Below are 461373 nucleotides of genomic sequence, written 5' to 3'. Positions count from 1 at the left end.
TGCATGGTTTTCAACCAAGTTGCTCCGTCTTGCTCATAGATTTCATTACGATCACGCAATTCGTCAAGTACACGCAACACTTCTCCGTTATCATACAGCGAAGTTTCGCTGAACCAGATGTCGAAATTGACACGGAAGCGATTCAAGTCACGTTTGATCTTGTCCAATTCTTTTTCCAAACCGAAGTCGCGGAAATAAGCTGCACGGTCACCTGGATGCATGGACAGCAAAGAATCGCCTTTCTCAGCCACTAGCTCCTTGGCGAATCCTTTGATATCCTCACCATGATAACCATCTTCCGGCATCTCTGCGTCTTGGCCAAGTTCCTGCAAATAGCGAGCTTCAATGGAACGAGACAGATTAAATACCTGATTACCCGCGTCATTAATGTAGTATTCACGTGTTACATCATATCCGGCATAGTCGAGGATGTTGCAAAGCGCATCACCCACAGCCGCTCCACGCGCATGGCCCAGATGCAGACTGCCTGTCGGGTTGGCACTGACAAACTCCATCTCGACCTTGCGCCCTTCACCAACATTGATTCTTCCATAATTCTCACCCTGCTCATGTACAAGCCCCAGCACAGGGTAGAGATAACTCTTGTCCAACTTAAAGTTAATGAATCCCGGTCCGGCAATCTCAGCCTTCTCAATTCCAGCTTCAGCCAGGTTGAGATTGGTAATAATCTCTTCTGCGATCTGGCGTGGATTACGCTTGGCAATCTTGGTCAGTTGCATAGCGGCATTGGTTGCCAAATCGCCGTGTGTTTTCTCGCGTGGTACTTCAAGGGTGATGGTCGGCAGATCCTCCTGCGTAACAATGCCAGCAGCAACAATGGCATTGCCGATGGCTGTACTTACCCGTTCGTTAATCGTATCTAATGGATTACGTGTCATGAAATTGGTTCCTCCTGTATATGCAAACTAATCGCGAAATGTCCGGATTCTTCGTCAAAGCGGTAAAAGTCGTAGCTCCACGCTGCGCGTGCGCTCAATCCCTGAATGGAAAGTTCCAGCTCCTGTGTATGCGTGGACAAGGCAAACGACATATACGGCGAGCGGTAAAAACCAGGGAGCTTGCGGTTTAACTCAAATGTTTGCTCCGATTCCACCTCACCGTGACGTATAATCTTGATGGATTGTCCGCCCAGCTTCAATGTTGTTCGGGTAATACCGCCCTCGGGGCCAGCCTGTGGCTCTTCATAACGAACATAGAGCACAGATCCCTTCAATACGGCTTCACCCTGCATTTCCTGCAGTACATCTTCACCTTCATAACGGCTGTGCAGCCGGATCTGAACCGGTCGCATGTTCGACATGAATGTTAACCTCCATTATATTCGAGGCGACGCAAAATCAGGCACGGCCGGTGAGAACAGCCCTTCCTGTATTGTTGTGCCGCTATACGCGCTCATATTCCCGGATAGCTCGCTATCCTACACTCTACTGTATAACTATATCCAGTTCACCCGCTCAATTCAAATCCAAATTCAGAGTTTTTGCCCATCAATGCCAAAAAAAGCAGAGCCACACTCGTAAAGTGCAGCTCTGCCTTGCTTCATTAATAAAGAAATACGTTCTGGATCAGGTCCATCGCGGCTCATATGGAAATGGACAGGTCGACTCTACCAACTTGGCGCGCACCTGTACGAGACAGCCACAATAGCGGCAGGTCGTACCGTATTGTAATCCTGGACAATCAGAGCAGATGGATAAACGACGCTCATATTCAGCATCATCGACGACCGGACGTGAGCGTGAGGCCAGCTCCACGAGCCGGGCCATCTTGGCTTCACTAATTTTCACATCATATTGATCGTTACATCCCTTGCATGGCTCCCGTTTCCCAGCACTTCTACTCTGCACGGATGAATCCATCTGATCAAGCCTTTATAGCGACCACTCCAACCGAGGCCGGAGGCAGTACAAAACGCAGTTTGTTATTTTCGAGTGTAATACCCTTCCAGTCCGCAGGTTGAACCTGATTCGGCTGTTCAAATGTGTTGAACGCACTATAATCTGCGTGATGCAGAATTCGTCCCGATACAGCAGAAGCGTTCGTTGATTCAATCTGACAAACCACTTCAAGCTTATCCGTATGACTAAGGTTACACGCCGTCACATGAATAACGCCATCATTACTACGAGAAGCTGACAAACTAAGTTGAGGGATGGTCTCTTCCCCGAAAGTATATCCAGGACTCTCGTAATTCAGTTCCAACCGCTGCGCGTCCATGTGCACCTGATACATATCAAACACATGATATGTAGGCGTAAGCAGCATCTTCTCTCCTTCTGTCAAGACCAACGCCTGGAGAACATTAACGATCTGGGCCAGATTGGCCATATGCACTCTTTTATTATGTTGGTTGAAAATATTCAGATTGATCCCTGCAAGTACAGCATCACGCATCGTATTTTGTTGATACAGGAACCCAGGATTCGTACCTTGCTCAACGTTATACCACGTTCCCCACTCATCCACAATAATACCGACTCTGCCCTCAGGATCGTATTTGTCCATAATCTCGGAGTGCTTCACAAGTAACTCTTCCATATATAGCGTCTTTTTCAATGTGGTGAACCATTCAGCTTCTCCGAAACCTGTAGCCTGACCTTTATCCGCCCACTCACCTGTTGGTATGGTGTAATAATGCAGGCTGATTCCATCCATAAAACGACCGGCCTCCCGCATTAACACCTCCATCCAGTGATAGTTGTTGTCATTGGGACCGCAGGCGATTTTATAAATTTCATTCCCGGAATAATTGCGTACATATGTAGCATAACGACGGTACTCATCTGCGTAGTATTCCGGACGCATATTACCGCCACAACCCCAGTTCTCGTTCCCCACACCAAAGTATTTCAGCTTCCATGGCTCTTCACGGCCATTGCTCTTCCGCCAGTTCGCCATCGGTGATTCCCCATCAAACGTGATGTACTCCACCCATTCCTGCATCTCCTGCACCGTACCGCTGCCCAGATTGCCGCTAATATATGGCTGCGTATCAAGTAACTCACATAGTCTCAGGAATTCATGCGTGCCAAAATGATTGTTCTCTTCTATCCCGCCCCAGTGCGTATTGATCATCCGGGCGCGCTCACTTTTTGGACCTATGCCATCTTTCCAGTGATATTCGTCGGCAAAACAACCTCCAGGCCAACGAAGTACGGGAATATGGAGTTTTTGCAGTGCAGTAAGCACATCATTTCGGATACCTTCCGTATTGGGAATAGGAGAGTCCTCTCCAACCCAGATGCCTTCATAAATACAGCGTCCCAGATGCTCTGAGAAATGGCCATATATATTGCGATTTATTAATCCTTGTTCTGAATCTGCCTTTAGAATAACATCAACCATAATTTCAACCTCCTCAAAAGTGTTGTTACCGCTTACAATAACGTGTTTCCGAACAGGATTCAACCGTTTTTATTCAAGCAAAAACAAGCCCTTTCCGGTTTCATTTGTCCGGAAAAGACTTGTTTGTTTGGGCTGGCCTCATCAGGCCAAATTAGTTGAGATTTATACCATTTTAGATTGAAATCGCCTTAAAATTATTCCATGGCATAACGCCATTTACTCGTTTACAGCGGGCAATAACATTTTTTGCTTCCATGTTGTTCCACCATCTGTCGTCTCATAAATCGCAGGAGAATTGTCGCTTGTTACGACGAGCCAACCTGTTTTGGCAGAAGGAAACGAAATGCGGGAGCTATAACCTGGATCTTTCAGGTCGATATTTTTCCACGTGGAACCTGCATCATATGAACGTCCAATCCCCACTTTGCCCGCTGCAGGTGATCCTGCGGAGAGATAGGCCGTCTGATTACCGATCAATGCCATGTTCCCTGGGTGACCCCCTGGGTCTGCGGGGCCTTTTCCATTCCCTGTGCTGTTTGCACCTGGAGCCGGGCCACCACCTGCTGTGGATTGAGCAAAGACCTGTCTCCAATTCTTGCCCTCATTTCCACTCGCGTAGAGAGAATACGACTGCTGAGACATTCCTGCGTCGCCATACAGAAGGGCCCATACCTGGTTACCACTTGCGTATAAATCTCCACCGCTCCAAGTTGCTGAGGCTACCTTCAGCGATTGCGTCCAGTTCTTGCCGCCGTTACTTGTCTGCATGATACGGTATCCCGAACCAGGAGCCACTACAATGGCATAACCTTGCTTCTGTGTCGTGAACACAGCTCCGCGTGTATTGGCTGGTGTGGAGATCGGGCTCCATGTTGCACCGCCATCCTTCGTCAAATAAGCTCCATTATAGGTATATCCAAAGCCTTCGTTTTTATTGAGGAAATCAATTCGTTTAAACTGTATACCTTTAGTATCCATCCGTGTCCAGTGCGCACCGCCATCCGTTGAGCGGATGAGATATGTCGTTGGAGAGTCCTTTACCTGTGCCAAAGCAAATCCATTCACATTATTCGGGAAATCAAGTTGTGTGAACTGCCATTGGCCTGTATAGATGGACTGCCAAGTGCAGCCAGAATTCGATGTGCCAATAAGGAAGCCTTCACCACCAGCCCGTCCGGTTGTATTGTTCAGAAAATCGATATCCGTAAATTGCAGTCGTTGGTCTTCCACACCACTGCCTTTTTTCAACGTAGCCGTTAATCCGTGATCTCCACTTCCACACGTTGGGGAGGATGCAGCGTTAGCGCCGGATAGAGTATGTACCGGTCCCAGTCCCCAAGCCAGTGTTACTGATAGTGCGAGTGCGCCAATCCGTTTCCATGTCATTCTGCTCTTTGTTGTCATTGTGACACCTCCTTCTATGTTTTTACCCTATTTTGCAGGATTTAACGTAACAATTTGTTTATCGCGCGTAACATTATTGCAATTAAAAACCACTCATGCCCACATTTTATTATCTCATGGGCATGAGTGGTTGATCATTAATCTCTACTAAGAGCTGATTTAAATGGGATATGCCTTAAAAGCAATGATCACAAAAGTGATACTTAAAACAAGGCAAAGGGCAAAATGCAATTTATTGTATTTAAGTGTTCTGATGCTAAAGGCAATATATAGCATGGCGAGATTAGCCAGTATTAGCGTTAAATTGATGAACAAAGTCATTGTTATTATAAGATTGATGGTAAATATCATAAGTACCGCTATGAACCATTTGGGATACATACTCAATTGAGCCCGGATTGCATGCATAACAAAAACTCCTTTCCTCTATTTCCATATTATACATAAATATTAAGATAGAGTCATCCCAAATACGTGTTTTCGCTTAACGCGCGGGCGGAATCATATATACAACAAATGGTAGAGGTACGGGAACGTACGTGCTATAATCAATGTTATGGACTTTGAATAAAGGTGGATGTTTTCTTGATCACGGCGCAGCTTCCCGAAAGGGGGTGACGTCGATGGTCAAACTTGTGGCGTTGCTTGATGTAATCCGATGGATTGCTGCGATCCTCAGTTTAGTGCTGAGTATCCGAAAGCTTTACCGTTGGTTGCGCAAAAAGTTTCGTAGCAAGCGAAAACCCACCTCATAAGGTTGATCGCCTGACGGTGGGTTTCGCTTGAATAGCAATATTTAGTTCATGCGCGCCGTGGCAGTCCACAGCCTTTCGGGTCCTAAGAGTCTTTACCGTTGGCGCGGTGAAGGCTCTTTTTTTAGTATATGGTCGAACCAACCACCATATACTTCACGAATGTAATATATCAATCAATATATCAATTAATATACTACTGATTATTGTTGTTGTCAGTATAACACAATACAGAAAAGAGGTTCAATTAAGTTCAGGAGAAGATCATAAAAAAACGCCCTCTCCTACGCAGGCTTCAACCTGACGCAGACAGAGGACGCTATAATTTTGCTATTACTTCACGAATCCAAGCAGCATTTCACGGATCATCTTCGCAGCCACAATTTGTGTCTGTTCTGTGTGATCGTAAATAGGAGCCACTTCAACCAGGTCACAACCGACCACATTTACATCTGATCCTGCAATCATGTGAATGGCTTCAAGCAATTCCTTGGACGTAATACCGCCCGCTTCTGCTGTTCCTGTACCCGGAGCTGCAGATGGATCAAGCACATCGATATCGATTGTAACGTACACCGGACGGTTACCCATTTTCGGAAGAGCTTCCTTCATCGGAGCTGCCACTTCAAACGGATAGAAGTTGATGTTCTCCCGTCCGAATTGGAACTCTTCCCGGGAACCGGAACGAATTCCGAACTGATAAATATTTTTGCCACCCATCAGTTCAGCTGCTTTACGCACTGGCGTTGAGTGAGACAATGGCTCGCCTTCATAGTTTTCACGAAGGTCGGCATGTGCATCAATATGGATCAGGATAAGGTCCGGATATTTTTTGTACATTTGCTGAATAACAGGCCAAGTGACGAGGTGTTCCCCGCCGAGTCCAATCGGGAATTTGTCGTCCGCCAGTAGGCCACCGATGTATTCTCCGATGACTTCGAGACTGCGTCCTGCGTTACCGAAAGGCAAAAGCAGATCCCCAGCGTCAAAGTAAGTCATATCCACAATACTTTTATCTAGGTAAGGGCTGTACTCTTCAAGTCCAACCGACGCCTGACGGATATGGGAAGGACCAAAACGGGACCCTGGACGGAAGCTGACGGTGTAATCCATCGGCATACCATAAATGACCGCTTTGGAGTTCTCGTAATCCTCTGAACTGCAAATAAATACGTTTCCTGAATAAGCTTGATCCAATTTCATCTAATTATTCCTCCTTATTTCGTAAGGTCTTCCACGAATTTAGGAAGAACGAACGCCGCTTTGTGCAGACGTGGAGAGTAATATTTCGTATCCATCTCTGGAATCTGCGTCTCGTCCACCTCAAGCGGATTATGTTTTTTGCTACCCATTGTAAAAGTCCACAGACCACTTGGGTACGTAGGGATATTACAGCCGTACACATGTACGATCGGGAAGATTTCTTTAACGTCTTTGTTTACCTTTTGGATCAGATCCGCTTTGAACCACGGGTTGTCCGTTTGAGCAACGAAGATCCCGTCTTCTCTCAGCGCTTCATAGATACCTTGGTAGAAACCGCGCTCAAACAGCGGAGCAGCCGGACCTACAGGCTCTGTGGAGTCAACGATGATTACATCGTATTCATTTTTATGCTCTATAATATGCATGTAGCCATCGTTCACCAGCACTTCAACGTTAGGCTCGTCCAATTTACCGGCGATTTCAGGCAGATACTTTTTGGAATATTCAATCACTTTCCCGTCGATTTCGACGAGAACTGCTTTTTCTACATCAGCATGCTTAATGACTTCACGGATAACTCCGCCGTCACCGCCACCGACAACCAGCACCTTTTTCGGGTTCGGGTGTGTGTTCAGTGCAGGGTGAGCCGCCATTTCGTGATAAACGAACTCGTCTTTCACCGTTGTCATCACCATGCCGTCAAGCAGCAACATATTGCCGAATTCTTCGGTCTCTACCATAGCCAGATCTTGAAAATCCGTCTTTTCGCTTACATAGGTCTGTTTAATCTTCGCGGTGATTCCGAATGCGGGGGTCTGTTTCTCCGTAAACCACAATTCCATAATCTCTACCTTCTTTCCGTAAAGTTTATATAGATTAAATTGACCAGAGCGTACATAGCGTCTGACTAATCAAAGAATCAAATCACTGACAATGGGTACTGTTCGACCTTCCTTGCCTATTGTATGTTGTGCCGAACTGTTACTTTTCATTACCCTTTTGCATTATACGCGATTGACGTTTATACTGCAAAACGGTTTTTTCCTGCAAAAAAGCTATATTTTAAACCGTTAAACGGCCGGATTGAATATCCGTGTCATTGAATTCCCATACTGGAAAGAAAAGAAAGGAGCCCGTTCCATGACCCAATCAAGCCAAAAGACCCGCAAACGCGGGTTCCGAATATGGAAAGTCATCAAAAGCCTGACTCTGCTCGCTATTCTCGGCCTAATCGCCACAGCAGCAGCATTGGTCTATCTATACGCCACCAGCCTGCCACTGGCCGACTCCGATCGCAATTCCAGGCTGCTGGACAGCCAGGGCGAAGTCATTGCCACTTTCTCGGCAGGCGGCAAAGACTCGGTACCCGTGCAGTTGGGAGATATCTCACCTGATTTGGTTAGCGCTACACTTGCTGTAGAGGACCGCAAGTTCTATGATCATGTCGGCTTCGACATCCGAGGAATGGGACGGGCTGTACTCGTCAACCTGGAACATATGCAGATGTCCCAGGGCGCAAGTACACTAACGCAACAGCTCGCGCGCAACTTGTATTTGTCCCATGAAAAGACATGGACCCGCAAAGCCAAGGAAGCGATGTACACGGCACAATTGGAGATGAAATACAGCAAGGATGAAATCCTGCAGATGTACCTGAATGAAATTTATTACGGTCACGGCGCCTACGGGATCGAAGCAGCCTCACGGATGTATTTTGGCAAATCCGCCAAACAGTTGACGCTTGCCGAAAGTGCCATGCTTGCAGGGATTCCAAAGGGTCCGACCTACTATTCTCCATATAATCATATGAAGAACGCCAAGGACCGGCAGAAGGTTGTATTGAATGCCATGGCTGACATCGGCAAAATTACGCAAGCGGAAGCAGACAAGGCTTATGAAGAAATGCTCTCGTTCAAGCCGGAAAGTGAACGCAAAACCGTAGAAAGTGCACCCTATTTCCGCGATTATATCCGGAATCTAGCCATCAAGGAGCTGGGAATCAGCGAAGCGATGCTGGATCATGGGGGATTGAATATATACACCACGCTGGATCTGCGTGTACAAAAAGCGGCGGAAGATGCCGTAGCCAAGGGCATGGACGCCAAAAGTGAGCTCGAAACGGCTCTGGTATCGATCGATCCGCGTACCGGATATATCAAAGCGATGGTGGGCGGCAAAAATTACCGCACCAATCAGATTAACCATGTACTGGCGACTACACGCCAGCCGGGATCTGCTTTTAAACCGATTATGTATCTGGCTGCCCTGGAATCGAAACAGCTCACCAGTGCGTCCATGTTTAAAAGCGAGCCGACCCTGTTTCATTATGACAATGATCGCAAAACCTATAAACCCGGCAACTTCGGGGATAAGTATTTAGGTGAGATTGATCTGAGACAAGCGATCGCCGCTTCGGACAACATCTACGCGGTAAATACGATTATGCAGATTGGACCTGAACAAGTGGTGAAGATGGCCAAGAATCTAGGGATTACGAGCAACATGAGCCCGGTACCCTCCCTTGCACTCGGCACCTCGCCTGTTAGTCCACTGGAGATGGCTTCAGCATTTTCCGCTATTGCCGCAAGTGGACAGCGGACACCTCCTGTAGCCATTCTGCAAGTGACGGATGCCGCAGGACGAGTAATCTATGAAGCACCTCAGACCAAGGCCGAGAAGGTCGTTGAACCCGCTGCCGCTTATGTATTAACACGCTTGATGGAAAGTGTGTTCGAAAATGGAGGTACGGGTAATCGGGTATCTGCAACGATTAAACGGCCTGTCGCCGGCAAAACGGGGACGACCAATACGGATGCTTGGCTAGTCGGCTTCACCCCAGAGCTCTCAACGGCTGTCTGGGTCGGTTACGATCAAGGCAAAGCCATTTCCACATCCGACGGGCGTCGTGCGGCACCCATGTTCGCCCAGTTTACGGAACAGGCCCTCGCCAGTGTTCCACCGAAGATTTTTACTGTACCGGATAACGTCGTCAGTGTATATATCGATCCCGAATCCGGCAAACTGGCTGGCAATGGCTGCGCCGAGAAACGGCTGGAAGTTTTTATTGATGGCACGGAACCGACCGAGGTCTGCCGCAGCGCTTCAGACGATTCGGGTTCAGAGAAAGATAAAGACACTCGAGAAGTGCAAAACCAGCAGGGAATACAGGAAGAGAAGCATTCATGGTGGAAGGATTTCAAACGCTGGTGGGTGGAATAACCAAAGTGACGTAAATACGTAATGACGTAATTGCGTCATTACCCGTAAAATTCAATTTAGCATAAAAGCAAAAGCCCCGAACCGATCATCTCGGTCACGGGGCTTTTGCTTCTTCTTTTTGAACAGCTTGAAACATTCATTAATTAGGCAAGCGCTTCTTTCAATTCATCCGGAGAAGCGTTCCACCATTCTTCGTTATGCGTAGTCAGCAACGTCTTGAGTGCCGCGCGATCCTCAGGTCCAAGATCATCCAGCATGAACCGGCGCTTCATGGCATAATCCATGCGATTCACATGATCGGCAAGCAGTTTCCATCCACGACGCGCTTCTGTATCAATCCACATCTCACACGCAGTTGCTCCACCATAGAACTGCCCCTGTTCGTTACGGTCCACAGCTACCCATACTAGCCATACTTGGCGTCCATTGGGCACATCCTCACGATTAGTCGAGAACTTGATATTGCGCTCCACTTTGCTCTTCGCATGCATCGCGCCCACATCAATCTTTGCTTCACCGTTATCAATAATAACGGGGAAAGGTTATTCAGATCAATGGAGCCTGCACCGAAACCTTTGTGTTTGCTCTTTGCACTAACGATATTCAAGGCAATCTGTTTTTTGCCGTTCTGCTCGTTTTGGTCCATGTTTTATAGCCTCCAAGGGTTGATACAAATATTTTAACTAATAATCGCCCCAATGCAAACATATACATGCTGTAGATGCTTGTCAACGGGAGGTATTTAACGATGATTCCACGACGCGCCAAGAGCTGGCTCACCGCAATTATAGCCCTGTGTGTAGTTGCCGGGGGGATATGGCTTGGTCTGGGCTCCACACGCTCCATTCAATCTGACTTGCCTGCGCTCGCCCCGGAATCGGGCAAGCCTACGGCACCCGTCAAAACCCAAACATCTCCGGAAAGTATACAGACACCTACCGCTGAAGTGTTCAGCAACCGCGTAGTGGAATATCACATGGATGTGAAGCTGGTAGACGGGAATGTACTGCAAGGGACTCAGACGATCACCTGGACACATCCAGGTAAGAAAACCGTCAGCGAGCTTTATTTTCACATGTATCCCAATGCCTTCTCTTCTGCCGACACCACTTTTATGAAAGAATCCGGAGGGAAACTTCGAGGTGATGTCATGCCCACGAACGGTTACGGTTCCATGCATATTACAGAAATGAAAACAGAGGATGGGCTTTCTCTCTTACATCGGATGCAGTATGTGCAACCGGATGACGGAAACATGAAAGATACTAGCCTCATTAAGGTACGGCTGCCCAAACCCGTTAAAGGCGGTGAAAGCATCACGCTTCACACCCGATTTGAGGTCAAGCTACCGAAAATTTTTGCCCGCATGGGAACAGCAGATAATTTCGTTATGGCAGGTCAGTGGTTCCCTAAACTTAGCGTATATGAGCCAGTAGGCACACGAGGTCGGACGACCGAAGGCTGGAATCTGCATCAGTATCACGGTAATTCAGAGTTTTACGCCGATTTTGGTATCTATAGTGTGCGTATTCGGGTACCGGAAACATACAAAGTAGCTGCTACTGGATTCCCAACCCAGCAAGCGGTTGTGAAGAACGGCGAAAAAGTATATCAGTTCTATGCCGATGATGTGCATGATTTTGCCTGGTCAGCCTCTCCTGATTTTGTTTATGCAGAAGAACCCTTCTCTGCTCCCAATGTGCCAGGCGTAAGAATCAAGCTGTATCTCGACCCTGCTCATGAGGATCTGAAGGAACGTTATTTCTACGCCGCCAAAGCAGCGCTATCCAATTATAGCAAGTGGTTTGGCCCTTATCCGTATTCCACACTGTCCATCGTTGTCCCGCCCAAATCAGGGAATGGCGCAGGGGGAATGGAATACCCTACCTTGGTCACCGCCTTCGGTGCAGATGATTCTGCTCCTGGCTACGATCTGGAACGCACGGTTGTGCACGAGATTGGGCATCAGTATTTTTACGGCATGGTCGCGAGTAATGAATTTGAAGAGGCTTGGCTGGACGAAGGATTCACCTCCTATGCAGAAGACAAAGTAATGGAACAGGAATACGGACTTATCCCGAATCTGCCCGTACAAGCTGGTCTCATTACTTCTCCAGCTTCACTGACACAGGACTCCTGGAAGTTTGATTCCCAGAATCAATATGCAGCAAACGTATACACACGAGGCAAGCTTGTATTACTTGGAATAGAACAACAGGTTGGTGCTAAAACGATGGAGCGTATTCTCTCGACCTATGTGAATAAATACCGCTTCAAACACCCTACTTCGTCTGATTTTCAAAAGGTCGTGGAACAAGTGACGCGTACATCCTGGACCGATTATTTTAATCAGTATGTATACGGCGATGGCATGGCTGACTTTGCAGTGGAAAAGATCGCAATCAATCCTATCCTGAAAGACGGCCAAACGTTGTACGAGTCATCGGTTACATTGCAGAAAAAAGGGAGTGAATATAAGAAGGTTCCTGTTCGAATTATGTTCGAAGATGGGAAAACCATGACGAAAGAATGGGATGGTAGCGAGGAGCGCATTACCTACAAACTGACCTATACTTCCCCTGTTTCCTGGGCTATGACTGATCCGCTATACACGATTGTGCTGGAGAACCATCATATGAACAATTTTCTGAAAGCCGGACTGGATGAGCCAACTAAATCCCGCTGGAGCATGAGCGCAACCAAAATTATAGAAGCCATATTCGGAAGTCTGTCATGGTGAGGTGGATACAGTGAAAGCGAAAATACGTGAAGGCTGGTTTCTCGTCCGTCAGCATATGTTCATTGCGGCACTCTTATTTCTCTATCAATTAGTATGGGGATACTTTCTTTATCGGATGGTGCAGTCAGCTGTGGTTCCGCTGCTCCTGCGTTATCCTGACCCTGATACAGGGGAACTCAGTACGATTTTATTTAAAATGGAGAGCCAACTCGGTCTGACAACGAATCCGGAGGTTCACCGCTATTTATGGATTTTAGGGGCTATGCTGCTGATACGGATTCTGATTAGCCCACTCATTCAGGCAGGGCTGCTCTACTCGCTCCAGCATTATAACCATTCGGAAGAGCGCATTCCATTCATTCGCGGTATCAAAAATTTATGGAAACCGATGCTGTTGCTCCACACCATTCGGACTATATTACTGCTGCTACCCGCTTATTGGCTCGCGCCAAAGCTCTATTCCATCTTTATGGAAGGTTTTCATTCCCTCCATCTGCTCTTGCCTGGTATTCCCTATGTTGCTGGTTGGATTGTATACGGGTGGGTTATCCATCATGTCCTACTGTACATGCAGTTTGGTATCTCAGCTCCCGATGGGGAAGGCGGAGCACGTGGTACGTTTCAAGCTATATGGATTGCACTACGCCAAGTCATCACTCTAATCGGCATTGCTGTCCTGCTGGGCGGCCTTCATCTGCTGGTCTTTGGCGCCTTTACTTCAGCTTCATGGTTACTAACCGGCTTAACTGGCCTTATCCTACAACAAACGTATCCACTTGCCCGGTGCTTGCTGAGCCTGTGGAAAATATGTGCCCATTTCCGCCTATGGCAGTCCAACTCGGTCAAGGATTAAATCGAACGGTTAAAAACGGTTACCATCTCTATGTAAAGTTGTATTCTTCAAATGCCGTTAAACAAGCAAACCTCGACCTTTCCCCGTCAAAGGTCGAGGTTTTTTTGTTAATTTTGTTGTTAAACGTTGCCAAAGTGATATACCTCTGTTACAATAATCGCAGTGAGTTTTTAGTAACAACTTTGTAATCTTTACCTTCATATTTGTAACTACTTAAAATTTAATCGTCATTTCTTGATTTCGCAGGTGCATAACTAGCATAGCCAAATTCCTAGCACCTGGGAAGCGGGGGAACCAGTTATGGGTGAATTGATCTTGCAACAGAGGGATCATAGGGGACCTTCAACCGAATCCTTAAGCTAACCTCGCAGGCATTGGAAGGGGTATATCTCTTGTTTAAGAAGAAATTAACCGCAGCTGTACTCAGCCTCACATTCGCATTATCGCTTGGAGCAGGCAGCGCATTCGCAGATTCGAAAATGGACCAAGTTATTGATTCAGCAATGGGGACTACATACAAAAGCGGAGGAACAACGCTTAACGGCTTTGACTGCTCTGGATTCACAAGTTATGTATTCGACAAGCTGGGCATTGATCTGGCTCGCCAATCGAGTTCACAATTCGACATGGGTGATTCGGTATCCCGGATGGAAATGAGACCAGGTGATCTGGTATTCTTCAATACAACGGGCAAAGGGGTCTCGCACGTAGGGATCTTTGTAGGGAATGGGAAGTTTGCACACTCCTCTTCTTCCAAAGGAGTTACAATTAGCGAATTAAGCGAAAGCTATTGGGCCAACCGCTATGTTGGCGCTAAACGTATTATGAGCACGGACGCATATGAGACATTGGCCATTGAATAGGGACAAGCCGAGCAACGTCATGCTGTAACAATAACTTTACTGTAACGAAGCATAATAGAACCGTCTGGTACATTCTCCGCAGGAATGTTATCCGGCGGTTTTTTTGTGCTTCGTTTCCTTAACATATTCGGGATAGCTATCAAACCTAATTTTAACTTTTTTTAAAGCTATTTTTCATTGCTTTGCCCGTGCTCTTATAATGTTTTTACCCATCCCACTATAATATAAACGAAATTACCGGAACTTTTGTTTCACTTTTTTTCAAAAACGAGGACTTGCCAAATGAACGCCTCTTTTGTAGAGTGAAAACAAGTTTAGATATGGAATGACATATGTATATGTATATGGACAAATCAAAATCATTATAGCTTGTTCACAATGAGAGGAGCGTGCAGTTGTATGGATGAAGCCCCTGTGACGTTTCACGTTGTGCCCATGCAAGAAGAACACGCGGAACTAATCTGCGATTGGCAGTATGACCCGCCTTATAATATTTATAGCTGGCTGCCCTGGGAGCAGATGAAAGCACTTGAAGTGGAATTCGGCGATCCCAAGCTACGGAAAGAACAATATGCGGTGGTGCTGGGAGAGGATCAGCAGATTTGCGGTTTTGCTCAGTACTTCCCTCTTGAAGGTGTAACCCGCATCGGACTTGGCATGCACCCCGATCGATGTGGTCATGGTCAAGGAACGGCTTTTGTCTCGGCCATTGTGCAGGAAGCCATTCGCCGGAACCCTGCAAACGAAATTGATCTGGAAGTTCTGACCTGGAATGACCGGGCTATTCGTGTCTATCTCAAAGCCGGATTTGTTACGCAGGATACATACGAACGACAGACACCGGGTGGTTTGAAACCTTTTTACTGTATGGTCTATGAAGGTCCACGCGAATAACTAGGGCTTGAAATCACCCCAAAAAGTCCCCGGTTATGTGATTAGTTCAAAAAATTACCACAAAATGCTATGATGTCACTACAGGTTCCGTTATAATGATATGGATAGTTTCAAGTTAGATGATCTTTCATTCTGGAGGGGACATAAGGGATGCACAAATGGATCATGAGCGGGGTATTTTTTGCAGCGTGCGCTTTAGCTATTGTACTAATGTTTACGCTTCCAGGGAAAGAGGAAGTTGCAGAAGAAGCGAAACCGACGATGCCGCAAGTTACAATGGATGCAGGACAGGCTGAGGCACTGGTCAAAGCAAACTGTATTACCTGCCACGGTGATCAGCTTCAAGGGGGCATGGGCCCTAGTCTGCAGAAGATTGGCAGCCAGGACGATGTGGAGAAGATTTATACGACCATCGTCAAAGGTAAAAGCGGCGGTATGCCTTCGTTCAAAGACAAGCTGAAGGATGAAGAAATCGCGAATATTGCGATGTGGCTGGCGGAGAAGAAGTAATCCAAGATGTTCAAGGCGATCAGTTTGTGGCAGGGGGCATGTATAGAGAGTGTGATGGCTTCAATCATCCTCTGCTCTTTACTCATGCTCTAAACCACGCTGGCGCTAGACGCGCAACGTAGTCAACCCTTATTGGTAATACAGGGTTACTCGTTTTATCAATGGTCATACAGACAAGAGGCTCTTACTCTCCCGTACTGGGAAGTAAGAGCCTCTTGGTCATTTCAGGGATGCTCCGATGAAAACATCCACCATGCTATGGCTAAATAGATGCATTAGCGTATCCTTCCAGCCTGCCTCTGATTCACCTAAAGTATGCATATATTACTGGGTCTTTGCCTTCTGCTCGGCAAGGAAAGCCTGCACTTCACGTGCGGACGGCATCCCGGACTGGGCGCCGAGCTTCGTCACCGACAACGCGGCTGCGCCCATGGCGAAGCTTACCGCCGCGTCCAGCGTCTCTCCGCGCGCGAGGGCTACTGCCAGCGCGCCGTTGAAGCAATCGCCAGCGCCGGTCGTGTCGACGGCGCTTACGGCGTAGCCGGGCGCACGGCACGCGCCGGCACGCTCTGCCTGAACGCGGCCGCTAGGCGCTGCCGCGTACACAGCCCCCTCGGGGCCGAGCGTCGTGACGACAGCGGCCCCGAGGGATGCGGCGAGCTCTGCGACCGCCGCATCCACGTCTTCCGGCCGGAGATCATCCCGGCCGGTGAGCACGGCGAGCTCGCTGCGGTTCGGCGTGACGACGTCGACGCACCGCAGGAGCTCCTGGGGCAGACCCGGCACCGCAGGCGCCGGGTTGAGCACCACCAATGCGCTGCCTTCAGCCGCCAGTTGGGCGGCGCGGGTGACCGCAGGCAGCGGGATCTCCAGCTGCAGCAGCACCGCTGCGGCTGCAGTCAGGCTTTTTACCGTATCCGCCTCTTCCAGCATCGCAGGCATAACCTGCCCATTCGCTCCAGGAATAACAATAATCCGGTTATCTCCTTTGGAGAGCCAGATAGAGGCCGTACCTGTAACGGTATCATCCAGAATGCGAACTAGCGAGGCATCCGCCCCGCTTTCCGTTAGACTGTGCAACAGGCGTTCACCAAAACCATCCGAACCTACGGCACCAATCATCGTAGTCTGTCCACCCAGTCGTGCAGCAGCAACCGCCTGATTGGCGCCTTTGCCCCCGGCCAAATAGTGCAGTTCCTCCCCACTCACCGTCTCGCCTTCCTCAGGAATGATGTCTGTCTTCACCACCAGATCCATATTAAGGCTGCCTACGACAGCAATAAGAGGTTTGTTCTGATTATCGTCTGACATGTATGCTTCACTCATTTCCGGTAGTGCGATATAACCGATCCAGGTTATTCCGACCTCATTTTCTCAAAAGCCTCATTATATTGCTCTGCTTCTTTAATATCTACAGATGTGATGCCACCTTCATCCCATGATGTGAGACGCAGTGTGACTGTTGTATAGTCAATCGTAATGAAAGGGTGATGATTGAACGCTTCCGAAATCGCTGCGACCTCGTCCACAAATGCAATCCCTTTCATGTAGTTGGAAAATACGAACTTGCGGACAATCCATCGTCCCTCTTCCAGTTCCCAGCCTTCCAGCCTTCCCAGATGAGCTTCGACTTCCTCTTGCGAAAAAACCATACGTTATCTTCCTCCCCATATGATGGCTTATCACAGACAACTGTCCATGCTGCCACCGAAACCTTTGGTGCTACCCATAGCAACCCAAACGCATAGGTCCACCGCCCTGCGGTTCGCCCGTTTCATGACTATCATCTTACCACGGACAAGCCTCAAATTCCAATAGTACAAATGGCGCTAGATCCACTAACCATAAGGCTTTAGGGAGATTCTCCAACTCGGTTTTCCATGCAAAATATCTTATAGGAGCATACTAAATGAGCGGTACAAAAGTCAGTTCTTCTTCCCCAATTAAGATATGAATTCGGTGCTGATCCTTGTCATGAATGACCACTCCACTTCCTACCGGAATGACCGACTCCTCACCCAGTGCATAGAACAGATCTTCCGCCAATGCCTCATCCACTTCGAGTTGCTCTGTTACACCAAGGCGCGACCATTCTTCCTCATCCATTTCAAAGAAAACATAGCGGTCCGGTATTCGGCCTATAGCCTCTGTCAAATCTGTCAATATTCCTTCATAATCTCGTCCATGCTTTACGCCCATTGGCTTTTCACTCCTATTTAGCCCCTAAGGAGCAGATTTGATCTTATTATACCTGAAAATAACCCTTAAAAAAAAAGGCCATCTGGTCGATAAATACTATACATGACCGTTTTAACTGTTTCTGCAACCCTAAAGGATGCCTAACATTAAACGGATTGCGGTGTAACGTTCGTCCGGAAGCCCGAATAAAGCCGCTTGAAAGGATTCAATTTTATCTCATGGATGAGGTGTATGATGGAAATTTCAACGATTATCGGACTAGTTTTAGGGCTGGTTTCACTTGTAGTGGGTATGTTCCTGAAGGGTGCGCCCCTTATCAACCTGGTTAACAACCCAGCAGCCTACGTTATTATTTTTGTTGGTACGGCAGCAACTATTTTCATGGCATTTCCCATGTCTGAAGTTAAAAAAATCCCCAAGCTATTCGGGGTACTGTTCAAAAAGCAACAACTGATTGACCGTGTTTCTCTAATCGGCACATTTATGGACTGGGCTTCCACCACCCGTCGTGAAGGTTTGCTTGCACTTGAATCGAAAGTCGAAGATATTGATGATCAGTTCCTGCGCGGCGGTATGCGTATGATTATTGACGGCAATGATCAGGAATTTGTAAGTGATGTACTCATGGAAGATATTCATGCTACAGAAGAGCGCCATCGTGGCGGTGCCTTGATCTTCGCGCAAGCGGGGATGTATGCACCAACACTCGGGGTACTCGGGGCCGTTGTAGGCCTCATCGCAGCGCTTGCCGATCTCAGTGATATGGAAAAGCTCTCGCATGCAATTGCAGCGGCGTTTATCGCGACACTTCTCGGTATCTTTAGTGGTTACGTGTTGTGGCATCCGATGTCCAATAAACTGAAGCGGATGTCCAAAAAAGAGATGGAAATCAAGCTGATGATGGTTGAAGGCTTGTTATCCATACAATCTGGTGTATCCACCATTGCCATTAATCAAAAATTATCTGTATTCCTGACACCTTCCGAACGTAGACAGTTGGAAGAGAAGGAGGGCTCATCAGGTGAAAAAGGCTAAAAAACACGAACCGCATGAAGAACATATAGACGAGAGTTGGTTGCTTCCCTACTCCGACTTAATGACGTTGCTGCTCGCTCTGTTTATCACATTATTCTCTATGAGCTCTATAGATGCAACGAAGTTTGAACAGATGGCTTCCGCACTGAGCAGCGCATTGAATGGTGGTTCGGGTGTACTGGATCATACCTCCATGAACCCTACAGAATCTACTACAGATTTGGGCAAGAACAAACAGCAGCCTGAAGAAATCACCAAGAAGACAGCGGCTCAGATTACGGATGCGCAAATGGCCCAGAAAGAACAGGAAGATCTGGAGAAACTCAAGAAACAGCTTGATCAATATATTCAGAAAAATGGGCTTTCCGATCAGCTGAATACCAAGCTGAATCAGTCTGAGCTCAAAATCACGATCAGTGATAACGCCCTGTTCTCCTCAGGCCGGGCTGATGTTAAACCCGAGTCACGCTCGCTGGCCAAAGCCATCTCGAGCATGCTGCAGGAGTTCCCGGAATATGAAGTCGTTGTGTCTGGCCATACTGATAATGTTCCCATTTCGAACAGCCAATATAAGGATAACTGGGATTTGAGTGCCGATCGAGCACTGAATTTCCTCAAAATTCTGTTATTGAATGAGGCGCTGGACCCTTCGAAGTTCACACCTAGCGGTTATGGAGAGTATCACCCAGTCGCTAGCAACCAAACGGATGCTGGACGAGCTCAAAACCGCCGGGTAGAAGTTTCGATTATCCGGAAATATCAGAGTAACAACACGGCCGTGAAAGCAGTCGGACAAGGTAACTAAAGAATCGTTCGTTATAGCAAACTAATGCTTAAGCTTATGTCACTCTCCTTTAATACCAGGGGAGTGACTTTTTTCTATCCACTGATATGAAAAAGCGCTGCTTCCCTTGAGGGGAAGCAGCGCCTTGGACAATCATCATTTATTCCATATTATAATCTAGCAAACTGCTTAATTCCGACTTCTCTGCGGGTGTCAGTTCTCTCCAGGTCCCTGTGGCCTGTTCACCGAGATGAATGTTCATAATACGAATCCGCTTCAACTTCCGAACCTCATAGCCAAATGCACTGCACATCCGGCGAATTTGACGGTTTTTTCCCTCTGTCAGAATAATGCGGAACACCCGCTCTGATATACGAGTCACCGTACAAGGCAGCGTCATTTCGCCAAGGATCTTGACTCCTGTGCTCATGCCTCTCAAGAAACTCGGCGTTACCGCACGATCGACGGTGACAATATATTCTTTCTCATGGCGTCCTTCTGCCCTTAGAATTCGATTGACAATATCACCGTCATTGGTCATCAGAATCAAACCTTCCGAATCCTTATCCAGGCGACCAATTGGGAAGATACGCTCTTTGTGTCCTACAAAATCAACGATATTCCCTTGAATGTGCTGTTCGGTTGTACTCGTTATTCCAATAGGTTTATTAAGCGCAATATATACGTGTTTCCGTTTTTCCTTAATAGGTTGACCATTAATTCTTACATCATCGCCATCTTCTGCTTGACTGCCCAGCTCTGCCGTCACTCCATTAATCGTTACTTTCCCGCTTTCCACCAATCTGTCGGCTTCCCGACGGGAACAAAAACCTGTTTCACTGATAAATTTATTAATACGCAAAAGGTAATCTCACCTCATCTAGTTCTCTTCGTCTGTAGGTTCATTGTCCGTCTTATGCTCTTCCTCTATACTCTCCGTTTGCTGTGGGGAGGCAGGCAGATCGATAATGACGGTCGTTCCCTTGTTCATGACGCTTTTGATATCCATCATGCCCTTATGTGATTGAATAATGCGCTGGCTGACCATCAGGCCAAGCCCTGTTCCCGATTCCTTGCTTGTGAAGAATGGTTCCCCCAGCTTAGGCATCAGTTCTTCTGGAATTCCAGTGCCTTCATCCTTAATTTCAATCCGAACCCGACTATTCTCTTCGTCATGATTGAGTTTAATTCGAATATTACCTCCGTCTGGCATGGCCTCCATGCCGTTCTTCAGCAAGTTAATGAAGACCTGCTTCAACTGGTTCTCTTCACAGTGTACCATAGCTGAATCCGATGAAGCATTCAATACAAATTCCACACCATGCAGATGCGCCTGACTATCCAGCAATGATATAACATCTCCCAGAATGAAGCGAATATCCCGTTCTTGAAAATGAACCGCTTGTGGTTTGGCCAGTATCAGAAACTCACCCACAATAAGATTAATTCGATCCAACTCTGACAGCATCAAATCCAGGTGACGATGATTAAGCTTGTTCGTCTCTTGTTGGAGCTGAAGAAACCCACGCAAGGTCGTAAGCGGATTACGAATCTCATGCGCAACCCCGGCTGCCAGCTGACCAACCGTCGTCAGTTTCTCGGAACGTCTGAGCAGTTCCTCCATACGATTACGGCTGGTAATATCTCTTGATACGCTGATCAGTGCTGTAATCTCTCCTGCTTCATCCCGGACTGGTGCTGTACTCACGCTGACTTCAACACGGCTACCATCCTTCTTCATCCATGTCGTTTCATTAGACGTAATTGACATGCCCTCAATCAACTGGGCATGCTGCTCTTCCATCTCCTCTTCAGTACCAGGAGGGATAATTTTCAATTTACGTCCTTCAACTTCACGACTGCGCCAGCCATACAACTGCTCAAAGGCACGGTTTACCCGCAGTACATTTCCATCCAGATCCGTAATATGAATCGCATCTGCCGTTTGGTTAATAATCGATTCCAAATGCTCTTTTACCGCACGATTTTCTTCATACATCTGTTTCAGACGATTCGTATAATGGCCCAAATTACGAATCATCGCATTAATGCGATTCGCTAATTGGCCCAATTCGTCTTTCCTTCTCACTTTTAGACGGAAATCAAAATGGCCATCAGCCACATCATTCACTTTGCCCAGAATAGATTGAATAGGGCGCGTAATGTAACCCGCAAGCAAATAGCTACCAAAGATCACAATCTCCAGCAACACAAGCGAAATCGAGGCATGGCTAACCAGTTGTTCCGATACCATAGAGGATATTTGCTTATAGTCCATGACAATACTAATCACATAAGATGATTCATTGGGGGTAAATATCGGAATGAAACTTTTGAGCACCTTCTGTTCATGAGTTTCACTGACAAAAGATACATTCTGCCCAGTACGAATTGCCCGTACAACCGCCTTGTGATCCTCTTCTGCGGCACCATATTGATATGTACCGAAACGAATAGGCCTGTTATTCAACTTGTTGTGGTTCGTATCCCTTCCGTCATTGCTCATGTTCGAGCTACCGAAGGTCAATGGATTGATACCTGTAATCTCCAGAATCGATGAATTCACTTCACGAATCTTATTCAAAATCTCGTCTGGACCAGAGATCTTCACATAGTCGTCAACAGCGGCATTATTATAGAAGGGATTGATTATGTAATTCCTCTTCCCATCATGATAGTAACCCCAGATATCAACATCTGACGGATTGGATGTAGAGTATTCGAATCCATCCGACCAAAAATGGTCCAATTTCTGTCCCTGTGAAATCGTAACCTGATGGTTTTCGAACAGCTGTTTAAATGCCTGATACCAGTACGTCATGGATTTGGTAGACAATCCAATCTCCTTTGGATCGGAAGACCGGGTAACCACAATATCATCAGCCGTTTGCTCCATCAATGAAATGTGGGAGACACCAACTTTCTCGCTCATGCGAACCAGGTCTTCATTTGTGATATTATTAATATTCGGGTCCAGTTCTCCCGCTGCCATTACTGAGGCCAGCCATAGATTGTTCCCAATTTGTCGTTTTACATATTCTGAACTGGACTGACTCTGTTCGACAGCGATTGCAATCTGTTTGGCCGTAAGCACCATCTTGGTTTCGCTGTCCTGCCTTAAATTCTCTTCTGTAGTATAATAACTCAGTGCTATATTTAAAACTAAAATGACGAGCACTGAGCACGACATAATCATGGATAATTTCGTTTTAATAGACAACTTTTTCGTTCACCTCTCGGCTTGTACCCTCTGGCGATATATGGCAAAACCTATCTCCATCATAACTGTTGTATGTCTATTTGAAAAGGATAATTGACCCTTGTCCAAAAGTTACCGCTTGGCTGAAAAACGCGAAATCAATTGTATTTTGTCTTTTCCATGCCTACAATGGGAATAACCACTAAAACTTATACACAAATCCACAGGCATGTGGATAGTATGTTCATAACTATGTGAGCAACTCGTTGGTTATCCACAGACTTATACACAACATGTTAACAAACGAATGTTTGTTCGCCGCATAAAATGCTCTTTGGAAGGAGTTTTACATTTTAATGAAGGATGACGTTCTCCAACCTGATCTTACGCATCTCTCCGAGGAGGCTCATCACGAGCACTGGATGCGTGAAGCCATTGCTGAAGCGTACAAAGCAGAAGCACTCGGGGAAGTGCCGATCGGGGCTGTAATTGTTCAACATAATCGCATTATTGGTCGTGGATATAACCTGCGTGAGACGACACTTGATTCCACAGCACATGCGGAGATGGTAGCCATCCGGCAAGCCAGTGAAGCCATCGGTGCATGGCGACTGCTGGATTGCAGTCTGTACGTCACACTGGAACCATGCCCCATGTGTGCAGGTGCCATTGTGCAATCCAGAGTGCCTCGAGTCATATATGGTACCGCAGACCCCAAGGCCGGATGCGCAGGAACGCTGATGAATCTACTGCAGGAACCTCGTTTTAATCATCGAACCGAAGTGGTTGCTGACATTCTGCAACCAGAGTGCTCCACCATGCTGACTCAATTTTTCCGGCGTTTACGCAAAAAATAGAATCTTACACCCATCTGGAAAGGAAGTGCATTCCATGCCGCTTACACTATACGACACACCAAAAGGAATAAGTCTCCGTTTACTTACTCCACAAGATACAGAGGCGTATCTTGCTCTTATTCAAATTACACGTCATCCCTACCAAGCTGTAGAGCCTATCCGGGATGATGAATTCTATACGCTGCAGGCGCAAACCAGACGCATTCAGGATAGAATACAGGCGGCCGAAGAAGGAACAGGTTATCAATTCGGAATTTTTACAATCGACGATGGTATTCTGATCGGTCAGGTTAGCTTGAACAATGTCGTTCAGGGCGTTGCCAATTATGCAGACATGGGATACTTCATCCATCCAGATTACCAAGGCGGAGGACGAATGACCGCAGCCGTAAAACTCGCTGTATCCTACGCCTTCCGTGCCCTAAAGTTAAATCGTGTTCAGGCAGCCATTCTGTTGTCCAATACGGGTTCCAAACGTGTTCTCGAGAAGAACGGCTTTCAGGCTGAGGGCATTGCTCGTAAATATCTCAAGATTAACGGAGAGTATCAGGATCATCAGATCTACGCTGTGCTGGCCGAGGACTTGGGTGAATCTTTACAGTAATTGAACAGAGCATGGAATGACATACAAAGAACCGCTCGACCCTAAGGTCGAGCGGTTCTTTGCTTTAACTAATGAATCTGAGAACTTAGTATCCGTAAGATGCGTTCATTAGTTCTTCAAACTGATCCATTGTAATCACGTCTTCGCCAGTTGGAATATTGATTTTAAATGCTGGCTTCTCGTTAATTTTGGTGTAAGTGTTCGAACCAGTGAATGCAAGTTTAACTTCATCCTTAGTATCAGGTTGTTTAATCAACAGATCAGCAACCAACTTTTGATATACCGGGAAATCTTTTTTGTCCAAAGCAAAATCAATGTGGAACTGGTTAATGGTCAGTGTATCTTTCAACTGGTCCAGATCTTTAGCCATTTCAGCTTGATCTGCTTCAGTAATTTTCAGATCCTCTTTAGCTTTGTCGATATCTTCCTGACTCATTTGCAACATGTCACGATACTCTTCTTTAGAGATGATATCCAGTACTTTTGGCAATGCTTTGGTTACCAGGACAGTAACAGCTTCTTTCACATTGTCATTGTTGACCGAAAATTGAACAACTTGCTTGGCATCCAAACCTTCAGGAAGCTGTGCATCCTTCACGTCCAGGTTTTTAAAGAATTTATCCTGATCGTACTCGCTCAGGACCGCATCCATAACTTCATTGCTCAGCTTTTGTGTTTTCGCTGCATCCATAGCATCCGGATTCCATTCCGTTCCTTCTTGCTCAGCCAGTTCTTTCAGATCCAGCTCTAGGAATTTATTAACAACCGTTTCCGGAATCGGGAAGAACGGAATACTTGGTACCTTAACATATAACTTCTCAGCGGTCATAACCATCGGAATGGTAAATGTCATACCCATATCGCCTTTAAGCTCAATACCTACCGTCATTTCGGTCTGCATTGGCTCGCTTTGGTATACGCCAGTTACATTCAACTGAGCATCCTTCAGCATGCTCATAAACTGAGACATCGTTGGATCCTGTTGTGACTCGTCTGCAGCTTTATAGCTCAATTCATTAATAGTGAAGTTAGAACTCATCTCATACGAAGTCAGTTTGGAAGCATTGGCTGCCGCCGTCTTCAATGCCTCTTTTGGTTCTTGCTTGCTGCTACATGCTGTCAGTGCCATGGATACGGTTAACAGCAACGTAAGAAGAAGCGCCCCCATACGTTTAGTCATTTGTTTCTCTCCTCTCGTGATAACCCCCAAAAAAATAATTCAATATCAATGATATACCATTTATTCTGAAACGGAAACACGATTTGGGAAATTTGTGAGCTTTACTCTCTAAATTGGCTACAAAGACCTATGTAAGCTTTAGATATCAATGGTGTGCTCCTCTAAATCATGTATGAACACGCAAAAACCCCGGTTTGTTAACCGGAGTTATAGGTTATAGTTATGCATTAATATGTGCTAAAGAAAGGAATGAATCTTCCTTTAACTTAGCCTTGAGGATTGTGATGATCTACATGATTCTGGTTTTTCACTTTTTTGGAGCCGGACAACGGTTCCTGCATGGAAGAATGCTTTTCAGGTTTTCGGTGCTGCACATTAGCCTGAGCTTCAGGCACAGGTGTTGTTTTGGGTTTACTCATGTTGTTCCCCCCTCTTCATTGGATTAGGAATGGGATGGGTCCATATCTTCCGTTTTATCATGATTTATGGAATCCTGATGCCGACGGTCATTCGAGTCCTGTTGAATTTGCTGGGCATGGTGACTATTCACAGGTGTCTGATCCAGATCTGCGACTACATTTTGCAGGTTTTTATCTGTTCCAGCTTTGGCTTTGCTCACGTATTACCACTCCTTTGACGTCTACCTAATGTCTGGTTTTGGTTTGCAACGACTGGGCACATTCATGAATATGACGCGTGTAATCCTGAGCCAATTCCTGAATAGGCTCTGTACGCTCATCCGTCGTACTTCCATCGCGCTCCACATCAATTAGTTGTACACTGACTTCACGAGAATCCACATAGGCACACTTGAAATCAAAAGAGTACATCTGGTGTCCCGCTGTTGCGATGTGAATTCGAATAGCCTGTTGATCAGCCTCGTCAGCCATAACTTGAGCCCGATCTCCGACATTTAGGACCTCAGGCAATCTTTCCTGCCAAGCACCTACGAGCTCCATCTGATCTATGTTTAATTCGCGGTTCATCTTACCACCTCCACTCTTATATAAAGTGCGGCGATTTGAATGTTTTTATGCATCACACAGATATTCAAACAAACTGATTTCTTGTCGTAAAAATGCTCTGTAAATACAGCGGGTATGCGGCTGCGCTAAATGTATAAATAAATGCAAAAAAGGACTCGAGCTTATCGCTCGAACCCTTATCATAATTGTAGTATGGCGGAGAGGGTGGGATTCGAACCCACGTGGAGTTGCCCCCTAACGGTTTTCAAGACCGCCCCGTTATGACCGCTTCGGTACCTCTCCAGGACATTAACTTTTATAAACTTGCCACGAAATAGATCATACCATAATTGTATGACAGAAAGCAACCTTTTTATAAGATTTATTGTTCGATATATCGAAAAGGGAAATTCCACCTACTAACTACCGGTAAACATTGCTACCTGACGATTGATATGGTTGTTCAGAATAGGTTCAGCCCTGCTCAGTATAATCGAATTTAGACTTTTTCATTATGGGGTGGTTGCTTGTTTATAGGTGTGTATCGTAAAAATGACCCTTTGAACACATTGCCTGAGGAGCGAATCAGTAAGTTGATTTCGGAGGGAATGAAAAAGGAGTTCTTTCTTTCCTGCGCTCGAAGGACAAAGTTTCTTCATTCACTCTGTTCAACAATCAGTCTAAAATGACGTTAGCTTTGAACAAATTAAATATTCAACGCGCATCTTCTCTACTGCATGTGCCAACCGAACAGCTTGATCTCCAGATCAACATTGATGTCCTGTCCAACGATGAGTTGTCTGACCTAAAACAATCGCTACCGGCTGGCCTAAAAATGTTGGTACAGCCTTTACGTTTCAATGTACAATGGGTGGCTGGCGACCAAACGCTCAAGCTGGATCAAGAAGAATTAAAAAATGTGACTCGGGTGATCCACCTTGGTACTACAGATCTTGACCCACAAACAGCAACCGCACTCGGGTTCAATGAAGAAACGCGGACATATTCCTACGTGCCAGCCTATTACGTCCAAAATAAAGGGCAATGGGAGGTAAGAATACGAGATATGCAATACAGCACTTATGTTATTGCTTCAAATGAACAGATAGATACTTCAGACAATGATTCATCGATAAACAGCATCCAATACATGCAGAATAAACAATTGCTTGCTTTGAACCAATTCAAGACCGATGGACCCATCACACGCGGAGAGGTTGCCCAATTATTAGTTTCTGCCTTAGGGGCAAACGGAATCGCATCTAAGAATACCTCTTTCCGGGATGTGACTGAGGAACAGTCGTATGCGGCAACCGCTGCACACCTTGGACTTGTTAAAGGCTATGATGATGGAACATTCCGTGCCGATCGCCAGGTCACGCGGGAAGAGCTAGCAATCATGGTCTATCGGGCAATTCAGTATACAGGAGGAGTTTCTGTCGCTAATAGCTCAGCTGTGACATCCTATCTGGACCATGAATCTATCTCTCCTTGGGCCACAGCCCAAGTCCAGGCTCTGACATCGCTCAATTTGCTTCAAGATACATTCGGGACCACCTTCGAACCTAAAAAAGCAGTAACCACAGACGAAGCACTTATGATATTGGTGCGTACACTGCGCTCCATTGAGTATGTGAACTAAAATTACGCTTTCGCTTAGGTGATAATTATGGCTAATCTATAGTCGTTATAAACAATAAACTACAAAAAACCGTCTCCTTGTGAAAATGGATCGTTCTAAACTTCCATTTGTCAGGAGACGGTTTTTTATTTCATTCATTTAGTTGAACATCTTAGGAACGACGGGCAATCACGCTGACTCCGCCCATGTAAGGACGCAGTGCTTCAGGAATAACCACTGTTCCATCTTCTTGTTGGTAGTTCTCCAGAATAGCAGCTACTGTACGCCCCACTGCCAGTCCTGAACCATTTAACGTATGAACAAATTCCGGTTTCGCTTTTGGCTCTCTACGGAAACGGATATTAGCTCGACGTGCTTGGAAGTCTTCACAGTTGGAGCAAGACGAGATTTCACGATACGTATTGCTTTCCGGCAACCAGACCTCAATGTCATATGTTTTGGCAGACGTGAAGCCCATATCTGCTGTACACAACGTCAGAACACGGTAAGGCAGCCCCAATAATTGAAGCACACGTTCCGCATTTTGAGTCATTTTCTCCAATTCCTCATAGGAGGTCTCAGGAGAAGACAGTTTCAACAACTCAACTTTATTGAACTGATGCTGACGAATCAAGCCACGTGTATCCCGTCCAGCAGAACCTGCTTCGGATCGGAAACACGAGCTGTATGCTACAAAGTGTTTAGGCAACTGGTCAGCATTCAAAATCTCTTCACGATGATAGTTCGTTACCGGAACTTCAGCGGTAGGGATCAAATAATACTCGGTATCTTTCAGCTTAAACAGGTCTTCCTCGAATTTCGGCAGTTGGCCAGTTCCAAACAAGCTATCGCGGTTAACGATGTATGGAGGTAGAATCTCTTCATAGCCATGCTGATCGCTGTGAAGATCCATCATAAAGTTGATCAAAGCACGTTCCAGACGTGCACCCAGCCCTTTATAAAAGGTAAAACGGGAGCCTGTTACTTTGGCAGCCGCTTCAAAATCAAGGATGTCAAGGTCCTGTGCGATTTCCCAGTGTGCTTTTGGTGTAAATGAAAATGACTTCGGCTCTTCCCAACGACGAATCTCCACATTATCATCTTCGGACGCACCAACAGGCACACTCTCGTTAGGGATGTTCGGAATCGCCATAGTGAGATCGTTGATCTTCACTTCCAACTCACGCACTTCTTCATCCATTGCTTTGATTCGATCGGAGACTTCGCGCATTTCAAGGATCAACTCGTCCGCATTTTCGCCACTCTTTTTAAGCTTGGCGACTTCTCCGGATACCGTATTCCGGCGACTTTTCAGGTTTTCACTCTCTTGCAGCAACTCGCGACGCTTGGCATCCATGTCCGTGAACCCAGCGATTAGATCCAGCGATTTGCCACGTTTCGTCAACGCTTCTTCAACACGTGCATACTCATTCCGCAATATTTTCACATCAAGCACTAAATACCCCTCCTAAATAACACCACAAAGTAGAAACCTTCCTTATTAACTCCTGTCAAAACTTTGTAGCCTTATAACTTCATCATTCCTCAATGGTAAAAAAACAACCTATGACATCCGGCGCTACCCTACGCTGCGATTCCCGCTTTGGAAGCAGATACGGGCAACATCAGGTATCTGACCAGACAGCTCCTTGCCGCAAGCCTTGTGAGCCTCTGAAGGACTGATCCGGTTCACCGGCAGATCATAGGTTGTATATCAATCACTATTGGTTCTGTACAGGCTGTTTATACGACCTAGCCATGTCCACAAAGTAAGCATGCAGTCGATAATCATCTGTCAGCTCAGGGTGATAGGAGCAAGCCAGCAGATGCCCCTGGCGAGCAGTGACAATCTCATCCTTGTAAGTGGAAAGAACCTCTACCTCTTCTCCTACACTCTCAATCAGGGGTGCCCGTATAAACACTGCCCTTACCGTCTCCTCAATGCCTTTTACCGAAAGATCCGTTTCGAAGCTTTCCCTCTGCCGTCCAAATGCATTTCTGGAGACGATCATATCCATTAGCTCCAGATGAGCTTCCTCTTGTCCTTCAATATGTTTGGCCATAACAATCAAACCAGCACAGGTGCCGAATACCGGTTTACCCTCAGCAGCGAATGCCCGAATGGCCTCCATGAAACCATATTTGCGCATCAGTTTGCCAATCGTGGTACTCTCACCGCCAGGAAGAATCAACCCATCCAGCTCCTCAAGTTGCTGAACCTGTTTAATCGCCAATCCTTCTGCTCCGGCCCGTTCAATACTACGAATGTGCTCGGTGACTGCCCCTTGAAGTGCTAAAACGCCGATCTTCATTTAAAATCCACCTTTCTCTTACCAGCCGCGATCCTGCATGGGCTCGGAAGGTGCAAGTTTGGAATTGGTACCGATCATGGAAGCACCTTCGCCAATCCGGCGCAACGCTTCATCCAAGTCCTTGGCGCCACATAATGTCCGATCCGCGCTTTCGCACCTCTTTTTACGCGTGCTATTCCCGTTTCCATACCCCAATCTACCGTAATGGATGTGTCGTTCTTGTCCATAATCAGGATGTGAAATATGCATTATCAGTTAGAAGAACAATAGACTTTTAAACTGATTTATACGTAGAATTCTAACTTGATATTTTACCGGAAAAATTGTAAATATACAATCCATCCGGTCGGAATTACTTGTATTTTGTCAATGGTCTAACGACACTATATTGAAAATGTCATATTACCCCGTCTTCTTTCACTTATCTATTAGAACAGGTTTTTGATGCCATCAAACAGATCAACGAAGAAATCTTTCACTGCACGGAAGAAGAGACGGAACCAACCGCCTTTTTCGGCTTCTTCTGCGGTGATGAGGTTCACTGTCTTCTCTTGTGGCTCAATTCCTTCAGCTTTGTACGTATAAGTAACCGTCCCAACCTTGGTTCCGGCCTTAATTGGAGCAACCAGCTTATCAGCTTCAGTTACATTCGCTTTAAATGTCACGTCCAGGTTTTGAGTACCTTTAGGTACAACGAAACTTACTGCATTATCCGTCACAACAGGTACTGTTGTTTCCTTCCCTTTTTTCAAAGGTACAGCTTCCCAGCCTGTGACTTTAGTTTTGGCAGCAACCGCCTGTTTCACTTCAAAATTGTTGAATCCGAAGTCCAATACTTTCTTTGTTTCTCTGAAACGCGCTGGCTCCGAATCGGTACCCATAACCACACTGATCAGACGCATGCCATTACGCTCAGCCGTACCCGTAAAGTTATTCCCAGCGTTTGTGGTATGGCCCGTTTTCATCCCGTCCAGACCCTCATAGGCATAGCTTTTGAAGTTGGTTATATTTTTATTCGCTTCCAGCATCCAGTTATAGTTAACAATTGGATCTTTGTCATTAGGACGGAATTTATAAGATTGAATGGTTGTAAAATCTTTGTAGTCCGGGTGATCCATGATGATGTATCTGCACAAAATGGCCGCATCCCGTGCCGACATGACGATTTCTTTATCCTCAGTTGGGCGGAAGTCCGCAGGCATATCTGCACGATCCAGTCCTGTGGAGTTGATGAAGTAGCTATCTTTCATTCCCATACGCTTCGCTTCATCATTCATCATTTTCACAAAAGCTTGCTCGGAGCCAGCGATGTGTTCAGCCAAAGCCACTGTAGCATCATTGGCAGAACCAACAGCCATAGCAATGTACAGCTCCTTGACTGTATGTTGGTCACCTTCTGCGAGGAAAATCCGTGATCCAGTACTTTCCGCTGCGTTCTTTTTAACTGTAACGACATCATCCCAGTTTAATTTCCCCTGTTTGACCTGTTCAGCCACAATGTACTCGGTCATCATTTTGGTCATGCTTGCTGGCGGCATAGCTTTATCCGCATTCACATTGAGCAGAATCTGGCCCGTTGAAGCCTCCATCAGTATGGCTGATTTAACATCGAGTCCCAGTGAGTCTGCCGAAGGAATGTCCACGGCTTTTTCAGTCTTCGTTGTTGTAGCTGCCGCGGTCAATACCTGCCCTGAATCGTTTGCAGCAGCCATAACAGGCATTACCGCAGACATGCAGAGCATATTAATCAGCATAACCGAGGCTACGCTTTTTTTGAGCATTTGACGTTTTTTCTTATTCATTTGTTTGGTTTTCAATGATGAATACTCCCTTCGGTCCGAAGCTTTCTATTGTGTGCTTCAGTACAGCTTGAGCTGCAATATTTTCTTATTCCCTAACAAGTGGAGATGATGTGTGAGGTGTGTCGTATATGCGCTGTATCGAAAGAGCATTGTCATTGCTCCTAAAGTTCGAATCGATTGTCACTTAGTTAGCATTAAATGAAATGCTTATGTAAAAGGACGTCCGCGCTTCTTTTTTCGCTGGGCTACCTTCAACCTTTTTCAATCACTCAAAATTCATTGTCAGAAGCAGTTTCATAGACTCACGTCAAAAAACCGCCGCAATGCCCTAATCCATTAAAGGATCATTACCGCTTGTTCTATTCTATCACAGGGGTATCCGCAAAAAAAGACAGGCCCGGCGAAAATCGCCAAGCCTGTCCTGGAAATGATTAACACAATTCAGATTACAACGAGTAGTTAGGAGCTTCTTTCGTAATCTGTACATCATGCGGATGGCTTTCACGAAGCCCCGCACCTGTAATACGAATAAACTGAGTGTTGTTACGAAGCTGTTCCAAACTGCTTGTACCACAGTATCCCATACCTGAGCGTAGACCACCAATCAACTGATGAATCGTATCAGATAATGGACCTTTGTAAGCAACACGTCCCTCAATTCCTTCCGGAACCAGTTTCTTGTCATCATCTTGGAAGTAACGATCTTTACTTCCTTGTTTCATTGCAGCCATTGAACCCATGCCGCGGTAAACTTTGTAGCTACGTCCTTGGAAGATTTCCGTTTCTCCCGGGCTTTCTGCCGTACCTGCAAACAAGCTTCCCAGCATAACTGCATGAGCACCTGCAGCAAGAGCCTTAGTAATCTCACCAGAGTACTTGATACCACCGTCAGCAATGATTGGTACGCCATATTCACGTGCTACATTTGCACAATCGTATACTGCTGTAACTTGAGGAACACCAATACCAGCAATTACACGAGTTGTACAGATGGAACCTGGACCAATTCCCACTTTGACAACCGATGCCCCAGCTTCAATCAATTCACGGGTTGCATCGCCTGTAGCAACGTTACCTGCAACAATGGTCAGGTTCGGGAAACGTTCGCGCAGCTGACGAACCGCATCAATGATGTTTATGTGATGTCCATGTGCCGAGTCTACCGTAATCAGGTCCACACCGGCTTGAACCAATGCATCAGCACGTTCAAAGGTGTCTTTGGAAATCCCGATCGCTGCTCCAACCAGCAAACGTCCTTGTGCATCTTTAGCTGCGTTAGGGAATTGAATTGCTTTTTCGATATCTTTAATAGTAATGAGACCTTTCAGTGTGTTGGACTCATCTACTAATGGAAGTTTCTCGATTTTATGCTTCTGGAGAATGCCTTCTGCTTCTTGCAGTGTAGTACCTACAGGCGCAGTAACCAAATTCTCACGAGTCATGACTTCGCTGATTTTAATGGAGAAGTCGTGGATGAAACGCAAGTCACGGTTTGTCAGGATACCAACAAGCTTTTGATCTCCTTCAACAATCGGTACACCGGAAATGCGATATTTTGCCATAACCGATTCTGCATCAGAAACCAGATGTTCCGCTGTCAATGAGAACGGGTTGGTAATAACACCACTCTCCGAGCGCTTAACCCGATCCACTTCCTCCGCTTGCTGCTCAACAGACATATTTTTATGGATGATACCAATACCGCCTTCACGGGCAATGGCAATAGCCAATGTCGCTTCAGTAACAGTATCCATACCAGCACTAATCAAAGGAATATTCAGTTTAACGCTGTCACTCAAACGAACAGATACGTCCACTTCTTTAGGCAGTGTCTCGGATTTCCGGGGCACCAGCAGTACATCGTCGAAGGTGAAACCTTCCTTACCAAATTTATCTTCCCACACGCGGGCGTTCCTCCTTATGTTTGCTCAGCTTTACGGTCCAAAACCCGAAGATCTCAGGCTGTATTTTATGCCGAAAATACGTTTTCTGAAAAATTTATTATTGCCATCTTAGCAAAGCGTTATTTAGACTGTCAAGGGAAACTCCCTGGTTATATTAGGTGTATTGCCTGATGCATACAACTGTATTTGTCATACGGACAGGTTCATTTTATATATATGAAACGCCACTCGTTATGAGTGGCGTTTATCTATGTTAAGTCATTTAGTGTACTATTTCTAAACTAATAGTTAATGCTAATTTTTGCTTATAAACAAATAAAAACCACCACCGAATAACATCGGCAGTGGTTCTTTGCTTGGCGGCGTCCTACTCTCCCAGGACCCTGCGGTCCAAGTACCATCGGCGCTAGAGGGCTTAACGGTCGTGTTCGGGATGGGTACGTGTGGAACCCCTCCGCCATCGCCACCAAACGCGATTTGTCGAAGCATTGCTTCTTGAAATCATTGTAGAACTGAAAATCATACACACATTCTGTGATGTACCGATTTTCATTTCAGAGATTATTCTCTGAAAACTAGATCCGAAACGAAATGTGCGATTTATAACTTGCATATTGGATAAGCCCTCGACCGATTAGTACTGGTCAGCTCCATGCATTGCTGCACTTCCACCCCCAGCCTATCTACCTCGTCGTCTTCAAGGGGTCTTACATACTGGGAAATCTCATCTTGAGGGGGGCTTCACGCTTAGATGCTTTCAGCGCTTATCCCTTCCGTACATAGCTACCCAGCGGTGCTCCTGGCGGAACAACTGGTACACCAGCGGTACGTCCATCCCGGTCCTCTCGTACTAAGGACAGCTCCTCTCAAATTTCCTACGCCCACGACAGATAGGGACCGAACTGTCTCACGACGTTCTGAACCCAGCTCGCGTACCGCTTTAATGGGCGAACAGCCCAACCCTTGGGACCTACTTCAGCCCCAGGATGCGATGAGCCGACATCGAGGTGCCAAACCTCCCCGTCGATGTGGACTCTTGGGGGAGATAAGCCTGTTATCCCCAGGGTAGCTTTTATCCGTTGAGCGATGGCCCTTCCATGCGGTACCACCGGATCACTAAGCCCGACTTTCGTCCCTGCTCGACTTGTAGGTCTCGCAGTCAAGCTCCCTTATGCCTTTGCACTCTTCGAATGATTTCCAACCATTCTGAGGGAACCTTTGGGCGCCTCCGTTACTCTTTAGGAGGCGACCGCCCCAGTCAAACTGCCCACCTGACACTGTCCCCGCACCGGATTACGGTACCAGGTTAGAACCTAGATACGATCAGGGTGGTATCCCAACGGTGCCTCCACACAAGCTGGCGCTCATGCTTCAAAGGCTCCCACCTATCCTGTACAGATCGTACCCAAATTCAATATCAAGCTGCAGTAAAGCTCCATGGGGTCTTTCCGTCTTGTCGCGGGTAACCTGCATCTTCACAGGTATTAAAATTTCACCGGATCTCTCGTTGAGACAGCGCCCAAGTCGTTACGCCATTCGTGCGGGTCAGAATTTACCTGACAAGGAATTTCGCTACCTTAGGACCGTTATAGTTACGGCCGCCGTTTACTGGGGCTTCGGTTCACAGCTTCGGATTACTCCTAACCGCTCCCCTTAACCTTCCAGCACCGGGCAGGCGTCAGCCCGTATACTTCGCCTTACGGCTTCGCACAGACCTGTGTTTTTGCTAAACAGTCGCTTGGGCCTTTTCACTGCGGCCCCCTCGTGCTATTCACACTACCGGGGCACCCCTTCTCCCGAAGTTACGGGGTCATTTTGCCGAGTTCCTTAACGAGAGTTCTTCCGCGCGCCTTAGAATTCTCTTCTCGCCTACCTGTGTCGGTTTGCGGTACGGGCACCATCACCTGGCTAGAGGCTTTTCTTGGCAGTGTGAGATCATGACCTTCGCTACTATAATTTTCGCTCCCCATCACAGCCCAGCCTTAATGATGTGCGGATTTGCCTACACATCAGCCTCACTGCTTAGACGGACATCCATCAGTCCGCGTCACTACCCTGCTGCGTCCCCCCATTGCTCATAACGGCTTACGGTGGTACAGGAATTTCGACCTGTTGTCCTTCGACTACGCCTTTCGGCCTCGCCTTAGGTCCCGACTTACCCTGAGCGGACGAGCCTTCCTCAGGAACCCTTAGGCTTTCGGCGGATCAGATTCTCACTGATCTTTTCGTTACTCATACCGGCATTCTCACTTGTATAATGTCCAGCGCTCCTTACGGTACACCTTCAACCCTTATACAACGCTCCCCTACCCCTGATGCAAAGCATCAAGCCATAGCTTCGGTGGTGTGTTTAGCCCCGTTACATTTTCGGCGCAGAGTCACTCGACCAGTGAGCTATTACGCACTCTTTCAATGGTGGCTGCTTCTAAGCCAACATCCTGGTTGTCTGTGCAACTCCACATCCTTTCCCACTTAACACACACTTGGGGACCTTAGCTGATGGTCTGGGCTGTTTCCCTTTTGACAATGGATCTTAGCACTCACTGTCTGACTCCCGGAAGTAAGTCTATGGCATTCGGAGTTTGACTGAGCTTGGTAACCCTTGCGGGCCCCGCACCCAATCAGTGCTCTACCTCCACGACTCTGTTTTCCGAGGCTAGCCCTAAAGCTATTTCGGGGAGAACCAGCTATCTCCGAGTTCGATTGGAATTTCTCCGCTACCCCCACCTCATCCCCGCATTTTTCAACATGCGTGGGTTCGGGCCTCCAGTGCGTGTTACCGCACCTTCACCCTGGACAGGGGTAGATCACCCGGTTTCGGGTCTACGTCCACGTACTATGTCGCCCTATTCAGACTCGCTTTCGCTGCGGCTCCGGCTCTTCACCTTAACCTTGCACGGGAACGTAACTCGCCGGTTCATTCTACAAAAGGCACGCCATCACCCCTAAAACGGGCTCTGACTTTTTGTAAGCACACGGTTTCAGGTTCTATTTCACTCCCCTTCCGGGGTGCTTTTCACCTTTCCCTCACGGTACTGCTTCACTATCGGTCGCTAGGAAGTATTTAGCCTTGGCAGATGGTCCTGCCGGATTCATACGGGGTTTCACGTGCCCCGCACTACTCGGGATACATCTCGGAGGGAACAGACTTTCAAGTACAGGGCTTTTACCTTCTTTGGCGGGCCTTTCCAGACCTCTTCGCTTAACCGGTTCCTTTGTAACTCCATGTGAGATGTCCCACAACCCCAAAGAGCAAGCTCTCTGGTTTGGGCTTCTCCGCGTTCGCTCGCCGCTACTGACGGAATCACTATTGTTTTCTCTTCCTCAAGGTACTTAGATGTTTCAGTTCCCTTGGTATGCCTCTACATAACCTATGTATTCAGTTATGAGTAACTGGAAATTACCCCAGCTGGGTTTCCCCATTCGGACACCCCCGGATCAAAGCTTGCTTACAGCTCCCCGAGGCAGTTTCGTTGTTCGCCACGTCCTTCATCGGCTCCTAGCGCCTAGGCATCCTCCGTGTGCTCTTAGTAGCTTAACCATAGTTGCTCCGGTTTCGACTGCTCGCTTCCCTTGTTTTGCTTGCGCAAAGCCAAAAGTTGCTCTCATTCGATACCATCGCAATGCAGTTTTCACTATTTATTAAAACTTGTTTTAACACAAGTTCAGCTTAAAAAGGAATGTTCTAATTCGCAAAATTTCGTTTCGATATCTAGTTTTCAAAGAACAAGCTCCATGCAAAAGCAAGCTGTTTTGAGAGTTTGAGCTCTCAAAACTGAGCAACGAGTGAGTAAGTTTTGCAGCTAAGCTGCGTATTTGAATGTTTCCACGCGGGAAACGATTCTCCATAGAAAGGAGGTGATCCAGCCGCACCTTCCGATACGGCTACCTTGTTACGACTTCACCCCAATCATCTATCCCACCTTCGGCGGCTGGCTCCTTGCGGTTACCCCACCGACTTCGGGTGTTATAAACTCTCGTGGTGTGACGGGCGGTGTGTACAAGACCCGGGAACGTATTCACCGCGGCATGCTGATCCGCGATTACTAGCAATTCCGACTTCATGCAGGCGAGTTGCAGCCTGCAATCCGAACTGAGACCGGCTTTGTTGGGATTGGCTCCATCTCGCGATTTCGCAGCCCGTTGTACCGGCCATTGTAGTACGTGTGTAGCCCAGGTCATAAGGGGCATGATGATTTGACGTCATCCCCACCTTCCTCCGGTTTGTCACCGGCAGTCTATCTAGAGTGCCCACCCGAAGTGCTGGCAACTAAATATAAGGGTTGCGCTCGTTGCGGGACTTAACCCAACATCTCACGACACGAGCTGACGACAACCATGCACCACCTGTCTCCTCTGTCCCGAAGGAAAGATACATCTCTGTACCGATCAGAGGGATGTCAAGACCTGGTAAGGTTCTTCGCGTTGCTTCGAATTAAACCACATACTCCACTGCTTGTGCGGGTCCCCGTCAATTCCTTTGAGTTTCAGTCTTGCGACCGTACTCCCCAGGCGGAGTGCTTAATGTGTTAACTTCGGCACCAAGGGTATCGAAACCCCTAACACCTAGCACTCATCGTTTACGGCGTGGACTACCAGGGTATCTAATCCTGTTTGCTCCCCACGCTTTCGCGCCTCAGCGTCAGTTACAGCCCAGAGAGTCGCCTTCGCCACTGGTGTTCCTCCACATATCTACGCATTTCACCGCTACACGTGGAATTCCACTCTCCTCTTCTGCACTCAAGTCACCCAGTTTCCAGTGCGATCCGGGGTTGAGCCCCGGGATTAAACACCAGACTTAAATGACCGCCTGCGCGCGCTTTACGCCCAATAATTCCGGACAACGCTTGCCCCCTACGTATTACCGCGGCTGCTGGCACGTAGTTAGCCGGGGCTTTCTTCTCAGGTACCGTCACCTTGAGAGCAGTTACTCTCCCAAGCGTTCTTCCCTGGCAACAGAGCTTTACGATCCGAAAACCTTCATCACTCACGCGGCATTGCTCCGTCAGGCTTTCGCCCATTGCGGAAGATTCCCTACTGCTGCCTCCCGTAGGAGTCTGGGCCGTGTCTCAGTCCCAGTGTGGCCGATCACCCTCTCAGGTCGGCTACGCATCGTCGCCTTGGTGAGCCGTTACCCCACCAACTAGCTAATGCGCCGCAGGCCCATCCCCAAGTGACAGATTGCTCCGTCTTTCCAGTTCTCTTCAGGAGAAGAAAACAACTATTCGGTATTAGCTACCGTTTCCGGTAGTTGTCCCAAACTTGAGGGCAGGTTGCCTACGTGTTACTCACCCGTCCGCCGCTAACCATCAGAGAAGCAAGCTTCTCTTTAAGTTCGCTCGACTTGCATGTATTAGGCATGCCGCCAGCGTTCGTCCTGAGCCAGGATCAAACTCTCCAATAAAGTATTGAAAAGAGCGATAAGCTCATTTTGAAACTGACGAGATTAAAAATCTCATTTATTTTGCTTTGAAATCATACAGTCCGAAGACTCGTACCGATTTCTCAGCGTCGATCTTGCAAGCAAGATCGTTACTCACTCGTTGTTCAGTTTTCAAAGATCAAACTTGTTTCATTGCCGTATGTTGTTCACCTCAGCAACTTTTATATCTTATCACATCCGAACCAACTTTGCAAGCTCTTTTTTTAAGTTTCTTTCGAAGCTTATTTCATTTGCTTGCCGCACCGTGTTTCTCGTGTTTTCTTGGCCGGAATTAGAATATACCATGTAGAGATTCGGAACGCAAGCTTTATTTTCAATAAATTATATTTAGTCTCTCGTATAGCTATTCACTTAATGCCGGAGTTATTTAAGATCCCTTCAATCCTTATTAAACACTCTCTTCCCAGAACATGCGGATCACCTTTCCTCCACGGATAATCCGCATGTTCCTTCCGCCCTATCCAATTAGATGTTACTTCACTTTCTCTAAAGGCATCTTTCGCGGCCATAAGCTATAACTGAAGCTGATTATAAAATCGATCCCCAATATAATCCCCCATACTCTTATGAGATTAGAGAATGCCGTAGTACGCTCCGTATCCCCAATCCACCAGATCATCGCGAGCAAGAACAAGCTACCTATGCCCCAAGCCAATAGATGTCTAAGCCATCCCACTCTTTCACGACTAGCATGCTCGCTACCATACACCTTGCTGCTCCGAGGATTATCCCCTCCCTTATACCAGTAAAGGAAATAACGATCAGCCCAAGCGATCATCTGATGACCATAAGCAATACTCACACCTATATATATAGCTGCAATGCCGTGAACCATATTTGCCGTAGCACCCCGTTGAAGATCCATCACCGTCGCTACCATAAGAAGAACATCCACAATGGGCGTTGCCATTAACAGCGCGACCCCTGTCCGTTTCATCCCAAACAGATAACGCACACTTAGACCTGAAGCGACAAAAACCCAGAAGGCAATCTCACATCCAATAATAAAATAGGCAATCCTTTTATAATACGAATGTATTAAATATAATTTAACACGTTTGTATTATAATAATCAACAATGATATAATCTTTTTATGCCTAAAATAGTTGATCACGATAAACAACGTCTGCTCGTAGCCGAAGCGGCTTGGCGTGTCATCCGAAGAGATGGCATGGAACAGGCCTCCGTTCGAAATATTGCGGTAGAAGCTGGAATATCGGCCGGGTCTATGCGCCACTACTTTTCAACCCAATCAGAACTACTCCTATACGCAATGAATCTGGTATCCGAACGTGTATCGAATCGAATCACACAGATTTCCTTTGATGCATCTCCTTTGGAGAATATGAAGCTTCTGTTGTTAGAACTCTTGCCAAGTACGGATGAAAAAATGGCCGAAATGGAGGTGTGGTACGCTTTTACAGCCAAGTCCAAGACTGACCCTGTTCTCAAAGAGCATGCCGACAAAGTATATGATGAACTCAGACACGCGATGGCTAAAGTTATCACCTACCTCATGGAACTCAATCTCTGCCGAACAGACATCGACAAGGAACTGGAAATTGAAAGGCTGTACGCACTGGTCGACGGTTTGGGTATTCATGCGATTCTTCGTCCTGACCAGATGAACACCAAGATTATGGAGAACATCCTTACCACACATCTTGCAACGTTATGCCGGGATGCAGAATAACATTCGATCACATAATTAAATACAGCTCAATCCTTCGTACCAGCAAGAAACAAGTAATTGCTTCTATGAAACAAAAAAACCGTCAGGCATTAGTTGTAACTAACCTATTCCATGATAGGGTTAGTCCTAGATGCGTGACGGTTTTTCTTTTTATCCAATAATAATCCGGCCCTCCGGATGGCGATACAGCTTTTTCTCTTTGCGCGGACGAAGCGCGTATGCAATGGTTAGTGGTCCAATACGTCCGATAAACATCGTGAAGGCGATAATCACTTTTCCCCATACCGTTAATTCATGTGTTACTCCCACCGACAGACCTACTGTCCCAATCGCCGAGGCCGCTTCAAACATAAGTGAAAGGAACGGTGCATCCTCTGTGGTAAGTAGTAGCATTACTACAACCATGAATATGATCAAGGAAACCATAATAATCGTCAATGCTCTCATCAGCAAATCTTTCGGAACACGCTGACGGAAAAATACAATATCTTTATTGCCACGAATCATGGCATACACCGCTCCAATCATGATCAGGAACGTTGTCGTCTTGATCCCACCCCCGGTTGATCCCGGAGATGCCCCAATGAACATCAACAGAATGAAGAAGAACTGAGTGGCCTGCCTCATCTCGGTAATATCAATGGTGCTCGTACCCGACGAACGTGTAGAGACCGATTGGAAGAACGAGGCGTATATCTTTTCACTCCAACTTAGAGACGCCAGTGTGTGTCCATTGGTGAACTCAAATACAAACAGTACAATTGCTCCAATACCAATCAGTGCACCTGATACGGACAATACCAGTTTGGACTGCAACGATAAGCGACGGCGCTTGCGGAACTCAAACAAATCATTCAGCACCACAAAGCCGAGTCCACCCGATACAACCAGCACGGAAGCTGTCAGGTTAAACAACCAGTCCCCTGTATAATACTGAAAACTGTTGCCAAACAGATCGAAACCACCATTATTAAATAATGAAACCGAGTGAAACGCACCATAGTATACCGCCTGCCAAAAGGGCATCTCCGTTGCCCAGCGTAGTGCCAATATAACAGCAGCCACCCCTTCAATGGTAAACGAAAAAATGAGCACTTTGCGGATAATACGTACAATGCCTTCCATACTGTCAGCGTTGATAGCCTCTTTCAGCAGAAGCCTGTCCTTTAGCGAGATACGCTTACCCAATACTAATGCAAACAACGTTGCGATGGTCATGAAGCCAAGTCCACCTAGCTGCATAAGCACCATAATCACGGTTTGACCAAACAGGTTGAAAGTCGTCCCTACATCCACAACGACCAGCCCGGTTACACATGCAGCAGAGGTAGAAGTAAAAAGCGCATCAATAAACGCCAAATGCTCGCCGCTTTGATTGGAGATAGGTAACATGAGCAGAATCGTACCAATCATGATAATAAGCATAAAACCACCAACCAGAATCAATGGGGGTGATAGGAATTTAGCAATGTGAAGCCTAAACTTCATGGAGGGCACCTCTTTTAACATAATACAAGCAGGTAGGCGAACAAATTCTGTCACCACACTTTGGTAAGACATGTTGTTTCGACGAATCTGTCACTTCGATGCCTATGTAAACCTAAAGAGGAACTTGCCACCAGCATCATACTGAACGGCAGGTTCCTCTTCTATTATGAACGAGTTAAACGTTCCTTATTTAATCCTGTGTACGAGGACGCATATGCGGGAAGAGCAGTACGTCACGAATAGACGGCGAGTTGGTCAACAACATGATCAGACGGTCAATACCGATCCCCAGTCCACCTGTTGGTGGCATACCATATTCGAGCGCACGGATGAAATCATCATCCATTTCGTGTGCTTCGTCGTTCCCGTGTTCTTTCTCCAGCAATTGTGCCTCAAAGCGCTGACGTTGATCGATTGGATCATTCAGCTCCGTAAATGCATTTGCATGCTCACGTCCAACGATAAACAGCTCGAAGCGGTCCGTGAAACGTGGATCTGAATCGCTCTTCTTCGCCAGCGGAGAAATCTCAACCGGGTGCCCCATAATAAAGGTTGGTTGAATCAATGTCTCTTCTACAAAATGTTCGAAGAATGCATTCAGAATATGACCAAATGTCATATGCTTTTCAACCGGAACTTTATGTTCTTTCGCCAAACGATGAGCTTCCTCGTTCGTCATGTGCACGGAGAAGTCCACGCCTACAACTTCCTTAACCGCGTCTACCATCGTTACACGGCGCCATTGTGGTGTAAGATCCACTTGATAGTCTGCATATTGGATAACTTGCGTACCAAGCACTTCCTGTGCGATGTGAGCAACAAGATTCTCAGTCAAACGCATAATATCCTGATAATCGGCATATGCCTCATAAAGTTCAATCATTGTGAACTCAGGGTTATGACGTGTCGACATCCCTTCATTACGGTATACACGGCCGATCTCATATACTTTCTCCAGACCGCCTACAATCAGACGTTTCAGGTGAAGCTCAATCGCAATCCGCATGTACAATTCCATATCAAGCGCATTATGATGCGTGATGAATGGACGCGCAGCGGCACCACCAGCGATGGTGTGCAGCGTCGGAGTTTCGACTTCCAGATAGCCCAGAGAATCTAGGTAACGGCGCATCGACTGAATGATTTTGGAACGAGTAATGAAGGTCTGCTGCACTTCACGATTCATAATCAGGTCAACATAGCGCTGGCGGTAACGCAGCTCTACATCCGCGAGTCCATGATATTTATCCGGAAGTGGGTAAAGTGACTTGGACAATACTTCGAGATTTTGAACTTTAACCGAAGTTTCACCTGTCTTGGTTTTGAAGATTACCCCAGAGACACCTACAATATCCCCTAAATCGAGCAGGCTGAACGCGGCGTATTTGTCTTCCGGTACAGTATCCTGACGAACATAGATCTGGATTCTGCCGCTCAGGTCCTGAATATGTGCAAAGCTCGCTTTACCCATTCCCCGCTTCGCCATAATCCGTCCGGCAATACTGACTTCGATGTGCTTCTCTTCCAGCTCTTCCTTGGTCAGTTCTTCATACTTCTTCAGAATGGAGCCGGCTTCTTCCGTACGTACGTATTTTTGGCCAAAAGGGTCGATCCCCAATTTGCGGAGCTCGTCCAATTTGTCGCGGCGAATTTGTAAAAGCTCACTTAGTTCGGTTTCGGTTTCCTGATTCAAGACTTCATCCGTCATGATCTATATTCATCTCCTTATTTACATTGCAGGCATCTTCAGAGGTATTCTGCCTCAAATGTTGAAAAAAGCTTCCCTAAGGAAGCTTTTGTCTCCGTACCCGACTGCTTCATTGCTTATATTACTTTTTGATGTCTACAATTTTATATTGAATTACGCCAGCAGGCACACTTACATCAACAACCGTACCTTTTTTCTTGCCCAGAATGGCTTTGCCAACAGGGCTTTCGTTCGATATTTTGTTTTGCAGCGGATTGGACTCCGCAGAACCTACAATCGTATATTCCGTGATATCACCGAATTCCAGATCTTCTACAGTGACTGTTGCACCCACGCTTACAGCTTCGGTATCGATCTCGTCGCTGTTGATAATCCGTGCGTTCCGAAGCAATTTCTCCAACGTAATAACGCGGCCTTCAATGAAAGCCTGTTCGTTCTTCGCGTCTTCGTATTCGGAGTTTTCACTAATATCTCCATACCCGATGGCTACCTTAATCCGTTCAGCCACTTCGCGGCGCTTCACTGATTTCAGCATTTCCAGTTCTTCTTCAAGCTTCTTAAGACCCTCTGGTGTAAGGATAACTTCCTTATCGCTCATCTCAACCGATTCTCCTGTCATGGGAATAATTTGATTGCACGGCAACGGAACCAGTGCTGTTTACAGAGCTCCGCCCGCATACATCTTCAAAACTATATGAAGTTCTCCGGAGAAACAGAACGTTCCTCCTGATGCACTAGCCTTATGACGCACATGGCGAATTTATACTGTGAAATTATAGGGTAACGGTCTCGAAAAGTCAATGTTACGCCCCCTATAGCTGTAAACGTTTTACAGCAGCAGATCAGGAAGCATTTTCGGCTACTGCTGGTTCTGACTCCAGATTGCCTTCCATATGCAGCTGGCCTACAAAGTTCTCCAGTATGTGCACCATCTCATCACGTTTGGTTTCTTCCATAATAACGTCTTTGATACGGGCAGATCCTTTCAGACCTTTCAGATACCAAGCCAGGTGTTTACGCATCTCGCGAACAGCAACAGCCTCACCCTTCAGTGCTATCAGACGGTCCATATGCAAAATGGCAACCCGAATCTTCTCTTCCCCATTCGGGTCAGGAAGCAGTTCGCCGGAACTCAAGTATTGAATGGTCCGATACAACATCCATGGGTTACCCAGGGCGGCACGACCGATCATAACTCCGTCACAACCCGTTTCATCCAACATACGACGGGCATCTTCCGGTGAAGATACATCTCCGTTCCCGATAACCGGGATGGAGACAGCCTCTTTGACATTTTTGATGTGTGACCAGTCCGCTGTGCCTGTGTAGAGCTGCTCACGTGTACGGCCGTGAACACTTACCGCTTGTCCGCCAGCACGTTCAACCGCAAGTGCATTCTCAACTACGTAGATATGCTCGTTATCCCAGCCGATCCGCATCTTGACTGTTACGGGCTTATCTACCGCGTCCACAACAGCGGATACCATTTCATAAATTTTGTTCGGATCAAGCAACCAGCGTGCACCTGCATCACAGCTCGTCACTTTTGGCACAGGGCATCCCATGTTGATGTCGATGATGTCAGCATTGGTTTCTTTGTCCACAATTTTGGCTGCTTCTACGAGGGCTTGACGATCCCCCCCCCAAATTTGCAGGCTCAACGGCTTCTCACGCTCATCTACAAATAACATCTCACGTGTACGCTTGTTACCATGCACGATGGCTTTGCCACTAACCATCTCCGCACATACGAGGCCTGTTCCGAATTCTTTTGCGATCAGACGAAAAGCCGGATTACACACGCCAGCCATCGGCGCAAGTACAACCTGGTTTTTCATTTCAATGTCACCAATTCTAAGCATGGTAGTCGTTCCACTCCTTTTTAAATCCGACTCTTGCATGAATCCTGGTTGTGTTTTAGTTTGTATAAAATAAACGAATAATGACGATATTTTCTTGTTAGTAAAAAGCGACCTTAGTTCCCCTGTAACTCCTCAATGCTGATCGACAGCACCCCGGCAATTAGATTCAGCTCCCGTTCAACTACTTTGCGGTTGCCTCGTTCAATCATACCCAGAATGGCCAGCGATATGCCCGTCTCAGCAGCGAGTTCCTGTTGTGTTAAACCTTTCAGCTTCCGGAAAGCCCGGATTCGATTGGCCAATTGCACGTTTTCCAAAGCTGTATTCCATCCTTTCCATCCAGTACAGACAACGATGATTGTACAAAGGTATACAAACCTGAATGCTCATCTTCGGTTACGATATCAGCCAGTGGCACCAATACAAACGCCCGTTCACCCATCCGTGGATGCGGCAATTGCAGCCGTTCGGTATCACTCGTCTCTCCATCCATCCAAAGCAGATCCAAATCGACTGTACGAGGGCCCCAACGGATATCACGAACCCGCCCAAGCCGTGTTTCAATATCCAGCAGTTCCGTGAGCAGCTGCTCTGGCAAAAGTGTAGTCTGTACCGCAGTTGCCATATTCAGAAACGCTGGCTGGTCCACATAACCTACCGGCTCCGTTTCATATAGCGCAGAACAGCGCAAGACAGATATATGAGGATGTGCATCCAGCAACGTTAACGCCTCAAGCAGCGTCTGTTCCCGGTCACCCAAATTAGCCCCTAAAGCAATATAAGCCTCTGAAGATTCAGAGGTCGAATGTGCAATCATGATCGGTTCTCACTTTCTTGTGCGGCGAAGCTCTACAGTTACGCCCCCAAAATGAATATCGAAAGGCGGATGCGGCTTCGTCACCTTGACTGTCAATGCATTGATAATAGTATAAGTGTCTAGTAAAGAAGATGCAATATGTTCGCCCAAAGCTTCAATTAACTGGAATGATTTATTTTCAACGATCTGTTTGACCAGCTCATGGATCTCCGCATAATTGATGGTTTTGGTTAAATCATCGTTACGCCCAGCCTCACCCAGATCCATATCGATCTCCAAATCAATATAATAACGCGCCCCCAGCTTCCGCTCCTCGGCAAATACGCCGTGATATCCGTAATACTCCATTCGATGCATTACCATTCTATCCATAAGTTCCGCCTGCCCTCTATATATAATGAATTCATGGTTCGATGTTTGTTCCTATTGCAAAACGCTACGCTTCCACTGCACGGGTCACTGGACCCGCTAGTATCATTTCCTCCGCAAGCCTGGAGATACATACAACATAGCATCACACATATCCACTGTGCGCCGAATCGGCTTCACATCATGAACCCGGACCATCTGGCATCCTTGGGCTATGCCAAAAGCAACCGTAGCGGCTGTACCCTCCAGCGCATCATTCGCCTGTACCTGTAAGGTGTTCTGAATAAACCTTTTACGCGAGGTGGCAAGCAAAACGGGATAGCCCATCTCATTGAGCAACCGGAGCGATGACATGAGCACTAGGTTTTCGTTCAGATCTTTCACGAAGCCAATGCCCGGGTCCAGAATAATCTGATCGGGATGTACTCCGGCCTCTAGCGCAATCTGTATACTCTCCTCAAGATTACGGACTACATCAACCAAATAGTTGGTATAGTCTCGTTCTTGCCGGTTGTGCATTAGGATCAGAGGACATCCCAGTTCTGCCGCAGTGCGTGCCATCTCCGGGTCAGCCTTGGCACCCCATACATCATTGATGATGTGCGCTCCAGCCTGAATAGCCTGGCGAGCGACATCCGCTTTATAGGTGTCTACCGATATCGGAATATGTGGAGCCTGCTGCCGCAGTGCTTCAATGACCGGAATGATCCGGCTGAGCTCTTCATCAGCGCCAACGATATCTGAACCTGGACGTGTAGATTCCCCGCCAATATCAATGAGATCCGCGCCATCTTCCATCATCTGAATGGCGTGAGCCACCGCACGCTCCACATTGGTATAACGTCCCCCATCCGAGAAGGAATCCGGTGTGACATTCAGAATGCCCATAATAAGTGTACGTGTGCCAAGTTTTAGCTCTGCTGGACCCCACGCATAATTCCGTTCATAGATGACTGGTGTAAGTGTCATGAAGTATACCCCGCTTTCTGCCGGTACATACCCAGAAGTACTTCTGTAACCGGGCCTATATGTCCGCTGCTGATTACCGTTTCCGTTCCATCCTCATCCCGCAATGTAGTAACTGGAACGATTTCAGCAACAGAGCCTGTCAAAAAGATCTCATCTGCCTGTAACAGCTCCTCCCAAGGGAACATTCCTTCCTGGCAAGGTATTCCTTGGTGAACTGCAAGCTCCAGTACAACGGCTCTGGTGATTCCCGGCAAAATGCCAGTCGCAAGTGCTGGCGTGTAGAGTACGCCCTGTCTCACCCAGAACAGATTGCTGACAATCCCCTCAGCTATGTAGCCATCTCGAGTTAATTGCAGACCTTCCACACTTTGTACATGCTGCCCGTATCCGTTCAGTTCCCGTTTCGCCAAAATGCTGTTCATGTAATGCAGCGATTTGAACCGCACTTCTCCTTCAGGCGTGTTACGGGGCGTCGACAGACGTTGAAGCATTTTACCATTTTCATATAGAGATGGAGAGGGTCCAGGTAGTGCTTTTGCCAATACGATATGATTGGGTTTCACATAATCCCCCGAAGGTAGCCCCAGCGGGGCTTCGCCCGCAGATACCGTATATCGCACATAGGCATCCTGGAGTTCGTTAGCAAGCAGCACACTTTTGATCCATTCCGTTACCTCCGCTGCTGTTGCTGTGAAAGGAATGCCCAGTTCACGACACCCTGCAGCCATCCGCTGCAAATGACGTTCCAGCAGAAAAGGAACTCCCTGATACGTTCGAAACGTCTCGAACAATCCGAGTCCGTACAAAAAGCCGTGATCCGTCACCGGAACCACGGCTGCCGCCATATTGACCAATTCTCCGTTTATCGCGGCATATTTCATCTCTATACCTTTACCTGCTGAGACAGGAAGTTACGCAGCATTTGATGACCGTGATCCGTAATGATGGATTCGGGATGGAACTGAACACCTTCAATCGCATATTCCTTGTGACGCAAGCCCATAATCTCGCCTTCCGCCGTCTCGGCCGTAATCTCCAGACAATCTGGCAGACTGCTGCGCTCCACGATCAGAGAGTGATACCGCGTTGCCGTAAAGGGAGATGGTAATCCGGTAAATACGGATGTTCCGTTATGGTGCATCTCCGATGTTTTGCCATGCATCATGCGGTCCGCACGAATAACATTGCCTCCGAAAGCCTGTCCAATCGCCTGATGTCCCAGACATACGCCAAAGATCGGAATACTACCCTTGAATTGATCAATGACCGCCAGACTAATGCCGGCCTCATTCGGAGTACAAGGACCGGGTGAGATCAAAATATGATCAGGTGCCAATGCCTCGATGCCTGCCAGATCAATTTCATCGTTACGGCGAACTTCCACCGTCTCCCCCAGTTCACCCAGATATTGAACCAGGTTGTACGTGAAGGAATCATAATTGTCGATAACCAGTATCATATCGTTGTTCCTCCTGTTCTTCCGTCCACACAGGGGACGGCTGCTTGATTATTTTAATTTAACGGCTTCAGCTTCCTCGCTGTAATTCACAGCCCTCATCATGGCTCTTGCTTTGTTCCGGCACTCCTTATATTCCCGATATGGATCGGAGTCAATAACGATACCTGCTCCTGCCTGTACATATCCCACTCCATCTTTAATGGAAAGTGTACGAATGATGATGTTCAATTCCATATTGCCACTGTAGTCCAGCCACCCAATCGAACCTGTATACGGTCCACGACGCACAGGCTCCAGTTCTTCGATGATTTCCATGGTGCGAACTTTGGGTGCACCCGTAATCGTTCCACCTGGGAACGTCGCTGCGATTACATCAAATACGGATAGTCCCTCGGCCAGCGTTCCCTCAACTTGAGACACCAGATGCATAACATGCGAATACTTCTCGATCGTCATCAGTTCAGGCACATGCACTGATCCATAAGCTGCAATTCGTCCGATATCATTCCGCTCCAGATCGACCAGCATAATATGCTCTGCCCGCTCCTTCTCACTGTTCAGCAGCTCAGCGGCCATCAACTCATCCTCAGCTTCATCCCGGCCTCTTCTCCTTGTTCCTGCGATCGGACGAGCACTCACCTTGCCATGATCCACTTTGACTAGCAATTCAGGCGAACCGCTCACCAGTTGGAAATCCGGACTACGCAGCAATCCCATGTAGGGAGAGGGATTTACTAGACGAAGCCATTCATAGATGTGCTCTGCACTGGACTTGAGACGTTTTTCCTGCCGCAAGGACAGATTCACTTGAAACACATCCCCCTGCCGGATATATTCCTGCACTGTACGTACCGCCTGCTCAAAGTCCTCTTGAGGAAAGGAGGTGTGCCATCCTTCCGTTTCCCGCTCCGAATCCGCTGATTGCGCAGTGAGATGAATGTGGCTATGGCGATGCTCCAATGCCTGCTGCTGCTCTTCCGCCTGGGCAAAGCCCAGAATATGCAGCCATCGCTGCTGCATGGCTGCTGCTCGCTCTTCTGCTTCTGCGTACAGCTTGCGAAGCTGAGCTTCATCCTGATCCGGCTGTACAGTCAGATGAACCATGCAGAACAGCGCCTGCTGTTCATGATCATACGCCCATATTTCTTCAAAACGCATCCACCAATAATCAGGAAGTGCCGGGTTGTCTTCTGCCAAGGTTGGCAGCTTTTCCAGGGATCTGGCTACGTCATAGCTTAGATAGCCTGCACATCCACCACCAAAGTCTGGAGCCCCGCTCACCTTTGGTGCCCTGTATGGCGCAGCCCACCTTTTTAATACTTCAAGTGGTTTACCACCGTCCGTTTGGGTACCGCCTTGAATAAGATCATGAATAACAGCTTCGTTGCCCTTGCCGGAGATAACGGATACCGGGTTTAATCCCAGAAAGGTATACCTTCCGCCTTTACCATTCTCCAACACCATTGCATAGGGTGACGCCTGCTGCCAGGCTGCTTCCCACGTTAACGGTAAACCGCCATGATACGGTCCCTTATCCGACTTAATCATATACGGCATCATGGTCCAACCTTTTCCGGCCCACTCTGTCCAGTCGGCGTATGTTGTCATCAGGTGTGTCATTGCGGTTTGCCGCCCTCCATCTGTCACTAGTTCTATTGTCTGATAGTATACTAAAGCGCCGCTGCTTTTAAAAGCATTCAGCAAAAAATCCTCCACACCCGGCATGCGGGCAAGGAGGATTTGTTTCATCACTAGTTAAGCTTAAGCTTCGAAGTTGTAAAGTGGCGTACTGAGGTAACGTTCGCCGTTACTTGGCACGATCACGACAACGCGTTTGCCTGCACCCAACTGTTTAGCCACTTGCAGACCTGCGCGGATGGCTGCACCGGAAGAAATACCGGATAGAATACCTTCTTCCTTCGCTACCTGACGAGCCGTCTCGAACGCATCATCATTCTCGATGTGAATGATCTCATCATAGATTTCCTGATCAAGAATCTCAGGAATAAAGTTAGCACCGATCCCTTGAATTTTGTGAGGACCCGGTTTGCCACCTGCCAAGATTGGCGAAGCTGCCGGTTCAACGGCAACGATTTTAATCCCAGGGTATGATTCCTTCAATACTTCACCTGTACCTGTAATCGTTCCGCCTGTACCGATTCCTGCAACGAAAGCATCCAACGTACCGCCTACAGATTGAATGGCTTCAACAATCTCAGGGCCAGTCGTTTCACGGTGGATCTTCACGTTAGCTTTATTTTTAAATTGCTCAGCCATGAAATAAGATGGATTTTCCTTAAGCAATTCCTCAGCTTTTTTAACTGCACCATTCATACCTTCGGCTCCCGGTGTGAGCACAAGCTCAGCTCCATAGGCGCGAAGCAGGTTACGACGCTCCATGCTCATCGTTTCCGGCATAACAATAACAGACTTATAGCCTTTGGCTGCAGCCACCATAGCCAGTCCAATTCCTGTGTTACCACTTGTTGCTTCGATAATGGTATCACCCGGTTTCAGCTTGCCTTCTTTTTCCGCTTCTTCCACGATGCTAATCGCGATACGGTCTTTGACGCTTGAACCTGGATTCTGGTATTCCAGTTTCACGAATACTTCAGCACTGCCTTCAGGTACGATACGGTTCAGACGAACAAGCGGAGTACCTCCGATAAGTTCTGTTACGTTATTAACTACTTTAGCCATATGAATGCCCTCCTTAGTGGGATGAATACTACTTAAGTCCTGTTGCCATATACATGTGTGGCCGAGCAGCCTCTAGATGTTATAGAAGAACTTCGGAAATCTGCCTGAGTTCATTCCGTCTGCAATAAATCGGACAGAACCTGGGTTTTCGAAGATTTCTTTGTTCATATAAATGGTTTTATTCCGAGTAAATGAGTAGGTTTTTGATTATTTTTATCTTATCAACGTTACACCCTATTGTCAATATGAGTACTCAAAAAAATACTCCGCCCTGGGCCCTAAGGCCGTAGACAGAGTATTTTTATCAAGATGCAGTAGGACATTCGTTTGCAGGATAATCAGGATGCCGGAATTTCAGCGATGATGACAGCTTCATACTTGCTCCGCAGCCTTTCCTCCACCTGGGGCAGGGGATCAGCCTGGCTGAGAGCAAGCTGCATCCGAATTTCTTCGCGAACCTCTTCTGCAGGTTGCACCTGACGCTCTTGTTTGTCATTCATTTTAATGATGGCGTATCCTTCTTCCACCTTCACCGGCCCTGCAATATCGCCAACGTCCAGTTGAGCTGCAAGTTTGAGGATCGCTTCGGACTGAAACGGATCGTTCTGCTCAACCCATCCCAGACGACCACCCGCATCACGGGAGTAAGTGTCCGTCGATTCATTACGCGCAGTTTCTTCAAAGTCTGCTCCCTTGTCGAGCGCATCCAGGACTGATTCAGCCTGTTCCTCTTCCTTCAATACAATGATAGACAGATCATATTTTTCTGGGGAAACATAGTCTTCATGGTGTTCGTTCCAATAATGCTCAATATCTGCATCCTTGATCTGTATACCGCTCGTCGCGATTTTCTCAAGCAGAAGTCGGTATCCTGCCTCCAACTCAAGATCTTGCCTGGATAAACCCAGTTGGGACTGCATCTCGTCAAAATATGCCTTCTCCGAATCATATCCATCCATGGCCGCGGCAAGTTCCTTCGCAATTTCTTTGGGAGTCACCGTCAGATTACGATCGAGCGCTTCTGCATATACAGCTTTACGATTGAGCATCTGGAGCAGCAATTCACTGCCATAGCGCCGTTTCAATGCCTCGGTCCATTCCTTGTCGGTGATGACCTCCCCATTGATCGTTGCTACCGCATTTCCCTCTTCTTGATTGGTATCCTGAGGCGAATCTGCTCCTTCACGTCCATTTCGTAAGCCTTGCACAACCATAACCGAACCCATCACCAGCATTCCAAGCGTCAAGACAATTACAGCCGTCCATAACCCTTTTTCCTGTCTTGTCATTCCGCGTCCCGTCCCCGCATAAAATCAGTTCTTGGCTTGCTCTAGGATGGTTTCAAGTTGTTCCTTGTTGAAATCGTAAGCCTCATTGCAGAATTGGCAAACCACTTCAGCCTGGCCTTCTTCCTCAATCAATTGTTCCATTTCGGATTGACCCAGACTGATCAACGTTTTCTCTACCCGCTCACGTGAACACTCACAGTGGAAATGAATATCCATTTCGTCCATGACCTGTACATCAGGCAGTACGCGACGAAGCAGTGCTTCCAGTTCAAGCCCCTCAGCCAACAGAGACGTCACTGGCGGCATTGTACCAATGGCATTTTCAATCACCGTAATCTCATCATCCATCAAACCTGGAAGCAACTGTACAATGAATCCACCGGCTACAATAACCGAATTATCGGTATCCACTAGTACACCAACGCCTACAGCAGAAGGCGTCTGCTCCGATTTGGCAAAATAGTACGTAAAGTCTTCGCCAAGTTCCCCTGAAATAATCGGCACACTGCCGCGATAAGGCTCTTTCAGCCCCAAATCCTTCGTTACGTTCACGAATCCCTCTGTTCCGACTGCGCCAGCAACGTCCAGTTTGCCCATACTGTTGCTCGGCAGATGTACATGCGGATTGCTTACATAGCCACGAACTTCACCCTTCGCATTAGCATCGGCAACAATCTGTCCAATGGGGCCGTCGCCTTTGACTTGAATTGTCAGCTTCTCTTCTCCCTTAAGCATAGCCCCCATAATGGATGCTGCTGTAACCGTACGCCCCATAGCTGCTGTAGCCGTGGGAAACGTATCATGTCTTCTGCGCAATTCCTCAACCAGTTCCGTCGTTTGAACAGCAAAGGCCCTAACCCGTCCGTTCATTGCTGTACCGCGAATTAACCGGTCTTGTTTGTTGTTGTTTTCCAAGTCATTCAGCCTCCTTTGGCGTAATCGCCAGTTATAGAAAAAACGGCATAACATATAAGACTGTAACCTCAGCCCGCTGTTTGCCGTCTCTGTTCTTACCTTTCCCGGTTCCGCTCATAAACGATACGCAGCCCTTCAAGCGTAAGCAGCGGATCCACTTCATCGATGCTGCGTGTTTCTTCTGCAATCAGCTTGGCAAGGCCTCCGGTTGCAATGACTCTAGGCTTGGCTCCCATTTCCTCGCGAATACGCTCCACAATGCCGTCCACCTGTCCTGCATAACCAAATATAATGCCGGCCTGCATCGCATGAATGGTGTTGCGACCAATGACTTTCTTGGGCTTCTCCAATTCAATACGAGGTAGCTTGGACGCTCGTTCATAGAGTGCTTCGGTTGCAATATGGATGCCGGGTACGATAGCCCCGCCCAGATAATTTCCTTTCTCGTCAATACAGTCAAATGTAGTCGCTGTACCAAAATCGACCACAACGAGAGGGCCGCCATACTTCTCAACGGCTGCTACTGCATTAACAATGCGATCCGCGCCAACTTCACGAGGATTCTCATACCGCAGGTTCAGGCCGGTTCGAATACCAGGCCCAACGAGTAGCGGTTTTTTGCCTACGTATTTCTCACACATGGCTTCAATCACATTCACTAGTGGTGGAACCACGGATGAGATGATCACACCTTCAATGTCGCGTGTTGAAATCCCCGACATATGAAATAAATTATAAATCAATACGCCGTATTCATCCACTGTCGACTGCCGGGATGTACTCAGGCGAAAATGGTGGAGCAACTCCCGGCCTTGATACACGCCGAGTACGATATTGCTGTTGCCCACGTCTACCACAAGAATCAAAGAGGTTCACCCCTCTTTCTTTTCGTTTAAATCCAGGCTGATATCCAGGCTCTCAAAAGAGTAGGTTAACCTGCCAACTGAAATTACATCCACTCCGCTCTCTGCAATACCACGAATGGTATTTAGCGAGACGTTGCCCGATGCCTCAACTTTCACATGCGGAGCCTGCTCACGAATAAGAGCGACGGCCTCACGCATCCGATCTGAGTGCATGTTATCCAGCATAATGATATCTGACCCAGCCTGCAAGGCTTCTCTGACCTGTTCCATGTTTTCGGTCTCTACTTCAATGGTCATTGTATGCGGAATGACGGCTCGCGCACGCTGTACCGCTTCAGTGATCCCGCCTGCGCCCTTGATGTGGTTATCCTTAATCATGACGGCATCATAGAGACCGAACCGATGATTTGCTCCGCCACCAACCCGCACTGCATATTTTTCAAGCAAGCGGTGTCCCGGTGTTGTTTTACGAGTATCGACCAATCGTGTAGAAAGGCCTTCCAGCGCGTCAACATAAGTACGTGTACGGGTAGCGATACCAGACATGCGCTGAAGCAGGTTAAGAGCCAGACGCTCTCCTGTCAGCAAGCTATGTGTGCTTCCTTCTACCTCAGCCAGAATCGTACCATGTGTAACTGCATCACCGTCTTTTACCATTGGTGTGAACGCAAGACCAGGATCCACTACCTGAAACACGAGTTCTGCTACCGTAATTCCTGCAATGATTCCATTGTCTTTGGCATGTATAACGGCCTTGGACTGACTGCCAGCGGGAATCGTCACATTTGTTGTGACATCCCCTGCACCAACATCCTCACGAAGCCAGTTTTTGATTGATTCGATGAGTCCTTCATTATATCCGTTCAGTATCATGACATCAATTCCTCCACAATCGCTTGTTCTCGCTGCTGCAGACTATGCTTCTGCCATACGGCATCGTCACGCTGCGGGAAATCCTCACGGTAGTGGGCTCCCCGACTTTCCTCGCGGTGTAATGCTCCAGTGGTAACCAACCAGGCACAGGTCAAAAGGTTGGCATATTCCATCTCTTCTTTGTGAGTAAACTTCTGATCAAAAAATTGCAGTTCTTGTTGCAGTTTCTCTATTGCTGCTTGCAGGTTAGCGCCATTCCGGCGCAGCCCCACTTGACGCACCATCATTTTTTGCAGACGCAAGCGTCTTTCGGACACCGGCTTCTGCTCTTCCTTTATGATCCTGCGAATAGTTGTTAATGTGGGAATATTTGTCTGGAGTGAAGCAAGCGGAGGAAGGGATTGAATACGATCCACGATTCTCCGGCCAAATACGATTGCTTCAGACAGAGAGTTGCTCGCCAGGCGATTGGCTCCATGTACTCCAGTAGAAGATACCTCACCGCAGGCAAATAACCGGCCAATGCTGCTCTCCCCACTGAGATCCGTCTTCACTCCGCCCATCATGTAATGTGCAGCAGGAGCAACCGGAATCCAGTCTGTGGTCATATCCAGTCCGTATCGCATACAGGTCTCATAAATAGTAGGAAACCGATGCTTAATCATCTCCGCCGGTTCATGAGTGATATCCAAATATACAAAGGTGCTGTTTGTCGATTCCATCTCACTGACAATTGCCCGCGCGACGATATCACGTGGTGCCAGTTCAAGCTGTGCATGATACCGTTCCATGAAGCGCTCGCCTTTCACATTGCGCAAATAGGCTCCTTCGCCACGTACCGCCTCGGACACCAGGAAACGTGGTGCTCCCGGATAACAAAGGGAGGTCGGGTGAAATTGGATAAACTCCATGTCCCGGACAACTGCCCCGGCACGATAGGCCATCGCCACACCATCTGCTGTAGCCACTTCCGGATTAGTCGTATATCGATACAATTGTCCAGCTCCGCCAGAGCATAGTACGGTTGCCTCTGCCTTCACAAATACTTGTGAGCCGTCAGCCTTCTGAACCAGCGCACCTACACATTCTCCCTGCTCTGTAATCAGGTCAATGACAAAATGCTCATCCCACACTTCAATCCCCGGATGTTCATTCGCCTGTGCAGCCAGTGCACGCACAATCTCATATCCCGTTGCATCCCCATTGGCATGCAAAATACGGCGGTGGCTGTGCGCACCTTCCTGCGTCAACGCCAACTCGCCGTTCTCCAGATCAAACAAAGTACCCAGTCGAATCAGTTCTTTCACTCCGTCCGGGCCCTCGTTCACCAATGCTTCGACTGCTTCGGAGCGGCATAATCCCGCTCCTGCAACAAGTGTATCCTGCAAATGGTAGGCAGGTGAATCATCCTCAGCAATAACCGCAGCGATTCCTCCCTGCGCATACCGGGTGTTACTTTCCAGTAACGACTTCTTCGTGATCATCAACACACTGCGTTGTTCACTCGCCTTGATCGCAGTAAACAAACCAGCAATGCCCGAACCAATAACCAGCACATCCGTCTCCACCATCGGCAGCGCGGACAGATCAAAATCCACTAAATATTGCGGTATCATGTTATTTCACCTGTCTTGGAGCAAGAGTAGCGCATGCTACTTCACCAGTAACATGCGCTCTAGTGATTCTCTGGCTTTGTCGGCAACCGCTGGCGGTACGTAAATTTGCGGCTTCATCGTTTCCAGACATTTAACCAGCTTTTTCAAGTTGTTGACCTTCATGTTCGGGCATACGAGGAACTTGGTAGCAAAGTGGAATTGTTTATCTGGGCTATCGAGACGCAGTTGGTATCCTGTACCATCCTCGGTACCTACGATAAATTCTTTAGCGGACGAATTCTTACAATATTCCAGAATGGCGGTTGTGCTACCTACGAAGTCACCCATCTCTACAACCTCAGGACGACATTCCGGGTGAACAACGAACTCGGCATTTGGATGCTTCGCTCTCATCTCAACCACGTCTTTGACCGTCAGCATATCATGGGTATTGCAGTAACCTTCCCAGATAATCATTTTCTTGTCTGTATGTTGTTGCACATAATGTCCCAGATTTTTATCCGGTACCCAGATGATTTCATCGGAATCAACAGATTGAATGACTCTGACAGCATTGGCCGATGTACAACAGATGTCGGTCTCTGCCTTGATCTCAGCTGAAGAATTGATGTACGTTACAACTTTGGCATTCGGGTGCTGTGCTTTCAATTTACGTAAGCCTTCAACGTTCACCATGTCTGCCATTGGGCAGCCTGCACGCTCGTCGGGGATGATAACCGTTTTGTTAGGGGCAAGAATTTTAGCGCTTTCACCCATAAAATGAACCCCGCAGAAAACGATAACATCCGCATCGGTTTGTGCCGCCTTCTGGGCCAGCAAAAACGAATCTCCCCGGAAATCAGCGACCTCCTGTACCTCGTCACGTTGATAATAATGGGCAAGAATAATGGCATTACGTTCCTTCTTCAACTCCATCAGCCGCTCGCGCAGCTCCCGGTTCATCTCAGCCTTGCGCTCTAAAGCCAGAGCTTCCACCTGTGATCCTCTCCTTATCGGGACAGCCTTATACGCTGTTTCATATGGCAAATCCAAGTCGTTATTTTCGCTTGAGAAACGAATCACAAGCGGTTTAACACCTAATGTACACAACGTTCACGACTCTGTCAATAAATGAAAACGCCCCAGAACAAGGGCATAACCGCCCATTTCCTACGTGGTTCGCCCTATAGCTCCCCGTTATCATTATCTATACAATTTAAAGGAATATATAAAAAAAGAGAGCCCGAAGGCTCTCTTTGTTCATCTGCCACTATAAACAGATGGTTGTTATAAATTAAGACGTTGGCTTCGTTCCACCATCATCCGGGTCATTGCTGTTTCCTTTGTCCAGATTCGGAGCTTCGTTAGGAATATCTCCGGCTGGTGGCTCAGGCGTTTCATCTTTGCCTTGGATACGGACGCGTACATCACCGATGTTGTCGATGATCGCCTCTCCGCTTTCGCTAGGCGTGCCTTCTCCATCATTGCTGTTCTCACTTTTTGGAGTCAGGGAACCTGTCTCGATCAATTCCTTGATCTGATCCATTTCCAATGTCTCCACTTCGAGCAATGTTTGTGCGATCAGATGCATCTCTTTCGAATGTTTTACGAGCAAGTCCTTACATTTCTCGTAACAATCGTTAATGAAGCGTTGCATTTCCTGATCAATCTCATATGCGATGGAATCCGAGTAATTCTGTTCATGACCAATATCACGGCCCAGGAATACCTGTCCCTGTGAACTTCCGAATTGCATAGGACCCAATTTCTCACTCATACCGTACTCCATAACCATACTTCGAACAATACCTGTCGCTTGCTGGAAGTCACTGTATGCGCCAGTACCAATTTCACCAATGAACAATTCTTCTGCAACACGGCCCCCAAGGAGTCCCGTTATTTTGTCCAACAGCTCCTGCTTGGTTACAAGCATACGATCTTCTTTTGGCAACATGATTACATATCCACCCGCGCGTCCACGCGGAATAATGGTAACTTTATGTACCATATCGGCATGTTCCAGGAAGTAACCTACAATGGTGTGACCTGCTTCGTGGTAAGCAATGATACGTTTCTCACGATCACTGATGACACGGCTTTTCTTCTCCGTACCTACGATAACACGGTCAATCGCCTCGTCTACCTCACGCATGGAAATATCTCTGCGATTACGACGTGCCGCAAGCAATGCCGCTTCATTCAAGAGATTTTCCAAATCTGCACCGGAGAATCCGGTAGTACGCTTCGCAATAATGTCCAGCTTCACATCTTTGGTGAGTGGTTTGTTGCGTGAGTGTACTTTCAGAACCGCTTCACGACCTCTCACGTCAGGGCGATCAACCGTGATTTGACGGTCAAAACGTCCTGGGCGCAGCAAGGCAGGGTCCAGAATATCAGCACGGTTCGTTGCAGCAACGATGATAATACCTTCATTGGCTCCGAATCCGTCCATTTCAACAAGCAACTGGTTGAGTGTTTGTTCACGTTCGTCGTGACCACCACCAAGACCAGCACCACGCTGACGTCCTACAGCATCGATCTCATCGATAAAGATGATACATGGGGCGTTTTTCTTCGCATTTTCAAACAAGTCACGTACACGAGATGCACCGACACCGACAAACATTTCAACGAAGTCAGAACCGGAAATACTGAAGAATGGTACACCCGCTTCACCGGCAACAGCACGAGCGAGCAAGGTTTTACCTGTACCCGGAGGACCTACAAGCAATACGCCTTTAGGAATCCGCGCACCTACTGCTGCGAATTTACGAGGGTCCTTGAGGAAGTCCACGACTTCAACCAGTTCCTGTTTCTCTTCGTCAGCACCCGCAACATCTTCAAACGTAACCCGTTTCTTCTCTTCGTTATAGAGACGAGCACGGCTTTTACCAAAGTTCATTACTTTACCGCCGCCGCCTTGAGCCTGATTAAACAGGAAGAAGAACAGCAGGAACATAATGATCAAAGGAATAAAGGAAGTCAGCAACGTCAACCAGATGCTGTCACCTTTCATAGGTTCCTGATGATATTCAAAATTGTTCGTTTCGCTTGCAGCTACAAGCTCACTAATCGCCTCATCCGTAGGAGGAATATACGTTGAGAAATTTTCTGATTTGGCCCCGTCAGGTATCTTTCTGTATTGACCGGTCACGAGGTACGTCTGACCGTTGAATTGAACCGTCAATTCAGAGACGTTGTTGGCCTTGATTGCCGTGCGCAACTGATCATATCTAGGATTATCGGTGGCTTCGCCGCCATTGCTGACGAACTGGACTATCCCCACCACAACTAAAAAAAGAATCAAATAAAAACCAGAATTCCGGATGAACCGATTCATCCCCTACCTCCTCTCGAGACACTTTAATTATTTTAACATAGCCCGACATGGCTTCTCAACAGAAGCCACCAACAGATATGGGCTTGGAACTAGCTTAAGCATTAGTTGCTGTAAACTTCCGGTTTCAGAATCCCGATGTAAGGGAGGTTCCGGTACTTCTCGGCATAATCCAAACCATAGCCAACGATGAATGCGTCCGGAATGTCAAAGCCGGTGTAATGAGCTTCAAGTTCGACTTTGCGACCTGAAGGCTTGTCAAATAGCGTAACCACACGGACGGATTCAGCACCGCGGTTCTGCAAGAGTTCGATCAGATAACTGAGCGTGAGTCCACTATCAATAATGTCCTCTACAATCAGAACCTCGCGTCCCTCGACGGATTCATCCAGATCCTTAATGATTTTAACAACGCCTGATGATTTGGTGGAAGCGCCATAACTCGATACTGCCATGAAATCCATCTCAACAGGTACCGTAATGTTCTTAACCAAATCAGCCATAAATATAAACGCACCCTTGAGCACACAAATGACCAAAGGATTGCGATTTGCATATTCGGCACTTATTGTTGCGCCTAATTCCTTGATTTTACTCTGAATTTCTTCTTCACTGATCAATACTTCCTGAATGTCGTTCTGCAACTGTGCGAACCTCCTAAGTTATACATATGAAAGCCTTACCTGAACCATAACCACTACCCCTGAATCGCTGAATCGCCTACAGTCATGTACAGGATTGCGGAAGTATCCTCCCTGACAGGAGCTACACTAGACCGGCGAACACCCGGTAACCAAATGACATTGCCTGCTCCATCACATACCACGGGAACCCGTGAACGGACAGATGGGGGAATTTTCTCATCGATGAAAATATTTTTCACCTTTTTGCTTCCGTTTAATCCCATCACTTTCATGGTATCTCCAGGTAACCTTGAACGCACAACCAGCGGCATAAGCAGTTGATCCGCATCAAATGCGGCATGATCCGCCGATTCCGGTACATGATAGTCCTCGGGACTCATCGGAACGATCCGAACATGCCGGTCGATTTCCGCGAGAGAAAGCTCATAAGTTCCGCTCCATTGAGCAAGACGATATTCGTAAGATTGATCCTGTACGTCAGTCCGTATGCCGAAAGAGATCAGATCATACTCCCGGGTGCAGGCGAGTGTCTGTCCTATATCCAGGCTCCAGGTCGTCGCGTCAGGCTGAATTACCTTGCGGCGAATGGTCTCAATACGGGTAAAGTCGACAAAATCACTGTCCAAAGGCAGATAATTCAATATTAGTTTAATCAACCTTCGTTGTAAAGCGACATGTAACTTCAAAAAGGAAGGCACCTCAAAGGTTTGCCTTCCGCCGTTCGCCTGCACTAGACACCTGTATGCGTCATATGCACCTTGTTCCATGAAATCGTCTTCATCACCTACAATTTCGGCAAGTCGATTCAAAGACGGCGTCAACTGTCCATTATATTGCCCCAAAAAAGGAAGCACATCCAAGCGAATGGCATTACGCCGATATTTACGCAGGAAATTGCTTTCATCATTAAAATACAGAAAACCCTGGGTATTACAAGCTTCTACAAGGTCTGTCTTGTTTATACGAAGGCATGGACGAATAAGTTCCACATTTTTTTCTCGCCGTTTAAACTTCATTCCAGCGAGTCCGGAAAGACCACTTCCTCGCAGCAAATGGAGCATAACCGTCTCTGCCTGATCGTCGGCATGATGGGCCAGTGCAATGCTCGCCGCATCGTATTTGACAGCCACTTCATGCAAAAACTCATATCGCTTGTTGCGCGCAGCTTCCTGAGAGCCTTGACCGGTAAGCTTCATATAAGAAGGTACGTCGGCCTTCACCCATTCAAATGCAATGCCAAGTCGGTGCGCAAGTTCCTTCATCATCTCGGCTTCATGATCGGATTCAATCCGAAAACCATGGTGTACATGGGCGCAGATCAATTCCAGCGGGACATGCCTGGTACTGATCTCATGCATGATATGCAAAAAAGCTACCGAGTCCGGTCCGCCCGATACTGCGACGACAATCCGATCCCCGGGAACCCATAACTGATGCTCTTCCGCTGCATCCAGCACGTTATTCACCAGCTTGTTCCAGCGTAAAGCTTCCATACCTGTTCCTCATTCCTTACGTTATGTATATGCACTCTCACAGGTCAGAATCGCAGTGCATAGATGAGTACCCCAATAAGTAATATAACGGAGACGGCAAATGCATTTTTGAGCCAACGCGGAGTTGTACTCTTGGAACGGCGACGAAGAGGAGAAGGGCGTGCCATCATCTCTTTCCAGACCTTAGCCGCGTGTCCGGCATCCTGAAATTGACCTCGTAATGCCTGAATAGTCCAGTTTCGAAAAGGGCGGAGACGTTCGCTGCGCTCCACGAGAGCTGTGAGCTGATTTACACTTCGCAGTTGAGGTAATCCCTCTGCAGCTAGCGCTTTGAGTGCATCAGCTTCAAGTACATGAATCAATAATAGCGCAAAAGCAAACACATCATAGGTACCGTCTGCTGTTCGACTGCCTGCATTCCAGAATCCGCGATCATACCATTCAGTGAACTGCTTGACGCTCCGGCCGATAGAAGTCACTCCGCCATAGTCGATAAGTTCTACCTGCCCATAATCCGATACCAGTACATTTTGAGGTTTGAGATCGCCAAACACCCATCCAGCCTGATGCAATTGAGCCAGCTTTTGCAATAGTCTGAGTCCAACCAGAAGTGTCCAGTCCGTTCCCTGACGCCGAATGAAGTGGTGCAAAGACTCCCCCCGAACGTAACGCATCACATAAAAGGGAATATCACGACCACGAATAGCGTAGTCATCCACATCTTTCAGATAAGAAGGAATGCCACTCTGCCGAAGGGCCTCATGATTACGCTGTAATTGAAAAGATTTGAGCACATTAATTTCCGATTGCAGATCTACTGGGTCAAATCCCATTTTAAGCGCATAATGTTTGCCATTCTCACCCCGCTGGACAAGAAAAACGATGCCGTTGGCTCCTTTGCCCAGCAGCTTCCGAATCGTATAACGGCTGCGATTCCATTTCCCTGTGATGACTGTTCCTGGCGGGAAAGAGGCGTCAGACAACGTTGTCACCGAGCATCCCTTCTCTTTCAATGCGATAGTTCCCTTCTATTTCCTGCTGTCCCTCCAGTGTACCATAACGGTAAAAATCAATCACCCTTTGAATCGCAGGACCTGTCGGCGTCGCTCCCTTCATTTGCAAACGTCCAAATAGTGAACGAACACGGCTCGGGTCAACTGTCCAGTCGATATCCATGACAGCTTCTTCTCCGCTATGGCGCCCAGGAAAATGAAAGACGGAAAGATGGCTCTGACCCATACGTGCCTGCAAGCTAAGCATTAAATCGCGAATCCCTTCCTCCACCGCAGCAAGCTTCGGCTTCATACTGGCACTTACGTCAATGAGAAGCACGACCTGAAGTGGTGTTGTCTCGGCCATATCATCCATCACTTCAACGACCTGCGCACGTTTTGCCGGTTCAAGGTCTGTTACCGTTTTCGGCTCGTGCTCTCCCAGAATTTGTGTTAACTCTCTATTAACCGCCTGTTGAATGGTCTGAACCACCGTTTTTCTTGTCATCATCTGCATCGTATGGGCAAGCTGTCTTGTGCCTACGATCTGACTAATTCCACCTCCGGCTTTGGCAATATCCTCGATCTCCCGACTACCCAACTCACCAATGGTTCCATAATCAATAACGCCGACCACGTTGACCGTAATTCCTTCTTCTCGCGCTTCCGCCGCAGCCAGCACTGGACTTGGGCCTACATTGGAACAACCGTCGGTGATCAACAAGATTTGTTTCATCCGATATCCCTCCGTTTTGGGTTACTCTCCAACTCTATGACTAGCATTGCCAGAATGAAGAGACTTCAAACAGAGGAATATGCAATTAACTGACAGTGCGCGGACGCTCCATCCGGCTTATTCCGGGTACTCTCAATGTGGCCCACTCCGGGCGATAATGTTCTATTTTGCCTACAATTACAGTCATATCATCATAGATCTCATGTTGCTGATAACGTATAACACTTTCAAGCAGACAGTCTGCTACCTCCTGAGGATCATCACTATCAATTTCCTGAATGAGCCGCTTCATCCATAGTTCTTTATTGACGGCATACCCCGGTGCATCATAGATACCATCTGTCATCATAATTAAAACATCCCCTGGCTGAAGCTGTACGGTTACCAGATCCACCTCAATATCTTTGATAATGCCAATCGGCAGATTGCTTGCCGAAACTTGAATAACCTCCTGCCCTCGTTTAATAAAACTTGGAGTCGAGCCGATTTTCATAAACGTGGTCTCTGCCGTATATTCATCGATCAGAGCCATATCCACTGTTGCATACATTTCTTCAGGAGAACGCAGCATCAGAACGGAATTCACCGATTTGATCGCCAGCTTCTCATCCATGCCCGACTGTAACAACTGCTCCAGTATATTTAGCGCAGCACTGCTCTCCATGCGTGCCCGTTCGCCATTGCCCATGCCATCGCTAAGCGCAACTGCAAAGGTCCCGTTACCCAGTTCAACCGTGCTGAAACTGTCCCCGGACATCACATCTCCCCCTTTGGCGGCAGCAGCAACACCGGTTGTTATCTCGAACGTTTTGGCAGAACCAAAGGTGACTGTCGCCAGCCCTTGGCGAGGATCGAGCATGGTCTCATTCAAGACGGCAATATGCTCGTCCAGTACATCCGAGATCAGCGGAGCAATTATTTTCCGGCACTCGTCAAATCCGCGTGTATAGGCATGAACAATCTCTATTTCCACATTCCCCGCTTCCAGATTAATGATTTCAATAGAATGTATGGACAGACCCAACGACTCAAGCGCATCCCGAATCTGCTCCTCCTGTTGTACCATCTCCTCACTTTCCCGTTGAATTTCTTTCGCCAGGTCCTCCATCACCTGGGATACCCCTGATAATTGTTCTGCAACCAGCTGTCGACTATCTATAATCTGACGTTTCCATTGCATGTTATGTTGATGCAGACCATACTGGGCACGCATCACTTCAAGTACCTCCTCCGGTTTCGCACATACCCTGTTCCATTCCACCGGAATCTGCTTGCCTGACATCTCCGGGTTGGCTTCAATGGAACTCATCACGTCCGTCATGTATTTATAGGTTTGAATAAACTTCGCATCCCAACATTGATCCTTCTTAAAGCAACCCGAACATGTGCCTTCGGCTACGGCATTCATGAAGTGTTCCATCCCGCCTTCGTTCTGTACCGGCTCCCCCGCGCCGGACATCTGATCGAAGCTGCGTGACAACTGACGGAATACCTGAGAGAAGCGGGTAACCCGTTCTGCGGTGACATCCCGAATTCTCTTCGCATATTCATGTTGCGATTTCGTGTGATCCTGAGTGCCAGGAACATATTTGGAGATGGCCGTCAGCATACTTTTTGGCGTTAACATAAACAGAACAATGGCTGCGCATGTCTCCCATAAGGAGTTCATGACATCTCCCGGTCCACCCAGGTATATGGATAGAATAGAGGAACCGAGCAGCATGCCCAGAGCAACCGCCGCACGTTTTCCTTCCCGGAGCATACCCGCCAGCATGCCAGCAAAAGCAAGCAGACTCATCTGATATACCGCCGACATATCGGCCAAACTCAGAATGAGACCAGTAATGACCCCAACCGATGCTCCGAGGGGGGCTCCGCCCACCAGCGCGAAGATTAGAATGAGATAACGAGAGAGCATATGCTCTACAGACAGGGACTGGATCGTCCAGCCCACCGCCCCCGTCATCACGGAGGCCAGCAAGATGATCAGACAGAGGATCTCCTCGTTCTTTAGGTTGAATTTTTTTTTGCGATACGTGAAGATCGGTATGGCCTGTATGAAAACTAAGGTAAGCACAAAGCTGAGTACGGAATCCATCGTGAGCATTAGCATGGCGTACCAGCTGAAAGACGGCCCAATAACGACGGCGAATAACTTGACCATAAAAGTAGTCGTAAACACCATCGTTGGCGCATAAGATAATTCAGCGCGGTCATAAGACTCCAGTCCTCTGAACAACAGATAGAAGATAGCGAGCTCCGAAGCAACAATCAGAGGTACCGGAAACGGGGCGAAGAGACTTCCTGCCAGCAACGCAGCTCCTACCGGAATAATGTAATCCCTGCGCATGAAGGCGATAACCGCAAAGTAAGCAATCGCAAAGGGTGATAATTCATTCAGAATCATGGCCTTACCTAGCAAAAATCCCATAAAGGTAAGAAGCAGCACCCATTTACGTGCAGCAACGATCTGGACGGCCTTGCGGGAGCTAATCCACTGTTTGAGACGTACCGACAGCTCCTCCCGAGCTTCTGTACCTCCTTTACCAGCTTTCATTCCCGGAAATTGAATGACATTCCACTTTTCCATCATCCTCAAGGCACCCCATTCGATTAATTTAATTTTCGTGTTTCGTTCTCGATGGTTCTGATTATAGATAGAATAGAAGACGTAGTTTGTCACAATTGGTGGGTAGGGTCCAAAAACTTTACGACAAAAGAAACAGACGCGGCGCGGTGGTGCGAAACCCCCGGCCTTATTGTGGTTTCATACATTTGCCATAACCCTTGCCGACAAGGCACTTGTCTGATTTTGAACCGGACGCGCTTCGTCCTCGCCACGATTTGAGCAGGATACCTGTGGAATGCCACGGAAACCTGTCGGTAAAAAATGGTAGACGACAAATGTTCTTATGTACTTTTTTTCTTGTGCAGAAAAACTGGGGATATGGAGCTTCACTTTACAAAAACGGCTATGAATCCAGTTAATTGTCTATATCTGAACGGTTAAACTCCAAAATTAAAAACAAACGCAAAAAAACCGTCAGCCCCAAGGCTAACGGTTTTTCTTATATTTTAAATCAGGTTGAACCAGATTACACGCGTTTGGCTCCACGGCCACCACGTTTGCCTTCTGTGTTCTTCTTCAGCGAAGAGATTCGTTCTTCGCTATCTTTCAGGAAGCGTGACATTTTATCCTCAAATGAAGGTTTGCCTGCTGCGGGCTTGAAAGAACGGCCTCCGCGGTCACGGTTAAAACCACCACCACCGCCACCGCCTCCACGGCCTTGGCCACCACTTGGGCCTCCACCGCTGAATCGTTCGCGATCTCCTCCACTGCGTTCCGGTCTAGGAGCTCTTGGGGGTCTGGACTGTGTTTGTTGCTCAACCGGTTTGTCAACAGCTTGCTTAATGGAAAGCCCAATCTTGCCATCCTTGTCAACGTTGATGACCTTAACGGTAACGAGGTCATTAAGCTTCAGGTGGTCGTTGACATCTTTGACATAATTGTCGGCGATTTCCGAGATGTGAACGAGACCCGTGACACCTCCTGACAGATCCACAAATGCTCCAAAATGCGTGATGCCTGTCACCTTGCCCTCTAACTTGGTGCCCACTTCAATTGCCATAGAATAAAATGATCCTCCCTTAAAAATATACAACCCGATTTTTTTGAATGCCAAAATCAATGCTGTGCTAATTTAATTATACCTTATGCCGCAAACCAAGGTCAACTGAGCACTACCCCTTAAGGTAGCCTATTTTTTCCGGTATAACGGCTTCAGACATATAGATAACAATCCTTGCTCGATAATGAGCCAAATTACATCAGTTCCCTGACTCTTCAACCTGAATTGGTGTTTCCTCAGGCAGATAGTATCCTTTTTTCCGAGCCAGCTGTCCTATGTATTCGGGATCCTTCAACCGACTGACTTCGTACTTCAATTGATCCAGCTTCTTCAACGTCTCTTCCTTTGAAGATTGCTGGGCAGCCAGATGAGAACTCTTGTCCGAAATTTGCGCAGTCTGCACAAGGAACGTATATCCTGCCCAAATGATAAACACAACCATAAAGGTCATCCATAGCATGAGACGCCTTTTGGCACCTGCAGATTTTCCTTGGCCTGCTGGAGCTTTTGATTTGTTCATAGGTGTTTTACCCATTATCGGACCTCCTTAAAACCAGCGTTTCCACATCGCTGCGATACTTGAACCCGCACGGATCAGGAAGTGTGGCGTAACCCAATGTTTCAGGATTGGCCTAAACATCCAGCGGAACAACTTGCCGAAAGGTACCAAACATTGCAGCACCAGCTTACCCAGGAATAACAGTATGGCGAGTACGAAACCAAATAATACACGCACTAGCTTGTAAAGTCCTTTAGCGGGCATAACGATCAGGATGTTAAGGATATGTCCACACCAATGAATCAGCGTTCTTGCGAGTTTAATTAACATTACCACAAAACGCTGGGTTGTAACACTTAAAAGCCAAAAATAGAAGCAAACCCCTATAATCAGCCCCAAAAAGACATAAAACCGCAGCTGTCCGTGGTTTCCGGCGTACAGCATCCGGAAGACGAACAGCGCGGAAGCGACCCAATACAACAGATCTAGCGTGTGGACGCTCCATCTCGGGAACCGTAGCTGACCGGACAGTACCCGGTAACTGTCGTAGGCCATCCCCATCACGGCTCCCGACATCAGCATCCACATCAATGTGATCCATTGAGTATCCGGACTCATCGGAACATCTTGCCGAACAGGCCTTTACCGTTTTTGGACTGAGAACCGGGGTCCAGATATTGAAGAGAACTGACAGTGCCCTCGATGGATAACAAACCGTCCTCCAGGCTCAGGTTTTTGATATGTAAATTGTGCCCCCGGATGGTCAGATGCCCAAGTTCAGTTTGCAGCAAAAATTCCTCACTGTCGAAGCTCTCCACATTGGAGACACCCGTCAGATCCAGCAGTTTCCGATTCTGCATGCTCAGATGATGCTGTTTCGTCTTACTTTGCTCAACCATGGCATGTACCCCTCCTTCTTAACCCTAGCTTATGGACCAGAAGTGCAGAATAGAACCAAGGTTGTATGAAAGCAAATGTCCGGATAACGGTTGAGCACAAAAACGCCCTTCCCTATACGGGAAAGGCGTTTCTTTTCATTTTGCAATGAATGTGTATAAAAGTATATCAGGCATCCCTGTTACCAGTTCAGACCGTTATCCTTGGCGATCGGCTCTTCCTTAACCAAGGTGTAGAGGCTGCTCGCCTCATCCTTCTTGGTACTCTCGGCAAGACGTTCCACCTTCACGGTGACCAGCTTTTGACCGAACTGAACCGTAAGCTCATCGCCCACTTTGACAGCGGCGCTTGGCTTCGCTTCACGTCCGTTCACCAGCACACGTCCCTGTTCGGAAACGTCCTTGGCTACGGTGCGGCGTTTGATCAGCCGGGAGACCTTCAGGAATTTATCAAGACGCATTATTTTACGGCTTCTTTAAGTTTGTTGCCTGCTTTAAACGCAGGAACGGTGGACTCAGGAATCACGATTTCATTCCCTGTTTGCGGGTTACGTCCGGTACGACCGGAACGTTTGCGGGTCTCAAAAGTGCCAAAGCCGATCAGTTGTACTTTGTCTCCGCTGGCAAGTGCATCTGTAATTTCTCCCAAAAAGCCGTTCAATACGGACTCAACGTCTTTTTTAGTCAAACCGCTTTTGGTGGAAATGTTGTTAATCAGATCTGTTTTGTTCATTTTTAAAAGCCTCCCAAATTGAAAAAAAAGTATCTGCGAATCCGTGACAACAGATCTGCTGCTGCTGGCTCCGCGCAAGGTTACTACACATGTATTCTGGCTTGGCATCTGAAATCCTGCCTCGGTCTTCGACTTTTTTCACTTTTTGTCGGTCCTGCCCAAGAACAGTCTAAGTCCAGTACCCGAAACGCCTCTGCATTAATCACACGGTTTCTCGTGCAACCGCACCCGAGATGCTTCGACGACACGATACGCATGATGCAACTAATGATATCGGATCAGCGCCCAAAATGCCAGAACCCTTTACAATCCAGCCTTCTTCGCTGCCTGCCAGTATTGCTCCATTTCATCGAAATTGCTGTCTGATGGAGTTCTTCCCTGTTCACGCAGACGCTCCTCAATATACTGGAAACGCTGAATGAATTTCCGATTGGTGGCGGCAAGCGCCTCCTCTGGATCGGTATCAATAAATCTCGCTACATTGGCAGCTGCAAACAGTAAATCGCCCAGTTCCAGCTTCCGTTCTTCCGCAGACTGGTTATGCTGCACTGCTTCTTTTAGCTCTGCCAGCTCTTCCTCAATCTTGGCAAAGACACCTTCCACGTCATCCCAATCGAAGCCAACTTTAGCCGCTTTATTCTGTAATTTGTACCCTTTCATCAAGGCAGGCAAGTCGCGGGGAATACCGTCTAGCACAGAAGTCTGCTGTAGATCCTGTCCCTTGCGCTTTTTCTCCTCTGCCTTCATCTGTTCCCAGTTTTGCAACGCTTCATTCGCATTCTCTGCCTGTTGTTCACCGAATACGTGCGGATGACGGAAAATTAGCTTGTCGTTCAACCCTTCGATAACGTCGTACACGTTAAATGTGCCAACCTCTTCTTCCATCTGGGAGTGCAGCAAAATCTGCAACAGGAGGTCGCCCAGCTCTTCCTTCATGTGATCAGGGTCATCTTCATCAATCGTTTCAATGACTTCATAGGTTTCCTCAATCAGGTTTTTACGAATCAACTGGTGGGTCTGCTCCTGATCCCATGGACAGCCACCTGGACTGCGAAGGATATTCACGATTTCATGCAGTCGTGCGAAGGAGCGCCGACGAAGCGCGTCATCCGTATTCTTGGGCACATATATCAATGAGAGATTACCGTACCCTTCAATCCGATCCAGATCATGCAGCGGCACCTTGTGTATGATCTCCTGTCCCTGTACACCCAAGGCATGTCCGACAAATACCGGATAATCGTCAGGGTAAACGTCCATCAGGCACAGTTTTACGTCGGAAGCGGTAAACACATCATATACTTGTCCAATCAAGGTATGAAGCTGCGGTTGCACCAGTTCCGTATTCAGACTGCTGGCATCGAGAAGCTGAAAACCTTCAATCGGATCGAATCCAAGACGAATAAACGCTTCATCCAGAAAGCTTTCCCCACCCATAACGCGCAGCGAAATGCCCATTTCTGGGCAGCGCTCCTTCAACAGGCGTACACTCGCTTCAGCGACCATGGGATGCCCTGGCACGGCATAAACGATCTCGGTACCCGGCTCGCCCTTGCGTGCGGCCTCAATCAGTCGATCTGCAATTTCGTCGTACACTTCCGGAAAAGAATCCTTCGCCTCATAGATGGCATCGAAGGATGTCATCTCCAACCCTTCCTGCTTGAGATCATTCAACACGGGATGATCCAGTGTGCGTACATACAGCGTCGCTGCATGTTTCATTTTTTTGATGATTCCTACCGTTAGCTGATCTGCATCTCCAGATCCAAGACCGACTACTGTCAAAGCTGCACTCATCTTTATATGCCTCCATCCGAACTATCCCGTTCCGACTCCCCATCCTTGGTCAACCAATCTTGGATGGGTCATACATAGTACAGAACAGGGCTCTATAATTAAACGTATTATACCAGAATTAGACGTTATCCTATAATTGCATTTGCATATGACACGGTGTGACTCATTCAATCACTTTTGCTCCGCTTTAATGTGGGAGCCGGGTTGAATGGCTGACGTAGCGCTAACTGTAGCAGCGCAACGCGAGGGTTAGCGCAGCACACGCAGTCTGCGCAGCAGCTTCGCCAGCAACGGCCCCAGCTTGGGCACGGCCGCCAGCTCTGCGGCGCTCAGCAGCCTCGTCCGGGCCGCGGCCAGCAAGAACACGGCCGAGCCTGCGGCTATGCCTAGCAGGCTCACGCCCATCGCGGCCAGCCTACGATCGGCCGCGATACCGATGCCGCCGAGCACTGCTTCGGCGGCCCAGGCCGTGCCTGCCGCCGCCAGGCTCATGGCGGCGATCACCAGCGCCGGCTTCGCCAGAACGGCGCCCGGGGCCGGGCGCATGGCGACAAGTCGCGCCAGCAGCGCCACATTCAGGCCAGCCGCCAGCATGTAGGCGACTGCGCCTGCCAGGGCCGCGCCGCTGATGCCCAGCGCCGGCACAAGCAAGACGTTCAGCAGCGCCTTGACGCCTGCGGCGGCCAGCATGCTGAACGCGGGTGCGCGCACGGCGCCGAGGCCTTGCAGCAGCGCCGCCGCGATAATGCTGACGGTGCTGCCCGCAGCCGTCAGCGCCATGTACCGCAGAGCTTCGGTGCCTGCGGCATCGCCGTACAGCATGCGGTTAATCGGCTCTGCCAGCACCGCTAGACCTGCGGATGCCGCCAGGCCGATCAACCAGAACCAGCGCAGCGCAAGGCCTGCTTGCTGCCTCACGGCTTCTGGCCCGCCTTTCAGCCTGGCTTCGGCCATCGCCGGAATAAAGAGCACAGACAGCGACGTGGCAAGCATCGTCACCAACTGAACCAGCGGCAAGCCCCGGTTGTAAATCCCGAAGGACACCATAGATTGAAGCTCATCCAACCCTTCTCGTCTTAGCAGTCGGGGTACCGTAAAGGTATCCACCAAATTCATCAATGGCACAGCCAGTGATCCGAGACAAACCGGAATGGCATAGATCAGTAGCGTCCGCATCCACTCACCGTTGGATCGCCGCTCCTCAGACAGAAGGCTGCTCCCCCCGCTTCGGTGTTCTTTGGTTTTCTCCATTTGCTCAGCTGTCTCAGTACTTTTCATAACAGCGAGCCTTTCCCCATTTTTCCGTCGATGATGGTACACATATCCAAGCATCGTAACTAACCCGGCAAACCCTCCTGCCACTGAACCGATCATGGCTCCAGCTGCAATGGTCTCCAATGAAGCGTCCCGTCCCATGAGCCACAACAACAGAACAATCATCACCGTGACCCGAACAGTTTGCTCTACCACCTGGGATACCGCCGTAGGCACCATTTGCTGCAACCCCTGAAAATATCCGCGCAAGCCTGTCATCACCGGTACAAACAACAATGCCATTGAAGCTGTACGAATGGACGGTACGACACTTCCATTTCCAATCAGATCTCCAATAAGCGGTGCACCTATATACATCAACAAAGCCAGTGCCAGTCCAATTCCACCGAGCAGAATCGAGGACAAACGTATAACCCGTCTGCCCTCCTCCGGTCGGCCAAGAGCATTCTGCTCGGCTACGAATTTGGATACAGCCACAGGCAGCCCTGCAGCAGCAATGGTAATGGTGAGCATATAGAACGGGTACACCGTATTGTAGATGCCAAAAACACCGTCTCCCCCAGATTCTGTAGCGGAATCTTCTGAAAAGCACCAATGATTTTGGATATAATGGCGGCAAGCCCAAGCACAAATGCGCCCTGAAGCAATCTTGAGCCTGTAGACAACTGTTTCATATGTCCCTCCTGCGTATGTCCGTGCATTCATTCCTTCAAAGTATACCTAGCTATTATACCTGTCCCAAGGCGCACAGACTAACCCTTCAAGACACCATGCACTTCAGGACATCATCCACACTATCTACAGCTTCCCTAAAATGCAAAAACTCCTGGTTGCCCTCTGGGCACCAGGAGTTGATCTGCTATTTATTGCTCCATCTGTTTGCCAAGGAACCCGGCAGCTGTCTCAGACATTTTAATTTCCATCTGAGACATCTTCACCGATTCATCCTTGTTGAAAAGGATAACCGTTCCGATGGGGTCACCACCTGAAATGATCGGGGCAATAACAAAAGACGATAACGTCTCGTCATGATCTTTGCTAAGCTCATAAGAACCATTGTTGGTCTCCAAAATCGTCTTCCGGTTTTCCATACAACTCTCCAGCAAAGGACCTACCTGCTTGTCCAGATACTCTTTCTTGGAGCCACCTGCCACGGTAATAATCGTATCACGATCAGAGATCATCGTTACATGGCCTGTACTTTCATACAGCGATTCTGCATATTCTTTGGCAAAATCACCAAGTTCGCCAATCGGCGAGTATTTTTTAAGAATAACCTCTCCATCGCGGTCCACAAAAATCTCAAGTGGATCGCCTTCACGGATACGTAACGTACGGCGGATTTCTTTCGGAATGACCACTCGACCGAGGTCATCTATACGGCGGACAATACCAGTAGCTTTCATTTCACATGTTGCCCCACTTTCTCGAGAAGATTTTTCAACTACTGTTCCTTAATGGGTAGAGGAAAGTCCCAGAACGTTTAGTGTGATATCTTGACCATAGTATTCATCTGTTCCCATTTCCTTATACATACTTTGGAGAATATAGTTGTGTAAACTTCCACAGAAGGCGACCATGTACCCACTTTGCTCTATAGATACAAGGAAAAGCAAGAGGGAGGCCTTAAGTCCCCCCCCTTGCTTTTCTGTATGGTTGTCCATATTAGAAGCGTTCAGTGTATCATCCAGACAAACGTATTTGCTGAATGTATGCACTCGCTATCTTACTTACCGCTTGTATCTGTACCTTCACCTGTTGTTGTATCTTTGTCGGTTCCAGTTGTTCCTTGATCCGTTTTGGTATCCGTACCCGCATCGGTTTTTTCACCCTCAGTACCTTTTTCCGTTCCTGTACCGGTTGTGCCTTCAGTTGTGCCTTCTTCAGCTTTGTCTGTTTTCGGCAGTTTTACTTCTTTAACGATTTTGTCCAGTTCACTGGTCATGAATGTGTCGATCTCAGCAGCGGCCAATTGACTTTTGAGTGTTTCTTTTTGTTCAGCAGTCAATTTCGTGTAGTCCGCTTCTGTACGTTTTTCTACTTTCATGATGTGATAACCATATTCAGTCTCTACTGGATCACTGATTTTGTTCAATGGCAGTGTTTTGGCCGCTTCTCTGAACGCATCTACCCAGCTGGCTACAGGTGTATCTTCATACAAGCCGCCTTTTTCTGCAGAACCTGTATCTTCGGAGTATTTCTTCGCGATTTCAGCAAAGTCTGCTCCGCCGTCCAATTTCGCTTTCACTTCTTTCGCAAGTTTCAGAGCATCTTCCTTTTTACGCTCTTTTTGCGTTTTTGGATCAGTGAAATTGATCAGTACATGACGAACAGACGCCGTTGTGAACTGATCTTTATTTTTCTCAAATTCAGCTTTAATCGCATCTTCAGTAACGCCCGTTTCTTTGTCCTTAATTACCGTCATGATGCGAGTCATGTAATCCTTAATGTTCTGGTCTGTCAGATTCTGAGCTTTCAGCATCTCAGTCCATTGGTCAGCTTGAACAGAAGCTTTCATTTTGTCGAATTGCTCTGTCGCTGTTTTGGCACCCTCGGTTTTGGCTGCATCACTTGCTTTTCCACTCAAATATTCATAAGCAACTTCCTGTTTTACCAGGTACTCCTTGAAATCATCCATATCCATCATTTGTGCATATTCCGGATAGAGGAATTTCATGACCCGTTGCTCCATGTCGAATTCATTGGCTGTAATTGTACCGCCATCATACGTAGCGACTACAGCACTTGTATCCTTCGGTTCTGTTTTCGCTTCTTCCTTCTTGCCACAAGCAGCAAGCAGTGATAAGGACAGTACTGCTACCATACTCACAGACAGTACTTTCCCTACTTTTTTATACTTTGCTAACATCCTTTAGTTCCCCCTTTGATTTAAAAGCACTTTTCATGGACTCCAGAAATTTCTCTACCAGCTCCATCAGTTGCTTGTCCCCAAGCCCTTTGCCCTTGACATGAATAAGCATATGGGGTCCTTGTTCAAATTGTACACGTCTTTCGAACTGATTTCCAATGTGTGCGATTTTTGAGAGCTCAAATGCATGTTCTCGGCCTTCGTAGAATTTCACTGTAAGATCATCTCCGCGTTGGGAGATTGATTCAATACCGTAGATCTTGCCATAGACTTTCATTCTGGCCACCGCCAGCAGATTGATCACGGCTTCCGGCAGATCTCCGAATCGGTCAACCAATTCGTCTTCCAGTTCCATTGCATCGTCGAAGGAGGCAATAACCGCCACTTTTTTATAAATTTCAATCTTCTGAATACTGTCATAAATATAATCAGACGGCAAGTACGCATCGATACTGAGATCCAGTGTTGTGTTCCACTGATCGGATGGCACCGGCTCTTCGCCGAGCATCGTAACTTTGCGTTTGTTAATTTCCTCTGCCAGCATCTGAGAATATAGATCGAATCCGACAGACGCAATAAAGCCGTGCTGTTCAGCTCCGAGCAGATTACCCGCGCCGCGGATCGACAAATCACGCATCGCGATCTTGAATCCCGAACCCAGTTCGGTGAATTCCTTAATCGATTGCAGACGTTTCTCAGCAACTTCGGTCAGCACTTTGTCCCGTTGGTACGTGAAATAGGCATACGCGATCCGGTTGGAACGTCCCACCCGTCCACGAAGCTGGTACAGCTGGGAGAGCCCCATTTTGTCCGCGTCATGCACGATCAGAGTATTTACGTTAGGAATATCTACCCCAGTCTCGATGATGCTAGTGCTGACAAGTACGTCGTACTCACCATCCAGGAAGTCCAGAATGGTCTTCTCCAGCTCCGTTTCCGACATCTGGCCATGTCCCACACCAACCTTGGCCTCAGGCACCAATTCGGAAATTTCCGCAGCCATCTCCTGAATTCCCTGAACACGGTTATACAAGTAGTAGACCTGACCGCCACGAGCCAATTCACGTTCAATCGCTTCACGAACAAGTGCCTGACTGTGTTCAACGACATACGTCTGTACCGGAAAACGGTTTTCTGGCGGAGTCTCAATAACCGACAGATCCCGAACGCCCAGCATGGACATGTGAAGGGTACGCGGAATCGGCGTTGCTGTCAGTGTCAGCACGTCCACGTTTGTTTTCAGCTTTTTCAGTTTTTCCTTGTGCGTTACACCGAAGCGCTGCTCTTCATCTACAATTAACAGGCCAAGATCCTTGAAGACTAGATCCTGTGACAACAACCGATGGGTACCGATGACGATATCGACGGTGCCTGCCTTAATGCCTTTGGCCGTCTCGTTCTGTTCTTTACGTGAACGGAATCGGCTAAGTACATGAATGTTGAATGGATAACCGGAGAAACGCTCACGGAACGTTTCATAATGCTGCTGCGCCAAAATGGTTGTAGGGACTAATACAGCAACCTGTTTCCCCTCAATGGCAGCTTTAAATGCAGCACGGATCGCGACCTCGGTTTTGCCGTAACCGACATCCCCACACAATAAACGGTCCATCGGGCGATTTTGTTCCATATCCTTCTTGATTTCTTCGATGGCACGCACCTGATCACGTGTCTCATCATAAGGGAACATGTCCTCGAACTCCTGCTGTTCCGCAGAGTCTTTGTCGAAGCCAAAACCTTTTGACGTCTGACGTTCCGCATAAAGCTTGATTAGATCATCAGCAATATCCTGTACAGATGTGCGGACTTTATTTTTAACCCGTGTCCACTCATTGCCGCCCAGCTTATATATTTTCGGCTCTTTCTCTTCCGAACCGACATATTTCTGAATTAGATCAATCTGCTCAATCGGTACAGACAGTTTGTCTCCACCTGCATAGAGAATATGCATGTAGTCCTTGTGAATACCGCCGACCTCAAGTGTACCGATCCCGAGATACTTACCAATCCCGTGATTCTGATGAACGACATAATCGCCCACTTTCAGCTCACTATAGGATTTAATTCGTTCAGCATTGTCCACATTGCGAATCGGTTTGCGTACTTTGCGCTGCTTCTGTGAGAACATCTCGCCTTCGGTAACGACAGCCAGATGAATAGAAGGCATCTCAAAACCGGTTTGCAGGTTGCCAATAAGCATCTCCGGCTCAGGGATATCATAGTCCATGAGTACCCGGCGCATTCGATCGAGTCTTTCCTCACCGTTAGCCAGCATGAGCACCTGAACTCCGGCTTTCTGCCAGCGCTCCATCTCTGCTTTGAGCACGTTCATCTGTCCATGGAAGTCCTGCATTCCACGGCTGATAAAGTTGAGGATATTCTGCGGCTGGGTATGAGGAACCTGACGCAAAAAGATGGACATAAACAGCGTCTGGAATGGACGTTCATATATCAGATCATCCCCATCAGCCGACAGATGCAGGTCTGGAAGGGTCTTCCCGTTTTGCATCAAATGCAGATTCCACTCCGACTCATCTCGGTCAAGCTGTTTCGACGTCTCCGCGAGCCTTGCTGGCTCGTCGAGTACAAGCAACGTATCTTCTGGCATGTAGTCGTAGATCGTCTTGTTTTCCGGATAGAGCGGTGAAATATATTTATACATTTCGGAGAAATACACATGCTCCCGCAGAAGTTCGATCTCGCGATGAATTTCTTCTCGCAGACGCAGCTTCGCCTGCCGGTCCGTCATTTTCTCCAACTGTTGGTCAAGCAAAATAACGGCCGCATCCGCAGCCTTCTCCATACGTTCACGATCTGCAATTAACTCTTTGCACGGCAAAACCGTTACTTCGTCAATTCGTTCAATGGAACGCTGATCTGCAGGATCAAATGTACGAATGGAATCGATCTCATCGTCGAATAATTCCACACGATACGCAATGGACGATGTGACTGGATAGAAATCAATAATTCCTCCACGCACGCTCATCTCACCGCGTGATTCTACACGCTCTACACGTTCATATCCGAGCTTCACCATCTCCAGCAGGAATGCATCGAGCTCCAGCGTATTGCCTTGTTTAATTGTAATCTGAGCATTAGCCATCACTTCTGGAAGTGGAACATAGCGCCGTACCCCGGAAAACGGGATAACAACAACGCCCCTAAATCCCTGGGCGCAACGGACCAACACGTCAATACGCTGACCCAATGTTTCCGGACTGGAAACAGCAGCTTCAGCGGCAACAAGTTCGTTGGCAGGATAGAGCAACACCTGACCAGGTGAAAGCGCTTCCTGTAAATCTTCTGCGATTTTTTGAGCGGAAAACATATTGTGTGTCACAACGAGCAGGGGTCTGTTCATTTCCTGATGTAGAGCAGCCAGCATAATCTGACGCGCCGAACCGGATAAGCCCGAAACCAATTGCTCTTTCATGCCGGATGTAATCCCGGCCGTAATGGACCCGAAGTCCGGATCTTTGGAAAAAGCCTGTATAAGTGCTTGTAACAAAAGGGGCACCTCTCTTATAACTTACTTGAGTATCTCACGCATGCGCGCAGGTTCACCACATTAAAAATTGGATACAAATTCCTTTTTGTCCTGTTTCATCATAAAGGATTAATCGCTACTTTGCCACATCCGTTTGATGTGGCTGGGGGCTAATTTGGATATAGTCTGGTTTCATCCCAACTGAAAAGAAGCCTCAGCAGGCTGCCAAGGCTATAAAGGTGGAGCGGTATTCCGCAGCCGCCATCATCTGTCATAAGTTCTTGCTGCGGGCGAGTTAATTATTGAAGCGGACTCGCAAGCAGGCTCAGCTCAGGATTGAACTCCAGAGCTTCTTTGCAATAATCACATGTAATCCGAACGGTTATATCGCCACCGGAATTATACGCTATTATATCCCTCCGCTCGTCGGGGGTCAAGAAATGAAAGCCCAATTGCGCTTCCGTTATCCGGGCAGAATCGATTCGTCCAATAAAAGTACGGCAATGCCTACACACATAATTCACTGACATGTTTATGCCTCCTGAACATGGTTTATACGTCCAGTATGCCCATTAAGACCGAATCGAACCCGAATCTTGATCATTTTTCCAGTGTCACTTGCAGCGGTTCATCCGTTGAACTTGGCCATCGTCTGCTCAAACGTATGATCCAGACTATATTCCAATGCATCACAGGTCTGTTCGATCGTTTGATCGAGCGCTTCCTTTTCGTTCTTCATAAACTTCGACAGCACGTAGTCTACAATGGCATGTCCCGGTTCTGGTCGGGATATTCCCATCCGTACCCGGTTAAACTGCTGTGTACCGGTATGCTGGATAATGGATTTGATTCCATTGTGACCACCTGCACTGCCCTGGTAACGCAATCTGACTTTGCCTGTTTCTGTGTCCATGTCGTCGTAGACGACAATCAGGTCTTCCAGACTAACTTTATAAAAGTCCATATAAGCCCTTACCGACTCACCGGACAGGTTCATAAACGTCATTGGTTTAATCAGCACCGTTTTGACGCCACCAATTACACCTTCTCCAATCAGCGCCTTGCATTTGCTCTGCGTTATGGAAATATTATGGCGCTCTGCAAGTCGATCAAGTGCCATAAAGCCAATATTATGACGGGTTTTAGCGTAGTTCGGGCCTGGATTTCCGAGGCCGACAATCCACTTCATCTTGTTCCCTCCTTTGGATCAGCCTAAGGTGAAGCATAGACTTCGAATGTTATATTTCATATAATATCAACAAAGTGAGATTCGAATTGGTTATATAATTTGAACGATAATTACACCTAATCACTCCGATAGCAGTACCATCTTTCGATCGCTCTTATCCCCAGATTTTATTTAATCTCTTGATCCAAGGGAAAAATCCGGTGATAGCCTATGCTTCCGAAGTAGCATTCTTGCAGAAAGCTTTCAGGCGCACGCTCCGCTTCTTCAGATTGATTCTGCACTCTCCGTTTTGGTGTAAACGTCAGTTCAACTTATATTATTTTTACAGCTTTTATTCATCAACCCAGGAAGGTGAGCGGGTTTTGCGCGAAGACAACGGACAACTGACTCAACATAGCGATTTTATCTATCATCTGGAATATCATATACCTGTACAGGTATATGACCGCGACACCCATATTGAGATCGGACTAATCACACGTTTCGATAATCAATTTGTCGAAATTGCCGACACTCTTTTTCATCGGCGCCGGTTCCGTTTTATCTCCCGCCCCGGATACTAGAAATCCGGCAGGCAACTGCTTCACTTCCAATATAACGGAACGCCGACAGGGGTTACATTTTCCATTGATCCGGAAAACGTAACCCCTCTACTACTTTATGCAGACATCCTTATTCAATTTCAAACAGCTTGCTGATTGACAATTCCTCATGAACCCGGATAATGGCTTCTCCGAGCAAAGGTGCTACAGACAACACTTTAAGTTTGCTTGTCGGGTTAGCATGCGTAATCGGAATGGTATCCGTTACGATAACTTCCTTCAGTGGTGCATTCTCCAAGCGTTCCATCGCAGGTCCGGACAATACTGGGTGAGTACAGCAAGCGTATACTTCCTTCACGCCGCCTTCCATCAGAGCATTCGCTCCCAATACAATCGTTCCCGCCGTATCAATGATGTCATCGATCAGAATTGCTGTTTTACCTTCGATGTTACCGATAATGTTCATCACTTCGCTGACGTTCGGCTCTGGACGACGTTTGTCGATAATTGCGAGAGGTGCATTCAGGAAGTCCGCCAGTTTCCGAGCGCGTACTACGCCGCCGTGGTCAGGCGATACAACAACCGGATTTTCGATCTGTTTCGAGCGGAAATATTGAGCCAAAATCGGCACGCCGAGCAGATGATCAACCGGAATATCGAAGAATCCTTGAATCTGCATTGCATGCAAGTCCATCGCGATTACACGGGTTGCACCCGCTTTTTCGATCAGATTGGCAACCAGTTTGGCTGTAATCGGGTCACGCGAACGGGCCTTACGGTCCTGTCTAGCATAGCCATAGTACGGAATAACGACGTTAATCGTCTTGGCAGATGCCCGTTTAAGTGCATCAATCATAACGAGCATTTCCATCAGGTTGTCATTAACCGGCAAGCAAGTAGACTGCACGATATAAACGTGACAGCCCCGAACACTCTCAGAGAGTTTCACTTGGATCTCACCATCACTAAAGCTAGTTGTGTGAGATTCACCCATAGGAATTCCGATATAATCAGCAATTTGATGGGCAAGCTTGGGGTTAGAATTGCAAGTAAATATTTTTAATTTCGAATCAAAATAAGTCATAAAATAAAAACCCTCCGTGCTGGTTCATTGGAATCTATAAGCGTCTGCGACATGTCGGCACCCCCCGATGTTCGGGAGGCAATTCTTAATATCAATACCCCTTATTCGGGTTTGGCATTTTGTTTCTTGGCTTTGGCACGACTACGGATTTTCTCCGCATATCCAGGTTTGTTCTCCTGGCGTGGGCGGGCAATCGCGAGATCATTGTCGGGAACTGAATGGGTAACGGTAGAGCCCGCAACAACATATGCGCCTTTTCCTACCGTGACAGGTGCAATCAGATTGACATTGCTACCTACGAACGCATCGTCTTCAATCGTCGTTACAGCTTTATTATATCCATCATAATTCACCGTTATTGCCCCGCATCCAACATTTACGTTTTTCCCTACTTTAGCATCCCCAATATAACTGAGATGAGATACTTTGGAGCCTTCATCAATTGTAGCATTTTTCACTTCAACAAAGTCACCAATTTTTACTTTACGGCCCAGTTTGGTACCTGGACGCAAATAAGCAAATGGACCTACAGTTGCTTCTGATCCAACCTCGGCTTGTGACAGTACAGAATGCTTAATTGTAACCCCATCCTGAATGATACTGTCTTCCACATCTGCCTGAGGACCAATATGGCATGCTTCACCAATGGTAGTTGTACCTTTGAGTATGGTACCCGGATACAATACTGTATCTGATCCAATGGTAACATCCGCCCCGATATATGTCGATGCCGGATCGATGATTGTAACACCGTTCAACATATGTTTTACCGCCAAACGTTCACGCATGAACGCTTCTGCTTGTGAAAGAGCAAGTCGATCATTAACTCCGATGGATTCCGCGATGTCATCTGACATGTAGGCTTCCACCACTTCTCCATCATTACGGAAAATGCCAACCACGTCAGTGAGATAATACTCTCCCTGAGCATTCTGGTTCGTCACTTTCTCCAGCGCAGCGAACAACTTAGCATTATCGAAGCAGTACGTACCTGTGTTGATCTCGTTCACAGCATCTTCCTGCTCCGTGCAATCCTTCTGTTCCACAATGCGCTGTACAGAACCATCTTCTCCGCGAATAACGCGGCCGTACCCTTTGGGATTGTCCAGTTCAGCTGTGAGTACCGTTGCTGCTGCTCCGCGGCTCTCATGGAGTTTCATCAGTCCTTCCAGCGTCTCGCTGGTCACAAGTGGTGTATCTCCACAGACAACGATGGTTGACCCTGCTTCACTGCCGAGCAGAGATTTAACCTGCTTCACCGCATGTCCTGTTCCCAATTGTTCAGCCTGAAGCACGTACTCTGCTCTGGAACCCAAAAATGACTGCACCGCTTCGGCACCGTGACCGACCACAACGACACTGCGTTCAACGCCTGCGCGAAGAGCTGCATCCAGCACGTGACCCACCATCGGTTTACCGCATACGGGATGCAGTACCTTGTACAATTTCGATTTCATCCGTTTGCCTTGCCCTGCTGCAAGAACGATTGCCATTCTTTTCAAAATTTACGACCTCCTGTTCTGAAAAACCCATCGTCTGACCTTACCTGTATATATCCGATGAGTAACGTTCAGCCGGCCCTGCGCCGGTCTTGTTCATCGCCTGCTGTCTCTGTAATCACGCGTAACAACGCGGACACCAACAAATCGTGACCTATATGTATACGCCGTGTACTTGCGAGCTTAACCGATTCCCATGATTCCTAGATGCCGCCCTGTTACCAAGCGCACGCTGCGCTTTTTGTTCTTTCAACATTTTGCAACATTTAAGCTGCGAAAATGCTCTTCTGTGAATAAACTCAATACTGAATATATCTTATTCCGGTCAAAAAGAAAAGAGAGCCATAAGACATGGCTCTCTTTTCCTTCGAACCCCAATAATGTTCTCAGGCACCTTCTTCAATGACTTCTTCCTCAGTTGCTGCGCGATCATACTCAGTCAAAACAGCTGCTTGAATCTTCTCGCGAGTACCGGAAGAGATCGGGTGGGCGATATCACGGAATTCTCCGTCAGGAGTCCGCTTGCTCGGCATAGCAACAAACATTCCGTTATTGCCATCGATGACGCGAATGTCATGAACGACGAATTCGTTATCGATGGTAATGGATGCGATAGCCTTCATTCTCCCCTCAGAGTTAACACGGCGGAGTCTGACATCCGTAATTTGCATGTGTGTGTTCACCACCTTTTTCCATCAGAACTTGGTGTATAATTCCACACAGCACATACGAACTCCTTCTTTTTATAACCACAAAAATGTCCTAATTTCAGGAATTTTTTTATTTAATACACAATTCGACAATGTTAGTGCCAGGTCGATGGAAAAGAACCTTTCCCGACATGTAATTCGTCATGATTCTACAGGTCAAAATAGTTGCCAGGCTTGACGGAAATGTGTCTGCTCTTTGCATCAACCGCCGTCAGCTTCGCCAGAGATATATAATCCGTCAGCAATCGTTCCTCCGAATCAACCGATCCGGATTCTACTAATACGCCTACCCCGGCTACCGTGGCATTAAACTCGGCCAATAGGTCGATCATCCCTTGGACGGTTCCCCCAGCTTTCATAAAATCATCTACAATGAGCACTCTGGAGTGCTCACGCATTGCCCTGCGAGATAGGGACATGGTATGTAGGCTTTTATGGGACCCGGATACATAATTGATACTTACGGCCGATCCTTCCGTAGCCTGATGGTCCCTGCGCACGAGCACTACAGGCAGGTTGAGCTGGGCTCCGGTCGCATAAGCAAGTGGAATCCCTTTGGTTTCGACCGTCATCACCACATCAATATTCATATTGCCAAAGGCCGTTGCAAAAATCTTGCCGGCTTCATTCATCAATGCGGGCTGTCCAAGCAGGTCGGACATGTACAGATATTCACCAGGGAGTATCCGGTCCGGCTGCGCCAGCTGGGTAGAAAGTCGTTCTGCAAAAGCCAGTGCCAGTTCTCTGGACACCTTTGGAATCCACTTTACTCCCCCGGCTGCTCCAGCCAGTGTATGCAGTTCTCCCGAACCACCTTCTTCGAACACTTCCTTGATAATCGCCAAATCTTCACTGATCGACGACTTCGCAGCTCCATAGCGTTCGGCAAATGTGGTCAACGGAATAACCGTATGCGGTCTAGACAATAAGTACTGCGTCATTTCAACCAGCCTTGCGCTTCGTTTTAATTTCTTCACAGAGATCCATCCTCACGATCACGGAAAACATCCAAATCCGAATAATTATTTAAAAATATACCACCTTTATACGTGTTTGTACATTATAAAAGCGAATTTTAAGTTAGCATACGTACGGCATATACTTCTTTACAGAAGCCTCGTAGTCCATTGTATATCCGAGCAACCTTGGACTCCTTAGAGACCAGTCCAAACACAGTTGGACCGCTACCTGACATTAATACTCCGTCTGCTCCAAGCCGAATCATGGCATCCTTCAGATGCTGAACTTCCGGATACAGCTTCAACGTTACGTCCTCAAGCACATTCCCCATCTGCCCGCACACTTCGGCAAAGGATTGGTTGCGAATGGCCTGCTCCATTTTGGCAGCACTCGGATGACGAACAATCTTGTCGCTGCGGAAACGTCCATAGACATCGGCTGTAGACACATTAATCGGCGGCTTGGCCAAGATCACCCAACATTGCGGGGGATTCGGAATTGGTGTCAGCTTCTCCCCACGGCCTGTGGCGAGTGCTGTTCCGCCTGTAATGCAAAAAGGCACATCCGAGCCCAGTTCTGCTCCAAGTTCCTGCAGCTCTTGATCCGGAATGTTGAGACGCCAGAGGCGATTCAATCCACGCAGCGTTGCTGCTGCATCACTGCTGCCACCAGCAAGTCCGGCGGCCACCGGTATTTTTTTGTCCAGATGAATATGAACTCCGGTTTTCACGTCGTAACGCTCTTTGATAAGCCTGGCTGCCTGAAAAGCCAAGTTCTTCTCATCCAGGGGGATATATCCCGCCTGACTGGAGATAAAGATCGTGTCACGAGGCAGCTCAGACATTTCCAGTCGATCGGCAAGATCCACCATCGTCATGATCATCTCAACTTCGTGAAATCCATCTCTTCTTTTATGTAAAACGTCTAGCATCAAATTGATTTTAGCAGGCGCTTTTTCGTAAATTTTCAAGGCGTTCACCCGTCCTCACCTTTTCCCTAAGACAACTTAACATATTATATCAAAATGGGGCTGTCAAGTCATTTCTATTCCGCATCCATGGGGAAAAAGCGAGGTCATTCCTGCCGGATTGCCCCGCTCTCCAAACCGATTGAACCGGATTACGATTTGCGTGCCGCTTCTTCCGCAAGTTGAATGGCCCGTTTCACCATATTGCCCGCATCCTTCGCTTTGATCCCGCCCCAACCTTCCTGCTGGACGGTATCATAGAATCCTAGGTCTTTTGCCAGTTCATTCTTGAGTTCATCCGACATTACACTTCTTCTTCTCCGGCTCATGGGTCATCCTCCTCGAAATAGTTCATTCATGATAAGTCCATTTGTATCCGGGACTATTTGCCCCCAGGCCAAGAAAAATGCCTTGAACCTGTCCAAATAGTATGCCGCTTCTTCCCCAGACTCATTCCTGATCAACTATGCCTCTCCGATGAATCGAGCGGGATTATTGCAAAAATAAAAAAAGCGACCTGCCCAAGGGGGCAGAATCGCCGTAAATCGATACTTACGTCTCCATGTAGGAGCTATGCGTCTGGCTGCCTGGATCAAATACCATGACTTCCACCGATTCCGTAAGTATATCAGCATAACTGTAGGATACTCGCTTGAAAGTTTCTTGCTCCTCATCAAGCTTAACAATAAAAACAGAAGGGTACGTTTCTTCCAATACACCCGTACGCTCAATGGTCTTACGGCGGCCACCATTAGCCCGCAGCATAATTTTCTGACCGATATGTGCATCGAGATTGCGTTTGATATCCAATAGCGTATTTTTAGCCATTGTCGACGACCACCTCTTTTCTTGTCCATTATACCGGATTTTACAGTCATTGTCAAATCAAAACTAATTATTATATCAGTATCAAAAAGTTGTTGTCAATGAATTTTTTTGCAAACAAAAAAAGCCCCTAAATGGGACTTTCTTCTGCCATCATTAGACGGCTGATGGATTCACTTTTAACGTGGATAAATCGTTCAATCCGGGCAGACCTACCCGATAACTTCCCCGTGTCTCTACACCGCCCACACCCTGGCTACCACTAATCGTGTTATGCAAAATGTCATTCATGTTCACCGTTTCCCGCACCGACGTGAAGGCTGCCTTAGCTGCCACATAGACCGGGTCCAGGGCATGAATGAGAATTCGTCCTGGTGAACTGGCAAAGTTCGCTCCAGCCCGCAGCAAGGCCTCAAAGTGGGACTGACACGCGCCAGCTACAATCGTGAGCGCATCGAGATGACGTTCATATTGCCTAGCCACCTGAATAGCGGATACGAAGTTCTGCGAATTCTTGTAGCTTCCCAGACTATATAAGTCATAGGGCTGACGGGTCTTGAGTACCCCATCATGGCCAGTAATGACAACGATATCCGGACGCACTTTGGGCAGCAGACGATATAAAGTGTCCGCCATGGCAGACTCGTGTACATATTGACCCTCTGCGGGAACACGAAGCTGCTCATAAAGGTTCATGCTTTTTTTTAGATAATTAGGATCGCCATCCAAGTGCAGCACTTTGCCAGGCATCTCGAAATAAGCGGGTTCTTGTTGAACTGACCATTCCTGAACTAAACCTTCACGATTCCGCTCGGCCTGTTCCATTCGATTCTGCTGCAGGCGTGAGAGCGTCTGATGTGCTTTCACATGGGCCTGCCTCGTCTTCGCACTCTGCGGTTCATAAGGAACCTGTATCAAATCGTCCACAGGGGAATCGGCTAACAGCCGGAACTCGGTCCCTTTAATGATGGCACCGTCCGACTGGAGGCCTTCCAACCGGAAAGTCACATCTCCACCGTATGACTTTCGAACGACCAAGTCTCCGATATTCATCAACATAATCACCTCTACCCCATCGTATGGGCAGAAACCCGGATTGGTTCATCCGAATTTTACAGAGCTGATCGTACCCCAGCTTCCCACATTACGGTACTGAGTGTCGCATACTCCTGAAGGCTCAATGTTTCTCCCCGTCTTGAAGGCTGGATACCGGCCTGCTCCAACAACTGATCAGCCTGTTCTCTGTTCTCCTTCGTGAAGAAACGGGCTTTCAGATTATTGGAGATGGTTTTTCTACGCTGCGCAAAGGAAGCCTGTACCACTTCGAAGTAATGTGCCTCATCGGGAACTTCAACCGGTGGTTGTTCACGCACCTTTAACTTAATTACAGCCGATTCCACATTAGGCTGTGGAATAAAGACCGTGGGCGGAACAATACAGACCAATTCCGGCATACTGTAGTACTGAACCGCAATGCTCAAACTGCCATAGTCCTTTGATCCTGGTGCAGCAGCCATGCGTTCAGCCACTTCCTTCTGGATCATGACCACAATGCTGTCTACAGGCAGCTTCTCTTCGAGCAGCTTCATCATGATTGGCGTCGTTACATAATAAGGCAGATTGGCCACAACACTCACTTTATCTACCGTTCCAAAATCGGTGCGGAACAACTCAGCTAGATCCAGCCTCAGCACATCCCCGTGATGCACACGAACGTTTGGATAAGGCTGCATCACTTCACCCAGAATCGGGATCAATCGCTGATCAATCTCTACAGCAGTTACAGGACCGGCTACCCGAGCCAGACGTTCTGTGAGTGCGCCGATCCCTGGTCCGATCTCAAGTGCGCCCTTGGACTCGTCCAGATCAGCTGCATTTACAATTTTGTTCAATATATTTTGATCGATCAGAAAGTTCTGACCCAGGCTCTTCTTGAATGAAAATCCGTGTCTTTGAATAATTTCTTTGGTTCGTTTGGGTGTTGCAATTTCTACGGTTTCTTCCATGCCTTTCATACGCTCACAATCCTTCACGTTCAATTTGCGATAATGCTTCGGAGAACTCTTCCCGGGTAATCTGGAATACACTCAACCGCTTGTGGAACTGCTTGCCATTGCAATAACCTATGCCCAGCAGATTGCCCATCTCCATACGACGTGCAGCAGCCTGTGGGTGCACAATCAGTCCCGCCGCAATCAGATCCTCCCAATCGATCAAACTTGGTGCGCCTTCATATGACGTGTGTACACGTGCTAATGCATGACGAATCGCCTCCGGTGAAGCGTTCTCCACTCCGATATCGCCTTTGCGCGTAGCATCTGCCTCCGGAATGAAAGCATGCTTGCAACCAGGTACTTTATTGGCGATGATTTTACGAATACGTTCACCAGCATGATCCGGGTCTGTCAGTACGATGACACCACGTCTCTCTTGAGCAAGTGCAATCCGCTTTAGAATGCGTTGGTTGATGGCCGACCCACCGGTCTCGATCGTATCTGCCTGAACCGCACGTCGAATGGCTACGGTATCGTCACGGCCTTCTACCACGATCACTTCTTTTATCATGTTCCATTTCTTCCTTTCTAACGCAAAAAGAAGAGGAATATCCCTCTTCTCTGCCAAACGGCGGGGGAGACTGAATTCAGACCCCTCCGCCGCATATTCCGCATGAATCATTCATGCTTATATTTTATAGCATTCCCATTTCAAAGTAAAACGATTTTAGTTCGCTTCTGGCTTCACCGGACCAATCACATATACCGTCTTGCCTTTCTTCCGTCCGAAGTTCAGGGCATGCTTCACACTATCATAATACACATCAATTTTGTTGCCTTTAATGGCACCACCTGTGTCTTCCGCACGACGGAAGCCAAGGCCCTCGATATACACCCACCAGCCAATCGGAATGATTTTGGGATCAACCGCAATGGTGCGTCCCTCAGTTACCCGAGTACCTGATGCTGTTTTTGTGCCGATACCGGGCTCTTCAGAAGAGTATGCCGTCATGGATACATTTTTCAACACTTTTGAATATTTAAAAGAACTGCCTGAGACGGTAATTACTTTGCTGCCCGAGGCAGCGGTTTTCTTCGAGTTCGTGGTTGTTGCTGTTTTTGTCGTGGAAGTCTGCGCCGATACCGTCTGAATCACTGGCTCTTTCACAACAGGTTTGGCTTTGGTACCAATGGCGATCACTTTATCGACGCGATTCGTTGCGACCGATTTACCCACCATTTTTTTGGAGACCAATTCTCCATCCTGAAACACTTTTTCAATATGCTGTACAAGTGTGCCTTCTTTACCACTCACAACGACACGATTGTCGCCTTTGTACAAGCTAGGGTCAGCCGTTTTGATCACTTTATAAGCAATCGGATGTTCCACTTCCACCGTACGCTTTGTTACCCGCACTACACGGATTTTCATATCCGCTTCAATAGTGGTTCCAAGCGCCGGATATACTTTGTCTTCACTTGCAATTTGAATACCTGATTTTTTAATCGCATCTTTTACCGATGAATCGGTTGTATACAGAGTCTTGGTGTCCCCGTCTGCCGTAATATTAACTGGAACGGCCCGCTCAATAACGATGCGGTCTCCATCTGTGATCGCCCCATTCAAGGGCATGGATACCTGATCGTGAGGGCTGACTGTGATTGACTGCTCCTCCAGCATTTCCTGAAGCATTCCTGTACGAGTCTCTACCGCTTGAGCTTTGCCATCAATAACCAGTGAAATTTGTTTCCCGGCCTGACCGTAAACGACTAACAAGATCATGATTGTAAGCGCAATTGAGAAAATCGCGATCAATGCCATTTGACGCAAGTTCTCATGCTTCCACCGCAACGCGAAAGACTTACTGGATGATCGTGACTCATGGGTCTCTTCTGGTTGGAATGTGCCCACTTCTCCGTCCTCCTTCATAGCCTCGCCGTCTAAAGTAATGCATGATGTCTTTGACGCGACTATACCAAATTTTCTACAGAACACAGATCGGACCAACATAATCCGGTTCTGCACCATGAATCAATCTTCGCAACATGATGTCATCCTCCTGAATACTTACCGTATGATGACCGTATTTCTTTTATTCAAAAACAAAAAAGCCAAAGAAAGAGTTTAAGAGGAACTCTTTCGTGGCTTCCGAATGATTCTGAATATCGGAAATTCATGCACGAGGTTGCCTCTCTTTTTCCGCTTGCGAGGTTAGCTGTCGGGTTCGGGCGAAAGAGAGCCGCCCTATCTCCGGTCATCCGCTCATGGCGGACGCCCTTGAATTCACCCCGAGACCCAAAGAAGAAATCAAATACGGCTTCGCAGATTCATACGCTGCTTTTGGGTCAACGCATGTTGCGCATCGGCTGCAATCACCGATGTTTAAGCCCTATTGGTTCCCCCGCTCTCCGTTAACGGAGACTCAGCGAGACTGATTCATGAAAGTAATGTTGTTTCATCGGAAAGTGTCCCTTTGTTCATCCCCCGAACATCTGTCCAATTTTCCGCACAACAATTCACTGAAAAGATGATATCCTGTTTCTATGCATGTTGTAAAGCGTTGTTCAAGTACGTTTTTCTAAATATTTGGTTAAAATATTGTAATATTCTTGATTTATTTGGATCAAAAAGCAAATTAACTCCGCCTAACTCACTTTTTCACCCGTTTTTCTCGATCTTTTAACGAATCCCAAATCGTTCCATGGCATTTTTGGTCGTTATTGCTGCAATTTCCTCTATCGAAATGCCTTTAATTTCCGCAGCTGCTTCTGCAACCAGACGTACATGCGCTGTCTCATTTCGTTTTCCACGATAAGGGTGCGGTGTCAAATAAGGAGCGTCCGTTTCGATGAAAAATCGGTCCATAGGAACCTTCTCAAGTACCTCTTTGGGTTGCTTTGCATTTTTGAACGTGATTGGCCCTCCGAAGGAAAGATGAAAGCCTAAATCCAGACACATTTTCGCCGTTTCCCAGCTGCCAGAGAAGGAATGCATGACACCGCCTACTTCTCCAGCTTTCTCTTCACGCAGAATCTTTACAATATCTTCATGCGCATCCCGGTTGTGAATGACAATCGGCATATTCAACTCACGGGCAAGACCAATCTGTTGTCGTAATACGCGATGTTGAACCTCTTTCGGTGAAGTGTCCCAGTAATAGTCTAGACCAATTTCACCGATGGCTACCACTTTTTCATGCTTGCATAAAGATGCAATCCATTCCAGATCACCCTCTTGCATTGTGATTGCATCCACTGGGTGCCAGCCTACGGCAGCATATATAAAATCATAGGTTTCAGCCAGCTTCATCGTGGTTGGAATGGTCTCCCGGTTAAAGCCCACATTAATCATGCGACCAACGCCTGCATCCACAGCACGCTGAATCATTTCCTCGCGGTCCTCGTCGAATTGTGGTGCATCCAGGTGTGTATGTGTGTCGAACAACATCATGCTGTATTTCTCCCTTCATGTCGAATAAACGACTATCTCTTTTTAATCCATCCTGCAGTCTTAACCAGAACATAACTATTACTAAATTGGATCATGTTTTTTTTATATTTCTTTCATTGTTTGTTGAGCACAACATGTAGAACGAACAAGTTCCTTCATATCTATATGTGCTCATTTTTAGGCAATCGGGTTGTATTCTAATTACTTTGATTACAAAATTATGTCGATCTACATGTACTCTCCATTAAAGCAGATTACTGTATCATGAAAAATAGCTCTTTTCGAAAGCTTTTTTACATCATGATTCTTGAACAGCATTACGCATCATTTAATGGGAGAAATAGGGGCGTATATGGGACGGTAATTCATGAACAATCGCATCCACCTTATTTTGCGGATAATACAAATGATGCTTTCCACGATGAAGACCACTGATTGAACGGACAATGTCGGACACCTCTGACAACTCATGTAACTTGTCTTGCCGATCAAGCAGCAGAATCTGCTTGTCCGTGGATTCATCCGGACGAAACACATCATACGGATTATCCGTTGGAAAATCAATTTCTAGATCATACTCGGGATTGAGACCGGCTACAGTGAAGGCTTCCCGAATCTCTTCAATCATGTTTACGTCGATCTGTTCAATCTCTACATACTTATATAATTTGCGATCTATAAATCGTTCGCATAACTCACTCAGAACAGCATCGTCCTCTTTGCGCCACTGCATAAATGCCGTCTGAATCAAAGCTTCGTCCAGTTGTAAATATTCATCCACCGATAGATGTCCAGCGAATAACTGGGGTAGTGGATCAATCATGAAGCGGAATTGAAAACCTTGCTGTATGAGACTTTTTGCCCGCTTAAATATTTGCCGCAATATAATTTCCGAACTTCGGGTAACTGGATGAAAGTAAATTTGCCAGTACATCTGGTACCTGGACATCAAGTAATCCTCCACGGCGTGCATGCCCGACTCCTTGACCACAATTCGTCCGTGATATGGACGCAGCATACGCAAGATACGGTCAAGGTCAATTGTCCCATAGTTTACACCTGTAAAGTAGGCATCCCGAAGCAAGTAATCCATGCGGTCCGCATCTAGCGGACTGGTAACCAAATTAACAACAATAGGTTGCTCATACGTTTTTTGAATAACAGAAGCCACTTTCTCGGGAAAATCAGGAGCATACCGTCTTAAGATCGCCCCTACTTCGGTATCACCTGTAATGATCCGACAAGTCCAATCCTCATGATTCATATCGAAAGCTTCTTCTATAGAGTGAGAGAATGGCCCATGTCCAAGATCATGGAGCAATGCTGCACAAAGGGCTACCGTCTTTTCCTCCTTTGGCCAATCTGAATAGTGACTTCTTTCGAATTGGGAAATAATCTTACGCGTAATTTCGTAGACGCCCAAGGAATGTGAGAAGCGGCTGTGCTCTGCACCATGGAAAGTAAGAAACGAAGTTCCCAATTGACGGATTCGGCGTAAACGTTGAAACTCGGGCGTGTTGATCAACTGCCATATAATCGGATCTTGCACATGGATATAATTATGTACCGGATCTTTAAACACCTTTTCTTCCGTTAAACGCTGTTCCATGTCTATTCACTCCTTTAAAATATCGTTTGTATTTGTCGCTTTTCAGTATAATACCACCAAGGATTCGACAGGCTTTGACGAATCTTGTCGAATAAGGTAGTTTTGTCGTTTTCCAAATCGACAAAGATGACATTGATGTTTAAATACGAAAAATGGCTTCCAATCCCTTACCACTCGTAATCTTATCAAAAACAGCCTTTATTTTAAGCTAATTTTAAGGTTGACTGTTTTGGGAATCGTTGGTATGATGAGTATCATAAAACATAAAATAATGTCGAATAATGACAATGATCGTTAGCTGAGAGGAGCACTGATTATAATGATGAAATCAACAGGTATTGTAAGAAAAGTGGATGAACTGGGACGGGTAGTTATTCCAATCGAATTGCGCCGTACGCTCGGTATTGGTGAAAAAGATGCTCTTGAGATCTATGTTGACGGCGAGCGCATCATGTTGAAAAAATACGAACCAGCTTGTATCTTCTGTGGCAATGCAGAGAACGTTACTTATTTCAAAGGTAAAATTGTTTGTAACGAATGTATTTCCGAAATCCCTGCACCTGTGACAAAATAAGAAATATCAGGTATAATGGTCTTATTAAATTGTTATTTCTAACCTTTTTATATTCCTTGATCGCCTTCCCGGTGTGAACCCCACCGCTGGAAGGTATTTTTTTGCTTTATTATTGGTTTTCATTACCCAAAAAATCGAGCTACGAGTCTGTTCAACTCCAAAAAGAAGAGCGGTGACGTTCGTAATATATTTTTTCTCCGCTCTGCTCGTTTTCATATTCCATTAAGGTTGGATCTAAGGTCCCTTAAAGTTTATGTTCCCTATTCCAGCATATTTTTGTTGATTCGTTATTAAATTAAAGCGTTATATACATCTCGTTTCGTCAAACCTCGATCCGTTGCCGTTTTCTTCATCGCATCTTTACGACTAAGTCCTTCATTCTCATAATGGCTCACATGATCCTCCAAGGACAGCAGTTGCCACCAGGCTTCCCGCTCCGCCTTACGCTCTTCTTCCCTGATACCTTCTACAAGCAAACAATATTCCCCAAGTGGCGGATGTTCCTCAAGCCATTCTATGCACTCTTGGATACTGCCTCTTGCGAACTCCTCATGACGTTTCGTCAGTTCACGTGCCAGTACGATCGACCGATCACCCAGAATCTCTTCGAGATAGGCCAAAGTTTTACGAATACGGTGAGGGGACTCATAAAATAGCAACGTACCGTTGGACTCATTAAAAGCTTCCATCACTTTTCGCATGTCTTTTTTCTCCCGCGGCAAAAAGCCGCCGAATGTGAAACGCTCCGTCGGTAAACCAGATACGATCAGAGCTGATAACGCGGCATTGGCTCCAGGGATGGGAATGACCGTAATTCCAGCTTCAAGCGCAAGTTTTACAAGATCGGAACCAGGGTCCGAAATGGCCGGCAGACCGGCATCACTGACGAGTGCCAAATTTTTTCCTTCTATTATATAGCGTATGAGTTCAGGCCCACTAGCTCCCTTATTATGCTCATGGTAACTGAACAACATCGATGGTGTAATTTCAAAATGGGTAAGCAGCTTTCGGGTCTGACGTGTGTCCTCCGCTGCAATGATGTCACAGCTCTGCAATGTTTTAATTGCTCGAAATGTCATATCGTCCAGATTACCGATTGGTGTTCCTACCAAGTATAGTTTACCGGCACCACCCGACTGCTCCGCGTAGCTCTTCTGAATATGCAATGTCATCTATAACCCTCCTTCCGTTGTTCGTTGTGCATGCTGCGCACCGTAATATATGTCCATGATTTCTTCGCAGTATTTCCCTTCTTCATTGTAAACAATCAGTGGTGGAAGCATGCGTACCTCCGGTTTCCCATCCTTGAGCGCTTCAATCAACACCATATTGGCTTCCAAATGAGCACGGGGATGTACCATCCGAATCCGCTTTGGTTCAAGTTTGTACTCACGCATCAGAGTGATGATCTCTCCTAAACGCTGCGGACGATGAACCATGGATACTTTACCGCCATTGCGCACCAGTCGATTACAGGCCTGAATGACTTCCTCCAGCGTACACCCGATTTCATGGCGTGCCATTGCCTGATGAGTGTTCATCTTGAGGTCACTTCCATTCAAGGGCATATACGGAGGGTTAACCGTTATAGCATCGTATACAGCATGGCCCGTTTCTTTCACGAGTTCACGCAAATCACCTTCATGGATCGTAATGGATTCTTCCAATGCATTCAGTTGAACGCTGCGACGTGCCATATCTGCCAATCGCGGCTGAATTTCAATGCCTTCCAGACTCGCCTGCGTTCGTGTGGTCAACAGAATGGGAACAACCCCATTGCCTGTACACAAATCAAGCACACGACCCCGTTTCGGTACTGAAGCAAATCGGGCCAACAATACGGCATCCATCGAAAAACTAAACACTTCATCACTTTGAATAATCTTCAAATCATGAGAGAGCAAATCGTCGATTCGCTCCGAATCTTGCAATTTTACTGATATTTCTGTCATATGATACACTCATCCTCCGGTACTCTATATCTCAGACAAGGTTCTTAACCTTGAAAAAAAACCGTAGGGGATCCCTACGGCCACTTCATTTATTCAAAAAAGACAGGCAGAACAGACAATCGCCTTCCGTCCGCAAATGTCCATAATAGACATTGCAGATATGGAATCCTTCGTGATACAACCGAGCCAGATTATCATATCCTTCACCTACAACATCTTCACCAGTAGCTGGACCCGCAGGCCTTGCTACCGGAGCGAGCGCCGATGCGATGGGCAAATCTGCCGGGGCCTCACGCTTCAGCAGTTTGCGTAACTGCTCATTCTCGATGGTAAGCCGCTGATTATCTTCAAGCAGCTCTTTAACAATCATTTTTAACTCTCCTAAATCACTGTGCAACTGACCCAATTGGGTTTCCATTTCATGAATGTGCGTAAACAGATTTTTCTTTTCCAAGTTTCCACCCCGAAGCAACCTTTATGGTTTACTTGATAACGACGTCATCCAGCGGAAGTTCTTTGACTTTACTGATGTCGAACAGTTGAACATGGACTGTGCGATTACCGGCATTGATGCCGACAACTTTTCCTTCACCCAAAGAGGTGACGACCAACTTGCCTACAGCCGGCAATTCTTCTCTCACACTTTCATAGTTATCATGCTCAAATTTCAGACAACACATGAGTCTTCCGCACAACCCGGAAATTTTCGTCGGATTCAGTGACAGGCTCTGATCTTTAGCCATCTTGATTGATACCGGCTCAAAGTCTCCCAGCCAGGAAGAACAACATAATACTCGGCCGCAAGGTCCGATCCCTCCAAGCATCTTTGCTTCATCACGTACACCGATCTGTCTCAGTTCGATCCGTGTCCGGAAAATGCTTGCCAGATCCTTGACCAGCTCCCGGAAATCCACTCTTCCTTCAGCTGTAAAATAAAAAATAATTTTATTGCGATCAAACGTAAATTCCACATCGACCAGCTTCATTTTGAGGCCGTGGTCTTTGATTTTATTTAAACAAGTACCGAATGCTTCTTTTGCTGCACGCTTGTTCTCATCTACGACACGGGCATCTGTCTCGCCCGCCACCCGGATGACCTTTTTGAGCGGCAACACCACATCAGACTCGCCTACTTCTTTCTTGCCGACGACAACCTTACCGTACTCTACCCCCCGCGCTGTCTCCACGATAACGCAGTTTTCTTTTTCAATGGGAAGGTCCAGGGGATCGAAGTAATAAATTTTGCCCGCTTTTTTGAAACGGACACCCACTACACTGTACAAAAAATTAACCCCCTCGTAAGCCAATCCCACTTCGTCTGAAGCCCTGTCTTCTTAGGGAACCCGCCGAAGTTATAACCGTTTGCATATGATTGGAACAAAATCTGTCCTCTCCCAGTCTTATGCCAAACCGATCAAAAATTGCTCCAGACAAAGCTGGCCATTGACATTGAAACGCAATTTTTTTCTGCATGCTGCGGCCATATCCATGTAGGAAACCCACTGCTCGGTGCTGCGGGTATGGGCCAACTGAGACAGCATGTCCAACTGATCTATAAAAACGATATGTTCATGCCTACCATACTGGACATACAGCATATCCCTGAACCATAAATGGAACAGGCTAAGCATCGTATCCAGGTGTTCTGAGAGTCCGGTTTTAAAAAGCTTCTGCTGTGCAGAGATCAATGATGTACTTCCTCTACCCAGGGACTCCTTCCCTAATTGTAACATTACGTTTCTAATTTCTGCAAACCAATTCTGCTGGAGAATTTCTCTACATGCTTCCAGTCCTGACGCTAAATGGACGGCAGAGCGAGCCAGATTGGCAGGGTGCCCTTCCGCAATCAGCGATTGCAGCATCTCTTCCGGATTCAGAGCACCGAAAGGAACCAATTGAGAGCGTGAACGAATGGTGGGCAGCATCGCCTGTCCATTATCCGTAATCAAAATGCCTACCGCGGGCACCTGAGGTTCTTCCAGAAACTTCAGCAAACTGTTGGCCGCTTGAACAGTCATTTTCTCGGCCTGTTCAATAATATATACTTTGGGATGCCCCGCCTCTGAACGGTACGAAAAGATACGCTGCAGATCCCGAATTTGATCAATTTTAATGTTATTCCCATCCGGTGCAAGCATGGTTAGATCCGGATGATTTCCATGTTCCACCTTACGACATTCAAGACACTGTCCGCAGGCATCATCTTCAAGCTCTGTACAGAATATTGCTTTGGCAAATGTGATCGCCGTCTGCAATTGTCCACTGCCGGATGGTCCGCTAAACAAATAGGCATGACTTATGGCATGACGTCTCAAACTGCTCTGTAACATTTGCTTGGCTGCCTGCTGACCCATAATTTGTTGAAAGGACATACTTCCTCCTCAGAAGCTTAAATTAATAAGCATTCCCCGAATTTCTCCTACTTGCTGTAATAACGTAATCTTGCCTTCCTCTGTTTCCAAAAGCTCATCAGCCATAGATAATAAGGCAGAGTCAATCTCATCAATTAACTTGTAACGTTTCCCTCTTCCCCGACGATCCCATCCTCGCGTCTCTTTCATAGACACACCACGACGGACCGTTTCCTCCAGAAATCTTTTTACAAGCTGCTTGTATGCTTTCAATTCACGAATGGTCATGGAACGAGACAAACGGTCACCCTGCATCTGGATCTCACTTAATCGGCGGGTAAGTTCAGCCTGTGATGCCCGTTCACCCTGGTGATTCATCATATCAGAGAAATTTTTGGATTGAACCGGTTTGGAGCCGGAATCGGAAGAACTGAGTCCACTCTGCATCGGTCGGAATCCAGGATTGATTTTCATGGAAACGCCTGCTTTCTACCTTAAGTAGGCCAATCGCCCATCAGCACAGTGCGCGCTGCGCCTGTGCGTGGAGGAGACCTTATATATGTGCTAGATCATACTCTATATATAATAGTAGTTAAATATCACCACATGGATCTATTCGTTGTTAGTCAACCTCTGTCCGAAATAAGATCTTCCCTGATCGAAAAGTTTATCCGGACAGAGAACGCGATTCTTGATTACAAGAAGGACCCTCAATAGGATTTATGGGAATTGCATCATTAAAAGTGTTCGAATCGATCTACCGGAAGAACAAACACGGTAGCTCCACCTACTTGAACTTCGACAGGTAGCGGCAGGTAAGAGTCGGTTGTTCCGCTCATCGGAGTGACTGGAGTCACGAGCTGTTCACGAACCTTACAGCTGCTGCGAATGACGTTCATTACGGATTCGACCTGACCATCATCGACACCGATCATAAACGTCGTGTTGCCTGCCTTCAAAAATCCACCGGTACTGGCCAATTTCGTAGCCCGAAAATTTGCTTTGACCAATGCGCTGGATAATCGGTTGCTGTCTTTATCCTGTATAATCGCAACAATCAGTTTCATCCTGCATAACCTCCTTCAGATAATAAGCACCTTGTGAAATGCCCTGTCTATATATTAGACAATTACTCGTCAAAATCCTTCAAAATCCCTGTCTCAAGCGACAAAATCATTGCTGCCAATACCTCTTCTTGCTTTTGAGAGGCATCGATGACCTTGATCCTGTCAGGAAACTGTTCCTTCAGCAAAAAATAGCCTTCACGCACTTTGCGGTGGAACTCCAGACTTTCGAGATCCAGACGGTTAACTTCACGTCCATCGTGGGCATCAATGCGGGCGAGCCCTGCTTCAGGCTCGATATCCAGATAGAGCGTAACATCTGGCATCAGTTCACCTATTGCAAACCGATTGATGGCCCAAACATTCTCTACACCAAGACCACGAGCGTATCCTTGATAGGCCAGACTGCTGTCGACAAATCGGTCACAGATAACGGTCTTCCCTGCCTTCAATGCAGGCTCCACTTTCTCTGCCAGATGCTGGCTGCGTGCAGCTGCATAGAGCAGCGCTTCGGTTCTTGCATCCATTGCCGTATGAAGAGGATTGAGAATGATGGCACGTATTTTCTCCGCAATTTCAATCCCGCCTGGTTCCCGAGTAACTACATATGGTATACCCTGTTCTTCAAAGTAAGAACCTAGCTTACTGATCATCGTTGTTTTGCCGGACCCTTCTCCCCCTTCCAACGTAATGAATTTACCTCTGCCCTGCATATGCTTCCCTGCTTTCTATATCGATAATTGCTCCTAATTGTGCTGCGATAACTACAATCTCGATCCTCTCATACTCCAGACTATGAATGAGCCCGCCCAGAGGTGTATGTTCATGATCAATCCGTAGATTGTTTCGAGTTTGGTACAAGCTTCTTATTATAATACTATACATGATCCCGCGTTAACGGTCAGCTATTCTCCAATATTTCCGATAAGGCACATAGCCTGATCAGCCGTAAATCAACCATACCCATAGAGGGAGCATGACAGAGCCGGCAATAGCACTGACAATCATGGATACGGAACTCAGCGCTACCGCATTTTCTCCATACTCAAAGGATCTTGCCATACCCAATGCGTGGGAAGCCGAGCCGAGTCCGATCCCATACGCATTTTTGCTGTTTACTCTGGCCCATTTTAAAATCATGGGTCCCAATAATATCCCCGAAAATCCGGCTATCATCACAAATAACGAAGTGAAGGATGAATTTCCTCCCACCTGATCAGCCAGTTGAATGGCAACGGGTGTCGTAATGGATTTGGGCAATAATGCGATAACGATATCTTGCGGATAACCGAGCAGCAGCGATATGGCGGCCCCTGTGGACATACCAACGATGCTTCCACCCAAGGTCCCCCCTAATATCGGGATAATATTCCGTTTCAGTACATCAAGGTGTTTCGCCAAAGGGAATGCCAGGGAAACTACAGCCGGCCCCAATAACTCCTGTATCCATTTGCCACCAAGCATGTACGTATCGAGCTTAATACCGGAAATGATCAGAATCAGTACAATTACAGTCGTTGCCGTCAAGACGGGCATAAGGATCGGCCACTTCAACCTTCTATATAAATGAGTCGCAGGAATATATATAGCCACGGTCAAGGCAATCATTCCGATTCCGAGGATGAATGCGAGCATGAGATCGCCTCCTTCTTACCTTGATGCGTCGATCTCCACGCCATGAGCCATTCACTGATTTTCGCAGACAACAGACAAGTAATTAATGTACTAACGATTAACCCCAGAACAAGCAGCAGCGTATTGGCTCTAAAAAAATCAAAATGATTGATAATGCCCACCGTGGGAGGGATAAACAATAATTGCAAATTCGATTGAAGCCAGGATGATCCTTCTTCGCCCCAACTTATTCTGATCCATCCCAGTTGAATGACGATGAATAGAAGCAGCATCCCGACAATACTTCCTGTTAACGGCAGATGCAGTACAGCCTGAATCAGGTTTCCTATCCAATAAAACCCGTACATCAGTATGACTTGCAGGACTATTCCCGTATATTTTTTTAGCGGAATATCCAAAGTTTGTTCCCTTCTTTCTTATGTCCAGACAACAATGATGTCTTAACTTGTTTGAGCATTTTGCATAAATCCAAAGCGTGTCTTCTAAACTCAATTATTCCCTGATGATTTTCAACGATTGCAGCGAAGTATCCGATACGCCGTGGAACCTTGCTCCTTCATCTCTCAGTAGCTTAATACGTGATATCATGGCCGCACTTATTCGCTCACCAGCGTACACAAGAGGTATGCCGGGCGGATATGGAATGACCATCTCCGCAGAGCGAAGACCTACACATTTATCAATGGATACCTCTGTTGTATCCTCTTCCATAATCGGCTGCAACGTAAACGGGATAGGCTCCGAAAAAGGAGTTCCTTCTTGAAAATTGTTCCACGTGGAAATATAATTTGCAGAATCTTTTGTAAAACGCTGTGATTGCTCACCAAGAGATTGGCTCTGCTCCTGTTCAGGGCTGATTTGGCGTAAAGCCTGCAACAGGTGCTCGGCATCGCGCAGCGTCGAGCCCAGGCTAAAGAGCAGGACGACGTATCGTTCGTCGCTCATTTCGGGCACACAGCCGTATGCTTCCAGCTGCTGCTGCAGCCCATAACCGCTCAGCACCCCTGTGCCGTCATAAATGACGGCCTTGAACGGGTCCTGAGCGGTGTATCCCGCGGCTGAAGGCAACGCCGCCGCGGGCAGAGCTTCAGGCCGCCCCGGTGCACCGGCGGCCTCGGACTTACCGCCAGTTGCCGGCTTCGCCCCGGCTGGCGGCTCTTGCTGCAGCAGCTGCCCCGGCTGCAGCAACTGAAAGCGCGGCAGCTCCGCAAGGCCGCGCTTAAAGGCGTCCACGGCGGCAAGCCCCGCCGTGAAGGCATTCGCGCCCTGCGTATGCAGCAGGCGGCGCGCCAGATCAAGCGAAGCCATCACCGGGTACGATGGGCTTGAGCTTTGCACCATAGCCAGACGCTGACGCAGCAGGGACCGGTTTAACCGTGGTCCCTGAACGTGTAGCATGGCTCCCATGGTGAAAGCAGACAGCATCTTGTGGGTCGACTGCACCACACCGTCTGCTCCGCAGGACAGCGCAGAGGCTGGCAGCTCCGGATGCTGCCCATAATGCGCGCCATGCGCTTCATCCGCGAGCAGCGGCATGCCTGCCTCATGGCACACCTCAGCAATGGGCTTCAGATCAGCGCCCATGCCGTAATAATTGGGCAAAGTCACAAGTACTCCCTTTGCCTCAGGATATGCCTGGACAGCGGCCTGCACCGTCTCAAGCGACGGCATCACCGCAAGTCCACTCGCAGGATCAACCCATGGCTCCAGGAATACAGCCCTTGCGCCTGCCAGCATCAACCCGTGAATGACTGACTTGTGCACATTGCGCTGTACCAGTACAAGACTATTAGGTTCATTACATACGGTCAGCAGCAAAGACAAATTACCAGACGTACTGCCTCCGACAAGGAAGAAGCTCTCCTCTGCTCCAAAACAATCTGCTGCCAGCTGCTGTGCCTCCAATATAACCCCTTCTGGATGATGCAAATCGTCCGTCCCCGAGATTTCCGTTACATCCAGCCGCATCATCTCCAGAAACGCACTCACCGGTACAACATCTGCTGCAGATGCGTCAGTTTCATTGCCATGCCTTTTTTCCTTAGCTTGTCTGAAGCACTCTTCCCCATCAGTTACTGAACGTCCCAAACTTTGTTTTCCTTTTGCCTCACCCTCATTACGGTAAATTTCACTAGCTTTCCCATCTAACTGCTGCTGGTCCGCTTGCTCCAGTAACCCGCGATAGACTTGTCCGTTCTTATGCCCAGGTACATGAAAAGAACGCTGCCCTGAATCACGATACGCAAGCAACGCTTCATATAAAGGTGCGGTATTTGATTTATGCTCCATTGAATAATCATCCTGTACATTCATAAATTTTGATGCGTCCGTACCAACCTCTCTCTAACAACAGAGACCTTTCCACGCTTATTTCTCTCCTACGATCTGCTGTATTCAAAACGTGTAGGTAAAGCACTTCTTCTTTCATTATATCAGGAATTGTCCAGCCCACGTGCAAACCACCGTTTCCACCGATGCATCATCATCATATCCAGTCACCCCATGGGTGCTTATCATGTCCATTTTCCCCTTCTTATTCCCTGATAGAAACAGAAAAAGGCCCCTAGGGCCTCTATACACATTGATACAAATCAATGTGATGTTTCACTAATATGATTTAACGCTCTTTATGCGTTCTTTTGCACCCAAATCTGCTTCATTTGATGAATAAAATAATTGTACTTGGCATCCTGTGCATCCGTATGAACCATTTCTGCTTCGCAAGCGTCACATATAAATTCAGATACAATAAAAATGCCTTCTCTTTTGGTCTGTTCGCAGATAATGCATGTGTGTTCGGCGTGTCCTTCCATCAACCATCCCACCTTGTTTAACGTATTACTATCAGTATTGCACAGTTTCTATTATTTTAAACCTTTTCATAGTGCTTTCTTTCTATAAAATATATATATTCGCCTACCCCTCTATGGGTGTCTGTACCGAAAACAAACAAAAGAAAAATGCCATTCGTTCTGTACTTCAGCCAGACAGCCTACATTTGTTGCCCATTCTCCTTACCTTATAACGTAGCTAAAACCTCGCAGACCTGCAATTTCTTCTATTATATGAAAAGCATGAATGGACAGTCATTACAAGAAACATCCCCGCACTTCATTGTATTTCTCATGTGATTACCTACTCCTCCTACAGCTTTGAAAAACTTATATACTATAATCTTAAAAAAACTTGGATTTTCAGCCGATATATAATACATCACCATCAGAACCTGACAGCCAGGTCGTTCAAAGGTATACTTGTATATGATTAATCTACTTCCATATCTTGTACATCAATCTGGAGTCCATACAAGGTTCATATATGTAACTCTGCGTCATCCATTTCCTTATTTATGAAAACGAATACCTATTACAAATGAACGTGATCCCAGAAGGAGGATTTGTAATCGTATGATCGCCGAACCGGAGAATAAAGCAACCTTTTATCAATACCGGCTTCTGAAAAAAAAGGCCATTGCCCGCAGCGTAATCTTTAGCTATCTGTCTTTGCCTGTCATTATGCTTTTGTTTAATCTGTTAGCATTCTCCTGGACCGGCCTCTTCTACTTTATCCTGGCAGGACCGATCACACTATGGATTCATTATGTCATTGCCAGAACCATATTACTGCTGGTCCGTACCTCCTATGCACGTCGTTGGCGCTGGAACCTCAAAATGCCTTGGTTCGGCTATATTCCAGACCAACATTTCAGCTACCGCATGTTCGTCCGGGTCCACCTCAATATGAGCTGGATTGGGCTATGTATCATTACCGTCTGTTTAATATGGTCACCCTTGTCCTTCACCCTATCGTTGATTTTCTGGCATCTGTGGCTTCTTGTACCACGTCTATATGTTGTACTTGTTCTTTCACGCGAACGTAAGGACGGGCTTATCAAATTAAATGAACAAGATGTCTCCTACTACCTGCAATAATTGTTCTTCTATCCTTTACCTATAACCTTGCCTAACGCAATGTATAGTTGAAACCAGTAATACATAAAACGCTAAAGCTCATTCATACCTTCTATTCAAACTGACGCAACCACTCCTATGACACTCTTTCTTGATTACTGCGTCATGCTTCCAAACCTTAAAGGTTATCCACAGTGGATAACCTTTATTTATTTCACCTCTCTTTTTCCCTTATCCACAGCATGGGTATAGTTAAAACGGTTATCCCCAACGCAGTACATCCATTTCCGTTCTGCCACGTCCTAGCTTGTTGAATACCTTTTCTGATATTGAGTACGTAGTAGGCTCATAATCGACCTCCTTTCGATATCTTCCCCCTCTTCTATGTTTACTTGCTCTATAGACGACTGATACCAGCCTCTACAGGCACCTACTATCTTTGCTATCTATGCCTCATGTCTACTGTGTGAGTGCTGTAAGCCTGCCTCTCTACAGCTCCTGGTTAAGTCACCGCCAAAAGAAAACCTCCGAACGATCCATTGCTCATCTAATATGATTCATGACAGACAAAAATAAATACAAAAAGCCCCCGATCAGAGATCGGGAGCTTTACTATCATACGGACCATTACACCGTTAATTGTCGAACCATTACATCAAAACACAACTCATTCAGTCATCATCATCAAGTGATTTTACTGTCGTCTGGGCAGCTTCACTTTTCGGAACCATCACCGTGAAGAAACCATCATGTACAGCTAGATGTACAGTATGCCCTTCTTTAGCAAATACACGTAGGGAACTTGAGTCATTGGAAGTACTCTTGGCTTGCTTTTCTGTCCATCCCCAGCTCTTAATCTCGTCTAGATACACCTCAGGAATACTAGTGCTCTCACTAATACCAGATAGCGTATATCGAACATAATCCATATCCGAATTGTTTTCAGACTGGTCAGATTTATTCGCCACTTTAGGAACCGGGAAACCCTTCTCGTTTACCGCTCCTTCATAAGAAGTCCATGCAGATCCTGCTTCACCGCATCCTACAAGCACGCCTATCAGGCCAAGCAAGAGAAACGAATGAAGAACTAGTCTTCGCCAACTTATCACACACACCCTCCTTTTCACAGCTGCACATTCCAGCTCTGTGGTCAGGTACTTTTAGCATATTTAACATAGTCCTATTATACTGGTTTCGAATGCGTTTTCCGTAACAAAAATGTTACCTTCATTTCAAGACTTTTTTAAGTCATTCATTTACCCTCTTTTGAAAGTCAATCCACCTCTATTTATATCAGCTTCCAAAGCAAGAATTAAATCCATCTTCAACTAGCTATTCCTTCATTTTTGCTTATAAACAAATAAAAACCACCACCGAATAACATCGGCAGTGGTTCTTTGCTTGGCGGCGTCCTACTCTCCCAGGACCCTGCGGTCCAAGTACCATCGGCGCTAGAGGGCTTAACGGTCGTGTTCGGGATGGGTACGTGTGGAACCCCTCCGCCATCGCCACCAAACGCGATTTGTCGAAGCATTGCTTCTTGAAATCATTGTAGAACTGAAAATCATACACACATTCTGTGATGTACCGATTTTCATTTCAGAGATTATTCTCTGAAAACTAGATCCGAAACGAAATGTGCGATTTATAACTTGCATATTTGGATAAGCCCTCGACCGATTAGTACTGGTCAGCTCCATGCATTGCTGCACTTCCACCCCCAGCCTATCTACCTCGTCGTCTTCAAGGGGTCTTACATACTGGGAAATCTCATCTTGAGGGGGGCTTCACGCTTAGATGCTTTCAGCGCTTATCCCTTCCGTACATAGCTACCCAGCGGTGCTCCTGGCGGAACAACTGGTACACCAGCGGTACGTCCATCCCGGTCCTCTCGTACTAAGGACAGCTCCTCTCAAATTTCCTACGCCCACGACAGATAGGGACCGAACTGTCTCACGACGTTCTGAACCCAGCTCGCGTACCGCTTTAATGGGCGAACAGCCCAACCCTTGGGACCTACTTCAGCCCCAGGATGCGATGAGCCGACATCGAGGTGCCAAACCTCCCCGTCGATGTGGACTCTTGGGGGAGATAAGCCTGTTATCCCCAGGGTAGCTTTTATCCGTTGAGCGATGGCCCTTCCATGCGGTACCACCGGATCACTAAGCCCGACTTTCGTCCCTGCTCGACTTGTAGGTCTCGCAGTCAAGCTCCCTTATGCCTTTGCACTCTTCGAATGATTTCCAACCATTCTGAGGGAACCTTTGGGCGCCTCCGTTACTCTTTAGGAGGCGACCGCCCCAGTCAAACTGCCCACCTGACACTGTCCCCGCACCGGATTACGGTACCAGGTTAGAACCTAGATACGATCAGGGTGGTATCCCAACGGTGCCTCCACACAAGCTGGCGCTCATGCTTCAAAGGCTCCCACCTATCCTGTACAGATCGTACCCAAATTCAATATCAAGCTGCAGTAAAGCTCCATGGGGTCTTTCCGTCTTGTCGCGGGTAACCTGCATCTTCACAGGTATTAAAATTTCACCGGATCTCTCGTTGAGACAGCGCCCAAGTCGTTACGCCATTCGTGCGGGTCAGAATTTACCTGACAAGGAATTTCGCTACCTTAGGACCGTTATAGTTACGGCCGCCGTTTACTGGGGCTTCGGTTCACAGCTTCGGATTGCTCCTAACCGCTCCCCTTAACCTTCCAGCACCGGGCAGGCGTCAGCCCGTATACTTCGCCTTACGGCTTCGCACAGACCTGTGTTTTTGCTAAACAGTCGCTTGGGCCTTTTCACTGCGGCCCCCTCGTGCTATTCACACTACCGGGGCACCCCTTCTCCCGAAGTTACGGGGTCATTTTGCCGAGTTCCTTAACGAGAGTTCTTCCGCGCGCCTTAGAATTCTCTTCTCGCCTACCTGTGTCGGTTTGCGGTACGGGCACCATCACCTGGCTAGAGGCTTTTCTTGGCAGTGTGAGATCATGACCTTCGCTACTATAATTTTCGCTCCCCATCACAGCCCAGCCTTACGATGTGCGGATTTGCCTACACATCAGCCTCACTGCTTAGACGGACATCCATCAGTCCGCGTCACTACCCTGCTGCGTCCCCCCATTGCTCATAACGGCTTACGGTGGTACAGGAATTTCGACCTGTTGTCCTTCGACTACGCCTTTCGGCCTCGCCTTAGGTCCCGACTTACCCTGAGCGGACGAGCCTTCCTCAGGAACCCTTAGGCTTTCGGCGGATCAGATTCTCACTGATCTTTTCGTTACTCATACCGGCATTCTCACTTGTATAATGTCCAGCGCTCCTTACGGTACACCTTCAACCCTTATACAACGCTCCCCTACCCCTGATGCAAAGCATCAAGCCATAGCTTCGGTGGTGTGTTTAGCCCCGTTACATTTTCGGCGCAGAGTCACTCGACCAGTGAGCTATTACGCACTCTTTCAATGGTGGCTGCTTCTAAGCCAACATCCTGGTTGTCTGTGCAACTCCACATCCTTTCCCACTTAACACACACTTGGGGACCTTAGCTGATGGTCTGGGCTGTTTCCCTTTTGACAATGGATCTTAGCACTCACTGTCTGACTCCCGGAAGTAAGTCTATGGCATTCGGAGTTTGACTGAGCTTGGTAACCCTTGCGGGCCCCGCACCCAATCAGTGCTCTACCTCCACGACTCTGTTTTCCGAGGCTAGCCCTAAAGCTATTTCGGGGAGAACCAGCTATCTCCGAGTTCGATTGGAATTTCTCCGCTACCCCCACCTCATCCCCGCATTTTTCAACATGCGTGGGTTCGGGCCTCCAGTGCGTGTTACCGCACCTTCACCCTGGACAGGGGTAGATCACCCGGTTTCGGGTCTACGTCCACGTACTCAGTCGCCCTATTCAGACTCGCTTTCGCTGCGGCTCCGGCTCTTCACCTTAACCTTGCACGGGAACGTAACTCGCCGGTTCATTCTACAAAAGGCACGCCATCACCCCTAAAACGGGCTCTGACTTTTTGTAAGCACACGGTTTCAGGTTCTATTTCACTCCCCTTCCGGGGTGCTTTTCACCTTTCCCTCACGGTACTGCTTCACTATCGGTCGCTAGGAAGTATTTAGCCTTGGCAGATGGTCCTGCCGGATTCATACGGGGTTTCACGTGCCCCGCACTACTCGGGATACATCTCGGAGGGAACCAACTTTCAAGTACAGGGCTTTTACCTTCTTTGGCGGGCCTTTCCAGACCTCTTCGCTTAACCGGTTCCTTTGTAACTCCATGTGAGATGTCCCACAACCCCAAAGAGCAAGCTCTCTGGTTTGGGCTTCTCCGCGTTCGCTCGCCGCTACTGACGGAATCACTATTGTTTTCTCTTCCTCAAGGTACTTAGATGTTTCAGTTCCCTTGGTATGCCTCTACATAACCTATGTATTCAGTTATGAGTAACTGGAAATTACCCCAGCTGGGTTTCCCCATTCGGACACCCCCGGATCAAAGCTTGCTTACAGCTCCCCGAGGCAGTTTCGTTGTTCGCCACGTCCTTCATCGGCTCCTAGCGCCTAGGCATCCTCCGTGTGCTCTTAGTAGCTTAACCATATTTGCTCCGGTTTTGACTGCTCGCTTCCCTTGTTTTGCTCACGCAAAGCCAAAAGTCGCTACCATTCAATACCATCGCAATGCAGTCTTCACTATTTAATAAAAACTTGTTTTAACACAAGTTCAGCTTAAAAAGGAATGTTCTAAATCGCAAAATTTCGTTTCGATATCTAGTTTTCAAAGAACAAGCTCCATGCAAAAGCAAGCTGTTTGAGAGTTTGAGCTCTCAAAACTGAGCAACGAGTGAGTCGTTTTTGCAGCTAAGCTGCATATTTGAATGTTTCCACGCGGGAAACGATTCTCCATAGAAAGGAGGTGATCCAGCCGCACCTTCCGATACGGCTACCTTGTTACGACTTCACCCCAATCATCTATCCCACCTTCGGCGGCTGGCTCCTTGCGGTTACCCCACCGACTTCGGGTGTTATAAACTCTCGTGGTGTGACGGGCGGTGTGTACAAGACCCGGGAACGTATTCACCGCGGCATGCTGATCCGCGATTACTAGCAATTCCGACTTCATGCAGGCGAGTTGCAGCCTGCAATCCGAACTGAGACCGGCTTTGTTGGGATTGGCTCCATCTCGCGATTTCGCAGCCCGTTGTACCGGCCATTGTAGTACGTGTGTAGCCCAGGTCATAAGGGGCATGATGATTTGACGTCATCCCCACCTTCCTCCGGTTTGTCACCGGCAGTCTATCTAGAGTGCCCACCCGAAGTGCTGGCAACTAAATATAAGGGTTGCGCTCGTTGCGGGACTTAACCCAACATCTCACGACACGAGCTGACGACAACCATGCACCACCTGTCTCCTCTGTCCCGAAGGAAAGATACATCTCTGTACCGATCAGAGGGATGTCAAGACCTGGTAAGGTTCTTCGCGTTGCTTCGAATTAAACCACATACTCCACTGCTTGTGCGGGTCCCCGTCAATTCCTTTGAGTTTCAGTCTTGCGACCGTACTCCCCAGGCGGAGTGCTTAATGTGTTAACTTCGGCACCAAGGGTATCGAAACCCCTAACACCTAGCACTCATCGTTTACGGCGTGGACTACCAGGGTATCTAATCCTGTTTGCTCCCCACGCTTTCGCGCCTCAGCGTCAGTTACAGCCCAGAGAGTCGCCTTCGCCACTGGTGTTCCTCCACATATCTACGCATTTCACCGCTACACGTGGAATTCCACTCTCCTCTTCTGCACTCAAGTCACCCAGTTTCCAGTGCGATCCGGGGTTGAGCCCCGGGATTAAACACCAGACTTAAATGACCGCCTGCGCGCGCTTTACGCCCAATAATTCCGGACAACGCTTGCCCCCTACGTATTACCGCGGCTGCTGGCACGTAGTTAGCCGGGGCTTTCTTCTCAGGTACCGTCACCTTGAGAGCAGTTACTCTCCCAAGCGTTCTTCCCTGGCAACAGAGCTTTACGATCCGAAAACCTTCATCACTCACGCGGCATTGCTCCGTCAGGCTTTCGCCCATTGCGGAAGATTCCCTACTGCTGCCTCCCGTAGGAGTCTGGGCCGTGTCTCAGTCCCAGTGTGGCCGATCACCCTCTCAGGTCGGCTACGCATCGTCGCCTTGGTGAGCCGTTACCCCACCAACTAGCTAATGCGCCGCAGGCCCATCCCCAAGTGACAGATTGCTCCGTCTTTCCAGTTCTCTTCAGGAGAAGAAAACAACTATTCGGTATTAGCTACCGTTTCCGGTAGTTGTCCCAAACTTGAGGGCAGGTTGCCTACGTGTTACTCACCCGTCCGCCGCTAACCATCAGAGAAGCAAGCTTCTCTTTAAGTCCGCTCGACTTGCATGTATTAGGCATGCCGCCAGCGTTCGTCCTGAGCCAGGATCAAACTCTCCAATAAAGTATTGAAAAGAGCGATAAGCTCATTTTGAAACTGACGAGATTAAAAATCTCATTTATTTTGCTTTGAAATCATACAGTCCGAAGACGTGTACCGATTTCTCAGCGTCGATCTTGCAAGCAAGATCGTTACTCACTCGTTGTTCAGTTTTCAAAGATCAAACTTGTTTCATCGCCGTGTGTTGTTCACCTCAGCAACTTTTATATCTTATCACATCCGAACCAACTTTGCAAGCTCTTTTTTTTTAAGTTTCTTTCGAAGCTTATTTCATTCGCTTGCGGCACCGTGTTTCTCGTGTTTTCTTGGCCGGAATTAGAATATACCATGTACAGTTTCGGAACGCAAGCTTTATTTTCAATAAAGTTATCTTTTACTTTAAGTTTTATAAAAAAGAGCCTCTCCATATTGGAAAGGCCCTGTTCTTCTATATGAATTGAAGATTGAACTAGCCAATGACTTCCTGAATATGTAGCTGCCTTTGCTGCATCAGATTGATGATTGTTCCTTCTACCGATACCATCGGCCGTGTAGGATGATCCCGATCAGAGAATATGATCTCACCAATTTGATTATTGCTAAGCTTCACTCGGATACCGTTATGGATCTGTGTGGAACGCTGAACGAATACATTTACGATGGCAGGATCCAATTTGCCAAAAGCCTCGCTCTGAATTTGTTCAAGTACCAGGTACGGTGACTGTGCCTTACGATAGATCTTCTCCAGAGTCATGGCGTGGAAGATATCAGCGATAGCTACAATTTTGGCATAGATATGAATCTGCGTGCCGCTGAGCTGCAGCGGGTAACCCGACCCATCCACTTTTTCATGATGCTGCAATGCTGCAAGTCTAGCTCCCTCATTGATGGCCTTCGCCTGTTTCAGTACCTGATAGCCATATTTCGTATGCTGTCGGATCTCTGCCTGCTCTGACGCAGTTAACGTAGAGGGTTTATGGAGGATCTGTGGGTCCACTTTGTTATTACCAATATCATGGAACAATCCTGCAAAAGCTACCTGCATCCAGTCTTTGGATGGAAGATCCATCCACTGGGCCAACTGATAAGATGTTATGGCACTCAAGACGGCATGATGATACACATAATCATGTTCTTGCATCACTCGTGGACTGAAGGTAAGCACATTATACTGTTTAAGATGAACAAACAATGCTTCCAGCTGTGTACGCAACTCATATACAGGTAATTCAGCCGCCAGGGAGGATAGAAAAGCATTTTTGGTCAGTCCTACCATCTTTTCATACTCTTCATGCAGAGACGGTAAGACAGGTGCTGAGACTGTGCTGCTGCCTTTCCCTGCCCGCTCTCCGTTCTTTTCATTAGCTACATGGACTGAAGAGGCCGACGAAGCCTTAGAACCTGAAGTGCTTGTCCCTGTTCTTTCTTGCTCGATGTCCACTTGATGAATCATAAAGGCTCTGAGTACTTCCACATCTTTGGGCAGAATGACTTTGCCCTTCTGAAACAGAACATTGCCACGAAGCGTTTGCACTTCATTTCCCAGTTTAAGTCCTGGTTTGACTTCAGACAGGGTGATTAATCCCATGTTTATTCCCCTCACTCATCGTTCTTCTATAATGATATCAAGACCATAGTCCCGGTTTTTCACGTTAATTCCCATTATATTACTCAAAAATCAGGCTGTACATCCCAGATTTCGAGAAGAATGGTCCTGGAGCTGTGAAAATAACAAAGGGCCCCCATATGGGAGCCCTCCAATTTCATTGGAATCATGAAATGATTTTCTTTATAGAAAATTGATTCTATGCTTCAGAACCTGAATCATCGCCCTCAACTTCAGCATCGGAAACCGCGTCCTCATCAAGAGTTGACTCTAAACCTTCAGAATCAGCAGCTTCTGCACCTTCAATCAATTCTTCGTCATCTGGTTCTTCCTCATTCTTGTCAATTCGGCTGACTGTAGCTACGGCATCTTCATCGCGAATATGAATCAGCTTCACGCCTTGCGTGTATCGACCCATAGTGGATATGCCTTCCATACTCATCCGAATTAACGTACCGCTGGAAGTGATGATCATCAGATCTTCTTCTGTCTTAACCATTTTCAGGCTGACTACCGCACCGTTCTTATCTGTGACGTTAATGGTTTTAATCCCTTTACCGCCACGAGTCTGCATCCGATAATCGCTGACAGGCGTACGTTTACCGTAACCTTTGGCTGTAACAATCAGAACATCCAGTTCCTGGTCAACAACGTCCATACCGATTACGACATCCTGCTCATCCAGTGTAATCCCTTTAACCCCGGTTGCACTCCGTCCCATGGAACGAACATTTCCTTCCGAGAATCGGATGGACATCCCGTGAGCTGTACCCATAATGATCTCTTGAAGTCCGTCTGTCAGCTTAACATCAATAAGGGCATCATCATCACGCAGGGAGATCCCGATCAGACCGCCTTTACGAATATTGGTGTAATCCTCAAGTGGTGTCTTCTTCACAACCCCTTGACGGGTAGCAAAGAACAGATACTTGTCACTTTCGAATTCCTGAACTGGAATCACGGCATTAACCGATTCACCCTGCTCGATCTGAATCAGATTGATAATCGGCGTTCCCCGTGCTGTACGTCCAAGCTCTGGAATCTCATAAGCTTTGAGACGGTACACTTTACCTTTGTCGGTAAAGAACATGAGGTAATTGTGAGAGTTGGTCACAAACAGATGCTCAACAAAGTCGGTATCTTTGGTGTCCATTCCCACAACCCCACGTCCGCCACGCTTCTGACTGCGGTATGTGGATACCGGCAGACGTTTCACATAGCCTGTATGGGTAATAGTGATGATAACCTCTTCACGCGGAATCAGATCCTCGTCCAGAATGCTCTCTTCACCTACAGTGATTTCGGTACGACGATCATCGCTGAAGCGATCACGGATTTCTTGCAGCTCCGTGCTGATAATTTCGAGCACCAGGTGCTCGTTGGCCAAAATTTCACGATATTCCTTAATTTTGACCATCAGTTCGTTATACTCATTTTCGATGCGCTCACGTTCCAGACCTGTCAGGCGTTGCAGACGCATATCGAGGATAGCTTGAGCCTGATCATGACTGAGTGAGAAACGCTCGATCAGACCTTCTCTGGCTGCATCTGTATTGCTGGATGAACGGATCAACGCAATAATTTCGTCGATATGATCCAGCGCGATACGCAAGCCTTCCAGAATGTGCGCGCGTGCTTCCGCTTTTTTCAGTTCGAATTGTGTACGTCTACGTATAACCTCAATCTGATGCTGCAAGTAGTGATACAACACTTCACGCAGATTCAGAATCTTAGGTTCTTTATTTACAATCGCGAGCATGTTAATCCCAAAGGTGGACTGCATCGCTGTATGCTTGTACAGGTTGTTCAGCACTACACCCGGGTTCACGTCTCTGCGAAGCTCAATCACAATCCGCATACCGTTACGGTCAGACTCATCACGGAGATCCGTAATACCATCAATCTTTTTATCACGTACCAACTCAGCAATTTTCTCAACGAGTCTTGCCTTGTTCACCTGATAAGGAAGTTCCGTAACAATAATCCGTGCTTTGTTGTTGTTTTCTTCGATGTTGGTTTTGGCCCGCATCGTTACTGAACCACGTCCGGTTTGATACGCCTGGCGAATTCCGGAACGTCCCAAAATATAACCGGAAGTTGGGAAGTCTGGCCCTTGAATATAATCCATCAATTCCATGGAAGTGATATCCGGATTTTTGATCATGGCCTGTACGCCGTCGATTACCTCTCCCAGGTTATGAGGAGGAATGTTGGTCGCCATACCTACCGCAATCCCGCCGACACCATTGACAAGCAAGTTAGGGAAACGAGCTGGCAGAACGACAGGTTCACTTTCTTCACCGTCATAGTTCGGCTGGAAGTCAATCGTATCCTTGTTGATGTCTCTGAGCATTTCCATTGCAATCTTGGACAACCGGGCTTCCGTATAACGCATGGCTGCTGCCATATCGCCATCCACCGATCCAAAGTTACCATGTCCATCTACGTGCATGTAGCGCAGGGAGAAGTCCTGTGCCATCCGTACCATCGTTTCATATACGGCAGAGTCACCGTGTGGGTGATACTTACCGATAACTTCGCCGACGATTCTGGCTGATTTTTTATGTGGTTTATCGGGTGTCATGCCTAGCTCGGACATTGCGTACAGAATACGCCGGTGAACCGGCTTCAATCCGTCACGCACGTCAGGTAAGGCACGGCTCACAATAATGCTCATCGCATAATCCATAAACGATTCACGCATCTCGACGCCAATATCCCGATCTTTAACCTGCGAATTCATTTCTTCCGCCATGCTGGACCTCCTTCTTGTCCTTCAACAAACATTCCATTCAATCATTCGAAAATTAATTATATGTGAAGAGCCTAACAAGGCTAAAACCGCACAAGGACGCTACTCTTTATTATATTACTTTCACAAAAGGTAAACAATTAAACGTCCGCTGGGCAATAGCCTTTCTTCCGGGAACTTTAGAGAGTCTGGGGGTTCGCCCTGCCTTCCTCCCCATTTACACATACAATGCTAGAAAAAGCGGCAATTGTACTGTGTATATTCAGGCTTAGACCGTTCCCGTTCTACGATCAAACTACATCTGTGCAACAAAACCGCACAAAACGCCATATTTCTCTATTATACCACTGAAATCATCTCTTGTCCTTTGATTTCTCCGCGTCTGCCACTCTTATAAACCCCATTAAAACACGAAAGGACTGATGGCTCTTGGGCATCCAGCGTGTCTCCAGCAAATGGACCAAGACAGCTGTGTTACAACGCAGCCGTAATGTGAATGGATATATACCGGTAACACGACAATATAATCGCCAGACCCTGGAACGGATGACTGAATTATTCGAGTCAAACTATATCAAACCGGATCGGGGAACCTACGGCAATGGCGTCATGCGGGTAAAAACCATCCGTATGAATCCACACCCGATTACCGATGCAAACACATCAGAAATCTCTGCTGATCCACTATTCCCTTCCACAGCTGAAGTCGGTGCCGAGATCTCTGCTGAAGTCCCCCTGACAACGTATGAACTTCGATATGGGACGGAGGAGAAACACTTCCATTCCCTCGATGAGCTGGATCTGGCGCTCACTGAACGTATCCAGAAGCGCGACTACATCATTCAGCAAGGCATTCCGCTGATGAAACATGATGGGTTGCCTTTTGACCTGCGGGTACTGACGCAGAAAAATCTACAACGCAATTGGGAAACGACAGGTATCCTGGGAAGAGTTGCTGCACCTGGCAAGATCATCACCAACATTCATGGAGGCGGAAGATTGGCCACCTTTAATGAGTTGGTACGCCCTCATTTTGACCAGGAGCGGTTCCAGCAATTACGCAGTGATCTATATCGTTTAGGCATTCATACAGCGGTACAGCTACAGAAGTCATTTCCAAGACTCAAAGAGATTGGTATCGATATCGCACTGGACGAAGATGGACGGCCATGGATTATTGAAGTCAACACATTGCCGGGTATCTATGCTTTTGGCCTATTGCCTGATAAGGAAACGTACCGAAAGATCAAGCGTTATGCGAGAGCGTACGGCAGATTACCCTCCAAAAAAGGGAAAACATCTCGTACCTCTCCCAAAGCCCAGGCCTCCTCTACCAAAAGCCGCACACATCGGTAACAGGCACTCCAGAGTCCAACCTAAAATCTCTATGCTATAATCCCACAATGTAAAAGAGGCGCCCTCGCAGGCGCCTCTTCGAATATCGTTAGATGTCGAGGTTTTTCACGTATTTTGCATTTTCCTGAATAAAGTCACGACGAGGTTCAACATTATCCCCCATCAGGGTGTCGAACATGGCATCGGCCAGCATTGCATCGCCGATCGATACTTGAAGCATGGTCCGGCTCTCAGGGTCCATCGTCGTTTCCCATAATTGTCCGGCATTCATCTCACCGAGACCTTTATAACGCTGGACATTGAATTTCGCATTTTCACCGAGAGTTGCGATAATTTCATCGCGTTCCTTCTCGGAACCAGCATAACGAATCACTTTATTGCGCTCAATCTTGAACAATGGCGGTTGGGCAATGTATACATAACCAGCCTCAATGATTTTGCGCATATAGCGATAAAGGAATGTCAGAAGCAATGTCCGAATGTGAGCGCCATCGACGTCGGCATCCGTCATCAAAATGATTTTGTGATAACGTGCTTTGGCAATATCGAAATCATCACCAATACCTGTACCCATTGCGGTAATGATCGCTCTGATCTCCGCATTACCCAAAATCCGGTCAAGACGTGCTTTTTCCACGTTCAGAATCTTACCACGCAGTGGCAAAATCGCTTGGAAATGACGATCTCGTCCTTGCTTCGCTGATCCACCGGCGGAGTCACCTTCGACGATGTACAATTCGCTGATTGAAGCATCCTTGGATGAACAGTCGGCCAATTTACCTGGCAAAGAGCTGACTTCGAGTGCACCTTTACGACGCGTCAGTTCACGTGCTTTACGAGCTGCTTCACGTGCACGGGCAGCTTGCAGTCCTTTTTCCAAAATGCGACGGGATACGGAAGGATTCTCTTCCAGGAACTCCTGCAGCTTCTCAGCAAACAGGGATTCGACAATTCCGCGCACTTCACTGTTACCCAGCTTCGTCTTGGTCTGTCCCTCAAATTGCGGTTCAGGGATCTTGACCGAGATAATCGCTGTCAGACCTTCACGTACATCATCCCCGGACAGATTACCTGTGCTGTCTTTGATTACGCCCGCTTTGCGCGCATAATCATTGATAATCCGGGTAAGGGCACTCTTGAATCCGGATTCGTGCGTTCCGCCCTCATGTGTGTTGATGTTGTTGGCAAACGAGTAAATATTCTCGGTGTAGCTGTCATTGTATTGCAATGCAACTTCAACCTGAATGTTGTCTCTTGATCCTTCTACATAAATCGGGTTTTCATGCAGTGCTTCACGCTTCTGGTTCAGGAAGGAGACATACTCGATAATACCGCCCTCATACAGGAAAGAGTTGGTTACACCTGTACGTTCATCGGTTAAAGTCATACCAATTCCCTTGTTCAGGAACGCGAGCTCACGAATACGAGTCAGCAAAGTTTCATAGTCATAAACTCTTGTTTCCGTGAAAATCTCCGGATCCGGATGGAACGTAACCGTTGTTCCCGTTTCCTCCGTTGTACCGATCGTTTTCAGATCATACTGCGGAACACCCCGACGGTATTCCTGTTGATACACATGGCCGTCAACCTTAACTGTAACAACAACTTTCTCTGATAGAGCATTGACGACAGATACACCTACACCATGAAGACCACCGGATACTTTGTACCCGCCACCGCCAAATTTACCGCCTGCATGCAGAACAGTCATTACAACCTCAAGTGCAGGACGTTTCATTTTGGCATGTTCGCCGACAGGAATCCCCCGCCCGTTATCGACTACAGTGACGCTGTTATCTTCATGAATAGTAACTTCGATATGATCACAATAACCTGCGAGTGCTTCGTCAATACTATTGTCCACTACTTCCCAAACGAGATGATGCAGACCTTTGGCACTGGTGGAACCAATATACATCCCCGGTCGTTTACGTACGGCTTCCAGCCCTTCAAGTACCTGAATTTCATCTGCACCATATGACGGTTGATTCATAGACATGCCTTTCACCTACTTCTATAGATTCAATATCGTAAATATGCGTTAACTAAGAATGCATGCTGAAATGAACATATTCCCTTAATTCCAGTAAGCAATCTAAATAAAGACAAGCAGCAAAAGGTACAATAACTCGTACCGCCGATAGGCTAGAGATCAGGAAAAATGTGAGCTCGCTTCTTGAGCGTAGCTGAGGAAATAGGCGAGTAGTACACAATGTTTTTGGTCACGACAATGGACTTGGCTTCCTCTTCACCAATATGCTCCACTGTTTTTTCCTGCTCGGCATGCGTGACATACTGCTTGGAAATTTTTGAGGATTTTTCAATCGATATATCAAAAATAGCGACCAATTCGGAAGATCGGATAATCTTCTCACCGCCCAGATGAATGTACATAAGCCCTCACTCCTTAGCGTTCAACCTGTCCGGCATGAACGTGATAAATACTGGCATCTTTGAGCTTGTCAACGTTTAAGCTCTCGATTCCGGTAGCCGTAATAAAGGTTTGCACCTTGCTCTGGAACGTTTCGATCAGCTGCGTCTGACGAAAAGGATCCAGTTCAGACAGTACATCGTCCAGCAGCAGGACCGGATATTCTCCGATTTCTTCATGAATCAGTTCAATTTCCGCAAGTTTAAGGGACAACGCCGTTGTGCGCTGCTGCCCCTGCGAGCCATACGTTTGTACTTCCCGATCGTTAATGAAAAAGGACAGGTCATCCCGATGCGGCCCACTAAGCGTTGTGCCTCGGCGAATCTCCTGCTCTTTCATTTGTGATAATTTTATCATAAATTGGTCCATTAAGACAGCTTCATCTTCCTCAGCGGCTTCGCTGAAGGAAGGAAGATAGGCCAGACGCAGGACTTCTCCGCCTCCGGTGATGCCCTGATGAATTGTTTCAGCCCACTTTTGCAGTTTCTTTATGAATTGTTTCCTTTTTTTGACGATTTTAACACCATGCTCCACCAGTTGTTCATTCCACACCTCAAGCATGGTCTGGGCTGAAGCGCTCTGCCCCCATAATTGCTTGAGCAAATTGTTACGCTGGACGAGCACTTTTTGATATTGCTGCAGATGATACAGGTAGCCTGGAGCCACCTGTCCAATCTCCATGTCAAGAAACCGGCGGCGGACCCCCGGTGTGCCTTTGACAATCTCAAGATCTTCCGGTGCAAACATCACCACATTAAGCGCTCCGACAAAATCACTCAGCTTTCGCTGTTCCAGTCCGTTGATCTTTGCTTTTTTGCCTTGTTGCGACAAAGATAGCTCGAGCTTGACCGATCCGTACTTTTTGTCGACCTCTGCTGCAAGCCTGGCACGTTCTTCACCGAAACGAATCAGTTCCTTGTCGCGGGATGTACGGTGGCTCTTAGTGAGTGCAAGCACAAAAATGGCTTCTGCAAGATTGGTCTTGCCTTGGGCATTTTGCCCGATCAAAAGATTCACAGGACCAAAAGAATCTAGTCTCAGATGTTCATAATTACGGAATTGCTGCAGATCTATGCTGTTTACAAACACGCGGTATCCTCCCTTTTATCCCGTCCGTCAGGAGGCAGCAGGATCTAACTGGTCTTCTTATTGTGCGACAACTTCGAACGAACCTTCTCCATCCACCTCAACGATATCCCCAGGGTATAACTTGCGTCCCCGGCGTTCCTCAGGCTCTTTATTCACACGTACAAGCCCATCCTGAAGCAATGCTTTGGCCATACCTCCGGTTGGGATGCAGTCGGCCAGTTTCAAAAATTGATCAAGCTTAATATATTCCGTACGAATCGCTACTTGGTTCACTATGATCTTCCTCTCGTTAGTTGGTCGTCCGGTAAGGCAATATGACGTACAAGCTGTGACTGTCGTCCAGCGGTTTCAGGATGATAGGGCTCATGACACCAGTGAAAGCGATCATCAGCTGCTCACTCTCCACCACTTTCAGCACATCCAGCATATATTTGGAGTTGAACGAGATTTTCAGTGGTTCGCCGTTAAAGTCGGCAGGTTCGATCTCTTCTCTTACTTTTCCCAGCTCGGAAGAGCTTGAAGAAATTTCGATTGATCCGGATTCCATCGTTTGCATCCGCACAATGTTTGTTTTTTCTTCACGCGACAACAAATAAGCCCGGTCGATAGATTCACTTAATTTTTTTGTATCCAAAACGAGTTCTGTTTTGTACGAAGTCGGAATAATTCTAGAAGTATCCGGATAAGTTCCGTCCAAAATACGCGAATAGAACAGAACACGGTCGATTTTGAACAAAACCTGGTTGTCAGCGACAACGATATCCACAAGTGTATTTTGATCCGGCACGATTTTGCTGAGTTCGTTCAGCGTTTTACCCGAGATCACCACATTGTTGAATCTCACACCTTCTGCATTATCCAGCATTGCTGAACGAGTAGCAAGACGGTGACGGTCAGTTGCCACAAATTTCAGTTCATTGTCACCCAAACTCCAGAGTACACCTGTCAAAATCGGCGTAGTTTCATGTGTGGAAATGGAGAATACGGTTTGTTTAATCATATTTTTGAGCAAATCTCCTGGAATGGAGACGGTTTGGTTCTCTTCGATGCTTGGCAATACTGGGAATTCTTCTGGATCAAGACCAACCAGTTGAATTTCGGTAGCTCCTGCGGAGATAAAGGTGTTGAAGTTCTCTTTTACCTCCATGTGCACTTCTTGGGAAGGCAGCTTTTTGATGATCTCGACAAAAAACTTGGCTGGCAGTACAACACTACCAGGTTGTTCCACCTGAACAACACTTTTATCACCATCTTCAAGCGGGATGAAGGATTGAATTGAAATATCGGTGTCGCTTGCTGTCAACGTCACACCTTGATGATTAACGTCGAATTTGATACCGCTCAGAATTGGGATCGTCGTACGGCTTGAGATGGCTTTGGATACTTGCTGGATGGATTCGTTCAAGTAGCTTTTCATTATGCTGATTTTCATGGTTTCACTCCTAGCGGGTTTTTTGGGTGTAGAGGTGTTGAAATGTGTTTTTCAAAAGGCCGAAGGCTGAGCTTCGAAATTGCTTATTTGGAGATGATATCTTTTAGATCTTTATAGTAATAATAGTAATAGGGGCACTGAATATGTGGATAAGTGGGTATAAACCCATAAGCCCAAGCCTATCCACATGTGTATACGTTGTGCACAGGCTTGGGACTTATTCAGGTTGGATTCTTAATTTTTTCGGTTAAGTTGTTGATAACTTTATAGAGATCCTGATCGACTTTAATCGCCTGGGAGATCTTTTCGTGCGCATGGATGACGGTGGTATGATCTCGCCCTCCAAATGCTTCACCGATTTTGGGCAGAGAAAAGTCTGTAAGTTCACGAGAGAGATACATAGCAATCTGTCTTGGGAACGCAACGGCCTTGGTCCGTTTCCGTGCTTTGAAATCTTCAAGCTTAAGGCTGTAATACTCGCCGACCTTTTGTTGGATGTCGTGAATAGTGATCATTTTCGGACGACTGGAAGGAATAATATCCTTCAGTGCTTCAGCTGCTAGATGAGTGGTTACATCTTGATTAGTCAGCGAAGAATAGGCAACAACCCGAATCAGGGCCCCTTCCAGTTCACGAATATTGGTATCAATCTGGTTGGCGATGTACATCATCGCCTCATTCGGAATATCGAGGTTTTCCGCACGAGCTTTTTTACGCAAAATAGCAATCCGTGTCTCCAGATCAGGAGGCTGGATATCCGTAATTAACCCCCATTCAAAACGGGAACGAAGCCGTTCTTCTAGGGTCGGAATTTCCTTCGGCGGTCTGTCGCTGGAGATGATGATCTGTTTCCGTTCCTCATGCAGCGCATTAAACGTATGGAAAAATTCCTCTTGCGTCGATTCTTTTCCAGCCAAGAACTGAATATCATCAATGAGCAGAATATCGACACTACGGTATTTGTTACGGAAGCTCTCCCCGCGGTTGTCACGGATCGAGTTAATGAATTCGTTCGTGAATTTCTCAGATGACAAATAAACAACTTTGCTGCCCGGATCATGCTCCAGGACGTAATGTCCGATCGCATGCATCAAGTGAGTTTTGCCGAGACCTACCCCTCCATAAAGAAACAGAGGATTGTATGCTTTGGCGGGCGCTTCAGCGACCGCCAGCGATGCGGCGTGGGCAAAACGGTTGCCCGGCCCAATGACAAATGTATCAAATGTATATTTCGGATTGAGCATGCTGAGTACCGCTTCTTCCTGAACAACTGTAGGCGTTGGCGCTGGCAGTTGAGGGTCCGGTTCAGCAGGCTTGTTCTCCTCGATGACAAATTTCACATCGACCTGTTTGCCAAGCAGCTCATATACCGTCGATCCGACCAGTTTGGTGTAACGGCTCTCCAGCCATTCGACGGCAAACGTGGTTGGTGCGGATATGACGATCGAACGATCATTCAGCTTGGTAGCTTTGGTTGCTTTGAACCAAGTGTCAAAGCTGGGTTTGCTGAGCTTGTTTTGTATGATTGATAAAATTTGCTGCCATAAATCAGAAGTATGGCTGTCCACAGACTGTCACTCCTTTTACATGTTCCAAGTGTGGCTTAAGCCATGATGCAGTGTCGAAATACGAGATATATTGTTGAATTTATCCCCAAACCCCCGCAGGTCGAAAACAAAAAAAGAATGAACAACGGAAAATTGTTCACAACTTTATCCACAGGCTGTTGATAATATTATGGGTCAGATCACATATTCACATCCAAAAGTAATACAATCATAGCAAAAGAAGCCCGGCATTTCAATGTATCACGTGATTTTATCCACAAATTCAATAACTTGTGTATAATTTTTAATCACAACACAATATATTGTTTATAAATTGTTTAACTTTCGACAAGATGACCCAAAAACCCAAATTATTTTATACACAGGTTATTCGTCAAATGATGCTGAATTGTGTGTAAAAGTATTCTCTGTTTGTGAATAACCTCTCTGTGGATAACCGTAAAGTGAAAATGACCGTTTTGGGGATTTTCAGGAGAGTGACTCTTCATGCCCGTTTTCCTTTTTCGAAGAGAGGAATTGAGGAAACGACAAAATCAAAGGCAGAGGAGATCAAGAAGAGGGCCTGTTGAACGGAAGGAGCGTTTACTGATTTGTATGAAATGAACGTAGAATTTATTCCTAAAAGAGGTAGGATGGATATGCGCGCAAACCTTGGAGATGGATGTGACTTCATTGCAGCAGATTTGTTTTATGCCAAAAAGAGGTTGTTCTTTAAGACCGGAATGGTGGTCAAAGAGAACAACCTCTTTTTGGTTGGTGGTTATAAAGGGATGATTTACTCGTTATGAGCAGAAAATTTACGTTGGAATTCCGCGATATCTGCATATTCTTCTTCCAATTTTCGCGAAATGCGAATAAAGATGGGGAGCAGCTCCTGGTAGATCGATGCATGTTCTTTGATAGGGGTATGTTTGTGCGTTGTACCTACCATAGATGAAACAGCATGAAGCGACTGAATTCGCCCTGTAGCATAAAGACCGAGCACGACGGCCCCCAGACAGGAACTTTCGAAGCTCTCGGGCACAATGACTTCCTGGTTGAATATATCGGACATCATCTGACGCCAGAGCGGCGAACGAGCGAAACCACCCGTTGCCTGAATGGATGTAGGTTGTCCGATCTGTTCTTCCATGGCCAGCAGTACTGTATATAGATTGAAAATAACCCCTTCCAAAACGGAACGGATCATATGCTCTTTCTGGTGGTGAAGGGTCAAACCAAAGAAGGAACCTCGGGCGTCCGGATTCCATAAAGGCGCACGTTCCCCTGAAAGGTACGGATGGAATAGAAGCCCTTCCGAACCGGGGCTGACGCGTTCAGCAATCTTGGTGAGTACATCATAGGAATTGATGCCGAGCCGTTTGGCTGTTTCCACTTCGGAGGCAGCGAATTCGTCCCGTACCCAGCGGAAAAGCATGCCACCGTTATTCACAGGTCCACCGATCACCCAAAGATTCTCGGTGAGCGCATAACAGAACGTTCTACCTTTTGGATCGGTAACAGGACGGTCAACGACGGTGCGAATCGCGCCGCTGGTGCCGATCGTTGCTGCAACAACGCCAGGCTCAATGGCGTTCACACCGAGATTGGACAATACCCCGTCACTTGCACCGATGACGAAGGGAGTAGAGGGGGAGAGAGCCATTTTTTCAGCCCATGTACGATCCATTCCCTCTATAGTATGTGTGGTCGGTACGAGCTGCGATAGATGGTCAGGTGTAATGCCTGCAACCTCAAGTGCTTCGGCATCCCAATCCAGTTGTTCCAGATTGAGCAGACCGGTACAGGATGCGATGGAGTGATCCACGACATATTGACCGAACAGACGGAAGAACAAATATTCTTTGATAGAGATAAATTTGGCGGTACGTTGAAAAAGTTCAGGTTCATCATGGCGCAGCCACATTAATTTGGTCAGTGGCGACATGGGGTGGATCGGTGTACCTGTTCGCAAATAGATACGATGCCCGATTCCGTTCTCTTGCAGTTTGGCGGCCCAGGCGGCGCTCCGGTTGTCAGCCCAAGTGATGCAGCGAGTGAGGGGCATACCATCTTGTCCCATCGCAATAACACTGTGCATGGCAGAGCTGCAGGACACGAACATAATTTGTTCCGCAGCTACGCCACTTTGCTCCATCACGCCGCGTACGGAGCGAAGGGCAGCTTGAACAATTTGTTCTGGATCCTGCTCAGCGACGTCCGGAGCTGGGGTGTATAAGGGATATTCCTGAGTCGACGTGCTTACAACTTCACCCTGTTCCGTAAAGAGTACGGATTTGGTACTGGTTGTACCGATATCCATACCAATCATATAGTTGTTCACTTTACATAAACCTTCTTTCTTTTGAACCCATAAAATTAAAGCTCTAATGGTGTGGATTTATTTTCTTCTTCTATATAGGTAGTCAATTTATACGACTGTACTCAGCAGCAAAATAAAGATCAGTCCAACAACAGATAATAGTGTTTCCATAACGGTCCACGTCTTCAGCGTCTGAGAGACACTCATATTGAAGAATTCTTTAATCATCCAGAAGCCTGCGTCGTTCACATGAGAAAGTACAAGTGAACCTGCACCGGTAGCGAGTACGACCAGCTCTATATTGGCACCAGGCGTTAGTGCAAGGACCGGAGCTACAATACCAGCTGCTGTCGTCATTGCCACAGTTGCTGAACCGGTAGCAACCCGAATGAGTGCGGCTACAAGCCAGGCGAACAGGATCACATTAATATTGGCATGTGTGGCGACCTCAGCAATGGCATTACCTACGCCACTATTGATCAACACCTGTTTGAACGCACCGCCACCGCCAATGATGAGAATGATGGTCGCCGTAGGCGCCAGACATTCACTGGTGAAGCGGGAGATGTCATGTTTGTTGAACCCGCGTGAGAATCCGAGTGAAAAGAGGGCGAACACGACGGAGATCAGCAGGGCTATAATTTCATGGCCGATAAATTCACAGAATACGGTAAATCCGCTTGTGGCGTCAGGATCTACGATATTGGCGATGGAGCCAATGAGCATCAAAATGACCGGCAGCAAAATGGTAAACAAGGTTATGCCGAAACCGGGCAAGTTGTTACTTTTTTTCGTAGCGAATTGTTCAGCCAGCTCTGCAGGTGGTTCGGTATGTATTCTTTTACCGATAAATTTACCAAACAGAGGTCCAGCGATAATAGCAGTCGGAATACCTACAATAAGGGAGTACAAGATCGTCTTACCCAAATCGGCGCTGTACGCTTCGATGGCAATCATGGGAGCCGGGTGAGGTGGAACCAGACCATGTACAGTAGAGAGACCTGCCAAAATCGGAATACCGATCTGCAGCAGCGACATATTGGTTTTACGTGCAACGGTGAAAATGATCGGAATCAGTAGAATAACGCCGACTTCGAAGAAAACTGGAATACCGACAATAAATCCAACAATCATCATCGCCCAGTGCACACGTTTCACACCGAAACGATCTACCAGTGTGGTAGCAATACGCTCGGCTCCGCCAGATTCAGCCATCATCTTACCAAGCATGGTACCAAGGCCGATGACGATGGCAATCGTTCCGAGTGTGCCGCCAAGTCCTCCCGTAATGGAAGTAATTACGTCCGCGGGTTTCATGCCTGTAAGTAAACCAAGCATTAATGCAGATATTAAAAGGGTAATGAAAGGATTCCATTTATATTTGGAGATCAACACGATCAGGAATACAATCGCAATTAATGTCCAGACCAATAACGTTGCATTATGGGATAGCCCAAAAAGAGTGCTCATGAGGTATGCTCCTTTTTTTCTGATATATAACGCTTACAACTGATCCATGATCAGGAGGAGGGAAGACACTTTACAATTCATGTAGCGCGGGCGGCTTAATCCCTCTTAATATGCCCCAAAAAATTGAAACAAATCGCATTTTGTATACTTGTCGACAAGTTGGAGGGCAATCATTCACAACGGATATGATTGCGAACCCCTGCACAGATATTCCATGAAGTGATGAATGAATGAAATTCCATTACATGTCATTAGGAATCAAAGCTTTCGTGCAGCGTCTTGCCTGAATCCTGAAAATACGTGCGAACTCCAGATTGAATGCGTGTTTTATCACCCGATTCAAGTGCCTCAATCAGCAAGCGGTGTTTACCTATTACAGCGCTTACTTTCTGCTCGCCCTGAATAAAAACCCTGCGGGTGGTGAGCAGCATAACCGTCATGACAACATAACGAATGCTTTTCCATAGATGTAAAATACGCGAATGCTGGGCGGCTTCGATAATAGTCTCGTGAAAGGTAAGATCCTGATACGCAAATTCAACAGCATCTTGGTGACGCCCAGCCAAGTCCATTTTGTCTATCACATTGCTTAACTGGGTAATCAATTGTTCTGGTACATCCCCCGCAAGTCGCTGCTGCACAAAACTTTCAATCAGGAAACGTACGTCATATAATTCCTCGACATCTTTAATTTTCAATCCAATGACAACCACGCCCATACGCTCCAACCGAATGAGCCCTTCATTCGACAGTGTTCTTAACGCTTCACGTACAGGTGATCGACTGCTGTCAAAATCAGCGGCAATCCGATTTTCTGACAAAATTTCGCCAGGACGAAGGGTTCCGCTAATGATCCGTAGTCTTAATTCGCAGGCAATGGCTTCCCCGCGGGAAGCTCCCTGAAGCCAGGATGAAGGAAACAGCATAATGGCTAACGCTCCTATTATAAGTAATCAGTTCAATACTGATCATAGCACAACTATTTTGCTGATTGAGCGTTTTACACCAATCCTTATAACGAGAATAAATGGCTGTATGCTCTGTGCGTATGCTGAATTTAGGAACGTCATATTGCTTCAAATGGATTTTTCAAAGAGCTAGAGGAATAATTATCTTCCTTATAAATGAGTTTGGATCGGTACTGTGCTTCCCATAAGTATACTTGTATACAAGATGTGATTTTTTTATCCTACACCTTTCTCGAAAACTTGTAAACCATAGAATAAAGCGGATACATTAAATTTAAAGTATGTCATTTTAAAAGCCAAAAAATATTGGTTATCTAATGGATTGCTGCTCCACTGAAGTTCTTCAGAAACGTAGGAATATTAACCAAAAGCAGAGCCAATGAAACAGTCTGTCATCGATAAATATTCCTTATCCACATGTGAATAACTTGAAATGGTAATTAAAAAAAGAATTAAGGGGTTTGAGGGGTGTGGATAACCGTAAAAACTGATTTTTGATGAATGAATCGGAACTGGGGATAACTTTTTGAGCTTCTAAATGATGCTTTAAAAAAATAGTAAACAGGAGTACGAATCCATGGCCGGTTTAGGTAGGGTGGAATAGGCATTAAAAGGAGAAAGGAGGCAAGAGGCTCGCAGTTGACTTTTCCAGGTGTTCATGGTTAAATATATAAAGGTGTTTTCTGTGAAGATGAAAGTGATTCATCACATAAGTATTTCCTTGTGAGGAGGTGCAATACATTGAGACCTACATTCAAACCGAACGTTAGCAAACGTAAAAAAGTTCATGGTTTCCGGAAAAGAATGAGCACGAGCAACGGACGTAAAGTTCTGGCTGCACGTCGCCTTAAAGGCCGTAAAGTCCTGAGTGCTTAAATGCATGTGAAGACCACCGAGGTGGTCTTTTTTTTCTTAAATAGGTCATTTCAGACTGGATGCTGGTAAAGGTCAGGTCTGAATTGGCTGCGCAAAAGCATAAGTACACATTTATGTTCAATGAATGAGATGTCCGTTTTTTCGAAAACGTTCTTTATATAAGGATGAATGTTTGCTCAGTTGAAATGACTGATCAACAATCATCCCAAATGAAGTTGCCGCCAAGACGGTTTATCGTTATTCAAGAAAGCCTATACTAAATCAGTAATGAGGCCTTCGTCAATAATGTTGGTGGAAAACAGCAAGGAGAAGCGCCGTGTATAAAAGACTGCGTTTACGAAACCGGGCGGACTTTAGCCGCGTATACCGGTATGGGAAATCGTTTGCCAATCATCAGTTTGTGGTGTATGGCTGTCGTCGTAAAGATACAGAACAATTCCGAGTGGGTGTATCCTGCAGCAAGAAAATCGGAAACGCTGTCGTACGCAACCGGATGAGACGCATGATTAAGGAAATTGTACGTCATCATGAGAAAGAGATTGTCACGCAGATGGATCTGATCTTTATCGTCAGAAAAGGTGCATTGGACATGTCCTATAAGGATATGGAAAAAAGCCTGCTGCATGCAATGCGCAAGGGCTCTCTTTTGAAGTCGGGCAAGCGGTAAGCTTCGGTTTATTTGTCCTCCTAATTATGGTATGATTTACGGTGGAATGGAATGGTTAAGAGAGGGGTTATGAAGTGTCGCGATTGAAGACATCAAAGGGGAAGTGGATTCTCCTCATTGCAGTCATTGCAATGGTCACTGTACTCGCCGGATGTACTCCACAAGGAGCCGGGGTTACTACGGAAGATCTAAAAAACGGATCATTCTGGCAAAGCAATGTTATTTATTGGTTCTCACTGGCGCTCGACACATTTGCCAACTGGTTTAACGGTGAATATGGACTGGCCGTCCTTGTGATGGTGTTAATTGTACGGACGTTAATCTTGCCGCTGACAATGAAGCAGGTTCGCAGCTCCAAGGCGATGCAAGCTATTCAGCCGCAGTTGAAAGAAATTCAAGCCAAGTATAAAGATACACCTGAGAAAGTTCAGCAAGAAACAATGAAGTTGTTTCAGGAGAACAAAGTTAATCCGATGGCGGGTTGCCTACCACTTCTGATTCAGATGCCGATTTACATCGCACTTTATAACTCAATTTACGGAAACTCGAGTCTGAGAACACATGATTTCTTGTGGCTTCAACTCGGAGCGCCGGATCACCTGTTTATTTTGCCAGTGCTGGCTGCCATCACTACATTCGTTCAAACGTGGATGATGATGCGCATGAACCCTGCACAACAGGTTGGACCGATGCAATTCATGCTGTGGGTGTACCCGATATTGATCTTCGTTATGTCGTATCAGTTCCCGGCTGCATTGCCACTGTACTGGTTCTACAGTAACATCTACACGATCGTGCAAAACTATTTCCTTTACCGGAATAATGATAAAGTCGTGGCTGAGGTCAACGTGAAGCAGAACAGCTCTTCCAAAAATGGAAATGGAGCTAAACGCAAAAACGGTGGCAAGGCAACTGTCTCTGGAAAAGGTTCGAAAGGGGCCAAAAAATCGAAATGACCAAAGTCATTGCGTCAGGAAAAACCGTTGAAGATGCTGTAAACCAAGGATTGGCTGAGCTTGGCGTGAGCCGGGACAAGGTCGAGATACAAGTGTTAGAGCAGCCGTCAAAAGGATTCCTGGGTTTGATCGGGGTTAAGGCCGCTAAAGTGGAAGTGAAACTTCTGCCTGTGCCTGCACCTGTTTTACAACCGATCAAGCCGGCCGCACATATACCTCAGGTTGAAGCAACACTTGAGGGTGTGGCTGCTAAAAATCCCTATGAGGAAGCGGCTGCTTTCTTAAAAGAAGTGGCAGCAGGTATGGGACTGGATGTTGAAGTGCATATCAAAAAACAGCGTGATGGACATATCTTCAATATTGCCGGTGAAGACCTGGGCATGATTATTGGCAGACGTGGACAGACGCTGGATGCCCTTCAATATTTGACGAACATTGTAGCAAATCGTTATTCGGAAAGCTTCGTTCGCATCGTACTCGATGCAGAGAATTTCCGTCAACGTCGACGCAAGACGCTGGAGGATCTGGCTGAACGTCTGGCTGGACAGGCGATTCGCACTGGCAAGGAAGTTGTGCTGGAGCCAATGCCGCCACTCGAACGCAAAGTCATTCATGCGAAATTGCAAAATCACTCGCAGATTAAGACATACAGCAAGGGCGAGGAGCCCAATCGGCGCGTAGTCATTACGACGAAATAACACGAAATTGAAGACGCAATGGCTTCCTGCCCGGTGCAGAAGCCATTGCTTTTTTCGTACAGAAGTACTTTTCCAAAACGGAAGAGCGATTTCATTAAGAGCCATATCAAGATATGAATAATGCGAAAAGAAGCGTTTTGCAACTGAACAACTGAACTATATATTGAAATTAATATGGCGTCCCGAGGGGCGCAATTTTAAAATAGAGCAAGGAGAGATAACGATGATTAGTGATACGATTACAGCGATATCAACAGCGGTCGGAGAAGCGGGTATCGCTGTAATCCGGGTGAGCGGCCCGGATGCGGTGTCGGAGACGGAGAAGATTTTTCGCAGCAAAACCCCACTAACACAGGCAGCATCCCACACGGTTCATTACGGTCATATTATAGATCCGGGGACTGGTGAGAAGATCGAGGAAGTATTGGTTACGGTGATGCGTGCGCCACGTTCTTTCACAACAGAGGATGTCGTGGAGATTAGCGCTCATGGCGGAGTGGTTTCGGTTAAGCGCGTAATGGATCTGTTGTTGCAGCTCGATATTCGTCTCGCTGAACCCGGCGAGTTCACAAAGCGTGCTTTTCTCAATGGACGGATTGATCTATCCCAGGCGGAAGGGGTTATGGATCTCATTCGTTCCAAATCCGATCGGGCGTTCTCCGTTGCACTCAAGCAAGTAGAGGGCAAATTGTCGTCCAAGCTGCGCGAACTAAGATACACGCTGGTGGAGACACTTGCTCACATCGAAGTAAATATCGATTATCCTGAGCATGATGTAGAGTCACTAACCTCTGAATTTATTAAAGAAAAATCCAGTCAGGTGATGACTGAAATCGATAAATTGCTGGTAACAGCAGAGCAAGGAAAGATACTGCGTGAAGGAATCACAACAGCTATCGTAGGCCGGCCAAACGTAGGGAAATCTTCATTGCTCAATACGTTGGCCCAGGACAACCGGGCAATTGTAACGGACATTCCAGGTACAACGCGTGACGTCATTGAGGAGTTTGTTACGATTAACAATATACCGCTCAAGCTGCTCGATACGGCAGGTATTCGGGAAACGATGGATGTCGTGGAAAGAATCGGGGTGGAGCGTTCTCGCTCTGCTGTGAATGAGGCGGATCTGTTATTGATGGTTATCAATGCTGCGGAGCCACTACATCAGGACGAGATTGAATTATTGGAACAAATCCGCGGTAGACAATCAATTATTATTATGAATAAAATGGACTTAGCGCCGCAGGCGGACCGCGAAGTGCTGCTTCGTTATATCCCTGAGGAACGGCTTGTTCCGATGTCGGTGAAAGATGATCTGGGCGTGGACCGATTGGAAGATGCCATCTCGACGTTGTTCTTCAGTGGCAAGCTGGAGTCGGCCGACCTGACCTATGTCAGCAATGTGCGTCATATTGCTTTGCTCAAAAAAGCGAAGCAGTCGCTCATTGATGCCTATGAAGCAGCAGAGCAGCTGATTCCTATTGATATGATCCAGATTGATGTTCGTCTGGCATGGGAGCAACTGGGTGAGATCGTGGGCGATACAGCGCATGATGCGTTGATTGATCAAATTTTCTCTCAATTCTGCCTCGGAAAATAACACCTGACAAACATACCGGCTCTGAAAAGTAGTATGATAATAAAGTCCATCTGTGGGTGGTCAAAGAATCCGCGAATATGTCTGAAGTACCTATAGACTTGATGGCTTAATATAGATCGAAATGCATTCCGTAGAGTGCGGAGCGTGTTTCATCATGATTTTTACAGAAAATAGATCGTTTGCATGAATTTAGGCGTGCAGCGGCAAAAAGGAGGTAAACTGGAATGGCTTTTGATGGCGGCAGTTATGATGTAATCGTCGTTGGGGCAGGACATGCTGGTGTGGAATCGGCACTGGCTGCAGCCCGTATGGGTTCGAAAACACTGATGATTACCATCAATCTGGATATGGTGGCTTTCATGCCTTGTAACCCATCTATTGGGGGACCGGCAAAAGGACATGTGGTACGTGAGATTGATGCACTTGGTGGAGAGATGGGACGGAACATCGATAAGACCTTTATTCAGATGCGAATGCTCAACACAGGTAAAGGACCTGCTGTGCATGCGCTTCGTGCTCAGGCCGATAAGTTCTCTTATCAGCATACGATGAAAGAAACGATGGAGAATGAACGCAACCTGACGATGCGTCAAGGTATGGTTGATCGCCTGATCGTTGAAGACGGACAGTGTGTAGGTGTGGTTACTCAGACGGGTACAGAGTACCGGGCCAAAGCTGTTGTTTTGACAACAGGTACGTATCTGCGCGGTAAAGTAATTATGGGTGAGTTGATGTACGAGAGTGGCCCGAATAATCAACAGCCTTCCCTTAAGTTATCCGAACATCTGCGTGAGCTTGGTTTTGACCTGGTTCGTTTTAAAACAGGTACACCACCGCGTGTGCATAAGGATACGATTGATTTTAGCAAAACGGAAATTCAGCCAGGTGATGATAAACCGAAGTTCTTTTCTTATGAAACGGAATCTTCCGATAATGAGCAGCTGCCTTGCTGGTTGACGTATACGTCTGTGGAAACACACCAGATTATTAACGATAATCTCCACCGTGCACCTATGTTCTCAGGCGTTATTGAAGGTACCGGACCGCGTTATTGCCCTTCGATCGAGGATAAAATTGTGCGTTTCAGCGACAAGCCGAAGCATCAGATTTTCCTGGAGCCAGAAGGCAAAAACACATCGGAATACTATGTACAAGGTCTATCTACCAGTCTGCCAGAAGATGTTCAATTGGCGGTCCTTCGTTCAATTCCGGGCATGGAAAAAGTAGAAATGATGCGTAACGGCTACGCTATTGAATATGATGCGATGGTGCCTACACAGCTGTGGCCTTCACTTGAAACGAAACGTCTGCCAGGTCTGTTCACAGCAGGGCAGATTAATGGTACCTCCGGGTACGAAGAAGCGGCAGGACAAGGCGTAATGGCCGGTATCAACGCTGCACGTAAAGTACAGGATAAAGAGCCTGTCGTATTGGATCGCTCCCAAGGGTACATTGGTGTACTGATTGATGATCTCGTAACAAAAGGTACGAATGAACCTTATCGTCTGCTGACTTCCCGTGCAGAATACCGTTTGTTGCTTCGTCATGATAATGCCGATATGCGTTTGACGGAAATTGGCCACGATATTGGGTTGATTCCTGATGAGCGTTACGCTAAATTCCTGGACAAAAAGGCAAAAGTTGAACAGGAAGTGGCTCGTTTGAAGGCAGCTAAAGTTCGCCCTGTCGAAGTAAATTCGAAGCTGGAAGAGATCGGTTCCACACCGATTCAGGATGGCAGCACACTTCTTACATTGATGCGCCGCCCAGAGATCGGGTATGACTGGATTGAGCAGATCTCACCTTCTGAGGTGGAACTGACTGCTGACATGAAAGAGCAAGTAGAAATTCAAATTAAATATGCGGGTTATATTGAGAAACAATTGATCCACGTGGAACGTTTGCAAAAAATGGAGAAGAAAAAAATTCCGGACACGATTATATATGACGAAATTCATGGCCTTGCTATGGAAGCAAAGCAGAAGCTCGCTAAGATTCGTCCAATCTCGATAGGACAGGCGTCCCGTATTGCCGGGGTTACTCCTGCGGATATCTCCATTCTGCTGGTTTACCTGGAGCATTATAACCGTGTAACCGCAGCAAGGGGACAATAATGGACGATATTCAACAGCAGCTACAACGGCGCCTGAAGAAACATGGACTGGAGCTAGATGAACGCCAGTTGGAGCAATTCGAGTTGTATTTTCAGGAGCTGGTAGCTTGGAATGAAAAGATGAATTTAACCGGGATCACCGAACGTGAACAAGTATATACAAAGCATTTCTATGATTCGGTATCGCTGGCGTTTTATACAGATATGTCTAAGGTAAACAAACTCGCAGATATTGGTTCAGGGGCAGGGTTCCCAGGACTACCTCTTAAAATTTGTTTCCCGCATATTAAGCTGACGATCATTGACTCGCTAAATAAACGTATTGGCTTTCTGCAGCATCTTGTAGATACGCTCGGCTTGACCGATGTAGAATTGATTCATGGTCGTGCGGAGGAACTTGGACGCAAAGAAGGATATCGTGACAGCTATGACCTTGTTACTGCGCGTGCAGTTGCTAAGCTAGCAGTGCTTAACGAATTCTGTCTGCCATTTGTTCGCAAAAGTGGATTATTCGCTGCAATGAAGGGTGGAGACCCGCGCGAAGAAATGAAGGAAGCTGAATTCAGCTTTAATCAGCTGAAAGGACGGGTAAAAGCAGTTCATCCGTTCCAGCTACCGGTTGAAGAGTCGGCACGTCATATCATTCTGATTCAGAAGTTTGATAAGACACCTTTTAAATATCCACGTAAACCAGGGACACCATTAAAAACACCTTTGGTATAGTTCTTGGCGCTACATCGTATGTATTAAAAAGGTAAGATGATCATTCTTCGTTTATTTAATGGAGAACTTTGAATAAGAGTAAAGAGGATGTTTCACGTGAAACATCCTCTTTTTGTTTTTTTGATTTTTTATCTAGGTATAGATAACATCCGCATTACGATTACATTGAGCAGAGAAAAGTGAAATCGATAATATTTATTTTGAAATAGAAGTTTTCTTGATGAATAACTATTGATCTTGTTCAAGCTAAGGGAGATACGTAAGAAAGAGGTTTTCCTGCCACCGAGTTATTCTTTTGAAAAACCATTTTCACATGGTATCAAATGAGTACATAATGTAGCTACTATGAGCAGGTCCTGTCTACATAGATTCTCTATATCTTATTGTGTACAAGCAGTCATATAGCTAATGTTCATGAAGAAAAAGCAGGAAAATTAGGAGAGTTTAAAGAATAGGTAAACATAGGATTATGGAAGAAAAGATGATAGAATAGAAGTATCCGGTCCTGGATTACAGAGATCATAGATTATATGTATAGATAGATTTTTTGAGCATTAATGTATAGGTTACAGAAAGCGTCATGGAAGGCAAAACTTATTCGAAGAACGACAGCATTTGAACAGGTCGCATATTGAATAAGAAGCACCTGCACCTTGCGGGAGCTATTACGAAACTAGGTGGTAATATACGGAATGAAAGAACAATTTTCGAAGTTGTTTGGTTTGGCGGAGCGCAATAACGGAGATGAGATTAAACAAATTCCGGTCAATGAAATTGTGAGCAGCCCATATCAACCCCGTACTATTTTTGATGATGATAAAATTGATGAGTTGTTGCAGACGATCAAGACACATGGAGTTATACAACCGATTGTCGTCCGCGTACGAAATGGATCATATGAGATTATCGCCGGGGAACGTCGCTGGCGTGCAGTTCGAAAACTTGGTTTGGATCATATCCCGGCCATTGTACGTGAATTCAACGACTCTCAGGCAGCGTCCATCGCATTGATCGAGAACTTGCAGCGTGAGGGACTCACTTCCATTGAAGAGGCTGTTGCTTATCAGAAATTGATTGACCTGCACCAACTTACACAAGAAAGTCTTGCGCAGCGATTAGGCAAAAGCCAGTCGACGATCGCCAACAAAATCCGGTTGCTACAGCTTCCAGATGGCATTAAGACAGCGCTGATGGAACGTAAGATTTCGGAGCGTCACGCCAGAGCTTTGCTTTCATTGGATACGGAAGAGTTGCAAATGAAATTGCTCGGCGAAATTATTGATAAAGAGTTGAATGTAAAACAAACGGAAGCGCGGGTTGCCTTTTACAAGGAATCCTCGAAGATCAAAAAATCCAAACGTGTCTCATTCACCAAGGACGTTAGACTTGCACTTAATACGATTCGTCAATCCATTGATATGGTATCGGGCTCCGGTCTAGACATCAAAACCAAGGAAGCGGACCATGAGGACCATTACGAGATCGTTATCCATATCCCGAAACGCAAATAATTGAAGCTTAAGGCGGCAATGGGCCGCTTTTTCTGTCTATAAAGTTGAGAGTGGCATGAACAACGTAGAATAGCACCATGAAGAAACGGTAGTTGATGTTTGTGTGGATGATAGCCACCTGCTTTTTGTTAACTGTAGCTCACAACCTACAAGAAAAGACTCCTATTTTATTTGAGGTGAAGTAATTGTCTAAGATTATGGCCGTAGCAAATCAAAAGGGCGGTGTGGGGAAAACGACGACATCTGTTAACTTGGGTGCAGGACTGGCTTCGCTCGGGAAAAGGGTATTGCTTGTCGATATTGACCCCCAGGGGAATACAACCAGTGGAGTCGGAATCAACAAAGCAGATGTGGCCAATTGTATATATGATGTCATCATTAATGAAGTTCCCCCTCAGGAAGCGATTGTGGAAACTCAGATTGAAGGCCTTCATATCATACCTGCAACGATTCAGCTTGCCGGAGCCGAGATTGAACTGGTATCCACGATATCACGGGAAGTTCGCCTGAAAAAATCACTCGCCATGGTGAAAAAAAACTATGATTACATACTGATCGATTGTCCACCTTCTCTAGGCATGTTAACGATCAACTCGTTGACAGCTTCAGATTCGGTGATTATTCCGATTCAGTGTGAGTATTATGCGCTCGAAGGGTTGAGCCAATTGCTCAACACGGTACGTTTGGTGCAGAAACATCTGAATACATCCCTGCAGATTGAAGGGGTATTGCTGACGATGTTCGACGCTCGTACGAATCTGGGCATTCAAGTGATTGAAGAAGTGAAGAAGTATTTTCAACAAAAGGTGTATCAGACCATTATTCCGCGCAATGTGCGGCTTAGTGAGGCACCTTCTCATGGTCAGTCTATCATTACGTATGATCCTCGATCCCGAGGGGCTGAAGTTTATTTAGAGCTCGCAAAGGAAGTGATTTCTTATGAGTAAGCGGCTTGGAAAAGGTCTTGATGCCCTCATTCCTTCGCTTTCAATTAATGACGATGATAAAGTCGTAGAAATCCCGATTAGTCAACTGCGGGCAAACCCTTACCAACCTCGTAAAGTATTTGATGAGGATGCGATACATGAACTCGCTGAATCAATCCGTCAACATGGTGTTATACAACCTATTATTGTAAGACCTGTTTTGAGAGGTTATGAGATCATTGCTGGTGAACGTCGTTTCAGAGCTTCCCAATATTGCGGTAATGCCACTGTGCCTGCCGTAGTTCGTAATTTCAGTGATCAGCAGGTTATGGAGATTGCTTTAATCGAGAACTTGCAGCGGGAAAATCTGAATGCGATGGAAGTTGCAGTTGCTTATCAGGGGTTGATGGACCAGTTTGGATTAACCCAAGAAGAGCTCTCCGTAAAAGTGGGTAAGTCACGTTCTCACATCGCTAACTTCCTACGTTTGTTATCATTGCCGGAAGAAGTGAAGGATCATGTTTCACGTGGAACATTGTCAATGGGGCATGCACGTGCAATCGTCGGTGTTAAGGATGAAAGCCTTGTGAAGCAGCTGGCAAAACAAACTATTGATCAGCAGTGGAGTGTACGTGAACTGGAAGAGGCTGTTCAACAATTGGATCGTTCCAAAACGGGTGAAGCGAAAGCCAAATCCAAGTTGAAGAAAAAAGATCCATTTATTGATACATTGGAAGAGTCTTTACGTGAACGGTTCAAAACAACGGTGAAAATTAAGCATAACAAAGATAAAGGCAAAATTGAGCTCAACTACTACAGCAAACAAGATCTGGAGCGACTGTTGGAACTGTTGCAATAATAGTCATGACTCCATGATCGATGAACAACATGCGGGGCTTTTTCATGTGATGACATATCGCCTCTGTACCATGGAGAAACGATATGTCATTGTTTGTTTATAGGGAATTTTTCATCCAAACAGAACGATCAATTAGGGACAGGGGTGGTCATGAGGTGGAGGGAGTTATCTATCTGGATCATGCAGCGACATCTTGGCCTAAGCCACCTGCTGTCGGGGAAGCCATGATGCAGGCTCTGGATGTGGCAGGGGCCAACCCAGGCAGAGGAAGTCATCGGATGGCTGTACAGGCGAGCCGAGTTGTATTTGGTGCCAGAAAAGCGTTATCCACTCTTTTGGGTGTTCGTAATGCCAATGATATTGCACTGGGTTCTAATACCACAGAAGCTTTGAATCTAGCTATTCAAGGGTGGTTAAGAGAAGGCGATCACGCCATTGCTACGATGGCTGAACATAATTCAGTAAGACGGCCCTTGGAGTACATGCGCAGATCTCGTAATGTAGAGGTTGATTATGTGCCTGTTAATGCAGCCGGGGAGATCGATCTGGTCCAATTCGCACGCTTGTTTCGTTCCAATACAAGATTGGTTGTCTGCACGCATAGTTCGAACCTACTGGGGAGTATTCTGCCCATTGGTGAAATTGCACTGATGTGTCAAAAACACCAGGTGACTTTGCTTGTTGACGCTGCTCAAAGTGCTGGAATTATCCCTGTGGATGTGAAGCAGCTTGGCATCGATATGCTTGCCTTTCCCGGGCATAAAGGACTGTTGGGACCGCAGGGAACGGGTGGGCTGTACATCGCTCCTGAGCTGGATGTGCAACCATTGCTTCACGGAGGGACAGGAAGCCAATCAGAGGCGATTGAGCAGCCACTTGTTCGTCCTGATCGCTATGAGGCAGGTACGCCGAATACCGTGGGTATAGCAGGTCTAGCAGCCGGAGTGCAGCATGTGCTTGAACTGACGCCTGAATTCATATATAAACAGGAGTGGGATTTGACTCAGCATATGATGGATGGGTTATCATCAGTACAGGGGATTCGAATGCTTGGTCCTGAAATTGGACAGCCGCGCACCGGATTGTTATCCTTTACTGTTGAAGGATATGATTCGGCCCAACTCGCTTTTCAATTAGACCGAAATTATGGCATCGCTGTGCGTTCAGGTTTTCATTGCACACCACTTGCCCATGAGTCGGCTGGCACCACGGCAAGTGGGGCTGTCAGAGCGAGCGTGGGATATAGTACATCAAGAGAAGATGTAGATGCGTTGATCGAAGCAGTTATCGAATTAACAGCATCCAAATCTGTATGAAGCAACCCTAATGAAATGTGAATTTCAATCGCTTGAATAAGCAAAAAGCAAAAGAGGCAAGAAGCCAAAACGAGTGATTAACCGTAGGGGTTATCTGGTGAATAAATAAGGGTAAGCTTGAGGGTTATATTAGTGCGTTGGATGGCTTTACTTGGCTGAATGGATCGATGATGTGGAGTACGTTTGAAGCTACAAACGTTAACCTGAACAAACCAACAGAGGGGTAGTTGCACTACATGGCTGAATTAAATGAGCTGATTCTGGAACAGCTGATATGGATTATTGGCGGCATGGCATTACTTTTGGTGATTTTGCTTATCATAAGTATTGCTCAAGGCGCAAAGCTACGGAAGTTTAAACGGAAATATGAGGCCATGATGGCTGGCAGTGGAGTGGAAGATCTGGAGTCGCTGTTAATCAATCTGAAAATTCAGATGGACAGCATTGAGGATGAGCATACACTGCAAACGGATCAGTTAAAGACTGTCATGCAGAAGCTGACCCGCATCCAGGGTAAAGTGGGCGTGAAACGGTACAACGCTTATGGGGAGCTTGGCAGTGATCTGAGTTTCTCCATGGCGATGGTTAACGATAGCCAGGACGGTATGGTACTGACTGGTATCTATAATCGAGACGGTTCCTATGTATATGCTAAACCTCTTAAAGGGGGAGAGTCCACGTATACTCTTTCCCCTGAGGAAAAGGAAGCCATTACTCTGGCACAGCAAGCAGAGTAGAACGGGTATGCCATTCGCGAATGGCGGAGTAGAGACTGCTGGATATAATCTCGGACATGCGCATGACGAGACTGAGACGTGTGTTCTGCAAAACAAAGTATTCCATAAAGCCGCCGACGTTAACGATACCTGTAAGATGGATATCGCCGACCGGCGGTAATTCTTTATTTACACCCGCTCCTGGTTTGAGAGGTCCATTCACGACCTGGATACACCCAACACTCGAAGACTGTCCGAGACAGGCATCAATACCGATCACATAAGGGTTGTGATGTGTGGTGTGTATTTTGTGAAGGGTGTCCTGCAGGTTCATCGCATGTACGGGTTCATCCAATGTGCCATAGAGATGAAATAGAGGGCTGTCCCACTTGGCAAGCGACGAGCCGACGAGCGGGCCAAGACAGTCCCCAGTAGAGCGATCTGTACCGATACAGACGACAACTACATTTTGCAAAGAATGGGCTTTATAGAGATGAAACATTAAACGATGAATGATGGCTGAGTGAATGCCTGGATCTGTATGTGGGATTTTCAGGCTGGCCATGTCTTGAGATGAGAAGGAATGCGAAATGGGATTCATAGGATCTATCCTTTCCCTTGGAATAGTAGTAACAGTATATGGAAGGATAGAACGTTTTATACTTCGTGGGGACAAGCTTTTTCAAAGGGATGAATGTATCGTGAAAGGAGCCGGACATGGACGAGTGGATAGATGATTGGATGCTGATTGCTTTTGATTCCACCCAGCAGGCGCTGCGGGCAGAAATGCTGCTGGAGTTTGCCGAGATTGAGATCGACTTATTTCCTACCCCAAAAGAGATCACAGCGGGCTGTGCTCTATGTATTCAGTTTCCAAAAGAAGATCTGGAGAGAGTGAAACAAATCATTCGTAACGAATTTGTGGAGATCCGTGGCCTTTATTTCAAAACCGCTGACAGCTATGATAACATACCCATGTAGAGGAGGTTTGATCTATGTTGCCTTTTAAGTTTGCTACGACGACAAACAATGAGTCTCCAAAGGACGTTGTAAAAAGTGCTATAAGCTGGACAGACCAATTATGGGATAAAGTCGCCGACGCGGACATGTGGTTTAACATTCTGTTCAGCTCAATCCGCATCGTTATTATTTTCATTATTACGCGTATTGTGATCAAGATTGTATCACGTATTATAGATCGCACGATGGCACGCAAGCAGGAAGGCAAGATTCGCGTCAATCCGCGGAGATTTATAACGGTGGGAGAGTTGATGAAAAATGCGACCTCCATAACATGTAATTTCATTATGATTCTGTTACTGTTATCTGAGATCAACGTGAAAGTCGGACCATTGTTAGCGAGTGCGGGAGTACTTGGACTGGCTATCGGTTTTGGTGCCCAAGGACTGGTGAAGGATGTTATTACGGGTTTCTTCATTATATTGGAGGATCAATTCGCGGTGGGCGATGTTATTCAAACAGGTACCTATAAAGGAACGGTTGAGGTCATTGGTCTGAGAACAACCAAGCTGGTTAGCTGGCAGGGTGAGATGCACATCATTCCAAATGGTACGATTGCAAGTGTAACTAATTACTCGATGTCTAATTCCCTTGCAGTTGTGGACATTCCCATGAAGGGTGAACAGACCCTGGACGAGTCAGTGCACTTGGTGAAACGAGCTTTGACTGGGATTGAGGATCGAGATCTGAACATCGTTAAAGTACCTGACGTGCTTGGTATCCAGTCGATGTCTACCTCGGAATATGTGGTTCGCATTGTTGCTGAGTGCTTGCCGAACTCCAGGGCATCTGTAGAGCGTCAAATTCAGAGTGATGTGAAGAAAACACTGGAGTATCATGAGATGAGCAATCAGGCAGCATTAGAGCAAGCAGCAGCTCAGGAGAAGGATGAGGGGGATGGCATAGGTGGAGCGTAAAAGTTTCCAGCTTGGGGACATTGTGCAGATGAAGAAGCAGCATCCATGTGGCAGTAATGAGATGGAGATTATTCGGATGGGCATGGATATTCGCATCAAGTGTGTAGGATGTAAACACAGCGTATTAATTCCCAGAGCGAAATTCGAGAAAAACATGAAAAAAGTACTTCGTTCGACAGAGGATTCTTCTGAATCCTAATGAAAAAATGCGGTAATGTTTACTCTATTTGCACTCCATAATAACGTTTACATGAAGGCATAGCTTAAGTATTGCGTTCTGTAAATGATCATGCTATAATCATTATTGCTGCGGAAAGGTACCCAAGAGGCCCAAGGGGGCTGACTCGAAATCAGTTAGGCGTGTCACAGCGTGCGTGGGTTCGAATCCCACCCTTTCCGCCACTAATAGATATTGCTTTGTAATTGTAATTGAACAACTTACTCAACGTGTGTTGAGTTCTATACATGCAAGAAGACCTTCCAGCTGGAAGGTCTTCTTATTTTTTTTGTTGTCTAATAACTCTTCTTAATTGAAAAAACAAAGAGCCCCTAAGGGCCCTTCATTCGGCGATGCATTCGGTTTGTTAGGAAACAATCGGTCGTAACGATCAGAAACTTGGTGTACTGCAAGTAGCAATACTCGTGCTTCAGACAAAGGCCTTACACACAACCATCTTGCTTCTTAAATTACGTGATGAATCTCCAACAGTGAATGTTCGGCTTCGTTGTCCAACGGAACCACACCTCTCTCGTGCATCGCCTGATTGTATTATGTGCATTAGTACGTTTTATATACAGCAGTCTGAAAAAATCTTTACGCTTAGTGGACGCGGGCTTTGGTAAGCTTTTTCCACTTGCGATTCTGATTGCTTGTTTCAGGGAAAGCTTCACCCTTTTGGAGGGTTATCCGTTTCGGATTGTTAATCTCCGTATGAAAGCTCTTCTCACCAACCTCGGTGTACTCACCATCGTTTGGAGCTTTGTCTCCTGGTTCAAACTCGGTTCTTTCACCCATGATAAAACCTCCTCGGCGTAATGGATTCCAATGTTGCTTCTGTAGTGTGCTCCATTGGAGTTATGATCATGTGTTTTAAGAAGAGGGAACGTTTGCTTGCATTGAGACATCATATTTGTTATATTAATATAGTTCGAGTTTGTGCTCGTTCCTTGCTCTCAACATAGATTGAGGGCCAGAGTCCATAAGGAGGTGAAAATTATGCGCAAATATGAAGTGATGTACATTATTCGTCCTGATGTTGAGCAAGAAGTTGTTCAAGCTACAGTCGATAAATTCCAAGGCATCATCTCCAACGGCGGTGGTGAAGTTACAGCTCACGACGTTATGGGTAAACGCCGTCTTGCGTATGAGATCAAGAAATTCCGTGATGGTGTTTATGTTTTGGTACACTTCACTGCTGAACCAGCAGTAGTTACTGAACTTGAGCGTCTCATGAAGATTTCTGACGAAGTAATTCGTTATCTCATTACAAACGACGTTAAGTCTGCTTAAGACAACTCGTGATCAATGCACCAATACGCTCTGAAGGAGGGGATTACATTGTTGAACCGTGTCATTCTGATCGGCCGGTTAACCCGGGATCCTGAGTTGCGTTATACTCCAGCTGGAGTAGCAGTTACGCAATTTACTTTGGCAGTGGACAGACCGTTTACAAGCCAAGGTGGAGAAAAGGAAGCGGATTTCATTCCGGTCGTAACCTGGAGACAGCTTGCTGAGACTTGTGCAAACTATTTGCGCAAAGGACGCCTAGCTGCAGTCGAAGGACGCATTCAAGTACGGAATTACGAGAATAACGAAGGAAAACGTGTATACGTGACCGAAGTCATTGCCGATAACGTCCGTTTCTTGGAGTCAGCTAACCGTGATAATAACGGTGGCGGCGGTGGTGGTCAACCGATGCGTGAAGAGCCTTCTTACGGAGGCGGCGGGCGCGCGAACAATAACAATAATTCGCGTAGCAACAATCAGGATCCTTTTTCCGATGACGGAAAACCGATTGATATATCGGATGATGATTTGCCATTTTAACGTGAGCCGATACTCTAATGAGATATGGGTTACATGATAGGAAAGGACTGAAAAGCATGGGCTTCAAGCAAAGAGAAGGCGGAGACAACGATAAAAGACCGGCACGTCGTGGCGGCCGTAATAAACGTCGTAAAGTGTGCTTCTTCACAGCTAACAAAATTACTCACATCGATTATAAAGATACGGACTTGCTTCGTAAATTTATCAGCGAGCGCGGAAAAATTTTGCCACGCCGTGTAACAGGTACTAGCGCTAAATATCAACGCATGCTGACGATTGCCATCAAACGCTCCCGTCAAATCGCATTGCTACCATACACAACTGAGTAGTCTTACTCAGCATGGATACAAAGCAGTTGGCTTATAGCCGACTGCTTTTTTGCATCTAAAAATAATTAAGGTTGGTTCTCTCCTGGTAATTGGATTTCGCAAAGAGCTGCGGCGATAGAAGCAATTAAGGCGTAAATGATTTATAATAGAGTCTATTATATTGCTGATATCAGATAGCGTGAGTATAAACGAATAAAGATTTCACCATCAGGAGAGAGCATGAATACATCCAAACGTAAAGTAAAACAGAGACGCAAGAGTAGTCTGCGATTTTGGATCGTAGCTACGTTTTTGCTTTCCATTATATATGTATGGTTACAGCAAAAAGGAGATACCTATGATATTTGGCCACGGACCAATGTACAAGAAGCAGTGCCGATCACTGGACTTCACCCGGTAGTCGCGGAAAGTGAGAAGTTGTTGGTTCGAAAGGCAGCTAGACGAGGAATTGAAATCGTGATTACACATGATTTTCGCAGCATTGATGAACAAGATGCTCTTTATAATCAAGGACGCAACATTGCCGGAAATATCGTTACCAACGCCAAAGGGGGAGAGTCCTATCACAACTATGGTTTAGCCATTGATTTTGCGTTGCGGACTCCTGAAGGAGATGTGGTGTGGGATATGGAACGTGATGATAACGGCAATGGAAAGCCAGATTGGCTGGAAGTTGTGGAACTTGCCAAAGAACTAGGGTTTACGTGGGGAGGAGATTGGGATAACTTTCCGGATTATCCTCACTTGCAGATGGACTTTGGATTAAGCATCAACGATTTGAAGCGTGGGATAAGACCTCCGGTTACGCAGTAATTACAATATTATATATACATCTATATGTATAAATATTAGAAAAGCCTTGCATTTTGCAGGGCTTTTTTCTTGCTTTTGTAAAATAAATGATAAAAGATGACAATTTGTTCTTTACATAAGCGATTAAATGAAACTATACTATAATAACTAGAAATTTAACTTCAATCCTTTGGTAATATCTAAATCACACCTCTAAAAGCACAAAATTTGGCTAGAAACCAATTTCACTTCCAAACAAAATATTTCCTCTACAATTCCCTCATACCTAACATAATAGTTTGTTATATCTATATTTATAACATTTAACTACACATACTGTGTAATGCTAATGTCATGTATTTAGATAATCGGTATATTTAAGATTCAAACTCTACCATTGAAAGTATCTGACTGGCTCTGAAATTCCTTGATTTATTCCCTTTAAAATATAACTAATACCCAGAACTGTGCTATAAAAAACATTTATACCATAAATCTCAAAATAAGCATTGACGTCACCTAAATTTACACGTATGATTACATTAATTATTTTGCTTTATTATCCCGCTAGGAATTGTCAGTATTAATTGACCAACGGTCTAAATAGCAGTGTGAAAAATGGATTCTCCTAATGATTTGGTATTTTGTATACACTTTCGTTCGTTATCTTCAAGAACATGGAAATATACAGTGGATGCATTCTTCTACACATGAATACAGTCCGCAGAAATTATGGGGTTAGGGTGATTGATTTGAATACAGAGCTATTGGAAGTCAGAAATCTAACTACATCATTCAGAATTGAAGATGACTATTATGCAGCAGTTGATCACGTTAATCTTACGGTTAAAAAGAATGAAGTATTGGCTATTGTGGGAGAATCAGGATCAGGCAAAAGTGCCTTTGCTTTTTCAATTATGGGCCTGCATAACAAAGCCAAAATTGATGGTGAAATTCTGTACAAAGGGCAGGATATAGCGAATATATCTCCAAACAAGTTAAACAAACTCCGCGGTAAAGAGATGGGGATGATCTTTCAGGACCCACTTTCCGCATTAAATCCTCTGATGCTGATCGGTGAACAGATCGAAGAGATTCTGACACTGCATCAGCCCAAGCTATCTTCGAAAGAAAAGAAAGACAAAGTAATTGATTTACTCAATCAAGTAGGGATTCCGCGTCCCGAACAATTATACAAGCAGTATCCTCACGAACTATCGGGTGGTATGAGACAGAGAGTTGTTATCGCGATTGCGATTGCCAATAAACCTGAATTGCTGATTGCCGATGAACCAACGACAGCGCTTGACGTTACAATCCAACTACAAATTCTGGAGCTTATCCGCGAATTGAAGAGCGAGATTAACGCAGGAATCATCCTGATCACGCATGATCTGGGAGTCGTTGCCGAGATGGCTGATCGCGTGGCAGTTATGTATGCAGGTGAAATTGTTGAGATTGCCGATATCTATACTCTAATGACGGATGCCAAGCATCCATATACACGGTCTCTACTAAACTCTATTCCTACCATTTCTGAAGAAAAATCGAAGCTTCATGTCATTCAAGGCATTGTTCCTTCACTGAAAAACCTTCCTCGCCAAGGGTGCCGATTCAAGGCTCGAATTCCATGGATAAGTGATTCGGCTCATGAAGAAAACCCACAGATGCATGAAATTGCGCCAGGTCACTTTGTACGGTGTACCTGTTATCAGCACTTTCATTTCCCTGATCAAGCTGAGGAGGAATAACATAATGGCATTACTCGAAGTAGAAGGACTAAAAATTCACTTTCCGATTCGCGGAGGGTTGATCAAGCGTGAAATTGGTAACATCAAAGCGGTTGATGATGTGAGCTTCTCCATTGAGCAGGGTCAAACGTACGGCCTTGTAGGTGAGTCAGGCTCAGGCAAAACGACTACGGGTAGAGCCGTTATTGGCTTAAACCATGTGACGGCCGGGAAAATTCTTTTCGATGGAAGAGATCTGGCTACAGAGCGGCGGAAAGATAGACAACTGCAGCGTGATGTGCAGATGATCTTTCAGGATCCGTACTCTTCGTTAAATCCCAAGAAGCGTGTTATCGACATCATTGCTGAGCCACTCCGTAATTATGAACGGCTGACAGCTACGGAAGAGAAACGCCAGGTCCGAGACCTTCTGGAGAAGGTTGGATTGAGTCCCGAATCGATCTATAAGTATCCTCATGAGTTTTCCGGGGGGCAGCGGCAACGGATTGGCATCGCTCGTGCGATTGCATTGAAGCCGAAGCTAATCATCGCAGATGAGCCAGTATCTGCGCTCGATGTATCTGTACAAGCCCAGGTGCTCAACTTCATGCAGGAAATTCAAAAAGAGCTGAATCTGACCTACCTGTTCATCAGTCACGATCTCGGCATTATCCGTCATATGTGTGATCAGATCGGAATTATGTATAAAGGTCGATATGTGGAGCAAGGCACAACGGATGATATTTTTGAGAATCCACAACATATCTATACCAAGCGTTTAATTGCAGCCATTCCGGATATGGACCCAACCAAACGTGAAGAAATGGTAGCCTTCCGTCAGCAGGTCAAATCCGAGTATGAAAATTCATACCGAAATTTCTTTGATGAGGAAGGGCTGGCATACTCGCTCCAATCCATTTCCGATACTCACCGAGTAGCTCTACCTCAGAAAGGTTGAAGACCATATGTGGAAAACGATAGTACGCAGAATTATCATTATGATCCCTCAGATCTTTTTGCTTAGCCTGTTGGTCTTTCTGATGGCCAAGGCGATGCCTGGGGATGCACTTACCGGATTACTCGATCCGAGTATTGATCCAAAAGCGCTGGATGAACAGCGGGAACGACTGGGATTAAACAATCCATGGTATGTACAGTATTGGGATTGGATCAAAAATGCTGTACAAGGCGATTTCGGACAATCTTTCCGGTTCAAAATGCCAGTATCTGATTTGATTGGTCAGCGTGTAGCCAATACGTTCTGGCTTGCACTGGCGACACTCGTGTTTACTTATCTGATTGCCATTCCACTTGGCATTATCAGTGGTCGTTACAACGATACCTGGTCTGATCGGTTGATCACAGGTTACACCTATTTGGGCTTTGCAGCCCCGTTGTTTATCTTCGCACTGGTGATGTTATGGATCTTTGGATTCCATTTTGGCTGGTTCCCAACCGGGGGAAGCGTGGAACCTGGACTTACACCAGGTACATTCAGCTATATAACAAGCAAATTCTATCATTTGTTATTACCGTCACTATCCATGGCATTAATTGCAACGGTATCTACCGTCCAATACTTGCGTAGTGAAATTATCGATATCAAGCATAAGGAATTCGTTCTTACTGCGAGAGCCAAGGGCGCCTCGGAATCTCGGATCTACAACAGACATATTTTAAGAAACTCCCTGTTGCCGATCGCCGCATTTTTCGGTTATGAGATTACGGGACTTATCGGAGGTACCATCTTCATTGAGAGCATATTCAGTTATCCAGGTATGGGACAGTTGTTCCTGAATTCTATTTCTCTTCGGGATTTCAGTGTAGTAACTGCACTCGTCTTGTTATATGGCATAGCTACAATCCTAGGATCGTTGCTGTCTGACATTATTCTGGGTATTGTTGATCCGCGTATACGGATCAAGTAAGAACTTGAAGATTTCGGGGTGAAAATAAGATGAGCAAGGCCAATGATGTCGTTATAACTTCACAGAAAATTGATAAGAGCCCCTCCAGCTTGAGTATCTTGTGGCGGGAGCTTGTCAGAGATAAGGTGGCACTAATCTCGCTCATATTTTTGGGACTGGTCATACTGCTGGTCTATGGTACTTCTTTGATCCTGGATCAAGCTGAAATTGTTAAGGTAGATTTATTTGCTTTGTATGAGCCGCCTTCCGCGCAGTATTGGCTGGGAACTGATTACGGTGGTCGTGATGTTTTCGGACAACTGATCATCGGTACACGTAACTCTCTAACCATTGGTATTATCGTCACTTTAATGACTGGTTGTATAGGTATCCTGGTTGGTCTGTTATCCGGTTACTTCGGTGGAATGATCGATAACTTGTTTATGCGCGTTGTTGATTTCTTCATGATTCTTCCGATGCTGATGATTGTAATCGCGTTTGTTACTGCAGTACCCAAATATAATATTGTATCTTTCTCATTAATCATGACAGCTTTTCTCTGGATGGGGATTGCCAGGTTGATCCGCTCCAAAGCATTACAGGAACGGGAACTGGACTATGTAAAAGCTTCAAAAACATTAGGTTCGTCCCATCTGAAGATTATGCTCTCACAGGTACTTCCTAATCTTAGCTCCATCATCATCGTAACGATGACGTTGAATCTCGCTGCCAACATTGGCCTCGAATCGGGTCTGTCCTTCTTGGGATTTGGATTCCCGGAAAGTACACCCAGTCTTGGAACACTCGTAAGCTATGCTCGTAATCCGCAAACACTGGAATACAGATGGTGGATATGGCTACCTGCGTCAGTACTTATTCTGGTATTGATGTTGAGTATAAATAATGTCGGACAGGCCCTGAAGCGTGCGACTGATGCAAGACAAAGAAGAGGTTAAAAAAAGGGAGGAAAGGTTCATGAAAAAGGGATTATTTTCACGGGGACTATTTTTCACGATGATGTTGGTCTTCGTACTTGCGCTTGCGGCGTGCTCGGAGAAAGAGGCGGCAACACCAACGCCTTCTACGAACACAGGGGAAAAGAAAACAGAGGAGAAGCCTACTAAAGAAGAGGGCGTTTACTCTATCGAAGATTTCAACAACGTCAAAACGAATGAAGGCACTGCAATTGAGGGTGGGTCCATCACATATGGACTGGTATCCGATACTGCGTTTGAAGGAACATTGAATTTTAACTTCTACTCCGGTAATCCGGATGCAATGGTTCTGCAATGGTTTGACGAAGGTTTGCTGACTTGGGACAAAGACTATGTATATACCAACGATGGTGCAGCAACGTATGAAACATCGGAAGATGGCAAAACGTTCACACTGACCATTCGTGATAATGTAAACTGGCATGATGGCAAGCCTGTAACGGCTGAAGATTTGCAGTTTGCTTATGAAGTTATCGGTAACAAGGCTTATGATGGTCCACGTTATGATTCCAACTTTACAAGTGTAGTAGGTATGGATGATTATCACGCTGGAAAAGCAAAAACGATCTCTGGGATCAAGGTTCTTAGCGAAAAACAAATCAGCATTACGTACAAGGAATCTACACCTTCCTTGCTGACAGGTGGCGTGTGGACATATCCACTGGCTAAACATATCTTCGGTGATATGGATGTAGCGAAAATGTCTTCTTCCAAAGAAGTACGTGAAAAACCAATCGGTTTTGGTGCATTTAAAGTGGAAACAATCACTCCAGGTGAGTCTGTAACTTTCGTTAAAAACGATGACTACTGGCGTGGAGCTCCAAAACTGGACAAAGTGACTTTGAAAGTAATCAACCCAACAACGGTTGTTCAAGAATTGAAATCTGGCGGGGTAGACCTCGTGGATTCATTCCCGACAGATCAATATAAAGACAATGCCAATATGTCCAACGTTGAATTCCTGGGTGCAATCGATCGTGCTTACACCTATATCGGTTTCAAACTGGGCACATGGGATGCTGACAACGGCAAAGTTGTAACAAATGCTGAAGCAAAAATGGGAGATAAGAATCTGCGTAAAGCCATGTGGATGGCTGTAGATAACGATCAAGTGGGCAAACGTTTCTATAACGGTCTGCGTTGGAATGCAACAACATTGATTCCGCCGTCTCACCCAGAATTCCATGATTCTAACAATCCGGGTGTTGCATATGACCCAGAAGCAGCGAAAAAATTGTTGGATGAAGCAGGTTACAAACTGGATGGTGAATTCCGTACGAAACCGGACGGTTCCCCACTTGAAATTAACTTTGTATCGATGACAGGTGGCGACACAGCTGAACCACTGGCACGTTACTATGTTCAATCGTGGGCAGCAATCGGTCTGAAAGTAAACCTGGAAATGGTTGAGTTCAACAATTTCTATGACCGTGTAGGTAACACAGGTAAAGATGATCCAAATATTGATGTATATCAAGCTGCTTGGGGCGTAGGTATTGACGTAGATCCAGCAGGTCTGTATGGCCGTGATGCACTGTATAACTTCTCCAGATTCTCTAGCGAAGAAAATGACAAATTGCTCGCACAAGGTGTATCTGCTGAAGCGTTTGATGTAGACAAGCGTAAAGAGATCTACAACCAATGGCAGCAGTACATGGTTGATGAAGTTCCTGTATTCCCGACATTGTACCGTGCTGTTGTAGCACCGGTTAACAAACGTGTAATGAACTATGCGATTGGTGACGGAACAGGTTTATATCTGAATGACATTCAAGTTAATGCAGATAAAGCGGTTGTAGCAGAGTAATAAAAAAGCATTAGCAACAATAAGGATTGGGGTCCTTTTAAGAATTCGGTTGCTAGATCTAATTGAAAAGATTCTTCTAGGTATGAATAGAAAAAGTCTTGTAAAGCATGGATTCCGTACACTCTGGCATGGGGGTATGGGGTCCATGTTTTTTTTGGTAACAAAAAAATAAAAAAAATTTAACTTTTTTTATAAAAATTGCAGACAAAATGCCTCTTCACTTCGTCTATATCTGTAAGAGGTGATTTTCCGATGAAAAAATGGTGGATACGGGCAGGAATGCTGCTGGCTCTACTGGTTATTATATATTTGGGTGTAAAACCGGACATGCTGGTGGGCAAACCGGGGATTAAGGCTGAATCGGCTGTATTAATGGATATGAACTCTGAGCAGATTCTAATCAACTTTAACGGTTCCGAAGAAATTGCAACGGCAGGGATTAGCAAATTGATGACAGAACTACTTGTAATGGAGGCTGTGATCAACGGAGAGTTGCGTTGGGACGACCCTGTTAATATAAGCTTGTATGCAAGCTCAGTAGGTGGCAGCCACCTGGGTTTGAAACAAGGGGAGCAATTCACTGTGCAGGAGCTATTCCAGATTGTAGCCGTCTATTCCGCGAATGATGCCGCTATTGCTCTGGCTGAACATATCAGTGGGACAGAGCAGACTTTTGCACAAAAGATGAATCAGAAGGCAACAGAGATCGGATTGTCTGACAAGACGGTGTTTACGAATGCAACAGGTTTAAGTGAAAAACTACTTGGTCCGAGTCATCCGAAGGAAATACAAGGGCAGACCGTAATGACCGCCGTAGATGCATGCAAGCTTGCACGTTATCTGCTGAATAACTACCCCGAAATATTGAGAGTTTCCAGCCAAATGCAGGTGTCGATGCACCAAAAAGGAATGTACATGAGCAACACCAACTGGATGCTGTCCTCTATTGGCGGACCCTATGCTTACGATGGAAACGATGGATTGAAGACCGGATATGATGAGGATTCTGGCTATCACTTCGTTGGAACGGCTGAGCGAAATGGCAAGCGACTGATCTCCGTTGTACTGGGTTCGGATAGTCGTGAGGGACGTTTTATCGAGACACGAAAGCTATTCAATTATGGATTTTCCGGTTCAAAGTAAGGGGTAATGGAACTTGAGTGTTCTACGCTGTTAACCTATGGTGGATCATGGTAAAATAATTTACGTATAATTCCAAATTATTATGTAATTCACTTTAAAGGGGGAAAATAACTTGAACGTAGTGAGTAAAAAAGTATATGCTCTCACGCTTACCATGGCGATGTCAATCGCTCTGATTCAACCAGCGGTCCAGGCAGCAGAATCGGTGAAGCCTACGGCGACAGTCGCTGAATCCATTGCTTCGAAGGCAACACAGACACTACAGAAACTGGGATACATAGATGGCACAACAGATGGAATGAAAGAGTCACAAACGCCAATTACTCGTGCTCAGGCCGCAATCATCCTGCAGCGTGTACTTAAACTGGATGCTCCAGCGTCTCTTACAGGTTTTGCAGATGTATTAGCTAAGGATGAAGCTGCTCCTGCCATTTACGCACTGAAGCAAAGTGGTCTTATTCAAGGGCAAGCCAAAGGATATGCACCAGATGCACCTCTCACAAGAGCACAGATGGCATCGTTGTTTACTCGGGCATTTGAACTAAAGGATAATGGCATTCAGGTTGTATACAGTGATATGGCGCAAATTCCGAAGGTACATACGGAGGATGCGATTCGTCTGAAGCAGCATTTTATTATTGAAGGCAGTGCGTTTAACGCCAAAAATTCAGTGACCCATGGTGAGTTTGCTGATGCGCTGTACCTCGCTCTTGGACTTGATGTGCAGTCAGAAGATCTAACACCTCTGGAAGACTTCTTCAAACAGCCGGCTCAAGCAGGATTCCAGATGTCTCCGGATGGTAAACATCTGGCTTACATGGAGCCTTGGAACAACCGAATGAATATCGTGGTGAAACAGAATGGTCAGGACAAGTCGGTACGTATCACGAGTGAGACAGAACGCAATATAGCGGGATTTGTATGGGCGACAAAGGATAAGCTGTTGTATGTAAAGGATGAAGCAGGGGATGAGAACTATCATATTTATGTAACGGATATTGATGGTAAGAACAGCAAGGATCTGACGCCATACCCGAATACAAGAGCGATCCTGGTAGACTCCCTGGAGAATATTCCGGATGAAATTCTAGTAGGTATGAACAAACGTGATCCACGGATCTTTGACGTGTACCGGATTAACATCAAGACTGGTGAGGCTGTGCTTGCTGCAGAGAACCCGGGCAATATTACGGGCTGGCTTACGGACCATGAGGGTAAAATCCGTGTGGCCATATCGAATGATGGTAATGTCTCTTCGTTAATGTATCGTGAATCGGAAGATAAACCATTTGAGAATTTGATGACCACCAAGCTCGGAGAAACATTTGCTCCAGTGATGTTCACGTATGATAACAAAAACATCTATGCTGTATCCAATTTAGAGCGGGATAAAACAGCGATTGTCGAATATAGCCCAAGCAGCAAAAAAGTAACGAAAACCATCTATGAAAACAAGGATGTGGATGTATCCAGTTTCGTTCCTTCTAAAGAAAAAGGCACAATCCTTGCAGCTGTCTATGAGACGGACAAGGTTAACTATGAATACTTCGACAATGATTTCAAAAAGTTGATGCAGGATATCCAGGCGAAAGTTCCGGGTAAAGAAGTAAGCATTTCAAACATAAGTGAAGAAGGTCAGGTTCTGTTCGTTGCGTATAGCGACAAATCCATGGGTACGTATTACTTCTACGATTCCAAGACAGGTAAGCTGGATAAATTAGCTGACGCCGCACCTTGGATTGATGAGAGTAAAATGTCGGATGTAAAACCCATTACGTACAAGTCGCGTGATGGTTTAACCCTTCATGGTTATCTGACGCTCCCACAAGGAGCCGAGGCTTCCAAATTGCCACTGGTTGTTGTTCCGCATGGTGGACCATGGGCCCGAGACTCATGGGGCTTCAATCCCGAAATTCAATTTCTCGCAAGCCGTGGTTATGCCGTACTACAGGTGAATTTCCGTGGCTCTACTGGATACGGTAAGGAATTCCTGGATGCGGGCAACAAAGAGTGGGGTAAAGCGATGCAGGACGATCTCACAGACGGCGTAAATTGGCTGGTTGAAGAGGGAACGGTTGATACGAAGCGTGTAGCTATCTACGGTGGATCTTATGGTGGATATGCAGCTCTGGCAGGACTGGCATTCACACCAGAAGTCTATGCAGCAGGAATTAGCTATGTTGGACCATCCAATCTGTTCACGCTGCTGGATTCACTGCCACCTTACTGGGAGTCGGAGCGCAACATGTTCTATGAACGTATGGGTGATCCGGAGAAAGACAAGGAGCTGCTGACAGCTGTCTCACCACTGTTCCATATTGATCAGATGAAAGCCCCCTTGTTCGTGGTCCAGGGCGCAAATGATCCGCGTGTGAAACAGGCTGAGTCTGATCAGATCGTGGAGGCTCTGCGCAAACGTGGAGTAGATGTGCCATATATGTTAAAAGCCAATGAGGGACATGGCTTCGGCAATGTTGAAAATCAATTGGATTTGTATCGTGCAATTGAGAAATTCCTGAATCGCCACTTGATGCAGCAATAGTAGTTAAGTTCAACAATAAAACCGTCCCACGGGTTCCATCGAACCTGAGGGACGGTTTTATTTGGTGGAGCAGGGAATTGAATGAGGTATCCAAGCATATAAACAAATTGACATATGTAATCATTTTGTTTTAAAATGACCAGTGAGTCATTATTGTTCGGTTCGGTTTAATATATATGTATCATTACAGCCTTACGCTACTGGATTGCAATCTGATCGGGGAGGAAACGTGTAATGCAAAAACAAATGAAATGGCCGCTTATCCTATTTGCTATCGGGGTGTTTATGGCTGCGCTGGATAACGGGATTATTACGTCGTCCCTGACGACTTTAAATGCGTCATTTGGCGTGTCGCCGACGTGGGGAGCATGGACAATCACGCTTTATACGCTCGGACTTGCGGTGAGTGTGCCGATTGCGGGTAAGCTCTCCGACCGTTATGGACGCAAGAAGCTGTTTCTGATTGAAGTGGCTTTGTTCGGAATTGGGTCTTTACTCGTTGCACTAAGCACATCGTTTACGTTTTTCCTGATTGCTCGTGTCGTCCAGGCGTTGGGTGGTGGCGGGATCTTTATCATTGCGAGCTCTTATGTATTAAGCAAGTTCCCAGCGGAGCGTCAGGGCACAGCCTTGGGTCTTCTGGGAGGTATGAACGGGGTTGCGGCGATTCTAGGGCCGAATATCGGTGCTTTTATCCTCGACATTACGGGGAATTGGCATTGGTTGTTCTTAATCAATGTACCGATCGCCATTTTGCTGTTTATTGCAGGCATCCGTTATATTCATGAAGAACAGGAGCTGAGCCGTAAGGCGGTGGACTGGAGTGGTATCGCGGTCATGACGCTCGGTGTGCTCAGTCTGATGTACAGCTTTAGCAATCTGGATGGCGTAAATATGCTGCAAAGTCTTGGCTCACCGATGTTCTATGGCTTCTTCCTGGCAGGTGTGGTCATTCTGGTTCTCTTCTACTTTCTTGAAAAAAGGCTGGAAGGATCACAACGTGAACCTGTTGTATCTACACAGCTTCTGGGCATTGCGTCCTTTCGTTGGACGCTGCTGATTGCCTTTTTCTCAGGAGCCATTCTAGCATCCGTGATCTTCATTCCAGGTTTTGTTGAGCAATACCTCGGGGTATCCAACACAGCCTCCGGCTACTGGTTTACACCGCTTGCTCTGGCTTCAGGCATTGGTGCAGGTGGTGGCGGTTATCTGGTTGACCGCAAAGGGCCAATCTGGACGTTATCTGTAGCCGGATTGCTGTCGGCTATCGGCTTCCTGCTCTTCCCGCTGTGGGTAGAGCATATCTGGCAATTCGTGATTGCGAGTGTACTTGTGGGGATTGGCTTCGGTATGATGCTGGGAGCTCCAGTGAACGTGCTCGTTACTGAGCAAGCGGGTGAGAACAACAAGGGCATTGCGGTAGCGACCAGTTCCTTGTTCCGTCAGATGGCTATGGCGATCGCGCCAACCATTTTTGCCGGTTTCCTGGCTCGTGCCTTCTCCAACCTGGGCTCCAATATTCAGCAGGGTCTCACAGATCAGGGCATTCAGGTGCCGCCCGAAGCGCTTCAACAATATGCGTCTGGCGGCGGTGCAGCTTCAGGAAGCGATATTTCCAGCTTAACAGAAGGACTATCCCAAATTCCTGATCCGGGCATTCGAGATGTGTTGCTACAGGCTCTTCATCAGACAATCGGCGAGGGTTATAGTGGACTGTTCTGGTCTGCGGTTATTTTCAGTGTACTCACGCTGGTCGCTGCGTTTATTACAGGGCGACAGCGTCATAAAGAGAAGAGGAATCGGGTGGAGACAGCATCAACAAATGGAATGGATGGACATTCCACATGAAGAGAACAGTGCACCTTTTGCCAGTAAAAAAGGAGCACTGTTCTTTTCAATTTAACCGTATTGTAACTTTTCATCATCCAGCAATGATTACAATAGAACGAGCGTGAGCGGCGTTTTCTTTTGAGATAGAGAAAACTTCAGAGAACACCGTGTCACAAGCCATTGCGCACGTTTAATGGTAATTATATAAGTTGAACGGATCATTAACACTGTACCGTTGCGGGGTCAGGATAAGTTAAATTCAACTTATATAGTAGTAGTATCGAATTTCATTTTGACAGTGAAGAAGGAATCGATGGATGACAAGCAGAACTAAAGATAAGAAGAAGAAAAGAAGAAAAGGTCTATATATAACGCTCGTATCGCTCGTTGTTTTGTTAATCGGGGGCTATTTGTTTCGTCAGCAGCTTGCTGTAGCGGCCTTCGATCTGTTTCTCGCTGGTTCAGTTGAAGACCAATTGTCTCGTTCCTATGTCCCTCAGGAGGGCAACAATACGCCTGACCCAACAGTATATCGCAAAGAACCGTTCTCGGTATTGCTGCTAGGCTCAGACAAACGTGCCTATGAGAAAACACGTGGGCGCTCAGACACGGTTATCTATGCCGTTGTTCGTCCGAAAGAATCCCGCGTACTCCTGGTATCCATACCTCGTGACACCTATGTGCAGATTGTTGGACGTGATGCCAACAAGGATGGTGAGGATGATTATGACAAGCTCGCGCATGCCTACGCCTTCGGTGGGGAGAATATGTCTATCAATACGGTGGAGAAATTTCTCGATGCGGATGTAGGTTATTATGCAACGATTAACTTTGACGGGATCAAAAAAGTCGTTGATGCACTTGGTGGCGTGAAGCTGCCGATTGATGAGGACATAGTGAACAAGAACCCGGAACATGTGCAGTTCACAATAGAAGGCGGTAAGCCGATCTATGACGGGCAGGAAGCACTTTACTATGTAAGATACCGTGAGGATAGCGATTTTAATCGCACCAAGCGGCAGCAGATTTTCCTGAATGCCATGGCGAATGAGATGCTTAATCTGAACGCCATCAGCAAAATTCCAGAATTGATTCAGATTATGGGAGACAGTTTCCAGACGGATATGCAGCCTTCATTCATTATTGATCTGGCCAAACAGGTACTGACTCAGGAAAAACCGCAAATCTCAAGCTTCACTATTTTGGGCGAAGGAATGCGGAAAAACGGAATTTATTATGGCAAGGCAGATGAGAAAGACGTCCAATATGCCAAAGAGCTGATTAACAACTGGATGGATGAGTCGACCCCAGCCGGTGAAGTGATGATTCCTGACCGGCAGAAGATCGAATAACCAATTCCATACAGACGTTATGTTTTAGACAAGGATCAGCAGTGCGTTTATTGGCGGGCTGCTGTTTTTTTTACTTTGTAGAAGGAATCATGTCCTTTTGGAACATCTTGCGTTCTAATGCGTACTATGTAAGTTGAATGTAATAAGCTGACTGATGAAATTTCACAAGGAGGATACGTAAGGGTATGAACATCGCATTTTTTTTGCTGCCCAAACAAGAAGTTACGTGCGTAACGTCGGATTCTACTCTGCGGCAGACGTTGGAACGGATGGAATATCATCGGTTCACGGCGGTGCCCATTTTGAATAAGGAAGGCAAGTATATCGGCACGGTTACCGAAGGTGATCTGCTGTGGTATATGAAGAACGCCGAGGGAAAGATTACATTTGAAAACGCTTCAAAATTCCTGCTTAAGGACGTTCCACTTCGGCTGGATATCAAACCGGTATCCATTGAAGCCAACATGGAGGATTTGATTAATCTGGCGAAAGTGCAGAACTTTGTGCCGGTTGTCGATGATATGGAGCGCTTCATCGGGATCGTAAGACGGAGTCAGATTATTGAGTATTGCGAGGGTATTGTAGCCAAGGAATCCATGAAAGTGAAGTAAGTCGAAACAAAATTCGATATTGATGCAACTGCGTGGATAATCACAGCCGTCCGGTATCATGTTAAACTTAAGAAGAGCTGAACAAGAGCGAACTTAAATGAATTTTCGACAAGATAAAATACGAATTCGTTGTACGGGGTCCCCGCAAAGTACCTGAGATAAGTTTCGGAGGACTTCTCCGCTTTTTGGGGTAATTTTGCGGCCCCCCTTTTTATGCTATAATGGAGAATAAAGCTTTTTCGGGGGAGAGTGACTTTCGCCAATATGCCTAAAGAACTGGATGTAGCCAAACGCGCTAAAGTGATTGAATGGCTTAAAACCGAAGTGCTTGATCAGGTATCCCGATTATTCAAAGCGTTATGGGAAGGCAGTACAACCCGAATCGGGGACAGTCTCGCCAGTTTGATGATGAGTAGTTACATATTGGGCCGCAGGCTCGGTATTCCTTTCAAGGATCTGGATGCACTGCTTGTTGAGAAATTGAAAAAGCATAAACAGGAAGGTCACCAGTTGGAAGATTGGTACCAAGATATTTCCGCGCTAGAAGATCACATGCGTAAGAGGTGAATTTGTTGAAATTTAGCTTTAAATCAGCTGTCTGGAGCGTAGTTTATCTGCTCTTGCTACTTTCGCTGTTAACTCCTTTATCGGTTTTGGCCATATTTTTCATGATGATACCTGGAGTTATTTTGTTTGCTTCATTACCGGTAAAATCATTTATATGGCATCTCGTCCCAGTGGCGATCATTTTGGTCATATTTAGTCCGATTTATTTGTTATTACTGCTTTTGTTCACCCTGCCCGCCATTGTTATGGGCAATGCTTACAAGAAAAAGAAATCGGCCCTGTTCGCCCTAATGGCAGGAAGTGGAGCCATGCTGGCCGAGTATCTGTTGCTCCTGTTGATTGGAAGTGTAATCTTCCAATTTGATTTGTCGAGTTATATTGATGATGTGGTCAGATTGACGATTGAACCCCTGACGAATACATCCAGTCAGATGGTAAATGGGTTTGTATGGACACCTGAAATGACTCAGGATGTCGCAAGACAGACGCAGCTTATGATTCCATTCGCCTTGGTGGTCACGTCTCTGGTCATGGCTCTAATCACACATCTCATTGCACGTCCGATTCTAAACGTAATGGGCGTGGTTGTACCGAAATTTCCACCTGCGCGTGAATGGCGTATGCCGCGTGCCCTGATCTGGTATTACTTCCTGGCATTGTTGTTCGAAGTGATATCCAGGCAGAGTGACGGAACGTACTGGACCATGATCGCCATGAACTTGTCGCCTCTAATCAATTTGGGCTTCATGATTCAAGCCATCGGATTCTTCTTCTTTCTCTCACATGCAAAGAAATGGAATCCGGTTGTACCGTATTTGCTGGCGGCAGCAGTCTTCTTCATTGGACCGCTGCGGATTATCGGGATTATCGATCTGGCGTTCCCGCTTCGCGAGGCAATATCGAAACCAAAACGATAGGGTGATGAGTCATGCCTAAATTTCTGAAGAAACGCTGGCACGGCTACTATACCGTATGGGCGTTCATACTGCTGCTTCTGCTTGTTATGTTCGTGACCATCTACAACTGGACGCTTGGTTTGATTAGTCTGATACTGGCTTCGGCGCTGGGAATCGTCATGATTAAGGCGGAGCTCGCGTTCCGTCGTGAGCTTAACGACTACATTAATGGCCTTTCCATTCGGATCAAACGAATGGAGGGGGAAGCGGTCAGCATGCTCCCATTCGGTATTGTGCTGTACAGCGAAGATCGTACCGTAGAGTGGCATAATCGCTTCGTCGCGGACATGTTCCAAGAGAAGACGATGGTAGGTAATCCGCTGCAAAATTTGTTTCCCAAACTTCCTCAACCGAAGGAAAAAAAGGATGGGACCAAGGAGCCGTCTAAGGAGCTTCACGACGAATTCCAATTGGATGATCGATATTATGGAGTTATTCATAATCCGCAAGAGCGGTATGTATATGTTTACGAGATTACGGAGCTAGCCATTCTTCGTGATAAATATGAGAATGAACGCATGGCACTGGGCATTCTGGTTCTCGACAACCTGGACGAAGCAGCCCAGGGCATGGACGACCAGCAGCGGACTGCGCTGATTGCCCGTGTAACAAGCGAGATTACGTCTTGGGCGAAACGGTATGAGGTATACCTGCGCCGCCTCTCTTCTGATCGTTATCTCATGATGTTGAATTATAAGTCTTTGCAGGAACTGGAGCAGAGCCGATTTGTCATCCTGGATGAAGTCCGGGAGATGACGGCTGATCTTAAGGTGCCGATGACACTAAGTGTTGGACTGGCATTTGGCTCGGATACCATCAGTGAGATGGGAGAATTGGCTCAGTCCAGTTTGGATATGGCACTTGGCCGTGGTGGTGATCAGGCTGCCGTAAAATCTGGACAGCGGTTGTCCTTTTACGGTGGAAAGTCCAACGCGGTGGAGAAACGTACTCGGGTAAGAGCTCGGGTTATCGCACATGCATTGCGTGATCTGATGCAGGAGAGTGACCGAGTGATTATCATGGGTCACAAAATGCCTGATATGGATGCGATTGGCGCGTCTATTGGGGTATGGAAAGCGGCGAGTCTGTACAATGTGGAGGCACGAATTGTACTGGATGGACCCAACCCTTCCATTGAACGCATGATGGAACAGGTGAATAAGGATGAGAAGCTGTCCAAAGCCTTTGTGTCGCCGGAACAGGCAACCCAGATGATGACGGAGCATACGCTGCTTGTTGTTGTCGATACACATAAGGCATCCATGACAATGGAGCCGAAGCTGGTTCAATCCGCTACGCGTGTCGTGGTTGTGGATCACCACCGTCGGGGTGAAGAATTCATTAACGATGCAGTTCTGATCTATCTGGAACCATATGCTTCTTCGGCAGCAGAATTGGTGACTGAGCTTCTCCAATATATTCATGACAAGGTACAATTCACTCCACTGGAAGCGACGGCGTTATTAGCCGGGATTACGGTGGATACGAAGCATTTTGCACTCCATACGGGATCGAGAACGTTTGAAGCGGCAGGCTTCCTGCGTCGCAGTGGTGCAGACACCATTATGATCCAGCGGCTTATGAAAGAAGATCTGTCAGAATATATTGCTAAGGCAGAAATCATAAAGCATGCTAAAATGGTATACGGGAACATTGCGCTGGCGGTCACGGACCCTGGCAACAAGATTCCACAGATGATGATCGCCCAAGTGGCGGACACATTGCTTAATATGACCGACGTGGTCGCTTCATTTGTCATTAGTGAACGCCCGGATGGACTGATTGGCATCAGCGCGAGATCGCTGGGGCGCATGAATGTTCAGGTGGTCATGGAACGACTGGGCGGTGGCGGACATTTAACGAATGCTGCCGTGCAGCTTGAAGGAACGCTTGGAGAGGCGGAAAAACGGCTGACGAACGTACTGGCTGAAATCGAAAAGGAAGAGGGTTTGTTCGAATGAAAGTCATTTTTATAAAAGATATGAAGGGTCAAGGCAAAAAAGGACAAGTGAAGGAAGTGTCCGAGGGATACGCACAGAACTTTCTTCTGCCACGGGGAATCGCACGTCCAGCAACAGACGGAAATATGAAAACACTGGACAACCAGAAGGCAGCGGAAGACAGACGTAAGCAGGAAGAGAAAGCAGAAGCGGAAGCTCTGGCTAAAAAGCTTGAAGCTGAAGTGACTGAACTGAAAGCAAAATCCGGCGAAGGCGGCCGTCTGTTCGGTGCAATCACGAGCAAACAAATCGCAGAAGCTCTGGCAGCGAAAGGTCTGAAAGTCGACAAACGCAAAATTGAACTGGACGAGCCTATTCGCACACTCGGCGTAACGCAAGTCACCGTCAAGGTTCACCCTGAAGTGAAGGCTACCTTGAAGGTACAGGTAACGGAGGAGTAAGATGGGCGGCGAAATGTTATTCGACCGGATTCCCCCACAGAACCTGGAAGCCGAACAGGCCGTGCTGGGTGCAATCCTGTTGCAGGGCGAAGCCCTGATTACAGCGATGGAACGGGTGCAAACCGAGGATTTCTATGATAAACGCCATCAATTAATTTTTGAAGCGATGATCCAGCTTGGCGAGGGAAATCAACCGATTGACCTCGTGACACTGACTTCGCTACTGAAGGATAAAGGCGAGCTTGAGGACATCGGCGGCGTCAGTTATCTGGCGAAGCTGGCTCATGGTGTTCCGACTGCCGCGAACGTGGATTATTACGCTCAGATTATCGAAGAGAAATCCATGCTGCGTCGCCTGATTCGTACAGCTACGCAAATTGTGAGTGAAGGATACACGGGCGGTGAGGATGTCGCGGCTATGCTTGGAGAAGCAGAGCGGCGCATTCTGGAGATTTCCAACCGACGTTCCAGTAGCGGTTTTATAGCCATTCAGGATGTTCTGATGGAAGTATTCGACCGTGTGGAGACGTTGCATCAGAACAAGGGCACCACAACGGGCATTCCGTCCGGGTTCATCGATCTGGACAAGATGACCGCCGGATTCCAGCGGAGTGACTTGATTATTGTAGCGGCACGTCCATCTGTAGGTAAGACCGCCTTCGCCCTGAATATCGCTCAGAATGTAGCCATTCGGGCGCAGGAGACAGTTGCGATATTCAGTCTGGAGATGTCAGCCGCACAGCTCGTACAGCGTATGATCTGTGCAGAGGCCAATCTGGATGCGGGTGTCATGCGTATGGGTGACTTTAAAGGTGATGAAGATTGGCAAAAGCTGACGATGGGCATTGCAGCCTTGAACGAAGCTAATATCTACATTGACGATACACCAGGGATCACCGTAGCTGACATTCGTGCTAAATGCCGTCGTCTCAAGAAAGAGAAAGGCCTTGGCATGATTCTGATCGACTACCTTCAACTGATTAGTGGACGTGGTAAAGCCGGCGAGAACCGTCAACAAGAGGTATCCGAGATCTCACGTACCCTGAAACAGATTGGCCGGGAACTGGAAGTTCCGGTTATTGCCCTGTCTCAGCTGAGCCGGGGTGTAGAGCAACGTCAGGATAAACGTCCGATGATGAGTGACTTGCGGGAATCGGGTTCGATCGAGCAAGATGCCGACATCGTTGCGTTCCTGTACCGGGATGACTACTATAACCAGGAAACCGAGAAGAAAAACATTATCGAGATTATTATCGCCAAACAGCGTAATGGTCCGGTGGGTACGGTGGAACTGGTCTTCCTGAAAAACTTTAATAAATTCGTTAACTACGAGCGGGCACATAATGATGCCTTTGCCATGTAGGGGACAGGCACAGACTGCTTCGATAGGGAAGTGAAATCGTCTGTCCCCGGCATCAACCATTAGATCATATGAACTCATAAATACGTTGTGAATACGACATATAGCGTTGGATTTAAACGCGTAGCGAGTAACCGGGGTTAGCTGTCAAGCAAGATTTGACTGGCTTCGCCGGTTTTTTGCGTCGCAATATGGAGTCAATTCCGAACATTAGAGTTTGACTATATCTAATTGTTCGCCATTTGATTTGACTTTGAAAAAAGGGACTGGTACACTAGTACTGCTGCGTTAAAGCAGCGAAAACCTTCCCTTGGATGTAAACCGAGGGGGATTTTCACTGTCCGTTAGCACGCTTCTCCGCTGGTAATTTCACTTCAAATTCCTGCCGAGATAGAGGACGGACAGACCAATACAAAGGTGCGCAAGGCACCCACGGAGGTATGTACTATGTCAACGGTAGTTGTAGTGGGAACGCAATGGGGAGACGAAGGTAAAGGCAAGATTACGGATTATTTGGCGGAATCCGCAGACGTGGTTGCTCGTTACCAAGGTGGTAACAATGCAGGACACACGATTCTGATCGATAACAAAAAATATAAATTGACGATGATTCCATCGGGTATCTTCTACACAGACAAAGCATGTGTAATTGGTAACGGTATGGTTATCAACCCGAAGGCACTCATCGAAGAAATTAACTATATTCATGACAATGACTTTACGACCAAAAACCTGTCCATCAGCGAACGCGCACACATCATCCTGCCATATCACATGGTATTGGATGCATTGGAAGAAGAGAGCAAAGGCCCGAACAAAATCGGTACAACAGGCAAGGGAATTGGCCCATGTTACATGGACAAATCAGCTCGTATCGGTATTCGTATGGTTGATCTGCTTGATGCGGAGGAGTTCGAACTGAAACTGCGTCATTTGGTAAAAGAAAAAAACCGTGTAATCGAGCAGGTCTATGGCGGCGAGCCTGTAGATGTAGAAGAAATTCTGAAAGATTACCTGGGATACGCAGAAATTCTGCGTCCTTATGTGCGTGATACATCAGTTGTGCTCAACGAATACATCGATGAGGACAAAAAAGTATTGTTCGAAGGCGCACAAGGCGTTATGTTGGATCTTGATCAAGGAACTTATCCATTTGTTACTTCATCCAATCCGTCAGCAGGCGGCGTATGTATCGGTTCGGGCGTTGGCCCAGCCCGTATTCAGCAGGTTATCGGTGTGGCTAAAGCCTACACAACACGTGTAGGAGATGGTCCTTTCCCGACAGAACTGCATGATGCGATCGGTGATCAAATTCGTGAGACCGGACATGAGTACGGTACTGTAACTGGACGTCCGCGTCGCGTTGGCTGGTTCGATAGTGTCGTTGTTCGTCACGCACGTCGTGTGAGCGGGATTACAGGTCTTTCCCTGAACTCCCTGGATGTAATGACCGGTCTGGAAACGGTAAAAATCTGCACAGGATACAAATTCCGCGGCGAGGTTATCACTCACTATCCGGCAAGCTTGAAAATGCTGGCAGAATGTGAAGCGGTATACGAAGAGCTTCCGGGCTGGAGCGAAGATATCACAGCAGCGAAGAAACTGGAAGACCTGCCTGTGAACACACAGAACTATGTTAAACGTGTGTCTGAACTGACAGGCATTCCAATTGCCATCTTCTCTGTAGGCCGTAACCGTGAGCAAACGAATCAAGTTCTTCCTATCTACGAATAAGCAGCTAGGTTAACTCGGCAATACGAAGTAAACGTTCATCCAAATGATATGCCTATATAGGCATCATAGAGCCCCAGTTATCGCTTAAACAGCGATGGCTGGGGTTTTTCGCACGCCTTCCTGATATAATCCCCGGATTTCCGTCAATACTGGTTAACAGTAGACTCATAGATCCTGAAACATCGAATGTGATATGGGGTCGGAAAACGGAGGGAGAGAACGGGAATGAAGTTGCTTCAATGGTTCATTAAAATATTGCTTACCGTGATGCTGGTCAGTTCACTGACCCTGCTGACAACCGGATTAATCGTTCAGTCATATGTAAAATCGCTGCTGGCGAGTTTCAATATTCAGTGGGAAGGCCAGCCCATGGGGTTAACGGCCATGTTTCAGGGTGCATTAGGTGGTAAGTCCGGTGAAGAGAAGAAGCCAGGAACGGGCACGACAGATCAGCCGGCAGGAGCGGAGGAGGAACACGTTCCAGAAGATGCGATATCTGTCATGGGCAATGGAACAGAAAGTGGAGAAACAGGCGCGAATACAGGCAACAGCTCTGAACAGGGTACGGGAACAGACGATGGTCAAGGAGCAGGCTCAGGAACGGATTCTTCTGCTACGGGATCTAGCCCAGGGGGCAGCTCAGGCACGGGAACAGACGCAGATGCTGGCACAAATGCGGGTAGCGATTCTGGGACAACGCCTGGCAACAGTACAGCATCGGGCAACGGATCAGGTACGAATTCCAATGGCACGCCTTCTTCAGGGAATGATGAGATTGTAGTATCTCCGGATGACATCACAGGCAAGAAGGACAAGCTGCCGTTGGAGGAAAAAGAAAAGATTTTCAGTCTGCTGATGAACAAGCTGCCCCAGAAAGAGATGCAGCAAATCTCAGGCGCCATGGAAGGCGGCCTGACTGAGCAGGAGCTGCGGGATATTGAGCAGGTGATCTCCAAGTATCTGACGAGCGAAGAATACGATAATCTAATGGAAGTCCTTCAGGCGGAATAAACTAAGTTCATATAGGGAAATCCGTAAATCTGCGACCCTTTGCTGAATATTCATAAAGGAATCGAAAGATCGAATCCTGAGCGGTAAATCAGAGAAATTTAATTTATGAGGCCATTCGGGCAATGAAATAAAAGCAGAAATTGGTTAGCATACAATCCAGCCAATATGAGGCACTCTATAGCAAGAGTTTAACGAAATCCCTCACCAGAGATGATCTGGCGAGGGATTTCAGTTTGTATTTTTATGAAAAAGAAAACACATTTCAGTGGGTCTTAGAACCTAGTCTTAAAAAATGATCAAAAGTACATAGTATACCTGAAGTAGAGGCGTTATGGGGAAGAGTTCTGCTCTGCCATCTTATGGATAATACAGGAAAACCAAGCGTGGCGCGGCTTTGCGCTATGACGTGTACAGTTGAAATGAGTGTAAAACCTGTGTTAAAGTATACGGGTGTGATAAAAGGTTAAAATTTTGACACTTTTACGAGCGCAGCTAAAGTCCTGATTTGCGGACACCCGAATACAAATATCGACAAGCATGGGACAGACACAGTGGGTGATGTCTTGACAGAAATGCGAACTGAGAAGTGCTGAAAAGGAGAGAATCATGAAAGGTTTCAGAGGCATACGCCAACCGGGCAAGAACCGGGAACACGAACAATCCGGGGAACACCGGACGGCCGAAGACAAAAACAACATGAGCATGTCCAACTTCAGTAGTAATAAAAAGCGCGTTCTGGCCTCGCGCAAATGGATCATTACAGCAGCATGTGGTTTATTTATCGCTGCATCGATCGGATTCGCAGGCAAACAATACGTTGCTGCAAACACCGTCCCATATTATAAAGTGATGGTTAAAGGAAATGAGATTGGCACCATCACGGATGAGACGCAATTACAGAAATTATTTGCAGACAAAACTGAGGAATTCCAAAATAAATATCCAGAAGCGGAAATGGTGCTGAACACAGATGGCATCACGACCGAAACCATTAAAGCATACAAACCCGTAGTGAACAGCGATGAGACGCTGGACAAGCTCGGCGACATGCTTACCGCCTATGCCAAGGGTGTAGAGCTCAAGGTAGACGGTGAAGTAATCGGCATTGTGAAGGATCAGGCAACAGCAGACGCGATTCTGGAACAAGTGCAGAACAAGTACATATCGGCATCGGCTGTGCGCAGTTCGCTCAAGACGAAGTCGGTATCGGCAAACTCATCGAAGAAAGCCGAGGGGCCGAGTACTACGCTGAAGTCGGTGGGCATCAAGGAAGATGTAGCGACAGATGTGGTGAAGGCTGATCCAAACAAAATATGGGATGTATCCGAGGCGGTTGAAGCTTTAACCGTTGGTAAAGACGCGCCTGTAACTTATGTCGTGCGTGAAGGAGATACGATCTCTTCCATTGCTGCCAAATACGAAATTACGCAAAGTGAGATTCGCAAACATAATCCGGGCATCAAAGAAACGTCGCTGCAAATTGGGGACGAGCTTACACTGACGGTGCCAAAACCAGCCGTTACTGTTAAATCGGTAGAGCAGGTGGTTGAACAGATTGAGATTAAACCACAAGTGGAAGTACGCAAAAGTGCTGAGCTCAAAGCAGGCACAACCAAAGTGGTGCGTCCAGGTCAAAGCGGTCTAAAAAGCATGCAATATCGGATAACGAAGGAAAATGGTGAAGTCGTTCAGGAAGAATGGCTTGGCCAGGAAGTCATCAAATCAGCGGTTACTGAAGTAGTTCTGAGTGGAACCAAAGTGGTCGGTGAAGGTACAGGTGAATTTGCTTGGCCGGTATCGAACGCTACGATGAGCAGCAGCTTTGGACAACGCTGGGGTCGCCAGCACAAAGGTGTCGATCTTGTCGGTAACCGTGACGTGAAAGCGTCTGATGAGGGCGTGATTACTTTTGCAGGACAGAAGAGTGGTTATGGCAATGTTATTATTATTAACCATCGTAATGGATACGAAACACTTTATGGGCACTTGAACAGCATTGGTGTTAAGGTTGGACAAGTCGTTGAAAAAGGTGAGAGCATCGGCGTAATGGGCAACACGGGCCGTTCGACCGGAACGCATCTGCATTTCGAGATTATCAAGAACGGAACGGTGGAAAATCCGTTGACATACTTGAACTAGTTATATCGCAATCCAGGGCAAGGTTGGCAGTTGATGCTGGCCTTGTTTTTTGCTGCTGTAAAAATTTTTCAGTTTGGGCTGCACATTGGCCCTGATCGGGATGTGACGGTGCTTCAGGTATGTTAAACTATAGACTATAGGCAACAAGCCATATGATATGAACTATATTCAATGAAAACGTAGGAAACACAATTTATATAAGTTGATTAAGAGAGATAGACCGCTAAGGCGGATTAAGCAGGATATAGGGGTGAAGACAGCCGATGCAGGGGAAGATTTTGGTGGTGGACGATGAACAGCCCATTGCGGACATTCTGAAGTTTAATTTGGAAAAAGAGGGGTACGAGGTCATCTGCGCATTTGATGGCATTCGTGCGGTTGAATTGGCGTTATCCGAGAAGCCGGATCTGATGCTGCTGGACCTGATGCTGCCAGGTAAGGATGGTATGGATGTGTGCCGCGAGGTGCGTGCCCATCTGGAGATGCCGATCATTATGCTGACCGCAAAGGATGGGGAGATCGACAAGGTGCTCGGTTTGGAGCTAGGTGCGGATGATTACGTGACGAAGCCTTTCAGTACGCGCGAGCTGCTCGCCCGGGTGAAAGCACAGATGCGCAGACGGCAGAAGCCTGCCATTACGGCTGAAGCGCCGGAAGACGAAGAGAAACAGGTCATGCGTTTATTTGATCTGGCGTTTGATATGGACATGTATACAGCTTACAAAGGCGGCGAACCGCTGGATCTGACTCACCGTGAGTACGAACTTCTCTATTATATGGCGAAGCATTCCGGCAAGGTAATGACACGTGAACATCTGCTGCAAGCTGTATGGGGATATGAATATTTCGGGGATGTACGTACCGTTGATGTTACGATTCGTCGTCTGCGTGAGAAGATTGAGGAGAACCCGAGCAAACCAGAAACGATTCTGACTCGCCGCGGGCTGGGTTATCTCGTGCGCAGTCCCAAAAGCGTGGGGATATAATGGGGCGTTTCTCGCGATTTTCGTTCTTTCGAACGATTCAGGCGAAACTGATTATTATCTATGTACTGCTGATTCTGATTGCGATGCAATTGATCGGCGTTTATTTTGTGAGTGCGATGAAGAACTCGCTGACCAGCAACTTCACTGAGGATTTGCAGGCACGGGCTGAGATGCTGTCTGTGCTTGTGGGAGAGACGATGGCTGGTGGAGAAGCCGAGGCTGGCGAGGACAAAACGGAAAACCTGCGTGTGTTGGTAAACAACCTGTTCAACATTAACGGCGCCGAGATTCAGGTGCTGGATGCCAGTGGCAAAGTGCTGACCACCTCGCTAAGTTCCCATTCAGACTATGTTGGACGCAAAAACACCCAGACCGTTGTCAGCCGTGCGCTTCAAGGCATTCGGGACAATGAGGAATATATCGTGGACGAGGATAATGTTCGCAAAAAGGTCGTTGCCAAGCCGGTGCTGTCCGGCGGCAAGATTATCGGCGCGGTCTACATCGCCGCCTCGATGAATGAGTTATATGCCACAATGGAGGGCATTAACAAGATTTTTATCTCCGGCATTTTGATTGCCTTGGTATTAACCGCAGTGCTTGGTGTCATTCTGTCACATACGATAACGCAGCCGATCAAGGAGGTTACCCGAAGGGCGACGGCGGTCGCAGAAGGAAACTTTGATCAGCAGACCCCTGTATTCGGAACGGATGAGATTGGACAGCTTAGCCGGGCATTTAACTATATGACGAGCAGGCTCCGGGATGCACTCTCCCAGAACGAAGAGGAGAAGGAGAAGCTCACGTCCATTCTGACCAACATGAGTGATGGCGTGGTGGCCACGGACGAATATGGCAAAGTCATTCTGGTGAACCGCCGTGCCAGCAGCATTCTGGGCATGCGTCCGGCGGACATTGAAGGAAGGCATTTTGCGGTATTGCTGGGCATTGATCCGGAAGATGCGGAAGCGTTAGCGAGTGGATTTACGGGTTCGACGCTGCTTCAGATTGCGCCTGCGGGACAGGAAGATCCCGTTGTCATCCGCATGACGTTTACACCGGTTCATCGCCGGGAGCTAGGCATTACAGGTACGATCGCTGTGCTTCAGGACGTTACGGAGCAGGAAGAACTGGAAGCTTCACGGCGTGAATTCGTGGCGAATGTCTCTCATGAGCTGCGTACACCGTTGACCACCATCAAGAGCTACGCAGAAGCGCTGGATGATGGAGCTCTGGAAGATCCGCAGCTCGCTGGGAGATTCGTTGGAGTAATCCAGAATGAGACGGAGCGTATGATTCGCTTGGTTACGGATTTGCTGCATCTGTCCAGGCTCGATTCCAAGGAAGCGATGCTGCGCAAACAGCCAACCGACATCATGGAGATGTTGGAAGAAGTGTCGGATCGTTTTTCGTTTCAGATGCATCAGAAGGATATTCAATCTGTGCTTTCTGTAGAGAACGGGATTCCAGCGGTTCCATTGGATCGCGACCAAATTGATCAGGTGCTTGATAATGTTGTGTCCAATGCGCTGAAATACACGCTTGAAGGTGGCACGATTACAATCGCAGCCAGACGCAATGATGATCATACTCTCGCCATATCAGTGACCGATACGGGGATGGGGATTCCACAGCGGGATCTGGACCGCATTTTTGAACGGTTTTATCGGGTAGACAAGGCTCGTTCCCGCAGTATGGGCGGCACAGGGCTTGGATTGTCCATTGCCCGGGAAATTGTGAAGGCCCATGACGGCAATATCTCACTGGAGTCCGAGGTGGACGTGGGGACAACGGTAACGTTCACACTGCCCATGCGTGAGGAAGGAGGTGAGCACCTTGAAAGAGCGGATTAAATCGCTGGTGCTTGCTTCCCTCGTCGTTGCCAGTTTGGTACAAAGTTACTTCTTAATCTATCGTTTGCCCGGTGGGGGCGATTCGATTGTGACGTCAGAGACGAACTATGTGAAAACCGAGAATATGGGCCAGGAGCGCAATATTGAAGATTTAATTTTCCCGGATCAGATGGTTATTCATCTGGGAGAGGACAAACATACGGTGTTTTATCCGGGCAATACGTTCTATCAGTTGATTTATTCACGGTTGCAGGGGCGTACGTTTGATGATTTCCAGCGTCGGAGTGTGCAATCGGTCCATTGGGATCAGATTCGTAAGGAGAATCCTGGCTTTGAACTGTCGTTCAAGGAAGGCATCCCTGTAGCGTTGTTACAGCGTGTGATGCGGCTCGGGACAGACTCCCTCTTCCAAGGGGAAACGATTAACCGAATCTCGATTTATACGGCCAAAAATGAAACAAAGGCTCACGCACTGTTCTTCAGTTCCAAAGGCGATGTGGTCTACGAGGCGACGCAGGCGGATCTGACAGTACAGGACGTGCAGCAGCATGTCGACTTCGGCAGCAGCTGGACACCTTATACGCTGATGGACGGCGGATATTATATCCCGGCTGAAGCACTGGAAACGATTGAGGCTGACGTGCCTACAGGCCAGTTCACTGTCGAACAAATGCAGCGCAGCCTATTCTTTGATCCAAGCATGACCCGAAACATTCGGGAAAAAGATGGATCGGAGATCTATACAGACAGCAAGCGCAGTCTGCAAGTGAAGCAAGAACAGCGCTGGATTAGCTACACCGATCCAGCGGCGCCGCCTGCGGGACAGATTGATGCAGCGAAGGATGCGCTGTCCGCGGTTGATTTTGTGAATCAGCATGGCGGCTGGAAAGGTCGTTCGCGCATGATGCTGGATACAACCGATACAAAGACGAAACTTCAGTTCCAGCAATATTACAGCAGCTTCCCGATTATGGACTCGATGCAGTTCCGGTTCGGCACGATCAGCATGGAGATGCAGCAGGAGACGGTATCCAGCTATGAACGTTCGCTCGAATATCTGAACGAAGGCGCGGAGACGAAGAAATCGGTCACCCTGCCCGGTGGGGACAAGCTGAAGGCGCTCATCCAGAAGGTGGCGGGTACTAATCGTAAGGTCGTAGACGTGTATCCGGCTTACCGTCCATCCAGCATTGAGGATGGACTGAAGCTGATACCGGTGTGGGTAATTCGATTTGGAAACGGGGAGGAGACCACCGTTTCTTGATGGGTTATAGTCATTAAACATAAGGTGGGCTGCACTATCCACTCCGCGGTCAGAACAACCTTCCGATCGCTGTTATTCCCAGATTTCATTGATTCCCTTTAGTTAAAGGGAGAAATCCGAGAATAAAGGCGAGCACTACGTTTCTCCAGGTTTTTTCTGCCCCCCTCGTTATCGTGGAGTTTTATGTTCAAAGTCTATAAAAGACTAAAGTAGCGGTGGCAGGTTGGGCAACTTTAGAAAGTATTTCAAGAAGTCTAATGATGGAGGTGGATGTTTTGGATTGGGGACGGGCGAAAAATGTGTTGATCTATGCCTTCCTGCTGCTCAATCTGGTGCTGGGATACCAGATCTGGATGGATGCGCGGGAGACGGCCGGAGCCAATCTGGACTTCACCTCACTGGCAGATAATACACAGCAGGCGATGGAGGAGAAGGGCATTCAGGTGCTGGCTCCTATTCCGAATGAGACGCCGAAGCTGCCGAAGCTGTCGTATGAGTTCATTGAAGATAACAAGACAGGCATTGATGTTGAACTGGAAAACACCGTTGACAGCAAGCTAATCTTCTCGCAAAGCGAGCTGGAGGATGCACTACAGAACGAGATTCCCCAGATCGGTACGTATCGATGGGATCAGCTGATGGCGGAGGATGGGGCATTTGTGCTTCATCCGTTGGTGGATGGCAAATGGCCGCTCTTCAATGTTAGTCTGGAGTTATTCTACAGCGATCAGAAAATTACGGGTTATCGTCAGACTCCGGTGCGGATTACGACAGCGGAGGAAAGCGATCAGCAGGTGCTTCCGGCGTCGAAGGCGCTGGGTACGCTGATCGAGAACTTTTTGCCAAATGATGCGATTGTCAAAGATATTCAGTTGGGCTATTACGGCCAGTTGTTCAATTCAGATATGCAGGTGGCGATGCCGGCATGGCGGTTCGTGCTGGAAAGTGGCGAAGTGTTGTACGTGCAGGGCATCAGTGGGGATGTATTCAGTCCCAAGACAGACAAACCAGGGGAGTAATGCGTTATGGGGATTTATTTTACCGTGTTATCCAGCGGTTCGACAGGGAATGCCACGGTTATACAGCATGGGGGCACATCCCTCATGATTGATGCAGGTCTCAGTGCGAAGCGGCTGGAGGCATTGTTTCTGGAACGGGAGATTTCGGGAACGGAGCTGGACGGGATTCTGGTTACACATGAACATTCCGATCACATTAAAGGACTAGGCGCGATGTCTCGGAAATATAATTTACCAATCTATGCAAATACGAATACGTGGGCGGCACTGGAGAAGTCCGTTGGGGCGATTCCAGAGGAAAACCGGAGGGTATTTGAGACCGGTGAAAAGCATGATTTTGGCTCCCTTCGCGTGGAATCCTTCGGCATCTCCCATGATGCAGCGGAACCGGTAGGGTACACATTCGATGATGGCAGTGAGAAGCTGTCCGTTGCGACGGATCTCGGATATATGAGCGACAAGGTTCGCGATGCGATCTCGGATTCGGATGTACTTGTGCTGGAGGCGAATCATGATGTCGAATTGCTGCGCATGGGGCGGTATCCATGGAACACCAAGCGCCGCATTCTGAGCGACATTGGGCATTTGTCGAACGAAGCGGCGGGAGCTGCGCTTAGTGAACTGATGAACGGACGCATCAAGCGCACGTATCTGGCACATTTGAGCCGGGATCATAATATGATGGACTTGGCGAAAATGACCGTGCGTGATGCGATGGAGAGCCGTGGTTGCTTTTATCGGGATCATGAGTTCAAGCTCTGTGATACGTATTATGATCGGCCTACGCCATGGGATAGGGTGGGTGAGCCATAAAGCTGTCGAGTTCGGTAGCTTTGCGCTCTACTTCTTCGCGGGTCAGAATGCCTTTGTCGACGAGCAGTTCAATAATCGTGCTTAGGGCAAGGGTGTTGCGGTAATGCTCTTCCTTGAGATCGGCCAGCTTGGCCGCCATATGAACTTCATCCATGGCTGTGAGTGTACGCGTGCGATCCATAATGTGAATCCTCCTTCTATGAAGCTTCGAATTGTCTTTTACTATTATTGTAGTCAGGCTTGATGGAAAACATTCCTCTTTTTGCCGCTATAATTACACGTAAGGGACGTGTATGCTGAACCAGGGACTGCATTTTGCTTAAGAAGATGAAAAAGTTCACGGGAATAGGCAAAATTGCGCTTAGCCAACTGGATTTTGTGGTGATAGATACTAGGGACCTTTATTGTTAAGCGCGTTATAGCGGAAATTTCCGTTAATCTTCGTAAATATGCAACTTTTTAAGATTTGGCGTGTTTAGTATATAAGGAGCTTTTATAGTAGAGGCTGTTTTGCGCGCAAAAAGGCATGTCGTAGAATGCGAGAGCATTTCTGATAGAGTCACAAGCAGAATGGGATGTCCGTTCTGTTGTACATAGACGCTTCATTCCGAGTTAGCGGGAATGGCAGCGATATGCAAAACGAGTTTTTATGCAGGAACGCATGGAAGAATGAGTTGGTATTTACGGTACACGCGTAACGGAGGACACAGAACGAAGCTGGAGAAGCGAAGCGTTCGCCTTTATGAACAAATTTTCACCTTATTTAGAGGGTAATTAATAAAATTTGTGAGTAACAGCGATCGGAAGCTCGGCTGTGGCCGGAGTGGGGTAACGTAAGGACACAGTCGTTGGCCATGCGACAACGATCGGGCGGCAGTCAGGGTCTTGATGCGTGACAACGAAGGGGAGAGGATCACGATGGGATTGTTTGGAGACGATTTTTATTCAACCAAAGTATCAAGACGCGCCGAACCTGAACAGAAAGGTAAACTTCAGATCATTCGCCCTGGAGGCAGGGGCAGGGGACGGGACCGCTGGCAGAATCCACGCAAGTCACGCTCGGGTTTTAGCTCCACGGTCAAGGTAGCCGTGATCAGTTCGGTAATCAGCTCCATCGTGACCGTTACGCTGTTCAGCTTTATTATGCAGCCTGCATCATTACCTCTAGCGAACGCTGCAGGGAACGGCGGAGACGGTACACAGACAGCGCAGGCGGCTGATCCGTACGACCGGATTATCCAGGCAGCTGCGAAGGTTCGCCCTTCCGTGGTGAGCATCGTGAACCATAAAACGGGCAGCAGCCTGTCGATGGAAGATTCTGCGCTGGGATCAGGGGTCATTTTCAAAAAGGAAGATGGCAAAGCCTACATCATGACCAACCATCACGTCGTGGAAGGTGCGAGTGATCTGGAGATTGTTACGGTGGACGGGGAAACGCATAAAGCGAAGCTGGTGGGCAAAGACCGGGTTAGTGACATTGCGGTATTGTCTGTGCAAGATGATAAGGGCATCGGTCCAGCCGCAGAGCTTGGTGATTCCAGCAAACTTCAGCGCGGTCAAACGGTGCTGGCGATCGGGAATCCGCTCGGTCTGGGCGGTACGCTGACATCCGGTATTGTCAGTTACACAGATCGGATTCTGCCGGTATCCATTAATCAGGACGGTGTGTATGACTGGGAACAAAACGTGATCCAGACGGATGCGGCGATTAACGAAGGCAACAGTGGCGGGGCACTGGCCGATCTGAACGGCAAACTGGTCGGCATCAACACGATGAAGATCTCGGATACAGGCGTTGAAGGCCTCGGCTTTGCGATTCCGATGAACGAAGTGATGAAAACGGTGGATTCCCTGCTGCTGAATGGCAAAGTATCTCGTCCATATCTGGGCGTATATACCGTCGATCTGAGTAATCCGTACGCCCCACTGGATGACGAGCAGCGTAAAGACCTGAAGCTCCCATCCCACGTAGATAGCGGTGTGGTCGTGTTGGAAGCGTCCGGTCCGGCATCCGATGCGGGCATGAAGCTGAATGACGTCATTACGGAATTTGATGGGCAAAAAATTACCTCTACGCTTGATCTGCGGAAATATCTGTACGATAAGAAGAAGATCGGCGATACGATTGAAATCACCTTTTACCGGGATGGCAACGCCGAGAAGGTGTCGGTGAAGCTCACGGATAAACCGGAGTAAAGGGAATTGCTTTCATGTACATGGCACACAGAAATAGGGTAATAAAGGAGAGTCGATCAACTTGTTGATCCGCTCTTTTTTATTGCACTAATCTTGATTTACATATAAACCACATTCATGAGGTTACAGTGGGGATTTTGTCGTTTCCCAATGATAGGTTAGGACCAGAGCCAAAGTCTCTGTTATAAAGGGTTCCAGTTATGGTAAACTGTTGGGAATGTGTTGGTGATGGGCGGCTGTGCGAGTAACATCTGTTTGTCGATCTGTATTCTCAATCTGGAGTGGAAGGGGTTAATTCAATGAAACGGTTGACGAAAACCATGGTGGGGGGAACAAGTCTGGTATCTGCACTGTTTGTTTTGTCCGCATGTACTTCTGAGGTGTCCCCGTCAGGGACTGCTGATGTTAGTGGTTTACAGGAGCAGATTACAGGTCTGGAGAAGAAACTTGCGGACCAGAGCGAGAAGAATAGTCAACAGAACAAGAAGATCGCGGATCTGGAGAAAAAGCTGGAGGAGCTGAGCACCACCGTGATTGCGGTGAATGAGCCTGGAGGTAAAGCACCTGTTGGCTCGGGAAACAACGGATCGGCTGGAAAGGGAGATGGGGTGCTGATTACGTTTGCCCAGTATGAAAAGCTAGAGGTTGGCATGGCGGTAGAGGAAGTTATCGATATCCTTGGTGGCGAAGGCGAGGCATTGAGCGAAGCAGAAAATATGGTGGTCTACAATTATAAGGGCACCGGGGGTTCGGGAGCCAATGCGGTTATTGCGTTTCAAGGTGGCAAGCTGCTGACGAAAGCGCAGTCGGGGCTGGAGTAAGACCGATATCCATTGAGTATGGATTCGAATACAATAGGACGATGGCTTTCATATGTGCGGTAATCTGAATAGTAACGAATGAGTGGGATAGATTCGGAATTGGGAGAAGTGTTACTTTGGGATGCCAACGGGGTGTCGAGAAGTGACGCTTTTTTGTTTTTTTTGTGCTGAAATGAGAGGACTGGTGGAAGTTGGACACGATAAATGGGGGCTAGGGGTTTCTTTTCCGCTGCAGGTGTGATAGAACAGAGAAGTGGCTATCCTGTATGGATAAGCGGTTGTGAATCGGGAGCATAGCTGGATACAGAAAGGATGCTTGAACGGATGTACGTTGTATGCAAAGAACACGTGGACATCGCCATCGACATGTTTGTTGATGAGTATGAGGACGCTCCAGATATCGTTGATCTGAAGGAGACGGAATTTGCCGATTGGGACCCGCCTGCGAAGTGCGCCGAGTGCGAACAAAAGGCCGAGTATCTAGTCGTCTAGCGTACTGTGTAGGCATCCGCAGTTGGTGCGTCTGTCATGGATGCACTCGCTCGCCTGCCATCCGGTATGAACATCACAGGCAAGAAGCAAAGAGAGCGTGTCGGAGCGCTCTTTTTGTGTTTTTGGCGTGTTTTGCCTGAAATAGCGTTTCTCAGATTCTTTAGATTTTAAAGGAGCCGAAATGGGGCTAGATAAGGTGTGTGGAGTTCGTTAGCTTTTAATATTGATACAAACGATGTATTGAAGCATCTTACTTATAGATTATTTCGCAGGACGATTAGGAGGAATGAATCTTCATGTTGATTCAGATTATTGGTGTAGGCAAACTGAAGGAAAAATATTTGACGCTGGGCATTCAGGAATATGCCAAGCGGCTCGCCCCGTACATCAAGTTTCAGATGATCGAGGTCGCAGACGAAAAGGCGCCCGACACCCTGAGCGAAGCTGAGGTGCGGGCGGTGAAGGAGCGCGAGGGTGAACGCATCCTCGCGCATGTGAAGAGCGAGGCGCATGTGGTTGCGCTCGCATTGGACGGCCAGCTCTGGAGTTCCGAGGAGCTGGCAACAGAGATCGACAAGCTCGGCACCTATGGGACGAGCCATGTCGTGTTTGTCATCGGAGGAAGCCATGGGCTCTCCGATGAGGTGCTGCGCCGCGCGAAGCAGCGCTTGAGCTTCGGGCGCATGACCCTGCCGCATCAGCTCATGCGGCTGGTGCTGGTGGAGCAGATTTATCGCGCAGTGAAGATCAATCGGAATGAACCGTATCATAAATAGGGCGAAAAGTTGAGTTGAAGGTTGAAGCTTTAATGCTAAATATATCAGGAATAGTTCTCCATCATTTGATATAAATAATTTCGAAAGTCTTCAACATAGGTTTTGGGCTCTACAACTTTTAGATGAGTGCCGAAGCTTGCTAAAAGTTGAAATCCCATACGATTTTGTGGGACATAAATGGTTGCTAATAAAAATCCAGAACTATGGTCTTCAATACTTCTTCGACCATACCTTTCGATGATTTGATCTTTTATGCTAGGCGATATCCAGGCCTTAATCGTGACGAATTCAGGTAGATAATTTGCTTCGTGTACTTGCTTTGACCAATCGTCTCTAGGATGAAACGCGCGTTCATCCATAGTAATATGATCGATCCGAGATAACTTGAAAGTTCGATATCCCTGTCGATGTAAACAGAATCCTTTCAAGTACCAACTCGATTCGCTAAAATGCAGCTCATAGGGCTCGACCATTCTATTCGTTACAGCCCCGTCCTTATCTGTATAATCAAACGAAACCAGCCTCTTTTTTAAAATGGATTCTTGACATGTCTTTAAAGTTTCAAGAATCTCGGACCGACCTTCCCAATCATAAAACGACAGTTGAATGGAACGATTTAGAGACAATGGACTAACCATTGCCTCTATTTTTTTTATCGTTCTTTCAACTTCTTCAGCACGGAGGATTTGTTCCAATCCGCCGAGCGCAGTTAATATATTCTGTAAATCGGAGCTGCTTAAAAGGCGTTTATCAACCTTGTATTCGTCCATTATGCCGTAGCCCCCTTTGACCCCATTGACAGAGTAGATCGGGATGTTCGATAAGCTCAATGTTTCCATATCGCGAAGGATCGTTCTTTTGGAGACATTGAATAGTTGTGAGAATTCCGTTGTAGAAACAACCTCTTTTTTCAGCAATATCATGATAATCGAAATGAGTCTCTCCACTTTGTCCATAATTGCCCTCTTTTTTTACATGATTTCAGAAAGGTGACACCTAGATGTCACCTTTTATCCATTATACTACAAGTATCACAAGAAGGAGGTTTTAATTCAATGTTTAATCCAACCGATTTTCCCAAGCCCACCCTTATTTCAGCCAACGGTGTGGAACTCGAAGTGTTTGAAGCAGGCCGAGAAAACGCAGGAAAACCTATTGTACTCTGCCACGGCTGGCCAGAGCATGCCTTTTCTTGGCGCCATCAGATGGACGCACTTGCCGCAGCGGGCTACCATGTCATCGTCCCCAACCAGCGGGGTTACGGCAACTCATCCCGTCCGACCGAAGTAACAGACTATGACATTGAACACTTGTCGGGTGATCTCATCGCGCTTCTCGATCACTATGGATACGAGGACGCTACCTTTGTCGGTCATGACTGGGGTGCATTCGTCGTTTGGGGACTGACCTTGTTGCATCCAAACCGCGTCAATAAAGTGATAAATCTGAGCTTGCCTTACCAAGAGCGCGGAGAAAAACCCTGGATCGAGTTCATGGAAGAAATACTTGGCGGCGATTTCTATTTCGTCCACTTCAATCGACAGCCAGGCGTCGCGGACGCCGTATTCGAAGACAATACATACAGGTTCCTTCGCAACCTGTACCGGAAGAACGAGCCTCTCAGAGCACCTGAGCCAGGTATGGCGTTGATCAATCTCGCCAGAGCAGAAACACCGCTCGGTGAGCCCGTATTGAGCGAAAGCGAGCTGGCCGTTTACGTCTCCGCTTTTGAAACATCAGGGTTCACGGGCAGCATAAATTGGTACAGGAACCTTGACCGCAACTGGCGCTTATTGGCGAAAGTGAACCCAATCATCCAGCAGCCGACCCTCATGATCTACGGCGACCGGGATGTGGTTGCGAAGTCTGAAAACCTGACAAAGTTCGTGCCCAATGTGGAAGTGGTCAATCTGGATTGCGGTCATTGGATCCAGGAAGAAAAGCCGGAAGAAACAAACCAAGCGATTTTAAAATGGCTGGAACAATGGGAGATGTAGTTTTTTTCAACAACCAAGAAGAGTTTAACGATTGGTTAGAAGAATATCATGCTGAAGCTAGTGAAATTTGGGTGGGCTATTTTGGGATAAGTACAGGGCGTGCAAGCCTTACTTGGTCTACATCAGTAGATGCTGCTCTTTGTTTTGGGTGGATTGACGGTATACGAAAAACCATTGATAAACAAAGCTATAAGATTCGCTTTACTCCGCGCAAAGTAAATAGTGTATGGAGTGCTGTGAACGTAAAGAAGGTAAAAGCACTAATACAGCTTGGAAAGATGAGACCAGAAGGAATGCGCGTCTTTAACAACAGAACCGATGCACAAGGCTATTCCTCTGAACAAAGAAACGTGGAACTTGCCAAAGAATATGAAGAACAAATCAAGGCAAATCAAACAGCATGGCTATTCTTCACTAATTTATCACCATCCTATAAAAGAGATTCTATCTGGTGGGTAATGAGCGCCAAGAAAGAAGAAACACGATTAAGAAGGCTTGGAATATTGATCGCTTCATCTGAAGAAGGGCTAAAATTTCAACATTGCAAAAAATATATTACAGAATAGGAAATATAAATAACAAAAGAATCGTTAAAAGGATTTTTGTTACTGCATAAATCTGGGTCTAATGTTTCCCTGATCTTTAGGAGAGAGGAGCTACTGTATTTCTCAATCAATTAGGGTTTAATTCTCATCAAAAGTCAGAACGTTTTAAATGCGAGGCATAAATCAAATCGCTAAATGAAGAAGGGATGAAACAGCTCATCCAAAATCGCAACCCCCTTCATTTTTATGGTACAGCCGACCCTCATGATCTATGGTGACCGGGATACGGTCCAGAGGTCTGAAAACCTGACAAAGTTCGTGCCTAATGCGGAAGTGGTCAATCTGGATTGCGGTCATTGGATCCAGCAAGAAAAGCCGGAAGAAACAAACCAAGCGATTTTGAGATGGCTGGAAGAGCAGAATGATGCTGAATAGAGTCGCTTAGCAAGCAAAACTTAGAAAAACAATAAGGACACCCAAACAGGCAATGTCATTAAGTTAAGCTCAAAGGTAAGAACGGGAATAAAAATGGAATTCAAAACGGCATGGGAAAGCCCCGTGCCGTTTGTTTTTTACTTCACGCAAGGAAAAGGCGTATAACTAACAAAGCAGAAATACTGCAATAATTGAACAGGCGGAGAGAAAAGCATCGCTCTATGTTCTGTTCCAATCCAGTAAGATGCTCTTGGTACTGAAGAATGAGGGTAATAAGGACTTTCAAATTGATTAAGTGGCTTGCATACATGGTTTGCTGAAATGGGTTCTGTTTTGCCGCAACTAGCAGCCATTGCACCCGTTGGTTAATCCAGTCCTCTGAACGCCCCCGTTTTGAAGAAAGCAGTTCTTTCATCTTAGATTTGAGTGTGTTTTCATCCGTCTGTAGTACTGAATATGAGGTTGGGAATTCACTTAAAAACTGTAATGAAATACCGGAATACATAGCTCCAAAGACACCTTTGTAAGCAGGGAAAACCTGATCTAAAACAGCTTGGAATTGTAGTTTAGTTTGTACACACATCTTTTAAAGAGACTCATATTGTCTTGTAAGATAACGCAGCTTCAAATCCTTGAGCTTTCTTACGTGATGCATTTGAAGGGACACGCCCTCCATTTCACACCATTCACATTTGCTGGATAGAAGGCGGTCAACGAGTTTTGTCCGATTATAGATATAATTCCTTTTGTAATCTGCAAGGAGATCCACTTTCGGATCGGACTCCTCCGATTGCCCCTTTTTAAAACCTGAACTATAGAAGAAGGCAACTTTCGACCCCTTTTTTGTGTCGAATCTGACTCCAATATGACCGTTAATTCTAAACTTAGCGTTGATTTTCCTAACGCTAGTTTTATACTTATTGGCGAACGTCTTGTACATGCTGTATTCCATAATGTGCTTGAAGCTATCCAGCTTGTAATAGTTGTATATGCCTCTAAATTCGGCATTGTAAGTCAGTAGTATTTCTAGGTCATCATTTTGTAAGAGGTGTCCTCAATGAATGGATTTCTGAGAGATGGAACTTGAATTCATTCAAATTGATTCAGAGAAAATGTTGCTGTGGAATTACTTCAAAAGCATTAATGATGACACTAATGCTGAAATGTTACTGCATTCGTACTTCAAAGTGCTAAAGAGTGAGATAAAATCTGGTGACAATCTAAATAATAAGAAATAAAGAAGCCACTCCATTTTTCTGGAGTGGCTTTGTACTTAGCTATTATACGGTAAACGGTATAATAGCGATCGTGATAAAGCAAAGGGTCGAGTGTTAAATCAGCCGTATGGAGACTGTGCAAAGACTACATTGTAGCTTGAACGGCGGCTATTTTCTACCTAGTGTCTCCCAAATTTCATGGAGCCAGGAATCGAACTCAGCATCTTTGTCGCCCTCGTAAGTATCATAAATATCCAGACGTGTCTTTTGCAGTTTTTCCTTGAATTGCTCAAATGTGTGACCTTCAGGAAGGCTTTTTTTAATTCGTAGCAAAATTTTGTTAAGACCTTTAAACAGCTCACCTTTGTTTTTGGCAGGCATTTGAACATCTTCATCTAACTGCTTCAGCTTGAAATATGCAGCTTCACGCACCTGGAACACCTGATCATTTTTCAAAACATGCTGCAGTAACTTAATGGTAGGGGCTGTATCCCAGTTCCCCAATTCGTTCACCGCATTTAGTCTTTCTCTCCAGCTCGTCCGATTAGCCGCTCGTTTGAGCTCTTCAAAGTTTTCCGGTAGTTCGTTAACTGCTCCAATATCATGGTTGTTCGTCAAAATTCAATCTCCTTAATCATCGCCATCTCGGCAGAATGATGAATGTTATTTATGTGAACACTATTATAGCACGAACCTGACTAAACTACTCCTATGAAGCCAATTGACAGCCTATACATCACATTCACCAATTCATGTTTTTGTATGTAATCACTCATATAGATGTATCAACCTATCTATTCTCCTTGACCATCTTTTTTCTCTTAATGAAGTCTACCGTGTACACCCAACCAATCAGTCCACATAAAACAAAACCAAATGCATGCAGAGATCCGTAAACGGGAATGAAATCAAGTATGGTTAAGAAAAATATCTTTTTTAGTAGCGGATATAAAATGGAAAGCACAACAACCGTGTAAAAGGCTAGACAAGATAGGCCTAAAAAGAAGGTCGCCTTATTATCCAAAGCGTTTTTCCTCAAGTAAGCAAGGAGATAAGCGGTGTAAATCACAATATTACAGGCGAACAAAGTGACACCAATGTATTCAATTAGCTTAGAGAAAATCATACCAATAGCAATCAAGATGGGTCCGATGATATCGATGGCAACGACCCAGGGATACCAGCTTTTCTTCGTCATGATGCGTCCAAGTTCACCAATAAAAATTGGAACGATAGCAGATGAGAAATGAAAGTGAACTGAGCTTAATGCGTGCGTTGCAGGATTAGCTTGGAAGAGGTTCAATTGATATTGATATAAGGTAAACCAAATGCCCCCGATAAAAAAATAAACGAGCCCCGCTCCAATCGCTATTTCCGCTGCTTTTCCTTTAGCGATCACAATAGTGGTCAAGCCATAGATGCCAAGCAGCAGTGTGAACAGTAGCCACCCAAGGGACAGAATCCCTGGGATTGTCGTACTTTCTAACCCCCACATCTTACTACTCATTACCGAGGCTAGGGTAAGAAGCGCAGCGGGAAACTGGAGCCATTTCATAGCAGCATAAACCATTCGTTGATGTTTATTCTTTTCGTCATGGTTCATAAGTAAAATCACAAGAGGTACAATGACGAAAGCCGCAAAAAGTAGAAACTTTTCAACAAGTTCGAATTGAAAGTAATCAAGATAAAATATCAGAATGGTTATGATACCACCGGGGAACGCTGGTGCTAATAATGATTTCATTAGTTGCTTCAAGGAACGATTCATGGGGTTTCCTTTCTAACTATGTTTATCGTAATAACTGCCTGCATCCAGTTGTGCAGCGTTCTTTAGTATAGATCGGCAATTCTTCTTTTAGTAGTCTAACACATTAATTTGTCAATATATGAAAATAAGCTTATCTTACTGCGGTTGATGGAGTCATGGAAAATAGCCCTAAGAGACGCTGGAGTGATGTCCGCGTCTCTTTTTTCTGCGTTCTGATGTTTATTTATCGAATATATTAAAAAATAAAGGTAAATTTCCGATAATAAATATGCGGTTATATGCCATAAATCGACATTTATCAACATTTTCCTAGAAAAGGTGATTTAATATATGTTTTCACCGTTCCAAAAGAAGAAGAGTAGACTTGAGCAGCAGCAATCGAGAGAGGACCTTGACCTTGACATGAGGAGGGACTTGGACGAGCCACAAGAGGAAGTGTCGCTATATTCGACTCCTTCCGAGGTGAAGGAAGAGCCTTCAAGTTCTGTTTTAATCAATAAGGGTCTTATGGATAAAAGCTCGCTTGATCTGGTATTCGCCGTAGAGCAGATGATTAAGGACAAGCAGCATGTCGAAATGAGTCATAATGATTTGCAGGATCGACTAAACCATTCGAACGGACAAAACGATCGTTTAAACAGAGACCTAAAGAACTTGGGCAAGGTCATTGAGGAACGCGAGAAGAGCATTTTGGAGCTGGAGCGAAAGTTGGCCGATAAGAATCTGAAGGTCGATCAAATAATGGAAGACTTTCGGGAGCTTCAATCCACTATGTCTGGTCAAAATGAGGAGCTTAAAGGTGTAATTGAGCTTGAACGCCAGAATTATGCCGGCCTGCTTCAGAAGCACAATGAGATGATTACCGATAAGAATAAGAGAATCAGCGAGCTTGAGGAGAAGAATGTAAGATATGAATCCGAGCTCACTCAAATGAAACAGAAATTCGATGCTCTTCGCCAGGAGAAAACGCATTTGCTTAATGTTGTAAATGACTTTACTAACAGATTGACATCTCCGTTTGCATCGAACGCAGGAACAACCGAGGAATCTCCAATCGATTAAAGTCATTGCTGATCGGAAGAGAGGACGAATGGTATGGAGACATACATTACGCAGGTAATGGAGCTGTTATCGCTTGGGAAGACCTCGGATGGTGTAAATCAAATCACGGTCGCAGTGTCCCAAGAGGATAGGCAAGCTATATACGAAATTAATATTGACGAGTTTACATATCTTGGGCTTGAAATGTTGAAGCCACTAAATGGAGACAGGATCAGACTTTCTCCCTATTCCAAGTGGGATCCATACCGAAATACCTTTTATAGTTCCATAATTAGAACTACAGAAGTTTCCCGGGATGTGCAGTATTTTGCATGCAGCGAAGCATACATAAATGAAATTAAGCGGATCAGGAACCTTCCGCCCGTTCCAGTGGAAGACAGAGTAGCGGAACCCGCTCAGCAACGGACACAACTCCTGCGGCAATTCTCTGCACACATGCCCAAAATTTTGATTCTGTCCCTGGTAACTATCGGCTTTCTGATTGTTCTATCTATCACTTCGAAGGGGAATGACGATTCTGCAAATACGTTTAGCGGATCAGTCGGGGTGGCGATGGCTGGGGAAAAAGACGATGATTTTGAAGCGCCGATGGTGCTTACAGCTATAAGTGAACCATACAAGACGGAAACTTCAGTTACGGCTGCCAGAACAAATCCTATCGTCCTATCACACGTATCCGATCAGTCAGACAGTAATCACGAATCCTTTGAAGTCATCGATATTGATAAAGAGGAGTCTTTCTTTGGTTTGCCGAAGGAATATGTGGCTTTAACCTTTGATGACGGACCCTCCACGCTTACGAAGCAGTTTGTGGACATTCTGACAGAACAGAAGGTAGCGGCGACATTCCTGTTCGTGGGGCAGAAGGTGGGACCCAATCAAGATGCTGTTATCTATGCGAGTGAACATGGAATGGCGATTGGGAATCATTCCTGGGATCACAGTTTGCTTCCAAAGGACACCCCACAGGATCAGAGCGAGAGCTTGTCGAAGACAAACAGCGTTCTGGAATCATTGACGCATAAAACGGTTACTTTGTTCCGTCCACCATACGGTGCAGTTAACAACAAACTTGTCTCCGAGGTTAAGAAGTTGAATATGAAGACCCTTCTCTGGAATCGAGATCCAGAGGACTGGAATGCGAAGAAGCCAGAGGATATTATTCGATACTTTCATCAGGTCGAAGCTGCTGGCGGAGTATATGTGCTGCATGAGAACAAAAACACATTAGAAGCACTTCCGGCTATTCTTAAACACTTAAAAGAAAAAAATTTAAAATTCGTCATCTTCAAATAAAATAGACCTCAGAGCAGATTGAAACCCCAAGAACTAGCTTTGGTTAAAATCCAGATACAGGTATGTCCTTTCTCTATCAATCTTTAAATTTTTTACATCCATTTGATATATTCTACGACTTTTATGAATTGAACTATGGTAAAATATTTCAGGATCTATAATTGGAGAGGGGTTTTGTTAATTCATGTATTGGAAAAAAGTTCTGGGCCAAAGCACAATTCGTGTGGCAACTGCTGCACTACTACTCACCCAACTATTGGGCGCAGCAGGTTCTGTCTCTGCCGCAGGCAAAGATGTAGAAGTACACTTGATTGGTATCAATGACTTCCACGGTCAGTTAGATACCACATCGATCGTTAGTGATAAAAAGGCAGGAACGGCTCCAATTTTAGCAACCTACTTAAAAGAAGCTCAAGCAAAATATGAGCATTCCCTACTCTTCCATAATGGAGACTCTGTGGGTGCATCTGCTCCAGTCTCATCTCTTGATCGTGACGAGCCTACCATGGAATGGATGAATATGATGGGCTTTGATGTAGCTTCTCTAGGCAATCATGAATTCGACCAAGGTGTCGCTGCTTTGAAGGCACAAATCTTTGGTGGCCTTGATCCAAAAGAAGGAAAAGTAACTCATGCTGGTGCAAAATTTGATTACGTCAATGCAAACGTCATTGAAACTGCCACTGGCAAAACATTGATTAAGCCGTATGTTATTAAAGAAGTAGGCGGAGTCAAAATCGGATTCATCGGATTAGTGACGAAATCCACACCTGCCAAAGTATCCCCATCTGGGACAGCTGGCGTTCGTTTCTTAAGCGCAGAAGAAGAAGTTGAAGCCGTTAATAAATATGCAAAAGAATTGCAAGATAAAGGTGTAGAAACGATCATCGTATTGGCGCATGATCCAGCAACAACCAAAGAAGGCGTAACCACTGGAGAAGCAGCTGATTTAGCAAAAGCTTTGCCAGCTGATTCCCCTGTTGACGTTATCGTTGCAGGTGACAATCATGCCTTGGCTAACGGTGAAGTGAATGGAAAATTGATCGTTCAAGCGTATTCTTATGGTACGGCATTTGAAGATATTAAATTGATGATTGACCCTGCAACTGGCGATGTAACTGAGAAATCAGCTACAGTTACATCGACTTTCCAAGAGGGTGTAAAAGAAGACCCTGAATCTTTAGCTATTATTAAAAAATCATTAGACAAGCATCCTGAGCTTACTAAGCCAGTAGGTACAACGGATGGTTCTGTTACCCGTACAGATGCTTATAATAACGAAGCCGCTCTGGGCAACCTCATTGCAGATTCAATGCGTGAAGCAGACTTTGGGGATAAGGCAAGTGCTGCTGACTTTGCATTTATGAATCCAGGTGGTATTCGTGCGGATCTGCCAAAAGGCGATGTGACCTTTGCTGATCTTGCTAAAATCCAACCTTTTGGTAATACTCTAGTGAAACTGGAGTTGACTGGCGAACAAATTAAAACGTTGTTGCAGCAACAATGGGGTACCAACGCTGATGGTACACCAAACACCAAAACTCTACAGATCTCTGGTCTGAAATATACTGCAGATTTCAATAAACCAGTGGCGGAACGTGTTACTGGTCTCACTCTTGAAGATGGCACACCTATTGATCCTGCAAAAACATATACGGCTGTAGTTAACAACTTTATGGCTGCAGGTGGAGATAACTATAAAGTGCTGGTAGATGCTAAATCATCCTTGGCTGGTCCTATCGATCTGGATGTATTCTACCAGTACATTGTAGATACGTATAAAGGCGCTGACATTGTGGCTAAAACGGAAGGACGTATCACGAATCTAGCTGCATCTAAAGAAGAAACAGAAACACCTGCAACAACAGAATTTATTTCCCGTGCTGAATTTGTTAGTGCTCTAGTAGACCTGTTGAAACTGAACGAAGTAGCTGCAGCACCTGCATTCAAGGATGTTGCTGCTAACGCTTCATATGCAGATGCAATCGCTGAAGCGACTCATGCTGGATTCATTCAAGGCTACGGTGGTAACTTCAATCCTGATCGTGATATCACTCGTGAAGAAGCAGCTACCATTCTTGCTAAATTGGTGAAAGATCAAGCTTCTGACAAAAATGCGGCTACGATTATTGCAGGTTTTGAAGATGGCAAAACCGTTTCTACCTATGCGGTGAAACCTATGGCAAAACTGATTGACAAAGGTATTCTTAGTGCAGCAGAGAAAAATCTGCTTCAACCTAAACAAGGTCTTTCTACTAACGATGCAAAAGCTTTAATTCAAAAAGCTGTTGCAGCAAAAGCTTCATAATTTAAAAAGAATCTATCATTCTCGAACCACCTGTGTAACAACACAGGTGGTTCTTTTTTTGTTTTGAGGAACATCAATATAAGGCTCCCCAGGCCACTGGACAAACGCACTTTTTGTTCCTTGTCCACATTTATACCTTACCAAAACATTTGAAATGCATTTAATAAAACTATCAATAATAAGGAGGTTTTGATAATGGGAAATAGAAGACCTGGAGGACCAAGAGGTGGTTATGACCCTGTTCAGATCTATAACTCTACTTCGTTTAATGCGTCTGGAAAAGTTGAATATGCATCCATCTTTTGTAGTGACGACAATTATAGTGTTTTGCGTGACGAGACTTGGAGAGCTTCCAGCCGTGGAGTCTGCTTGGTAACTAGAATCACCGCAACGGTTAGAACGCCAAGTGGAAATATTGAAGCCGAGCCGTATACTTCTTCCGGTACCTCTTACAGCCAGTTTGCCATTATACAGGTAGGAGTAAATAAATTCCAAGTGACACGTGTTACAAGTGCCACGAGACGCCTCAAGTAATAACTGAAGCGATCATGATCATCATAAGCATCAAAATTTAACCTAAAGAGACGACTGGCCGTAGAAAAAGGCTGGTCGTCTCTTTTTTGCTTTAATGTTTCTTGTACCATAATATTTTGCGATGCATTGAGGAATCTTTCAAAAGCCGGAAAGGCCGTAGGTCGGGTTTATAATTACCTTCGATGATCCAAATTCGATGTTTCCTGTCGATACCTATATCGAACCCGACTTGTCTAAGCGTAGGGTAATGCTCTCCCAGTCGTTTGGCAGAAGATAGTGCAATGTGTTCCGCTTTGACAAGCAAGCTCGGATCTTCGATTCGAGCTAATTTGAGAGCCTCCAGCACTGGAATGGTGCGGCTAGTCACATTCGTGACTAGATATCCCTGCGCCGCAACTTTAGCGTAGTAGCCGGTAACGTTCCAATTGGCTGAAGAGCCTTTTTTGCGCTGAACAATGATTCGAATGTCGAACGGCTTGTGCCCAATTTGGGCAAGATACAGACGTTTTTGGACAATGTATCCATCACTTTTGTTTCTTTTGTGGAGCCATTGGAATACCTTATCGGTGTCTCTCATGATGACCACATTATTTTCATTTTGAATACGATAGGATTTCCCACCGTTACGTTTGATAAAAATGATATCCCTTCCATAACTTCCGTTGCGAGGTTTCAGTACGACGCTTTGATATTGAAGCAGCATTTTCGTTAAAGTGTCCTTTTTAAGTAACTGTGTTTCTGGTAACCGTCCGGCGAGAGAGGACGCATTGTGGAGAATGCGATACTGCAGCCATTTATCTCTTTTGATTAACATTGGAATCACAGCCTTTTTCCAGACTTCTACGGTAATTCTAATTCAAATTAGGGATCAGCATAAGCGGACATTCGTCTATATTTATGAGAAAAGCTAGAACGTTAAAAGGCTACTGACATCACGTTGTCAGTAGCCTTTTTGTATATTAAGAGCATGCGAATAGCGCAGTGCTTTGGAGATAGGGCGACCTTTCTCATCATATGATTATAGAGGTGGAATTTATTTATGAGCAATGTCAAATGGGAAGTGGATCCGGATCACAGCTCTGTTGAGTTTTCGGTGACGCATTTAATGATTAATAAAATCAAAGGTGTATTCGAGCAGTTCGAAGCGGTTTTAAGTTTTGACCCCAACGATGTAACAACCTTGGGTATTCAGGCTTCCATCGACGCAAATAGTATTACTACTCGCCAGCGGCAACGAGATGAACACCTGAGGAGCGATGAATTCTTTCATACTGCCCAGTATCCAGCGATTACGTTTCAAAGTACCAACTGCGTTCTTACTGGCGAACGGCAATATGAACTTGCAGGCAATTTAACGCTGCATGGCGTAACAAAACCTATTACTTTTCATACCGTTTTTGAAGGGTTTAATAAAGACCCTCGAGGCCGGGAACGTGTGGGATTTCATTCGACTGCCAGTATCGATCGTAATGAATTTGGTTTGAGCTTTAACTCGCCTCTGGAAACGGGTGGAATTGTCGTCGGAAATGAAGTAAGCATCGAGCTTTATATCGAAGCAATTCGAATAGAATAGCATTGTTACATGATATCTGAGATGCACTCGCTATAATTATGGCGAGTTTTTCGTTGTGTATACCACAGTCCTATTTCTAGTATTTTTTGCCTATACATTAATGCGAATGTGTATACAACTTTTTTACCAAAATATATACAAGTTGTTCGTTTACTGTATACTCTTTCGATGTTATACTCTCAGTATTCAAAAAGAATTTGTGAAAATATGTCGAATTGAGGCTTAACTAGGATGATTATAGATAAAAGTGAAGACGGCAAAACGATCATCCTTATTCCATCGCTTGAGCCAGATGAGAGACTTCTAGCCTATGTACGGCAATTGCGAGAATATGGCTTGACCCATATTGTCATTGTAGACGACGGATCTGGTGAGGCGTATCAATCGATTTTCGAAGAGCTGAGTGAGAACGGGTGTGTCTTGCTTCGGCATGCGGAAAATCTGGGAAAGGGTGCTGCGCTTAAAACCGGATTTAAGTATATCGGACAGCAGTTCGATGCATCTTCGTTCGTCGTCACTGCGGATTCAGATGGGCAGCACGCAGCAGAGGATGTATACAGACTTGCGAAAGAAGCCAGGCAGCACCCTGATGCATTGGTTCTCGGGGTAAGGAACTTCAGCGAGGGAGGCATACCGCCGAAATCTTTGCTGGGTAATCGGATGACGTCCTTTATTTTTGCTATGCTTTACGGTAAAAAGCTGTCAGATACCCAGACCGGGCTTCGAGCCTTTGGCCCCGGACTACTTGCTTTCATGCAAGATGTTCGCGGTATCCGGTTTGAATATGAGCTGCAGATGCTCATCTCGTGTATTCAGTCTGGTATCCCGATTCATACCATGCCGATTCAAGTCATCTATGAGAATGGAAATGCAGGGACACACTTTAAAGCTGTTCAGGACAGCGCTCGGGTGATGGGTGTGCTGTTCTCCAACTTCCTGCGGTTTATTTCCTCTTCCGTTGCGAGTTCTGTCGTTGATTTGGGAATTGCATGGTTTTTGATCGACTTTTTGCGGCCTATATTGGGTCAGCAGGATTATCTAAGAATTCTGCTCGCAACCGTGATTGCGAGAATTATTTCTATTGTCGTCAACTATGTACTGAATAGGCACTTTGTATTCCGTAAAGAGGATAGTCAGGGCAGTCTATGGCGCTATTTGACGTTGTGCGGATTCGTGATTGTGCTTTCCAGTACGGGGGTATATTTGTTCCATACGGTTTTCTTCGTGGATGAGAAAATCGCGAAATTTGTCTGTGATGCCTTGCTGTTCCTGCTCAGTTTTCAATTGCAGCGAAGATGGGTATTTGCAGCAAGGAGGAAGCAGCTGTAGTGCAAAACGAAAAAAGGCAACATATTTTCTTTGTCATCACCATGATCTTGATGTCGATTTATTTGCTATGGCGGATGTTCTTTACACTGCCATGGGGCGAAGGCGTTCTGAACGTCATCTTCGGCATGCTCTTAATTGTGGCTGAGACGGTAACCGTACTGACCACCTTTGAATTGTTTTTTCAAAAGATGCAAAAGGAACGTACGCAGCTCGACTTTCCCATCGTCCCTCCCGATTTTTATCCTCATGTGGATGTGTTCATTGCCACCCATAACGAGCCGGTTGATCTTTTGTATAAAACCGTCAATGCTTGTACGTTCATGGATTACCCTGACAAGCAGAAGGTTCACATCTATCTGTGTGATGATGGAGCACGACCTGAGGTGGAGGAGCTTGCGAAGCAGTTTGGCGTAGGATATCTGGGTTTTCCTGGCAACAAGCATGCCAAATCAGGTAACCTGAATAATGCCCTTAGCAAAACTACTTCTCCACTCATTGCAACCTTTGATGCAGATATGATCCCGCAACACACCTTTTTGATGAAAACAGTCCCGTATTTCCTGCTCTCCACGTTTATAGAAGAGAACGGGAGATGGCGGCTTCGCCGTGAGGATGAAATAGATAAAAAGTTCAAGCTGGGGTTGGTACAGACCCCTCAAAGCTTCTATAATCCGGATCTGTTTCAGTTTAACTTGTATGCAGAGCAAGGAATTCCGAATGAACAGGATTTCTTCTCCAGAGAAGTGAACATCCTGCGTAATGCCTCCAATGCGGTAGCCTATACCGGTAGCAATACGATCATTTCCCGGCAAGGTATGGAAGACATCGGCGGTTTCCCGTTGAACACGATCACCGAGGACTTTGAGACAAGCATCCGCTTACAGCAGGAAGGCTATATTACCTATGCGACTCAAGAGGTTCAAGCTGCCGGGCAGACGACAACAACTGTTCCGAGCATGATCAAGCAGCGAATTCGTTGGGCAAGGGGTATTATTCAGAGCCTGCAGAATACGCGTGCTCCTATATCTGAGAAGCTTCCTTTTTGGACGAGGGTAACCTATTTAAGCAGTTTCTTATACTGGTGGTCCTTCTTTAACCGGTTGATTTTCATTTTGGCACCCATTTTGTTTGCACTATTCGATTTTAAGATTGTAAACACAACCTTCTGGCAAATCTTAATATTCTGGCTTCCGTCCTATTTCTTCTACAGTGTATCGATGCGTTATCTGTCGAGCAATATTCGGAATCAGCGCTGGAGTCAGGTTATTGATACGATATTTATGCCTTATCTGATATGGCCGGTTCTCCTTGAAACGCTGGGCATCCGCGAGAAAAAATTCAAGGTTACGAATAAAAGCAGAGCGAACGGTCGGAAATGGATGTCTGCTCTGTTATATGCACTTCCGCATATCTTCCTGCTTTTGCTTTCGATTGCGGCTGTGATTCGGTACGTTAACGGTAAATATGGCATCGCGCTGTTCTTCAGCAGTATCATTATTTTCTGGCTCATTCATAATATGATTGCGCTGTGTTATGCCCTGTTCTTCATGATAGGGCGTCGTGCGTATCGGGAGACAGAGCGGATTCGGGCGCAGGAGGATGTTATGATCCACGACCAGGACACGAATCTGCGCTATCAGGCCAAGACAGTAGATGTATCTGAACAAGGTATTGCCTTTTATGTGCCGTATCCCATTTATCTACCTGAACAGAAGACGATCTCTCTGGTCGTAAAATCCGAGCGGTATGAGGCCAATCTTCAAGCGGTCATCGTTTATGTGAAACAGGATGGAGAAGGCTGGCGTTATTCCGCGACGGTTCAGCCGATTGATGAGACGGATAACCGTCAATACATGCAAATCATCTACGATCGTAAACACTCATTGCCAGAGAAGATGAATCTGTGGGATACGGCTTACGACGATATGCTTCGCAATGTAAAAAAACGTATTGTTCAACCTAGATCGGATCAACGAAAAATGCCGAGGCTTTCCCTTCAGCTTCCAGTTCATTTCACCAATCATGCTGGATGTACGCTGCGCAGCTTTAATTATCGTTTCTTTTCCGCTACGGGTCTTCATGGTGATATTACGGCAGGAGAGGTCGTTACTTTTTATACGAAGAGTAATATTGAAGTCATCTTGCTGCACACAGGGAAAACAACAGCCAATCGTCGCGAAGTACTTCTCTCGGTGGAGAATATTGATGATATCGTGGAGCGCGGTTTGATTGATCAATTGCTGAGTGATTTGACCCATCCACATGCCGATCGTTTCACCAGAGAGGGTTAGGAGAGATAGATATGCTGTATTTGCTTCAATTTGTGATGGGAGTTTTATTGATATTCTCCTTTATGGGTTACATGCAGTTTGTTCGAAAGGCACTATCTATACGTTGGGAGTTCATCCCTGTATTTGTGTTTTCCTCCATAGCATGTATTGTCTTTCTTAGCGGTTTGGCAGGGCAACTTTACATTGGCAGCCTTGTCCTTCTTCTCGTCGGATTACTATTGTATGGAGGAATGGTGTTTCTCGGAATGCGCCGAGGAGCATCCTTTCGCATTTCTTTTTCCTTATTCCAGTTTTCATTCCTGGCAGGGACGTTCATTTTCTTACTGGTACTCTTCCAAAACCAATTGACGCACTACGATAATTTTTCCCATTGGGCGATTGTCTTGAAGCAGATGCTCAGCACAGATGCTTTTCCGACACCGGTTTCGAACCTAATTGATTTTAAAAATTATCCGCTAGGGACCTCATCATTTATTTATTACGTCTGTCGATTTATGGGGCATGACCAGTCTGTGATGCTCTTGGCACAAGGTTTGCTGATCTTTTCCTGTTTTTACGCTATGTTTGGCATCGTTTCCGAGAGGAAACGTTTTCTGCTGTATGCGTTTCTCGGACTCGGGTTATCTACACTGTCTTTCTTCAACCTTACGATTCGGATTACCAACCTGCTCGTGGATTTCTTGCTTCCTATCTATGCGCTCGCCATCCTGGCGGTTATATACCAATATCGTCATAATATCAAACGAGCATGCATAATCATGCTCCCGCTTGCAGGTGTGCTGACAGTCATCAAAAGCACAGGCATTATTTTCGCAGCCATCGGCCTGATCTTCTTGGTGTATACATGGCTAAAACACAAACAAAAGTTCAGTTGGAAAACTGCGCTGGCTGTTATTGGCACCATCTGCGGTTCACTGATTCCATACTTCGGCTGGAGCTGGCGAATGGCAACGGTGTTTCAGGGCGTCGATAACAAATTCGATGTGGCCACTTCCGGGATCCAATCCGGCAAAACGGCGGAGCAGATGCATGAGATTCTGTGGCTGTTCTTAAAATCAAGTACGGATATTACGACACGGCCGGTCATCGGTATTGTCATTTTCGAGATTGTAGCGATTGCGGCTTCGGTATTTGCCTATGTAGTACTCAAGAAGAAGTGGAACTTGTGGAAAGCACTGATCGCACTGGATGTTGTATTGTTGCTGTATTATGCAGGCATTCTGGCGTTGTATCTCTTCTCCATGCCGATGGATGAGGCGATCGTGCTGGCAGGCTTCGAGCGTTATGCCTCGAGTATTGTGGTGCTGTTCGCCGGTGGGCTGGTGCTATGCGCTGCAATCGACCTGGAGCGTTCATTCCACTATCGGATTGGTGAAGTGCCTGATTATCAAGCCTTCAAGACGGTCGAGACGAAGGGGCATTATCAAAAAGGAATCATCGGCTGTATGGCGATTGCGGCGACGATCCTTTTATCGGAATACAACGGGATCGTCTCGATTGCCAAAACCTACGATACAACGCTCCCTTACAAAATCCATGCGGTTACCGGTGATCGCTGGTATAAAGGTGGTCAGGAGGACAACAACAGATATCTGTTCTACGCCTCGGATAGGGACCAGCAGGTCACGAATTATTACATGCAGTATGTCGGGAAGTATTTCTTGTATGCTCCACATGTGGACGGGATCGTGTTGTTCTATGAGGATAATATGGACAACCTCCTGAGTGGCTACGATTATCTGGTCGTCGTGGAGACGGATCGTAACGCAAAGTGGCTGCTGAAAAAGCACTATGGCATTGACATGCAAGAGGGGATCTACAAGATTACCCGTTCCGGAGAACAGATCATTCTTACGCTGACTTAGATCAACATTTATAGTGGGTTGTTCACGGGTCATGGATAGAATGAAAATGAGGCAGATACGGCGTTTAGCATGCATCTGCCTCTTTTATTTGAAGCACACGAAAATTATGTGATGAACCATTTCAATAGTAGCACATAGCTCGCAGGTGAGTTATTCAATGAAGTTTTTCGTTGCGTGATACATGCTTTCTGCATATTTGTCGACTTCATCTCGGGACATGCGAAAACGAGCGATAGAGGTACCATAGCCAATTTCCTTATGACCCTCCTGTAATCCTTCGAAAATTCCATCTGCAAAGGCATCCAATGGTTCTCCATGCGTATGCAGGCCTGCTCCACCCAGATCTGTACTTACTGCCGGAGGAGCAACTTCAATGACCTCTACAGACGTATCCGAAAGCTGGTGTCTCAGGCTGATTGTAAAGGAGTGAAGTGCCGCTTTGGTTGCTGAATATATCGGAGCAATCGCAAAGGGTGTAAAGGCTAATCCGGAAGTGACGTTAATCATCGTCGCCTCTTCTTTGGTTGCTAGATAAGGAGCGAACAGCATGGATAGATGAAAGGGAGCTTCAATATTCGTTGTAATTTCTTTACTGAAATAACTCCAATCACTCTTCGCATCCGCTGTCAGCATATTAAAGCGTTGTTGGATACCAGCATTGTTAACTAACACATTCACTTCCGGATAGTTTGTGGTTACCCAATCAAACAACGCTACACGCTCGGATTCAATATTCAGATCATTCACATACGTAATAAGGTCAGGGTGTGTTTCTTTTGCATGTTGAAGTACTGCTTCACGTCGTCCAGTAACAATGACAGTATTTCCAGCTCTTAAGAAACGTTCTGCAAATGCTAATCCGATCCCAGAGCCTCCACCGGTGATGAGTACTGTATTTCCTGAAAGTTTCATTATAGTATCTCTCCTCTTAGGTATCTTTTTGTTCGTTTCTTTCCTCTATTTGACGGGTGTAACGTGTAATTTTAAAATCAATGCCCTTCAGGGATTCCTGCATCAACGAAATTTCATCCAGCACTGCCTGCTTGTGATTTTGCATCATTTCAAGCCTTGCTTCAAGCGTACAGTTCCCTTGGATGATCCAGTCCATATATTGCTTAATCTGACTAATGGGCATATGCGTGTTTTTTAAACAAACAAGGGTTTCCAATAAAGCCATCTGAACTTCTGAAAATAATCTCCTGCCAGCATCATCACGCTCCATCATGGGTAGAAGTCCTTTTTTCTCATAAAAACGTAACGTTGAATCTGGAATATTCAATTGGGCTGAAGCTTCGCTAATGGAAAAATACTTCATGTTGGAGACCTCCAAATAGGTGTTAACTCTGTCAACAGGAATAGCATACGACTTAAACTATGGTTTAAGTCAATAAGGTAAATAAATTTTCTTTTGGATGGGAGATACCTCACGGGTAAAGGAAAGTTGGACTCAGCTATAGCTTATAACTATAACCTGCTATAGCTCTTTCATAGAACAGTAAATCCGATCGGACATGTTATATTTAATCTTATAATTAATTTACGGGGAGATTAAACGATGAGCATTCAAACAGAACCTAAACAGCGGACCGTCACTCCATTTCGATATGATATTGTGGGCAGTTTCTTGCGCCCAAGCGCGTTGAAAGAGGCGAGAGCGAAATACCAAAACGGTGAAATTACTTCTGGGCAACTAGAGGAAGTAGAAAACGCTGAAATTGTGAAGCTCGTGCAAAAACAAAAAGAAGTTGGCCTTCAAGCTGTAACGGACGGGGAATTCCGTCGCTCTTGGTGGCATCTGGACTTCTTCTGGGGACTTGACGGTGTTGACCGGACCATCATTGATCAAGGCTATGAGTTTAACGGTGCCAAATCCAGACCCGAAACAGCACGTCTGACGGGCAAAGTAAGTTTCAGCACTCATCCGTTCGTTTCACATTATGCATTCTTAAAAGGTGTTGCTGGCGATGACGTCGTTGCGCGTCAATCCATTCCTGCTGCTGCACAGTTCCTGTTTGAATTGGACCGGGCAGAAAATAAAGAAAGTACGCAAGCCATTTACCCGAACCGGGGAGAGCTTCTTTCGGATATTGCCAAAGCGTACAAAGAGGCGATCTTGGCCTTGTATGAAGCGGGCTGCCGAAGCGTTCAAATTGACGATTGCACGTGGGGCGCATTGTGCGATCAGCAGTTCATGGCATTCATGGAGCAGATTGGTGTAAATGTAGCCGATTATGCGAACGAACTTGCGAAGTTGAACGAGGAAGTTATATCCGGTTTGCCGGAGGACCTCGTGGTAACGACACATGTATGCCGTGGGAATTACGTATCAACATATGCTGGTGTCGGTGGAGGTTATGAGCCGATTGCGCAAACGCTCTTGAACATTGATAACTACTCCGGCTACTATCTGGAGTTTGATACCGAGCGGGCAGGCGATTTCAAGCCACTTCGTTTCCTGAAAGATAACCAACAGGTCGTGCTTGGTTTGTTCTCTTCCAAATTTGGTGAGCTTGAAAGCAAGGAAGATATTCTGAAGCGTATCGAAGAAGCGAAGCAATATGTGGATCTGGACCGGATTTGCCTGAGCCCGCAATGCGGATTCGCTTCCACGGAAGAAGGCAACCATCTGACAGAAGAGCAGCAATGGCAGAAGCTTGCTTTTATCAAAGAAATTGCTGAAGAGCTCTGGAAATAGTTCATAAGCTAAAAGCATATTTTTACCCAAGAGCAGCCGTACGGACATTGATCCGTACGGCTACTTGGCATTCTAGGCCTTGCATTAGTTTGACTAATGTTGGGTTTATGTTGTTGGGAATCATTTATTTCAAATTTTCATATTGTATAGCTAGTTAAATGAGATACAATGCTATTATAGATAAGGGCATCCAGTGGGATGCCTTTAAATATAGGAATGAAAAGAGCTACATACATACCGAGGTGTCGACATTAATTTAAAGTGGTGAGTGGATGAAAGAATTGTACAGTCAGGTGAACCGAAAAACATATTATATTTCCATGTTAACTCTCATTGCTCTTATGTTATCTGGATTAATCCTATCGACGACAGAATTAAGCGGAATTACAGTGGGGTATGTCATCCATTTTTTTTGTGTGGCCATTCTAGCGGTTTGTTTGTTGATCTACCCGAAGCATGAAACCTATGTTTTCAGAAAGATCATCATCCTGTTTGGCTTTGCTTATTTCTATACCCTGTTCTTCTTATATCCAGAGACCTGGACTACGTACATTCTCATTTGTCTGATTCCCTCACTTGCCATTCTGTTTTTTGATTTAAAACTGTTTTATTTCTCCATCATTCTGAATGGATTTTTAATTTTGATCACATTTGGCTATATCATCCTGATTGATCAAGGTAATATATATTCGTATTTACATCATGACATCCTAGGGAACCTCATTAATATTATAGCGAGTCAGATTTTATTATTTCTCATTTTCCATTTGTCCTTTAGTCGTATGAAAAAGCAACAGCTCTATCATGAACAATTACAACAATCGGAGCGTTTAAAGATGATAGCCCATTTGACGGCTGCTGTGGCGCATGAGATTAGAAATCCAGTCACCGTTGTTCGAGGTTTTTTGCAGTTATACAGAGAAGATCCTGCATTTGATGATCCAGTCAAAAACAAGTTCAAATTGATGATTGATGAGTTGAATACCGTTGAACAGATTACCTCTCAGTTTTTAACCCTTTCCAAGCCGAATAAAGATCAGAAGCCAGAAAAAGTGAATGTGAACGATGCTCTTCAGAGTGTAACAGGTCTGGTTCGTTCCTATGCGATGTTATCTGATAATCAGATGCATATCGAGGCAGAAGAGGATTGCTTCATTTTTATTAATCCCATTGAGTTTAAGCAGTTGATGATGAATTTAATTAAAAACGCATTGGAAGCATCGAATATGGGGAAACCCGTCACTGTGATTGCCAAGAGGAATCAACATTATATTGAGATCAAAATTATGGATGAAGGGAGCGGAATGTCAGAGGATGAGGTGAAGTCGCTCGGGACGCCGTTTTATTCATTAAAAAGTAATGGCACCGGACTAGGATTAATGATCTGTTTTAATATTGTAGAAAAATATGACGGGGAAATTAATTATGAAAGTATAAAAGGTGTTGGAACGACCGTTACGGTACGCTTCTTGGCTACGGATGGGGCTTTTGTGTCTTCTACATGAATAGAGGAGGAATGGGTATGTTGCAGAAGTTTGGTGTAAACGATCAAGTGCTGCATCAGAATATGTTTATGGCCGATGAAGTCCAGTACAATCTTATTCATCGTATATGCGAGTCAGAGCGTTCAACCTGTCTAAAAGCATCTAATGAAACAATGATCTTTGCCCAGACCGAAGGGCACAACGCTTGGTTGTGGATTTCCAAAGAACTTGCAGCTGAACCAAAGAACAAGCTCTTGCAAGAACTTTTAGAATTTCTCAAGGGAAATGAGCTTCCGGGGATATCAGGAGATCAGGCGACTGTTGGACACTTTTCTGAGGTATTCTCAGAGGCTAACGAGGTTCAATGTGTTCCTTATATGATGATGGAATCCTACGTTTGTTCAGAGGTAAGGAAGCCAGTTCATGTAGAAGGGACACTGCACCTAGCTACAAGACAGCATTTGGAGACAGTTGCGGAATTTTTAGCTGGTTTCTCAGAAGGGGCTTATGGAGTTAAAGTTGAACCATCTAGTCAACTCTCAGCAGCAGAGTCGGCTATAGAAACAGGTAATCTGTATCTATGGCTGGTAGATGGTTACCCTGTGTCCATGGCTAATATTGCACATCGCTCTCCAAGACATGCGAGAATTAATGCAGTATATACACCATCTGCCTTTCGTAAGAAAGGATATGCAAGTGCAGTTGTAGCAGAATTATGTTCTATCCTCATATCAGAGGGTTTAGATCCGATGCTATATGCTGATTTGAAGAACCCTGATGCGAATAAGGTTTATCAAAATATAGGTTTTGTTAAAAGTGGTCAAGTGGCTGACATTAAATTCAATTAGGAGAAAAGTGGTCTAGAGTATGGCATCACTGAGAATCAATTGTAGGTATGTATAACATTCTTATCTTGATTCTCAGTGGCATGCTTATCACTCATGTTGGAGAATCTTCTCCATTATCCACTGGATTTCGGGATTGCCAAGGTTCGCATAAATGCTTCTATATTGTCTGTCAGAAAATCGCTATTTACTAATCCAGCATGAGCGATCATGTTCTTGATATCTTGGGCAAACTCAGACAAGCTGGAAGTAGAGGCTTTTTCGAATCTGTTCTCCCCAGCGATATTCCCCGTAGATTTGGCTACGTCCTCTTTGTATTCCTTCAACCAGTCCTGATTAGTCGATACATTTTTGGCGAAGCTTTGAAGAATCCTGTTCCAGTCTTTTCCGTTCACAATTGCATCCTGGAGCTTATCCAGCGTTTTGGGTTCAAATTTCTTCATCATATAGGTTAGATCGATATAATCATCTGGAGCGCCAACAGGTCTCTGAGGAGGAGTCTCATAATGGATTTCTTTCGTCTCAGGATCTACCGTTCTGGTTGTGGAGATGGCGGCGATTTGACGAATCGTATCCATGAATTCCGTCGCTTTATCCCCTTTCATATAGTTATCCGCGATATACTTTGCTTGTGTGAGACCCAATTCCAGCAATGCTGATCTGTCCTCTTCCTCGGTTATGTTAGTAATGAGGTTAGCTTGAATGATGCCATAGACAGCCTCCTTCACCTCCGAGGGTTGATCTGTGAGTAGGCGATTTAAGGAATCATTGATTTGAACGGTTCCAAAATATGTAGCGGAATGATTTACAATATCGGATGCTGCCAACTGCCTGGAAGCCGGACTAATCTCCACTGTGTCGTTGTTATGCGACAGTTCGGGTATCGTGCCAGTGACTAAAGAGGGCTTATCCGCGCGTTGTTTCGATTGAATGTAGGTATTGAGGTCAAACTGAGTCGTACTTTGAACCTTCATAAATACACACTCCTATTCGATTAATGTATTCCAATAATTCACTTCTCTTCATACTATCGGAATAATATTCCATATTTTTAATATGATTGGACAAAAAAAGCAATAGGCATGTTGACGAATCGCCCATTGCTTTTTCTTGATCTGTTTAACCTCCGTAAATACTGTAGGCAAAGTGATACACAATATCTGTATCATTTGCACTCGGACGATTCGTTACCTTCGCCAGCACACCACAAATATCATAGTAGTGAGTGAAGCTTATAGCTCCAGGCAAGTATTGACTTATGCTCCCGGTTGAAGGAGGCAGGGATAACGTAGCAGTGAATTGGCCGCTGCTGTTTGTCATAACCTTTGCACTCCGATATCTGTTGTTACTGCCTTCCGTCCAATAATCATTCTCCCAAAGGACTTCTACTTCCGCATTGGCTACCGCATAGTTATCTGAAGTCGCGGCAACGCCAGTCACCGTAAAACTGGTTCCCGTAATCCGGTAGTAGCGTCCATAGGCATATGTGGGGTAGTCATTCGGACCGCCATTAGAATTATAACCTGTGATCACGACTTTATCCGCTCTTAACACTGGTTGAAGGTGTAATGAATAGTTGTTATCCGAATAGTTACTTGCTGTATACACTCGCAAATAATATGTGCCCGTGCCTAGAGACACATTGCCGTTGGTGGAGGGCATTAGTGCCATACGATTGTTGCTTAATGCACCATACAATTCCGCCTTATAGCCATTACCTACAGAGGCTTGATCCAGATCGATATGCATGGCATCGTAATTTCTGCTTTCGGGAACCGTGATCTTATACCAATCCTGATCGACTTCCGAATTAATGGAGCGGCTTGAAAGAGTAGAGCCACCAGTCGCAACCGTGAAAGGATAAGCATGAAGTGCATTTTCATCTGTCTCGTATGAATCATAGGTTGAGCTAGTTGAAACGGTTAGGGTGAATGCTTCATTGATGCTGCCTCCAACTGCGCCGTAGGCTTCAATTAAGTAGGCTTTGGAACTGGCGGTGCTATTTTTCGTGCCGACATTTTCAGACAAGGTTCTTGATCCGTTTCCGTAGTTATTCAGATACGTTCCATATATTGAATAATCAATTGGGGTTGGGTTCAAATCACCAGTGGACATGTCAAATTCGTAGAGATATAGATCGTAATCTAGCTGCGCCGATGCCGGATTATCCATTTGTACTTGCAGTATGCTTCCCGGTTGTACATAAATAGGGTATAAAAAGCTGGACGTACCTTCTTGTTGGATGTAGCCCGTGTATGTATTAGTCTCTGCTGTGGCTGTAGCGATAATCGATTGCGGAGCCGAAATGAGTCCCTTTTGTAATTCTGAAGACGCGGTAGCCGATTCCAAGTTTACAGGTACTTTTACCCGATGATTCTTCAGTTTGGACGAATCCAACTCAGAAACATCCTTGGTAAGTGTGGATATCATTTCCTCACTTGGCTGCATTACCTGTTCTGCGACATGGGCATCAGGGTGAACTCCCGATTCGGCCATGTCATCGTCTGCAAACGCTTGAAAGCCGAAGGAAAAACTGAGAAATAGATTCATGACGACAACCATAGAAAGCGTCTTTTTCAAGTTTAAAATCCCCTCTCGAAATATAATAAAATTTTGCTACAATTGTATAATATACCAGTTTTAATGGTTTGTTAAGTGGTTATTATATGATGTTTTGAAGTTTATTTGAACAAAATAGTTATATTGCTTGCCTGCTGTGCTACTGATGATAGAATGACAGGATCTTATGGACAAAGGTATAGAAAGGAAGTACCATCGTAAAAGATGTACTTTTCTGGAAATTTCATATATACATATGACACATAATTTAAGATGCTTAAAGGAGACTCGAAATGCCCATTCAATTCGTAAAAAATATGATTGTATTTTGTTTGGTTCTCATATTATTACCGGCAACAACCATGTCGGCTGCACCTGTTATTAAAGATGTGGCCCTGGCAAAAGTTATTCGGGAAACATTGAAGATATCATCTAAAAAAGAAGTGAAGACGAGCGATCTGAAGAAATTAAAATCGTTATATGCCGAGGATACCAAAAACAAGATTTCCAATTTGCAAGGACTTGAACAAGCCGTAAACCTGGTCGATCTGATTATGCCCGGTCATAAAATAAGAAATATTACATCGCTCAGCAAGTTGAAAAAACTAGAGTTCTTAGTTCTTGAAGGGAATCAGATCTCAGATCTATCCCCACTCTCCGGGTTAAGTAATCTAGAAAGTCTACTGGTTAGTGGTAATCAAATTAAAAATCTAACGCCATTGAAAAATTTACATAAGTTGACCAGTTTGCTTGCCAGCGGCAATCAGGTAGCAGACCTAAGTCCTCTTCAGAAAATAAATCTAGAGTGGATTATTATGGGTGGAAATAAAATTCAAGATTTAAGTCCGTTAAAGAACCATCCGACGTTGGAGTATCTTTATGTGGAGGATAACCTCATTCAAGATATTGCAGTGCTCGACACCATACCCCATTTAATAGAGGTATCGTTGGCCGGCAATCCGTTGAATGAACAGGCGGAGCAGGTTATAAAAAAACTGGAGAAGAAAGGTGTCATTGTAAGTTTGGAATATGACGATGAAGCTGAAACGAAGTAGATTCGGTTTCTACTCGGTGGGAGTAAGTTAATTACTTATATATAAAAAAGGGCCGTTGAATAATTCAACGGCCCTTTTTTCATGCTTAGTCCCAATACTATTCCAACTCAATCTCTTTTACTGTCTCGCCCTCAACCAGCACTGGCTGGTAATAGGTGTTGGTGGGCAGATCCTTTTTACCTTGCAGTTTCTTGATGACCCAATCCGCTGCGTCACGGCCCATTTGTTCTTGGGGATGAGTTAATGTCGTGAGTTTGATGTTGGCGTTCTTGGCGATATAAGAATTGTCCTGGCCGATAATGGATAACTCGTCAGGAATGGAAATCCCCAGCTTTCTACATGCATGTACGACTTCTAGCCCCACCTCATCGTTATAACAGACAAGGGATGTCAGCGCATCTCTGTTTTCCTCCAGGAACACCTCCAAATTGGTGGAGAGGTCTGGCTTCGATGCCGTATCGAACGAAAGCACTTGCTCGGGATGAAACCGTAACTTGGCTTCGCCCAGCGCTTTGATATATCCCTTCATCCGATACTTCCCTTGTAAATCATCCATTTTCGCGATAATGCCGATCTGGCTATGTCCTTTGGCGATCAGTTCCCGGGTAGCTAGATAGCTGGACTGCACGTCATCCAGACAGAAGAAAGGCACCTCGAGCTCTTCATAAAAGGCATTGATCATTGTAAACGGTACATCCTGCTCTTTAAAGGAAAGGTAATACGCAATGTTGGGGTTGTACAAGTTGCTCTTGGTCGGTTCGACGATCAGACCATCCACACCGTAGGACAGCATCATCTCAAGCGCTTTTTTCTCTTGTTCAACGTCGTTATTGGTGCTGGCTAACAGCAATGAATAATTGTCCTCATTCAATCGGCCTTCAATGCCGCGGATGATGGAGGGGAAGATGTAATCGGAGATGTACGTCGTGATGACGCCGATTGTTTTTTTCATCGTGTTCCCGCCGGTTCTGGATCTATACAGATTGCTTACATAGGTGCCGGAACCTTTCTCACTTCTCAAAAATCCCTCGTTCGATAGCTCCAAAATGGCCTTTCGTACCGTCTGGCGGCTCACGTTGTAGCTGTCCTGCAGTGCGGATTCGGTAGGGATTTGTTCGCCTACGCTATAGGTTCCCGATAGGATATTGCTTTTGATATCGTCAATGATGACCTGATACTTTGGCTTCACGCAGTCCACTTCTTTCATCGTTACTTATCTATAAAAAAATATCGTCATATCCATAGTTGTACGTACATATTTTATCATGAATCGATCTGAATGGAAATAAAGCAGCCAGTTTTACAAAATAAACCGTACATTTCCCGTTATAAGATAGAGATATGTACCCTACAACATAACCTTTTGAGCACAGAAATGAGATCGTTTAGACGTTATATCATAACTAATGTAAGTATAACTATTATATATTATTGACAAATGTACGTACAAAAAATATACTAAGGCTGTCAGAAAAGGAAAGCGCATTCTTTTCAATGAACCGAAATATGAATCTATTTCAATCATCTTTAAGCCAATTATTTTTTACTTTTACCTACTGTGTCAGAGAGGGGACTACGTGATCATGAGTCATGTGGATATGAAAGAAGCGATTACCAAGGGAGCCACTTCACTAGGCATCGAATTTGGATCGACGCGAATCAAGGCGGTGCTGATTGACGAACGTTTTGAGACCATCGCGTCAGGCAGTTATGAATGGGAGAACCTCCTGAAAGACGGATATTGGACATACAACCAGGAGGATATCATCACAGGTCTTCAGACCGCGTATGGTGAGATGAAGCAAGACGTAGAGCGGAAATACGGAATCAAGCTGCAAACGGTAGGTTCCATCGGATTCTCGGCTATGATGCATGGATATATCGCATTGGATAGCACGGGAGAGCTGCTGGTACCGTTTCGGACGTGGCGTAATGCGACCACAGGGAAGGCTGCAAGGGAGCTGACGGATCTTCTACAGTTCAATATCCCGGAACGCTGGAGCATCGCTCATTTGTATCAAGCGATCTTGAACGAAGAGACCCATGTGCCTCGCATTGATCACCTGACAACCTTGGCTGGTTACATACACTTGCTGCTGACAGGTAATAAAGCCATCGGTATCGGCGATGCCTCGGGCATTTTCCCAATCGACGAGTCCACGCATAACTATCACCCATCCATGATCAAGCAGTTTGATGAACTGATCGCAAGTAAAGGTTATCCATGGAAGGTCGAAGACCTTCTTCCCAAAGTGTATCTCGCTGGTGAGAATGCTGGTGAGTTAACCGAAGCGGGAGCCAAGCTACTCGATCCTTCAAATGATTTGCAGTCAGGCATTCCACTCTGTCCGCCAGAAGGCGATGCCGGAACGGGCATGGTAGCAACGAATAGCGTGAGGAAGCGTACGGGCAACATCTCCGTCGGCACATCCGTGTTCGCGATGATCGTCTTGGAGAAGGAATTGTCCAAAGTGTATCCCGAGATCGATATGGTTACGACCCCGGACGGCAGTCCGGTAGGCATGGTGCATGCCAACAACTGCTCCAGTGACATCAACGCCTGGCTTGGATTATTCCGTGAATTTTCCGAGGCGATGGGATACGAAGTGGACACCGGTAAATTGTTCAGCGTGATGTTCAATAAAGCGTTGGAAGCCGACCCGGATGGTGGCGGTTTGCTGAGCTACGGTTATTACTCGGGTGAAAACATTACGGGCATCGACAAAGGCCGTCCATTGTTCGTCCGCTCACCGGAAAGCAACTTCAATCTGGCGAACTTCATGCGCACGCATCTGTTCACCGCGTTTGGTGCACTCAAGCTCGGCATGGACATTTTGACGAAGAACGAGCATGTGGCGATTGACAGCATCTTGGCTCATGGTGGTCTGTTCAAGACTCCCATTGTCGGACAGCGGATCGTAGCCGCAGCGATGAACGTGCCGGTGTCAGTCATGTCTACAGCGGGTGAAGGCGGCGCATGGGGTATGGCGCTTCTGGCCTCGTACATGATCAACAAGGATCAACAGGAGGGTCTGGATGTGTTCCTTGAGCAGAAGGTCTTCAGCGATGTCGAGGGTGAGGAAGTTGCACCGGATGCATCGGATGTCAAAGGGTTTGAAGCATTTATCGAACGTTATCGGAAGGGCCTCGCAATTGAGCAGGCGGCGGTAGATCATCTGGTAGAGAACGGGAGGGACTAACACATGTTAGAACAACTGAAAGAAGAGGTCTATGAGGCGAATCTCGAGCTGCCGAAGCACGGACTTGTGAAGTTCACATGGGGTAATGTCAGCGCGATGGATCGGGAAAGTGGTCTGTTTGTCATCAAACCGAGCGGTGTCAGCTACGACAAGATGAAAGCGAGCGACATGGTAGTGGTGGATTTGGACGGCAATGTAGTAGAGGGGGACATGAGGCCTTCTTCGGATACTGCGACACATGCTGTGCTTTACAAACATTACCCGGAAATCGGCGGCATTGTGCATACTCATTCCACCTGGGCGACCATCTGGGCGCAAGCTGGTCTGGACGTACCCGTGATGGGGACGACACATGCAGACACTTTCTATGGTGCCGTACCTTGTGCCCGTTTCTTGAACCAGGATGAAGTTGATCGCGGCTACGAAGCGGAGACGGGCCGTCTCATTATTGAAACATTTGAACAGCGCGGGCTGGATGTGATGTCGATCCCGGCAGTTCTGCTTCATGGTCATGCACCGTTCACGTGGGGCAAAGACGCCAAGTCGGCGGTTGTAAACAGCGTCGTGCTGGAGGAAGTGTGCAAAATGAACCTGTATGCGCGGCAATTGAATAACTTTGCAAAAGAACTGCCGCAAGGCATTTTGGATAAACACTATTTGCGGAAACACGGAAAAGACGCGTACTACGGACAGAAGTAATTTGGTTATGTAGCGATCGGTTGATAATAATTCAAGCGAATAAGTTGTTTGTTACTACTACCAATGAAGTTGTATCAAACTTTTACACGATAACGGAGAGTGCAGTACCAATCTGTAGAAGCGAAGCGCTCGCCTTTATAACCGGATATCATCCTTATTAAAATTGATCAAAGAAATCCGGGGATAACCAGCGATCGGAAGATGGTACTGCAATCGGAGTGGTAAGTGTAACCCATTTGTTCAACTATAAAAATGAAAAGAGGATGATTACATGTCAGCAACAGCAGCTAAACAGTTTTGGTTCGTCGTAGGTTCGCAGCATCTGTACGGGGAAGAAGCACTGGGTGAGGTTAAAGCCAACGCACAGAAAATCACGGATGCCCTCAATGCAAGCGGCGTTCTGCCATACCCGCTCGTATTACAGGATTTGGCGGTAAGCGCAGATAAAATCACGAGCATCATGAAAGAAGTGAACTATCGCGACGAAGTGGCGGGTGTGATCACCTGGATGCATACGTTCTCGCCTGCGAAAATGTGGATTCGGGGTACGAAATTGCTGCAAAAACCGTTACTTCATCTCGCGACACAATTCAATGAAAGCATTCCATGGGCGACAATCGACATGGACTTCATGAACCTGAACCAAGCGGCTCACGGTGATCGCGAATATGGCTTCATCAATGCACGTCTGAGAAAACAAAACAAAATCGTTGTTGGTTACTGGGAACGCCCAGAAGTGCAACAGCAGGTTGCTGACTGGATGGACGTAGCGGTAGCTTATAATGAAAGCTTTAACATCAAAGTTGCTCGCTTCGGTGATAACATGCGCAATGTGGGCGTAACCGAAGGCGATAAAGTAGAAGCACAGATCCAATTCGGATGGACAGTCGATTATTTCGGTATCGGCGACCTCGTGCAATACGTGAATGCCGTAACGGAGCAAGAAATCGATGATCTAATCGCTCAGTATGCAGAGCTGTATGAATTCGATTATGGCACGAACAGCAAAGAAGCTTGGGAAGCTAGCGTACGTGTACAAGCAAGTTATGAAATTGCGATCAAACGTTTCCTGGACGAGGGTGGATACAGTGCCTTCACCACGAACTTCGAGGATCTGCATGGCATGAAGCAGCTTCCGGGTCTGGCTGTTCAACGCCTGATGGCCCAAGGATACGGCTTTGCTGGAGAGGGCGACTGGAAAACGGCTGCACTCGACCGTTTGCTCAAAGTTATGGCCCATAACGAAAACACGGGCTTCATGGAGGATTACACGTACGAGATGGCGGCTGGTCAAGAGGCTATCCTTCAATCCCATATGCTTGAAGTAGATCCGACACTCGCCAGCAACAAACCTAAAATCATTGTGTCCCCACTGGGTATTGGCGATCGTGAAGATCCTGCACGTCTCGTATTCGATGGCAAAGCAGGAGAAGGCGTCGTGGTTTCCATGGCAGACTTCGGAACACATTACAAATTATTGATCAACGAAGTATCCGCATTCGAACCGACAGTTCCAGCGCCTAATCTGCCGGTAGCCCGTGTATTATGGAATGTGAAGCCTAACTTCCAGGATGGGGTGAGAGCCTGGATCGAGAATGGAGGCGGTCACCATACCGTAGTATCTTTGAACCTGACTACGGATCAAATCGTGACCTATGCGAAATTGGTGAACCTGGAATACGTTGTGATTAAATAGTTTTGTTATTCATGAACTTATACAAATTCTTTCCTTATGGCCGGGGGGTTCCCCGGCCCTTTGTCTTGCCGTGAGGCGCATGGTGTATGGCCTGAAACAGGTCTCGTGCTCTCTCCAATACAAAGGATAACGTTAGTACCGTCGTCTACGCTCTATTTTGCTATAATAGCCCAAAGGAGGTTATCTATTAATGATACATACGCAAGAAAGTTTGCTCCACCAACTGCGTCAGCTCGGCATTGACGACCAAGGGACGCTGCTCGTTCACTCTTCCATGAAAAGCATGGGCGAAGTCGAAGGTGGTGCGGATACGGTACTGGATGCATTGACCGAGTATATGAAGGACGGACTGCTGGTATTGCCAACCCATACATGGTCCACGATCAATGCGGACAATCCGATGTTCCACGTGGAATCTTCGCCATGCTGCGTCGGTATTCTTCCAGAACTATTTCGCAAACGACCTGAAGTAGTACGTTCTTGGCACCCTACACATTCGGTAGCCGCTCTGGGACACGACGCCGAAGCATTTACGAAGGACGATCATCTTTTCGATACACCATGCGCACGAGGCTCAGCCTGGGGCAAGCTGCTTGATCGGAAGGCAACCATCTTGTTGGTCGGCGTTGATCTGAAACGGAACACGTTTATCCATGGTATCGAAGAATGGGTCGACATCCCGGGCAGATTAACGGATGAGCCTGAGATGTTACGCACGGTTTTATCCGATGGAACCGAAATTTCGGTGCCTTCCCGGAGACATTGCGGATTATCGTGGTCAGAGCATTTTTGGAAAGTGGATGACGTTCTAGAACGTAAAGGTGCGATGCGTAAGGGGCAGCTTGGCGATGCGGTTGTCAGAGTGTGTGATGCGGCTTTGTTGACGGAAGTGATCACGGGCATGCTCCAAGATAATCCGGATTTGTTCTCAGACAATTTGCCTTTGGCTACTGTATACGAATGAGGAGAGGGCCGTCCGGTGACGGAGGGCTCTACATATGTACCTACTTGCTTCTTACGACAGCTAACAAGGTCTTCTTTCCCCCCGGTTTACATCCAAACGTTCAATTTCATTCACAAAAACGCAAAAATTGCGCAAAATTCAATCAGAGGTTGGTTGGTTTGCCATTGTATGGGCTACTCACCCCATTAGCGGTGTGATAAGATGTGGTTAAATTAACCAATAGCAATAATATAGAAATATCTTTTATAGGTTTATCGAAGGTTCACATAGCGTTAAGGAATAACCCAGTTCAATACTATCTTCGTTGTCGCATGCAAAAAGGAGAAGATTCGTGAGCCCATTAGTATGGTATGATCTCTTTCTATTCGTCCTATTGTTTGGTGTATACGTATATGTTTTTGCAACGGTTAGAATTACGAACTTACATAAGGTTTACTTTTTGTTTCATGGGTTGATGATGCTCTGGCCATTCTGTCAATTTGCGAGTACGTTGACGAAGGACCCTGGCTTGCAGTTGTTCTATGTTACGTTATCTTTTGTCGCCGTTTCTTTACTCGGGAGCGGTTGGCTGCTGCTTACGATCTTCATTACGGGTGAAGCGGAGCGATTAGGCCAAAAAAAATCCTTCCTATTGTTCATCCCTGCGGTTATTGGAGCGGTTGGCGTGATCCTGAACCCGTGGGGCTGGTTTGTAACTCCGCTGGAAGGCGGTTATATCGAGCGGGAATATGGACACTGGTTCTGGGTTGTCATGGCTATACTCGTGAGTTACTTTGTAACGTCCCTCTTTATTTTGTTCCGGGCACTTTATTCTTCTCGAACGTCCTCCATGATTAAAAATCAGGTGAAAGTTACGCTCTGGGGCATATTCGTGCTGGCTGCTTTTGCAACAATCGACGCTCTGCTTAATGTGGTTCTAAGAGCGTATTTACCGTTCATTATTCCCGGACTGACTTCGCTGGGGATTTTCGTATCCGACCTTTTCTTCGTCTATGTTATTAAAAGGTACAATGTGTTCGATCTGGTTTCCATCGCCCATGAGGATGTAATCAATACCATTCCTTACGGCATCCTTGTACTGGATGAGAATGAGATGATTATTGAATTGAACAAAGCCTCCCGATCCTTCATGGATCTGCATGTGGGGGATTCTTTTGATATGGAGGCATTCCTGGGTTCTGTTCGTGTAGAGGGCAGCCGTCAGAAGTTTCTGGACGAGTATAAGCAAAAGGACAATACCTTGTCTCAAATTGAAGTACTCGTGGGGCGGGATGACATCCGTCATTATATCCTCCAAGCGTCTCCCATTGTTGATGCTGCTCGCGCGCCTATTGGACATATCCTTACGTTCCAGGATGTCTCTCAAGAGCGCTTCTATGTTAAAGAAATGAATCGGCAGAATGAGACGCTTCAGGAGCGTAATCATGCCCTGGATCGTATTCGCCTGGAGTTGTCCGAGGCCAATCGCAAGCTGGAAGAACTCGCCCTGACGGACAGTCTGACGAACTGCTACAACCGTCGCTATCTAACCCAACACCTGAATCACGAGGTTATCACCAATATTCAATATAAAACGCCGTTTTCACTCATACTGCTGGATATTGATTACTTCAAAGCGATCAATGATCGCTACGGACATGTCATCGGGGATGAAGTGCTGCATCGCACCGCTCAAGCTGTCAAAGAATCCATTCGGAGTACCGATATTCTAACCCGATATGGCGGGGAGGAATTTATGATTTACCTTCCGCATACGGAGCATGAAGTGGCTAATCAAATTGCAGAACGCGTGAGATTGTCGGTGGAGTCAAACCTCATTGTAGTGGATCACGAGATCGAACAGGTGTCCATTACGATCAGCATAGGCATTCTGTCGATTGAGGATTTTGAATTGGAGCATGTACCGGATAACCCGGAGGGGTATCTGATTCAGCTGTTCGCTGCGGTAGATAAGGCGTTGTATCAGGCGAAGCAGAATGGGCGTAATCGGATTGAGTTTGCAGCGTTTGAAATTGAACGGTTTACGCTTTGAGGAAAAGGGAGTGATAAGCGTGTTTTAGCTAATTCTAATAAGATTTATTTTATAAAGATGAAAGAAAGTAAATATATTGTAGAGTTTATCGTTAATTACTAGGTTTAGATAACCAGATAATTTTTAATATGCAGAGGGAATTATGAAGAATTTATAGAATAAAGAAGATAAATTAAAAGTTGAGAGGCATAATTATGACCCAAAATGTACAACCAGATTACTTTAAGTATGCAAAAGAAATAGGATATAGTGTGGCGATAGAAGACTTTTTTTATGAAGATGAGAATAGTAAGAAGATTGATGTAAAAAGATTGTTCATGCAGACTTCTCCTCCATCACCTATCGGCCTAAGATCAGACATAACTCAAATTGATCCTTTTTGGAATTCATTATGGGGCTATATACGTACAAGTTCGTGGGCATTTGATGGCGATAGGTCAGATTTGAATGATCTAATTTCCATTATTGTCGCAATAACGCTTAGAACCACAAATAATATTTCTTCATCATTATTAACTCAAGAACATCCTTTAACTCATTTATATGGAACTGATATGTCATGTGAAATTCATTCCAGATTAATTTCGTTTGAGCGACATAATCTAATGATTTTTCAGTTATCAGAAGAAACAGAATTAATTGTAAAAAAAATTCTTCATGCATCATTTTTGTCTGCTTACATAATGGACAATGTTTTCCTATACACAAATCCACATACTCCTAATTTTTCATCATATAGAGAAAAAGCGGAAAAGATAGCAATTTATCTTGATGGAGGCTACGACGACAACAAACATAACTTCATGGCTAGAAGTAAACCATTTTGGGGATGGTTTAGAAGTTTCGAATCTAAGATTAGTGTATTTGAATTTGATCTGAAAGTAGTTAATAAACTTAAGTCTTTATTTTACGATAGATACATTCCCACTAAACTTGATGGAGTTACTAAAAAAATTATTATAACTGACGGTATGGGAAATGCCATAAGTTTAATGAAGATGGAGAAAGGATTTGAGTTATTAGAGCATTTGGAGGGAGGGGCTCCACAACATGAAGTTATTCCAATTGAGGATAGATTTTTTATTTTTGGAAAGCAACATGTAATATGTATTGATGATGATTGTGGTGAACAGTCTTTTAAAAGTGAAGTTAACGAGATAAAACTAAGGAATGAAACAGAACGTTCTGTATTATTCCCCACAATGGAATTTATATGGAATGAAAAAATTAATGGTGAAAGATTCGAGAAGCTAGTAAGAGATATTTTTGCAGCGGATTCAAACGTTAGGTGGGTTAAAAGAGTAGGAAGTGGTACACAAGCTGATGGTGGAAGAGATTTAGAGGTGGAAATGGTATTCAAAAAGCAAATACTTATTGATTCAAATGAACCGCCATACGAAATGAAAAAGATTCTGGTTCAGTGTAAAGCGTATCAACAAAATGTGAATAAGAATAATGTTCAAGATATAAGAGACACAATCGATATGCATAGAGCAGATGGTTATTATTTAGTTGTATCAAGTCAAATAACAAGGCAACTACATGAATATTTAAAAAGTTTACGTGATAGAGGTTTACTAGTAGATTGGTGGAATAGGGAAGATATTGAAGATAAACTGAGAGTACATCCTGAAATATCTAAGAGATACCCTGATATAATTAAAGTAGTATAAGCCAATCAAACCAAATCTTTATTTTGTAAGAAAATAGATTTAAGAGATTTCATAAATTATCTTGTATTTTGAAGTTTCGAAGTGATAGGATCGGATTTCTCTGGGATATTACTTATAATTCTCACAGTGAAGCTTAAATTAGCAGGATGGTAAAATTAATACAAATGGAGATGATCAATATGATCCAGGGGAAATTAAATTCGAATATTTTATATAATAAGTACGATATTCAAAGGATTAAAGAATTACCGGTACGCTCTGGTCATCCGGCTAGAGACGACTTTGAGAGAGATTATAGCAGGGTTGTTCATTCTGCTGCTTTTCGCAGACTTCAGTCAAAAACACAAGTTATAGGCATAGGTGAAGGTGATTTTCATCGTACACGCTTAACACATTCTATGGAAGTTGCCCAAATAGCAAGGGGAATTGTTTTATCCCTTAATGCAAAATCAAAGGTACTGAACAGGGAGTATAAGCAAATCGATTCTTCTTTAATAGAAGCTGCAGCCCTTGCACATGATTTTGGGCACCCTCCTTTTGGTCATCAAGGAGAACGAGCGTTAAATGAGATGATGTTTAAAAAAGACAAGTCTGGTTTCGAAGGGAATGCCCAAACACTCAGAATATTAACGCGGCTTGAAAGAGGGGTAGGTTTAAATTTAACACGCGCAACTTTATTGGCAATTTTGAAATATCCAATCAAATTTGATGAAGCAGTTAATGAAAACAGATATACCGATTTCTCAAATTTTGATCCGCCTAAGTCAAATATCTATCCTGAAGATAGTAATATATTTGATTGGCTATTGTTACCCTTTAATAAGGAGGAAAGGGAGCTATATCTTAACTTAAAAGAAAAAGTTGATAGAGAACATAGACAAACATGCCATAAGACATTTGAATGCTCAGTTATCGAGTTGGCAGATGATATAGCATATGCAACACATGATCTCGAAGATGCAATGAGATTGGATTTTATTAAAATAGAAGAAGTTATTTCAATATTGAAGAAATATAGTCGAATTGATGGGGTAGAGGAGGTTATTCGGAAATTTGAGAAGGAGGCTGTGGGACATATATCTGAGAAGATTAAAGATGCCACTGCTGACCTTATATCTATTTTTATTATGAATGTTAAAGTTAGTGAACTTGACGAGATAAAACATGCAAGATTGAGATATTACGCCTTTCATGATGACGAAATTAAAAATCTTATCAAGGCATTTAAAAAGTTAGTCTATAACAATGTTATAAGATTGCCAAGGGTACAAACTATTGAGTGGAAAGGTGGACACATAATAAGAGAAATGTTTACTGCCTTTTTCGATGAAACTAAATTGCTACCAATTGAGGATCAAGAACTCATTCAGAGTGGACAAAATAAGGCACGAGTAGTATGTGATTATATAGCAGGTATGACTGATTCATATGCATTAAAAATGTTTTCTAGATTATTTGAGGCGAGAGAGAGCAGGCTATTTGATATTTAATTCGTATTTGTTAAGAATATAGTTGAGATATTAAAGTTTTAAATTTGAGTTTTAAAGACATATTTATATAAGAGGCCCTAGGGGCCTTTTTATATATTTAAATAGTAATTTAATCAAAAGCTCCTTTCAAAGTATCTAAAATTTTTCTTAGAGTTTTAATCTGTTCAGAGTCAAGTTCACTAAGTATACTGATGTACTCAACGGTTGCATCACGACGAACTGTATCTTGTTGTTGATCTTCATCATTATAGATAAGGAGTAAATCTGAGAAGGATATATCTAAACCTCCAACAATTTTCTCTAGCGTATCAATTGAAAAATTCCGCTCTCCGCGCTCAACCGATCCAATATACGCGTCATCTAATCCTGAAAGTTCCGCAAGTTGCTGTTGTGTCAAACCCTTCGCCTTACGAATTGCTCTAATCCGTTCCCCAACCGAATTTCTTAATTTTGTCATATAAACCACCTCTCCTAAAGGTTAGGAGAGTATTGATGTAATTAGCAGAGATATAAAGGCGGTAAAATATATTGAAAAAGCTGCGATTAAGTACTATATTTATTTTATTGTACTACTTCTTTGAAGTTTCTAAAAGTAAATTAATTAATTAAGCTGTGATATTTCGGAGTTAGCCTACTTCTTCTTATCCTGTCCTAAATTAAAGGAGGAACCATTTTGCGAACTTCTATCCTAAAATCACTCAAACCGGACATTATTGTTGAAATGTTGGACATGGCTTATGCTTTTGAAAATTGGAGCAAAGTGATGGAGAGGGCGGACATGTTGTACCAGTGTGTGCAGTGCATCCATGAAGAGCGACAGGAGCATCGAACCAAGGGGTTACCTTTACCCTACATTCATACCGAGCGTCCGTTGATCTATTATCACGGGTTCAGTCTCCAAATGCGGGGCATGGCTCACCAGAAGATGGGGCAGGTGGATCAAGCGCGGGCGTGTATCAACCGGTATGCAGAACTAGCATGGATAGAAGAGCTGGATGAGACGGGAATGCAGGTAATGCAGGAGTTTAGGCATCGAGCACAGGTGAATCGGTATGCGCTGGAGATTGAAGCAGGGCATGCAGAGATGCTGGAGGAGTATGTGAATATTCTGCTAGAGCATCCAGAGGAATGTATAGCAGGACTGAGAACGATTGTGGAGGCGGCGGTTCGGTATCATTGGCAGATTGATCAAGTTTTACATATGTTTGCGAGTCAGGTTCAGGATGTCGCCAGAGAAATGGATTCTTTAAACAACGGAAATATGTACCATTACTGTTATCGCCGGGCTTTATACGAACAATGCATGGGAAGGCAAAAGAAAGCGGTGGAGTTCATTTTGCAGGCACTCAGATTAGCAGATGAGCTTGAGATGAATCGGTATTTCAAAAAATGCGTGGCCCTATTGGAATCGTTGCGGGAATGTGCGACGGAGGAGCAGGTTGGGCGGTATCGGGCGTTTTTGGAGGAGATAGGGTAACGGGGTTATTTGCTGGTGATAAGTGCTTTGAAATGGGTAAATGCATATAGGACCATAGCACCGATGATGGGTACAGCTTATGTTTTTAAAAATGGTCAAATCAGGATGTTAGCCGGATGGTCTATGTTACAAACTTCTGCTAACATTGGTTAATCCTATTTTAAATGAGCGGAGAAACGTATGAGTACAATCAAAGTTACCCCTGAACAACTACACCACGTATCGAATCAGGTGGATCAAGCCAGACAACAGTTGGAGAGTATACGTGGTGATCTGACGAGACAGATCATGTTCATTCAGACAATGTGGATGGGTGCGACGCAGGAGCGGTTTTTCTATGAGTTTGAGCAATCACGCCCTATACTGGATAAAGCGCTGGAGAGTATGGTGAATACATCCAAGGAATTGAAGGACATCGCTACGCGCTTCCAGGATGCAGATGCTCAGTTGGTAAGTCTGGGTGGTGCAACTGGAGCGGTCGGTGCCGCAGCAATCATGACCAATTCAGCAGGTGATTCAAGCTCGGGTGATAAGGGATATCGGATGGCACGAATCAATATGTTTGGAAAGTGGGTGTGGATGCCTGTCAACGAGGATGGTGATGCGGATCAGGCTGCCCTTCAGGCGTATGAGAAGGATCATGGACATCTGGATGTTAATCGCATGGAAGGTGTGAAGGTTGAACCACCTGGGGATGATATATTTTCACTACAGATCAAGGCATTCCAGAACGGAATACATCCCTATACAGGAGAAAATGTCTCTGACTCTTATGCTCGAACCATGGTTACCGCTCTAAAGTTTGCCCAACTGTTTATGGCGATTCAGATGGTTCGCGGGAGCTTTCCGGGAGGCAAGGGTCCATTTCGCTTACCATCATCTAGTCCAGCCGTGGCGAAAATTAAGAAGAATCTTGAGAAGACCGAAGTAATGGCAGTGAAGACCCAGGGAGAAGGAACAGAGGGAATAAAAACTGGCCAGAGATTTACTGGATCTGGAATGAGGGAATATGACAAAGCAGCAGAGACAGAGTATGAGTCGATAAGACAAGTGAAAATGAAAGATATCGAAGAAGTTGCTTCCAATACTGGATTGAGAATTGATGAAATAAAAACGATGAAAAAACATCTGTTTTTTGGTAAACATCAAGTTCCTCAACCCGGGGGTAAGGAGTTTAGAATGGAACGATTCATTGCTGATGATGAAATAGCATATGCATGGAAAACTGCCCAAAAGGGAGAGTTATCTGTAGAGCAAAGGGCATGGTTCAAGCAATTGGCAGAACATGAACTTGCTGAGCGTAAACTTATGGCGACAGGACAAAAATATCGGACACTGGAATCCTGGAATCAGGAAAAGGGTACATACGATGGATTTCCACCTGGTGCCCATTAGAACGCACCGAAACAACCTAGTAATGCCTTTCCGGGATATGAAGAATATTTCTTCAATAAAATGTTTAAGTAAGTGGAGGGTTAAATGAAGAATAATTTCTTGAATAAAGCTATTGAACGCTTATCATCCATTTCATTTGAAGATATAGAAACTAAATCAAAAGAGTCGTATCATGTTCTAATCAAAGAGTACTTTAGGCGGGCCAATTTATTTTTGGATGCTATGGATACTTCTATAGATCGCTATCCTATAATTAGTTTTGCTAAGATTCTTGGAAAATCTGTAGATGAAAAAGTATATCAAGCCTGTCCTAATCTTGGTACTCTTAAAAATCCGTATATAAAAGCAATCTGTTATTGTTACTTAGAAATTTCTGATTTGGCAGATCAGGCAGTAAATGAAGCAATGGAATACATTGATTTGTATGAACCCATTATAAAATTCTTTGAAAGAGGTGGGAGCTTTACGATAAGGCAAGGGGAAATGCTTGTAGGCAGTTCAGCATATCCACTACTGTATTGGAGAGATTTGAATATTCCTATTCAAGATATCAGCGATGAAGCTCTTAATAATATGGATATTATCAGAGAGTAGCATCTTTTAGGACGAATTATTAAAGGCAAAGGTACCAACACGCCCAACTTTCAGAGACAATTCAGGCTACGCAAGCAGAATTGTCTCTTTTTATTGAACAAATTAATCTTTCAGCCCTATAACCGGGTTATCTATCTGACATAAACTAGCGTATACTGATGGAATAGCAAATATCTTCAAATTGCATATTTAAATTGACCCATATTATTGATACACTAGATCAAGGTTATATCATTCAGAGAAGGGGCGGGCCTGTTCAAGAATGGGGCTTGCTGCAATGCCAAATCGATAACGCTTACATCCTTTTGGCAAATATAGGATATAAGGACGGTAGACATGAGCCAGGGACAAACGAGTACAGATGTTATCTTGATTGGTGCCGGAATTATGAGTGCAACTTTGGGAACTTTGCTTAAACAATTGGCACCAGACTGGAATATTAAGGTTTTTGAGAAGCTCGCCAGTGCGGGGGAGGAAAGCTCCAACGAATGGAATAATGCCGGAACCGGGCATTCAGCATTGTGCGAACTTAACTATACCGTTGAACGACCAGACGGATCCGTAGATATTAGCAAAGCGATTAAGGTGAATGAGCATTTTCAAATCTCAAGGCAATTTTGGTCCTATCTCGTCAAAAGCAATCTGATTCGTAATCCACGGGACTTCATTATGCCGCTTCCTCATTTGAGTTATGTACATGGAGAGCAGAATGTCCTGTTTCTAAAAAGACGCTTTGAAGCGTTATCGAAACATCCGTTATTCGTTGGCATGGAATTCTCGGATAATAAGAAAAAACTGGCGGAATGGATTCCGCTGATGATGAAAAACCGCACGGGCAATGAACCGATTGCAGCCACCAAAATTGACTCCGGTACGGACGTTAACTTTGGTGCTTTAACGCGTATGCTAATGGAACACTTAAAGAGCCAAAACGTGGATATCCACTACCAACATAGCGTGAAGAATATGAAACGCACAAGCAATGGATCTTGGGAATTAACAGTGAAAGATCTGGGCAGTGGTGCAGTCAAGCGCCATACGGCGAAATTTGTGTTTATCGGGGCAGGGGGCGGCAGCTTACATTTGTTGCAAAAATCCGGCATTCCTGAAGGTAAACATATTGGCGGTTTCCCGGTTAGCGGCATCTTTATGGTGTGCAAAAATCCGAAAGTCGTGGAACAGCATCATGCCAAAGTATATGGAAAAGCTTCGGTGGGTGCTCCGCCAATGTCTGTTCCGCATTTGGATACCCGATTTATTGAGAATCAGAAGTCGCTGCTATTTGGACCGTTTGCCGGGTTCTCGCCAAAATTCTTAAAAACAGGCTCCAATGCCGATCTGATTACGTCCGTGAAGCTGCACAATTTGCTCACGATGCTCGCGGCAGGCGTCAAAGAAATTTCACTAACCAAATACCTGATCCAACAACTCATGTTATCCAAGGAACAACGCATGGCCGAATTGCGGGACTTTGTTCCAGATGCCAAGAGCGAGGATTGGGATATGGTACTGGCGGGCCAGCGTGTGCAGGTGATTAAGGACACGGCTCAAGGCGGCAAAGGAACCCTTCAATTCGGCACGGAGGTAGTTACTGCGGCGGATGGCTCGATTGCAGCATTGCTCGGAGCTTCACCGGGGGCTTCAACCGCTGTTCACGTGATGCTGGAGATTCTCCAGAAGTGCTTCCCGCAGCATATGGATGCCTGGGAACCAAAGATCAAGGAAATGGTTCCTTCCTATGGCGAATCACTGGTTGACAATCTTAGTCTTCTAAACCAAGTACATGCTTCAACCGCTCGGGTGCTTGGACTGACGGCTGAGAAATCAGTCGTTCGTATGTAACGAGCTGTATGTAACCTGTTTACCATGCAGGTGATAAAGAGCTAAGCCGGCTAAAAACCGTGCTTAGCTCTTTTTTTATTCCGAATTACAGATAAAACTTTCTCGATTCCTCGTTAAAGAACTCCATGACATCCGGATAATCTGTAATCTCAATAGCGTTCTTCCTCATAATCTTATGAGTAAAGATGGCATCCGTAAAGATTTTATTGATGACGATCCCGCACCATTCTGGCGTGTCTCTGAAATCATCCACCAACGCATGAATCTCATCAAAGTTAAAACACAGAATATATGAAACATAGTTCTGAAGCAGCGTAGTGAAGCAATGATCCCGATAGGGGCTGGTACGGGGGTCAGCGAGAAAGTCTCTCATGACATCAAACAGCAAAGTCTTATTTTTCACGTACATATGCAGCATTTGATCCACGTTATTAATTAATTCTACTACAGCCTCTAATCCTTCTTCCATGGGCATGATTAGCTTGGGAGATTTACCCTCGATGGTTCGTATCAGCTCCAGTGTAAGATGTTTGCAAGCCTGTATTTCATGTGGGGAGATGAGGATTTGCTCTCCATATTTATCTAGTTTTGCGATGTAGTAGTCGTGAAACGCCGAGAAGTAGTGCTCCAGCTTGATATCGGTTTTGGTATGTATAAGGTCCTTCCCGCTAAACGAACAGGCGTAAAGGGTTTCCTCGTTAACCGGATGCGTATAAAGATAAAAAAAGAAGAAAAAGTCTCTCAATTCACGCTTCTGTTGATCCTTTAAGCTGGACAGTCCATTCAGTTGGGCGAGCTGAAAGAAGCTATAGTTTTTCATAAAATCATTCATCGCGCTGTAGGAGTTATGCGTATGAATGGACAGGGTGGTATTTAAGGTAAAGAGCAGATAATACAAAACGAGTTCGTCGTATACATCCAATTGGTTAAAAACTTCAGCGAGAACGGGCTTCCCAATTGGTTTGCTGCCATAGTATGGATCTTCTGGACGGAGCTCGCTCATCCAGTTCGTAAAGGTTTCTTCAGAATGACCGGAAAGGAATAAGCCTGCGCTATCGTCTTCATATAAACCATATTCAAAAGGCTCCGAATGGACAGGCGTTAGCCCTCTTTTCCACTTTATATTGAGATAATCGTTATATAGGGTTTGAAGTTTTGCCTTCATTTTCTTATCCATCCTCTAATCGTATTTTAGATTCCTGAACGTCTGTTACAGATCTCTCTTCCAACTATTCGACGCATAGCTGAGCAATCCCCCTTAACGGTGGTGTTCAGCAACGAGCTAACAGGATCTTGTAAACACATAATTTATTTCGCGATTAAGGCAGTCGTAATACTTTCGCCCTGTTGGGAGATCGTGGAATCTGAGATGATGGGTTTATCAAAGGTTCGGGTCACAAGCTTCGGACTTTTGGCCTTCAGGCTATGGCGATCCTTCCTTCTAACTTCATTGGCGAACTTAGGGTCGCCGCTTTCCTGAAGATCTCAATTCAGAGAGGAGGCGTCCAGGCTATCATATTCCTTCCTTCTACAGCAGACCACCAATTGTAGGGATATGGCTTTCCTGGACTCTTTTATCATGAACAATACCATCTATTTGCGCAGAGCGAAGAAACTCATGATCGAGCAAGAACAAGGGGAGAAACAGCTGCCGAAAGTTTATTTGGCGACTGCCCTTAAAAATATAGAAACGCTTGGATACACCTTCTCGGATGAGTTGATGCAGGCCGTGCGAACATTATCCAAGGAACAATTTGAAGCATTGATGGCCCAGGTTGTGGCTGATCTGAGAATCATGGTCGGTGCACATGTGGACTACAAACCGATGTACCCTGGATTCCCGGCGCAGGTGATGGAGGAAGATGAGGTGGAACTCTACCTGAATGCTATCCTTCATTATCTGACCTTGGTATATCCGATTCGTGAACCGCTGGAAAGGGTACCTTTGCTGGATAAAATAAACCTGAAAGTCATTGGCCTCGGCAACAAGGCTGACTTCCAGACGCTCATCCGCCAACTGATCGAAGCCAACGGCTCCATCTCGGAGACGGACAAAGCAGATATCGATACGGTGCTGGAACATACGGAACCGGATGAAGTAGATGCGCTGTTGCCATCTGAGATTCCTTTTAAGGAAAATGTGGGGTTCGTAGTAGCTTCGTTATTAACGTATGAAAAGGCCAATATCGACCGAATCGGCCCGTATTTCAGAACGGCAACCGATGTGCTTCGTCTCGCTGTGGCTTGGTCGGGTGGGGATGTCAGCTTGGCTCTAGCTTCGCCTTTCCGTAAATTCAAGCGGCGTGAGAGACGCCTGTTGCTCGGTTTGCTGGAGCAATGCGGTTCAATTACGGAAGACATGCTTCGATATAAGGATCGCTGGATTCGTCTGGGCGAAATTCTGCATCCATCTGAATATAAGCTGCGGTACCCGCGATGCGAGGAAGCTTTTGATATTTTGCGTAATAACAAGCCGTTTACGACCTTTAACGGAAGTGTGGAGCTGGCCTTTCAATACCATAATGTGTGGAGTTTGATTGAGCTGTTGAAGCAGCGCCCTGGTGAATTTGCGAGAAGATTGGATCACATGTTGCGCTCTACAACGGATAAGGAATATGTATTGCTGGCGTTCGGAGAAATTCTGGAGCAAATATCGACCCCGGTTTTGTTGCAGGTAAAGCAGCATTTTGCCCGGCGTAATGAACCGCAGGATCTGCGTGTATTTTTCCCGAAAGGCAATGTAGCGAAGGCTTTCGCCATTCCGAATCAGCTTCCCGAGATGGATGATGACATATGTCACGAAGTTGTGCAAATGTGTGAACAGGCGCTGGTGCAGCGTTTCGCCGCCCTTCCTTCACTTGGGAAGACATATGTCGACCCACAGCTCCATGATTATCTGGTTCCCTTTTCGCAAAGATCGGCGAGCAAAGCCCTTCATACGATTGTTCGGGGAAGCCGGGTGCCGATGGCCGAGGGAGATACGATTCGTTTCTTCAACTGGTGGAAGGAAGGGAACGTGAATGGTCAAGCAACGGGGCGCGTGGATATCGATCTGTCTGCGGTGATGTACGATGAGAACTGGAACTATGTAGAGCACATCTCCTATACGAATCTGCGTTCATCCAACTACAAGGCTGTTCACAGCGGTGATATCGTGACAGCGCCTCATGGTGCGAGCGAGTTCATTGACCTGCATATTCCGTCAATTGTTGATTATGGTGGACGTTATGTGGTGGCGAGTCTGCTTTCCTTTACGAGTCATCCATATTGCGATTTGCCGGAATGCTTTGTGGGCTGGATGATGCGGAAGAAGCCGGGTTCTGGTGAGATCTTCGAGCCGTCTACGGTGGCAAACAAAATTGATATCACAGCAGATACGCAGATCGCGATTCCCGTCATTATGGATTTGGTGGAGCGTACGGTAATCTGGACGGATCTGGCGCTGACTAGGCACCCGGAATATTACAATAATGTGGAGGGTAATCAAAAAGGGATGGTCCTGATGGGCAAAGCCCTGACCACGCTACGCAAACCGGACCTATACGACTTGTTCACGCTCCATGCCAAGGCCAGGGGTGAACTGGTGGACACGATGGATCAGGCCGATACAATCTATTCGGTGGAGCAAGGAATTACCCCATTTGATATCGAGCAGATTATGGCGGAATATTTGACTTAAGCCCATCACATGTGAATATGGGCGGAAATAGGAAAGAGCAGCGGTGAGCTGCTCTTTTTTCGGTTCAGTCACTCATTCACATCACTCACTCATTCACATCACTCACTCATTCGCTTCGCTTAGTACTTCCGCCCCGCCTGCGGCCATGAACTCCTCCACGAAATTATCAAATTCGCTCAGCGGTCTCGCGCCTGTAATGAAGGAGATGTAGGCCTTGTTCTTCAGCTTGATCAGCTCTGCTCCGTTTTTGGCAAGGGAGGGGGTTGATACCTCAAGTGAGTTGTAAATGCCGTCCTGGTCCAGGCCGAGGGTCGAAGCCCATTGCTCTCGCCGTCCGGTCTGCTTCAGGGGCACGGTCATGCCCAGATTGGCGCCAATTCCGTTCTGATAACTGAACATCTTATCGTACGGAGGAAGAATGACCGTGTTCTGCGGAAACGTATCAGTCCAAGTCCAGTGCTTGCCTTTCACGCCGAAGGCCAGGGTAGCTGCCTCGTTCGGATCAGGGTTTGCGCTGACATCATCCAGAATTCGAAGGATCGTCGCAAGCTTGCCCGGTTCCTTAGCAGCGTCGGCGCCGATGGCTGTGAAGCTCATTAACATATCGTATCCCTTGGAGCCGCGCTGCCCGTATGGTCCGGTAATAGGTCTGCCGAACACCACCCGGGCCTCCGGGTTCTTGGCGGTCAGCTCCTTCACGTTAAAGTTTGATTGCACCGGAGTCTCTACGGCATGTCCATTCGAGCCATAACTCCAGTCCAGGTAATCACCATCCTGAATCCAGTGATAATAATTGCCCATCGAGGTCATTCCGATCCTGCCGTTAATAAAGGCGTGGGACAGGTGTTTATAGCTGCCCTTATTTTCCCCAGTAATAAACTCAGGATCGATCACGCCGTCCCGGTACCATTTGCGTAAATATTGCAGTGCTTCTTTCATTTCGGGCTGAAGGGCACCAATGACCTGCTCTCCATCCTTCATGCTGAAGTAGAGCTGATCCGCGAAAACAATTTGCCCAAAGGCGCCAAATACAACGTTCATGCCTTCGCTGGACAGGCCATAGGTATCCTTGATCCCATTGCCGTCAGGATCATCGTTGGTGAAGGCATAGATTACCTTCTCAAAATCAGCCAGCGTTTGCGGCACCGACAGGCCGAGCTTGTCCAGCCAGTCCTGCCGGAAAACGACCGGGGTGCGATAGATGTTGGTCGGATTAATGACGGGAATACCATAATAGGCTCCGTCAATCCTTCCGGCATTTTCGTAAGCAGGCGCATTTTCCCGGATGATCCGCATCAAGTTTGGGGCGTATGTGTTGAGCATATCAACAGGAATTTCGGCCAGTACGCCTTGCTGCTGGTACTTCAGCAGGTCCTGCGGCTGGCGGATACGGAACAGATCGGGAATGGCACCCTGGGCCAGCTTCATGTCGAGAAGGGATTCATATTTGTTATTTTCAAGATTCCACACATCGAGATCCACATCGAATTTGTCCTCCACGTACTTGAGCATTTCCGCATCCTCCGGCACCGGATAGTTTTGATGCATCGTCCATGAAATGTGGTAGCGCGGATTGGGGGAAGCCGAATCGGCTTCTTGCTTATCCGTTGTGGTCTTCTGCCCGAGTGGCAGATCGCAGCCGCTGAGGATACTGATCATGCCTACCGGAATCAGCATTGCGAGAAGCGCTGTAACGCACAGCCATCCCTTTTTTTTCATCCGCAACCCTTCCTCACCTTAAGATCCCGCTTCCGTGATTCCTGCCGAAGCAGTCTTGCGTAAATAATGGCCCGGCGTACAGCCGTACATTTCCTTGAACCGTTTAATGAAATAGGCAGTGGTTCCGTAGCCGACGGAGCTTGCGATCCGTTCAATAGTCATGTTGTTGTTCTCAATCAGTACTTTGGCCCGTTCCATCCGCCGGGAGGTGACATAGTCAGTATAGGTAACGCCAAGCTCCTCTTTAAAAAGCTTGCTCAAATATTTGGAACTGATGAACACCTGCGCTCCTACGGCCTCCAGTGACAGATCTTCGGACAGATGCTCCTCAATATATTGTTTGGCGAGCCCGATGGTAGAAACGGCCCGGTCGCTGTTCCGTTTCTCCGTTTCGGAGATAAATACCGTGATTGACTCCACCAGCCAGTCGCGATATGCCACGATATTGGCGATACTGATGTACTCATGATACAGATCGGGATGACCGAGCTGAATGGGATGCTTGTAACGGGCATTTTTCACGACATCCGAGTAGACGAATACCGCATTCGCCAGCATAAAATGGCAATAGTCTGCGGGATATAATCCTTCCCTCATCGTGGCAATGAACTGGTCAACGGCGGCAACGGCCTCATCCGGCTGCCTGGCATGAAGCTTGTCCCTGAACTTGGCAAGCATGGCCTGTGGAATTTCGTCCATATTGTGCTCCCGCTGGAGAATGCTGCGGTCCTTCAGGATATGGAGCTCGGGCAGGAAATACGCGTATTTCATCAACGCCTGGGCCTCGCTGAAGCTTCTATGCACATCGGCCAGCTCCTGCACCCAGGAGCCTGACGACAGCTGGATATCAAGCTGGAACTGCTGTCGTGCCTCTGACAATAGAAGCTGGGACAGCTTGTCCAGCAGCGGTTCAGACGCTATATCCGTACACAGAATAACCGCCAGCTTCTTGTCCGGCAGCTCCTCGGCAATCAGGCGACTATCTGGCAAGGGTAGGGACTCCAGCCCATGGATAAATCTCGATATGACGGATGGCAGATTCTCCGAGCTAAGTCCCATATGGGCTACCTCGGTATTCAGAAGCAAGCAGCTGTATGTGTGATATGGATGTGAGATGCCTAGTGCAGTCCGTTCTTCTGCCCACTGTTCTCGGCTATAGCTGCCCTGCAGCAGATTCAGTACAGCGTTATGCTTGATTGCCGGACTGTTCGCCAGCAGTGTTTCCTCAAGGCTGCTCACCTTATCGTTTAATTGCATGAAGGCACTGTCGATCAGCCGGTATTCATTCGTAATATGCGTTGTTGCCGGTCCGGATAGGTCCTTAATCCGGCTGACGAGGCGTTTGATCGGGCTGTAATTCGCTCTGAGCAAAACTGCTGACAGCGCCAGACCGATTACGATGGCGATCATGCAGATGCCGAGGATGAGCTTCTGTACCATGATCGACTGCTCATAATAGAAGCTGGCCGGCATTGCGCTATAGATAGTCCATCCTGTCGAAGGCAGGGTCTGGTAGGACACAACAACCGATGTATTGTCGATCTTGTCGTCAAAGCTGCCCTTCGCGTTTCCAGATTGTAGTGCATTCTTGATGCTCGCAACGTATTCGCCTGGCTGCCCCAGAGTGTCGGTATTGGCATTACTAATGGTGTTACCCATATGGTTAACGATAAATGTGCTTTTGTATTGTGAGGGCATCATATTCTCTATAATGCTGCTAATCGCGCTTTCTTTTACATCTATTGCAATATAGACATCACCGGTTTCGCCTGTGGACTGAAAAGGATAGCTGTGCGTGTACGTCAACAGGGCGTTGCTACTGTCAGCTGTGCCACCTGGCACGCTGGAGAAAATGTCCTGCGGTACCTGACGTGAAGCCGTCCACAGGCTATTTTGCTTGCTGGCCCGCATATCCTGAAGCCAATCTGAATAATAAGCCGAGCCTTCCCCTTGATCGGCGTTATAGCGCAGGCCGTATAGCGACGATAGCATGATGTTTTGTCCAGGATAATAAAGATGTATGGCCTGAATCATGTCCGCGTTGCCGGCAACCTTGGACTTAAGTAACTCCTGGAGGTCAATGACGCTGTCTAGCCCGCTTCGAGTAGATGGTTCCGCGAACAGTCGAATATCCGCAGACTTGTCGAGTGACAAGTCCAGGTAGATCTGCTGCACCCTTTGCAGGATCGTTCCTTCAATGGTTCGTGTTGTATTTTCAAGAATCAGCTGATTCTTGTTCTGCAATTCCTCATTGTAACTGCGCGAGAAATAGATATAGAAGAAAGAACATATAAGCAGCACAATGACGACCACGATGGAACCGTACGAAATCGCCAAACCCGCCCATGCGGAGCTCCATTTTTTCATGAGGCATTCCTCCCGGCGACGATTATACACTACCTGATTCCACCAAAGTTCACGATTTATATGAAGGGAATGTTAAATGTCGAAAACAGGCGATATTGCTCCGAAATTGATACAATGGCGAAATTGTTTTATTGCTGGTTAAACGTGCCGGGTGCTACATTGAGACCGATTCGAGACCAACTACCAAACGATGGGAGTCGAAAAGATTTGAAAACGAAAGCCAACAAAAACAAAAAGAAAATGTTGACCGCTGCTATGGGTGTCGTGCTCATATCCAATTCAATTGCATCAACTGCTGTGCTTGCGGCACCAAGTGATTCGCAAGTTCCATTACCGCAGGAGCCGGCTTGGGGTTATTTTGTAGATACGTATAAGAATAATAACTCATCGAACACTACACTTGAGACCAACCCGGCCCTTGGCACATTGTCCAAGTTCCTGGATCTCTGGACACCAGGTTCTTCCTGGAACAATGGCACTAAGGTTCAACCCGACATACTGGACTATAACATTCAATATGTGGCGGATATCGCAGCAAACCGCACTCAAGCGGAGGAGGACGCCGCGTACTATACCGATCGTACAAATCAAACTTACGGTGCAACCGAGGGTCTGGGTTCACTGGCTGATGTATATCGTGAAAAATCAGGAACATATACGACCATTACGAGCATCCCGGACGATGCCACAACGAAGAAGTATGACGACGGTAATACAACGAACAAAGCCGGAAATTCCGATTCCGATCTAGGTAAAATGGTTGATCTGGTCGGAGCCCTGCGCGGTAATGCGGCGTCAACCAACCCTTCCAAAAATTTCTTCAGTTATATGCGTCCGTTCCGCTGGTTGAATACTCATGAGGTTGTCGTGCCAACGCTGAGACCAGCAATTAAAGATGAGGCTGAGGCGGCCTCGGACGGCGGCTTCCCGAGCGGGCATACCAATGCGTCCTACCTTGCCGCAATTGCATTCGCTTATGCCGTGCCTGAACGTTTTCAGGAGTTGGTAACCCGTGCTTCGGAAATGGGCAACAACCGAGTTGTTGCCGGAATGCACTCCCCATTGGATGTCATGGGCGGTCGTGTACTTGCAACTGCCCTCGCAGCAGGTGCTCTGAATGATCCGGAGAATGCTGAACTGAAGCAGGCAGCTTACGATCAAGCGCATAATGTACTGCTGAAGGAGACCGGAACAGCAGAAGACCGATTTACCGACTACGAGAAAAACAAGGCCGAGTATACCCAACGTCTGACTTATGGCTTCCCGCAGATCGGTTCCACAACGGAGCCTATGTCAGTCCCTAAAGGAGCAGAGGTGCTGCTTGAGACCAGACAGCCTTATCTTAGTGCGGATCAGCGTCGTGCTGTACTGGCGACAACCGGAATTACATCCGGCTACCCTGTATTGGATGATCCCGAAGGCTGGGGACGCCTCAATCTGTTCGCTGCGGCAGACGGATATGGCGCATTCAACAGTGATGTAACGGTAGTGATGGATGCCAGCAAGGGTGGTTTTAACACGGTGGATGTTTGGCGGAACAACATCTCCGGTACCGGCAAGCTGACGAAGGAAGGCAGCGGTACATTGAAACTGCGGGGGGCTAATACGTACTCCGGAGGTACTCAGGTTAGCGCGGGCACATTGGAAGGTGATACAGCTACTGCGTTCGGTAGTGGCGATGTAGTCAACAACGGGGGGACGGTTACGGAGAGCGTAACTGGCAAATGGAACATTGAAGGCAACTTCGTGCAGGCTGCTGACGGTACGCTGGAGCTCAACGTGGCTTCCGCAAATGACGTGCTCGACGTTAAAGGTACGGTGCACTCCGCCGGAGCACTGCATGTGAATTTTGCCAGCAGCTATGTACCTGGTGCGGGTGAGATTACGCTTGTGAGCTATGGCGCCAATCAGCAAAGCGGAAAGTTCGCCTCTGTTCAGGTGGATGGCCTGCCAAGCAAATATAATGCCCAGGTGAAATATGAGAGCAACCGCATTGCACTGGCGATTACGGATACAACAAATCCGGGGACTACGCCAACAACGCCGACTACACCTGGTACAGGTGGTGGCTCCGTCACTACACCAACACCATCCACACCATCAACAGGTTCTGGAACAGATTCGGGTACGGTTACCACACCTCCTACAACAGAACCAACGGTACCGCCAGCAACACAGGTTAATCCGTTCAAATCAGGTGTTGTGAGCCAGGAAACGGTACTGAAGACAGTTAATGAAGCCATAGCGGCAACGAAAAATGAACAAAAGACATTCAGCGATATTTCTGGTCACTGGGCCAACCGAAGTATTGGTGCTGCCGTGAAATTACGCATGGTGGATGGTTACGAGAATGGTTCGTTCCGGCCTAATGCGTCCGTCACCCGAGCTGAATTTACCGCAATGATTGCCCGGGCATTTGGCCTTGGCAAGAATTCGGCTTCGGCTAGCTTCAAAGATACGAAGTCTAGCTGGGCAGCTGGATATATCAGCGCTCTGGCTGACAAGGGAGTCATTACAGGCTATTCGGACGGCAGCTTCAAACCTAATGCGACGATCTCCCGCGCTGAGATGGTGACGATTATTGCTCGTGTGCTTAATCTGAATGCACTTGCGACTAGCACTCCGACCAGCTTCAGTGATGTGGACAGCAGTAACTGGGCAGCGGCGGCAATTGCGCAGGCTTCATCGGCCAATCTGGTGCAAGGGCTATCCTCTTCCGTGTTCTCGCCGAGCGGCAAAGCTACGCGGGCTGAAGCTGTGACGATTATCATCCGCGCACTGGAGAGCGACAGCTCAATCAAGGCACTGATCGAAGGTTTGTAAACATAGTGGTTGAAAGAATGTGTATGCTCTGAGCGAGAGTGGAAGACTCGGTTGAAGAGAATAGCATTTCTTAATAAATTCGAAAGGGCGAAAATGGTTCGTGTAATGCGAACCGTTTTTGCCCTTTTACTTTTACTTATGGAGAATGTCCTGTGTTCCGATAACAAACACTCATACTAGGGTAAGGGAGGAATAGAGCTTCCTTAGCAGGATAATATGTTGAAATTGTGGAAGTAGGTATCAGACTGCATCCTAGATTTGACGTTGCAAACGAGATCGGTTTTCATAAGTCTATATTTGGCGGTGAGCTAATTGGATCGATTAAAACACAGTGGATTTTATAAACTGAAATTTTTCATAACACCGGATGAATTCAAAAGCTTGTTGGCACTTTTTGAGCAGAAACGAGCAAAGTTTATCCGTCCTAGTTATGATCAGACTCAATATGATACGAATCAGGTGCTTGAAGGATATGAGCAATTTTATCATTTTTTTACCGCGGCAGAGAAAAGGGAGGGGTATCACCCATATCTCGCCTATTCAGTATTGATTACGCTGGATCAGCACAATTCTGGATTTTTCGTCAAAAACGAAGGAATTAACTTCCCCTATGATGGACAATGGGCTGAGGATGAATTACCGTGCATTACCCTGTCGCTCCCCAAAGGTTTTCAGATCAATTTGGAGGATGAGAAGGGGAAATACTATATATACGAAGATATTCGAGAGCATTTGCCGTTAACCTATGCGTTTTATGAAGAGGTGGCGAGCGGAGTTAAAAAAATCACCAAACTGCTGCGTTTCTCCTCACCTGGAGTAGATGCCATGCAAGAGCAGAAGCCATCCGTTCGTGTCAGCCAACGTGCTGTAAACGAGTTGAAGAACTCCTGGATTTTCAATAAGTATTCTCTTGTTATGAATACCAAATAAGAATAGGCAGCTAGGCCCGCTTTAATTCCCGACTAACTGCAGCGCCACTGCCGTCAAGAAGAACACAAAAGCCAAAATTGCCGCCGAAGAACGAACCACATCTAATCGCTCCCATCTTCTCACTAACAGCTTCCAATTGCGTGGTGGTGCATCGGGATTCCAGGCGAGCGCACCTTTGTTAATAGGCACGGTACCGATAAGTGTAGTCAAAATAAATATAAGTAAAGCAAGCACGCCTGCCAAGCGGAAGCCAAATCCGGGTTCGGAACCACTCATTATGAGTACTGCAACGCCTGAAATGGCCGTGGGTAGAAAAATGGCAGGTACAAGTAAACGCAATTTTAGTATTAGTGCTTGTCGAACCCGAATCTGCGAAGGTTCATCCAGCTTAGCCAGGGACACATGCACTCCATACCGTACCACAAACTCTTCACCAGCCAGGATGCCGGCTAGAAAGATACTTACAAACTCAATAATGATCTGATACATAAGGAATATCCTCCTCGTGAATGTTGACGACTGTAGTTGAAGTATTGTTTAACGGTAATACACAATTGTGAATTCAACATGAACGAGGGGAGATAATGGATAACGAATACCATGGATTTAGGGAGGGGATCATCATGGCCGAAAAAACACCTATTATTGAGGTCGTTCCATACGATCCGCAATGGAAAGTCGCTTTTGAACAGATAAAAGGAATGATAATCAGTTATATTGGTGATTTAATTCTAAGAGTAGAGCATGTGGGCAGTACATCGGTTGAGGGTTTATCAGCTAAACCCGTTATCGATCTGGATGTTGTCATTGATAGCTATGATGTACTCCCAGAGATTATTAAGCGGTTGACACTACAAGGGTACGAATACCAAGGGAATCTCGGCATTGAGGGAAGAGAAGCCTTTCAAAGGACATTTCAAGATGAACATATGAAGTATCATTTATATGTTTGTCCTAAGGATGGAAAAGGATATCTGGAACATATCGCGTTAAGAGACCATTTAAGAGATAATGAGACGGCGCGCAATGAATACCAACAATTAAAAATCAGGTTAGCGACGCAGTATCGATCCGATATCGATCGTTATTGTGATAATAAAACCGCGTTCGTCACAAAAATATTAAAAGAGACACTCTATCGTCCCGAAAGTTGAACATTTCATCTGGAGCTAAGTTGGTGGAAATTGCCTTTTTTGGAGTGGGCAGCGCCTAAATGATATAATTTCTACAATGAATAAGACAGGGAGGCAAGATCAATGAATGATGAACTCTTGGAACGGCTAGAGGATTGGCATGAACAGGATGATTATGAAGAGATTATAGATGCGATTACAGAGGTTCCGGAAGAGGAGCGGAATTATATTCTGGTCAACCATCTGGGTAGAGCGTTGAATAATATGGAGCGTTACCAGGAGGCGGTGGAGCAATTCCTGTCGGTTGAAGAAGAGGGACAAAATGACCCGCTTTGGCATTACCGCATTGGTCTGGCGTATTATTATTTAGAGCAATATGAGAACGCGCGTGAAGCTTTCGAAGCAGCGGACCGATTAGAGCCGGGAGATGAGGATACACAGGAGTTCCTGGAATGGATTCGGAATAAAACAGCAGACGAGCTCACAGAAGAAGCGGTAGAGGTGCCTGTGAATACAGTTCACTCGGTGACTGAAATCAACATCGAAGCAGCACCTGGTATCCATGCCGAATCGACGAGCTTCTGGAATGACAGTCCAGCAAACGTCGATCAATATGTGTTGTCCCCACCTACTGAAGAGCAAATTGAAGCAGTGGAGGATCAATTGGTGTTCAAGTTGCCGACATTCTATGTGAACATGATGAAACTACATAATGGTGGTGTTCCCCACTATCGTTATTTTCCGGTTAGTCAGGCGGAGAATGATGGGAAGATTCAAGTTGAAATATCGAATATCCTGGGTATTGGACGGGAAAAGGCACATTCACTGTGTGGAGAAGCTGGAAGCCGGGTGATCATCGAACAAGGGGGGTACCCCGAAATCGGTATCATTCTGTGTGAGTGCCCTTCCGATTCAGAGGTCGTGATGCTGGATTATCGTGAATCCGGCAATGCCGGTGAGCCCGAGGTTGTCCATGTAAATAAAGCAGAAGGCTACAAGATCACTTGGCTTGCGCCCAATGTTGAGACCTTTATTCAAGGTCTGGTGAATGAGGGGAATCAACCTGCAAACCTTGAGGGTTCACTGTAAAGAAGGTTGTAGCTTCCTGTTATACAAAATATTGAAGAGCTGCATCCGTCACAAAGGATGCAGCTTTTTCAGTTGAAATCCTCTCATTCCATGCGGTAGAAGAAGAACGTAATGTTGATGGTGAGATCGCCGGTGTATTGTTTAGCTGCGTTCAGGTAGCTCAGCCATCTTCCACATTGCCCGTAAGGAGTATAAGATACAAAAAACATAGAGAGATTACGGCAGGCTGATAGCTATTTTCATTGCCACTTATGTAACATAATGGTATTATTTTAATGATATTACCAGTAAGTTAGTTGCAGATTATTCCTATACAGGAGGTGTTGTCATAAGAGGACGATAGGGAAGAAAGATGACCCGCAGGGATATGCCGCATGCAGCAAGAATACCGAGATGAGACATAGGCTCGTTTGTCATACATTATAATGTAAGCGCTTTACTTTTAGTTCAGCTATCTCATATACGATATTTAAATATCTGATTTTGGCCCATTACGAAAACGTTAAAAAACGATTCCAGGGAGGGATTAGCTCGTGAGCAGACGTTTAGTGAAGAAGGGATTCAGTTCGTTTCTATTACTGGTGATGATGGCAGCAGCGGTATTATATCCAACATCCACCGGACACGCAGCCACCATCAATGTTACGGATAACGGGTCGAGGATTGAAGTAAACACAGGAGCAGGTCTGGTATACACGGTGAATAAAACCAATGGCGATATCATATCTGCCAAAATGAACGGAACAGAGCTGAACGGCTCCAGCAAGGGGTCCCATATCAGCTCTGGTTTGGGTTCTGCCAATGTAACTTGGAACACATCTCCCTCAGGATCAACCCTATTGATCACCGTCTCAACCAGCACGCTTACCCACTACTATGCATCACGTGGCGGTGAGAACATTATCTATATGGCAACGTACGTCACAGCAGAACCGTCTGTGGGTGAATTGCGCTATATTTTCCGGGGTAACGGCAGCGTGTTAACAGGGGTTCCGGCCAGCTCGAATAATCGGAATAACACCGGCGCGATTGAGAGCGAGGATGTTTTTGGTTACGCCAACGGACAGAGTACCTCGAAGTATTACGGCAACGACCAGGCCAAGGATCTGACCATTCGAGGCGTTACGGGGAATGGTGTGGGCGTGTTTATGGCCTATGGCGACCGAGAGAAGAGCTCGGGAGGTCCGTTCTTCCGTGATATTCAGTTCCAGAGTGGTGGAGATACGGAGGTCTACAATTACATGAATTCAGGACATGCCCAGACAGAAAATTGGCGTATGGGCCTGCATGGGCCGTATGCCTTGATTTTCACCACCGGTGCAACGCCAAGCGTACCTAATTTTAGCTGGATGTCGAGTCTAAACCTGACAGGTTGGGTGTCCAGCCGAGGTAATGTCGTGCTTAACGGGCTCTCTGGCATGGATACGGGTTATGCATATACGGTTGGTTTTGCCAACAGCAACGCCCAATATTGGGTGAATGCCTCTTCGAGCGGGGCAGCTGCCAAATACAGCATGATTCCAGGTACATACACCATGACGGTGTATAAGGGGGAACTGGCCGTCTATACCGAAAGTGTGAACGTCACTGGAGGATCAACGACAACGCTGAATACGCGTACGATTAACAATGATCCAAGTAAAGCATCCAGCATCTGGCGCATTGGGAATTGGGATGGTACACCGTCAGAGTTCCTGAACGGCCAGACAATTCCGATCCGTCATCCTTCCGATAGCCGTAATCCAAGCTGGGGCCCTGTCAGTTATGCCACCGGCAGTGCAACCAACAAGTTCCCTGCGATTCAGTTCCGGGGACAAAACTCGCCCACAACCGTTACCTTTAGCCTGAACTCTTCCCAAGCGGCATCTTCGCATGTTCTTAACATCGGTATTACGGCAGCATACAACAATGGAAGACCCAGCGTAACGATTAACGGTCAGACGTTAACCAATCCGGCAGCCTCCTCCCAACCGAACTCTCGTAGCTTTACGATTGGGACCTACCGAGGCAACAATACAATCTTTTCCTGGAATATACCGGCATCCTATTTTGTTAATGGGTCCAACACGGTAACCATTACGCCAATCAGCGGCTCCAGCGACTTGGGCAATTGGTTAAGTGCCGGGTGGGTGTATGACTGTGTTGAATTGTTGAATTAAAAATGGATCAACTACATGATCAAATTAAGCCAACCGGATAAGGTTATTCTTATCCGGTTTTTCCATTCCCATTTTAAACACTTACCTTGCTTCGCTAAAGGCATCCAAAATAAGGATACAGGGCCGTATGCATTGCAGAACGACCATTCCTCTGCTATTATTTAGACATCTAATATTTAGTCATCTAAATAATAGAGCTGTTATTTATTTTCGGTTTCTTTATGAAAGGAGCTTGAGAACCATGTTGAGAATGAAAGACAAAGTAGCCCTTGTAACTGGAGGCGCTTCTGGAATAGGATTGTCCGCAGCCCAATTGATGGCGAGAGAAGGAGCAAAAGTCGTTATTGCTGATTTCAATGTCAATGGGGCAAAAGAAGCGGCAGCGAATATTCAGGCTCAAGGCGGAGAAGCAGTAGCCGTTTTTGTTGATGCCGGAGACGAATTTTCGATTAAAGAAGCTGTGGAGTTTACGGTGCAGCAATATGGTAAGCTCACGAGTCTATTCAATAACGTTGGCCTGACCAACCTGAAGAAGGATTTGGACGTGGTTAACGTGGATCTGGACGAGTGGGATCGGCTGATGAACGTGAATCTGAAAAGCGTGTTGCTTGGCTGTAGATTCGCCATCCCTCATATGATTGAAGCGGGTGAAGGTTCCATCATTAATACGGCCTCCATGGCTGGCTTTACAGGCGATGCGGTGCGGGTTGCTTACGGTGCCTCAAAAGCAGGAGTAGTGAATCTAACAAGGTATATTGCCACCCAATATGGCAAACATAACATTCGTTGCAATGCTGTCGCACCTGGATTGATCTTGACCCCGGCAGCACAGAATAACATGCCTCCGGATGTATTGGATATGTTCGCAAAATATAACGCACTGCCTTATCACGGGGAACCCGATGATATTGGATACACCGTCTTGTTCCTGGCCTCAGATGAGTCCAAATTCATTACCGGTCAGACCATCCAGGTTGAAGGCGGCCATTATATTGCCAACCCAACCGTTCCGGATTTTGAACAGTTTATGAAACTACACAATTCGACTAGCAATTAAAGCAGAGTCGTACAAATAAAATACGTTAGGAGCGTTTCATATGGGAAGATTAGATAATAAAGTAGCTATCATTACAGGTGGAGCATCAGGAATTGGTGAAGGCATGGTTGATCTCTTTGCAAAGGAAGGCGCCATCGTTATTGCTGCAGACATTAATGAAGAAGCGCTGGAGAAAGCAAGCCAAAAAGAGAATGTGTACGGAATGAAGTTGAATGTTTCCTCCGATGAAGATTGGGAGATATTAGCGAAAGTAGTTAACGAACGCTTTGGTAAAATTGATATTCTGGTCAACAATGCAGGTATTTCTTCAGAGAAGCCATTTGAGGAGATTGATGCACAGGATTGGCAGAAAATGCTCTCCATTAATGGCTTTGGCCCATTTGCTGGTATGAAGCATGTAGCTCCTTATATGGCAGCACAAAAGAAAGGTTCCATCGTCAATATTTCTTCATACACCGCATTGATTGGACAAGGCTTTAACCACTATTCGGCATCCAAAGGCGCGGTACGCGCATTATCCAAAGCGGCAGCAACAACCTTTGGTCGTCAAGGTGTTCGGGTAAATGCTCTCTTCCCGGGAATCATCGAAACACCAATGACTCAAGCCTTGAACACATCGAAGGAACTGCTTGACCGACTCGTACAGGCAACGCCTTTGCAACGTCTGGGGCAGGCTATCGATATTGCCAACGCTGCACTGTTCCTGGCTTCGGATGATTCTTCGTACATTACAGGATCTGAGCTGGTTATCGATGGTGGATACTCAGCCCAATAGCGTGTAAAATGATGACAGCCCTTAAGTTGAATAAGGGCTGTTGTTTTATTTTTGCGAGGAGGAACACATGGAAGAACAGAACATTTTTGAGCTCATACACAACATGGACAATTTCACCAATAAATTGATTATACAGTGGAACAAATCGTTTAATGAGGACCTCGGCGTCTCTCATGTGCTTGTACTCAGTCATCTCAATCAAAATGGAAAAAGCCGACCTTCGGATATTGCCAAGCTATTGGGCCTGACCCCACCTACGCTCAGCTATTTAGCCGATAAGCTGGTTGCCAAGAAATTAGCCGTCAGGATCGTAGATGAGGCTGACCGACGCATAATATATTTGAGCATTACCGACAAAGGGGCCGAAGTCCTTGAAAGAGCAATCTTGGAGGGGCAGAAGCTGCGTAAGAATTTATTCCAGAAACTGAACGAAGAAGATCGTGCCCAATTAGTAAACATTTTTGAGAAGATGAATCGGGAGATTGAAAAATAGCCTGGAAGGGAGACAGAGGGTGATATGGAGGAACCGCTCAAAGTATATAACACCGCAGTTGAAGCTTTTCTTGAAGTGATCGGGGGAAAGTGGAAGCCCGTTATTCTATTCCATCTTACCTTTGGCAAGAAACGTAATGGTGAGCTGATGAAGCTGATCCCTGCAATCACCCAGAAAGTGTTGACTCAGCAACTTGGTGAACTAACGGAGGCGGGGGTCATTGTCCGTATTTCCCATCACCAGGTCCCGCCTAAAGTGGAGTATGAATTAACAGAGTATGGGTGGAGTCTTAAAGAGATTCTTCATCTGATGTGTAGGTGGGGCGATATACACGTGGAGAATGTTTATGGTGATCGAGGAAAAATTCTGTTTAAGCCGCCAACTACTACGGACCGTTGAGGAACTTATATAAGCCGATTCTGGAATTCACGAATCGGCTTATTATGCATTTTATTTACTTTACGGAAGGATCTTGCGCTCACGTAGATTTCTGAAAATATCCATAAACATAGCCTCAGTGTCAATAAAATCATGAAATCCGAAGCGGCGAGCTTTGGAACCATCTGCGAAGAAGTCATAATCCCACGAGAAGACAAAGTCACCAAATACCCAGGAAGAGACATCATCATAAGGGGTGTTTACCAAACCATACTTTTCAATCATGGATTTCCAAAGATCTTCTTTATCTGCCATCACTGTTGCAAGTGAGAGGGGGAGTGGAGGTGCGGTTTCCAATTCGAAAAATGCAGCGATTCTGGGCCATAGCTCATTCCAGCGAAACAGATCGCCATTGGTGATATTAAATGCCTGATTGGCACAGCGAGGTTCGGTTGCTGCCCATACAGTTGCATGAGCCAGCAATGTGGCATCAGTCATTTCAAGAAGCGAATGATACGCTCCTGGTTTCCCAGGGAATCGAAGTGGCAAGCCAAGCTCCTTGGAGATAGACGCATAAACGCCAATAACCATGGCAAGGTTCATTGGATTACCCAGGGCAAATCCACATACAACTGACGGGCGCAGGGCTGACCAGGTCCAGCTACTTCCGGGTTGCCGATTCTCGAGAAACATTTGCTGATCGACATTGAATTCAGGGGGCATATGATGTGCATCTGTTTCTTTGGCAGGTGTTTTGAATGGACCCAGATGTGCACCGTACACTTTATAACCTTGCATTAGGCTAATATGTTGGAGATTTGGAGCGATCGGTTCTATGGTATTCACCACATTGACGAGCATGGCCAAGTTGGGCTGTACCAATTCGGCCCAGGTTGGGCGATCCTGATACGCGGCGTAGAAAATATGCGTAACGGTCGTTAAATGACTCAGTTTGTCTTGTGTGTCTGCTTCGTTCAGTAAATCAGCTGATATATAACGTAACTTGGGGGCATCTTCTCCTCCGCGGCGAGATACACCAATGATATCCCATTGCGGAAGTGTCATCAGATAATCGATGAGGTTTCTTCCAATGACACCTCCAGCACCGATGACAAGCGCGGTGTAACGGGTAACCAATTGTTCGGTTTTCAATGGACATGCTCCTCTCTTCTTCTGTTCATATTGTGGGTCAGAAAAAGAAGGATGAGAAGTACGCACCTCAAAGTCATATACGTACTTTGAAGTAATATATGAGCCTGGAGCAGGATATGAGCGTTATAATCTGCACTTCAATGGATGTCACTTGCCTATAACCACAAGAAGCTGTAAAAGGAACAATCGTCCTTTCACAGCTTAGATGTATGTGTCTGTAAATTCGTCCAATTGATCGGATGGTAAATAGGGTTACGCTGGGAAACCGCCTCCTGGTGGTGGCCATGCCCCGTAGAAGCGACGCAGCAGCACAATCTCGCCCAGATGGTACGAGTTATGAGATGCGATGTTGCGCAAAAGTCCAGCTTTGGTTTCTCCTGGGAAATACGGCAGTGAATCATCCAACTGCACCGTTTCGGCAATCGTTACTGCTCGATCTACCCCGTCCAGGAAGGCCTGAATATCTGCCTCCCACGCTGCTTCATCCTGAGGACCCGTATCTTCTGGCCAACTCTCCATCACATTCGCTGGAAGCTGCGGCTTTCTTCCTTCCAAATGCTCCAACATAAATTGTTGCCAGTAATGCATATGTTTCACCAATTGATAGATACTGTATGGCATATGTTCATGTTTGCGACTAGCTAGTTCTACGCTAATGTCCGGTAGAGCGCGTGCAATACGAATATGTCCGCGTTCTCCGACTAGTGATTTGACTAGGGCTTGTCCGAACAGTTGATTGGTTTCCGACATGTGAAATCATCCTCTCTTTGTTCATCTGGTTGAGCTTAATGGATGTGTAATTAATAGTATACAATTAAATTTTGCCAAATCAAAATGTGTAACTATTTTAAGCTACAGGATTTCTAAAGGATTCTTCATATGTTAGTATTTTTACTTAATCGGATGTATGGTGGGTGGAATATGATGCGCAATTGGGTTCGTAATGAAAATGTGCAAATGACTGCAGTTGCTTTTGCCACAGCTGCGGGAGCGCTTTTTAAAATAAATCCTTTTCGAGAAGATTACTTCCGGATTGGTCTGGGTGTAAGTATACTTTTATTTTTGCTGATGCTTATGCCGCATCTGTCTTATGTGAAGACGGGGATTTTGGCGGGGATTGCGAACTTCATTTTTCAATCGGCTGACTTACTGAATCATGTGAATTCGATCTCGATCATCGAAAGCATGCAGGATAATCTGGGCGCGGGAATGTATTATGTCGTGTTCACCTATGGCCTCAGCAAACTCAAGAACAGATTCCATGAGATACCGCCTCTTGTGCTAGGTGGATTGATTACGTGTATTGATTTTTCCTCTAATCTCGTGGAGCTATTCATTCGCGGTGTGTTGAGTGGGACCAATATCTTTTATATGAAAGAATGGCTTTATCTGCTGGTGCTCGGTGGTTTGCGAAGCTACTTTATCATCGGGCTGTATAACAGCTTTGCGGTGAGGCAGATGCGACTGCTGCATGCTGAGCAGGAGAAGCGGATGGAGCAGATGCTGAGCGTTAACTCAGGTCTGTACGGTGAAGTCTTTTATCTGAAAAAAGCCATGAATACGATTGAAGGCATTGCCGTGGACAGCTACGACCTTTATCGCGATCTCAGAGAGAAGGACTTGAACCAATACAGCCAGCGGACGCTCGGCATTGCTCAACAGATTCATGAGGTCAAAAAAGACTCCCAACGTATCCTTGCAGGTCTGTTGAAATTGTACGATAGTGAAAAATCAGTGAATATGAGCCTTTCCGAGGTACTGAACTTTGCGACCAAGGGAAATCGGAAATATAGTGAAATGTTGAACAAAAAGATTGAAATCCATATCGAGCAACAATATGATTGCGACTCCCCTTACTATATTCCTCTCTTAACTGTAATGAATAATCTGATCGCCAATGCCGTGGAAGCTATTAAGAACGACGGAACAATTCGGGTTCGAGTATTGGAAGAGGGAGCCGATGTGCAATTTATGGTTATCGATTCTGGGAAAGGTGTACCCGAGGCAAAGCGAGACGTGATCTTCGAACCGGGTTATACAACCAAATTCAATGAAGTGGGCATTGCAGCAACCGGAATTGGCCTGTCCCATGTACGTGATATCGTTCAGTCTCTGGAAGGCCGAATTAGCGTGAAATCAGCGCCGCAAGGCGAAAAGGGCTCCTCATTTGTTGTATCCATTCCAAAAGCCAATCTTATTAATGAGGACGGTGCAGACGACGCTTTCTATCCAGATCGTGGGTGATGAATACAGGGCGTTATTTTGTGCCAGTCTTTATATTTCAAAAGTAAATGTATTCTCCATCCTCAGGAATCACGACTGAATCTAATAACTGCTGCTGTTCTATATACTGTAATAGATCCTTTCTTGATGAAGTGCAATGTCGGATGGCATCCATATGTACAGCGACAACTTTGGTGGAAGGTGAAATCTTCAGGATTGTACCGATATCCTCGGGTATCATTGTAATGATGGAACCAAATAACAGTTGAGCGTTGGGTGCATTGACGATGCATATCCGGGGTTTGTGCTGCTCGAACACTTGCTTAATCTGATCTGTAAGGACACAATCACCCACAATATACAACGATCCGTCGTCAGGTGTCTTCAGGATAAACCCGGATACGGGGCCAAGTAGTTTGGAGATGTTCCCTTTTGCGTGCTGACCACGAATTCTTGTAAAATCTATACCCTCCCAGTGTCTGAACTGCTCGATAGGGAATACATTCTCGAACCCCCACGATATAATGCGTTGTTGATCCTCCGGCTGGCAAAGTACAGGTATCTTTTTGTTGAGTATCTTCTTTGCCGTTTTGTCAAAGTGGTCAACATGCAAATGTGTAACGAGGATCGCATCAATGTGTTCGAAAGTTTCTAGTGGCACAGATATGGGAACAGTTGGGTTTCTATGAATATGACGTGTGAAGGGGATAGGCGGAAGTTCTCCCGCATCACTTAACATTGGATCGAGCAGAATCGTTTTCCCTTGTATGGTGATCAGGGAGGTAGCATGGCGGATATGCTGAATGGTTAGCGTCATGGCGAATATTCTCCTTAGATATAACATGTATTTGCTAAAATAATACCGACCGGTCTGTTTTAAAATAGCATAAAACGTGCTTCTCATGCAACATCCTTGATTTTTTGTTTTCATGTATACCTTGTGTATGAATGCGTGCTTGTATTAAGCCATAGGCGTATGATATTTTAAGACCAATCGGTATGAATGGGAACGGAGGGAGCATTTTGCGCAAAGGCCAAATTACCAAAGAACATATTATTCGTGAGTCGGCAGCACTTTTTAACACGAAGGGATACACCGGTGCCTCCCTGTCTGAGATTATAGAACGTTGCGGCGTTCGCAAGGGCGGGATTTATAATCATTTTGAAAGTAAAGATGAGATAGCACTGGCTGCTTTTGATTACTCGGTATCACAGATGCTGCAATTCCACTCACAGGCTCTTGAAGGCGTCACAAGTTCCAAAGACAAACTACTCGCCATATGCGGCGTTTATATTGATATGATGGAAAACAATACGCTGGAAGGGGGATGCCCCCTACTAAATACTGCGGTTGAAAGTGATGATGCACACCCTTTGCTGAAAGAAAGGGCACAGCATGCCATGACCAATCTGCTGAATGAGCTGACACAGGTCCTTATTCAGGGTATGGAGCAAAAGGAATTTAGAGCAGATATTGCACTGGAGGAAGTGAGCAGCAACATCATCGCCATTATCGAGGGGGGCGTTATGTTAAGCAAGCTTTATGAAGATAGCAAGTATATTCGGCATGCCGTACTTCATATCACTCAATTTATGGATGACCGAATATTAATCCAATAATGTTATAAGGGGAAGGTGGGTTAAAATGAATATAACTATTGATCAACAGGGCAGCTCCAGGGTTGCCATCATCGAAAGCAATAACATCGTTATTAACAATGTTCAAGACGCTCTCGATCTGATGGCCTCCGTGAACTATACAGATGACGCACATAAAATCTTGATTGATAAATCCAACCTCACGGAAGATTTCTTCGAACTGAAGACCAAACTTGCAGGTGATATTTTGCAGAAATACGTGAATTACCAGGTGAAACTTGCTATAGTCGGAGATTTTGACGGATACAACAGCAAAAGCCTCAGAGACTTCATCTATGAGTGCAACCATGGCAAGCATGTTTTCTTTTTGAAAAACAAAGAGGAAGCACTTCAGGCTTTGCATAATATCGATTAATTTCATATTTAGAGTGGTAAGTCATGATCTATCCTTATGGAGGAGGTACCATTATGATTGCAGATTTGAAGCGAGTAACGAACGGCACCCTGGCTTGTTTTGAATGTCATTGGAAGCACGCTGTGGAGGATGTATGGTCCTTTTTGACGGAAAACGAAAAGCTTGCAAAATGGTTCTCCGAACTCGAAGTAACGGATCTTCGGGAAGGTGGAAGCATCAAGTTTAATATGCCGGATGGTACCTTTAAGGAACTCAACATTATCGAGCTTATCCCTGGCTCTGTTCTCGAATATACCTGGGCAGAAGACCGGGTTCGGTTTGAGCTATATCCAGAGCCGAATGGATGTCGTCTGTTGCTGCTCGAAACCATCCATCACATCACAAGCCATACACCTAAAGATTTAGCGGGGTGGCATGTCTGCCTGAACGTCATTGAGGCATTACTGGATGGTCGTACCTTGGAATCTCGTGAAGCAGAATGGAAAATCTGGTACGAGCAATACCAGAAGCATGTAGACGATTTTCTCAAAATCTAGTCATATGAGACTGCCCTTTGGGGCAATAATCATGCGGGAGGAAATACATCGTGAAGGCTAATGAGAAATTACAAACGTACGCATTGTCTGATGTCAGCAATCTTAAAGTACATGGCAGAACGACAAGACAACGGTCGCCCTTAACCTTATTTTGGACTGGAAGCGCGGTTGAACTTCATGTAAAAGGCTCTGAGTTGTGGGTAGAAATCGAGTCTGATTATGACCTGTATGAACCTTGGATCAGCATTCTGATTAACGGAGTCCCGGTGAGCAGACAGATGTTAATAGCAGGAAGGTATTGGGTCTGCATATTCCGAGGAATGAACGAGAATGTGGTGAAAAATGTACGCATCGTCAAAGATGTACAGGCCATGAATGGAGATCCGGGCTGTTCCTTGCAGATTCATGCGGTGAAATCAGATGGTGTCTTCGTGCCTGTAGAGGAAAAACCGTACAAGATTGAATTTATCGGCGACAGTATTACATCTGGAGAAGGTGCGATCGGGGCCAAAGCGGAAGAGGATTGGATTCCGATGTGGTTCAGTGCCATACATAATTATACGGCCATGACAGCAGAAGCGCTGAATGCAGAATACCGCGTCATCTCCCAGAGCGGCTGGGGTGTGCTGACGAGTTGGGATAACAATCCGAATGCCAATATCCCTGATTATTACGAGCAAGTCTGTGGATTGGTGACCGGAGATAAGAACGCAGCGCTTGGGGCAGGGGACAAGCATGATTTTAACGCCTGGCAGCCAGATGTAGTGGTGATTAACCTGGGAAGCAATGATGGAGGAGCTTTTCAAAGTCCGGCATGGAAGGACCCCGCTACCGGAAAGGTGTACAAGCAACGCCTGAACGAAGACGGGACTTACCATGAAGAGGATCTTGCTGCTTTTGAGAATGCCGTGACCCGCTTCCTAATTCAACTTCGAAAAAACAATCCTGAGGCGCATCTCTTATGGGCATACGGCATGCTTGGGTTCCCGATGATGCCAGCGATTTATCGTGCTGTTGACGCGTATACGAAACAGGCTGGAGATACAAAAGTTACGGTTATACAGCTTCCCAATACGACCGAGGAGACGGTAGGCGCCAGAAGCCATCCGGGTGAGTTATCTCATCGAAGAACTGCTGATGCGTTATCGGAATATCTAAAGGAAATTTTAAAATAAATTTTAATTTACATTTGAAATCGGAAGAGCCAGACCTCTCTTAGTTAGAGAGGCCTGGCTCTTCTTTTAGTACACCTTATACATCGAAAGGGATGTGTTAACTACGCTAAAGTTACTTCCCTTGTACCTGATAGCGGATGGAAATGATCTGCCCCAGCGTTTGTGTATGAATCATTTTGAAATGGGTTGGTACCGTCCCTGTTGGAAATAGGGGGATTCCTTGGCCAAGGATTTTTGGAATAATGGCAATCTCAACCTCATCGAGCAGTTGTTGTTCCAGAACGGATTGCACCAGCTGGCCTCCGCCAACAATCCAAATGTCACCGCTGGAGTCTTGCTTCAATCGGGTAATCAGGTTCTCCACAGCCTCGTCCTTAAATTGTACATGTGGTGCAGGGGCTTGTTTGGAACGGGAAAGTACATACGTCGGGCGATCCGCATAGGGGAAATCCTCTGACAGCTTGAGCACCTCTTCATACGTAAGACGTCCCATAACCACCGATCCAATCGTTGAATAGAACTCGCCATACCCGTTATCGGCGCCATCGCCTTCCACATCAAACAGCCAATCCACCGAACCATCCGGTCTTGCAATGTACCCATCCAGACTCATCGCAATATATAACACAACTTTATTGTTAGACATATCAATCGCTCCCTTCTAAAATGTATGATACACTCCAACTATGACAAATGTTGACGTAGTTAGGCGGGGTGAACATGAATAATCGAAAACTCGCATTGATGCGACTCATGGATTCGAGAAAGAAATTTACGGCTCGTGAATTGGCGGAGCGTTTTCAGGTGTCGATTCGTACGATCCAGCGAGATCTGAATGATCTGCAGGAGTTGGGCTTTCCTTTGTATACGGAGGTCGGAGTGAACGGGGGTTATCGAGTGCTTCCTAATCGGATTTTGCCACCTCTTCAACTCACACAGCATGAGGCGTTGGGGTTGTTTATGATGATTGAATATTTGGAGAACGTCCCGGATTTTCCGTATGGATCGATACGTGAGCATCTCGCCGAGGAATATTATTCAACTTTACCTCAGGATGTACAGGATCTGATTACACGGATGAGGCAGCACATTACGTTCCTTCAACATCATGCTGTACAGGTCGAGGCAGTAACAACAGAGATATTAGGCGCGGCAGTAGATCAAAGAGAGATTGAATTTATATATCATTCCCGGCAGGGACATAAAAAAGTACAGGCTTTCCCCATAGGCATCTATTACGATCACGGGTATTGGTATATGCCAGCCCGGAGGAAGGATCGGGTGCTGTTGTATCGGGTGGATCGCATGCAGGAGCTGGTTATGCTGGATTCCATCGACGAGTCGGTTCCTACTTTGCAAGAGTGGCTAAATTATAAGGAAAACAGAGAAAGCGTAGGAGTCGTGCTGCAATTCACGGAGTTTGGGGCGAGATTGGCAGGATCAGATGTACTGTTCAAGTCGGTTGAAGGTAATAAATGGCGAGGACTAGTTCCGTATGAGGAGTTTCCTTTTACAGCGAGGAAGCTGCTCTCCTATGGGCCTGAAGTGAAGGTGATTGAGCCTCTGGAGCTGCAACAACAAGTGAAAGAGATGCTCGAACGGAGTTTGAATCAGTATTGAATGTTGTAAAAGGATATCGTGTTCTCATATGGAACATATAAGAGTACCATGAAAGTAACTTAGAATGGGGGGCTACCATGATTCAATTCATAAGAAGTTTCACGATCCGCTCTATGCAGAGTCCATGCGATGAACAACGGCGGTTGTTTGTATAGAGCTTGAAATCTATTTCCGCCACACCACTATAATGCGTATAACAAGTGTTCATCGGTTGACTCTGCTGCCTTAAAGATCTTAACTTTTAAGGAGCGGAGCAAATATGAAATATATTAACGCAGACACGATCTTTCCGGAATCATTGCTAAAGGAGATCCAGCGCCATATCCCTGGTGGAATGGTGTACATCTCCAAACCCAAGGAAACCCATCAAAAGTGGGGCGAGAATTCGGGCAGCAGAATGATTTTGAAGCAAAGGAACGATGAGATCCGCCAGTTATTTGCTGCGGGCATGTCCATCGACCAACTCACAGAACAATTTTGTTTGTCCATCGATAGTATCAAGAAAATTGTATATTCCAAAAAGTGATTTAAGGGTTAGAGCTGCATTCGAGAAATCGAATGTGGCTTTTTGTGTTTTCTACGTTTTTAACCCACAGTATTCGCAAGGTTTGTCCTTCCGGAATATGATATAGCATGCCAAGGTCGCAAATCTTCATTATTCTTCTTAGTTTCATCGACTGCTTCTTCAGATATGAATTCTATACGGATCTCAGAAATCAACTTAGGGGGTCGGACAGCATGGAATGGTTATCCTTTTTGAAGCAATACATCCAGGGTCCCCGATGGATTGGAGCAATTGCCCCCAGCTCAAAATATCTAGCAGCAAAAATGGTGAAAGACATCGAATTTGACCGTGCATCATGCATTGTGGAGTATGGGCCGGGCACGGGGGTGTTTACGGAAATGCTGCTTGCGAACATGCAGCCAGGGACGGTTCTGATCCTGATTGAAAACAACGCCCGCTTCTGCCGGCTACTTCGCAAAAAGTACGGTCATCTTCCGAATGTACACATCATTCACGATTCTGCCGTGCATGTCGATCAGCACTTACGACAATATGGACTCGACAAGGTTGATTACATTGTATCCGGACTGCCTTTTGCGAGTCTGCCTGCGGAGGTATCACTGGACATTTTAGCTAAATCAAGGCAATATTTGAAGAAAGATGGCAAGTTCATTACTTTTCAGTACACGTTACTCAAACGGGGATTGCTCAAGCAATTTTTCGAAAACGTAAGCATGACAAGGGTGTACCGTAACCTGCCGCCCGCTTATGTATTCAGCTGTAGTCGATAACAAGAACGCACAGGATGGAGGATGATTTTGCGTAAATTAAATTATATCATCGGAACAGTTACTATGATGTCTATCATAATGATGGGGTGTAACGAGTCCAAAAAAACCGAAAATATTCAAGAGCCAGCTCCATCTTCAACGAGTCAGTTGAGTATATTGACGAACCAAAAGGCATCGGCCCAGGAAGAGCAGCAGGCTCTTGAAATGACCTTGGATTATAAAAAAGCGGAGTTTGCAGTCGATAACACGAAGGGTGAAGAACTATTAACCGTAGAAAAGGTGCTAGCCAAGAAAGAGATTTTGAAGCCCTTCCTGACTGAACGGAATCTTGAAAGAACTAGTATGGGTTTACCATTCCAGTTGGCAGACAAAGAAGATGCGTCACTGCATGCTGAAGATATAAAAGCGAAGATGAAAGAAAGTAAAAATGATTGGATGCTCGTGGAGTACACGCTAAATTTAGTATTTACGAATTATGATGGAGAAGAAACGAAGACCATTCCGTTAGAAGGGGAGATTACCTTTTTACAAGAACAAGGGGAATGGCGCATTCAGGACGACACATACAATATGAAGGCATTCTTGGAGATCATCAATAATTCATAGTAATTCATTTAGAGTCTGTGAGTCCGGTACGTTGTGTACTCCCCATTTGCATATTTCCTCGAGAATCGGCATCAGGCTTTGCCCCCTGAGTGTTAAGGAATACTTTACCTAGATACGCCCCTTCAAGTAGGTACACACCAATCATAAATTTTATACAGCAAAAGAGGCCACGTCTTCAGTATGAGTTCTGAAGAAGCGGCCTTTTTTCGAGATGTGGATGCTCATTCTCATCTCCGATCGCTAAACTAAAAATCGGTTCGCCCAAACGTGGCGTCACCCTTCACCGTTGTGCTGCTGGAAGCATTGATGGCATCCAGCTGCAATACGTAGTCGTAATGTCGGATGTAATATCCGGGCTGGCTGTACGACTGGAGGGATACTTTGGAGCTGTCAGCCCAGCCGGGGCTGCTCAGGAATGTGGCATCTCCTTTATAGGTGGCGGTATCCGTGTATGCCTCAAGTACGATTTTGTTGCTGGCGTTGCGCTTCAGGAAGTAGCCAGGAAAGTTGATAGACTCCAGTGAGATGTCTGTAGAGCTGGCCAAGCCGGGTACGACGCGGAACTGGGAATCCAGTACAGGTGAGACGTTGGTGTCGATCCGTGCAGTGAAGTTGGAATGACGGATGTACCGATCCGGATAATTGAAGGAGCTGAAACGGCTGTAATTCGTCGCATCAGGTGTTGCTGGGCCTAACATTTTGACCTCATGCAGGGTTGGGGTGTACCAGTTACCCGGATTGTTCCACAGGACAGCGTTGACCATATTGATACGTACATACCGGGCGGTAAAATGAACAGCGTCGGTCGTAAACCCATAGGTGGTGTTGCTGGTTCGATCCAGCGTGGAGTAGTTGACGCCATCGTTGCTGATCTCAATTTTGTACTTATAATAGCCTTCCGATCCTTTATACATAAACCAGGAGATATCGATCTCTGTGATGGTCTTCGGTGCACCGAAATCGACCTGCCACCAAGCTGGCCAAGTACTGGACGATGCTGCCCAAGAAGTCTGATAGTTGCCGTCATTGACATTGGATGCAGATGAGCCGGAGGCTGTGGAGATGGCGGTAGCTGTTTTGCCTTGGGCGTGATTAACAAGAGAAGGTGGCGTTACCGTGCCTGTTACAGCATCGATATTCCACTCTTTGTACCATTCCAGTGAGGCGGTTCCATTTGAATCGTTCAAGGTTAAAGGAAGCCAGATATGTTTATGTTCACCAAGATTGAGTGGATTCCAGCGGTCGCCCATATAAATATAAGATGTGGTGTTGCTGCCTGTAATGGTGGCAATATCATGGATCTGGGAGCCGAAGGCCGATGGATTGCCATAAGGTGTAAGAGCGGACCACGTGCCTGTCATGGACGATGCGGTTGCATACGCGCCCTGGTTTGGATACCAGCCAGCAGCCTGGGAGGTGAAGAGGTAGTATCGATTGCCCTTTTTCACAACGGCAGGAGCTTCACGGTAGGCATTATCGAATTGCCAACCCACAAAGGATTCCACACCGGTATAGCTGGCGTTCATTTTGAAAATAGCCATGGTATCATTGGCCCCGCCATTCTTGCGGGAAGCTGTGATCAGATAGCCTGTACCGTCTGTATCTACGAAAACAGTCATGTCGCGTGACTCGTAATCCAAAGGCCGAAAACTTCCCTCATACGTGAATTTACCGTTTGGTGTGCTGCTGGTTGCTACCGCGACCCGCCCCAAATTGTAGTCCGTGCCGTTCTCATAATGCGCCCATAGCACATACTGTTTCGTGGAGGCATTGTAGATGACTTTGGGACGTTCAATTTTGCTGGAGGCTAGCTCGGTGGCCGAATCCTTGGTCAGTATGGCATTGCTGAACGTCCAGTTCTTCAGATCGGTTGAAGTATAGACATTAACGCTGTCAAACTTACCGCTGACCGCATGCTCTCCGTACCAATAATACGTGCTGCCGACTTTCAGAATGTTTCCGCTATTGGCCTGAATGGGGTTGCCTGCGGTATCCAGCCAATCGGAACCGTTGGTGATGGTCACGCTTGCCGCGCTGGTCCGTTCTGGAAGAACACCAAACATGGTTAGCGTGAGCGCGAAGACCAGAAACCAGACTGCTTTCCTGTTGCCCATTACGTACACCTCCTAATATCGGTCCTTTGTGAAGCGTTTACATATTTAGTGTAATAAAAATGGAATCTTGTACAAGTGAACAATGTGTACCCTGATGAACAAATGGAACTTTATCCTGAATATAGCGGCGATAGCGAGTCATTTACCTCATTCAATATATAAAAAAGGGATCGTAGACTTATAAAATAAGCTACGATCCCTTTTGGAATAACACTCTATTTAAACGGGTTCAAAATCTATTTATGACCTTTGCGAACCTTGAGCTGCATCTTCTTAATCGTTGTATTCTGCATGAGCTCCAGTACGAGTGGGCCTTTGCCGTTCAGGATCTCTACATCCGTCACATTATCCAGAATCGTAATGATCCCGATGTCGTCTGCAGTGACGCCTTCAAGCTTGGCGATGGTGCCTACAAAGTCTACCGCACGGAGTTTCTTTTTCTTACCTCCGTTGAAGTTCAACTTCATGATCTGTTGGTTCAACTGTTCACGCTTGTCCTTTTTGCGTTCAGGCACGATCTTCAAACGCTTCTCGAACTCTTCCCGACGACGGTCAACAGCTTCCTCGGAAGGAGCTTTCACGACAGGAATGGCAAATCCGATATACGATTCGATCTCGGCCAGACGTCTGCCATCCTTCGGGGTAACCAAGGTAAAGGCTTTACCTGTTTTACCAGCGCGACCCGTACGACCTGTACGGTGCACATAGCCTTCTTTTTCCAAAGGAATATCGTAGTTGATGACATGGGTAATATTCGTGATATCAATCCCGCGTGCGGCAACATCCGTTGCAATCAGATAACGGAATTGTCCTCTTCTGAATGCATTCATTACTTCGATGCGCTCATCTTGTTCCATGCCTCCGTGGATACGATCGGCTGGATAATCGAGGTCAGCCATGACACGGAACAGTTTATCCACGTTCTCCTGCGTACGACAGAACACGATACAGCTATCTGGATTTTCAACAATAAACAGGTCCTGAAGCAGCGCCGTTTTGTTCACCTCTGGCACGTGAATGACTGCATGTTCAATCGTGGCTGTGGTAAGACCACTTGCCTTGATCTCAATCTCGACCGGATTGTTCATGTATTTGCGCGACAGCTTGGCTACATCTTCAGGGAACGTCGCAGAAAATAACATCGTCACTCGCTCACTAGGCAGTGCTTGAATAATGGATTGTACCGTCTCGATGAAGCCCATATTCAGCATCTCATCGGCTTCGTCAATGACAAGGTATGAGATCCGATCCAGTGGCAGGGTGCCACGTTCGATATGGTCCAATACCCGTCCAGGTGTACCTACAGCGACATGTGTTCTTTGTTTTAACTCGGCTTTCTGAACATGAAAAGGGGACTGACCGTATAATGCGGTTGCTTTAATACGCTTAAAGCGTCCGATATTGGTAATGTCTTCGTTCACTTGCAAAGCCAGCTCGCGGGTTGGCGTGAGAATCAAAGCCTGCGGTTTATTTTCGTTCCAATCTACCAGCTCACAGACTGGAATGCCGTAGGCGGCTGTTTTCCCGCTGCCTGTTTGGGATTTGACCACAAGATCTTTATTTTCAAGGGCTACTGGAATAACTTTGGTTTGAACCTCCGTTGGGGTTTCATAGCCCAGGCTATCCAGCGCTTTTACGATTTCTTCGCCAAGTCCATAATCTTTAAATTGTTGCTTACTCATCGTTAACCTCTTTTACGTTAGTTTTGAATACAAGAGCATATTGCATAATTCCTTAAAGCGACTTATACACGGGAGCGTTTGGAATCGAATTATGCAATATGCTTATATACAAGCATTGCACCGTACATTTATCGTATACCTCTTCATTATACTCTATATGCAGGTAGGTTAACGGAGTAATTCACAATGATGTTTAAATCGTATGATGCAAACCAACTCTTTCTGAACTCCAGTCCCATAATTCTACGGCACGTTCGGGGCTGTAGGATTCCTCGGAAGAAGGCTCCATCCAAAGGGACAGTTACGGTTTCTGAGTCAACAAAGTTCCTACACATCGCTGAAAAAATAACAAAAAACCACCATTTAAGCTGGAATCAAAAAATGGAATATGTTAACATATGGGTAACTTACGGAACGGAGGGATACGTGTGGCAAATTTTATCCGATGGAGATAGTATGGCGAAACGTTTGTTTGCGCTTGCTGTGTTTCTGCCTGTGTGCAGCTCATCGGGATCGGTTTGCCTATTTACACGTATGCCGCTAGTCATTAAAGAAACACTCGTTTAGAGTGGTTCTTTAGTGTACTACTATTTTTCTGCGAGCATTCAGGTACACCCAATATCCGAAATGAACTGCACAGGCATGGATGTCTGTGTTTTTTTATTTTATTGAGGTAAAGGGGAAATCCTGAAATGACAAAATCGAACGTGAATGAGCAGTTTGAATTTCAAAAGGAACTAAAATCTTTAGCTGCACAGAACGGGCTTCATATTGCTGAGGAATCCATGAAAATTAACGAGTCAGGTATGGACTTTCGGGTAGCGTTTGCCACCGATGGACAGGGACAACAGTGGATACTGCGCCAGCCACGGCGTGAGGATGTATGGGAGCGGGCTGAAAATGAGCGCAAGGTGCTGGAGGTTGTAAAAAGCCATCTTCCGGTAGAGGTACCGGAGTGGCGGATTTGTACGCCGGAACTGATCGCTTATCCTTTACTTGATGGAGAACCGATTGCGGTCGTCGATCCGGCAGGGGGAGGGTACGCATGGCGATTTCCACAGGAAAGCTTATCCGATGATTTCTTCGATTCGCTCGCTGCTACCCTTGCCGCATTGCACAACATTGATCCTGATGAGGCGATAAAGGGCGGAGTGCGCAGCAAGACGCCTACAGAAGCTCGTAAAGCTTTTGCAGCCAATATTGAGGGGATTAAACAAAGCTTTGAGGTGCCAGATCAACTGACCATGCGGTGGCAAGCGTGGCTGACAACGGACAGCTATTGGCCTGAGCACTCCACGTTCAATCACGGTGATTTGCATCCACCGCACATTATCGTCGACGATGCCCAGCGGGTTACCGGACTGATTGATTGGACTGAGGCGGAGATTGCCGACCCGGGTAAGGATTTTGTCATCTATTATGCACTCTTCGAAGAGGAAGGCTTGCGGGATTTGCTCAATCGCTATGAGAAGGCAGGTGGAAGGGTGTGGCCTCGGATGCTGGAGCATATTCGGGAGCAGTGGGCGGCATACCCGGCAATCGTTGCACAGTTTGCGTTAATCACTGGAGAAGAGTCGAATATGGAAATGGCGAGAGGTATGCTTGCAAGCTGGAACGTCAAGCGGGATTAATACAAGGCGAGTAAACGCTAAGGAGGAGAAGGGTGCGTGATACAACTTCGTGTAGTGTGTTGGTTGTTTGCAATCACGTTAACAGTCGGTCTATTGGGTTGCTCGGCCCCTTTTTCTAACTCGAATGATGAATCAGATTTTTTAGATGTTCTCTCCCCAGAACGGTTACAGGAACTGAGGGAGGACTACCCATTATCGCCACAGTCTCTCGTGACTCCATGGATGAAAAAAGTGACCTTTAGAGAAATCATGGACTTCTCAGATGCAGTTGTTGTGGCAGAGGTTGTGAACGTCCTACCGAATCTCAGTATGGTGTTGACCACTGAATCAGATACACCTGAAAGCAAAATGGCAGAAAAGCAGGAGAATACGGGAATGACTCCCTACGAAGCTGAGTTCGTCTCTTACAAAGTAAAGGTTCACGAAGTGATTGTAGGAGGAGATGTAGCCAAGGAGACGTTTCTGTTCTATAACGCAGCGTTTGCGGCGCTCGAGCCTAAACTTATGCCTGGTCAGAGAATAGTTACAGCGATCAATAAGGGAGTAGGGTCCGAGCAACATGGAGGTTATTTCTTCTCTCGTTATGGTATGTACTATATCGTCAATGGGGATTATGTCCTTTCTGCCTATGAGGGGTTCTCCAACGAGGCGCTTGAATTCACCAAACAAACGAATGGAATCAAGCTGGATCAGTTTGTGAAAAAGGTTCGAAGCTTGGCGCAGGGGTAGGTGAACACGTAACGTATGGCTCTAAAATCCAAAAAAAGAAAAGACCTCTTCCACATGCATTGTGGAGGAGGTCTTTCTTATGAATAGATTAATTACCTAAAGTCGTTAACTGGCAATCTATTTCAGCATAGTTACGTATTTTCCGTAGACATAAGCTACGCGTCCATCCAGTTTCACTTTGACCCAGCCATACTTATCTGTACTGATTACCTCAAGGACGGTGCCTTTCGGTACGGCAGTAACTACTTTGGCTTTGGATGAAGCGCTGGAGCGCATGTTCAGGTAGGTCGCAGTAACCTTGGCTTGTTTACCTTTAACGACTGTACCCGGTTTACTTGTACCTGGTGATGTCGATGGTTTTCCAGGTTTCGATGTGTCTGGTTTCGGTACTGTTGGTGTTGTCGGCTTCTCAGGTGTAGTAATCTCTTCCTCACCACTGCCAGTGGACGCCTTACGAGCTTTATTCAGCTCTTGATAGAACTCACCTTTGGTTTTCACGCCAGAGAATTTCGCGATACTTACGTTCGCTTTGGAGGCAAGTGCGGTCATTTCTTCTTGAGTCACCGTATCCAAAATGTTAATGGACGCAATATTGGTATACTTGCCATCTTCCGTTGTAGGAACAGACATGATGCCAGCATTAATTAGCTCTACGATATCTGCACGTGCAGGTACTGTCAGATCAACACCGGTGATTTTCCAGTTGTGCTGGATTTTCGGTTCGTAAACGCCCTTCATCACGTCTTTGAGATAAGCAATGGACAGATTACGGATCGTACCTTGAATCTCGCCAAATGCTGAAGCATCCTTGGAGGACCATAATTGCTTGAACTTACGTCCTTCCAGTGCCCCACCTTTGGCAATCAGGGCTTCCATCCGGTAGGCATTCATGCCGAGCTTGAGCGTATCGTCTTCTTTAACCACTTTGCCATTACTGTATTTTAGGTTCGTAATCCGACTGCCGTAAGGCTTGGTCAGGTCAATCTCATACGTCACTCCGCCGAAGAAATCGTCGGTGCTGTATTTGGAAGCACGTCGTTTCGGATCAAAACTGATCGTCACATCACCAGGACGTGTGGAGTTAAAATAACCCGCAGACCATTCCATGTAATCCTTCAGATCACGTCCGGTCACTTCATATACCGTTACTTCACCAAAGGTATATTGGTAGTTGAACGCGATATCCTTTTTCTTGATCGGTCCGACATCCAACTTGGCCTTATCGTTATCGATCTGATGTGCAACAACATCGGCATCGCTATAATGCATCATGACTTCAGTGAAGAAGTCTGAGAGTGGTGTCTCCTGAATCTGCACAGCAGGAATACCTTTGATCTCATCTGCTGGCACCAGGTTGGTTCCTTTTAGTTCAGCTACTTCAATGTTGGCATCAGCACGAGCGAACTCATGAAACGGATGCAGTGTATCTTCCAGTCCGGGATCAGACACTTCATAAGAGCCATCAGCTGCTTTTACAGCGAGTGCTTGTGCTTCCTTGCTTTTCAGTACAACCTTGTCGCCTTCTTTGGCAAACGTGAGGTCAATCCGTGAAATATGTGAACCATATTTGTTCGGCTCGGAGATCAATACGCCGTTAACCGTTTGCGATTCAATCAGGGTATGCATGTGTCCGGCAAAAATGGCAGCCAGCTCCGGGTTGGCATTGGCGATATCCGTGACCCCGGTTCCCGGGTTCCCGTTCTCGTTATCCAGTCCCATATGCATGAGTCCAACCATGACATCCACTTTGCCTTTCAGCTCAGCGATGGCCTTCTTGGTCTCTTCTACAGGATCTTTGACAATGAGGCCATTCAGGTGATCCGTACCTTTCTCGAACTCCGTAATCATAGGTGTGTTCATTCCGATGACACCAACCTTGATACCGTCTTTCTCAATAATCGTATAAGCAGGCATGTAGCGGTCGCCGTTTTCTTTGAAAATGTTACCTACCAAGGGTTGTCCCTTGAACTGTGAGGAAATCTTCTCTAATACGTCCAATCCAAAGTTAAATTCATGATTTCCCATAACCCATGCGTCATATTTCATTTCGTTCATTGCGACCATCATGGGAGATTGAGGTTGATCGTTGAACAGTTCAGCCGAGTTGTCCTGAATCATGTCGCCTGCATCCAGCAGAATCGTATTCGGATTCTCAGCACGTACTTTTTTTACAATCGTGTACAACTGCGTCATGCTGCCTGTCGGATTCGGACCGTCCAGGGCATAGTCCCACGGCATAAATCGGCCATGAATGTCTGATGTTCCCAGCAACGTAATCTTGGTTTCCTTGTCTGCTTCAGCAGCCTGAGCCGGAGTGGAGGCAAAAGGTGCGAAGAGGATGGAGGCACATAAGAGGAATGATAAGGGCCATCCGGCGTAACGTTTCGGCGAAAATTTGCGCATGTTGTAATCTCCCTTGTTATCTAGTGTTATGTACAGATATGTGTTATTGGAGTTAATACTAGATAAACATTTGGTAAATGTAAACCACAAAATGACAAATAAAAGAGACCACTCTGGATCATTCCATGGAAATTCCATAGGGAATGATCAGAGTGGTCTCTACGCGTATCTCTATATGTTTAAACTTCTTCCTCAACCATACCCAAAGCCCGGTTTTTCTCTTTGAACAGCTCATTGTGTGAAGATACATATGCCATTAGTGAAGCATCTGGTTGTATATATCGCTTAGCACTGTTTAGTGCGAGAATACCGCTGGTAAAAGTGCCTGCCAGTAATTCAACTTTACTATCATAGGCTACAAAATCGCCTGCAGCGAATACACCGGGAACGTTGGTCGTCATCTCGGCTCCCACCTCCAGGTTCCACTCACCGAGATCCAGACCCCAATTCCGGATGGAACCATAATTGCACTTCATGCCGTGATTGACGATGACCGCATCAACCTCCAACTGCTCTCGCTCTGACGTCTCAGTATGGAGGAGGGATACACGATCAATTTGTGTCCCGTCGCTGCTGTGGAGCGCTTCAATGGTATAGGGTGTCCGAACCTGGACGGAGGAGTTCTTCATCATCGTAACACTTCGCTCCAGACCGCCAAAATGATCCCGGCGATGAACGATCGTTACGCTGCTGGCAATGGACTGCAACTCATTTGCCCAGTCCACAGCGGAATCTCCTCCACCCGAAATTAGTACCCGCTGATCCCGGAATCGTTCCAACTCCTGAACCGTGTAGTGCAGGTTGGTCACCTCGAAGCGATCTGCTCCTTCAATCTCAAGCTTGACGTTCTGGCGCTCGCCATAGCCAATGGCCAGAATAACGGTCCTGGTCAGATGTTGCTGACCATGATCAGCGGTGAGCAGGATGGTTCCATCTTCCTGACGCTCCATGCCGACAATCCGCTGGCCGAGCACAATCGTCGGATCAAATGTGCGGGCTTGTCCAATCAACTGGGCAATGAGTTGTTCCCCACGAATTGGGGGCATGGCCCCGACATCCCATATCATTTTCTCAGGATAGGTCAGGACTCTTCCGCCCAGTTCATCCTGTGCTTCTATGACCTTGGTCTTCAGTTCTCTCATTCCGCTATAAAAAGCCGTGTATAACCCGGCGGGTCCTCCGCCGATGATGGTCACATCATATCGTTCAAGTGAATCTTTCATCGCTAACCTCCATGATTCGTTGGGCAGAAACCCTTTATTTTTTGAGCATCACAGGAAGTTGTTTGATCAGTTCTTCCCTCGCCAGCGGATCTGTTGATATACCTAGCCCACCATTCACGAAATATACTTTACCGGCTTTGATAGCGGGTAGTTGGCTCCATACGGGACCCTTGGTCATGTTCTCAACTTCCTTCAATTCTTCGTCACTGTAATACACAATGAAAATTCGGTCTCCGGCAATTTCGGGCAGCTGTTCGGTGGAAATATCGGCATAGCCATAGTCATCCGGGTTATCAATCATTTTCTGAATCGCTGTGGTTGGCTTGAATCCATCCTTGTTATAGACAAAACCGGTCAGGTAACTGGTCGTGTACACACTCAATCTTTTCTGGCCAATCATGTATTGAAATACGGATGCCGTCTCGTCCTTCTGAATGGTGCCATCCTGCTGCAATGCGGTCCACATCTTCACAATCTCAGCTTCATGACGTGCGAGAAATTCTTCAGGCAGTTGCTTGTTGCCGAGCCACTCGCCCAGTCGCTTGATCCGATCAGGCATAGGGTCCCATTCATTGGTCAGGATAACCGGAGCGATCTTGGAGAGCGTCTCATTCTGCTTTTGGTCGGGAGTTGATGTAATAATCAGATCGGGCTGAAGTTCCACAATCTTCTCCGGACTTGGCGGCCAGCCGATATCTGCAACATCTTTCAGTTCGTCTTTATACGTCGCGTATTGCAGACCTTGCTGTACCACACCTACAGGCTTGATACCAAAAATTAATAGATCCCCAACGGTGTTGTCTGTGTATACGATACGTTTGGGCGCTATGGGAATCTCCACCTGGTTACCATAGGCATCGGTCGCCATTTGGGTTCCTTTTTCCTCAGTTTGGCTGGTGGTCTGTGCTGTATTACTTGTTGAATCGGCTGTTTTACCGCAAGCTGTTGCAACCAATACAATCAAACATAAGGTGAGCAACGTGGTGAATCTCGACATTTTGTGTATCATGAATATCCCCCTGTATGGTTAAACATTTACTGATAATCATTATCAATAAACCAAGTGTAATGCGGTTCAAGGGTGCATTCAATGGAATAATAGGACGTTTTTTTTGCATTAATAGGCTGGTTGTGGGCAAGTTTCGGTCATTGATAACCAAGGAAGAGTTGGGTTATGATGATTCTAATTGATAATGGTTATCAGAAAAAAGGAGAGCTAGCTGTGGATCTGACTCATCTCAAAACCCGGTACGTTGTTCCCGACATTTATTACGAACTTCACGGGTTGGCTCTACAACATCTATCGCATAAAGATGGCATTCCACGACAAACGCTAAACACCGACCTCATGATTGTGGTCGAGGAGGGGGAAGGTCTGCTCATTTGCGATGGTAAGATAAATGAACTGCAATATGGGGTGCCCCTGGTCATCAATGCGGGACACACTGTAGAGATTCGGATGAATGAAGAGGCGTTGTTATCCGTGTGGTTAATCGCATTTACATTGCATGATCCTGAGCGCCAAATGTCCCCTTCCCTTATAGAGACGCGCGAAACGGATACGGCCGGATTTCGATCCATAGTGCAGCGAATCCGGGCCATTGAAAACCGCCGTATGGCGCAGGATCGCAAACAACGAGTCGGCATTCACACCCAGTTTCAGAGATTGATGAGCATGGTACTGAAAGATACCCCTGAGCACGAAGGAGAAGTCTCCAGTGAGCATACAAGAGCGAACATATCCGAGATCATTACGCAGCTAAAAGGCCGTTACAACGAGGAAATTACCGTGGATGAGTTGGCAGATCAGGCCAGGATTAGCAAGCGGAGGTTTACCCATTGGTTCAGGCAGCTGACAGGAACGAATCTGTCGGATTATATGACAACTCTGCGGATGGAACATGCCAAACAACTGCTATTACGCGGGGAGCGTATGAAGGAGGTGGCCGCTATGGTGGGATATCGGGATGAATACTATTTCAATCGTCGATTTAAACAGATGGAAGGAATCTCACCGGGCCAGTTCATTCTTAACCATCGGAAAAGTTCATCTAACATCTGTGTGATGAGTTGCCTCGGTCATCTGCTTGCCCTTGGGATCCGCCCAGCAGCGGTTGCCAAAAATCTAGCCAATGAGCATTACCTAAGCAAGTTGAGTACGAGTTTCCATAAGGTCAACAGCGTACCGCTGGACCCGCAGGAAATTTCCTATTTGCAGCCAGAGATGATTCTGGTTGGAAATCAGGAGGAGTACGATACGTTGTCGCCAATAGCGCCGACATATATTTTTTCACAGAACGACGACAAGCCATTCGTATTGTTACAGAAACTTGGTGAGGTCTTTGGTAAGGGGTTTGAAGCGGAGAAGGTAATGAAGCAATATGAGCGCAAGGCACAGCGCCTGAGATCGCGGTTGAAAGGTATGATTCAGAGTACGGATACGTTCTCTGTGATGGAAATACGCGATGACTCAATCTATGTGTTCGGGAATTACTGGTGCAGAGGAGCCTACAATCTGTATGATGGCCTTGGACTCCAGGCACCTGAACGTATACAGAAGGAATTAATAGACCGTCAGGCTTATCTCATGATCTCAGAGGAGCAAGTTGCATCCTATGTAGGAGACCACTTGTTCCTGACGGTACTGGATTCGGAGCGGTATCAACATATGTCCAGCAGCATCTGGTGGCAGGAAATGCCTGCAGTGAGGCAAAACCAGGTGTATATGACGGAGTATACGGAATTCGCAGTTACTGATCCCATATCTATGCCTTACCAACTGGATGCCCAGATGAAGTTAATACTTGAACGTAAAATGCTCCATTCCTGATCGGATCACTTAACTCTTATACCGTCTCAATTGAATTACCACTACGAGAGGTGAAAAATTTTATTTTGACAACGATGGATACCAAAGCAAGCAAACCAAAGATGATTCCGCTCCAGATGACCTGATGGATGCCGAGTTGGGCAATGAACCAGCCACCAATGGAGGTACCGAGGGTAATCCCCAGATTAGAGAAAGAGACAAAGAGGCTGTTTCCGAATTCCGGCGCTTCATGAGATTCCGTCGTAAGCCAAGTTTGGCTGACAATCAGACCGCCAGAGTGAATCGCACCCCAGACGAACACCATGATAATCATCGGAGTGAAGTAGGTACCTGCATAGAAAACGAGTAAATAAGCCGCCATGTATAGCACCGGGAAGAGGAGAACGGTCCTCGGAATATTCCGATGCAGAAGCTGTCCGAATACCAAATTGCCGGCAATCATAATAACACCAAAGGCCAAGAGCATCACACTAATCCATGAACCGCCCATTTGGGTGACTTGCCCCAGATATTCGGCGAAATAACTATATACGGAGAACATCGCTGCAAAAATAAAAATGACAGTAGCAATATTTAGCCACAGCGCAGGTTTACGCAAAATGCCGATCTGTTTGCCATAAGACATCTTCTCTTGCACAGGCATCGAGGGCAACCATATCCATATACCGATGAAAGCAATGATACTGACAACCGCTCCGAACCAAAACGCAGCCTCCAACGAGAATCGTTCCGCAAGATAGGAAGTTAGGGGCACGCCAAATGCAAAGCCGGCAGTGATTCCGGTAAAGACTTTGGCAACGGCCTGACTGCTTTTTTCCGGTGGGACCAGCTTGGCACCCGTGACGAGAGCAACGGAGAAGAAGACTGGATGGAAAATGGCCGGGATAATCCGAAAGATTAGCATCATGTCGAATCGGGTTGTGTAGGCATATACTACGTTGGAAATGGCGAACAATAGCACGGCAGTTAACAAAATGGTTTTACGATTGATACCAGATACGAGCAAAGTCAGGAAAGGGCCAGACACGGCAACGACGAGAGCGAAAATACTTACCAGCCATCCGGCCTGTGCAGCGGTGATGTTGATTTTCTGCGTGATCAGGGGCAGTACTCCGATAATGCCGACTTCTGTAGTAATGATGGCGAATACACCGAGCGCCAGAATGAGGATGAGTAACGGATTAACCTGTTGTGATTTCGATTTCATGTTAAAGTCTAGACCTCCAAATATATTTATATATACAGAAAAATAGATATATTAAACTAAAAAAATGCCTCCTCACCTATATAAAAATATATGGCCGATATAATAAGTTCTCAGAATTACATTATATCTATATTTATAGATTTGTAAATATAATAAAGTGTAAGTCATTTAGTTAAGTCATCATGTTAGTGCCCAACATCTATACTTTTTGAGGGACAAGCTATACTTTCTACATGGATAATTACAAATATATCCAGTAAAATTAAATTTGTAAGCGCTTACTAATGAATCGAATACTAAAATTCAAAGGAGGAAGATCATGTTCAAGTCCAAATGGTTTAAGACTGTAGGTTCACTGGCATTGGTTGGTGTGCTCGCTACCTCAGTCGCGGTTGGCAGTGTGAGTGCAGGTTTGGCCAAAGGTAGCAAGTTTTTGGGCAATATCATTGCAAGCAGTGTTCCCTCCAATTTCAGTCCCTATTGGAATCAGGTAACGCCGGAGAATTCAACAAAATGGGGAGCAGTCGAAGCCACGCGTAACAATATGAACTGGTCTCAGGCAGATATTGCCTACAATTATGCCAACAACAATGGATTTCCGTTCAAGTTTCACACGCTTGTCTGGGGAAGTCAGGAGCCAGGTTGGATTAGTGGACTTTCCGCTGCAGATCAGAAAGCTGAAGTAATCCAGTGGATCAAGGCAGCAGGTCAGAGATATTCCAAATCCGCGTTTGTCGATGTAGTTAACGAACCATTACATGCCAAACCTTCCTATCGTAACGCCATAGGCGGGGATGGAGCGACAGGGTGGGACTGGGTTATTTGGTCTTTTGAGCAAGCAAGACAAGCTTTCCCGAACGCCAAACTCCTGCTGAACGAATATGGGATTATTGGCGATCCGAATGCAGCTGATCAATACGTTCAGATCATCAATATCTTGAAGAGCAGAGGCCTGATTGATGGCATCGGCATCCAGTGTCATTACTTTAATATGGATAACGTTTCTGTCAGCACAATGAATACCGTATTGAACAAACTGGCCGCAACCGGATTGCCAATCTATGTATCCGAACTGGATATAACCGGCGATGATAACACACAGCTGCAGCGCTACCAGCAGAAATTCCCTGTCCTCTGGCAGCATTCGGCCGTTAAAGGTGTGACGTTGTGGGGCTTTAATCAAGGTCAGACTTGGGTGAGCGGTTCTCATTTGGTGAATACCAATGGTACAGAGCGTCCAGCGCTGCAATGGCTGAGAAATTATCTTGCGAACAATCCTTAAGCGAGGTAGGCAAAATCATTTACAGAGTCATTCCTTTCCATAACTTTGCACAAGAATATAGCGTCATATCCCCCACATCAAGTAGGGGGACATGACGCTATTTCGTGGTTTGAATGGGTATTAGGATTGGGAAATAATAATACTGTTGAAGGAATCCGCCTCCAGCTCGAACCGGAGTGTCTGCCCTTCATATGCCAGATGCAGGTCACGGCTGTCCTTGAACGGATTGTTGATGACAATGACGAGACTATTGTCCGGGTTGCGGAAAGCCACGGCTTTGCCACTCCAGGCTCCAGACAGTCCGACTCTTCGTGCACCAGGCACGACATCATGAGCAAAATGCTTCATCACATAATACTCGGGATTCCGAATGATTCCTTTGGCATCCGGGTCTACCGTAATCATGGAGTTTTGCTCCCACCCCCATGTGCTGCGGCCTTTTGGCTCCAGAACCATGTTCCAGTAAATATACGCATTCACTCCATTGCTGAAATAGTGCTGATACAGATTAAATACATACTTGGCGTAGTTCCACGAGTTGTTACCGTCACCGCATTCATTCTCGGTCTGCATGTAACGAAGCTCCGGGTAGCTCGCAGCTGTACGTTGGATGGCATTTTTGCCTGCCCACTGATAACCAACTCCCTTGATATAGGCGTACGCTTTGGGATCACTAAGCACCAGTCCGGCGTATTCGTCAAAATCATTCGTTTTCTTTTTGATCAATTCTTCCCATGGATCAGGTGCGTTGATCGTTCCCAGCCAGATTTCCGTATCCAGACCGTGCTGGTCAAAAGCAGGACCCAGATAGTCGGCGATAAACTCACGCAGCTGCTCACCTGTCCACATGCAGGAAGGGAATTTCTGATCCGCGATGACTTCGTTTTGTACATGGACCTGATGGATGGTGATGCCAGCGTCCTTGTACGCCTGTACGAATTTGACAAAATACAGCGCATAAGCTTCCAGGATATCCTTCTCCCAGCGCAGCGTTCCATAGTTATAGGCTTTCGGTGATTTCATCCAGGTGGGCGGGCTCCACGGCGAGGCGAAGAATTGCAGATTCGGATTATAGCTCAGGGCCTCTTTGATGTATGGAATCAGATATTTGAAATCACGTTCGATCGAAAAATGTTCCATGGTCACATCGCCGTCCACCTCATTGTGACTGTACCATTGCACTGCATAATCACTCGCGCCGATGGGCAGGCGACAGATGTTGAATTTATGTTCACCTTCCGGGTGGAAGAGGGGAATGAAATACGTCATGACGCTGCTCCTCATTCAAGTGGGACAGGGCAATATAACCAAGCTCATTAAAACAACCGCCAAATCCTTCTACAAGCTGATGCTGTTCACCTGTGAGCTTTAAGTTAGCGTTTTTATTTGTAGATGTATAAGAGATCTCTTTCCATGCATGATCTGGTGTAGTGGAATAACCATGTAATGTCAGGGACATTGGAATTTCCTCCTCGCTTGAATCTTAGGTATGATGTACAGTCAGTATATCAAGTCCCATTGCAAAAGAAGATACGCTGAACCGCGTAAAATTTGCCCTAATCCAAGGTGGTGAAATGCATGATCATTCCTGAACCATACCGTTCTTATCTATCTCCGGAGAGCCGATGGCTGCCTGCGACGGACTGGAACGTCAAGCTGTTTGGTGCTCACATGCAGAAGGTAAAGCGAGGCTGGCAAGTGCCGCTGGAATCGCATTTGGCCTTTGAATTGATACTGATTCTGGAAGGATCGCAGACGACGATACTGGAGAACATCCGTTATGAACTCCTAGCAGGAGATATATTGCTTATCCCGCCTGGATGCAAACATACCAATGAATGTAATCAGGAGCAGGGGCTGACCTACTTTATTGCCCATTTCAATGTAGATGAGGTTCTGTTTCGCCAGGAGATGAGTAGACATGTGCAGATGTTGTTCCCATGTGGCGGCGAGGATAATCAGCGATTAACGGAAGTCATGATGAAATGGGTGGAGCTGCTTCAGCACAAAGAAGAATATACAACATCAGATCTGTTCCGTATGCAGGCTGGTTTGCTGGAGATTTTGGCGATATTGGCAGAGCAAAGCTCCTCCCGTTCCCAAGAAGCCGTATCGCCTACTGTGGCGCACTATGCAACACTGATTGCCGAGGCAATCAAAAGCCGCTTCAATACCGGGAATATCCAGCGGGAAGGGCTGGGAGATAAGGAGATTCGGATTGAAGAGATTGCGGCCTCGCTTCAAATCAGCCCTGGATATGCTCTGGAGACGTTTCAGAAAGTATACGGCATCTCTCCGCGCAGATATTTGTCCGAACTGAAGCTCCACGAGGCCAAGCAGCTGATACACCAGCCTGATCTTAACCTCACTCGCGTTGCCACCATGCTCGGATATTCCAGTCTTGCGCACTTCAGTCGGCAGTTCAGGCGATGGACTGGCATGAGTCCCAGTGAATACAGGCAGACCCTGGGCAGCATCCGTTTTTTCGATTAAATAATCGCTTTCCGCGTGATCGTATCTAGTTTAATGCTCATCAAAAATCCCCGCTGATGTTCAGACGGGGACTTCGCTGTGCATGTAACAATCTACATGGAGGGCATATGAATTGAATTGTGCATTAAGATAAGTTGAGATAAGTGCGCGGTGCTGATCATGCTTTGCTTAATTAAGGTTGTACATTTTCGTCCTGCGCTTTGTTTTCGAAGATCAGAATCGTTTTGCTGCTTCCGATATACGCAACCGTCGTATTGAATTGCTCCGAAATAAAACGTACCGGGACAAACGCCTTTCCATCCTTCATCAACAGGGGTGCATCATTTATAGCAAGCGTATCGTCCACAACCACCTGCTTGTTGCCCACCGTCCAATGAATCGTTGTATCATTCTGCGCAATCTGAACCTCCTGTGTATCCGGATTCCAGTTCACGCTGGCATTCAACTGCTCGGAGACAAAACGGAGTGGTACATAGGTCCGTCCCTCATCGATAAAAGGTGCAGCCTCCAGTGCGTAAGCACGATCCCCGACATAGGCCGTGGTAGAGCCTTCAATAAGCCGCTGGAAATTACCCTGTGGAGTACGCTTCTGCTCCCGCACATTCATTTGGTTTAGAAGCTGCATCGTGTCACTACCGTTCGCAACATCCAGATAATTATTTTGCACCGTAAGTCCGGCAGGTTCCGGTTCAGAGACCGAGGTCTGCGTACCGGAGGATAAGGAAGTGGAAGCCGAGATATCCGTTATCGTATTTGTATTTGCAGAGCTGTTTCTTGTAAAAGTAAAACCGGCAATCGGTGACAGATTCCACACCCGGTTATTGGACAGTTTCAGTACTTCCAGCTTGGATAGCTGGCGTAACGGCTCCAGATCATAGATCTGATTGGACTCCGCATTCAGTTCTTTCAACCCTACCAGGTCTTCCAAGGGTGCCAGATGCTGAACCTGATTCCCGGAGAAGTCCAGCGTCTGCAGGCGTGTCATATGCTTCAAGGGCATCAGATCGGAGATCTCGTTGCCTGCCACATTCAGCTTCTGAAGTGTATTCGGCAGATCAGCCAGTACATCCAGTGTATGAATGTGGTTGTTGGACACATTGAGCTGTTTCAGTTTTCTTTTATCCGCCAGTGGTGTCAGGTCCGTTATCGCATTATTCGAGATTTCAAGCCATTGAAGATCATCTGCATCCGCCAGTGCGGAGAGACTAGTAATCTGGTTACCGCTGGCGTGAAACGTATGTAATCGGGTGAATCCACGTACAACTTCTATGGAAGAAATGGAATTGTTGCTGATATACAGCCGTCCCAGGTCTTTCAAATCAGCCAGTGCATCAATCGATGTAATGTAATTATTGCGGACGTCAACCTCGCGAAGCTGAGTCAGATGCGCAAGCGGTGTTAGGTCTTCAATCTCATTGCCATATAACCGGAGGTGGGTCAGATTCGTGGCGTATTCCAGACCGGACAGGCTTTGAATGCCTGCATTGCTTAGATCCACCACGTTCAGCTGCTCCAGATCGGAGGAGGTTAGAGGGGCATCTACCGGTTTGTTCAGGATCAGCTTCAGTCCGTTCTCCAGTGCAGGATCTTTGATGATTCCTTCGCCCAAGTCTGCCGTAGTATAGGCCATCGCTTGCCCAGCCGCCCCAAGACTCAGGATGAAGACTAGAAATAGTAGAGTCATTCTTCTCATTGCATGAATTCCCTCCGATTCCGATTTTAAAATACTCCGAACAGATTGATTTTTTTCGATGATATATAAGGTAAGTACAATATTTACACGATAACGGAGAGGGCAGAAATAACCTGAAGAAGCGAAGCGGTCACCTTTATCACGGGATTTCTCCCTTTAGAAAAAGGGAATCAAGGAAATCCGGGGATAACTGTGATCGGAAGGTTGTTCTGCCATCGGAGTGGTAAGTGTAAATGGACCAGTTTAACTTATGCAGGCACGAATAAAAACACATCTATAGTTATTAACCCATCATGGGGCAAAAGGAACAAGAAATTCATGACAGGTAGAACATCTACTTCTATTCTATATGATACAAACCCCATACTGCACTCTTCCAGCCATCTTTTTCAAAAAATATTGTACAACTCCTCTAGATGCTATTCAACTCCATGGCAGAAAGGGTATAGATGAAGTAAGAATGCCATTTGGAGGAGAAGATGCAGGTATGCGCCAAGCCATGATCATTAGTAATCCATCGTCGGGTAAAGAAGAGGCTCAGCAATATGTGTCCCAGGTACAAGAAATTCTTGAATCACAGCAGTATGAAGTGGTGGTCAATGAGACGGCTGGTGAGGGCGATGCGACCAACTACTGTCTGAGTGCCTGCAAAGATGGCTGTGATCTCGTCATTTCCATCGGAGGGGATGGGACGCTGCATGAGACGATTAACGGCATGATGGATCAGGAGCATCGTCCCAGACTGGGTGTGGTGCCGCTCGGTACGGTAAATGATTTTGCGCGTGCGCTGAATATCTCGCTTGATCCGGAGGAAGCCATTCGGCAGTTACGTTCGGAGCAGATCCATAGGGTGGATCTCGGTAAAATCAATGATCGTCTGTTTGCCAACGTGGTGGCAGCCGGTTCATTGGCAGAGGCGTTGTTTTCGGTATCTTCGGAAGAGAAGTCGAAGCTGGGTTCATTCGCATATTTGAAAGAAGGATTGAAAGATCTGATGAATACACCGGCCAAGCCACTAACTATTGAGTATGACGGGAAGTTTTGGGAAGGGGAGTCTCCACTTTTTCTCGCGGCACTGACCAATTCGGTTGGAGGTTTTGAGAAATTGTCCCCAGAAGCAGCGGTGGATGATGGGTTAATTCATTGTTTTGTGATCCGTAGCATGAATGTCTTTAATACGGTAACACTCGGAACGTCCCTGTTGTTTGGCAATCTGAAGAACCATAAGGATGTTGATTATTTTACAGCAAAAGAAGTTCACGTCCGTTCTATAGAAGCCATTCGCACAAATGTGGATGGGGAGGAAGGGCCTTCTTTGCCCATTCAAATCAGTGTATTGCCTCGGCATATTGAAGTGATAGTCCCGGAAGAAGTATAGGTGGGGGAACGATGCTGAAAAAAACCTCCATTATTCCATATAAGAATTCTAAAATTCCATTGAAACCGATTGCAGTTCTGTGTCACAATCATAGACGGAAGACAAGTATATACTAGTTGGCAAAGATCATAGAATGAATGTACGATACTATTCGAATATGGAGGGAAATCATCTTGAGAACAATTAAACTTGGCAGCAGCGCACTCGAAATACCGGTTGTAGCCGTTGGCTGCATGCGAATTAATTCATTAAGCAGCAAAGAAGCTGAACATTTTGTTCATTCCGCCATGGAAGCAGGCGCGAACTTCTTCGATCATGCTGATATTTATGGAAACGGGGCGTGTGAGGAGATCTTTGCAGAGGCTGTGCAGATGAATCCCCAGGTTCGTGAAAATATGATTCTTCAATCCAAATGCGGTATCCGCAAAGGCATGTTTGATTTCTCCAAAGAGCACATCTTGAATTCGGTGGATGGCATTCTGCAGCGCTTGAAAACCGATTACCTGGATGTTTTGTTGCTGCATCGTCCGGACACCTTGGTTGAACCGGAAGAAGTGGCTGAAGCCTTTGACCAGCTGGAACGCGAAGGCAAAGTGCGTCACTTCGGGGTATCCAACCAGAATCCGAACCAGATCGAACTGTTGAAAAAATACGTTAAACAGCCACTGGTAGCCAACCAGCTGCAGTTGAGTATTACCAATACCACGATGATTGACAGTGGAATCAACGTAAATATGGAGAACGATGCCGCGGTTAACCGTGATGGCAGTATTCTTGATTATTGCCGCCTGCATGATATCACGATTCAACCATGGTCCCCGTTCCAATACGGATTCTTCGAAGGCGTATTCCTGGGCAGCGATAAGTTCCCGGAACTGAATGCGAAGATCGATGAGATTGCTGCAAAATATGAAGTGAGCAACACGACCATCGCAATTGCCTGGTTGCTGCGTCACCCGGCACAAATGCAGCCCGTGACAGGTACAATGAACATCCAGCGTTTGCAGGATTGCATCAAAGCTGGCGATGTTCACCTTACACGCCAAGAGTGGTACGAAATCTATCGTGCAGCTGGCAATGTGCTGCCTTAAACCCAAATCAATACATAGCAGAATGATCTGCTGTATTGCATGTAAAACACGAGCGTATATAGCGCTCGTGTTTTTATTTTATCCTTTATTTGATGCTTATTCGTTCCCGGTATAAAATAAGGGTAGGGCCTCTATTTTAACAAAAGGATTATTTTGTAATTAATACAAATTAGTTGAATTTATCTTATTGACCCTTGCTTAATTATTACATATAATTACTTTTGCATACCGTTAATCCTGTTTATGGTTTTTTATTTTGGAGGGTGGTGTTAGTTTGGAGCCGACAACCACGATACGCGATCATTTAGAGAGTTATCTGAAGCGTGAGCAGATGTCCATTAGTCTTTTTTCGGAAACGTCAGGAATTAACTCGGGTACGCTGAGCAACATTTTGAACAAGAATCGTCCGATTGCGATGCAGCAGCTGGATCGAATCACTTCAGCTATGAGACTTGAAGAAGGTTACTTCTATGAATTGTATATAGATGAGTGTTTTGTCCATGCTGCCCCTGACTGGCGAAGACTGGGACCATTCCTTCATCGATGTGCAGAATTGGATAAATTGAATTGTATTGAAGATGTTATCCGGTTGATGATGGATAATCTATCTTATATTCCTTTGTTATTTGATCTGGCTGAAGAATTCTACCATGCTGGTAAATTCAAACCGGCCGTTCTACTATATGAAACGATAGCCGAAAGTGAGAAAATGCAACACTCCGAACGGCTTGCACTATGTCAGTATCGACTATTCAGATTGGGGCTGAGCAATGATCAGCAACGAAATCTAATCATTGCGGCCCAATTCGAATACTATGTGGATCGGCTGGATGAACGCTATCAGCTGGATGCGCTTAACGAACTGATCAATGCCTTTGCATCTCTTCACAGGTGGAGCAAGGTTCAGGAGCTCTCTGAAAAGTTGAAAGTAAAAGCGACCATTCATTATGAGTTGAATGGAAGACGGAAACAGGAAGAGACGAAACGACCGATTATCTTTTATATTATGTATGCCTATTTGGCATCTGGAAGTGCTAACTTCCATCTAAATAATTATGAAATTGCACTGAAATATGTTTCTTTATATACGGACTACAGTTGGGTAAAAAAGCCTGATTCGGATGAGCTGGTTGTCATTAATCAATTCCAGGAATGGGCTGAAGGAAATCGCTATATATATCAATTAATGGCTGGACAGTTTGAGATATTGCCTGACTATCTCGATTACATCTCAACGAAAGAAAATGAGATTTTCCCTGCACTGTGTGACATTGTAACAGCTGCAAATCGCTATGATATGAATATTGACTATGTACTAAAGGAATACGAATCCTACTTCACTTATCAAGAACAAAGTAATCGAATTGGGAAAGTTAGCAAACAGGTAACGGATGATCGCTATGTTCGTCTGTTGGCAGGATTGGGAACCTATTACCTTAAAAAAGATGAATTTGCCAAGGGAATAGATTTTGTTCTTGATAGTTTGAGGTTTTCACTTGAAATTAGTGACGGACGAGGTATGCTTAGAGGTGTCGGGCTATTTGAGCAATATAGGGATTATGCGTCTGACACAGCTATACAGCAGTACAAAATTTTGATTAGTGAGGTGCAGAAACTCAATGAAGAGAAAGCTGGCTTTGCTGATAGTTACATGTAGTATAGTGGTGAACATCGTTGCTCCTGTTATTGGACCTGTCCCCACTGAGGAAGTTCCGAACCCTTCAATTTACCGAACTAATGACCATGGTTTAGGGACATAAGCCTAAGCCAAGGGACGCTTCTGAATATTCATTCAGAGGCGTCTTTTTTTGCGTCTGGTGGAAGAATAAGTATGTCGTACCCCTTGCGGCCTATCGATTGGCATAATAAACTAAAATATGACAAAAAGGAGGGATACTATGGATTGCCTGGAGTTAATGTCACAGATCGAAGAAGCCAGACAACAGCTTCACCGCTTGCAGTCGGAATACGGAAGTTTGCTTCATCCTGAAGTCATCCAGCAATCTGTAGTTCTGGACGGTCTTATTAATCAATACAATCGAGCCAAAATGAAAAATTTGATTAATTAGTGGTTCGCCTATTTACATATTGGTTTCCGTATACTATAGTTAGTCACATGAGTAACTAACCGACTAACTAATTAACGATGAATGAAAGTTGGAATCGCATGAAATCGAATTTGGATGAATCTCAGCCCATTTTTCATCAGATATCCATGATGATTATGGATGACATTGTAGACGGCAGATTGAAGGTAGAGGAACAGGTTCCGTCTACCAATGAGCTCTCTCGCTTTTACAATATTAATCCAGCCACGGCACGCAAAGGGCTTCAAATGCTCGTGGACAAAGGTATCATTTACAAACAGCGGGGTGTTGGAATGTTTGTTGCGAAGGGAGCCAGGGAAGCGTTGCTTGTTGAGCGAAAACAGCATTTCTACGAGGAATATATTAAACCTTTACTTGAAGAGGCCAGACGGATTCACATGAATGAGGATATGATTATTGATTTGATTCGCGGCAAGAAGGATAAGGAGAGTGAGTTATGATTCATATCGAGCAGATGAACTACAGCTATCAGAAAACAAAAACGCCGGTTCTGAACAACGTTACTTTGCATGAAAATGAGCCGATCATCAGTGCAATGTGGGGAAGAAACGGTGCCGGCAAAACAACCCTGATGAGTCTACTCGCAGGCCATAACCGACCTGATGCTGGAACCATTCAAGTGATGGGCCAGGATCCATACAATAACTTGGCTGCGCAGGAGAACCTGTGTTATATCCAGGAGAACCATCCCCTGGGTAGAAATTGGACGATCAAGGACATGGTTCGATTCGGTCAATACTTCCATCCTCAGTGGAATCAGGCTCTTGCCGAGCAACTAATCGACATCTTCGAATTACCAGAGAAGAAGAAGATCGTCAAATTCTCAAAAGGCATGAAGACCGCCGCTCAGATGATATTGGGTCTTGCCAGTAACGCAAGGGTAACGATTCTTGATGAGCCCACCAATGGACTTGATGCTGAGAAACGTAAATATTTCTACAATGCTTTACTGGAGACTTATGAAGATAACCCGCGTCTAATTCTAATATCAAGCCATCATATTGAGGAAATTCAGCCTTTATGTGAGTCCCTTATCGTTCTGCAAGCAGGGGAAGTGTTGTTTAATCAGTCGATGGAAGAGATGCGCGAAAAAGGAGTTCTTCTAACAGGGAGAATAGAAGATATCAATCGAGTCACCGCAGACGTGAAGGTCATAGAATCTTCCCAGATGGGATCGACCTTGAAAGTGATGATTGATGAGCCATACTCGAAAACGTGGAAAGACATCGCTCATACGCAGGGGCTTTCCATTGAGAAGGCGACATTACAGGATTATTTGGTTAACAGGACGCGTAATCAGGAGGGGATTAAGCGATGAACTCGGTGAAAGGTACGAATCGGCTGATTCTGGATGATATGCGCTGGTATTTGATGATCTTCTCCTTCATCACCCTTATGCTTACTGTAGTCTATCTGGCCATTGGATTCATCTTCGATATTGCTTATACTACACAACTTTGTGGTCCAATGTATGGAGGGATCTGTGCTTTTGCGATTGCGGGAATCGTTACCTTGTTTCCGGTTGCGATAGGTATAGGGAGTACACGCATTCAGTTCATGAAATCCTTCTATATCATTTCGGTTTGGATGGTCATAGGCACAATTACCATCCTGAATATAATCTATTTTATTACGCATCTTCTCCTTGAATATGGAACACTTCGCGTAACCTTTTATCAACCAGGCATGCTGTACTCAAGCGAATATCATTTTTTCTCCTATTTGTGGATCGATCTGATGATTGGTTTTCTCGTGCTGGGACTGTCCATCTTTTCAACCGTCTGTTGGATCAGATTGGGGATGCGCAATTTTTTCAGTCTGTTCTTTGGATTTAGCTTAATCGTCACGCTGGTATTTACTTTGACCGATCTTAGTGAGTTTATGTTGTGGATTGCGGGAGTCAATCGCATGACATTGTTCACTGCTCTGGGAGTCATTGGAGGTGCTTTGCTTCTGAGCACGTACCCCATGATGAAGAATGCACCGCTTACAATGAAAGGCAGAAAAGATTGATAAGATCAGAAAAACACGAGTGCGTACATACACGCCTCGTGTTTTTTTGTATGAGTTAAGCTTGAGCTTGTGGTTTGAATCCTTCTTCTTTGAGATACTCGCCTGCTTCGCTACGCGTTTCGAAAGCCATATCCAGATTAACACCGGAATACACATACCACATGTCATCTTCATATTTTAAAGTAAGTGTATGTCCATCTTCATCGACCCATGTTCCGCCACCGGTAGAGGTTGTAGCCAATGTAGGAGCAGCTTTGGCTTGTTCTGGCTCTTCTGATTCTACTGCGTTGGGATTGGTTGACATTGCTTTAATCGTTTCATCTAACAATGTGCGTAGATCTGCTTCGGAGTAATCACGAATATTGACGAATCCTTTATTATCTGTCTCATAGTTGGGCAGCAGCCCTGCATAGATATAACCGTTACCGTTAGGATGAATATGGAGAGCAACGATCTTTTTCTCGTACGCACTTTCTTCGTAGTGGAAATTAACACGGCCGAGAGAAACATCTTTGCGTTGCAGTTGGGGATACGATTGTAGCACTTCAAGCTTTTGTTCAACGTTAAGCATATTTTCCTCCTGTTAGTGTTGGGTAGTGGTGATTATAACATACATAGGTGAAAAGATAAGCATCAAAAAACAGGCGCAGTATAGCACCTGTTTGAGGATTCACATCATAGATGATCGCTTGTAATAGTAGCATTAAATGAATATCGTGGAAAAGTGCGCTTCCTTCTAGTGGAAAATGAGAAGCGCGCCTTTCTGTTAATTTCCAGATAGAATACTTTGCCCCAGTTCTTTCAGGTGTTCCATCGCTTGCAGATAAGGATAAGGTCCATAACTTACGCGTGCCACACCCAGCCCGGCAAGTTGTTTCGGTGAAGGTTCATGGGATGTAACCATCACGTTGACCGGAAGCGACGAACGTTCACACAATTCCTGAATCAGTTGTTGATTCTGTAAGCCCGGAACGAACAGACCACTGGCGCCTGCTTCTGCATATGCCTTGGAGCGAATAAGTGCTTCTTCCAGGAGAGGGTGATTGTGTCGTTCAGGTGCATTTTGCAAAAAGATATCTGTGCGGGCGTTAATGAACAGCGGAATGCCTGCCTGCTCCGCAGCTTCCTGGGCAGCCGACAGTCTCAGACATTGCTCCTCCACAGCGTACAGTCCCGCGCCAGAGGGGAGCTGATCCTCAATATTAATTCCTACCGCACCGTGATGGATCACTTGGCTCACATTTCCCTTCACTTCTGACGCCAACCTGCCATACCCTCCCTCAATATCGATAGTAACAGGCAAATCCACGCTCGCTGTAATCCGGGCCAGATTGTCCAGTACCAGCTGGAATGGCATCGCTTCTCCATCTTGTTCACCGTGGGCAGCAGCTACAGACCAGCTTCCAGTAGCGATTGCTGCTGCTCCAGCAGATTGGATGGCGAGTGCACTCCCGGCATCCCAGACATTGACCAGAACCAATGGATTGCCTTTGGTATGGGATTGGTGGAACATCAACGCTTTTTTTTGTAGGGTACTCATAAGACTTATCTCCTCCGTTACATAGCTGTATCCTTCATATCACTTGCCGTTCTTTTCTTATCTATTGAGTACTCAGCTACCCTGCTTCTCGTGAGTTAAAAGCCAGTTTTTGCGTGTCAGGCCTCCTCCGTATCCACCCAGTTCACCACTAGCATTGATCACACGGTGACAAGGAATAACAATAGCTAGCTGATTAGCTCCGTTGGCCTGTGCTACCGCTCGACATGTTGTGGGTTTACCCAGTGCATTCGCGATATCTTGATATGACCTCGTCTCCCCCGGCGGGATCGCAATCAATTGCTCCCATACACTCTTCTGGAATGGTGTTCCTAACCAGAACAACGGGGTATGGAATACAGCTAGCGTGCCTTCAAAATACTGTGCAAGTTCCCGTTCAATGGAACGAATCGGATCTGTTACTCCAGGTACAATGGCTGACTTCGTTCGTTTGCGCAATCGTTCCACCTCGCGCTCCAGACCTCTTCGATCCACGAATTCGAGCAGATATAATGCTTTCTCATCGGCTACAGCCATCATGGGTCCAAGACGTGTGTCGATCCAGGACGCCTTCAATACATGTTCTTCATCTACTTGTGTAGGCGCTGCGCCCATGATTCGCGAGAAGGCATCCCGGAACCCGCTGCCAGACTCGTAGCCGGTGGACAGCTGGGCATCAATGACCGTACGACCGGAGCGAATATTTTTCAGGGCCAGTCCCATACGGCGGGCACGGGCATACTCCACAAAGGTCATGCCAAATCGCTTCTTGAACTGACGTCTGGCCGTCGATTCGTCGATGGATAATGCCTTGAAGTCCTGGCCTTTCCAGCGTTTCTCCGGATGGTTCTCCACGGCTTCCACCAATACGCGTACCACATCAGATACCTGATTGGGATGAGACAACGGGCGGCAACGCTGGCAAGGACGATACGAAGCAAGCAATGCCTGCTGCGCCGTCTCGTAGAATTCACAGTTTTCGAATTTTGGTTTTCGCGCGGGGCATGTAGGCCGGCAGAATACACCCGTCGTCTTGACGCCTACATAGAATAAACCTTCGTATTCCGAATCCTTGGCAACCAGAGCCTCATAGTATTGTTCTTTCAGTTCAGCAGAAATCATTGGGCGCACGTCCTTATATCAGTAGAGTTTATCCTTATTGATATTATAAAAAAACGATGCGCAGGGCATCGCCGAAAATCAGGCATGAATATTTTTATTTCATCAATACATTCTTATTATTTGTTCGTCCAGTCCAGTTTACCAGAAAGATACCCAGGAATATGCATAGCCCGCCCATATAGACGTAATTCCGAATGACTTCGCCCAGAAGCAGCCAGCCGGATAAGACCCCGAAAAATGGAGCAAGAAACAGAAACGCACTTGTCTGGCCCGGATCGCCCTTGCTTAACAGGTAATACCACGTAGCGAACTGCACAATGGAACCGAGGATCGCCAGATATAGAATCACCCCTATGGACGTGGTGTTCAGGATGAGTTTTGTTGATTCCATGGTAAAACTGAGCAATAACAGCGTTAGTCCGCCGAATAACATCTGATATGCCGTTAGCACCCATGTGCTGAAGTGTGAGCCCCATTGTTTGACCAAGAGGGTAGCGATCGCCCAGGACAAGGCAGACCCCATACCCAGTAACGTTCCTCCGGAGAATTGAAGATGGAAACCAAGCGTGATGAAAACTCCTGTTATACCGATGAGCACCCCAAACCACTGGTATACCTTATATCTCAGACCAAGAAATACACTCCCGAGAAGAACTACCAATAGCGGATTTGTAAATGTGAGAATGGATGTCTGCCCGGAAGGAATAGTGCGCATGCTCAGGAAAATGCAGGCCATCACACCCGTCGTCTGGAACAGACCGATGACGAACAACCGGAGCCAGTCAGGCGCGGTCACGGGAAGATTTTTATTTCGCACCCAGAGCGCCATTAGTCCTCCAGCGAGCGTAAATCGAATGCCGACCAGCAGAATGGGTGAGACATAAGTCAATCCGATTTTGCCCACAGCAAAGGATGAACCCATAAGCGAAGTGGCGAGTATAACGAGCATCATAAAAGCAAAGCGATTCAACCTTTTACCCCCTCAAATAGCATGTTTTTTTGACCCTTTCAGGGTAACACGCCAACATTTCAGGGTTCATCGAAGTGTATTAACGAATTGAATTTAGTACTCATTTACATAATATGGAGCTTAATGTGAGACGATATGGTGTAGTAATTACTATAGAAGGTGCTGATTGGAAAGTTCTCTTTGGATGAATGCATAAGGTTTGTTACTTTAGATAAATGGAGGGAGTACCAATATGAATCTTAATAAAAATAAATCTATTCTCTGGGTGTCTGTTCTATGTATTCTGCTGTTGACCAGCGCATGTGGGGCAAAAAACAACAACGAATCCGTACAGGAACACGCCTATCCACAATCAAAGCAGCCCATAGAGGAAGCGGGAAATAGTTCCGTTCCCAATATGGAGGCGAAGAATAACAATAATCAGGCGAACGAAAGTGGGAATGAAGGCAAGCCTACGGCCCAATCGGAATCCTCCGCTGATACGGCAGGACAGGTCATGATCGTCATTGACCAGACGGATAAGCCGTCCGAGGGCAATAGCTTTGATTTTGCGATAAAACAAATTCCTGAGGGCTATGCTTTATCCGAGATGCGCTGGACGTCCAACACGGTAACGATTGTGAATTCCTACAAGGAAGCGATCGAGCATGGCGCGAATGGAAAAGAAGGGTTTTATATCAGTGGTGACGGGCAATTCTCCGGATTTATTTATTCGGATGAGATGAAGGGTGAACGCGGCAAAGCGACTTTTGTATTTACCAATGAAGAGGGGAAAGAAGTGACCTCGGAGAAGGAAATTAAATTAAAATAATCAGGCAGATCATAACCGTGTGCAGTGCTTTCTGTTAATTCAAAAATGGAAAATGAAACAGACACATTATACGTGCGCCTTCATTTCTCCCATAAATGAGTAAAAGCAGCCGTCAAGGCTGCTTTTTATTGATCTGCAAGCTTACGCTTTGTTCTAGTAGACTGAGTGTGTCCAGCTCTCGTGTCTATAACGGACCTGCTCCTACATGAAGTCGAAGAAATAACGCACCACGTGGAACATGACTGGAGAGGTGTACGTCAGGCTGTCGACCCGGCTCAGGTAGCTTTTTTTCAACGCATCGAACTTATTGTCATCCCCGATTAACAAATCCCGCTTCAGAACAGAAACCGTCAGACTTCCGAAGAACCCTGCCAGAGCGATCAACACACCGATGAAAAGCGCGAAACGTGCATCAAACGGAGTCAGGTAAGGATGAATGAAATAAGAGGCAGCGGTGGTTATAACGAATGCACAGGCGAACCCTTCCCATGTCAAAAAAGGATTGGCCGTGGGCACCACTTTGCGTTTGCCCAGATAGAGCGAGGCCAGATAATGCACCACATCATTCAGCTGGGTTAATACGACCAGGAACAGGACCAGCTTTGAACCATATTCCGGTGTTGCGAACGGGAAGTAGGCTAGATGACTAAGTCCAAATACCATTAGCATTAATCCCCATTGCGTCGAGCTGACACTGCGCAGGAAACCAACCGTGCCCTTATTAATTAGACGGGGCAGGGGCAGCACCAGGAAGACATAGAGTGGAATAAACACGATAAACATCCCATACCATCCAATATAGATCCAGTAGAACTGTACCGGAATCGCCAGATACGCCCATAGAAACAACCTGCGATCAGCTTTGCGGGTGCTGCGGATCATGGAGAAGTACTCTTTCAGCGCGAAAAAGGTGAGTACCATAAGGGAGATCAGGGAGACAATCGGATTGAAGAGGGTGGCGAGACAGAAGATGACAAACATGCCCCACCAGGTTTTGATTTTGTTGCCAATGCCCGAATAATCCTTATCCGGCTGAAGCTTCGTAATGATTTTGTACACGATATGTATGACCAATAAAGCAATAAAAATCAGTGTTAAGGTAAAGAGTGAACTGCTCAAGTACAATCACCTGCTTATCCAGAAGTAAGATTCCAATATAGGGTACCTATGTTATTATGAAGGAATAGTGCCAACTTGATAAGGGGAAATTTCGTTATGACAGAACCACGCTCCATCTATATCCTGCTTACGAATACGGGAACGTTGTTTACCAAAGTCATTCAAAGTTACACCAGAGCGCCATACAATCATGCCTCCATCTCATTTGACCGGGAATTATCCGAGCTGTACAGCTTCGGTCGCAAGCATCCGAGCAATCCGCTGAATGGCGGGTTTGTGAAGGAAGATATTCAGACAGGTACATACAGTAAATATCCAAATACCACATGTGTCATTTATGAGCTTCAGGTGACGGAGCGTGAAGTGGAAAAAATGAAACGGGTGCTGCACATCTTCATCCGCAGCCGCCAGAAATATATGTACAATCTGCTTGGTGTGATTGGCATTACGCTGAAGGAGCCAGTAGAGTTCAGCAACTCCTACTTTTGCTCGCAATTTGTTGCCGAGATACTGCAGCGTTCAGGCATCAAGCTGTGGAACAAGCTGCCTGCGCTGGTGACCCCAGATGATTTTCGCCAAAGTGAACAACTACAGTTGGTGTATGAAGGGAAGTTAAGCGATTATACGCCGGGAATTGAAAAGGGTGAATGAGGGCAAGGAGTATGTCTTAAGACCATGCGCTCGCTTTCTTATCACTCAAAAAACATAATATAAAACAGCCTGCCGCCACGGATTTCCGCGCAACAGGCTGTTCGGTTTGTGTAACGCTAGATCGATGGTGTAGAGGAACGGTCAAAATCAACCTCTTCGAGGAATTCGATCACTTCACCATTTGGACTATGCACAACCGCATTTCGAACTTGAAGTGGGGGCTCACCAAGTGAGATCCAATCGGGTTGAATATATGGTTTTGCACCATGAGCAAGCGCTCGCTCGTAGATCTCTTCCACATGGTCTACGTAAAAGGCGAAATGCAGTAATGCCCCATGTTTTACTGCTTCGGGAGACTCTGCTGGTTCACCTTCGGCCGCGATTACGGCTCCGGGGTCAAACAGTTCAATGCAGGTCCGTTGATCCGGTGAGATCAGCATGCACGCCTCAGTAATTTGAAAGGCGGGCAGACTCCAGGAGTGACCAACTTTAAATCCTAATACATTCGTATAGAATGAGAGGGTATCCTCATAATTACGTGCTTGAATGGCTACGTGAGCAAGTCCGTTTACACTCATGCTCATCACTCCTTCTTCAGATTGTTTTCTAAAGTATAAAGGGAACGCTGCATTGGAACCATGCGATATCAAAGGATATAATGGAGTGAGAGTTGCGATATATAAGCTCTTTTATCCCAAAAAACTTATTAAATTAGCCTGATTCTCGGGAGGGTCTACAAATGGGTTATGTTATAGATGAGATCGACCAGCAGATTATGCGTTTGCTGCAGCACCATGCTCGCATGCCAATTGTACAGATTAGCAAAGAGGTAAACATGTCCCAGCCTTCAGTCAAGGAGAGAATTCTCAAACTGGAGGAAAACGGAGTCATATCGGGATATTCAACCATCTATGATTTGTCCAAACTAAATCGTGGGACAACGACGTTTATTTTACTCAAAACAGAGCATTGTGAGGAATTCGTTCACTTCTGTGAACAGGCTGTTGAGGTTACGGATTTATATCGGATTAGCGGTGAGTACAACTATCTGATCAAGGTACAGACGGCAACCATTGAAGAGCTTGCAGAGTTCCAAGACTCGCTTGTGAAGCTTGGTCCATCCAAATCCCATATTAGTATGAAAAATATAATGGAACACCGTGTGCTGCTCTAGGAAGCAGCGAAGCACGTTAGTGTATGGGTGGCAGGATATTCGGTCCTGCCATTATTCATTGTGCACGTGCACAATGAATTTCGTCTGTTCATCAATATTTATTTGGCTTACCAGTAACTATAATGAAAGCGCGTTCAAAAAAGGTTTATCCTTTAATAACACGGATGGGGTGGGAGAAGATGAGAGAGACGACATTTGTACTGGCACCGGATTCATTTAAAGAGAGCATGACAGCGAAAGAAGTATGTGTGGCCATGGAGAAAGGATTGCGTAAAATCTACCCAACCGCCAACTATATTCATGTACCGATGGCTGACGGAGGCGAAGGAACAGTGCAGTCGCTGGTGGATGCTTCTGGCGGCGTAATTCACCAGAGAGAGGTGGGCGGGCCACTGGGACAGCCTGTACTAGCGCAGTATGGTATTCTGGGCGATGGGTTAACGGCGGCGATTGAGATGGCATCGGCGAGCGGCATTCATTTGTTGACCAAGGAAAGTCGGAACCCGCTTCGCACGTCAACCTATGGCACGGGAGAGCTGATTCGGGCGTGTCTGGATCAGGGTATTCGCAAAATCATTATCGGAATTGGTGGCAGTGCGACCAACGATGGGGGTACAGGCATGGCCGAGGCGCTTGGCGCAACGTTTCTGGATGCACACGGGCAGCCACTTGCACGTGGAGGCGGCGCACTTGATCAATTGGAGCATATCGATGTGTCCGGCTTGGATGAGCGATTGCAGGATGTGGAGTTTATTGTCGCCTGTGACGTAACTAATGCGTTATGCGGAGAGCATGGTGCTTCACGGGTGTTTGGACCACAAAAGGGGGCTACAACGGAGATGGTGCAGGTGCTGGATGCGAATCTTTCCCATTATGCGGATGTAGTTAAGCAACAGCTGAATAAGGATATGCGCGATGTGCCGGGTGCAGGCGCAGCAGGTGGTTTGGGCGCAGGGCTTTTGATTTTTACACAGGCTGTGTTGCGCAAAGGCATTGAAATTGTCATTGAATACACTGGATTTCGTGACAAGCTGGTACATGCGGATGTGGTGTTTACGGGCGAAGGCGGCATTGATTTTCAAACGAAATTTGGAAAGACCCCTTACGGTGTAGCGCGTGCTGCCAAGGAAGCGGGCAAGCCGGTTATCGCCATTGCAGGTTACGTTGGTGAAGGGATAGATACATTGTACACTGAAGGTATTGACGCAATGTTCGGTATTGTGCCGGGGGCGGCTGATCTGGAACAACTTCTGCGCCAAGGCCCGGAGAATGTGGAGCGTACAACCGAGAATATTGCGAGAGTGCTAAAATTGGGTCTGATTTCTTAACATTCTGTGGTTCGGTTATGAGGCGTAGCCTGTTCATAACAGATGGCAATACTGGCGTCCCGTCTGCTAACAGAGATGAAGGCATGAGTTTTTATTCAGCTTTCGCCTCGTTATGGGAGTCCCCGGCTAATTTCTCCGCATTAATCATCTGCTGGGTTCCGTTCAAGTATTCTAGATGCGCCTTGCCCCAGCCGCACATGCCATCCAACAGCGTACCAATCGTCTGCCCGTGTGCGGACAGGCTGTACTCGACCTTCGGTGGAACATCGCCATAGAGAGTGCGCACAATAATCTGATCCTGTTCCAGCTCGCGCAGCTGTTTCGTTAACGTGCCCTGTGCTACATCGGGAATCATGCGTCTTAGTTCACCAAATCGCTTCGTGCCTTCCTTCAATAAAATAAACAGGATGAGCGGTTTCCATTTACCATTAATGGCTTCCAACGTAACGAGTACACCTTGTAAGCGTGGCTCCTGTAAATCCATAGTATTCACCTCAATTTAAACAACTATATTTAACTTCATCATACCTGATTTCTTCGCGTTCTGCATGTTTTGTCTATGTTAATTGGGCAGGAATAACTGTGTCATCTAGTTCCAATAGTACGAATTTTCGTACCTGGTACGATTCAATTGCGTACTGTTCAGGGCTAATCTTTTCGATAATAATGAACAAAATGCTAGAAAAACGAAAAATCCAGCTATACGAGAGGAAGATGCAGAATGAGTCCATTTACATTGGAGAATAAACGTGTCGTGATTATAGGAGGAAGCTCTGGGATTGGACTTGCAACGGCAATCCAGGCTGTTGAGGCTGGTGCACATGTAGTTATCGCGGGACGATCGGAGACCAGACTAGAGGAAGCGAGGGAGCAGATTGCTCGTGTCGCAGGCAAAGGCAAGACTGGCACGGTGTCCATCGAAGTGTACGTATTGGACAATCAGGATGAAAAGCAAATCGAACAATTTTTCAATCAGGTTGGTGCATTCGATCACCTGTTCACCCCTGGAGCTGCATACACCCGTGGTCCGTTAACTTCAGATCGAGAGACGGCCGAAAGCTGTTTCAAGGGCAAGTTCTGGCCTCAATATTTTGCTGCCAAATACGCAGCTTCGTATCTATCAGCTTCGGGTTCGATCACGTTAATGTCGGGCGGCTTCAGCCAACGCCCACTGGAGGGCGGGGCCTCTTACGCTGCGTGTAACGGAGCGATTGAAAGTCTGGGCAAAGCACTTGCAGTGGAGCTCGCGCCTGTTCGCGTGAATGTCGTGTCCCCCGGAACCATCTGGCGAGAGGGGCAGGAGGGTACACCTCGCGGTGAACATTTTAAAGACTATGAGAGGCTGTCTGTGCTCAAGCGTGTGGGCTACAATGGGGAGATTGCACATACGGTTACTTACCTTATGACAAATACATTTACAACAGGGAGCACATTGTTTGTGGATGGCGGATATACGATGATTTGATGCGTCTACCTGTTTGTTGTGGCAAGGAGCGGTGGATGAGTAAAGGGACGAATCTTAAATTTTATGGAATATAGGACTCTATAATTAAATGCAGAAATAAAAATGATGAATAATGACGAAAAATATTTGAAATCCGGCCTGTTTTTCACCTACAGGCCGGATTTTTTTCCGTTTATTGGAGTGAATGTTCAGAATTCGTTCAGAGCTATGTACTACAATAGGCCCATATTTCGACAAGTGAGATTAGGGAGGAAGGCGTATATGCAATACAGAAAAATAATTAGCATGTTGCTCATTTTAGTGTTGGCAGCTCCATGGTTAGCAGCACCAGCAGGAAAGGTAAGTGCAGGAGCATCGTATCTAACACCAGGAAATAATGGTCTATTAACGATAAAGTATGTAAACGAGAACTCAATCGAATTGCAATGGAAGTATGCAGAATCCGGATCTTCTACCCCACCTGATGTAAATTACCAGGTTTACATATCCAATGATTCTGATCTTGAAAATATTGAAGAAATCAGCGTAACATCAGGTCATGCCTACGATGATGACTGGATTAATGGCTCAGCTTCTCTTTCAGATGGTACATTTACGAAAATAATCACGAATTTAGTAGAAGGTGATACGTACTATTTCAATGTCGTTGTTAAAGATCGAAATTTGGAAACTGCATATCAAATGCAATCAATCGAATTCACTGTGCAGTTGAGTGCACTGGACCAGTATAACGAGCTCAAAAAGAAAGCAGACCGGGGTAACAGCAATGACTTTATCCAAGATGTTATTTTGTTGCTTCGTAATAAGCAATTCATTGGTATGCCTGATTTTGAATCTTTGCCTGTAGAAGATCAGGAGGCTATTGCAAAATACTTATTAGATATCGAGGCGCCAACAAGCAAAGGATATGAGAACAAGGAGCAAGTTGAGTTCTTTGTGCAATTAGCTCTGAAAGCTCTTGAAGTGACTCGCCAAATCGATGGACCGAATGCAGTAGTTGCACTTAATGAACTGTATAGTAAGCAAGCAGAAAGAATAGTTCATTTTGATTTTCCGAGTGCTGAAGCTAATTTCTATCAACTCATTGCTGCATATAGCACTGCCTCCGAGGTAGATAAACGCACAACGGCTTATCTATACGAACTTAAACTCAAAAAAACATCTTCCATTTCAAGCGTTTTGAGAGATATAGACACAGTTGTGGAAGAAACACCTTTCATTAATCGTGCAAATACGACTGAGGAAATGGTAACGTCACTGGATAAATTGAATACAATTCATGAGAATATTCTGACTTATAACGAAGCGAATCCAGGAAATCTGATAACGAGCTTCGCTTTGGATACAAGCAAAATGGATAACCTGACGCAAGAACAGAAAGAGCAGTTGGCTGATCATATGCTTACTGAAAGACCGATTGGTGGATATACCAGCTTTGAAGCCATTCAGATCGCGTTTAATCAGTTTTTCCCTGGCAATGAAGCTGATGCATTGGCTGCTGTAAATACTGCAAGGGTCGACAAAAATATAGACGCTATGCGTCTGGCTATGGAGAACCAGGAATTAGGTATTGATTTCCCCAATGAATATGATTCTTTATCTAAGCAGGTCAAAGATTATGTGGCTGGGTTCCTGATTGATAATATCAAAAGAAACTATGAAAATAAGGAACAAGTTCAATATATGATTGAGCTTGCTGTACAAGCTCAGTTGATCTGGGAGCAGAGAGGGTTGGGCGTACTTCAGGACAAGCTGGACCTATTTGCGCAGAAACTGTCTGAAGGACCCGATCATTTTAAAGACCCTGAGACAGATATGCTTCGTCAAGTTGGAGATCATCATCTACAATTAAGCGAAGTAAACAAACCAATTTTCGCTTTTAAGTACCTGCATTTATTGGGATTGGAACGCATTGCAAAACAGGCTCAAGTAGAGATTGCAGATCCGCGCTTTCTGCTGGCACTGCTATCAATGCCTTTCCAGCCTCTTGAGGAAGCCACCACTATAGATCAAATGGATCAGTGGCTTGAGACAACTATGAATGAACAGTTTAACGGACACAATTTCTTTGACCAATACAAATTCAATCTTACAGGTGAACTTGATTTATCGAAGAGAGCTGATCTCAGCCCGGAAGGCAAGAAAGAACTCGCCGAATGGGTGCTTAATGAACAAGACGGCTACGAGGATGTTGGGAATCTACAATATGTAATCAACCAATTCTTTACGGCCCCTAATGTAACGGGAAATGATATCAACAACACGATAACCGGCTTGGATGACACGATGGAGATCTCCCTTAACGGCAAACTGAACTGGATTGATGTTGCGTCTATTCAGAAATTTGATTTTAGTGGTGACAAAACGGTATGGGTTCGTTACAAAGCCATCAGTGACTTATTGCCAGGACGTGCGGTGAAGATTGTCTTCACGGCGAATGGCGATAGCAATAACGGAAATGGTTCAACACCAACCACGGGTGGAAGCACAGGTGGTGGATCGTCAGTGACTACACCTGTAACGACTACACCGACGACCAAGCAGGAACAAATCGTCGTGGACGTGAACGGAGCGAATGGCACCAACCTCACCAAAACGCCAATTACACGTACAACCGAGGCAGACGGTACGATTAAGGACCTCGTGAAGATGTCTGAGGCGATTGCCAAGGAATCGGTGGAAAAAGCGAAGCAATTAAACATGAATACTGCACGCATTGTCATCCCTGACGCCAAAGATGCTGTGTCTGAGACACGCATTGAACTGCCAAAAGCAGCGGTGAAACAGCTGAACGATGGTGGGCTTAACCTTGAGATTTCCACAGAGAACGCTATTATCTCGGTTCCAACGAAGTCGATTGCCGGATTCGACCAGGATCTATACTTCCGCGTCGTTCCGTTGAAAAAGGAATCCGAGCGTAAAGAAGTGGAAGAACGTGCGAAGAAAGAGCAGTTGATTCAACAGATTACTCCAAATTCAAACGTGAAAGTACTGGCTCGTCCGGTTGAGATTGAAACGAATATGCAAAGTCATGAAGTAACACTGACATTACCGCTGCGTGACAGTCTGCCAACTGATCCGGCTGCACGCCAGCAAGCTTTGAACAACCTGGCTGTGTACATTGAACACAGTGACGGCACGAAAGAGTTGATTCAAGGTAAGCTCGTGAAGCTCAGTGATTCCAGTGAAGGCATCGAGTTTACAGTTAACAAATTCAGCACGTTTACCCTCGTTGTGGTGGATGGACTGAAAGCTTCCCAAGGCTCGCACAACCCGTATATCAACGGTTTTGGTGCGGATTTCCGTCCGGATGCATTCGTAACCCGTGCGCAAATGGCAGCGATGCTGGCTCGTAATCTGTCTGATGAAGCGGGAACTGCATCCTCGAACGCTGTAAACTACGACGATGTATATGCTACCCATTGGGCAGCGAGTGATATTCAAAAAGCGCAATCCGCAGGCATCATGAACGGTATGAACGCCACTCAATTTGCACCCGAAGGTTCGATTACCCGTGCACAAATGGCGACCATTGCATACCGCTGGATACAGCAACAAAGCGTAGACGCATCAAGCAGCACAACACAAGCAACAGATGGTGCTGGATTTACAGATGTGTCCGCCGACCTTTGGGCTTTCGATGCAATTGCCTACGTACAATCGGCTGGCCTGATGACCGGATATAACGATGATACATTTAAACCGAACAGCAAACTGACTCGTGCTGAAGCCGTGAAAGTATTAAATGTACTGTTCAAACGGACGCCGGTAACAGGCGTAACTACGCCATCTTTTATAGACGTACCTGCAACACACTGGGCTTTTGCAGACATTGAGGCTGCGGCACAGAAATAAGATAACCATATCTATAACAAAAGGGGAGCCCAACCATGAAAACATGGCGGGGCTCCCCTTTAAATTATTTAAAGCCAGCTCAGCAAGCACATCGTTGCTCGCCGAGTTGGCTTTTTTAGTTTAACGAACGAAGTGAATGCTATTCATAATAAGGCGTATATGATTCCTTAGCGTGTTTAATCACTTTCATGTGGAGCGTCTTTGTAAAAAACTCCATCCCGCAGTTGATCTACAAATCCCTGCAACCACTCATAATACTGCTCCGCATGCTGAAGTTTATGCAAATCCCGCAAAGCGTCTTCCCGTTCCTCCGGCGGAGTTGTTCTGGCGAGAATAATCTCCGATAACTGCGGAATGACCTCCCGAAGGCTTTCCTGCATCACGTCGATTTCCCGTTGAAGCTTGGCCCCGAAGAAGTTCTGAAACGTACGGAAAAAGTTGGTTTCGGCCAGATACTGATCCTGGCGTTCCCGCTTTTCCTCCAATTTATAGATCATCTGAGATTCGGTAAGCGAACGTACAGCATAACTCATATTACTTTTGCTCATGTTCATGGACGTTTTCATCTCTTCCAGCGTCATGGGACGATCCTCAAAATACATAATGCCATACAGTTGACCAAATGAATGATTGACTCCATACAGATCCATGGTATTGGCAATGGCGTCAATGACTTTCTCCCTCAGCTCGGGCCGATAGGACAACGACGAATGGTTCTGGTCCTCGGCAGCTTCTTTTCCCACAATCTCACCTCTAGTATATGGATGGGACTCCCTGTTTCCTTTTCATATTTTACATGACCTCGCGTTATTTTAACATAACCCGGAATTACATTTTTCAAATGTATTATACAATCATTTTTGTACAGAAGAGATTAAAGGGAGTTTGAAGACATGATTTTTAGAGAAATTAAATAAAATTTGGACGATTAGGAGTGTGCAAATTGCGTTTGAAATTATGGAGGGAGACAGAAGCGGTTCTCTTCACCCTTCCTGCCCTTATCCCATTACTCATTTTCTGGCTGGGGCCTTTGGGATACATTGTTTATCTGAGTTTTACGGATTGGGACTTCATGAGTCCTGACAAATTATTCGTCGGTTTGGATAACTACAGCTATCTGCTAACCAATTCTGAATTTTACCGTTCATTAAAAGTTACGCTGTTGTTCGGTTTTGGAAGTGTATTGCCTACGATTGTGGGTGGATTGGCGCTGGCCATGCTCATGAACAGCAAGATTAAGTCCTCCGGCTTGTTCCGGACGCTGCTGTTCTCCCCTTGGGTGACTCCGACAGTCGCAGTCTCCATTGCGTGGTCATGGATTTTCGAACCTGAAGTGGGGCTGGCCAACCTGTTGCTTGGCTGGGTCGGCATATCCCCGATCGGATGGCTGAAAGATCAGAACTGGGCACTGGTAGCTGTGCTCATCGTCACGCTGTGGAAATCGATTGGCTGGTCTATGGTATTTTATCTGGTCGCATTGCGTAACCTGCCATCCGATCTGCTTGAAGCGGCATCGATTGATGGGGCAGGCAGCTGGGACAAGTTCCGAAGCATTACACTGCCGTTGATTTCACCCACCACGTTCTTCCTGTCCATCATTCTGACGATCCAGTCGCTTCAGGCTTACGACCAGATCAACGTGATGACGCAAGGGGGACCAGCGGGATCAACAAGAACACTGCTTTACATGTATTATCAATCTGCATTTGAGTCCTTCAATGTGGGCGAGGCTTCTTCCATCGCCGTTGTTATTATTCTGATCTGCGTTCTGCTGTCAGGAGTATCTTTCCTGCTCGGCCGACGCCTGGTGCACTATTGATGAACATGACCACTCTAAGCAACCAAACAAGAAAAGATAATCGTCGTGAGGAAGTGCAGAAACGGAAGGTCCCTCGTGCAGGAAAAGGATTTGCTACCGCACTTCGCTATCTGCTGCTTGTGCTGGTGAGTCTGACGATGGCATTTCCGTTCTACTGGATGGTCATTAGCGGTTTAAAGACCAATGACGAGATCTGGCAGTTCCCGCCAACCTTCTGGCCCGAAACGTTCCGCTGGAACAATTATGTGGATGCGTGGCAGTCTGCTCCATTTGCCCGTTACATTCTGAACAGTACAGGGGTAGCGGCAGCGATCTGTCTGATCCAGGTCATTAACTCCAGCATGATGGCCTATGCACTCACCCATATGCGTTTTCGTATAAAAGGGGTACTCACCGGACTGATTCTGGTAGGCTACATGATTCCGAGTACCGCCGTTTATTTGCCCAGTTATTTGGTGCTCAGCGAACTTAAATTACTGGATTCCTATACCGGACTGATTGTGTCCAACTGTGTCAGTGTGTTCTCTATCTTCCTGATCCGTCAGGCGTTCATGCAGGTATCCCACGAATTGGTGGAAGCCGGCCAGTTGGATGGAGCGTCGCACTTTCGCATTCTGTGGACCATTATGACGCCGCTGGTTCGTTCGTCGTTTGCCGTGATGGTGTTGATTACATTCATTGACCAGTACAACAACTATTTCTGGCCGATGCTCATTACCAAAGACCCCAATCTGCAACTGGTATCCGCAGGTCTGCGCAGCTTTTTCGTGGAAGGTGGAGCCTACGGTCTGGCATGGCCGCAGATCATGGCTGCCAGTGCTTTTACCATCGCACCGCTGCTTATCCTTTTCCTGTTTACCCAGAAAACGATCATGCAGAGTGTGAATATTACTGCCGGCGTGAACAAGAACTGATTTTCACAACATACTTTATATAGGAGGAATCAAAATGAAATTGGGTCAAGCGAGTATGAAATGGCGTAACAAATTAAAGCTCAGGTGGAGAGGGGGCATGTCGCTGGTACTGGCTGCGAGTTTTGCCCTGATCACCGCGTGTGGTTCCTCTGCCGATAGCGGCACGGGCACGGGTTCAGATGCAGTAGCTGCGAATGGAGCTGATTCTGCATCAAGTAGTCCGGTCGAGATTGAGTTCTGGTATGGTCTGGGTGGTAACCTGGGAGATAACATGAAGAAGACGATTGACGCCTTCAATGCATCCCAGAACGAAGTTGTTGTGAAAGGGATTGTACAAGCCGATTACACGGAGACCGAACAGAAACTGCAGGCTGCCATTGCCTCGAAAAAAGTACCCGCCGCTGTACTAAGCTCCAATATCGACTGGGCGCGCAAAGGCTACTATGCACCTCTGGATGAGCTGATCGCCGCCGATCAGAGCTTTAACAAGGAAGATTACGTGCAAACCTTCCTGGAGCAGGGAAAAGTAGACGGCAAGCAATATTTCTTACCGATGTACGGAACAACTCAGATTATGTATTACCGTATGGATGCGCTGAAAGATAATAATATCGATCCTGCCACTCTGACCACATGGGAGGCACTTGCTGAAGCGGCAGCGAAGATGAGCAAGCAGGAGAATGGCAAGACAACCTTCTACGGCTGGGAGCCGATGTGGGGTAGCGATAACATGATCGACGCCGTGCTGGGCAAAGGCGGGAAGATTCTGAGTGATGACGGCAAGACCGTAACGATTGATTCACCGGAATGGGTAGAGACGTGGGAGCTGTTCCGCAAGTGGATTAATGAGGACAAGACCATGGGTATTCATTTTGGCGGCCAAGGCTGGGAGTACTGGTACAAAACCATTGATGATGTCATGAAAAATAAAGCAGCTGGATACACCGGTTCCAGCGGTGACCAGGGAGATCTCGATTTCAGCATCGTTGCAGCCATGGAACAACCGGGCTGGGAAGGTGTAGGCCAAGGCAAACCTGTAGCGAGTGCGATCATGGCAGGTATCCCGGCCGAAGCGAGTCCAGAACAGCAACAAGCAGCTTATAAATGGCTGACGTATTTCTCGGAAACAGTGAATACAGCAGCTTGGTCCATGAACACAGGTTACATTGCAGTTCGTCAATCTGCTCAAGAAGATCCTGCTTTCAAAACGTTCAGTGAAGAGAACCCGCAAATCAAGGTTCCACTGCAGCAGGCTTCCCATGCTTCGGCTCCGTTCCAGGACCCGACCGGAGGCAAAATCAATGATGCACTGAAGGATGCAGCAGATCAGGTGCAGATTAATAACATTCCAGCGGCACAAGCGCTGAAAGAAGCCAAAGAAAAGGCTCAAAAAGAATTGGATCGCGTGAAATAACAAGGGAAACAAGTTTAACTTAGAGGAGCGGTGCAGTCATGTGCCGCTTTTCTGACTTAGTAATTCAGCAGACAAGGAGCGTAACCAATGCCCGAATTAACGCTTGGGAGCCTTTCTACCCCAATTGAGGCTATTTTGTTTGACAAGGATGGGACATTGCTTGATTTTACAGCCATGTGGGGCTTCTGGACCGATTGCGTGATGGAGAACTTCCGGGAAGAGCTTGCTACCCGTGGCCTTCAGTTCAATGCAGTAGAGATTCCTCATATATGGGGAACATTCCATGATGAGCAGGGACGAATGAACGGCTATGATGTGCGAGGACCCCTTGCCATGGGAACGATGGAGGAAGTCTACGCCGTATTAACTTGGCATGGCTATCGTGCAGGATTAAGCTGGGCGGAAGCGAAAATTATTGTGAGGGAATGTTTGCTGCAGGCAGAATACGCAATGAATAAGGAGCGCCCTGCTCAGCCCCTCCCAGGCGTTCTTGCCTTTCTTGAGCACTGTCGCAGCAAAGGACTGAAAATGGGTGTCGTCACAGCGGATGAGACAGAAAATGCCCTAAGTCATTTGAAGTGGATGGGGATTGAATCTTTTTTCACCGTAGTTGTAGGAACGGATCAGGTTGGACGGGGAAAACCGTTTCCTGACATGTTGCTGCTGGCGTGTGAGCGTCTGGGTGTACCTACTGCAAGAGTTGTCGTGATCGGCGATACGGATGGTGATATGGAGATGGCTCGTGCTGCCGGAGCTGCCTGGAAGATTGCTGTCGGCGAACCTGCTCATATCAAGCTCGCGGATCTTACGGTTCGTTCGTTTGATGAATTGCTGGAAGTCGAGGTAAACCGATGACGAACCATTCGTATACGGGATGGATACTACTTGCCCTAGCGATTGGATTGGAGCTGAGCGGTACGATTCTGATGAGGGTCTCGGATGGTTTTACCCGCGTATGGCCTTCCATTCTTATGTTTGCTTGTTATGGAGCGAGCTTTACCCTGTTGAATTTTGCTGTGAAGTATATGCCGCTAGGTGTTGCTTATTCCATCTGGTCGGGCGTAGGCATTACATTGATTGGGATCGTGGGACATTACTTTCTGGGTGAACGTCTGAAGGCGATGTCGATCGTCTGGATGGGCTTTATTCTGATTGGCATTATTGGACTGAAATGGAGTGATTCCTGATGGGAAATGAAAATAAACACGAACAACCGATAATCAGCTTCCAGGTCATCACAGATACTCATGTGAGAGAGCAGGCTGATCATATCCATAACCGTCATCTGGAGAAAGCGCTGGAAGACATCGCAACGTATAGCCATGGCAGCAGCGGAATTATGCATGTGGGCGATGTGACTGATCGTGGACTGCCTCAAGAATACCAAGAGTTGCAGCGTATATTGGAGGCTCACGGCGAATCACTGCCTCAAATCCGTTACACTGTAGGCAATCATGATATTGGAGCCATTCTATGGGGAGATCCGCCGCTGAACCTGACCACAATGACCCAGCACGAGGTGGGTCAGGTGTTGGGGCATTCAGGGGATATGGGCCAGGTCGAGGCTCATGGTATTGAAAAACCCCAGAATTCCATCTCAATTGAAGAGTTATGGCAGAAGCGGCTGAGTGATTTTACAGCAATCACAGGTATGAACGGATCGTATCACGACCACTGGATCGACGGGTATCATTATATCTTCCTGGGAACGGAGCAGCCTCATCCAAAAGATTGTGATATGTCTGCCGATCAACTGCAATGGCTGGAAACAAAACTATCGGAGCAAACATTACCTGAGCATCCGATTTTTGTCTTTCTCCATCAACCACTGATGGATACAGTCGCGGGTTCCATGAAGGAACAGGGTTGGTATGGCGTGAGTCAGGACGCAGCATTAAAGGCTGTGCTAAGTCGTTATCCGCAGGTCATCCTCTTCTCTGGGCACACCCATTGGCAATTAGAGGCTCAGCGTACCATGTACGAAGGTGGCGGACAGTTGCCAACGATGTTTAATGCTTCCTCTGTAGCTTATCTCTGGACGGATGAGGATGAGCATCTGGAGGGAAGTGAGAGTCTGCATGTGGATGTATACCGTGATCGGGTTGTCGTTAAGGGACGTAATCATATAACCGGGAGCTGGATTGAAGGCGCAGAATATACGGTTCCTTATCCGGTAAAAGTAAACGGCGGTAATTGATCCATACATCGGGTGATTTGATGGAATATGCAGGACAGCAATAGAAGACTTCGCTCGTTAAATGAAGCGGAGTCTTTATTATTGCTGTAAAAGTTCCACGTGAAACGTAGCAGTGGTACTTGAATCTGGACAAACTTGTAAATGGGTATCGCGGAGATCTATACTCAAATAAGTGGAAACGCGCCTGCCAGTACGTACGAAAGGGCGTTGAAGCAATACAAAATTATTCTTCGTGTACGTTATTTAATAAACCTTGAGACAGAATTTCATCAGCTCAAAGTTACACCCAGATCTGAACAATACCAGTCTTAAACTGGAACTATCGATCAGTAGAGAGGATGTATGTGCGCATGAGGGAACTTCAAGTAAACACAAGATATGGCACGGTTCAAGGAGAGCTTCTGCATGGAGCGAGTGTATGGAAAGGCATTCCTTATGCTACACCACCCGTGGGTGAATTACGCTTTCAGGCTCCAATCCCACCCGAGTCGTGGGACGGAGTTCGGGAGGCGAAACAATTCGGTCCTGAAAATATACAGCCAAGAAATCCTCAAGCAGAGGGCCTATCTGGACAGCCTCCGGTGGAATCGGAAGATAGCCTTTACCTGAATATCTGGGCACCCGAAAAAGAAAGCCATGATCCACTTCCCGTAATGGTATGGATTCATGGCGGATCTTTCGTTTCAGGCGCTGGCAGCCAGCCCATGTACGATGGAACACAACTTGTCCTCCGGGGAGACGTTATCGTCGTGACGATCAACTATCGCCTGGGGCCGCTAGGGTTCTTGCATTTGGCTCCGCTTGGAGATGGTTTTGCATCTAATGTGGGTTTACTGGATCAGATTGCTGCGCTGCAATGGGTACAGGACAACATCGAAGCTTTTGGCGGTGATTCGCATAACGTCACTGTATTCGGAGAATCTGCGGGCAGCATGAGTATTGCGGCTTTGATGGCGATGCCAGCAGCCAAAGGGTTATTCCACCGCGCCATTATGCAAAGTGGAGCCTCACAAGTCATGCCAGCAGAGCAGGCTTCAGCCATTCGTGATGGCATGCTGAAGGTTCTGGGTGTAACACCGGATGACCTGCATAAACTCAAATCCATTCCAGTGGAGCAAATCATCGCTGCTGGCGAGACGGTCAAACAACAAAGCGGTGCAGGGATGGCCCTGTTGTTCCAGCCCGTACTGGATGGAGTTACACTTCCGAAGTCGCCTCTTCAGGCGGTAGAAGAGGGAGCCGCACAGGATATCCCTGTACTGATTGGAACTACTTTGCATGAAGGCTCGTTGTTCATTCAGCCTCAGGTGCCTTACTCCGAAGAGATCAATATGGTGAAGGCTGTTGATTTTATGACACCTGATCTGGAGAATCGGGCTGCCATTGCGGACAATTATCCCAAAACTGCAGATGGCCAGGCCCAGGTGATGACGGATCTGTTCTTCTGGCGCTCGGCTGTGCAATATGCGGCTGCTCAGCAGAAACATGCACCTGTATGGATGTATCGGTTTGATTGGGTGATGCCGGAGCATCCACTGCTGCATAAATCAATCCATAGTATCGATATCTTCTTTGCTTTTAATACGTTACCTGTATTGAAGTTTATGAATGCCGAACCGGATGCTGCCGCGGTAAAACTTGCAGGTAAAGTGCAGGATGCATGGATTTCGTTTGCCAAGCAGGGCAAGCCTGAGACATCGGGAGTTAATTGGCCTGCCTACGAAGATAATCGCGCTACGCTGATATTCAATCATGAAGTAGAGGTGGTCCATGACCCGGAAGCTTCCAAACGTGAGCTGCTGGGGCTATAGTTCGACCCTGTTTGGACTTCATCTCAACATAGACAAAAGGTGTGTCTCGTCATTGGCTGACGAGGCACACCTTTTTTTACGATGGATCAAACTTGCCGGCTTTAATGGCAAACGCTACGGTACTATCTGTCATCTGAAACTATGTGCTGTGAGTGTTGTGAGTCAGGAATTTTATTTTCTTGAAGCTCGTGTCTTGGACACATCATCACAGTAAAACGCACGCTTGCCTCGGGAGAACAGCACCAGCATGACATGCACGAACAACACCAAGAGAATAAGCATATGCAGACCAAAAATTCCGACAGAGATCCACACCTTATAAGGTTCGAGCATTACATTTTCGTTCAGAAAGGCATAATCGGTTATGATTTGAGCTACGGTGACCAAGATCCAAGGGGCGTAAAGTGCCAGCAACCTTTTAAACAGGGATGCGCTGGAAGGCTCCCCAGTATCCCGGTGAACATATCTGAACCGCATGAGGGCAGACCCTGGAGTCTTGCCATCTCGCAAGGATGGAATAAAGAAAAATACAAACAGCATGGCGATCGCCGTATTTAGCGTACTGACGATCACATTTGTATTACTCCAATTAAATATGGACATCAGATTGGACAGGAATACAACAACTACACCGTCAATGATAAGTGCCAGTAATTGAGGCACAGGATAGACCTTGTTTTGTTCCAGAATCTGCTCGCTCTTCGCCTGAATACTTGCTCGAGACGGGAATAAGGCAAGCAAGATGGGAGCTGCGAAAAAACCCAGTATCGTTCCTGAAGTATTCAGTAACAGGTCATCCACGTCAAACAGCCGGTACGGGCAATCATAAAAACTGTAGAAGCCGGTGATCTGGGTAATCTCAAAGAACAGGGATAAGCCGAATCCGCTTAACAAAGCCTGTTTCCAGTACGATCTCTTTTGCCAAAAATAACGGATATACACGCCAAGTGGCATGAGAAGCATTACGTTGAACAGAACTTGCAGAAAAGCTCTGCCCTGAATCATTCCCATATAGCTGGCGGGTTGAGACCAGACGATTGGTGTTTCTTTCATAATATCTTTTACAAAGGTGAACGGAACAAGGTTGTAATATACGGTATCCGCTGCTTGCTGTGCACATGTATTACGAGTGGTCGGGAAAGGAAGAATAACCAGACAGTACGCAGCCAGTAGGTAGAAAATAAATGAGAAGCTGACCCCAAACCGCGACCAGCTAAAAAATCCATCTTTCCGATATCCGTAGATCAACCAAGGAACCAGCAGAAACATGGCGATAAGGACAAAAATAAAGAAAGCCGTTTGGACAGGAAAAACATAGGGTGACATGAGCAGAAACTCCTTTTATAGGATATATATCAGCATTTCGTGTAAGACACGACTTTTAAGAATAGTATTTCGTTGTGATGCTCCACCATTTTTCTTCTATAGCTTCAGTATAAGGAACCTTCCTTAAATCAGGGGGCGGGGCAATCTTAAATTTAGTTTAAATCAATTAACCACCGTGGCCTATGTGGAACAATAGATTGCATTCCCGTATACTTGCGAGGAAGCCACAAAATGAATGGAGAGTTTAATACATATGTCTAATTTGCCTAATTGCCCCAAATGTAATTCCGAATACACGTACGAGGACGGTAATTTGTTGGTGTGTCCAGAATGTGCGCACGAATGGGCGCTAGCGTCTGAACAAGAGAATGCGGAAGAAACTAAAGTAGTACGTGATTCGAATGGTAATGTCCTGAATGATGGCGATACCGTTACGGTCATTAAGGATTTGAAGGTGAAAGGCAGCTCGTTGGTAGTTAAGCAGGGCACCAAAGTCAAAAACATTCGTCTGATTGACGGTGACCATGACATCGACTGCAAAATCGACAGCCTGGGCGCGATGAAGCTGAAGTCCGAGTTTGTGAAAAAAATCTAGTCTCCTTTTGGCACGCTGGATTTCCATGTTATTGGCCTTGTCTTAAACCATAAAGAACGTTCATTTCTGCAATGCTGTGGAAGTGAAGGTTCTTTTTTGTTGTGTGGAGAAAGGGTAAGAATGAACCTTTGAAGGATCGGCTTTGTCTATAGATTTGAGAAGGCTGATGCAGAGAAAGGAGGGAAAGCTTTTGAACGAAAAGGAATTGTTTGAGATATACAACAAGGATGTGTACCGAACTTGTTATTACATGCTCCATCATGCTCAGGATGCCGAAGATGTATGCCACGATGTTTTTATTACGGTATTTCGTCAGGATTGGCAGAAGGTTGAATACATGAAGACATGGCTGATGAGAATTACGGTGAATCATTGTCTTAACTTTCTGAAGAGGGAACGCACAGCCAAGCAGCGGGAGAAAAGGCAGTTTATTCTCACCCCTCAACGAACTGCTGATCCGGTTGATACGTTGATCGAACATGTGGAGGAGTCCGAGGTCTGGGCACAATGGGTTCATGAGCTACCTGAAAAGATACGTTCAGCGATTCTGCTGCGTTATATGAACGAATTAAGTTTATCCGAAACTGCAGAGATTCTGGAAGTGCCACTGGGAACGGTGAAGTCCAGAGTATATAAGGGAATTCGATTGCTTAGGAAAAAATGGGATCAAGCCAGAAAGCAACATCAGAAAGGGGAAATGTATAGTGAAGCATACGGAAAATCTGTTGTCTCGTCATCTGAAAAATAATGCAGATATTCGCTATCCCGATTTCGATGCCATGTGGAATCAGATTCAACAGGATCAGGAGCGTTGCCCAGAGCTTCATGTATCAGAGAATAAAGAACATCTGCCGCAACAGATCAAATGGAAAAAGACTGCACTGATAGGAACCGCTGCAGTTATTCTCATGGCGACGCCAGTATATGCAGCAGTCCATTATAATTGGGGTGAAATTTTAAATGACCGTAGTGGTATCCAGAATGCCATGCAAAAGGATCTTGGACAGAAACTGAATCAGTCCGTAACGGTCAACGGTGTGACTTTAACACTGGATACAGCCTTTTCCGATGATAATCGCACGGTTATTTTGTATACATTGGACCCTGGTAAGTACGGAGGTGATACATTACAATTCCCTTCTATTGGCCTGCGGGATGAGAGTGGTAAGCTAATCGAAGGAAGATACTACCATGTTCCTGATCAGACCAATGGAAAGTTTAAAGGGTACTTTGAGACGGAGTGGACACCATCAGGAAAAGAAGCGAATGTCGACTTCACTGTAGGTGGAATCCAAATATTAGTTCCGGAAGAAAAGGAAATTACCCTAAATCCTTTTCAGCAACAATCACAGGTGTTCAATATCAATAAGGATGGTTTGGGTGAACTTGTAGTGAGCGCATTCAATGAAAAGGAAGATAAGATGATGTTGTCTACATCATTAACCTTTGATCAACCGGAGGTTCGTGACTATGCCTTTCCGTATTTAAAGATATACGATCAGAAAGGACAGATTTTGGAAGGGAATGCAGCGGGCATATATGGAAAGCCGGGAGAACATGGTGAATATATATCGGAACAGTTCTATAACTTGGAGAAGTTGAAGCAACAAGCAGCAAGTTATGTACTGGCTTACAGTAAAGAAGAAGGCAAAATGGAGCAATCACTGGATATTGGTATACGTCTGGATAAAACAGAGATGCTTAGTGGTACGAGTAAAAGAGTGCTAAATATACCTCTGGATCAGCAGTCGGATGGAGCAGTCATCAAGGAAGCCATAATTACACCCACCCAAATCAGGCTGATCGTTACTCATAGCGAATATTTCATGCAATTACCATATTTGCAATACACACTTGATGTAAATGGCAGCCAGTTAATTGGAGGGGTATGGCCGTCGGACGATCCGGCACATGAAGCGGAACTGCGCTTCGAAGTGACCTCTGGTCTAGAAATCAACCAAGATACACCAATGACCTTGTACGCTCGCCATAAAGTCAACTATTTTCAGGGTGAATTTGAGCCGATTACGTTATCCGAGATTGGGGAGAAACCACAGTACCTTGATTCAAATCTGGGCGGTTCTATAATCCATTGGACATATTACCGTAAAGACGGTGATTTGTACGTGGAGAGATATAGTGATGATCTACATTTTGGTGGAATTAATCAGACCTATACGATCCAGAAGGGCAAACGAAGTTATGGTACTCCTGCCAAAACTCAATTTGCCGGTGACGGAAAAAACCTGGGTATTGATCGATATAATAATTACACGTCGGATACAGCAATCGTATATCCCTGGATGTACAGTACAGAAGAACCGGAACGTGAAGTAGCTGTGCAACTGGAAAATAAGAATTGACAGGAAATATTTAGAAGTAATATACTGGATAAAATTTAACAGTGCAACGCAATGATCAGGAGTATTAAGGCACAAGGTTTGGTCCAGAGAACTGTCGCTTCGGTGCAAGGCAGTCCAACCTTTCCCCAACTCACCTGTGAGCAGCAGAATCGAACCGTAGTTACGTGAATATCGTCATTGTTCAGCACACGAAAGGGCTGGATGTTGAAAATGATGCTATACGCTGACTTCATGTAGATCCTGACGGTTAACCTCCGTCATCAGGTCCTGAGATGTTATGGCAGGATAGGTTGGAGCATGATGTTTCCAATCCTGTTCATGGATCAAGAAGAGTGGTACCGCGAAGGTCAGACCTGTCGCCTCTTAGTTGAGGCGGCAGGTTTTTGTTTTTTTATATGGCCTTAATGTTGAGAAAAGGCAGGTGCAGAATCATGGAAAGATCACGTGTGATTGAGTATTATTCCAGATTTGACGAGTGGGGAAGGTTGGATCGGGAACCGCTGGAGTTCATCATTAACATGCATTATATCCGAGAGTCACTTCCGGCAACCGGACTTGTGCTGGACAATGGCGCCGGACCAGGCAAATATGCGATGGAGCTTGCCAGGCTCGGATACCATGTCACGCTGTCAGACCTGACCCCTGCATCTGTGGATATGGCTCAGCAGAAGGCAAAGGAATTGGATTTGACACAGCAGTTTGACAGTTTCCATGTATTGGATGCGACTCATCTGAACGCCATTGCAGATGAGACGTATGATGCCTCTCTGATGCTTGGGCCATTGTATCATTTGCAGACGGAAGAAGAGCGAGTGGCTGCGGTACGGGAGCTGCATCGGGTCACCAAGCGTGGGGGAACTGTGTTTGTAGCGATGCAGAGCCGTATGCGAATGGGCATTACCTCTTTGCAATCCCCGCAGCAATGGAAACCACATGACCACATGGAAGCTATCCGTTCTTTTGTGGAAAAGGGGACATTCGATCATCTGGATCAAGGACGGTTTACAGGGGCGTACTATTTCAACATTCAGGATATTAACCCATTTATGGAGCAGTACGGATTCGAAACGGTAGACCTAATTGGATCGTCCAGTCTTAGAGCTATGCTCACAGAAGAGCAGCAGCAATATTGGAAAGAACGCGGGGAATACGATGAGTTGATCCAGTACATGATTGAGGCGGCCAAAGACCCGTCGATATTGGGAATCTCGTCTCATCTCCTGTACATTGGGAAAAAGAAATAATCATTAAATCATTGGATTTTGAGAAGAATATGTCACGAAAGTGCCCTCTGGAAAACAGGGGGCACTTGTATTTTTCCTCAAAATAGTTCAATATTAAGATAAATAACAAAAGGTGATCTACTTACAATAGGTTAGATGAACGACGGATCGCTTCATACCAGGGAGGAATAGACAATGGAAATCGGAATCAGTACATTTGTGGAGACGAACCCAGATATAAAAACAGGAGAACTTATAAGTCATGCGCAGCGTATTCGCGACGTCGTTGAAGAGATCGTTTTGGCAGATCAGGTGGGGCTGGATGTATATGGCGTGGGAGAACATCACCGTGCCGACTATGCCGCTTCATCACCCGCTATCATTTTGGCCGCCGCAGCTTCACAGACCAAACGCATTCGCCTAACCAGCGCTGTAACGGTGCTATCTTCGGCTGATCCGGTACGGGTATTTCAGGATTTTGCAACGCTGGACGGTATTTCGAATGGGCGTGCGGAGATTATGGCAGGGCGGGGATCATTCATCGAATCATTCCCATTGTTCGGGTATGATCTGAATGATTATGATGAATTATTTGATGAAAAATTGGAGCTCCTCTTAAAGCTGCGTGATTCGGAAAAAGTTACTTGGGAAGGCAAACACCGCCCGTCCTTTAACAATCTGGGCATCTACCCGCGTCCGGTACAAGAGAAGCTGCCTGTATGGATCGGGAGTGGTGGTAACCAGGAATCGGTTGTCCGCGCGGGTCTGCTTGGATTACCGCTTGTTCTCGCCATTATTGGTGGTCGTCCTGTTCAATTCGCACCACTGGTGGAGTTGTACAAAAAAGCAGCTGCACATGCAGGTCACGACGCTTCCAAACTGACCGTTGCTTCTCACTCTCATGGCTTCATTGCGGATACAACAGATGAAGCTGTGGAGAAATTCTTCCCTCCAGCTCAGGCAGTAATGAATATGTTGGGCCGTGAACGCGGCTGGGGACACTATAGCCGTGCAACCTTTGACGCGGCACGTAGTTTGGAAGGCGCGCTGTATGTCGGTGATGTGGATACCGTTGCTCAAAAGATTATCTATCTACGTAAAGAAGTTGGTATTACACGCTTCATGTTACACACTCCCCTCGGCACGATGCCGCATGAGGAGGTAATGAGAGCTATTGAACTGCTCGGCAAAGAAGTGGCTCCCAAAGTCCGTGCTGAAATCTCGCGTTGGGAAGCTGAGAACGAAACCACGCGTTAATTGGTAATGGTAATCCCTTATAGATCTAATTAAAAAAAGGAGCAGGTCCCTCATCTGAGCGATGAAGTGCCTGCTCCTTCTTTCGTTTCCTTATCCATTCATGGCTTAGCCCTTGGAGGATACTCCAACAAGAGAAAGAATAACCATGGACAACGTATGATCATATAGCCGTTTCGCGGCCTCTTCACTCTCAATATGGCCTCCCAGGTACAGGTGGATGACGCCATGCAGAGGGGCCCAGATCATACGAACTGCAAGCAAGAGATCGTTCTCCTTAAGCATTCCCTGCTCAATTGAGACCGCAACCAGGGACGTAATTTGTTTTAGTGCAGTTGCTGTTCCTTGCAGACTCTCTGCATCTGGTTTGAATTCTGCAAAAGAACCGCCAAACATCAGCTGATAGAAGCTGGATTGTGTAATTCCGAAATCCCAGTAGGCATAAGCGAGATCGCGAAAATAATTCTCGAATGATGCTTGCTGTGGCACGGATTCAAACGATTGGGATAGGAGGGAGCACCCCTCCATATATAGATATTTAGCTAACCCTTCTTTCTTGCCGAAGAGGTTATATATGATTTTGGTGGAGCACTCCATTCGTTCTGCCACGCGCCGAACTGTAACGGCTTCGGGGCCGTGCTCTTGCAGCAAGGATGCGGCGGCATGCACAATATTTTGGCGCAGGTTTTCGGAGTGCTGGAGTCTGGCTTCCTGAAAGGTAGTGACCGTGTGAGCGGATTCTTTGGAACCCGAATTGTGATCTTTCATCTATCTCATCCTCATACATCCATATTGTTGTTTAACGGTAACCGTGTTTCTTATCGTCATTCTACTGTTTTACGCTGGAAATCGTCAAATGATCAAAAGAAGTTGACAGTACGAAGACAAGAGAGTACGATGATTTCATTAGGAAACAGTGTTTCCAATAAAAAACGAGTGTTCTGAAAAGGTGGATGAGATATGAAGCAGGTTCAAAATCAATGGGTACTCATTACGGGGGCTTCTTCAGGAATTGGGCAGACTTTTGCATTGGAGATGGCGTCAAAAGGAAAACATGTGGTCTTGGTGGCCCGATCGGAGTCCAAATTGCGTCAATTGGCAGAACGGATTGAGCGAACCTATCAAGTGAAGACGGAAGTGATCGTAGCGGATCTATCCCAGGCGGATGCACCACAACACGTTTATGAGGAATGTATGAATCGGGGCATACAGGTTAATGTATTAATCAACAATGCGGGATTTGCCACGCATGGAATGTTTGAGCAGGTGGATGGTGCACGGCAGCAGGAAGAGATTATGCTGAATGTACTCGCAGTCATGAATATGACCCATCTTTTCCTGCCAGGTATGCTGCAAAAACGGAACGGTACCGTCATCAATGTTTCTTCAACAGCTGCTTTTCAACCTGATCCATACATGGCTGTATATGGGGCTACGAAATCTTTCGTTCTTTCTTTTACAGAGGCGTTGTATGAAGAGAACCGGAAACGAGGCGTTAAGTTTTTGGCTCTATGCCCTGGCTCAACCGATACCTCATTCTTTGACGTAGTAGGAGCCGAAGAGGCCTCGGTAGGAAAACGGGATACGCCTGAGCATGTTGTGGAAGTGGCGATGAGGGCGTTGGATTCAGGCAAGCCGTATGCTGTGCCAGGTGCCTCCAATTATTGGACGGCCCAGTTCGCCCGCCTTATGCCGCGCAGACAAATGCTGAGGATCGTAGGGGGTATGCTTCGGCCCCGTTCGAAGAGTGGCAAGCCGCAAAAGGCACAGGCTTAACCATACCAAACCTACCAAACTCAAAGACGCTGCCAGCTGAAATACCCCACTAGCAGCGTCTCTATTTGAACAATCTTCAATACTGTGTAGGTCACGCTGCTGCATCCAGCAGAGCCCATTGCAATCAACGGGTCGTACAATCCCAACCCGCGAACAGGCTCAATTTCGTACCTCGCCAGTCACCTGATTTCCGTTCTTAATCAGAGTGTAGCGAATGAGCTCACCACTCCAGAAGTGAAATGTCAGCTCGATCTGTCCGTCGTGCAGTCCTTTGAGCCAATCGGGCTGTAGCTTAATTTCATTCGTTTCATAAGAAGGAGCAAATGTAGTCAAGAATTCCTTATACGGTGTCCAGTCCTGTGGCGCTGTGTTCTCACCGGATGTATACACAGCCTCCATCGTGGCAAGCTGATCACCTTGAAACTGGGTGGGAATGGAGAAGGAGTCTACTATACCTGTTGCGTCGCCCAACTCGGGCTTTGTGGACACAATCACATTCCATTTCCATTTTGCACCCTGATTGAACTTCGCTGTGAGTATCCCATTGTTCCCAAGCTTCTGAGTTGAGCTGATCATCCGGGATAACGCAGTGGATTTGACGGTTAACGTGTTGCCACTGAACGAATAATCCGTGCCAGCTTTCAGCATCTCCTCACCCGCATACAGGGCAACCAGCTTGTTTCCGTTTAACTTGATCGTCAATGGTCTGTCTCCCACAGGCGAACCTTGTCTGAAATAGAGCAGATCGCTTTCTCCTACGGCAGAACGTCCTGTCCAGGAAGCTTGGATCATCTGAAATAAATCCGGGTCAGCCCACTGGAATGTTTGTCGATTCAGATGCTGACCGTTGTCCCATAACATGGACGTGATCTTTTTTTCTTTTAACTGATGACCGATGAATTCAAAATATTTCAGCTTCTCTCCCTGTTCAATGACATCCGTATGTTTGTCAAAACCGAGCAGGCCATATTCACCAAGAATAACCGGAATACCTTGAACAACTAGCGTGTTGTACACATTATTGAACGTGCTGGCCGCATCATTTTTCGTATCCGTATCGAAGGTGGTATGCCCTGCAATGTTAACGCTGAACGGCCAATATCCGTAATAATGCACCGTAGCAATCAGATTGTGATCCTTTAGGCCAGCTATCGTCTGTTGCAAACTGTCGAGTCTTACCTGTGTTGGTGAACTTTCCAGCGTAGGCAGGACCAACGGGCGCTCGCTGTTATTTCCACCTGTTTCTCGTACCAACTTTACAAATGCAGTGTTCAATTCATGCAAAAGCTCTAACTGCCGTGCCTCATCAATATTGCTGCCTGAGCCCATGTCGCCTGCATTTGTTGCTCCGCGGTTAAAGCGCGGTTCGTTAACACTCTCGAACATCAGCTTACGCGGTTCATCTTTAAACTGCTTGGCAATCTGAGTCCATACTGCTTTATAACGGGAAAGCACCTGATCGTGGTTATTCTCCAGTTGGCTGATCCAGAGATAGGAATCATGGTGAACGTTCACGACGACATAGAGGTTGGCATCCAGCGCCCATTGGACAATCTCCTGAACACGAGCCATGTAGGCTGGATCAACAGTGTAGTCTGGTGCGTCCCCAATATGCCCATCCCATGTGACGGGAATACGAATACTTCGGTATCCCTGAGCAGCGATCTGCTGTATCAGTTCCCGGGTAACTCGTGGGTTGCCCCAATACGTTTCATCAGGTCCGACCGTATCCAGAGAATTTCCCAGGTTCCATCCCGGCTGCATCCCGTCAACATCGCTTTGTAGCGGGCCAAAGGCTGTCATTTCATGTTGTCTGGCAAGTTCAGACTTGGCTGCAGAGGCAGGCAAAGGAAGCAGAATAAACAGACACAGGGTGATGCAAACAAGTGCCAGGACGAAATGGTGGCTAGGTGGGTTCATGAGGGCTCCTTTGGATGGGTATACATCGTTAATCTCGTGTGTGAAGCTTGATGTATTGCATTATATCAAAATGAACGTCTGCATAAATCATGTATTTTCACCCATGCTTCTGCGCGTTCTCCGACTCGTACTTTTCCCGGTGCTCCTGCTTCATTTTCACATAATCCGGGTCCGTTTTGGCGATCTCCCATTGTGCTTTGAAAATGGCTGCTGATTCAGCCTTCACCTTATCATTCTGATAAGGCAGGATGGAGCCGTCCTCCTTCGAGTATTTGCGTCCGCCTTTATGATTCGTATAACGCCTTGCCCGCGTATAGCCCATTTGCAGAAACTTGCGTGCCATATCCATACCGACAAAGTCATCCTTTTTCTTATACTCCAAAAATAGTTCGTAGATCTTTTGCGAGGATTCTTTCGCAATTTCAGGTGTTTTGAACCGCCAGTGCGGTAGAATCTCGCTTTTGTAGGGCTCCACCATTAATACTCCTTGCTCTCCCCGGCCAACGGTATACAGTTCAGGCTGCTTGCGCAGATCAAGCTCCTCGTAATTGAGGCTGTAATCAAACTTTTTCATGGATTCCGCTCCTCCTTGAAGATTATTGTTCCTTTCCACCTCTTTACCCCGATTCTTGTACAACATGCACGGTTAATGGGAAAGAAGGGAAGTACATACATAGGAGGGATAAGGGTATGGGCATGTCCGGCAGATATCTTGTTGTCACCAATGAATTGGTCGCATCCATTAAGTCAGGTGAAGTCAGTGTACATGATTGTTCGGTCGAGCTGGATATCGATAAAATGTGGCAGATGCTTCAGTTTACGTTGACTGGTGAAGTGGTAGAGGGGCAGCCTCCTCTGGGATATGTGGTCCCTTTGGCAGGCGAACAATATCTGGGCAACTATTCAGACATGGATCTGTTCCTGCTGAACAATGAACAGGTGCTCGAGGCGTACATGGCTTTAGAACAACTGACACCTGAAGAATTGAAGAAACGCGGTTTAGCTTGGAACAAATGGTAGCTGAGGGCGTGTATCCTGTCATGGAGGATTGGGACGCAGAGGAGACATTCCAGGAGATCGTTCAGACACTGAATGATGTTCAGGCTTTATATCAGGCAACGGCTGCAAGCGGGAACGGAATTGTCTTTTATATTTTCTAAGTTCCCACCTCTGTCTGTTTAATTTTTCATTATTCCGGTTATTGATAGAAACTAGGCACAGATTGTTGCCTAAAATCCGGTAGAAGAGAGGGAATACGATATGACACAAGACCAGAATGAAGAGAACAAAGCCATTCAAGACGACGAACCGGATCAATTTGAAACCCCTGCACGTACCGATGGTAAAGAATCCGATGAGGACACTGAGGCAGAGGATACGGAAAAAGAATAAACTGAACTGTTTATGATTGGACTAGGCATAGTGTTGTTGAAGCCAATTACACCAAATTTTAAATATACGTCATACCCGAGGTCGGACCATCGTTCGGCCTTTTTTTGGTATTTATTTACCGATCCGGTTTACAACAATTACCTATAACCCTCATAATAGGAGTGAACCACATTTTTCCTAAGGAGGAGATCGTATCAAAAATCATAAGCTATTGAAGTGGATTGCCGTACCACTCGTTTTGATGATGGTTACGCTTACGGGATGTCAGGCCGTAGGTGGCGTAGATATTAGCAAAGCCGTTGTCAACAGCACAACCGTCAAGTCCGGTGAATCCAAACAGTCGATGCATATAAAAATTGAACCTACAGCAAACCTCGTCGATGAGGATGCGCTTCAAATGATTGAACTCATTAATTCCGTTTCATTGGATATTGAAGATGTCAAAGTGAAGGACTCCAACACGGCGTCTGTCAAAGGTACACTGAGTATGCAAGGAAAGAAATTACCTTTCCATCTGTCGATGGATAAATCGGAAATGGTCATTGATGTAGACGGAGCGCAAAAGCCTCTATACATATCTTTGGAGGATGACACACTTCCTATGCTAGATACGAAGGCGTTGGAGAAGCAGATCGAGGAGCTTTCCCCGAAATTGCTGACCTTTGCGCTGAAGCATTTGTCCAACCCGAAAAATATTTCCGTAACGCCGGTACAGGAATCGGTTAACGGTGAATCGCTGAGCCTCTCCAAGCTGCATGTGGAGATCAGTGGAGAAGAGCTTCTTGCCATGGTTAAACCGTTTCTGACAAGTGTTGCTCAGGATGAGCAAGGACTCAAGGATCTGATTGGAGATCTGTATGATGTGTTCTACCCTATCCTCGTTACATTCAACACGGTTGATATTGGCGACGGCAGTGCCCTTCCTTCTACGATTAGCGAATCACGGGATGCCGAAGTTGCTTCATTGTATGAAATGATTAAAGGCGGTCTTGACGAGATTCTTGCCAATTACGACAAGGAACTAGCCAACTTGTTGACCGAAACACCTGAATTGAAGACGGTGTTCGGAACTGAGACCAATCTCAAATTGGACTTTTATCTGGACAGCGCACTGAATATCCGTAAACAGAATTATGATTTCAAAGTAGCGTTGCCTGCTTCTGAAGATCTGCCGATCAAATCGGTATCCGTATATGGTGACAGTGAACTGTGGAATATTGGTGGACCAGTAACTGTGGATGCCGTGGACAAAACGGCTGGTGCAATTGATCTGATGCAGGGAGATATCACTCCAGGTCAGATGTTGCGCAATTTTGATTCCAATTCACTTGTGTATCAGCTGTTGAAAGATGAAGCGGGAATCACCCGTAAATATGTCATGTTGTATCCGGACGACGAAACCTATGGCGCAGTCACTGTTAAAAATACAACATTTGTTCCTCTTCGTTATCTGTCCGAGGAATTGGATGCTGAAGTGAAATGGACCAAAGGGTCGGATAAAATCGTCGTTATTGACGATATCACCGGCGATGAGATTGTCCTGACTGTGGGTTCCAAGAAGGCCACCGTTGCAGGCAAGGAAGTAACAATGGTCGAACCTGCTTATGTGGGCAAAAACGGCAAAACTTACGTCCCGCTGCGCTTTATGGCCGAATCTCTTGGAGCATCTGTAGATAAGGAAAAAGAAACAGGCTGGATTTTCATCGACCGGCCATAAGTAAGATTTGTATGTGAGTCTTAGGTTGAGAGGGGATTTCAGAGTATGCCAGATTTCTCGTAATGATCATGAAAGAACACAATGAAAAAATTCCGTTAGACCATTAACGGGATACGTGTGTCCTTTTTGACCCATTACGAGGAGCTTCGGCGTTTCTGAAATGATGAAACGAATCGGGGAGTGCCTCTATTGGAGGTGCTCCTTTTTGTCGTGCCATCCCAAATAAATCCCCAGAGGTGTTATATATGAAAAGTCAATTAATCATCCAATCCAGTTCGATTACATTACGTCCACTAACGCTGGAAGACCAGTACGCGCTGTACGCATTAACCCGACAACCGGAAATCACGGATATTCTTCCCGAATGGAGGATGACAGAGGAACAGCTGCATGGTTTTCTGCAATTTGTTGTTGGCAGTTACGAGCAGTTCGATCCGAAAGATGTACGGGTCATGCTGGCTGTTGTACACAACAAAGATCAGCAAATCATTGGCTGGTGTGGTGTGTTTCCCAATGACATGCTGGATAGTGATGATCGTGAAGTGGCTTACGCCATTTCACGGGATTATCGGAATAAAGGGTATATCACAGAAGCAGTGAATGCCTTAACGACATACTTATTTGAACATACTCTATTGGATCGAATTGTGGGTATTGTAAAGCCGTTTAACCAGCCTTCACGCAAGGTGCTTGAGCATGCTGGATTTCGTTATGTCTCTCGCAGAAAACTTTCGGATCAGGCAGACTACGATTATTTTGAGCGACATAAAGTACAACCGGCACCAGCATCTTCACTGGGGCTGCAATCTCTAGTTCAGCTTCGTCGTGCACGCCATGAGGATGCTGAAGTGCTCACGGAGATATGCACCAGAGCCTTTGATCATGCGATCAGGGTCTGGGCTAAAGGAGACACAGTTCCGGACAGCAACCTTTGTCCACCAGGCTATTCGTCTGTTCGTATGCACAGTTACGTGATCCGTGAATGGGACTATTACGTTATAGAATGGGATGGATGTACCATTGGTGGAGTCAGTGTCAATGTATTGGGAAGCAGGCATGCGAGACTGGATAAAATCTTTATTGATCCCGTTTGTCATGGTCGGGGTATAGGATCTCAGGTCATCAGGCTTGTTGAGGCCGAATTCCCGGAGATTGGGATATGGAAGCTGGAGACGTCGGGAAGACAGCGGGATAATCATCATTTTTATGAGAAAATGGGTTATATCTGTCTCTATGCGTCTGAAGATGAATATGGATATGAGAAAATCATAACAATAGAGCCTGTGATCCAGCTCCCATCCGAGGAAATATCCAATGTTAAGGATGAGACGGTTACTGAATTTTACCAAGCTGATCTGGATTCACTTCGCTTCAGCACCAGCAATCTTCGGGATATCCGGATGACCGATTGCAACCTGAGTGGGGGCAAATTCACCAATCTGAATATGACCAACATATTATTGGCCGATTTGCGTTTAACAGATAGCAAGGTTGAATTCTGTGCTTTGGATGGTGTTCATTTTCAGGATACACACCTCGGCGCAGACAGAGCACCCATGCGTTGGGAGCATTGTGACCTCAAGGGCAGTCATTTCAATGACTGTAATCTATCCGGCGTACAGTTGGAACAGTGTCAGGTGGCAGGAATGAAGATTAATGGCGTGGCTGTAGAGGAGTTACTTGCTGCGTATGAATCCATGAAGGCCAAAAGATAATTTACTTATAGCGAAATAGAGAACGCCCGTTTCCGACCTTTGTGTCGGAAATGGGCGTTTTTTTGATGTTACTTTGTAAACAGTCAGCTATGCTGCAAAGCCTGCGGCTTTTTGCTAAAGCCGGTGCTTCCCGCGGTAAAGCCCATCTGTTGGTAGAATTCATGCGCAGCTTCACGATCCGTGCGATTGCCGCTGTTTAGAGACAAGGAATCCACGCCATGAGTGGCTGCCCATTGCTCTGCTTCCAGAATAAGCTGACGACCGATGCCGGAGCTTCTGAACTGGTCATGCACGATAAGAGCCATAATACGGCAGTGTCTTCCGTTTTTTTCATATAGATAAGATGTTTGGAGGCCAATCAGTCCAACGACACGGCCACGGACCTCGGCAACCAACGTTGCAAAGTTTGAATCCGCAGCGATGTGCGAATAACGCTCCTTCATCTCGGCATACGTGGTTGGGTAACCGAGTTGATCCATAAGAACGACCATATCCTGTAGATCTTCAGGGGAACTGTTACGAATTGTTATATTCAGACTCATGATCGCGTTGCCTCCTTTTGGCGTTCTTTTAACGAGAGATCAATGATGGAATCCAGCAAACCGGCAAAGGAAATACCAGCAGCGGCAGCACTTTTGGGCAGCAGGCTGTTTCGGGTAAGACCCGGCAGCGTGTTCACCTCAAGCACGTATGGCATGCCATCCCGAATCATCATGTCCACGCGAGCATAGACACTGCATTTTAACACCCGGTAACAGGTTAATGCCGCCGCTTCTACACGTTTATGCAAATCCGCAGGCAATTGGACGACCTGCTCCTCAGCACCGCCATCATTATATTTGGAGGTGTAATCGAAAAAATCGGCATTTGAACGAATCGAGATAACAGGAAGCATCTGACCATCCAGAACGGCGCAGGTAATCTCCTCACCCTCAATATATTGCTCAATCATGACGACTTCGTCCCAGACGAGAGCCGCTTCTACAGCCGCATGAAGAGCCGAGGGTTCCTGCACCACTTGCGTGCCGATACTGGAACCGCCTGAATTGGGCTTTACCACAACGGGATACGTTAACTGCTGCACAGCGACTGATGACAATTCATCCAGACTGCTTACCTGAAGCCACTCGCCAGTAGGTACACCCGCATGCTGGATGAGGCGTTTGGACATATCTTTGTCCATGCATACGCTGCTCGCGAGGACACCACAGCCTGTGTAAGGAACACCCAGCGACTCCAACGTACCTTGAATCGTACCATCCTCGCCGTATTTGCCGTGCAGAGCGAGCAGTGCCACATCCAATCCTGCTGCTTTGTCAATGAGATCTCGTTTGCTGTTGATCTCCACCGGAATAACCTCATACTTCTGTCCATCCAGATGGTTCATCATCTCCTGTCCGGTGAGCAGAGAAACATTCCGCTCCGAAGATGTGCCACCCATTATCACGCCAACTTTCATGTGTAATCCTCCTCATTTCATTTGAGCAACCGTCTCGCCAATGATGCGAATACCTTTGCGAATGTTCTCATCGCTGACTCGGGAGAAGCCCAAACGCATCGTGTTTTGTCCCTGGCCAGGTTCAAGATAAAAAGTATCCCCGGGCATGAAGGTAACGCCTTTTGCCTTGCAAGCCGCCAGCAGCTCCCTCGTGCGGTATTCTGGTGGGAATTGTACGAACAGGTGAAGTCCACCTTCACCGGAAACCCGGCACATTGGCAGATACTGCCGCAAGCAACGGACCACCAGTTCATATTTTCGCTTGTACTCTGTACGGGCCCGCTTCAAATATTTCTCGAAATTGCCGTTGCTCAGATATTGATAGAGCAGGGACTGGTCCAGCGTCGAGGTATGAATGCTGCGCGCCCGTTTCATGCTTTCCAGGTAATCAATCAGCGCCGCATCCGCAATGACCCAGCCTACACGCAGTCCCGGAAACAATATCTTGGAGAAGCTGCCCAGATACACGAGTCCGTTCCCTTTGCCCACACTGGCAATCAGAGGGGAGACATGGGAACCGGAATAGCGCAGTTCCTCGTTAAAGCCGTCTTCAATAATCGGCACCTGGTACTGGTTCATCAACCGAATGATCTCTGTCCGTTTGGCAGGTGATGTGACGATCCCGGTTGGATTGTGGTAGGAGGGCACGAGATAGGCCAGATCATACGGGTTGGCTGCAAGTTCCCGTTCCAACTGCTTTAGGTCCAGACCATCTGATTCCATATCCACACCGGTGAGATGGAATTGATGAAGTCTCAGATTTTTAACAGCGGTATGATGTGTCGGGTTTTCACACAGGGCCCTGCCACTTTTTTTGCGAAGTGCGCCCAGTACCAGATCAAAACCTTCCGTAAATCCGTTGGTAATCAGAATATCCTTGCCGGTTAGGTCGACACCTTTATTTTCCATATAGCGCAGCAGATACTTCATAAGAGGCCTGTAGCCTTGCGCATATCCGTAATTCAGCAGCACTTCCCCTTCAAGCGACATCCGGTCGAGAAAGGCTCTTTTGACATTGTGCATGTCGAACAGCTTCTCATCCGGCGCGATGCTGGTAAATGAAATCTCACCACGCTCTGAGCCAGAGCCATGTTTCATCAGATCATACTGCTCTGCCTGGATTGCATAATCGCTGACACGTTCGTTCCAGTCCAGCTGCCACCCGGATGTTGCCTCAGGTGCATCAATGGTGGAGCTTACGTAATTGCCTTTGCCTTTGACCGCGTAAATCAGGCCTTCCTCCTCAAGTTCAGCATAGGCCAGCAGAATCGTGCTGCGGCTTACTTTCATGAGTGTACTGAGTTCGCGGGTGGAAGGAAGCTTTTGTTTGGCTTGCAGGCCGCCTTTGAGCATCAATCGCTTCATATAATCTTTGACTTGTATATATACAGGGCGGTCCTCCGTCAGTTGCAGATCGGAATACATCCCATCACTCCCTTATTTGCTATCTTGCCATATTATAACCCCCGCAGAAAGAACCACGATACCTCTGTTTCCCTGCGGAGGTGGTTGGTTGTTTGCGCAAACGTAAAAAAGCCCTGGCATCATGCCGGGCTGGGGTGAAACGTGATCCATCTTTTATAGTGCTGCTGCTTATAACTTTCTAGGTTGGCGTTGCATGACTAGTCTCTCTAGGATCGATAGCTATCTGTCCTTCTACGTGTGTCTATTTACTCTCGTACGGCTATAATTGCAGGCTTTCTAGGTCAATCCAGTTCTATACTATCTTCGTAAATCTAGGATCTTTCTACGTTTGCTTGCTGCAAGGGTCGAATAGATGATGAATCGTAACACTATAAGGCTAGGTTCTTGCTAACTGTACTCTTGTCGTGCGCACGTAACAGAATTCAGTATGAAAAAGATGATCAATCATAGGGTACAATAGACGGAAGTAGATATAAAGACATATGTCTTAGTGCCCAAATTCTTCCTCATACCCCTATAGTACCACTTTGAATCAGGGAAGTTAACCTTTTTTTTGAAATATTTGTCGTAATAGTTGAAAAAAGCTTGAATCTTGCTTCTTATTAATGAAATGGTTTCCCTTTATAATATATGATAGGATGTAAACCTATAGATAATGAGGAAGTGAACCTATTGATTAATATTACTGTGCCAACACCAGATGTCACCATCACGAAGCAGGCTGATCCACAGCTCAGCCACATCTACGGATTCACCGATTTCCACCTGATTACACGGGAACAGGGCGGTATCTTTATGTTTTACAATGCCGCTGATGAGTTGTTATTTGTCGGGAAAGCACGAAAATTAAGACCGCGCATCAAGAAACATTTTGAAGATACCGTATCACCAATGAAGTCACACCGCGAGGAAGTAACCACCATTGAAGTGTGCGTTATTGAAGATCCGGTAGATCGCGAAATTTACGAGACCTATATCATCAACACGATGCGTGCGAAATACAATATAGATAAAGTGTTGTACAAATAAGTATCTCGAATATGCCCCAAGAGCGATAAGAATTGGAATCAAATGATGGAAAGTGCTGAATAAAGCGTAAAGTATTCTTCGCAAAGTTTTGGGACATATAGCCCATGCCTTGCGTCAACAGACAAGGATGTGATCTCCGGATTGCATCCCACGTCTGCCTGGAAGCATTAGAATTTATATTTTCAATATGCAATTTAATATGTAGTTCGTAGAAATGGCAATGTAGAACGTAGAGATGGTAGTACAGGATTAACCAAATACATAGAAGAGGTGATTGTTTTGATCGGACGTAGCGGTAACCCCACACTCAAAGATAGTACGTTTGAAGACTCCAGAGGCTATGGAGATGATCGATATCAGACTAGAATGACGATTAACGGTACGGTAAACAAGGCGTTTATTACGCTGGTAATCCTGCTGGGCAGTGCATTTGCATCTTGGATGATGTTTTTCAATGGGCAGGAAGTGCTTCCTCTTGCATATGGAGGGGCGATCGTCGGATTTATCCTCGCATTGATTATTTCATTTAAACCTGTTGCGGCGCCTTACCTTGTGCCGATCTATGCCGTTGCGGAAGGGATGTTCCTCGGAGCACTCTCGGCTACGTATGAATACTTGTATAACGGCATTACGCTGCAAGCTGCTTTGCTGACCATGGCCGTCTTTATTGCTCTGTTGATGGCATACAAGACAAGATTGATCAAAGCTACGGAGAATTTCAAGCTGGGGGTTGTCGCAGCAACCGGAGGTATCATGATTATGTATCTCCTCAGTTTTGTTCTTGGTTTTTTCGGGATTACCGTTCCCTATCTGCATGACAACAGCCTGATCGGAATCGGCATTTCTGTCGTCATCGTCATTGTGGCCGCACTGAATCTGGTACTTGATTTTGATTTTATTGAAAGTGGTGCCGACAACGGTGCTCCGAAATATATGGAGTGGTACGGTGCATTTGGATTGATGGTTACGCTGGTATGGCTGTATCTAGAAATTATTCGTCTACTCGGCAAGCTGCGGAGCCGGGATTAATTCAATTCAAATTTTTACAAACTTAATGTTGCAAAATTCGTCATCAAAAGCTAACTCGTGCCCAAAACACGCAGTTAGCTTTTTTGCCTTTTACGGGATTGTCTTAACATCGAACTGTGTACATTCTTCCATATATGGATTGACTGTATGGAAAAGAATGTGATATTTTAATTGATAATGATTATCATTTTCGTTAGTCTAATATAGTACCGGCTGTATTGCCCTGTACATTTCATATCAAACCGATCAAGCAGATCGAAAGGAGTGGCCTCATGTTACTGGAAAATGATTCGCAGACCCCTGCGCACTTACCCGTTGCCGGCCGCAGTCCCAAGACGGATCTTGCCAAGGTAAAAGTATATATGGATGAGCACTATGACGAACCATTGTCTATTGCGGATCTCGCCCACAAAGCCAATATCAGTGCGAAATATTTCGTGGACCTGTTCAAGAAGACCTACGGGCAGAGTGCAATGGAATATCTGACCGATCTTCGCATCAATCGTGCGAAACGATATCTGAAAGAAACAGGATACAAACTTCGTGAAATCGCGCTGAGAGTGGGCTATAGCGATGAGTATTATTTCAGCCGCAAATTTAAAAAAGAAGTGGGCGTATCTCCTTCGGATTATGCCAAAAATGCGAGAATACGCATCGCCACCTGCTCCTCCAGCATTATTGGACAGCTGCTGGCGCTTAATGTCATGCCTGTCGCTGCGCCGATTGACCCCAAATGGACCGCTTATTATTATAACGCGCACCGAACAGAGATTCAGTCACACTTGAGACTGACAGACCCGTATACCAGCTTGAGATTTGAAGCCAACGTGGAGCGTTTGGTTCATATCCGGCCGGACGCTATTGTCGGTACGGATCAGATCAGTGATCAGGATCAGGCCAAACTGGCTGAGATTGCACCTTGTTGTTTTGTACCGAAGTATCACTTGGATTGGCGTGCGCAGTTACGCATGATTGCTGCTTTTTTGGAGCGGGAAGAACAGGCAGAGCAGTGGATTAGCGTATACAATCAGCGAGTCGAGAAGGCACGGGATTCCGTAAAACAGAAAGTGGGGCGAGAGAAGGTCATCGTTGTCCGGGTGTATGGTCAGCACCTTTATCTGTATCGAAATCCGGGCATTGAAGAGGTGTTGTACAATAATGGATTACAACTGGAGACGTTTCCCGATGTTCAGGCCAACACACGGTTAACATTGGAACAACTGGCTGCGCTAAATCCAGATCGGATTCTTGTTATGGTGTGTCCTGAGGCCGCATCGAGGGCGTATTGGCTTAGTCTACAGCACTCGCCGGTATGGCGTCAGCTTAAGGCAGTAAGGCAATACCAGATTCATCTGATCACAGGTGACCCATGGTTTGACTACTCTGCCGTAGGCGTGATGCGCATGCTGGATGAAGCGCTCCTGATTTTCACGGGATATTGTCCAAATGTATATCTGGATAACGTCCATGGTGATTCCCGGGCTACATGACATATAATCCATCTATCTAAATGAGAATGTTTATCAAGGGGGATATGTCATGTTTCAACAGAAAAAAGGTAACGGACAAAGTTCCGTTCGTCCATTTCGTAGTACCGGTTTCTCGGCCTTGCTCGTACTGGTATTGATTACGGGTCTGCTGTCTGCCTGTGGTTCAAAATCAGAAGTTGAGGGAGAAGCACAGAAAGAGCAGCCAACAACGGAGGCTTCCACCACGGCCTCATCAGGGACTGCTGTAACCGAAGAGAACACGGAACAAACCAAAGGAGAACGAACTGTCAAAGATGATCTGGGACATGATGTTATCGTTCCTGAGCATACGGAGCGTGTTTTTGCACCTTATCTGGAAGACTCTCTGCTGACGCTAGGCGTTAAACCGGTAGCTCAGTGGGCAAGTGGTACGCAAGGCCATGTTTACCTTAAGGACCAGTTGAGCGGAGTGCCAACACTGGATTTCTCCAGTGGTTTGCCTTCTCCTGAAGCACTAATGGCGTACAATCCAGATTTTATTATTCTACACACGGCCCAATATGCTGAGAACGGTGTATATGAGAGTTATTCGAAAATTGCACCAACCTACGTATTTACGAATGCTTCGGGTGATGTAGAGAAGTCTTTGCAGGTGATCGGTGATCTGCTGGGCAAAACGGCTGAGGCCGAAAAAGCCATTGCAACATATCATGCGAAGGTAGATGATGCTAAGGCCAAGCTCGCCAAAGTTACCGAAGGCAAGAAAGCAGCGATCATTCGTTTTGCACCTCGCGGGATTAGTATGATGGGTGGTAACTACTTTAGTGGTTACGTGGTATATCAGCAATTGGGGCTTGGCAAGCCAACACTGGTACAAACGGAGAACAGCGCAACGGTATCGACCGAGGTGTTGCCTGAGATTGATGCCGACTTTATTTTCACGGTGGAACAGGGTCCGGGGAGCATGAAGGAAATGACGGATACCAAAGTATGGAATAGCATGCCAGCCGTTAAAGCTGGAAATGTGTACGCAGTAGAGCCAGCTCCGTGGCTGGGCGGTGGATTGATTGCTTATGGTCATGTCATTGACGACACGCTGAAGGCGTTAACGCAATAATAGAGGCAATCCATTGATGTATTGATCACAATATGAGAAATGTAGCTCCCTGCGGAGTGCCAGAAACCGGACAAATTCCAGCGTTTCAGGTATTCCGTGAGGGAGTTTTTTTATTTTAGGAGTAACCAAGTCAGTTACAGAAATGTGGGAATATGGAGATAATCAAAATCATTTCTGGATATCGTCCATGGGACAGCCGGATTTACTCTTTTATAATTGGTAATGAGAATCAATCTCATACAAAACATATTTAGTTCAGTATTCAACCTATATACGCAGAACAACGAGGAGGAACCATCCGTAATGACGTTTCAGCCCAATCAACCCGCATCTGGCACCCTTGAACATATCGCACGCAGTACCGTACAGATTCCACGCGCCGAACAGTGGACCATGAAATCACGCAACGGCAATCATGCCTATCAAATCATGGTATTCCAACCGGCAGAAGCACCACCGCCTTCGGGATATCCGGTGATCTATCTGCTGGATGCCAACTCGGTGTTTGGCACGATGGTCGAAGCCGTTCGTGTACAGGGCCGCAGACCGGAGAAGACCGGAGCACTTCCGGCCATTGTTGTTGGCATCGGGTATCCAACGGCCGGTCCTTTTTCACCGCACCGTTACTATGACTTTACCCCGCAGACCACAACGGAATATACCCAGAATTCGGATGGAACACCTTTACCAAAACAGGGTGGAGCCGATGAATTCTTGCAGTTTATTGAAGAAGAGCTGAAGCCGGATATGGAACAGCAGTTCAGGATTGATCGGAGCAGACAGGCTATTTTTGGTCATTCCCTTGGTGGATTGTTCGTGTTGCATACGCTGTTCAAGAAACCGGAAGCTTTTCGCTATTACATTGCGGGCAGCCCTTCGCTTCACTGGAATCAGAACGTCATGCTGGCGGAGGAACAGGAATTTGTCGCACGGCTGGAGCAGCATCCCGTGAACGTCAAGGTGTGGATTGGCATGGGTGAACAGGAGAAGACACATCCTGCGCGCAACAATGATAAGGCTTCGAGTCTTACAGAACGGTTGTCTGCGCTGAATCAGCCCGGTCTGGACATTAAATATACCGAGTTTGAAGAAGAAAACCATGTATCCGTATTGCCGTTTCTGATTAGTCGTACGATGCGTTTTGCCTGCAGCCCGGAGTCGTAGGAGGAAAGAGACGACAGTATTTCTCAATCAGAGGTATCGGTACGTGATATTGGGCGAAAGGCAAGTGGACAGAAATGTTACGGATTTACGGATATCCAATCGTGTTCAGCAGGCTAACATATCTCCTCCAATAGGAGAGGGAGCAGTAATGCAAGGGAGGAACAGGAGTGAGTTACACAGGGATTGATGGAAAAGTAGCCGTAGTCACCGGTGCTGCGCAAGGCATCGGTGCAGCCGTGGCGAGATTGCTTGCCGAGCAGGGCGCTATTGTTGCAGCTGTCGACATACGAGAGGATCAGTTGAATCAACTGGTCACAGATCTGCATAGTCAGGGTTATCAAGCAACAGCCTGTCCTGTGGATATATCTAATCGTCAATTCGTCGAAGATGCAATCCAGCGTATTGAGAATACATTAGGTCCGATTGGCATTTTGGTGAATGCAGCGGGAGTACTATACACGGGGGCTGTGAGAGAGCTCCCTGATGAAGAATGGACAAGAACTTTTGACGTGAATACACATGGTGTATTTTACATGTCACGTGCTGTGGTGCGTTACATGGCCGAACGTCAGTCGGGGGCGATTGTTACTGTCGGTTCAAATGCTTCTGGCGTGCCCCGGATGCACATGTCTGCCTACGTGGCCTCCAAAGCGGCTTCAACCATGTTCACCAAATGTTTGGCGCTTGAATACGCCTCAGACCATATCCGCTGTAACATTGTATCTCCAGGTTCGACGGATACCGATATGCAGCGTGCATTGTGGGCGGATGAGCAGGGAGCACAGGCCGTTATCGCGGGTTCCCAGCAAGCATACCGACTGGGCATACCACTGAACAGGCTGGCGTTACCATCGGATATAGCGGATAGTGTGCTTTTTTTGGTATCGGATCAGGCTAGACATATTACGATGCATAACTTGTGTGTGGACGGAGGCGCCACGCTAGGTGCCTGAATCAAGATAAGGAGATGATAATCATGTCAAAAGCGGGTACGGTTGCTGCAACTTCCGCCTTACACCTTCTGGAACAATATCAGGAAGGGACGTCCTTTTTCTGGTCTTCACCGCAACATACCCTGTTAGCTCAAGGGGAACAAATTCGATGGTCTGCCATGGAGGCATCGGAAGGGAATACACCTGACTCCATGGGCGCGGTTAATGTTAGTGAACAAAAGCGGAATGAAGAAACGCAGCTTTTCATTAACCGGATGGAGCAGTTGATGGGAAAGGCGAGACGCTCGGGCCAAACGAAACCGATTGTGGTCGGCGCCATTCCGTTCGATCCGATACATTCTTCTGCGGAGCTATTCGTACCAGAAAAGATCCAATGGGCTGAACCCCTATCCCCGGACTCCAGAGCATTGGTGGAAAAACGTCCAGCCGCGGTGGGTTGCGCGGTACGTGAAGAACCTGCCGGAGCCATATTTCAGCAAAGCGTAAACAACGTTTTGATGGATCTGAATCAAGGCGATCTCCACAAAGTGGTGTTATCCCGTACACTGCATGTGACTTCACAGACGATTGTGAACACGCATCAGTTACTCCGTAATTTGTTCAGGGATAACACACACGGATATACATTTGCTGTTCCGATGACGAAACTCTCTCTAGCAAAAGGTGATATAACAACGAATAAACGCGCTTATGTGGAGGCGGAAAAAGAAACTCATCGGACTTATATCGGAGCGAGTCCCGAATTGCTAGTTACCCGGAAAGGGTCCAAAGTGAGAGCCAATCCACTCGCTGGGTCTGCTGCCCGGAGTGATGATCCGGCTGAGGACCGTCGCCGTGCAAAAGCACTGCTGGCTTCCGCCAAAGATCGCCATGAACATGCAGTAGTCATTGAGGCTGTGGCGGAAGCGCTGCGTCCGTTGTGTAAGCAGCTATCCGTCCCGGCAGAACCCTCCTTGATCCAAACACGAACCATGTGGCACTTATCTACGGAAATTCACGGGGAGCTTGCTAATGTGAACACATCATCACTGGAACTTGCGTTTGCTCTCCACCCTACACCAGCAATTTGTGGAACGCCTGTACAGGCCGCTCGGGAAGCCATCCGAGAACAGGAACCGTTTGAACGGGGATTATTCACCGGCATGGTGGGCTGGTGTGACAGTGAGGGTGACGGCGAGTGGGCTGTAACGATCCGATGTGCGGAAGTGGAAGGGAATACGCTTAAACTGTTCGCTGGCGCGGGTATTGTGGCAGGTTCTACAGCCGAAGCGGAGCTGGCAGAGACCTCAGCGAAATTCGGAACAATGCTGCTCGCCATGGGTTTGGATTCATCTGTGTCCAGTATGAAGGAGGAATGAATGATGCTGTCAGGATTTCAGGCCTGGCCTGAGGAAGTTGCCGAACGTTATCGTCAGGAAGGCTGCTGGGAAGGAATTACGTTTGGAGAAATGCTCCGCCAGCGCGCAGAACTATATGGCAATCGAGTAGCCGTTATCAGTGGTGAACAACAATTAACCTATGCGGAGCTGAACGATCGGGTGGATCGTCTGGCTGCTGGCTTATATGCCAAAGGAATACGACAGTATGATCGAGTCATTATCCAGCTGCCCAATATTACGGCGTTTATCGAGGTGTGTTTTGCCTTATTCCGCATTGGTGCACTGCCTGTATATGCACTTCCCTTACATCGGAAGAGTGAGATTACGTATTTTGCCCGTTTCTCTGAGGCCGTAGCATACGTGATACCTGATCAGGATGGAGGGTTTGATTACCGCACACTGGCCGAAGAGGTTCAGGCAGAGGTTCCGGGACTTCGGCATGTATTCGTGGCGGGAGAAGCGGGGCGATTTACGGCTTTGGAGGATGTTTATACAGCACCAGTCACACTGCCGGATGAGCCAGTTTCTTCGGATGTTGCTTTTCTACAGTTGTCTGGTGGAAGTACCGGGCTGTCCAAAATGATTCCGCGCACTCATGATGACTACATCTACAGTTTGCGGAGAAGTGTGGAAGTCTGCGGACTTACCCCAGAGAGTGTCTACCTAGCGGTTCTGCCTATAGCACATAACTATCCGATGAGCTCACCCGGCTTTCTGGGTACACTTTACGCAGGTGGAACCATTGTACTATCACGTGGGTCCAGCCCGGATGAAGCTTTTCCACTCATTATGCGCCATAAGGTAACCATAACGGCTCTTGTACCACCACTTGCGCTCATATGGTTGAATGCGGCGGCTACCCGAGGGGTTAAACTTCCTTCACTTGAGGTGCTTCAGGTTGGTGGAGCCAAATTCAGCGCCGAGGTGGCTGCACGTGTCCAACCCGTTCTAGGCTGCACCTTACAGCAAGTGTTCGGCATGGCGGAGGGGCTGGTGAACTACACCCGTCTGGATGATCCGTTGCATGTCATTGTTAACACTCAGGGCAAGCCGATGTCTCCGTATGATGAAGTACGAATTGTGGATGACGAGGACATGGATGTGGAACAGGGACAATCGGGGCATTTACTGACACGAGGGCCTTATACGATTCGTGGTTATTACAAGGCTGAGGAGCATAATGCCAGATCGTTTACCACGGACGGTTTCTATCGTACCGGAGATATTGCCAGTCTTACGGCTGATGGATATCTCGTTGTGGAAGGACGGGCGAAGGATCAAATCAACCGTGGCGGCGACAAAGTGGCTGCCGAGGAAGTGGAAAATCATCTGCTGGCCCATCCTGCCGTACATGATGCGGCATTGGTATCCATGCCGGATGAATATCTGGGCGAGCGCTCCTGTGCATTTATCGTGCCGAGCGGTGAAGCTCCGTCAGCTGCCGAAGTGAAATCTTTTCTGCGTAACCGGGGCCTGGCGAGCTATAAAATACCGGATCGGATTGAGTTTGTGCAGTCTTTTCCCAAAACTCAAGTTGGCAAAGTAAGCAAAAAAGCGTTGCGTGAGATGATTACGGCTAAACAGCCCATATCCTAATTGTTATTTCTGATAGATAGCATTACAGCGCAGTGATGAACATGATTGTGATAAATAAAGCTGAAAAGAGGGATATTCATGGCACTTCCAAAGATTCAACCCTATGCAATGCCTGTAGAGTCGGAGCTTCCCGTCAACAAGGTAATGTGGACACCGGATGCGAAGCGCTCGGTACTCCTGATTCATGATATGCAGCAATATTTTATGAACGCCTTTACGGCAGGGCAATCCCCTGTTGTGGAGCTGATCGATCATATTTCACAACTTCGTTCAAAGTGTCATGAGCTTGGCATTCCGGTGGTCTACTCCGCACAACCGGGCGGACAGACTCCGGAGCAGCGTGGGTTACAGCTGGACTTTTGGGGTGCGGGAATTGATGGAGGACCTGTGCAAAAAGAGATTATTGATGCGCTCGCACCCGCTCCGCAGGATACGTTCATGACCAAATGGCGATATAGCGCCTTCCAGAAAACAGACCTGTTTGAACTAATGCAGCGGGATGGCCGCGATCAACTGATCGTTTGCGGTATTTATGCACATATCGGATGTCTGATGACCTCTTGTGAAGCCTTTATGAGAGACATTCAGGCGTTCCTGGTTGCGGATGCAGTAGCTGACTTCTCGGCGGAAAAACATCGCATGGCCCTGACGTATGCAGCAGAAAGGTGCGCGGTAACACTGACAACCGGGCGTTTACTTGGATCGCTAAATGATTCTGCCGCTGACGGAAATGAAGGAGCACTGAAATCCAAAGCGGGTGAGCAAGGTGAGCAATCCTATGCTACACCTGCTCGTGTGGCTGTTTCAGAGGCTGAGCAACAAACGCCATCCGCAGCAAAGCGAATTCAGGACGGAAGTCATGGCGTTGAACTAGTCACGTTGGAACAATTAAGGAATCAGGTCGGAGCGATGCTCCAGGAGCAGCCTGCCGACATTGGAGAGCACGATGATCTGATTCAGATGTGGGGACTGGATTCCATTCGTATTATGAGTCTGGCTGAGCGCTTTCGAGTGGAAGGAGCGGGGGTAACGTTCGTGGATCTGGCGGAGCTGCCTACATTGGCTGCATGGGCAGCATTGCTGGATAAGGCCCAAAATAAGGTGCTTCCGAACGGAGACTACTTTTGAGCGGGGCCGTGCATACGTCGCACAGTCGGGACACGGCTTGGCCCCTGTCCTCTGCACAGTCCGGCATCTGGTTCGCTCAGCAGTTGAATCCGGACAATCCGATGTACAATACCGCCGAGTATGTGGTCATCGAGGGTAGCGTAGACGCCAGACGATTCGAAGAAAGTGTGCGACAGACCGTTTCGGAAGCAGAATCACTGAATATGGTTTATGGCGAAAATGAACAAGGCCCATGGCAGTCTTTGAACAGCAACCCGAATCATTGGACATTTCATGTCATCGACGTGAGGGAGGAATCGGAGCCCCACACAGCAGCATTGGCCTGGATGAAAAATGATCTGGCCAATCCCGTCAATCTGGCGACAGGTCCACTCTTCACGGAGGCGTTGTTCCAGGTAAGCCATGATTGTTATTACTGGTACCAGCGAATTCATCATATCGCAATCGATGGATACGGCGTTTCGCTGATTACCCGCAGGGTGGCGAGCCTATACTCCGCAAGTGTACGAGGAGAAGCTGTAGATCAAGTGCAGCAGGGGGCATCGTTTGGCTCATGGACGGCCGTTCTTCAGGAAGACGAGGCTTATCTTGGCTCCGTGGACAAAGAGCAGGATCGTCAGTTCTGGATGGATCGGTATGCAGATGAACCGGATGTAGTCAGTCTGGGGGAACGGGCTCCGCGAACCTCTACCTATTTCCTGAGACAGAGCGGTCTGCTTACACACTCGCAGCGTGAGCAAATACAGGCGGCAGCGGCAAGGTTCGGTGTGACTTGGCCGGATTTGTTTGTAGCGGCAACGTCCATTTACGTTCACCGAATGACAGGGGCGACCGATGTTGTGCTGGCCCTGCCCGTGATGTGCCGTTTGGGATCAACATCCCTGCGGGTTCCGGGTATGGTCATGAATGTGCTTCCGCTGCGTCTCAACGTAGAGTCGGATCTGACCGTGTCAGAGTTGCTGAGACAGGTTGTACAGGAGATTCGGGCGGTACGAAAACATCAACGCTATCGGCATCAGGATCTGCGGCGTGATCTGAAGCTGCTTGGAGAGAATCGTCGCCTGTTCGGACCCATGATTAATGTCATGCCATTCCACCATGAATTAAACTTTGCAGGGCAGCGCGGCATGATTCACAACCTGTCCACGGGCCCGGTAGACGATCTGTCCATTCATGTGGTGGACCAAGGGCATGGTCATGGGCTGAGTATTGATTTTGATGCGAATCCGTCTATCTACAATGATTCCGAACTGCTGAACCATCAGCTTCGATATATGCAGCTGCTGAACCTGGTTATGCAGGAAGGCATGGAGACGGAAACGGTGGGACGACTGGAATTGCTGCTCCCTGCCGAACGTGAGCAAGTATTGGTGAACTGGAATGGAATGGGAGGGCTAACAGCCGAGAGCAATTCAGCAGCACTGTTTGAACAGCAGGTCCGCCGCACACCTTCTGCAACGGCGCTGACGTTCGAAGGGGCCTCCCTGACGTATGCGGAGCTGAATGAACGGGCGAATCAGTTGGCTCATCAATTGATTCACCGATATCAGGTAGGACCGGAACAGCGGGTGGCCATTGCTCTGCCTCGTTCGCTGGAAGTGGTCATCGCCATTGTGGCTGTCCACAAAACGGGGGCCGCCTATCTGCCGCTTGACCCTGACTATCCCGAAGAGCGTCTGATCTACATGTTGGATGATGCTAAGCCTGGTTGTGTGGTGACGGTGATGGACCATGTTTCCAGTCTGCCGACAACATCCAGTGTACCGATGATGGTCATAGATGAACCGAATACTGCTACGGCAGTGAGTCGCCGGCCTGGAAGTAATCCCGAAGGTAATGATCTGACAAGTACAGCTTCTCTGCTCAATCCTTCGTATATTATCTACACTTCAGGCTCCACAGGTAAGCCCAAGGGCGTAGCCGTAACCCATCTGGGGCTGGCGAATCTGCTTGAGGATATGAAGACGAGACTACAGGTTGGTCCGCAGGACCACTGGCTGTCGGTGACTACGATTGCTTTTGACATATCCGTACTGGAAGTATTTCTGCCGCTTACGACGGGTGCCCGGCTGGATATTGCACACAAAGAGACGATTCTTGATCCGGTAGCTCTGGCTGGGAAGATGAGAGAGCTGGGAACCACCATCATGCAGGCTACGCCTACGTTATGGCAGTCTTTGGTGACGAGCCGCCCAGGGCGATTCGATGGGCTAACCGTGATTACCGGAGGAGAGGCGCTGACGGAGGAACTGAAGCTTTCTTTACAGGAACTGGGGTGTCACGTCAATAACCAGTACGGCCCGACCGAGACGACTATTTATTCCACGGCTGCCTCGTTCGACACAGGGGTGATGGGGAAACCGTCGATTGGTGGTCCGGTTCGCAACACGCAGCTATATGTGCTGGATCAAGGCTTAAAGCCAGTACCCTCGGGTGTAGTAGGGGAACTCTATATCGCAGGCGAAGGGCTTGCGCGCGGGTATTTGGGCAGGCCTGATCTGACCGCAGAACGCTTTGTAGCCAATCCCTTCGGTCAGCAAGGCAGTCGGATGTACCGTACAGGAGATTTGGCGAAATGGCTGCCGGATGGTTCTATCGATTATTTGGGTCGTGCAGATCATCAGATCAAAATTAGAGGTTTCCGGATAGAACTGGGCGAGATTGAATCGGTAATCTCCAGGTATCCTGGCGTAGTTCAGGTCACGGTCATGGCTCGCGAAGACCAACCGGGAAACCAGCGATTGGCAGCGTACGTAGTGGGTGAGTCTGAACTTGAGAATCGTATGGATCTGGCAGAACTAAGAGCTTACGTGGCGGATGCGTTGCCGGATTACATGGTGCCTGCTGCATTCACACTACTGCCCGAGATGCCGTTGACACCGAATAAAAAGATCGATCGCAAACGGCTTCCTGTGCCTACTTTGCTGTCAATTGCCAATGGACGGGAGGCGCGCACGCCACAAGAAGAAATTCTGTGCAGTCTGTTCGCTGAGATTCTTGGTGTTGGTCGTGTGGGCATTGACGATGATTTCTTTGAACTGGGTGGGCACTCCCTGCTGGCTGGACGAATTACAGCACGTATCCGTGATGTATTCGGTGCAGATCTAACGATTGGCAGTGTATTTGAAGCTCCAACCGCCGCAGGCCTAGCCAAACGATTGGATCAGGCGAAATCGGTGAGACCTGTTATTCAGCCTGTTTCACGTCAGGGGGAGCTTCCGCTCTCCTTTGCCCAGCGGAGGTTGTGGTTCATGTATTGTCTGGAAGGCGCCAATCCGACGTATAACATTCCGCTGGTTGCCCGGTTGGCCGGGAAGCTGGATACGGATGCTCTGGAGAACGCCCTGCAGGATATTGTAGACCGTCATGAGACATTACGAACGTTGTATCCGCCTGAAATGGGTTCTGCGAGCCAGCATATTCTGAATGCTGCTGACGTCAAAGTGAAATTGAATATAACCGCTGCTACGGAGCAGGAGCTTCCCGAGCTTCTGACAGAAGCGTCACGCTACAGTTTCCAGCTTTCCACTGAACCAGGCATTCGTGCCGAGTTGTTCAGAATCGGCGCTGATGAGCATGTGCTGTTGTTGTTGCTGCATCATATTGCCGGGGATGGATGGTCATTGTCACCGCTCATCCGCGATCTGTCGGTGGCTTATGCATCACGCTTGCGGGGTTCTTCACCTGCCTGGGAGCCGCTGCGCATTCAATATGCCGACTATGCGGTGTGGCAGGAGAGATTGCTAGGGAATGAGAACCAGCAGGACAGTCTGATTGCAAGACAGATGGAATTCTGGAGCAACCAGCTGGCCCATTTACCGGAGCAGGTTACATTCCCTACGGATTACGCACGTCCAGTCGTGTCCAGTTATCGCGGTGGGTCAGTGCCTTTTACGATCAGTCAACGTTTGCATGAGCAATTGATGATCATCGCACGTGAGAATAAAGTCAGCCTGTTCATGGTGCTGCACTCGGCACTGTCCTTGCTGCTTACCCGAATGGGTGCAGGAACGGATATCGCGATAGGAACACCGATTGCCGGACGGAGCGATGATGCGCTGGATGAAGTCGTGGGTATGTTCATTAACACCCTTGTGCTGCGCACAGATACTTCAGGTGATCCAACATTCCGTGAGCTGCTGGCTCGTGTGCGGGAAGTCGACCTGGCTGCATATGAACATCAGGATCTGCCCTTTGAACGGTTGGTTGAAGTATTAAATCCGCCTCGGTCGCGTTCCAAACATCCGCTGTTCCAAGTGATGCTTGTTCTGCAAAATACACCGGATATTCGTCTTGATCTACCGGATATTGCGGCGGAAACCCGCATTCATGGTGTGGGTTCATCCAAATTTGATCTAACCCTTGAGCTGACAGAGCAGCGTGAGCATAACGGGTCTCCAGGCGGAATTGAAGGTGTGCTGGAATATAGTGCAGATCTCTTCCGGGAGTCTACTGCAGGTGAACTTGTGGTCCGATTGATGCAGGTGCTTGAAGATGCAGTGCAGCAGTTGGATGAGCGAATCAGCAGATTTCATGTCGTGACCCCAACAGAGCAGGCCCAGCTTGAAAAAGAATGGTTCTTTACGCTGAGTGAGGATGCACAACTGACCATAGCCGAGCGCTTTGAAATACAAGCAGCTGCTCATCCGGAAGCGACTGCCATGACCTGTGAGGATATCACCTTGAATTACAGGGAGCTGAATGCAAGAGCCAATCAGCTTGCCAGATTACTGATCGGTCAAGGCGTGGCACCGGAACAAATGGTTGCGCTAGCCTTGCCTCGTTCCGTTGAAATGGTTGTGGGTATTCTTGCTGTGCTAAAAGCAGGAGCCGCTTATCTGCCGCTTGACCCCAATTATCCGGCAGATCGGTTGACACATATGCTGACAGATGCAGCACCGAAAGTAATGGTAACAAGTACAGAGGTATACACCTTGCTTCCGCAGGTGGCAGAAATTCAGTGTATTAATATGGACGATTTGCATACTTTGCAGCAATTGGAGATGCTGGATGATCGAAACCCTGCGGATAGTGAACGCAATGGGCGTGTAACACCTCTGAACCCGGCTTACATGATCTATACCTCGGGTTCGACAGGCAAGCCTAAAGGGGTCGTTATTCCGCATGCCAATGTCATCCGTTTATTGGATGCCACGCAGCACTGGTTCCATTTTGACGCGAGTGATGTATGGACCTTGTTCCACTCCTATGCATTTGACTTCTCCGTATGGGAAATCTGGGGACCGCTGCTGCATGGAGGGCGATTAGTCGTTGTTCCTCATGAGATTAGCCGTTCACCTGGAACGTTCCTGCAGTTGCTTGCTGAGCAAAAGGTGACCGTATTGAACCAGACGCCATCCGCATTCTACCAACTTATGCAGGCTGACAGGGAAAATCCGGCCTGGGGACAGCAGCTTGCACTCCGTTATGTCATTTTTGGAGGCGAGGCACTGGAGCTTGGGCGCTTGGATGATTGGTATGAACGTCATGCTGATGATGCGCCAAGACTCATCAATATGTATGGCATCACTGAGACGACGGTTCATGTCAGCTACCAGGAACTGCATGCAGGCAGTTCTACGGAAGGCGCGAGCAGCTGGATTGGATGCGCCATACCGGATCTTCGGGTATATGTGTTGGATGATCAACTTGAGCCTGTACCAACAGGAGTAACCGGAGAGATGTATGTAGCCGGAGCAGGTCTGGCTCGTGGTTATTGGAATCGACCTGATCTTACAGCTGAGCGATTCGTTGCTGATCCATACGGTCCACCAGGCACGCGTATGTACCGGACAGGAGATCTGGCGAAGCGTCTGCATGATGGCTCGCTTGATTATTTGGGGCGGGCGGATCAGCAGGTGAAAATACGGGGATTCCGCATTGAGCTTGGCGAGATTGAAGCGGTGCTGGCAAGGCATTCAAGCGTGGCCCAGGCTGCTGTAATTGTCCGTGAGGACCAGCCGGGGGATAAACGTCTTGTAGCTTATATCGTTCCGGCTTCGGACACAGGGACGATACCGGAATCGACTGCCTTGCGTCGTCATGCGTCTGCTAGCCTTCCGGATTATATGGTTCCATCTGCGGTTGTAGCGATGGAGAGCCTGCCACTTACACCGAATGGCAAGCTCGATCGCAAGGCACTACCCGCACCGGAAATGCAATTAACGACAGGTGGCAGAGCGCCTCGTAACCCGCAGGAGGAGATCCTCTGTGATTTGTTTGCCGAAGTATTGGGCATGCGCAGTGTAAGTATCGACGACAGTTTCTTCGAGCTGGGTGGCCATTCGCTGCTGGCTGTTCGCTTGATGAGTCGCATTCGTGAAGCGATGGGAAGGGAGCCGGGGATCGGCATTTTGTTCGAAACAGCTACCGTAGCGGGACTGGCGGAGCGACTGGAGATGGATTCGGATTCCGGAAAAAGCTCGCTTCAAGTGCTGTTGCCGCTCAGAACGCATGGGGAGCATCTGCCTATATTCTGTGTCCATCCCGCAGGAGGACTTAGCTGGTGTTATGCCGGGCTGATGAAACATCTGGGCATGGAATATCCGCTCTATGGGTTACAGGCCAGAGGCATTGCTGAGGTTGAGGAACTTCCGTCTACACTGGAAGATATGACAGCAGACTACATCCGCCATATCCGCTCGGTACAGCCTGAGGGACCTTACCGTCTGCTGGGCTGGTCTCTCGGAGGCAACGTAGCCCAGGCTATGGCGGTACAACTGCAATTGGAAGGGGAAGAAGTAGAGTTTCTCGCCATGCTGGATGCGTATCCGAGCCACTATCTGCCGATTCGCGGAGAACCGGATGAGGAAGAAGCCTTAACGGCATTGCTTGCACTGGGTGGTTATGATCCGGACAGCATTGGGGATGGGCCGCTGGATATGGCAACGGCTATGCGCATATTGCGCAGTGAGGGCAGTGCACTGGCAAGTTTGGACGAAGATACGATCATGAAGCTGCGGAAGACCTATGAAAATTCCGTACGGATCTTGGGGGCCTATACGCCATCCCGATTCGAGGGGGATCTGATCTTCTTCCGTTCCACCATTATTCCGGACTGGTTTGACCCGATTGAACCGGAAATGTGGAATGCGTATATCGGGGGCCAATTGGAACGTCATGATATCGCTTGCCGTCACAAAGACCTCTGTCAGCCTGGACCGCTGGAGGAAATCTGCCGAACACTGGCCGCCAAGCTGGAAGAGCTGAACAAGCGCGAAATTCAACATAAATAGGAGGATAAGGCGATGAGCAACCCATTTGAATATGAAGACAGCAATTATCTGGTGTTAATCAATGAGGAGGGGCAATACTCCCTCTGGCCTGCATCCCTTGAAGTACCCGCAGGTTGGACCGTGATGCTTGGCAAGGCCAAGCGCCGGGTGTGTCTCGATTACATCGCCGAGCAATGGACAGATCTGAAACCGTTAAGCCTCTGTGATGAAATCGGCATGCCTGGAGCCGTTCATGAGGCTAGCAGATGAAATTCGGTCTGAATCCCAAGATCATTGTCAGCATCGTCTATGTGTTAGCGATGTTTATGGTGGCTATGGATGGAACGGTCTTGAACGTAGCCTTACGAACCATTAGTGAGGAGCTGGGGATTCCCCCGGCTGCTTCGGGTACCTTGAATGTGGGGTATTTGGTGAGTTTGGCTGTATTCCTGCCTGTCGCCGGGTGGCTTGGTGATCGATGGGGAACGAAACGAGTTTTCTTATCGGCACTGGCACTGTTTACGGTATCCTCTGCACTGTGTGCGACGGCCGATCAATTAAGTACGCTGACGTTCTTTCGCATTTTGCAGGGTGCAGGGGGTGGTCTGCTTACTCCTGTAGGGATGGCGATGCTGTTTCGAACCTTTCCTCCCCAGGAACGGGCCAAGGTATCTCGAATGCTCGTACTGCCCATCGCGCTGGCCCCGGCCCTAGGGCCGATTGTGAGCGGATTGATTGTGGACCAGCTCTCTTGGCGATGGATCTTCTATGTGAATCTACCCGTAGGCATTCCAGCGGTAATCTTCGGAAGGATTTATCTGAAGGAACACAAAGAACAGGAAGCCGGTCGACTGGATGTACCGGGGTGGTTATTATCTGCCCCAGGGCTCGCTCTGACGATGTACGCTCTTAGTCAGGGTCCGCTGCGAGGCTGGACTTACCCTCTTATTATTGGAGCTGGTCTGACGGGAATCATCCTGCTCACGTTGCTCGTGGTGGCCGAACTGCGCGCGAAGCAGCCTTTGCTTGATCTCCATTTGCTGAAAGACCGTTTATTCCGCTATTCCGGTCTGGTGTCCGTATGTGGAGCAGCGGGTCTGCTGGGCATGTTGTATGTATTTCCACTGATGTATCAAAACGTGCTAAACGCCTCTGCGCTGGAGACAGGACTAACCACATTCCCTGAAGCTCTGGGACTTATGATCGCTTCGCAGCTTGTGCGTTGGACATATCCGCGACTGGGTCCGCGTAAGCTGATATCCATGGGTTTGATCTGCACGGCTGTGATTTTCATTACACTTAGTCAGATTACAGTGGATACGAATCCGTGGTTCATTCGTTCATTATTGTTCGGCGTGGGGATCTTCCTGGGGCAGACGGTAGGCGCGGTGCAGATTGCCTCGTTTGCCCAAATACCACCTCCTTCCATGGGACGAGCCTCCACCTGGTTCACGGTGCAAAATCGGCTGGGTTCCGCGATTGGCATGGCGTTATTGTCTGCTGTTCTGGCTGGCGTGGGTACAACGACGGTGACTGCGGCTGGAGCGATGGAGCCGAATATGCTGGCGTACCGTTTGGCTTTACTGGGTGCTGCTGCGTTTCTGTTGATTGGTTTATGCTTTGCCCTGAAAATCAGCGATGCTGACGCGGCTGCAACGATACGGAAAAACAGCGGTCACGGTCTCTTCCGGAGGCAAAAGAAATCTCCATCATTGACGCAGGAATCACAATAGTCCCAAGTTTTGAAAAAATCCCTGGCGGGCTCGCCAGGGATTTTTAAGCATGATTGTTATTGGAGGAGAGGGGTTTATAAACCCCTCCTTCATAATAATGCTTGATACAACCCTTCGATTGTGATGACATCCGGCTGGGTGGGTAAATCTTCTCCTGAGGAACAAGCTGCTAACATATGACCGTGATCCAGCCGCAGGCTGAGGAATGGATATGCGGCTGCTTCTGGCGAGTGCCAGTTCCCGTCAGCATTGCGGATCATGGAGAATGAGTCAAGTGGCATGGACAGGCCCATGCCGACGGCCTTGATGTAGCTTTCCTTCAGCGTCCATAGACGGTAGAAGGTCTCCAGCTGCATCTCTGCGGGCTCCGCAGCCAGGAATCCGCTCTCCGTGAGAGAGAAGAAACGCTCTGCAATCTTCATGTCGATAGGCGCTATTTTTTCCACATCCACACCCAGAGCAGCGTCACCGCCAGAGATTAAAGCAATCCAATCGCCGGAGTGCGAGACATTAAATTGAACATCAGCATGGTGACTGAGGGAAGGTTTGCCGTATTTGTTACGGGTAAACGAAAGCTCTCCCGGCCTTAGGCCAGTCAACTTGCTCAGCGCCACACGGGTCAACACTTCACCCAGAACAGAGCGATAGGCGTCCGCCTGATGTACAAAACGTGAAGCTTGTCGTCGTCTTTCCTCAGATACGTGCGATACAAAAAGGTTCCAGTATGCCTCGGGCAATTCTGCCGGAACTTGAAGAACTTGAATCGTTATCATCATTTATCACCTGACGATGTATTCGGCATGGATTGCACACTTTCCTTTATAATCATCGGTTTATCGGGTCTGCGCGTGTCGCTTCATACCTGCTTTGTTCTTTTCCATTCTTCATGTGCAGCCTGTACCCGTCCCCACATTTCTTTGCGTTCCAATTCTGTGTAATTCACCAACGGTTCGTGGAATTTCTCAGCTAATACGGCTTTCCACTCGGTGTAGGTTTGAACTTCCTTTTTGCGGATACCATCGCGGTCATGCGTCCGGAGCATACATCCACGTAGTTCGTTGCTTTGGAGAGCATGCCTGTGACGGAGCAAAAATGCGTTATGCCAGGGCGAATCGGCTGACTGGCTGTAGAATTCATGCTTGGGAATGAACTCCTCCAGGTTGGTAAGCTCTTCGGGAGCGAAGTCGACACCCTCACTTGGCCCGTTCGGTTCATATTCAAGTCTCCATCCGCCAGGAGCAACAGATGAAGGCATTAATGTATAAGTAAACGGGGCCGATCCGTAGGTTCCATAACGAAGAGGAAGCGGTTCGAAGGGCATGCCGCCCAGACCGACATCCACAATCCAACGTTCCGCATTCGGGTCTGCATTTGGCAAAGAGACCGACAGACCGAGATGGAACGAGTTCACACGTGGCTGCTCTCCATATGGCTGAACTCCGGCACGATGCCAATGCACCGTATATCCCAGAGAGCGAAGCAGAACGCTGAATGCGCCATTCAGATGAAAACAGTAACCACTGCGGCCTTGCAATATAAGCTGGACCGATTCTTGAAGATCAATGCCCGCAGGCCGCCCTGCAAAAATATCGACCGTTTGCCAGGATAGATACTGCACATGTGCCTGCTGGATTTCGGATAGGAATTCCAGGGTGGGTTCCTTGATATTATGAATGCCTATCCGTTTCAGGTAGGCCTGTATTTCAGATGGAGTCAATGTAACATTCATCCAGATCACCTCGAGTCATGTAGTGGGCGTATTATTAATTGCTGCTGCCCTGAATTCATTGTAAAAGTGAACGGATGAAATGAATACACTGGTTTGGTTCAATTGTACCGGTACAGTTAAAATTCCGTTTTTCTAGAAACGTGTATATTTTCCTCGCATCTCACTGTACTGGATATGAATTCGGTTTTCAGGGTGAGCGTCTGTTGTATAAAGGACGATGAGGAATAGCCACTCGAGCGGTTTCATCAATAGATAGACGATATCGGCGGTCCATTTGGAACGAATATGTTTACTAATTGGATATCCATAGCGATTGTACAAACCTCGAACTAAGCCATGGAACCGCGGTGTATACTGCTCCATAACATGCTCGAATGCGTTGGCGATCATGAGTTGCCGGTTAACGTGAATGATGTGGCCATGTCGTATGCCTGCTCGCACGGGTTTGACCCATTTTTGATGTCCACCGGCTGCAACTGTACATAGATAGTGCCCTTCACCGGGAATCATATTTGGCGGTGGAGCCGGCAGTCTGGAGTAATTGAAGCTGCTTGTATCCAGAAATACGCGAATGGCGCTATCCGGGCGTTGTCCAAACAGAACAAGGATCAATTGTATAACAAGCTGTATGGGAAACATCAGAATGGTCCACACTATCGGGGCGGTATGAAAGCGAATGATAGACCGGTATAGCAGTCGTTGCCATTTTGGTAAATGCTCCATATCCATAGACGTTTGATATTCAACCAGAGTAGCCTCGATAAAGCCATCCCATGAACGTTTCAATCGACCAATATAAAGGAAGATAAGTGATAGATAGCTGCTCTGCAACAGAAGCACAGCAAACATCAAGAACATACCCGTCTCGGTGTACCAAGCAATGCTAGTATGCGTGATATAGACGATACCCCAAACGATATTTAATACAAGGATACTATTGCATAAGGTGTAAATGATCGGTGAGAGCTTACCTGGACGTGTGAACATTGCTAAATAAGCGAGCAAGCCAAGCAATAACGTGACCAAAAGGACAAGAAGACTACGGTGATCCAGCGTGGCGTAATTGGATGCCATCAGGCCGGAGTCTTCATACATGGATAAGGGTTCTCCTCCCTGAACACCCATACTGTCTATTGCAAGACCTGCTGCGAAAAGCAATAGAGTGATGGTCAGAAAAATAAATTCGAACACCTTGAGAAGTTTTCGGCCATTTCCCGAAGCCTTTTTCAGGAAACTATTCAACATAATCCACCCGGAGGCAGCAGGAAGGATCAGGAAGAGTCCTATGAATTGAATCGTTGCATACAAAATATTTCCTCCTTCGATAGCAGTATCGTCTATTGTAGGTTAGAAGACTTTATATGGCAATAATGACCATTATAGAAAAAATGCGACATCGTATTGAGATGATTCTAGGTTTATTACCTATATATAGTAAGTAACAGTAAAGGTTACGCATACACATCTTTCCATCAATGGGAGCGTTATTTCTTTTTCTTGGTATGTTAACCGTTTGGAGTGGATATAGGTTAGAATATAGATAGAAAGCAAGATTAGGAGATGGAAAAAATGGCTAATGATGAAGTGATTTTGACACAGGAAGGCTTGGAAAAGCTGGAGGACGAACTGAGGGAATTAAAGACGGTGAAGCGTAAGGAACTGGCGGCGCGTCTGAAACTCGCGATCAGTTACGGTGACCTGAAGGAAAATAGTGAGTATCATTCAGCCAAAGATGATCAGGCTTTTATGGAAACCCGCATTTTGATTCTGGAGAAAATGCTGACCAAAGCAAGAGTCATCACTTCGGACAATATCGACTCGAACAAAGTAAGCATTGGCTCAACCATCCTGCTTAATGATATCGAATTCGCCGAGAAGATTGAATACATGCTGGTTGGTCCGGCCGAGGCGGATGTTGCTGATAACAAAATATCGTACGAAAGCCCGCTTGGCAAAGAACTGATGGGCAAAGAAGTAGGCAGTGTCATTCATGTCAATGCGCCTATGGGCATTATCAAATATGAGTTGCTTGAAATTAAAATTTAATGGGAATAAAGGTGTTTCGGCAACCATGGAAATGGCTGTTGGAACACCTCTTTTTTATTCTTGCAAAATAATATTCAGCTACGTTTTTTTCGTCCATCCAGAATTTCACGGGTCATGGCAAATACAACCCAGAGCAGGATCACGATATGGATCATCGCAATGGAAATACCCATGCTGTACATCAAGTCATTGGTCAGTCCCGAACCGTGCATGCTAAAGCTCGCTCCATGTCCTCCGCCAAAGTTACCATGCTCACCACCGATGCGAGATAGCCCTTCCTCAGCTCCAAAGTCGCCACCAGAGCCCGTGCTCATGATCATGGCAATATTTACGTATGTAGTCAGGGAGAAGGTGATTGCAGCGTACATCCATTTACGTTCAAAGAACGGAACTAGAACCAAGAATAACAAAGCAGGTATGCTGTAACGCTCATGAATTTCCGTTGGCAGCATAAAGAAGGCGAGATTCACCGCTGCACCTGCAATGAGCAGGGATGGAATACGAATTTCCTTAATCAGCAGTAGATAGGCCGCTACTCCAACCACGGCAATGGCAAGCAGCAGCAGACCAAACATTTTATACGTTACTATGCCAAACAACACCGTAGCATCGCTGGTTCCCGGATCACCAAGCAGGTGATACCAGATATTCATGGCGTTCAGCGAAAGCTGCGGATACATATTAACGGCGCTTCCGTAGGCGTTGGTCAGCATGGTGCCGAGGGTTCCGTTTGCAGCAAAATAGAGAAGCACAGGCAGGATAGCCATCATTAATCCTGCTACAAATAGAAACGTGCCGCGAAATCGCCTGTGATAAAGCTGGCGTAGTAATACAATACCGATCACCGGAACAATGACAATCGCCTGAAACTTTGCCAGCAGGGCAACGGAGAACAATACACCCGCCAATAGAGGATTACATAGCAGCAGAACGGTAGACAGCACCATTAATGTACTGTGCAGGATGTCGATCTGTCCCCACATGGCGCTGTCGACCAGCAGACCGGGGTTGAAGGAAAGAACTGCAAGCAGCACCAAACGTTTGCCAGAGCTTAGCTTTTTGAATGTAAGAGTCAAGACCGCCAAGGACAGCATATCAAAGGCGATAGGCAGTATTTTCATGGACAGATTGCCAGCTGAGGCGGTTATGCCGAGCCCACCCAGTATCCAGCGGTACAACCCCAGAATGAAGATAAACAATGGGGGATAGTTCTGATCTTTTCCATACAGGTATGATTCACGAACCCCGTATTGGTGGACGGCATTCATCCAATCGACGAACAGGGACTGATCTCCGATATAACCCCTGAATTGTGTTCCAAGGTACAAACGCAGCAATAGACCGCCAGTGAAAATTAGAGCCGCATACAGCCAGAAATGCCTGTTCCATCGGGTATTTGGATCTCTGTAGCTCAGTGTGTTCATCCTTCTCCTCCTCAGCATGGGCGATTGAGATTGGTGCAAGTATAGGTGACCAAGCTGAAAAAGGGATGAATTTTGGGTCATGTTTTACTCGGATGGAAGCTTAAAGTTTGCTGAAAGCCAAGGAAGTGAAAAGATGTATCATGCAATAGATGGAGAGAGGGTCCTGTGAACAGGACCCTCTCTTTTTATGGTTTGGTGGTAGTTTGGGGTTAATGGGGAAGGGGATTAGCTGGCTTGGTTACATTGCTCGGTTACTTGCTCTTTGGCATAGGTATGGAGTGTTTCCGTCAGATTGCTGGAATCCACGCCTTTTTCTTTGGCAATCGCAGTTAACGTTTTTCCATTCTTCAGTTGGGTTTGCAGCTCATCTGCGGATGTGTTGAACAACTGGGCAGCCTTGGCCAAATAACCGCTGTCCTTGAATTGCTGCTGCTCTGTGGTTAAAGTACCGGTCGTGTTTTTCCAGGACTCATTCAGTTGAGAAGTGACCCAGCTTTTTTCTTTGGTTACGACAGTATTAATGACTTTGCTCTTGTCTACGCCCTGATCCTTGGCAATATCAACGATGGATTTACCAGCCTTGATTTGCTGATTCAACTCCGTTTGCGACAGGTTGAGTGCAGATGCCGCGGCAGATTTATTCAGACTAGTCAGGTTATTGGATGACGTGGTATCCGTTGATTTTGCTGTAGCCGCAGCCGTCTTGGATGTGGTTGAAGTGGTCGTAGACGTTGTTGTTACCGTCGTTACGGTGGTCACTTTTTTGGTCAGGGAATTATTCAGCTGCTTGGTCAGGTCTGTCTTGATAGAAGCCACTTTGGCTTGCGTGAGCTTGCCGGACTTCTGATCACTTGCGAGCTTGGTCAGCTGTGGCTGCAACAAGGCGTTGGTTACTTTAGTTGTGCTGACGCCCTTTGTTTTAGCCAGATCCGCCAACGTTTTACCAGCCTGGAATTGCTTTTGCAATTCCGTTTTGCTCAGGCCGAGTACTTTTTGCAGCGATGTATTGGAGCACAGGGAGTTCTGATCGAGACTGATATTATATCCATTCGAACTCACCTTGGCATTCGTTGCAGCAGAGACTTGAGTTACAGCGGTCGGGGTGGCGGCAAATACTGAAGCCGATGTGGCAGAGAAGATCATCGTTGCACCCAGCATGGCAGGAATCCATTTTTTCATTGTACATTCACTCCTAATTTTGATTTATTTTTTGTTGCACCCTTACTGTAATCCCGAAAGGTGAAAAAACGGAGAAAGACAGACTGGGGTATTTTTACAAACGCGATGTATTGGACACGGACCATCTGGAAGTGCGAGAATGTTTGAAAATTAAACCGGGCAGGGTTGGCGTGCTCGTCTTTATCACATACTGCTTCTTAGGAGGTTCACATTGACTACACACCGCATACTGCTTGCTGAAGATGATTCCTTGTTGGGTGAGTTGATTGTTCATATGTTGGAGAAAACCGGCTTTGGGACTGTAGAATGGGTGGAAAATGGGGAAGACGCCTATCACTATTGCATGGATTCTCATTATGATGTGGCTGTACTGGACTGGATGCTGCCTGGATGGACAGGGCTATCCGTATGCAAGAAATTAAGAGAGAACGGCTATGCTGGAGCAATCTTGATGTTAACCGCCAAGGACGCGCTGTGTGACCGGGTTCAGGGATTGGATGCAGGAGCAGACGATTATCTGGTGAAGCCATTTGAATTGGAAGAGCTTCAAGCCAGGCTGAGAGCCTTGTGTCGCCGTAATTATGCACCGCTGCTGGAAGAGGTTGCTGAGCTGGATGGTCTGCGCCTGAATCGTTCCAGCCTGACGCTGAGTATGGAAGAGGAGGTCATCCAGTTAAGCCCTCGTGAATTTCAGATGCTGGATCTGCTGTTACGGAACAAGAGCGCTACTCTCAGCCGCGAATTAATCCTGGAACGGATCTGGGGGTACGACTCGGACGTTTCGACCAAAATTGTGGATGCCACGATAAAGCTGCTGCGCAAAAAGCTTGAGCTATTCAACAAACAACACCTGATCCATAGCATCCGAGGGGTGGGCTACAAGCTTGAATAATAGAAAACGAATAGGTAGAGACGAACAAGGCATCCACCCAGGAAGAACTAAAGGAAATTTGTTCGGTCGTACGCAGGGTCGACTTACCCTCACATACAGCAGTCTGACGATTGTGCTGCTTGCACTATTTGTAGGCGTGGTCTATGTTCTGTTATCTTACATTGTCATCAATGGTCAGAAGGATAATCTTCTCTCTCTCGTTGCGGTTGAGCGGGCTTTGGTGGAAAAGAATATGCAAGAAGGCAAGGCCGGAGATACGCTGGATAATCGAAGGTTATGGGGATCGGGCAGCGACCAGTTCTTCTATTATGTCCTCGGTTCGGACGGCAAAGTGATCTCAGGCAATGAAATGTTCCCTGGGATGCGTTCAGACCTTCTGGGGCTTGTACAGGACTGGAAACCACGTGCCAAGGAGATTAAGGAGGTAAGCCTGAGCGTTCCCGCAGATGTATTGGATAACGGAGAGGAAGATGCTGCACCTGTTGCACCATCGACTCTCCATCTGATGGTAACCGGCCAGAACGTGCTGACCAAGAATGGTCCAGAAATGACGCTCTATGCGGGTATTAATGTAACGCCGCAATACAAACTGCTGCACAGGCTGCTAATGCTGCTAATTTTATTGGCGATTCTGTTTGTATTTATTGCCTGTCTCATCGGTTGGCTGATGTCCCGTAAAGCGATGGTTCCTATTGTGAAATCCTACAATCGACAACGTGAGTTTGTAGGAGATGCTTCTCATGAGCTGCGCACTCCGCTGAGCGTGCTGCTGGCATCCGTTAACGCCCTTGAGCTGGAGCTTGGACAGGACGCACCTTCTTTTGCCAGAAGAACCCTTTCCAACATGAAAGATGAGATCAGGCGAATGACACGTATGGTGCAAGATCTACTCGTTCTGGCACGGTCTGATTCGGATGAGCTTGAACTGGTCAAGCGGGATTTCGATTTTCGTCCGATTGCCGAAAAGACGATGCAATCCATTCGGCGTCTCAAAGCGGCAAAGGGCATTCGAATGGAGCTGGAAGGGCCTGATAAGATGGTTCTCAATGGCGATCCGGAGAAACTGAGACAGGTACTGACCATTTTGCTGGATAATGCTGTGAAGTTTACTCCACGGGGTGGGGAGGTTCGCGTGGTGCTGTCGGATCGGGATAAAGATGGACGTCCTATCTTCCATTTGTCTGTAGCAGATACGGGCGTTGGCATCAGGCCGGAGGATGTGGAGCGAATCTTCGATCGCTTTTATCGTGGGGACAAATCACGTACACGTGGTCCGGGAGGACACGGTTTAGGGCTTGCGATTGCGAAGTGGATAGTGGAAGCCCATCATGGTCAGATTGCTTTGTTAAGCGAAGAAGGCAAGGGCAGCATATTTAATGTAGACATTCCTGTAAATAAATAACATTTCGATTAATTTCGATTTTCGAATGACCTGAGTGGATGACTGTTATATAATAACGGAAAATCTTAGAACAGATGGAGTAGATATAATGAATTTCAGTAAGTCCAGTAATTCCAATTTGAATCAAGACGAACCGGGCAAAGGTGAACGCTTCTCACAGGCCGGATTTATCCTGGCTGCCATTGGTAGTTCAGTGGGTCTCGGCAACATGTGGAAGTTTCCTTATATTACGGGAGAGAACGGGGGAGCGGCGTTTTTCCTGCTCTTTATCGTTTGTCTCCTATTGATTGGTCTGCCCGTATTGCTGGCTGAGCTTGCGATTGGTCGTAGCGGCAGAGGAAGCGCGGCTACGGCCTTTATCAAAGCGGGTGGGCAAAAAGGGTGGCTTGCGGCTGGTTTGCTGCAAGTATTGACGCCGTTTATCATTCTTTCCTTTTATGTCATCATTGCAGGCTGGACGCTGCAATATGCAGTGACGTCATTCAGCGGCACGCTGTATAACAATCCTGACTATGCTGGGCAATTTGGTGATTTTGTAGGCGGTTATATGCCGATTGTCTGGCAGCTGATTTCAGTTCTGATTACAGGCTGGATCGTAGCCAAAGGGGTATCGAATGGGATCGAGAAATTTAACAAAGTGCTGATTCCAGCGATGCTCGTTCTGCTCATTATCCTGATGGTTCGCGCAGTGACTTTGCCAGGAGCTGGTGCGGGAGTTTCCTTCTTCCTAAATCCTGACTTCTCGCAGCTCACGACCGAATCTGCGCTGGTTGCGCTTGGACATGCTTTCTTCTCCCTATCGCTGGGTATGGGTATTCTCGTGACATACGGTTCATATGTTGATAAAAATCAATCGCTCGGTGCAGCAACCATTGCTGTCGGTGCGGGTGACTTGATCTATGCATTCATTGCCGGTCTGATCATATTCCCAACGACATTCTCCTTCGGGATTGCACCGGATCAGGGTCCGTCGCTGATCTTTGTGGCTCTGCCGGCAGCCTTCTCGGCTATGCCGCTGGGCTTCGTGTTTGGTGGGTTGTTCTTCGTGCTTCTAGCGATTGCGGCGTTAACTTCGGCTGTATCCTTGCTGGAAGTTCCGGTGAAATATTTCATGGAGAGACTATCCTGGAGCCGGAGTCGTTCGGTATGGACCATCTCACTTGCGGTCTTCATCGTTGGGTTTCCTTCGGTATTGTCGCTTGGATTGTTCCCTGAATGGAAGATTGGCTCGAAGAGTGTGTTCGACTGGATGGACTTTATGGCATCCAACATTTTACTTCCGATTGGTGGATTGCTCGTTACTATTTTTGCCGGATACTTCTGGAAAAAGGCAGCCGAAGCTTCCGGCCTGCGTGCAGGCTGGTTCCGGGTATGGCTATTCATGCTGCGTTATATAGCGCCAATCCTGGTGCTTCTGGTTCTGCTGCACACCTCCGGTATTATTCACTTCTAAACGGTTGGGAATTGAAGTGGAGAAGTAAGTTACTGTGCAGATTTGCCATTGATAAAACCTCTTGGAAGAAATGCAAAAGCCCTTGTGTTCCCTCGTCAATTTTGGGACAATACAGAGTAGAGGTTTTTTCGATAGACCGATAAGCCATATGCTTTTTGCGAAAAGAGGACAATAACATGATTAAATCATCCATATATGGATTAACATTAGAGCAACTACGTGACTGGCTGCCGGAGCACGGACAGAAGAAATCCCGTGCTTCCCGCATCTGGGAATGGTTATATCAGGAGCGTGTGCACGATTTTACAGACATGACGGACGTGCGTCAGGAATGTCTAGATGTCATTTCCGAGCACTTCACGATGAACTCGCTGAGTGAACATGTGAAGCAGGAATCCGCTGACGGCACCGTGAAATTTCTGCTGCGTATGCAGGACGGTAATCTGATTGAAACAGTTTTAATGCGCCAAAAATACGGTCTCACTGTATGTGTAACTACTCAAGTGGGATGTAATATTGGTTGCAGCTTCTGCGCGAGCGGGCTGATCAAGAAGAGCCGCGATCTGTCCGGTGGTGAGATTGTAGAACAGATTATGCATGTACAACAGTATCTTGATGCAGCTGGTCAAGGCGAGCGGGTAACTAACGTGGTCGTAATGGGAATTGGCGAGCCGTTTGACAATTTCCAGAACATGACTGACTTTATTGAAGTGATCAAGCATCGTAAAGGACTGGCGCTTGCGGCCAAACGGATCACCGTATCCACGAGTGGGCTGCCTGACAAGATCAAGGAATTTGCAGACAGCAGTCTGCAGGTTAATCTGGCGATCTCCCTGCACGCACCGAATAACGAACTGCGGACACATATCATGAAGATCAACCGGGCCTTCCCGATTGAACAATTGATGGATGCAGTGGATTATTACCTGGCTACGACGAACAAGCGTATTATGTTTGAGTATATTTTGCTCCGGGACGTCAACGATCAGCGGGAACATGCAGCAGAACTGGCTGAACTGTTGTCCAGTCGTAAGAGTATGGTCAGCATCAATCTGATTCCGTATAATCCGGTGGATGAGCACAGTCAGTATCAACGGAGTACGGAAGAGTCCATTCTGGGCTTCTATGATACGTTGAAAAAGAATAACATTAACGCAACTGTACGCATGGAACATGGTACCGATATCGATGCAGCATGCGGACAATTGCGCAGTAAGCAGATGAAAAATAACGCCGCCGAATCTCAGCCAGGTCGTCTGGCTTTGGGATAAGGATACAAGAGAAGAAGTCAGGTTAACGCCTGGCTTCTTTGTCACGTTATTGCAGTCAAATTGATATAGAAGGTGCAAGCTAGTTTGCAAAACAGAAACTAAGGCGTGTACGGTTCGTTACAATCCCAAAATGGTTGAATCTCCATTAATAGCACTGACTGGGTTCATTAGAAACCAAAAAGAGCATCCCAAAGTCTTGTTCTTGAACTTTGAGGATGCTCTTTTTGTATTTATTTCAGTTTTTTGGTCATCAGTAGATGAGGAATGCCATCTTCCATGAATACGTCCGAGGCTGCCGTGTATCCGAGACGTTCGTAGAATCCGGAGGCTTGTACCTGTGCGTGCAGCTTGGCCTTCTCAAGCCCTTGAGCGAGAGCCATCTGCTCCAGCTTATCGATCAGCACACGACCAAGTCCATGTTTCCGATAATCGATCATGACACAGATCCGTTCCAATTTGGCAACATTTTCGACCACACGTAGTCTGGAAGAGGCGGCAGGAACGCCGTCTACGTAGAGCAGGATATGTTTTGCTTCCGTATCCAGTGCATCATAAGCATCGAATTCGTCCTCAGCCGGCACCCCTTGCTCTTCAACAAAAATAGCGGTACGAATGGCGAAGCAGGCGTCGAGCAATTCCTGGTTATTAGCTTCAACAATAGTTGTATTCATGAATGTTTCTCCTTTAGTCAATCGTAATTCTATTCTGGCATGGTAAACTGGTAGATAGCTTGAATATATACCTGTTCGATGTGTTATCATGGTTAAAATTTAAACTGATCCAATTCAGTTATATCATCAATTATGTTGCGAATGCAACAATTTTATGGAGGGGTGAATACATTGACTGAAAAAAAAGAAGTGTTGCGTGAAATCGGCATGATTGCCCGCTGTCTGGATTCGATCAGCAACGTTGAATTCCAACATCTGAACTTGTCTCGTGGACAGTATTTGTATCTTTATCGCATATGTGAGAATCCTGGTATTATCCCCAACCAGCTCGCTGAATTAATCAAAGTGGATCGGACCACTGCGGCCAGAGCCATCAGCAAACTGGAAGCGGACGGGTTTGTCGTCAAACAGTCGGCAATGGGTAATAAAAAGAATAAGTTGTTATATCCGACTGATGCTGGTCTTGAAGCCTGGGAGTTCATCCGCAGGGAGGGTGTTCATTCGGACCAGGTAACGCTGGAGGGCTTAACGGAGGAAGAGATTGAGATTGCGGTTAAGCTGCTGCGCCGGATGCGCCACAATATTGAGGTGGATTGGAAATTCGTCAAAAAGGGCGGCCGCCGACCTTATATGGATCAATCTGAATGAGCAAATAGTGATATTCCAGAACTGTAACAACACAGGAGGGAAATATGCAGGTCATGAACCGGAAAAGACTGGTGTGGTTGGTCATACTGGCAGTTGGTATCGCGGCAGCATGGATTATTTTTATGAAGGAGCGGTTTGTGATGAACGATCCATCCCCGACAGTCTCTTTTGTACAGAATCATATGACCAACTCGAATGGCACACTGGCCACCTATCTTCAGGATGCTTCGTCAGAAGATCCAAATATTGTGGCAGGTCGGGAGGCTTTGTCTGAATCCATCGGACTGTGGATGCAATACGCCGTAACCAAGAACGATCAGGTGTTATTTGAGCAGAGTTATGATCTCTTAAAGACTTATTTCCTTATGCCTCAAAACTATATTGCCTGGAAGCTGGATGCGGAAGGGAAGTCTCATGTGACCACCAATGCGCTTGGCGATGATTTTCGAATCGTCGGGGCATTATTGAAGGCGGCAGATCAATGGGAGCAGGGCCGGGAGGGGAAGCTGGGAACAGCCAATCATATTGTCCGTACACTGACGCAATCCGTTCAGACCAAGGGGTATTATGTTGATTTTCACGATTTCGCTAATGGACATTCACCGGATATATTAAGTCTGGTTTATGTTGATCTGCAGGCGCTGCAAGCGATGGAAGAGCATGAAATGCTGGAACCAGGAACCTATAACAAATACGAATCTCTGCTGAAAAGCATGCCGGATGACGGCGTATTTTACCCTAAAACCTTTAACGTTGTAACGAAAGAATATACATATGATGATACGGTCAACCTAATCGATCAGCTAATTGTCGCCAACCATTTAACGGCAACCAACCGGACGCCGGACAAGCTTATTGCTTTTCTGAAAACAGAATTCGATACCCGTCATCAGTTGCCGGGCCAATATAAACGTACGGGGCGTACACCCGCCGTATCTTATGAATCTCCATCGGTTTATGGACTCGCCATGCTGCTCGCTGTTCAATCAGGTGATCCAAAATGGGCCAAACAGCTGTATAACCATATGATCGCCTTGCGCAGTCTGGATAACGCTTATCCGGGAGGGTACGTATTTGATGGCAATACACATATGTTTGATAACCTATTCCCTTTACTCGGCGAGACTGAATTACAAAAGTTCCTTGAAAAGTAATAATTCTGTCATTTTATATTTTTAATATTATGTTAGCATAATATTTGTCTAATCATGTCATAATTTGTTGTATTATAATTATCACTATCAAAATTCTACTGGAGAGAAGGTAACTATGAGGAATAAAGCACCCATTCGTCGTATTGCATGGGGATATGCCAGTTTGATCGGATTAGCCGTGATCCAGCAACTCGTTGTCTATCTTAAAATTTATATGAATCAGAGTTATACCATACTGGATGTGGTATTCAGTATCGCCTCGCTTGGTGCGCTGGTTCTTGGTTTTGTGATACCTGTCGGAGTGTCTGTCGTCGCCGGATTTGTATATCTGGTCTCTTACTTTGTCTGGCTTGTTACCTATGCAGATGTGAATGTGCTTACGTTCTCATGGTGGCTATTAATCCCGGCCAATGTGGCTGTGGCTGCTTTTGTTAAGGCAAGTCTTGTGCGCAGTGCCCGTGTCATGGAACGTCTGCAGGAGCTACAGGAACGTAATCCGCAGATTGATCCAGATACATCCTTGGGCAACAAGGAAGCTCTTGCCGATACGGTCATTAAGCAAAGCAATCTTGCCAGACGTTATTCGGAGCAATATGGGTTCAGCATGGCCATGTTCAAGATTGAATTTTTGCCATTGGTACTGGAGTCACTTGGTTCCGTACGATATGCACAGTTTCTGCTTGAGCTGTCCAATACGATCCAAAAGCAAATCCGGTATGAGGATTACAAGTTTTATGTGGATCGGGGACGGTTTGTGATCATTTGCCCGATGACCGATGTGGGGCACTTGCCAGTGCTTACAGAACGGATCAAAAAAGCGATGATGGACCTGCAGATGATTGATAAAAAAGGCAATGAACTACAGACGGTTATTCGATCCGGTGCACTGGTATTCCAGAAGGAACAGTTCGGCAAGTATGAGGATATTGATGCTGTTATTGCCGCGCTGGAACGGAACACAGAGACAGATCTCATTGGAGAGTATATCTAAAACTAGCGGGAAAGGAGAGATGCTCTGTGGACTATATGTCATGGTTCATCCCGATCTGCATCGCCGTCAGCTGTATGTTCGCGGTTTTTACAATTGTATTAACGATTGCCACTCTTCGCTTTCGATCCAAGGTGAATCGCAAGTACGATCGGAGGAAGGTAAGTGGCTGATTATATATTGCTATTATCGATATTTAGTATATGGATTGCCGTATTTGAATCCATAGTCATTATGGCTGGAGCCGTTCGTTTTATCCAAAAACAGGACAAAAAGGGGATTCAGATTCCTAAGAACATGGATCATTATCCAACCGTAACCGTCATGGTACCTGCACATAATGAAGGATTGGTTATTGTAGCTACCGTGGAGCATATCCTGCGTCTGAATTATCCTGAAGATAAGGTTCAGATCATCGTTATTGCGGATAACTGCACGGACGATACAGCGGAGAAGCTGCGGACATTTCTGAGCCAAACCAGTTATGTACATCGGAATGTGACTGTTATGGAGCGTAAGGGTACGGGAGGCAAGTCTGGTGCATTGAATGACGGTCTAGAGATATCTACGGGTGAGTGGATTTGCATCTTTGATGCAGATGCTGCCCCTGAGCGGAATTCCCTGATGTTTCTAACACAGAAGTCTTTGGAAAACCCGGAACAATACGGTGTCGTGTTTGGCAGAAATAAAGCTCGGAACCGGGGACAGAACTTCCTTTCCAAATGCATTAATCTGGAGATCATCACATCACAGCGGGTTTACCACACAGGGCTGTGGGAATTATTCCAGCTGGGTTCCATTCCGGGGACCAATTATATTATTAAAACGGAGCTAATTCGTGAGATTGGCGGCTGGGATGTTACAGCGATCACGGAAGATACGGCATTATCCTTTGAGATTTTGAATCGAGGGCAATTCATTGCCCTTGCGCCCCAGGCAGAAGCCTATCAACAAGAGCCGGAAAAGGTCGGCGTGTATATGAAGCAGCGTGAACGATGGGCAAAAGGGAATTACCAGGTTGTTTTGGATAATATCCATAACCTGTTCAACCGGTCCAGCTGGCGTAACAAGTTGTTGGTTATCTATTATGCGGTCAGTTACTTTTGGTTTATGCTCGCCATCATTGTATCGGATATCATCTTTCTCGTTAATCTAGTCTACCAGATCATTGCGATGTTCAAACCGGAAGTGATTTCACCGTTCCAATTTGCCGGAGATGCGTATGTATTTCTCGTCATTGGATGGGCGTTTATGTACTTTATATATGTATTGCAGATCAATCTTGCACTCGCGGCAGACATTGGACAGAGCAATACTCGTAATTTCATATACGCCTGTGTATCCTATTTTACGTATGCGCAGCTGTTTATTCTTATCTCGATCAAAGCTTTCTACTCTTTGGTAATGGACAAGATCAAGAAACGTGAGAGCAAATGGTACAAAACGCAGCGTTTTGGCTGAGCCATTATAATCATCATCTTCTAATACGTAAGGGCTGTCTGCTGGAGTATTTCGGGCGACAGCCTTTTTGCTGTAGAAACCTATGCCGATATTCTGTATAATCTTCCAGGCTGAATATGAGAGCTGAACTTCATTACAGTAACGGAGGGGTTGCGCAATGAGCGAACGGGGATCGGATTTTTACGAAGATGGGGCCAATTTCGAGAAGTATATGGAACGCCGGCAGTGGCAGGAGAATGCCAATGATACGTTGGAGAAGCCTGTAATGCTGGAGTTAGTCGGAGACGTTGGGGGCTTGAGCATATTGGATCTCGGCTGTGGGGATGCGAGGTTCGGAGCAGAACTGTTGGGTCCCGCCCACCGTGGTGGCAGTTATACGGGAATTGAAGGTTCAGTGAATATGATTCAGGCAGCCAATGAATCGATAAAGGGTCAGAACGCACAGATTGAGCAAGCGTATATCGAAGATTGGAGCTATCCCGCAGATACATATGATCTGGTCATATCCAGACTGGCGATTCATTATATTGAGGATGTGGACAGCCTATTTCGCAAGGTATACCACACGTTAAAAGAGAATGGCACATTCGTATTTTCGGTAGAACATCCTGTGATCACGTCCACGTTGCAGCCTTCGGGGGTGCGAACCAACTGGGTTGTCGATCAGTATTTTGTGGAGGGGTTTCGTGAGCAGCAATGGCTTGGAGGTACGGTGAAAAAAATGCATCGCTCCATTGAATCCTACTATATGGCATTACAACAGGCAGGATTTCAAGTACAGCATCTGCGGGAATCGGCGCCTCAGCGTCAGCATTTTGTGAACGAGGAGACGTACCTGCGCAGACAGCGGATTCCGTTGTTTTTATTCCTGTCTGCCCGGAAATAATACACAGAAAATTGTGGATAATTCATAATATAGCCAAAGAGCCCAAAAACCTGTCCACATGTGGATAAGATTTTGGGCTGCTTCGACTATTCTGATATAAAAAATTATTTATCCGATGCTCTGACATATACACGTTCTCCATGTCGGTCCACATCCACAGGTGATTCAAAAAAGTTACTCAGTACGTCTTTGTTCATCAACTCACTGGTTAATCCGCTATTCACGATCTCACCCCGCCGGAGCAGCAGGCTGTGACTGAACACAGGCAATATTTCCTCCGTATGATGAGTCACGTAGATGAGCGAAGGGGTATCCGGCTTCTGCGTCAGCTCACTGATACTTTCAAGTAGCCGCTCTCTAGAGAACAGATCGAGCCCATTGCAAGGTTCGTCCAGAATGAGAACACGCGGGTTAGCCATCAGGGCTCGGGCAATGAGCAGCTTCTGCTTCTCCCCCTGGGAGCAGGTACGGTATTCGCGATCCCACAGATGCTGACAGCCGAGCGTATGCATCAATTCTCGTGCTTGATCCAGATCCTCGTCGGACAGTTTATCGTACAGTCCGATGGTGGCGTGTTTGCCACTAATCACGACATACTGGGTGCGGTCGGTGCCATACAATTTCTCCTGAAGGGAGGAGCTGACCCAGCCAATCGACTTCCGCAGCTCACGCAAATCCACATCCCCGTAACGGTGTCCGAGCACAGATATTGTACCTTCTGTGGGCCAGAGATATCCGGTGATCATGTTCAGGAGTGTGGTTTTACCAGAACCATTCAGGCCAAGCAATGCCCAATGTTCGCCTTCGTTTACACGCCAGCTGACATCGTTCAGCAGGGTGATTGGTCCCCTTTTCCAAGTAACATGCTGTACATCAATGATCATGGGTTATTCCTTCCTTCTGTTTAGCCTCTGTCTCCATTATCCTGACCTTATTGTAGTCACAAAACGACTGACGTTTCAATGCATATTAGGCGTTTCTTGGCCGATCCCGGCGCAGGAATACAGCACACACCCCGAGCAGCGGCAAAAAAGAACATAGCTTGATGACGAATGAAATGCTGGTCACATCAATCAGGGAACCGAGCACAACCGAGCCGAGTCCCGCCATGCCGAACGACAGGCCGAAGAACAATCCCGATACCGTCCCAATATGACGCGGCAGCAACTCCTGTGCGTAGACAATGATGACACTGAAGCCGGACATCAGAATCAAACCGATGATGCCGCATAATACCATGGATAGAGCAGGTCCCGCATAAGGCAGCAGCAGTGAAAATGGTGCAGTACCCGCGATGGAGAACCAGATCATCGGTTTACGTCCATAACGGTCAGCCAGTGGGCCGCCGAGCAGGGTTCCAACCATACCCGCAAATTGCAGAACGAACAGGCAGATCTGGGCCTGCGAAAGAGGCAGGTTATACGCATCGGCGTAATAAAAGGCATAGTATCCGGTCATGCCGGCAATATAAACGAATTTGGAAAACAGCAGCAGGATGAGGATCCCCATTGTAAAAGCGATAAATCCCCGACTTACAGGTGGGGCAGCAGGCTGCACAATGCCATTTGCCTGTACAGGCTGTTGCTGACGGCTGCGATTTTCCGCCAATTTGTCTCTATACCAACGGCTAACGGAAGACTGGATAAAGATCCCGATTAGGGCAAAAGCCATTAGCCACAGAAAACTAAGCTGTCCATGCGGGAGCAGGATAAAGGCAACCAGCAACGGGGCGAGAGCCTGACCTGTGTTGCCACCGACCTGGAAGATGGACTGTGCCATTCCGCGTCCTCGACCTGCCGCCAGATGGGCAACGCGTGAGGATTCGGGATGCAGAATGGATGAGCCTATGCCGATCAATGCTGCGGAGACAAGCAGCATCCATAGCTCGGAAGACAAGGCAAAGCCGAGAACACCGATGAGGGAGAACAACATGCCGCCAGGCAGAAGGATCGGCATGGGCTTGCGATCAGACATATAACCGACCAGCGGCTGTAGAACCGATGCGGTAATATTCAATGTGAAGGCAATCCAGCCCATCTGGGCGAAACTGAGCTGCATGGTCTGCTGGAACAGCGGAAAAGCAGATGGAACAACGGTCTGCATCGCATCATTCAGCAGATGGGCGAAGCTGACTCCGGCAAGCGCCCAATTGGCGGAGTGATTGATTTGCATTTTGCTTACAGCGGCTTGTGCCACGGGAGATCACCTCGAATTATTTTTTTTACCATGATAAAAGATACAGACAGATATTGTCTTTGTGAAAAGTGCTTGGAAAGTGAGCACGATTTGCTATAATGTCAGCAGGTGAGGAAACGATGGAATTAAATATGATGCTGAATGGATTGGAATTGTGGAAGGCTTCTGGCGGATTCACCAATGAACCTCATGTGCATGATGACTGGTATCAGGTTACGTTGCCTGTAAGAGGGCAATGCCATCTGGTGCAGGAACAGCATGCTTATCCACTACAAGCAGGACTAGGGATTATTGCACATCCCCGGATGGAGCACTTTTTTGAGATTGGTTCGGATTCCGCGGTTATCGTTATCAAGTTTCGTAAGCCGCCAGCTGGCGGATTGGAGGATTCAGGAAGGCAAGGGGAGCAGACCGAATTTCGGACTACACAAACCTTCGATCCTGCTGAAATTAGCAGACTGTTTCGAGGCTGGAACGCCATTTTGCTGGACGATGCGCCTGAACCATTGCAGATACAGGAAACGGAGCTTGCAGTAGAGACATATCTTGGACGAATGCTGACTGGTCAACCGAATGGGAGTAACCTGACGCTGGCAACCGCAGGAATAGGTGTGGCGGGGAGTGGGGGGGCTGGTCTGGTTTACGGGCAGCTTCAAAATCTGTATCAGCAAACAAGCAGCCACGGTGGCGGCGCGTTCATTGACCCCCATCTGCGGCGCGTGCTGGAGTATATACACAGTGACTATACAAGTCCAATGGACATTGAATCGATGGCGGCGGTTGCGCACCAGAGCAGATATCATTTTATGCGTTCCTTCAAGGCACTGACAGGTTCAACGCCGTATCAGTACGTGCTGAATTTGCGTGTGGAGGAAGCCACCCGACGACTGCGCCATACAACAGATTCTGTGACCACCATCAGCTTTGGGCTGGGGTTCTCCAATGTCAGTCAGTTCTACAGGGCTTTTCAGCGCTTGACGGGTGTAACACCGATGGAGTATCGAAACCAGATGTAGAATCCCAAGAGGACAGGTACACGTTTCAAAAATAGAACAATCCTGCGCTGCACCAGAACGCTGGCGTAGGCAGGACAAGGACCGGGCAGAACGAAAGAAATACGTTCATTGCCCTTTTTTTCGCGCTTTTTTGCCCGCTAACCTGTCTCCCAGATCGACAAAAGCATGCAGATCTCTTCGCAGGCAAACACTGATTTTTGTTGTTGCCAAACCAGATGGACTTTGCTAAGATGGGAAAAATAGTTTATGTAAGCGTATACATTTAGGGTAAAATTACAACGTTGTAATTATAGGCTTAAGTTTATATCTACTTCATCAATCGATTCATATTTTTATTAATATTCCATTATTAAAGGGGTTTAACGGTTTTTGTATTTAAGAGGATGATTTGATTTATGCATGAAGTGGCATGTTTATGTCCAAAAATTCAAACGTTGTAATTTTATTATGAAGGGGAGTCTAAAAGGTGAAAAATCGCATGTCCACGCTGTTCAGCCTGATCAAACGGGATAAGTATTTGCTGCTGATGTTCTCACCCATTTTTCTGTATTACGTCATCTTCATGTATGTTCCCATGCCGGGCATGCTGCTGGCCTTCCGCAATTTCATGCCGGGGCAGGGAATGTTCAGCGGGGAATGGGTGGGCCTGAGGTGGTTTGATCAGTTCGTGAATTCCATCTACTTCTGGAGGCTGCTGCGCAATACGTTTTTGCTCGCCTTCCTGCCGCTCCTGTTCGGCTTCTCCATCCCCATTCTGTTCGCCGTCTGTATTGTAGAAATCAAGAATCAGACGTTCAAGCGGTTCGCCCAGACCGTCACCTACCTTCCGCATTTCATCTCCACCGTCGTGGTCGCGGGCATGATTATTAACTTTCTGTCACCCACGGACGGGATCGTGAACACCCTGATTGCCAAGCTCGGTATGGAGAAAGTGAACTTCATGATGGACGCCGGATGGTTCCGAACGATATTCACCAGCTCCGATATCTGGCAGAGCTTTGGCTTCAGCTCCATTATCTACATTGCAGCCATTATGGGCATTGACCCCGAAATGTACGATTCCGGCAAAATTGACGGCGTCAACAAATTCCATGAGCTATGGCACCTGACACTTCCCAGTATCAAACCAACGATTGTCATCCTGCTGCTCCTGTCGCTTGGAGGCATTATGAGCGTAGGATTTGAGAAAGTATATCTGCTCTATAACGGTGCTACCTATGAGACCGCAGACGTGTTATCCACCTACGTATACCGAATGGGGATTGAAGGACAGAACTACGGATTTGCGACAGCCGTCGGCCTGTTCAACTCTATTATCACCTTTGTGCTTGTGTTCGCGGCTAATACGATGACCCGGCGTCTGACCAAGATGTCACTCTGGTAAGACCATATCCCGACCCAAAAGGAGACCTGTATGCAAAAATCGAGAAGTGACCGGTTATTCTACGGATTTGTCTACCTGCTGACCATATTGGCAGTCGTCGTTACGCTGTATCCTTTTCTGTACGTGATCAGCATTTCATTCAGCTCAGTTGATGCGATCGACAAACAAAAGGTTGCGTTGTGGCCGGTAGGATTCACTTTGTCCGGGTACAAAATGGTGCTCCAATACCGGGAGTTGTGGGTGTCCTTCTATAACACCCTGTGGTACACCGTTATAGGTACACTGCTGAATATTGTAGCTACGTGTCTAGCTGCATTTCCGTTATCCAGACAACAATTTTTCCTGCGCAGAAAGCTGAACTTTTTCATCGCCTTCACCATGTATTTCTCGGGTGGACTCATCCCGGTCTACATGCTGATTACGTCACTGGGGCTATATAACACCCGCTGGGTGATGGTGCTTCCTGTGCTGGTCATTACGTTTAACGTCATGATTTGCCGCTCAGCCTTTGAGGGTATTCCGAATGAAATCTTCGAAAGTGCAAGCATAGACGGAGCCAATGAACTGACGATGCTGTATCGTCTGGCGATACCCATTATCAAGCCAACGCTTGCCGTACTAACGTTATATTACGCCGTATTCCACTGGAACAACTTCTTCTCAGCCCTGCTATATCTGGGCAAACAGGATATGCAGCCCTTGCAAATGTTCCTGCGCAGGGTGCTGATCATGGCATCACCGGAGGTCATGCAAAAAATGGGCGGCACGATGACCACGGGTGCGCTCGCGGTGTCCACACTTCAGGTTCGGTATGTGTCGATTGTGGTCAGCATTCTGCCAATCGTTACGATCTACCCTTTTATCCAGCGGTACTTCGTCAAAGGGATTACCCTCGGAGCCGTGAAAGGATAGCCTTATTGATCACCATGCTTCACCCAAGGTTGTTCATAACAAGGAGGAATAACGGATGATAATCAGAGGGGCCGGAAGAAAAAGTGTTCTCGCGGTGATTCTTGCTATCAGTCTCGCCGGATGCAGCAGCAGTACAGGAGCAGGGGGAGATAAGGGCAGTGCTTCACCAAGCTCGGAGCCAGCGTTCAACTACACAGGGGCAGGTCCGGTAACGGACCAGAAAGATGCCAAGCTGTCGATTCTCGGGACTAACGCATGGACGACTAACGTGGATCTCTCTACTGCCGAGATTGTTAAGAAAATTGAGAGTAATGCCGGGGTAACAGTCGATTGGGATCTCATTCCGCCGCAGAATTATGCAGATGCGGTGAATCCAAGGCTTGCGGCCGGAACAGGATTGCCGGATATCGTCTATCTGCCGGATCAGGATCAGCTCATGAAATACATTAACAGTGGTCTGTTTATTCCGCTGAATGACCTGGTGGAGAAGTATGGTGTGAATCTCAAAAAAATTTACGACAAATCCCCCTCCGTCAAAGCCAGTTTAACGACGCCAGATGGTAAAATGTATTATGTTCCGCAGCAAACGCTTACGAAAAACTACATGCCCTTGTTTATGGTGAATGAACGCTGGTTGAAGAAGCTGGGACTGAACGAACCTGCGACACTGGATGAGTTCACAGCGATGCTGCGCAAATTCAAGACAGACGACCCGAACGGAAACGGCGAGGCGGATGAAATACCGTTGTCCATGGAATCCAAGTTTGTGCCGATGGCATTTGGTCCTGCTTTTGGTCTTGATCTGTCCAATCAGTTCTATGCTGATGACCAGGGTAAGGTACATTTCAGCTATTATGAGCCTGCCTACAAGGAATATCTGACATACCTGAACGGGCTGTACAAAGAAGGACTGCTCGGGGTGGACTATGCCAGTACCACAAGTGATCAGGTGACCTCCCGCATCTCGCAGGATGTAACCGGAGCCACGTTTAATTTTAGCTGGTACATGTCGATGGTCTACAGCCCGCTGTTCAAGGATTATGATCCGGTGGAGCCCATCTTCAAAGGCATTCTGCCACTGAAAGGACCGCATGGAGACCAGTTCTATATTGGACGTACTCCTGTGAGTGGGATTTTTGGAATCTCCAAAGATAGCAAAAATCCTGAACTCGCCTTCCGTTTCTTGGATTATGCGGTTAGTGAAGAAGCGCAGACGTATTATACGTGGGGAATCAAGGATGATACGTACACCGAAGAGAATGGCGTGAAGACATTCACGGACAAAGGCAAAGATAATGACTATATCCAGAAACTCGGCATTGGTCCCGTGAATCTGCCGAACATTCAGTCTACTGATTCGGCGGATTCCGTTGTGGCCGAATGGCATGCCAAGCTCGACAAGGAATTGGAGCCTTACATCCACGAGCCGTTTCCATTCGTATATGCTCTGCCAGATGAGGCGAGTGTAGAGAGCATGTCCATGCCTGATATTACGACATATGTGGAAGAGATGAACTTCAAATTTATAAGCGGAGATGCCAGTCTGGATCAGTTTGACAGTTATATTGAGACTTTGAAAAAAATGAACATTGAGCAGGTTATTGCCGGCAGACAGGCGCAATATGACCGGTATAAGGCCGCACAGCAATAAGCTTCCCAAGGGTTGAGAGGTGTTGATTGATTTTGATAACCATTAAGGACATTGCCAAACTGGCGGGAGTGAGCTACAGCACAGTATCCAAGGCGCTCAACGGTGATCCCCGCATCAAACCGGCGACGCGGCAGAAGGTGCTCGCGGTTGCGGAGAAGCATCAATATCGAAAAAACATTATGGCACAGCAGCTTTCCACCGGCAGAAGCAACATTATCGGTTTTGTTCTTGATGAACTGAGCAATCCGTTGTTCTCGAATATATCGGGCAATCTGCATGCGGAGCTGAAGAAGCGGGGATACCAGATGATTTTGGTCGTCGCGGATGATGGGCTGGATGTTTTTAGCCAGCTTCGCGTGGATGGATGTATCCTGTGGGATTATGCGCTGGACAATCGGGATGCCTTCTGGAAAAAGTTCGCGACACTCAACATGCCATGTTTTGTGCTTGGTACAGATGAAGCCCCGAATTCCCCTTACATCAAGATTGACCGGAAAGAGGGCATATACAAAGCGGTTGAGCATCTGAAATCACTGGGACATAGCCGAATTGGTTTCATTGGCAACTCCCAAAATATCAAGCTTGAAGGGTATCGGGAAGCGTTGCAGCGCACAGGCCTTGATTTTGATCAACGTCATGTGCTGCCTGCACATTCCTCCTGGGAGGATGGTTATTTTGCCATTCGGAATTATACGTTTGAATCAGATTCGCCAACGGCATTTATTGGCTTGAACAACCTGGTGACCCGAGGCGCGCTGCGGGCTTTGCTGGAAGCCGACTACAATGTGCCGAATGATATTTCGTTAATCGGTTATGATGATCTGCCGGATATGCAGTATGCCGAGGTGGCGCTAACCACCATTGGCCCGCCGCTGGATGAACTGGCAGCACAGGCAGCAGAGTTGATCGTATCGTTGATCCGTGATGAGCAGACGGATTATCCGGTGATTATCCAACCGAAGCTGAATCATCGCAATTCGACGGCAGTTTGCCGTCAGCAGGTGTCTGAGCATTAAGGAGGATAGGCTGAGTACAACATTCAAGGTCCAGGGAGGGTTCTTTTATGCAAGTACAGACGCAGTTATCTTGGTCGGAGCGAATAGCGGAGATGATTTGCCAGCAATGCGATGGAGAGGGCTATCATGTGTTTCCTTCGGAACGGTGGGCATATGTTCAGGGAATGACGTTAATGGCAATGGCACGCACTGGCAAGCAATATGGCAAGGAAGAGTATGTTTCTTTTATGAAAAGACATATGGATCTGTATGTTCAGGAGGATGGTTCCATCGGAACGTATTCCCTGGAAGAGTACAACCTGGATCAGATTAATCAGGGTAAGAACCTGTTCGAATTGCTGGAAACCACCGGGGATCAGCGATACGCTGAAGCTGCGCATCTGCTCGCAGCCCAGCTCGCTGGACAGCCCCGAACGTCGGAGGGCGGATTTTGGCACAAAAAAATCTATCCGTTCCAGATGTGGCTGGATGGATTGTATATGTCGTCCCCATTCTTGGCGCATTATGCTAAGACGTTTGACCGACCTGATCTGTGGGATGAAGTGGCTCATCAGATTTTGCTAATCGAACGCAAGACGCGTGATCCGCGCACGGGTCTGCTCTATCATGGCTGGGATGAATCGAAGGAGCAGATCTGGGCCGACTCCGTAACCGGATGCTCCGCACATTTCTGGAGCCGGGCGATGGGCTGGTATGCGATGGCGATCGTGGATAGTCTGGAGCACTTCCCGATCCATCATCCGCAACGGGGCACAATCATTGGCATCTTCGAGCGCATGTGTAATGCATTGGTACGTGTACAGGAGCAGGAGAGCGGGCTCTGGTTCCAGGTGCTGGATCAGGGATTCCGCAAGGGCAATTATCTGGAAGCTTCGGGTTCAAGTATGTTTGTGTATGCTATGGCGAAGGGCGTCCGCTTGCGTTACCTTGAGCCGCATTTCAGGCAGGCCGCAGAGAAGGGATGGCAGGGACTGACGTCCCGTTTGATGGAAGAAACGGAGGAAGTCGTGAAGCTGAACGCGATCTGTCACGGGGCAGGGCTCAGTCTGGATCGGGATGGTTCATACAGTTATTATGTCGGCGAGCAGATTGTAAGTGACTCGTTCATGGGCATGGCACCGCTCTTGCTGGCTGCGCTGGAAATGGAGCGATTGCCATGAACAAACCTCTGTCACATGGATCAGATGTGGATCTGTACAGGAAAGGTTACCTGGTTGCTGCGGACGGAAGCGGCGATTTTCCCACTATTCAGGCTGCCATTGATGCGATTCCGGCCGACTGCACTGAAAAGTATACGATTCGCATAAAGCCAGGCACTTATATTGAAAAACTACACATCGAGAAGCCGATGGTTCACCTCGTCGGCGCGGGAGCTGATCAGACTATCATCACGTATGATGATTATGCGCTCAAGAAGTTCCCGAACGGGGAGTTGTATCATACCTTTCATTCGTACACGACCTTTATTGGTGCAGATGATTTCACCGCTGAAGGACTTTCCTTCATCAACTCGGCTGGACCTGGTCGTGAGGTGGGTCAGGCGTTGGCTGTCTACGTGGATGGGGACCGGGCAGCCTTCAGGCATTGCCGATTTATAGGTCACCAGGACACGATCTTTACCGGAACGCTGCCCGAGCAGCCCATTGACCGGAGTTTCTTCGGGGGGCCGCGTGACGGGGCAGAGCGGCGGAAGCTGCGCCAATATTATGAGGACTGTTACATTGAGGGCGATGTGGATTTTATTTTTGGCTCGGCTACGGCTGTGTTTCAGGGCTGTGAGATTTTTGCGAAGAATCGCTTGAGCGATGTTGCTGCTGCAGAGGGAGAAGTGAATGGCTGGATCACGGCTGCTTCCACACCAGAGGATGCACGTTATGGCTATGTGTTTATCGATTGTGACCTGACCAGCAACGCCCCCGTTCAGTCCGTATATCTAGGTAGACCGTGGCGTAATCATGCCAAAGTCTGCTTCCTGAACTGCTGGATGGGGGCGCATGTGAAGCAGGAGGGCTGGCATAACTGGAACAAGAACGATGCGGAAGCGACGGTAGCGTACTTCGAATATCATAGTGCCGGACCTGGGGCCGGAAGTGTGATGGGGAGAGTTCCATGGTCGAAAATACTCAGTGATCAGGAAGCGGCCGAATATACTGTGCCTGTTATTTTATCCGGTGAGGATGGGTGGCAACCTTTCGAAGGTATGCTGTCATTTGAACTAGTCTCCTCGAAGTTAAAATAAGCGTGGTGATACATCCGTTTATTTATAAAATAAAAAAAAGGCCGTCTATCAAGTCTCTTAATGACTTGATAGACGGCCTTTTTGCGCGGTATATTACATTTTTCGCCCCCCATAGAAATAATTTATCCCTTATCTCAATTGCATTTTACTGATTAAATACAGGGTGAGGATCTGTAAATTCCCTGTAAATTTGGATGATGTCTGCAAAAAAAGAATACGAGAGGGAAGGTCCATTTTGATAAGGGAAGGGAGTGAAGCGATACTCATCGTCAGACGGTTTTATAAGCTCTATAGATCGCGGATCACATGTAAGTGCACCAGTGAAGCTTTGTTTGCAAGGTGAAAATAATCTGAATACAGGAGGGATTTTGCTTGAATCAAGCTGTTCGATTCCGCCCGGTCATTACATTCGCTTTGGCATTTCTTCTGATTATTACGTGGTTTGCACCAAGAGCAGACGCCGCTGCCCAGTGGCAGGCAGGCACCGCATACAAACAAGGAGATCTAGTAACCTATTTAAATAAAGATTATGAATGTATTCAGCCCCATACGGCTTTGACCGGATGGGAGCCCTCAAATGTGCCTGCATTGTGGAAATACGTCGGGGAAGGTACGGGAGGGGGAACTCCAACTCCGGATACGACACCACCTACCGTCCCTGCAGGTTTAACCTCATCCCTCGTCACGGATACATCGGTCAATCTTACCTGGAACGCTTCCACGGACAATGTGGGCGTAACCGGATATGAAGTGTACCGGAACGGTACTCTCGCGGCGAACACTTCAACGACTACGGCTGTAGTCACAGGACTGACAGCTGGCACCACATATGTTTTTACAGTCAAAGCAAAAGATGCGGCAGGCAATCTGTCCGCAGCAAGCACCTCTCTCAGCGTTACCACTTCCAACGGATCTTCGAATCCTGGGCCTAGCGGCAGCAAATGGCTGATCGGCTACTGGCACAACTTCGATAATGGCTCTACCAACATTAAACTGCGCAACGTTTCAACAGCTTATGATGTTATTAATGTCTCCTTTGCCGAGCCGATTTCACCCGGCAGCGGAACGCTCGCTTTTACTCCGTATAACGCTACGGTAGAAGAGTTCAAGTCGGACATTGCGTACCTTCAAAGCCAAGGGAAGAAGGTACTGATATCTATGGGGGGAGCCAATGGCACGATTGAGCTCACAGATGCGACCAAGAGACAACAGTTCGAGGATTCCCTAAAATCCATTATTTCAACTTACGGATTCAATGGTCTCGACATCGATCTTGAAGGAAGCTCCCTGTCTTTAAATGCGGGGGATACCGACTTCCGCAGTCCAACGACTCCGAAGATCGTTAACCTGATTAACGGCGTGAAAGCGCTTAAATCACACTTTGGTGCTAATTTCGTCCTGACCGCTGCACCGGAAACGGCCTATGTACAAGGCGGATATCTGAACTATGGTGGTCCTTGGGGGGCGTATCTTCCAGTGATTCATGCCTTGCGCAATGACCTGACCCTACTTCATGTGCAGCACTATAACACCGGTTCGATGGTGGGGCTGGATGGACGTTCTTACGCTCAAGGAACAGCCGATTTCCATGTCGCCATGGCCGAAATGCTGCTTCAAGGGTTTAACGTAGGCGGAAGCTCGGGTCCATTCTTTAGTCCTCTGCGCCCGGACCAGATCGCGATTGGCGTACCAGCTTCCCAGCAAGCGGCTGGAGGCGGCTATACGGCGCCAGCTGAGCTGCAAAAGGCATTGAATTATCTGATCAAAGGAGTATCATACGGCGGTTCCTATACCTTGCGCCAGCCTGCGGGCTATGCCGGACTCAAAGGCATTATGACCTGGTCAATCAACTGGGACGCGTATACGAATAACCAGTTCTCGAACGCACATCGTCCATTCCTGAATGGGCTTAGCACGCAAAAGACAGAGGAGGTTGTGTATTAAATGATACATTTAAATAAACACACTGCTTTTAAGAAGACTGCAAAGTTTTTCCTTGGTCTGTCCCTGCTCTTATCCGTCATCGTTCCTTCCTTCGCGCTCCAACCTGCTACGGCCGAAGCAGCAGATTCTTATAAAATTGTTGGTTACTATCCGTCCTGGGCTGCGTACGGCAGAAACTATAATGTAGCTGATATCGATCCGACCAAAGTGACGCATATCAACTATGCTTTTGCTGATATTTGCTGGAACGGCATTCATGGAAATCCGGACCCTTCGGGCCCCAATCCTGTAACCTGGACCTGTCAGAATGAAAAAAGCCAAACGATCAATGTACCGAACGGAACGATTGTGCTCGGCGATCCATGGATCGATACGGGCAAGACATTTGCAGGGGATACGTGGGATCAGCCCATTGCAGGTAATATCAATCAGCTTAACAAGTTGAAACAAACTAATCCTAACCTGAAGACTATTATCTCCGTTGGAGGATGGACGTGGTCCAACCGTTTCTCTGATGTAGCCGCGACTGCTGCAACTCGAGAGGTCTTTGCGAACTCTGCTGTTGACTTCCTGCGGAAGTACAATTTTGACGGGGTAGATCTGGACTGGGAGTACCCGGTATCAGGCGGTCTCGATGGTAACAGCAAACGTCCTGAAGATAAGCAAAACTACACATTGCTCCTGAGCAAAATCCGTGAAAAATTGGATGCAGCGGGAGCTGTGGACGGCAAGAAGTATCTGCTTACGATTGCAAGCGGTGCATCTGCGACCTATGCTTCCAATACGGAGCTTGCAAAAATTGCTGCCATCGTCGACTGGATTAACATTATGACATACGATTTTAACGGGGCTTGGCAAAAAATCAGCGCACATAATGCGCCGTTGAACTATGATCCTGCAGCTTCAGCCGCTGGCGTGCCAGATGCCAATACATTTAATGTGGCAGCCGGAGCACAAGGGCATCTGGATGCAGGTGTACCGGCCGCTAAACTCGTGCTTGGTGTTCCATTCTACGGTCGTGGCTGGGATGGATGCGCACAAGCAGGCAACGGACAGTATCAGACGTGCACGGGTGGTTCTTCCGTTGGAACATGGGAAGCAGGCTCCTTTGACTTCTACGATCTGGAAGCCAATTACATCAACAAAAACGGGTATACGCGTTACTGGAATGACACAGCCAAAGTGCCATATCTCTATAATGCGTCCAACAAGCGCTTTATCAGCTATGACGATGCGGAGTCCGTTGGATATAAAACGGCTTATATCAAGAGCAAAGGACTCGGCGGAGCGATGTTCTGGGAGCTCAGCGGTGACCGTAACAAAACACTCCAAAACAAACTGAAAGCCGATCTGCCTACTGGAGGTACAGTGCCACCAGTAGATACGACGGCACCAAGCGTACCCGGGAATGCTCGTTCGACAGGTGTGACGGCAAACTCTGTGACGCTGGCTTGGAATGCTTCAACGGATAATGTAGGCGTTACCGGTTATAACGTCTATAATGGCGCTAATCTTGCGACATCGGTCACCGGAACGACAGCAACAATCAGCGGACTTACAGCGGGTACTTCCTATACCTTCACGGTAAAAGCAAAAGATGCAGCAGGTAATCTGTCTGCAGCCAGTAATGCTGTAACTGTAAGTACAACGGCTCAGCCGGGAGGCGATACGCAAGCACCAACTGCACCAACGAACCTTGCGTCGACCGCGCAAACGACATCCAGCATAACGCTGAGCTGGACGGCATCCACTGACAATGTGGGTGTAACGGGTTATGACGTGTACAACGGAACGACACTGGCAACAACGGTAACCGGTACGACGGCAACGATCAGCGGACTTGCTGCGGATACCTCGTATACATTTACGGTAAAAGCAAAGGATGCGGCAGGCAACGTGTCTGCAGCGAGCAACGCGGTGAGTGTGAAGACAGCCGCCGAAACGACAAATCCTGGTGTATCCGCATGGCAGGTGAACACAGCTTATACTGCGGGACAACTGGTCACATATAGCGGCAAGACGTATAAATGTTTGCAGCCCCACACCTCCTTGGCAGGATGGGAACCATCCAACGTTCCTGCCTTGTGGCAGCTTCAATAGTTAAAAATTGAAATACAACATTTTTAATTGAAATGTGCAGTGTTGGCGAGCTTAGTTAGTGGAAAGAGAATATGACACATGGATTGTTTCTCGGCGCTAAACAGAAGAAGATAAGAAAAGGGAAGACCAAAAACCACCGGCTCTTGATCCGGTGGTTTTTGGCTATGGTATGTCAAAGCAGGCTCCAACAAGGCTTTGCCCTACTTAGTTTATCTAGAGGAAATATACTCCGACATAATTAGAATCATCAATTAGAAATCAAAGTTGTCAGGATCAGGTCCAACGCGAACATCTTCGTTCAGGGCGCTAATACGCTCCATCTCATCATTGGACAATTCAAAGTCGAAGATGGAAGAGTTCTCGACAATACGTTTTTCCTTGGTAGACTTGGGAATGGTGATGACACCGTTTTGCAAGTCCCAGCGCAGGATGACTTGTGCTACCGATTTACCTTTTGCAGTGGCAATTTCGGTCAGAACCGGATTGTCCAGAAGTTGACCCTGCATGAGCGGCGACCAAGCTTCCAATTGAATTCCGTTTTTCTCACAGAATGCTTTAAGTGGAGCTTGAGTCAGACGAGGGTGGTACTCTACCTGATTAATTGCTGGCTTCACTTCAGCATCCTGCAACAGATCTTCAAGATGATGAATCTGGAAGTTGCTGACGCCAATGGCTTTAATGCGGCCTGCTTTGTACAGCTGCTCCATCGCTTTCCATGCGCCTTTGTATCTCCCTGCTTTTGGCCAGTGAATTAGATACAGGTCCAGGTATTCCAGTCCAAGTTTGTTCAGCGTTGTCTCATATGCCGCAAGCGTCTCATCATATCCGAGGTCTGCGTTCCACACTTTGGACGTAATGAACAATTCTTCACGTTTCAGATTATTCTCTCTCAATGCCTCGGCAATCGCTTGGCCTACACCGGATTCGTTGCCGTATATAGCAGCTGTATCAATACTGCGGTAACCGTGAGCAATGGCTTGTTTAACGGCCTCGATTAATTCAGCTCCTTCTTCTACCTTAAATACGCCCAGTCCGAACCAAGGCATATGAACGCCGTTATTTAAAGCTACTGTGGATTGTAAATGTTGTGCTGTCATGTGAAGTCCTCCTCATATTATGAATCAAAATGATAGTAACGATGTTAAACGATAAATTCTAGTTTCCTTCATTAAGTCATAGTAGATTAAATTCGAATTAACGTATTATACTAGATTAAAATAAAGGCGAAACCGGTTCCGAGTTGCAGCTTCAACCTAGGAAAGACGCGTGTTTAGGCTGATATCTGACCGAACCTCCTAACCTGTCTTACGACTCTGATGGGGAATAGGGATGTTTACGATCAAGCGCTCTTGCCCAACCAGTCAGAAGAACAGCAGCCAGAACCATAATTGCACCAACCCATGTGGTATGAATCAGACCGATGGAATCTGTGATTACACCGCCCAAATATGCACCTATTGCGATACCTGCGTTAAAGGCTGCGATGTTGAAGGCGGAGGCGACGTCTTTGGCTTGTGGAGCATAACGTTCTGCGAGCGTCACGACGTACGTCTGAAGCCCTGGCACATTCATGAAGGCAAGCAGACCCATGCCGAGTATCGTGAGTAACGCTGCCAGCTTAAATGGAACTGTGAAATACAGTATGCCCAGAATAACGGTCTGGATGATAAACATATAGAAGAGTGCTCGGAGCGGATTGCGGTTGGCGGCTTTCCCCCCGATAATATTGCCGATAGCAATGGCGATCCCGTACAGCAGCAGAATTCCCGCGACCGTTTTCTCGGAATACCCGCTGATATCATGCAATAGTGGGGACAGATAAGTGAATACCACAAACGTTCCCCCATATCCCACGGCGGTAATGGCAAAAGCCAGCAGCAACCGTCCGCCTGTTACCAGCTTCAGTTGTTCTCGGAAGGCAGTTCGCGTTCCGCGTTGCAACGTGGATGGCACGAGAAGCATGTTGCCGATAAAGGCCACAACACCTACGACAACGATAAGAATGAAAGCTGCGCGCCATCCCCAGTTTTGACCGATGAGTGTACCCAGGGGTACACCAGTTACTGTAGCAATGGTCAAACCAGAGAACATGATGGCAATAGCGCTCGCCCGTCGGTTTGCAGGAACCAGGTCTGCCGCAATGGTGGAACCAATGGACATGAACACTCCGTGTGCCAAGGCGGAGACAATTCGCGCAATGAGCAGCATGGTAATTCCACTCGAGAGCGCCGCCATGGTGTTACCAGCGATGAAAACAACCATAATGGCAAGCAGCAGCGTCTTGCGTGACACCGTTGACGTCAATGATGTCAGAATCGGTGCCCCGAAGGTTACGCCTAATGCATATAAAGTAACGGTCAGTCCCGCTGTCGTTACGGAAATGCCCAGGTCATCTGCAATAAGGGGCAGCAGACCAACGCTGATAAATTCAGTGGTGCCGATGGCAAACGCACTGATTGCCAGCGCCAGCAGTGCCCAGGTACTGCGTTTTGAATCATGTAACATGTCTTGTTCAACTCCCCAGAATGTAGATTTACGTACCGGCAAATGCTATTATGAGTTATTCGACATAAAATGAATAGTACGTACTTTTTAGTACCCTACGTACTTTTTAGTGCCTATATAGCAATTGCTTTTATGAATAACAATTTCCGGGAGGACATTCAGCATGATCAGAAAGAAGTATAATATTTCAGTTGAAGCGACACTTGAGTCATCGGTGGCAAGTGGAAATGCGTTATCCTCTGCCATCTGACACACGGGAAGAAACGCACTAGTGATCTCAAACGTATTATGCCCGCAATTACGCAGAAAATGTTAACACAGCAGCTGAGGGAGCTTGAAGATGACGGGATTGTGAACCGCATTGTGTATAATCAGGTACCTCCCAAGGTGGAGTATGAACTGAGTGAATATGGCCGAAGTTTGGAACCGATTCTGAATGCCCTTTGTAATTGGGGAGATCAGCACATTATTAAGGAATACGGAGACAAATTCTCAGTGTTAGAGGATAATGGGTTAAATGATTTTAACACGGACAATAAGGAGCTGATGAAGCCGTGAACTATGAAATTCTATATGATGGTGCATTTGCGATGCTTAAGGTGCAATTGCAACGGGGAGAACGGTTCAAGGCAGAAAGCGGGGCCATGGTATCCATGACACCAACCGTTGACTTGAAGGGATCTGCTGAAGGCGGTATGTTTGCCGGATTCGGACGAATGATCAGCGGCGAGAAATTCTTTTTTCAGGAATTAACGGCTGCAGGTGGATCTGCGGAAATTCTGTTGTCACCCTCCAGCATGGGGGATGTGGAGGCGATTGAACTGGATGGCTCCTATTCGCTCTACGTACAGAAAGATGGATTTCTGGCCGGAACGGAAGGCATCCAGGTGAATACCAAAATGCAAAACTTGAAGAAAGGTCTCTTCTCGGGAGAGGGTTTCTTTATTATAGAGATCAGTGGGCGAGGAACAGTGTTCCTATCATCCTATGGTGCAATCCATGCGATTAATCTGGCTGCGGGTGAAGAAGTGATCGTGGATAATGCCCACTTGGTCGCATGGCCCAATTATATGAATTATCGCATTGAGAAAGCTTCACAAGGTTGGTTATCTAGCGTGACCAGTGGAGAAGGATTGGTATGCCGATTCCGAGGTGAAGGTACAGTCCTGATCCAGAGCCGTAATCCACATGGATTTGGTCAATGGGTCAAGCAATTTATTCCTTCACGCTAATGTTTTCCGCTGAAAATGTACAACGTTGAAACGCATGCGTTCCGACAATCGTTATAAGATAGGATGAAGCTCAAGGTGTAATGATGGAGGTATATGAGATGGAAAGCTCACGGTATAAAAATGCTCAGGAAAGTCCAGGGTATCTGCTATGGCAGGTTACTACGATGTGGCAAAAGGAAATACGCAGGGTGCTCGAGCCTCTGGAATTAACACAACCCCAATTTGTATTATTGCATGCCTGTGTGTGGCTTAATGAACGCGATACAGAGGGCAAGGGGGTAACTCAGGTCCAGCTTGCGCAATTTGCCAATGTGGATGTTAACGTTACTTCTCAAGTGCTCCGTGCTCTTGAAAAGAGAGAGTTAATAACTCGCAAGCGTCATCTTACCGATACCCGTGCGAATATTATTACAACAACGCCGGAAGGAACTCGCTTGGCGCTTGAAGGTATTCATCTTGTTGAAGCCGCGGACAAGGTGTTCTTTGATGTGTTAAGTGATCGTAAGGATGAATACATGGAAATCATGCAGGAATTTATCCAACATAAAACAGATGTTTAATTCATAGAAAGATTTTTTCTATGCTTTATTAGACTACAGAGTGTAGTGAAGTTGTACCTCCCAGACTTTTTAGCCGGGAGGTTTTTTGTATTGGTTCAATTAATCCGATAAGTCGCAAATGGCTTACCATGACGGAAAGAGTCGCTGAGTTGATCGAGCTGCGAGATTATATCATCGGTCAGTTTCATGTCCAGGCTAGCCAGATTATGCTCCAGCTGTTCCGTGCTCGTTGCCCCAACGATAACCGTCGAAACAGCAGGGCGTGCCAGCAGCCATGCAAGCGACAGGACACTTGGAGAGCAGCCATACGCCGATGCCTTTTCGCTGACCTGCTCACCTAATTTAATATTGTGTTCCAGCAGGAAACGATTGAAGGCCGGATCGGTATCCGCTCTGGAACCGGAAGGCACGCCCGCTTCACCGTTGTATTTTCCTGTCAGAATGCCACCAGCCAGCGGGAAATATGGAATGATACCTACGCCTTGATCAAGACACATCGGTACAAGTTCAAGCTCAGGTGTGCGATCAGCCAGAGAGTAGCTGGTTTGGGTCGAGATATAACGTACATATCCTTTTAGCTCGCTGGTACCAAGGGCTTTCATCAGCTCCCAGGCTGCATAGTTGGAAGCTCCGATATAGCGGACTTTGCCGGAAGTGACCATATCGTCCAATGTGCGCAGCGTCTCATCCAGCGGTGTGTGCGGATCAAAAGTATGGATCTGATACAGATCCACATAGTCCGTTTGCAGACGCAGCAGGCTATGTTCAAGCTCTTGCTGCAAATGATAGCGGGAGGAACCGCGCCCATTGGGACCTTCATGCCGGGGAAGTCCGGCTTTGGTAGCAAGCACAGCGTTTTCCCGTCTGCCCTTCAAGGCTTGTCCAATAATCCGCTCCGATTCTGTTCCGGCGTAGATGTTGGCGGTATCGATAAAATTGATTCCCTGATCCAGTGCCGCATGAATAATGCGGATCGAAGTCGGGTCGTCCGCCCGTTTACCAAAGGCATTGGTGCCGAGTCCAAGTGCGGAAACGCGCAGACCGCTATTCCCCAAACGTCGATATTCCATCGTTCATCACTCCTTCTCTGTCATTTCTTGTATAGCAGATTATAACGTAATCTATTGAAAACGTGTTATTAATATAGTTAAATGATTCTAAGACCGTTATTAAAGGAGATATGATGGAGAACAGTGCCGCACATTTAACCAGACGGAAGCCGAAGAAACCAAAGAAGAGATGGAAGAAACCTTTGATTATCATCCTGAGTACTTTAATTGTGCTGGGGGGACTCGGATTTATCTATCAAAAGCAACTCGTTGTGTTTGCATTTAACCTGTTTGCTTCGGAAACCGTAAAGGAAACGCTCGATGAATCCTTCAAGCCTGTTGGCGATAAGGATGCACCTGTTGTAGAACATACCGATCCATTCTCGCTGTTGTTGCTAGGAATTGACCAACGGGATAACGAACCAAGCCGTTCGGATACCATGATCTATTCTGTTGTGCGTCCGGAAGAAAATAAAGTGTTGCTCCTGTCGATTCCACGTGACTCCTACACCGATATTATCGGCCGGGATGTGAAGTCGAAGATTAATTCAGCCTATGCGCATGGTGAAGCCAAGATGGCGATGGATACCGTGGAGCATTTGTTGGAAAACAAAGTCGATTTCTATGCCGCGATTAATTTTAACGGACTCAAGGATATTGTTGATGCGGTTGGCGGTGTTGAATTGCCGATTAAGAAAAATATTGAGAACAAATCGAAAGCACATGAGAAGCTGTTTGTTGAAGCGAACAAACCGATCTACAGCGGCGAAGAAGCGCTGGGCTATGTGCGTTACCGGGAAGATTCCGATTTCAATCGGACGATGCGGCACCGTCTTTTTCTAAGTGCCTTCATGAATCGTGCGCTTGAGGTCAAAAACCTGACCAAGATCCCGGACGTTATCCAAATCGCTGGATCGAATTTTACAACCAACATGAACTCGGATTTCATCGTGAAATTTGCCGAGTCTCTATATATGAAAGACAGCACGCCAACAATCAGCAATTACATGCTGAAGGGTGAAGGCGCAACGCGCAGCGGCACATGGTACTATGATTTGTCAGAGAGTGATCTTCAATATGTGCGAACCCTGCTCGCGAACTGGCTGGACCCGGATACCACCGAAATTATGGAGCCGGAGACGGCGGATACGAAAGATCCGGCGTAAGCAAGTTTCCGAGGCTCAGCAAGATGACCGGAATTTGTATACGTATGCAGAATGACTATATCAATGAATGAGAGTCCTGGGAGCTGATGATTCCCGGGCTTTTTTATGTAAGCTTTTTGAAAAAATCCCGTAACGACTTCCAATCCGCAGAAAACGGTTGAATGATTCTATTCCTTAAACCCCATTTTATGGCATACATATAGTAAAATATAGGGAATGAATTTAACATCAACCAACGGAGGAAGCTCATGAAAGAGTTCAAGGATCGGCTTCACCAGGTTCAGGAGCAGCAGAAGCAGCTGGTAAAGGAATATAATGCTCTGCTTCAGGACTATCAATCCGATGACCTGATCGTGCAAAACGAACAACTGCGAACGCAATATGAAGCGCACCAACTCAAGCTGCAACAGCTTGAAGTACGCACACGGAAAATGGAAGAGGAGAATGCCCGTCTTCGCATGGCTCTATCCGAACAGATGCTGGATGAGAAATTGAATCTCATTCGTGTATCCCAGGAGAAGATGGAGACCTACTTTCGGGGAAAGACGAGTGTACATAATGATCGGCTCGTGGCGCATGAGCACCGCGCCAAAGTGAATTTGAATGCTATATTCAACCGAGCTTCAGAGGAACTTCAGGGTGACGCCAATGAGATGAAGGAAAGAATTGCTCATCTGGCTGCTGAGGTGCAGGAACGTATTGCATTGCATAGGCAGACCCTGTGGGAGAGGGAAGAGGCGCTGCGCGGACAGATGCAACAAGGATATGAGCATATGGCAGAAGAAGGCTTAAGCGAAGAGACCATTCAGCGGCGCATTCGCCAGAATCGGATGGAGATGAAGATTGGCCTGAGCTGGATCAACAAGGTCGCCATCCTGCTGATCATTCTTGGCGTTGGTGCAGCCTTTCAGTACTCCTACAAGACCTGGTTCAGCGATGAGGTGAAAGGAGTAGCGTTCTTCCTGCTTGGTGCGCTTATGCTTGCCGGGGGTGAGTGGCTGTTCCGGCGTAAAAGACAGACGTTCGCGATGGGGCTGCTGGGCGGCGGGATATCGGTTCTGTTTGGCTCCATTTTCTACAGCTATTTTCTATTGCATATCATCGGGTTATATACGGGACTTGCCTTGTCGGTGCTGGTTTCGGCGTTATCCGTTCTACTTTCGTTAAGGTATCAGTCCAGGACGATCTGCTCACTTGGTTTGGTTGGAGGGTATTTACCGTTAATCTCCTATGTGGCCTATTTCGGCCTTCAAGGCTCGGCTGTTTATGTGGCCATGATTTATCTGTTGCTCCTGAACGGAATTATTGTATGGATTTCATTTGGCAAACGGTGGCCAATCGTGCACTATATCAGTTTTCTGTTCAACACACCGTCCATGCTCATCCTGTTATGGCTCTCACCAAGTGAGAAGATCGGTATGGTGTATTCCATTGTGACATTTGCATTATATCTCGGCATTACACTGGCGTATCCGTTTAAACATCGGGTGAAGTTAACCTGGTGGGACTTTGCACTGCTCGCCATGAATACGAGCATCAGCTGCCTGATGTTATATGTATTGTTCGATGCAGCGGGCTGGAATGACGCACAAGGTTTGCTTGCTCTGATTTTTGCTCTGGTCTATTTCGGGCTCGCCCGTTTTATCCAGCAGAGGATGCCTCAGGAAAAACAGACCCTTCTATTGTTCTACGTGACTTCACTGACCTTTGCCATTCTGATTATACCGTTCCAGTTTGGTGCGAAGTGGCTGTCTATGGGCTGGCTGATCGAAGGAATTCTGTTGGTTACGCTCGGACATCTGAAGCGGTTCAAGTTGGTGGAACGTGCTGGATGGGGAATCGTGCTTCTGTGCATGTTCACCTTTGTGTACTATGACGTGCTGGTGCTGTTCATCATGGGGGAGCAATCCTATTTCATGCTAAAATACTCCTGCATCACGCTGGGTGCGCTACTTATTACACTCTATTACGCCTTGGATCGCAACGGCTCCCTATCCGGAGAGAAATATCATTATAGCCAGATAGAGCTTGGCTTTTTGAATGCATTCAAGTACATCACACTCGCCAATCTGTGGTTATATGTGCTGTATGAATCGAATGAATTGTATATGAAAGCAGTTGATGACTCATTCCTGTTATACCTGTTCTACAAATGGCTGATGTTCGCTGCGCTGACCATTGCCATGGCCTATGGATTGAGTAAAGTGAGGCTTTTGCGTGATCGGATCGTGCAGGGTTACATCGTCTTCCTGCATGCGGTGGGCTGTTGTATTGCACTGGCAGTAACGTTATCCATGCCGGCACTTCAGCCGGATGTTCAGCAGCACACAGCGGCTGAAGTCGTAGGTTTACTCGTATTAATTATCTTTAATGTGGGCGTGTTTTTTGCAGGAAGGGATCTGCTGATCACGGCAATCCGCGGGCAGTTCAAGAGCGTTGAATGGTATCCGGTGATCGCAGGGTTCTATCTGCTGGGTGTCATCACCGTGTTCTTGACGGTCCAGTTTCATTGGGGAGATGTAGGGCTGTTATTTAGCCTAATCTATCTGTTGCTTGCGATCCTGTACATCGCCTACGGGTTCCGAAGAAAATATGTGATGATTCGGCGCCTCGGTCTGGGCCTGACGTTATTTTCCACCGGGAAAATGGTGTTCTATGATGTGCGATTGCTTACATCGGGCAGCAAGATCATTGCCTATTTCAGCTTTGGCGTACTGCTGCTTGGCATTTCTTATCTGTATCAGAAGGTGTCGAGCCGGATGGAGGAAATTCAGGCTAGAGAGATAGAACAGTCTAATGAATCCGATCTGCCGTAGGATGAAAAAAACCAATTTTAGGATATTCGATACAGCATTCACAATCTTTGGGGGAGGGATACAACATGGGATTTGATCTGAGTATCATGTTATGGCAATTATTATGGATTGCTGGCTCTGTAGCTCTTATTGTGTATGGGTGGAGGAAACTTGGTATCAGGAAAAAGCGGCGCTGAGGACGGGGAATGCCGTTGCAACATCGCTTTTGACATAAGTCATTATCGGATGAACTGATCGGTATCCATATCATAAATATGCATTAAAATGAGGCTCTTGAGCGCTGGTTTTTAGCGTCCAGGGGCCTTATTCTGATGAACGGATTATGATCGAACCTCGTTCAGGATGGCATGACCCAGCATAAGATGACATTCGTGAAACGTTTTTTCTGTTGATCACGTTATAATAGAGTATACTTACGGCTGGGTATTCAGTTGCAACCATGAAGTTTCGGTTGTGGTTGTGCCTTTCAGTGATTCTCCGTGATCATCATTGATGCGGGAGAGCACTGTTAATGTAATGGATAGGGTGAAGGCGAGCAGCACATATATGAAAATGTTTTTTTTGTTCATGATGAGGGACCTCTCTTGTTGATTGGGCTAGGGCATGGATACGACTGTTATGAGAAAAAAGGCACAACGTCTGGTATAGTAGAGAAAAGCATATAACGATGCCTGTATACACTATATAAATTATTATGGATGCAAACAATGGAACAAATCTGATGAATTTATCATTATTTATGAACGGAACGCTCATAGAGATAGAGTGATATTTGAAGGTGGGAGAATAACATGCGGGAGACGGCAAAAATCGTCATTCGTACGCCAGGGCAGGAAAGTGACGGTTCGTTCGCTTATGTCAGCCAGGGGCGTTCTATTACAGTGGGGCGTTATACGGGTGGAGACGAACTGGACTTGTCTGTCTACAATCAGTTGATATCGAAGCGGCACTGCCGCATTCATTATGATGTGCAGCAGCAACTTTGGATTGAGGATCTGGATAGTAAAAATGGAACGGAATTGAACGGGCAGCGCCTCGTTCCTTATGAGAAATACCCGTTTGCCGAAGGAGACAGCCTGACCCTGGTCAACGGCTTGATTCAGCTTCGCGTAGAAGGGGATCTCGAAGAAACGAGAGAATATCGGCTATCTGACCTGCTGGGCGAGGGCGTGCGTTTACAGGATCACCTGCAAACGGTGCAGATTGGAGAAGTGGAGATTCCACTGTCCAAGAAAGAGTACCAACTGTTCAAGCTATTGTACAGCCAGTTGGATCACTTTGTGACACGGGAGCAGATTGTCGGCCAAGTGTGGCCGGAGCGAAGCATGCTGGAGAGTGAACCGGTAGGCATTGACGAGATTAACTCGCTGATCTACCGGACGAATCGCAAGCTGGGCGTACATTTTACAATCAAATCGGTGTACAAAAAGGGTGTATACATGAAGTCCCATGTGCCGGACTGAATGCGTGGAATGAGCAGCGGGATGGAATGAGATATAGTTAAAATAGAATAACAAGAAGGAAGCTTCTGTCAGGTTTTTTAGACCTGGAGAAGCTTCTTTTGTTATGATGAAGGTGCAAATGCCACCTCTTAATTAAAATCCAAAGGGTTGAGGTTATGTTCATATTTCAATTTATACCATGGCTGATTGCTGTGGTGACACTTATATCGGTAGTATCCATCGTGCTGGTCAGTTGGAAAAATGGAATCTCACCGATGCCCACATCCAGCATCGTCAGGCAGACAGTCATTCAAGAGGTCAACCGTATTCCCGGTTACGGTGACGTGATTGAAGCAGGCTCCGGCTGGGGAACGCTCGCACTGGACGTAGTGAGGCATTGTCCAGGCAAACGGCTAACGGGTATTGAGAATTCAATTGTTCCCTTATGGGCCTCCCAACTGATTGCTTTTATAAGTGTCCGCTTACGGCGAGCAAAGGGAAAGCGCCATTCTCTGGAGGGACGGCTGCGATTCATCCGTGGCAACATCTATACTAGTTCATATGAACACGCAGATTGCGTCATCTGTTATTTGTTTCCTGGAGCAATGAATCGACTCGTCGACAAGTTCACTCGGGAGCTGCCTCCGGGAGCAAAGGTGATTAGCGTCTGTTTTGCATTGCCAGGCAAGGTACCGCTACGGACAATCACATGCCGGGACACGTTGCGTACCAAGGTGTATGTATATACGTTTTGAGTACTAACAAACCTACCGCATCTTAAAAGGTGAATAATCAAGGAATGCAGCATTTAATGAACATCAGCAACGTTATTCCTTCATCCATTGGGAGCGAATAGCTTGTACGAGGTTCTTTAGAACAAAATAGCAAAAACAAGGGATGTCCTCCGTCATATTCATGACGTATGGGACATCCCTTGTTTTTAATCATTTATTTGTTGGCTTTTATGACCTGAATCTTAACTTACTTCGCGGTATCCGTAGTGCCCGTTGTACCTGTAGTATCGGTTGTTGTACCCGATTGCGGTCTGTTTCTTCCGCCGCCGAATCCACCTTGGCCACCGCCTCCACCTGGACCCATACCTGTATTGGCAGTTGTAACACCAGATTCATTCACCCAAGTTACATTGCTTGTGGATTGGAAGGCAACCACTTTGGTCCCACCACTATACGTTCCGTCTGTATAGAGTCCATCCACTGCTTTGCCCGTCGATGTTCCGCCGGAGTAAATCACGTAAGATCCATCCTTCTTCAGATCAGGGGAACTAACCACAACAGATTGATAATCTTTCGCTGGAGCAAAGGTCAGGATGTTATTGCCTTCACTGTCTTGCACATGAACGAGTGTGCCTGCTTTTTGTGTTTCAGGGTATGTCATCACGATTGTATTTTGAGTTGATGTATCGGATGTACCTTGTGCCATGCCGGAACTGCCGGCAGCGACCAAATATCCACCACTCATCTCGAATGTACCATCATAGTCGAGTGGACCGTTGCCATTATCCGTTGGACCGTTCACAATGACCGTTCCGTCTGTCATATAGATGGAGCCATTCGAATCCAGTCCATCGCCGCCTGCATTTACGGTGAGGGAACCGCCGTTGATATGAAGCTCACTGTTGCTGGCGGATTCACCCGGCATACCACCTGGCCCACCGCCTTGTGGGCGAGCATTGCTATTCGCGTCTGTACTTTGATTGGACTGATCCGTAGTTGATGTTGTGCCAGTCGTCTCTGTAACAGAAGTGTTGGAGACTGCAGTTGTATCGGTATCGGCTGCTTTAGTACTGTCATCTGCAGTGGTTGCAGCATCGGCATCAGCATTAGCGTCAGTTGCAGTTATGTCACCCGAAGCATTCACGCCATCATCTGATGCAGTCACATCCACATTCCCATCGTTCAGGGTGATGATTGCACCTTCAAGGCCTTCGTAGCTCTTGGCAATGGTGATCGTTCCGCCGTTAATGGTAAGCGCCTGATCTGCATGAATCCCGTCATCACCGGATTCAATGCTGAACTTGCCGTCATTGACAATTACATTGTTGTTACTGTGTAGGGAATCATCCATGGAATCAATCGTATACGTACCGCCATTGACGGTGAGGTCAACTCCAGCTTTAAGTGCTTTGGCACTCGTCGTTTCTTCTTCTGTTGTTGTGCTTGTGTCTGCATCCGCATTGGAATCAGCAGGTGCTTTGGCATTTGTAGAGCTGGATGGAGCTGCGCCTGTTGCGTTCGTGCCATTATTGCTCGGCATATCAGCAGGTGGTTCACCATCCGGTGGTGTACCCATATCGGTTGGAGGTGTACCGCCACCCCATCCGCCGCCACCGCCGCCAAATGGTCCTTCTTCTACTTTTTCTGGTGCATTGGCACTGCCGCCTCCGGTTACGATGTTAAATGTGCCGCCATCCGTAACCAATGCGGTTTCCGCTTGAATGCCGTCGCTGCCGCTCTGGATGTTGAATGTACCTCCAGCAATGGCAACGAAGCCTTTAGTCGTATCCGTATCGTTTGTGGATTTAATGCCGTCACCTTCTGAATCAATGGTAATGGTACCGGCTTGAATGGCCACCATATCTTTACCTTTGATGCCATCATCCGCAGATTTGACGTTAATTGTGCCACTGACGATTTTCAGATCATCCTTGCTCGTAATACCTTCATTGTAGTTGCCTGTAACCGTCAGCTTGCCTGTACCATTGAACGTCAGGTCTGCCTTGCTGAAGATGGCTGCATCCGGCTCATCCGTTGCAGCGTCGGCGTATACGTATGTCTTGCCATCGGAGACAGCATTCTCGGTTCCTTCCTCCAGCGTAATGATAGCTTTGCCCGCTTTCTGGATATAGATGGCTGCACTGTCGTTATCATTGATTGTTGCCCCGTTTAATACGAGATGTACGGTGCCCTTATCAGCAACATTAACTACAATCTGTCCATCGGTAAGTTTGCCGCTAAGTACATAGGTACCTGCTGCAGAGATGGTTACTGATCCGTTTGCTGCTTTTGCACCCGATCCTGTGATGGAAGCGGTCGTCCCGTTCAGCTTAATCGTTGTGGAATCTGTTGCACTCCAGCTAACGTTGGTATCGTCTGCATCCATTGTGACCAGATCGGCATACTTCACCGAGGTTTGTTCACTGACGGATACGGTTTTGGTTGTCCCTGTCGTTGACACTGCGGCGTTTGCAGTGCTGTTCGTTGCTGCCGGAGCGCTGCAAGCCGTAACCATTGCAGTAATCATCGCGACGGACCACAGTTTGCTGCCAGTTATGATTTTCTTTTTCATATTATATCGTTCCCTTCGAATTTTAATATTCAGTGGCTGTTGGACTCATAGTTAACGAGATATCCAGATTACCGTTTCGGGTACGGATCATGTCGAGGAATTCTTTTTGATTGACACTTTCATGAATGGTGACGTTGTAGACCAGCTCGTACAGACTGCCAAGTTCGGTTGTTCTGATTTTTTTGAGCTCATGTACGACATTGAATTTGTGGAATACTTCGTCCAGTGCTTCTTCGTAACTCAGATTCTCGGGAATAGTCACTTTCAACGTTTTTTGCTGGCTTTTCTTCGCTCCGAAGTTGAAGCGGCTCAGGACAAACATCAGTACACACAGGATGATGGTGAACATTACGGCATAACCGAATGCGCCTACACCGCAGGCAAGACCGGAAGCCATGGTGAACAAAACATAAGCAATGTCTTTCGGGTCACCAGGCGCACTTCTGAATCGGATGATGGAGAAGGCACCCGCGAGGCTGAATGCACGGGCAATGTTGCTGCCGATCAGAAGAATGATGATGGCTACGATGACTGGCAAGACGACCATAGTTAGTGTGAAGCTTTGGGAATATGTGCTTTGATTTGTCTTCATGTACGTCAGGCTGATGATGACCCCCATGATGATGGCAAGTCCGATCGTTAGAATTGCATTACTAAAAGTTAGGGTGGTATCTGTTAAAGCTGAGCTGAAAATGGAATCAAGCATATACTACACGCTCTCTTTCTGTGATTGTTTTTTCTTGTTCTATGGATGGTTTGAAATCGGTACCCGGCAGCAATTCTCGTTCCGTCTGGTAGTTCAGGTTGGTTGTTCTGGCCAGATGTCTGTACTCATTGCCGTATTTCGAGAATCCGGTGCGATATAGGCCGTGTTCGGATAACAGTTGAGAGAGCCACATCGGAACGGTTTTCTCGGCTTTTACTTCCATCAGCCAGCGTCCATCTTTCACCAGTGGTTCACCGTAATCCCCTTGCTCCAGCTTCAGATCGTATCTGCGACTGCGGATGTTGGTATCAAAGGTGATGCGGAGATCGCGGCTGTTCTTGTCGAACAACGCTTTGCGTTCATACGCCAGATATACTTTTGGTTCCAGATCGTACAGCCGGAGGAAATACTTGATCTCTTCGACAACCTGTTTGTTCATATAATCGGCGAGATCAGGCGCTTTGCCTGTCCGTACGAATTCGTAGGCTTCATCCAGCTTCAGGGCAGTTCGGCGTTTGTTCACCAGGCCAAATACTTTCTTTTTGATCTCCAGATATACCTTCGCATTCTCTTCAGGAACTCCGTATGCCCGCAGTCTCAGCTTCTCCTTGTATTTGGGTTTGGAGAGACTGGCGCGGATCAGGGAATCCTGCGGAGTATCAAAGTACAGGTTGCTAATGGAGTAAAACTCGTGTTTCTTGTTATAGGCGTCCAGCTCCATATACTTCAGCAAGTCGGTGTAGAAGTTCTCGTACTGCTCATCGGTGAGAAGATACTTGCTCTCATATCGGTTGAATACTTCAATTGCCATTGGGGTTCAGTCCTTTCATCCATGTTTTGTATGTTTTGTTGCATCGTGTATTGCTTCCATGTCTGTATCTTAGAGCCCCAACCTTGAATGAATCTTAAATGATTTTACATTCCGTTGATCTTTTTTTACCTTCCTTTAATAGTTCGCGAAAAAAGTGGAATTAAGATTGATTCAAGGTTCGGTTGCTACAATCGTTGGTATAATAGATTGACATATATCGAAACCAATTCATGCAGAGGAATGAAGAACCGATGAGAATACTTATTGCGGAAGATGAGGTTCATTTGGCAGAAGCCGTATCGCAAATATTGAAAAAACACAATTACTCTGTAGACATGGTGCATGACGGGAGATCGGGTCTGGATTATGCGCTGAGTGGAATCTATGATCTGTTGCTGCTGGACATCATGATGCCGGAAATGGACGGGATTACCGTGCTGAAGAAACTGCGCAGCGAAGGCAATCATACGCCTGTCATTCTGCTCACAGCCAAAGGAGAAATTTCAGACAAAGTGACCGGGCTGGATTATGGAGCCGATGATTATATAGCAAAGCCCTTTGCCACGGAGGAATTGCTCGCACGGATTCGGGCAGCCCTGAGAAGGAAGGGAGAAGTCGTTCCAGAGGATGGACTGAAGTTCGGTGACGTCGAATTGAACACAACGCAGCTGAAGCTAAGTGTGCAAGGCAAGGAGATCAAGCTGAATCTGAAAGAGAATGAACTGCTGGAACTGCTAATCACGCGCAAACAGGCCATTACTTCCAAAGAGCAGATTATTGAGAAATTGTGGGGTTTCGATTCGGAAGTGGAGTATAACAATGTGGAGGTGTACATCTCGTTTTTACGCAAAAAATTAACCTTCCTGAACTCCTCGGTCCGCATCAATACGATTCGGGGTGTGGGGTACGTACTTGAGGTGACGTCCTGATGTTCAAGAAACTCAGAAACCGATTTCTGATCGTGAACCTGGTATCCATATCAATTATGATGCTGGTTGCCTTTGCCACGATCTACATCATTACGTACCAGAATGTACAGCGGGAAACCAACATGGAACTGTTCAAAGTGTCGGATTTCTATCATGGGCCTTACAACTCCAGCAAGATGCCTCGCGGTGATGACAGAGATTCGGGGACGGGATCACTACCGTCCGATTCCATTGCGAATGGAGCACCAGGGAGTGATCCGAATTCACCGCCAGGACGCTCTGTATCGTTCATGGTCAAGACGGACAGTGAATGGAAAATCACGGATGCACACTCCAGGTTTGATATGGATGACACGTTCTATACTGAAGCTTTGCAAAAGGTGAATAAAGTCGACGATCTGGATCGCAAGACCGGACAGTTTACACTCAATGGAACGGACTGGGCTTATGTGATCGACCCGAGCAGCACAGGGCATATGATTGTGTTCATCGATGTGACGGCCCAACAGGGCATCCTTACGAATCTGATTTATACTTTTGCCGTCGTGGGTTTGATCATGCTGATCGTCATCTACTTCCTGAGCCGTTATTTCGCCAATCGATCTATTACCCCGGTTAAGGAAGCCTTTGAAAAGCAAAAGCAGTTCATAGCCGATGCTTCACATGAGTTGAAAACGCCGCTGGCGATCATTAATACCAACACAGATGTGCTTCTCGCGAACCGGGAGGATACGATTGAGAATCAAGCCAAATGGCTGCATTACATCAAGTCGGAGACGGAACGCATGTCGGGACTGACGAATGATCTGTTATATCTGACTCAAATTGACGATTCAAGATCCTCGATGATTCATGCCAAATTCAATATGAGCGATGCGGTGGAGACGATTATCTTAACGATGGAGGCCGTGATTTTTGAGAAAAATATATCCCTGGACTACAGCATTGAGCCGCAGCTCATGGTTCATGGCAACAGCGAACAGATCAAGCAGGTCATTCTGATTTTGCTCGATAATGCTGTGAAATACTCCAGAGCCAAAGGTTCCGTCAACGTATCGTTGAAGAAACAGAACAATGACGTCGTGCTGGCCGTTTCCAACACGGGAGAAGGCATTGCACACGAACATCTGGACCGGATCTTCGATCGCTTCTATCGCACGGATGCCTCCAGAGCACGGAAACATGGTGGACATGGATTGGGTCTTGCAATTGCAAGGTCGATCGTGGAGCAGCACAAAGGTGAGATTTACGCCCGCAGTGTAGTAGGGGAAGGTGCAACATTTTACGTTCGTTTATCCTAGGGATAAGGAATAAGGCATGTCTGTTGTGGGTTAACCTATGCTACAATGGCAACAGAACGTATGAATCAAGGAGCTGACTTTAACGTGACTGAAGCAAATTCAATGAATGAACAGGAAATGAAGGCATATATTGCAGAGAAGACGAAGGCAAGCGAAGCGAATATCGCTCTTGTCCTGAAGCACGAGCAGGCGTACATTAACAAGGCGCATGAAAATGCCAAAGGCGACGTGGATATCGACGGTGACGATCTGGCCGACTACATTTTGAGCCGCAAAGATGTAAAGCTGGATGAACTAACCGTTGAAGGCATACTGGATGCTGAAATGGACTACTTGATGGAAAAAGGTCTCGCAGGCTACGTGGATTAAATTTAAATCAATCTATTAAAAAAATGACCTCAGCCTCCACGTTATTGTGGGAATTGAGGTCATTTTGGATTGTACACTCGGAAATACCCTTTAAAGCGTCAGCTAAGTTAGGCTAGCCCCATTCTTCTTATTGACCCATCATACCGCCATCGACAGTATAGAGCGAAGCGGTGACATACGAAGCTTCTTCGGATAACAGGAAGTTCATGATGGCTGCGACTTCTTCCGGTTCACCATAGCGGCCCATCGGAATTGCGGATACGGTAGCTGATTGATAATCTTCCACATTACCGGAGTTTGCTTCGATTTGACGCATCATACGGGTATTAATGGTGCCTGGCAATACCGCGTTAACCCGAATACCATGAGGCGCGAGTTCATTCGCTGCTGTGCGGGTGAGGCCAATCACGGCATGTTTGGACATAATATATGGAGATACGGCTGGAGCACCCATCAGACCTGCGAGGGAAGAGGTATTCAGAATCGCACCAGATTTTTGTTTTTTCATGACAGGGATGACGTTCTGCAAACCAAGGAATACGCCGCGCACATTGACGTTATATACGAGGTCGAGCGCTTCAACGCTCAGATCCTCGATCAGTCCGGTTGGACCTTCAATGCCGGCATTGTTGGCAAAATAATCGATACGACCAAACGTATCAAGTGCTTGCTGCACATAGTTTTTCACGTCGGCTTCCTGAGATACGTTTGCTTTCACTGCAATGGCGTGCTCTTTGTCGAGTTTCAGATCCGTGATGGTTTGCTGGATGGCTTCTTCGTTCAGGTCGACCAGCACCAGATTAATTTTGCGTTCAGCAAGGCGGCGTGCCAATTCTTTACCGATGCCTCCGGCTGCTCCTGTAATAACGGCTGTTTGGGTATATGATGTACTCATCATGTATTCGCTCCTTATAAAATGAAATCAGGTGAACTGTGAGTGAACATTCAACCTGTGGTCTATCGTTCCTATCTCAATGTTAAGATATACATAGTAATGTGACAATCATCATTGACAGCGCATATGTCAGCTATCGGACAGAGATGTAAGCGGTGTTCATTTAGGTTACAATAATGGACAGAGGAGGTGGAAATGTTGATTATCGAACACCCTCAGGATCGGAGAGCACGAAGAACGCAGGATGCCATCATTGCTGCGGCAGTTTCTTTGATATTGGAAAAGGGAGCTGAAGCCGTCACGATTCGTGACATTACGGAGCGGGCAGATTATAACCGGGGAACGTTCTATTTACATTTTCCTGGTAAACCCGAGCTATTGCAATTCATTCTGGATGATTTCATGCAGGGCGTGGGACAAGCTTATGCATCACCTTACGCGGAGTTAAAAGAAGTGGATATGACGGCATTGCTGCCATCAACGATGCCTGTATTTGAATATATCGAAGCACATCAGGATATCTTTCGAGCCTTGATGACGATGCATGGGGATATGGGAACGAGACTCTGCAATATGTTCAGAACATATTTAACCGAGGATTTTGTATTGGTGACCGAAGATAGCGACTACACCATTAATTACGATATCATGCTAAGTTACCTGGTATCTGCGACCGTTGGTGTGATTATGCATTGGGCGGAGATTGGGTTCAAGTATTCTTCCCACTACATGGGAGAACAGTTGACCGCGCTAATTAACATCAAACCGACCCGTCTCCTGATTGAACCAGGGCAGAAGGGCCGGACCATTCATGAACGCATGCTTCAGGACTGAATAGCGTGCCTGATTCTCTTATTCCCAAGGATAACTAACGGTGAGGAAGTCGGCGAAGTTCTTGCTTTCTGCCCGCCGTTGTTTCCGCATGGCCGCCCGGGCTGGAGCAGTCTCGTATAATTTCTTCTCTTCCTCCGTCTCCGGAATGATGCGAGGGACAATGAGTTTACGGTTATTTTCATCCAAAGCGACAAAGGTAAGGAATGCGGTCGCCGCAATCTTCTTCTCCCCCGTCTTCAGATCCTCGCGGATCACCTTCACAAAAATCTCCATCGAACTTCGTCCCGTCCACGATGCGAAGGATTCCAACGTCACCGAATCCGTCGGATTAATCGGATACAAGAAATCGACCGAATCGGTCGAAGCCGTAACGGTATTGACCCGGCACAACTTGGATGCGGCGATGGATGCAATGTCATCGATATAAGACATGAGTTTGCCGCCAAACAAGGTATTATGGTTATTTACATCGGTTGGAAATACTCTTGCCGTCTTGAAACAACGTGTTTCGCGCACATACTTTCTCTCCACTTGATCTAATTCCGTAGGTTTAGGTATCTCTCTCATTCTTTGTAGTCCTCCTGACAGTATGGCTGATGGACGCTGCAAGATATGCCACGTCCATCCTCTCTATATGTTAGTTCTAGTATAGGTGTCGGTCACTTCTTCCTCGCCATCAGGAACCAGTTCAAAGCGCAAGCCAAGCGCAAAAGCCACCTTCTGGAGCGTATCGAAGCGCGGAGTCTGCGCGGAGCTCTCCAGACGGGCAATAGCCGACTGCTTGAGTCCTGCTCGTTCACCGATATTATCGGAAGCTAGGGCGCTTCTAACGTCGACGACATGCCGTCTGATGTACCAATATAATAGACTGTCATACACTGTTACATTTCGAATACACAAAAAAGGATTCGAGCTGCCGATAATGGCCTCGAATCCTTTTTTGTGAATAATCAGTCGTAAGGGATTTTAATGTTTTATCCGTTTGCTTCAGTGGCGCTATTGGAAGCGAATGCAGACCACTTTACATTTACACCATTGGAACAATGGAATGAGATGGTATAATCACCACCGCGCATACCTTGCGGATAATCCGCCGTGCTTCTCCAAGTATATGCTGCTCCCGGCTTAACAGTAGCTGCAATGTACTCTAATCCTGATGAGTGTTTCATCGTAACAGTTAGATTGCTTGTTCCATTGTTTAGGAAGTAGAATTTACCATGTCCGTAACCAGCTGGAACCGAGAAATAAGCGGGGGCGGTAGAAGTAGCAGCGCTCACAGTTGTGAGCGGCTGTTGGTTACCAACAGAGAACGGAGTAACAATTGGTGGCGTTGTCTCATCTGCCGGATTTAGCTGGATGCTATCAGCGCTAACTACTGCTGGAATCGCCAAAGTTGCGGCTAGTGCTAAGGATAAAACTGCGGATCTTGCTTTGTTTCTCATTTGTTATAAACTCCCTCACCTAGTAGAATGTTGTATATCACATGTTAATATTATACTTTTTTTTCAGAAAAAGAAATGAAAAAAATGGTAAAAAGTAAAAAAGAAGCTGTATCCCTATTCAAGTGAAGCGTGATTCAAAAAAACCGCCAGGCGCGGACCGGCGCGCTGGCGGTTTGATGCTGTATATTAAGCCTTGGGTCTGAAAATGCCAGCCGGCTTGCCGATGGGCAAGAACGTATAGCCGAAGTGAGCGTTCAGTACGGAAGCACCTGTGCCGTACAACGACACGATTCCGATTCCCATTTCAGCATAAGCTGCGATGGTATGGAAGATATGAGGAGCTACGCCGAACGCGTCAAAGGTCAGGCCAAGGAACAGGAAGTCAATGAGAATGAAAATGATGAGCAATACTTTGTTGGCTTCCACGGCACCCAGCGTCATGAACAGGGTGAACACGAGGTATCCGGCAAAAGCAAATCCGAGCTGCTTGCCATCTGCCTGTTCCGCAAGAGTGGAGCCAAACACGCCCATTTTGATCAGCCAGTTGGCACCCATCGCGAACCAGAAGAATGCGTATGCGCCGAAGGCAGTTGTACCAAAGGTATTGTTGCGTTTGGAATCTTGAATGCAAGCGAACAGCTGGGCAAAGGCACCGAGGAAAATCGCCCAAGGAATGGCGTAGCTAAGGCCGTCTGTAATGCCAAGCTTTTGGGAGGAAGCGACCAGAGTGACGATGGCCAACCCAAATAATCCCATCGCGCTGGGATCGGCGTTTATGATTTTGACTTTAGTCTGTGAATCGGTTTGCATGGTGTTGATGAGCCTCCAAATAATCAAATCAGGATGATCCGTTCGAACTGAACCGTCCTCTATACTTCGTATTTCGTATCCGCCTGGTCCGGACACACACATCGCCCTATTGTACCTGAATGTATTTCGTATGAAAAGGGATTTTATTACCTTTTGGGGCATTATCCCTTCCCTTGTAAGGCATGTGTTAGAGATCAAGAACGAAGAAATCGGTTTATTGGTGGAAAAAGACGGAAAATTACATGTTCATTCCCTGGAAGAAGGGATAGTATCGAGGGGAAATGAAAACCTTTGCCTCAAAGTTTACTGATGTGAAGCATTAAAGAATTTGAAAATTAAAAATTAAAGAGGTGATCCGTTAATCAAAAGTAGTTCTTTTTTTAAACGACAAAATGCAAGCGCTTACTTATGGGTTGTACCATCGTTCTGGCTTTAATCATTCTATGATGAGGAAACGAAAGGATGGGTGTTCATGATCGCGAAGACGCGGCAGGTTGGTTTGGTTTTGCTCCTATGGGTATTTACAATTTCCAGTCTGGGGTGGGGAACAATGCTTGGCACACCAACAGCAAGTGCAGCCGTATCGGCTGATGAAGCTGCCGGTGGAGGCACTTATAAATTCGATTTTGGTTCAGGAGCTGTTGCGAATGGATATACAGGTGTGGACGCAACGTCTGCGTATTCGGCGGAACGTGGCTATGGATTCACCGATGTATCCAAGGTAACGGTACAGGATCGGGGTACAAGTGATCCGATTAAATCCGATTTTGCCAAAATCGCCGATGGGGGCGGATTCAAGGTGGATTTGCCAAACGGTGATTATACCGTCTCCCTTGTCGCTGGCGACAGTGCAGGCAACACAGATATTGCGATCAAAGTGGAGAGCATGAACAAGGTTCAGCAGAATACCAAGCCAGCGGGTGAATATCTGGAGATGAGCTTCGATATTGCCCTGGTGGATGGGCAGATGAACTTTGAATTCTCCGGAACGGCCGCTAATATCAATGCGCTCGTGATCACCAAACAACAGGAACGCGAGGCAGGGAACAAACCTGCTGTGTACCTTGCGGGTGACTCCACGATGCAGACGTATAATCCATATTGGGAGCCCCAAGCGGGTTGGGGACAAATGTTCCCGTCCTTTTTCAGTGATGCCGTGGAGATTAAGAACCATTCCATCGGTGGACGCAGCTCCAAATCCTTTATTTTCGAAGGCCGACTAGATGAGGTTCTGCGCCTCATTCGTCCGGGAGATTATCTGTTCGTGCAGTTCGGACACAACGATGCAACGATCAGTGTTCCTGACCGTTATGCTTCACCCGCCGATTACAAAAACTATCTGAAAACCTACATAGACGGCGTGCAGCAGCGGGGAGCTACCCCAATTCTGGTCACCCCAATGGGTCGCAGGGACTTTAACGCAGACACAGGCAAGTTCAATGTATCCTTCCCTGAATATGTGCAGGCGATGAAAGAGGTGGCTTCCGAGAAAAATGTGAAGCTGATCGATCTGAGCGCACTCAGCATTGCGTACTATGATTCCATTGGACCGGAAGCGACATTGTCTGTCTTCCTCCATGTATCACCAGGCATCTATCAGGCATTCCCGAACGGGGCAACGGATAATACGCACTTCCAGGAATATGGAGCGATTCAGATTGCCCGTTTGGTTGCAGGTGCCGTTCGTGAACTGGATCTGCCGTTATCGGAAGCGGTTCAGGATGCTGAAGTTCCAGCTGAATTGCCTGCCAAACCTGCTGGATTGAAGGCAGGCAGCATTAGCAACGCCGGAGCGGTATTGAAATGGACGGCGGATGACACCGCAGACATCTACAAAGTATACCGTAAGCTCTCAACAGAGCCGGAAACTGCCTACAAACTGGCAGGAACGGCAACCGTACCTACTTTAACGCTAAGCGGTTTGGTTGAAGGTAAGTCGTACACAGTTCGAGTAACGGCTGTGAATGGCCGCGGCGAATCCGATCCTTCGGATGAAGTCAGCTTCACCACCAAATCGGCAACGTATCGATATGACTTTGGCCCGGTAGGTTCTCCGGTTGCTGAAGGGTATACGGAAGTCAATCGGAATACGCTGTATACACCAGAACGCGGTTATGGATTAACGTCTTCCGCCAATATGGCGGATCGGGATCGTGGCAGTGCGACGGATAACCTGCGTCGTGACTTCGTGATCTATTTTAACGGATCATATGAATTCAAAGTGGATCTGCCGAATGGTACCTATTCGGTCAAGACGTACACTGGGGACTGGATTGGGTCAGCAAAAACCAACATTAACATCGAAGGCAAAGATTATGGAACCGTATCTTCAGGTGCCCAGAATATTGCCGAAAAAGTGATCAACCAGATTACCGTGCAGGACGGGCAGATGAATCTGGTCTTCAGTGGGGCTACGGCGCATCTCAATGGACTTGAGATTACACCTGTATTGGTGGCCCCTTCCAATCTGAAACTGAATGGCCTGGATCTGGAGAGTGATCCGATCACCGCTGCATTGTCGTGGGATGCTATTGCCGATGACGTACAGTATAAGGTATACCGTCAGTCAACTGGAGCGGCCAAGGCCGAGCTGCTGGGAACCACGGATGCAACAACCTATACCGATAATAAGATTGACCTGGGCATGAATTATGTATATACGGTAACGGCTGCGGATCGTACAGGTACGGAATCGGTAGCATCCAATGCATTGCCTGTATCGACGATTGATTCATCTGTAGACAAGGCAGAGGTTCCTTCAGGTCTGTCGTTACAAAGCATCAACAAAAATGACGTCTCCATCACTTGGTCGGAATCAACAGGAGCGCGTGCATACCAAATCTATCGTGCTGTGAAGCAGGATGGACCGTATGATCTAATCGCTCGCACCAAGGAGACGACATACACAGACTCCACCATTCTCAGCACCATTCCTTATTTCTATAAAGTGGCGTCTGTGAATGCGGGAGGGGTATCCGAACTTTCGGCTGCACTCGAAACACCAGTAGCAACGACGCTGAATCGTGAAATGGAGTATCTGGACCGTGCTCCGGTGGCTATAAAAACAGAAAACGGCAACTATATCGGCTGGCGCATGCTAGGCTTGGATGCCGAGACCATTGCTTTCAATTTGTATCGGGATGGTGTGAAGCTTAACGATGAACCGATAACGGGAAGCACCAACTTTACGGATGCCGAAGGCACCGATGCGTCCAAATACCGGGTCATGACGGTAGAAAACGGCATTGAAAAAGCGGCAACGAAGGAATTCGGCGTTTGGCAGGAGCAATACCTGTCTGTACCTCTGCAAAAGCCTGCTGATGCCTATACGAAAGACGGGCAGCCGTATTCGTATTATGCGGGTGATGCCAGCGTGGGCGATGTCGATGGTGATGGCGAATATGAGATTGTTCTGATGTGGTCGCCAAACAACGGCAAGGATAACTCCCAATCCGGATATACCGGTATTGTATATATGGATGCCTATAAGCTGGATGGAACAAGATTGTGGCGCATCAATATGGGGCCGAATATTCGTGCGGGTGCGCACTACTCTCCATTCCTGGTTTATGACTTCGATGGTGATGGCAGAGCCGAACTGATGATGCGTACCGCAGATGGTACCGTCGATGGACAAGGAAAAGTCATTGGAGACGCCAATGCAGACCACCGGAACAGTTCCGGTTACGTTCTGCTTGGTGATGAATTCCTGACGGTGTTCGATGGTGAAACCGGAGCAGCACTGGATACGGTGGAATATGATCCGCCGCGTGGAGATGTTGCTTCCTGGGGCGATGGCTATGGAAACCGGGTGGACCGTTTCCTGGCAGCGGTAGCGTATCTGGATGGCGAACATCCAAGTGCCATGTTCAGCCGTGGATATTATACGCGTACTGTGCTGGCATCCTACAATTTCCGTGATGGAAAGATAAGCAAAGTATGGCGTTTTGACTCAAGCGACGATGGCTACGGCGAGTATGCAGGCCAAGGGAATCACAATCTCTCGGTTGCAGATGTGGATGGCGACGGCAAGGATGAGATTACATTTGGTGCGATGGCCATCGACGATAATGGCAAACCGCTCTACAATACGAAACTCGGTCATGGCGATGCCATGCATCTGAGTGATCTGGACCCGACACGTCCAGGACTGGAAGTATTCGACGTACACGAACATAAAGATTCTAAGTATGGTATGGAAATGCGCGATGCGGCTACAGGTGAAATCCTCTGGGGTGTGTTCACAGGCATCGATACCGGACGTGGCATGGCTGCCGATATTGATCCGAACTATCCGGGAGCTGAGGTATGGGCTGCAACCATTACCAATGCTGAGCATATTCCAATCACCGGGCTTTACAGTGCTCAGGGGGAACTGATCACGACGAAGATTCCATCGTCCACCAACTTCGGCATCTGGTGGGACGGTGACCTGCTGCGTGAGCTTCAGGATGATATTCGTATCGACAAATGGGATTATGAGAACCAAACGACAGTTAATCTGCTGACGGCAACAGGTGCAGCTTCGAACAATAGCACCAAAGCGAACCCGAGTTTGCAGGCAGATCTGTTTGGAGACTGGCGTGAAGAAGTGATGTGGCGCAGTCAGGACAGCTCGGAATTACGCATTTATACGACGACAGATGAGACGGATGTGCGTATTCGCACGTTGATGCATGATCCAGTCTACCGCCTTGGGGTAGCTTGGCAAAATGTAGCCTATAACCAGCCGCCACATACCGGCTTCCATCTTGGAGTAGGCATGGAGCAGCCAGCGGCACCGAATATTCGTTATGTAGGTGGTCCGCAAGAAGTAGAAGATACGACACCTCCGGTCATTACAGGCATGCCTGCGGAACAGATGAGTGAAGAGGATGTACTCCAAGTTGATGTGAAGGCAGAAGATCCGGAGTCCGGGATTACTCTTCTGGAGTTGACTTGGGACGGTGAGGCCGTAGAACAGGGTGATGAGATTGCACTGACGGGTCTGGTGGGAAAACACACCTTTACAGCCAAAGCAGTTAACGGCGCGGGACTCATCACCGAGCTTTCCGTGGAAGTGACAGTCATCGCCGCAGACCAAGCCACAGGTGCACCGGGTGTACCTTCCTTGTCCGACGATAACCAACATGGCGACGGTTTGGCGGATGGAACATACACCATCACCATGAATATGTGGTGGGGGAATAACGGTACACAGTATAAATTGTATGAGAACGGTGAACTGATCGATACGCAGAAGCTCACGGCTTCAAGCCCTTCTGCCCAAAAGGCATCCACGGATATTTCGGGTCGGGTAAACGGTACGTATGTATATACTTGCGAACTAATCAATTCAAAAGGGACGACCGAATGCGCTCCGCATACCGTAATCGTTCGTGATGCAGCACCAGGGAAGCCGGTGCTCTCTCATGACAACTGGGATGGGGATGGAAACTACACGATTACGATGAATATGTGGTGGGGCACAAATGCCACCTCCTATCGTTTGTCTGAGAATGGTCAAGAGATCGACAGCCAACCGTTGACTGCAGCATCTCCGAATGCACAGACAGCAACAACAGTGATCAAAGATCGTGCACCTGGCGAGTATGAATATGTTGTGGAATGGATTAACGAAAGTGGATCGGTTTCTAGCGAAGTCATCACAGTGAAGGTCACACATTGATTAAAGTAATCTAACGATAAAGCACCTCTCTATCGATATAGGATAACCCCTTGGGTAAGCCTTAGATCGAGAGGTGTTTTTTTTGGTTTTTTTAACATACACAATAATGACACAACTGTTTGATTATGAAGTTAGTGGGGAAAATTTGCTCGTGAAATTGTAATCTGGCCTTCAATTAGGCGTTCCAGAGCCATTTTCGGATCGTCTTCTAGGAATAGCTATAGAGACTTTCAAAAATTGGAGAAGGATACAAAACATCCATGTGAACTATGCCATATGTTAATCCAACTATAGATTGACAGGAAAACCTAAAATGTAACACAGAAATAGGGAGGGATTAGACGCGATGGTTATGAGTTTGGAATTGAAAAATCAAATAGAGAAAGCCAGACATAACCTTCATATGTTGGTAGAGCATAACGAGGGTAGATTTGGACATCCCGATGTGCTTCAGCAGTCCATGGTACTGGATGAATTGATCAATGAGTATAATCGAATGCACTTAAGCAAGCCGAGGGCTTGATGGATATAGATGAGCTTTTTTTGCATGCGCACATGATAATAGCTGGAATAGACAGCAGGAAGAACGAATGCTGTATCATTCCAGTTCAATCATGAGCGCATGTTTTTTTTGTTACTCCTCAATGCAACAGCCGCTTGGCTTCCAGATACAGTACCTGAACGAACTTTTTGGTATTAATGCGGGTCTGGGACAAGGAGGGCTCCACATTGTTTTGTAGTTCCAGCATTTTCTTGCGAATCTCCGTAAAGTCAAAGAACTTCGACGCGTAATTCTCAAACTTCGGATGTGTGTAATCCGTGAGTCCGAGCGATACGACATGGCTTAATGTTTGGAAAATTGCACGGCGAACGCGCTGCTCAGATGCTTTAATCTCCTTCGTTACTTCCGCTGGTGAGGCATCGGAACCCAGTTTGCGTATGGCTACATTCTGGAAGATATCCTTAAGTGATGGGAACGTGTATGGAGAGAGCTTATGCTCCTCCGTTTCAATCTGCTCCAGGTATTCCAGCATGTCCAGCAAATCTCTGCTGCCCGCTTCTCCGATCATGCCCATCTCGGATAGTAGGAAATGTCCTGCGGTCGTAATTGTTCTGTCGGGGGCTGGTGTTGAAGCACGTTCGGAAGATTGCAGTCTAGACAGTCCTTGCAACGTACGCTGAATATCTGCGATGGATTGCTGCATACGCAGACGTTCGTCCACCAGACGCAGAACAGACAGGATCTCCAGCCGATTAATCGGCTTCGTAATATAATATTCGATGCCAAGCGAATAGGCTTCCCCGATCATATTTTTCGACTCAATCTGGGAGATCATCACGATCTTGCCATCGAACATTCCTTCAAGTGCACGTATCGTCTGAATCCCGTCTCGCTGCGGCATGAGCAGATCAATCAGCAGTACATCCACCTTATGCAGCTCCAGCAGTTCAGCATGAATATGAGCTCCATCTTCAGCTTCCCCCGCAATCTCGCCGAGCCCCTCATCTTCAATAATATCCATCAGCATGGATCGAATCCCAGGATCATCATCCACAATAAAATAACGCATTTCCGTGTCCTCCTTTCTGATTAAGTTAACTCCTATATATTCCGTTCTCTGCATCTATAAATGATCTTTCCCTGCTATTAATGTCCCCTATTATCATACTTGGTTGTATATCCTGATGTGAAGACCCGTGCATGCTAACAAATATGTCAGATAAAGTGACAGTGAATGGATAAACGTTGCTTATTTATAAAAAATTTAAATGTTTCTGTGTAGGTATTTGTCGGTTTCCGTAGATGCCCCTGTAGTATAGGTAACATCCGAAATTGTGGATTCCGAGATATGCAGAATGGTACAAACGATCTCTTAACCTATCGTACTTCAGCACAAAACGGTCCGTCTGAGGCGATAGAACTGCATGCCTTTATGAAGTAGTATGAGAATTTTTCGCTCAGTCATACAGCTGGGGAACGCTTTTTAACGAACCATCAACGAAAAGGGGCATTGCCAATGGAGCAAACAATACAAGATATTATTGCAGTTTTCAATGATTTTCTATGGTCCAAGCTGTTAATCATCTTGTTGGTCGTATGTGGTTTGTATTTTACGACCAAGACCCGGTTCATGCAATTCCGCATGATTGGAGATATGGTGAAAGTGCTCAAGGAGCCAAAGAGCAAGGAGCCCGGCAAAATTTCGCCGTTTCAGGCATTCTGTATCAGTATGGCAGCGCGCGTGGGAACCGGGAATATTACAGGTATTGCACTGGCAATCGCACTGGGGGGACCAGGGGCTGTATTCTGGATGTGGGTTATCGCGATTTTTGGTTCAGCTTCGAGTTTTGTGGAGAGTACACTTGCTCAAATTTATAAAATCAAAGATAAGGGCGGATTCCGCGGGGGTCCTGCTTATTATATGGAGCGTGGCCTCGGGAAACGATGGATGGGGATATTGTTCGCAATTCTCATCACGTTGTCGTTCGGTTTGGTCTTTAATGCTGTGCAGTCCAACACGATTACAGTCGCATTCAAAAATTCATTCGGCATCGATCGGTTGACGGTAGGTATTATTATGGCCGTTGTGTTTGCGGCAATCATCATGGGTGGTGTTAAACGGATTGCCAAGGCGTCCGAATACATCGTCGTTGTTCTTGCTGTGCTGTATATTGGCGTGGCTGCATTTGTTGTTCTGTCGAACATCACACAGCTTCCGGCCATGATTGCGCTGATTGTGAAAAATGCCTTCGGCATTGAACAGGTCGCTGGTGGTACACTTGGAGCCGCGCTGATGAATGGTGTCAAACGTGGTTTGTTCTCCAATGAGGCGGGTATGGGTAGTGCGCCGAATGCTGCGGCTACGGCGGATACAACACATCCGGTCAAACAAGGGCTTATTCAGGCGTTTGGCGTGTTGACGGATACCTTGGTCATTTGTACAAGCACGGCCATGATTATTTTGCTATCAGGTGTATACAAAGGTTCCAATCTGGGTGGAATTGAATTAACTCAAGCGGCATTAAGTGTGCATATGGGTTCATGGGCGTCCGGATTTTTGGCAGTGATGGTGTTCCTGTTTGCCTTTAGTACGCTCATCGGGAATTATTACTACGGGGAGACCAATATTGAGTTTATCAAATCCAATAAAGGTTGGCTGTGGGTATACCGTGTGTGTGTTATCGCGATGGTGCTGTTCGGTGCCGTTGCCAAGGTCCAGCTGGTATGGGATTTGGCCGACCTATTCATGGGGCTGATGGTTGTGGTGAATCTGATTGCCATCCTGATGCTGTCCAAGGTGACATTCGATGCGCTGAAAGATTACAAGAAACAAAAGGCCGAAGGACGTGACCCGATCTTTACTCGGGACCGTATTCACATTCCGGGCGAAGTGGAATGCTGGGAGTCGGAGGCCGAGGTAGTAGGAACAAAATGAAGTGAAGTTGCTAAATAACGAAGAAATAACGGATACAAATACAACATGAGATCCACATACACGATAAAAAGACAAATGAAACAGGACTTAGAATTTCCGTCACGGGGACGGGGATTCCAAGTCCTGTTTATTACATATAAAGTAGTTAATGTTCAGTATTTCTGGTGGAATGGGTAACCATCCTATCGGGAGATGTACCTGCCCTTAATCGTTCACAGAGTAACTGATGAGTTGTTCAGACAGAGCTTTCATGCGTTCTCCCGCTTCATTCAGCTTCTCGATGACATCCGTAAAGGAGGATACGAGCGTGGCTTGCTCCTGAGAAGAAGCTGCAATCTGGGATACTTCGACTTCCATCTGTTTAATAACCTGTTGTACATCTTTTAAGCTGATATCAATATCGCTGGTAGCCTGTTTGGCATCGACAGAAAGTTTGCGCACTTCCGTTGCGACCACACCAAAGCCTGCTCCGGCTTCACCTACACGCGCAGCTTCGATAGCGGCATTAAGCCCAAGCAAGTTGGTCTGTTCCGAGATTTCACGAATGAACCCGGCAACCTTGTTGATCTGAGACGAATTCTTTACCGCCAGACGTGTATTCTCCAGAATCTGTTCGCTGGTGGCCTGCAATTCCTCCGCATGAGCGGCAACGTGCTGGACCATTTCAACCAGGTTTCCATTAATCGTTTGGTTTTCTTGTATAATAGCTTCAAGCTGATTCTGGTTCGATTGATCATACGATACGCAGAAAATAGCAACGACCTGATGATTGTCATCAAAGATCGGTATATTAAGGACATCCAGCTCAATACCGTAGTATTCTGCCGGAAGGTGGGTCAGAGAGGCTTCGTTTCCGTTCTTGAGAGCGGTAAAGTTCTTATATCCATCCAAAAGAGGATCGCCTTCGTTGAATCCGAGATTGAACTTTTCGGTGGAGACAGAATACAATACCTTCTCGTGATCATACACCGTTAGACTGGCTGGTTCTCTAAGAATCAGACGGATATAAGGCATTACTTTCAAAAGGGCATCTACAACGTTCATAGTAGGTCGAACCATCCTTTCTTTATTTGGATTCTAAACTAGCAGTTGTAACTATGCTTATCGCTTTATCTTTCATCGGATAAGAGTGCGCTATCATGTACTCCTTTTTTCATAAAATATTGTCATTTTGAAGGCTGAATTTTAGAATATTTCCCATTTAAATGAATGCATTGGATATAAAATCTAGTTGTAACTATTTTTATATCAAGATATTTGTACGAACCTATATCGTTTATGGGACATGTGTCCATTGTATATGTAGATTCACACAGGGGGTTTATCCGAGATGAGAGAAATTATGGACTTTGGATTGCTGCGCCAGCTTGCGCGGGAGCATGGCCTGGATCAGGTGCTCGACGAACCTGCGCTTGCTGAATTAAGGTTGCTCGAAGCCTCCAAAGGTGAGATTATATGTGCCAAAGGTGAACGTCCCGAACGATTATATTTTCTCGTCCAGGGTAAGCTCAAGATTTATACAACACTGCCGAATGGAAAGTCTTTGTTGCTTCGTTTCAGTATGCCTCCTGCGCTGGTAGGTGATCTGGAGCTGGTCAATGGCAAGGAAGCCAAAAACACGGTGGAATCCGTCAATAAGAGCCTGCTGCTCGGTGTAAGCTATCGCTATCTCAAGAATACATATGCTGAAAACCCGAAGTTTCTCCATTTTATGCTCAGTCATGTGACCCACAAATTATATACCTTCTCGAATCTGTCGAGTCTTAATCTGCTTTATCCTGTCGAGAGCCGTTTTGCAAGCTATTTGCTGTCCACGATGGAGCAGGGGGAGCAGATCACAGAAGAAATCCAGACCTCCAAGCTAACAGAGCTGGCGGATATGCTGGGCACGAGCTATAGACACTTGAACCGGGTCATCCATGACCTCCGAGACCGTGAAATCATCCGCAAAGAACAGCGCAACATTGTCATCTGCAATCTGGAGCAGCTGCGCGAAATTGCGGGAGGTAATATGTACGAATAAATAGACTAGATAGCAGTGCTTCACATCAGTTGTACGATAAAAATGTAAAGACACCCTCTGAATGTCAGAGGGTGTCCGTGCCTTCACCTGTCCGGTGAAGGTTTTGCTTTGTCGTTCTATAGATTTAGACACGGATTAAATATCTCCACGCTGTTCGAATAGTTGAGCAATTTCCACGATGACCTGTGTGGCCTTCACCATATTATCAACCGATACATATTCGAATTTGCCGTGATAGTTCTCCCCGCCCGTGAAGATGTTGGGTGTAGGCATACCCATGTACGAGAGCTGGGAACCGTCTGTGCCTCCCCGAATTGGGCGGATGACAGGTTCGATATCCAGGCGAGTCATCGCTTCATGTGCAATATCGACGATCTGGCGCACAGGTTCGATTTTCTCACGCATGTTATAGTATTGATCATTCAATTCAATGGAAATGCTTTTCTCGCCATATTTGCTTTTCAATTCGCCCACGACATCCAACAAATACGCTTTACGTTTCTCAAACTTCTCCCGGTCGAAGTCCCGGATGATGTAGCTCATCTTGGTCAGTTCGACGTCTCCCTCGATAGATAACAAATGATAAAATCCTTCATAACCTTCTGTGAATTCGGGAGCTTCCTCCGCAGGCAATCGGCAGTTCAACTCCATCGCAATTTTAGCGGAATTGACCATCTTGTTTTTGGCTGTGCCCGGGTGCACGTTGGTGCCCCGTACTGTGATTTTGGCAGCCGCCGCGTTGAAACTTTCGTATTCCAGCTCACCGAGAGGTCCGCCGTCCACCGTGTAGGCATATTTGGCGCCAAAAGCAGGCACATCGAACTTATGCGGCCCACGGCCAATCTCTTCATCCGGGGTAAAAGCAACACGAATCTTTCCGTGTTTTAATTCCGGGTGTTCAATCAGGTAGGCCATTGCCGTCATGATCTCGGTAATACCGGCTTTATTGTCCGCACCAAGCAGTGTTGTGCCATCTGTTGTAATCAGGGTGTGGCCTTTATATTCACGCAGTTCAGGGAAATCAGTGGTGGATAACACTACATCCAATTCCTGATTCAGCACAATATCCTGTCCATCATAGTTGTCGATGACCTGTGGTTTGACATCTTTGCCTGTGAAGTCGGTTGCTGTATCCAGATGAGCGAGGAAACCGATCACTGGAACATCCTTGTCGGTGTTGGATGGCAATGTCGCCATTACGTAGCCGTTATCATCCATGGTCACTTCCTGCAATCCAATGGATTTACATTCTTCAACCAGGTATTTACCCAAGACCAGCTGGCCTGGTGTGGAAGGGCAGGTTTCACTATTTTCATCGGATTGCGTATCCATTTGAGCATAGGTTGTCAGTCTTTGAATTAAAATATCTTTCACCAGTAATCGCTCCTTCGGCTCGGTTAGTATATAAGTTGACCACTTATTTTACACTATCACTACGAGGTCAGAATACCCTTCTGATCGCTGTTATCCCCAGATTTTTTTGATTCCCTTATTAAAAGGGAAAATCCGGTGATAAAGGCGAGTGTGTGCTTCCGATGCAGCTTTCTTTCAGAAAGCTTTTAGCTTCGCTTCTCCAGTTTATCCTGCCCTCTCCGTTTTCGTGTAACCGTTAGGTACAACTTATATAAAGTGGGTATAGTATCACCTGTATGTCTGTATGGCTATCATATCATGTTTTGAGTTCATTTCGAGTTATGGTGAATGCATCAGAGGAAAGGGTCGACTAGGTATAAAAAAGGGTACTATCTCACAAAAAAGTACGTACTTGTATTTCTATAGGTTAGGTTCATAATAGTGATTGAGGATTTGAAGCAGGACAACTGCGGCAAGCATGGGCAGCTGTTTTCCGATCTGGAAAACAAGGAATTGCCTCAACATATATCATCATATTGAATAGGAGATGTAATTGAAATGACAGAGAAATTATTTTCCCCGTATCAATTCAAGGGACTTCAACTAAATAACCGTGTCGTCATGGCACCGATGTGCCAATATTCCGTTACTGCCAAAGACGGTATTCCGAACGATTGGCATCAGGTACACTATGTAAGCCGTGCGGTTGGGGGTACAGGATTGATCGTGATTGAGATGACGGATGTTGATCCAGACGGACGTATTACCGACAATGATTTGGGCATCTGGTCAGATGAACACATTCCTGCCTTTACCAAGCTGGTGGATGGCATTCACGCTTATGGCTCCAAGGTGGCGATTCAGATCGCGCATGCTGGACGTAAAGCAGAGGATGCTGCTCGACCTGTAGCTCCATCGGTGGTTACCTTCCCAGGAGAGAGCTTCAATACGCCACACGCTTTAACTACAGAGGAAACACAAGCCATGGTACAGAAGTTTGCGGACGGTGTACGCCGCGCAGTAGCTGCTGGGGTCGATGCTATTGAGCTGCATGGTGCACATGGTTACCTCATCCACCAGTTCCATTCTCCGCTGATGAACCATCGCGAGGATGCGTATGGACAGGATCTTTCCCGTTTTGGTGTCGAGATTATTCGTGCAGTGAAAAAAGAAATGCCTGAAGATATGCCTCTGATTATGCGGATTTCCGCAGTTGAGTACGCTGATGGCGGATATGATATTGATCATACCATTGAAATTTCCCGTGCCTATCAGGCAGCAGGCGTGGATATATTCCACATTAGCTCCGGTGGTGAAGGGGCTTCCGGACAACGTAAACCGGGTAACTACCCTGGTTACCAAGTGCCTTTTGCTCGTCGTTTCCGTGAAGAACTGAACGTTCCTGTCATTGCGGTAGGTATGCTTGAGGATTCAGCACTAGCTCAAGCAGTTATCGGCAACGGTGATGCAGATCTGGTCGCGGTTGGCAGAGGTATGCTGCGCGATCCTTACTGGGCGACTCATGCAGCTCTGGAACTGGGTGTTAGCAAAGATAAAGCGCCTGTTGCACAGCCATATTCCCGCGGATACTGATCTTAATTAGAACATTTATATAAATGCAATTAAAAAGGGATGTCCCATAAGTCATGAACATGACGGAGGACATCCCTTTTCTGTATCATTACGATCTAACGAACCGAGCAGCTGTTATTAGCTGCAATTTCCACAGGTTTACGGATTAACGAATCGTAGGCACGTTTCTTCCTCGATCTTGGATCCTTCCCGGTGAGATCGATTCGTTAGCGCTTTGGCCTGAAAGTGAAATCACTTCGAGGGCACTCCACGTGTAGCTTCAAACACAAATTTCTGATCAGAACGCGAAGGTGCCTGTTTGGAATCGAAGTCAGCATATACAACAACGTCGATGAAACCGATCTGTTCCAGAATCATGCGCAGCTCCTCCACACCGTACCAACGTAATGCAATCTGTTGCAGTTCTGTGGCTATGAGGGTGCCATGGCGCCACTTTTCATAGCGAATTAAACTTACTTTGTACTGCTGAAGCATATTGACTTCGATGTCTTTGCTCTCCATTGTAATCGTATCACCGTCCGGTAATTTAACAGTCGAGGTGCCTGAGTAGTATGAAGTCGTATTTGTTACATCGGGTAGAAAGAGGTCCAGCACAAGTCGACCTCCCGGTTCCAGATGTTGATACAGATTACGCAGGGCCTTTATGGAAGCCTGCCTGTCTTGAATAAGCAGCAGGGAGCCTGCGGCAATTATAATGACTTCATACCGGTAAGGAAGATCAAGTGTCTCCAGATCAGCAGCGAACAATTCAGGCATGGGCAATTCCCGCATGGAGCAAAGAGCACGGCATGAATCGAGCATATCCGTTGAATAATCAAGACCGTCTACGTTCAAACCAGCCTCAAGTAATGGAATTAGCATTCGACCTGAACCAGACATCGCTTCCAGGATGCGTCCATTGCAGTTCGTCAGATAATCACGGTAAAATTCAATATCGCCTCCAAGAGATTGACCAACGGGTTTGGTGGCATTATAAACCTCGGTACATAATGGACCATAATAACTAAAAGACATGTAACGTTTCCTCCACAACATAATTAAAATAAGAATGTGGAAGGGACTAGCTACGAAATGTTTATCCCTTCCGGCAACGGTTGGAATTGAATTTTTCAGAGCAGACTATCATGAGAAATCACACACCTTTTATGTAATATGTTCCAATTATAGGGTGGGTTTGAGAGCCGGTCAACAAAGCGCCTGCCAGAGTACCTGTTGTTAGCAGAATATATTTGACACACATCATCTAATCTTGAACAATGAGTTATATCCATTTAGAAGGAGAGATATCATGGAATCTTCAAGTGCATTGCCAGATATTCGGGAGCAGCTGTTGCTTCACGCGCCTGTGGAGAAAGTATGGGGGATTGTATCGACGTCAAAAGGCTTGGAATCATGGTTTATGCCAAGCAATCTAGAGCCAGTGGAAGGGCATGAATTTATACTGGAAGCTGGACCCTTCGGAAAATCACCGTGTAAAGTTACGGAAGTTCAGCCGCCACGCAAGCTGTCATTCCAATGGGGTAAGGACTGGACGCTTACGTTTGAACTGACGGAGCAAGGACAAGACACCGACTTTACCTTGATTCACAGTGGCTGGGACGCGGACAAACTGACTGAATTTGGACAGGCTCATGCCATCATTCGTGAACGGATGGAGCAGGGATGGGCTGGAATCGTGCAGAAACTGGCCCAGGTCGTTGGACAAGCGTAAGGAAACGAGAAAAGTAAAACAGATAGCCAACAAGTTCAAAAAAGTCACAGGTCCTACTCCGGTCTGCATTCCGGTAGCTGAGCCTGTGGCTTTTTTGACGTTAAAATATCATGTAAGAACTATTTCCGTCAGCAACAGAAACGTGTAACATGGAGTTATAGGTATAAAACGACAAAATTAGACGTCTCTCGCCATGGAGGCGGAAGGATTACATAGATGAGAAAACACTGGATTATGCTCACCATTAGCTTTATATGTATTGTTGTTTTTCCTCTGGGTTCCATTGTACAAACGTTATTTACCGAGCGCGGCAACCCTCATGCGAATGATGGGGTTATGGACCTGACCGGCTGGAATTTCGATAGACAGGGGGCTGCTTCCCTGGATGGTACGTGGGATTTCTATCCGGGCCAATTGTTGGCACCCGTTGACTTTGAGGCGGATGTCTCCGGACGCAAGCCACTTTCCAAGCCTCTCCCCATCCATGTCCCATCCCGATGGAATGGAACTCTTGGAGAGGCGCACGGGTATGGAACGTATCATTTGCGTGTTCGCATTCCCCCGAGATTAGAGAAGAACGATTATGGGATACGTACTCAAAATATCCGCATGGCCCATCGTTTATTCATAGATGGCAAAGAGATTGGCGGCAAAGGGCTGCCAGGTACAACGGAAAATACCGATATTCAGCTCAATTTGCCTTTTACGGGATTTACCTCCATAGAAGGTGATGTCGCAGATATTATCATTCAGGTATCGAATTACAGCTACTCGTCTGGCGGCATTGTTGCATCCATTTTGTTCGGAGACGAGCACAGCATTCTGAAAGGCCAACAGCAGGACTGGCTCAAGGATCTGATGACACTGTTCGGATTTATTCTGCCAGCGGCCTTCTTCCTGATGCTCTTCCGGCTGCGGCGCAGTGAAAAAGAGCTTCAGTATCTGGGATTATTCAGCCTATCCGGTGCGTTGTACGCATTGACTCATGGAGAGAAGTTGCTTGGAACCCTGTTACCGTTCTTACCGAATAATGATATTCTGCGGCTGCAATTAATCAGCGCAGCTCTTGCATATTATTTCTTGCTCCGTTATATGGATGCACTGGTACCTGGAGCTGTTCATCAATGGTTTGTTCGCTTGGGTGTGGTTCTGGTACTCGTCCAATGCACGGTGGGTCTAACATTGTCTCCTGTTCTGTTCTCCATGCTGGAGCTGCCCATGCTGCTGATCTCACTCGTGGTGATTGGTTACACGCTGCGAGCCATGCTCCATTGGCTGAAAAAGCAACCGAATGACGGTCATTATGTCCTGATGAGCATGATGAGTATATTTATGGTGGTTGTGCTGCACACCGTTGGTGCTTTCACCACCGTGGATACGACATTTCTAGCACTGTATGAGCTGCTGTTATTTGTCTTTGCACAGATGATTCTAACAGCGATTCGGTTTGCACAGTCATTCCGTGAAGTTGAAGCGTTGTCTGAACGTTTGCTTGCCATCGACAGTCTCAAGGATGAGTTTATGGCGAATACGTCCCATGAACTGAGAACTCCCCTGCATGGCATCATTAATATAGCTCAATCGATGCTAGAAGGGGCGGCCGGGGTGGTCACACCCAAGCAGGCCAAAAATCTGTCCATGATCACCTCAACAGGAAAGCGGCTTTCGCTGCTGGTAAACGATATTTTGGACTTTTCCAAGCTCAAAAATGGTGAAATTGAATTAAAACGGAGTGCTGTGGACCTCGAATCCGTTGCCCGAACGGTCGTTGAAGTCTCTGGTTTTACCTTTGAAGATAAACCGGTTGTACTGATCCAGCAATGGCCTCCAGCGTTGCCGTTGGTTGAAGCGGACGAGGATCGCCTAAGGCAGATTCTGTACAACCTGCTGGGCAATGCGTATAAGTACACGAAGCAGGGTGAGATTCGTATCTATGCTCGTGTGGATGGAGCTATGGTGACGGTATCTGTCGCCGATACAGGTGTCGGTATCACCCGAGATAAACTGGAAGACATATTTCAGTCTTACGAACAGGGCAATGGAACAAGTGAGAGGGTTAACGGGGGAACTGGTCTTGGACTGAGTATCACTCGCAAACTGGTCGAGCTTGGGGGAGGGACCATCTGGGTAGAATCGGAGCCAGGTGAAGGTTCGACCTTTCATTTTACCCTGCCTATTGTGCAGTTCCCTTTGCTGCAAGCGAGTTCGAGGCCTGTTGCAGCCCAATATGTATCTACCCAAGAAAGAAGAGCGCAGGATACGGCAGCAGCAATGGATTGGGATGAGACGGATGATAATCTGGAAGCAGAGCATACCATTCTGATTGTGGACGATGATCCTGTGAATCGACAGGTATTGTTCAATCTTCTATCAACGGAACGTTACCGTGTCATTGCAGCAGATAGCGGGGCAGCTGCACTGAAGCTTCGTGAAGAACACCCCTCCATTGATCTTGTCATTACAGACTGGATGATGCCGCAAATGTCCGGGCTTGAGCTGTGTCGCAAGCTTCGTGAGAACAGTTCCTTGTCCGAGTTGCCCATTCTAATGCTGACAGCTCGTGGGCTGCCAGAGGATATCAAAATGGGATTCCAGGCAGGAGCAAATGATTTTCTGAGCAAACCTGTGGATGCAGGTGAATTGCGTGCAAGAGTACGGACGTTAATTGAGATGCGTACCTCGGTACAGGAGGTTGTTCGTACGGAAATGGCTTTCTTGCAAGCCCAGATCAAGCCGCACTTTCTATATAACGCGCTCAACGTCATCATAGCGACATGCGCCGTCAATCCGGATAAAGCGACCGATTTGCTTATTGAACTGAGTCATTACTTGCGGGGAAGTTTCGACTTCCAGAACCGCGACCAACTGGTTCCGCTGGCGAAGGAACTGGAGTTAGTGGAGTCCTATGTACATCTGGAACAAGCACGGTTCGAGGAACGTTTGGTGGTCCATTATGATATCGACCCAGATGTTCGTCTTTACCTGCCACCGCTTAGTATTCAACCGCTTGTGGAGAATGCGATTCGTCACGGAGTGATGGAGCGTGCTGCAGGGGGTACGGTTAACCTGGGCATTACCAGGGAGGATGAGCACATCGTCATTGTGGTACAGGATGATGGAGTAGGCATACCTCCTGAGCGTTTGGCTCAGGTAAGTTCAGGGCGAATCGAAGGTCCTGGAGGTGTAGGGCTACAGAATATTAATCGGCGCCTGTTGTCTTTATATGGTCAAGGGCTGGAGATTCAGAGTCATTCGGGGAAAGGAACGCTAATACGGTTTCGCATACCTGTGGAGAAGAAAAACGGTTCCAAATAATGGGCCGAGTTAGGCGAATTTGGTTAACAGATTATTAAACGAATGCCAAGATAATCGGTATTCCCATTGAATAATTCACGGCAGGAGGCTGGAAGAGCGATGAAAGCCATTGTAATCGATGACGAGAAACCGGCGCAGCTTCATCTGGAACGCCTGTTACGATCGGATGGGCGGATTACCCCCGTGCAGTGTTTTTCAACAGCCCGTGCCGGTCTGGATTTTCTGGCAAAAGAGCGTGTGGACGTTGTGTTTCTGGACATTGGCATGCCGGAAATGAATGGACTGGAAGCGGCTGAATATATACAGCAATTGGACAGCAGTATTCGCATTATATTTATAACGGCTTACGCCGATCATGCGGTTGAAGCCTTTGAACTTCAGGCGCTGGATTATGTGCTGAAGCCGGTAAGTTCAGCGAGGCTTGCCAAAACAATCGATCGCATTGCCGCAGGCATGATTTCCTCATCCTCTCAGGTTGCTGCAACCGCTGAGGTTCAGGAATCTGAGGCTGTGGAGTTGGATATCCGTTTGCCTGGATTGCTTACTTTTAAACATCTGGATATTTACAGAAGCCTGGATCAGGAAGCAGAAAAGCACAAGTGGCGCACAGCCAAATCGCAAGAACTGTTTGCTTTTTTGTTTCACCATAGAGGGGATTGGGTAAGCAAAGAGATTCTGCTCGATAAGTTGTGGGCGGATGTCTCGCAAGAGAAAGGGCTAACCCATCTGCATACTTCCGTTTATCAGATCCGTAAACTGCTGAAAGAATGGAACATGACGGGCAAGCTGGAATACAACATGAACCGCTATCGTTTGTTATCGGGTAATCTGGTGAGTGATGTAGAGCAGTTCGAGCAAGGTATGGCATACGCTGACGTTACATCAGACAATGTCGATCAACTGCGGGATATCGTCCCCCTCTACCGTGGTGACTATCTGGAGGAGCATGATTATCGCTGGGCTCAAGCCAAAGCGAGAGATCTGAGAAGTAAGTATATAGGACTGGTTATGGATATCGCGGAATGGGACATGAAGCATGGACGGGGCAAGGAAGCGATGGAGCAGTTGAGTGAACTACAGGAACGGGAGCCATATGCCGAAGAAATCTGCCGATTAATGATGAGGGTAAGTGCATCCATGGATGATCAACAAGCCATACTCAGAATATATCATTCATTTACGCTGACCCTGCTTGAGGAACTGGGACATCAACCGGAGCAGGAGACAAGCAGGCTGTATAAAGATTTAACGGCAAAGTAGGCAGAAGTTCAGGCAGGAGGATGAAGCATGAAGTTATTCATACATCGCAAAGATTTGCGCACAGATGACCTGGTCGCATTCGATTATTTACTGCACCAGGATGCAGAGAGTCTGCATGTGCTCATCTATGATCCGTTTCTGCTGCGGCAAGGTCGTGAACAGGAACATAGTGGAGTGAATTTTCTACAGCATGCTGTAGAGCTTGGTAAGCGGTACCGCAAGTCAGGCCGTACGCTGCACATGGCTTATGGCAAACCAGCTGAGGTGATTGATTATATTCTCGAACAGATGCAAGGTCGTATAGATGAAGTTGTAGTTCATCGGGATATGACCCCATATGCAATTGAACGGGACCGTGGAATACGCAAGGTAACCGAGGAACGAGAAGTCACATTTACGCAGCTGACGGATCATCTGCTGATGGATTTGAAGGGATTCGCTGATTTTACGGGCAAGTCCGAGCCATATAAAGTATTTGCTGCCTTCCACCGACGCTGGGTGGAATTCATGAATGAGCATCCTAATCCAGCTTCAACCACTACGGTTGCAGAGGTGAAGGTCAGTGATCAGCAGATAGAATGGCCAGAGACCTTCCAGGTACCACAACAATTGCTGGCATATGATGTATCTGATTTGAATGATCCTCATCTAATGTTGGATGGATTTTTATCTGATAGAATTGCCGATTACGGCGACCATCGGGATGAATATGAAGCTTATGAACCGAGCCGGCTCAGTTCTTATGTAGCTGTGGGGGCTGTATCCATCCGCAAGATGTACGATGCTGCGAAACGCACGGAGCATTCGGACGAGTGGATCAGACAATTGTGCTTCCGCGACTTCTATCTGTATCGGGCAGTGTATGAGAGTCATTATTTTACATATGAAAAGGTATATGATCTGTCGCTGCTCAGCGAGGTTCACTTCGAACGATGGTGCAAGGCCGAAACAGGCATTCCGATTATCGACGCAGCGATGACGGAACTGAATGAGACTGGACATATGCCGAATCGGCTTCGTATTTTGACCGCAATGTTTCTTACCAAAAATCTGCAGTGCCCATACACGCTGGGTGAAGCGTATTTCAGACGTAAGCTCCGTGACTATGACAATATTCAAAACCGGGGCAACTGGCTGTGGTGTGCATCACTTGGCGAGAATGCAGCTCCATACTTTCGGGTGAACAATCCGGTGACACAGTCAGAGAAGTATGATCCCCAAGGGGATTATATCCGCAAATGGCTGCCTGACCTGAAGGGTTTGCATAGCAAAGAGATTCATCAGCCTCGCCAGGATGCCATTGTGGATCTGAAAACCTCAAGACAATCGGCTATTGAGATCTATAAACAAATTCTAGCTAGTCGTCAGCATTGAAGTTTACCATTTTCATCCCAGTGAACCAGCAATATTTTGGACAGATACGAAACAAGCTCGCAGGCCGCGTCATAGCGGTCTTTTTTACATATATAGACATGAAAAGACTGTGAAACATGTTGAATATTTAGGAACTTTTAAGAATTTGGACTACCCATCTTAAGCTTTATGCTTTTTAATAGATAGTGTGCTTATCGTATTAAGTCATCTTAGACATATCAACGAAACATATTAAGGAGAAACGCTAATTATGAGTGAAACAATCAAAAGAGAGCGAATCCCAGAGCTGAATCTCGTACGGGCAATGGCTATCATCGGCGTGCTGTGTGTGCATTCCACTTCATATGCGACGGTAGACATGACGGGTTCAGGGTATTACTGGCTGTACAATTTTATTAATATTTTTATGAAATATGGTACACCAACGTTTATTTTCATGAGCAGTTTTGTACTGTTCTATAACTATTATTCTCGCCCGCTAGATAAGAAGCTGGTCAGCAACTTCTACAAAAAAAGATTTGTTTACATTTTACTACCGTATTTCCTATTTTCATTAATGTATTTTGTTATCCTACACTTCACGCATTATCAGGGCCGTCCGTTCGGTGAATCAGCAGTAAGCTTCATAACGAAACTGTTCACTGGCAAGGCGTATACGCATCTGTACTTTGTATTTATTAATATGCAATTCTATCTTTTATTCCCGTTGGTATTGTGGCTGCTTAAGAAATATCCCTCAGTTGTCAAGTGGTCGGTACCGATTGGGTTGCTCATTCAGTGGGCATTTATCGTAAGTAATAAATATGGCTTCCAGGTGCCGAACAAGGGAAGTTGGGCATTCTCGTACTTCTCTTATTTCATGCTGGGTGCATTTATCGGGGTATACTTTCCGAAGATTAAACAATGGTTTGTCATTAGTCGGGAAAATGCAACTAAAGCTCGTGTAGTTTCATGGATTTTGCTGTGGGCGGTATGGATTTTTGCCGGACTCGGCCATGTATACATTTATTATCTGTTGCGCCTGAAAATTGCGACATATAACACGCTGTGGTACGAGTTTTTCTGGAATCTGCATACGTTCGCCTGTGCGTTGGTGCTCATTCAGATTGCGTACCTGCTCTATCGCAAAGGACCATCGCTGATCGTTAAGCCGCTCAATCGGCTTGGGGCACTGTCCTTCGGTATTTATCTGATACATCCATTCTTCCTGTTGATCTATCGGAATTATCCACCACAAACCGGGGTATCCTGGCTGATTCACCTGTGGTACGCCGGAGGTTTTGGTGTGGCGTTAATCGCATCGTGGATTGTGGTTGGACTCACGGCAAGATTTGTTCCGTTTGCATGGGTAATATTCGGCAATTTGCCAAAACCGAAGCCACGTCTGGTACCACAACAAAACTCGGGACAACTCGACGTTCGTTAAAATATTTATGCTAATACAGGAATAATAAACCGTTTCTTGGTCGACCATTAGGGTTGAGCGGGGAACGGTTTTTTTGATTGCCGATTAGATTCATACATGGGGAACGGATGTTTCTTTTTCATAAGCGAAGGGTAATGAGAAGGCGGAACACAATTTATCATTTGATAAGCAGATAACTTTAAGAACAGGATTAAGGTGAGAACAATGACAACATGTGAACAATGCGGGAAACCGATGCAAGATATATTGGAATACGTGGAACACATACTTCACGAATGCGTGGGGCAGACCCAGGAGTACAAGACAAAAGACTATGAGACATCTGGCTATGAGTGTGTTGGCGAGCAGATGTGATACAATAGAAAGAAACCGGATTCATACGGAACCGAGGTGACAACATGGAGATGGGCTCGGCCCCTTTCCGGCAGGAAATGACGGAACATGAAGCGCAACTGACCAAGACATGTATGTATTGCGGGCAAAAGCGACCTTTGTCCGAATTTCGACGAAGAACCGGAAAGCGGGCTGGCCCGGGAGCCAGACGTGGCGCTTGTCGTCACTGTCGTCAGCTCGGTGGACAAGCCGATAACAATAATACCTCACTCCGGCCTACGGATGAGGCGATAAAGAGTCATAAAGGTGCTGCGGCTGCACGGCCTTCTGCACCTGCAAGTCATACAGCAGAACGGAGCGTCGATCCAGCAATTGGTACGCCTTCTGTTGCTGCTGCTTCAGAAGGACACGGCGAGTCACAGCCGCCGGTGGGGTCATCTTCTTCGATGGAAGGTGAAACGGCTGACTTCGTTGCTTCTTCAACTGTTTCTTCGCCTTCGGGCAACCGCAAGAAGAGGAGAAGGAGGAGAAAGGCGAAGCGCCCAGAACTGCAGTCGGGTAATGAGCAAACGGAGCCGCTCTCCGGAACTGAGGTGGAGAGCGAGAAGGTAGATCAGCCGCAGACGAGGGCTGATCTGCAAGAAAGGGATTCGCAGACGCATACAGCGAATGCTGATCCATCTGCGAAGCGTGCCCGCGCGCGTATAGCCGCTGGCACGGATCAGGCCGCCGAGCAGGAGATTGCGGCGGCCAAAGCTCTGCTGCTAGCCAAGCCGCAAGGCCCGGCAGCAGAGTCAGGGGCTGCGGATCAGCCGACCGCAGCCAAGCGCAAACGCAAGCGGCGCCGCAAACGTGCTGCCGCGCTGCTGTCCGGCGCAGGACAGGCCCGCAGCATAGCTGAGGCCAGTGCGCTGAACCTGAGCGACCGTGGCGATGCCTCGGTCGCCGGACCCCCAGCGGCGGCCGCACAGCCTGCCGCTGCTGCAAAGCCCGCCCCCGGCCAAGCGCCGGGCACGGCCATGGAGGCTGCGCCTCCTGCACCCGGGCGCCAGCCAGGCTCGCCCGGGTCGAAGCCGCGCCCGGCACGCAAGGAGCGTGCGCCTAAGGCAGGCGGCGAAGACGCAGCCCGTGCCGGATCATCCGGGCAGCGGGCGCCTGCACATTCCAGCCGCAGTCACGGGGCTGGAACGGAAAGCCGTCCTCGCCGTCATACTCCGGCGGTGCCTGTAGCGATTGATCCGGATGATCCGTCATCGCTTCGGACGAATCGGCAGGGCATGGTGCGCATGCGTGGCAAGACGGACAAAGGGCGGCGCTGGCATCAGGAAGTGGATATGGAGCTGGCGGTCACGTTGGTCAAGGAAAAAGCCGCTGTTGTGGTTAATCGGTACACGATCCGTCGATTGTTTAGCAACAAGGATTTCAAACGGTTTATTTTGACCCGTGATAACTATACCTGCTACTTCTGTGGATCGTATGGAGACACGATTGACCATCTTCTGCCACGAGCTAAAGGTGGGCATACCACCCCACTTAACTGTGTCTGCGCCTGCAATCTGTGCAACCAGTCCAAAGCAGCGATGGATGCCGAAGAATTCATGCGTTCCGGTATTCCCGAGTGGAATGCTGCGCATCAGGAAGAGCTGAATGAATTGGCAATGCAGGAAGCTCAGCTAGAATAAACGGTTTATGCGAAATACAAATACTTCCCCAAGCTTGTTCACCATGGGTTTCAAGCGGGGTATCCGATATAGAGAGCACACCAAGACTGAACGGGTCAGGGTGTGCTTTTTTGTTTTTTAGCTTCGCTGGTGAAATTTCTTCAAATTGACAACGGTACAGCGCTCATATGTACGTTATACTGGGGAGAAGTGAGTCGTGAAACTTCACATCGGTTTACCAGATGTATTTTATAATGGGCACCACATCTTTAGTAAATTTGAACTGTATAGATTGGAGGGAAGCAGATGAACCCGGCATCTTTGGACATCATGTCCTATATTACGGAAGAGAATATTCGTTTTTGGCTGGAGAAGTTTCGCTCCCTGGGCCCTTTACCGGCAATTTTGCTTACCTTTATGAAATCATTCGTGCCCCCGCTGCCTACACTGCTCATTGTTGGGGTTAACGGAGCGATGTACGGGCTATGGGCAGGATTTTTATATTCATGGATCGGGATGGTACTCGGCTGTACCGTTACGTTCCTGATTGTACGGGAGATTGGGAAGTCGGCTTTTGTGGAACGTTGGGCTAATAAACCCCGTGTGCAGCGCAGCATGGTATGGATTCGGCGGAATGCATTCAGTTATGTGTTTTTGTTGAGTATTTTTCCGGTTGGTCCGTTCGTCATTATTAATGTAGCGGCAGGTATTGCGCGGATGAGATTAATGTCCTTCCTGCTTGCGGTGAGTTTTGGTAAAGCCATTATGATCTTCTGTGTGACGTATATCGGTTCCAATGTAGCTCAGTTTATGGAGCACCCTGTGCGATGGGGCGGCGTGTTGTTGTTTATCGCGGTATCCCTTTGGGCAAGTCGGAAGCTGGAGCGGCATTTTACCCGTTCGTCATCCAATCGTGAGGAAATGAATGATCTGAGTCACTCCTCTGGAAAGTCTATTTCGTCGTAAACTTACGATGATACAAATACGTACGTTCGATTTTGTATGGTTTAGTCGCAGATAACCATCGGTTTAGACTGTTTGGAGGGGGATAAACATGATTGACAATATCTTTGATTTTGATCAGGAGCTGTACCGTATGGATGAGGACGAGCTGCGTTCGTTATTGCGTACGCTCTATCTCAGCGCAGATATGGCAGTCAGTGATCAGTCAGCGGAAGAACATTCTGTTCATTTTGCAACGAAAATACAGTCGATATTTAAGACATTGGATGAGAATCGGAACCGGGAGAAAGCGGAGCAACAGGCATTAAAGGCACAGATACCACGTGAAATTCATATAGCGATTGGTGAATCGCCACTAGGTAGCATTAAAGTTGCGATGGGCAAGGTTCCAGGTCGCTCGGAGCGGCGGTTTTTCTCTATGAATGACTACTATACCATCGGTCCATTGGGCGATCTGACGAACAAGGCGGATTTACACCGCAGGCACCTCTGGCTACTTGAGAAACTTTATTTGGGTGAGCATGGAAGTTATGCCGTCCAAGGCATGGATAAGCTGCTTCAATTAAACAACATGTTGAGTTCAATTGATGAAGATACGCGAATCACCATTTGGTATGCGAATAATGCTCATGAGAGAACGGGGCTTTTATATGCCATGCATTTGCTACGTAAAAGGCTGGGGCCTATCTATTTGATCGATACCGGTGCATTATATCAGGAATTATTCAAACCTTCTGAAGTTCAGTATGATGTTCCTAGAACAGGTGAAATTTTTTCTGAGAAGTTGTTATCGATGTGGCAACACTGTGTGAATGCTGAACCGTTGTCTGTGGAGGAACGAAAACACATGGAGCAAGAGTGGGTGAATCTGGCTGTACAGCCTGGACTTCTGCGATTAATGAAGGATGGCCAGATTCAGAGCGTGCCCGAAGACGCGATTGATGAGTACATTATGCAGAAGGCTAGAGAGGTCACGTTAACCAGACAGCCTGGCGAGTTTATAAAATCAGCCCGCGTCGTAGGTGAGGTGCTGGGCCATCTTGAACAAGCTGTCGGAGACGCATTCATTGAATACCGTGTTCGACAGTTGATCATAAAGGGACGGCTTGAGATGGAAGGGAAGCCACATGCCATGCGATTCTACAGTGTGAGGCTCCCCCAGTAACCGAAATATGGACTGTTCCCGGTAGTTTTTTTATCCCTGAGCAGTCCATTTATTCTTTCATGTCTTATTCTGATTCCATAACTCCAATAGTGGCCCCTCTTGCCCATAGACTGGATCTGTATCCGGAATGGGAACCTCCTGAATTTCACGCAGAACTTTGGGACGCTCCCCCGGTTCACCCGTTCGGGTATTATAGCTCATGCCACCTGGATAGGCCCCTGCAATGCGGAAATCACGGCTCGCACTCAGCCGCTTATGTCCGGTTCCCGCAGGTAATACGACCACATCTCCTGCATGAAGACGCACAACCTTTCCATGTTGCCCACCAAGAATGAGCTCAACCCAGCCACTAACCACTGCAAGTACTTCATGAGCATTGCTGTGAAAATGATGATAATCAAACACACCGTTAATCCAGCTGTTTCCCCATCCATTTTGGTTCAGTAACGACTCTGCACGAGCGGAATTTGTTGCCCAAATTCCTTTATACAGAAGTACAGGCAGAATCGGATGATTGGGGATCACACCATCGTCCTGAAATAACATCGTTTGTACATTGTTGATGGCCTCTTTCATCGTAAATATCACCTCTCTATGGCATTACCCGTTTATTTCTGGTGAAGAACAAAAAACAATTGTAAAATGATACAAAATGTATCACTATAAGGTTATAATCAGAACATAGACTCTCTTCAGTAACTTGTTGTATTAATCCAAGGGGGAATGTGCTTGAATATTGTCATTACAGGGGCTTCTGGATTTGTAGGATTTAACCTTTCTCAGTATTTGGCGGAAAAAGGACATCGAATCACCCTGGTAGACCAGGATGATTATTGTCAGAGGCTTGTTCACAGCTCTCCACTTCATGAGATGGCCTTTATCTGTTGTGATCTCGCGAAGGACAGATTCAGCTTGCCGCACGAAACAGACTATATTATTCATCTGGCAGCGATGCCACACGTAGATTATTCGTATCATCACCCCGGAGAAGTGTTTCGTAACAACACCCTCAGTACACAGGCCATTCTGCAATACGCTTCCGATCACCATATTCCCGTGGTGCTGGCTTCATCTGTTGAGGTATACGGAGGGGAGATGGGCAGAGTGTATCATGAATCCGATGAATATGCTCCGGTATCCCCTTACTCCGCTTCCAAAGTAGCCTGTGAGATGCTCGCACGATCCTACGCTCAATGTTACCAGCTTCCTATAAAAATATTTCGTTTAACCAATCTTTATGGACCTTGGCAGTTGCCGGACCGGATTATCCCGCGTAATTTTGGCCGAATGATGGACAGCCTTCCTCTGGATATTCAGGGATCAGCTGTACGTGATTTTTTGTATGTAGATGATGCGCTGCGAGCGATTGAACAGATTATGCTGAATGGACAAGATCAGCAGATCTATAACATTTCGACAGGGCAAGGAACAACCATGCAAGAGATCGGAGATCTTTTGCACCAATTGCATACTTCTAATGGAACGGCGGAGATTCGGGAGCAGGAGCCCACCCAGTCCAGAGGTTCGAGTCTGGTCGTTCACTCGGGAAAATTACGATCAGAGACCGGATGGTTTCCCCAGACGACGCTGGAGCAGGGACTGGAGCAGACCTTTCGATGGTATCAGGAACATCCCGAATGGGTAAGACAATTCAGCCGTGAATACCACACGACAAGAGAAGCACGCAGCTTTATTATCGATATGGCGAGATATGCAGTTCCGGCTATCTAACCAGGGCAAAAAAAGCCAGGGAAGGGTGTAGTGAATAACACCTTCCTTGGCTTTTTTGCGCCCCCGTCGAATCCCGGCTTTCAACCGGTATGGACGGTCGGGCAATGATCCTATATTTACTGCACGAATTGTCGTGCGTGTTCACGTTTAACAAATGGATCTAGTGATGTTTTTTTACATCAGCAATTTTGTCCTGCACAGCACCTTTGGCTTTGTCTTTCTTGCCCTCAGCCTGAAGGGATCTGTTGTTAGTCGCATTACCGATCTGATCTTTCACTTCGCCTTTGGCCTTGTTTACGCCTGCTTTGATTTTATCGCTAGTTGAATTACTCATATCGAACATCTCCTTCGTTTCTGGTGTAGTCCTTATTAACCGGGATGCCCGTATTCTAAACGTTGCTATTGTGATAAGGGCAGAAATTTGTTCTGGATATTCTGTCAGAAATGATCAGTACGAAGAGTCAGTATAAGTATAGGCATTGCATAACCGCGTGCTTCATTAAAGAAATGAGAGGATGTTATGATATGAGCAATTATATTGGAAATGGTGCATATTGCTACGCTAATTCAGCTTCAATGCTGCTGTCGTCCATTGGAGAAAAGGTAGACCCCGGTCTGCTTGAAGCAGTCGGTGGCTTTTCACTAGGGGCCTTTCGAACGCAGGAAGATATGCTTTTTTTTGATAACTGTACCTCTAGTCCTGATCTGGCCATCAGCAAAGCGATGAGCATTCTGGGATTTAGTGTGCGCGAAAGTGTGCAATCACCGGGTACAGAGATGCCTGTAGATGAGCTAAGAGAGGCTTTGAAGCAGGGTCCTGTGATGATGGGGCCGCTGGATATGGGCAAACTCGTCTACAATCCCAACTCTCCCAACCTGGGTGGTTGCGATCATTATGTAGTGGCGTTGAGCATGGAGGGCGATGAAATATGCCTGCATGACCCGGCTGGATTCCCAAATGTCTTCCTAACACTGGATAAACTTGAGGAAGCATGGAAGTCTGAATTCCCGTGGAGCAGCGGTGTGTATCGACGATGGTTGAGTCCTGAACGCATTGAACAGCCTAATCTGGAGGAGATTAACCGCCGCGCTTTTACTTGGTTCAAATCAACCCTTACAGAACAGATCCATGATATTGCTGCACAGGAAGGACGAACAGGAGCTTCAGCAATTCTACATAAGGCGGAACAGGTTCGTGCTGGAGCAATCGATGGTAATGAGTGGGCTCATTATGTGTATTTTGCTCTGCCAGTAGGCGCGCGTCGTGCCCATGATTATGGGTTATTTTTTAAAACAATCCATCCTGACCTTTCTGCTTTGAAATACGCACAATCGCGCCAATTCGGGGAATGCCAATCCCGTCTTGTCTCCCGGAACTGGGAGGCTGCTGCGACAATCATGGTGGCACTCGCGGAGACGGAAGCCATGATCGAAGCTGCTATTTTGAAGATGGAATAATGTAATTGTAAGTGAAGCAAGGCTATGAGAAGGGGAGATACACATGGATGAATTAGCTGACAATCGCCATATCAGGCCAGGGGAAGATGAGACAATCGAGAATCGGAAAAAGGAGTCGGATGTCGCGCTTATCCAACGAGCCCAAACTGGGGATACAGAGGCTTTTGGTGAATTGATTCACCGTTACCGTGGGCAATTGTTCCGTTATGTGCGAGCACTTACACATGATTCTTATCTCGCAGAAGACATTTTACAGGATGGGCTTATTCGGGCGTTCATTCATATGGGGCAGCTTCAGAATGCCGAGCGTTTTATGGCCTGGATGCAGCGCATTGTGCGTAATCAGGCGTACTCACATATGCAACGCCGAGAGCAGCAGCGTGAACAACATTTTTCTTCTTTCCTTGCATTTGGAGCCGATGATCCCTCATGGAGCGATCAAGACTCGCTCGACATGACGCTGAACCATCTTTTGAATGACACCGAACGGATATCGCAGGAGACTGGCTATGATCCGTATCAAGCTGTTGCTCAGCAGGAAATGAGGAATAATCTCTACAAGCTGCTGGGATGTCTGAATTTAAGAGAGCAGCAGGTCTTCACATCGTATTGGATGGAGCAGCTGTCACCGCAAGAAATTGCCTGTAAATTCAATCTGACAAGTGCCAATGCGTATCAAATTCTGTCCCGTTCACGTAAAAAAGTGTCGCAGCTTCATATTCATTTATCCGTAGAAGAAATGCTGGCAGAGTGGAATTCACTCGGGCAAAATCGAGTGATTCTGGAGGAACCCCTTTCGTTTCGGGCTCCCCAAACCTGGAACTCGGCAGCAGCATCCATTCACGAGATGTTAGGTTATATCGGTTCATCTCCATCTCTCCCCATGGTTATGGGGATGAGTGGACTTTCTTTTCGTCTGACCATCCTGCCTCAGGACATACATATCGCTGGACCCACCGCCTATAACTTCAAAGAGGTACTTATCAGAGGATTGCACCATATGGGTTATCGTTCCCATGCGGTTGAGGCTTTGGCGAGCGAAGCGGGACTCAATGCCAATCTGATCGATCCTTCGATGCTAGAGGAGAAAGCGAAGGGGAAAAGGTTGCTAAATCCAAGGCTTGTTCGGGCCCTCTCCTTGATTCGTTACTCCATTCATCGGGGAATTCCGGCCGTAGTATGGGACCTGAATATTCCCGAATTCGGATTGATTTATGGCTATGATGATGCAGCCCGGACCCTGTACGGTACAGATTTCATTAAATCAGTGACAATTCCCTATGATCATGTGGGCCGGGGGGTGAATCAGGAAGTATTTGTACTGGCAGCGGAATCAGATGGCATGATACGAGAAATGAACTTGCGCGCGGCACTGACAGATGTTTTGGCTCATTATCGTGGGGAGGACCCGTATACCTTGTCGAACACAGTCAGTGGTCTGGCTGCTTATGCGGTCTGGAGAGAAGCCCTAGAATACAGAAGGGTAGAACCGAACGGTCACGCTTATAACATTGCGGTTTTGTGGGATGCAAGACGTTATGCAAGTGAGTTTTTCAGGGAACTTTGTCTAAAGTGGGCTTCGATTCCCCGCTATTCCAGCTTGATTCCATTCTGTCTTCAGGCGGAAGAGTTATATCGAAACATGTCCCAAAGGTTAAACGTGCTCAAACAGTGTTTTCCTTTTCCTGAAGGCGGAAAGCCAAACGAGAAGCTTCAGGTCGATCAAGCTATCTCGATACTTCTGGAGGTGGAGGAATTAGAGCGAGCTGCTGTCGTTGCAATAAAAGCGTTGCTTGAAGAAATGGATCAGCATTCCCCAGAAATCGTTATGGTGTGGCCGAAATGTATCGATTAGATCTGGCGAACAGTGAAAGAAATATCAGGAGGCAGGACGATCCGTCAGGCCTTCTTTCTGTCTTTTTTGCTTTCGTGCCAGGATAGGTTCATACTTGAACAAGAAATGATGTCATTTCAGGAATAAGGCTGCACCCCTAGCTGCATAATAACGACAGTGACCAATTTCGTTGCATGAAATTCATGGTTTTGGAAAACAATTCCTGAAAAATTCAGTTGAAAAAATCCTTCCTTGTGTACATATCGCACATATGGTCATATGTGATCTTGTAATCCTACCACATGTGGTAGGATTACGGATCTGGGACAGGAGAATAATCGATTTTAATCCGACCACAATGCTTGACAAAAAAATCGATTTTGTTACAATGTTCACAATATCTTCACAAGTGTAAAAAATTTCTTTTTCATGTTCATGTGTAAGAGGTGTAATATAGGGGTATAGAGTTCGGTTTCGGCCTGCTTGTCGTTTTGCGTCAACACATGTTGTCCGCAATAGACCCAAGATACAATACACGATGTGGGAACGGCCCTTGGGCTATGCTCATTCTATTGTGTGAAATTTGGTACATTTAGTTGTATTGGATGTATTTGTGGTTCGGCTCTGCTTGACAGGCATCATGAAAGTCGCGGACTTCTATCCCAAAGTAAAGGAGGACTTTCTCTTATGTCACAATCGCCTACTCAACAAGAGGTGCCGGTTACAGAAGGTGCCGACGTTTCCCAACGCCAGTCCTTGGACGTACTGGATCAATTGATGAAGCCTGAGGTACAGGAGTCTCTGACCGTTCTGGTGGAGAACTTGCCTAAACTGGCTGAAATGGTCACTGCTATGACCAAAGCTTATGACTTTGCACAAAGCGTAGCTACAGACAAAGTTCTGATCAGCGACACAATGAGCGCAATGGGCGAGTTTGCTAAACCTGTTGTAGACAAAGCTAAAGGTGTAGCTTCTGCTGCCATCGAAGCAAGTGATCGTGCGCAAGCCGAGCAAACTTCGGTTGGTTTGTTCGCTATGCTCAAAATGCTTAAAGATCCAAACGTACAACAAACGCTTCGTTTTGCTCAATCATTCCTGAGCATCCTGAACGAGCGTCAACAACAGCAACGTTAAGATTAGAAGAACGGAGGATGGATATGTCGAAGCAAATTTTGATCTTGGGCGGAGGTTACGGTGGTCTGTTGACTGCGCTGACTGCGCGTCAATACCTGACACCGGAAGAAGCGACTATTACAGTCGTGAACCGTTACCCTACGCACCAAATTATTACGGAACTGCACCGTCTTGCAGCAGGAAGCATTGCTGAAAAAGCAGTTGCCCTTCCACTCGAAAAATTGCTGAGTGGTAAAAATGTGAACTTGAAAATCGATACGGTGGATACAATCAAGCCGGACGAGAAAAAAGTTCTCATGACCAGCGGTTCTACTTACTCTTACGATGCACTCGTTGTTGCCTTGGGCAGTGAAACGGCATTCTTCGGAATTCCGGGATTGCAGGAGTACAGCTTCACGCTGAAATCCGTTAGCGATGCTAATCGCATTCGTGCACACGTGGAAGCTCGTTTGGATGCTTACAAACAATCCGGCAACAAAGCAGACGCTACGTTTGTTATCGGTGGCGGTGGTTTGACAGGTATCGAGCTTGTTGGTGAATTCGCTGACCTTCTTCCGGCTGTATGCCAAGAAAAAGGTATCGACTTCAAAGAAGTTTCCCTGTACACGGTTGAAGCAGGTCCTTCCATCCTGGCAGGATTCCCGCCAGAACTGGTTGAGCGTGCAAAAGCGAGTCTGGAAAAACGTGGCGTTAACTTCATCGTTGGCGTAGCGATTACCGAAATGAAAGAAAATGAAGTTCTGCTGAAAGACGGAAGCTCGATCCCTACGAACACACTCGTATGGACAGGCGGCGTTCAAGGTAATGCAGTTGTTGCCAACAGCGGAATTGAAGTGGATCGTGGCCGTGCGAAAGTTACGGAAGTACTGCAATCCACATCCCATAAAGACGTGTTTGTTGCTGGTGACAGCGCAGTGGTCTTCCCTAGCGAAGGCGCTCGTCCATACCCTCCAACAGCACAATTGGCTTGGCAAATGGGTGAAACTATTGGTCACAACTTGGGCGTAATGTTCAAAGGTGGCGCAATGGAATCCTTCACACCAGTATTCTCCGGTACACTGGGAAGTCTGGGTCGTAAGGATGCTGTCGGCATGATCGGTGGCAACCAGACTCGTCTGAAAGGTCTGCCAGCAACCATGATGAAAGAAGCAAGTAACATCCGTTACCTTGCTCATATTCACGGTTTGTTTGCACTGGCTTACTAATACCTGTACGCCATGCAGCAGAAAGGCACCCCACTTGGGGTGCCTTTTTTTATTTTTAACCAGCATCCGTTTGGCATAGGGGCTAAGTTCCATGAAGTGAATGCGGAAGTATAACCGTTGTTATCAGATATGTATTGAAGAAAAAAGTGCTCGGTATAACCGTATAGGGTGTATGGTATATTAAAGGAAAGACGTGTTATCCGCATCTTGCCAGATGCGCTGAACGGTAGTAATACATAGCAGCCGGCGCTTAGAAGCGTCGGCTTTCGTTTAAATTAAAGACAAGTCTGTTTTATAAAAGCTAGCTTATAAAAAGGAAAACCGAGAGGAGAATGACCTATGAACGTATTAGTAATTGGAGCGAACGGACAAATCGGCAAATTTCTGGTGCAGCAACTGGCACAGGAAGGGAAACATCAAGTCACCGCGATGATTCGCAAACCGGAGCAGGCAGATGCACTGAAGCAGTTTGGTGCCAATGTGGTGATTGGCGATTTGGAAGGCAGCGTGGATGATCTGGCCGAGGCAATGAAAGATCACAATGCCATTGTGTTTACAGCGGGTTCCGGTGGATCTACGGGCGAAGACAAAACATTGCTCATTGATCTCGATGGTGCGGTGAAAACAATGGAGGCGGCACAGCAGCAGGGAATTACCAGATATATTTTGGTCAGTGCGTTTGGGGCAGATCAGCGGGAGAAGTGGTCCGACGCCATTAAGCCGTATTACGTGGCGAAGCATTATGCCGATCGGGCGTTGTTCGCAAGTGATCTGAATTACACCATTATCCGTCCAGGTGGTTTGAAAAATGAGCCGGGTACCGGCAAAATCTCTGTAGGAACAGATCTGAAACCGGGAAGTATTCCACGTGAAGATGTGGCTCGTGTAATCGCTGCTTCCCTCCAGGAGGAGAAGACGTATCGAATGGCTTTTGATCTGATCGCCGGGGATGAATTGGTAGAGGATGCCTTAGGTAAATTGTAATTCGTATTGTAATATAACGGGAGAATGGAATGACGGAATGAGGGGGAGCTCTGCATGAATGAAGCTGTGCTGGTGATCGAGGATGAGCCCAAAATTGCACGCCTGCTTGAACTGGAATTACAGTATGAGGGATATCAGGTAGGCAAGGCAAGCAGCGGAACGGAAGGGCTGGAGATGTATGGGGAGGGGCAATGGGATCTGATTCTGCTGGATATTATGCTGCCGGGTCTGAGTGGGATTGAAGTGCTGCGGCGGATACGTGCCAAAGATGCGACCGTGCCCATTCTGATGCTCACAGCCAAAGACTCTGTGGAAGACAAAGTATCCGGACTCGATCTCGGAGCCAACGATTACATTACAAAGCCGTTCCGTATTGAAGAGTTGCTCGCGAGAGTACGCGCTGCACTGCGCCTGAGTGCTGCATCGGCTGCTACCCACTCTGCCACTTCGGTCCCACGGGATACGGCGCAATCACCCGAGCACACGGCGGAAAATGAGACAGGCTGGCTCACCGCAGGTGGATTGAAGCTGAATGAAGGAACCCGTGAGATATCCCGGGATGGTCAATCGATTGAGCTTACACCGCGTGAGTTCGATCTATTGGTGTATCTGTTGCAAAACCAGCGCCAGGTGCTGAGCCGGGACCAGATTGTTCAGGCCGTCTGGGGATACGATTATTATGGAGATACCAATGTGGTGGATGTGTATATCCGTTATGTGCGCAAAAAGGTTGATAACGGATTCACACCACCCTTAATACATACCGTTCGGGGTGTTGGTTACGTCCTGAAGGAGCAAGTATGAGTCTGCGCAGCAGAATCTACGGATATTCGTCCGTATTGTTTGCCGTGCTGCTGATTGCCGTCAACCTGTCGGTGTATATCGTGTTCGAACGGATGTCGATCGATAACGAGATCAAGCGGGTAGAGGCTGAGGCCGAGTCTATTGTAAAAGGAGTGCGCCAGTCTGCCGGTTCCATTCCGCCGGACGACTTGCTCCGAGCCTACGCGCCGCTGGACGGCATGCTGCGGATCGTCAATGAAGACGGCACCAGCTCCCCGCCGGTGACGACCTCGGCAGAGGAGCAGCTGAGCAAGCTGTCCTACAAATACGAAAGCGAAAAAAAATCGGAGTATACCCAAGTTGAACAAATCGGTTATGTCTGGGTCTCTGTTCCAGTGATCTGGCCGGATGGAGAAGTAGTGAATCTACAAGTCACCGAGAGCATTGAAGATACCGAGAATCGCCTGTCTGTGCTTCGTACAGTTCTAGTTGCCGTTACCATCATCGCGCTGATTCCGGCCATCATCTCCAGCCGTATTCTGGCGAACCGGATGACAAGGCCGATCCAGCAGATGACACGTACGATGAGTGATATCCAGTCGAGCGGCCAGTTCAAGCGACTTCCGCTCGACGAAAAATCGAAGGATGAGCTGAAAACGATGGGGCAGACGTTCAACCGTATGATGGATCTGCTGGAATCCAACTTCGAGCGGCAGGAGCGCTTTGTTTCTGATGCTTCTCATGAACTGAAAACACCACTTACCATCATTGAAAGTTATGCCAGCTTGCTGCAACGAAGGGGCAAGGAACGTCCCGAAGTATTCGACGAGGCGGTAGAAGCCATTCTGTCCGAATCCGTGCGCATGCGAGAGATGACCGAGCAGCTGCTATTGCTGGCAAAGCAGCCAGAGCAGTGGAATGTACAGCTGGAGCGGGTGGATATCACCCAACTTGCGCTGGATTCCACACGTGCATTTCGCGAAGCCTATCATCGGGAAGTTCACTGTGAGGATCCGGGCAGGATATGGGCGATTAGCGATGTGAGCAAGCTGAAGCAGCTGCTTTTTATTTTGCTGGACAATGCTCGTAAATATAGTGAGGATGCCATTGAAGTCCGGCTGGAGGCAAAGGGGCAGGAATGTCGGATATGTATTGTGGATAAGGGAATCGGTATGCGGGAAGAGGAACTGTCCAAGGTGTTTGACCGTTTCTATCGTGTTGATCAGGCCAGAACACGCAGCGGCGAAGCAAGCGGTTCGGGCTTGGGACTTTCCCTGGCCAAAGATATCGCAGAAGCCGTGGGCGCACGTATTGAATTAAACAGCACCGAGGGCAGGGGAACCGAGGCTTCGATAATTTTGCCCACATCCGTACAGAACGGATCACTCTCATGAAAATCTCATTCTTCTCTTATATACTGGTAAACACAGTAGGATTACGGATCATAAGAGAGTGCGTAAGGGGGAACCATGATGGAAGAGCATGAGGGGCGTCCGGAAATGAAACGGGAAGAACAACGACGCAAAGGATGGGCGAAGCCAAGACGTTCATTATGGTGGGGTGCGGGGCTCCTGGCTCTCCTTGTCGTTATAGCGGTCATGTGGTGGAGGCCGTGGCAATCAGACCGCGTGATGTTAACAGCAGATGCAGCGGCCCAAGCGGTCTTGGATCAATATCCGGGAGAGATCCTGAATTCCACGTTGAAGGACGGAACCTACATCATGCAGCTCCGCTCAGAAACCGGACTGTATGACGTACAAGTTGATGCGGTTACGGCGACCGTGAATTCCATTAAACGGCTGGAGTCCAACCCACAAGCCGAGGAGAAGACGTTATGGAGCCGGGAACAGATCAAGACGGAATTGCTGAAACAAACGGATGCCGAACTGGTGTCGCTCGAACTTGTCGAGCAGCAGGGGAGCCCGGTGTATCTGGCGGTATTCAAGATGAAGGACAATGGTCGGGAGCAATGGACCATTGATCCGTATAACGGGGAGAAACAGTCTTCAAAGCCGCTGGAGGCATCTTCGCCCGACCCGACAACAGGGGAAGGCACCAAGACTTCATTTCTGAGCGAGAAAGAAGCAGAGCAGAAGGCACTGGCTAAGGTTCCTGGTGAAGTGGATGATATCGAACTCCGTGGAACGAATAGTGGCAATCCGTATTATCTGGTTGAAATTGACCTGGATGACGGTCGTGAGGCTATTGTGCAGGTGAATGCCATTTCAGGCGCGATTCGTTCGGTCACTTGGGATGATGACGAAGATTAAAGGTATAGAAGCCATTCTGTGAGATTCTCACTCATTTTCTCATCAAATTCTAATCTGACTCTCGCTGAACTCTCATTCGTACAGGTTAATCTATAACTGTAGACGAGAACGAGAATAACAACGAGGAGATGAATGATGATGATGAATAAACATAAACTATGGATTGGCAGCTTGTCGGCAGCGGTGTTGCTCGGAGGATCAGCCGCTCTGGCAAGTGGGAGTGTAAACGGACAATCGGTACAGCCTACGCAAACGTCCAATACACAATCAGTAACACAGACCCAGAACAACACAGGTACATTGCTGACGGTCGCACAGGCCAAAGAAGCAGCCTTGAAAGCAACGGATGGTAAAGTGGATGATGTGGATCTGGAGCGCAGAAACGGCCAAACGTTCTATGAAGTTGAGATCGACAAAAAAGGTAGTAATGACGTTGTCGTTCGTTTGGATGCTTACACGGGTAAAATCCTTGCAGTAGTCGATGATGAAGATTACGATGACGACGATGATTATAATGGAACTGTGGCAGGTACGTCTTCCAATCAAGCTGCTTCAAAACAGGTTAAACTGACAGAGGTACAAGCTTCAAACATTGCCCTGAAACAGGTGACAGGCGGAAAAGTAACCGAAATCGAACTGGATCATGATAACGGCCGTTATATTTATGAAGTGGAACTAAGAACAGCAAACAGTGAAGCCGATGTAGACGTCGATGCCAATACAGGCAAAGTGCTTTCGTTTGACCAGGATTTTGACGACGAAGATTAAGAAATAACGTATATTATAGGGATTTAGATTGTGTATAACAGAGGACGCTTCGGATGAAGCGTCTTTTTGCTGTTCACTCCATAAGTTCAGTGTGTAATCGTACATGTTCCGCCGTATTGTTCACTATTCGAGCAGGGGGATGGCGGATACAATCGTAATCAGGAGGTGAGTGCCGAGCCAGTCTGAGAAACAGGTAATCCTATGAAATGCATCATCGATCGGAGGAAGAAGAGACGTATCGATTTAATTGTAAGCGCTTTATAAATTAATTGCGGAGGTGTATTTTTCTATGAATGAGGGTTGGTTGAAAAAGAAAACAAAAACACATCGTTTCACTCGTCGCCTTTGTTATCTGCTTGCTCTAATCCTGGCGCTACAATCGCTGGGTATGCTGGTCGCTTCAGGACAACGGGCTTCCGCTGCTCCACTCAGTGTAACCAACGGGGTACAGTTCAAGGATACAAACGGCAATGTCATTCATGCCCATGGGGGCGGGATGATTAAGGCTAATGGGTACTATTACTGGTTTGGGGAGAATCGTAATCCTAATGGAACGTTTAAGGCGGTTTCCGTATATCGTTCAGTAGATTTGAAAAACTGGGAGTATCGCAATGATGTGCTCACCAGCAGCTCGGCTGCCGAGCTGAACATTTCCAACATCGAACGCCCGAAGGTCATCTATAACAGTGCAACAGGCAAGTATGTTCTTTGGATGCATAAGGAAAACGGGGTCGACTACGGTGAAGCCAGAGTGGCGGTAGCGACCTCAAGTACAGTGGATGGAAATTATACGTATGTAGGCAGCTATCGGCCTCTTGGCTATGATTCGAGAGACATGACAGTTTACAACGACAACGGAACAGCTTATCTCATCTCAGCGACCAAAGTGAATGCCGACCTGAATATCTACAAGCTGACTCCAGATTTTCTCGGTGTGGAATCGCTCGTAACGACGCTGTGGCCGGGTCAATATCGTGAGGCACCTGCCATGTTCAAAAAGGGTGGCGTCTACTTCCTGATCACATCCGGGGCTACGGGATGGAATCCGAATCAGGCCAAATATGCGACTGCTACCAGTATAACTGGCACCTGGAGCGGCCTGAGCAACTTTGGAGATAGTACAACCTATGGCTCCCAATCCGCATACGTGCTTCCGGTGGAAGGCTCACAGACAACATCCTATCTCTATATGGGCGATCGCTGGGCTGGCGCCTGGAGCGGACCAGTGCAGGATTCTAAGTATGTGTGGCTGCCGTTGTCTTTCCCAAGTGCAACCAGTCTGGCGATGAACTGGGCAAGCAGTATTACCATTGATGCAGCCACGGGTTCCGTAACCGGAGTGGATACGCCCGATGTATGGGACCCGAATGCTTCGTATCAGTTGATTAGTCGCAAAAGTAATAAATTGCTTAATGTCATCGGTGGTTCTGCGGATAACGGTGCGGATCTGGAGCAGCGGGCAGACGGCGGAACGACCAGCCAGCAGTGGCAGATCACGGATGCAGGTGGTGGTTATGTCAAAATCATCAATCGTTCCAGCGGCAAGCTAATCGGTGTAGAGAATGGTTCCACAGCAGATGGAGCTGTTATTGAACAGTGGAACGATGGCGGCTGGGCCAGTCAGCAATGGCAGTTGGTTAGTGTGGGTGGTGGTTATTATAAATTGAAAAACCGCAGCACAGGCAAGGTGCTTGATATTTCGGGACAATCCCTGGCAGACGGGGCAGCTGCAATCCAGTGGACAGATAATGGTGGTACGAATCAGCAATTCCAGATTGTTAAGGTTCAATAAGGATTGATTGTTTTGTTGGTTAATCATCATAAAGATTCACAATTAAACCCTTGTCCCTCATTATGAGTGGGACAAGGGTTTAATTGTGAAAAATATGAAGCTCTATAAGCTAGAGATTAAACATTCCAATTGAACCTTTTATTCTAATTTTAGATTATCAATAGCAGAAATAAGGTATTAGTATAAATAACGGAAAAGCTTAATCCTCAGGACGATTACATTGCTAAGATATATTATTGGTAGGATCCTGCCACAAAATAAAAATGGTAAAACACGGGTGCGAGTTAGGAGGTTAGCAAATGTACGTTATTCTTCCTTTTTTGTTGTCGACATTAATCTCTGGATTGCTAGGTTATCTAACCTATAGAATATTATTAAAAAATAGAGCTGGGATTATTGTGACGTTGATATCATCCGCGTTTATAGCTTATATTTTTATAGATTTATATGTTTTTTTTGGAGTGGTAGGAGGTGTGTTGTTTTACATTTTACTAATAAGAATTTCAACTAAATAAAAAAATAATAATTACCAGACTTAATTGGTAAATTAACAAAAATCAAATTCTATTCTATAAATTCAGGATCTTTGTTATGCACTTCTTTGTGCAGAGCAAAGGTCTTTTAATTTTTCTTTATCCCTCTCTGTTAATCCAATCTGTGGTAAACTAGTATAATTGTAGAAATAATAGAGATAGGGGCTGGATAACGAAGTGAGTGAAAAACAAGTACTGTCAATTGAAGGCTTGCGTATGCGGTATAACGGGCGTTATGTGCTAAATGGGATTGATTTAGAAGTGAATCGGGGCGAGATGATTGGATACATCGGTCCGAACGGTGCGGGCAAAAGCACAACGGTCAAGATTTTGCTCGGACTGGTTGAGGGATATGTAGGTACGGTTCGCATCTTTGGCAAGGATATCGCGGATGGTGACGTGGAATATAAACGCCGAATCGGTTATGTACCGGAAGTCGCGGAGCTATACGAGCAATTAACCCCGGCAGAGTATCTGACCTTTATAGGAGAATTGTACGGGTTGTCCTATGAAGATGCCGATTATAAGGCGAAGCAGTTGATGGATTGTTTTGGACTGGAAAAATCATATCATTCCCGCATTGCTTCCTTCTCCAAAGGCATGCGTCAGAAAGTGCTGCTGATCTCCGCGCTGTTGCATGACCCGGATCTGTTGTTCCTGGATGAACCGCTAAGCGGTCTGGACGCCAACAGTGTAATGGTGGTAAAGGAGATTTTGACACAGCTGTCGGCCAAGGGTACAACGATATTCTATTCGTCACACATCATGGATGTGGTGGAGAAGATCAGCAGCCGAATCGTTCTGATTGCCGAAGGACGTGTGATGGCGGATGGTACGTTCAGGCAGCTTCAGCAGCAATCCATGGAAGGCTCACTGGAGGAAGTGTTCAATCAACTGACGGGCTTCAATGAGCATCGGGCAATAGCAGAACGCTTTGTGTCCATCGTGCAGGAGGTGTACTGATATGGCGGAATCCTCCGACTTCCGTACGCTGAAGATTCTGGATCGTTTTCGGTCTGTCATCGTCAAAACAGGAGCGGATTATGATGTATTGCGTTTGATTCTACGGGTGAAGTTCCAGATGGATCAGCGGAGGGTGCCAACGGTATTGTCAGCGCGCAATGGCAATAAGGAGCAGAAAGAAGGCAACCTGTATCTACGTTCCCTCTGGTTGTATGCACTGATGGGGCTGATTATGGTGCCGTTTGTTGTCTGGGATACGGGACATTATATGCTCCAGATGGGTCTAGTGACCGCCATGCTGATGTTTATGATCATGACCTCCATGATCTCCGACTTTTCTTCGGTACTGCTCGATATTCGAGATCGTAATATCATCATGACCAAGCCGGTAAATGGACGCACTGTTGGCTTGGCTCGTGCCATTCACGCAGGGGTTTATTTGCTGCTCCTGACAGGCTCTCTGACGGCTGCGCCGCTGGTAGCCGGATTGATTGCCCACGGGATCGGCTTTTTCCTGCTTTTTCTGGTGGAACTGGTGCTGATTAATATGTTAATTCTGGTGACCACGTCCCTGATCTATCTATTCATGATGAAGTTTCTGGATGGCGAGAAGCTGAAGGACATGATCAATATGATGCAAATCCTTCTTTCCATCGGGATTGCCGTAGGCTATCAGCTGGTCATACGTTCGTTTAGCATCATCGACTTTAATATGGTGTTCACGCCTGCCTGGTGGCAGTTACTGCTGCCCCCGGTATGGTATGCAGCGGCATTTGAGCTGCTGTTCAGCGGTGGGGGAGATCCCTGGCTGTATACTTTCTCGGCGCTTGCTGTGATCGTTCCAATGGTCAGTCTGTTGATGTACGTGAAGTTGATGCCTTCCTTCGAATTGTATTTGGAGAAAATGGCACACGCAGGTCAAGCCTCCGGACGAAGACGTGGGAATTGGGATCGCATCATGGCAAAGGTATTCTCCCGTTCCAGAGAAGAGCAGGCGTGCTTTCGTTTGTCTGCCAGTATGATGCGAAGTGAAAGGGAGTTCAAGTTGAAGGTATACCCGTCGATGGGTTTATCTTTTGTATTGCCCTATGTATTCTGGTTCACTCAATTGCAGAGTTCTTCGTGGGCAGAATTTAGGGAAAGCTCCTTCTTTTACACGCTATATATTGTGCTCTTGCTGATTGTGTCTGTTGTGACCATGCTGAAGTATTCCGGACAATACAAGGCGTTTTGGACTTTCCGGGCAGCCCCTCTGGCAAACGAGAATGTGCTATATAGTGGAGCGCTAAAAGCTTTCTTATGCAACATGTTCTTACCCGTATTTATATTGAACGCCATTGTATTTGTGTGGACCTTTGGGTTAAGAATTCTTCCTGATCTGATCGTGATATTTTTGGTGGCAACTGCACTTATCCCGCTTTCTGGAAAGCTGTTGATGCGAAAACCGCCGTTCTCCCAATCCTTTAGTGTGGCCGGGCAAAGTGACGGCTGGCTCGTCTTTGCCTTCTTTCCGCTCATGGCACTGTTATGGGGACTACATGTATTCATCCGCACCATACCAGCAGGCATCTGGATCTATATAGCACTACTAATAGTGATTAATATGCTGTTCTGGACGATGCTGCATCGGGTGAAGCGGGCTTCTGTAATGGTTGAAGGTTAAGGCGGGCGGTAGGAGGTTGGTTGAGGTTGCCTGATGAAGTTTAGCAGATGGAATCCTGAAGAAAAGCTGATTAAAGCCAATCCGGTGTTGATGAATCGGATTGGCTTTTTTACGTTTTTTCTAATTCTTTACGTGATGCGATGTACTTTAAAGATGGAGAAAATAAATGATATGCGAGCTGTAACAGTGATCTGGATTCTGTAGCACTTAAACGATTGGGAGATTGAATTAGTGTGTTAAATCGGTATCGGTATGCTAAGCATGGGGTTTTCCGCTTTGCAGGACAGCCTCTGCCAGCTGATCGGCTGCATCAGCCGTGGAGAGGACAGACTGCTCTGCTATCGCATAGACTTTGGACAGCGTGCCCGCAATCCCCGCCACCTTTTGGCGGATCAGGTCGGGCCCTGCGCCTTCCAGCTCGTAGGCGGTGCTGATGATTCCGCCTGCGTTGAGCACATAGTCAGGCGCGTACAGGATGCCGCGCGCCTGCATGCGGCGAACAACCAGCTCCCGATGGCTGAGCTGGTTGTTCGCCGCCCCGGCAACGATGGAGCAGCGCAGCTCCTCCACCGTTGCCGGGGTCAATACGCCCCCTAGGGCACAGGGGGGCGAACACCTTGCAGTCAGCGGCGTGAATATGGGCCGGATCGGCCGACATGGCGCCGCTGAACTGCACAAGGGCACGTTGTACACGTTCGGGTACAACGTCTGCCACAATGAGCCGTGCCCCGGCTGCATGCAGGTAACGGCACAGGGCATACCCGACCTTGCCCAGTCCCTGGACGGCAACGCAAATGCCCTGCAAGGCGTCAATGCCTTGGTGACGCAGCGATGTCACAATGCCAGTGTATACACCGTAGGCGGTCATCTCGGCTGTGAAGTCATCCTGTGCGCCAAGCGATCCGGTCGTATCCGTCACATGTACCGTCTCCAGCCGGATCTGGTCCATATCTGCCGCCGTAGTGCCCAGATCCAGGCCTGTCACATAACGTCCGTTCAGTCGTTCCAGATAGCGGCCCAGAGAACGGAACGTTTCGGCACGCCGGCAGGCTTGTAGGTTGTTTTTGGATGTCTTATCTAAATCCTTATCTAATCCGTTCGATGTATCCTTGCCTTTAATGATGTTCGTATGGGGTCCGACATTCTGTTTGCCTTTTTTGGGATTTAGATTGTTGTCTGGGCTGGCCTCATCCGATTGGGTGACCAGTTCGGCGGGCACATCCCATACCACAGCTTTGCCCCCGCCATATGGCAGACCGGAGACCGCCGATTTGTAGGTCATGCCCTTCGCGAGTTTGATGGCATCCCGAACCGCTTCTTCCTCCGATGCATACGTCCAGCAGCGGCATCCCCCGAGTGCGGGACCCAGCACTGTACTATGGATGGCGATAACGGCTTTAAGCCCGCTCCGTGGATCATGGCAAAATATGAGTTGTTCCATACCTTCCCGCTGCATCTCATGCCACAACTGCATGACAGTTCCCCCTTTTGGTAGCCGTCGTTTCCCGAACCTTTTTGCCTGGACGCCTCAATCGAATTACTGTTGGTTCAGCATATTCAGACACGCCGCTTTTCGCCCCTGGGTCTCAGGCCGGGTTGATAATGAGTGAAAAGGGCTCTATAATGTCAGTTCCCGCTTGCCAGTGGGCAGAAAATAGAAAATGCAGTCCAATTTACGTTCAACCGTTTAAAATGACCGCATAACGTCCAATGATGGAGATAGAGTAAACATGCAGAAGAATAAATGATATGTAGAGGAAGCGGAACGAAGGCACGCAACAAACGGCCCATTTCGTTGTGAAAGTCAGGAAAGAGGGATTGCGATTGTTTAAAATATTGGTATTTATCTTTTTGATCCAGATTGTGTATGTATCTGCTTATACACTTCGGATGATTCTGACGCTCAAAGGACAGAAATATATTGCTGCGCTCATCAGTATGGGCGAAATTGTGATCTACGTACTCGGTCTGAATCTGGTACTCAAATATCTGACCCAGCCATCTGCGTTAATTGTATATGCCGTTGGTTATGGGCTGGGGGTATTGCTGGGTGCCTGGATCGAAGAGAAGATTGCGCTTGGTTACGTTACCGTTAAGGTTATTTGTAACCAGATGGGCGGGGATGTAGCGAATGCCTTGCGGGATAAAGGATACGGTGTCACCGCCTGGGTTGGTAGTGGACGAGATGGAGACCGGCTGGTTATGGAGATTTTGGCGAAACGAAAAAACCAGAAACTTCTATATCAGACGATTCTGGAGCTTGATCCCAAAGCATTTGTCATCACCGTTGAGCCCAAACAGTTCCATGGCGGGTTCTGGACACGTTCCATCAAAAGATAAATTAGGAATATTCGAGATAATAGTGAGCCCCTTTGGGGGCTTTTTTTCATGTCTATAAGTTGAAATGGGAATGCTCCGGGTTAAATCGGGTGTTATTTGAGGACTGATATCAGGATCCCAAAACGATCTGAGATAAGGATTATTGTTGTAATCGCTTCCAACATTTACATTGAGGACATGTCCTTCGTGACTTGCGATGGCAGAGATGGACAGACGCAATCATTATAATTAGGGAGGAATGGTTTTATGAAAAGCAAAATTCGAACATGGTGCAGTGCCGCGCTGGCTCTGACGTTGGGCTTCACCCTACTGTCTGGACCGACAAGTGTACAGGCAGCAGGCAATGCAGATTACAATCTTACAGGTTTCTCCCAAGGCAATACGGGTGGAGGTACCATCAGCGAATCGGACACGTCCAAGTATAAGAAGGTATACAATGCAACGGATCTCGCTGCGGCGCTGAAAAAGAACTCTGGTGTCAAAGTCGTCGAGATTATGAACGACCTGAATCTGGGATGGAACGAAATTCCGAGCGCTGCACAGACATCGCCTTTTGCCAAGCATAATGATGCGCTGACTCATCCTGTATTGAAGCAAACGGGTGTCAGCAAGCTGACGATCGACAGCTTTAATGGCCTGACCATCTTCTCAGCCAACGGGGCCAAGATCAAGCACGGAGCCATCAGCGTCAAACGCAGTTCCAACGTTATTATCCGCAACCTCGAATTCGATGAGTTATGGGAATGGGATGAAGCGACCAAAGGTGACTACGACAAAAACGACTGGGATTACATCACCCTTGAAGAGAACAGCAACGTATGGATTGATCACTGCACATTCAATAAAGCCTACGACGGGCTTGTCGATTCGAAAAAAGGAACGAGCGGTGTGACCATCTCCTGGTCCCTCTTCAAAGGGGATGACGGCAGCTCAAACAGCTGGGTTACCCAGCAGATTAACGAGTTGGAAGCGAACAAGGCTTCCTATCCGATGTACAACTACCTGCGCAGCAGCGCGGTTGGGCTCAGCAAAGCCGATATCATTGCCATTTCATCTCCTCAGAAAAAAGGTCATTTGGTTGGTTCGACCAGCTTCGAATCGGCCAATGCTAATCTGTCCATAACTCTGCACCATAACTTGTACAAAGATATCCAGGATCGCATGCCGCGTCTGCGCGGAGGCAATGCGCATGCCTACAATATTGTGATGGATGCGACAGGGGCACGTGCGGCCAAATCCAGAATCACTTCTGCAATGGCAACGGCGATTTCGTCCAAAGGGTATCATTTTGATATCATCGGCAACGGAGCTATTTCCACTGAAGATGGTGCAGTACTGGTCGAAAAGTCGGTGATCAAAGACGTACTGTTCCCGGTCCGCAATAACCAGACGGACCCGGCCGACGCAACATATACCGGTAAAATTCAGGTGACTGACACGATGTATTCTCTGGATGGAAGCTCATTCCGTGGAAACAGTGATACATCCGGCAGTCCGCTCAGCCCGGTTCCGGCCGCAGTGAAAGCTTTCTCCTGGAACGGATTCTCTTCACTTCCTTACAGCTACACTACCGATGATCCAGCGACGCTGAATGCACGCCTCACCGGTTCAAGCGGAGCAGGTGCAGGCAAATTAACCTGGTCCAAAGACAACTGGCTGAAGACGAGCTACTAGGCTAGGCAGCAACACGAATCAGGTGTTGAAACGAGTGGCTGTAACTACAAGGATTTCAAGCCACGTTATCGTTTTTTCATAAGCAAAGAGTGCTCCTGCAGCCGTAATGGCCGGGAGCACTCTTTTTGTGGAACAGGGAGTCTAGTTCCTTTTTAGTTAGGTAAGTCATCCGAAAGGGCAGGTGCAGCAGTTACCGAATCACGATAAATGATATTACCCTTCACGTGTACGCGGCCGAAGCTGCGACTCGGGTTATCAATCTTTTTGAGCATGGAATGAACCGCAGTGCGCGCCATCTGTTCGACATCGACTTCAACCGTAGTTAATTTGGGCTCGGAGAGTGTGGCATAGATATCATTATCGAACCCAACCACGGAGCATTGTGCAGGAACTTGAATACCCAGTGAAGTCAGTTTCTGAACGAGCAGATGGGCCACCTGATCACAGTTGCATACAAATGCCGTAGGCAGCTGCTCTGGCAGATCAATTTCAATAAACGTACCTCGCTCATCGCGGTCATTAAGCACCAGATCCGGATTCATCGGCAACCGATGCTCCAGCAATGATTTGTAATAACCGAGGAATCGGTCCTGAATGCTGCTAGTAGAATAGAGATTCCCCACATAAGCGATGCGGCGGTGTCCCTGCTGTACCAGAACGTTTGTCAGCTCATAAGCAGCGTAAAAGTTATCGGTAACGACAGAATCAATATCAGAATGCTCATCGTAGAAATCGAGAAACATTTTGGGTACCTCCATCGACTGGACCAGCTCGATATATTCCTTGCTGACTTGTCCAAGCACAATGAAACCATCCACTTTGTTGTCACTATAGAGCTTCGGTAGTATTAATTCCTCTTCGTCCTGAACATTCAGAATATGCAGAATACCGTAGTACCCCTGATCCTCCAGATGTTTGGTGATGCGCTGGAATACACGTACATAGAACGATTGTGTAGGTCCGGTAAAACGCTCCGGGATAATAACACCAATATTATGAGTCAGGCCTTCCTTCATCGAACGGGCTGCGGCGTTATACCGATAGCCCATCTGAACGGCAAGCACTTTAATTTTTTCCTTCAATTCGCCACTGACGCCATCTTTATCATTTAATGCTTTCGAGACCGTCACACTGCTAACTCCGAGCTTGTCGGCGATATCCCGCATGGTGATATTGTTCTTCAGCTTTGGTCGCCTCCTTCAAGCCGGTTTACGTACAATGTGCTGTCATTATGGTTAGCGCTTCCTTCAAACATAACAACAATCCATATTAGTATACATCGTTACCCACATGGAATAAAGAAATTCTGGTTAGCGCTGCGCTAATTTTTCAGCATGCCGCATTTTCCGTTGAAGGCTGTTCTTCAGATTTAAACCAATTGCATTTGGAGAAGCTTCTCATTCCGCTCAATCAGGTCACCGCGCTGGCTGGCACAATCCAGGGAACGGTACGGGTCAGCCGGAGTATTAAAGGTGTAATCGACCAGTTTATCCAGCGTCGTTGTGGCCACATGACAGCGGGTATCGCTGGATGCGTAATAAATGAAAACTTCACCCTGTTCGTTGACCACTGCACCGTTGCAGAAAATAACATTGGACACATCGCCTACGCGCTCGTCGTCATAAGGAGCAATGAAGTGTCCGCCCGGCTTGGCGATGATGCGTGCCGGATCATTCAGATCCGTGGCGAACGTGTACAGCACATAGCGAAGACCCGCCGCCGTGTTGCGCACTCCGTGGGCAATGTGAATCCAGCCGCGATCCGTTTTGATCGGAGCAGGGCCCTGGCCATTTTTCACTTCGTATACCGTATGGTATTTCCGTTCATCAATGATTGTTTCTTCTGCAATGACCGGATTCAGAATATCCTCGCACAGACCAAAGGCGATCCCGCCGCCGCTGCCTGTGGAGATGAATCCGTCTTGCGGACGGGTGTAGAACGCATATTTACCCTCTACAAATTCGGGATGCAACACAACATTTCGCTGTTGAGGGGAGTTGGTCCTGATGTTGGGCAGACGCTCCCAGCTGAGCAGATCGCGTGTCCGGACAAGTCCTGCCTGGGCTACGGCACTGGATGTATCAAATGCTGGTGCTTCAGGGTCTTTGCGCTCCGAGCAGTAAATACCATAGATCCAGCCATCTTCATGCTGAACCAATCGCATATCATATTGGTTGGTTTCGTCGGCATCGATATCTTCCCACACTAAGGGTTTGCCTGTGAAGCGAAATCCGTCGATGCCGTTATCACTCTCAGCTAGAGCGAAGATGGATTTACGTTCCAATCCTTCGGTTCGGATGACCATCACGTATTTGCCATTGAAATAGATGGCCCCCGGATTAAGCGTAGCGTTAATGCCCAGACGCTCCATGAAGTGGGGGTTCGTCGTTTCGTCCAGATCAAATCTCCAGTGCAGCGGTACATGATGGCGTGTGATTACCGGATAACGGTACCGATCATATACGCCATTGTAGAAGGAAGAGTCAATTTCATTTTGGCGCGTAAGCAGCTGCTCCTGTTGCTCCAATAATTCATTGTATTTGGGGTGTATCATCGTTATCCCATCCTCTCAATTAGTTCAATGCAGAATCGGCTATTGTGATATGGGCATTTCCACGGTCCGGCGATTTCGCTTTGATCCGGTGTGCCGTTCCCGTCTACCGACCAGTACCATTCCCCGCCAGCGCGGTGATCGATAATGTGTTCCTTCGTATATGTCCACAAGCGTTCTACTCTCTCCAAAAACAAACGGTCACCTGTACGCTCATAGGCGTTGTAGAAGCCGACCATCGCCTCGGCCTGAACCCACCATATCCGTTTCTCATCCACACGGTCACCCTCTTGTTCATTCATCAGGGAGCCATCGGCCTGTACAGCCACATTGGAAATGTTATAGGCAATATCCGTAACCATCGCAGAATACTCCGGGTGTTGAGCCAGATCCAGCACTTTCAACGTTTCGTCGATCAGCCAGCTGGCTTCAATGTCATGCCCGAATGAGCGTAGATCAATGATGGAGTCCCAATCCTTGTTGAAAAATACCCCGAGAAACTTTGTGTCTTTGTCATACACTCGTTCATATAAGATGCCGAGCAAGCGTTCCAGCGCCGTCTTCACCTGCTGATCTGGCCACACTCGGTAGAGCGTGGTATAGGCCTCCAACACGTGAATATGCGTATTCATCGTGTAATCCGCGATCACACCATTCTCGCTCAGCATTTCATTGGGCTGTTCATTCCAGAAGCGATCAAATTGTTCCTTGTATGCAGGTAATTCGGCATTCAGCCCTTGATCCTCTATCAGGGCAAAAAGCGTTTTCGCAAGTTCCAAAGCAGATGCATCCCCAGTGGCACGATAGTACTCACTCATTGAGTAGACACCGAAGGATTGCGTATACACATGTTTGCTTGTGTCGAGCGGTTTTCCATTGGCATGGACCATCCAGTACATGCCGCCGTATTCCGTATCCATCACATGATTCACAAGAAAACGGTAAGCATGTTCAGCGTGATCACGCCAGATTTCATTTCCGGTTACCCGGTAGGCTGCTGCAAAGGACCATAATTGTCGTGCCGTGGCGATTCCGCCCTTGGGAGCGAGTGGATCGACCTGAAGGTCATTACCGACCCAGCCGTAGAATCCGCCGTTGTTATGATCTTTGAGGGCAGACCAGAATGGCAGAATATGACCTTCCCAGTGTTCTTTTATTTCAGTTCTAATGTCATTGGTGTGAGTCATAAGTGAGCGCTCCTTCAAAGTACAGGATTCAATTAATATTTAAGTTAACGTTAACTTTATTGATTAATATTAGTGTCGGGAAAATACGTTGTCAACGAATCTTGTGATAAAAACTTTTGCTAAGTAATAAATAATTTAATTGACAGGTAAACATTACCATAATAAAATTCATTTTGTAACCTTAACGATAACTTAAATTAACTTAGAAAAGGGGTAGAACCAAATGAGAAAAAACAAAGGCTGGATGCTTCTGCTTACCATGCTGCTCATCACTTCTCTGCTCGCAGCTTGCTCTTCCGGGGGTGGATCTCCACAGGCAGGAGAGGAAATCAGTACAGATCCTGCGGATATTAAGGGCGAAATCACCGTTCTCACGCAGCGTACAGATATTGTTGATAGCGTATTCAAAGATTACGCCGCGGAGTTCAATAAGGAATACCCGGATGTCAAAGTAAACTTCCAGGCACTGGCCGATTATGAGGGACAAGTGAAGATTCGTATGAGTACCAAAGATTATGGTGACGTGCTGATGATCCCCACCAGCGTACCGATTGCCGACATTCCGGACTTTTTTGAACCACTAGGCACGTACGATGAGCTGAAAGAGAAGTACACAGGCATCGAAGAACGTATGGTGGACGGTCAGATATATGGAATTCCAACCGTTATCACGTTCTCTGGCATCATCTATAACAAGCAGGTGTTCAAGGACGCTGGCATTGCGGAAGTTCCCAAAACGCCTGAGCAGTTCCAGGCTGCACTGCAATTGGTGAAAGACAATACGGACGCAGTTCCATTGTACACCAACTATGCCTCCGGCTGGGCTTTGACACAATGGGAAGCAGATCTGCCGACGGTTGCAGGCAGTGTGGACTACGTAAACATTGACCAACCGAACACGGATGAAAACTTTGTGGCTGGCAAGCCGCACTATGAATTGTACAAAGTGCTTTACGACGCAGCCAAGAATGGCCTGATTGAGAAAGATCCGACCACAACCGACTGGGAAAGCTCCAAGGCTGATCTGGCCAATGGGAAAATTGCAACGATGGCGCTTGGATCTTGGGCGATTACCCAAATTCAAGGCTTGACGGATACACCGGATAATATCGGATTCTTGCCATTTCCTACGAATGCAAGTGATGTTGTCGTTCCACTCGCAGCAGACTATAACATCGGCATGAACGTGAACAGTGAGAACAAACCTGCTGCGAAAGCCTGGATTGACTGGTTCCTGGCGAAATCGAATTACGCGGTTGAGCAAGGCGGGGGTATGAGCGCAGACAAAAATGCGGAATTGCCACCGATTTTGGATCAATACAAAGACGTTACATTCTCCACACTGACTCCTGCCAAAGAAGGACAGGAAGGTCTGGTTGACAAAATCGACAACGAAGGCGAGATTGGCCTCTGGCAGCCTGACTTCAAGAAACGCATTATCGAAGCTGCCATCAGTAATCGCAGCGAATCGTACGACGACATCATGAAGGATCTGAATGATAAATGGGTTAAAGCGCGGACAGAACTGGCGAAATAAGCAGATTGCGGGGATTCATCGATCTGTAAAGGCGCTACCTGTTGGCCGACCACCGCTGAAATACAGCGAGGCACCACGCCTTGGCTGAGGGGAGAGGGTCTCCCCTTTTCCCACGGCATTTTGCATCTGGATGCAGCATATCGGATGTGAAATGCCACCTTCGGTGGTTGATTATCCAGCCGGATTTGTTCATTGGACGGGAGTCTTTCGATATAAAAGCGGCAGAACCGCTTGGAGGTGTGGAGAGCATGAAATACTTGAAGATTTCGAATTGGGGCTATTCAGCGCAACGCATATTTATCATTTGTGCCTTTTCAATCATTCCGCTGGCACTGCTGTTCACGTTTGCTTATTTGCCTGTCATTAATATGTTCAAATACAGCTTCACCGATTGGAACGGATATAGCAAAAGGTTCGACTATGTGGGGTTTGAGAACTACTCGCGGATATTCAGTGACCCTGAGTATTTTAAAGTGTTTATTGTCAGTTTGTATTATTTTGTGGCTACCTTCGTACAAATGGGTCTGGCCCTCTACTTTGCAACGATTCTAAGCTTCAAAATCCGCGGCAAAAACTTTTTCAAAGGCATATTGTTCTTCCCCTATCTGCTGAATGGCGTAGCCATCGGATTTATCTTCCTCTTTTTCTTCAAACCGGACGGGACCCTCGATACACTTATGCAGGCAGTCGGTCTTGGGCAGTACACCCAGCTCTGGCTTGGGAATCCGAACATTATTAACGTGTCGCTCGCAGGCGCATCGGTATGGAGATACATGGGCTTTAACTTCATCATCTTCCTGGGTGCGATCTCTTCCATTCAAAAAGATGTCTATGAAGCATCAGATATTGACGGGGCTAATCGCTGGCAGCAGTTCCGCCATATCATCCTGCCGAGTATCACACGCATCCTGCAGCTCAACCTGATTTTGGCGATTAGCGGCGCAATCAGTGCGTTCGATATTCCATACATTATGACCGATGGTTCCAACGGCAGTGAGACGTTTGTGATTCAGACCGTTCACTTGGCATTTAAGTACGGCAAGCTGGGCTTGGCATCGGCAATGGCTGTTGTGCTGCTGTTTATTGTCATTCTTGTTACGCTGGTTCAGCGTGTCACCATGAAAGGGGAGGAATGAACGTGCAACCATTCAAATATACCCTTGCGAGCATATTTAAATATGCTTCACTCATTCTCGCAGCGTTCATTGCGCTTGTACCCATCGTTGTGGTGTTGTTTGCATCGCTCAAAACCAATGCAGAATATGCGACCAGCAGTCCGCTGGCCCCACCAGCCAACTGGCTGAACTTTGCGAACTATACCAAGGCTTTTGTGGACGGCAACATGCTGGTCGGTTTCAAAAATACGATTATCATCCTGATCATCTCCATCGTGGGTGCCACTTTAACGGGTTCCATGATCGCGTATGTGCTGGATCGTTTCAAATTCAAAGGCAAGAAAATTATGGTCGCCGCGTTTCTGCTCGCTACCCTCATTCCGAGTGTGACGACGCAGGTCGCCACATTCCAGATCATCAACGCGCTCGACCTGTTCAATACCAGATGGGCAGCCATTGTGATGTACCTTGGTACAGATATCATCGCGGTATATATCTTCCTGCAATTCCTGGGTTCCATCTCGAATGCATTGGATGAATCCGCCATGCTGGACGGCGCTTCCTACTTCACGATCTATTGGAGAATCATTCTGCCACTTCTGAAACCAGCGATTGTAACGGTCATTATCGTGAAGGGTGTCAACATCTACAATGACTTTTACACACCATTCCTGTACATGCCCAAGACAGACTTACAGGTCATATCCACGGCTCTTTTCAAATTCAAGGGACCGTTCGGATCACAGTGGGAGGTCATCAGCGCAGGGATCATGATCGCCATCATTCCAACGATGATCATCTTCCTACTGCTACAGAAGTACATTTACAACGGCTTCGCACAAGGCTCCGTTAAATAAAAACGAAGGGAGAAATGAAACGATGACAGTTGTTGATACGAAAAACGTACACATTGTTGGGGATGTATTGCCGAATATGCCTTGGGAGGATAAACCGGAGGGAACAGAAGGCCCGGTATGGAGACACTCCGCCAACCCGATCGTGCCGCGTAACCCGGTCAAGGGAGTTGCCCGTATTTTCAACAGTGCGGTGATTCCTTATGAAGGGAAATTCATCGGAGTATTCCGCGCAGAAACCATTAATGGACGTCCACACCTGCACATGGGATCCAGTGAGGATGGCCTGAAGTGGAATATTGAAGAACAACGAATAACTTTTGTGGACGAGAACGGCGATTCCTTCATGCCGAACTATGCATACGACCCGCGTCTGGTGAAAGTGGAAGATACGTATTACATCATCTGGTGTACCGATTTCTACGGTGCAGCGCTGGGCTTGGCGAAGACGGAAGATTTCAAAACGTTTGTACGTCTCGAAAATCCGATGCTTCCGTTCAACCGCAATGGCGTGTTGTTTCCACGCAAAATCAATGATAACTATGTGATGTTGTCCAGACCAAGCGACAGCGGACATACGCCGTTCGGGGACATTTTTCTGAGCGAAAGTCCGGATCTCGTGTACTGGGGCAAGCACCGTCATGTCATGAGCAAAGGTGGTCAGGGCTGGTGGCAATCGGTCAAAATTGGCGGCGGTCCGGCACCGATTGAAACGTCCGAAGGCTGGCTGATGTTCTACCACGGCGTAACCGGAACGTGCAATGGTTTTGTTTATAGTATGGGTGCGGTCATTCTGGATCTGGATGAGCCATCCAAAGTGAAATATCGTTCCTCCAACTTCGTACTGACCCCGGAAAAATGGTATGAGGAGCAAGGCTTTGTGGACAATGTCGTCTTCCCATGCGCCACATTGCATGATGCAGAGACAGGACGGATTGCCATCTATTATGGTGCAGCCGACACATACGTTGGAGTGGCTTATACCACTGTCGAAGAGATTGTGAACTACGTTATCGAGACCGACGAAGTCATTGCCGGAGACCGTGAGGAAGGCAAATTATAATTGAAGTGAAACAATTTTAAATAAAGCTGATGGTACTGCAATCGTAGTGGGACGTGTTATACATTCGGTCATTCATTTTACATTAATTGAAAAAGGGGCATTGCGGAATAATGCATATGGAATACATCAAGGGATTTACATTTGGCTGGATGAGTGGTAGGGGAGACTTCCGCAAGCCGGAAGCGAAAGAATCCTTGCGTCTGATGGCTGAACGCACTGGTAGTTCGCATGTTATTTTTGCACTGGCGGCACATCAGGATCGTCCGCAGGCTGTAGAGGTCAAATATGAGGGTGAACATATGGTGGAAGACGATGAATTGGTGGATATGATACGTTATGCCCGCACACTGGGACTGCGGGTCATTCTGAAACCAACCGTCAATTGCACCGATGGCACATGGCGTGCACACATTAACTTCTTTGATATCGATGTGCCGTGTGAGCCAAAATGGCAGGACTGGTTCCACAGTTATACCGTGTATCAGAAGCATTATGCGGCCATTGCAGAGCGTGAGAAATGCGAGATGTTTATTGTGGGTTGTGAGATGGTGCAGTCTGAGCGTCGGAGCGAGGAATGGCGCGAGGTCATCGCGGGAGTGCGTGAAGTGTATTCGGGGCTAGTATCCTACAACACCGACAAGTATCAGGAAGGGCATGTGAATTGGTGGGATGCCGTGGACGTCATCTCGTCCAGTGGGTACTATCCCATCGGAGATTGGGAAGCGCAATTGGATCGGATTGAACAGGCCATTGCACCTTATGGTAAACCCTTTTTCTTCGCAGAAGCGGGCTGCCCTAGCCGCAGTGGATCGGCACAGGTGCCGAACGACTGGGGATTGAAAGGTGAAGTGAATGCGGAAGAGCAGGAGCAGTTCTATGAAGCCATGTTCCGTCATGCAAGTAAGCGGGAGTGGGTACGCGGCTTTGGTCTGTGGGACTGGAGCGCCCATCTGCATCAGGAGCAAGATGCCTTGAGTGATGATGGATACGGAGTTTATGGTAAACCAGCCGAGAAGGTCATTCGTCGGTTCTATGAAGGCATTGCATTGGAAGCTTAGTCTGTCTTGGAGTTGAGTTATCCCATCTACTTGAATAGCGTTTATATATGGACAAAGATACTGCTGTGCTTATGCACGCAGTATCTTTTTTGGTTAAGTTTAATTTCTTTCTATTAAATGTAAATAGTCTCGAATATAAATTGTTAGAAGAATATATCGTTTAATTTAGTGATAACATTATATGAAAATCCCTTCAAGAACGAGTTGTTTTTTTACCCCAATTTCTGTCCAAGCTGCTCAATTTTCTCCAGCCATTTCTTTCTCTGTTCCTCGGACTGTTTGCCGACCAGATCTACAGGTGTTATGCGCACAGGTTTGATGCCTGTCAGAGCAAAGGTGGAGATCTTCATCATTTTGTGTGCAGGTTCACCCTGGAACCATTTGTAGTACCAGTTCGGACCATCCATGGTGGTGATCATGCGTGCGGAGCGACCTTTGAGCAGTTGATCCGGGAAAAGTTTACCTTTGTGATACTTGAAGGCATAGCCTGGCATGAAGATGCGGTCGATGAATCCTTTGAACAAAGCTGGTGGTCCTCCCCACCAAATCGGAAACACCCATACGAGATGCTCTGCCCACTTAATGGCCTCTTGGGCTTCCAGCAAGTCCGGTTCGAGCGGAAGTTTATTGCGGTATCCACCGGCTAAATTCATGTTGAAATCCAACTCATTTAGGGTGATCATACGAACCTCGGCACCTGCCTGCACAGCGCCTTTACGATAAGCTTCGGCGATTGCGCCATTGTAACTTGGGGATACGGGGTTGCCTTGGATGATTAATATTTTCTTCATAATGGTGACACGTCCTGACTATTTTAGTTAATGAACACTAACCTCATGTGCAAAAAGAAAAGGTCACGAATGACCTGGTAAATATTCAGGAACCTCCTGAAAGTCAGTTGAAGCCGGCGCTTCTAATTTAAAAGAATGTTTTTACACAGGAGCACTGTGCGATCAGATGCATCTCTTGATCGCCGACAGACCGGAACGATCTTCGCAAAGCTATTCCGCCCGCTTCTGCCCCATATCATTTGCCCCCTGGCCCAACATCGACACAAGGCGGTGAACGGTTTCTCCGGTGTATGGAACAAGCAGCTCTGGCAGTTCACCTTGCATACTGGATACGGCCAGGCGCGTAATAGCACCAATGACCAGAACGGCCGTGAGCCGTGAATCCTGAGCGGGCAGCTCACCTCGCATAATTCCCTGATCGATTAGATCAATCAACGCATCCAGCGGCTGGCGGTAATCTTCACTGCTTCCAGCTTCAATGAAAATCTCGTGATTTTGTGAAATTAACAGCAGTCCGTAGGGATCTTCATCATGCAGGTGGAGAACTTCGGTAATCAGTTGCTGGAAGCGTTCCAGCACCGGGCCCTCCTGGCGAACATACCCGTCAATCAGGGCGGTATAGTCCGCGCAATATTGGGTGAAAGCCTCAAGGGCAACGGCATCTTTGTTTTTAAAATGTTTGTAGATCGCCGCATCCGTTACTCCGGCGGCGTCACCGATCTCTTTGACGGAAATGCCGTCAACGCCTTTGGTTGCAAACAAGCGCATCGCCGCTTGTAGGATGTCTTTCTTTTTGCTGTCAACATGAGGTTTGTTCTTCATGATTGTATAGTAAGTGATTACTAACCAAATTGCAACTACCATTTCAGAAACTCTTATTTAACGCTAGGAAAAGTGCTTTTGCTCAAAGCTTGCAGGCTTATGAACGGCAACGTATGATGGATAGAAATAATAACGGATAGACGGGCAAAGGAGCTTGGACAGTAGTGGGGCTGCAAAGCAAACATCAGCGGCGCCAGCTCCAGACCTTGGGAACGAAATGGAAGGTGAATGGCGTGAATGAAGACGTGCAGGCGCATCGCTGGGTGACTCCAGAAGGGACGTTGAATGAACAATATATAACAAGCAGGGAACAGCTCTACAAAGGCATGAATGGCAAGTATGTGGAGCGTTTCACTGTTCATACAGGGGAAAGTTATATTTTCAAACCGCTAACTAATCCTGAGCAATATGGGCGCGAGCAATGGATGTCGAGGCATGTGCTGTCTGTATTGCCCCCTATCTATCCAGCGCTGATTGCTGCATCAGACCGTGAAATTAACGCAAAACAGAGCTGGATCATCTATGAGGATCTGGGCGAACTGGTGCATGATTCGCGGGAAGAGACGATGCTGGCTGCTGCTGTACATATGGCGGAGTGGCACACGTTATCTGTTGCAGATTGGGGTGAGCTGCCCCGGGTCGGTCAGAAACCGCCAATTCGGGACATGCTGGATGATCTGCTTGGGCAAAAGGAATCCACCGCTGATTTGTTATCTAAACTGGAGATCACGCTGTCACCATCGGATTGGCACAACATCGCCGTGCTAATCCATACGGCAGAGGAGGAGTTACCTCGTGTTTTGTGTCACGGAGATCTGCATCCCGGCAACATGGCGGATGTGAATGGCAGGCTGGTGATTATCGATTGGGAGCATGCGCATCTGAATACGGCTCTTTGGGACGTGTATCATCTGGTGGATCTATCGCATCCGCTGTTCCCGAGAACCGTTACGCCTGAGCTGCGGGAGCGGATTATCGATGTTTATCTGGACGGGCTGGAGCGCCATAGCGTTCAGGTTGAACGGGTTTCTTTTAAAAAGTGGTACCGCGCATATGCCATTGTATTCTCGCTCTGGATGCTGCGTCTGATTGATGGGGATCTAAGAAGTGCAGACTGTGTATGGCCGGAGGAACAGCTGCGGAACCAGTGGCACGAGACGGCAATGACGCTGAAACAGTGCATGAAGCAGTGTTGAAGGGAATAGAAATGAGGGGTGCAGAACATGCGTAAAGTAGGACTAGTAATGCGTAAAATTCAATTCACGGAGGCACAGGGCCCGCGCGTATTTGCGGATCGATTGAAGCAGATCGGGCTGGAGCTGGGCGTGGAGATTGTGTTCATCTCGCCGGAGCGCCATGTTAGCGGGTATGACTGGTTGCCGGGTTATGAGCATGAGAAAGGCGACCTGGTGAACTATGATATCGTACTGGACCAGATATATAGCCAAAATATAGAGCATGTCATCTACACCGTATCCGGGTTTACGTTTTTGAAGATGTTTTTACCGAAGAGTGTGTTGTTCCCGCACAGCTTTCCCGACCCGGCGCTGACGGGGTATGAGATGATGAAGCCATTTTATACGATGGTGGATAAAGCGATTGTGCAGACGGAGTTCCTAAAAACAGAATTGGGCCGCAATTTCGGTGTACATGACGTGAACGTTATCCCGATTGGCTTTAGCGAAGAGCTCGCAAACCGCCACTACGACCCGAGTCAGGTTGTGCATAATCGCGTGCTCTGGATCGGTCGGGATGAAGCGAATCGTCGCCCGGATCTGGTGCTGGAATATGCCCGGCAGAACCCGGACAAGGAAGTATACATGGTATTCGGCGGTCGCCGCTATGAGGAAAGCATGAAGAAATACAACATTCCGGACAATGTAAAATTGCAATTTGCGCTGACACAGGATGAAGTATTTACCCTGATGAACTCGTCCAAGGTGTATTGGAGCTGTTCGGCCTTTGATACGTTTGCGATGCCGCTGACTGAAGCCATGGCGATGGGCAAAATGGTTGTGAAGCCGGAGCATGCCTGCTATGGTCACATTCGATCAACGCATGCCTTTGCAGGCAATGAGGATAACTGGTTTGAACTGGTGAACATGGCTGCTGCTGCACCGCGCAGTGTGTCGGAAGACAACCGTGAGTATGCCTTTGGTGCTTTTTCGCGCACGATCATGAAAGAGGGATACCGGGAGTTCTTTGCCAACTGGTTGAAGTAATGAGAGGTCTGTAGCGAAGGCTCTAACCATTCAGCAAGAAGGAGGAGAACCTTATGGAAGTACTCATCCTGTGGACGCTTGGCATGTGGGCTGTGCAGCTGCTGATCGAATGGCTTATCTATCGGTTGCAGGGACGTCGAATGACCGGTGTTCAATATATACTGCCATGTGTGGCCTTGCTCGGCGGAGCCGTTGTGATCATGATTAGCATTGAGATTGGCGGGTGGAACGGTATCGGTTATGCCTTGCTTGGTGCATCGCTGGGTGCAGCGGGAATGTTGACACTAATTACGGTGGCGATTACGGATGTAGTGTTTCGGCGTCGGAGACGGAATTAATCGGAGGGTTAGCTGCTGTACAGTAAGAGTGAATTGGACGATAGGGCGGTTGCAGGAATGCATTCGTCTGTGATATATTGACATTAATTATGACAAGGGAGGTGAAGACAGGTGAATCACGAGATGCTTAACAACCGTATTAGCCAGCTGCCGATTGCTATGGCTGGCATTGTTCATACTTTTCTGACCAACGGGAGAAGTCTGTCCAATTTTGAATATACGGAAATTAACATTTGCGAGAAGATGCCTGCCTTGACCTCATTCGGACGATAAGCGATATTGCTTGAATTCTGAAGGGCCGCGGAGCTAACCTCCTGCGGCTCTTTTTGTGTTGCGGTCAGGATCTTCCAATCCATAGGAGGAACCTTATTATGATGATTATTAGCGCGCAACAACTGACTCAATACCACGGAGCACATCTGGTGCTGGACGGCATTACGTTTGAAATTATGGAGGGCGACAAGGTCGCCCTGATCGGCCGCAACGGCAGCGGTAAAACGACATTGATGCGTCTGATGGCACGACTGAACCAGCCGGATGAAGGACAATTGATGATCAAGAAGGATACACGTATCGGTTACGTGGCTCAGGTGCCGGAGGGAATGGATAATTACACGGTGCTAGATGTGCTGAGTCTTGGATTCAGGGAGCTTATGGCGTGCCGGAGTGAAATGAAGGATATGGAGCAGCAGATGTCCGATCCGGACTGTGCATCCGATCCGAACCAATTGGAGCGACTGTTGAAGCGGTACGCGGCCTTGCAGGATCAGTTCGAGCGCGAGGGTGGATATGAAATGGATGCCCGGATCGATCAGGTGGCGGACGGTCTGGATATTGCGAAGGAGCATTACGGATGGCGTTTTGGTTCGTTGTCTGGTGGTGAACAGACCCGGGTTGTGCTGGCTTCACAGCTAATTGTAAGGCCTGATCTGTTATTGCTGGATGAGCCGACCAACCACCTTGATCTGGAGCGGGTGGAATGGCTGGAAGGATTTTTGCGTGACTACACAGGTACGATAATTCTGATCTCACATGATCGCTACTTTTTGGACCGTGTAGCATCCCGGACGTTAGAACTGGAGGATGGAGAAGCGCAGACGTCAGCTGGTGGTTATACGGAATATATGAAAGTGAAGGAACAACGACTGATGCAGCAATTCGAGGAGTTCAAAGAGCAGCAGAAGGTGATCAAAAAAATGAAAGAAACGATCCGCCAACTGGAAGAATGGGGCCGAGTCGGGGGTAATGAAAAGTTCTTCCGGCGTGCAGCTTCGATGCGTAAAGCAATCGAACGGATGGAACAGGTGAAACGCCCGGTACTGGAGCGGCGTAACGCCGACTTCGATGTACGCCCTACAGACCGTACGGGAAAACGAGTGGCCGTTATGGAACAGGTCGAAAAGGCTTATGGAGAACGTCCAATTCTGCGCGGTGTATCAGGATTGCTCGAATATGGCGACAAAATTGCCCTTATTGGACGCAATGGTTCAGGCAAAACAACGTTGTTCAAGCTGTTGCTGGGCGAGGAACAACCCAGTGCAGGCAACCTGGAGTGGGGTGCACGTGTAAATGTTGGCTATCTGGCCCAGCAGGAGGAGCCTTCCAATCCGAAGCTGAATGTGTTGGAGTACTTCCGTCTGGAAGCGGGCGTGGAAGAAGGAGAAGCACGCGGCATTTTGGCCCGATATCTATTCTATGGAGCAGATGTATTTCGCTCGGTAGGACAGTTATCTGGTGGGGAATGGACGAGGCTAAGGCTGGCTCTGCTGGTTCAGCGGAAGCCGAATGTGCTTTTGCTGGATGAACCGACCAACCATCTGGATATCGCTTCAAGGGAAGCGCTCGAAGAGTCGCTCGTTGATTTCGAAGGAACGGTGCTTGCCATCTCGCATGACCGTTACTTCGTCAATCGACTCGCTTCCCGCGTGTGGGAACTGGAGAATGGGCGGATGACCACTTATCTTGGAGACTATGAAGCCTATCGCGAGAAGAAGCTTGATCTGCAAGCCCGCGCAGCTGCGGCAAATCAGCATGTAGCAGTTGTAGCCACTCCATCACGTGGAAGTTCAAAACCGAAACTGGAGACGGAGTCGGGTAGAACGCCTGATACAACGTCCACTTCTAAAAAGCTGTCCGCTGAACAATTGGAGCAGCGACTGGCTCACCTTGAAGGGCAAATCCAGGAGATGGATCGTCAGCTTGAATCCGTGCAGGATAATCCAAACGAGCTGGAGCAAATGTGGAACGAACGTGAGCAATTGTCTGGTGAATACAATGATATGTTGGCCCAGTGGGCAGAGCTGTGAGACTGGTCAGATTATGGAGCTTATCTTGAAATAGATGAAGAAGGAAAGAAGGCCGGAGGGAGATCTCTGGCCTTTTTGATTTTCAAAGTTAGCTTTATAACGGGATGATATCCGAGGTAATTAGCTGGTAAAATTGTGTGTCGCCACAATGTTATCTTTACTAGCATTTTGCATAATTCGATTCTTATTGTTCGCGTGCAAAAGATCTAGACGAATAGATTCATTTCGATCTATATCTTGCTGATTGAAAACCACTCTTGGGATTTATGCAAAATGCTTTTTTACATGTCATCGGGAATAGTGTAACTTTTTTCCTTCTCATGCGTTTAATACGTTTGTGTGTATTGAAACGGCTCCTCTTAGAGCTCACAGAAAGGCAGGTTATCGTTATTTATTATTTATTGACTTATCGGAACTGGTCGGATGACCGGCAGGTGGAGACGGGCGTACTGGAGCAGGTATCGGGTACTCGCGATGAGCTTTTCATGCGCAAGCTGGTCGATGCTACCCTGATGAAAAATAAGCTCTGGGCGCATCTATCCAATGAATCCGAGGATCGTCGGGAGCATGCAGTTTACGTGACCGAGTATGACAATCAAAAACCTGCGGAATACGGTACAGCGATTGCGGACGCTGCACTGGCAATGTGTAAAATGTCCTCCATGTACAGTGCGGAATACATGCTGTGGAATGGGTGTGCATTTCAGGAATTGGACTTGGCAGAATCCTCCTCGTACACGATGGAACTTGCCGAGCAACTGCTGGACCATTACATGGTCCGGGGCGGTACGACCTATGAATTTGTGTATTCCGTGTTGGATGCGGATCGCAAGAAAGTGTTGTTTTTTATGAAGGAGGTAGATTTGTAATGGACGAAAATCCCAAACCCAAACCTGGATCACGCGCCAAGCTGGTTGCCTTCTCGCTAATGCTTGCGGTTCCAGCCGTATTATCCGGTTGTAGCAGCAATAGCGATGAGTGTGACCCGGAATACGATACCGGATGTGAATATGACTCCAGCAGTGGGCACTATTATTACGGTGGCGGATCGTCCTATCGGAGCAACAAGGACAGCAGCTCCTACAGCAAATCCAGTTCAAAATCGAGCGGCTTTGGCAGCTTCTTCCGCAGTTCGGGAGGTTAGAACCTGATGAGGCATATATACCAACTGCCATTCAGTCATGAAGAAGTATTCAGGGGTGAAGCAGGGCAGCAAGTTCCCTACCATCGGATGTATGGCAAGCAATATTGTGTGCCTGCATTGACGGTT

The 461373-nt window shown here is 46.9% G+C and carries 402 protein-coding genes, 2 tRNA genes, 6 rRNA genes, 5 pseudogenes and 2 riboswitches (2 of these 417 running past the window's edge); of the genes and pseudogenes, 231 read left to right on the top strand and 184 right to left on the bottom strand.

Annotated elements, in window-relative coordinates:
* The 7 genes from argS to speE form a co-directional block, all read right to left on the bottom strand.
* Positions 1-899 carry the 5' portion of an arginine--tRNA ligase gene (gene argS / locus PTQ21_RS05760; RefSeq protein ID WP_274569102.1) on the bottom strand. It extends 781 nt beyond the left edge of the window, so only the first 899 of its 1680 coding nucleotides appear in the window; it begins with the start codon at positions 897-899; its stop codon lies beyond the left edge, outside the window.
* A complete protein-coding gene (locus PTQ21_RS05755; protein WP_063567645.1) occupies positions 896-1321 on the bottom strand; it encodes a YwiB family protein in 426 nt (141 codons plus the stop codon). Before PTQ21_RS05755 ends, argS begins: the two co-directional genes overlap by 4 nt.
* A gap of 265 nt (positions 1322-1586) precedes the next feature.
* The gene (locus PTQ21_RS05750) at positions 1587-1880 is read right to left on the bottom strand and encodes a DUF6171 family protein (RefSeq protein ID WP_090812009.1); all 294 of its coding nucleotides are present in this window, start codon (positions 1878-1880) and stop codon (positions 1587-1589) included.
* Positions 1881-1884: 4 nt separating this feature from the next.
* On the bottom strand, positions 1885-3366 hold the full coding sequence (locus PTQ21_RS05745; protein ID WP_274569100.1) for an alpha-N-arabinofuranosidase: 1482 nt from the start codon (positions 3364-3366) through the stop codon (positions 1885-1887).
* Between the two features lie 216 nt (positions 3367-3582).
* A complete protein-coding gene (locus PTQ21_RS05740) occupies positions 3583-4770 on the bottom strand; it encodes a WD40/YVTN/BNR-like repeat-containing protein (protein WP_274569098.1) in 1188 nt (395 codons plus the stop codon).
* A 1085-nt stretch (positions 4771-5855) separates the two neighbouring features.
* Positions 5856-6725, bottom strand: coding sequence for an agmatinase (speB, locus tag PTQ21_RS05735; protein WP_063567641.1), 870 nt, complete (start codon positions 6723-6725; stop codon positions 5856-5858).
* A 14-nt stretch (positions 6726-6739) separates the two neighbouring features.
* Positions 6740-7567, bottom strand: a complete 828-nt coding sequence (gene speE / locus PTQ21_RS05730; protein ID WP_063567640.1) for a polyamine aminopropyltransferase — start codon at positions 7565-7567, stop codon at positions 6740-6742.
* A gap of 298 nt (positions 7568-7865) precedes the next feature.
* On the opposite strand from speE, the gene PTQ21_RS05725 reads away from it, so the two are divergent.
* Positions 7866-9944, top strand: coding sequence for a transglycosylase domain-containing protein (locus PTQ21_RS05725; protein ID WP_274569097.1), 2079 nt, complete (start codon positions 7866-7868; stop codon positions 9942-9944).
* A gap of 143 nt (positions 9945-10087) precedes the next feature.
* Here the strand turns inward: PTQ21_RS05725 and PTQ21_RS05720 are convergent.
* A pseudogene (locus PTQ21_RS05720) lies at positions 10088-10590 on the bottom strand (YwhD family protein).
* Between the two features lie 102 nt (positions 10591-10692).
* Between PTQ21_RS05720 and PTQ21_RS05715 the strand changes: the two are divergent.
* The 5 genes from PTQ21_RS05715 to PTQ21_RS05695 all read left to right on the top strand — a co-directional run bounded on the left by PTQ21_RS05715 (position 10693) and on the right by PTQ21_RS05695 (position 15804).
* Positions 10693-12684 carry a M1 family metallopeptidase gene (locus PTQ21_RS05715; RefSeq protein ID WP_274569096.1) on the top strand — a complete coding sequence of 664 codons (1992 nt, stop codon included), beginning with the start codon at positions 10693-10695 and terminating at the stop codon, positions 12682-12684.
* A 10-nt stretch (positions 12685-12694) separates the two neighbouring features.
* On the top strand, positions 12695-13537 hold the full coding sequence (locus tag PTQ21_RS05710; RefSeq protein ID WP_090812022.1) for a hypothetical protein: 843 nt from the start codon (positions 12695-12697) through the stop codon (positions 13535-13537).
* A gap of 251 nt (positions 13538-13788) precedes the next feature.
* Positions 13789-13926: riboswitch (cyclic di-AMP (ydaO/yuaA leader) on the top strand.
* 3 nt (positions 13927-13929) lie between these two features.
* The gene (locus PTQ21_RS05705; RefSeq protein WP_063567635.1) at positions 13930-14400 is read left to right on the top strand and encodes a C40 family peptidase; all 471 of its coding nucleotides are present in this window, start codon (positions 13930-13932) and stop codon (positions 14398-14400) included.
* A gap of 399 nt (positions 14401-14799) precedes the next feature.
* A complete protein-coding gene (locus PTQ21_RS05700) occupies positions 14800-15294 on the top strand; it encodes a GNAT family N-acetyltransferase (RefSeq protein WP_269055150.1) in 495 nt (164 codons plus the stop codon).
* A 150-nt stretch (positions 15295-15444) separates the two neighbouring features.
* Positions 15445-15804 carry a c-type cytochrome gene (locus tag PTQ21_RS05695; RefSeq protein ID WP_063567633.1) on the top strand — a complete coding sequence of 120 codons (360 nt, stop codon included), beginning with the start codon at positions 15445-15447 and terminating at the stop codon, positions 15802-15804.
* Positions 15805-16128: 324 nt separating this feature from the next.
* On the opposite strand, the gene rbsK is transcribed toward PTQ21_RS05695, so the two are convergent.
* The 3 genes from rbsK to PTQ21_RS05680 all read right to left on the bottom strand — a co-directional run bounded on the left by rbsK (position 16129) and on the right by PTQ21_RS05680 (position 18003).
* Positions 16129-17130: a ribokinase gene (rbsK, locus tag PTQ21_RS05690; RefSeq protein WP_274569094.1), complete on the bottom strand. Its 1002-nt coding sequence runs from the start codon at positions 17128-17130 to the stop codon at positions 16129-16131.
* Positions 17131-17159: 29 nt separating this feature from the next.
* Positions 17160-17456: a 4a-hydroxytetrahydrobiopterin dehydratase gene (locus tag PTQ21_RS05685; protein WP_063567631.1), complete on the bottom strand. Its 297-nt coding sequence runs from the start codon at positions 17454-17456 to the stop codon at positions 17160-17162.
* Positions 17457-17709: 253 nt separating this feature from the next.
* Positions 17710-18003, bottom strand: coding sequence for a hypothetical protein (locus PTQ21_RS05680; protein WP_063567630.1), 294 nt, complete (start codon positions 18001-18003; stop codon positions 17710-17712).
* A 234-nt stretch (positions 18004-18237) separates the two neighbouring features.
* Between PTQ21_RS05680 and motA the strand changes: the two genes are divergently transcribed.
* Both motA and motB read left to right on the top strand, forming a co-directional pair.
* Positions 18238-19038: a flagellar motor stator protein MotA gene (motA, locus tag PTQ21_RS05675; RefSeq protein ID WP_024628803.1), complete on the top strand. Its 801-nt coding sequence runs from the start codon at positions 18238-18240 to the stop codon at positions 19036-19038.
* Complete coding sequence (gene motB / locus PTQ21_RS05670; RefSeq protein WP_063567629.1) at positions 19025-19843, top strand: flagellar motor protein MotB; 819 nt, start codon at positions 19025-19027, stop codon at positions 19841-19843. Before motA ends, motB begins: the two co-directional genes overlap by 14 nt.
* Before the next feature lie 139 nt (positions 19844-19982).
* Here the strand turns inward: motB and rluF are convergent, their stop codons facing one another.
* Together rluF and PTQ21_RS05660 are read right to left on the bottom strand one after the other, a co-directional pair.
* Positions 19983-20684, bottom strand: a complete 702-nt coding sequence (gene rluF / locus PTQ21_RS05665; RefSeq protein ID WP_063567628.1) for a 23S rRNA pseudouridine(2604) synthase RluF — start codon at positions 20682-20684, stop codon at positions 19983-19985.
* Between the two features lie 18 nt (positions 20685-20702).
* A complete protein-coding gene (locus tag PTQ21_RS05660; RefSeq protein WP_063567627.1) occupies positions 20703-23042 on the bottom strand; it encodes a PAS domain S-box protein in 2340 nt (779 codons plus the stop codon).
* A 335-nt stretch (positions 23043-23377) separates the two neighbouring features.
* On the opposite strand from PTQ21_RS05660, the gene tadA reads away from it, so the two are divergent.
* Positions 23378-23878: a tRNA adenosine(34) deaminase TadA gene (gene tadA / locus PTQ21_RS05655; protein WP_274569093.1), complete on the top strand. Its 501-nt coding sequence runs from the start codon at positions 23378-23380 to the stop codon at positions 23876-23878.
* A 34-nt stretch (positions 23879-23912) separates the two neighbouring features.
* Complete coding sequence (locus PTQ21_RS05650) at positions 23913-24482, top strand: GNAT family N-acetyltransferase (RefSeq protein WP_063567625.1); 570 nt, start codon at positions 23913-23915, stop codon at positions 24480-24482.
* Between the two features lie 85 nt (positions 24483-24567).
* Here PTQ21_RS05650 and PTQ21_RS05645 read toward each other — a convergent pair whose 3' ends face one another.
* The 5 genes from PTQ21_RS05645 to PTQ21_RS05625 all read right to left on the bottom strand — a co-directional run bounded on the left by PTQ21_RS05645 (position 24568) and on the right by PTQ21_RS05625 (position 26930).
* Positions 24568-25662: a hypothetical protein gene (locus PTQ21_RS05645; protein ID WP_090812030.1), complete on the bottom strand. Its 1095-nt coding sequence runs from the start codon at positions 25660-25662 to the stop codon at positions 24568-24570.
* A 266-nt stretch (positions 25663-25928) separates the two neighbouring features.
* On the bottom strand, positions 25929-26081 hold the full coding sequence (locus tag PTQ21_RS05640) for a small acid-soluble spore protein P (RefSeq protein WP_063567623.1): 153 nt from the start codon (positions 26079-26081) through the stop codon (positions 25929-25931).
* A gap of 23 nt (positions 26082-26104) precedes the next feature.
* A complete protein-coding gene (locus PTQ21_RS05635) occupies positions 26105-26281 on the bottom strand; it encodes a hypothetical protein (RefSeq protein ID WP_162842467.1) in 177 nt (58 codons plus the stop codon).
* A 25-nt stretch (positions 26282-26306) separates the two neighbouring features.
* On the bottom strand, positions 26307-26648 hold the full coding sequence (locus tag PTQ21_RS05630) for a hypothetical protein (protein WP_274569092.1): 342 nt from the start codon (positions 26646-26648) through the stop codon (positions 26307-26309).
* A 193-nt stretch (positions 26649-26841) separates the two neighbouring features.
* Positions 26842-26930, bottom strand: a tRNA-Ser gene (locus PTQ21_RS05625).
* A 382-nt stretch (positions 26931-27312) separates the two neighbouring features.
* Between PTQ21_RS05625 and PTQ21_RS05620 the strand changes: the two genes are divergently transcribed.
* Positions 27313-28269 carry an S-layer homology domain-containing protein gene (locus PTQ21_RS05620; protein ID WP_274569091.1) on the top strand — a complete coding sequence of 319 codons (957 nt, stop codon included), beginning with the start codon at positions 27313-27315 and terminating at the stop codon, positions 28267-28269.
* 151 nt (positions 28270-28420) lie between these two features.
* On the opposite strand, the gene serS is transcribed toward PTQ21_RS05620, so the two are convergent.
* The 9 genes and pseudogenes from serS to PTQ21_RS05575 form a co-directional block, all read right to left on the bottom strand.
* Positions 28421-29704: a serine--tRNA ligase gene (gene serS, locus PTQ21_RS05615; protein ID WP_090955833.1), complete on the bottom strand. Its 1284-nt coding sequence runs from the start codon at positions 29702-29704 to the stop codon at positions 28421-28423.
* Positions 29705-29969: 265 nt separating this feature from the next.
* A complete protein-coding gene (pdxT, locus tag PTQ21_RS05610; protein WP_274569090.1) occupies positions 29970-30560 on the bottom strand; it encodes a pyridoxal 5'-phosphate synthase glutaminase subunit PdxT in 591 nt (196 codons plus the stop codon).
* Between the two features lie 57 nt (positions 30561-30617).
* Positions 30618-30695, bottom strand: a pseudogene (locus PTQ21_RS05605) (hypothetical protein); the annotation flags it as partial.
* A gap of 293 nt (positions 30696-30988) precedes the next feature.
* Positions 30989-32362, bottom strand: a complete 1374-nt coding sequence (locus PTQ21_RS05600) for a D-alanyl-D-alanine carboxypeptidase family protein (protein ID WP_176854911.1) — start codon at positions 32360-32362, stop codon at positions 30989-30991.
* Positions 32363-32808: 446 nt separating this feature from the next.
* Entirely contained in the window at positions 32809-34266 is a 1458-nt protein-coding gene (gene guaB, locus PTQ21_RS05595; protein WP_024628817.1) for an IMP dehydrogenase, read from the bottom strand.
* A gap of 354 nt (positions 34267-34620) precedes the next feature.
* Positions 34621-34737 (bottom strand): 5S ribosomal RNA (gene rrf, locus PTQ21_RS05590).
* Positions 34738-34880: 143 nt separating this feature from the next.
* Positions 34881-37807, bottom strand: a 23S ribosomal RNA gene (locus PTQ21_RS05585).
* A 310-nt stretch (positions 37808-38117) separates the two neighbouring features.
* Positions 38118-39670 (bottom strand): 16S ribosomal RNA (locus PTQ21_RS05580).
* Together the 16S, 23S and 5S rRNA genes form the textbook arrangement of a ribosomal RNA operon.
* A 511-nt stretch (positions 39671-40181) precedes the next feature.
* The gene (locus PTQ21_RS05575; protein ID WP_338020308.1) at positions 40182-40619 is read right to left on the bottom strand and encodes a hypothetical protein; all 438 of its coding nucleotides are present in this window, start codon (positions 40617-40619) and stop codon (positions 40182-40184) included.
* A 184-nt stretch (positions 40620-40803) separates the two neighbouring features.
* Between PTQ21_RS05575 and PTQ21_RS05570 the strand changes: the two genes are divergently transcribed.
* On the top strand, positions 40804-41403 hold the full coding sequence (locus PTQ21_RS05570) for a TetR/AcrR family transcriptional regulator (protein WP_063568393.1): 600 nt from the start codon (positions 40804-40806) through the stop codon (positions 41401-41403).
* Positions 41404-41553: 150 nt separating this feature from the next.
* On the opposite strand, the gene PTQ21_RS05565 is transcribed toward PTQ21_RS05570, so the two are convergent.
* The 37 genes and pseudogenes from PTQ21_RS05565 to pth all read right to left on the bottom strand — a co-directional run bounded on the left by PTQ21_RS05565 (position 41554) and on the right by pth (position 81892).
* Positions 41554-42891 (bottom strand): TrkH family potassium uptake protein, encoded by a 1338-nt coding sequence (locus PTQ21_RS05565; RefSeq protein WP_274569083.1) that lies wholly within the window; start codon positions 42889-42891, stop codon positions 41554-41556.
* A 190-nt stretch (positions 42892-43081) separates the two neighbouring features.
* Positions 43082-44599 (bottom strand): lysine--tRNA ligase, encoded by a 1518-nt coding sequence (gene lysS / locus PTQ21_RS05560; protein ID WP_072735838.1) that lies wholly within the window; start codon positions 44597-44599, stop codon positions 43082-43084.
* Positions 44600-44720: 121 nt separating this feature from the next.
* Positions 44721-45197 carry a transcription elongation factor GreA gene (gene greA / locus PTQ21_RS05555; protein ID WP_053778901.1) on the bottom strand — a complete coding sequence of 159 codons (477 nt, stop codon included), beginning with the start codon at positions 45195-45197 and terminating at the stop codon, positions 44721-44723.
* Between the two features lie 244 nt (positions 45198-45441).
* Complete coding sequence (gene dusB / locus PTQ21_RS05550) at positions 45442-46461, bottom strand: tRNA dihydrouridine synthase DusB (RefSeq protein ID WP_274569082.1); 1020 nt, start codon at positions 46459-46461, stop codon at positions 45442-45444.
* A gap of 113 nt (positions 46462-46574) precedes the next feature.
* Positions 46575-46778, bottom strand: a complete 204-nt coding sequence (locus PTQ21_RS05545) for a helix-turn-helix domain-containing protein (protein WP_063568397.1) — start codon at positions 46776-46778, stop codon at positions 46575-46577.
* Positions 46730-47278, bottom strand: coding sequence for a 2-amino-4-hydroxy-6-hydroxymethyldihydropteridine diphosphokinase (gene folK / locus PTQ21_RS05540; RefSeq protein ID WP_024633743.1), 549 nt, complete (start codon positions 47276-47278; stop codon positions 46730-46732). The genes PTQ21_RS05545 and folK overlap by 49 nt, the downstream gene beginning before the upstream one ends.
* A gap of 9 nt (positions 47279-47287) precedes the next feature.
* Complete coding sequence (gene folB / locus PTQ21_RS05535; RefSeq protein ID WP_053778905.1) at positions 47288-47650, bottom strand: dihydroneopterin aldolase; 363 nt, start codon at positions 47648-47650, stop codon at positions 47288-47290.
* A gap of 102 nt (positions 47651-47752) precedes the next feature.
* Complete coding sequence (gene folP, locus PTQ21_RS05530; protein WP_274569080.1) at positions 47753-48616, bottom strand: dihydropteroate synthase; 864 nt, start codon at positions 48614-48616, stop codon at positions 47753-47755.
* Complete coding sequence (locus PTQ21_RS05525; protein WP_274569079.1) at positions 48613-49497, bottom strand: aminotransferase class IV; 885 nt, start codon at positions 49495-49497, stop codon at positions 48613-48615. The genes folP and PTQ21_RS05525 overlap by 4 nt, the downstream gene beginning before the upstream one ends.
* A 2-nt stretch (positions 49498-49499) precedes the next feature.
* Positions 49500-50075, bottom strand: a complete 576-nt coding sequence (pabA, locus tag PTQ21_RS05520) for an aminodeoxychorismate/anthranilate synthase component II (RefSeq protein WP_063567564.1) — start codon at positions 50073-50075, stop codon at positions 49500-49502.
* Between the two features lie 48 nt (positions 50076-50123).
* Positions 50124-51695 carry an anthranilate synthase component I family protein gene (locus PTQ21_RS05515; RefSeq protein ID WP_274570450.1) on the bottom strand — a complete coding sequence of 524 codons (1572 nt, stop codon included), beginning with the start codon at positions 51693-51695 and terminating at the stop codon, positions 50124-50126.
* Between the two features lie 141 nt (positions 51696-51836).
* Complete coding sequence (gene cysK, locus PTQ21_RS05510; protein ID WP_063567563.1) at positions 51837-52775, bottom strand: cysteine synthase A; 939 nt, start codon at positions 52773-52775, stop codon at positions 51837-51839.
* Positions 52776-53113: 338 nt separating this feature from the next.
* The gene (locus tag PTQ21_RS05505; protein WP_063567562.1) at positions 53114-54064 is read right to left on the bottom strand and encodes a peptidyl-prolyl cis-trans isomerase; all 951 of its coding nucleotides are present in this window, start codon (positions 54062-54064) and stop codon (positions 53114-53116) included.
* A 24-nt stretch (positions 54065-54088) separates the two neighbouring features.
* On the bottom strand, positions 54089-54934 hold the full coding sequence (hslO, locus tag PTQ21_RS05500) for an Hsp33 family molecular chaperone HslO (protein ID WP_063567571.1): 846 nt from the start codon (positions 54932-54934) through the stop codon (positions 54089-54091).
* Between the two features lie 140 nt (positions 54935-55074).
* Entirely contained in the window at positions 55075-55845 is a 771-nt protein-coding gene (locus PTQ21_RS05495) for a type III pantothenate kinase (protein WP_072735831.1), read from the bottom strand.
* A gap of 6 nt (positions 55846-55851) precedes the next feature.
* Positions 55852-56718 carry a carboxylating nicotinate-nucleotide diphosphorylase gene (nadC, locus tag PTQ21_RS05490; protein ID WP_274569078.1) on the bottom strand — a complete coding sequence of 289 codons (867 nt, stop codon included), beginning with the start codon at positions 56716-56718 and terminating at the stop codon, positions 55852-55854.
* Positions 56715-58334 (bottom strand): L-aspartate oxidase, encoded by a 1620-nt coding sequence (gene nadB, locus PTQ21_RS05485; protein ID WP_269055098.1) that lies wholly within the window; start codon positions 58332-58334, stop codon positions 56715-56717. Before nadB ends, nadC begins: the two co-directional genes overlap by 4 nt.
* Before the next feature lie 36 nt (positions 58335-58370).
* Positions 58371-59309, bottom strand: a complete 939-nt coding sequence (gene nadA / locus PTQ21_RS05480) for a quinolinate synthase NadA (protein ID WP_024633731.1) — start codon at positions 59307-59309, stop codon at positions 58371-58373.
* A gap of 298 nt (positions 59310-59607) precedes the next feature.
* On the bottom strand, positions 59608-61653 hold the full coding sequence (gene ftsH, locus PTQ21_RS05475; RefSeq protein ID WP_063567558.1) for an ATP-dependent zinc metalloprotease FtsH: 2046 nt from the start codon (positions 61651-61653) through the stop codon (positions 59608-59610).
* Positions 61654-61754: 101 nt separating this feature from the next.
* Positions 61755-62294: a hypoxanthine phosphoribosyltransferase gene (hpt, locus tag PTQ21_RS05470; protein WP_024633729.1), complete on the bottom strand. Its 540-nt coding sequence runs from the start codon at positions 62292-62294 to the stop codon at positions 61755-61757.
* A 53-nt stretch (positions 62295-62347) separates the two neighbouring features.
* Positions 62348-63787, bottom strand: coding sequence for a tRNA lysidine(34) synthetase TilS (gene tilS / locus PTQ21_RS05465; protein ID WP_274569076.1), 1440 nt, complete (start codon positions 63785-63787; stop codon positions 62348-62350).
* Positions 63788-63831: 44 nt separating this feature from the next.
* The gene (locus PTQ21_RS05460) at positions 63832-64779 is read right to left on the bottom strand and encodes a serine/threonine protein kinase (RefSeq protein ID WP_024633727.1); all 948 of its coding nucleotides are present in this window, start codon (positions 64777-64779) and stop codon (positions 63832-63834) included.
* Positions 64763-65515 (bottom strand): vWA domain-containing protein, encoded by a 753-nt coding sequence (locus PTQ21_RS05455; protein ID WP_064641402.1) that lies wholly within the window; start codon positions 65513-65515, stop codon positions 64763-64765. Before PTQ21_RS05455 ends, PTQ21_RS05460 begins: the two co-directional genes overlap by 17 nt.
* Positions 65516-65600: 85 nt before the next feature.
* Positions 65601-68108 (bottom strand): stage II sporulation protein E, encoded by a 2508-nt coding sequence (gene spoIIE / locus PTQ21_RS05450; protein WP_274569075.1) that lies wholly within the window; start codon positions 68106-68108, stop codon positions 65601-65603.
* 502 nt (positions 68109-68610) lie between these two features.
* Positions 68611-69144, bottom strand: coding sequence for a S1 domain-containing RNA-binding protein (locus tag PTQ21_RS05445; protein WP_063567555.1), 534 nt, complete (start codon positions 69142-69144; stop codon positions 68611-68613).
* 199 nt (positions 69145-69343) lie between these two features.
* Entirely contained in the window at positions 69344-69679 is a 336-nt protein-coding gene (locus PTQ21_RS05440) for an FtsB family cell division protein (RefSeq protein ID WP_063567554.1), read from the bottom strand.
* Positions 69680-69691: 12 nt separating this feature from the next.
* The gene (gene yabQ, locus PTQ21_RS05435) at positions 69692-70261 is read right to left on the bottom strand and encodes a spore cortex biosynthesis protein YabQ (protein ID WP_063567553.1); all 570 of its coding nucleotides are present in this window, start codon (positions 70259-70261) and stop codon (positions 69692-69694) included.
* Positions 70258-70542 (bottom strand): sporulation protein YabP, encoded by a 285-nt coding sequence (gene yabP, locus PTQ21_RS05430; RefSeq protein ID WP_053778920.1) that lies wholly within the window; start codon positions 70540-70542, stop codon positions 70258-70260. Before yabP ends, yabQ begins: the two co-directional genes overlap by 4 nt.
* A gap of 179 nt (positions 70543-70721) precedes the next feature.
* Positions 70722-71000: an RNA-binding S4 domain-containing protein gene (locus PTQ21_RS05425; protein WP_024633720.1), complete on the bottom strand. Its 279-nt coding sequence runs from the start codon at positions 70998-71000 to the stop codon at positions 70722-70724.
* A complete protein-coding gene (locus PTQ21_RS05420) occupies positions 71000-71272 on the bottom strand; it encodes an HU family DNA-binding protein (protein ID WP_017691362.1) in 273 nt (90 codons plus the stop codon). The genes PTQ21_RS05425 and PTQ21_RS05420 overlap by 1 nt, the downstream gene beginning before the upstream one ends.
* A 303-nt stretch (positions 71273-71575) precedes the next feature.
* Positions 71576-73069 carry a bifunctional methyltransferase/pyrophosphohydrolase YabN gene (gene yabN / locus PTQ21_RS05415; RefSeq protein ID WP_274569074.1) on the bottom strand — a complete coding sequence of 498 codons (1494 nt, stop codon included), beginning with the start codon at positions 73067-73069 and terminating at the stop codon, positions 71576-71578.
* Positions 73070-73318: 249 nt separating this feature from the next.
* Positions 73319-75018: pseudogene (locus PTQ21_RS05410) on the bottom strand (putative polysaccharide biosynthesis protein).
* A gap of 189 nt (positions 75019-75207) precedes the next feature.
* Entirely contained in the window at positions 75208-75750 is a 543-nt protein-coding gene (spoVT, locus tag PTQ21_RS05405; protein ID WP_024633717.1) for a stage V sporulation protein T, read from the bottom strand.
* 320 nt (positions 75751-76070) lie between these two features.
* The gene (locus tag PTQ21_RS05400) at positions 76071-77213 is read right to left on the bottom strand and encodes a peptidylprolyl isomerase (RefSeq protein ID WP_274569072.1); all 1143 of its coding nucleotides are present in this window, start codon (positions 77211-77213) and stop codon (positions 76071-76073) included.
* Entirely contained in the window at positions 77197-80724 is a 3528-nt protein-coding gene (gene mfd / locus PTQ21_RS05395) for a transcription-repair coupling factor (protein WP_274569071.1), read from the bottom strand. The genes PTQ21_RS05400 and mfd overlap by 17 nt, the downstream gene beginning before the upstream one ends.
* A 278-nt stretch (positions 80725-81002) precedes the next feature.
* Positions 81003-81233: an anti-sigma-F factor Fin gene (locus tag PTQ21_RS05390; protein ID WP_024633714.1), complete on the bottom strand. Its 231-nt coding sequence runs from the start codon at positions 81231-81233 to the stop codon at positions 81003-81005.
* Between the two features lie 98 nt (positions 81234-81331).
* Positions 81332-81892 carry an aminoacyl-tRNA hydrolase gene (pth, locus tag PTQ21_RS05385; protein WP_063567548.1) on the bottom strand — a complete coding sequence of 187 codons (561 nt, stop codon included), beginning with the start codon at positions 81890-81892 and terminating at the stop codon, positions 81332-81334.
* 362 nt (positions 81893-82254) lie between these two features.
* Between pth and PTQ21_RS05380 the strand changes: the two genes are divergently transcribed.
* Complete coding sequence (locus tag PTQ21_RS05380; RefSeq protein ID WP_064641977.1) at positions 82255-82455, top strand: hypothetical protein; 201 nt, start codon at positions 82255-82257, stop codon at positions 82453-82455.
* A 109-nt stretch (positions 82456-82564) separates the two neighbouring features.
* Here the strand turns inward: PTQ21_RS05380 and PTQ21_RS05375 are convergent, their stop codons facing one another.
* The 13 genes from PTQ21_RS05375 to PTQ21_RS05315 form a co-directional block, all read right to left on the bottom strand.
* Positions 82565-83518 (bottom strand): ribose-phosphate diphosphokinase, encoded by a 954-nt coding sequence (locus PTQ21_RS05375; RefSeq protein ID WP_017691370.1) that lies wholly within the window; start codon positions 83516-83518, stop codon positions 82565-82567.
* Positions 83519-83619: 101 nt separating this feature from the next.
* A complete protein-coding gene (gene glmU / locus PTQ21_RS05370; protein ID WP_420800371.1) occupies positions 83620-85011 on the bottom strand; it encodes a bifunctional UDP-N-acetylglucosamine diphosphorylase/glucosamine-1-phosphate N-acetyltransferase GlmU in 1392 nt (463 codons plus the stop codon).
* A 392-nt stretch (positions 85012-85403) separates the two neighbouring features.
* Positions 85404-85688 (bottom strand): septation regulator SpoVG, encoded by a 285-nt coding sequence (gene spoVG, locus PTQ21_RS05365; protein WP_017691372.1) that lies wholly within the window; start codon positions 85686-85688, stop codon positions 85404-85406.
* Positions 85689-85876: 188 nt separating this feature from the next.
* Positions 85877-86704 (bottom strand): pur operon repressor, encoded by an 828-nt coding sequence (purR, locus tag PTQ21_RS05360; protein WP_064641410.1) that lies wholly within the window; start codon positions 86702-86704, stop codon positions 85877-85879.
* Between the two features lie 98 nt (positions 86705-86802).
* Positions 86803-87657, bottom strand: coding sequence for a 4-(cytidine 5'-diphospho)-2-C-methyl-D-erythritol kinase (gene ispE / locus PTQ21_RS05355; RefSeq protein ID WP_064641978.1), 855 nt, complete (start codon positions 87655-87657; stop codon positions 86803-86805).
* Positions 87658-87806: 149 nt separating this feature from the next.
* Positions 87807-87983, bottom strand: a complete 177-nt coding sequence (locus tag PTQ21_RS05350; RefSeq protein ID WP_053778930.1) for a small, acid-soluble spore protein, alpha/beta type — start codon at positions 87981-87983, stop codon at positions 87807-87809.
* 223 nt (positions 87984-88206) lie between these two features.
* On the bottom strand, positions 88207-88482 hold the full coding sequence (veg, locus tag PTQ21_RS05345) for a biofilm formation stimulator Veg (protein WP_053778931.1): 276 nt from the start codon (positions 88480-88482) through the stop codon (positions 88207-88209).
* Between the two features lie 153 nt (positions 88483-88635).
* Positions 88636-89532 (bottom strand): sporulation peptidase YabG, encoded by an 897-nt coding sequence (gene yabG, locus PTQ21_RS05340; protein ID WP_079697633.1) that lies wholly within the window; start codon positions 89530-89532, stop codon positions 88636-88638.
* 59 nt (positions 89533-89591) lie between these two features.
* Positions 89592-90494, bottom strand: coding sequence for a 16S rRNA (adenine(1518)-N(6)/adenine(1519)-N(6))-dimethyltransferase RsmA (rsmA, locus tag PTQ21_RS05335; RefSeq protein ID WP_274569066.1), 903 nt, complete (start codon positions 90492-90494; stop codon positions 89592-89594).
* 4 nt (positions 90495-90498) lie between these two features.
* Positions 90499-91044 carry a ribonuclease M5 gene (rnmV, locus tag PTQ21_RS05330; protein ID WP_024633704.1) on the bottom strand — a complete coding sequence of 182 codons (546 nt, stop codon included), beginning with the start codon at positions 91042-91044 and terminating at the stop codon, positions 90499-90501.
* A 156-nt stretch (positions 91045-91200) separates the two neighbouring features.
* A complete protein-coding gene (locus PTQ21_RS05325) occupies positions 91201-92385 on the bottom strand; it encodes a resuscitation-promoting factor (protein ID WP_063567543.1) in 1185 nt (394 codons plus the stop codon).
* Positions 92386-92658: 273 nt separating this feature from the next.
* Positions 92659-92912: riboswitch (cyclic di-AMP (ydaO/yuaA leader) on the bottom strand.
* Between the two features lie 241 nt (positions 92913-93153).
* Positions 93154-93924 (bottom strand): TatD family hydrolase, encoded by a 771-nt coding sequence (locus tag PTQ21_RS05320; protein WP_197521513.1) that lies wholly within the window; start codon positions 93922-93924, stop codon positions 93154-93156.
* 328 nt (positions 93925-94252) lie between these two features.
* Positions 94253-95533, bottom strand: coding sequence for an HD domain-containing protein (locus PTQ21_RS05315; protein ID WP_274569064.1), 1281 nt, complete (start codon positions 95531-95533; stop codon positions 94253-94255).
* A 319-nt stretch (positions 95534-95852) separates the two neighbouring features.
* On the opposite strand from PTQ21_RS05315, the gene PTQ21_RS05310 reads away from it, so the two are divergent.
* The gene (locus tag PTQ21_RS05310) at positions 95853-96107 is read left to right on the top strand and encodes an AbrB/MazE/SpoVT family DNA-binding domain-containing protein (RefSeq protein WP_024633700.1); all 255 of its coding nucleotides are present in this window, start codon (positions 95853-95855) and stop codon (positions 96105-96107) included.
* A 290-nt stretch (positions 96108-96397) separates the two neighbouring features.
* Here PTQ21_RS05310 and rsmI read toward each other — a convergent pair whose 3' ends face one another.
* From rsmI to PTQ21_RS05250, 12 genes are all read right to left on the bottom strand, one after another.
* A complete protein-coding gene (gene rsmI, locus PTQ21_RS05305) occupies positions 96398-97279 on the bottom strand; it encodes a 16S rRNA (cytidine(1402)-2'-O)-methyltransferase (RefSeq protein ID WP_063567541.1) in 882 nt (293 codons plus the stop codon).
* Positions 97280-98059, bottom strand: coding sequence for a tRNA1(Val) (adenine(37)-N6)-methyltransferase (locus PTQ21_RS05300; RefSeq protein ID WP_063567540.1), 780 nt, complete (start codon positions 98057-98059; stop codon positions 97280-97282). It lies immediately after the preceding gene.
* An 85-nt stretch (positions 98060-98144) separates the two neighbouring features.
* The gene (yabA, locus tag PTQ21_RS05295; RefSeq protein ID WP_024633697.1) at positions 98145-98513 is read right to left on the bottom strand and encodes a DNA replication initiation control protein YabA; all 369 of its coding nucleotides are present in this window, start codon (positions 98511-98513) and stop codon (positions 98145-98147) included.
* 28 nt (positions 98514-98541) lie between these two features.
* Positions 98542-99342: a PSP1 domain-containing protein gene (locus tag PTQ21_RS05290; protein ID WP_024633696.1), complete on the bottom strand. Its 801-nt coding sequence runs from the start codon at positions 99340-99342 to the stop codon at positions 98542-98544.
* A gap of 117 nt (positions 99343-99459) precedes the next feature.
* On the bottom strand, positions 99460-100431 hold the full coding sequence (gene holB, locus PTQ21_RS05285; protein WP_274569062.1) for a DNA polymerase III subunit delta': 972 nt from the start codon (positions 100429-100431) through the stop codon (positions 99460-99462).
* Between the two features lie 9 nt (positions 100432-100440).
* Entirely contained in the window at positions 100441-100884 is a 444-nt protein-coding gene (locus PTQ21_RS05280; RefSeq protein ID WP_024633694.1) for a YaaR family protein, read from the bottom strand.
* 263 nt (positions 100885-101147) lie between these two features.
* Positions 101148-101477, bottom strand: coding sequence for a cyclic-di-AMP receptor (locus PTQ21_RS05275; protein WP_017691391.1), 330 nt, complete (start codon positions 101475-101477; stop codon positions 101148-101150).
* A 62-nt stretch (positions 101478-101539) separates the two neighbouring features.
* Positions 101540-102187, bottom strand: coding sequence for a dTMP kinase (tmk, locus tag PTQ21_RS05270; RefSeq protein ID WP_091001839.1), 648 nt, complete (start codon positions 102185-102187; stop codon positions 101540-101542).
* Positions 102188-102416: 229 nt separating this feature from the next.
* Positions 102417-103109, bottom strand: a complete 693-nt coding sequence (locus PTQ21_RS05265; protein WP_063567536.1) for an LrgB family protein — start codon at positions 103107-103109, stop codon at positions 102417-102419.
* On the bottom strand, positions 103079-103507 hold the full coding sequence (locus tag PTQ21_RS05260; protein WP_090811948.1) for a CidA/LrgA family protein: 429 nt from the start codon (positions 103505-103507) through the stop codon (positions 103079-103081). The genes PTQ21_RS05265 and PTQ21_RS05260 overlap by 31 nt, the downstream gene beginning before the upstream one ends.
* A gap of 94 nt (positions 103508-103601) precedes the next feature.
* Positions 103602-105398: an aminotransferase class I/II-fold pyridoxal phosphate-dependent enzyme gene (locus PTQ21_RS05255; protein ID WP_274569057.1), complete on the bottom strand. Its 1797-nt coding sequence runs from the start codon at positions 105396-105398 to the stop codon at positions 103602-103604.
* A gap of 338 nt (positions 105399-105736) precedes the next feature.
* Positions 105737-105922 (bottom strand): sigma factor G inhibitor Gin, encoded by a 186-nt coding sequence (locus PTQ21_RS05250; RefSeq protein ID WP_024633689.1) that lies wholly within the window; start codon positions 105920-105922, stop codon positions 105737-105739.
* 594 nt (positions 105923-106516) lie between these two features.
* On the opposite strand from PTQ21_RS05250, the gene PTQ21_RS05245 reads away from it, so the two are divergent.
* Entirely contained in the window at positions 106517-107041 is a 525-nt protein-coding gene (locus tag PTQ21_RS05245) for a hypothetical protein (RefSeq protein ID WP_063568461.1), read from the top strand.
* 650 nt (positions 107042-107691) lie between these two features.
* Here PTQ21_RS05245 and PTQ21_RS05240 read toward each other — a convergent pair.
* From PTQ21_RS05240 to gyrA, 6 genes are all read right to left on the bottom strand, one after another.
* The gene (locus PTQ21_RS05240) at positions 107692-108129 is read right to left on the bottom strand and encodes a hypothetical protein (RefSeq protein WP_079697642.1); all 438 of its coding nucleotides are present in this window, start codon (positions 108127-108129) and stop codon (positions 107692-107694) included.
* A 290-nt stretch (positions 108130-108419) separates the two neighbouring features.
* Positions 108420-108536: ribosomal RNA gene (gene rrf / locus PTQ21_RS05235) — 5S ribosomal RNA — on the bottom strand.
* 144 nt (positions 108537-108680) lie between these two features.
* Positions 108681-111606: ribosomal RNA gene (locus PTQ21_RS05230) — 23S ribosomal RNA — on the bottom strand.
* 310 nt (positions 111607-111916) lie between these two features.
* A 16S ribosomal RNA gene (locus tag PTQ21_RS05225) occupies positions 111917-113469 on the bottom strand.
* A 445-nt stretch (positions 113470-113914) separates the two neighbouring features.
* Positions 113915-115033 carry an HD-GYP domain-containing protein gene (locus tag PTQ21_RS05220; RefSeq protein WP_274569054.1) on the bottom strand — a complete coding sequence of 373 codons (1119 nt, stop codon included), beginning with the start codon at positions 115031-115033 and terminating at the stop codon, positions 113915-113917.
* Between the two features lie 217 nt (positions 115034-115250).
* A complete protein-coding gene (gene gyrA, locus PTQ21_RS05215) occupies positions 115251-117806 on the bottom strand; it encodes a DNA gyrase subunit A (RefSeq protein WP_072733934.1) in 2556 nt (851 codons plus the stop codon).
* 426 nt (positions 117807-118232) lie between these two features.
* On the opposite strand from gyrA, the gene PTQ21_RS05210 reads away from it, so the two are divergent.
* On the top strand, positions 118233-119159 hold the full coding sequence (locus PTQ21_RS05210; protein ID WP_274569053.1) for a YheC/YheD family protein: 927 nt from the start codon (positions 118233-118235) through the stop codon (positions 119157-119159).
* Between the two features lie 88 nt (positions 119160-119247).
* On the opposite strand, the gene gyrB is transcribed toward PTQ21_RS05210, so the two are convergent.
* From gyrB to dnaA, 6 genes are all read right to left on the bottom strand, one after another.
* Positions 119248-121158, bottom strand: coding sequence for a DNA topoisomerase (ATP-hydrolyzing) subunit B (gene gyrB / locus PTQ21_RS05205; RefSeq protein ID WP_063567395.1), 1911 nt, complete (start codon positions 121156-121158; stop codon positions 119248-119250).
* A gap of 146 nt (positions 121159-121304) precedes the next feature.
* Complete coding sequence (gene remB / locus PTQ21_RS05200; protein WP_017691405.1) at positions 121305-121553, bottom strand: extracellular matrix regulator RemB; 249 nt, start codon at positions 121551-121553, stop codon at positions 121305-121307.
* 13 nt (positions 121554-121566) lie between these two features.
* Positions 121567-122679, bottom strand: a complete 1113-nt coding sequence (gene recF / locus PTQ21_RS05195) for a DNA replication/repair protein RecF (RefSeq protein WP_063567394.1) — start codon at positions 122677-122679, stop codon at positions 121567-121569.
* Between the two features lie 57 nt (positions 122680-122736).
* Positions 122737-122952 (bottom strand): S4 domain-containing protein YaaA, encoded by a 216-nt coding sequence (yaaA, locus tag PTQ21_RS05190; RefSeq protein WP_024629511.1) that lies wholly within the window; start codon positions 122950-122952, stop codon positions 122737-122739.
* 16 nt (positions 122953-122968) lie between these two features.
* Entirely contained in the window at positions 122969-124111 is a 1143-nt protein-coding gene (dnaN, locus tag PTQ21_RS05185) for a DNA polymerase III subunit beta (RefSeq protein ID WP_063567393.1), read from the bottom strand.
* 221 nt (positions 124112-124332) lie between these two features.
* Positions 124333-125679: a chromosomal replication initiator protein DnaA gene (gene dnaA, locus PTQ21_RS05180; RefSeq protein WP_024629513.1), complete on the bottom strand. Its 1347-nt coding sequence runs from the start codon at positions 125677-125679 to the stop codon at positions 124333-124335.
* Positions 125680-126278: 599 nt separating this feature from the next.
* Between dnaA and PTQ21_RS05175 the strand changes: the two genes are divergently transcribed.
* Positions 126279-126467, top strand: a complete 189-nt coding sequence (locus PTQ21_RS05175) for a hypothetical protein (RefSeq protein ID WP_170867841.1) — start codon at positions 126279-126281, stop codon at positions 126465-126467.
* Here the strand turns inward: PTQ21_RS05175 and gntK are convergent.
* The 3 genes from gntK to PTQ21_RS05160 form a co-directional block, all read right to left on the bottom strand.
* Complete coding sequence (gene gntK, locus PTQ21_RS05170) at positions 126455-127990, bottom strand: gluconokinase (protein WP_274570449.1); 1536 nt, start codon at positions 127988-127990, stop codon at positions 126455-126457. The two genes, PTQ21_RS05175 and gntK, sit on opposite strands and share 13 nt — an antisense overlap.
* Positions 127991-128089: 99 nt before the next feature.
* Entirely contained in the window at positions 128090-129451 is a 1362-nt protein-coding gene (locus tag PTQ21_RS05165) for a GntP family permease (RefSeq protein ID WP_064641435.1), read from the bottom strand.
* Between the two features lie 251 nt (positions 129452-129702).
* Positions 129703-130377: a GntR family transcriptional regulator gene (locus tag PTQ21_RS05160; protein ID WP_063567390.1), complete on the bottom strand. Its 675-nt coding sequence runs from the start codon at positions 130375-130377 to the stop codon at positions 129703-129705.
* Between the two features lie 783 nt (positions 130378-131160).
* On the opposite strand from PTQ21_RS05160, the gene rpmH reads away from it, so the two are divergent.
* From rpmH to PTQ21_RS05100, 12 genes are all read left to right on the top strand, one after another.
* The gene (gene rpmH / locus PTQ21_RS05155; protein ID WP_024629517.1) at positions 131161-131295 is read left to right on the top strand and encodes a 50S ribosomal protein L34; all 135 of its coding nucleotides are present in this window, start codon (positions 131161-131163) and stop codon (positions 131293-131295) included.
* A gap of 316 nt (positions 131296-131611) precedes the next feature.
* Positions 131612-131962 carry a ribonuclease P protein component gene (rnpA, locus tag PTQ21_RS05150; RefSeq protein ID WP_024629518.1) on the top strand — a complete coding sequence of 117 codons (351 nt, stop codon included), beginning with the start codon at positions 131612-131614 and terminating at the stop codon, positions 131960-131962.
* 74 nt (positions 131963-132036) lie between these two features.
* The gene (locus PTQ21_RS05145; RefSeq protein WP_274569047.1) at positions 132037-132918 is read left to right on the top strand and encodes a YidC/Oxa1 family membrane protein insertase; all 882 of its coding nucleotides are present in this window, start codon (positions 132037-132039) and stop codon (positions 132916-132918) included.
* A complete protein-coding gene (gene jag / locus PTQ21_RS05140) occupies positions 132915-133616 on the top strand; it encodes an RNA-binding cell elongation regulator Jag/EloR (protein ID WP_274569046.1) in 702 nt (233 codons plus the stop codon). Before PTQ21_RS05145 ends, jag begins: the two co-directional genes overlap by 4 nt.
* 223 nt (positions 133617-133839) lie before the next feature.
* Positions 133840-135216, top strand: coding sequence for a tRNA uridine-5-carboxymethylaminomethyl(34) synthesis GTPase MnmE (gene mnmE, locus PTQ21_RS05135; protein ID WP_063567387.1), 1377 nt, complete (start codon positions 133840-133842; stop codon positions 135214-135216).
* A gap of 224 nt (positions 135217-135440) precedes the next feature.
* Positions 135441-137330 carry a tRNA uridine-5-carboxymethylaminomethyl(34) synthesis enzyme MnmG gene (mnmG, locus tag PTQ21_RS05130; RefSeq protein WP_063567386.1) on the top strand — a complete coding sequence of 630 codons (1890 nt, stop codon included), beginning with the start codon at positions 135441-135443 and terminating at the stop codon, positions 137328-137330.
* Positions 137330-138052, top strand: a complete 723-nt coding sequence (gene rsmG, locus PTQ21_RS05125; protein WP_063567385.1) for a 16S rRNA (guanine(527)-N(7))-methyltransferase RsmG — start codon at positions 137330-137332, stop codon at positions 138050-138052. Before mnmG ends, rsmG begins: the two co-directional genes overlap by 1 nt.
* A 692-nt stretch (positions 138053-138744) precedes the next feature.
* On the top strand, positions 138745-139563 hold the full coding sequence (gene noc, locus PTQ21_RS05120; protein WP_064641439.1) for a nucleoid occlusion protein: 819 nt from the start codon (positions 138745-138747) through the stop codon (positions 139561-139563).
* A 185-nt stretch (positions 139564-139748) separates the two neighbouring features.
* A complete protein-coding gene (locus PTQ21_RS05115; protein ID WP_024629525.1) occupies positions 139749-140510 on the top strand; it encodes a ParA family protein in 762 nt (253 codons plus the stop codon).
* Entirely contained in the window at positions 140503-141348 is an 846-nt protein-coding gene (locus tag PTQ21_RS05110; RefSeq protein ID WP_024629526.1) for a ParB/RepB/Spo0J family partition protein, read from the top strand. Before PTQ21_RS05115 ends, PTQ21_RS05110 begins: the two co-directional genes overlap by 8 nt.
* 155 nt (positions 141349-141503) lie before the next feature.
* A complete protein-coding gene (locus PTQ21_RS05105; protein WP_090809456.1) occupies positions 141504-142664 on the top strand; it encodes an aminotransferase class V-fold PLP-dependent enzyme in 1161 nt (386 codons plus the stop codon).
* A gap of 236 nt (positions 142665-142900) precedes the next feature.
* Positions 142901-143401, top strand: coding sequence for a DUF4446 family protein (locus PTQ21_RS05100; RefSeq protein WP_063567383.1), 501 nt, complete (start codon positions 142901-142903; stop codon positions 143399-143401).
* On the opposite strand, the gene yyaC is transcribed toward PTQ21_RS05100, so the two are convergent.
* Positions 143376-143981: a spore protease YyaC gene (gene yyaC / locus PTQ21_RS05095; protein WP_024629529.1), complete on the bottom strand. Its 606-nt coding sequence runs from the start codon at positions 143979-143981 to the stop codon at positions 143376-143378. The genes PTQ21_RS05100 and yyaC overlap by 26 nt on opposite strands.
* 116 nt (positions 143982-144097) lie before the next feature.
* On the opposite strand from yyaC, the gene PTQ21_RS05090 reads away from it, so the two are divergent.
* From PTQ21_RS05090 to PTQ21_RS05075, 4 genes are all read left to right on the top strand, one after another.
* Positions 144098-144361, top strand: a complete 264-nt coding sequence (locus PTQ21_RS05090; protein ID WP_029880815.1) for a putative Se/S carrier protein — start codon at positions 144098-144100, stop codon at positions 144359-144361.
* 14 nt (positions 144362-144375) lie between these two features.
* Positions 144376-145317, top strand: a complete 942-nt coding sequence (locus PTQ21_RS05085; RefSeq protein WP_274569042.1) for a mechanosensitive ion channel family protein — start codon at positions 144376-144378, stop codon at positions 145315-145317.
* The gene (locus tag PTQ21_RS05080; protein ID WP_063567381.1) at positions 145307-145516 is read left to right on the top strand and encodes a DUF951 domain-containing protein; all 210 of its coding nucleotides are present in this window, start codon (positions 145307-145309) and stop codon (positions 145514-145516) included. The genes PTQ21_RS05085 and PTQ21_RS05080 overlap by 11 nt, the downstream gene beginning before the upstream one ends.
* Before the next feature lie 112 nt (positions 145517-145628).
* Positions 145629-145719, top strand: a tRNA-Ser gene (locus tag PTQ21_RS05075).
* A 418-nt stretch (positions 145720-146137) separates the two neighbouring features.
* Here the strand turns inward: PTQ21_RS05075 and PTQ21_RS05070 are convergent.
* Complete coding sequence (locus PTQ21_RS05070) at positions 146138-146332, bottom strand: YjzC family protein (RefSeq protein WP_063567380.1); 195 nt, start codon at positions 146330-146332, stop codon at positions 146138-146140.
* Between the two features lie 201 nt (positions 146333-146533).
* Between PTQ21_RS05070 and rpsF the strand changes: the two genes are divergently transcribed.
* The 27 genes from rpsF (at position 146534) to PTQ21_RS04935 (ending at position 178502) form a co-directional block, all read left to right on the top strand.
* The gene (gene rpsF, locus PTQ21_RS05065) at positions 146534-146827 is read left to right on the top strand and encodes a 30S ribosomal protein S6 (RefSeq protein ID WP_024629534.1); all 294 of its coding nucleotides are present in this window, start codon (positions 146534-146536) and stop codon (positions 146825-146827) included.
* Between the two features lie 48 nt (positions 146828-146875).
* On the top strand, positions 146876-147364 hold the full coding sequence (gene ssb, locus PTQ21_RS05060; protein WP_063567379.1) for a single-stranded DNA-binding protein: 489 nt from the start codon (positions 146876-146878) through the stop codon (positions 147362-147364).
* A 56-nt stretch (positions 147365-147420) separates the two neighbouring features.
* Positions 147421-147693: a 30S ribosomal protein S18 gene (gene rpsR / locus PTQ21_RS05055; RefSeq protein WP_017691433.1), complete on the top strand. Its 273-nt coding sequence runs from the start codon at positions 147421-147423 to the stop codon at positions 147691-147693.
* Positions 147694-147912: 219 nt separating this feature from the next.
* On the top strand, positions 147913-148506 hold the full coding sequence (locus tag PTQ21_RS05050) for a M15 family metallopeptidase (protein ID WP_274569041.1): 594 nt from the start codon (positions 147913-147915) through the stop codon (positions 148504-148506).
* 731 nt (positions 148507-149237) lie between these two features.
* Complete coding sequence (locus tag PTQ21_RS05045) at positions 149238-150236, top strand: ABC transporter ATP-binding protein (protein WP_274570448.1); 999 nt, start codon at positions 149238-149240, stop codon at positions 150234-150236.
* Positions 150237-150240: 4 nt separating this feature from the next.
* Positions 150241-151173, top strand: a complete 933-nt coding sequence (locus PTQ21_RS05040) for an ABC transporter ATP-binding protein (RefSeq protein ID WP_063567377.1) — start codon at positions 150241-150243, stop codon at positions 151171-151173.
* A gap of 7 nt (positions 151174-151180) precedes the next feature.
* Entirely contained in the window at positions 151181-152143 is a 963-nt protein-coding gene (gene opp4B, locus PTQ21_RS05035) for an oligopeptide ABC transporter permease (RefSeq protein WP_063567376.1), read from the top strand.
* 29 nt (positions 152144-152172) lie between these two features.
* Positions 152173-153078 (top strand): ABC transporter permease, encoded by a 906-nt coding sequence (locus PTQ21_RS05030; protein WP_063567375.1) that lies wholly within the window; start codon positions 152173-152175, stop codon positions 153076-153078.
* 19 nt (positions 153079-153097) lie between these two features.
* Positions 153098-154924 carry an oligopeptide ABC transporter substrate-binding protein gene (locus PTQ21_RS05025; protein WP_063567374.1) on the top strand — a complete coding sequence of 609 codons (1827 nt, stop codon included), beginning with the start codon at positions 153098-153100 and terminating at the stop codon, positions 154922-154924.
* A gap of 252 nt (positions 154925-155176) precedes the next feature.
* Entirely contained in the window at positions 155177-156067 is an 891-nt protein-coding gene (locus tag PTQ21_RS05020) for a D-alanyl-D-alanine carboxypeptidase family protein (protein ID WP_063567373.1), read from the top strand.
* A gap of 121 nt (positions 156068-156188) precedes the next feature.
* Positions 156189-158609: a S9 family peptidase gene (locus PTQ21_RS05015; RefSeq protein WP_274570447.1), complete on the top strand. Its 2421-nt coding sequence runs from the start codon at positions 156189-156191 to the stop codon at positions 158607-158609.
* A 234-nt stretch (positions 158610-158843) separates the two neighbouring features.
* Positions 158844-160457, top strand: a complete 1614-nt coding sequence (locus PTQ21_RS05010; RefSeq protein ID WP_072733926.1) for an MFS transporter — start codon at positions 158844-158846, stop codon at positions 160455-160457.
* Positions 160458-160756: 299 nt separating this feature from the next.
* The gene (locus PTQ21_RS05005) at positions 160757-161791 is read left to right on the top strand and encodes an LCP family protein (RefSeq protein ID WP_063567370.1); all 1035 of its coding nucleotides are present in this window, start codon (positions 160757-160759) and stop codon (positions 161789-161791) included.
* Between the two features lie 185 nt (positions 161792-161976).
* A complete protein-coding gene (locus PTQ21_RS05000) occupies positions 161977-162402 on the top strand; it encodes a CBS domain-containing protein (protein WP_063567369.1) in 426 nt (141 codons plus the stop codon).
* Between the two features lie 264 nt (positions 162403-162666).
* Positions 162667-162969 (top strand): MazG-like family protein, encoded by a 303-nt coding sequence (locus tag PTQ21_RS04995; RefSeq protein WP_024629547.1) that lies wholly within the window; start codon positions 162667-162669, stop codon positions 162967-162969.
* A 5-nt stretch (positions 162970-162974) separates the two neighbouring features.
* Entirely contained in the window at positions 162975-163886 is a 912-nt protein-coding gene (locus PTQ21_RS04990; RefSeq protein WP_063567400.1) for a DUF2232 domain-containing protein, read from the top strand.
* A gap of 11 nt (positions 163887-163897) precedes the next feature.
* On the top strand, positions 163898-165886 hold the full coding sequence (locus PTQ21_RS04985; protein WP_063567368.1) for a DHH family phosphoesterase: 1989 nt from the start codon (positions 163898-163900) through the stop codon (positions 165884-165886).
* Positions 165883-166326, top strand: coding sequence for a 50S ribosomal protein L9 (gene rplI / locus PTQ21_RS04980; protein WP_024629550.1), 444 nt, complete (start codon positions 165883-165885; stop codon positions 166324-166326). Before PTQ21_RS04985 ends, rplI begins: the two co-directional genes overlap by 4 nt.
* A gap of 1 nt (position 166327) precedes the next feature.
* Positions 166328-167689, top strand: coding sequence for a replicative DNA helicase (gene dnaB, locus PTQ21_RS04975; RefSeq protein WP_274569038.1), 1362 nt, complete (start codon positions 166328-166330; stop codon positions 167687-167689).
* 444 nt (positions 167690-168133) lie between these two features.
* Entirely contained in the window at positions 168134-169420 is a 1287-nt protein-coding gene (locus tag PTQ21_RS04970; RefSeq protein WP_063567367.1) for an adenylosuccinate synthase, read from the top strand.
* Between the two features lie 225 nt (positions 169421-169645).
* Positions 169646-170431: a dermokine domain-containing protein gene (locus tag PTQ21_RS04965; protein WP_072733924.1), complete on the top strand. Its 786-nt coding sequence runs from the start codon at positions 169646-169648 to the stop codon at positions 170429-170431.
* 606 nt (positions 170432-171037) lie between these two features.
* Positions 171038-172570: a peptidoglycan DD-metalloendopeptidase family protein gene (locus tag PTQ21_RS04960; RefSeq protein WP_063567365.1), complete on the top strand. Its 1533-nt coding sequence runs from the start codon at positions 171038-171040 to the stop codon at positions 172568-172570.
* Positions 172571-172833: 263 nt separating this feature from the next.
* The gene (gene yycF / locus PTQ21_RS04955) at positions 172834-173556 is read left to right on the top strand and encodes a response regulator YycF (RefSeq protein WP_062327757.1); all 723 of its coding nucleotides are present in this window, start codon (positions 172834-172836) and stop codon (positions 173554-173556) included.
* A complete protein-coding gene (gene walK, locus PTQ21_RS04950; RefSeq protein WP_063567364.1) occupies positions 173556-175406 on the top strand; it encodes a cell wall metabolism sensor histidine kinase WalK in 1851 nt (616 codons plus the stop codon). The genes yycF and walK overlap by 1 nt, the downstream gene beginning before the upstream one ends.
* Positions 175390-176670 carry a YycH family regulatory protein gene (locus PTQ21_RS04945; protein ID WP_274569032.1) on the top strand — a complete coding sequence of 427 codons (1281 nt, stop codon included), beginning with the start codon at positions 175390-175392 and terminating at the stop codon, positions 176668-176670. The genes walK and PTQ21_RS04945 overlap by 17 nt, the downstream gene beginning before the upstream one ends.
* A gap of 275 nt (positions 176671-176945) precedes the next feature.
* Positions 176946-177689, top strand: a complete 744-nt coding sequence (yycI, locus tag PTQ21_RS04940; RefSeq protein ID WP_090809390.1) for a two-component system regulatory protein YycI — start codon at positions 176946-176948, stop codon at positions 177687-177689.
* 6 nt (positions 177690-177695) lie between these two features.
* On the top strand, positions 177696-178502 hold the full coding sequence (locus PTQ21_RS04935; protein ID WP_062327768.1) for an MBL fold metallo-hydrolase: 807 nt from the start codon (positions 177696-177698) through the stop codon (positions 178500-178502).
* Here PTQ21_RS04935 and PTQ21_RS04930 read toward each other — a convergent pair.
* Positions 178471-178683 carry a hypothetical protein gene (locus PTQ21_RS04930; RefSeq protein ID WP_053781978.1) on the bottom strand — a complete coding sequence of 71 codons (213 nt, stop codon included), beginning with the start codon at positions 178681-178683 and terminating at the stop codon, positions 178471-178473. The two genes, PTQ21_RS04935 and PTQ21_RS04930, sit on opposite strands and share 32 nt — an antisense overlap.
* A gap of 737 nt (positions 178684-179420) precedes the next feature.
* Between PTQ21_RS04930 and PTQ21_RS04925 the strand changes: the two genes are divergently transcribed.
* The 4 genes from PTQ21_RS04925 (at position 179421) to rlmH (ending at position 182787) form a co-directional block, all read left to right on the top strand.
* Positions 179421-180698 carry a S1C family serine protease gene (locus PTQ21_RS04925; protein WP_274569031.1) on the top strand — a complete coding sequence of 426 codons (1278 nt, stop codon included), beginning with the start codon at positions 179421-179423 and terminating at the stop codon, positions 180696-180698.
* Between the two features lie 299 nt (positions 180699-180997).
* Complete coding sequence (locus PTQ21_RS04920; RefSeq protein WP_274569030.1) at positions 180998-181519, top strand: hypothetical protein; 522 nt, start codon at positions 180998-181000, stop codon at positions 181517-181519.
* Positions 181520-181843: 324 nt separating this feature from the next.
* Positions 181844-182011, top strand: coding sequence for a CxxH/CxxC protein (locus PTQ21_RS04915; RefSeq protein ID WP_063870633.1), 168 nt, complete (start codon positions 181844-181846; stop codon positions 182009-182011).
* A gap of 296 nt (positions 182012-182307) precedes the next feature.
* On the top strand, positions 182308-182787 hold the full coding sequence (gene rlmH / locus PTQ21_RS04910; protein ID WP_072733920.1) for a 23S rRNA (pseudouridine(1915)-N(3))-methyltransferase RlmH: 480 nt from the start codon (positions 182308-182310) through the stop codon (positions 182785-182787).
* A 44-nt stretch (positions 182788-182831) separates the two neighbouring features.
* On the opposite strand, the gene PTQ21_RS04905 is transcribed toward rlmH, so the two are convergent.
* Positions 182832-183743 (bottom strand): helix-turn-helix transcriptional regulator, encoded by a 912-nt coding sequence (locus tag PTQ21_RS04905; RefSeq protein WP_274569028.1) that lies wholly within the window; start codon positions 183741-183743, stop codon positions 182832-182834.
* Between the two features lie 99 nt (positions 183744-183842).
* On the opposite strand from PTQ21_RS04905, the gene PTQ21_RS04900 reads away from it, so the two are divergent.
* The 3 genes from PTQ21_RS04900 (at position 183843) to PTQ21_RS04890 (ending at position 185764) form a co-directional block, all read left to right on the top strand.
* On the top strand, positions 183843-184784 hold the full coding sequence (locus tag PTQ21_RS04900; RefSeq protein WP_076133036.1) for an alpha/beta fold hydrolase: 942 nt from the start codon (positions 183843-183845) through the stop codon (positions 184782-184784).
* On the top strand, positions 184760-185350 hold the full coding sequence (locus PTQ21_RS04895; RefSeq protein ID WP_274569025.1) for a YdeI/OmpD-associated family protein: 591 nt from the start codon (positions 184760-184762) through the stop codon (positions 185348-185350). Before PTQ21_RS04900 ends, PTQ21_RS04895 begins: the two co-directional genes overlap by 25 nt.
* Before the next feature lie 225 nt (positions 185351-185575).
* Positions 185576-185764 carry an alpha/beta fold hydrolase gene (locus PTQ21_RS04890; RefSeq protein ID WP_053781983.1) on the top strand — a complete coding sequence of 63 codons (189 nt, stop codon included), beginning with the start codon at positions 185576-185578 and terminating at the stop codon, positions 185762-185764.
* Positions 185765-185906: 142 nt separating this feature from the next.
* On the opposite strand, the gene PTQ21_RS04885 is transcribed toward PTQ21_RS04890, so the two are convergent.
* The 4 genes from PTQ21_RS04885 to PTQ21_RS04870 all read right to left on the bottom strand — a co-directional run bounded on the left by PTQ21_RS04885 (position 185907) and on the right by PTQ21_RS04870 (position 188749).
* Positions 185907-186347 carry a hypothetical protein gene (locus PTQ21_RS04885; protein ID WP_274569023.1) on the bottom strand — a complete coding sequence of 147 codons (441 nt, stop codon included), beginning with the start codon at positions 186345-186347 and terminating at the stop codon, positions 185907-185909.
* A gap of 3 nt (positions 186348-186350) precedes the next feature.
* Positions 186351-186755, bottom strand: coding sequence for an HNH endonuclease (locus tag PTQ21_RS04880; protein ID WP_274570446.1), 405 nt, complete (start codon positions 186753-186755; stop codon positions 186351-186353).
* A gap of 394 nt (positions 186756-187149) precedes the next feature.
* Positions 187150-187599: a HEAT repeat domain-containing protein gene (locus tag PTQ21_RS04875; RefSeq protein WP_274569022.1), complete on the bottom strand. Its 450-nt coding sequence runs from the start codon at positions 187597-187599 to the stop codon at positions 187150-187152.
* Positions 187600-187771: 172 nt separating this feature from the next.
* Positions 187772-188749, bottom strand: coding sequence for a YndJ family transporter (locus PTQ21_RS04870; protein ID WP_274569020.1), 978 nt, complete (start codon positions 188747-188749; stop codon positions 187772-187774).
* A gap of 414 nt (positions 188750-189163) precedes the next feature.
* On the opposite strand from PTQ21_RS04870, the gene PTQ21_RS04865 reads away from it, so the two are divergent.
* From PTQ21_RS04865 to PTQ21_RS04850, 4 genes are all read left to right on the top strand, one after another.
* A complete protein-coding gene (locus tag PTQ21_RS04865; RefSeq protein ID WP_240342993.1) occupies positions 189164-189811 on the top strand; it encodes a hypothetical protein in 648 nt (215 codons plus the stop codon).
* A 369-nt stretch (positions 189812-190180) separates the two neighbouring features.
* Complete coding sequence (locus PTQ21_RS04860; RefSeq protein ID WP_274569016.1) at positions 190181-191107, top strand: polysaccharide deacetylase family protein; 927 nt, start codon at positions 190181-190183, stop codon at positions 191105-191107.
* 184 nt (positions 191108-191291) lie between these two features.
* Positions 191292-193415, top strand: a complete 2124-nt coding sequence (locus PTQ21_RS04855) for a 5'-nucleotidase C-terminal domain-containing protein (RefSeq protein ID WP_274569015.1) — start codon at positions 191292-191294, stop codon at positions 193413-193415.
* A 195-nt stretch (positions 193416-193610) separates the two neighbouring features.
* On the top strand, positions 193611-193949 hold the full coding sequence (locus PTQ21_RS04850; RefSeq protein ID WP_063565778.1) for a hypothetical protein: 339 nt from the start codon (positions 193611-193613) through the stop codon (positions 193947-193949).
* A gap of 91 nt (positions 193950-194040) precedes the next feature.
* Here PTQ21_RS04850 and PTQ21_RS04845 read toward each other — a convergent pair whose 3' ends face one another.
* Entirely contained in the window at positions 194041-194763 is a 723-nt protein-coding gene (locus tag PTQ21_RS04845; protein ID WP_090952607.1) for a YheC/YheD family protein, read from the bottom strand.
* A 225-nt stretch (positions 194764-194988) separates the two neighbouring features.
* Here PTQ21_RS04845 and PTQ21_RS04840 point away from each other — a divergent pair, with 225 nt between their 5' ends.
* The 4 genes from PTQ21_RS04840 (at position 194989) to PTQ21_RS04825 (ending at position 201007) form a co-directional block, all read left to right on the top strand.
* Entirely contained in the window at positions 194989-195522 is a 534-nt protein-coding gene (locus PTQ21_RS04840) for a YceI family protein (protein ID WP_090952605.1), read from the top strand.
* 231 nt (positions 195523-195753) lie between these two features.
* A complete protein-coding gene (locus PTQ21_RS04835) occupies positions 195754-196851 on the top strand; it encodes a bifunctional glycosyltransferase family 2/GtrA family protein (protein WP_274569014.1) in 1098 nt (365 codons plus the stop codon).
* Positions 196851-199142 carry a glycosyltransferase family 2 protein gene (locus PTQ21_RS04830; protein WP_274569012.1) on the top strand — a complete coding sequence of 764 codons (2292 nt, stop codon included), beginning with the start codon at positions 196851-196853 and terminating at the stop codon, positions 199140-199142. Before PTQ21_RS04835 ends, PTQ21_RS04830 begins: the two co-directional genes overlap by 1 nt.
* Positions 199143-199153: 11 nt before the next feature.
* Positions 199154-201007 carry a hypothetical protein gene (locus PTQ21_RS04825; RefSeq protein ID WP_274569008.1) on the top strand — a complete coding sequence of 618 codons (1854 nt, stop codon included), beginning with the start codon at positions 199154-199156 and terminating at the stop codon, positions 201005-201007.
* Positions 201008-201157: 150 nt separating this feature from the next.
* On the opposite strand, the gene PTQ21_RS04820 is transcribed toward PTQ21_RS04825, so the two are convergent.
* Complete coding sequence (locus PTQ21_RS04820) at positions 201158-201919, bottom strand: SDR family oxidoreductase (protein WP_274569007.1); 762 nt, start codon at positions 201917-201919, stop codon at positions 201158-201160.
* Between the two features lie 16 nt (positions 201920-201935).
* Positions 201936-202322, bottom strand: a complete 387-nt coding sequence (locus tag PTQ21_RS04815; RefSeq protein WP_072733908.1) for a MerR family transcriptional regulator — start codon at positions 202320-202322, stop codon at positions 201936-201938.
* A gap of 240 nt (positions 202323-202562) precedes the next feature.
* Between PTQ21_RS04815 and PTQ21_RS04810 the strand changes: the two genes are divergently transcribed.
* From PTQ21_RS04810 to PTQ21_RS04800, 3 genes are all read left to right on the top strand, one after another.
* Positions 202563-203702 (top strand): 5-methyltetrahydropteroyltriglutamate--homocysteine S-methyltransferase, encoded by a 1140-nt coding sequence (locus PTQ21_RS04810; protein WP_090809370.1) that lies wholly within the window; start codon positions 202563-202565, stop codon positions 203700-203702.
* Positions 203703-203995: 293 nt separating this feature from the next.
* Positions 203996-205207, top strand: coding sequence for a sensor histidine kinase (locus tag PTQ21_RS04805; RefSeq protein ID WP_256337991.1), 1212 nt, complete (start codon positions 203996-203998; stop codon positions 205205-205207).
* A gap of 17 nt (positions 205208-205224) precedes the next feature.
* Positions 205225-206034 (top strand): GNAT family N-acetyltransferase, encoded by an 810-nt coding sequence (locus PTQ21_RS04800; RefSeq protein ID WP_064641495.1) that lies wholly within the window; start codon positions 205225-205227, stop codon positions 206032-206034.
* Positions 206035-206147: 113 nt separating this feature from the next.
* Here the strand turns inward: PTQ21_RS04800 and PTQ21_RS04795 are convergent, their stop codons facing one another.
* Positions 206148-207005 (bottom strand): hypothetical protein, encoded by an 858-nt coding sequence (locus PTQ21_RS04795; RefSeq protein WP_274569006.1) that lies wholly within the window; start codon positions 207003-207005, stop codon positions 206148-206150.
* 145 nt (positions 207006-207150) lie between these two features.
* Positions 207151-208620, bottom strand: coding sequence for a hypothetical protein (locus tag PTQ21_RS04790; RefSeq protein ID WP_274570445.1), 1470 nt, complete (start codon positions 208618-208620; stop codon positions 207151-207153).
* Positions 208621-208883: 263 nt separating this feature from the next.
* Here PTQ21_RS04790 and PTQ21_RS04785 point away from each other — a divergent pair, with 263 nt between their 5' ends.
* A complete protein-coding gene (locus tag PTQ21_RS04785) occupies positions 208884-209645 on the top strand; it encodes a leucine-rich repeat domain-containing protein (RefSeq protein ID WP_063565790.1) in 762 nt (253 codons plus the stop codon).
* A 97-nt stretch (positions 209646-209742) separates the two neighbouring features.
* On the opposite strand, the gene PTQ21_RS04780 is transcribed toward PTQ21_RS04785, so the two are convergent.
* Positions 209743-210834, bottom strand: coding sequence for a GntR family transcriptional regulator (locus PTQ21_RS04780; protein WP_274570444.1), 1092 nt, complete (start codon positions 210832-210834; stop codon positions 209743-209745).
* Between the two features lie 394 nt (positions 210835-211228).
* Here PTQ21_RS04780 and PTQ21_RS04775 point away from each other — a divergent pair, with 394 nt between their 5' ends.
* The 7 genes from PTQ21_RS04775 to PTQ21_RS04745 all read left to right on the top strand — a co-directional run bounded on the left by PTQ21_RS04775 (position 211229) and on the right by PTQ21_RS04745 (position 221399).
* A complete protein-coding gene (locus PTQ21_RS04775) occupies positions 211229-212845 on the top strand; it encodes a xylulokinase (protein WP_274569005.1) in 1617 nt (538 codons plus the stop codon).
* A gap of 3 nt (positions 212846-212848) precedes the next feature.
* Complete coding sequence (locus PTQ21_RS04770; protein ID WP_274569004.1) at positions 212849-213544, top strand: L-ribulose-5-phosphate 4-epimerase; 696 nt, start codon at positions 212849-212851, stop codon at positions 213542-213544.
* A gap of 271 nt (positions 213545-213815) precedes the next feature.
* Positions 213816-215240, top strand: coding sequence for an L-arabinose isomerase (gene araA / locus PTQ21_RS04765; RefSeq protein ID WP_053782468.1), 1425 nt, complete (start codon positions 213816-213818; stop codon positions 215238-215240).
* 193 nt (positions 215241-215433) lie between these two features.
* Positions 215434-216204, top strand: a complete 771-nt coding sequence (locus PTQ21_RS04760; protein ID WP_274570443.1) for an AAC(3) family N-acetyltransferase — start codon at positions 215434-215436, stop codon at positions 216202-216204.
* A gap of 331 nt (positions 216205-216535) precedes the next feature.
* Positions 216536-218236, top strand: a complete 1701-nt coding sequence (locus tag PTQ21_RS04755) for a histidine kinase N-terminal 7TM domain-containing diguanylate cyclase (RefSeq protein WP_274569003.1) — start codon at positions 216536-216538, stop codon at positions 218234-218236.
* A 194-nt stretch (positions 218237-218430) separates the two neighbouring features.
* Positions 218431-219909 carry a restriction endonuclease gene (locus PTQ21_RS04750; protein ID WP_274569002.1) on the top strand — a complete coding sequence of 493 codons (1479 nt, stop codon included), beginning with the start codon at positions 218431-218433 and terminating at the stop codon, positions 219907-219909.
* 179 nt (positions 219910-220088) lie between these two features.
* Positions 220089-221399, top strand: a complete 1311-nt coding sequence (locus PTQ21_RS04745) for an anti-phage deoxyguanosine triphosphatase (protein ID WP_274569001.1) — start codon at positions 220089-220091, stop codon at positions 221397-221399.
* Positions 221400-221508: 109 nt separating this feature from the next.
* Here PTQ21_RS04745 and PTQ21_RS04740 read toward each other — a convergent pair whose 3' ends face one another.
* Positions 221509-221856 (bottom strand): helix-turn-helix domain-containing protein, encoded by a 348-nt coding sequence (locus tag PTQ21_RS04740; RefSeq protein ID WP_274569000.1) that lies wholly within the window; start codon positions 221854-221856, stop codon positions 221509-221511.
* A gap of 216 nt (positions 221857-222072) precedes the next feature.
* Here PTQ21_RS04740 and PTQ21_RS04735 point away from each other — a divergent pair, with 216 nt between their 5' ends.
* From PTQ21_RS04735 to PTQ21_RS04720, 4 genes are all read left to right on the top strand, one after another.
* Positions 222073-222876 carry a DNA-binding protein gene (locus tag PTQ21_RS04735; RefSeq protein ID WP_274568999.1) on the top strand — a complete coding sequence of 268 codons (804 nt, stop codon included), beginning with the start codon at positions 222073-222075 and terminating at the stop codon, positions 222874-222876.
* A 180-nt stretch (positions 222877-223056) separates the two neighbouring features.
* Positions 223057-224271: a WXG100 family type VII secretion target gene (locus tag PTQ21_RS04730; protein ID WP_274568998.1), complete on the top strand. Its 1215-nt coding sequence runs from the start codon at positions 223057-223059 to the stop codon at positions 224269-224271.
* A 99-nt stretch (positions 224272-224370) separates the two neighbouring features.
* A complete protein-coding gene (locus PTQ21_RS04725; RefSeq protein WP_274568997.1) occupies positions 224371-224865 on the top strand; it encodes a hypothetical protein in 495 nt (164 codons plus the stop codon).
* Positions 224866-225201: 336 nt separating this feature from the next.
* Complete coding sequence (locus PTQ21_RS04720) at positions 225202-226707, top strand: malate:quinone oxidoreductase (protein WP_072733897.1); 1506 nt, start codon at positions 225202-225204, stop codon at positions 226705-226707.
* Between the two features lie 85 nt (positions 226708-226792).
* Here the strand turns inward: PTQ21_RS04720 and PTQ21_RS04715 are convergent, their stop codons facing one another.
* Complete coding sequence (locus PTQ21_RS04715) at positions 226793-227872, bottom strand: hypothetical protein (RefSeq protein WP_072733896.1); 1080 nt, start codon at positions 227870-227872, stop codon at positions 226793-226795.
* Between the two features lie 414 nt (positions 227873-228286).
* Between PTQ21_RS04715 and PTQ21_RS04710 the strand changes: the two genes are divergently transcribed.
* On the top strand, positions 228287-230386 hold the full coding sequence (locus PTQ21_RS04710) for a TerD family protein (RefSeq protein ID WP_274568996.1): 2100 nt from the start codon (positions 228287-228289) through the stop codon (positions 230384-230386).
* Positions 230387-230488: 102 nt separating this feature from the next.
* On the opposite strand, the gene PTQ21_RS04705 is transcribed toward PTQ21_RS04710, so the two are convergent.
* Positions 230489-232105, bottom strand: a complete 1617-nt coding sequence (locus tag PTQ21_RS04705) for an extracellular solute-binding protein (RefSeq protein WP_274568995.1) — start codon at positions 232103-232105, stop codon at positions 230489-230491.
* 18 nt (positions 232106-232123) lie between these two features.
* A complete protein-coding gene (locus tag PTQ21_RS04700) occupies positions 232124-234472 on the bottom strand; it encodes an AraC family transcriptional regulator (RefSeq protein ID WP_274568994.1) in 2349 nt (782 codons plus the stop codon).
* A 255-nt stretch (positions 234473-234727) separates the two neighbouring features.
* Here PTQ21_RS04700 and PTQ21_RS04695 point away from each other — a divergent pair, with 255 nt between their 5' ends.
* Together PTQ21_RS04695 and PTQ21_RS04690 are read left to right on the top strand one after the other, a co-directional pair.
* The gene (locus tag PTQ21_RS04695) at positions 234728-237295 is read left to right on the top strand and encodes an S-layer homology domain-containing protein (RefSeq protein ID WP_420800370.1); all 2568 of its coding nucleotides are present in this window, start codon (positions 234728-234730) and stop codon (positions 237293-237295) included.
* A gap of 312 nt (positions 237296-237607) precedes the next feature.
* Positions 237608-238225 carry a hypothetical protein gene (locus PTQ21_RS04690; RefSeq protein ID WP_274568993.1) on the top strand — a complete coding sequence of 206 codons (618 nt, stop codon included), beginning with the start codon at positions 237608-237610 and terminating at the stop codon, positions 238223-238225.
* Positions 238226-238246: 21 nt separating this feature from the next.
* Here the strand turns inward: PTQ21_RS04690 and PTQ21_RS04685 are convergent, their stop codons facing one another.
* Entirely contained in the window at positions 238247-238714 is a 468-nt protein-coding gene (locus PTQ21_RS04685; RefSeq protein WP_269054718.1) for an anthrone oxygenase family protein, read from the bottom strand.
* A gap of 134 nt (positions 238715-238848) precedes the next feature.
* On the opposite strand from PTQ21_RS04685, the gene PTQ21_RS04680 reads away from it, so the two are divergent.
* The 7 genes from PTQ21_RS04680 to PTQ21_RS04650 all read left to right on the top strand — a co-directional run bounded on the left by PTQ21_RS04680 (position 238849) and on the right by PTQ21_RS04650 (position 245330).
* Positions 238849-239379 carry a GrpB family protein gene (locus tag PTQ21_RS04680; protein ID WP_274568992.1) on the top strand — a complete coding sequence of 177 codons (531 nt, stop codon included), beginning with the start codon at positions 238849-238851 and terminating at the stop codon, positions 239377-239379.
* Positions 239380-239481: 102 nt separating this feature from the next.
* Entirely contained in the window at positions 239482-240447 is a 966-nt protein-coding gene (locus PTQ21_RS04675; RefSeq protein WP_274568991.1) for an SMI1/KNR4 family protein, read from the top strand.
* A 533-nt stretch (positions 240448-240980) separates the two neighbouring features.
* Positions 240981-242606: a rhamnogalacturonan lyase B N-terminal domain-containing protein gene (locus PTQ21_RS04670; protein WP_274568990.1), complete on the top strand. Its 1626-nt coding sequence runs from the start codon at positions 240981-240983 to the stop codon at positions 242604-242606.
* A 241-nt stretch (positions 242607-242847) separates the two neighbouring features.
* A complete protein-coding gene (locus PTQ21_RS04665; RefSeq protein ID WP_274568989.1) occupies positions 242848-243663 on the top strand; it encodes an SDR family NAD(P)-dependent oxidoreductase in 816 nt (271 codons plus the stop codon).
* 40 nt (positions 243664-243703) lie between these two features.
* The gene (locus tag PTQ21_RS04660) at positions 243704-244438 is read left to right on the top strand and encodes an SDR family NAD(P)-dependent oxidoreductase (RefSeq protein ID WP_274568988.1); all 735 of its coding nucleotides are present in this window, start codon (positions 243704-243706) and stop codon (positions 244436-244438) included.
* A 67-nt stretch (positions 244439-244505) separates the two neighbouring features.
* A complete protein-coding gene (locus PTQ21_RS04655) occupies positions 244506-244931 on the top strand; it encodes a MarR family winged helix-turn-helix transcriptional regulator (protein WP_090952549.1) in 426 nt (141 codons plus the stop codon).
* A 24-nt stretch (positions 244932-244955) separates the two neighbouring features.
* On the top strand, positions 244956-245330 hold the full coding sequence (locus tag PTQ21_RS04650; protein WP_063565814.1) for a winged helix-turn-helix transcriptional regulator: 375 nt from the start codon (positions 244956-244958) through the stop codon (positions 245328-245330).
* Positions 245331-245390: 60 nt separating this feature from the next.
* Here PTQ21_RS04650 and PTQ21_RS04645 read toward each other — a convergent pair whose 3' ends face one another.
* Together PTQ21_RS04645 and PTQ21_RS04640 are read right to left on the bottom strand one after the other, a co-directional pair.
* Positions 245391-246461, bottom strand: a complete 1071-nt coding sequence (locus PTQ21_RS04645; RefSeq protein WP_064641544.1) for an SDR family oxidoreductase — start codon at positions 246459-246461, stop codon at positions 245391-245393.
* 252 nt (positions 246462-246713) lie between these two features.
* Positions 246714-247211, bottom strand: coding sequence for a DinB family protein (locus PTQ21_RS04640; protein ID WP_079697042.1), 498 nt, complete (start codon positions 247209-247211; stop codon positions 246714-246716).
* A 171-nt stretch (positions 247212-247382) separates the two neighbouring features.
* On the opposite strand from PTQ21_RS04640, the gene PTQ21_RS04635 reads away from it, so the two are divergent.
* Entirely contained in the window at positions 247383-248705 is a 1323-nt protein-coding gene (locus PTQ21_RS04635; RefSeq protein WP_274568987.1) for an ATP-binding protein, read from the top strand.
* A 37-nt stretch (positions 248706-248742) separates the two neighbouring features.
* Here the strand turns inward: PTQ21_RS04635 and PTQ21_RS04630 are convergent, their stop codons facing one another.
* Positions 248743-249501, bottom strand: a complete 759-nt coding sequence (locus PTQ21_RS04630) for an MBL fold metallo-hydrolase (RefSeq protein WP_274568985.1) — start codon at positions 249499-249501, stop codon at positions 248743-248745.
* A 206-nt stretch (positions 249502-249707) separates the two neighbouring features.
* On the opposite strand from PTQ21_RS04630, the gene PTQ21_RS04625 reads away from it, so the two are divergent.
* Genes PTQ21_RS04625 through PTQ21_RS04610 form a run of 4 tightly spaced genes read left to right on the top strand, consistent with a single transcriptional unit; the run spans position 249708 to position 252409 of the window.
* Positions 249708-250304 carry a TetR/AcrR family transcriptional regulator gene (locus tag PTQ21_RS04625; protein WP_064641550.1) on the top strand — a complete coding sequence of 199 codons (597 nt, stop codon included), beginning with the start codon at positions 249708-249710 and terminating at the stop codon, positions 250302-250304.
* 25 nt (positions 250305-250329) lie between these two features.
* Positions 250330-250698, top strand: a complete 369-nt coding sequence (locus tag PTQ21_RS04620) for a DUF4180 domain-containing protein (protein ID WP_274568984.1) — start codon at positions 250330-250332, stop codon at positions 250696-250698.
* A 53-nt stretch (positions 250699-250751) separates the two neighbouring features.
* Positions 250752-251234, top strand: a complete 483-nt coding sequence (locus tag PTQ21_RS04615; protein ID WP_274568983.1) for an SRPBCC family protein — start codon at positions 250752-250754, stop codon at positions 251232-251234.
* Positions 251235-251284: 50 nt separating this feature from the next.
* The gene (locus PTQ21_RS04610) at positions 251285-252409 is read left to right on the top strand and encodes an SGNH/GDSL hydrolase family protein (protein ID WP_274568981.1); all 1125 of its coding nucleotides are present in this window, start codon (positions 251285-251287) and stop codon (positions 252407-252409) included.
* Between the two features lie 112 nt (positions 252410-252521).
* Here PTQ21_RS04610 and PTQ21_RS04605 read toward each other — a convergent pair whose 3' ends face one another.
* Positions 252522-253055: a dihydrofolate reductase family protein gene (locus PTQ21_RS04605; RefSeq protein ID WP_413640775.1), complete on the bottom strand. Its 534-nt coding sequence runs from the start codon at positions 253053-253055 to the stop codon at positions 252522-252524.
* Between the two features lie 74 nt (positions 253056-253129).
* Here PTQ21_RS04605 and PTQ21_RS04600 point away from each other — a divergent pair, with 74 nt between their 5' ends.
* The 4 genes from PTQ21_RS04600 (at position 253130) to PTQ21_RS04585 (ending at position 255931) form a co-directional block, all read left to right on the top strand.
* Positions 253130-254029: a helix-turn-helix transcriptional regulator gene (locus PTQ21_RS04600; protein ID WP_274568979.1), complete on the top strand. Its 900-nt coding sequence runs from the start codon at positions 253130-253132 to the stop codon at positions 254027-254029.
* A gap of 259 nt (positions 254030-254288) precedes the next feature.
* Positions 254289-254555: a CD3324 family protein gene (locus PTQ21_RS04595; RefSeq protein ID WP_274568977.1), complete on the top strand. Its 267-nt coding sequence runs from the start codon at positions 254289-254291 to the stop codon at positions 254553-254555.
* Between the two features lie 212 nt (positions 254556-254767).
* On the top strand, positions 254768-255325 hold the full coding sequence (locus PTQ21_RS04590) for a class I SAM-dependent methyltransferase (RefSeq protein WP_090952527.1): 558 nt from the start codon (positions 254768-254770) through the stop codon (positions 255323-255325).
* 27 nt (positions 255326-255352) lie between these two features.
* A complete protein-coding gene (locus tag PTQ21_RS04585) occupies positions 255353-255931 on the top strand; it encodes a hypothetical protein (protein WP_274568975.1) in 579 nt (192 codons plus the stop codon).
* On the opposite strand, the gene PTQ21_RS04580 is transcribed toward PTQ21_RS04585, so the two are convergent.
* The 3 genes from PTQ21_RS04580 to PTQ21_RS04570 form a co-directional block, all read right to left on the bottom strand.
* Positions 255926-256003, bottom strand: a complete 78-nt coding sequence (locus PTQ21_RS04580) for a hypothetical protein (protein ID WP_090809446.1) — start codon at positions 256001-256003, stop codon at positions 255926-255928. The two genes, PTQ21_RS04585 and PTQ21_RS04580, sit on opposite strands and share 6 nt — an antisense overlap.
* 173 nt (positions 256004-256176) lie before the next feature.
* Positions 256177-257994 (bottom strand): AbfB domain-containing protein, encoded by a 1818-nt coding sequence (locus tag PTQ21_RS04575; protein ID WP_274570441.1) that lies wholly within the window; start codon positions 257992-257994, stop codon positions 256177-256179.
* Between the two features lie 287 nt (positions 257995-258281).
* Entirely contained in the window at positions 258282-259727 is a 1446-nt protein-coding gene (locus PTQ21_RS04570; RefSeq protein ID WP_063565829.1) for a DEAD/DEAH box helicase, read from the bottom strand.
* Positions 259728-260108: 381 nt separating this feature from the next.
* Between PTQ21_RS04570 and PTQ21_RS04565 the strand changes: the two genes are divergently transcribed.
* From PTQ21_RS04565 to PTQ21_RS04555, 3 genes are all read left to right on the top strand, one after another.
* Complete coding sequence (locus PTQ21_RS04565) at positions 260109-260294, top strand: hypothetical protein (RefSeq protein ID WP_269054257.1); 186 nt, start codon at positions 260109-260111, stop codon at positions 260292-260294.
* Positions 260295-260419: 125 nt separating this feature from the next.
* Entirely contained in the window at positions 260420-261358 is a 939-nt protein-coding gene (locus PTQ21_RS04560; RefSeq protein ID WP_274568974.1) for a macrolide 2'-phosphotransferase, read from the top strand.
* A gap of 36 nt (positions 261359-261394) precedes the next feature.
* On the top strand, positions 261395-262087 hold the full coding sequence (locus PTQ21_RS04555) for a hypothetical protein (RefSeq protein WP_274568973.1): 693 nt from the start codon (positions 261395-261397) through the stop codon (positions 262085-262087).
* Positions 262088-262204: 117 nt separating this feature from the next.
* Here the strand turns inward: PTQ21_RS04555 and PTQ21_RS04550 are convergent, their stop codons facing one another.
* The 3 genes from PTQ21_RS04550 to PTQ21_RS04540 all read right to left on the bottom strand — a co-directional run bounded on the left by PTQ21_RS04550 (position 262205) and on the right by PTQ21_RS04540 (position 266722).
* Positions 262205-264490 carry a 5'-nucleotidase C-terminal domain-containing protein gene (locus PTQ21_RS04550; RefSeq protein WP_274568972.1) on the bottom strand — a complete coding sequence of 762 codons (2286 nt, stop codon included), beginning with the start codon at positions 264488-264490 and terminating at the stop codon, positions 262205-262207.
* A gap of 179 nt (positions 264491-264669) precedes the next feature.
* Positions 264670-265713 carry an NAD(P)/FAD-dependent oxidoreductase gene (locus PTQ21_RS04545; RefSeq protein WP_274568971.1) on the bottom strand — a complete coding sequence of 348 codons (1044 nt, stop codon included), beginning with the start codon at positions 265711-265713 and terminating at the stop codon, positions 264670-264672.
* A 34-nt stretch (positions 265714-265747) separates the two neighbouring features.
* Positions 265748-266722 (bottom strand): ABC transporter substrate-binding protein, encoded by a 975-nt coding sequence (locus tag PTQ21_RS04540; protein WP_063565837.1) that lies wholly within the window; start codon positions 266720-266722, stop codon positions 265748-265750.
* 165 nt (positions 266723-266887) lie between these two features.
* Here PTQ21_RS04540 and PTQ21_RS04535 point away from each other — a divergent pair, with 165 nt between their 5' ends.
* Entirely contained in the window at positions 266888-268543 is a 1656-nt protein-coding gene (locus PTQ21_RS04535) for a helix-turn-helix domain-containing protein (RefSeq protein ID WP_274568970.1), read from the top strand.
* A 16-nt stretch (positions 268544-268559) separates the two neighbouring features.
* Here PTQ21_RS04535 and PTQ21_RS04530 read toward each other — a convergent pair whose 3' ends face one another.
* A complete protein-coding gene (locus PTQ21_RS04530) occupies positions 268560-269750 on the bottom strand; it encodes an MFS transporter (protein ID WP_274568969.1) in 1191 nt (396 codons plus the stop codon).
* Between the two features lie 319 nt (positions 269751-270069).
* Between PTQ21_RS04530 and PTQ21_RS04525 the strand changes: the two genes are divergently transcribed.
* Positions 270070-271032, top strand: coding sequence for an endo-1,4-beta-xylanase (locus tag PTQ21_RS04525; RefSeq protein WP_063565840.1), 963 nt, complete (start codon positions 270070-270072; stop codon positions 271030-271032).
* Positions 271033-271152: 120 nt separating this feature from the next.
* On the opposite strand, the pseudogene PTQ21_RS04520 reads toward PTQ21_RS04525, so the two are convergent.
* Positions 271153-272491: pseudogene (locus tag PTQ21_RS04520) on the bottom strand (glycoside hydrolase family 30 protein).
* Positions 272492-272610: 119 nt separating this feature from the next.
* Between PTQ21_RS04520 and PTQ21_RS04515 the strand changes: the two are divergent.
* A complete protein-coding gene (locus PTQ21_RS04515; RefSeq protein ID WP_274568968.1) occupies positions 272611-273525 on the top strand; it encodes an AraC family transcriptional regulator in 915 nt (304 codons plus the stop codon).
* A 172-nt stretch (positions 273526-273697) separates the two neighbouring features.
* Here PTQ21_RS04515 and PTQ21_RS04510 read toward each other — a convergent pair whose 3' ends face one another.
* The gene (locus PTQ21_RS04510; RefSeq protein ID WP_274568967.1) at positions 273698-275218 is read right to left on the bottom strand and encodes a leucine-rich repeat domain-containing protein; all 1521 of its coding nucleotides are present in this window, start codon (positions 275216-275218) and stop codon (positions 273698-273700) included.
* 487 nt (positions 275219-275705) lie between these two features.
* On the opposite strand from PTQ21_RS04510, the gene PTQ21_RS04505 reads away from it, so the two are divergent.
* The 7 genes from PTQ21_RS04505 to PTQ21_RS04475 all read left to right on the top strand — a co-directional run bounded on the left by PTQ21_RS04505 (position 275706) and on the right by PTQ21_RS04475 (position 281808).
* Entirely contained in the window at positions 275706-276596 is an 891-nt protein-coding gene (locus PTQ21_RS04505; protein ID WP_274568966.1) for a diacylglycerol/lipid kinase family protein, read from the top strand.
* A 173-nt stretch (positions 276597-276769) separates the two neighbouring features.
* On the top strand, positions 276770-277687 hold the full coding sequence (locus PTQ21_RS04500; RefSeq protein ID WP_063565845.1) for an aldo/keto reductase: 918 nt from the start codon (positions 276770-276772) through the stop codon (positions 277685-277687).
* A gap of 274 nt (positions 277688-277961) precedes the next feature.
* Positions 277962-279344 carry a hypothetical protein gene (locus tag PTQ21_RS04495; protein ID WP_063565846.1) on the top strand — a complete coding sequence of 461 codons (1383 nt, stop codon included), beginning with the start codon at positions 277962-277964 and terminating at the stop codon, positions 279342-279344.
* Between the two features lie 259 nt (positions 279345-279603).
* On the top strand, positions 279604-279756 hold the full coding sequence (locus tag PTQ21_RS04490) for an aspartyl-phosphate phosphatase Spo0E family protein (protein WP_274568964.1): 153 nt from the start codon (positions 279604-279606) through the stop codon (positions 279754-279756).
* Positions 279757-279854: 98 nt separating this feature from the next.
* Positions 279855-280235, top strand: a complete 381-nt coding sequence (locus PTQ21_RS04485) for a GntR family transcriptional regulator (RefSeq protein WP_063565917.1) — start codon at positions 279855-279857, stop codon at positions 280233-280235.
* On the top strand, positions 280232-281113 hold the full coding sequence (locus PTQ21_RS04480) for an ATP-binding cassette domain-containing protein (RefSeq protein ID WP_064641593.1): 882 nt from the start codon (positions 280232-280234) through the stop codon (positions 281111-281113). Before PTQ21_RS04485 ends, PTQ21_RS04480 begins: the two co-directional genes overlap by 4 nt.
* Positions 281110-281808 (top strand): hypothetical protein, encoded by a 699-nt coding sequence (locus PTQ21_RS04475; protein ID WP_064641594.1) that lies wholly within the window; start codon positions 281110-281112, stop codon positions 281806-281808. Before PTQ21_RS04480 ends, PTQ21_RS04475 begins: the two co-directional genes overlap by 4 nt.
* A gap of 55 nt (positions 281809-281863) precedes the next feature.
* On the opposite strand, the gene PTQ21_RS04470 is transcribed toward PTQ21_RS04475, so the two are convergent.
* The 4 genes from PTQ21_RS04470 to PTQ21_RS04455 form a co-directional block, all read right to left on the bottom strand.
* Entirely contained in the window at positions 281864-282379 is a 516-nt protein-coding gene (locus PTQ21_RS04470; protein WP_072733858.1) for a hypothetical protein, read from the bottom strand.
* Between the two features lie 195 nt (positions 282380-282574).
* Entirely contained in the window at positions 282575-283348 is a 774-nt protein-coding gene (locus PTQ21_RS04465; RefSeq protein ID WP_090809296.1) for an isocitrate lyase/PEP mutase family protein, read from the bottom strand.
* A 72-nt stretch (positions 283349-283420) separates the two neighbouring features.
* Positions 283421-284467: a bifunctional transcriptional activator/DNA repair enzyme AdaA gene (locus tag PTQ21_RS04460; RefSeq protein WP_274568962.1), complete on the bottom strand. Its 1047-nt coding sequence runs from the start codon at positions 284465-284467 to the stop codon at positions 283421-283423.
* Positions 284468-284561: 94 nt separating this feature from the next.
* On the bottom strand, positions 284562-285437 hold the full coding sequence (locus PTQ21_RS04455; protein WP_090809294.1) for a DMT family transporter: 876 nt from the start codon (positions 285435-285437) through the stop codon (positions 284562-284564).
* A 232-nt stretch (positions 285438-285669) separates the two neighbouring features.
* Here PTQ21_RS04455 and PTQ21_RS04450 point away from each other — a divergent pair, with 232 nt between their 5' ends.
* Positions 285670-286248: a hypothetical protein gene (locus PTQ21_RS04450; RefSeq protein ID WP_090809292.1), complete on the top strand. Its 579-nt coding sequence runs from the start codon at positions 285670-285672 to the stop codon at positions 286246-286248.
* Positions 286249-286449: 201 nt separating this feature from the next.
* Here PTQ21_RS04450 and PTQ21_RS04445 read toward each other — a convergent pair whose 3' ends face one another.
* Positions 286450-287367, bottom strand: coding sequence for a phosphatidate cytidylyltransferase (locus PTQ21_RS04445; RefSeq protein ID WP_090809290.1), 918 nt, complete (start codon positions 287365-287367; stop codon positions 286450-286452).
* 96 nt (positions 287368-287463) lie between these two features.
* Here PTQ21_RS04445 and PTQ21_RS04440 point away from each other — a divergent pair, with 96 nt between their 5' ends.
* Positions 287464-288018 (top strand): C40 family peptidase, encoded by a 555-nt coding sequence (locus tag PTQ21_RS04440; RefSeq protein WP_072733852.1) that lies wholly within the window; start codon positions 287464-287466, stop codon positions 288016-288018.
* Between the two features lie 116 nt (positions 288019-288134).
* Here the strand turns inward: PTQ21_RS04440 and PTQ21_RS04435 are convergent, their stop codons facing one another.
* Positions 288135-288596 (bottom strand): VOC family protein, encoded by a 462-nt coding sequence (locus PTQ21_RS04435; RefSeq protein ID WP_072733851.1) that lies wholly within the window; start codon positions 288594-288596, stop codon positions 288135-288137.
* Between the two features lie 161 nt (positions 288597-288757).
* Here PTQ21_RS04435 and PTQ21_RS04430 point away from each other — a divergent pair, with 161 nt between their 5' ends.
* Together PTQ21_RS04430 and PTQ21_RS04425 are read left to right on the top strand one after the other, a co-directional pair.
* Positions 288758-289192, top strand: a complete 435-nt coding sequence (locus tag PTQ21_RS04430) for an Lrp/AsnC family transcriptional regulator (RefSeq protein ID WP_063565856.1) — start codon at positions 288758-288760, stop codon at positions 289190-289192.
* A 179-nt stretch (positions 289193-289371) separates the two neighbouring features.
* The gene (locus PTQ21_RS04425) at positions 289372-290520 is read left to right on the top strand and encodes a glycerate kinase family protein (protein ID WP_274568958.1); all 1149 of its coding nucleotides are present in this window, start codon (positions 289372-289374) and stop codon (positions 290518-290520) included.
* A 91-nt stretch (positions 290521-290611) separates the two neighbouring features.
* Here PTQ21_RS04425 and PTQ21_RS04420 read toward each other — a convergent pair whose 3' ends face one another.
* Entirely contained in the window at positions 290612-291004 is a 393-nt protein-coding gene (locus tag PTQ21_RS04420; protein ID WP_274570440.1) for a winged helix-turn-helix transcriptional regulator, read from the bottom strand.
* 237 nt (positions 291005-291241) lie between these two features.
* Here PTQ21_RS04420 and PTQ21_RS04415 point away from each other — a divergent pair, with 237 nt between their 5' ends.
* Complete coding sequence (locus tag PTQ21_RS04415) at positions 291242-291985, top strand: SDR family oxidoreductase (protein ID WP_274568957.1); 744 nt, start codon at positions 291242-291244, stop codon at positions 291983-291985.
* Between the two features lie 285 nt (positions 291986-292270).
* Positions 292271-295840, top strand: coding sequence for an S-layer homology domain-containing protein (locus PTQ21_RS04410; RefSeq protein WP_274568956.1), 3570 nt, complete (start codon positions 292271-292273; stop codon positions 295838-295840).
* 176 nt (positions 295841-296016) lie between these two features.
* On the opposite strand, the gene PTQ21_RS04405 is transcribed toward PTQ21_RS04410, so the two are convergent.
* Positions 296017-296583: a GbsR/MarR family transcriptional regulator gene (locus PTQ21_RS04405; RefSeq protein ID WP_072733846.1), complete on the bottom strand. Its 567-nt coding sequence runs from the start codon at positions 296581-296583 to the stop codon at positions 296017-296019.
* A gap of 200 nt (positions 296584-296783) precedes the next feature.
* Here PTQ21_RS04405 and PTQ21_RS04400 point away from each other — a divergent pair, with 200 nt between their 5' ends.
* The 7 genes from PTQ21_RS04400 to PTQ21_RS04370 all read left to right on the top strand — a co-directional run bounded on the left by PTQ21_RS04400 (position 296784) and on the right by PTQ21_RS04370 (position 303995).
* Positions 296784-297659, top strand: coding sequence for a carbohydrate ABC transporter permease (locus PTQ21_RS04400; protein ID WP_274568955.1), 876 nt, complete (start codon positions 296784-296786; stop codon positions 297657-297659).
* Positions 297659-298573 (top strand): carbohydrate ABC transporter permease, encoded by a 915-nt coding sequence (locus tag PTQ21_RS04395; RefSeq protein WP_244552135.1) that lies wholly within the window; start codon positions 297659-297661, stop codon positions 298571-298573. The genes PTQ21_RS04400 and PTQ21_RS04395 overlap by 1 nt, the downstream gene beginning before the upstream one ends.
* Before the next feature lie 34 nt (positions 298574-298607).
* Positions 298608-299987: an ABC transporter substrate-binding protein gene (locus tag PTQ21_RS04390; protein ID WP_079697534.1), complete on the top strand. Its 1380-nt coding sequence runs from the start codon at positions 298608-298610 to the stop codon at positions 299985-299987.
* A gap of 87 nt (positions 299988-300074) precedes the next feature.
* On the top strand, positions 300075-300842 hold the full coding sequence (locus PTQ21_RS04385) for an HAD family hydrolase (RefSeq protein ID WP_274568952.1): 768 nt from the start codon (positions 300075-300077) through the stop codon (positions 300840-300842).
* A complete protein-coding gene (locus PTQ21_RS04380; protein ID WP_274568951.1) occupies positions 300839-301174 on the top strand; it encodes a DMT family transporter in 336 nt (111 codons plus the stop codon). Before PTQ21_RS04385 ends, PTQ21_RS04380 begins: the two co-directional genes overlap by 4 nt.
* Complete coding sequence (locus tag PTQ21_RS04375; RefSeq protein WP_274568950.1) at positions 301174-302184, top strand: metallophosphoesterase family protein; 1011 nt, start codon at positions 301174-301176, stop codon at positions 302182-302184. The genes PTQ21_RS04380 and PTQ21_RS04375 overlap by 1 nt, the downstream gene beginning before the upstream one ends.
* 350 nt (positions 302185-302534) lie before the next feature.
* Positions 302535-303995 (top strand): carboxylesterase/lipase family protein, encoded by a 1461-nt coding sequence (locus PTQ21_RS04370; protein WP_274568949.1) that lies wholly within the window; start codon positions 302535-302537, stop codon positions 303993-303995.
* 171 nt (positions 303996-304166) lie between these two features.
* Here PTQ21_RS04370 and PTQ21_RS04365 read toward each other — a convergent pair whose 3' ends face one another.
* Positions 304167-305321 (bottom strand): VanZ family protein, encoded by a 1155-nt coding sequence (locus PTQ21_RS04365; RefSeq protein WP_090952464.1) that lies wholly within the window; start codon positions 305319-305321, stop codon positions 304167-304169.
* Between the two features lie 253 nt (positions 305322-305574).
* On the opposite strand from PTQ21_RS04365, the gene PTQ21_RS04360 reads away from it, so the two are divergent.
* From PTQ21_RS04360 to PTQ21_RS04340, 5 genes are all read left to right on the top strand, one after another.
* Entirely contained in the window at positions 305575-305916 is a 342-nt protein-coding gene (locus PTQ21_RS04360) for a zinc ribbon domain-containing protein YjdM (protein ID WP_064642005.1), read from the top strand.
* Positions 305917-306106: 190 nt separating this feature from the next.
* Complete coding sequence (locus tag PTQ21_RS04355) at positions 306107-306664, top strand: RNA polymerase sigma factor (RefSeq protein ID WP_063565868.1); 558 nt, start codon at positions 306107-306109, stop codon at positions 306662-306664.
* On the top strand, positions 306621-308279 hold the full coding sequence (locus PTQ21_RS04350; protein ID WP_274568948.1) for a DUF4179 domain-containing protein: 1659 nt from the start codon (positions 306621-306623) through the stop codon (positions 308277-308279). The genes PTQ21_RS04355 and PTQ21_RS04350 overlap by 44 nt, the downstream gene beginning before the upstream one ends.
* Before the next feature lie 431 nt (positions 308280-308710).
* Positions 308711-309523, top strand: a complete 813-nt coding sequence (locus PTQ21_RS04345; RefSeq protein WP_274568947.1) for a class I SAM-dependent methyltransferase — start codon at positions 308711-308713, stop codon at positions 309521-309523.
* Between the two features lie 174 nt (positions 309524-309697).
* On the top strand, positions 309698-310759 hold the full coding sequence (locus tag PTQ21_RS04340; protein ID WP_064641616.1) for an LLM class flavin-dependent oxidoreductase: 1062 nt from the start codon (positions 309698-309700) through the stop codon (positions 310757-310759).
* Between the two features lie 105 nt (positions 310760-310864).
* Here PTQ21_RS04340 and PTQ21_RS04335 read toward each other — a convergent pair whose 3' ends face one another.
* Positions 310865-311524, bottom strand: coding sequence for a TetR/AcrR family transcriptional regulator (locus tag PTQ21_RS04335; RefSeq protein ID WP_063565872.1), 660 nt, complete (start codon positions 311522-311524; stop codon positions 310865-310867).
* A 192-nt stretch (positions 311525-311716) separates the two neighbouring features.
* On the opposite strand from PTQ21_RS04335, the gene PTQ21_RS04330 reads away from it, so the two are divergent.
* A complete protein-coding gene (locus PTQ21_RS04330; protein ID WP_063565873.1) occupies positions 311717-312532 on the top strand; it encodes an SDR family NAD(P)-dependent oxidoreductase in 816 nt (271 codons plus the stop codon).
* Positions 312533-312691: 159 nt separating this feature from the next.
* On the opposite strand, the gene PTQ21_RS04325 is transcribed toward PTQ21_RS04330, so the two are convergent.
* Positions 312692-314452 carry a cellulase family glycosylhydrolase gene (locus tag PTQ21_RS04325; RefSeq protein WP_274568945.1) on the bottom strand — a complete coding sequence of 587 codons (1761 nt, stop codon included), beginning with the start codon at positions 314450-314452 and terminating at the stop codon, positions 312692-312694.
* A gap of 97 nt (positions 314453-314549) precedes the next feature.
* Positions 314550-315026: a DUF4385 domain-containing protein gene (locus PTQ21_RS04320; RefSeq protein ID WP_063565875.1), complete on the bottom strand. Its 477-nt coding sequence runs from the start codon at positions 315024-315026 to the stop codon at positions 314550-314552.
* A gap of 116 nt (positions 315027-315142) precedes the next feature.
* Between PTQ21_RS04320 and PTQ21_RS04315 the strand changes: the two genes are divergently transcribed.
* The 5 genes from PTQ21_RS04315 (at position 315143) to PTQ21_RS04295 (ending at position 319276) form a co-directional block, all read left to right on the top strand.
* Entirely contained in the window at positions 315143-315472 is a 330-nt protein-coding gene (locus PTQ21_RS04315) for a DUF1877 family protein (protein WP_274568943.1), read from the top strand.
* Positions 315466-315612 carry a DUF1877 family protein gene (locus PTQ21_RS04310; protein WP_274568942.1) on the top strand — a complete coding sequence of 49 codons (147 nt, stop codon included), beginning with the start codon at positions 315466-315468 and terminating at the stop codon, positions 315610-315612. Before PTQ21_RS04315 ends, PTQ21_RS04310 begins: the two co-directional genes overlap by 7 nt.
* Positions 315613-315712: 100 nt before the next feature.
* A complete protein-coding gene (locus PTQ21_RS04305) occupies positions 315713-315844 on the top strand; it encodes a hypothetical protein (RefSeq protein WP_256336468.1) in 132 nt (43 codons plus the stop codon).
* A gap of 211 nt (positions 315845-316055) precedes the next feature.
* Positions 316056-317561, top strand: coding sequence for a copper amine oxidase N-terminal domain-containing protein (locus PTQ21_RS04300; RefSeq protein ID WP_274568941.1), 1506 nt, complete (start codon positions 316056-316058; stop codon positions 317559-317561).
* A gap of 245 nt (positions 317562-317806) precedes the next feature.
* Positions 317807-319276, top strand: coding sequence for a GNAT family N-acetyltransferase (locus tag PTQ21_RS04295; RefSeq protein WP_090809262.1), 1470 nt, complete (start codon positions 317807-317809; stop codon positions 319274-319276).
* An 83-nt stretch (positions 319277-319359) separates the two neighbouring features.
* Here PTQ21_RS04295 and PTQ21_RS04290 read toward each other — a convergent pair whose 3' ends face one another.
* From PTQ21_RS04290 to pdxR, 3 genes are read right to left on the bottom strand one after another with little or no spacing between them, the layout of a single operon-like run.
* Positions 319360-319818, bottom strand: coding sequence for a GNAT family N-acetyltransferase (locus tag PTQ21_RS04290; RefSeq protein WP_274568940.1), 459 nt, complete (start codon positions 319816-319818; stop codon positions 319360-319362).
* Positions 319815-320735, bottom strand: a complete 921-nt coding sequence (locus tag PTQ21_RS04285; protein ID WP_274568939.1) for a D-alanine--D-alanine ligase — start codon at positions 320733-320735, stop codon at positions 319815-319817. The genes PTQ21_RS04290 and PTQ21_RS04285 overlap by 4 nt, the downstream gene beginning before the upstream one ends.
* 12 nt (positions 320736-320747) lie before the next feature.
* A complete protein-coding gene (gene pdxR, locus PTQ21_RS04280) occupies positions 320748-322199 on the bottom strand; it encodes a MocR-like pyridoxine biosynthesis transcription factor PdxR (RefSeq protein ID WP_090952449.1) in 1452 nt (483 codons plus the stop codon).
* Between the two features lie 672 nt (positions 322200-322871).
* Here pdxR and PTQ21_RS04275 point away from each other — a divergent pair.
* The 12 genes from PTQ21_RS04275 to PTQ21_RS04220 all read left to right on the top strand — a co-directional run bounded on the left by PTQ21_RS04275 (position 322872) and on the right by PTQ21_RS04220 (position 342010).
* Positions 322872-323228 (top strand): nucleotide excision repair endonuclease, encoded by a 357-nt coding sequence (locus PTQ21_RS04275; protein WP_090952446.1) that lies wholly within the window; start codon positions 322872-322874, stop codon positions 323226-323228.
* Between the two features lie 279 nt (positions 323229-323507).
* Positions 323508-324257 (top strand): Bax inhibitor-1/YccA family protein, encoded by a 750-nt coding sequence (locus PTQ21_RS04270; RefSeq protein ID WP_063565881.1) that lies wholly within the window; start codon positions 323508-323510, stop codon positions 324255-324257.
* A gap of 272 nt (positions 324258-324529) precedes the next feature.
* Positions 324530-325747 carry an ABC transporter substrate-binding protein gene (locus PTQ21_RS04265; RefSeq protein ID WP_090952443.1) on the top strand — a complete coding sequence of 406 codons (1218 nt, stop codon included), beginning with the start codon at positions 324530-324532 and terminating at the stop codon, positions 325745-325747.
* Positions 325748-325796: 49 nt separating this feature from the next.
* Complete coding sequence (locus tag PTQ21_RS04260; RefSeq protein WP_095206138.1) at positions 325797-326843, top strand: ABC transporter substrate-binding protein; 1047 nt, start codon at positions 325797-325799, stop codon at positions 326841-326843.
* Between the two features lie 303 nt (positions 326844-327146).
* Positions 327147-328007, top strand: a complete 861-nt coding sequence (locus PTQ21_RS04255) for an alpha/beta hydrolase (protein WP_064641626.1) — start codon at positions 327147-327149, stop codon at positions 328005-328007.
* A 167-nt stretch (positions 328008-328174) separates the two neighbouring features.
* The gene (locus tag PTQ21_RS04250) at positions 328175-328960 is read left to right on the top strand and encodes a 2,3-dihydro-2,3-dihydroxybenzoate dehydrogenase (protein ID WP_063565884.1); all 786 of its coding nucleotides are present in this window, start codon (positions 328175-328177) and stop codon (positions 328958-328960) included.
* A 23-nt stretch (positions 328961-328983) separates the two neighbouring features.
* Entirely contained in the window at positions 328984-330318 is a 1335-nt protein-coding gene (gene dhbC, locus PTQ21_RS04245) for an isochorismate synthase DhbC (RefSeq protein ID WP_079697550.1), read from the top strand.
* A 3-nt stretch (positions 330319-330321) separates the two neighbouring features.
* Positions 330322-331935, top strand: a complete 1614-nt coding sequence (locus PTQ21_RS04240; protein WP_274570439.1) for a (2,3-dihydroxybenzoyl)adenylate synthase — start codon at positions 330322-330324, stop codon at positions 331933-331935.
* A gap of 78 nt (positions 331936-332013) precedes the next feature.
* Positions 332014-333063, top strand: coding sequence for an isochorismatase family protein (locus tag PTQ21_RS04235; protein WP_079697551.1), 1050 nt, complete (start codon positions 332014-332016; stop codon positions 333061-333063).
* Complete coding sequence (locus PTQ21_RS04230) at positions 333060-340298, top strand: amino acid adenylation domain-containing protein (protein ID WP_274568935.1); 7239 nt, start codon at positions 333060-333062, stop codon at positions 340296-340298. The genes PTQ21_RS04235 and PTQ21_RS04230 overlap by 4 nt, the downstream gene beginning before the upstream one ends.
* Positions 340299-340310: 12 nt before the next feature.
* Positions 340311-340547 (top strand): MbtH family protein, encoded by a 237-nt coding sequence (locus PTQ21_RS04225; protein ID WP_072733826.1) that lies wholly within the window; start codon positions 340311-340313, stop codon positions 340545-340547.
* Positions 340544-342010 carry an MDR family MFS transporter gene (locus PTQ21_RS04220; protein WP_274568932.1) on the top strand — a complete coding sequence of 489 codons (1467 nt, stop codon included), beginning with the start codon at positions 340544-340546 and terminating at the stop codon, positions 342008-342010. Before PTQ21_RS04225 ends, PTQ21_RS04220 begins: the two co-directional genes overlap by 4 nt.
* A gap of 89 nt (positions 342011-342099) precedes the next feature.
* Here the strand turns inward: PTQ21_RS04220 and PTQ21_RS04215 are convergent, their stop codons facing one another.
* The 3 genes from PTQ21_RS04215 to PTQ21_RS04205 form a co-directional block, all read right to left on the bottom strand.
* Positions 342100-342786 carry a 4'-phosphopantetheinyl transferase family protein gene (locus PTQ21_RS04215; RefSeq protein WP_274568930.1) on the bottom strand — a complete coding sequence of 229 codons (687 nt, stop codon included), beginning with the start codon at positions 342784-342786 and terminating at the stop codon, positions 342100-342102.
* An 80-nt stretch (positions 342787-342866) separates the two neighbouring features.
* Entirely contained in the window at positions 342867-343739 is an 873-nt protein-coding gene (locus PTQ21_RS04210; RefSeq protein WP_274568928.1) for an arylamine N-acetyltransferase family protein, read from the bottom strand.
* Between the two features lie 132 nt (positions 343740-343871).
* Complete coding sequence (locus PTQ21_RS04205) at positions 343872-345047, bottom strand: DUF6688 domain-containing protein (RefSeq protein ID WP_274568927.1); 1176 nt, start codon at positions 345045-345047, stop codon at positions 343872-343874.
* Between the two features lie 261 nt (positions 345048-345308).
* Between PTQ21_RS04205 and greA (PTQ21_RS04200) the strand changes: the two genes are divergently transcribed.
* Positions 345309-345785: a transcription elongation factor GreA gene (greA, locus tag PTQ21_RS04200; RefSeq protein ID WP_063565893.1), complete on the top strand. Its 477-nt coding sequence runs from the start codon at positions 345309-345311 to the stop codon at positions 345783-345785.
* A 74-nt stretch (positions 345786-345859) separates the two neighbouring features.
* On the opposite strand, the gene PTQ21_RS04195 is transcribed toward greA (PTQ21_RS04200), so the two are convergent.
* Both PTQ21_RS04195 and PTQ21_RS04190 read right to left on the bottom strand, forming a co-directional pair.
* Complete coding sequence (locus tag PTQ21_RS04195; protein WP_064641635.1) at positions 345860-347209, bottom strand: hypothetical protein; 1350 nt, start codon at positions 347207-347209, stop codon at positions 345860-345862.
* A 225-nt stretch (positions 347210-347434) separates the two neighbouring features.
* On the bottom strand, positions 347435-348388 hold the full coding sequence (locus PTQ21_RS04190) for a hypothetical protein (protein WP_274568926.1): 954 nt from the start codon (positions 348386-348388) through the stop codon (positions 347435-347437).
* A 211-nt stretch (positions 348389-348599) separates the two neighbouring features.
* Between PTQ21_RS04190 and PTQ21_RS04185 the strand changes: the two genes are divergently transcribed.
* The 4 genes from PTQ21_RS04185 (at position 348600) to rlmN (ending at position 353406) form a co-directional block, all read left to right on the top strand.
* Complete coding sequence (locus PTQ21_RS04185; protein WP_269054292.1) at positions 348600-349280, top strand: response regulator transcription factor; 681 nt, start codon at positions 348600-348602, stop codon at positions 349278-349280.
* Positions 349273-350682, top strand: coding sequence for a sensor histidine kinase (locus tag PTQ21_RS04180; protein WP_274568925.1), 1410 nt, complete (start codon positions 349273-349275; stop codon positions 350680-350682). Before PTQ21_RS04185 ends, PTQ21_RS04180 begins: the two co-directional genes overlap by 8 nt.
* A gap of 88 nt (positions 350683-350770) precedes the next feature.
* Positions 350771-352135 carry a sodium-dependent transporter gene (locus PTQ21_RS04175; protein ID WP_274568924.1) on the top strand — a complete coding sequence of 455 codons (1365 nt, stop codon included), beginning with the start codon at positions 350771-350773 and terminating at the stop codon, positions 352133-352135.
* A 176-nt stretch (positions 352136-352311) separates the two neighbouring features.
* The gene (rlmN, locus tag PTQ21_RS04170; protein ID WP_090952410.1) at positions 352312-353406 is read left to right on the top strand and encodes a dual-specificity RNA methyltransferase RlmN; all 1095 of its coding nucleotides are present in this window, start codon (positions 352312-352314) and stop codon (positions 353404-353406) included.
* 230 nt (positions 353407-353636) lie between these two features.
* Here the strand turns inward: rlmN and PTQ21_RS04165 are convergent, their stop codons facing one another.
* Positions 353637-354077 (bottom strand): GNAT family N-acetyltransferase, encoded by a 441-nt coding sequence (locus tag PTQ21_RS04165; protein ID WP_064641638.1) that lies wholly within the window; start codon positions 354075-354077, stop codon positions 353637-353639.
* A gap of 207 nt (positions 354078-354284) precedes the next feature.
* On the opposite strand from PTQ21_RS04165, the gene PTQ21_RS04160 reads away from it, so the two are divergent.
* The 6 genes from PTQ21_RS04160 to PTQ21_RS04135 all read left to right on the top strand — a co-directional run bounded on the left by PTQ21_RS04160 (position 354285) and on the right by PTQ21_RS04135 (position 359214).
* On the top strand, positions 354285-354725 hold the full coding sequence (locus PTQ21_RS04160) for a MarR family winged helix-turn-helix transcriptional regulator (protein ID WP_240343003.1): 441 nt from the start codon (positions 354285-354287) through the stop codon (positions 354723-354725).
* 53 nt (positions 354726-354778) lie between these two features.
* Entirely contained in the window at positions 354779-355879 is a 1101-nt protein-coding gene (locus PTQ21_RS04155) for a glycosyl hydrolase family 8 (protein ID WP_338020306.1), read from the top strand.
* Between the two features lie 115 nt (positions 355880-355994).
* Complete coding sequence (locus PTQ21_RS04150; RefSeq protein WP_063565901.1) at positions 355995-356870, top strand: diguanylate cyclase domain-containing protein; 876 nt, start codon at positions 355995-355997, stop codon at positions 356868-356870.
* A 26-nt stretch (positions 356871-356896) separates the two neighbouring features.
* The gene (locus tag PTQ21_RS04145; protein WP_162842446.1) at positions 356897-357040 is read left to right on the top strand and encodes a hypothetical protein; all 144 of its coding nucleotides are present in this window, start codon (positions 356897-356899) and stop codon (positions 357038-357040) included.
* A complete protein-coding gene (locus PTQ21_RS04140) occupies positions 357033-358328 on the top strand; it encodes a glycosyltransferase family 2 protein (RefSeq protein ID WP_274568921.1) in 1296 nt (431 codons plus the stop codon). The genes PTQ21_RS04145 and PTQ21_RS04140 overlap by 8 nt, the downstream gene beginning before the upstream one ends.
* A gap of 157 nt (positions 358329-358485) precedes the next feature.
* Positions 358486-359214 carry a class I SAM-dependent DNA methyltransferase gene (locus PTQ21_RS04135; RefSeq protein WP_079697563.1) on the top strand — a complete coding sequence of 243 codons (729 nt, stop codon included), beginning with the start codon at positions 358486-358488 and terminating at the stop codon, positions 359212-359214.
* 104 nt (positions 359215-359318) lie between these two features.
* Here the strand turns inward: PTQ21_RS04135 and PTQ21_RS04130 are convergent, their stop codons facing one another.
* Both PTQ21_RS04130 and PTQ21_RS04125 read right to left on the bottom strand, forming a co-directional pair.
* Positions 359319-360098: an ABC transporter ATP-binding protein gene (locus tag PTQ21_RS04130; protein WP_024629731.1), complete on the bottom strand. Its 780-nt coding sequence runs from the start codon at positions 360096-360098 to the stop codon at positions 359319-359321.
* A gap of 85 nt (positions 360099-360183) precedes the next feature.
* Complete coding sequence (locus tag PTQ21_RS04125) at positions 360184-361410, bottom strand: MFS transporter (RefSeq protein WP_420800354.1); 1227 nt, start codon at positions 361408-361410, stop codon at positions 360184-360186.
* 119 nt (positions 361411-361529) lie between these two features.
* Between PTQ21_RS04125 and PTQ21_RS04120 the strand changes: the two genes are divergently transcribed.
* The 9 genes from PTQ21_RS04120 (at position 361530) to PTQ21_RS04080 (ending at position 373672) form a co-directional block, all read left to right on the top strand.
* A complete protein-coding gene (locus PTQ21_RS04120) occupies positions 361530-362426 on the top strand; it encodes a helix-turn-helix domain-containing protein (RefSeq protein ID WP_274568920.1) in 897 nt (298 codons plus the stop codon).
* A 466-nt stretch (positions 362427-362892) separates the two neighbouring features.
* Complete coding sequence (locus tag PTQ21_RS04115) at positions 362893-363810, top strand: ABC transporter permease (protein ID WP_274568919.1); 918 nt, start codon at positions 362893-362895, stop codon at positions 363808-363810.
* Between the two features lie 30 nt (positions 363811-363840).
* A complete protein-coding gene (locus PTQ21_RS04110) occupies positions 363841-364722 on the top strand; it encodes a carbohydrate ABC transporter permease (protein ID WP_063565907.1) in 882 nt (293 codons plus the stop codon).
* Positions 364723-364777: 55 nt separating this feature from the next.
* Positions 364778-366373, top strand: a complete 1596-nt coding sequence (locus PTQ21_RS04105) for an extracellular solute-binding protein (RefSeq protein ID WP_274568916.1) — start codon at positions 364778-364780, stop codon at positions 366371-366373.
* A 32-nt stretch (positions 366374-366405) separates the two neighbouring features.
* Positions 366406-367389: a LacI family DNA-binding transcriptional regulator gene (locus PTQ21_RS04100; protein WP_274568914.1), complete on the top strand. Its 984-nt coding sequence runs from the start codon at positions 366406-366408 to the stop codon at positions 367387-367389.
* Between the two features lie 47 nt (positions 367390-367436).
* Positions 367437-368549, top strand: coding sequence for a glycoside hydrolase family 88/105 protein (locus PTQ21_RS04095; RefSeq protein WP_269054299.1), 1113 nt, complete (start codon positions 367437-367439; stop codon positions 368547-368549).
* A complete protein-coding gene (locus PTQ21_RS04090) occupies positions 368546-369628 on the top strand; it encodes a pectinesterase family protein (RefSeq protein ID WP_274568912.1) in 1083 nt (360 codons plus the stop codon). The genes PTQ21_RS04095 and PTQ21_RS04090 overlap by 4 nt, the downstream gene beginning before the upstream one ends.
* A gap of 372 nt (positions 369629-370000) precedes the next feature.
* A complete protein-coding gene (locus tag PTQ21_RS04085; RefSeq protein ID WP_274568910.1) occupies positions 370001-371572 on the top strand; it encodes a chitinase in 1572 nt (523 codons plus the stop codon).
* A complete protein-coding gene (locus PTQ21_RS04080) occupies positions 371573-373672 on the top strand; it encodes a glycosyl hydrolase family 18 protein (RefSeq protein WP_274568909.1) in 2100 nt (699 codons plus the stop codon).
* Between the two features lie 251 nt (positions 373673-373923).
* Here PTQ21_RS04080 and PTQ21_RS04075 read toward each other — a convergent pair whose 3' ends face one another.
* Together PTQ21_RS04075 and PTQ21_RS04070 are read right to left on the bottom strand one after the other, a co-directional pair.
* Complete coding sequence (locus PTQ21_RS04075; protein ID WP_072733807.1) at positions 373924-374769, bottom strand: aldo/keto reductase; 846 nt, start codon at positions 374767-374769, stop codon at positions 373924-373926.
* A 208-nt stretch (positions 374770-374977) separates the two neighbouring features.
* On the bottom strand, positions 374978-376177 hold the full coding sequence (locus tag PTQ21_RS04070) for an MFS transporter (protein ID WP_072733806.1): 1200 nt from the start codon (positions 376175-376177) through the stop codon (positions 374978-374980).
* A gap of 163 nt (positions 376178-376340) precedes the next feature.
* Between PTQ21_RS04070 and PTQ21_RS04065 the strand changes: the two are divergent.
* From PTQ21_RS04065 to PTQ21_RS04055, 3 genes and pseudogenes are all read left to right on the top strand, one after another.
* Positions 376341-376735: pseudogene (locus PTQ21_RS04065) on the top strand (winged helix-turn-helix transcriptional regulator).
* Positions 376732-377409: a TIGR00266 family protein gene (locus PTQ21_RS04060; RefSeq protein WP_063567751.1), complete on the top strand. Its 678-nt coding sequence runs from the start codon at positions 376732-376734 to the stop codon at positions 377407-377409. Before PTQ21_RS04065 ends, PTQ21_RS04060 begins: the two are co-directional and overlap by 4 nt.
* A gap of 98 nt (positions 377410-377507) precedes the next feature.
* The gene (locus tag PTQ21_RS04055) at positions 377508-377969 is read left to right on the top strand and encodes a MarR family winged helix-turn-helix transcriptional regulator (RefSeq protein ID WP_063567752.1); all 462 of its coding nucleotides are present in this window, start codon (positions 377508-377510) and stop codon (positions 377967-377969) included.
* Between the two features lie 95 nt (positions 377970-378064).
* Here the strand turns inward: PTQ21_RS04055 and PTQ21_RS04050 are convergent, their stop codons facing one another.
* Positions 378065-379039: an aldo/keto reductase gene (locus PTQ21_RS04050; protein ID WP_274568908.1), complete on the bottom strand. Its 975-nt coding sequence runs from the start codon at positions 379037-379039 to the stop codon at positions 378065-378067.
* A gap of 110 nt (positions 379040-379149) precedes the next feature.
* Here PTQ21_RS04050 and PTQ21_RS04045 point away from each other — a divergent pair, with 110 nt between their 5' ends.
* Both PTQ21_RS04045 and PTQ21_RS04040 read left to right on the top strand, forming a co-directional pair.
* Positions 379150-380184 (top strand): LCP family protein, encoded by a 1035-nt coding sequence (locus PTQ21_RS04045; RefSeq protein WP_309304326.1) that lies wholly within the window; start codon positions 379150-379152, stop codon positions 380182-380184.
* A 248-nt stretch (positions 380185-380432) separates the two neighbouring features.
* A complete protein-coding gene (locus tag PTQ21_RS04040) occupies positions 380433-383000 on the top strand; it encodes a DUF2339 domain-containing protein (RefSeq protein ID WP_274568907.1) in 2568 nt (855 codons plus the stop codon).
* 413 nt (positions 383001-383413) lie between these two features.
* Here the strand turns inward: PTQ21_RS04040 and PTQ21_RS04035 are convergent, their stop codons facing one another.
* On the bottom strand, positions 383414-383569 hold the full coding sequence (locus PTQ21_RS04035) for a hypothetical protein (RefSeq protein WP_170867836.1): 156 nt from the start codon (positions 383567-383569) through the stop codon (positions 383414-383416).
* Between the two features lie 222 nt (positions 383570-383791).
* Here PTQ21_RS04035 and PTQ21_RS04030 point away from each other — a divergent pair, with 222 nt between their 5' ends.
* Together PTQ21_RS04030 and PTQ21_RS04025 are read left to right on the top strand one after the other, a co-directional pair.
* Complete coding sequence (locus PTQ21_RS04030; protein WP_063567756.1) at positions 383792-384463, top strand: FHA domain-containing protein; 672 nt, start codon at positions 383792-383794, stop codon at positions 384461-384463.
* Between the two features lie 155 nt (positions 384464-384618).
* Positions 384619-385197 (top strand): class I SAM-dependent methyltransferase, encoded by a 579-nt coding sequence (locus PTQ21_RS04025; protein ID WP_274568906.1) that lies wholly within the window; start codon positions 384619-384621, stop codon positions 385195-385197.
* Positions 385198-385423: 226 nt separating this feature from the next.
* Here PTQ21_RS04025 and PTQ21_RS04020 read toward each other — a convergent pair whose 3' ends face one another.
* Genes PTQ21_RS04020 through PTQ21_RS04010 form a run of 3 tightly spaced genes read right to left on the bottom strand, consistent with a single transcriptional unit; the run spans position 385424 to position 389265 of the window.
* Positions 385424-387748: a carbohydrate-binding domain-containing protein gene (locus tag PTQ21_RS04020; RefSeq protein ID WP_274568905.1), complete on the bottom strand. Its 2325-nt coding sequence runs from the start codon at positions 387746-387748 to the stop codon at positions 385424-385426.
* Between the two features lie 22 nt (positions 387749-387770).
* Positions 387771-388454 carry a DUF4956 domain-containing protein gene (locus PTQ21_RS04015; protein WP_090952333.1) on the bottom strand — a complete coding sequence of 228 codons (684 nt, stop codon included), beginning with the start codon at positions 388452-388454 and terminating at the stop codon, positions 387771-387773.
* Complete coding sequence (locus PTQ21_RS04010) at positions 388447-389265, bottom strand: polyphosphate polymerase domain-containing protein (RefSeq protein WP_274568904.1); 819 nt, start codon at positions 389263-389265, stop codon at positions 388447-388449. Before PTQ21_RS04010 ends, PTQ21_RS04015 begins: the two co-directional genes overlap by 8 nt.
* A gap of 251 nt (positions 389266-389516) precedes the next feature.
* Here PTQ21_RS04010 and PTQ21_RS04005 point away from each other — a divergent pair, with 251 nt between their 5' ends.
* From PTQ21_RS04005 to PTQ21_RS03995, 3 genes are read left to right on the top strand one after another with little or no spacing between them, the layout of a single operon-like run.
* Positions 389517-390194, top strand: a complete 678-nt coding sequence (locus PTQ21_RS04005; protein ID WP_274568902.1) for a response regulator transcription factor — start codon at positions 389517-389519, stop codon at positions 390192-390194.
* Positions 390194-391495 (top strand): sensor histidine kinase, encoded by a 1302-nt coding sequence (locus PTQ21_RS04000; protein WP_063567762.1) that lies wholly within the window; start codon positions 390194-390196, stop codon positions 391493-391495. Before PTQ21_RS04005 ends, PTQ21_RS04000 begins: the two co-directional genes overlap by 1 nt.
* 45 nt (positions 391496-391540) lie before the next feature.
* Positions 391541-391864 carry a hypothetical protein gene (locus PTQ21_RS03995; RefSeq protein WP_231952847.1) on the top strand — a complete coding sequence of 108 codons (324 nt, stop codon included), beginning with the start codon at positions 391541-391543 and terminating at the stop codon, positions 391862-391864.
* A 127-nt stretch (positions 391865-391991) separates the two neighbouring features.
* Here the strand turns inward: PTQ21_RS03995 and PTQ21_RS03990 are convergent, their stop codons facing one another.
* On the bottom strand, positions 391992-392759 hold the full coding sequence (locus PTQ21_RS03990) for an SDR family NAD(P)-dependent oxidoreductase (protein WP_063567763.1): 768 nt from the start codon (positions 392757-392759) through the stop codon (positions 391992-391994).
* Positions 392760-392954: 195 nt separating this feature from the next.
* Here PTQ21_RS03990 and PTQ21_RS03985 point away from each other — a divergent pair, with 195 nt between their 5' ends.
* A complete protein-coding gene (locus PTQ21_RS03985) occupies positions 392955-393593 on the top strand; it encodes a TetR/AcrR family transcriptional regulator (RefSeq protein WP_063567764.1) in 639 nt (212 codons plus the stop codon).
* Between the two features lie 18 nt (positions 393594-393611).
* On the opposite strand, the gene PTQ21_RS03980 is transcribed toward PTQ21_RS03985, so the two are convergent.
* The 4 genes from PTQ21_RS03980 to PTQ21_RS03965 form a co-directional block, all read right to left on the bottom strand.
* Positions 393612-394124 (bottom strand): acyl-CoA thioesterase, encoded by a 513-nt coding sequence (locus PTQ21_RS03980; RefSeq protein ID WP_063567782.1) that lies wholly within the window; start codon positions 394122-394124, stop codon positions 393612-393614.
* Positions 394125-394223: 99 nt separating this feature from the next.
* Positions 394224-394493 (bottom strand): helix-turn-helix domain-containing protein, encoded by a 270-nt coding sequence (locus tag PTQ21_RS03975; protein ID WP_274568899.1) that lies wholly within the window; start codon positions 394491-394493, stop codon positions 394224-394226.
* A 74-nt stretch (positions 394494-394567) separates the two neighbouring features.
* Positions 394568-395035: a hypothetical protein gene (locus PTQ21_RS03970; RefSeq protein ID WP_079348062.1), complete on the bottom strand. Its 468-nt coding sequence runs from the start codon at positions 395033-395035 to the stop codon at positions 394568-394570.
* A gap of 186 nt (positions 395036-395221) precedes the next feature.
* Positions 395222-395845, bottom strand: a complete 624-nt coding sequence (locus PTQ21_RS03965) for an acetate uptake transporter (RefSeq protein WP_063567767.1) — start codon at positions 395843-395845, stop codon at positions 395222-395224.
* 472 nt (positions 395846-396317) lie between these two features.
* On the opposite strand from PTQ21_RS03965, the gene PTQ21_RS03960 reads away from it, so the two are divergent.
* Positions 396318-401513 carry a rhamnogalacturonan lyase family protein gene (locus PTQ21_RS03960; protein WP_274568896.1) on the top strand — a complete coding sequence of 1732 codons (5196 nt, stop codon included), beginning with the start codon at positions 396318-396320 and terminating at the stop codon, positions 401511-401513.
* A 346-nt stretch (positions 401514-401859) separates the two neighbouring features.
* Positions 401860-402036 (top strand): aspartyl-phosphate phosphatase Spo0E family protein, encoded by a 177-nt coding sequence (locus tag PTQ21_RS03955; RefSeq protein WP_053782597.1) that lies wholly within the window; start codon positions 401860-401862, stop codon positions 402034-402036.
* 118 nt (positions 402037-402154) lie between these two features.
* On the opposite strand, the gene PTQ21_RS03950 is transcribed toward PTQ21_RS03955, so the two are convergent.
* The gene (locus PTQ21_RS03950; RefSeq protein WP_274568895.1) at positions 402155-403084 is read right to left on the bottom strand and encodes a response regulator; all 930 of its coding nucleotides are present in this window, start codon (positions 403082-403084) and stop codon (positions 402155-402157) included.
* Positions 403085-403531: 447 nt separating this feature from the next.
* Here PTQ21_RS03950 and PTQ21_RS03945 point away from each other — a divergent pair, with 447 nt between their 5' ends.
* Entirely contained in the window at positions 403532-404950 is a 1419-nt protein-coding gene (locus tag PTQ21_RS03945; RefSeq protein WP_063567770.1) for an alanine/glycine:cation symporter family protein, read from the top strand.
* A gap of 204 nt (positions 404951-405154) precedes the next feature.
* On the opposite strand, the gene PTQ21_RS31450 is transcribed toward PTQ21_RS03945, so the two are convergent.
* Entirely contained in the window at positions 405155-405613 is a 459-nt protein-coding gene (locus PTQ21_RS31450) for a methyl-accepting chemotaxis protein (RefSeq protein WP_371121638.1), read from the bottom strand.
* A gap of 667 nt (positions 405614-406280) precedes the next feature.
* Here PTQ21_RS31450 and PTQ21_RS03935 point away from each other — a divergent pair.
* Positions 406281-406973 (top strand): Crp/Fnr family transcriptional regulator, encoded by a 693-nt coding sequence (locus PTQ21_RS03935; protein ID WP_063567772.1) that lies wholly within the window; start codon positions 406281-406283, stop codon positions 406971-406973.
* A gap of 135 nt (positions 406974-407108) precedes the next feature.
* Here the strand turns inward: PTQ21_RS03935 and pepT are convergent, their stop codons facing one another.
* Positions 407109-408347 (bottom strand): peptidase T, encoded by a 1239-nt coding sequence (gene pepT / locus PTQ21_RS03930; RefSeq protein ID WP_274568893.1) that lies wholly within the window; start codon positions 408345-408347, stop codon positions 407109-407111.
* 537 nt (positions 408348-408884) lie between these two features.
* On the opposite strand from pepT, the gene PTQ21_RS03925 reads away from it, so the two are divergent.
* Positions 408885-409919: an NADH:flavin oxidoreductase/NADH oxidase gene (locus tag PTQ21_RS03925; RefSeq protein ID WP_269054309.1), complete on the top strand. Its 1035-nt coding sequence runs from the start codon at positions 408885-408887 to the stop codon at positions 409917-409919.
* A 231-nt stretch (positions 409920-410150) separates the two neighbouring features.
* Here PTQ21_RS03925 and PTQ21_RS03920 read toward each other — a convergent pair whose 3' ends face one another.
* Positions 410151-410933 (bottom strand): class I SAM-dependent methyltransferase, encoded by a 783-nt coding sequence (locus tag PTQ21_RS03920; RefSeq protein ID WP_274568890.1) that lies wholly within the window; start codon positions 410931-410933, stop codon positions 410151-410153.
* Between the two features lie 274 nt (positions 410934-411207).
* Here PTQ21_RS03920 and PTQ21_RS03915 point away from each other — a divergent pair, with 274 nt between their 5' ends.
* The 8 genes from PTQ21_RS03915 (at position 411208) to PTQ21_RS03875 (ending at position 423127) form a co-directional block, all read left to right on the top strand.
* On the top strand, positions 411208-411630 hold the full coding sequence (locus PTQ21_RS03915; protein WP_063567776.1) for an SRPBCC family protein: 423 nt from the start codon (positions 411208-411210) through the stop codon (positions 411628-411630).
* A gap of 234 nt (positions 411631-411864) precedes the next feature.
* The gene (locus tag PTQ21_RS03910) at positions 411865-414945 is read left to right on the top strand and encodes an ATP-binding protein (protein ID WP_274568889.1); all 3081 of its coding nucleotides are present in this window, start codon (positions 411865-411867) and stop codon (positions 414943-414945) included.
* A gap of 99 nt (positions 414946-415044) precedes the next feature.
* Positions 415045-416205 (top strand): response regulator, encoded by a 1161-nt coding sequence (locus PTQ21_RS03905; RefSeq protein WP_274568887.1) that lies wholly within the window; start codon positions 415045-415047, stop codon positions 416203-416205.
* A gap of 27 nt (positions 416206-416232) precedes the next feature.
* Complete coding sequence (locus PTQ21_RS03900; RefSeq protein ID WP_274568885.1) at positions 416233-417579, top strand: cryptochrome/photolyase family protein; 1347 nt, start codon at positions 416233-416235, stop codon at positions 417577-417579.
* Between the two features lie 250 nt (positions 417580-417829).
* Entirely contained in the window at positions 417830-419005 is a 1176-nt protein-coding gene (locus PTQ21_RS03895) for an acyltransferase (RefSeq protein WP_063567780.1), read from the top strand.
* Positions 419006-419403: 398 nt separating this feature from the next.
* Positions 419404-421020 (top strand): HNH endonuclease, encoded by a 1617-nt coding sequence (locus PTQ21_RS31445; protein ID WP_420800353.1) that lies wholly within the window; start codon positions 419404-419406, stop codon positions 421018-421020.
* Positions 421021-421305: 285 nt separating this feature from the next.
* Positions 421306-421965 (top strand): TVP38/TMEM64 family protein, encoded by a 660-nt coding sequence (locus PTQ21_RS03880; protein ID WP_274568884.1) that lies wholly within the window; start codon positions 421306-421308, stop codon positions 421963-421965.
* Positions 421966-422053: 88 nt separating this feature from the next.
* Positions 422054-423127, top strand: coding sequence for a DUF1835 domain-containing protein (locus PTQ21_RS03875; RefSeq protein WP_274568883.1), 1074 nt, complete (start codon positions 422054-422056; stop codon positions 423125-423127).
* A gap of 57 nt (positions 423128-423184) precedes the next feature.
* On the opposite strand, the gene PTQ21_RS03870 is transcribed toward PTQ21_RS03875, so the two are convergent.
* Positions 423185-423703, bottom strand: coding sequence for a cupin domain-containing protein (locus PTQ21_RS03870; RefSeq protein WP_063568229.1), 519 nt, complete (start codon positions 423701-423703; stop codon positions 423185-423187).
* Positions 423704-423850: 147 nt separating this feature from the next.
* Between PTQ21_RS03870 and PTQ21_RS03865 the strand changes: the two genes are divergently transcribed.
* Positions 423851-424858: an NAD-dependent epimerase/dehydratase family protein gene (locus PTQ21_RS03865; RefSeq protein ID WP_269054314.1), complete on the top strand. Its 1008-nt coding sequence runs from the start codon at positions 423851-423853 to the stop codon at positions 424856-424858.
* Positions 424859-425018: 160 nt separating this feature from the next.
* On the opposite strand, the gene PTQ21_RS03860 is transcribed toward PTQ21_RS03865, so the two are convergent.
* On the bottom strand, positions 425019-425192 hold the full coding sequence (locus PTQ21_RS03860; RefSeq protein ID WP_064506464.1) for a CsbD family protein: 174 nt from the start codon (positions 425190-425192) through the stop codon (positions 425019-425021).
* Positions 425193-425383: 191 nt separating this feature from the next.
* On the opposite strand from PTQ21_RS03860, the gene PTQ21_RS03855 reads away from it, so the two are divergent.
* From PTQ21_RS03855 to PTQ21_RS03795, 13 genes are all read left to right on the top strand, one after another.
* Positions 425384-426316, top strand: coding sequence for a cysteine peptidase family C39 domain-containing protein (locus tag PTQ21_RS03855; protein WP_090952308.1), 933 nt, complete (start codon positions 425384-425386; stop codon positions 426314-426316).
* A 43-nt stretch (positions 426317-426359) separates the two neighbouring features.
* Positions 426360-428171 (top strand): RNA polymerase sigma factor, encoded by a 1812-nt coding sequence (locus tag PTQ21_RS03850; protein WP_274568882.1) that lies wholly within the window; start codon positions 426360-426362, stop codon positions 428169-428171.
* 666 nt (positions 428172-428837) lie between these two features.
* The gene (locus PTQ21_RS03845) at positions 428838-429284 is read left to right on the top strand and encodes a DUF1641 domain-containing protein (protein ID WP_024629786.1); all 447 of its coding nucleotides are present in this window, start codon (positions 428838-428840) and stop codon (positions 429282-429284) included.
* A gap of 23 nt (positions 429285-429307) precedes the next feature.
* A complete protein-coding gene (locus tag PTQ21_RS03840) occupies positions 429308-430489 on the top strand; it encodes an NAD(P)/FAD-dependent oxidoreductase (protein ID WP_063568226.1) in 1182 nt (393 codons plus the stop codon).
* Positions 430490-430828: 339 nt separating this feature from the next.
* Complete coding sequence (locus tag PTQ21_RS03835; protein WP_079695434.1) at positions 430829-431473, top strand: SDR family oxidoreductase; 645 nt, start codon at positions 430829-430831, stop codon at positions 431471-431473.
* A 54-nt stretch (positions 431474-431527) separates the two neighbouring features.
* Positions 431528-432277 (top strand): response regulator transcription factor, encoded by a 750-nt coding sequence (locus PTQ21_RS03830; RefSeq protein ID WP_274568880.1) that lies wholly within the window; start codon positions 431528-431530, stop codon positions 432275-432277.
* Positions 432274-433650, top strand: coding sequence for a sensor histidine kinase (locus PTQ21_RS03825; protein ID WP_274568879.1), 1377 nt, complete (start codon positions 432274-432276; stop codon positions 433648-433650). Before PTQ21_RS03830 ends, PTQ21_RS03825 begins: the two co-directional genes overlap by 4 nt.
* Positions 433651-433725: 75 nt before the next feature.
* The gene (locus tag PTQ21_RS03820) at positions 433726-434526 is read left to right on the top strand and encodes a PepSY domain-containing protein (RefSeq protein ID WP_274568878.1); all 801 of its coding nucleotides are present in this window, start codon (positions 433726-433728) and stop codon (positions 434524-434526) included.
* Positions 434527-434658: 132 nt separating this feature from the next.
* Positions 434659-435294: a PepSY domain-containing protein gene (locus PTQ21_RS03815; protein ID WP_274568877.1), complete on the top strand. Its 636-nt coding sequence runs from the start codon at positions 434659-434661 to the stop codon at positions 435292-435294.
* 289 nt (positions 435295-435583) lie between these two features.
* On the top strand, positions 435584-437086 hold the full coding sequence (locus PTQ21_RS03810) for an RICIN domain-containing protein (protein WP_274568876.1): 1503 nt from the start codon (positions 435584-435586) through the stop codon (positions 437084-437086).
* Between the two features lie 710 nt (positions 437087-437796).
* Entirely contained in the window at positions 437797-438582 is a 786-nt protein-coding gene (locus tag PTQ21_RS03805; RefSeq protein WP_274568875.1) for an ABC transporter ATP-binding protein, read from the top strand.
* Position 438583: 1 nt separating this feature from the next.
* Positions 438584-440245 (top strand): hypothetical protein, encoded by a 1662-nt coding sequence (locus PTQ21_RS03800; RefSeq protein ID WP_274568874.1) that lies wholly within the window; start codon positions 438584-438586, stop codon positions 440243-440245.
* 33 nt (positions 440246-440278) lie between these two features.
* Positions 440279-440449: a hypothetical protein gene (locus PTQ21_RS03795; protein WP_177031212.1), complete on the top strand. Its 171-nt coding sequence runs from the start codon at positions 440279-440281 to the stop codon at positions 440447-440449.
* 51 nt (positions 440450-440500) lie between these two features.
* Here the strand turns inward: PTQ21_RS03795 and PTQ21_RS31440 are convergent, their stop codons facing one another.
* Positions 440501-440815, bottom strand: coding sequence for a Rossmann-fold NAD(P)-binding domain-containing protein (locus PTQ21_RS31440; RefSeq protein ID WP_420800369.1), 315 nt, complete (start codon positions 440813-440815; stop codon positions 440501-440503).
* Complete coding sequence (locus PTQ21_RS03785) at positions 440706-441719, bottom strand: Glu/Leu/Phe/Val dehydrogenase dimerization domain-containing protein (protein ID WP_274568871.1); 1014 nt, start codon at positions 441717-441719, stop codon at positions 440706-440708. The genes PTQ21_RS31440 and PTQ21_RS03785 overlap by 110 nt, the downstream gene beginning before the upstream one ends.
* 350 nt (positions 441720-442069) lie before the next feature.
* Between PTQ21_RS03785 and PTQ21_RS03780 the strand changes: the two genes are divergently transcribed.
* Complete coding sequence (locus tag PTQ21_RS03780) at positions 442070-442585, top strand: DUF2179 domain-containing protein (RefSeq protein WP_053782622.1); 516 nt, start codon at positions 442070-442072, stop codon at positions 442583-442585.
* Between the two features lie 246 nt (positions 442586-442831).
* The gene (locus PTQ21_RS03775) at positions 442832-444259 is read left to right on the top strand and encodes a pectate lyase family protein (RefSeq protein ID WP_274568869.1); all 1428 of its coding nucleotides are present in this window, start codon (positions 442832-442834) and stop codon (positions 444257-444259) included.
* 152 nt (positions 444260-444411) lie between these two features.
* Here the strand turns inward: PTQ21_RS03775 and PTQ21_RS03770 are convergent, their stop codons facing one another.
* The 3 genes from PTQ21_RS03770 to PTQ21_RS03760 form a co-directional block, all read right to left on the bottom strand.
* Complete coding sequence (locus tag PTQ21_RS03770; RefSeq protein ID WP_274568868.1) at positions 444412-445425, bottom strand: LacI family DNA-binding transcriptional regulator; 1014 nt, start codon at positions 445423-445425, stop codon at positions 444412-444414.
* Between the two features lie 203 nt (positions 445426-445628).
* Positions 445629-446813 (bottom strand): glycoside hydrolase family 130 protein, encoded by a 1185-nt coding sequence (locus PTQ21_RS03765; RefSeq protein WP_274568867.1) that lies wholly within the window; start codon positions 446811-446813, stop codon positions 445629-445631.
* 2 nt (positions 446814-446815) lie between these two features.
* The gene (locus PTQ21_RS03760; RefSeq protein WP_274568866.1) at positions 446816-447997 is read right to left on the bottom strand and encodes an AGE family epimerase/isomerase; all 1182 of its coding nucleotides are present in this window, start codon (positions 447995-447997) and stop codon (positions 446816-446818) included.
* Positions 447998-448220: 223 nt separating this feature from the next.
* Here PTQ21_RS03760 and PTQ21_RS03755 point away from each other — a divergent pair, with 223 nt between their 5' ends.
* The 5 genes from PTQ21_RS03755 (at position 448221) to PTQ21_RS03735 (ending at position 453624) form a co-directional block, all read left to right on the top strand.
* Positions 448221-449534: an ABC transporter substrate-binding protein gene (locus PTQ21_RS03755; protein ID WP_274568864.1), complete on the top strand. Its 1314-nt coding sequence runs from the start codon at positions 448221-448223 to the stop codon at positions 449532-449534.
* Positions 449535-449782: 248 nt separating this feature from the next.
* Positions 449783-450670 (top strand): carbohydrate ABC transporter permease, encoded by an 888-nt coding sequence (locus PTQ21_RS03750; protein WP_072733955.1) that lies wholly within the window; start codon positions 449783-449785, stop codon positions 450668-450670.
* Positions 450667-451506, top strand: a complete 840-nt coding sequence (locus tag PTQ21_RS03745; RefSeq protein WP_063567578.1) for a carbohydrate ABC transporter permease — start codon at positions 450667-450669, stop codon at positions 451504-451506. Before PTQ21_RS03750 ends, PTQ21_RS03745 begins: the two co-directional genes overlap by 4 nt.
* A 22-nt stretch (positions 451507-451528) precedes the next feature.
* Positions 451529-452566 (top strand): glycoside hydrolase family 130 protein, encoded by a 1038-nt coding sequence (locus PTQ21_RS03740; protein ID WP_063567579.1) that lies wholly within the window; start codon positions 451529-451531, stop codon positions 452564-452566.
* 116 nt (positions 452567-452682) lie between these two features.
* Positions 452683-453624 carry a glycoside hydrolase family 113 gene (locus PTQ21_RS03735; RefSeq protein ID WP_274568862.1) on the top strand — a complete coding sequence of 314 codons (942 nt, stop codon included), beginning with the start codon at positions 452683-452685 and terminating at the stop codon, positions 453622-453624.
* Between the two features lie 212 nt (positions 453625-453836).
* Here the strand turns inward: PTQ21_RS03735 and PTQ21_RS03730 are convergent, their stop codons facing one another.
* Together PTQ21_RS03730 and PTQ21_RS03725 are read right to left on the bottom strand one after the other, a co-directional pair.
* A complete protein-coding gene (locus PTQ21_RS03730; RefSeq protein WP_274570437.1) occupies positions 453837-454418 on the bottom strand; it encodes an NAD(P)H-dependent oxidoreductase in 582 nt (193 codons plus the stop codon).
* A 207-nt stretch (positions 454419-454625) separates the two neighbouring features.
* The gene (locus PTQ21_RS03725; protein ID WP_274570436.1) at positions 454626-455237 is read right to left on the bottom strand and encodes a TetR/AcrR family transcriptional regulator; all 612 of its coding nucleotides are present in this window, start codon (positions 455235-455237) and stop codon (positions 454626-454628) included.
* A gap of 164 nt (positions 455238-455401) precedes the next feature.
* Here PTQ21_RS03725 and PTQ21_RS03720 point away from each other — a divergent pair, with 164 nt between their 5' ends.
* From PTQ21_RS03720 to PTQ21_RS03685, 8 genes are all read left to right on the top strand, one after another.
* Positions 455402-456433, top strand: coding sequence for a phosphotransferase family protein (locus tag PTQ21_RS03720; protein ID WP_274568861.1), 1032 nt, complete (start codon positions 455402-455404; stop codon positions 456431-456433).
* 27 nt (positions 456434-456460) lie between these two features.
* On the top strand, positions 456461-457459 hold the full coding sequence (locus tag PTQ21_RS03715) for a glycosyltransferase (protein ID WP_063567582.1): 999 nt from the start codon (positions 456461-456463) through the stop codon (positions 457457-457459).
* A 53-nt stretch (positions 457460-457512) separates the two neighbouring features.
* Positions 457513-457797 (top strand): YesK family protein, encoded by a 285-nt coding sequence (locus tag PTQ21_RS03710; RefSeq protein ID WP_063567583.1) that lies wholly within the window; start codon positions 457513-457515, stop codon positions 457795-457797.
* Between the two features lie 111 nt (positions 457798-457908).
* On the top strand, positions 457909-458070 hold the full coding sequence (locus PTQ21_RS03705) for a hypothetical protein (RefSeq protein ID WP_162842465.1): 162 nt from the start codon (positions 457909-457911) through the stop codon (positions 458068-458070).
* 98 nt (positions 458071-458168) lie between these two features.
* Complete coding sequence (gene abc-f, locus PTQ21_RS03700) at positions 458169-460103, top strand: ribosomal protection-like ABC-F family protein (protein WP_274568859.1); 1935 nt, start codon at positions 458169-458171, stop codon at positions 460101-460103.
* A 401-nt stretch (positions 460104-460504) separates the two neighbouring features.
* A complete protein-coding gene (locus tag PTQ21_RS03695; protein ID WP_083584683.1) occupies positions 460505-460972 on the top strand; it encodes a hypothetical protein in 468 nt (155 codons plus the stop codon).
* Complete coding sequence (locus PTQ21_RS03690) at positions 460972-461247, top strand: hypothetical protein (protein WP_063567585.1); 276 nt, start codon at positions 460972-460974, stop codon at positions 461245-461247. Before PTQ21_RS03695 ends, PTQ21_RS03690 begins: the two co-directional genes overlap by 1 nt.
* A gap of 6 nt (positions 461248-461253) precedes the next feature.
* Positions 461254-461373 carry the 5' end (the start) of a glutathionylspermidine synthase family protein gene (locus PTQ21_RS03685; RefSeq protein WP_274568856.1) on the top strand. 1278 nt of this gene lie beyond the right edge of the window, so 120 of the gene's 1398 nt are visible here — the first part of the coding sequence; the start codon lies at positions 461254-461256; its stop codon lies beyond the right edge, outside the window.

The organism is Paenibacillus marchantiae (assembly GCF_028771845.1).
In the GTDB taxonomy this organism is placed as follows: domain Bacteria; phylum Bacillota; class Bacilli; order Paenibacillales; family Paenibacillaceae; genus Paenibacillus; species Paenibacillus marchantiae.
The sequence above is the reverse complement of the archived record's forward strand: the minus strand, read 5'-3'. Positions and strand labels throughout refer to the sequence as shown.

Coding starts and splice junctions, on each gene's coding strand:
- PTQ21_RS05050 (WP_274569041.1), top strand. CDS start 147,913: ATGAATACATCCAAACGTAAAGTAAAACAGAGACGCAAGAGTAGTCTG.
- PTQ21_RS05160 (WP_063567390.1), bottom strand. CDS start 130,377: ATGCTGTTTCCTTCATCCTGGCTTCAGGGAGCTTCCCGCGGGGAAGCC.
- PTQ21_RS04895 (WP_274569025.1), top strand. CDS start 184,760: ATGGCTGGAACAATGGGAGATGTAGTTTTTTTCAACAACCAAGAAGAG.
- PTQ21_RS04685 (WP_269054718.1), bottom strand. CDS start 238,714: ATGTATCAGATCATTATTGAGTTTGTAAGTATCTTTCTAGCCGGCATC.
- dhbC (WP_079697550.1), top strand. CDS start 328,984: ATGTCAAAAGCGGGTACGGTTGCTGCAACTTCCGCCTTACACCTTCTG.
- PTQ21_RS04640 (WP_079697042.1), bottom strand. CDS start 247,211: ATGTCGGAAACCAATCAACTGTTCGGACAAGCCCTAGTCAAATCACTA.
- PTQ21_RS03955 (WP_053782597.1), top strand. CDS start 401,860: ATGGTTATGAGTTTGGAATTGAAAAATCAAATAGAGAAAGCCAGACAT.
- pth (WP_063567548.1), bottom strand. CDS start 81,892: ATGAAGTGGATTGTCGGCCTCGGAAATCCAGGCCCGAACTACGCTAAA.
- PTQ21_RS04580 (WP_090809446.1), bottom strand. CDS start 256,003: ATGCCGATTCTCGAGGAAATATGCAAATGGGGAGTACACAACGTACCG.
- speB (WP_063567641.1), bottom strand. CDS start 6,725: ATGAAATTGGATCAAGCTTATTCAGGAAACGTATTTATTTGCAGTTCA.
- PTQ21_RS04700 (WP_274568994.1), bottom strand. CDS start 234,472: ATGAAAAAATGGAGCTCCGCATGGGCGGGTTTGGCGATTTCGTACGGT.
- PTQ21_RS03860 (WP_064506464.1), bottom strand. CDS start 425,192: ATGAGTAATTCAACTAGCGATAAAATCAAAGCAGGCGTAAACAAGGCC.
- PTQ21_RS04320 (WP_063565875.1), bottom strand. CDS start 315,026: ATGAAAAAGTTTGATTACAGCCTCAATTACGAGGAGCTTGATCTGCGC.
- PTQ21_RS03935 (WP_063567772.1), top strand. CDS start 406,281: ATGAGAGAAATTATGGACTTTGGATTGCTGCGCCAGCTTGCGCGGGAG.
- PTQ21_RS05645 (WP_090812030.1), bottom strand. CDS start 25,662: ATGACTAAACGTATGGGGGCGCTTCTTCTTACGTTGCTGTTAACCGTA.
- PTQ21_RS04485 (WP_063565917.1), top strand. CDS start 279,855: ATGAAATCGAATTTGGATGAATCTCAGCCCATTTTTCATCAGATATCC.
- PTQ21_RS04715 (WP_072733896.1), bottom strand. CDS start 227,872: ATGAAGGCAAAACTTCAAACCCTATATAACGATTATCTCAATATAAAG.
- PTQ21_RS04425 (WP_274568958.1), top strand. CDS start 289,372: ATGAGAGAGACGACATTTGTACTGGCACCGGATTCATTTAAAGAGAGC.
- mnmE (WP_063567387.1), top strand. CDS start 133,840: ATGATTAGTGATACGATTACAGCGATATCAACAGCGGTCGGAGAAGCG.
- PTQ21_RS04785 (WP_063565790.1), top strand. CDS start 208,884: ATGCCCATTCAATTCGTAAAAAATATGATTGTATTTTGTTTGGTTCTC.
- PTQ21_RS04505 (WP_274568966.1), top strand. CDS start 275,706: ATGCGCCAAGCCATGATCATTAGTAATCCATCGTCGGGTAAAGAAGAG.
- greA (WP_063565893.1), top strand. CDS start 345,309: ATGGCTAATGATGAAGTGATTTTGACACAGGAAGGCTTGGAAAAGCTG.
- PTQ21_RS04845 (WP_090952607.1), bottom strand. CDS start 194,763: ATGTTAATCAAAAGAGATAAATGGCTGCAGTATCGCATTCTCCACAAT.
- yabQ (WP_063567553.1), bottom strand. CDS start 70,261: ATGAGTCCGGATACTCAATGGATCACATTGATGTGGATGCTGATGTCG.
- PTQ21_RS05175 (WP_170867841.1), top strand. CDS start 126,279: ATGAACGTAGAATTTATTCCTAAAAGAGGTAGGATGGATATGCGCGCA.
- PTQ21_RS04360 (WP_064642005.1), top strand. CDS start 305,575: ATGTCTAATTTGCCTAATTGCCCCAAATGTAATTCCGAATACACGTAC.
- gntK (WP_274570449.1), bottom strand. CDS start 127,990: ATGATTGGTATGGATATCGGTACAACCAGTACCAAATCCGTACTCTTT.
- lysS (WP_072735838.1), bottom strand. CDS start 44,599: ATGACGGATGAAGTCTTGAATCAGGAAACCGAAACCGAACTAAGTGAG.
- PTQ21_RS03825 (WP_274568879.1), top strand. CDS start 432,274: ATGAGTCTGCGCAGCAGAATCTACGGATATTCGTCCGTATTGTTTGCC.
- PTQ21_RS04160 (WP_240343003.1), top strand. CDS start 354,285: ATGATTGCCCGCTGTCTGGATTCGATCAGCAACGTTGAATTCCAACAT.
- PTQ21_RS05420 (WP_017691362.1), bottom strand. CDS start 71,272: ATGAACAAAACAGATCTGATTAACAACATTTCCACCAAAAGCGGTTTG.
- PTQ21_RS05100 (WP_063567383.1), top strand. CDS start 142,901: ATGGCTGAATTAAATGAGCTGATTCTGGAACAGCTGATATGGATTATT.
- rnmV (WP_024633704.1), bottom strand. CDS start 91,044: ATGATAAAAGAAGTGATCGTGGTAGAAGGCCGTGACGATACCGTAGCC.
- PTQ21_RS04030 (WP_063567756.1), top strand. CDS start 383,792: ATGCGGGAGACGGCAAAAATCGTCATTCGTACGCCAGGGCAGGAAAGT.
- PTQ21_RS03710 (WP_063567583.1), top strand. CDS start 457,513: ATGGAAGTACTCATCCTGTGGACGCTTGGCATGTGGGCTGTGCAGCTG.
- PTQ21_RS04120 (WP_274568920.1), top strand. CDS start 361,530: ATGGAATTAAATATGATGCTGAATGGATTGGAATTGTGGAAGGCTTCT.
- PTQ21_RS04370 (WP_274568949.1), top strand. CDS start 302,535: ATGAGGGAACTTCAAGTAAACACAAGATATGGCACGGTTCAAGGAGAG.
- PTQ21_RS05245 (WP_063568461.1), top strand. CDS start 106,517: ATGATCGCCGAACCGGAGAATAAAGCAACCTTTTATCAATACCGGCTT.
- PTQ21_RS04820 (WP_274569007.1), bottom strand. CDS start 201,919: ATGAAACTTTCAGGAAATACAGTACTCATCACCGGTGGAGGCTCTGGG.
- PTQ21_RS04365 (WP_090952464.1), bottom strand. CDS start 305,321: ATGTCACCCTATGTTTTTCCTGTCCAAACGGCTTTCTTTATTTTTGTC.
- PTQ21_RS04420 (WP_274570440.1), bottom strand. CDS start 291,004: ATGGATTTACAGGAGCCACGCTTACAAGGTGTACTCGTTACGTTGGAA.
- PTQ21_RS05040 (WP_063567377.1), top strand. CDS start 150,241: ATGGCATTACTCGAAGTAGAAGGACTAAAAATTCACTTTCCGATTCGC.
- opp4B (WP_063567376.1), top strand. CDS start 151,181: ATGTGGAAAACGATAGTACGCAGAATTATCATTATGATCCCTCAGATC.
- PTQ21_RS04460 (WP_274568962.1), bottom strand. CDS start 284,467: ATGATTTCTGCTGAACTGAAAGAACAATACTATGAGGCTCTGGTTGCC.
- pdxR (WP_090952449.1), bottom strand. CDS start 322,199: ATGTATTCCGATCTGCAACTGACGGAGGACCGCCCTGTATATATACAA.
- PTQ21_RS04615 (WP_274568983.1), top strand. CDS start 250,752: ATGATTGCAGATTTGAAGCGAGTAACGAACGGCACCCTGGCTTGTTTT.
- PTQ21_RS04905 (WP_274569028.1), bottom strand. CDS start 183,743: ATGGACAAAGTGGAGAGACTCATTTCGATTATCATGATATTGCTGAAA.
- PTQ21_RS04260 (WP_095206138.1), top strand. CDS start 325,797: ATGTTTCAACAGAAAAAAGGTAACGGACAAAGTTCCGTTCGTCCATTT.
- PTQ21_RS05715 (WP_274569096.1), top strand. CDS start 10,693: ATGATTCCACGACGCGCCAAGAGCTGGCTCACCGCAATTATAGCCCTG.
- PTQ21_RS04220 (WP_274568932.1), top strand. CDS start 340,544: ATGAAATTCGGTCTGAATCCCAAGATCATTGTCAGCATCGTCTATGTG.
- dnaB (WP_274569038.1), top strand. CDS start 166,328: ATGGGCGGCGAAATGTTATTCGACCGGATTCCCCCACAGAACCTGGAA.
- PTQ21_RS04235 (WP_079697551.1), top strand. CDS start 332,014: ATGGCACTTCCAAAGATTCAACCCTATGCAATGCCTGTAGAGTCGGAG.
- mnmG (WP_063567386.1), top strand. CDS start 135,441: ATGGCTTTTGATGGCGGCAGTTATGATGTAATCGTCGTTGGGGCAGGA.
- PTQ21_RS04770 (WP_274569004.1), top strand. CDS start 212,849: ATGTTAGAACAACTGAAAGAAGAGGTCTATGAGGCGAATCTCGAGCTG.
- PTQ21_RS04565 (WP_269054257.1), top strand. CDS start 260,109: ATGGAATATGTTAACATATGGGTAACTTACGGAACGGAGGGATACGTG.
- PTQ21_RS03870 (WP_063568229.1), bottom strand. CDS start 423,703: ATGAAAGAGGCCATCAACAATGTACAAACGATGTTATTTCAGGACGAT.
- PTQ21_RS03910 (WP_274568889.1), top strand. CDS start 411,865: ATGCTCACCATTAGCTTTATATGTATTGTTGTTTTTCCTCTGGGTTCC.
- PTQ21_RS05390 (WP_024633714.1), bottom strand. CDS start 81,233: ATGTCAGTGAATTATGTGTGTAGGCATTGCCGTACTTTTATTGGACGA.
- PTQ21_RS04075 (WP_072733807.1), bottom strand. CDS start 374,769: ATGACAGCACAACATTTACAATCCACAGTAGCTTTAAATAACGGCGTT.
- PTQ21_RS04110 (WP_063565907.1), top strand. CDS start 363,841: ATGCAAAAATCGAGAAGTGACCGGTTATTCTACGGATTTGTCTACCTG.
- PTQ21_RS04935 (WP_062327768.1), top strand. CDS start 177,696: ATGGGGATTTATTTTACCGTGTTATCCAGCGGTTCGACAGGGAATGCC.
- PTQ21_RS04285 (WP_274568939.1), bottom strand. CDS start 320,735: ATGAAAGTTGGCGTGATAATGGGTGGCACATCTTCGGAGCGGAATGTT.
- PTQ21_RS04410 (WP_274568956.1), top strand. CDS start 292,271: ATGTTGCTCATTTTAGTGTTGGCAGCTCCATGGTTAGCAGCACCAGCA.
- PTQ21_RS05375 (WP_017691370.1), bottom strand. CDS start 83,518: ATGACTTATTTTGATTCGAAATTAAAAATATTTACTTGCAATTCTAAC.
- PTQ21_RS03775 (WP_274568869.1), top strand. CDS start 442,832: ATGAAAAGCAAAATTCGAACATGGTGCAGTGCCGCGCTGGCTCTGACG.
- PTQ21_RS03735 (WP_274568862.1), top strand. CDS start 452,683: ATGGAATACATCAAGGGATTTACATTTGGCTGGATGAGTGGTAGGGGA.
- PTQ21_RS03950 (WP_274568895.1), bottom strand. CDS start 403,084: ATGCGTTATTTTATTGTGGATGATGATCCTGGGATTCGATCCATGCTG.
- PTQ21_RS04810 (WP_090809370.1), top strand. CDS start 202,563: ATGAGCATTCAAACAGAACCTAAACAGCGGACCGTCACTCCATTTCGA.
- PTQ21_RS04255 (WP_064641626.1), top strand. CDS start 327,147: ATGACGTTTCAGCCCAATCAACCCGCATCTGGCACCCTTGAACATATC.
- PTQ21_RS04190 (WP_274568926.1), bottom strand. CDS start 348,388: ATGAAAAAATGGATTCCTGCCATGCTGGGTGCAACGATGATCTTCTCT.
- folB (WP_053778905.1), bottom strand. CDS start 47,650: ATGGATAGAATGGTAATGCATCGAATGGAGTATTACGGATATCACGGC.
- PTQ21_RS04960 (WP_063567365.1), top strand. CDS start 171,038: ATGAAAGGTTTCAGAGGCATACGCCAACCGGGCAAGAACCGGGAACAC.
- PTQ21_RS03970 (WP_079348062.1), bottom strand. CDS start 395,035: ATGAGAAACAAAGCAAGATCCGCAGTTTTATCCTTAGCACTAGCCGCA.
- PTQ21_RS03865 (WP_269054314.1), top strand. CDS start 423,851: ATGTGCTTGAATATTGTCATTACAGGGGCTTCTGGATTTGTAGGATTT.
- PTQ21_RS04730 (WP_274568998.1), top strand. CDS start 223,057: ATGAGTACAATCAAAGTTACCCCTGAACAACTACACCACGTATCGAAT.
- PTQ21_RS05740 (WP_274569098.1), bottom strand. CDS start 4,770: ATGACAACAAAGAGCAGAATGACATGGAAACGGATTGGCGCACTCGCA.
- PTQ21_RS05110 (WP_024629526.1), top strand. CDS start 140,503: ATGAGTAAGCGGCTTGGAAAAGGTCTTGATGCCCTCATTCCTTCGCTT.
- PTQ21_RS04635 (WP_274568987.1), top strand. CDS start 247,383: ATGATGCGCAATTGGGTTCGTAATGAAAATGTGCAAATGACTGCAGTT.
- PTQ21_RS03740 (WP_063567579.1), top strand. CDS start 451,529: ATGACAGTTGTTGATACGAAAAACGTACACATTGTTGGGGATGTATTG.
- PTQ21_RS04705 (WP_274568995.1), bottom strand. CDS start 232,105: ATGAAAAAAAAGGGATGGCTGTGCGTTACAGCGCTTCTCGCAATGCTG.
- PTQ21_RS03875 (WP_274568883.1), top strand. CDS start 422,054: ATGATTGACAATATCTTTGATTTTGATCAGGAGCTGTACCGTATGGAT.
- PTQ21_RS04750 (WP_274569002.1), top strand. CDS start 218,431: ATGACCCAAAATGTACAACCAGATTACTTTAAGTATGCAAAAGAAATA.
- tilS (WP_274569076.1), bottom strand. CDS start 63,787: ATGGAAGCTTTACGCTGGAACAAGCTGGTGAATAACGTGCTGGATGCA.
- PTQ21_RS04560 (WP_274568974.1), top strand. CDS start 260,420: ATGACAAAATCGAACGTGAATGAGCAGTTTGAATTTCAAAAGGAACTA.
- PTQ21_RS05620 (WP_274569091.1), top strand. CDS start 27,313: ATGACGTTAGCTTTGAACAAATTAAATATTCAACGCGCATCTTCTCTA.
- PTQ21_RS04795 (WP_274569006.1), bottom strand. CDS start 207,005: ATGAAGGTTCAAAGTACGACTCAGTTTGACCTCAATACCTACATTCAA.
- PTQ21_RS05455 (WP_064641402.1), bottom strand. CDS start 65,515: ATGAAACAAATCTTGTTGATCACCGACGGTTGTTCCAATGTAGGCCCA.
- PTQ21_RS03990 (WP_063567763.1), bottom strand. CDS start 392,759: ATGAGTACATCATATACCCAAACAGCCGTTATTACAGGAGCAGCCGGA.
- jag (WP_274569046.1), top strand. CDS start 132,915: ATGACCAAAGTCATTGCGTCAGGAAAAACCGTTGAAGATGCTGTAAAC.
- PTQ21_RS05165 (WP_064641435.1), bottom strand. CDS start 129,451: ATGAGCACTCTTTTTGGGCTATCCCATAATGCAACGTTATTGGTCTGG.
- PTQ21_RS04740 (WP_274569000.1), bottom strand. CDS start 221,856: ATGACAAAATTAAGAAATTCGGTTGGGGAACGGATTAGAGCAATTCGT.
- PTQ21_RS05400 (WP_274569072.1), bottom strand. CDS start 77,213: ATGTTAGCAAAGTATAAAAAAGTAGGGAAAGTACTGTCTGTGAGTATG.
- PTQ21_RS04600 (WP_274568979.1), top strand. CDS start 253,130: ATGAATAATCGAAAACTCGCATTGATGCGACTCATGGATTCGAGAAAG.
- rpsR (WP_017691433.1), top strand. CDS start 147,421: ATGGGCTTCAAGCAAAGAGAAGGCGGAGACAACGATAAAAGACCGGCA.
- PTQ21_RS04135 (WP_079697563.1), top strand. CDS start 358,486: ATGAGCGAACGGGGATCGGATTTTTACGAAGATGGGGCCAATTTCGAG.
- PTQ21_RS04465 (WP_090809296.1), bottom strand. CDS start 283,348: ATGAGTACCCTACAAAAAAAAGCGTTGATGTTCCACCAATCCCATACC.
- PTQ21_RS04345 (WP_274568947.1), top strand. CDS start 308,711: ATGGAAAGATCACGTGTGATTGAGTATTATTCCAGATTTGACGAGTGG.
- noc (WP_064641439.1), top strand. CDS start 138,745: ATGAAAGAACAATTTTCGAAGTTGTTTGGTTTGGCGGAGCGCAATAAC.
- PTQ21_RS04000 (WP_063567762.1), top strand. CDS start 390,194: ATGTTCAAGAAACTCAGAAACCGATTTCTGATCGTGAACCTGGTATCC.
- yycF (WP_062327757.1), top strand. CDS start 172,834: ATGCAGGGGAAGATTTTGGTGGTGGACGATGAACAGCCCATTGCGGAC.
- PTQ21_RS04695 (WP_420800370.1), top strand. CDS start 234,728: ATGGGTGTCGTGCTCATATCCAATTCAATTGCATCAACTGCTGTGCTT.
- PTQ21_RS05695 (WP_063567633.1), top strand. CDS start 15,445: ATGCACAAATGGATCATGAGCGGGGTATTTTTTGCAGCGTGCGCTTTA.
- PTQ21_RS05745 (WP_274569100.1), bottom strand. CDS start 3,366: ATGGTTGATGTTATTCTAAAGGCAGATTCAGAACAAGGATTAATAAAT.
- PTQ21_RS04165 (WP_064641638.1), bottom strand. CDS start 354,077: ATGAATACAACTATTGTTGAAGCTAATAACCAGGAATTGCTCGACGCC.
- holB (WP_274569062.1), bottom strand. CDS start 100,431: ATGTCCTTTCAACAAATTATGGGTCAGCAGGCAGCCAAGCAAATGTTA.
- PTQ21_RS04475 (WP_064641594.1), top strand. CDS start 281,110: ATGAACTCGGTGAAAGGTACGAATCGGCTGATTCTGGATGATATGCGC.
- PTQ21_RS03835 (WP_079695434.1), top strand. CDS start 430,829: ATGAACGTATTAGTAATTGGAGCGAACGGACAAATCGGCAAATTTCTG.
- PTQ21_RS04385 (WP_274568952.1), top strand. CDS start 300,075: ATGCCCGAATTAACGCTTGGGAGCCTTTCTACCCCAATTGAGGCTATT.
- glmU (WP_420800371.1), bottom strand. CDS start 85,011: ATGGCAATCGTTCTTGCAGCAGGGCAAGGCAAACGGATGAAATCGAAA.
- PTQ21_RS03850 (WP_274568882.1), top strand. CDS start 426,360: ATGGATGAATTAGCTGACAATCGCCATATCAGGCCAGGGGAAGATGAG.
- PTQ21_RS04080 (WP_274568909.1), top strand. CDS start 371,573: ATGATACATTTAAATAAACACACTGCTTTTAAGAAGACTGCAAAGTTT.
- PTQ21_RS04800 (WP_064641495.1), top strand. CDS start 205,225: ATGTTGCAGAAGTTTGGTGTAAACGATCAAGTGCTGCATCAGAATATG.
- PTQ21_RS04970 (WP_063567367.1), top strand. CDS start 168,134: ATGTCAACGGTAGTTGTAGTGGGAACGCAATGGGGAGACGAAGGTAAA.
- PTQ21_RS04655 (WP_090952549.1), top strand. CDS start 244,506: ATGGAAGAACAGAACATTTTTGAGCTCATACACAACATGGACAATTTC.
- PTQ21_RS04540 (WP_063565837.1), bottom strand. CDS start 266,722: ATGATACACAAAATGTCGAGATTCACCACGTTGCTCACCTTATGTTTG.
- remB (WP_017691405.1), bottom strand. CDS start 121,553: ATGTACATTCATCTGGGCGGTGAGAAGATTATCCGATCTTCCGAATTG.
- PTQ21_RS31445 (WP_420800353.1), top strand. CDS start 419,404: ATGGAGATGGGCTCGGCCCCTTTCCGGCAGGAAATGACGGAACATGAA.
- PTQ21_RS04535 (WP_274568970.1), top strand. CDS start 266,888: ATGATGATTCTAATTGATAATGGTTATCAGAAAAAAGGAGAGCTAGCT.
- PTQ21_RS03965 (WP_063567767.1), bottom strand. CDS start 395,845: ATGCAAACCGATTCACAGACTAAAGTCAAAATCATAAACGCCGATCCC.
- rsmA (WP_274569066.1), bottom strand. CDS start 90,494: ATGAAAGGCATGGAAGAAACCGTAGAAATTGCAACACCCAAACGAACC.
- PTQ21_RS04440 (WP_072733852.1), top strand. CDS start 287,464: ATGACAGAACCACGCTCCATCTATATCCTGCTTACGAATACGGGAACG.
- PTQ21_RS03800 (WP_274568874.1), top strand. CDS start 438,584: ATGGCGGAATCCTCCGACTTCCGTACGCTGAAGATTCTGGATCGTTTT.
- PTQ21_RS05440 (WP_063567554.1), bottom strand. CDS start 69,679: ATGGGTAAAACACCTATGAACAAATCAAAAGCTCCAGCAGGCCAAGGA.
- PTQ21_RS04870 (WP_274569020.1), bottom strand. CDS start 188,749: ATGAATCGTTCCTTGAAGCAACTAATGAAATCATTATTAGCACCAGCG.
- gyrA (WP_072733934.1), bottom strand. CDS start 117,806: ATGGCGGAAGAAATGAATTCGCAGGTTAAAGATCGGGATATTGGCGTC.
- PTQ21_RS04815 (WP_072733908.1), bottom strand. CDS start 202,322: ATGAAGTATTTTTCCATTAGCGAAGCTTCAGCCCAATTGAATATTCCA.
- spoVT (WP_024633717.1), bottom strand. CDS start 75,750: ATGAAAGCTACTGGTATTGTCCGCCGTATAGATGACCTCGGTCGAGTG.
- PTQ21_RS04295 (WP_090809262.1), top strand. CDS start 317,807: ATGAAAAGTCAATTAATCATCCAATCCAGTTCGATTACATTACGTCCA.
- tadA (WP_274569093.1), top strand. CDS start 23,378: ATGAAGGATGACGTTCTCCAACCTGATCTTACGCATCTCTCCGAGGAG.
- veg (WP_053778931.1), bottom strand. CDS start 88,482: ATGGCTAAAAATACGCTATTGGATATCAAACGCAATCTCGATGCACAT.
- PTQ21_RS05725 (WP_274569097.1), top strand. CDS start 7,866: ATGACCCAATCAAGCCAAAAGACCCGCAAACGCGGGTTCCGAATATGG.
- PTQ21_RS04885 (WP_274569023.1), bottom strand. CDS start 186,347: ATGTGTGTACAAACTAAACTACAATTCCAAGCTGTTTTAGATCAGGTT.
- PTQ21_RS04930 (WP_053781978.1), bottom strand. CDS start 178,683: ATGGATCGCACGCGTACACTCACAGCCATGGATGAAGTTCATATGGCG.
- PTQ21_RS05575 (WP_338020308.1), bottom strand. CDS start 40,619: ATGGCAACGCCCATTGTGGATGTTCTTCTTATGGTAGCGACGGTGATG.
- PTQ21_RS04265 (WP_090952443.1), top strand. CDS start 324,530: ATGTTACTGGAAAATGATTCGCAGACCCCTGCGCACTTACCCGTTGCC.
- PTQ21_RS05250 (WP_024633689.1), bottom strand. CDS start 105,922: ATGGAAGGACACGCCGAACACACATGCATTATCTGCGAACAGACCAAA.
- PTQ21_RS04855 (WP_274569015.1), top strand. CDS start 191,292: ATGTATTGGAAAAAAGTTCTGGGCCAAAGCACAATTCGTGTGGCAACT.
- PTQ21_RS05755 (WP_063567645.1), bottom strand. CDS start 1,321: ATGTCGAACATGCGACCGGTTCAGATCCGGCTGCACAGCCGTTATGAA.
- PTQ21_RS03855 (WP_090952308.1), top strand. CDS start 425,384: ATGAGCAATTATATTGGAAATGGTGCATATTGCTACGCTAATTCAGCT.
- PTQ21_RS04055 (WP_063567752.1), top strand. CDS start 377,508: ATGGAAAGCTCACGGTATAAAAATGCTCAGGAAAGTCCAGGGTATCTG.
- PTQ21_RS04015 (WP_090952333.1), bottom strand. CDS start 388,454: ATGCTTGATTCCATTTTCAGCTCAGCTTTAACAGATACCACCCTAACT.
- PTQ21_RS03895 (WP_063567780.1), top strand. CDS start 417,830: ATGAGTGAAACAATCAAAAGAGAGCGAATCCCAGAGCTGAATCTCGTA.
- spoVG (WP_017691372.1), bottom strand. CDS start 85,688: ATGCAAATTACGGATGTCAGACTCCGCCGTGTTAACTCTGAGGGGAGA.
- PTQ21_RS05515 (WP_274570450.1), bottom strand. CDS start 51,695: ATGACACACCTGATGACAACATACGCCGACTGGACAGAGTGGGCCGGA.
- PTQ21_RS05525 (WP_274569079.1), bottom strand. CDS start 49,497: ATGAAATATGCCGCGATAAACGGAGAATTGGTCAATATGGCGGCAGCC.
- PTQ21_RS03760 (WP_274568866.1), bottom strand. CDS start 447,997: ATGACTCACACCAATGACATTAGAACTGAAATAAAAGAACACTGGGAA.
- PTQ21_RS04915 (WP_063870633.1), top strand. CDS start 181,844: ATGTACGTTGTATGCAAAGAACACGTGGACATCGCCATCGACATGTTT.
- PTQ21_RS04090 (WP_274568912.1), top strand. CDS start 368,546: ATGAACAAACCTCTGTCACATGGATCAGATGTGGATCTGTACAGGAAA.
- PTQ21_RS05070 (WP_063567380.1), bottom strand. CDS start 146,332: ATGGGTGAAAGAACCGAGTTTGAACCAGGAGACAAAGCTCCAAACGAT.
- PTQ21_RS05505 (WP_063567562.1), bottom strand. CDS start 54,064: ATGACAAGACAGGAAAAAGGGTTATGGACGGCTGTAATTGTCTTGACG.
- PTQ21_RS04375 (WP_274568950.1), top strand. CDS start 301,174: ATGGGAAATGAAAATAAACACGAACAACCGATAATCAGCTTCCAGGTC.
- PTQ21_RS04415 (WP_274568957.1), top strand. CDS start 291,242: ATGAGTCCATTTACATTGGAGAATAAACGTGTCGTGATTATAGGAGGA.
- yabP (WP_053778920.1), bottom strand. CDS start 70,542: ATGGTTGAGCAAAGTAAGACGAAACAGCATCATCTGAGCATGCAGAAT.
- cysK (WP_063567563.1), bottom strand. CDS start 52,775: ATGGCTAAAGTAGTTAATAACGTAACAGAACTTATCGGAGGTACTCCG.
- motA (WP_024628803.1), top strand. CDS start 18,238: ATGGAAATTTCAACGATTATCGGACTAGTTTTAGGGCTGGTTTCACTT.
- PTQ21_RS04665 (WP_274568989.1), top strand. CDS start 242,848: ATGTTGAGAATGAAAGACAAAGTAGCCCTTGTAACTGGAGGCGCTTCT.
- PTQ21_RS04515 (WP_274568968.1), top strand. CDS start 272,611: ATGATCATTCCTGAACCATACCGTTCTTATCTATCTCCGGAGAGCCGA.
- PTQ21_RS03985 (WP_063567764.1), top strand. CDS start 392,955: ATGTTGATTATCGAACACCCTCAGGATCGGAGAGCACGAAGAACGCAG.
- PTQ21_RS04005 (WP_274568902.1), top strand. CDS start 389,517: ATGAGAATACTTATTGCGGAAGATGAGGTTCATTTGGCAGAAGCCGTA.
- PTQ21_RS31450 (WP_371121638.1), bottom strand. CDS start 405,613: ATGGTCCAGCACGTTGCCGCTCATGCGGAGGAATTGCAGGCCACCAGC.
- PTQ21_RS04575 (WP_274570441.1), bottom strand. CDS start 257,994: ATGTTTGGTGTTCTTCCAGAACGGACCAGCGCGGCAAGCGTGACCATC.
- PTQ21_RS03845 (WP_024629786.1), top strand. CDS start 428,838: ATGTCACAATCGCCTACTCAACAAGAGGTGCCGGTTACAGAAGGTGCC.
- PTQ21_RS05085 (WP_274569042.1), top strand. CDS start 144,376: ATGTTGCCTTTTAAGTTTGCTACGACGACAAACAATGAGTCTCCAAAG.
- PTQ21_RS03915 (WP_063567776.1), top strand. CDS start 411,208: ATGGAATCTTCAAGTGCATTGCCAGATATTCGGGAGCAGCTGTTGCTT.
- PTQ21_RS05010 (WP_072733926.1), top strand. CDS start 158,844: ATGCAAAAACAAATGAAATGGCCGCTTATCCTATTTGCTATCGGGGTG.
- PTQ21_RS04330 (WP_063565873.1), top strand. CDS start 311,717: ATGAAGCAGGTTCAAAATCAATGGGTACTCATTACGGGGGCTTCTTCA.
- PTQ21_RS04315 (WP_274568943.1), top strand. CDS start 315,143: ATGGGCATGTCCGGCAGATATCTTGTTGTCACCAATGAATTGGTCGCA.
- PTQ21_RS05630 (WP_274569092.1), bottom strand. CDS start 26,648: ATGAACCGCGAATTAAACATAGATCAGATGGAGCTCGTAGGTGCTTGG.
- PTQ21_RS04650 (WP_063565814.1), top strand. CDS start 244,956: ATGGAGGAACCGCTCAAAGTATATAACACCGCAGTTGAAGCTTTTCTT.
- PTQ21_RS04995 (WP_024629547.1), top strand. CDS start 162,667: ATGCCTAAAGAACTGGATGTAGCCAAACGCGCTAAAGTGATTGAATGG.
- PTQ21_RS04605 (WP_413640775.1), bottom strand. CDS start 253,055: ATGTCTAACAATAAAGTTGTGTTATATATTGCGATGAGTCTGGATGGG.
- PTQ21_RS05265 (WP_063567536.1), bottom strand. CDS start 103,109: ATGCTCGCATTCATCCTCGGAATCGGAATGATTGCCTTGACCGTGGCT.
- PTQ21_RS03820 (WP_274568878.1), top strand. CDS start 433,726: ATGATGGAAGAGCATGAGGGGCGTCCGGAAATGAAACGGGAAGAACAA.
- PTQ21_RS05600 (WP_176854911.1), bottom strand. CDS start 32,362: ATGAATAAGAAAAAACGTCAAATGCTCAAAAAAAGCGTAGCCTCGGTT.
- gyrB (WP_063567395.1), bottom strand. CDS start 121,158: ATGTCTATGAATCAACCGTCATATGGTGCAGATGAAATTCAGGTACTT.
- PTQ21_RS03905 (WP_274568887.1), top strand. CDS start 415,045: ATGAAAGCCATTGTAATCGATGACGAGAAACCGGCGCAGCTTCATCTG.
- PTQ21_RS04095 (WP_269054299.1), top strand. CDS start 367,437: ATGCAAGTACAGACGCAGTTATCTTGGTCGGAGCGAATAGCGGAGATG.
- PTQ21_RS04490 (WP_274568964.1), top strand. CDS start 279,604: ATGTCACAGATCGAAGAAGCCAGACAACAGCTTCACCGCTTGCAGTCG.
- PTQ21_RS03815 (WP_274568877.1), top strand. CDS start 434,659: ATGATGATGATGAATAAACATAAACTATGGATTGGCAGCTTGTCGGCA.
- PTQ21_RS04025 (WP_274568906.1), top strand. CDS start 384,619: ATGTTCATATTTCAATTTATACCATGGCTGATTGCTGTGGTGACACTT.
- PTQ21_RS04240 (WP_274570439.1), top strand. CDS start 330,322: ATGCTGTCAGGATTTCAGGCCTGGCCTGAGGAAGTTGCCGAACGTTAT.
- PTQ21_RS04430 (WP_063565856.1), top strand. CDS start 288,758: ATGGGTTATGTTATAGATGAGATCGACCAGCAGATTATGCGTTTGCTG.
- nadB (WP_269055098.1), bottom strand. CDS start 58,334: ATGATACCGCAATATTTAGTGGATTTTGATCTGTCCGCGCTGCCGATG.
- PTQ21_RS04380 (WP_274568951.1), top strand. CDS start 300,839: ATGACGAACCATTCGTATACGGGATGGATACTACTTGCCCTAGCGATT.
- PTQ21_RS04435 (WP_072733851.1), bottom strand. CDS start 288,596: ATGAGTGTAAACGGACTTGCTCACGTAGCCATTCAAGCACGTAATTAT.
- PTQ21_RS04070 (WP_072733806.1), bottom strand. CDS start 376,177: ATGTTACATGATTCAAAACGCAGTACCTGGGCACTGCTGGCGCTGGCA.
- yabN (WP_274569074.1), bottom strand. CDS start 73,069: ATGAGTGCAGCTTTGACAGTAGTCGGTCTTGGATCTGGAGATGCAGAT.
- PTQ21_RS05640 (WP_063567623.1), bottom strand. CDS start 26,081: ATGAGTAAACCCAAAACAACACCTGTGCCTGAAGCTCAGGCTAATGTG.
- PTQ21_RS03925 (WP_269054309.1), top strand. CDS start 408,885: ATGACAGAGAAATTATTTTCCCCGTATCAATTCAAGGGACTTCAACTA.
- PTQ21_RS04680 (WP_274568992.1), top strand. CDS start 238,849: ATGGCCGAAAAAACACCTATTATTGAGGTCGTTCCATACGATCCGCAA.
- PTQ21_RS04720 (WP_072733897.1), top strand. CDS start 225,202: ATGAGCCAGGGACAAACGAGTACAGATGTTATCTTGATTGGTGCCGGA.
- tmk (WP_091001839.1), bottom strand. CDS start 102,187: ATGCAGGGCAGAGGTAAATTCATTACGTTGGAAGGGGGAGAAGGGTCC.
- PTQ21_RS03755 (WP_274568864.1), top strand. CDS start 448,221: ATGAGAAAAAACAAAGGCTGGATGCTTCTGCTTACCATGCTGCTCATC.
- PTQ21_RS05565 (WP_274569083.1), bottom strand. CDS start 42,891: ATGAAGTTTAGGCTTCACATTGCTAAATTCCTATCACCCCCATTGATT.
- PTQ21_RS04050 (WP_274568908.1), bottom strand. CDS start 379,039: ATGGAATATCGACGTTTGGGGAATAGCGGTCTGCGCGTTTCCGCACTT.
- PTQ21_RS04010 (WP_274568904.1), bottom strand. CDS start 389,265: ATGGCAATTGAAGTATTCAACCGATATGAGAGCAAGTATCTTCTCACC.
- PTQ21_RS03830 (WP_274568880.1), top strand. CDS start 431,528: ATGAATGAAGCTGTGCTGGTGATCGAGGATGAGCCCAAAATTGCACGC.
- PTQ21_RS04045 (WP_309304326.1), top strand. CDS start 379,150: ATGATGGAGAACAGTGCCGCACATTTAACCAGACGGAAGCCGAAGAAA.
- PTQ21_RS04525 (WP_063565840.1), top strand. CDS start 270,070: ATGTTCAAGTCCAAATGGTTTAAGACTGTAGGTTCACTGGCATTGGTT.
- PTQ21_RS05680 (WP_063567630.1), bottom strand. CDS start 18,003: ATGGGCGTAAAGCATGGACGAGATTATGAAGGAATATTGACAGATTTG.
- PTQ21_RS03765 (WP_274568867.1), bottom strand. CDS start 446,813: ATGATACACCCCAAATACAATGAATTATTGGAGCAACAGGAGCAGCTG.
- PTQ21_RS05020 (WP_063567373.1), top strand. CDS start 155,177: ATGAAAAAATGGTGGATACGGGCAGGAATGCTGCTGGCTCTACTGGTT.
- pdxT (WP_274569090.1), bottom strand. CDS start 30,560: ATGAAGATCGGCGTTTTAGCACTTCAAGGGGCAGTCACCGAGCACATT.
- PTQ21_RS04920 (WP_274569030.1), top strand. CDS start 180,998: ATGAAACGGTTGACGAAAACCATGGTGGGGGGAACAAGTCTGGTATCT.
- folK (WP_024633743.1), bottom strand. CDS start 47,278: ATGATTGCACATTCGACCTCTGAATCTTCAGAGGCTTATATTGCTTTA.
- PTQ21_RS04675 (WP_274568991.1), top strand. CDS start 239,482: ATGAATGATGAACTCTTGGAACGGCTAGAGGATTGGCATGAACAGGAT.
- dusB (WP_274569082.1), bottom strand. CDS start 46,461: ATGCTTAGAATTGGTGACATTGAAATGAAAAACCAGGTTGTACTTGCG.
- PTQ21_RS04215 (WP_274568930.1), bottom strand. CDS start 342,786: ATGATGATAACGATTCAAGTTCTTCAAGTTCCGGCAGAATTGCCCGAG.
- PTQ21_RS03995 (WP_231952847.1), top strand. CDS start 391,541: ATGGCAACAGAACGTATGAATCAAGGAGCTGACTTTAACGTGACTGAA.
- PTQ21_RS04040 (WP_274568907.1), top strand. CDS start 380,433: ATGAAAGAGTTCAAGGATCGGCTTCACCAGGTTCAGGAGCAGCAGAAG.
- PTQ21_RS03745 (WP_063567578.1), top strand. CDS start 450,667: ATGAACGTGCAACCATTCAAATATACCCTTGCGAGCATATTTAAATAT.
- PTQ21_RS04210 (WP_274568928.1), bottom strand. CDS start 343,739: ATGAATGTTACATTGACTCCATCTGAAATACAGGCCTACCTGAAACGG.
- PTQ21_RS03770 (WP_274568868.1), bottom strand. CDS start 445,425: ATGCGGGATATCGCCGACAAGCTCGGAGTTAGCAGTGTGACGGTCTCG.
- folP (WP_274569080.1), bottom strand. CDS start 48,616: ATGACACTTACACCAGTCATCTATGAACGGAATTATGCGTGGGGTCCA.
- PTQ21_RS04480 (WP_064641593.1), top strand. CDS start 280,232: ATGATTCATATCGAGCAGATGAACTACAGCTATCAGAAAACAAAAACG.
- PTQ21_RS04225 (WP_072733826.1), top strand. CDS start 340,311: ATGAGCAACCCATTTGAATATGAAGACAGCAATTATCTGGTGTTAATC.
- PTQ21_RS03900 (WP_274568885.1), top strand. CDS start 416,233: ATGAAGTTATTCATACATCGCAAAGATTTGCGCACAGATGACCTGGTC.
- PTQ21_RS03960 (WP_274568896.1), top strand. CDS start 396,318: ATGATCGCGAAGACGCGGCAGGTTGGTTTGGTTTTGCTCCTATGGGTA.
- PTQ21_RS04900 (WP_076133036.1), top strand. CDS start 183,843: ATGTTTAATCCAACCGATTTTCCCAAGCCCACCCTTATTTCAGCCAAC.
- PTQ21_RS05445 (WP_063567555.1), bottom strand. CDS start 69,144: ATGGCAATTGAAGTGGGCACCAAGTTAGAGGGCAAGGTGACAGGCATC.
- rsmI (WP_063567541.1), bottom strand. CDS start 97,279: ATGACATTGCATATTCAGAAGAGCTACGCGGAGCAGTCGGGTGGTGCC.
- greA (WP_053778901.1), bottom strand. CDS start 45,197: ATGAGCGATAAGGAAGTTATCCTTACACCAGAGGGTCTTAAGAAGCTT.
- PTQ21_RS05570 (WP_063568393.1), top strand. CDS start 40,804: ATGCCTAAAATAGTTGATCACGATAAACAACGTCTGCTCGTAGCCGAA.
- PTQ21_RS05315 (WP_274569064.1), bottom strand. CDS start 95,533: ATGGAACAGCGTTTAACGGAAGAAAAGGTGTTTAAAGATCCGGTACAT.
- yyaC (WP_024629529.1), bottom strand. CDS start 143,981: ATGAATCCCATTTCGCATTCCTTCTCATCTCAAGACATGGCCAGCCTG.
- PTQ21_RS05025 (WP_063567374.1), top strand. CDS start 153,098: ATGAAAAAGGGATTATTTTCACGGGGACTATTTTTCACGATGATGTTG.
- PTQ21_RS04850 (WP_063565778.1), top strand. CDS start 193,611: ATGGGAAATAGAAGACCTGGAGGACCAAGAGGTGGTTATGACCCTGTT.
- PTQ21_RS05030 (WP_063567375.1), top strand. CDS start 152,173: ATGAGCAAGGCCAATGATGTCGTTATAACTTCACAGAAAATTGATAAG.
- abc-f (WP_274568859.1), top strand. CDS start 458,169: ATGATGATTATTAGCGCGCAACAACTGACTCAATACCACGGAGCACAT.
- PTQ21_RS05255 (WP_274569057.1), bottom strand. CDS start 105,398: ATGGAGCATAAATCAAATACCGCACCTTTATATGAAGCGTTGCTTGCG.
- PTQ21_RS03920 (WP_274568890.1), bottom strand. CDS start 410,933: ATGTCTTTTAGTTATTATGGTCCATTATGTACCGAGGTTTATAATGCC.
- rbsK (WP_274569094.1), bottom strand. CDS start 17,130: ATGAGTGAAGCATACATGTCAGACGATAATCAGAACAAACCTCTTATT.
- PTQ21_RS04620 (WP_274568984.1), top strand. CDS start 250,330: ATGAATATAACTATTGATCAACAGGGCAGCTCCAGGGTTGCCATCATC.
- PTQ21_RS03945 (WP_063567770.1), top strand. CDS start 403,532: ATGGAGCAAACAATACAAGATATTATTGCAGTTTTCAATGATTTTCTA.
- PTQ21_RS05005 (WP_063567370.1), top strand. CDS start 160,757: ATGACAAGCAGAACTAAAGATAAGAAGAAGAAAAGAAGAAAAGGTCTA.
- PTQ21_RS04595 (WP_274568977.1), top strand. CDS start 254,289: ATGAAATATATTAACGCAGACACGATCTTTCCGGAATCATTGCTAAAG.
- PTQ21_RS03795 (WP_177031212.1), top strand. CDS start 440,279: ATGAAGTTTAGCAGATGGAATCCTGAAGAAAAGCTGATTAAAGCCAAT.
- pabA (WP_063567564.1), bottom strand. CDS start 50,075: ATGATACTGGTTATCGACAATTATGATTCCTTCACGTACAACCTGGTT.
- ftsH (WP_063567558.1), bottom strand. CDS start 61,653: ATGAATCGGTTCATCCGGAATTCTGGTTTTTATTTGATTCTTTTTTTA.
- PTQ21_RS05650 (WP_063567625.1), top strand. CDS start 23,913: ATGCCGCTTACACTATACGACACACCAAAAGGAATAAGTCTCCGTTTA.
- PTQ21_RS03880 (WP_274568884.1), top strand. CDS start 421,306: ATGAACCCGGCATCTTTGGACATCATGTCCTATATTACGGAAGAGAAT.
- PTQ21_RS04840 (WP_090952605.1), top strand. CDS start 194,989: ATGAGCAATGTCAAATGGGAAGTGGATCCGGATCACAGCTCTGTTGAG.
- PTQ21_RS04340 (WP_064641616.1), top strand. CDS start 309,698: ATGGAAATCGGAATCAGTACATTTGTGGAGACGAACCCAGATATAAAA.
- PTQ21_RS03810 (WP_274568876.1), top strand. CDS start 435,584: ATGAATGAGGGTTGGTTGAAAAAGAAAACAAAAACACATCGTTTCACT.
- PTQ21_RS04985 (WP_063567368.1), top strand. CDS start 163,898: ATGCCTAAATTTCTGAAGAAACGCTGGCACGGCTACTATACCGTATGG.
- PTQ21_RS03725 (WP_274570436.1), bottom strand. CDS start 455,237: ATGAAGAACAAACCTCATGTTGACAGCAAAAAGAAAGACATCCTACAA.
- PTQ21_RS04835 (WP_274569014.1), top strand. CDS start 195,754: ATGATTATAGATAAAAGTGAAGACGGCAAAACGATCATCCTTATTCCA.
- PTQ21_RS04175 (WP_274568924.1), top strand. CDS start 350,771: ATGAATTTCAGTAAGTCCAGTAATTCCAATTTGAATCAAGACGAACCG.
- rplI (WP_024629550.1), top strand. CDS start 165,883: ATGAAAGTCATTTTTATAAAAGATATGAAGGGTCAAGGCAAAAAAGGA.
- PTQ21_RS04630 (WP_274568985.1), bottom strand. CDS start 249,501: ATGACGCTAACCATTCAGCATATCCGCCATGCTACCTCCCTGATCACC.
- PTQ21_RS05700 (WP_269055150.1), top strand. CDS start 14,800: ATGGATGAAGCCCCTGTGACGTTTCACGTTGTGCCCATGCAAGAAGAA.
- PTQ21_RS04545 (WP_274568971.1), bottom strand. CDS start 265,713: ATGAAAGATTCACTTGAACGATATGATGTGACCATCATCGGCGGAGGA.
- PTQ21_RS05425 (WP_024633720.1), bottom strand. CDS start 71,000: ATGCGTCTTGATAAATTCCTGAAGGTCTCCCGGCTGATCAAACGCCGC.
- PTQ21_RS04890 (WP_053781983.1), top strand. CDS start 185,576: ATGGTACAGCCGACCCTCATGATCTATGGTGACCGGGATACGGTCCAG.
- PTQ21_RS04470 (WP_072733858.1), bottom strand. CDS start 282,379: ATGCTTAACGTTGAACAAAAGCTTGAAGTGCTACAATCGTATCCCCAA.
- PTQ21_RS04035 (WP_170867836.1), bottom strand. CDS start 383,569: ATGAACAAAAAAAACATTTTCATATATGTGCTGCTCGCCTTCACCCTA.
- PTQ21_RS04130 (WP_024629731.1), bottom strand. CDS start 360,098: ATGATCATTGATGTACAGCATGTTACTTGGAAAAGGGGACCAATCACC.
- PTQ21_RS03840 (WP_063568226.1), top strand. CDS start 429,308: ATGTCGAAGCAAATTTTGATCTTGGGCGGAGGTTACGGTGGTCTGTTG.
- PTQ21_RS05300 (WP_063567540.1), bottom strand. CDS start 98,059: ATGACAGAAATATCAGTAAAATTGCAAGATTCGGAGCGAATCGACGAT.
- PTQ21_RS04390 (WP_079697534.1), top strand. CDS start 298,608: ATGAAATTGGGTCAAGCGAGTATGAAATGGCGTAACAAATTAAAGCTC.
- PTQ21_RS04590 (WP_090952527.1), top strand. CDS start 254,768: ATGGAATGGTTATCCTTTTTGAAGCAATACATCCAGGGTCCCCGATGG.
- PTQ21_RS04195 (WP_064641635.1), bottom strand. CDS start 347,209: ATGAACACACTGAGCTACAGAGATCCAAATACCCGATGGAACAGGCAT.
- PTQ21_RS04965 (WP_072733924.1), top strand. CDS start 169,646: ATGAAGTTGCTTCAATGGTTCATTAAAATATTGCTTACCGTGATGCTG.
- PTQ21_RS04155 (WP_338020306.1), top strand. CDS start 354,779: ATGAACCGGAAAAGACTGGTGTGGTTGGTCATACTGGCAGTTGGTATC.
- hslO (WP_063567571.1), bottom strand. CDS start 54,934: ATGAACGGACGGGTTAGGGCCTTTGCTGTTCAAACGACGGAACTGGTT.
- PTQ21_RS04925 (WP_274569031.1), top strand. CDS start 179,421: ATGGGATTGTTTGGAGACGATTTTTATTCAACCAAAGTATCAAGACGC.
- PTQ21_RS03715 (WP_063567582.1), top strand. CDS start 456,461: ATGCGTAAAGTAGGACTAGTAATGCGTAAAATTCAATTCACGGAGGCA.
- PTQ21_RS04105 (WP_274568916.1), top strand. CDS start 364,778: ATGATAATCAGAGGGGCCGGAAGAAAAAGTGTTCTCGCGGTGATTCTT.
- PTQ21_RS04305 (WP_256336468.1), top strand. CDS start 315,713: ATGACACAAGACCAGAATGAAGAGAACAAAGCCATTCAAGACGACGAA.
- PTQ21_RS04335 (WP_063565872.1), bottom strand. CDS start 311,524: ATGAAAGATCACAATTCGGGTTCCAAAGAATCCGCTCACACGGTCACT.
- speE (WP_063567640.1), bottom strand. CDS start 7,567: ATGGAATTGTGGTTTACGGAGAAACAGACCCCCGCATTCGGAATCACC.
- araA (WP_053782468.1), top strand. CDS start 213,816: ATGTCAGCAACAGCAGCTAAACAGTTTTGGTTCGTCGTAGGTTCGCAG.
- PTQ21_RS04150 (WP_063565901.1), top strand. CDS start 355,995: ATGAGGAATAAAGCACCCATTCGTCGTATTGCATGGGGATATGCCAGT.
- PTQ21_RS04660 (WP_274568988.1), top strand. CDS start 243,704: ATGGGAAGATTAGATAATAAAGTAGCTATCATTACAGGTGGAGCATCA.
- PTQ21_RS03690 (WP_063567585.1), top strand. CDS start 460,972: ATGGACGAAAATCCCAAACCCAAACCTGGATCACGCGCCAAGCTGGTT.
- rpsF (WP_024629534.1), top strand. CDS start 146,534: ATGCGCAAATATGAAGTGATGTACATTATTCGTCCTGATGTTGAGCAA.
- PTQ21_RS04550 (WP_274568972.1), bottom strand. CDS start 264,490: ATGCGCAAATTTTCGCCGAAACGTTACGCCGGATGGCCCTTATCATTC.
- PTQ21_RS05090 (WP_029880815.1), top strand. CDS start 144,098: ATGGACGAGTGGATAGATGATTGGATGCTGATTGCTTTTGATTCCACC.
- nadC (WP_274569078.1), bottom strand. CDS start 56,718: ATGATACTGAACGGATATAATGAAGGACTCATCGAATCAATCAAAAAC.
- PTQ21_RS05280 (WP_024633694.1), bottom strand. CDS start 100,884: ATGAAAATCAATCCTGGATTCCGACCGATGCAGAGTGGACTCAGTTCT.
- PTQ21_RS03785 (WP_274568871.1), bottom strand. CDS start 441,719: ATGCAGTTGTGGCATGAGATGCAGCGGGAAGGTATGGAACAACTCATA.
- PTQ21_RS05310 (WP_024633700.1), top strand. CDS start 95,853: ATGATGAAATCAACAGGTATTGTAAGAAAAGTGGATGAACTGGGACGG.
- spoIIE (WP_274569075.1), bottom strand. CDS start 68,108: ATGATGGAAAAGTGGAATGTCATTCAATTTCCGGGAATGAAAGCTGGT.
- PTQ21_RS04570 (WP_063565829.1), bottom strand. CDS start 259,727: ATGAGTAAGCAACAATTTAAAGATTATGGACTTGGCGAAGAAATCGTA.
- PTQ21_RS04510 (WP_274568967.1), bottom strand. CDS start 275,218: ATGAGAAGAATGACTCTACTATTTCTAGTCTTCATCCTGAGTCTTGGG.
- dnaN (WP_063567393.1), bottom strand. CDS start 124,111: ATGAAAATCAGCATAATGAAAAGCTACTTGAACGAATCCATCCAGCAA.
- PTQ21_RS03750 (WP_072733955.1), top strand. CDS start 449,783: ATGAAATACTTGAAGATTTCGAATTGGGGCTATTCAGCGCAACGCATA.
- PTQ21_RS05685 (WP_063567631.1), bottom strand. CDS start 17,456: ATGGTTTTTTCGCAAGAGGAAGTCGAAGCTCATCTGGGAAGGCTGGAA.
- PTQ21_RS04395 (WP_244552135.1), top strand. CDS start 297,659: ATGAACATGACCACTCTAAGCAACCAAACAAGAAAAGATAATCGTCGT.
- PTQ21_RS05750 (WP_090812009.1), bottom strand. CDS start 1,880: ATGGATTCATCCGTGCAGAGTAGAAGTGCTGGGAAACGGGAGCCATGC.
- PTQ21_RS05220 (WP_274569054.1), bottom strand. CDS start 115,033: ATGGGATTAATCACCCTGTCTGAAGTCAAACCAGGACTTAAACTGGGA.
- PTQ21_RS05000 (WP_063567369.1), top strand. CDS start 161,977: ATGAACATCGCATTTTTTTTGCTGCCCAAACAAGAAGTTACGTGCGTA.
- rlmN (WP_090952410.1), top strand. CDS start 352,312: ATGATTAAATCATCCATATATGGATTAACATTAGAGCAACTACGTGAC.
- PTQ21_RS04825 (WP_274569008.1), top strand. CDS start 199,154: ATGCTGTATTTGCTTCAATTTGTGATGGGAGTTTTATTGATATTCTCC.
- PTQ21_RS05350 (WP_053778930.1), bottom strand. CDS start 87,983: ATGAGCCGGAGAAGAAGAAGTGTAATGTCGGATGAACTCAAGAATGAA.
- walK (WP_063567364.1), top strand. CDS start 173,556: ATGGGGCGTTTCTCGCGATTTTCGTTCTTTCGAACGATTCAGGCGAAA.
- PTQ21_RS05275 (WP_017691391.1), bottom strand. CDS start 101,477: ATGAAACTGATTGTTGCGATTATACAGGATAAAGACAGCAACCGATTA.
- rlmH (WP_072733920.1), top strand. CDS start 182,308: ATGTTGATTCAGATTATTGGTGTAGGCAAACTGAAGGAAAAATATTTG.
- PTQ21_RS04710 (WP_274568996.1), top strand. CDS start 228,287: ATGAACAATACCATCTATTTGCGCAGAGCGAAGAAACTCATGATCGAG.
- PTQ21_RS04530 (WP_274568969.1), bottom strand. CDS start 269,750: ATGAAATCGAAATCACAACAGGTTAATCCGTTACTCATCCTCATTCTG.
- PTQ21_RS04450 (WP_090809292.1), top strand. CDS start 285,670: ATGAATCTTAATAAAAATAAATCTATTCTCTGGGTGTCTGTTCTATGT.
- PTQ21_RS04775 (WP_274569005.1), top strand. CDS start 211,229: ATGAGTCATGTGGATATGAAAGAAGCGATTACCAAGGGAGCCACTTCA.
- PTQ21_RS04310 (WP_274568942.1), top strand. CDS start 315,466: ATGGTAGCTGAGGGCGTGTATCCTGTCATGGAGGATTGGGACGCAGAG.
- PTQ21_RS04020 (WP_274568905.1), bottom strand. CDS start 387,748: ATGAAAAAGAAAATCATAACTGGCAGCAAACTGTGGTCCGTCGCGATG.
- rsmG (WP_063567385.1), top strand. CDS start 137,330: ATGGACGATATTCAACAGCAGCTACAACGGCGCCTGAAGAAACATGGA.
- PTQ21_RS04290 (WP_274568940.1), bottom strand. CDS start 319,818: ATGAGTCTGAATATAACAATTCGTAACAGTTCCCCTGAAGATCTACAG.
- PTQ21_RS04745 (WP_274569001.1), top strand. CDS start 220,089: ATGATCCAGGGGAAATTAAATTCGAATATTTTATATAATAAGTACGAT.
- yabG (WP_079697633.1), bottom strand. CDS start 89,532: ATGAATATCGGAGACTTGGTCGTTCGAAAGTCATACGGTGGAGATGTG.
- PTQ21_RS05320 (WP_197521513.1), bottom strand. CDS start 93,924: ATGATGTTGTTCGACACACATACACACCTGGATGCACCACAATTCGAC.
- PTQ21_RS04325 (WP_274568945.1), bottom strand. CDS start 314,452: ATGAACCCACCTAGCCACCATTTCGTCCTGGCACTTGTTTGCATCACC.